Here is a 457,676-nt window from a genome sequence, read left to right as displayed (position 1 = left end):
GTCGCCGGTACCTGCGTGCGTGTCCCGGTGTTCACCGGTCACTCGCTGTCGATCCACGCGGAGTTCGAGCGGCCGATCACCCCGGACGAGGCCCGCAAGCTGCTGGCCGACGCTCCCGGCGTCCAGCTGGCCGACGTCCCGACGCCGCTCGCCGCGGCGGGCGTCGACCCGTCCCTGGTGGGCCGCATCCGCACGGACCAGTCGGTGCCGGACGGCCGCGGCCTGGTCCTGTTCGTCAGCAACGACAACCTCCGCAAGGGGGCAGCGCTGAACACGATCCAGATCGCCGAGCTGATCGCGGCCGACCTGGCGGAGCTGCAGACGCTCGACGCGGCGGAGCCCGCCGACACGTAATCAGGTCGGAAACTCCCGCCGAGGGGCGGGGCATCGTGCATTCGCACGGTGCCCCGCCCCTCTTTCGTCTCCGAGAGGGCTTGCGCACGGGACGGGTCATGTGGTTCATTAGTCAAGTAACGAACCACTGAACGTCAGGACGAGACATGTTCGACGGACCCGAGCCCATCTATGTGCAGATCGCGACATGGATCCGTGCCCAGGTGCTCGCCGGCGAGCTCGGCGAGGAGGAGCAGGTCATGTCCACCACGCAGTTCGCGACCACCTTCCGGATCAACCCCGCGACGGCGGCCAAGGCGTTCTCCGGGCTGGTCGAGGAGGGAATCCTCTACAAACGTCGAGGCCTCGGCATGTTCGTGGCGCCCGGCGCCCGGCAGAGGCTGCTCGCCGACCACCGGAAGCACTACTTCGAGGACGTCCTGGCCCCGGTCCTGCAGCAGGCGGACATCCTCGGGATCCCCACCGACGAGATCGTCGCCTATGTCCTCGACGCCAAGGACAGCCGAACCAGCGACAAGCACACCAAGGAGGAGTCATGACGTCGACCGCACCTTTCGGCGCCCGGCTGGACGACGTCGTCGTCCGGTTCGGCAAGAACCGCAGGATGCTGCCGGACGGCACCCTGGTCAAGGACGAGGCGAGTACCGCTCTCGACGGCGCGACGGTCGTGATCCGGCCAGGGACCATCACCGGGGTGCTCGGTCGTAACGGCGCGGGCAAGACGACGATGCTCTCGCTGCTGGCGGCGTTCACCCGTCCGACGAGCGGCACCGTCGTCGTCGGGCCGGAGGGCGCAGAGGAGGACCCGTGGGAGAACCCGTGGATCACCTCAGGCACCCAGCTCGTGCGCGAGAGCGGCGACCTGATGAACGACGAGAAGGTCTCGACCTCGCTCTCGTACTACGCCGACATGCGGCCCGACTGGAGCACCGAGACGGCAGGGCGCCTGCTCGACCTGTTCGAGGTAGACGTCCGCAAGAAGCCGTCGGCCCTGTCCCGCGGCAAGCGGTCGGCAGTCGGTGCCACCGTGGGCCTGGCCGCACGTGCGCCGCTGACGATCTTCGACGAGGTCTACCTCGGCATGGACGCGCCGACGCGGTACGCGTTCTACGACGAGCTCCTGGCCGACTACGCGGAGCACCCGCGCACCGTCCTGCTCTCGAGCCACCTGGTCGAGGAGGTCGAGCGGCTGTTCGAGGACGTGATCGTCATCGACAGGGGCCGCGTGCTCCTGGCGGAGCCGGCCGACGAGATGCGCGCGCGGGGGTTCAGCCTCACGGGAAGCAAGGACGCCGTCGAGCGGCTCCTGGCCGGACGCCGGGTGCTGCACCGCCAGCAGCTCGGCACGACGGTCCAGGTCACGCTGGAGGGGGCGCTCGAGGACGACGAGCTGGCCGCGGCTCGCGCGGCAGGGGTCGAGGTCGGGGCAGTGCCGGTCCAGGACCTCTTCGTCCGCCTCACCGACCCGAGGGGCGTGCCGTCATGAGCGTCACGACCACGCCGGTCGCCAGCGCCGCAAGGGACGCGCTGGTCCGCGAGGCCGAGCGGCGCGCCGCCCGGCAGGCGGCGGGCGTCACGATCCGCATCGTGCGCACGGTCGGCGGGCTGTACTGGGCGATCTTCACGGTGGTGGCCGCCGCGATCATCATCGGCATGACGCGGTTCGGCTCGGGCCTCGACGTAGGCATCCTCGACGCCCAGATGGGCGGGCCGTCCCGCTGGTTCATGATGGTGCTGGGGATGATCGTCCCCGCCGCGTACCTGCGACTGCACCTTGCGGCCGGTGGCACACGCGGGACTCTCGCGACCGGGACCGTCCGAGGTGCCCTCGTCGGTGGCGCGATGCTCGGCCCGGTGACCGCGATCTACCTGGTCGGTGAACGTGCCTTGTTCGGGGCGCTGGACCAGAGCTGGTCGCGTGCCTACGGGCTGCCGGTGGACGGCTGGGCAGGCATCGCGCTGACGATGCTGACCGAAGCGTTCGTCGTCGCCACCTACTACCTGGTGGGTGCCGCGATCGCAGCCGGCTACTACCGCCACGACATGGTGCGGGGGACGGCGTACATCATCGCCGCGCTCGTCCCGGCGGCGCTGGTCGACCTGGCGACACACACCGGCGTGGTGGCCCTCCTCGCCGGGCCGGAGAACCTGCCCGACGACGGCCCGGGCATCCTGCTGGGCCTGGCCGGCGGCCTCGCCGCGATCGCGCTCGCGGGCTGGCTGTTCCACCTGCCGCTCCGTGCGATCCCGCTGCGGCCACCGGTCTGAGGGGGACGACGATGACAACACCGACCATCGAGGAGACCACGATGAGGCGCACAGAGCTCGCCCGGGCCGGGCAGCTGCGCGGCGTTGCCGCCGTGGACGGGAGGCTCCGCAGGAACGGCACCGTCGTCGGCATCTGGTTCTGGGCTGTCTACGTGCTGTACGCCGTCGGGATCAGCGTCGGCAACGCTGCCGCGGGCAACGATCTGGAGATCAGTGCCCTCGACGCCACGTTGGGATCGGCCCGCTGGCCGATGATCTGGCTCGGCATCAGTGCGTCGACCGGGATCCTGGCGCTCCACGTGGCAGCAGGGGGCAGCCGCCGGTCCATGTTCGAGGGCGTGGTCCGCGGCGCAGCAGTCGTCGGCGCGGGCTTCGGCGTCGTGACCACCCTTGCCCTGCTGGGCGAACGACTGCTGAGCACGTCGCTCGGGATGTCCTGGCGCCGGCTGGGCGCGCTCCCGTTCGACTCGCCCGGCGCGGTGCTCGGCACAGCGGTCGCAGAGGCCCTCGTGATCACCACCTACATCCTCGTCGGGGCGTGCATCGCGGCAGGCTTCATCCACGCAGGAGCCTGGGGCGGGCTCCTGATCGTCCCGCTCGCGGTACCCGCTGTGCTCGTCGACCTCGCGACCCGGACCGGCGTCGTCGGTGCGGTCGCCAACCTCGAGCTGCAGCCAGACCTCGACCACGCGGAAGTGCCCACGTCCGAGGGCTTCATGACCATGCTGCTCGGCATCGGCGGGGGAGTGCTCGCCGTCGCCCTGGCCGCCGTCGTGCTCTACGCCGTGCTGCGCACCATCCCTGTGCGCCCCAGCTGAACCGGCCTACCCCCCGATCCGAAGCACCCATCCGGCCAACGAAGGAGCTCTCATGACATCCCCAGTCGTGGAGGTGAGCCACCTCCGCAAGACCTACCCTGGCGCTCGCGGTGGCGCCGCCACCAAGACCGCCGTCGCCGATGTGTCCTTCCAGGTCGCACGTGGTGAGATCTTTGGGATCCTCGGCCCCAACGGCGCCGGCAAGACCACCACCGTCGAGTGCGTCGCCGGGCTCCGGCACGCCGACGGCGGCACCGTACGCGTCCTGGGCACCGACCCCCAGGCCGACCCCTCGTCGGTCCGCGAGCACGTCGGGGTGCAGCTCCAGGAGGCCGCGCTGCACGACAAGATCACCGTCGCCGAGGCGCTCCACGTCTTCGGCTCGTTCTACACCCAGCGCGCGGACTCGGCCGAGCTGCTCGACCTCCTCGACCTGACCGCGCACCGCGACCAGCAGTTCGGCAAGCTGTCCGGCGGGCAGAAGCAGCGGCTGTCCATCGCGCTCGCGCTGGTCGGCAAGCCGCAGGTGGCCATCCTCGACGAGCTCACCACGGGCCTCGACCCAGCAGCGCGCCGCGCGACCTGGGACCTCGTCGAGCGGGTCCGGGACTCCGGGGTCACGGTCCTGCTGGTCACCCACTTCATGGAGGAGGCCGAACGGCTCTGCGACCGGCTCGTCGTGATCGACGGCGGCCGCGTGGTCGCAGAGGGGACGCCGTCGGCCCTGATCGAAGGGCTCGACGGCGACAGGGGCGTCCTGCTCCGCTTCGCCGACGACGGCGCCCGCCGGCGCGCCGCCGAGCTGCTCACCGCCCTCGCCGACCGGGACGACGACGTCAGCGCAGCGGTCACCGTCGGCGACGAGATCGAGGTGACGGGCACCCGCAAGGTGCTGTTCGCCATCGTGCAGGCGCTCTCCGCCGCCGACCTCGTGCCCGACGACGTGCGCACCGTGGAGCGCACCCTCGAAGACGTGTTCGTCCAGGTCACCGGCCGCGAGTACCGGCCGGACGAGAACGAGGAGGTGGCGGCATGACCGCCGTCGAGACGACAAGGCCCGCGCGGGTCGGCCGCACAGGACGACGCCCGCACGGCTTCGGCACCCTGCTCGTCACCGAGCTCAAGGTGTGGCTGCGGGACCCGACCGCCGTGTTCTTCGCGCTGATCTTCCCCAGCATGCTGCTGCTCGGCCTCGGACTCGGCATCCCCGCCTTCTCCGAGCCGATGGTCGACGCGCCGCCGCCCTGGAACGAGGCGCCCGGCGTCACCTCCTACCTGCCCACGATCATCGCCCTGGCCGTCGGGACGATCTCGCTGACCACCATGCCCGTGCAGTTCGCGACCTTCCGGGAGAAGGGCATCCTGAAGCGGCTGTCCACCACGCCCATGCCACCGCAGAACCTGATCGGCGTGCACATGGTGATCAACGTGCTGGCGCTGATCGTGTCGGCCGGTGCAGCGGTGGTCGGCAGCCTGGTGGCGCTGGGCGTCCCGTTCGCCGCTGACCCGCTGGTCGTCCTGCTCGTCCTCGTGCTCTCGACGACCGCCATGTTCTCCCTCGGGCTGCTCGTCGCCGCACGAGCGGAGAAGGCGTCGACGGCCTCGGGCCTGGGGATGCTGATCTACTTCCCGTCCCTGATGTTCTCCGGGGTGTGGGTACCGCTCGACATCATGCCCGACTGGATGCGCGAGATCGGCCTGTACCTGCCGCTCGGTGCGTCGGCCCAGGGGCTGACCGTCGGCTGGTTCGGCAACGAGGGCTTCCCGCTGGCGCAGGTGCTCGTGCTGGTCGTGTGGACCCTTGTGCTCTTCCCTCTCGGGGTCAAGCTCTTCCGTTGGAAGTGACCACCTGACGGGACCCGGCCAAGGCCTCGGCCTGGCCGGGTCTATCGTGACCCGGCCGATGTCGAGGCCGACACCCGGAAGAGGAACACATGGGGACGTTGCGGAAGATCGCAGAGCTTGCCGGACGCTGGTTCGCCGTACTGGTGCTGCTGGGCGGAGTGGCGGGCCTGCTCGCGCCGGCCCAGCTGGCACCCCTCGCCGCACACATCCCGCTCTTCCTCGGGATCATCATGTTCGGCATGGGCCTGACCCTGCGGGGGAGCGACTTCGCCCTCGTCGCCAAGCGACCGTGGGCGGTGCTGATCGGCGTTGCCGCGCAGTTCCTGATCATGCCGCTGCTCGCGTGGGGCGTCAGCGGCGTCTACGGGCTCACCGGCATGGCGCTGCTCGGCATGATCCTCGTCGGGTCGGCCCCTGGCGGCACGGCCTCCAACGTCATCGTGTACCTCGGCAAGGGCGACACCGCCCTGTCCGTGACGATGACAGCGATCTCCACGGTGCTCGCGCCGTTCCTCACGCCCCTGCTCATCCTGTGGCTCGCCGACGAGACCCTCGACGTCGGGTTCATGGACCTGTTCGGCTCGATCGTCCAGGTGGTGCTCGTCCCGGTGCTCGCAGGCGTGGTGGTGCGCGCCGTCGCGGGGAGGCTCGTCGAGAAGGTGCTGCCCTACCTGCCCCTGGTGTCCGTCAGCGGCATCGTCCTGGTGGTGCTCGGGGTGGTGGCCGCCAACTCCCAGACCGTGCTCTCGACCGGGCTGCTCCTGGCGCTCGCCGTCATCACGCACAACCTGCTCGGGCTCCTGCTCGGGTACGGCACCGCGAAGGTGGCAGGGCTGGACCGGGCGGCTCGCCGCGCGGTGAGCGTCGAGGTGGGCATGCAGAACTCCGGCCTCGCCGCGAGCCTCGCGGCCAGCCACTTCTCGCCGGCCGCCGCGCTGCCCGCCGCGCTGTTCTCGGTGTGGCACAACCTGTCAGGGGCCGGCCTGGCGACGTGGTGGGCTCGCCGTTCCGAGACGCGCTGATCTCCCCTACTCTCTTGTCATGAAGCCGTTCCTGCTGCTGGCAACGCGCGGAGAGGACATCGCCGCGGACGGCGAGTACGCGGCGTTCTGCCAGTACGGGGGCCTCGAACCGGAGCAGCTGCACCGGGTGCGCCTCGAGCGGGACCCCCTGCCGCCGGTGAACCTCGACGACTACTCGGGGGTGCTCGTCGGCGGAGGGCCGTTCAACTCCTCGGACCCCGCGAAGAAGAAGGGCCCGGTGCAGCTCCGCGTCGAGGCGGAGCTCGCGGCGCTGCTGGACGAGGTCGTCGCTCGCGACTTCCCGTTCCTCGGCGCCTGCTACGGCGTCGGGACGCTGGGCGCCCACCAGGGTGCCGTGATCGACGGGACCTACGGCGAGCCGCCGGGGCCGGTCGTCGTGGAGCTCACGCCGGACGCGGCGTCGGACCCACTGCTGGAGGGCGTGCTGCCGACCTTCCCCGCGTACGTGGGCCACAAGGAGGCCGTGCGCAAGCTGCCGGACCACGCGGTGCTGCTCGCGTCGTCGGCCGGCTGCCCGGTCCAGATGTTCCGGATCAAGCAGAACCTGTACGCCACGCAGTTCCACCCGGAGCTGGACGTCGTCGGGATGCAGCAGCGGATCGTCGTCTACCGCGACTACGGCTACTTCCCCCGGGAGGAGGCGGAGCTGGTGCGCGAACGTGTCGCCGCGGTGACCGTCGCCGAGCCGATGCGCATCCTGCGGGCCTTCGTGGAGCGTTACGCCCGGTAGGCCGAGGCCCGCGCAGGCGCCGGTCGCCGTCGGCCACGTGATCCTCTGCGTTGCACGCCATCATCCGCGGAATCTGCCTGGATCGGTGGAGCATGGCGTGCCTCGTGGACTATGGCGTGCCCGGTACATGGCTGCTTGTGGCGGTCCACCTGAATTGTCAGAGGATCAGACGGCGGCTCGGGTCGCCCGGCCGGACTGCTGCGGCCGAGCCGGTGGCGGCGTCGGGTGCTGCGCGAGACTCGGCAGCTGCCGGCCAGGTCGCCAGCCCTCCCGCTGGAGCACGGTGCCGATTTCTCCCGGGACGTACCCGGGCTGGTTGAGGTGCGCCGACCGGAAGCGGAGCATGATGTGCCGCCCGTCCCGGACGAGCGCGTTCTGGCGGGTGGCGTCCCGAACCAGCTGGTCGTCCGATGAGTGGAACTCGTTGCCGTCGATCTCGACCAGGAGCCACCGCCCGTCGCCCAGATACCAGGCCAGGTCGGCGCGTGCCCAGACCCGGCCCTGCTCGTCGACGAATTCGCGCTGCAGGTCGTCCGGGGCGATCCCCGCGTCGTGGCACTGCATACGGGCGTCCGGCTCCCGCGGTGACCCCGACCGGCCGTCGACGGGATCGAACCAGCGCTGCCGCGCCGGGAACTCGGGCTGACGGCGGCTGAGCTCGCGCACCGCGTCGAGGTCCCCGGGGAGGATCAGCTTCCGGTTGAGCATGTTGTCCGCGCACCTGACCCACGAGCCGCGGTCCAGGGTGACTAGCGCCTGAGCGAGCGCGACCACCGGCTTGGCGACATGCCGGCCCCTGAGGCGCACGGTCTTCCCGCGCATGTCCGTCTGGCGCACGACGATGCCGCCCCGTGGCCGCCGCGCGCTCCCTCTGGGCACGGCGACCTCCGGAGCGATCGTTCGTGGCAGGCCCGCGACCCCGTGCAGCATGAGCGCGCAGCTGCCGACCGCTGCCGCCGTCGGGTAGGCGCACAGGGCGAGCCAGACCGCCTTCCATCGCTCGAGGTCGAAGTCGTGCAGACCGGACTGTGGCTGGTGGGTGTCGTAGACGCCCCTGATGAGGCGGTCCCAGGCTCCCGACCTGACCAAGGTTGAGCGCCGGCGGTCGGTCATACCGTGCGCATCGCACTGCCGGGTCGACACGAGGCCGCCCTGGAGGCGTGCGGCGGCGAGCAGCTGGGCTGGGAGCAGTGACGTCCGGGGCATGTGCTCATCGCAGCACATCGCATCGGTTGGACCTGGATGTCATACACAGCCCTATAGCGATCCGATGCGGCCACGCGACCTTCTGCGGACCACGCCATCCTCTGCGGAACACCCGGTCCAGCCGCGGACGATGGCGTGGACCGCAGAGAACCGCGTGGGCCACCAAACCCCCCGCAAGCGCGCGGTAGCGCAGCCGCCCAGCGGCCCAGCGCCGTCGGACTGTGATCGATCGCATCCTGGAACCCGGTGGACAGCCCGCTGGGGTCGGGCTACGGTTTTGGCCGTGGACATCCGTTGGTATTGGCGCTTTACGTCGGCTCCTGGTGGAGCTCGGCGGGCGTACGCCTGACCAACTTTCCACCCGGAGCCAGGGCCTGGGACGCCGATCGCGTCCAGGCCCTTCGTCTTGACCGAGACGGACCGCTCCGGACCAGGAGTCGGTGGCGGCCGTCCGGTTCCTTGAACCAGACCCGCCAACCAGGAGCCCCGATCCCGATGAGCATCACCCCTGCGGAACCCAGCACCGAGGCATCCGACCTCGGTACCCGCACCTCCGACCTGCGCATCCGCGCTCTCGACCCGCTGCCCGCACCGAACAGCCTGCTCGAGTCGATGCCGCTCGGCACCGCCCGCAGCGACCTCGTCACGACGTCCCGCCGCGAGGTGCGCGACGTCCTGGCCGGGGACGACGACCGGCTGCTGACGATCGTCGGGCCGTGCTCGGTGCACGACCCGGCCGCCGCGCTCGACTACGCCGCCCGGCTCGCCACGCTCCGGCGTGAGCTGTCCGACGACCTGGTCGTCGTGATGCGGGTGTACTTCGAGAAGCCGCGCACGACCGTGGGCTGGAAGGGTCTCATCAACGACCCGCACCTGGACGGTTCGCACGACGTGCGGCACGGCCTGAACCTCGCCCGCGAGGTGCTGCTCGGCGTGCTGGACGCCGGCGTGCCCGCCGGGGCCGAGTTCCTCGAGCCGACCAGCCCTCAGTACATCGCCGACGCCGTGACGTGGGGCGCGATCGGCGCCCGCAACGTCGAGTCGCAGGTGCACCGGCAGCTCGCCTCGGGTCTCTCGATGCCCGTCGGGTTCAAGAACGCGACCGACGGCGACGTACAGATCGCGGTGGACGGCTGCGTCACCGCCGCGAGCGAGCACACCTTCTTCGGGGCCGACGGCGAAGGGCGTGCCGCAGCAGTCGAGACCACCGGTAACCCGGACTGCCACGTGATCCTGCGCGGCGGGCGTTCGGGCCCCAACTACTCGACCAAGGACGTCGCCGACGCGCTGCGCGTGGCACGTGGATCCGGCCTGGGCGGCTCCGTCGAGAACGGTGTGATCGTGGACGCGAGCCACGGCAACTCGGGTAAGGACCACGTGCGCCAGGCCGGGGTCGTGCACGAGATCGCGAACCGCATCGCGGACGGCGAGCGCGGCATCACGGGCCTCATGATGGAGAGCTTCCTCGTGGCCGGGGCGCAGAAGCCGGCCCCGCTGTCCGAGCTCACCTACGGCCAGTCGGTCACCGACAAGTGCATGGACTGGGACACCACGGAGGACCTCCTTCGCGAGCTGGCCAAGGCCGTCCGGGAGCGCCGGGGCTGACGCTTCGCCGGTCGAGCTTGTCGAGAACACCTCGCCAGGCTCGACCGCCGGCCCCCTCGTCCCAGGGTGCGCGGAGCTCAGCGCGGGACTCGAAGAAGCCTGCGCGGGCTGACCGGCCGGGTCAGCCAGTGCGGGCTCACCGCAGCGGGGCGTAGCCCTCCAGCGCCTGCACCCACGGGCTCACCTGGAGCACAACGCCGTCGAGCACGTCCAGGCCGCCGGGCGTCTCCGGGCGCCCGGAGACCGGCAGCTCGACGGCGGTGGCTCCGGGCTGCGCCACCACGCGGAGCGCCGTCGTGAGGTCGGGGTCGTTGACCGTGGACATCGCATCCCACTCGACCGCGGCGGAAGCCGCCTCGCCCGTCGGGATCACCAGCCGTCCTGGCACCACGCCGGGCCGGTACGGCTCGGTCGACACGTCGTCCTGGCCGGCGCCCGTCGCGTTCAGCGGCAGCACCTCCGGCACGGCGTCCAGCGCGCACGCGTGGTCCGAGACGTTGTGTGCCGCGAGCCGACCGTAGCGGTGGCCGGTCGCGGCGTCGGACCCGGCCCAGGCGATGCGAAGCTCGTCATCCGTGCAGGACGGCGCCGCGGCGTCGTCCGGCCAGGCCTTGGTGCCGGACGGGAGCGGAAGGGTGTGCGGTGCGTAGGCGGCAGGCATGACGCCCGAGACCCAGCCGGTCGTCTCGAGGTACTCCGCGTCCTGGACCGTGTAGGCGAGCGGACGATCGGCGGTGGTGTGGGGTTGCGCTTCGAGCCAGCGCCGCAGGTCAGCGAGGCTCTGCGCACCCTGGGCGGCGTCGGACTGGACGGTGAGCTGCTGGCCGGCGACGTAGGCGGCGTTCCGGACGTCCGGACGGCCCGCCGCGGCGACGACGAGCCGGACGGCCGACAGGTCGGGCACCTGTGTCCCGGACTCGTAGCGGACCCCTGGCGCCTCGAGGCCGGCGCCATGGCCCAGCTCGGCGGCCTTGCGGGCGAGGGCTACCAGGTCGTCCGGCGAGCTCGCCAAGACACCGGCGTGGACGTCGAGCGGGCCCGCCGGGTCGGCGCCGAGAGAGAAGTGCACGCTCGTGGCGCCCACCTCGCGCAGCTCGTAGCCGTACTCGGCGGCTTCCGCCACGACGTCCGCAGGAGCGTCAGGGCTCAGCCGGATACTGAGCCAGGCACTGCTGACATCGGAGCGCTCGGGGCCCTCGGGACCGGCGACCAGCTCTGTCGACACCGTGATGTTCTCGCTGGGGTGGATGCGCCCTGCCGCGGCGGCCAGCAGCCGTTGCGCCTCACCTGCGGCGGTCCTCGCTGCCGCGGGGCTCAGGGACTGGCCCAGCCGGACCTTTGCGTCGAGGTTGCTGGGGACGGCCTCTTCCGATTGCCCGAAGTTCCCCGGGACAGGCTCGATCGCAGTGTTCGGGGTCCTGGTGACCTCGATGTCGACCACGCCGTGCAGCCCACGCACCGAGTCGGCAGCCGACTCGATCCCTTCGGGCACGCGTTCACCGGCCGGCGTACATCCGGCGAGCGCGAGCACGAGCGCGGCGGCGAGCGCGAAAGACCGGGGGAGCTGCTGCACCGGGGAATCGTCCCACCCGGGCTCAGCCCACGAAGCCCTCCAGCTCCGCCGTCGACACCTTCCTCCGAGACCTGATCAGTTCCTCCACACGCTCCATCTGTTCCCAGACGTTCACGGCCATGCCTGCCACGACGAGCCCGTCGACGCGCCAGAACGCCACGAACTCCCGCTTGTCGGCGTCGCCGGAGACCACTACGTCGTCGTAGCCGGCCCGGACGTCGACCCAGCCGGTGTACTCCATGCCGACGTCGTACTGGTCGCTGTAGAAGTACGGGAGCTTGTCGTACGGGTCCGTGGCGCCGAGCATGGCGCGGCCGGCGTGTGCGCCGGTCTCCTGGGCGACCGCCCAGTGCTCCACCCGGAGCGGACGTCCGTAGTGCAGGGAAGGGACGCTGGCCACGTCGCCCCCGGCGAAGACGTCGGGGGCCGACGTCGCAAGGGTTCCGTCCACGACGATCCCGCCACCCTGCGCGACGGGCCGGAGGTCGAGGCCAGCTGCCTCGGCAAGGCCGACGTTCGGTGTGGCACCGACGCCGATCACCACGACGTCGGCCCCGAGGTGCGTGCCGTCCGCCAGGTCGACGCCGGTGACGCGGCCGTCGGCACCACGGATCGCGAGGACAGAAGCGTCGCGGATCAGGCGCACCTCGTGCTGGGTGTGGACGCTCGCGTAGAAGTCGCTCATCTCGCGCCCGAGCACGCGGCCGAGCGGATGCGGGCCGTCACCGACCACCGTGACGTCCAGGCCGAGCGACCGGGCTGATGCCCCCACCTCCAGCCCGATCCATCCGTCACCGATCACGACCACCCTGCCGACGCCCTCCAGCGACGCCTCGAGCAGCCTGCTGGAGATCCGGTCGGAGTCGTCGATGGTGCGCAGGTAGTGCACGCCGGCGAGGTCACTGCCGGGCAGGTCGAGGGTGCGTGGCGTGGAGCCTGGCGCGAGCAGCGCCTTCGCGAAGTTGAGCGTGTCGCCGTCGGACAGCGTGAGGACGTGGCCTGCAGGATCCAGCCCGACGACCGTCTCGCCAGTGCGGACCACGACGTCGTGCTCGCTGTACCAGCTCTCCTCGAGCGGGAAGACGACGTCGCGCTCCGACTCGCCGCGCAGGTAGTCCTTGCTCAGCGGTGGGCGCTCGTACGGATGGTGGGGTTCGGTGGTGACGACCACCAGGTCGCCGTCATAACCGCCGGTGCGTAGCGCTTCAGCGGCGCGGGCTGTGGTCAGCCCGCCACCTACCAGGACGTACGGATCCATCGGGTGCCTCCCGTGCTGGGTATGGCCCCAAGTCTTGCACCGCGGAGCGAGGCGGGCACGGGCGCAGGGCAGCGGCAACGCAAAAGGCCCTCCGAATCAGCATTTCTGCTGGTCAGAGGGCCTTTTTCCATGGTCGGGGTGACAGGATTTGAACCTGCGACCTCTTCGTCCCGAAGGCACTGAGCGCGGCAGGTATGCGCCTTGCGGCGCAGGGAAACGTCCCAGTTGGTCTGGCCGTGCGCTAGCGGGTCCCGGCCGGTAGTCCCTCAGCAAGTCCCTCGGTGCTACTCCGGAACGGTGGTGCAGGCAGCCCGTCGGTTCGCTTGGCGCCCGAGGCCCGGTGTATGGCGCCAGCGGCAGGGCGCACCAGGAAGCTCCAGCCCGGCGTAGGGCAGACGACGCGAGCCGTCCTGTGAAGCACCGCCGAGTGGAGCCCGTTCCTGAAGAAAGACAAGTTCGCCCACGTCGTCCCTGTTCAGGCCCTTTGCCCTGAGGGAGGATGTGGTTCCCAGGTTTTTGGCAGCATGCGTGGAGTTGGCGGGCTCATGCGCGTGGCGATTGGAGTTAAATGAGAAACGCTTTTCGTGGCTACTACAGGCCCACTGATGACGAATTAAACGATGTTTGGTCGGACGGGCATCTAATATTTGACACGAACGCCCTTCTGAACTTGTTCCGATACACTCCAGAGACGAGGGAGGAGTTTCTTGAAGCGATGCGCGCTCGGCGGGACGATCTCTGGATCCCGTACCAAGTGGGTAAGGAGTTCCACGAGCGCAGATTGGGCGTCGTTCAGCAAACTCACAAGGCCTTCGTCGATATTTCCGCGAGCCTAGAGAAGATCAGGAAAAGCGCGGATGCCTTGAAGGGCTCGTTCAACATGCATCCATCTCTGGACGCGGATGGAATTGCTCAATCGATCGAAGAGGCAATCCAGGGCGCATTGGCCGATGTTGATGGGGCAAGAGAGCGGCATGCGGAATATCGTGACGGCTCGATTGTCGATGACATATTTCGCGAAGTCACCGATCTGTTCGCCGATCGCGTCGGGCCGCCGTATAGCGATGCACGCATGAAGGAACTTTATTCGGAAGCGGATGCGCGCTACGAGCGCAAACAGCCGCCCGGGTACGAGGACGCGGACAAGGGGGACGCCAGGATGTACGGCGACTTCATCTTGTGGATGCAGATCCTAGATCATGCCGAGGAGACGAAGCGCCCAGCCATATTCGTGACGCAGGACGCGAAGCCGGATTGGTGGTATCGGGTCGGGGGTGAGACTTTCGGCCCGCGCCCAGAACTGATCGCTGAGTATCTCGATCGCTCGTCGCGCCTGGTGCATTTTTACGACCCGAAACGATTCCTCAGGTTCTATGCGCAGGATGCAGGAGTGCGCCTGAAGACTTCGTCGATCTCTGAGGTTGAAAAGGTGTCAGACGGTGGGTGGGCGGCCGATAGGGTGATCCGGCACCGTAACTCTCTCATGGCAGAGAGGGATTTCCTGAAGAATCAACTTCGTGGGGCGCATCGCTCGGGGGCGTATCAGAAGTCTATGGGCGAAGACGTTCTCAGGGAGTTTGAACTCGACAATCGACTTTCGCGAGTCAATGACGCGCTGGCCGATTTCAAGTCAGCACCGTACTCGGGGGAGGTCATGTCACAGATGAACCTGCTTCTCGTCGAGCAGCATCAGATCGTGGGGGAATTAAGGCGTCTGAAGGAAGACTATATCGAGCCTTGGAGGGCAAAGCAGGATGACCTCCAAGTGCGTATCGATCGCATAGAAAGCGAGATTGCTGATCTTGACAATTTGTTCTAGCGAATAGCGTGCAGTCGCTCAGTCGCGAACACGCAGAGGCCCCGGACGGTAGATTCCCTCGTCCGAGGCCTCACCGGTTTGCCGTGTATCGCGGTGGAGTCCGTCAGCTCACCGTTGCCCGCTGCGCGAGCTCTTGCAAGTCCACAGGTGTGCGCCGGCTAATCTGCATCAGGTCACGGATGGCTCGTCGAGCCAGAGGGTGAGAGCGGATCTGCTCCGGCGCTAGCTCCTCCGCTTCGAGGAGCGCGTCGACCGCCTCGCCCACCTGCCGACGTTGTGTGTAAGCCCTCGCCTTGTCGAGTAGCAACCGACTCCGACGCTCAGCCGAGAGTGCGCTTGTGTCGATCTGACCTGCCAGGTCTAGGGCCATTCCAGCATCGCCCAGATCGACCGAGGCGGTGACCGCGTGAATCTCCACGTTGGCTGGCCCAAACTCGGTTCCGAAGTCGCTTCGACCAAGGCCGACGTCCCCGGCGACAACCCGAGCCTGGGCGCCGCGCGAACTGCGGCACTCGTTCACCTCGATCATGTCGGAAGAGAAAGTGCCCCTAGAAGAGATTGCCCGTGTGCTTGGGCACTCCGGCACGGCGGTGACGGAGAAGGTCTACCGGCACGAGCTGCGGCCAGTGATCGAGACCGGCGCGACCATCATGGACCGAGTGTTCACAGTCGAGGAAGTCGGCCCGGGTTGGCACATGCAACCGCTGTTCGGAGTGCCGGAGGCTGGCTAGCCGACGTCGCGGAAGGTCGAGGGCCCGTGCCGGGGAGCGGACCCTCGACCTTCGTTAGGCGTGGTCGACCTGTTCCGACGGTGACCCTCCTCGGGTCCGTCGTGGATTCTGTGTCAGCTCGCCTGTCCCTGGATGTGGGCGGCCCCACGTACCGTGTTCGACATGACGGACGAAGCGCTCTCGAGTGCTGAAACAGAAGAGCTGTCCAGTTACCCCATTCGCCCGGGCCTGAACGGATCAGAGGAAGTCAATCGGCGCGGCGACTCCGGGGAGGAGGTCACCTCGGAGCCGGTGAGCGAAGACCCTGCGGTGAACGTCATCGGGGAGCTCTCCTTGCGCCAGAACCAAGCGATCGCGGAGGACGCGGCGCATCCCGACCATGCGGCAGTGGTCGAGTACAACCGGCTGTGGATGAATCATCTGCGCCCGACAATCGATGCGATGGTTAAGACCACCGAGACGGGTCGGCGAGCGGCTGACGTAATCGCCAAGTCGGTTTCGCAGGCTGCGGGTATCTCGGAGATCGTGCTCAAGGCGTCGACTGAGCCGATGCTCATCTCGGAGGCGATGCTGGGGCCGGTTTCGCAGGCTGCGGGTATCTCGGAGATCGTGCTCAAGGCGTCGACTGAGCCGATGCTCATCTCGGAGGCGATGCTGGGGCCGGTTTCGCAGGCTGCGGGTATCTCGGAGATCGTGCTCAAGGCGTCGACTGAGCCGATGCTCATCTCGGAGGCGATGCTGGGGCCGGTTTCGCAGGCTGCGGGTATCTCGGGCATCGTGCTCAAGGCGTCGACTGAGCCAGACGCGGGAACAGCGGCATACATCGAGCCGATCGCGCAGCGCTATAAGCAACTCGTTGCCACCGCGATGCCAGACATGCGGACGTCGGCGCTCATCGAGTTGCCCAAGACCAACCACGTCCAGCCCGGGCAGGCATTTGGCGAGGAACCGAACCTGGATCCGGTCGAGCTTCCGCGGATCGGTGATGCGCTGGTGGACCTACTCACCGAACAGAACGGGAAGCTTCAAGTGCAAATTGAGGCCCTCGCCAGTCTGCTCACGATCGCTCAGGGCGATGCGAAGGCTGCCGGAGCGAGCGAGGTCCGACTCCGTAGCGACTCGAAGCAGATGAAGGTTGGGATGTGGATCGGGCTTGCGATCGGTGTCGTGGGTGCAGCGGCAGCTTTGCTCGCACTGGTCTGAGGATGCGCCAGTCCCTCAGTTAGTCCCTCCGGCGACCGGCGGGGTAGGGCTCTAGAGAAACTAAAAGGCCCTCCGGCTCAGCATTTCTGCTGGTCAGAGGGCCTTTTTCCATGGTCGGGGTGACAGGATTTGAACCTGCGACCTCTTCGTCCCGAACGAAGCGCGCTACCAAGCTGCGCCACACCCCGATGGAGTCCACCGCACGACAGGCACGAAGCCTTTCCGCGGAAGCCTGCTCAGAATAGCCGACGCATGGCCCGGAACGGAAACCGAATCCGGAGTGGATCCGGTCACGCCCGTTCCGGGCCCCTGCGAAGCTGCTACGCGAGCTCGACGACGAGCTCTACCTCGACCGGCGAGTCCAGCGGAAGGACCGCCACGCCGACGGCGGAGCGGGCGTGCACACCGGCGTCGCCGAAGATCTCGCCGAGCACCGAGCTGGCGCCGTTGATGACCCCGGGCTGGCCGGTGAACGCCGGGTCGCTCGCGACGAATCCGACGACCTTGACGATCCGGGAGATCGCGTCGAGCGAGCCGGTGACCGACCGGACGGCGGCCAGCGCGTTCAGAGCGCAGGTGCGGGCGTAGGCCGCTGCGTCGTCGGCGGAGATCAGGTTCTCGCCCTCACCGACCTTGCCGGTGGCCGGCAGTGCGCCGTCGGTGAAGGGCAGCTGGCCGGAGGTGTAGATGTAGCGGCCCGTCTGCACCGCTGGGACGTACGCCGCGACCGGAGCCGCTACCTCGGGGAGCGTGATGCCCAGCTCGGCGAGGCGCTGCTCGTGACTCATGCGTCACCGCCCGCTGGTCGCTTCAGGTAGGCGACCAGACCGGTGCCGTCGGGTCCGGGGACCACCTGCACGAGCTCCCAGCCGTCCGAGCCCCACTGATCGAGGATCGCCTTGGTGTTGTGAATGAGGAGGGGGATCGTCGCGTATTCCCACTTCGTTGCCATGGCTCCGATGCTAGCCCGCTGTCGACGTGGGATTCCGCACGAGACCTGCACACCGGCGGGCCCGGTTTTCGGCGTGCCCTGTCAGGGACACCCCGTAACCTGGGGCCATGGCCCCTGCGAACTCTCGCGAGCCGCGCCGGATCGCTCGAACCATTCCCGCGGCGCAGCTCATCGGACTCCTTCTCGCATTCGTGCTGACCGCCGGCGCTGGTGGCGTGATCGCCGCCGGACTGGTGATCCCGCTGGCCTCGGGCGTCGACAGCGCCGTCGACACGGGCGTCGAGGTCTTCGAGGAGGTGCCCGCCGAGCTGGTGCCCGGTCCGCTCTCGGAGCAGTCGCAGATCTTCGCGAGCGACGGCAAGACGAAGCTGGCCACGTTCTACGCGCAGAACCGCATCGTGGTGCCGCTCGACGAGGTGTCGGACCACATGAAGAACGCCGTGATCTCCATCGAGGACGAGCGCTTCTACAACCACGGCGGCGTGGACCCCGAGGGCATCTCGCGCGCCGCGGTGAAGAACTTCGGTGGCGGCGCCACCGAGGGCGCGTCCACCCTCACGCAGCAGTACGTGAAGAACGTGCTCATCGAGGAGGCCGACCGGTCGGGCGACACGTTCGGCGTGCTGGAGGCCAGCGAGGGCTCGCTCACGCGAAAGCTCCGCGAGGCGAAGCTCGCCATCGCGCTCGAGAAGAAGATGTCCAAGGACGAGATCCTTCAGGGCTACCTCAACATCGCGCAGTTCGGCCGGAGCGTCTACGGCGTCGAGACCGCTTCGCGGCACTATTTCAACAAGTCGTCGAGCGACCTGTCGGTGGTCGAGGCGGCGACGATCGCTGGTATCACCAAGTCGCCGAACGCGTTCGACCCCGTGGAGAACCCCAAGGACGCCAAGAAGCGTCGTGACCTCGTGATCGGCAAGATGTGGCAGCTCGGCTACATCACGACCGAGGAGCGGGACAAGGCGTTCGACACCAGGCTGGCGGACACTCTCGATGTCCAGCCGCTCGACGTCGGGTGTGACTCCGCACAGGGCGCCGCCTTCTTCTGCGACTACGTGATCAAGGAGGTCATGGCCAGCCCGGAGTTCGGGAAGACGAAGGCCGACCGCCAGGACCTGCTCTACCGCGGTGGCCTCAAGATCGTCACCACGCTGGACATGAAGATGCAGAAGGCCGCGCAGGAGACGGTCGCCGAGGCCGTTCCCGCGGACAACGCCTACGAGCTCGAGGCCGCCGTCACGTCGGTCGAGCCAGGCACCGGGCGGATCAAGGCGATGGCGCAGAACATCCCGTACGACACGCGGGCGGAACCGGCAGAGCGCACGACCGCGCAGAACTACTCGGCCGACTACATGCACGGCAACTCCCGCGGGTTCCAGGTGGGCTCCAACTTCAAGCCGTTCGTGCTGGCCGAGTGGCTGCGCAGCGGTCGGCAGCTCCACGACCAGGTCAGCGCCAACTCGTTCGTGGCGAACGAGACCAGCTTCAAGGCTGACGGCTGCGTGCACGCCTTCACGAACCAGGACTGGCCCGTGTCGAACGTCGACGGTGCGGCCAGTGGGAATGTCAGCGTGCTCCAGGGCACGTTCCAGTCGCTGAACACCGTCTACGCCCGGATGTCGCAGCAGCTCGATCTCTGCAACGTGCAGCAGACGGCGTGGGACGTGGGCTTCCGGCCGATGACGTCCGGCCTGACGCGGGAGGGCGCAGGGACCTTCCGCACGATCGACACCCCCGAGAAGGCCGACATCGACGTGCTCGCCTCGATGACGCTCGGGACCCAGGCCTCGACGCCGATCAACCAGGCGTCGGCGTTCGCGACGTTCGCCGCGGGTGGCACCTACTGCGACCCGGTAGCGATCATCGCGGTCAAGGACACCGACGGCAAGAAGATGAAGGTGCCGGGCGCGAACTGCAAGCAGACGCTCGAGCCCGAGGTGGCCAACACGGTCGCCTACGCGATGACCCAGGTCTTCAAGACCAGCCCGTGGGGTACCGCATGGAAGCTGAGCCCCGGGCTCAGCGACGGCCGTCCGGTGGCCGGCAAGACCGGCACGACGAACGACGCGATGCAGAGCTGGTTCACGGGGTACACGCCCGAGCTCTCCACCTCGGTCTGGGTCGGTGAGGCCAGCGGCAACGTCCCGCACATGAACGTGTACCTGCCCTCGATGAGCTGGTACGACAGCGCAGCCAAGGCTGGTCCCATGTACGGCGGTACGATTGCCGCCCCGACCTGGCGCCGTTACATGGACCAGGCGGTCGCCGAACTCCCCAAGACGTCCTTCCCCGACCCTGACCCCGCGCTCGTCGGCAGGGCCCCGGTCGCGCCGAAGGCTGACACCAACGACGACGAGGATGCCTCGGACGACGGCGGTGGCTCCGGTGACGAGGGCGGCTCCGAGGGCGGCGACTCCGGCCGCGGCAACAACGGCAACGGGAACGGTAACGGCGGCAACGGGAACGGAAACGACTGATCGGCATGGGCACCCTGGGTAACGTCGGCAAGGCTCTCGGGATCGTCGGGGGCATCGCCGTCGCCGGGCTGGCCTACGCGCACGTGGAGACCAAGCTCTTCCGCGTGCGGCGGGTGACCATGCCGGTGCTGCCTCCGGGGCAGCGGCCGATCAGGGTGCTCCACGTCTCCGACCTGCACCTCACGCCCAGTCAGCGCACCAAGCAGGCCTGGGTGCGGTCACTGGCGGCGCTCGAGCCCGACCTGGTGATCAACACGGGGGACAACTTCGGGCACCCGCAGTCGCTCGCTCCGCTCCTCGACGTCCTGGGGCAGCTGATGGACGTCCCCGGGGCGTTCGTCATGGGGTCGAACGACTACTACGCGCCGACGTTCAAGAACCCGGCCCGGTACCTGTTGCCCGACGCTCGCGTGGAGCGCGAGGACAAGGTGCCGCTGCCCGCGGACGCGCTCGCCAAGGCATTCACCGACGCCGGCTGGGTGGACCTGGACAACCACCGGGGCCTCGTGGAGCTGCGCGACGGGCGCACCGTCGGCCTGGTCGGCATGGACGACCCGCACCTCGAGCGCGACGTCATGCCGGAGCCGGGTCGCGTACCCGGCGAGGAGGACGCGGTACTGCGCCTCGGCGTCGTGCACGCCCCGTACCAGCGGGTGCTGAACCAGCTGAAGGACGACGGCGTCAACGCCATCATCGCCGGCCACACGCACGGTGGGCAGCTCTGCCTGCCGTTCTACGGCGCGCTCGTGACGAACTGCGACCTGGACCGGGTCCGGGCGTCCGGGCTGCACGGCTGGCCCGGTCCACGTCCGGACCGCGAGGGCGGCGAGAAGTCGACATGGCTGCACGTCTCCGCGGGCGCGGGAACGTCGCCCTATGCGCAGGTCCGCTTCGCGTGCCGCCCCGAGGCGACGTTGATGACGCTGACGGCGCGGGTCGCCTGACGACACGCGCAGATGATCGGTAAACAGTCAGGTGGTCGGTACCCCGGGGTACCGACCACCTGACTGTTTACCGATCACGTGCACCGACTGGTCAGCGCGCCCTGCGCTCCAGCCGGTCCAGGTCGAGCAGCACCACGGCACGGCCCTCGCGGCGGACCCAGCCGCGGGTCGCGAAGTCGGCCAGCGCCTTGTTCACGGTCTCGCGCGAGGCGCCGACAAGCTGCGCCAGCTCTTCCTGCGTGAGGTCGTGCGCCACGCGGATGCCGTCGTCGTTGGGCTCGCCGAAACGGGTCGACAGGTCCAGCAGAGCCTTGGCCACGCGCCCGGGGACGTCCGAGAACACGAGGTCCGCGAGCGTCTCGTTGGTGCGGCGCAGGCGGCGCGCGAGCGCGCCGAGGAGCTGCGTGGCGACGCCCGGGTGGTCGGCGATCCAGCGCACGAGCGACTCGTGCCGCAGCTCGTAGACCACGGAGTCCGACACGGACGAGGCCGAAGCGGTGCGGGGTCCCGGGTCGAACAGGGAGAGCTCACCGAACATCTCGCCCGGCCCCAGGATCGACAGCAGGTTCTCGCGGCCGTCGCTCGACCGGCGACCCAGCTTGATCTTGCCCTGCGCGATGACATAGAGCCGGTCGCCCGGCTCGCCCTCGCGAAAGAGCACGTCACCCCGGACCAGCTCCACGGGCACCATGGACTCGAAGAGCGCGCGGGTCTCTTCGCCTTCCATGTCCGCGAAGAGGGGGGCAGAGAGTACGACTTCGTCGTCCACCAGTGGTGTCCTCACGTGTCGGGGACTTTCGTCCATCAGTCTTTTCCACCTCTCAGTCTGCCTCAATGTCACGAGATTGCCGGGTTATCGGTGTCTCTCGTGGCGTCCGCGTGGCGTGCAGCCCGACGCGATCGTCCGCCTCAGGCGGGATGTCGGCTTTGCTCGGTGCGAAGTAGGACGCCCGTCCATAAATCCTAGGGGGTGTCACCTGGGGGTTGGGGACGGGCGTCCGACGCCCGCCTCAGGGGACCTCGCGCTGCTCCGGCCCCACGTACTCGCAGACCGGCCGGATCAGTGCGTTGTCGGCGCGCTGCTCCATGATGTGCGCGGTCCAGCCCGTGATGCGGGAGGCCACGAACAGCGGGGTGAAGATGTTCGTGTCGAACCCCATCAGGTGGTAGGCCGGGCCTGCCGGGTAGTCGAGGTTCGGCTTGATGTTCTTGCGGCTTCCCATGGCGTTCTCGAGGGTGTCGTAGAGATCGAGCACCTCGGTCTGGCCGTAGTGCTCGGCCAGGTCGCCGAGCACTGCGCGCATGGTCGGCACGCGTGAGTCGCCGTTCTTGTAGACCCGGTGGCCGAACCCCATGATCTTCTTCTTGTTCGTCAGCGCGTCCTCGAGCCAGGCCTCGGCCTTGTCGGCCGAGCCGATCTCCTCGAACGTGGCCTGCACCGCCTCGTTCGCGCCGCCGTGCAGCGGGCCCTTGAGGGCGCCGATCGCGCCCGTCACGGCCGAGTGCAGGTCGGCGAGCGTCGAGGTGATGACGCGCGCGGTGAACGTGGACGCGTTGAACGAGTGCTCGGCGTACAGCACCATCGAGGCCTCGAAGGCCTGCACGACGGCGGGCTCGGCCTCCTCGCCGAACGTCATCCACAGGAAGTTCGCGGAGTAGCCGAGGTCCTCGCGCGGGTGCACGACCTCCTGGCCGTGGCGACGGCGCTGGTCCAGCGCGACGACGGCGGGCAGGACGGCCCACAGCCGCAGCGCCTTGGCGAGCTCCGCCTCGGCGGAGGAGTCCTCGGCCTGCGGGTCGTGGGCGCCCAGGATCGAGACCGCGGTGCGGCACACGTCCATGGGGTGGCAGTCGGTGGGCAGCTCGAGGATCGCGGCGCGGACGTTGTCCGGCAGCTCGCGGTGCACCCGCTCGGTCGCCGTCTGCTCGGTGAGCTGTGCGGGCGTCGGCAGCTCGCCGTGCCACAGCAGGTAGGCGACCTCCTCGAAGGTCTTCTTCGCCGCCAGCTCCTGCACCGGGTAGCCCCGGTACAGCAGCGAGTTGGTCTCGGGGTTGACCTTCGAGATCGCCGACGTGTCAGCGACGACGCCGGCCAGACCCTTGCGGATCTCCGTGGTCTCGGGCATTGGCACTCCTTCGTGTTGAGCCGTGCGGGGTCCCTGCAGGCTCGACCACCGGTGGTCGAGCCTGTCGAGACCGATCAGGGCTTGTAGGTGAAGACGTTGCTGTCGAAGTGGTTGTAGGCCGCGTAGTCGGTGAGCTCGTACAGCCGCGCACGGGTCTGCATCTCAGGTACCAGGGCGTCCTGGGTGCCCGACGCCGAGATGTGGTCCAGCGCCCGTTCGGCGGCCCCCATCGCGATGCGCAGCAGCGTGACCGGGTAGATCACGAGCTGCGCCCCGGCGTCGTGCAGCTGCTTGGCGGTGAAGAGCTCGGACTTGCCGAACTCGGTCATGTTGGCGAGCACGGGGACGTCGAGGGCCGAGGCGACGGCCTCGAACTCCGAGAGGTCCTTCATCGCCTCGGGGAAGATCGCGTCGGCCCCGGCGTCGGCCAGGGCCTTGGCGCGGTCGATCGCGAGCTTCAGGCCGCGGTCGCCCGGCTCCGTGCCGCGCACGTCGGTGCGCGCCATGATCAGGAAGTCGGGGTCGCGGCGGCCGTCGACGGCCGCCCTGATGCGGCGGACGGCGTCGCCGAGCCCGACGACCTCCTTGCCGTCCAGGTGGCCGCACCGCTTGGGGTTGACCTGGTCCTCGATGTGGATGCCGGCCACCCCGGCGTCCTCCATGGTCTGGACCGTGCGGGCCACGTTCATGGGCTCGCCGAACCCGGTGTCGGCGTCGGCCAGCACGGGAAGATCGGTGACGCGGGCGATCTGCCCGGACCGGCCGGCCACCTCGGTCAGGGTGGTCAGGCCGATGTCGGGCAGGCCGAGGTCCGCGGAGAGCACGGCGCCGGAGACGTAGACGCCGTCGAACCCCTTGTCCTGGATGAGCTTGGCGCTCAGCGGGTTGAACGCCCCGGGGAGCCGCAGGATCTCCGGCCCGGCGAGGGCCTCGCGGAACGCGCGGCGCTTGGCCGCCGGCGTGAGGTGGGAGTAGAGCATCAGGCACGCCCCAGCTCGAAGAGGCCCGTCGGGGCCTTGACGCTGTCCAGCACACCGGGCGCCGCGACGATCGTGAGCTCGCGGACCTCTGCGGGCGTGAGCTCGGGCAGCCGCTCGGCCAGGCCGAGGAAGCGCCCGATCTCGGCGTCCTCCAGGACGCCGGCCGCCAGGGTGCGGAACTTGGCCACGTAGTTCGCGCGGGCGAACGGGCGGGCACCCAGCGGGTGGGCGTCGGCGACGGCGATCTCGCGCGTCACGACCTCGCCCGAGGTGAGCGTGATCTCCACGCGGCCACCGAAGGCCTTCTCCGCCGGGTCGGTCGAGTGGTAGCGGCGCGTCCACTCCGGGTCCTCCGCGGTGGTGACCTTGCGCCACAGCTCCACCGTGTCGGGGCGCTGGGCGCGTTCCGGGGCGTACGAGCCCACGTGGTGCCAGCCGCCGTCCTGCAGCGCGACGGTGAAGATGTAGGGCACCGAGTGGTCGAGCGTCTCGCGCGACGCCGTCGGGTCGTACTTCTGCGGGTCGTTCGCGCCCGAGCCGATCACGTGGTGCGTGTGGTGGCTGGTGTGCAGCACGATGCCCTGGACGTTCGCGGGGTCGCGCAGCTCCGGCCGTTCGTTGCCGAGCGCGCGTGCCATGTCGATGATGGCCTGGGCCTGGTACTCCGCGGAGTGTTCCTTGGTGTACGTGTCGAGGATGCCGGTACGGGGCTCACCGCTCGCGGGGAGCGTGACGTCGTAGGCGGCGTCGGGGCCGTCGAGGAGCCAGGCGACCACGCCGTCCTCGCCCTCGTAGATGGGCTCGGGGGAGGTCTGGCCGCGCAAAGCGCGGTCCACGGCCTCGATCGCGAGCTTGCCCGCGAAGGCAGGGGCGTGCGCCTTCCACGTCGAGATCTGGCCCTTGCGGCTCTGCCGGGTGGCCGTGGTGGTGTGCAGCGCCTGGCCGATGGCCTGGAACACCGTCTCGGTGTCCAGGCCCAGCAGCGTCCCGATGCCGGCTGCCGCCGACGGGCCGAGGTGGGCCACGTGGTCGATCTTGTGCTTGTGCAGGCTGATCGTGCGGACCAGGTCCACCTGGATCTCGTAGCCCGTGACGATGCCCCTCAGCAGGTCGCTGCCGGTGCGGCCGGCGTGCTGCGCGACCGCGAGGATCGGCGGGATGTTGTCGCCGGGGTGGGAGTACTCGGCGGCGAGGAACGTGTCGTGGAAGTCGAGCTCGCGCACGGCGACGCCGTTGGCCCACGCGGCCCACTCGGGGCTGCTCGTCGCCTCCGGCGCGAGGCCGAACACCGTCGAGCCGGGCGTGTACGGGTGCGCCTGGGCCTGTGACCGGGCGGCGACCGCTGGACCACGCGTGAGGCTGGCGGCCGCGACCGCGGCGTTGTCGATCACGCGGTTGATCACCATGTCGGTGACCTCTGCCGTGGGCTCGACGCTGTCCGTCGCGAGCTCCGCGAGCTTCCAGGCGAGCTGGTCGGTACGCTTCAGCGGCTCGGCGGACGGGTAGACGCGCAGGTGGTGCGTGTACGGCATGGTGATTCTTCCTCGATTCACGTGGACCGTCGTGAGGTCCGGGTGCTGCCCGGACCGTGGGGTGGGGGCATCGGGTGCGACAGCACGGCTTGTGGACGGCGTGTGCGCCCTCGACCTTCTCATACTCCGCGTCCTAGGTACACGGCGCCAAACCGGGCGGCGCAGCTCGGCAGCCGAATGTCAGTAAGGATCGCTAGTGTGGCGGATGTGACCACTGTGAGGGAACGCGAACCCGAAAAGGCCGCCACGAACGCGCCGGAGAGCCAGCTGGCGCTCGTGCGCAGGGCGCGGCGAGCCAACCGCCGGCTCGCGGAGACCTATCCGGACGCCCGGGCCGAGCTGGACTTCACGACGCCGCTGGAGCTCCTGATCGCGACGGTGCTCAGCGCGCAGACCACCGACGTCCGCGTGAACCAGACCACGCCGGAGCTGTTCGTGATGTATCCGGACGCCCAGGCGTACGCCGAGGCGGACCCGGACGAGCTCGAGGAGATCCTGCGGCCGCTCGGCTTCTTCCGGGCCAAGGCGCGTGCGGTGATCGGACTGGGGCAGGCCCTCGTCGAGCGGTTCGACGGGAAGGTCCCTGGCCGGCTGAAAGACCTGGTCACCCTGCCGGGCGTCGGGCGAAAGACGGCGAACGTGGTGCTCGGCAACGCGTTCGGCGTCCCGGGAATCACCGTCGACACGCATTTCGGGCGGGTGGCACGGCGGCTGGGCCTCACCACCGAGGAGGACCCGGTGAAGGTCGAGGCAGAGGTGGGGGAGCTGTTCCCCAAGAAGGACTGGACCAAGCTCAGCCATCACCTCGTCTGGCACGGGCGGCGGGTGTGCATCTCCCGTAACCCTGCCTGCGGGGCCTGCAGCATCGCGGACCTGTGCCCGTCGTACGGGGCTGGCGAGACCGACCCGGACAAGGCAGCGAAGCTGGTACGGCCGGCGCCGGAACGTTCGCCCTCCGCGGGCCTGCCCATCGTCGCGCCGAAGTAGCCCTACCGCGGCACCGGGCTCACGCGGGCGAGCCAGTCCAACAGGAACTCGTTCACCCGGTCCGGGGCCTCCTCCGGGAGAAAGTGTCCGGCGCCCGGGATGAGCTCGTAGCGCAGGTCGGGCGCCAGGGCGACGGCATCGAGGTCGGCCCGCTCGGGTCGCACGATGCCGTCCAGGCCGCCCTGCAGCTGCAGCGCGGGGACATCGAGCGGGCGGCGCAGCGCGGCGCCGAACCGGCGCCCGTCCATCCGGGGTGTGGACCGTACGGCCCAGCGCAACGCCTCCGCGGCGGAGTGCGCGGCGAACGGGATGCGCATCACGGTCCGGTACAGCTCGACCACGTCGTCGGGCAGCGGGGTGGCCGCACCCAGCGTCAGCGTGCGTTCCACCAGGTCGCCGCGGGCCAGCGCCCGCTCAGGCAGGGTCGGGACCTGGAGGTACGCGAGCTCGCGCAGGGCAGCCGTCGTGAACGCGGCGCGGCTGCGCAGGCGCACCCGGGCAGGGTGCGGGCTGGCGAGCACGGCGACGGCCGCCGTCGTGCCGCGGTGCAGAGCCCCGAGCGCCCAGGCGAGTGTGCCGCCCGTGCCGTGCCCCACCATCACCGCGCGCTCGCGGCCGAGGGAGCGGACGATCCCCGCGACGTCTGCCGCCCGCGCAGGCACCCCGTAGCCCGACGGCGGTTTGTCCGACCCGCCCACGCCACGGACGTCCATCGCCGCGACGCGGTAGCCGGCGGCGGCCAGGGCGGGGATCTGTGCACGCCACGCCCACCAGAACTCGGGGTAGCCGTGCAGCAGGAGGACCAGCGGGGCGGAACGGCTCTCGCTGCCCGCGACCGCCACATGGAAGCGCGAACCGCCCGACGAGACGAACTCGTGCTGCCACGGACCCTCGACCAGGGCACACGTGTAGTCGCTGGTGGCTGCCGTGCGGACGGCCGGTCGGGCCGAGAGTGCGGTCACGAGTACGAACCTACGCGCTCGGTGGCGGGTCTGCGCGATGCTCGGGGGCCCGCCTCCCGCGGCGGCCGAGTGCCCCGTCCGCGCGCAGGACGTGCAGGACGCGCGGGATCAATGACCCGTCTGCGCGACCCGCTTGCCCGTGGGTCCCGTGCCGGGGTCCTCCGTCGAGCCACCGTCCGGCGCGGGGCCGCCGGCAGCCGGAGCCCGGTCCGGTAGGCCGGCCGGAGCCGGGGGAGGAGGCGGCTCCTCGACCGGGCGCTCCTTCGGCGGGTCGAACCGGTAACCGACGTTCCGCACGGTGCCGATGAGCTGCTCGTGCTCCGGGCCCAGCTTGGCCCGCAGCCTGCGCACGTGGACGTCGACGGTACGGGTGCCCCCGTAGTAGTCGTAGCCCCAGACCTCCTGCAGCAGCTGCGCGCGCGTGAACACCCGGCCCGGGTGCTGCACGAGGTACTTGAGGAGCTCGAACTCCTTGTAGGTGAGGTCGATGGGCCGACCGCGAAGCCGGGCGGTGTACCCACCGGCGTCGATGGCGAGCTCGCCAGCGGAGATCTCCTGCTGCGACTCCTCGGCAGGGCCGCGCGCCGAGCGCTCGACCACCAGGCGCAGGCGGGCCTCGACCTCGGCGGGCGAGGCCGACTCCAGGAGCAGGTCATCGGCACCCCACTCGTGGGTCACGACCGTCAGGCCGCCCTCGGTGAGGATCAGCACGAGCGGCACCGTGAGTCCGGTGGCGTGCAGCAGCCGGCAGGTGGTCCGGGCAGCGACCAGGTCGCGCCGCGCATCGAGCAGAACGACATCAGCGTCCGGGGCATCCACCAGGGCGGAGGGCTCCATCGGCAGCACTCGCACCCGATGGGACAGCAGTCCCAGTGCGGGCAAAACATCGGCGGACCCGCCGGTAGCGGGTGTGAGGATCAACAGCTCTGCCACTGACGCACCTCCTCTCGGAACCGGCGTCTTGCAACCGTCCCTGGCTCGGGTCTCGCGGTAGCGAGACGGCCCGTCGCGTCCAACTGGCTCTGCGGAAGTCTGCCCTGTTGCTTGTTGCGTGCATGTTACACGCCCTTTTCCTAGGGACCACCATGCTGGTCAGCACCCGTGACGCACACATGACACGAGTGTCGCGGGTCTCCTTCTGGCCGCTGATCGGCTGCCTGACGTGCTGCGATTGAAGGAACTCGGGAAGACTCTGGAAAACTCTGGGTGTGTCCGTCTCCACCCGCGCCGTGACGACCGCTGCGCTCGCAGCCCTCGTCGCCGCAGCGTCCTACGTCCAGCCCCGGCCGTTGCCCCTCGTGGCGGCGGTTGTGGTCCTGGTGGTTCTCGTCGCGCTGGGCTGGCCGTCGCTGCTCCGGCTGCCCGCGTCGGGAAGCACCCGCGTGGTCGTGGCGCTCTGCGGCATCGGCGGAGCGGTGGCCACCTACTTCACCCAGGGCGAGCCGGTGCTGCGGCACCTGCCGACGGTCCTTGCCGGTGCGGTGGTGCTCTCCTTCATCGCACAGATGCTGCGCCGTGACGGGCGGCCGCAGCTCACCGAGTCGGTGTCGGGCACCGTGGCGGGCGTGGTCGCCGCCATCGCCACCTCCGGCTGGATTGCCGCCGCGCGGTCCGACGCCGGTGCGGACCTCGTCGTCACCAGCGCGGTCGCGCTCGCGGTCGCCGCGGCCGTGTCGGCGCTACCGGTACGTGGCTGGGTGGCGCTGGGGATCTCCGCCGTCGCCGCCGTGGCCGTGGGCGGCGGGGTCGGCACCCTGCTGCCGAACATCGACACCGTGAGCGGCCTCTGGTGCGGGCTCGTCTCGGGCGTCGTCGTGGGTGCGCTGCACCTGCTGCTGGAACGGCTGCCGGCTCGTCGGGCCCGGCTGGCCGGGCTCTCGGCGAGCGCGCTGCCCGTCGCCGTGTGTGGCATCTTCGTGTTCGTCGTGGGCCGGATGGTCATCCTCTGAAGCGATGACGCCACCGGCGGTCACGACGCCGTCGGGCCGCTCAGGACTCGGACTGACGGATCATCTCGCCGGCGATCTCGATGCGGACCTTCTTGGCGACCAGGACTCCGCCGGCCTCGAGCGCGACGTTCCAGAGGAGTCCCCACTCCTCGCGGTCGATGTCGCAGCTGCCGTGGAAGCCGAAGATGTCCTGGCCGTAGGGGTCGTGACCCACTCCGCCGAACTCGCACTCGAGCGAGACCGGGCGCGTGACGCCGCGGACCGTGAGCAGGCCGTCCATGACGAACTTCGTGAAGGAGCCGTCGGGCTGCAGCGGGTCGTGCGGGGCCCGGCCGGCGGTGCCTGCCTTGAGCCGCGCCCACGAGAAGATCGGGTCCACCTGGGTCCGCATCCGGAAGCCGGTGCTGCGGAACTCGATGGTGGGGTGGTTCTCGGCGTCCAGGAAGTCCGGGCCGGACAGGTGGGCGTCGCGGTCGGGCACGTGCGTGTCGATCGACGCCGTCTGGATGGTGCAGGTCACCCGCGAGGCGAGCGGATCCTCCGCGACGACGACGGACGCCTCGCCCTCGGCGAACTCGCCGCGAACGGGGCTGACCATCATGTGCATGGCAAGAAAGCCGAGCCGCTTGTGGTTCTGGTCGATCTGGTACACACCGGCGGCCGGGATGGTGATTCCATTCCAGGTGCGAGTTGGCAAAACTTCCATCTTAGCAAATTCTCCCATATATGCGGATGCATGCACGTTACCATCGGAGCGGCATCGGCAGGTCGGCATTTCGGCACGAGAAATACTGCTTGCGCCGGGTGTCCAGCCAAGGAAAGCATGCGTCCGACCGTGCGAGAAGGGCAGAACCCCGCACTGTGACAGGCGTCATTGCAGGTGAGGACTTGTCTGGACGAGCAACTCACGGCATCGTGGGTTAAATGCTGGGACAGGTGATAGCGCTGGTCGTGCTCGTGCTGGGTACTGCGGCGCTCGGAGTGTGGTGGTCGGCACGTCAGGGGGCGGTGCGCGCGCCCAGAGAAACGCCCGTCGGAATCGACTGGGCGTCCTCAGGCATCGCGCTCGCAGACCGGGTGACATTCGTGCAGTTCTCGGCAGAGGTGTGTGCCGCGTGCCGGTCCACGTCCCGGGTGCTCGGCGGGCTCACCAGGTCGGCCTCCGACGTCGGTCACCGTGAGCTCCTCGTCGACGACCACCTCGACCTCGTGCGCAGCCTGGGCGTGCTTCGCACCCCCACCGTGCTCGTGGTCGACGGTGGTGGGCGCGAGGTGGCCCGCATGAGCGGAGTGGTGTCCGACACCCAGGCACGCCAGGCGCTGAACCGGGTTCAGGTCGCGGTGGCCGAAGCGGACGGGGAAGGGCAGTCATGAGTGTGAGCAAGGGGATCGACCCGCGCGGGCCGCGGGTGGGAGCGAGCATCACGGCGGTGCTGCTGGCGGCCGTCGTGCTGCTCGGCGCGAGCACCGCAGGCCTGTGGCTGCTGACGTTCATCATGCTGAGCTTCGTGCTCGGCACGGTGCGCGGTGCCGAGGGTTCATGGCAGGGCATGCTGTTCAAGAAGTTCGTGCGCCCTCGTCTCGGCCCGCCCGGTGAGCTGGAGGACCGGCGTCCGCCGCGCTTCGCGCAGGGGGTCGGCCTGTTCGTCACAGCGGTGGGCGTGCTCCTCGGGTTCCTCGGGGTGCTGCCGGCGGTGCCGATCGCGGCAGCGGTGGCGTTCGTCGCCGCGGCGCTCAACGCCGTCGTCGGGCTGTGCCTCGGGTGCGAGATGTACCTGATGATGCGTCGGGCGGGGCTGGTCCGCGCCTGAGTATTCCCGCGACGAGTAGTCGGTAGTACGTCAGGTGATCGGCAGCCCCGGGCTGCCGATCACCTGACGTACTACCGACTACTCGTCCCCGGACCTGTCTCAATAGACCAGGGCCTGAGCTCCTTCGCGCAGGATCTCCTCGGTGAACAGGGCGGAACCCGCTATCCGGATCCCTGGCAGCACGTCCGCCTCGGTGATGTCGCGGCGCGCGGCGCACTGGGTGCAGAGCGTCACGGTCCCAGCGGCCAGGACGACCTCCAGCAGGTCGGGCAGCGGCGTCGCGTGCTCGAGCGCGAGATCCGCGGCGCGGCCCGGCAGCGCGAACCAGGCCGACTCACCGGTGAGCCAGAGGCTCACCTCGGCCCCGGACGCCACAGCGGCTGCGGCGACGGTGAATGCCTGGTTGGTGGCCTCGGGCCGGTCCAGGCCTGCAGTGGTCTTGATCACGAGCTGGCGCATGCCGCTGACTGTAGGCGTTGGACCGTTAGGATCGACACCATGTCGATCCATGCCCTTGAGCTCATCTTCACCGGCCTCATCGTCGCTGTCGCCGTCGCGGTGACCTGGTTCGCCGGCTACGTCGTCTACAAGCTGTACGCCGGCCAGCGCTGATGACGTTCACCTTCCCGGACGGACTCTCGCCCGAGGTGTACCCGCTGGCCTGGCTGGTGGGGCGGTGGCGCGGCGAGGGCGTGATCGAGTACCCGGGCATCGGCAAGAAGGCGTTCGTGCAGGACCTGGTCTTCGACCACGACGGCGGTCCCTACCTGCGGTTCGAGTCCACCCTGCGGGTGCTGGAGGACGCGGTTCCTGACGCCCTGCCCGGCGACGGCGAATGGCCGGCCCCGGTGCCGGACCCGACGGAGACCGAGGCGCCGACGAGCGCCGCCCCCGTCGACGTCCCGGCAGCCGGAACCGTCTGGTCCACCGAGACCGGTTACTGGCGCGTGTCCACCGACCGTCCCGACGGGCTCGAGGACGACAAGCAGGCGCTCGAGGTGCTCGTGGCCGACGCCTCCGGGCGCATCACCGTCTACATCGGCGCGGCCGGCAACGGGCGGATCGACCTGGCGTCGGACGCGATAGCTCGCACGTCGACGGCGTCGGAGGTCCGGGCGTCGAAGCGACTGTACGGACTGGTCGAGGGCCGCCTGCTGTGGGTGGAGGAGCTCGCCGCGTTCGGCGAGCCGCTGCGCTCGTACGCGTCGGCGGAGCTGGACCGGCAATGAGCCCTGTCGGCGGCACGAGCCACTCCGGTGACCTGCTCCTCTGACACGTCTTGCGGGCGGGGAATGCCTCGCCCGCCCACAACGCTGCACCTGAGGTGAGCATGGATTACGTGAGCCCCCTGTTGAGCCGCCACGGCGCGGTCGCCGCCGCAGGCCCCGATGCCGGGATCGCCTGGCACTACGGCGACCCGACGGCCGAGCAGCGTGCGTTGTCGCGCGGCGGCGCCGTGGTCGACCAGTCGCACCTGGGGGTCGTTCGGGTCGCCGGGCCGGACCGGCTGACCTGGCTGCACTCGATCACGTCGCAGCAGCTGGAGGACCTGGCCCCCCGGACGAGCACCGAGCTGCTCGTCCTGTCGCCGCAGGGCCACATCGAGCATGTAGCTGGCGCCGTGGACGACGGCGAGGCCACGTGGCTGATCACCGAGCGCGAGTCGGCGCCCGGCCTGGCCGGCTGGCTCGACCGCATGAAGTTCACGCTCCGCGTCGAGGTGACGGACGCCACGGAGGAGTGGGCGGCGATCGGCGAGCCTGTCGCTGCCGACGGCATCGAGGGCGAGCCGGTGACCTGGCACGACGCCTGGCCCAAGGTGGTCGGCGGTGGCACGCGCTACGGTCCGCCCGAGTCCGAGCACCCCGGCGCCGAGCGTCCGTGGCGGCTCGTGCTGGTGCCCCGTGCTGACCTGGAGACCGAGGTCGCCGCCCGCGAGGCGGCCGGCTGGAAGCTCGCCGGTACCTGGGCCACGGAAGCGCTCCGCGTCGAGGCGTGGCGCCCGCGCTACGCACGCGAGGTCGACAGCCGCACCATCCCGCACGAGCTGGACTGGCTGCGTACCTCCGTCCACATCAGCAAGGGCTGCTACCGGGGCCAGGAGACGGTCGCGCGGGTGCACAACCTCGGCCGTCCGCCCCGCCGGCTGGTCATGCTGCACCTCGACGGTTCGCAGCACCTGCTGCCGGAGCCGGGCTCCGAGGTGCGCCTCCCGGCGTCGGGCGGCGAAGCCGGGAAGGTCGTCGGGACGCTCACCTCGATGGCCCGCCACCACGAGCTGGGCCCCATCGGCCTCGCGGTGCTCAAGCGCAACGTGCCGGAGGACAGCGAGCTGATGGTGTCCGGTGAGATCTCCGGTCAGACCATCGAGGTGTCCGCGGCGCAGGAGACGGTGGTCCCCGGCGACGGCGTGTCGGTCGACCGCCCCGAGGCGCACGGCCCGCTGACCCGCGGCCTGCGGGGGCCCGGCAGCCTGATCTGACCAGCCGTGCGGCGGCCGCCGCCCGGGCGTGAGTGCGAAGATGCCCTCGTGACCTCATTGCCCGGCGCGGCCGACGAGATGTGGCGCAAGGCCATGCGCACGCTGATGCTGCGCACCCGGCTGCGACAGGGCTGGACCCGCGCGCGGGCGAGCATGATCCCGATCGCGCAGGCGGCGCTCGCCGCAGGGGTTGCCTATCTCATCGCCCGCTACGTGCTGGGTCACGAGCAGCCGTTCTTCGCACCGGTCGCGGCCTGGGTGCTCCTCGGCTTCACCGCGCAGCGGGACGTCCGCAAGGTGTCTGAGATGGCGGTGGGCGTGGCCGTCGGCGTTGCCATGGGCGACCTGATCGTGCACCTGATCGGGTCGGGCTGGTGGCAGCTCAGCCTGGTGCTGTTCATCTCCGCCGTCGCCGCGCGGTTCATCGACCGGGGTGCCCTCCTCGTCACGCAGGCAGGGGTGCAGGCGATCATCGTGGTGGGCCTGCCGTCGGTATCGGGCGGGCCGCTCGGGCGATGGACGGACGCCCTGATCGGCGGCGCGGTCGCACTGCTGGTCGCCCTGCTCACGCCCGGCGACACCCGGCGTCGTCCGCGAGCGCTCGCCGAGCAGGCGGTGACCGAGCTCGCGGAGACCCTGGAGACCCTCGCCCGCGGCCTGCGCTCGCGTGACGCGGACGACGTCCGCGCAGCCCTCGTGCGTGGCCGCGCCTCCGAACCGGTGCTCGCCGAGTGGCAGGAGGCCGCGCGTGGTGCGCGCGAGCTGGCTCGGATCTCCGTGGGGCGGGTGCACCGCGGTGAGCTCGGACGGCTCGAGGACCAGGCAGTGCTCGTGGACCGGACCATGCGGTCGGTCCGGGTCCTCGCCCGCCGGGTGCTCCCGGTCGTCCAGGGGGAGCACGACGTCGAGCCGGTGGCCGGTCTGGTCGAGGGCTTCGCGACGGGCGTGCGGCAGCTCGCGTCCGACGTCGGATCCGGGGCGGACGGGGCGCGCGGGCGCGACGTGCTGACCTCCGTGGCGGCGCAGGTGGACCCCCGGACCGTGGGCGAGGGCGACTGGCAGGTGCAGTCGCTGGTGATGCTGCTGCGGTCGCCCGTCGTCGACACGCTGGAGGCCGCCGGAGCCTCTCCGGGCGAGGCCCGGGACGCGCTGCCGGAGCTGTGACTTCCAGGGACAGGGCTGCCGGGGTTGTTGGTGCTGGTGTTGTTGGTGCCGCTGGTCCGGCTTGGCTGGCCCGGCCTGGCGCCGGTCCGGCGTGACGCCGGTCTGACCTGGCCTGACGCCGACCTGACCCGACGCCGGTCCGGCTTGGCCTGACGCCGACCTGACCCGACGCCGGTCCGGCTTGGCCTGACGCCGACCTGACCCGACGCCGGTCCGGCTTGGCCTGACGCCGACCTGACCCGACGCCGGTCCGGCTTGGCCTGACGCCGACCTGACCCGACGCCGGCCCGGCCTACCTTGCTGCTGACCTGGCCAACTCGGGTGCCGAGTGCAGAGTTGGTTGCGGGCACCGTTCGCGAGTGCAGACTTCGTTGCGGCTTCAGGACCGTGAGCCGCGTCGAACTCTGCAGTCGGCACCCGAGGCCGCGTCGAACTCTGCACTCGGCATCCGGGCGGGCGCACTACCGGGTCTTCGGCCAAGGGCTGGCCACCACCGGCTGGCCACCACCGGCTGGCCACCACCGACTGCCCGGCGGCTGCCCACAAGCTGCCACAGACCGGCACCTGCCTGCCCGTCAGCCACTTGCCACCAACTGCCACCCGCACCAACCGTCACCCACCGCCTGCCCATCACAGGCTGCCCACCGAGCTCTGGGACCGGGACCCGTTGTGGTCCAGTACCGCGTCCCGGATCTGCCGGAGATGGGCCTCTGCACGGACACTGGCCGCCGCTGCGTTCCTCGTGGTCGGACCCACTGTGAGCTGGTTGTGGGCGCTGCTACCTGCCCTGCTCGGCGTGGTGGTGTTCATGCTGATGGTCGCCACGATGCTGTTCGGCGCCAGGCACACCCGTCAGGACTGAGTCCGTGCCGTAGGCTCGCGCCGTGGGATTCTTGCAGTGGTTCGTCATGGCCGCGCTCGCGCTCGTGGTCTTCGTCGTGCAGGTCGTCGCGTTCATCGACGCAACGCGTCGACCCGACAAGGGCTACCGGGCCGAAGGGCGGGTGCCCAAGGCCGGCTGGCTGGCGATCCTGGCCTTCGCGGCGGCTCTCGGCTTCCTCGGCCTGCCCCAGGGCTGGATGCAGGGCGGGTTCATGTTCGGCTCGTTCCTCAACATCATCGCGGTGGCGCCGGCGATCATCTACTGGGTGAGCGTGCGGCCCCGCCTCCAGCCCTACGGCACGGGCAACAAGCCGCGCGGCCCGCAGAGCGGCTGGTGACGGCGCCGATGCCGGCCGGGCGGGCGGCGTCGTCGATGCCCCGGCCGGGCAGCGCGGCGTCGGGCGGCGTGCTCGACGACGCAGCCCCGCTCGCCGAGGTGATCCGCGGCGACCTCGTGGAGTCGGTGCACCTGGGGCACCTCGTGGTGCTCGACCCGTCCGGCCGGCCGGTGATCCAGGTGGGCAACCCGACCACGCCGATCTGGCCACGGTCGTCGCTCAAGCCGCTGCAGCTCGTCGCGATGCTGCGCGCGGGCCTCGAGCTGCCCGACCGCCTGCTGGCCCTGGCCGCCGCGAGCCACAACGGCGAGCGGTTCCACCTCGAGGGCGTGCTGCAGATTCTCGGCTCCATGGGCCTCGGCGTCGGCGCGCTGCAGAACACGCCCGACCTGCCGCTCTACCCGCCCGCCGCGCTCGAGTGGCACATGGCGCCCCTGGCCGGCGGTCCGGGGCCCGCGCCTCTCGCGCAGAACTGCTCGGGCAAGCACGCCGCGATGCTCGCCACCTGCCTCACGCAGGGCTGGGACATCCAGACCTACCTGTCGCCGGAGCACCCGCTGCAGCGGGCGGTGCGTGCGACCATCCTCGAGCTGACGGGCGACGCAGAGGTGGTCATGCACACCACGGTGGACGGCTGCGGAGCGCCCTTGTTCTCCACGACGCTGCTCGGCCTGGCGCGCGCGTTCTCGGTCCTCGGCGCCGCACCCACCGTCGACGTCCGCTCGCAGGAAGCACGGGCCAGCCGCGCGATCTCCGCGCACCCCGACATGGTGGGCGGCACAGGCCGCGACGCCACGCTCGCCATGCAGGCGGTGCCCGGCCTGGTCGCGAAGGACGGTGCCGAGGGCATCTACGCGGCAGGCCTGCCCGACGGTTCAGCCATCGCGTTCAAGGTGCTCGACGGTTCCGCCCGGTCTCGTCCGGCCATCCTCGCCGCCGCCCTGCGCGCGGCGGGTGCGGCAGCCCTGCCGGGGGTGTACCCGGGTGGGCTCGACGGGTTGGGTCGCGTGCCGGTGCTCGGCGGGGGACGGCCGGTCGGAGAGGTCCGTGCGGTCTTCGCCGACGCGTTCACCGACGGCCGCCGATGAGGGCGGTGCTCCAGCGCGTCACCCGCGCGTCGGTGGTGGTCGACGGCGAGGTGGTGGGCGCCATCGACAAGCCAGGGATCCTTGCGCTGGTCGGCGTGACCCACGACGACGGCCCCGCCCAGGTCGAGACGATCGCCCGCAAGATCGCCGACCTGCGGATCCTGCACGACGAGAAGTCGGTGGCCGACCTCGGCGCACCGGTGCTCGTCGTCAGCCAGTTCACGCTCTACGGCGACGCCCGCAAGGGGCGCCGCCCCACGTGGAACCAGGCGGCACCGGGACCCGTCGCGGAGCCCCTCGTGGACGCCGTCGTCACCGCGCTCCGGGAGCGCGGGCTGACCGTCGAGACCGGACGGTTCGGTGCGGACATGCAGGTGGAGCTCGTGAACGACGGCCCGGTGACGATCCTCCTCGAGGCCTGAGCGGGCCCGTACCGGCTCAGCCGCTGTGTCGTTGCGCGGCCGAGCCTACGGTTCCGCTCCGGGCGGATGCCTCGTTCCTCGGCCTCCACCCTGCGCTGCACCTCCGGCTCAGCCGCGGAGCGCCAGGACCGCCAGCTCCGTCCGGGAGCGCACCCCGAGCTTGCGGAAGACCCGTCCCAGATGCACCTCGACGGTGCGGACCGACACGTAGAGGCTCGCGGCGACCTGCCGGTTGGTCCGGCCCTGCACCACGAGCCGGGCCACGTCGAGCTCGCGCTCGGTGAGCAGGCCGTTCCACTGCCCGCACGGCTCCTCCTGCCCGACGTCGGGGGCGGCACCTCCCGACGGCTCGCCCGGCGCCGGCCCGGTGGCCTCGCCGGACGGACGGGTGTCGGTGGTGGGACGAGTCTCGCCGGCCGAACGGGGCTCGCCGGGCGAACGGCCGGTCAATCGCACCGGGGTGGTCGACAGGCCCTCGGCGGGTGCGCCGGGACCGACCCTCCGGAGAACCGCGCCGCCCGAGCCTGGTGTGGCCCGTCCGGAGCCGGGTGCGCCACGACCAGTGCCCGCCGGCAGGAAGTCCGGCGTCTTGAGCGCCTGCTCGGCGACGTGCTCCCAGGCCTTCGCGCCGGACTCCTCGAACAGCTCGTGCGCCCCGAGCAGGTGCGCTGCGGCATCCACGGGCAGGCCGAGGCGAGCCAGGGCGCGCGCGGCGACCAGCTCCGTGAGGCCGCGCTCGAACGTGGAGCCCACGCGGAGCGAGGCCTCGACGGCACGCTCGCGTGCCCGGTTGACGCCGGAGGCATCGGCGAGGGCGAGCTCGGCGCGCGCCAGGTCGAGCCGACGGCGGCGCACCGGTCCGCCGGAGAACCCGCCCGCCGATTCCGGCCCCACCGACGGCAGGACGCGCAGCCGCAGGCGCTCGTAGGAGCGCCGGGCCGCCCGGTCCTGCCCGGCGAGCACCAGCAGCTCCACGGGATCGGACGTGGGTAGCCAGAGGCGGTGCAGGTCGTCGCCGCCCCGTTCGGCCGCGAGCCCGAGCAGCGTGGCGGCCTCGACCCAGCGACCGTCGAACACGGCGGTCTGGGCCCGGTCGCCGAGCGTGGCCGCGCGGACGACGGGCGCGACCTGACCCGGTACCGACGCCTCGAGCGCTGCCGTCGGCCGGCTGAGGTGCCCGTCGCGGACCAGATCGAGGCGCCGCGCGAGCGCAATCCCCAGGCCGCCGAACGCGAGGGCCACGGGGAGGCGTTCGACGGCGTCGTCGAGCACGGACGCGGCCCCGGTGATGTCGCCGAGGCGCAGCGCGAGGTAGGACTGCCCCACTCGCAGGTGCGCCTCCGCGAGCGGCGTCATCGCCTCGTCCGGACCGTCGAACCACCGCCCGGCGGGCCGGGCAGGAGCCAGCTCCGCGACCTCGGACAGGGTGGCGGAGGCTTCGCCGGGGGCGCCGTCGAGCAGGCGGATCGTCTTGCGCGCGGCGGCGATCGCCGCACGGTCGACGCCGCAGGCGTCATCGGGCAGGACGGCGTCGGGCCGGCCGTCCAGGAGTGCGAGCGCGATACCGAGTGGGCGCGCGGCGTCCGGCGCACCGACGGCGGACGGGCCGCTGTCGGCAGGGTGGGTGGCACGGCGGAGGTGCACGACGGCGTCGTGCACGTGCCCCGCCCACAGCGCCGCCCGCCCGGCGACCGCGAAGGCGCGTGCCCGCACCGGTCCGGTGCCGTGGCTCGCGGCCTCGCGGGCGACCTCGTGCGCGCGGTGTACGTCGCCGCGGGCGAGATGCTGCTCGGCGAGCTCGACCAGGCCGTCGGCGAGCAGCGGATCGCCGGCGAGCGTGCTCAGGGCCGTGTGCCACATGGCGACGAGCGGTTCGTCGGCCTTGCGGTGCACGTCCGCCAGGGCGACGTGGGCGGCGGTGCGGGTGGCCAGGTCGGCGTCGGCGTGCACCACCGAGCGGACGCGCGGATGGTGGAACCGGAACCGGCCCCCCCACGAGATGCAGGTGACGCCCGGCCGGACCGGCCATCAGCGTGTCGATGTCGGTGCCGGACGCTGCGAGCAGCACGTCGGTGCGGTCCACCACGGCGACGGCCGCGACGAGCAGCACCCGGCGCGCGTCGTCGTCGAGCCCGAGCGGGCCGACGGCTTCTCGCACCGCACGCGCGGCGGGCAGCGGGTCCGGCATGAGCGCCGTCCCGAGGAGATGCTCGTCATCGAGCATCCGGGCTGTCTGGTCTACACATCCAGGTTCGTCACCCGCCACTCGGCTGAGCTCGCACGCGACGTGGGGCGCCACGGTGCGGTCACCGAGGGAGAGCGGAAAAACGACTTGCAGCGGCAGCGCGGTCATCGTCGAGCCTCCCGGATTCGTTCACGGTGCTCGCAAGTATGGCCTCCTCGCGTTTCACCCGCATCAAACTGAGCCCACGACTTTTGCTGCGGTGCCGCGATCGACCTGCGATCCTGCCCCGCCGAACGGCCGATGTACCTGCTACCGCAGGAGGTTGTTTCGGCCACTCGACGGGCCGGCCGAAACAACCTCGTGCGGTAGCAGATGGTTCCACTACGTAGTCCCATCGTGTGGAATTCCCTTATTTCCCATTAACGCAGGTTTCCTTACTTTTAGCGGAACACCGTTTCTGGAGCAGCGCGACCGGAACAGAGAGGGAAGACGATGGACTCGACGTACGAACCGGCGTCAGGCGCCAGCAGGACGACCAGGAGAATCCTCGCGGGGGTGGCGGCGCTCGCCGTCGCCGCCTCCGCCGCCGTGGCGGGCGTAGGCCTGCGCGCGGCGAACGCGGCAGAGGCAGAGCCCGCCTCGGCGGCGAGCTCCTCCGCCATCAACGGCTTCCGCAGCGTCGGCTACTTCACGCAATGGGGCGTGTACGGGCGCGGCTACCAGGTCAAGCAGCTCGACACGTCCGGGGTGGCGGACGAGCTGACCCACATCAACTACGCCTTCGCGAACATCCACCACCAGAACCTCGAGTGCTTCGAGGCCAACAAGGCCCAGAGCCCCGGGCCCAACGGGTCCGACGGCGCCGGCGACGCCTGGGCCGACTACGGCATGGGGTACACGGCCGCCAACTCGGTCTCGGGCGCCGCCGACACGTGGGACCAGCCACTGGCGGGATCGTTCAACCAGCTCAAGCAGCTCAAGGCGAAGCACCCTGACCTCAAGGTCATGATGTCGATGGGCGGCTGGACCTGGTCCAAGAACTTCTCCCTGGCGGCCAAGACGGACGCCTCGCGCGAGAAGCTCGTGTCGAGCTGCATCGACATGTTCATCAAGGGCAACCTGCCGGTCATCGACGGGCGCGGTGGCGCAGGTGCCGCCGCGGGCGTCTTCGACGGGTTCGACATCGACTGGGAGTGGCCCGGCTCGCCGAACGGCGCGGAGGGCAACCACGTCGACCCCGTGAACGACGCGCGCAACTTCAAGCTCCTGCTCGCCGAGTTCCGGCAGCAGCTCGACGCGCTCGGCGCGACGACGGGCAAGGACTACGAGCTCTCCGCGTTCCTGCCGGCCAACCCCGCGGACATCACGGCCGGCGGCTGGAACGACCCCGAGATCTTCAACTACCTCGACTTCGGCAACGTCCAGGGCTACGACCTGCACGGTGCATGGGACCCGGCCCTCACGGGCCACCAGGGCAACCTCTACCACGACCCAGCGGACCCGCGGGAGCCCGCTCGGCAGTTCAGCGTGGACCTCGCGGTGCAGTCGTACGTGGACGCCGGGATCGACCCAGCGCAGCTCGGCCTCGGCCTCGCGATGTACGGGCGCGGCTGGACCGGCGCTTCCTCGTCCGAGGCATGGGGCACTGCAACCGGCCCGGCCTCCGGCCAGTGGGAGGCGGGGATCAACGACTACGACGTCATCAAGAACTCCGGCACCGGGTACTACGACGCCGAGCTGGGGGCCGCCTGGCGGCACGACGGCAGCACCTGGTGGTCGTACGACAACGAGCAGTCCGTGACCGCCAAGGCCAGCTACATCCGGGCCCAGGGCCTGGGCGGGGCCATGTGGTGGGACCTGTCTGGTGACCGGTCCGGCGCGCTCACCGGCGCCCTGCAGGGTGTGCTGGGCTCCGGCACGCCGGGACCTGTGGAGGACGACGGCCCGACCGACCCGCCGACGGATCCGCCGACCGACCCGCCGACCGACCCACCGACGGATCCGCCGGGCGATGTGTGTGCCTCGGCGGCATGGAGCGCCTCGGAGGTCTACGTGGGCGGTGACACGGTGTCGCACAACGGGCACGAGTGGCGTGCCAAGTGGTGGACACAGGGCGAGACGCCCGCACCGTCCGAGTGGGGTGTGTGGCAGGACCTGGGCGCCTGCTGACGTAGAGCGTGAGCGTGATCGGTAATTCGTCAGGAGATCGGGAGTCCCGAGCTGCCGATCTCCTGACGAATTGCCGATCACGCTGTTTCTTTGTCCGTGCCTGGTGCAAGGGGACCGGTGTTCGCGACAGAGTGGGGGTGTGGACGACAGCCCCGGCGCCCCGCAGGACGAGCCGCCGCACAACCGGCCTCCGCACGACGACGCCTGGTTCAGCGCGCTCTTCGACGCGCACTCGCGCGCCCTCTACTCGTACTTCGTCCGCCGGCTGCCCGACGGCGGCCGCGCCTCCGACGCGGAGGACCTCGCCGCCGAGGTGCTGGCCACCGCGTGGCGCCGTCGCGACGACGTGCCGGACGGCGCCGAGCTGCCGTGGATGTACCGGACGGCCGGCTACGTGCTGGCGAACCACCGGCGCAAGATGCGGGCGCTGCCCGTCGCAGTGGTCCCGGACGAGCCGGACGACGTGGACCCGGCGACCTTTGCGGCGACCGACGACGTCGTGCGCCAGGTCCTGTCCCGGCTGACTCCGCGCGACCGGCGCATCCTGCTGCTGGTCGCCTGGGACGGGCTGTCGGGCGACGAGCTCGCCCAGGTGCTCGGCGTCTCCCGGGGCGGGGCCGACGCAGCGTTGTCCCGTGCGAGGGCTCGGCTCCGCGACGCGTGGGACGGCCAGGAGCAAGCGGTGGACGCATGAGCACATGTAAGGGGTGTGCGCGGTGCGTGGCCGAGCACGGCACGGAGGGACGGCGATGAACGAGCACGAGCGGCCGGGGGACCCGGCGTTCGACCGCCTGGTGGCGGCGGACCCCGCGAGGCGCGCGCCCGATCCTGCCCAGAGCGTGCTCCGGGCCAAGGTCGACGCACTGATCGCCGAGCAGACCGGGGCGGAGCCCGGCGCGCCCGGATCTGGACGAGAGCCCGCCGGACGGGAGCCCGCCGGGAGCGAGCAGCCGGACGAGCTGGCGGTGCGCAGGCACCGGCGTCGGACGCCGTGGCTGGTCGCGGCCGCGGTGGCCGGGATCGTCGCGGTGGGTGGCGGCGGCTACCTGGCCGGAGAGAACGGTCTGGGGCCGGAGCCGACCGCGGACAGGGCCGTCGAGTCCAGCGGCGATGCGCCGTCGCTCCTCGGGACACCGGACGAAGCGGGTCCCGACAGCGAGGCCGAGTCCGGGGTGGAGACGCTCGACAGGACCGGCGACCTGTCGGCCGTCACGGGGTTCGTGTTCCACGCGGGGGCCGGGCTGTCGGACACGCCGACCACCGCGCAGGTGCGCGTCAGCAGGGCGGGGTCGCAGGGCGAGAGCCTCGGCGCGTACCCGGTGATCAGCGAGTCGGAGGCCGTCGAGCGGCTGGGTGACCCGCGGTTCGCCGGTGCAGCGCTGGGCGGGTCCGGACAGGCGCACCCTTCGCCAGGAGCCGGGCCGCGGACCGTGCCGGAGCCCGGCGGGCCGATCGCCTGGCCAGTCCAGGACGTGACCATCGTCACGGCGACGCTCACGGAGGTGCGCTACACCGTCTCCGACGGCACCGAGCTGTTCGTCCCGGCCTACGACCTCGCGGACGCCCACGGCAACAGCTGGACCGTCATGGCCGTCGACCAGGAGCTGCTCGACCTCGCCCCGTGACACCGCCGCTCGCCCGGTAGTGTCGAGAAGGCAGGATCCATCCGAGATCTCTTCTCGTCAGTCAAGGAGTGCATCATGCCAGCACGTACCGCCCGCACCGCCTGGAACGGCACCTTCAAGGAAGGGTCGGGACAGGTCGAGATGTCGTCGTCGGGCGTCGGCACGTACGACGTGTCGTTCCCGGCGCGCGCCGCCGACGACGCCAACGGCGTCACCAGCCCGGAGGAGCTGCTCGCGGCGTCGCACTCGTCGTGCTTCACGATGGCGTTCACCAATGAGCTGGGCGCCGCCGGTGGCACGCCGGAGCAGATCGAGGTCACCGCCGAGGTGACCCTCGGACCGGACCCGGCCGGCGGCCTCTACATCAGCAAGAGCGCGCTGACCGTGCGCGGGTTCGCCACCGGCGTCGACGAGGCCGGCTTCAAGGCGGCGGCCGAGGCGGCGAAGGTCGGCTGCCCGATCTCGAAGGCGCTCACGGGCGTGGGCGAGATCACCCTGGACGTCACGTTCGAGGGCTGACCACCCTCTCCGTCGGGTGCTGGGTATCTGTGGGTTTCACAGCCAGAAACCCGCAGGGACCCAGCACTCGACGGCAGGTCGGACAGGTGCGCGGTTCGCCGCCTTCTGGTGCGAGAATCGCGAGGTGCCATCGCAGACCCCCGACGCCCCGTCCCGGAACGGTATGAACGACGACGAAAGCGTTGCGCACGGCTCAGCGGGCCACACGGCCGACGACGCCGAGGCCGCCCGAGCCGCGCGCGAGAAGGCCGAGGCCCGCGCCGCCGAGGCGGCCGAACGCCGCCGCGCCGAGAGCGAGGAGCGGCGCAAGGCCGCGCGCCGCGAGGCGGACCACGCCGCGGAGGCCGCACGCGAGGCGGTGGCCGACGCGCTGCGCACCGCCATGGACGGCGTCGTCGACACCAGCACGCGGCGCCGCGCCGAGTACTCGACGGACGCGTCCAACTACCGGGTGGTCCCGCAGGGCGTGCTCTTCCCGACGAGCACCGACGACGTCGTCGCGGCGCTCGAGGTGCTGCGCGAGCTCAAGATCCCGATCACGGCGCGTGGCGCAGGTACCTCGGTCGCCGGCAACTCGGTAGGCCCTGGCGTCGTCCTCGACCTGGGACGGAACCTCGACAAGGTGCTGAGCATCGACCCCGAGCGGCGTACGGCCCGGGTCCAGCCGGGCACGATCATGTCGACGCTCCAGGCGGAGGCCAAGCCGCACGGCCTGCGCTTCGGCCCCGACCCCAGCACGCAGAACCGCGCGACGCTCGGCGGCATGATCGGTAACAACGCGTGCGGCCCGCACGCGGTCGCGTACGGGCGCACCGCCGACAACGTGGTGTCGCTCGACGTGGTCGACGGCGCCGGACGCCGGTTCACCGCGGGCTCGGGCGACCCGGAGTTCGCCGACGTCCCCGGCCTCAAGGAGCTGGTCCGGGACAACCTGGCGCTGATCCGCACGGAGTTCGGCCGGTTCGGCCGGCAGGTGTCGGGCTACTCGCTAGAACACCTCCTGCCCGAGAACGGCTCGAACCTCGCCCGCGCCCTCGTGGGTACCGAGGGCACGCTCGTCACGGTCCTGGAGGCGGAGCTCAACCTGGTGGAGACGCCGGGTGCGCCGACGCTCGTCGTCCTCGCCTACCCCGACATGGCCACGGCCGCGGACGACGTCCCGCGCCTCCTGGACCACAAGCCGCTCGCGGTCGAGGGGCTGGACGCCCGCCTGGTCGACGTCGTGCGGCGCGCCAAGGGCGACAGCTCGGTGCCCCCGCTGCCGGGTGCCGACGCCCGGGACGTCTCGGGCTGGCTGATGATCGAGGTCGGCGGCTCGTCGCAGGCCGAGGCGCTGGGCCGGGCGGACGCGATCGTCGCGTCGTCGACCGCGCTGGACTCCCTGGTGCTGCCGGCCGGGCCCGACGCCACCAAGATGTGGCAGATCCGGGCCGACGGCGCAGGGCTGGCGGGCCGTACGCCCGCGGGGGAGCAGGCGTGGCCCGGCTGGGAGGACTCGGCGGTCCCGCCGGAGAAGCTGGGCCCGTACCTGCGTGACCTGCAGAAGCTCATGGACCGCTACGGCGTGGACGGCCTGCCGTACGGGCACTTCGGCGACGGCTGTGTGCACCTGCGGATCGACATCCCGCTGGAGACGTCCGGGTCGGTGCTGCGCACCTTCATGATCGAGGCGGCGGAGCTCGTCGCGAGCTATGGCGGGTCGCTGTCCGGCGAGCACGGTGACGGCCGCGCCAGGTCCGAGCTGCTGCCGCTCATCTACTCGCCCGACGCGATCGCGCTGATGGAGCGGTTCAAGGACCTGTTCGACCCGAAGGACCTCCTCAACCCTGGCGTCGTCGTGCGGCCGCGGGCCGTGGACGCCGACCTGCGCCGCCCTCAGGCCGCTCCGGTGCGCACCAAGCTGCCGCTGGTGGGCAAGGGGTCCGGGCACGGTACGCGGCGCAAGTCCGGGTACGAGGGGTTCTCGTTCGCGCACGACCACAACGACCTGTCCACGGCGGTGCACCGCTGCGTGGGCGTGGGCAAGTGCCGAGCCGACACGTCGGCGTCGGGCGGCTTCATGTGCCCCAGCTACCAGGCCACGAAGGACGAGAAGGACGTGACCCGCGGGCGCGCCCGCGTGCTGCAGGAGGCGGTCAATGGCACCCTCGTCGGTGGTCTCCAGGCCCCAGAGGTGCGCGAGTCGCTGGACCTGTGCCTCTCCTGCAAGGCGTGCTCGAGCGACTGCCCGGCGGGCGTCGACATGGCGCAGTACAAGTCGGAGGTGCTCTACCGGACCTACCGCGGCAAGCTGCGCCCGGTGGACCACTACGCCCTCGGCTGGCTGCCGCGCTGGGCCCGCCTCGCCGGGCACGTTCCCGAGCTGGTCAACGGCCTGCTGGGCGTCAAGTGGATCGGCAAGGCAGTCCTGTGGGCCGGCGGGATGGACACCCGCCGGTCGATGCCGAGGTTCGCCGACATCCCGTTCCGCCAGTGGTGGGCACGCGGCGGCGCGACGCACGGCGTGCCGGGGCTGCCCGTCATGGACGAGGAAGGGCTCGGCGTGCCCGGGCGCGAGGGCCAGACTGCCGCACGGCTCGCGACCAAGCCGAAGGTCGTGCTCTGGACCGACTCGTTCAGCGACACGCTCTCCCCGACGGTTCCCCAGGCGGCCCTGAAGGTGCTGACCAAGGCCGGCTACTCCGTGATCGTCCCGGACGAGCAGGCCTGCTGCGGCCTCACCTGGATCTCGACCGGCCAGCTCGACGGCGCCCGGCGCCGCCTCCTCAAGCTGCTCGAGGTGCTCGGCCCGTACGCGGTGAACGGCATCCCGATCATGGGGCTCGAGCCGTCCTGCACCGCGGTGCTGCGCTCCGACCTGCTCGACCTGTTCCCGGACGATCCGCGCGCGCACGCCGTCGCGCGCATGACGCGCACGCCCGCCGAGCTGCTGACCTCGGCCGACACCCCCGACGAGTGGGAGCTGCCGTCGCTCGCCGACGTCACCGCCGTCGTGCAGCCGCACTGCCACCAGCACTCCGTGATGGGGTACGAGGCGGACCAGAACCTGCTCGAGAAGGGCGGCGCGAAGGTCGAGGTCCTCGCGGGCTGCTGCGGCCTCGCCGGCAACTTCGGCATGCAGAAGGGCCACTACGAGACGTCGGTCGCGGTCGCGGAGAACGCCCTGCTGCCCGCGCTGCGCGACGCTGCGCCTGGGACCACCTACCTGGCCGACGGTTTCTCCTGCCGCACGCAGGCGATGGACCTCGCGGGCGTGGAGGGCAAGTCCCTCCTGGAGGTCATCGCAGACCGGTTGTAGTACGGCGGCTCAACGGACCTCCACCGCAGGTCGGAGCGATATCCATCGGCCGGGTGATCCGTGCGGCGACGTCCGTCGACAGGATGGGAGCACAGCCGAGACGAAGGAGACTCCCATGGATCGCTCAACTCGCCGGGCGGCGCTCGCCCTGAGCGCGACGCTGGCGCTCGCGGCACCGCTGGTGGTCGCTGGGTCCGCCCACGCGACGGGGGCCGACGAACCGCCGCGGGCGTTCGCGGCAGCTGACGTACCCGACACCGTGTCCGCGCAGGTGGCCGACGCCGCCCGCGAGGCCAAGCGTGACGTCGCCCAGAACCGGGCCCTGACGCAGGGGCCGGGGTTGCCGGGCGGCGCCGAGCTCGACGCCGCCCTGGACACCGCCGTGGGAGACGGCGCGGTCGCGGTGACGGCGCGTGTCGAGACGGCGTCGGGCACCTGGAGCGGTGCTGCCGGGACCCGGGAACGCGAGGGCCGGGCGAAGGCCAGGCCGAGCGACCGGTTCCGGGTGGCGAGCAACACCAAGTCGATGGTCGCCACGCTCGTGATGCAGGAGGTCGAGAAGGGCACGTGGACCCTCGACACCCCGGTCGAGGAGGTGCTGCCCGGCGTCATGCCCGCCGGCGTGACCATCGAGCAGCTGCTGAGCCACCGCTCGGGCGCGCCGACCGCCACGGACTGGATCCTCACCTCACGCGTGACCGACCCGACGTCGGTCGACGAGGTCTTCGCGGTGATGGGCCAGGAGGTCACGACCGCCGACCACGTCGAGGCCCTGCAGAGCGCGCCCTGGATGAACGAGCCCGGCGCCGGGTTCTCGTACTCGAACGCCGGGTACGTGGTGCTCGGCCTGATGCTCGAGGAGGTCACCGGGCGGAGCGTCGAGAGCCTGCTGGCCCACAGGGTGTTCGGCCCGGCCGGGATGCGGCAGAGCGCCTACCCCGAGGACCCGGGGACGCGCGGTCCGTTCCTCCACGAGTCGGCGTACACCGGCCCGGAGGGCGCCGGTTGGTACGACCTCGACCACTTCGACCCCAGCCTGTTCGACGCAGCGGGCGCCGTCACCAGCACCACGGAGGACCTCGCCGACTTCACCGAGGCCCTGGTCACGGGTCGCCTGGTCGACCCGGCGACCGCCGGGGACATGCTGGAGCCGCGCACCGTGGGCCAGGAGGCGTTCCCCGACTACGGCCTCGGCGTCTACCGTCTCCCGGACCCGTGCGTCCCTGGCGGCTGGCTCTACGGGCACGACGGCGCGTCGTACGGCACTCTCTCGGTCAACCTCACGTCGCCCGACGGCGAGCGGCAGGTGTCCCTCGGCGTGACCGGGCGGGACATCGCCTACCCGGTCTACACCGACGAGCCGCTGTACGACCTGAACGCGGTGCTCGTGCCGATGCTGCTGGCCACCTGCTGACGGCTCACTCCAGCCACTCCGTCTCGAACCGGTCGTTCGCGTGGATGTGCACCGCCTCGTAGAGGTCGGCACCCAGGGTCCGGAACGTGTGCGGCACCATCGCCTCGACCACGAGGACCTGGCCGCCCACGGCCTGGATCTCCTCACCACCCACGGTGAAGAGCGCCCGGCCGGACCGGATCAGGAAGGTCTCGGAGTACGGGTGCCGGTGCAGCCGGGGCCCGATGCCGTCCTCGGCCACCCGCTCGAAGATGACGGACACCTCCGAACCGTGGAGGTACCCCTCGAAGTTGCCGTGCGGCAGCGTCGCCTGCTCGATCGCCTGAAGAGTCATGGACCAAGGCTGGCGGGCGCGGTGCCGTGCGGCAACGCGATTCGTGGCCGGCCGAAGTCCGGGGAGCCGAGGGTCGACAATGAGCCCCATGGAATTTCAGGACGTCGTCCGCAAGCGCCGGATGCACCGCAAGTTCACCGCCGAGCCCGTGCCGGCCGAGGCCGTCGACCGCATCACCCGTAACGCCGTCCGCGCCCCCAGTGCGGGGTTCAGCCAGGGCTGGGCGTTCGTGGTGCTGGAGACGGCCGAGGACCGGGACCGGTTCTGGGCCGCTTCGACGCCGGACACCTCGGAGCGCGACATGTCGGCGTGGCTCGCCGGGATGCGGACGGCCCCCGTGATCGTCCTCTCGCTCGCCTCCAAGGCCGCCTACCTGCGCCGGTACGCGGAGAAGGACAAGGGGTGGGAAGACCTCGACGAGTCCCGCTGGCCGGTCCCGTTCTGGCACATCGACGTCGGTATGGCGTCGCTGCTCATGCTCCAGACCGCGGTCGACGAAGGGCTGGGCGCGTGCTTCTTCGGCGTCCCGCCCGAGCATGTGGGGGCGGTCAGGGATGAGCTTGGTATCCCGGACGAGTTCGAGATCACCGGCGTCGTCGCCGTCGGGCACCCGGCGGACGGCGGGGCGAAGGGCTCGCCCACCCGCCGTCGGCGCAAGCCTCAGTCTGAGGTGGTCCACCGCGGCGGCTGGTGAGCCAAGTGGGTCACGGCTCCTGGGAGACCAGGTCGGAGATCGTGGTGTGCAGGCCCTGCACGTCGCCGCGCTCGTGGGCCAGCAGCCAGCTCGCGAGCTGGTTGGACGCCTCGACCACCGTGGTCGCGCGCGGGATCCGGCGCCCGTGGAACTCGGCCCACAGCTCGTCCGTCAGGGCGTCGTGCCTGGTCAGGACGTCGCCCAGCACGACGGCGTCCTCGACGGCCTGCGCGGCGCCCTGCGCGACGGTGGGCGGGCAGGAGTGGGCGGCGTCGCCGATGATCACCACGCGCCCGCGGTTCCACGGCTCGGCGACGACGTGGCTGGTGAACCACGTGTAGTTGATGTGCTCGACGCCCTCTTCGAGCTGAGCCCGGATGGCGTTCCAGTGCGCACCGTACGGGCGGGCCAGCTCGGCCATGATCTTCGAGCCCTCCTGCGACGTCATGCCCTGGCGGTCCTGCTTGTCCTCGACCAGGTACGCGTACATCGTGTCCTCGCCCGTCGGGCAGAAGCCCGCGATGTAGCACGGGCCGCCGAACACCAGCTCCGTGTGGTCGGCCTCCGCCGGTCGCTTGACGAAGGCCCGGAAGATGCCCATCCCGTTCGGCTCCGGCCGGGTCTCGATGCCGATCAGGTCGCGGACGGCGGAGTTAAGCCCGTCCGCCCCGACGACCAGCTCGTGGGTCACGTCCTCCGGTCCGCCGTCCGTCGCGAGGGTGAGCGTGGCGTCGTCGTCGGTCTGGGTCAGCGCCGTGACCTGGGCGCCGAAGCGGACCGTTGCGCCGAGCGCCTGCGCGCGGGCCAGCATGATCTCGGCAAGGTCGGGGCGGAACATGCCGGCGGTCGCCGGATAGTCGGGTCCGCCCATCCTGTTGTCGTGCATCTCGGCGACCACTGGTGCCTCGGGTCCGGGTGCGCGGATCCCGGTCACGTCGAACGAGAACGACCTGGCCCGCACCTGGTCCCAGATCCCGAGCCGGTCGAAGGCCCGCAGCACGTTGCCCTGCAGCGTGATGCCGGACCCGAGGGCCCCGAGGCTCGGCTTCGCCTCGTACACGACGACGTCGGCCCCGGCCTCGGCCAACAGGATGGCGGTCGCGAGCCCAGAGGCCCCTGCGCCCACGATTCCGACGTTCTGCACAGCACTCACGGTGTCTCCCTGGGTCTGGGGCGGGTTCACGAGCGGGGCTCGTAGATACCGCGCAAACTACATCAGACCGGGCACCTGCTGGCCGACGGCGGCACGGACTTCATCCGGAAGCTGCGACCAGTCGTCGGCAGTGTCGAGGTCGACGGCGGTGCCGGGCCTGTGCACGACCGTCGCGTCCAGGCCACGCGCCTCCGCCTCCGCGAGGTGCGCGGAGAGGGAGCCGACCCCGAACCGGAACCGGAACTCGTCCCGGTCCCCCTTGAGACCTAGGTTTCTTCGCTTTGCGGCCGCTGAAAGCGAATCAGCCTCGGTCTCGACGGGGAGGAGCAGGAGGTTGGTGCCGGAACGGTTGCGGTCCGTCGCGATGACCACCTGGGTGGGCTCGGCGAGGAGGGCCGCGACGTCCGCCGGGGTCAGCGCGGGCAGGTCGGCGTGCGCGACGAGGAGCGGCCCCGCGCCGCGTGCGGCGAGCACCTCCCGCGCGTGCTCGAGGGCTGAGTTCAGCCCGGGTCGGTCGGCCGGCTGCTCCAGCACCTCGACCGCCAGACCCACCAGGGTCTCCTCGGCGAAGACCGGGTCCGCCGTCACCACCACCACGTGCCCGATGCCGTCGGTGGCGAGCAGCGTCTCGACCACGTGCCGGGCCAGCACCCGGACGAGCCGGCGCCGCGAGCCCGCGTCGAGCACTGCGGCGAGCCGAGACTTGCCGGAGACACCGTCCCGGAGCGGAACCACCGCCGTCGTGCCGCGCCGTCCGACGGCGCCGGTCACGCCAGTGCCAGCAGCTCGCGGGCCAGGCGCTCCCGGCCGGGCGGTCCGCCCATGACGGTGTCGGTGACGTGCACGGCCAGGCCGAGGTCGGCCACCGGTCCCGCGAGGTTCGCGTCGCGCTCGTCGATGACCATCACGTCCACGAGGTCCGCGTAGATCCGTGCGACCCCGAGAGCCGACACCTCGTGTCCCAGCGTCTCCAGGATCTGGGCGGCAGGGCCCTTGATCGCCTGCCCGCCCACGATGGGGCTCACCGCCACGCGGCGGCCCCGAGCGGTGGCGAGCGCCTCGCGGACGCCACGCACGGCGAGCAGCGGCTCGATCGACAGAAACGGGTTCGACGGCGCGAGCACCACCAGGTCGGCGTCCAGCGCGTCGAGCACGCCGGGGGCGGGACGGGCGGCGTCGGCCCCCTCGAAGTGCAGCCCCAGGACGGCGTCCGCGTGCTGCCGCCCCACGAAGTACTCCTGGAACCCGATCCGGCCCGACGGGGTGTCGACGAGAGTGGCCAGGTGGTCGTCGGTGGCGGGCACGATGTGCGGCAGGACGCCCATCGAGCGGGCGAGCTGCGCGGTGACGGCCGACAGCGGGTCGCCACGGCGCAGGCGCGCGGTGCGCACGATGTGGGTGGCGAGGTCGCGGTCGCCGAGCGTGAACCAGGTGTCCTCGCCGAGCTCGCGGAGCGCGGCCAGGGTCGCGTAGGACTCGCCGCGCAGACCCCAGCCGCGGTCCTCGTCGTTCAGCCCGGCGAGGGTGTAGACGACCGTGTCGATGTCGGGGGAGATGGCGAGGCCGTGGAGCTCCGTGTCGTCGCCGACGTTGACGACGACGGTCAGGGCGGGGCTCGCGTCAGGGGCGGACGGCGCTGTGGTGGGTGTCTCTGCGGGGGCCGCGCGGAGCGCGAGGTCGAGGCCGTGCGCGAGCCGCGCACCGCCGACCCCGCCCGCGAGGAGGGTGACGTTCACACGTCGAGCCTACGTGCGCAGGGGTTCCGCCAGAAGCTCCCGCCCGTGTCGGCCAGATCACCCGAGCGCCGTGTCCGTCCGACACGTGCGCGAGATCTGTGACAGGTGGGGGCAGACTGGGTACATGGCCGTCTTCGCGTTCTCCGTCGCCCCCATGACCGCAGGCGAGTCCGTCGCCGAGCAGGTCGCCGAGGCTGTCCGCATCGTCAGGGAATCGGGGCTCCCGAACCGGACGACCTCGATGTTCACCGAGATCGAAGGGTCGTGGGACGAGGTGATGCCGGTGATCCAGCGCGCGACCGACGCCGTCGCACGGGGCGGGCACCGGGTGTCGCTCGTCATCAAGGCCGACATCCGGCCCGGAGCGCCCGCCGGGCAGCTCGACAGCAAGATCGCCCGGGTCGAGGAGCGGCTCGCCGCCGACGAGGCGGAGACCGGCCACTCCTGACCCCTGTTCCGCCGGTCGACCGAGTTCCGGGGCAAGCCACACGACACCTTCACCCCCGTGTTTCCGGTCTCTTGCGCACGGCCTTTAGGCTAAGGCGGACCGATGCCGCAGGACCCCGGGAGATCACGAGATGCCATTGTTCGAGGTCGATACCCAGCGGCCCCTCCTCGTGACGTCCGCGAACGGTGCGAACGGCTCGGAACCAGGACTCAAGACCACGGCCAACCAGGTGGTCGACTCCCACATCGACGGACTCCTCGGTGAAGAGGTCTTCCCGATCGCGCAGGGCTCCGGCCCGGACGAACCGCACCTGCTCGCGCTCGACGCGTCGGGCTCGCCCGTCGTCGTCGAGCTGGTCGCGGACCTCGACCGGGAGAACCTCGCCAAGGCGCTCGACCACGCCGGTGCGGCCGGCCGGCTGACGCGGGCGGACCTCGCGGCGCGCTACAGCGGCGGCGCGAGCTCGTTCCAGCACGACGTCGCCGCCTTCTACGACAGCGTGCCGATCACGCGCACGCAGTCGGGCAAGAACGGTGGCAGCGGCGCGCGGCTCATCATCATCTGCCAGAACGCGCCGGACGAGATCCTCAACGCCGTCGACTTCCTCCGCCAGCCGACGATGCCCGTCGAGGTGCTGAAGATGGGCGTCGTGAACTCGGACGACGGCCGCAAGTTCCTCGATGTCTCGCCGCTCGTCGTGCACCTCCCACCGGGCCTGCCCGCGCCCAAGTCGGCGCCGATCGGCGGCTCGATCACCGGCTCGATGGAGGGTTCGGTCAGCAGCTCGATGGACACGGGCGTGACCGGCGGGGTCGCGGGCGGCTCCGCGGCGCCGAAGGACGCGTTCGAGGAGGGCGTCAAGGTCGGCTACGCGCTCACGGGCAAGATGCCGGTCGTCGCGCAGGCGCCGCAGACCCGTGCCCCGCAGGCGCCCCTGTCCCGTGCCGAGCGGGCGCGCCAGAAGCCGGTTCGCGCCGAGGCCGCGCCGCCGCCGCTCGCCGACAACCCGTCCGCCGGGCCGACGAACGCTGCGACAGGGCTGCGGTCCAGCCTCCGCGGCGCCGCGCCCCGCGGCGGTACGCCCGAGCGCGCGGCAAGCAGTGGTTCACCCGACCGCGCGGCAAGCGGCGGCTCGCCGGAGCGAGCGGCGGGCGGCGGTTCGCCCGAGCGCGCCGAAGGTGGCGCGCGCGACCGTCCGGCCGGTGGTGGCGCACCCGAGCGCACGGCAGGCACCCGCGCCGCACGCCGCGCCCAGGCCGCCGCGGCGGCACCCGCACCCGCGCCGCCTGCCCCTCCGTCCGCCCCTGCGCCGTCCGCCCCGAGCGGTCTCGGCGGCGGCAGCATGCCGAGCGCCCCGATCTCGTCGGTGCGGCCCGGCGCGGAGTCGCGCCCGACGCCGAGCACACCGCCGCGGCTGGCGGCCAGCCGTTCCTCGCTCGGCGACGCAGCAGGCTCCGCGCGCGCAGAGCCTGCCGCCGAGCCGGCGCCGTCGGTGCGCCGTCGTTCACGCACCGACCGGTTCGCGGCGTCGGCCCAGCCGGACGAGCCGACGTCGGCCTATCCGCCGTCGGCACCGACGCCCGCGCCCGGGCAGAGCTACCCGCAGCCCGCCGTGCCGCAGCCGCCGGCGGAGGAGAACCTGTGGCAGCCGCCGTCGTACGACGCGGCGCCCGCCTACTCCGGGGCGGACTCGACCGACCCGTCCGACTTCGACATCACCCAGCCCCGCTACACGCCGGAGCCCACCTACGGCGGCGAGTCGAGCTTCGCGCCCGCGGCGCCGTCGTACGGCTTCCCGCCCGAGCCGGCCGCCGGGTACGGCGACCAGAACGGGTACGGCTACGGCGAGCAGTCCGGCTACGAGTCGACCTACCTGGACAACGTGGCCCCGGCGGTCGCGGAGCCGAACCCCTGGGAGTCCGGCGGCTACCTGGCAGGTCCCGACGACGGCTACGGGCAGCCAGCGTTCTCGGCCGACCCGTACCCGTCGAGCGCGCCGGAGGCTCCGGCCCGTCCCGTGCCGCCGAACGAGAGCATCCGGGCCAGCACCCCGATGCTGTTCGAGGAGGAGGACGACCCGGACCTGGAGGCGCTCGCCCGCAGCGTGGGTACGCCCACGCGCATCGTGTGGTCGCGTCCCCGCCGTAACCAGCACTTCGAGGCCATGCTCCTGCCGGACGGTGCCATCGAGCTGGCCAACGGCGCTCGCTACCGGCACCCGGACTCTGCCGCTACGGCAGCGTCGGGCTCCTACACCGCCGACGGGTGGAACGTCTGGCGGATCGGCGACACCGGCCCCACGCTGGTCGAGGAGTTCTCCCGCCGTTTCGCCTGAGACCCCCACAACCCGCCAACGGGAGCGGGAGGAGCTGGCGGCTCAGGGGCGGACGACGACCTTGCCGAACTGGTTGCCCTCGTGCAGCCTGGCCAGGCCGTCGGCGGCCTCGGCGAGCGGCACCTCGGCGTCGATCACCGGGCGGACGCCCGTGCGGGCGCAGAACCGGGCGAGCGCGCCGAGGTCGTCCCGCGAGCCCATCGTGACGCCCTGGACGCGGAGCTCCTGGAAGAAGACGCGGGTCAGCTCGGCCGGGGGAGCGTCACCCGACGTGGCGCCGCAGACCAGCACGGAGCCGCCGGGCCGCACCGAGCGGATCGAGTGGGCCCACGTCGCCTGGCCCACCGACTCCAGCACCGCGTCGACGCGGGCAGGCAGGCGGGCGCCCGTCTCGACCGCACCCGCCGCCCCCAGCGCGACGGCCCGGTCCCGCTTCTCGGCGGAGCGCGACGTCACCCAGACCTCCAGGCCGGCCGCCACGCCGAGGATGACCGCCGCCGTCGCGAGCCCGCCGCCCGCGCCCTGCACGAGCACCCGGTCGCCCGGGGCGAGGCCGCCGGCCGTGAACAGCATGGTGTACGCGGTGAGCCAGGCCGTAGGCAGGCAGGCGGCCTCCTCGAACGAGAGCTCGGCAGGCTTGGGCACGAGGTTCGCCGTCGGCACCGACACCCGCTCGGCAAGGGTGCCCGGGTAGCGCTCGGAGAGCAGCGAGCGCGGTTCCTTCGGCCCGACGCCGTGGCCGTCGGCCCCGATGACGCCGTGCACGATCACCTCCGTGCCGTCCGGCGTCACGCCGGCGGCGTCGGTGCCGAGGATCATCGGGAGCTGCTGCTCCTTCAGACCCACCCCGCGCAGCGACCAGAGGTCGTGGTGGTTCAGGCTCGCGGCCCGCACGTCCACCGTGGTCCAGTGCTCCACGGCGTCCGGTTCGGGGCGGTCACCCACCTCCAGGCCGTCGAGCGGGCTGTCGGGCGAGAAGCTGGTCACGTAGGCGGCAAGCATGCGGCGACCCTAACGGACCCCGGACCAGCCGGCAGGGACGGTGCCCAGCCTGACCCGCTGCGGGTGGTCGCCCACCGGCACCGACGTGATCTTCTGCCCGGTCTCGAAGTCGATGGACGTCACCTGGTCGGCGGCAGACTCCGAGACCACGCACGCCGCGCCGTCACCCGTCACCGTGGACCAGTACGGTTTCGCGACGTCGACCAGCGGGCCCTCCTCGAGCGTCGCCCGGTCCACGACCACCGCGTAGTCGTCCATCGTCCCTGCGACGCACAGGTGCTCGCCGGAGGGGCGCATGGTCAGGCCGTGGTGCCGCGAGTCGTTGACCATGTCGGTGCGCGGCCCGTGGAACACGCGCGGCAGCGTCTTGACCCGCGTGATGCGGTCGGACGACACGTCGTACTCCAGGAACCCGCCGAAGAACGACACCTGGAAGTACAGCTTCGACTCGTCGGGGTTGAACGTGGCGGGGCGGACGGCGTCGGACAGGTGCTCCAGCCCTGCCTCGTCGAGGCGCTCGCGCATGTCGATCTCGCGGACCACCTCGAACGTCTCGGCGTCGGCCACCGTGATGACGCGGTCGCCCTTGAGGAAGTCGAGCGCCGGGTCGTCCAGGCCGTTGTTGACCTCGCCGATCGACATGTTCCAGATCAGCCCGTCGGCCGTGTAGATGTTCTCGTGCGGCTTGTCGCCCGTGGGGAACGAGCCGGCCTCGGTGCCGGTCTCCATGTCGAGCACGTGCACCCGGTTGCCCGTCGACGCGGAGACGGCGACCTGCGTCCCGTCGGGCGAGACGGACATGTGGTCCGCCCGGAGGCCGGACACCGGGAAGCGCCACTCGACCTCGCCGGTCGCGAGGCTGATGGAGACGACGTCGGCGAAGCTCGGCCGGGACACGACCAGCGAGGAACCGTCCGGGGTCGTGTACATGTCGTCGGCGAACTGGTCGTGGCCCTCGCCGACGGTCTCGCGGATGACCAGGAAGGCCGCCAGCCGGATCGGGTCGCGATAGATCTCCCGCAGCCGCTGCTCGCGGTCGGGGATCACGTCGACCTCGCCGACCGGCGTGAGGTCGGCGCCGGAGGACAGCACCGACGCCGTGCCGTCCCAGTTGTTGGCGACGAACAGGACCTCCTGCGGCGGCGGTTCGGCCTGGGCCGGCGCGGCGGCCGCGACCCCGCCGGACGCCACGAGTCCGAGTGCGGCCAGGATGGAGAGAGCACGGCGAGCTGTCACTGAACGCTCCTCTTCGTCGAGCTGATCGGCGGTGATCAGCTCGACGAAGATTACTGGAGACCGGTTCAGTAACGAAAGATCACCCGGCAGTTCACCTGGAAGCGACGTCGAACATCCAGGAGATGCCGAACCTGTCGGTGAGCTGCCCGTAGTAGTCGCCCCACGGTGCGAGCTCGAACGGCTGTCCGGGCGTCCCGCCGTCGGACAGCTTCTCGTAGGCGTCCTTGATGTAGTCGTGGTCCTCGGGACCGCCGGTCAGGGCGACGGTGACGCCGGCAGACGGCGCCACGTACTCCATGAACGACGGCGTGTCCGACGCCATGATCGTGAGGCCGCCCGGGGTGTCGAGCTGCCCGTGCATGACGAGGTCCTTGTCCTCGTCGGGTGTGGGCATCCCCTCCATCGGGGTGCCACCGAAGGTGCTGACGTCGAGCTCACCGCCGAGCACGGACTGGTAGAAGTCCAGGGCAGCCTTGGCCTCGGACTTGAAGCTGAGGTACGGATTGAGCTTTGCCATACGGTCACGCTAATCCTGGGGCTGCCGGTCCGCAGGATGGTTACCCGAGGAACTCACTTACCATCGGACCGATCTGGTCGGCCTCGACCAGGAACCCGTCGTGCCCCACGTCGCTGGTGACGATCCGCAGGGACTCCGCCCCAGGGATCCACTGGGCGAGGCGTGCGGACTGCGTGGGCGGGAACAGCCGGTCGCTGTCCACCGCCACCACGAGCGCCCTGGCCGTGATCTGGGTGAGCGCCGCCTCGACGCCGCCGCGGTCGCGCCCCAGGTCGTGCGACAGCATCGACTCGGTGAGCACCAGGTAGGAGTTGGCGTCGAACCGCCGGGCGAGCTTGTCGCCGTGGTGCTCGAGGTACGACTGCACGGCGAACCGGCCGCCCGCGAACGGGTCCTCGCCGCCCTGCGGCAGCCGACCGAAGCGCTGGTCCAGCTCGTAGCCCGTCCGGTACGTCGTGTGCGCGATCTGCCGGGCGATGCCAAGGCCGGTGTGCGGGCCGTCGTCGTCGGCGGCCGAGTAGTAGTCGCCGCCGCGGAAGCGGGGGTCCACGCGGATCGCGGCCAGCTGCGGGTGCGCCCACGCGATCTGGTCGCCACCGGTCTGGGCGGTCGTGGCGATGGCGGCGACGTTCCGGACCTCGATGTCGGCCTCGGGTCCGAGCAGCGCCCACTCGAGCACGCGCAGCCCGCCCATCGACGCGCCGACCACCAGCTCCCACGACCGGATCCCGAGCTCGCGGCACAGCGCGATCTCCACGGCCACCTGGTCGCGCGTCGTGATGTACGGGAATCGCCCGCCCCACGGGTGCCCGTCGTGCGCGATGGAGGACGGGCCGGTCGTGCCCTGACACCCACCGAGCGCGTTGGGCGCCACCACGAAGTACCGGTCGGTGTCGATGGGCTTGCCTGGACCGACCGTCTCGGCCCACCAGCCGTCGGTCACGTGGCCTGGGCCCGCCTCGCCGGTCACGTGCGAGTCGCCCGTCAGGGCGTGCAGCACCAGCACGGCGTTCGAGCCGTCGGCGTTCAGGGTGCCCCAGGTCTCGTAGGCCACCCGCACGGCGGGCAGGCGGCCGCCCGCTTCCAGGTCGAACGCGCCGACGTCGGCGAACAGCCGGTGCCCTGGGTCGTCGCCCTCGCGCCAGGCGCCGCTCGCGGGCACCGGCGGTTTGCTGCGAGAACGGGAGGTCTGTATGGGATCGGCAGGGCTCGGCGGGGCGCCGCCGTCCCGGCCGTGCGCGCCGTCCGGCGCAGGGAAGGGCACGAGCACCGAGCGGACGGGTTGGTCCGGGGTGTCGTGCGCGGCCCTCGGGGTGGTGATGGCCATGGTGTCTCCTGCGGCTCGGGGTGGTGAGCTCGGGGTGGTGGGCCCCGGCGCGGACGGCGACGTCACATCGCTGCTGCTACTTCTCCCCGCCCAGGAGGCCCTTGGCTGCGGTGAAGCCCAGCTCCAGGTCGGCAAGGATGTCTTCGACGTTCTCCAGGCCGACAGCCAGGCGGACGAGGCCAGGAGTGACCCCCGACAGCGCCTGCTCCTCGGCCGTCAGCTGCGAGTGGGTGGTGGAGGCGGGGTGGATCACGAGCGACCGGACGTCGCCGATGTTCGCCACGTTGGAGTGCAGCTCCAGGGCCGACACGAACGCCTGCCCCGCATCGGCACCGCCGTCGAGCTCGAAGGCGAGCACGGCACCGGCGCCCTTCGGCGCGTACTTCTGCGCGTTCGGGTGCCAGGGCGAGCTCGGCAGGCCGGCGTAGTGGACCGTCCCGACGTCGTCCCGGGCCTCCAGCCACTCGGCGACACGCTGCGCATTGGCGACGTGGCGCTCGATCCGCAGCGACAGCGTCTCGATGCCCTGGGCGAGCAGGAAGGCGTTGAACGGCGAGATCGCCGCGCCGAGGTCCCGCAGGAGCTGGACCCGCGCCTTGAGGATGAACGCGAGGTTCGCCCCGAGCGCCGAGCCGACGCCGAGGTCCCGCGCGAAGACCAGACCGTTGTAGCTGGGGTCCGGCGTGTTGAAGCCGGGGAACCGGTCCGGGTCGGCGGCGAAGTCGAAGCTGCCACCGTCGACGATCACGCCACCGATCGTGGTGCCGTGACCGCCCAGGTACTTGGTCGCCGAGTGCACCACGAAGTCGGCGCCGTGCTCGAAGGGGCGGATCAGGTACGGCGTCGCGACGGTGTTGTCGACGATCAGGGGGACCCCGGCCTCGTGCGCCGCCGCGGCGACGCCCTCGATGTCGAGCACGTCGGAGCGCGGGTTCGGGATGGTCTCGCCGAAGAACGCCTTCGTGTTCGGCCGGACGGCGGCGCGCCACGCGTCCAGGTCGTGCGGGTCGTTCACGAACGTGGTCTCGATGCCGAACTTCGGCAGCGTGTGGTGGAGCAGGTTGTACGTGCCGCCGTAGAGGCTCGCGGAGGCGACGATGTGGTCGCCCGCCTGGGCGAGGTTGAGCAGCGCGAGGGACCCGGCCGCCTGGCCGGACGCCACCAGGAGCGCGCCGACGCCGCCCTCGAGGCTTGCGATCCGGTCCTCGACCACCTGTGTCGTGGGGTTGCCGATGCGGGTGTAGATCGGGCCGAGATCCTTCAGGGCGAACCGGTCTGCCGCGACCCCGGCGTCAGGGAACACGAACGACGTGGTCTGGTAGATCGGCAGGGCGCGGGCTCCCGTGGTGGGGTCCGCCTCCTGGCCGGCGTGGATCTGGCGGGTCTCGAACGACCACTGGGGCTGAGTCATGGCTCTCCTGCTTCCTGTAGCTGGTGGCGTGCTTCGGGCGGAACTGGCCGAGATGTGCCGCGGCGTGCCCCATGGGGCCTGCGCATCAGGAGGTGGTCCGCGGCGGGGTGGCGCGCACGCGGGAGTCGGCCGAACGGCCGAGGGCAGGCGAACGTGCGCTGGTTCAGCAACTACACATTCGACGAGTCATGGGTGTGACCGTAGACGGCCCTGGACGGCACCGAAAGTCGTGTCTTATATCGTGAGATCGAAAAATGAGACGAGCCGTGGACCCGGCCGGGAGCAGGCGCGTGGCCGGCCGGGGGTGTTCCGGTAGCGCAAACCAGCGGCCTGAGCCACATTGGACCGTGACACGGGAGTGATTCACAAGATCTGCGCAAGGCGACACGCCGAGAGATGTGCCGATCGGGAAAGGGGATCATGGGACGGATCCGAGATCTGGACGAGTCGAGGCACGGCCACGGCGGGGTGCTGGCGCTCCGCGCGCTCGGGGCCCTGGTGCTCGCGCTCGGCCTGGTGATCCCGTGGGGCCCGACGGCGAAGGCCGACCCGCCCGCCGATCCGCCCACCGCGGAGGAGGCTCAGGCGGCCGGTGAGGCGCTCGCGGCGGGAACGCTGGACGTGCAGCAGGCGGAGGCCGCGCTCACCGCCCTCCGTTCGGAGCTCGAGGCGGCCCGGATCCGTGTGCAGGTGGCCGCCGCCGACTACGCCGAGGCGCAGCAGGCCGTCGAGCGCGCCGAGCAGGAGGTGACCGCTGCCCGCCGAGCCGCCGAGCGGGCGCGCGAGGGCGAGGTGGCGTCGCGGGCGGGGCTGGCCCAGGTCTACCGGTCGTCGGCACGCGACGACGGCCTCGGGTCTCTCGGCATCGCCTTCGAGGCCGACTCGGTGCCCGACATGGTGGGGCGCAGCGCGGCGGAGCGCGCAGTGCAGCGCAAGCTCGGTGGGGCCATGGCCGAGTACCAGGAGGCGCGCGCGTCGGCGGAGTCGGCCGACGCCCGGTGGACCGCGGCGAAGAGGCAGCGCGCCGTCGCAGCAGAGCAGGCGGAGGCGGCCTTCACCGCCGCCCAGGCCGCTGCGGCCGATCTCGAGGTGCGCACCCGAGCCGCTGAGGTGGAGCGCAAGGCGCTGGTCGAGCGGCTCGCGCAGCTGCGGCAGACCAGCGTCGAGATCGAGCGGCAGCGGGAGGAAGCGCGGGCCGCCGCGGCGGAGGCGGCTCGCGAGGCCGCAGCAAAGGCGGAGCTCGAGCAGCAGCGTGCCCGGGCGGACGGTGCGGGAGAGCCGGAGGCCGGTGCGGAGGAGCCTGGTGCACAGGCGTCCGGCGAGGAGGCAGGGCCGGGTGCCGCCACGGAGGGCTCGGGCAGTGCGCGGGCGCCCGCACCGGCGCCCGTCGGTCCGTCCACGTCGGGTGTGACCGTGGGCTCGGAGGGTCGGGGTGCCGGCGCCGTCGCCTGGGCGCGGACCAAGATCGGCGCGCCGTACCTGCTCGGGGCCGCTGGGCCGACCCACTACGACTGCTCCGGCCTGACGATGACGTCGTGGGCGAGCCAGGGAGTGGACATCACCCGGACCTCCCGGTCGCAGTACCTCGCCGTCGGCAAGGTGGACTACGGCTCGCTCCGGATCGGCGACCTCATCTTCTACGGCTCGAGCCCGAGCGACCCGTCGTCGATCTACCACGTGGCCATGTACACGGGCGGCGGCATGATGATCGAGGCGACGTTGCCAGGCCAGCCGCTGTCGGAGAACCCGGTGCGGTACTCGAGCGCGATGCCCTACGCGGGTCGCCCCTGAGCCTGGCGGTCGTGGGTGTGACCGTTGCGACCGTCACGGGTGGACAGTCGCAACGGTCACGCCCACATCCACGGCCTCAGTGCTTGGCGTAGTAGCCGGTGTCCTCGGCGCGCTGGATCGAGCGGACGATCTCGGCCTCGGCGTCGGAGCGGCCGACCCAGTGGGCGCCCTCGACGGACTTGCCCGGCTCGAGGTCCTTGTAGACCTCGAAGAAGTGCTGGATCTCCAGGCGGTGGAAGTCCGAGACGTCGTCGATGTCCTGGCGCCAGGCGGCGCGCTGGTCGCCCGTCGGGACGCAGAGCACCTTGTCGTCGCCGCCGGCCTCGTCGCGCATGCGGAACATGCCGAGTGCGCGGCACTTGATCAGGCAGCCGGGGAACGTGGGCTCCTCCAGCAGGACGAGCGCGTCCAGGGGGTCGCCGTCTTCACCGAGGGTGCCCTCGATGAAGCCGTAGTCGTCCGGGTAGCGCGTCGAGGTGAAGAGCATGCGGTCGAGGCGGATACGTCCGGTCTCGTGATCCACCTCGTACTTGTTCCGCTGACCCTTGGGGATCTCGATCGTGACGTCGAACTCCACGTCGATGTGCTCCAGTTCTCGAAGATGGTCGCCGAAGTGTCTTACCGCGGCGGCGGCCTTGCGCCTGTCCAGTGTGCCATGTGTCTTGTGTCCCGACCGTTACCTGTGGTCAGCACCACTCTCCGGGTTGGGCATAATTCGCAGCGTGTGCGTCGCGCGCGCGAGCCGGTCTCGCGAGCGGGTGAAATTTCCCGGGAATCGCCGTCGCCGTACCCATCGCATGGTTTGCCGCCACTAGAGTTGCCTATGGCTTTTACGTGACGATCGAGAGGATGCCCATGGAGTGGGGGTCGCGCTCCGGCGCTGCCGTCGCCGCGGTCGTCGCACTGTTCGGTGGGTACCTTGTCGCCGACGCGTACGACGTCGTCCCCGGCATGCTCACCACGGCCGAACCGTGGCCGGAGCCCAGCCCTTTCCCGTCGGCACCCGGTGCCGTCGAAGGGCCCGCTCCCGTCGCGCTCCTCGAGCGCCTCCCTGACGACGCGCCGGTACCGGACAGCGACGAGATGCAGCGCCTGGTGACGGGGCTGGCCAAGGACAAGCGGCTCGGTTCCCGGGTCGGCGTCATGGTGGCCGACGGGAGCACTGGCGAGGTGCTCGGCTCGTCGAGCCCGGACAAGCTCATGACCCCTGCGTCCACCCAGAAGCTGTTCGCCGGCGTCGCCGCGCTCTCGTCGCCCATCGCGGGCACCACGCTGGACACCAGGGCCGTTCTCGCCGACGGCAACACCGTGGTCCTGGTCGGTGGCGGCGACATGATGCTGGCGGAGGGGGAGGGCGACCCCTCCGCCGTCAACGGGAGGGCCGGCCTGGCCGACCTGGCCCGGCAGGTCGCGGCCAAGGTGAAGGTCACAGGCACCACCGAGGTGCGGGTCGCGCTCGACGACACGCTCTTCACCGGCGACGACATCGCGCCGACCGTGGCGAGCCCTGACATCGCTGCCGGCTACGTGGCACCCGTCTCGTCCGTCGCGGTGAACGTCGGCCTGCTGTCCGACGGGTACACCGACAACGGCCCCCGTGCGTCGGATCCCGGCAAGTACGCAGCGGAGGTCTTCTCGGCGGCGCTGGAGGCCGAGGGCCTCCAGACCGCCGGGGCCGTGGTCAACGAGACGGCACCGGACGACGCCCAGGTGCTCGGCCAGGTCAGCTCGGCGCCGCTCGCGGAGGTCGTCGGGTTCGCCATGCAGTACTCCGACAACACGATCACCGAGGTGCTCGGGCGGCTGGTCGCGGTGGAGGCCGGCCTGCCCGGCTCGAACGACGGCGCCACCCAGGCGGTGATCGCCAGCGCGCGGAAGCTCGGCGTCGACATGACCGGTGCTCGGCTGCGGGACTGCTCCGGTCTTGGCGACGGCTCCTACCTCAGCCCGCAGCAGCTCGTGGACCTGCTCGAGATCATGGTCGACCCCGCACGCCCGGAGCTGCGCAGCGAGGCGGTCGGCATGCCGATCGCCGGACTGTCGGGCACGCTCGACAGCAGCGCCGGACGGTTCACCGGGACCAACCCCGCCCGTGGCCTGGCGCGGGCCAAGACCGGCAGCCTGCCCAAGGTGCGCGCGCTCGCGGGCACGGTGGTCACGGCCGACAGCCGGCTGCTCGTCTTCTCGATCCTCGCCGACTCGATCCCCGCCGACAAGACCGTCGGCGCCACGCAGATCTACGACGGCTTCGTCGGCGACCTCGCGTCGTACTCGGTCCAGGGCTGACGCCCCGTCGGCCGCGACCGTTACCGTGGTCCGGTGACCCAGGCCTCCACCGCCCCGCAGGTCGTCGACTGGTCGGCGGCAGCACAGATCGCCGGGCGCCTCGCCGCGCCCGGGCCGCAAGCGCCCCGGGACGAGCTCGACTCCCTCGTGAGCGGGCTGCGCGGTGCGGCAGGGGACGCCGTCGGGCACGTGCTGGAGACGACGCGCATGGTGCCGCACGACGGCAACATGACACTGAGCCCCGTGGTGGTCGTGGACCGGGCGACCTGGGCACGGGCGAACACGCAGTCGATGGCCGCCATGACCGACGGGATCGGTGCGGTCGTCGCAGAGGTGTCGAAGGGGGCGACCTCCCCCGGCGCCCAGATGGCGGGCGCCGCCGAGATCGGGGCGGTCCTCGCCCTGCTCAGCGGACGGGTGCTGGGCCAGTTCGACCCGTACTCCGGTCCGGGTCGGCTGCTGCTCGTCGCCCCCAACGTGCTGCAGGCGGAGCAGGCGCTGCGCGTCCCGGTCCGGGACTTCCGGCTGTGGGTGTGCCTGCACGAGCAGACGCACGCCCTGCAGTTCGCGGCGGCGCCGTGGCTCTCCGGCCACCTCAGCAGCCGCACGCAGGACCTGATCGCAGGCATGGCCAGGACGTCGGCGGAGCTGGCAAGGGCGCGGTTCGACAAGAAGGTCGTCGCGATCGGGCGGAACGTGCTCGCAACCCTGCGCGGCGAGGGCGCAACGCTCATGGACGGCATGCTCACGTACGAGCAGAAGGCCGAGCTGGCCGACATCACCGCCGTCATGGCCCTCCTCGAGGGTCATGCCGACGTGATGATGGACGCCGTGGGGCCGCGGGTGGTGCCGTCGGTGCGTCGCATCCGCGCCCGGTTCGAGCGCCGTCGCGACGGCGAGGGGCGCAACACGTTCGACGTCGTGGTGCAGAAGCTGCTCGGGATGGAGGCCAAGCTCGCCCAGTACCGCGACGGGGCGGTGTTCGTGCGGGCCGTCGAGCGGGCCGTGGGACGCGACGGGCTCAACGCGGTGTGGGCGGCCCCGGAGAACCTGCCGAGCGCACGGGAGATCGCCGACGCCCGCGCCTGGGTGCGCCGGGTGCACGGATGAGGACGCGGACGGGAGGCTCCGTGCCGCCCTCGCCCCCCGACGGCAAGGACGCCTGACCGTGGCCCGTGTCGACCCAGCCGTCGCCGCGGCCCGGAACGCGGTCCGGGAGGTGCTGACCCGACTGGGCCGGGACGAGCTGGTGCTGGTCGCCTGCTCGGGCGGCGCGGACAGCCTCGCGCTCGCTGCGTCACTGGCGTTCGAGGCCCGGCGGGTGGGTCGCTCGGTCCGGTCGAGGGGCCACGCCGTGCGGGCCGGCGCGGTGGTCGTCGACCACGGGCTGCAGGAGGGCTCCGCCGAGGTCGCCGAGCGGGCGGCCGAGCAGTGCCGTTCGCTGGGCCTCGACCCGGTGGTGGTCCGCCGCGCCGCGGCCCCCGGACCTGGTGCGACAGCCGCCCCTGATGCGGCAGCCGAACGTAGGCCTGGTCGCGGTCTGGGCACCCAGGACGCGACCAGGCCTACGTTCGACGGCGGGGGACCGGAGGCGGCTGCCCGGGATGCCCGCTACGCCGTGCTGGAGGCGGTGGCGACGGAGACCGGTGCGGCGCTGGTGCTGCTCGGGCACACCCTCGACGACCAGGCGGAACAGGTGCTGCTGGGGCTCGCCCGGGGCGCCGGTGCCCGGTCCCTCGCCGGGATGCCGCGCGAGCGGGGGATCTTTCGCCGGCCGTTCCTGGGCCTGCGGCGTGCGCAGACCGAGGCGGTCTGCGCGGCATCGGGCCTGGATTTCTGGACGGACCCGACAAACCTGCTGCCCGACGGCGACGTCGTTGTTACCCGGGCCGGTCAGGGTGCGGCAATGGACCCATCCCCAGGGGGATACACGCCGTTGCGCTCGCAGGTGCGCGGGCGGGTGCTGCCGGTGCTCGAGGGCACGCTCGGCCCCGGGGTCGTCGAGGCCCTGGGGCGCAGCGCGGACCAGCTCCGAGACGATGCGGACCTGCTCGACACCCTCGCGGCGGAGCTGCTGGACCGGGCGAGGACGGCCGACGCCGCCGAGCACACCCTCGACGCCGACGTGCTGGGGCAGGCCCACCCGGCGCTCCGGCGCCGTGCCCTCCGGCTCGCAGCGCTCGCCGTCGGCTGCCGGCCCTCCGACACCACCACGCGACACGTCGACGCCCTGGACGCCCTCGTCGTGTCATGGAGTGGTCAAGGCTCCGTCCACCTACCGGGCGGCGCACGTGCCCGCCGCGCGTGTGGCAGTCTTTTCCTGCGCGCCGCGCCGACCGGTACCTCGGACGGCGGGACCGGTGTCCAGCCCCCCAGCACAACTCAGGAGTAACTCGTGGACCAGTCCGACGTCGGACCCGACCTCGCAGAGATCCTCCTCACCGAGGAGCAGCTCACCAAGAAGCTCGACGAGCTGGCAACCCAGATCGACGCGGACTACGCGGGCAAGGACCTGCTCCTGGTCGGCGTGCTCAAGGGTGCGGTCATGGTCATGGCGGACCTGTCCCGCCGGCTCCACCACCAGGTCCAGATGGACTGGATGGCGGTGTCGTCGTACGGCTCCGGCACCAAGTCCTCCGGCGTCGTCCGCATCCTCAAGGACCTCGACGCGGACCTGACCGGCCGCAACGTCATCATCGTCGAGGACATCATCGACTCGGGCCTCACGCTCTCGTGGCTGGTGTCGAACCTGCGCTCGCGCGGCCCCGAGTCCGTCGAGATCGCGGCCATGCTGCGCAAGCCGGACGCTGCGCAGGCCGACGTCGACGTGAAGTACCTGGGGTACGACATCGCCAACGAGTTCGTGGTCGGCTACGGCCTCGACTACGCGGAGAACTATCGCAACCTGCCGTTCGTTGCCACCCTGGCACCGCACGTCTACGGAGGCTGACTCGTCAGCACCGCTCGACGCCGCGGAATGCCCATCCCGGGCGGTTCGTCACGTCTGGGCGAGGTGTGGCCCAGGCATCACATGCTCTGGGCGAACACTCGGGGCTCCTGTCAGGGAGACCATGTAGTTTCGACGGAAACATACTGCGCGAGCGGAGGGAAACGGGGCTCGGTCCCCGTCGCCGATGAACATCAAGAAGCTTCTGAGTGGGCCTGTCATCTGGATCCTGGTCGCCTTGGTCGTGGTGACGCTGGCCATCTCGGCCCTGAACCAGCCCAATGTCTCGCGAATCGAGACGTCACAGGGAATCGAGCTGCTGAACGGCAGCACAGTCGAGCACGCCCTCATGGTCGACGGCGAGCAGCGGGTCGAGCTCGAGCTCTCCGAGGCGTACTCCGTCACCGAGGGTGAGGGCGACGACGCAGAGGAGGTCGACAAGGGCACGACCGTCGAGTTCTTCTACACGCTGCCCCAGGGCGACCGGGTCGAGGACGCCATCGTGGAGTCCGACCCGGCCGACGGGTTCGACTCGGAGGTGCCGCAGCCCAGCTTCTGGTCCTCCATGCTGTCGGTGCTGATCCCGTTCCTCCTGATCGGTGTCGTGTTCTGGTTCCTGCTGTCGCGGGCCCAGGGCGGCGGCAGCCGTGGCGTCATGGGCTTCGGCAAGTCCAAGGCCAAGCTGGCCACCAAGGACACCCCCCAGGTGACCTTCGCCGACGTCGCAGGCGCCGACGAGGCGGTGGAGGAGCTTCAGGAGATCAAGGAGTTCCTCGCCGAGCCGGCCAAGTTCCAGGCGGTCGGCGCCAAGATCCCGAAGGGCGTGCTGCTGTACGGCCCGCCCGGTACGGGCAAGACGCTGATCGCGCGTGCCGTCGCCGGCGAGGCAGGGGTGCCGTTCTACTCGATCTCCGGCTCCGACTTCGTCGAGATGTTCGTCGGCGTGGGCGCCAGCCGGGTTCGCGACCTGTTCGAGCAGGCCAAGCAGAACTCGCCGGCGATCATCTTCGTGGACGAGATCGACGCCGTAGGCCGGCACCGTGGTGCGGGCATGGGCGGCGGGCACGACGAGCGCGAGCAGACCCTGAACCAGATGCTCGTCGAGATGGACGGCTTCGACGTCAAGACGAACGTCATCCTGATCGCTGCGACCAACCGGCCCGACATCCTCGACCCGGCGCTGCTGCGTCCTGGCCGCTTCGACCGTCAGGTCGCCGTGGAGGCCCCCGACCTCAAGGGCCGGGAGGCGATCCTCAACGTGCACGCGCAGGGCAAGCCGATGGTCCCGGAGGTCGACCTCGAGGCCGTCGCCCGCCGCACGCCCGGCTTCACGGGTGCCGACCTGGCGAACGTGCTCAACGAGGCCGCGCTGCTCACCGCACGCAGCGGTGCTCAGCTCATCGACGACCGCGCCCTGGACGAGGCCATCGACCGCGTGGTGGCCGGTCCGCAGAAGCGCACCCGCGTCATGAACGTCAAGGAGCAGAAGATCACGGCGTACCACGAGGGCGGGCACGCCCTGGTCGCCGCGGCGATGCGCTACACGGACCCCGTGACCAAGGTGACGATCCTGCCGCGCGGACGTGCGCTGGGCTACACCATGGTGATGCCGCTCGAGGACAAGTACTCGACCACGCGCAACGAGCTGCTGGACCAGCTCGCCTACGCGATGGGCGGGCGCGTGGCCGAGGAGATCGTGTTCCACGACCCCACGACCGGCGCATCGAACGACATCGAGAAGGCCTCGGCCATCGCCCGCAAGATGGTCACCGAGTACGGCATGAGCGAGCGGGTCGGCGCCATCAAGCTCGGCACGAGCGGCGGCGAGCCGTTCCTGGGCCGCGACTACGGGCACGAGCGCGACTACTCCGAGTCTGTCGCCGGCACGATCGACGACGAGGTCCGCAAGCTCGTCGAGGCGGCGCACGACGAGGCGTGGGAGGTGCTGACCCAGCACCGCGACGTGCTCGACGAGCTCGTGCTCGGCCTGCTCGACAAGGAGACGCTGAACCAGAAGGAGCTCGCCGAGGTCTTCCGGTCCGTCGAGAAGCGCCCCGCGCGCGACGTCTGGCTGTCCAGCGAGCAGCGCACGGTGCACACGCGCGGCCCGGTGCTCACGGCCAAGGAGCTGGCGGCCCAGAACGGGCACTCCACGGTGCCGCAGGACGAGGCGGTGCTGGACATGGCCCCGCCGTCGGACGCCGCGCCGACCGATACGCCGAACTGAGCAGTGACGAAGACCGGAGCAACACGATGACCGATGGGTCAGTCACCCGCGTGTCGACGCCCGTGCGGCGTGCGGCGGACATTCCGCCGTACGACGCCGCACGGGCCGAGGCGGCGGTGCGCGAGCTTCTCATCGCCGTCGGCGAGGACCCGGGGCGCGAGGGCCTGCGGGAGACTCCGGCCAGGGTGGCTCGGGCCTACCGCGAGATCTTCGCCGGTCTGCGGCAGGAGCCGGAGGACGTGCTGACCACCACCTTCGACCTCGGGCACGAGGAGATGGTGCTGGTCAAGGACATCGAGGTGTACTCGACCTGCGAGCACCACCTGGTGCCGTTCCACGGCGTCGCGCACGTCGGGTACATCCCCAACACGGACGGGCGCATCACGGGGCTGAGCAAGCTGGCCCGCCTGGTCGAGGTCTACGCACGCCGTCCGCAGGTGCAGGAGCGGATGACCACCCAGATCGCGGACTCCCTGGTGGAGATCCTCGAGCCGCGCGGCGTGCTCGTGGTGGTCCAGTGCGAGCACCTGTGCATGTCGATGCGAGGCGTGCGCAAGCCCGGCTCACGGACCATCACCTCCGCGGTGCGCGGCGTCATGCGGGACGGTGCCACGCGGGCCGAGGCGATGAGCCTCATCCTCGGGAAGTGACGGTGGCTCCCACCGTGCGCCATCCCGCCCGGGACGCCCGGGTGCTCGGCCTGCCGGAGCTCTCCGGTGTGGGCCGCACCCTGGTGATGGGGGTCGTGAACGTGACCCCGGACTCGTTCTCGGACGGCGGCGAGTGGTTCGAACCCTCGGCCGCCGTGGCGCACGGGCTGGAGCTGCTCGGCGAGGGCGCGGACATCCTTGACGTGGGCGGGGAGTCGACCCGGCCAGGGTCGGTCCGCGTCCCGCAGGACCAGGAGCTGGCGCGCGTGCTGCCCGTGATCGAGCAGCTCGCGGCACACGGCGCGACCGTGAGCGTCGACACCACGCGCGCGGCGGTCGCAGAGCGGGCCGTGGCCGCGGGAGCTCGCATCGTGAACGACGTCTCGGGTGGCCTCGCCGACCCGGAGATGGGCCGTGCCGTCGCAGAGACGGGCGCCGCGTACGTGGCGATGCACTGGCGGGGGCACGCCGACGTCATGGACCAGCTCCAGACGTACGGCGACGTCGTGGCGGACGTCCGGGACGAGCTCGCGGCCCGCATGGCCGCCCTGCACGACGACGGGGTGCGACCCGAGCAGGTGATCCTCGATCCAGGGCTCGGCTTCGCCAAGGCAGGGGCGCTGAACTGGCCGCTGCTGGCCCACCTCGACGCCCTGCACGAGCTGGGCCGCCCGGTGCTCGTCGGGGCGTCCCGCAAGCGGTTCCTCGGCCACCTGCTGGCGGACTCCGCCGGGCATACGGCGCCGCCGCGGGCCCGCGACGACGCGACAGCCGCGATCTCGGCGCTGTCGGCAGCGGCCGGCGCCTGGTGCGTACGGGTGCACAGCGTCCGGGCCAGCGCCGACGCCGTCAAGGTCGCCGCAGCATGGGCCGCCGCGACCGACCTGCCGCAGGTAGGGTCTTCGGGTACCTCTCCCCAAACCGCACCGGAGCCATTGACTTCCACCGTGGCCTTGACCACAGAATCGTGGACGGCCGGGGAACAGGACATGCCGACCTGGCAGGATTCCGGTGCACGCAATGACGACGGAGGGGGACCACGGTGAGCACAGCGTTCGGAACGGGTGTTTCAGGCCCGGACGGCCGGTCGCTGGACCAGGTCCAGCTGACAGGCGTGAGCGCGCGGGGGTACCACGGTGTGCTGCCGTCGGAGCGACAGGCGGGCCAGGAGTTCCGGGCCGACGTCGTGCTGTACCTGGACACGCGCCCGGCAGCCGCCGGTGACGACCTGGCGCAGACGGTGAGCTACGCGGAGGTCGCGCAGGACGTCCACGACGTGCTGGCCGGCGAGCCCGCCGACCTCGTCGAGACGGTGGCCGAGCGCATCGCCGCGGTGGTGCTCGCCCGGCCGCAGGTCGAGGCGGTGGACGTTCGCGTGCACAAGCCGCAGGCGCCCATCCCGGTGCCGTTCGCCGACGTCGAGGTGGCGATCCGTCGCGACCGTAATCACCTGCCCGTCGTGGCAGCGCCGGCGTCGCCTGCAGGCGCAGCCGACGCCGCGCTCGGGACCGGTTCCGCCGCGGAGGCCTACGACCAGGCTCCGGAGACGTCCGCCGAGGTGCGCGGGTACGAGTCCGCCCCGCAGGACGTCTACCCGGTCAACCCGCCCGTCGACTCGTGGAACGACGGGGACGAGCACACGCGGGGTGGCCTGGAGAGCGCGTCGTTCGCCGCCAAGCCCGAGGAACAGGACTTCGAGCCAGTGGTCCGGCCGGCGCAGGACGAGCCCGCGCAGTTCGAGCCCACGCAGTTCGAGCCGGAGCCGTACCAGCCGGAGCAGACCGAGCAGGCGCAGCTCCGGGCGGAGGCGTTCGAGCCGGAGCCGCTCGTGGACCGGGTGCCGACGCCGGTAGCGCCCGTCGCAGAGCCGGAGCCGGCCCCGGTGCCCGAGCTGATCGCGGCAGAACCGCTCCAGGTGGTTCCCGCCACCTGGGAGCTGCCGCCCGAGGCCTCCGCGCACTCCGAGCGGCACGCAGAGCTCGGCCAGGAGCCCGCGTTCCGGCCGGACGAGCAGTTCCTGCCCGAGCAGGCCTTCGAGCCGGTCCAGCAGTACGAGTCGGTGCAGGGCCTCGACCAGAGGCACGACCAGCCGAACGGCTTCGAGCAGCAGCAGTACGACCAGTTCGCGCAGCAGCCGGAGCAGGCTCAGCACGAGCAGCAGTACGACCAGTTCCCGCAGCCGGGCCAGGTCGAGCAGGCCCAGCGGTTCGAGCGAGCCCAGCCCGGCTACGAGCAGCCGCCGCAGCAGTTCGAGCAGCAGCTCGACCCGCAGCAGAACCAGTACGACCAGCTGTTCGAGCAGGGCGACATGCAGACCACCCAGGTGGCCGCAGCCGTCCCCGACTCCGCCGTCGGCCAGCCAGAGCCGTACGGGCAGGAGGCGTACCAGCCCGACCAGTACCAGGCCGCGCAGCATCAGCCCGACCAGTACCAGCCGGACCAGTACCAGGCCGAGCAGCGCCAGCCGGAGCAGTACCAGGCCGAGCCGCGCGACCGGTTCGACGAGGTCCCGGCGGGATACGTGGACGTGGTCATCGCGATCGGTGCCAACCTCGGCGACCCGCAGGCGACCATGCGTTCGGCGGTCGCGGAGCTGGACCGCATGTCGGGCCTGCAGATCACCGACGTGTCGCCGCTGGCCCGCACTGCCGCCGTCGGCGGTCCCGAGGAGCAGCCCGACTACCTCAATGCCGTGCTGCTCGCGCGCACAACGCTCTCGGCGCGCGGCCTGCTGCACCTCTGCCAGGAGGTCGAGAACGTGCACGGCCGGGTCCGTGAGGAGCACTGGGGCCCGCGCACGCTCGACGTCGACCTGATCACGTACGGCAACCTGACCGATTCCGCCGAGGACCTCGAGGTGCCGCACCCCCGCGCGCACGAGCGGGCGTTCGTCCTGGAGCCGTGGTCGCAGATCGCACCGGACGCGGTGCTGCCAGGCCTCGGCGGCGGCCCGGTCGCGCAGCTCGCGGCCACGGCGCCCGACCGCGCGGGCATCCGGTGGCTCGCGCTCGACTGGCTGACCGACCCGGAGCCGGAGCAGGGCGGTGGGACCACCGCCTCGAACCACCCAGCAGTGCCCGACGACGGCGCGGCCCCAGGCCAGGACGCGCACGCGAGCGAGCTGCCGCCGGCGCTGCCCCCGTCGCTCCCGCCGAGCGGTCGGCCGCAGGCCTTGCCCGGCGGTCCGGTGGTCGAGGTTCCTGGCGGGGGGCACCCGCAGGGCCAGCACAGCGGTCAGGTCGAGCTCGACCGCCAGTCGCAGGGTGGTGTGCCCCAGCAGCAGGAGGCGTACCCCGGCGGCACGCACCCGCAGGGATACTCCAGCGGGCCGGTGCCGGGTGCTGACGGTTCGGCGCAGGTCCCACAGCAGACCGCGCAGGGGTCGTCGCCCCTGCCCGCGCGTGGTGCACGGCCGGCAGGGATGCCTGGCAACGGCTCGGCCGTCCCGCCGCCGGAGGAGGCGCTCGTCCCTGCGCCGATCGCACCACGGGCGGTACGGGACACGGCGCACGAGGCGCCGGCACACGAACCGCTGCCTTCGGCGTCGTCGCAGCCCAAGCCGGTGTTCGCGCCGGTCAACCCGTCGCGCCAGCAGGGCGGCGTGTTCCCGCCCGTGAACGGCGGCGGCCCTCAGGAGCAGGGCGGTCCGGTGTTCGCGCCGGTCAGCACCCCGCCGAACGGCGTGTCGGACCAGGTCCAGAACGGGCAGCCGAACGGTCACGTCAACGGGCAGCCGAACGGCCAGCACGACGCCTACGACAACGACCACACGGTGATCCGGGTCCCGGGCTTCGTCGGGGACCAGCGGACCCCGCCGCCGTCGGACGGTCCGATCGACTCGGTTCCCTCCTGGGTTCCGGTCCGGGACGAGCGGGGGCGCGACGCCTGACATGCGCAGAACGCCGATCGGGTCGCTGATCGCAGTTCTCGTGGCCGTCGCGCTCGTCGGCTGGCTCGTGCTGCGCGCCCTGGAGGCGCGCAGCGTGTACCTGCCGCAGGTGCCCTGGCTGGTCGACCTGGCGATCCTGGCGCTGGCCGGCGCGGTGTTCTGGTCGGGGTGGGCCGTGCGCTCGTACCAGAAGGGCAAACGCCCGTCACTCGACGGGCTCCGGGCCGCTCGGACGCTCGTCCTGGCCAAGGCGGCCGCGCTGACGGGTGCCCTGCTGGGCGGCTGGTACCTGGCCCAGGTCCTGGTCGTGCTGGGCGACCTCACGATCGAGCCGCGGCGCGACCGTGCGATAGCGGCAGGCATCGCGGTGCTGTGCTCGGTGGTGCTCGCCGTCGTCGGCCTGATCGTCGAGAAGTTCTGCGAGCTCCCGCCGTCCGACAAGGACCGCACCAGCTCGGACGAGGGCGAGTCCCCCGCCCCCGCCTGAGACTGCGCTGTCCTGGGCTTGCCCTCTGCGGAACAATGGCCAACATGACCAGCCCCTTCGAACCGCACGATGTGACCTGGAACCGCGTGTCCCCGCGCCTCGTGACGGCCATGTTGGTCCCGGCCGCCATCAGCCTCGGCATCCCGGTGATCGTCGGCGTCGTGCTCGCCGTGACCATCAGCCCCTGGTTCTGGTTCCTCGCCGGTGTTCCCGCCGTCTTCCTGCTGTGGTCGGTCCTCCTGGTCCCGCGCCAGGTCAGGGCCATCGGCTACGCCGAGCGCGACGACGATCTGCTCATTCGCAAGGGGGTCCTGTTCAAGGCGATGGTCGTGGTGCCGTACGGCCGGATGCAGTACGTGGACGTCGAGGCAGGGCCGCTGGACCGCAAGCTGGGACTGGCGAAGGTCCAGCTCCACACGGCGTCCGTGGGTACGGACGCCCAGATTCCCGGCCTGCCGCCGGACGAGGCGGCGCGCCTGCGCGATCGCCTGGCGTCCCGCGGTGAGGCTCGGCTGGCGGGACTGTGAGCACTCCGGAGCACGATCTCGACCGGGGCGGTCCCGGCTCCGCGGCCCAGCGCCCGCAGCCCGATGCCGAGGAGCTCGACTGGCGGCGCGTGCACCCGATCACGCCCCTGGTCCGTGGCTGGGCCGTGGTCGGTGCCGCCATCGTGATCCTTGGCCAGCAGAGCCTCGACGGCGGGCCGCGGGGCGGCCTCGTCGAGCTGATCACCAGCGAGTACTGGTGGACCGTGCTGGCCGCGCTCGCCGCCGTCGCGCTGGTGGGCTGGGGCTACTCGGTGCTGGCCTGGCGCATGACCACCTACGCCATCGGCGAGGAGACCGTGCACCTGCGGCGCGGCATCCTGTTCCGCCAGCAGCGGCACGCCCGCCTGGACCGGCTGCAGTCGGTGGACATCCGGCAGCCGCTCGTCGCCCGGTTCTTCGGGCTGTGCGAGCTCACCCTCGAGACCGCCGGCGGCACCGACTCGGGTGTCGCCATCGGGTTCCTGAAGGGGTCGGACGCCGACGAGCTGCGCGCCGAGCTGCTCGCGCGCGCGGCCGGTCTCAAGGTCGCACGGACCGGCCCTGCCGGCGCCCGTACCCAGCCGGCCCCCGGCACGGTGGCGGCTCCCGTCGGTCCGACGCCGGAGGGCGGGCCGCAGGACGCCGGGCCGCACGACGCCGTCGGACCTCCCGGCACGCCGGGGGTGCCCGGGGTGCCCGGGGTGCCCGGGGTGCCCGGTACCCCTGGTGCCCCGGCGGGCGGGCACGTTCCGGTGGCCGTCGAGGCGCCACAGGTGCCGGTGCTCACCGTGCCGCTGGGGCGGCTGATCGCCTCGGTGGTGCGTTCGGGAGCGATGATCACGCTGGTCCTGTGGGCCCTGGCCGTGGTGGTGGTCATGATCGTCACGGGCGAGTTCGCCGTGATGACCGCGTCCCTGCCGGCGGTGCTGGGGGCGGGCGGGTACCTGTTCGGCCGGCTCACCGGCGAGTTCGACTTCCGGGTGGCGATCTCGCCCGACGGCGTCCGGCTGCGGCACGGCATGCTGGAGACGCGGTCCCAGACCATCCCGCCCGGCCGGGTGCAGGCGGTCCGCCTGGTGCAGAGCGTGCTGTGGCGCGGCCGCGACTGGTGGCGCGTGCAGGTCAACGTCGCAGGCTACGGCGGCGGCGAGAGCGACGACAAGAACAGCGTGCTCCTGCCGGTCGGCACCCGCGAGGAGGCGCTGGCGGTGCTGTCGCTCGTGCTGCCGGACCTCGGCGTCGACGAGCCGCGGCGCATCCTCGACGCGGGACTGGACGGCGACTCCCGGACCGAGAGCGCGTATGTCACGGCACCCCGGCGGACGCGCATACTTGATCCGGTGGCGTGGCGCCGCAACGGGTTCACCGTGACCGGCCGCGCGCTGCTGCTGCGCAGGGGCCGCATGGTGAAGATCCTTGACGTGGTGCCCCACGAGCGGACGCAGTCGCTGGGCCTGAGCCAGGGTCCGTGGCAGCGCCGGCTGGGTGTCGCCTCGTTCCAGGTGCACTCGACCGAGGGCCCGGTGAGTCCGGTGGCTTCGCACCTCGACGCCGCCGACGCCGCGCAGCTCATGGCCGAGCAGGCCACGCGCGCCCGCACCGCACGTGCGGCCGCCGGCCCCGAACGATGGATGGAGAACCAGGGTGACAGACCGGGTGAGTGACCGGTGAGCGCCCCGGACGAGCCAGGCCGCCGGCCCGGCCGGCTGGGCGTCGGCGTGGTCGGCGCGGGACGTGTGGGTGCAGTGCTCGGCAACGCGTTGCGCGCGGCGGGCCACGCCGTCGTCGGCGCGAGCGGTATCTCGGAGGACTCGAGGGAGCGCATCGAGATGCTGCTGCCCGGCGTCCCCAACCTCGAGGTGCCCGAGGTCGTCGAGCGGGCGGAGCTGGTCCTCCTCGCGGTGCCCGACGACGCACTGGGACCCCTGGTCGCCGGTCTCGCCGAGACCGGCGCGTGGCAGTCGGGACAGCTCGCGATCCACACGTCCGGCCGCTACGGGACAGCCGTCCTCGAGCCCGCGCGGCTCGGCGGCGCGATCCCGCTCGCCGTGCATCCCGCCATGACGTTCACCGGGACGTCGCTCGACCTGGCACGCCTGGAGGGCTGCACGTTCGCCGTGACCGCGCCGGCCCCGGTGCAGCCGATCGGCCAGGCGCTCGTGGTCGAGATCGGCGGCGAGCCCGTGATCGTCGACGAGCACCTCCGTGGCCTGTACCACGCTGCGCTCGCGCACGGCGCGAACCACCTGGTGGTGCTCGTCGCGCAGGCCGCGCAGGCGCTGGAGGCGTCGGGCATCGAGGCGCCTGGCCGGGTGCTCGCACCGCTGCTGTCCGCGGCGCTCGAGTCGGCCACCCGCTCGGCGGACGCGCGCGACGGCGTCGGGCCGGGGGCGATCTCCGCGCTCACCGGCCCGGTCTCGCGGGGCGACGTCGGGACGGTGCGCCGTCACCTGACCGAGCTCAGCGCTCTCGCAGCGGCCAGCGGTGCCACCGACGTGCCCGACAGCTACACCGAGCTCGCCCGCGGGGCCACGCGCCGTGCGCTCGCGAGCCACCGCATCGACGACTCCGCCGCACAAGCGCTGCTGGACGCGCTGGACAGCGCGACGGGGGAGTCGCGCGCAGGAAGGAAGACACAGTGACCACCGAGGCCCGCACCCCGCCCGACACCCCGACCGGGGCGGACTCCGCGCGGCGCACGCCGCTCGTCGTCCGCACCCGCTCGGAGCTGCGCGACGCGCAGATGCGCTGGGCCATCGGGGGCCCCCTCGTACAGGCAGGACTCGACGCGGACCCCGGCAAGCGCGCTGTCGTCATGACGATGGGGGCGCTGCACGACGGGCACCTGGAGCTCGTGCGCCGGGCACGTGCGGAGGCGGGACCGAACGGCCAGGTGGTCGTCACCATCTTCGTGAACCCGCTGCAGTTCGGTGCGGGCGAGGACCTCGACACCTACCCACGGGACCTGGACGGCGACGTCGCCAAGCTCGCCGGCGTCGGGGCGGACGTCGTCTTCGCGCCGACTCCCGACGTCGTCTACCCCGATGGCGACCCCGTGGTCCGGGTCGCCGCTGGGCACATCGGCGACGTGCTGGAGGGCGAGCACCGTCCCGGGCACCTGGACGGTGTGCTCACGGTGGTGCTCAAGCTGATGCACCTGGTGCGGCCCGACGTCGCGCTCTTCGGTGAGAAGGATGCCCAGCAGCTGCTGGCCGTGCGCCGCATGGTGCGCGACCTGGAGGTGTCGGTCGAGGTGGTGGGCGTACCGACGGTCCGGGAGGCCGACGGGCTCGCCCTGTCCTCCCGCAACGCCTACCTGTCGGCGGACGAGCGGACGCGTGCCCTGGCCCTGTCCCGCGCGCTGGGGGCGGGGGCCGCGGCCGCCGACAGCGGCGGAGACGGTGTGATCAACGCCGCGCGGCAAGTGCTGGACGAGGCCGACGGCGTCGTGGTCGACTACCTCGCGCTCGTCGATCCGGTGACCGTGGACGCGGTCGCCGACGACTTCTCCGGCCATGCGCTGCTGCTCGTGGCCGCACGGGTGGGTACTACCCGCCTGATCGACAACCAGGCCATCGAGGTCTCGCCCGAGGTCCAGAGGTAGCACCATGAGCTCCACGCCACACCGCCCGCCCGTGGGCCGCCCCGCATCGCTGCAGCGGCCCATGATGATCGCGAAGATCCACCGTGCCACCGTGACGCAGGCGGACCTGCACTACGTCGGTTCGATCACCGTGGACGCCGACCTGCTCGACGCTGCCGACCTCGTGCCGGGCCAGCAGGTCGACGTCGTCGACGTTACCAACGGCGCGCGGCTGACCACCTACGTGATCCCCGGCGAGCCGGGCTCCGGCCAGATCTGCATCAACGGCGCCGCCGCCCACCTGGTCACGCCCGGCGACGTCGTCATCCTGATCGGCTACGGCATGCTCTCGGACCACGACGCGCGGACGTTCCTGCCGAACGTCGTGTTCGTCGACGAGAAGAACCGGATAGTCGAGATCAACGACGAGCCCGGCCACGTGCCGGACGGGTTCGGCCTCAAGGAGAGCGGCCTCGCCATCGAGCCGTTCCAGCAGGCCGGCCTGGTCCGCACGGCGTCGGGCCGCGCGTGAGCGGCACGGCCGGACCAGGGCCGCGTCTCGCTCGTTCCCTCGCAGCCCCCGCGCCAGGCTGGACCGCCGAGGCCGACGCGATCGTCGTCGGCTCAGGGATCGCCGGGCTGACGGCGGCGCTCGAGCTGCGCACGCACGTACCGCGGGTGCTGCTCGTGACCAAGGGGCGGCTCCTGTCCGGCTCGACGGTGTGGGCGCAGGGCGGCATCGCCGCGGCGCTCGACCCGTCCGACTCGCCGGAGGCGCACCTCGCGGACACGCTCGTCGCGGGCGGCGGCCTGTCGGACCCGGAGGCCGTGCAGGTGCTGGTCACCGAGGGCCCTGAGCGGGTGCGCGAGCTCGTGGCGCGCGGGGCGGTCTTCGACAAGGCGGCCGACGGCGACATCGCGCTCACCCGCGAGGGCGGCCATCACGCCGACCGGATCGCGCACGCCGGCGGGGACGCCACGGGCGCGGAGATCTCCAGGGCGCTCGTGGCGCAGATCGAGGCGGTCCGGCACGATCCGGGCATCGAGGTCGTGGAGAACGCCCTGGTGCTGGACGTGCTGACGACGGCACCCCTGGGTGGTCGGGGTGGGTCGAAGGGGAGCGGAGCGCGCGCCTGCGGCGTGACCCTGCACGTGCGGGGTACCGGCACCCGCGACGGCGTGGGCGCCGTCCTCGCACCGGCGGTCGTGCTGGCGACCGGCGGGATCGGGCAGGTGTTCCGGTCGTCGACCAACCCCGCCGGCGCGACCGGCGACGGTATCGCAGCGGCGCTCCGGGCGGGCGCGGTGCTCGGGGACCTGGAGTTCGTGCAGTTCCACCCGACCGTCCTCTGGCTCGGCACGGGTGCCAAGGGACAGGTGCCCCTCATCTCGGAGGCCGTGCGCGGTGAGGGAGCGCTGCTGCTCGACGTCGACGGGCACCGGTTCATGCCGGCCGTGCACGAGATGGCGGAGCTGGCGCCGCGGGACGTCGTCGCGCACGCGATAGTGCGGCAGATGGCGGCCACCGGGGCCGACAACGTGCTGCTCGACGCCCGCCACCTGGGGCGGGAGTTCCTGCGCACCCGATTCCCGACGATCAACCGGCGGCTGCTCGAGGCCGGGATCGACTGGTCGGAGGAGCCGGTGCCCGTTGCGCCCGCCCAGCACTACCACTCGGGTGGCGTGGTGACCGACCTCGACGGGCGATCCTCGGTCGACGGCCTCTACGCGGTCGGTGAGGTCGCCTGCACCGGGGTGCACGGGGCCAACCGGCTCGCGTCCAACTCCCTGCTCGAGGGCATCGTCTTCGCCTCCCGTGCGGCCAGGGACATCGCCGCGCGGTTCGACTCCGGTGAGCTCAGGCCGGGCACGCCTGCCGAGCGCTCCGGAGGGTCCGCGCTGGTCGCGGCCGCCGCCCGGTCGCGGATCCAGAAGGTGACGTCCGCCGGCTCCGGCGTGATCCGGTCGGCGCGCTCGCTGGCCGACGTCGACGAGCGGCTCGGCGCCGTCCGCTCCGACGCGCACCGGACCACCGAGGTGGTGGCCGAGCCCCAGGCCGCCGAGTGGGAGACCACCAACGTGCACCAGGTGGCCCGCATCCTGACCCGCGCTGCCGCCCTGCGGGAGGAGACCCGTGGCGGCCACTACCGCACGGACTTCCCGAGGCCGGACGACGCGTGGAAGCGCCGTGTCCTGGTCTGGCTGGACGACGACGGCTCGCTGCAGGCCCGCTGAGCCTCGCGCCTGAGGGAGTGAGTTCGGTCCGATGGGATGAGATCGGTCAATCAACTGACCGATCTCATCCCATCGGACCGAACTCACCTTTCGTGCTGAGCAAGGGACCGATCTACCGGACCACGTAGCCGATCGGGTCGGCCGTCGTGAGCTGAGCACCCTCCGGCGCCCCGTGCTCCAGCACACCGGCGGCCTCCGCCGCGAGCTGCGACTCCATCTTCATCGCCTCGACGACGGCGACGGGCTGACCGTCGGTCACCGGCTCGCCGTCGGCCACCAGCCAGCGCACCAGGGTGCCGGGCATGGCGGCGAGCAGCGGAACGCGCGCGTCGTCCTCGAGACCCGACGCCGGGGGCGTGCCGTGCGCCGTTGCGGAGCCGGGTCCCGCACCCGCACCCGCACTTGCACCGGCGCCGGAACCCGCGCCCAGCCCGAGCCCCGGTCCGACCAACCCGGTCCCGCCCGGAGCGCGTACCCGGTGCCTCCGCCCGTCGATCTCGACCCACGTCTCCACGACCCCCGGCTCCGCCACGGGCGCCGCCAGCACCTGCGGGTCCAGCGAGGCGAGCAGCTCGGTCTCTATCCACTGGGTGTGGACGGCGAACGAGTCGGCGGAACCCGTGAATGCCGGGTCCGCGAGCACCGCACGGTGGAACGGGAGCACCGTCGGGACCCCCTCCACGACGGTCTCGGCAGCGGCCCGGCGGGCCCGGGCCAGCGCGGCCTCCCGGGTGGCCCCCCACACGACGATCTTGGCGAACAGGGAGTCGAACTCGCCGGGGATCACGGAGCCGGACTCCACCCCGGAGTCGACCCGGACACCGGGGCCGCCGGGCGCGACGAACCGGTCGATGCGGCCGGGGCCCGGGAGGAACCCGCGCGCCGGGTCCTCCGCGTTGAGCCGCAGCTCGACCGCGTGCCCGTGGGGCTCCGGGTCCTCGGTCACGGACAGGGGCAGGCCGCTCGCGACCCTGAGCTGCTCGACCACGAGATCGAGGCCGGTCGTCTCCTCCGTGACGGGATGCTCCACCTGGAGCCGCGTGTTCACCTCGAGGAACGAGCACGTCCCGTCCGCCCCGAGCAGGAACTCGACCGTCCCTGCGCCGCGGTAGCCTGCGGCAGCGCAGAGGTCACGCGCGGACTCGTGGATCCGCTTGCGGACCCCGGGGTCGAGGAACGGCGCGGGTGCCTCCTCGACCAGCTTCTGGTTGCGGCGCTGCAGGGAGCAGTCCCGTGTGCCTGCCACGACCACGTGTCCGTGGTCGTCCGCGATGACCTGCACCTCCACGTGCCGTGGTCGTTCGAGGAAGCGTTCGACGTAGCACTCGCCCCGCCCGAAGGCGGCCTCTGCCTCCCGCCGCGCGGCGTGGAACAGCTCTGGCACCTCCTCGAGGGTCCTGGCCACGCGCATGCCGCGCCCGCCGCCCCCGTGCGCCGCCTTGATAGCCAGCGGCAGGCCGTGCTCCTCCGCGAAGGCGAGCGCTGCGGCGGCGTCGGGCACCGGGCCGTCCGAGCCGGGCACCAGGGGCGCGCCGACCGTCCGCGCCAGGTCGCGCGCGGCGATCTTGTTGCCGAGCAGCTCGATGGTGGCCGACGTCGGCCCCACCCACACGAGCCCCGCCTCCTCGACGGCGCGCGCGGCGGCGGCGCTCTCGGACAGGAAGCCGTACCCGGGGTGGACGGCGTCGGCACCTGACCGGCGGGCGACGTCGAGCAACGTGTCGACCGACAGGTAGGTCTCGGCGGCGGTGCGCCCGTCGAGGGCCCAGGCCTCGTCGGCGAGCCGGACGTGCAGGGCGTCGGCGTCGCCGTCGGCGTACACGGCGACCGAGCGGATCCCCAGGTCGGCGCACGCGCGAGCCACGCGGACCGCTATCTCGCCTCGGTTCGCGACGAGCACGGTGCGGATCATGGGGTGCCTCCTGGGTGGTTCTGGATCGTGAGACGGACGCGCGCGCCGGCGGGCAGCTGTCCGGCGAGCGGCACGTGGTCGGCGACCACTGCCCCGATCACGGGGTAGCCGCCGGTCAGCGGATGGTCGGCGAGGAAGAGGACCGGCAGCCCGTCCGGCGGCACCTGGATGGCGCCGGTGACGCAGCCCTCGCTCGGCAGCTCTGCGCCGCGCCGGTCCGGCACCCTGGTGAGCGGATCGCCGTCCAGGCGCAGCCCGATCCGGTTGGAACGCGGGGTCACCAGCCAGTCCTGGCCGGTCAGGCGCGCGAGGGTCGCGGCGTCGAACCAGTCGTCGCGCGGCCCGAGGACGATGGACAGCTCGGTCACCTCGCCGGGCGCCGGTAGGTCGCCCGACGGCGGGGCCCCGCCCGCCGCCGGGACGCCCCGTCCGGGGACGCCGACGGGCAGCAGGTCGCCGGGCCCGAGCGGGTCGGGCCCCAGCCCGGCCAGCACGTCCGTGGCCCGGCTGCCCAGCACGGGGAGCACGTCGATCCCGCCCCGCACCGCCACGTAGGCGCGCACGCCCCGGGCGGACGGCGCGAGGCGCAGCTCGTCCCCGTCGTCCAGCGCGAACGGCTCGCCCGGCAGCGGACGGCGGTCGGGCCGCGCCGGCGTGGTGGTGCCGGGGGCCGCAGCCGGTTCGGTGCGGGCGCCCGGCCGCACCACGATGTCGCCCGCCGCCCCCGTCACCGCGAGCACCTGCGGTCCGCGGGCGCGCAGCCGCAGTCCGCCCACGGACTCGATCGCCGCGGTACCGGAGGGGTTGCCCGCCGCCCGGTTGGCCGCGCGCAGGCTCGGACGGTCCAGCGCGCCGGACGCCGAGACCCCTGCCCCTTCGGAACCAGGCCGTCCGAGGTCCTGGACCAGCGCCTGGACCCCGGCCCCGACCACCTCGACGCCGCCGCTGCCGTGTCCGACACCGGGGACAGCAGGTCCCGCCGTCTCCGCCGTCTCGCGAAGGCGGACCTTCTCCTGGACCGCCACGAAGCGCACTTGGTCGCCGGGCAGCATCAGGGCCGGCCGCTCGCGCGTCACGTCCCAGACGGGCGCGTCGGTGCGGCCGACGAGCTGCCAGCCGCCGGGGCTCTCCCGCGGATAGATCCCGCTGTAGGGCCCGGCGAGCGCCACCGAACCGGCAGGCACCCTGGTGCGCGGGCTGGCGCGCCGTGGGACCACCAGCTCGGGGTCGTCGCTGGTCAGGTAGGCGAAGCCGGGCGCGAACCCGACGAAGCCGACGGTCCAGGCCGCGCCGGTGTGCCGCCGGACCAGCTCGTCGGCGCTCCAGCCGAGCAGCTCGGCCGCCTCGGCGAGGTCGGCCCCGTCGTACCGGACCCGGATCTCGACGGTGCGCGCTGCGGAGGTGGCGCGGCGTTCCAGCGGCCGCGACCGGAGCTCGGCCGCCAGGTCACCGGCCGTGATCGCCGAGGGACGGAACGGCACGAGCAGCGTCCGTGCTCCGGGTACCGGCACGCCGACGCCGCGCACCGGATCGGTCGTGAGGGACTCGTAGAGCGCGACCGCCTGGTCCAGGTCGTCGAGCTCGACCAGGAGGGTGTCGTCGCGGGCGGTCAGTACCCGCATCACGCTGCCGGGCCGCTGCCCGCCGCCGGCGCGAAGGCCGTGAGCTCGATGCCCTCGGCGTCGAACACCTCGCGGATCCTCCTGGCCATGGCCACGGCGCCGGGGGAGTCGCCGTGCACGCACACGGAGTCGGCCCGCACGGCGACGTCGGACCCGTCCACCGCCGTCACCAGGCCTTCGGTGACGAGGCGGAGCATCCGGTGGGCGACGTCGTCGGCGTCGTGCAGCACGGATCCGGGCTCACGCCGGGAGACGAGTCGGCCCTCCGGCGTGTAGGCGCGGTCAGCGAACGCCTCCGTTGCGGTGACGAGGCCGGCCGCCGACGCTGCGGCGAGGGCAGCGCTGCCGGGCAGCCCGAGGAGCACGAGCCCCGGGTCGACCGCAGCGACGGCGGACGCCACGGCCTTGGCGACCCGCTCGTCCACCGCCGCCGTGTTGTACAGCGCACCGTGCGGCTTCACGTAGGTGACCGTCGCACCCTCGGCGTCGGCCAGGCCGCGGAGCGCGCCGATCTGGTAGGCGACGTCGGCCTCGAGCTCGTCGTCCGGCACGTCCATGTTGCGCCGGCCGAAACCGGCCAGGTCGCGGTAGCCGACGTGCGCGCCGATGGTGACGCCGTGCGCGACGGCGGACCGCACGGTGCGGCGGATGGACGCCGGGTCCCCTGCGTGGAAGCCGCAGGCGACGTTGGCGCTGGAGACGATGCCGAGCATCTGCTCGTCGTCGCCGAGGGTCCAGCGGCCGAAGCCCTCGCCGAGGTCGCTGTTCAGATCGACGGCGCTCATGGTGTGTTCCTTACGGGTGTGTCGGGTTCGGTGTGACGGGGGTTTTCCGAGCCGGGGCTCAGGCGGACAGCAGGTCGAAGATCGGGCCCACCGCATTGACCGCCATGTACCAGGTGACCACGGTGGCCAGGGTGCCGACCACCAGGAGCCACCGCGGGTACCGGGCGCCGCCGAGGAGCGAGCTGCGGAACCAGCCGATGTACATGAACAGGGTCAGCCCGATGGGCAGGATGAGCCCGTTCACGCCGCCCACGAACACGAGCAGGGTGGCAGGCGCGGTGCCGATCGCCAGGTAGACCGCCAGCGAGACCACGATGAAGCCGACGGTCCAGAGGTCGGCCGTGCGTCCGGTGATCCGCGCGGAGAAGACCGGAAGGAACGAGACCGAGGTGTAGGCGGCGCCGATGACGCTGGTGATCGCCGCGATCCAGAAGACGGCGCCGAAGATGCGCAGGCCCGTCTCGCCCGCCGCCGCGCCGAACGCGTCGCCGGCGGGGTTGCCCGTCACGTCGAGCACGACGCCGGAGGCGACGACCCCGAGGATGGCCAGGAACAAGACGTACCGCATGATGCCGGTGACGATGATCCCGCTGACCGCCGCCCGGTTGACCTCGCGGATGTTCTCAGGCCCCGCGGTGCCCGAGTCGAGGAGCTTGTGCGCGCCCGCGTAGGTGATGTACCCGCCGACGGTGCCACCAACGATGGTGGTGATCGTGGCGAAGTCGATGGTGTCAGGCAGCACGGTCTGCTTGAGCGCGTCGCCGACGGGCGGGCCCGACATGATCATGACGATCACGGTGAGCGTGATCATCACCAGCCCGGCGACGATCACCACCCGGTCGACGACGGCTCCCGCCCGCTTGGCCAGGAAGATGGCGATGGCGATGGCGGCGCTGATCGCACCACCGATCCGGGGATCAAGGCCGAAGAGGGCATTCATGCCCAGGCCGGCGCCCGCCGTGTTGCCGATGTTGAAGACCAGGCCGCCGAGGACGATCAGCACGGCCAGGACGTACCCGCTGCCCGGCAGGGCGTCGTTGGCCAGCACGCTCGCGCGCTTGCCGGTCAGGGTGATCATGCGCCACACGTTCATCTGGACCGCCAGGTCCAGGAGGATCGACACCAGGATGCCGAACGCGAAAGCTGCTCCGAGCTGCTGGGTGAACGTGGCGGTCTGCGTGATGAAGCCGGGTCCGATGGCGGAGGTCGCCATGAGGAAGAGGGCGCCCAGGAGAGACCGGCTGCGTGCGGAAGCGAACCGCTTGACCCGGGCGGCAGGGGCGCCGGGTGGTGGCGCTGCCTGTGGGGCGGTGGGCTCGTGGCTCGTGTCGGACATTGCGTCCTCCTCGTCGTCGGGGTGAGCCGGATTGTTCAACAGTCAGGATGGTCCTCGTCGGATGTTTCCGCCGCATTGCAGAACATTGTCGATCATGACACGGCTCAGGCGCTGGGGCCCAGCCCGGGACACGAGATGTTTACCTGCCCAGGTCTGTCGGATTGTTCAACGAACCCCTACGGTCGTGACGACCCACTACTGAGGGGAAACAGACCACATGTCGACACCACGTACCGCTGCCGGAGTGCGAGCAGGCGCCGTCGCCCTCGCGCTCTGTGCCACCACCGCGCTCGCCGCACCGGGGGCCGCACAGGCCACGCCCGGCCCGGGCCCGGACTGCCTCGACCCGAGCATCCCGTTGTCGGTCGAGGAGAACCGGCTGGCCGCCTACCTGCCCGACGCCGCCGATCCGACGGTCCCGGCCGACCGGACCTACGCCCGGACGATCATCGAGGACGGCGGGTTCGGCGGCTACACGTCGGCCCTGACGGCGGCGCTCTGCCGCACGCGTTCGCTCGACGGCGCGACGGCACTGGCCGAGCGCAAGGGCGAGGCCCTGTGGGACGCCGCGGTCCGCAGGGCGCAGGCCAAGGGCACGGTCCGCGGCGACCTGCCCGCCAGCGACGACCGCCCGCTGTACTGGACCAGGGTCGAGGCCATGTCGGTGCTGCGCCAGTGGGCACCGGAAGGCGGGCTCACCGATGCCGAGCGCGCCGAGCTGGTCGAGACGTTCGACAAGGCGGCACGCGGGATGTTCGACATCGACCTGCCGCGCGGCGACGACGTCGTGCGCGTGATCGTCAGCGGGTTCGACGTCTACACGCTCGACGGCGGCACCACCGGCGCCGCGCCGGGCACGGTCGGCAACAACATCCGGCACGGCAACCCGTCGGGCGCCACTGCCCTCGCCCTGGACGGCACCCGCTACCGCACCGACGACGGCAAGGTCGCCCACGTCGAGGCGTACACGCTGCCCGTGAGCTACCCGGAGTTCGAGCGCGGCTATCTCGAGGACACCGTCGGCCCGTTCATGGAGCCCGGCCCCCGCCAGGTCGACGCATCCCTCACCGTGAGCCAGGCCGGCGGGTCGCAGTTCAACCTGGAGCAGTGGAACGCGCGGTACCACGGCACCTTCCCCGGCAACGACAACGGCGCGCCGTGCCGGACCGTCGGCGGGGTGCCGCAGCTTGCCGTCGACAACCCGGCGTGCAACATCCAGGTCGTCGACCGCTGGGGCGGCGGGGACGGGCTCACGGACCCGCCGCAGTGGACCGACGCCAGCCTGCCGATCGCGGAGATGATCGCCGCGGACACGGGCGCCGACGTTCCACGCCCGCCGGGGGACACCTGGCCCGACGAGTCGGTGGCCTTCGGCGTGGTCTGGAACACCAGCTACACGCAGTTCCCGGACTGCACGTCACCGGAGCTGGAGCGGTTCAACAGCCCGCCGCCCGTCACGTACCCGCCGTCCACCCCGCCGGTCCCGCCGGCCGAGGACTCCTGCTCGTACAGCGGGGGAGGGGGCAACTACCTGTCGAACGAGAGCGCCTACCGCAACACGCTGCTGCGTGACCGGGCGGGCCTCGACATCCCCGCCGGGCACATCCACACCCCGGACATGCAGCACTTCGAGACCGACTTCGCGGTGAGCGACGCGACGTTCGACGCGTGGCGCACCTCGATCGTGGCCCAGTCCCGCAACCTGGTCCACGCCGTCCTGGACACCACCGACTGACCTTCTTGGTTGTGGGCGCGATCATTGCGCCTATAACGGACGCGTAGTCGCAACAATCGCGCCCACAACCAAGCCCCGTCCGTAGGATGGTTCAGTGACCACCGACCGGGCCGAGCGGAGCGCGGACGCCATCCGCGAGCTCATCGTCACCGGACGCCTGACCCCGGGACAGCGGCTCTCGGAGCAGTCGGTGAGCGAGTCGCTCGACGTGTCCCGCAACACGCTCCGCGAGGCCTTCCGGATCCTGGTCCACGAGGGACTCCTGGTCCGGCGCCCCAACGCGGGTGTCGCCGTGTCGAGACCGACCCTTGCCGACGTCGTCGACATCTACCGGCTGCGGCGTCTCATCGAGGTGCCGGTGCTCGCGGCCGGGAACCCGGCGCACCCGGGGGCCCGCACCATGCGGGACGCCGTCGACTCCGCCCTCGCCGCCCGGCTCGGCGGCGACTGGCGCGACATCGCCGCAGCGAACATGCGGTTCCACTCGGGGATCGTTGCGCTGGCCGGCAGCCCACGCCTCGACCGCGTGCACGCGAACCTCTCCGCCGAGCTGCGCCTGTCGTTCGGCCTGCTGGGCGAGAACGAGAGCTTCTTCGACGGCTTCGTGGACCGGAACGCCGGCCTGCTGCGCCGGTTCCTGGCCGGCGACGCCGACGGCGCCGCCGCCGACCTGAACCGGTACCTCACCGACTCGGAGCGCATGCTCCAGGCCATCGTGGACGGCCCAGAGGCACCGAGCGATGCGACTACGGTGAGTCAGTGAGCACTCTCCCCGTCTTCGCCACCCCCTCGACGGTCACCCCAGGGCTCGACGCCGCCTGGGTGGCCCGCACCGTCGAGGTCGCCCTCGACGAGGACCTTGGCCCCGCGCCGGGACGCGACGTGACCTCGCAGGCCACCATCCCGCCGTCGGACACCGGGGCTGCCGAGCTCGTGGCGCGGGAGGACGGCGTCATCGCGGGACTCGTGGTGGTGGGGGAGGTCCTGGACCAGGTGGCGACCCGCCTGGACCTTCCGCGGCCGAACGTCACCTTCCACGCGCAGGACGGCGACGCGGTCACCGCAGGCCAGGTCCTGGCAACCCTGGAGGGCCGCACCCTGGTGCTGCTCGTCGCGGAGCGGACCCTGCTCAACCTGGCGAGCCGCGCCTCGGGCGTCGCCACCGTGACGCGCGCCTTCGCCGGCGAGCTGGCAGGCACAGGGGCGCAGGTGCTCGACACCCGTAAGACGACTCCGGGCCTGCGCGCGCTGCAGAAGTACGCGGTACGCGCCGGCGGCGGCACGAACAAGCGCATGGGCCTGTACGACGTCGCCATGGTCAAGGACAACCACGTGGTCGCCGCCGGCTCGGTCGCCGCAGCGGTCCGCGCCGTGCGGGAGCGGTTCCCTGACGTGCCGGTCCAGGTCGAGGCCGACACCACCGCCCAGGCGCTGGAGGCCCTGGCGTCCGGCGCGGACTTCCTGCTCCTCGACAACATGGACCCCGACCGCCTCGCGGAGACGGTGGCCGCCGTCCGCGAGCGGGAAGGGCACGACGGCGTCCCCGCACACGTCCTGCTCGAGGCGACCGGCAACCTGACGCTCGACAAGGCGCGGAAGGTCGCGGGCACGGGCGTCGACTTCCTGTCGGTGGGCGCCCTCACCCACAGCGCCGGAATCCTGGACCTGGCCCTGGACCTCCGTCCCGGCACCCAGGCTCGCTGAGTGCTGGGTATTCGCGCCTCAGGTGTGGCCAATCGGGCGAATACCCCGCACTCAGCGGGTGGTCCGCACCGATAGAATCGCTCGGGTGACTGACGAGAACTCCGCTGCCGAGAGCGCCGCGACACCGCCGACCGACGACCTGCCCGAGCAGCTGCGGGTCCGGCGCGAGAAGCGTGAGCGCCTCCTGGCGCGCGGCACCGAGGCGTACCCGGTCACCGTGCCGGTCACGCACGCCATCACCGAGGTCCGCACCGCCTACGGCCACCTCGAGGCCGGCCAGGAGACGGACGACGTCGTCGGCGTCGCCGGCCGGGTGGTCTTCATCCGCATCGGCGGCAAGCTCTGCTTCGTCACGCTGCAGGACGGCGAGGGCAACCGCCTCCAGGGCATGCTGAGCCTTGCCGTGCTCGGCGAGGAGGCGCTCGCGGCCTTCAAGACCGACGTCGACCTGGGCGACCACCTCTTCCTGCACGGTCGCGTCGGATCGTCGCGCCGCGGCGAGCTGAGCATCTTCGCGGACGAGTGGCAGATGGCGGCGAAGGCGCTGCGCCCCCTCCCTGTGCTGCACAAGGACCTCTCCGAGGAGGCCAGGGTGCGGCAGCGCTACGTCGACCTCATCGCGCGCCCCGCGGCCCGCGACATGGTGCGCCTGCGCGCCGGTGTGGTGCGCTCTCTGCGCGAGAACTTCCACCGCCGCAGCTTTCTCGAGGTCGAGACCCCCATGCTGCAGACCATTGCATCGGGCGCGACGGCCCGGCCTTTCTCGACCCACATGAATGCGTACGATCTGGACCTCTTCCTGCGCATCGCGCCGGAGATCTTCCTCAAGAAGGCAGTCGTCGGCGGCGTCGAGAAGGTCTTCGAGATCAACCGGAACTTCCGCAACGAGGGCGCGGACTCGTCCCACTCGCCGGAGTTCGCCATGCTCGAGGCGTACGAGGCGTACGGGGATTACAACACCATCGGCGCTCTCACCAAGGACCTGGTGCAGACGGCGGCCCGCGACGTTCTCGGCACCACGCTGGTGACCCTTCCGGACGGCTCCGAGTACGAGCTCGGCGGGGAATGGGCAAACCTGCGGATGTACGCCTCCCTGTCGGAAAGCCTTGGCGAGGAGATCACCGGCGACACGTCGGTCGAGGAACTCGAGAAGATCGCCGAGCGCCTCGATGTCGAGGTCGGCAACAAGAAGATCCAGAATCACGGAAAGCTCGTCGAGACGCTCTGGGAGCACCGGGTGGGCGACCACCTGTCCGCCCCGACGTTCGTGATGGACTTTCCGGTGGAGACGTCACCGCTCACCCGGGACCACCGCACGGAAAAGGGACAGGTCGAGAAGTGGGACCTGTACGTCAGGGGCGTCGAGCTGGCCACCGGCTATTCAGAGCTGGTCGACCCGGTGATCCAGCGCGAGCGCTTCGAGGCACAGGCCAGGATGGCTGCGGCGGGCGACGACGAGGCCATGCTGCTGGACGAGGACTTTCTGACCGCGATGGAATTCGCGATGCCCCCTTCGGGCGGAATGGGCATGGGCATCGACCGCCTGCTCATGGCGCTGACGGGCCAGGGCATCCGCGAGACCATCCTTTTCCCGCTGGTGAAGCCGCACGCTTGAGATTTCAATCGGCGCAGATGAGTTTGTGAGGATCTTGTGATGGATACGACGCTTGCAGTGCTCGCCGGGCTCACGCCCTCGGTGGGTGTCGGCCTGTTGTTCTGGTTTTCGATGCGCAAGATCTTTCGCGCCGACCGTCACGAGCGAGAGGCCCTCGACCGAATGGATCGCGAAGGCATGGCGGCGACGGCAGAAAACACGCCGAATTCCACTTCGCGCTGATCCGCGCGGCCGAGGTTATCCCTGCCGACCTTCCGGATCAAATCCACGCACTTCACCACCCCCCGGGTGAAGTTTTCGTGATCGGTGTCACATGTCCATTATTGACATGTCAATATTGAGTGCGGCATGCTCACGAACTAACCCCGGAATTTGTGGCGCGGAAGGGAAGTACCCGTATGGTTCAGAAGGTTCAGCTCGTTCTCGAAGATGACATCGATGGCGGTGCCGCTGATGAGACCGTGAACTTCGGCCTCGACGGCGTCTCCTACGAGATCGACCTCAATGCCGAGCACGCGGCTCAGCTGCGTGACGCGCTTGCTTCGTGGGTCGGCCACGCACGCAAGGTGAAGTCGCCGGTTGCGCGCACTGCCACCGCTCGCCGGTCCCGTTCCGGCAGTGACACGGCGGCGGTCCGTGAATGGGCCAAGGCGAATGGCTACACCGTGAGCGACCGCGGTCGCATTGCGGCGGAGGTCCAGGAGGCATACGCGAAGGCCAACGGCTGACGCATCGCCGACACGACGGCATATTGCGCCCCGGCGCCCCCAGGACGGGGGCGGCCGGGGCGTCGTGCATTCCGGCAAGAGCACCGGCGAAACGTCATTAGGCTGGCTGCATGAGCATCTCGACCGCTGCCCTGTGGATCGGTACCTATCCGACGGCGGGGAGCGCCCCCGGCGCGGGAGAGGGCATCTGGCGCGTCGGCATCGACCCGGACGGTCAGTTCGCGGGCGGTGAGCTCGTCGCGCCCGTCGCGGCACCGTCCTTCCTGGCGCTGGACCCCTCTGGCCGGACGCTCCTCGCGGTCACCGAGGCGGACGCCGGCGTCATCAGCTCCTTCCGGGTGTCCGACGCCGGAGCGCTCGCCCCCGCCGGCAGCGTCGCCTCGGGCGGCGAGAGCCCGTGCCACGTGGTGACGACCGGCACCGCTGCCTGGATAGCGAACTACGGTGACGGGACGGCTGCCGTCGTCGGGCTGAGCCCTGACGGCACGCTCGGTGCGCCGACCACCTTCACCCACGAGGGGTCCGGCCCGGTCGTCGACCGGCAGGAGGGGACGCACGCCCACTTCGCGCACGTGTGGGGCGACCGCGTCCTCGTGTCGGACCTCGGCACCGACGAGCTGCGCACCTACCCCCTCGAGCAGCCCGGCTCCCCGGACGCCGCTGCGCCGTCGAGCGGCGAGGTCGCCGCCGTGCTGCCGCCGGGAACGGGTCCGCGTCACCTGGTCGAGCTGGCCGACGGCACCATCCTGCTCGTCGGTGAGCTGGACTGCCGGCTGCACGTCCTGGTCCCAGCAGGTCCCGGCCGCCTCGAGCACGTGGGTTCCGTTGCGATCACGGCACGCACCATGCCCGACGGCGCCGCCGGCTACCCCTCGCACATCACCGTCGCCGGCGACCTGGTGCACGTGGGCGTGCGCGGTCCGGACGTCCTGTCGGTGCTGCGGGTCCGCGAGGCCGTTCCCGGATCGGACGGCCCCGCCGACGTCGGGCACCTGACCATCGAGAACATGTCCGACATCGACCTGGGCGCGGGTGCGTGGCCGCGCCACCACGCGGTCCTGGCCGACGGCGGCATCGTGATCGTGGCGGCGCAGAACGCCGACGAGCTGATCTCGGTCCGGCTCGACCCCGCGTCGGGCAGGGGCGACGTCACGGACCGGCTGGAGCTACCAGTGCCTGCGTGCGTGCTGGAGGCATGATGCGCGACAGCCTGCCGCAGGGCCTCGACGAGCCGGACACCCCTCGTCCGCTCCGGATAGCGATGGTCTCCGTGCACACGTCGCCGCTCGAGCAGCCCGGAACGGGCGACGCCGGCGGTATGAACGTGTACGTGCTTGAGCTGTCCCGGGCGCTCGCGCGGCGTGGCGCGCAGGTGGAGATCTACACGCGGGCGACGTCGTCAGCGCAGCCCAAGGTGACCGACGCCGAGCCGGGGATCCGCGTCGTGCACGTGTCAGCGGGGCCGTACGAGGGGCTGGACAAGAACGACCTCCCCGGCCAGCTGTGCGCGTTCGCCGCGGGCGTGCTGCGTGCGGAGGCGCACCGGCCGGAGGGCTGGTACGACGTGCTGCACACCCACTACTGGCTGTCGGGCCAGGTGGGCTGGCTCGCCGCGGAGCGCTGGGACGTCCCGCTGGTGCACACCATGCACACCATGGCCAGGGTGAAGAACGCGTCCCTCGCGCCAGGGGACGCCCCAGAGCCGCAGGGCCGGATCATCGGCGAGGAGCAGGTGGTCGCGGAGGCGGACGCCCTGGTCGCGAACACCGAGCAGGAGGCAGGCGAGCTGGTGCGCGACTACCGGGCCGACCCCGACCGGGTGCGCGTGGTGCAGCCGGGCGTGGACCTCGGGGTGTTCTCCCCGTTCCCGGACACCACCGGGGCGGAGCCTGCCGATCGGGACCGGCAGCGGGCGGAGCTGCGGGAGTGCCTCGGGCTGCCGGTGGACCGGAAGATCGTGCTGTTCGCTGGGCGCGTGCAGCTGCTCAAGGGCCCCGACGTGCTGGTGCGGGCCCTGGGGGAGCGGATCTGGTCACAGGGGGACGGGCAGCCGCCGCTGCTCGTGGTGCTGGGCGGCGCGTCGGGCCGGCCGACGGCGGTCCGTGAGCTCGAGGCGCTCGCCTACCAGGAGGGGGTGGCCGACCATGTGCGGGTGCGTCCGCCGGTGCCCCAGCGGACGCTGGCCCGCTACTTCCGTGCGGTCGACCTGGTGGCGGTGCCGTCGCACAGCGAGTCGTTCGGCCTGGTCGCGGCAGAGGCGCAGGCGTCGGGCACCCCGGTGGTGGCCGCAGCGGTGGGCGGGCTGCGCACGGTGGTCGAGGACGGTGTGTCGGGTGTCCTCGTGCCCGACCACGAGCCGGAGAGCTGGGCACTGGTCCTCAAGAGCCTCCTGGACGACGAAGCGCTCCGCGCCCGCCTCGCGGTCGGTGCCCGCGAGTCCGCCGCCCGCTTCGCCTGGGACCGCGCCGCCGACGAGATGCTGGATGTCTACGAAGAGGCAAGAAAGCACCACGTCACGAGGTAGAGCTGCGGTTCGGTCTTGCCGCAGCCCTACCTCGGTGGGTGGAAAAAGGGGTGGGTCAGCGGCCCTGGTTGGCTACCGCGGCGATCGCGTCCTTCGCCGCTTCCGGGTCGAGGTAGGTACCGCCCGGCTTCACCGGCGCGAGGGTCTCCTCGTCCAGCTCGTAGACCAGCGGGATGCCCGTCGGGATGTTCAGCCCGGCGATGGCCTCGTCCGAGACGCCGTCGAGGTGCTTCACCAGGGCGCGCAGCGAGTTGCCGTGGGCGGCCACGAGCACGGTCTTGCCCGCCTTGAGGTCGGGCACGATCTCGCTCTCCCAGTACGGCAGGGCGCGGTCGAGCACGAGCTTGAGCGCCTCGGTGCGGATCAGCGGGGCGTCCGCGTAGCGCGGGTCGCTGTCCTGGCTGAACTCCGAGCCCAGCTCGATCTCGGGCGGCGGTACGTCGTAGGAGCGGCGCCAGAGCATGAACTGCTCCTCACCGAACTCCTCGAGCGTCTGCTTCTTGTCCTTGCCCTGCAGAGCGCCGTAGTGGCGCTCGTTGAGACGCCAGCTCCGCTTGACGGGAATCCAGTGCAGGTCGGCGACGTCGAGCGCAAGGTTCGCCGTCATGATCGCGCGACGCAGCAGCGACGTGTGCAGGATGTCCGGCGTCACACCGGCCTCCTTGAGGAGCGCGCCACCGCGCTTCGCCTCCTCGACGCCCTTCTCGGAGAGGGCTACATCCACCCAGCCGGTGAACAGGTTCTTCGCGTTCCACTCGCTCTCGCCGTGGCGGAGCAGCACGAGGGTGTAGGTCATGGCTCCATCCTGCCATCCACGCCCCATGCAGTTGTTGCCGCCCCCGGGGACCGGGAGCGGCAACAAGCGTGCTCGACGGCGGAGCCGTCTGTGGGTGCCCTACTCGTCGTGGAAGTCTCCGGTGACGAGGAAGGTGACGCGGCGGGCGACCGACACGCCGTGGTCGCCGAACCGCTCGTAGTAACGAGCAACGAGCGTCACGTCGACCGCCTCCTGGACGGTGCCCTGCCACTCGGGCGCAAGGAGCTTGTTGAACGACTCCTGGTGCAGCTCGTCGAGCCGGTCGTCGTCCCGCTCGAGCGCCTCGGCCACCGTCAGGTCGCGCGTGGCGAGCAGCTTGGTGGTGCGCTGGGCCACGCGCACAGCGGCGTCGTGCATGTTCACGAAGGTCTCTCGTGCCTCTGGCACGATCGCCTGCGCCGGGTAGCGTCCGCGTGCCACCTGTGCCACGTGGCGGGCGAGGTCCCCCATGCGCTCGAGCGACGAGCTCATGCGCAGGGCGCTCACCACGATGCGCAGGTCTGTGGCGACCGGGGCCTGCTGCGCCAGCAGGTGCACGCAGCGCGCGTCCAGGGAGTCCTCGAGGGAGTCGATGGTCTTGTCGGAGGCGATCACCTCCTGGGCCAGCTGGAGGTCGGCTTCCAGCAGCGCTGTGCCGGCACGGGTGATGGCGGACTCTACGAGCCTGCTCATCTCGGTCAGGTCGTCTCCGACCTGCTGGAGCTCAGCTTCGAAGATCTGTCGCATCGGTTTCCTCTCGCACTCGGGGCGCACGGACGGGTACGCGTCCGCTGTCGCGCCGCCGAGGGCGGGCAGGGCTGACGCGCGGCCGGGCCGACCGCCCGGACAAGTACCGGAACGGCGCACGGCACAGCTACCGCCCGCACCCGCCAAGGTTCGACGGCGCGATGTACCGGGAGGTTAACGATCTTCCTCCCTGACATGAACAGTAGGCGACACGATCGTCAGAGCGCCCGCCGACGTCGACCTGCGGTTGAAACGTCGACCTACCCTGGACTCGTGGACGGAATCATCTCCGGGGTACCGGTGCTGGCCGCCGGGATCCTCGGCGTGATCGTCGGCGTGGTTGCCACCGTGGCCTTCCGCGTCTCCGAGCGGCAGCAGCATGCCCTGCCCCAGGCAGAACCCGACGAGCTCGACGCGGGTCTCGTCCGCGTGCTCTCGGTGCTGCGCTCGGCCGCCGTCGTGCTCGACGGCGAGGACGAGGTGATCCGGGCGTCACCGCCGGCCTACGCGCTGGGGGTGGTGCGCAACGACGCCCTGGTGCACCCGGCGATCACCGACCTGGTCGCCCTGGTACGCCGCGACGGCGTCATCCGCGAGCAGGAGCTGGAGCTGCCCCGCGGCCCGGTGGGCCAGGGCACGGTGCTGCTGCAGGTACGCGTCGCGCCGCTGGGCCTGGAGCGGCTGCTGGTGCTCGCAGAGGACCGCACGGAGGCACGACGGGTCGAGGCGATCCGCCGGGACTTCGTGGTCAACGTCTCCCACGAGCTGAAGACACCGGTGGGTGCCCTCGCGCTCCTCGCGGAGACCGTTGCCGACGCCGCGGACGACCCCGTCGCGGTGCGCCGGTTCACCGAACGCATGCAGCGCGAGGCGGTACGCCTGTCGGCGCTGGTGCAGGAGATCATCGAGCTGTCGCGCCTGCAGGGCGCCGGCGCGGTGCCGAAGCTGACCCCTGTCCCGATCCGCGAGGTCGTGGAAGAGGCGGTCGACCGGGCCCGCACCACCGCGCAGTCCAAGAACATCGCGATCACCATGGGCGGGGACCTGGACACCGAGGTCTACGGCGACCACAACCTCCTGGTCACCGCGGTCCGGAACCTGGTGGACAACGCCGTCGCCTACTCCGGACCGGCCAGCCGCGTCGGCGTCGGGGTGAACGAGCGCAGCGGCCTCGTCGAGATCGCCGTCGTCGACCAGGGTGTCGGGATCGCGGAGGACGCGCAGGACCGCGTGTTCGAGCGTTTCTACCGGGTAGATCCAGCGCGCTCGCGCGACACTGGGGGAACCGGGCTGGGCCTCAGCATCGTCAAGCACGTCGCGGCCGACCACGGTGGCGACGTGACGATGTGGTCGGAGCCCGGCCGGGGCTCGACCTTCACCCTGCGGATCCCGTCCGCTGACCGGCCGGACGGTGGGTCCCGCGCCGGGCGGGTCACCCCGCCGCCGCTGGTGGACGTGGTCCGTGACGGTGCGGAGCAGGACGACGTGCCGGACCGGGGCGACCCGGCCGGAACCCCGCCTGAAGGAGCGGGACGGCAGGACCAGCAGGGGCAGCACAAGGCCACCGACAACGGGGCCACGAAGAACGAGGAGGTAGGTGCGTGACGCGCATCCTGGTGGTAGAGGACGAAGAGTCGTACCGGGACCCGCTGACGTACCAGCTGACCCGCGAGGGTTTCGAGGTGGTCGAGGCCGCCGACGGCAACTCGGCGCTCGCTGCGTACGACGCGGAGGGGGCGGACCTGGTGCTGCTCGACCTGATGCTGCCCGGGCTGTCGGGCACGGAGGTGTGCCGGGAGCTGCGGGCACGCGGTGACGTCCCCGTCATCATGCTGACCGCCAAGGACTCGGAGATCGACAAGGTGGTGGGCCTGGAGCTCGGCGCCGACGACTACGTGACCAAGCCGTACTCGTACCGGGAGCTGCTGGCCCGCGTGCGTGCCGTGCTGCGGCGCCGGCAGCCCAACGACTCGGGGGAGCACGACGAGGACGGGGTGCTCGAGGTGGGGCCGGTCCGGATGGACGTGGAGCGGCACACCGTCGCCGTGTCAGGGGAGAGCGTCGCCCTGCCGCTCAAGGAGTTCGACCTGCTCGAGCTGCTGATGCGGAACGCCGGCCGGGTGCTCACCCGTGGGCAGCTCATCGACCGCGTCTGGGGCGCCGACTACGTGGGCGACACCAAGACGCTCGACGTGCACGTGAAGCGCATCCGTTCGAAGATCGAGCCCGACCCTGGCACGCCGAAGTACCTGCTCACGGTGCGTGGCCTCGGCTACAAGCTGGCCGACGACGAGGGGTGAGCCCCCTCGGCGTACGGCCGTAGCGTGTCGTACGTCACGGGGGATCAAACCGAAGGTCACCTTCCGTTCACCTGGTGTTTGCTCACGGGACCCCGCTCGTGAGTAGTTTCGCGATCCGTGAGCACCTCCCTCTACACCCGTCTCGTCTCGGCCGCCACCGCGGGCGCCCTCGTGCTGCCGCTCGCCGGCTGCGGCGGGGTCGCGCTGCCGGGCCTCGGGGCGGGCGAGGAGCCAAGCGTCGACCCCGAGGCGTTCGTCGTCGGCAGCTTCCGCGGGGCCGGCGCCTCGTCCCAGGAATCGGCGATGAAGGCCTGGATCAGCGGCTTCCAGGAGCAGCACCCCGACGCCGTGATCGAGTACGACGCCGTGGGCTCCGGTGACGGGCGGGAGAACTTCCTCGCGGGCAAGTCGGCCTTCGGCGCCTCCGATGTCGCCCTCAGCGACGAGGAGATGGCGCAGTCCGGTCCGGCGTGCGACGGCGGGAACGCCATCGACCTGCCGGTCTACATCAGCCCGATCGCCGTGGCCTTCAACCTCGAGGGCGTCGACCGGCTGAACCTGTCGTCCGACCTGATCGCGCGGATCTTCACGGGCAAGATCACCCGGTGGGACGACCCGGCGATCGTCGCGGCGAACCCCGAGGCAAAGCTCCCAGGGCTCACGATCACGCCGGTGCACCGGTCCGACGACTCGGGCACCACCGAGAACTTCGGCGACTACCTGCACGCGACCGCGCCGGACTCGTGGCCGCACGAGCCGGACGGTCTGTGGCCGCTGCCCGAGGGGTTCGCTGCCGACGGCACGAGCGGCGTGACCGACACCGTCCGGTCGACGCCGGGCGGCATCACCTACGCGGACGCCTCCGCGACGGCCGACCTCGGCCGCGTCGCCATCAAGGTGGGCGAGGAGTACGTGCCCTACAGCGCCGAGGCGGCGGCGGCCGTCGTCGACGTCTCGCCACGGATCGAGAACCGCTACGAGCACGACCTCGCGTTCGTGCTCGACCGCAAGATCGACAAGCCCTTCGCCTATCCGATGGTGCTCGTCTCCTATCTCGTCGTGTGCTCGCGGTACGAGGACAGGGCGAAGGGGAAGTTCGTCAAGGAGTTCGTCGAGTACGTCGCCTCCGCCGAGGGGCAGGAGCGCGCCGCGACCGCAGCGGGCAGCGCGGTCATCTCGCCCGACCTCCAGGCGTGGATCTCCGACGCCGCTGAAGCCATCTACCTGACCCAGGAACGCCCGGACGGCCAGGTGGACGGCCAGGCGGACGACCAGGCGGTCGGTCAGGCGCAGGACGACCCCCGAGGGGCGGCCTGACGGGTGGGGAAAGCCAGGGCGTGCCATGGTGGAGGTGGTGCGGATCACCCGCTCCACGCGGGCTTGTTCACCTTCCGTTTACCTATATCTGGTGAGCAGGTCACTCCACCTGCCTAGCGTCCCAACTGACGCGCCGGCGATCGCCGCGCGTACGACTTGAACAGGATGGAACGACACGTGAAGATCAGCCGATTCCCCCGCGTTGGCTCAGCTGTCATGGTGGGCGCGCTCGCGCTGAGCCTCGCAGCCTGCGGGTCCGACCCGGGTGCAGCCGACCCGACCGGTGAAGGTTCGGAGAGCGCCATGGACCTCTCCGGCGAGCTCAATGGTGGCGGTGCGTCGTCGCAGGAGTCCGCGATGGAGGCATGGCGTGCCGGCTTCCAGAGCCAGTACCCGGACGTCACCGTGAACTACGACCCCGTCGGTTCCGGCGGTGGCCGCACGGGCTTCGCCGACGGCAGCTACCCGTTCGCCGGTTCGGACGCCGCGCTGGACGACGAGGAGCTGGCTGCCGCCGAGGCGCAGTGCGGTGAGGGTGGCGTCATCGAGTACCCCGCGTACATCTCTCCCGTCGCGGTCGCCTTCAACCTTGAGGGCGTCGACACCCTGAACATGTCCGCCGAGACCATCGCCGGCATCTTCGCCGGCGAGATCACCGCCTGGGACGACGAGGCGATCGCCGGCGACAACCCTGACGCCGACCTGCCCAGCTCGGACATCACGGTCGTGCACCGGTCGGACGACTCCGGTACCACCGAGAACTTCCAGGAGTACCTGCACACGGTCGTCCCGGACGTGTGGACCTACGAGCCCGAGGGCATCTGGCCCGTCGAGGGCCAGGAGTCCGCACAGGGCACCTCCGGCGTGGTCAGCGCGGCGCAGGCCGGCGAGGGCACCATCACCTACGCCGACGCGTCGCAGATCGATGACCTGGGCACGGTAGCCGTCGAGGTCGGCGACGAGTTCGTCGAGTACACACCGGAGGCCGCCGCCGCCGTCGTCGAGGGTTCGCCGCGCGTCGAGGGCACGAGCGAGCACGTCTTCGCCTACGACCTCCAGCGCGACATCGCGGGCACCTACCCGATCGTCCTGGTCTCGTACCACCTGGCCTGCGCCACGTACGAGGACGCTGCCACGGCCGACCTGGTCAAGGGCTTCTACACCTACATCCTGAGCGACGAGGGCCAGTCGTCGGCCGCCGAGTCGGCGGGTTCCGCCCCGCTCTCGGCCGAGCTGCGCGAGCAGTTCCTGCCGTCGGTCGAGGCGATCACGGCCGGCTGACCTCAGCTGCCGAGTACTACCTGGTAGTACACCCGGCCGGTGGCCGGGCCGCACGAGCACAGGATGCGCTCGTGGCCCGGTCACCGGCACGGCTGTGCCAGGCTTGACCTCACACAGACACGACGAGCCGAGGACCATCTGTGACCACCACTGACAGCCCGCCCGCTCCCGTGGCGCCGGTCCGGCGCCGACGGTCGAGCGGCGACACCGAACGGGGCTTCAGCCGGACCTTCCGTTGGATCGCTACAGGGGCTGGTGCCCTGATCCTCGCGACCCTCGCTGCCGTCGCCTTGTTCCTGATCGTGCGGGCGTGGCCTGCCATGACGGCGGGCCCGGACGCTCTGGCGGAAGCCGTCCCGAGATACCCCGACGACACGTCGTTCATCGCGTACGTCGGACCGCTCATCTTCGGCACGCTGCTCGCCGCCGTGCTGGCCCTGCTCATCGCCACACCGGTGGCGATGGGGGTCGCGCTGTTCATCTCGCACTACGCGCCGCGCCGGCTCGCCCAGGTCCTCGGCTACCTGGTCGACCTGCTCGCGGCAATCCCGTCGGTCGTCTACGGTCTCTGGGGATTTACCGTCCTGGCACCGGCTGTCACACCCCTGTGGGTGTGGCTCAACGACTGGTTCGGGTGGTTCCCGCTGTTCGCCGGCGACGTGTCGTCGACGGCCCGGACCATGGCGACCGTCTCCGTGGTGCTCGCCGTGATGATCCTGCCGATCATCACCGCGGTCTCGCGGGAGGTCTTCCTGCAGACCCCCAAGCTGCACGAGGAAGCGGCGCTGGCGCTCGGCGCCACCCGGTGGGAGATGGTCCGCACGGCGGTCCTGCCCTTCGGCCAGTCCGGCGTCATCTCCGCCGCGATGCTCGGCCTCGGCAGGGCGCTCGGCGAGACCATGGCCGTGCTGATGATCCTGTCGCCCGGCTTCCTCTACTCGTTCAAGATCCTCGAGGCGGCGCAGCAGCAGACCATCGCCGCCTACATCGCCCTGGACTTCCCGGAGGCGAGCGGCCTGGCCGTCAATGCGCTGATCGCCACCGGCCTCGCGCTGTTCGTCATCACGCTGGCGGTGAACATGGCCGCACGGGCCATCGTTGCCCGCCGCAAGGATTTCTCGGGGGCCAACTGATGAGCACCGACACGACGACCAAGGACTCGACGGAGTACACCCGTGCGCTCCTGACGACCGCTGAACCGCGCCGTAGGCGCACCGACCGGATCATGGCGGGCCTCATCTGGTTCGCCTTCGCGCTGGCGATGATCCCCCTGGTGTCGCTGCTCTGGACCGTGCTGTTCAGTGGTGCGGGCCGCATGTCCGTCGACTTCCTGTCGTACTCGATGCGCGGCATCTTCGGCGGCGACCCGAGCGGCGGCATCTACCACGCCATCATGGGCACGCTGATCATCACGGGCTGCGCAACGCTGATCTCGGTGCCGATCGGCATCCTCGTCGCCATCTACCTGGTCGAGTACGGGCGCGGCCCGCTGGCCCGTGCGGTGACGTTCTTCGTGGACGTCATGACGGGTATCCCGTCGATCGTCGCCGGTCTCTTCGCGGTCTCGCTGTTCACGATCTTCTTCGGGTCAGGTGCCCGGTTCGGCCTCATCGGCGCCGTGGCTCTGTCGGTGCTGATGATCCCCGTGGTGGTGCGCTCCTGCGAGGAGATGTTGAAGCTCGTGCCCAACGAGCTCCGGGAGGCGTCGTACGCGCTCGGCGTGCCCAAGTGGCTCACGATCGTCCGCATCGTGCTCCGCACGTCGGTGGCGGGCCTGACCACCAGTGTGCTGCTGGCCGTCGCGCGCGTGATCGGTGAGACGGCGCCGCTTCTCGTCGCGGTCGGTGTGACGGACTCGATCAACTTCGACCCGTCCGAGGGACGCATGATGACGCTGCCGGTGTTCATCTACCGGCAGTACAGCCAGGGTCGCGCACCCTGCCAGGAAGGCCAGGCGAACTGCGTGGCGGACATCGCGCTGCAGAACGCGTGGGGCGCCGCCCTGACGCTGATCGCGATCGTGATGCTCCTCAACATCGCCGGTCGCCTCGTGAACCGCTGGTTCGCACCGAAGACCCGCTGACCCCGCCCACTCCTCAGCTCACCGAAGCCACAGCCCGAAGGAACTTCACGATGGCCCAGCGCATCGACGTCAAGGACGTCAACATCTACTACGGCGACTTTCGTGCTGTCGAGGGCGTCTCCATGACCGTCGACCCCAAGTCCGTCACGGCCTTCATCGGCCCGTCGGGCTGCGGCAAGTCGACCTTCCTGCGCACGCTCAACCGCATGCACGAGGTGATCCCCGGAGCGTACGTCGAGGGCAAGGTCGAGCTCGAGGGCGTCGACCTCTACGGCGACGACGTCGACCCGGTGGCGGTTCGCCGCAACATCGGCATGGTGTTCCAGCGCCCGAACCCGTTCCCCACGATGTCGATCAAGGACAACGTGCTGGCGGGCGTCAAGCTGAACAACCGCAAGATCTCCAAGTCCGACGCCGAGGAACTGGTCGAGGCGTCCCTGCGTGGCGCCAACCTCTGGAACGAGGTCAAGGACCGTCTGGACCGGCCGGGCTCCGGCCTGTCGGGCGGGCAGCAGCAGCGCCTGTGCATCGCCCGCGCCATCGCGGTGAAGCCGCAGGTGGTCCTCATGGACGAGCCGTGCTCGGCCCTGGACCCGATCTCCACCCTGGCGATCGAGGACCTCATCCAGGAGCTCAAGAAGGACTACACGATCGTCATCGTCACGCACAACATGCAGCAGGCTGCGCGCGTGAGCGACCGGACGGCGTTCTTCAACATCGCGGGCACCGGCAAGCCGGGCCGCCTGATCGAGATGAACGACACCGCGACGATCTTCTCGTCACCGGTGGAGAAGGCCACCGAGGACTACGTCTCGGGCCGCTTCGGGTGACGGTCGCCGGCCTGTAGGGCACGGCGGGTCGAGAACGGGGTTGTGTTCCTCAGGGGTCTCCTGAGGAACACAACCCCGTTCTCAGTGGCCTACTCCGACGGAGACGGAGACGGAGACGGCGAGGTCGACGGCAGGCTGTCCGCGTACTCAGGGAGCGTGCCGTCGAGGATCGGCAGCTTGAACTCCTTGGTCTCGCCAGCGGCGGCCAGGGTCGCGTCGACGTAGCTGCCCGGGGGCGCGCTCAACGTGTCGATCTGGACGGTCTCACCGGTAGCCGTGCCCAGGTAGACGGTCGCGCCCGCGGGGACGTCCACGGACACGGGTGCGCCGTCCGGGGTCTCGAGCGTGAACGACGTGTCGTCCTGGGTCTCGTTGGTGAGCGCGCCGAGGAGGTTGCCGGGCTCGCCCTCTGCCGTCCCCACGACCAGCAGGTTGATGCCGCGCAGGTCCCTGCTCTCCTCGCCGAGCACGGAGACCCCTACGCCGTCGGACGGGTCGTAGTTCAGCGTCGTGGTGCTCGGGGCGCAGCCCGCCAGGAGGAGGGCCCCCGTGGCGGAGGCCGCTGCGAGGGCGATGGTGCGGGCGCCTCGGGCGGCGGTGGCGCGACGGGACACGGTGAACTCCCTGGTGTTCGTATGGTTCGGCTGGGGGGTCGGATCCCCGCCACATCCTAATGGTCCCCCGGGTGTACCCGCGCATCGCGACCGCGGGCGAAATGCCCGGTCAGGGCGTGGCAACGGTCACGGCTACGGAACGATCCGACCGAGGGGCATGAGGCGATGACCGCCTGAAACGCCCCCGCGCGCAGCGCTCTGACCTGCGGAAACACTGCTGTTACCAGTACACCGACAACCCCAAGGGCGCAACTTCTTGAGATCACGCCGTGGTAACCTGGTTTCAGGGAAAGGGGACATCTGCAGATGACGTTCACAGTAGGCGAGACGGTTGTCTACCCGCACCATGGCGCGGCGCTGATCGAAGAGATCAAGACCCGCAAGATTCGCGGCGAAGAAAAGATGTACCTCAAGCTCAAGGTTGCCCAGGGTGACCTCACCATCGAGGTTCCGGCGGAAAACGTCGACCTGGTTGGCGTACGCGATGTCGTTGGCCAAGAGGGCCTCGACCGCGTGTTCGAGGTCCTCCGCGCGCCGTACACCGAAGAGCCCACCAACTGGTCACGCCGCTACAAGGCGAACCTCGAGAAGCTTGCGTCCGGCGACGTCATCAAGGTGGCAGAGGTCGTTCGCGACCTGTCCCGCCGAGACGCCGACCGCGGTCTTTCCGCAGGCGAGAAGCGAATGCTTGCCAAGGCCCGCCAGATCCTCGTGTCTGAGCTCGCTCTGGCCGAGCACACCGAAGAGGAGAAGGCGGAAGCGATCCTCGACGAGGTTCTCGCTTCCTGACTTACCCACAGGATCCCTCGCACGTCTGACGTACCAGTCAGGACCCGGTGCTCGCGCCCCACGGGATCCTTCGCTTCAATCATGATCCTGTGGGGACCCGCGACGAGATGACGACCCTTGCAATCCTGACGGCCGCCGGCTCGGGATCCCGACTAGGGCGCGACCTGCCGAAGGCTCTGGTCGATCTCGAAGGCTTTCCACTCGTGCTGCACGCCGCGCGACGCCTCGCGGCGTCGGGCGTCGTGGACTCCCTCGTGGTGACAGCACCGGACGGCCTGGTCGGCGTGATGACCGACCTCCTGGCCGGCGATCCGCACATCCGGATCCCCGTCCAGGTGACCGACGGCGGCCCCACCAGGCAGGCGTCGGTAGCGGCGGGGCTCGCCCTCGCGCGTCCGGGGGACGACGTCGTGCTCGTGCACGACGCCGCGCGGCCCCTCGTCCCGTCGGACCTCGTCCAGCGGGTCGTCGGTGCCGTCCGCAGCGGTCACGGCGCCGTCGTGCCAGGGCTGCCCGTCACGGACACGGTGAAGCAGGTACGTCCCGACGGCGACGCCGAGCTGGTCACGGGCACTCCTGACCGCTCGATGCTGCGGGCCGTGCAGACGCCCCAGGGGTTCGCCCACGACCTGCTGGTCCGCGCGCACCGCACCGGTGCGGGCCGGGCCGTCGCCGAGCACCTGGCGGCGACCGACGACGCGGGTCTCGTCGAGGCCCTCGGCGAGCCGGTCCACATGGTCGCCGGTGACGCGGCGGCCTTCAAGATCACCACCGAGCGCGACTTGTGGCTCGCATCCCTCGTGCTGCAGGAGACCAACGCATGACCGACCCGTCCAGCACGCCGGACCCCCTGCGACCGGCTCCGGCCGCGTACCCGCTGCCCCGTACCGGGATCGGGATCGACGTGCACGCGTTCGCGCCCGACGGCTCCGACCGTGAGATGTGGCTCGGGGGCCTGCACTGGCCAGGGGAGCGCGGCCTGGCGGGGCACTCCGACGCCGACGTGGCTGCCCATGCGGCGGCGGACGCGCTGTTCTCTGCGTCGGCCCTCGGCGACCTCGGTTCGCACTTCGGGACCGGCCGGCCCGAGTGGGCGGGAGCGTCAGGGACCACCCTGCTCGCCGAGGCCGCGAGGCGCGTTCGGGCTGCCGGGTACATGATCGGTAATGTGGCAGTCCAGGTGATCGGAAACCATCCGCGGGTCGGCGCGCGGCGCGACGAGGCACAGGCGGCTCTGTCCGCCGCCATGGGCGCGCCCGTGTCCTTGACCGCCACCACCACGGACGGGCTCGGTCTGACGGGTCGCGGCGAGGGCGTCGCGGCGATCGCAACGGCGCTCGTCGTACCCGAGGTCGGGAGTCAGGTATGAACAAGCGCAAGCCGCTCGACGAACGGCGTGCCGAGATCGTCGAGGCCGGCCTGAGCGTCGCCATGCGTGAGGGAGTCGAGTCGGTGACCGTGCGCCGGGTGGCGCAGGAGGCCGGGATCTCCCTCGGCACGGTGCACTACTGCTTCGACGACAAGGACGCGATGCTGCGCGCCATGGGTCGCGCGATCGCGATGCGGGCCTCGGAGCCGGTGCTCTCGGCGCTCGACGTCGGACCCGACCGAAAGGCACTCGCTGAGGGCACCGTCGAGGCGCTGCTGATCGGCCTCAAGCAGAACCAGCACATGCGGCTGCTGACGTTCGAGTTCGCGGTCTCTGGTGCGCGGACGCCCGTGCTGCGCGAGGTCGCGCAGGCGCACCTCAAGCAGAGCATCGCCATGACCAGGGAGTACCTGCAGCGGCTTGCCGACGTCGCGGGCGTCAAGTACCGCACCGAGGTCGGCACCCTCGCGCGCATGACGGCGCTCCGCATCGACGGCATCGAGCTCGCGTGGATGGTGGACCAGGACGACGAGGCCGCTCGCGAGGGGTTCGCGGTCCTGGCCCACGACGTGTTCGACGAGATGGAGCCCTGACGGGGCGGGCTCAAGCTCTGCCCATGTCGGCTGAGCCTGCGGTTCCGCTTCGGGCTCAGCCGAAGAGACGCCGCGTGTAGGGGTTGGCGAACACGCCCTCGGGGTCCGCGGCCGCGCGGGCCCGCTGGAAGTCCGGCAGCCGGCGGTACTGGCCGGCAAGGTACTCGGTGTCGCGGGTGTGCATCTTGCCCCAGTGCGGACGACCGCCCACGGCGGTGAAGATCCGCTCGGCGGCCTCGAAGTAGCGTGCGTGCGGCAGGCGCCAGTACTGCTGTGCGGCGACGTAGGCGGTCTCGCGGCCGTACGCGGTGGAGAGCCAGACGTCGTCGGCCGGAGCGAAGCGCACCTCCACGGGGAACGGGATGTTCTCGCCGGCGGACCGCCGCCAGGCGTCGAGCTCGCTCAGCACCTCGACGACGGTGACACGCGGGATCGCGTACTCCATCTCCCGGAACCGCACGCGACGGTTGGTGCAGAACACCTCGTGGGCAGGGGCCGTGTACCGGCGGGCCGTCAGCGCGCGCGTCGCGAGCTCACCGAGCGCCGGTGTCGTCGCGGGAAACGCCGTCGCTATCCGGTTGGTGACCTCGAACAGCCCGTTCGACAGCACCTCCTCGTCGAGGAAGGTGCGGGCCGCCCCGGCGAGCCTTCGTCCGCGGCTGCCGATGCGCGAACCGGCGTTCCGCTCTGGCTCGACCCGCATGTTGCGCATGGTGAGCGCCCGCTGCGTGGCGGGGAACCAGAGGAACTCGAAGTGGTCGTTGTCCGCGACGAGGTCGTGGACGTTGTCCAGGATCCGGTCCAGCGGCCAGGGCTCCTCGACCGCGTACAGGTCGAAGGCGGGTACGGCCTCGATGGTCACGGTGCTGAGCACGCCCGTGGCGCCGAGCCCGAGCCGGGATGCCTCGAACAGGTCGTGCCGTTCGGTCGGCGTGGCGCGGGCGACCTCGCCGTCCGGTCCGACGACGGTCAGGGCCCGCACCTGGGTGGCGAGACCGCCGAACCGGGCGCCGGTGCCGTGCGTGCCGGTAGAGATCGCGCCGGCCACGGACTGCTGGTCGATGTCGCCGAGGTTCTGCATGCCCAGCCCGCGCTCGGCCAGGATCCGGTTGAGCTGCCGCAGCCGCATGCCTGCGCCGACGGTGACGAGGGCATGGCCGGTGTCGGGATCCCGCTCGACGCGGTGCAGGGCGTTCAGCCGGTCGAGGTTGAGCTGCACGCCGTCCGTCGCGGCTGCCGGCGCGAACGAGTGCCCGCCGCCGACGACGCGGACCTGGTGGCCCTCCCGCACCGCGCGGCGCACGGCGTCGGACAGCTCGTCCTCCGAGGCCGGCTGCTCCTGCCGTACAGGCGTCACGCTGACGGTGCGTGCCCAGTTCGTCCAGATCACGGATGCACTATCGCACGCCCCTGCGCGGCGAACCAGAGCCAAGATCTCGGGTGCGGATCACCCCGGTGGGCCACGTCAGGCCCGGAGCCGGAGGAGTAGCGTGCGGTCATGAGCTCCGCAGCAGACACCGTCGCGCGGCTGTCGGCCGCCACGTCCGGACTGCCCGCGCCCGTCGCCGTCGTGGACCTGGACGCGTTCGACGCCAACGCGCTCGACCTCCTCAAGCGTGCCGACGGCGTTCCCGTCCGCGTCGCGTCGAAGTCGGTGCGTGTGCGCTCGTTGGTCGAGCGTGCAGGGGGGCACGGGTTCGCCGGGGTCATGGCGTACTCGCTGCGCGAGGCGTTGTGGCTGGTCAGCGAGGGTGTGCGCGACGTGCTCGTTGGCTACCCGACGGTGGACGGCGAGGCGCTGATCGACCTGGCGTCCGACGCGACGGCCCGCGCCGAGATCACCCTGATGGTCGACGACGTCGCGCACCTCGGCCTGATCGCGGTCGCCGAGGAGCTGGCCGGCGGGGCAGACGGCCCGACGACCGCCGGCCCGATCAAGATCTGCCTGGACGTCGACTGCTCGCTGCGCGTCGGAGCCGGTCCGCTGACCGCGCACCTCGGGGTGCGGCGCTCGCCGCTGCGCGAGCCCGGCGAGGTGGCGGCCCTCGCGACCGTGGCCCAGGCGAAGGGGCTGAGCGTGCGCGGCCTCATGTTCTACGAGGCCCAGGTGGCGGGCCTGCCCGACACGAGTCCCGCCGTCCGGCTCGTCAAGCGCCTCTCGATGCGCGAGGTGAACGAGCGCAGGGTGCTGATCCTCGCGGCGGTGCGGGACGCCGTCGGGCAGGAGGTGGAGCTCGTCAACGCGGGTGGGACCGGCTCCATCGAGGTGAGCGGCGGCGCTCCCGGCGTCACCGAGGTCACCGCGGGCTCCGGCCTGTACGTGCCCGGCCTGTTCGACGGCTACCGCTCGTTCCAGGCGCGCCCGGCCGCGTTCTTCGGGCTCGACGTCGTGCGCGAGCCGGCGCCCGGCTGGGTGACGGCGTTCGCGGGCGGGTACGCGGCGTCAGGCAAGGCAGGTGCCGCACGCCTGCCCCGCCTGTTCACGCCCGGCTACGCCCTGAGCGGCCCGGAGGGCGCCGGCGAGGTGCAGACCCCGCTGCGCGTGACCCGCGGGCTCTCTCCCGACGGCCGGCTGCACACCGGCAACCGGGTCTGGCTGCGGCACGCGAAGGCGGGGGAGATGATGGAGCGGTTCGACCAGGTTCACCTCGTCCGTGGCGCCGAGGTCGTGGAGACCGTGCCGACGTACCGGGGTGAAGGACGGAACTTCGGGTAGGCCGTCGCACCGCCGATCGGGTAGAACAAGGCCCATGTCAATGCTGCACCACCGCAACCGGCAGATGGCCGGCCGTAACCCGCACGAGCCGTCGCGCACCGCCACGCCGCTGGAGCTGCTGTTCGACCTGGCGTTCGTCGTCGGGTTCGGCGTGGCGGGGGAGCAGGGCGCCCACCTGATCGCCGAGGGCCACGTGGCGGACGGAGTGATCGGTTTCGCGTTCTCGATGTTCGCGATCTGCTGGGCGTGGATCAACTTCTCCTGGTTCGCCTCCGCCTTCGACACCGACGACTGGTTCTACCGCGTCACCACGATGGTCCAGATGATCGGCGTCGTGGTGCTGGCACTCGGGCTGCCCGAGATGTTCGGGTCGCTCGTCGAGGGCGAGCGCGTGCACAACGAGGTCATGGTCGCCGGGTACATCGTGATGCGGCTGGCACTGCTCGTGCAGTGGCTGCGCGCGGCCAGGCAGGCGCCCGCGTACCGGGCTACCTGCATGGCGTACGTGCGGACCCTCGTGGTCACGCAGATCGGCTGGGTGATCCTCGCCGTGGCGCCCGTGAGCGTGCCGGTCTTCCTCGTCGGCGGCGCGCTGCTGGGGATCGCCGAGATGACGGGCCCGTGGCTCGCCGAGCGTGGGCGCGGGGCCGCCTCGCAGAGCACGCCGTGGCACGCGCACCACATCGCCGAGCGGTACGGCCTGCTGGCGATCATCACGCTCGGCGAGGGCGTGATCGGCACCGTCGCGACGCTGTCCGCTGTCGTCGAGGAGTCGGGCTGGACGGTGGACGCCGCCATGGTGGCGCTGGCTGGAACCGGCCTCACCTTCGGTCTCTGGTGGACGTACTACCTCACGCCGGCCGCCGAGATGCTGCACCGGCACCGCGAGCGGTCGTTCGTCTGGGGCTACGGCAACATCGTGATCTTCGCCGCCCTCGCCGGCGTGGGCGCCGGGCTGCACGTCGCGGCGTACTACCTGGAGGGTCACTCCCACATCGGCGCGGTCGGGACGGTGCTGGCGGTCGCCGTGCCGGTGCTCGTCTTCGTCCTGGCGGACTACACGCAGTTCGCCGTCCTGACCCGGTCGTTCGACCGGCTGCACCTGTTCATCGTCATCGGCACGGTGGTCGTCCTCGCGGCGGCCGTCGCCGCCGCTGCCGCCGGGCTGCCCATGTCGTGGGCGCTGCTCCTGGTCATGCTCGCACCGGTGGTGTCGGTGGTCGGCTACGAGCTGCGGGGGCACCGGCACGTGGCGCAGCTGCTCGCCGGCGACGTGTCCTGAACCGTCGTCGAGGCGGGGAGCTCAAGCGCCGGTACCCTTGACAGGTGACTATCCGCCTGTTTGACACCGCTGCGCGCGAGGTGCGCGACTTCACCCCCATCACCCCGGGCGAGGTCGGCATCTACCTGTGTGGCGCTACCGTCCAGGCGCCCCCGCACGTGGGCCACCTCCGTCCGGTCATCGCCTTCGACGTCCTGCGTCGCTGGCTCACCCGGCGTGGCCTGAAGGTCACCCTGATCCGGAACGTCACCGACATCGACGACAAGGTGCTGGCCAAGTCGGCAGCCGCCGGTCGCGAGTGGTGGGCGCACGCCGCGCTGTACGAGCGCGTGTTCACCGAGGCGTACGACGCGCTCGGCGTCATCCCGCCCACCTACGAGCCGCGCGCCACCGGCAGCGTGCCCGAGATGGTCGGGATCATGGACCGCCTGGTCGAGAAGGGGCACGCCTACAGCACGGGCGCCGGCAACGTCTGGTTCGACGTCCGCTCCTGGCCCGCCTACGGCGAGCTCACCCGGCAGAAGGTCGACGACCTCAGCCCGGAGGAGGGGGCGGAGGTCGTAGCCGGCTCCGCCGCCGAGGCCAAGAAGAACCCGCACGACTTCGCCCTGTGGAAGGCGCCCAAGCCGGGCGAGCCGGAGTCGGCGTCCTGGGACACCCCTTACGGGCGCGGCCGTCCCGGCTGGCACCTGGAGTGCTCTGCGATGGCTCGCCGCTACCTCGGCGAGACGTTCGACATCCACGGGGGTGGCCTCGACCTGAGGTTCCCGCACCACGAGAACGAGCAGGCGCAGTCCCGCGCGGCCGGCTACGGGTTCGCGCAGCGCTGGATGCACGTCGCCTGGGTGACGCAGTCCGGCGTGAAGATGTCGAAGTCCCTCGGCAACGGGCTGCTCGTCAGCGAGCTGCTCAGCCAGGCCCCCGCGCCGGTGGTGCGCTACGCGCTCGCCGCCGTGCAGTACCGGTCCATGCTGGAGTGGTCGCCCGACACCCTCGACGAGGCGCGCACCACGTGGGAGCGCCTGTCCGGGTTCGTGACCCGCGCGTCGGAGCGGGTCGGCGACGTCCCGGCAGAGGAGATCGCCAAGGCAGAGGTCCCAGAGGCCTTCGCGGTGGCGATGGACGACGACCTGAACGTGCCGCAGGCGCTCGCCGTCGTGCACGAGCACCTGCGGGCAGGCAACAGTGCCCTCGCGTCCGGGACCGACGCAGCGGTGCGCGACGAGCTGGTGACGCTGCGTGCGATGCTCGACGTGCTGGGCCTTGACCCGGCGGACCCGCAGTGGGCGACGTCCACCGACGACCGGTACGCCACGGCGCTCGACGGGCTCGTCGCGGCGGAGCTCAAGGCTCGCGCGGAGGCGCGTGCCGCCAAGGACTGGGCCACCTCCGACGCGATCCGAGACCGCCTCGCGGCCGCCGGGATCGAGGTCCAGGACTCCGCAGACGGAGCCCGCTGGACGCTCTCCTGAACTTTTCCCTGGTGGCCGAGCTTGTCGAGGCCACCTCTACCGAACCCGCGGTGGTCGCGACAAGCTCGACCACCGGCTGAGAGACGAGACACACCATGGCAGGAAACTCGAAGCGCGCCGGTGCGGTGCGCAAGACCGGCTCCAAGAAGGGAGCCCAGGTCGGCACCGGCGGCCACAGCCGCAAGGCGCTGCAGGGCAAGGGCCCGACGCCGAAGGCGGAGGACCGGACCTACCACCCCGCGCACCAGCGCAAGGTCGCGGCGGAGAAGCGTGTCGCCGCCGGGCGCCGGCCGGGCGGCCGTGGCGCCGGCCACAAGGGCGCAGCGGCGACCGAGGTCGTCGCCGGTCGCAACGCCGTGCTCGAGGCGCTGCGCGCTGAGATGCCCGTCGAGGGCATCTACCTGGCCACGCACCTGGAGTCGGACGACCGTACCCAGGAGATCCTGGAGATCGCGCACGCGCGCAGCCACCCGATGTTCGAGGCGTCGCGCCTCGACCTGGACAAGATCACCGACGGCGCCGTGCACCAGGGCGTGGCCATGAAGGTACCGCCGTACGACTACAAGGACACCGAGGACCTGCTCGACGCCGCGGCCGAGGCCGGGGAGGCGCCGCTGATCGTCGCGCTCGACAGCGTCACCGACCCGCGTAACCTCGGCGCCGTGCTCCGGTCCGCCGGTGCGTTCGGCGCGCACGGCGTGCTGGTGCCGGAGCGGCGGGCGGCCGGCGTGACGGCGTCGGCCTGGAAGGTCTCGGCGGGTGCGGCGGCTCGCGTCCCCGTGGCGCGCGCGACGAACCTGGCCCGCGAGCTCGCCGAGCTGAAGAAGACCGGCTGCTTCGTGGTCGGGCTCGACGCCGGCGGAGACATGCAGGTGGGGGAGCTCGCGTACGCGACGGACCCCCTGGTCCTGGTCGTGGGCTCCGAGGGCAAGGGCCTGTCCCGGCTGGTGCGCGAGACGTGCGACGCGGTGGTGTCCATCCCCATCGCCGCCACCACGGAGTCGCTGAACGCCGCGGTCGCCGCCGGCATCACCCTGTACGAGGTCGCGAAGCAGCGCGGGGAGTCGAGCTAGCCGCTCAGCCGTCCTCCGGCTCGGCCTCGCCCGGCGCGAGGCCGAGCACGGCGTGCTCGTCGGGGCGGTGCCGCAGCACGTGCTCCACATAGGACTCGGCGGCCTCGGGCAGCGGGATGTCCCGCTGCGCCTGCTGCGAGATGAACCAGCGGTGGTCGAGGATCTCGTGGAAGAGCTGCGCGGGCTCCAGCTTGCGGCGCAGCTCACGCGGCACGGCGTCGATCGTCGGGCGGAACACCTGACGAACCCAGGCGTGCGCGACGATCTGCTCCTGGTCGTTCTGCCGGTCCGTCGCAGCGCGATAGCTGTCGAGATCGTTGAGCATGCGGCGGGCCTGGTTCTCCTGCACGTCCAGCCCGGTGAGGCGGAGCAGGCGGCGGGAGTGATGCCCGGCGTCGACCACCTTGGGCTGGATCCGAACCTTGGTGCCGTCGATGTCCGTGGTGATCTCGAGCTCGCCCACGTCGAAGCCGAGGTCGTTGAGCCGTTCGATGCGTGCGGCGACGCGCCAGCGGTCGCCGGAGTCGAAGGCCTCGGAGACGGTGAGGGCGTCCCAGAGCTCCTGGTAGCGCTCGACGAGGGCGTCGCCGATCGCCACCTCGTCGACCTCCTCGTCGAGCAGCTCGCCCGCTGAGAGGTCCATGAGCTCGCCGATGATGTTGGTGCGGGCCAGGTCGACGTCGTAGTTGCGCTGGCCGTTGGTCAGCGTGCGGTGCATGTCGCCCGTCTCCGCGTCGACCAGGTAGGCGGCGAACGTCTCGGCGTCGCGCCGGAACAGGGTGTTCGACAGCGAGACGTCTCCCCAGTAGAAGCCCACGAGGTGCAGGCGCACCAGGAGCACCGCGAGGGCGTCGATGAGGCGCGTCGCCGTGTCCGGGCGCAGGTCCTGGCTGAACAGCGCGCGGTACGGCAGCGAGAACTGGAGGTGCTCGGTGAGGAGTACTGCCTCGAGCCGCTCGCCGTCGGGTGCACTGCGGCCCGTGATCACGCCGACGGGGACCACAGAGGGCACCTCGATGCGGTGCAGCTGGCGCAGGAGCTCGTACTCGCGGTAGGCGACCGTCTCGCCGATCTCCTTGATCGCGAGCACACGGCCTCCGTGGCTGACGAAGCGGACCACGTGCCGCGAGATGCCCTGGGGCAGCGCGGCCAGGACGTCGTCGGGCCACTCGGCCAGGGGCACGTCCCACGGGAGGTCCAGCAGCGCGGGGTCGGGTGCGACCGCGGTGATCTGAAGGTTCTGCTGGGGCATGGGCACCATTCTGCGCTGAGCCGGCCGACTGCCCGTGCGAGGTAGGGCAGAGGCCATGGGTCTCCGCGAGGCGGAGTGATGAAAGGCCTGCGGGGTGTGTTGCTGTGCGTGGACAATGTCCACGCACAGCAACACACCCCGAGGAGGTAACCGTTCCCTCAGCGAGCCGAGGGATCAGTCGGAGGTTCAGCCGAGGCGCTCACCCGTGGACGCGGAGAACACGTGCGAGTGACCGGGCTGGATGGCGACGGCGATGACGTCGCCCTTGTCGGGCACGTTGCGCGGGTCGATGCGCACGATGAGCTGGTTGGTCTCACCGGCCGTCAGGTTGACGTCGGTGTCGCCCTTCAGCGTGCCGTAGACGAACGCGTCCGAGCCGAGCTCCTCGACGAGGTTGACCTCGACGTCGAACGAGCCGGCGGTGCCGACCGCGACCGGGTCGAGCGCCTCGGGGCGGAAGCCCAGGGTCACCTTGCCGCCGTCGGAGTCGGAGATCTCGCTCGCGATGGAACGCTCGAGCGGCACCTCGGCCGAGCCGACCTGGACCTTGCCGTCCTTGACGTCGAACGTGCCGATGTTCATGGCGGGCGAGCCGATGAAGCCGGCGACGAACACGTTGTTCGGGCGGTCGTACATCTCGCGCGGGGTGCCGACCTGCTGGAGCACACCGTGGTTCAGGACGGCGATGCGGTCACCCATGGTGAGCGCCTCGGTCTGGTCGTGGGTGACGTAGACCGTGGTGACACCCAGGCGGCGCTGGAGCGACGCGATCTGCGTACGGGTCTGGACGCGGAGCTTGGCGTCGAGGTTCGACAGCGGCTCGTCCATGAGGAACACCTGGGGCTGACGCACGATGGCGCGGCCCATGGCGACACGCTGCCGCTGACCACCCGAGAGGGCCTTCGGCTTGCGGTCGAGGTACTCCACGAGGTCGAGGATCTTCGCTGCTTCCTCGACGCGCTGGCGGATCTCCGCCTTGGGCGTGCCCGCGATCTTCAGGGCGAAGCCCATGTTGTCCGCCACCGACATGTGGGGGTACAGGGCGTAGTTCTGGAAGACCATCGCGATGTCGCGGTCCTTGGGCTGCACATCGGTGACGTCGCGGTCGCCGATGAAGATGTGCCCACCGTTGACGTCCTCGAGGCCCGCGAGCATCCGCAGGGACGTGGACTTACCGCAGCCGGACGGGCCGACGAGGACGAGGAACTCGCCGTCCTCGATCTCCAGGTTCAGCTGGTCGACGGCCGGGCGCTCAGTGCCCGGGTAGACGCGCGTCGCGTGATCGAAAGTGACCGTAGCCATGACTAGTACATCCTTCCACCGGCAGGTACGTGCCGGACGATCCGTTGTGGTCGGGTGCCGTTGCTTCCACTCACGTGTCGGCGGTGACACTGTTGCAGCGTGATCGTACCCCGGTTGGCCAAGGCCGCGGTATCGACGGGGTCACGTTCGGGTCAGCCTTCGTTCCGCAGGGTCCGCGCGAGGCCGGCGAGCACGGCGGCCAGGGCGTCCGGATCGGGCACCCGGTGGGAGGCGAGCGTGTCGCCGGTGCCCACCTTGATCGACAGGTCGCCGGACTCGAGCGCACCGAAGGCGTGCTCGTCGGTGGTGTCGTCGCCCGCGTACAGGACGCGCACCTTCTCGACGCCCAGCTCGGCCGCCACGGTGCCCCGCAGCCTGCGCAGGGCCTCACCCTTGCTCGTCGGCACCACCGACACCTCGACCACGTCCTTGCCGTGCATGGCGGGCAGTCCGAGGTTGGCAGCCACCTCGTCGGCGGCCACGGTGATGGCGGCGGCGTCGTCCACGCTCGCCAGGCGCGTGTGGACGACGGCGGCAGCCGGCTTGACCTGCACCCAGGCCCCCTCGCGGCCGGACACCGCCGACTCGAACCCCGCCACGAGCGCGTCGAGCTCGCCGGACTGGGTGGTCGTCAGGTGGAACGGCACCTGCTCGACGCCGGTGGTGGTGGCCCGCCCCGCCTCGGCGCCGTGGCTGCCGACGAGGAACGTGCCGTCGGGGGCGACCGTCCGCTCGGCGAGGTCGGACAGGTCCCGCCCGGAGATGAACGCGAGGCGCACCGGGGCCTCCTGCCCGAGCGCATGGAGCTGGTCGATCGCGGTGCGCGCGGCGCGCGTCATGGTGGACGACTTGGGGTCGTCGACGAGCGGCGCGAGGGTCCCGTCGAAGTCGCAGGCGAGCAGCCAGCCGGTGGTCGGTTTCTTGCGCCGCCCGTTGCCGTTGCCCATGCGGGCGAGCCTGCCCCGCGCGGGCACGCCCTCCGGCACCGTGGTGAACGCCGTCAGCGCGTCGCGGAGGTTGTGGTGGCGGGGCTCTGCCGAGCGCGGGTCCACGGTGAGCGGCCGGGCCGGTACGGAGCTGAGCACGCCGAGGAAGGTCTCCGACCACTTGGCGACGTCGTCGGCGAGCACCTTGCGGCGCAGGCGCCGCATGCGGCGGCGCTGCTCCCTCGGGTCCATGGTCGCGGCGGCCACGATGATGTCCTTCATGCCGTCGATGTCGTGCGGGTTGACCAGCAGGGGGCCCGGCGAGAGCTCGTCGGCCGCGCCGGTGAACTCGCTCAGCACCAGGGCGCCGCGCTCGTCGGAGCGGGCGGCGATGTACTCCTTTGCGACCAGGTTCATGCCGTCCCGCAGCGACGTCACCAGCAGCACGTCGGCCGCGAGGTAGAGCGCCGCCATCTCCTCCGGCGGGTAGGAGTGGTGCAGGTAGTGGATGGCGGAGTGGCCCAGCTCGCCGTACTCGCCGTTGATCCGGCCGACGAGGCCCTCCACGTGCTCGCGGAGCTCCTGGTACGCGCCGACGTTCTCGCGGCTGGGGCTCGCGACCTGCACGAGCGTGGCGTGCTCGACGTCGAGGCGGCCGTCGTCGAGCAGCTCGCCGTACGCCTTGATGCGGTGTCGGATGCCCTTGGTGTAGTCGAGGCGGTCGACGCCGAGCATCAGGGTGGCCGGGTTACCGAGGTCCGCCTTGATCTCCTTGGCGCGGGCCTGCACCTCGGGGGTGCGGGCGAGGGTGTCGAACCGGTGGGAGTCGATCGAGATGGGGAACGACGACGCGCGGACGTGCCTGCCCGGGCGCCCGTCGGCGTCCGGGATGGTGATGACGGGGCCGCGGGTGGTGTAGCCGGTGAGGCGGCGTGCCGACCGCACGAAGTTCGCCGCGTCGCCGTTGCGCTGGAAGCCGACGAGGTCGGCGCCGAGCAGGCCGTCGATGATCTGCCGGCGCCACGGCAACTGAGCGAACAGCTCGACGGGCGGGAAGGGGATGTGGTCGAAGAACCCGATGCGCAGGTCCGGCCGCAGGTCGCGAAGCATGCGGGGGACGAGCTGGAGCTGGTAGTCGTGCACCCAGACGACGGCGCCCTCCGCCGCCTCCTCCGCCGCGGCGTCCGCGAAGCGCTGGTTGACCCGCCGGTACGCGTCCCACCACTGCCGGTGGTAGTCGGGCGGGGCGATGACGTCGTGGTAGAGCGGCCAGAGCGTCGCGTTGGAGAAGCCCTCGTAGTAGCGCTCGATCTCGACGGCGTTGAGCGTGACCGGGACCAGCAGCATGCCGTCGGCCTCGAACGGCTCGTGTGCCAGGTCAGGGGCGCCGGACCAGCCCACCCAGGCACCTTCGGCGCCCTGCATCACGGGCTCCAGCGCTGTGACGAGGCCGCCGGGTGACCGCTGCCAGGTGAGATCGCCGTCCGGGCCGACCGAGAAATCGACCGGCAGCCGGTTCGCGACGACGACCAGATCGTATCCTTCTTTACCTGGCAATGTACTTCTCCTTAGGTGTGTAGAAGTCTCGCTGCGCAGTGTCAAGAGTACCGAGGTCCCGTACCTGTTCAGAGTAACGAGGTCGTCCGTCGCGTGGTCTTGCTCACGCTCCAGCGCTGGTCAGGCGGCTGGGACTTCGCGGGCGTCGCCGGTCCGCGGCGGCTACCGTGTGCCACATGAAGGAGGTGGAGGCCTCGACGGCGCCCTCGAACGGTGCTGGCCCCGCCGCCGGCTCGAAGCTCGGCGGGTACACGGTCGTGCGCGAGATCGGTTCCGGAGCCATGGGTGCCGTCTACCGCGCGGAGGACGACGGCGGGCACGCCGTCGCCCTCAAGATGCTCCACCGCCACCTCGACGACCCCGCTGCCCGCGAGCGGCTGCGCCGCGAGGCCGCAGCGCTGCAGGGCCTGCGACACCCCGCGGTGGCTCGGGTGCTGGACGCCGAGCTCGAGGGGCCTGACGCGTTCATCGTCACGGAGCTCGTCGAGGGCCCGACGCTCGAGGAGGAGATCGACGAGCGCGGTCCGCTCGACGCCCGGGACCTCTTCGAGCTCGCCGACCAGCTCGCCGACGCCCTCGAGGCCGTGCACGGCACCGGCGTGGTGCACCGCGACCTCACCCCGTCGAACGTGCTCATCGCGCGGAACGGGCCGGTCCTGATCGATTTCGGGCTCGCCCAGGGCCCCGGCGACGTTCGCGCCACCCGCACCGGATTCGTCATGGGCACGCCCGGCTATCTCGCCCCGGAGCTGCTCGACGGCGCAGAGCCCGGCCCCGACACCGACTGGTGGTCCTGGGCGGCCGTCCTCGGGTTCGCCGGCACCGGCCGTGCGCCGTTCGGTGTCCGGCCAACGGAGCTGGTGCTGCGGCGCTCACGCCAGGGCCAGCCCGACCTCGACGGGCTGCCGCCGCGCACGGTGCGGGCGCTCGGTGCGGCCCTCCGCGCGGTGCCGGCCGAGCGCTGGGGGCCCAACGAGGTGGCAAAGGCGCTCAAGAGCGAGTCGGAGGCGTTCGTCGCCGCGACGGCCGGTCCGGACGGATCGGAGACGACGGTGCTCGGCTCCGCCGACACCTCTGCGGACGCGCCGACCGCCGCGATGCCCGCCGACCTCGGCTCGACGCGGGTCATGCCGCAGGGCCTCCTGCCGCAGCCGGTGTCCGCGGCAGCAGGGGGAGCGGGTGTGGGCGCAGCGGCCGGTGCCGCGGCCGTCGCCAAGGCCGCGCGCCCCGGCGTCGGCGGCGTGACCGACCTGGCCGCTGCGCCGGTCGCGGCCAGAGGGCGGTCGGTCACCGGGCGGGCCCTCGGCGCGCAGAGCCCTGGCGCGCCGTCGGGCGACCAGACCTTCGGCCTGGAGACGGCCAACCCCGCGCACGTCACCGGCTACCGAGGGCTGTTCGTCACCTTCGCCCTCGCGCTCGTGGCGCTCGCCGCCGTCCGGCCGGGGGTGGCGACCGCAGTGCTCGTGGGCCTGCTGATCGTGGCGCGGCTGGCGGGGATAGCGGTCGACGAGTTCCGGCACCGACGCGCACGGCGCGGGCCACGCCGGGTCGATGCGCTCGTGGCGACGCTCCTCTCCCCGTGGCACCTCGTGCGCGCGGTGTTCGGCGTGCTGCCCGCCGCGGCCGTCGGCATCTGCTCCGGGGTGGTCGTGGTGCTGCTGGGGATGATGCTGTTCGCGCCGGGCAACGTGATCATCGCCCCCATCCCGACGGTCGAGGCGCGATCGGTGGGCGGCATGAACGAGCCCGTCGTCGACAGCCTCGTCCTCGCCGTCGCGATGCTGGTGACGGTGATCGTGTCGTGGTTCGGTCCGGCGTCGTACGCGACGCGGGTCGGGGCGGGGCCGCTGCTGCGCCGGATCGCCCCTACCAGGACGCGCAAGATCGTCCTTGCGCTGGTCGTGCTGGTCCTCGCCGTCCTGGCGGCCTGGCCGCTGATCGACGGTTCGGTGGACGTGCTGTGGTGGCCTCTGGGCGGCCGGCCCGACGTCGTGTGGTGACATCCAGGTTTGGTGTCGAGATCGTACCGAAACGTCCAGCAGTCTCCCAGCGAGCGCTAGTAGGCTTTACTTCAGGCGCATAGCGCCTCGCCCCATTGGCCCGCATCTCGAAGGACCCCGATGTCGACGAACATGACCAAGGCGCAGCGTCGAGACGCCGCCCGTGCCGAGGCCCTTGCACTCCAGAAGAAGCAGCAGTCGCGCGAGAAGCGTAGCCGCGCGATCGTGCTCAGCGCGCTCGGGGCCGGACTCGTGATCCTGGTCGTGGCTGTCGTGATGATCTTCCTCGAGGGCCAGAAGTCGCCCATGGAGAAGGTCGACAGCATCCCGGCGGGCGTGGTCCAGGAGACGGGTATCCCGGTCGGCGCCGACGGCGCGGCGGGTACGACGAACGAGGGCGCGAAGACTCTCGACGTCTACGTCGACTACATGTGCCCCATCTGCGGCCAGTTCGAGTCGCTGAACGGCGCGAGCATCGCCGAGATGCGCGAGGGCGGGGACGTGACGCTCGTCGTGCACCCCGTCACGATCCTGGACCGTGCCTCCCAGGGCACCGAGTACTCGACGCGCGCGGCGTCGGCCGCCGCGTGGGTCGCCGACCAGGCGCCCGAGCAGTTCTCGGCGTTCCACGAGGCGATGTTCGCGAGCCAGCCGGAGGAGAACACCGCCGGCCTGTCCGACGAGCAGATCGCGCAGGTCGCCGAGCAGGCCGGCGTGCCTGCCGACGTCGCCGCAGGGATCGCCAGCGGCGAGGCGAACGACACCTACGAGGAGTGGGTCAGGGCAGCCACGGAGGAAGCGCAGAACGACGAGTCGGTGCTGAACGCCGAGGGTGGCTTCGGCACACCGACCGTGCTCGTCGAGGGTGAGCGCTTCGAGGGCTGGCAGACCCCAGGCGGGCTGACCCAGGCCGTCACGGGCGAGGCGCCCGCGTCCGAGGACCCGTCCGCGGAGCCTTCGGTGGAGCCTTCCGAGTAATCCACAGGTTGTGGACGGCGGGGTCTCGGGCTGCGGCCCGGGGCCCCGCTGGTCCGTTCCGGTCGACTCGTGGCATTCGACTCGGATTCTGGTGGGGAGAACCGTTAGGCTGTTCCCCGCCTGCCGCCTTAGCTCAGCTGGTAGAGCTCCCGCCTTGTAAGCGGAAGGTCGTCGGTTCGAACCCGACAGGCGGCTCCAGGGGCCCGGGATCTCTATGATCCCGGGCCTTCGTGCTGCGGTCGCACGGTGCCGGCCCCACGGTGCCGGCCCCACGGTGCCGGCCCCACGGTGCCGGCCCCACGGTGCCGGCCCCACGGTGCCGGCCCCACGGTGCCGGCCCCACGGTGCCGGCTCAGCGGAATGATGAGCGGCGCTCGTGCGGCTCGCCCCCGAGCTACCGAAAGTGCCGGATGCCTGGCTCGCGGTGGGCACTGTCCCCGTTCCCACCCGTCGACTGCAGACTTCGACGCGTCCTTCGTCGACGAGTGCAGGCTTGGTTGCTGCTTGAGGGGTCGTAGCCGCAACAAAGTCTGCATTGACGGTGGTGGGCCGCTACCAGGTCTGCAGTCGGCTGCGTGGACTCAGTGACCGGTAGGCGCAGCCGTTCACGGCCCCAGCAGCGCGAGCGGGACGACGGCGACGCCGTCCCGACGCCGGTAGGCGTACTCGCCTGCGTAGACGACCACGGAGTCGATCAGGTTGTCTCCGATCCGGCCGCGGAGCCAATGGAGGTGCTTGACGTCGGTGTCCTCGACCCGGTCCGCCAGCTTGACCTCGATGGCCAGGACACGACCATCCGGTTGCACCACAACCAGATCCACCTCGTGATTGCCGTTCTGCGTCCGTAGATGGTGGAGCCGCGCCTCGGCGGCCTCTGCGTAGGTGTGGATGCTGAGCGCAGCCAGGTGCTCGAACAGCGCACCCAGGATCGTGCCTTCCGTGAGCTGGGTGTTGCCCTGCTCGGCGCGTAGAAGTGCCGGCGCGTCGAGGCCCAGTAGCCGTGCGGCCAGCGCGGGATCGGCGAGCTGGTGCTTCGGCGACTGCGCCGGTCGGTCGAGATGGTTGTGGCTCGGGATCCATGGCGGAACTGCGTCGAGCAGCCAGAGTGACGAGAGGGCGTCACGGTAGGCGATGGTCGTTTCCTTCGCCGGCTTGTTCGAGAGTCCGGCCGTCGCCGCATCCAGGATCTTCGAGTACGACGTCGTTGACGACGTCGCAGCGGCGTAAGCGGCGAGCCAGGCGCGGAGGACCTCCGGCTTGCGCACCGGGTAGCCCTGCTCCGGGAACTCCCGGTGGACCACGCTCTGAAGGTACGCGTCCAGTTCTGCCCGGCGTACTCGTCCCTGGAGCGAACGGATCGCAGGAAACCCTGATGCGACGATCTCTTCGACGTAACCTCCGAGCCGGAATGCCGTGGTTCCTGCGACGTCCTGGTTGCCGCCGAGAAGGGCGGACAGACTGACGGTCGGGTTCTCGATGTCCCGTTCCGCGAGGCTGAGGGGGCGCATGCGGATCGGCACGATTCGTCCCGCGCCGGAGTGGATTACCGACCCTCGCGGGGCCGAGCTGCCGGCAAGAATGAAATGTCCGGGACCGGATCCGGCGTCGACTGCCCGCCGAACGTCATCCCAGACTTCGGGGAGTCGTTGCCACTCGTCGACGAGGACCGGGCCGGGGAGGCTTGTCAGAATCGTTGGGTCAGCGGAGATGACTTCACGTTGGCGCGGGAGGCTGAGATCAATGACGGATGCTGCCCGCTGCAAGGCGGTTGCCGTCTTGCCAACACCTTTCGGACCATGGATCGACAGGGCTCTGAGGTGCGGCTGCAGCTCGTCGAGAGCGGCGTCGATGATCCGCCGCTGGTAGTCGGCCATGTATCCAGTCTACCAATCGCACCGTTTCTAGTCTTCCAATCGCACAGTCCCTGGTCTGCCGATCGCACGATCTCGGCCGTCCCGTCGGATGCCTCCGGCCCTGCTCAGGTGTCGGGCGCTACGACCGCACGCACCAGGTGCTCCGTGACCGCGCGGCGCTGCGCCTCGGGCATGGCGCGATAGGCGAGGGCCTCGAACATCCACAGCCCGTCGGCGGCGAGCCGGGTGACGAGCCGGGCCATGGAGGCCGCGTCGTCCCCTGCGTCGGCGGGTACGGGCGCCCAGCGCTCCAGGACGGAGCTCCATGGCGCCGCCCACTCCGGGCGGTTGGCGGCCTCGAGCATGAGCTGGAGCTCCGCGCGGGTCGCGGACTGGGCGCTCACGCGGATGTAGGCGGCGAGGCGCTCGTCAGCCGTGAGTTCCTCGGCGGGCCCGCCGGCGTCGGCCAGGAGCGAGGCCTCCCACCGGTCGGCGAGATGCTGGTGGATGGCGGCCAGCAGGTCCTCGCGTGACGGGAAGTGGTACATGATCCCGCCGCGCGTCAGCTCTGCCTCGGCCGCCAGGGAGTCGAAGGTGACGGCGGTGACACCCTCACGCTGGATGACCCGCACGGCGGCGTCGAGGATGTGGTCGCGGTTGCTCGGTCGCACGGGGCCTCCGGGGCACATCGCGGTCGGGTCGGGTTCAGTGGCTGGAGCCGTAGGCGGAGGATTCCGACCCAGGACCGTAGGTACGAAGCAGGACGGTCGTGACGATAGCGCCGACGGCCAGGACCCCGGCGCAGACGACCATCACGATGGAGTAGCTGTTCCCGAACGCGCGGAACGCGGCATCGAGGACCGCAGGCCCGGTGCCCGGCGCTGTCAGCGCGTCGGTCATGGACCGGCCGGCCTCGGCGGGAGCACCCTCCGGCAGGCGGATGGTCATCGTGTATACCGTGGTCAGCAGCGAGCCGAGCAGCGCGACGGCGGCCAGGCTGCCGAACTCGTAGGAGACCTCCTCCACGGAGGAGGCCATGCCCGCCCGGCGGGCCTGCACGTTCCCGATGATCGCGGTCGAGGCCACGGACATCGCTGCGCCCAGCCCGAGGCCCGTGACGAACAGGCCGCCGAGCAGCCAGCCCATCCCGTGCTGGACCCCGACCAGGGTCCAGGCCACGCCGACGGCACCCACGCCGAGGCCGCCGCCTATCAGGACTCGCAGGCCCACGACGTGGAGGAACGCACCGCCAAGAATCGACGACGGCAGCGAACCGAGCGCGACGGCGGCCACCAGCAACCCGGACTCGAGGGGCGAGAAGCCCGCGACGAGCTGGAACCGCTGGGTGGTGGCCAGCTGCAGGCCACCCATCGCGAACATGGCGAAGGCGGCCGCGAGGACTCCCGAGGCGAACGCGGCGTTGCGGAAGATCGACAGGTCCAGCAGCGGGAACGGCAGGCGCCGCTGACGACGGACGAAGAGCCACCACCCGACGAAGGTCGCCAGCGCCGCACCGAGCACGATGGTTCCCGACCGGTCGACCTTGACCACCTCCTTGATCAGCACCACGAGCCCGACCAGCGTGACCAGGGCCTGCACCGAGGAGATGAAGTCCCACCTGGTACCCGGGTGGGGGTCGTCCGCCGGGGCGACGGCGACCCCGAGGACCAGGGCGATGACGACCACCGGCACGTTGATCAGAAAGATCGAGCCCCACGCGAAGTGCTCCAGCAGCGCACCGCCGACGATCGGCCCGAGCGCACCGCCCACGACCGACAGGCTGCCCCACACGCTGATCGCGATGTTGCGCTCGCGCTCGTTGACGAAGGCCACGCGGATCAGCGCCAGCGTGGCAGGCATCATCGCCGCGGCGCCGACTGCCAGCAGGCCGCGCGCGGCGATCAGCACCTCCGGGGTGGGTGCGGTGGCCGCAAGGAGCGAAGCCAGCCCGAACACGATCAGCCCGGCCAGGAACATGCGCCGGTGCCCGAACCGGTCGCCAAGGGTTCCGGTACCCAGCAGGAGCCCGGTCATCACCAACGGGTAGGCGTTGATGATCCAGAGGCTCTCCGACCAGCTCGCGTCGAGCTCGCGGGTGAGGGTGGGCAACGCCGTGTAGAGGATCGAGTTGTCCAGGGTGATCAACAGCAGGCCCGTGCCAACGGTCACCAGGAGCGTCCAGCGCCGTCGAGGGCTGAGCAGCGGCGTGCGCGTGCTGAGCGGAGGGCTGATCGTCATGAGGATAACTGTACTATCTAGAAGGTTAAGTTACCCGTCGAGACGAACGTTTCCGACGGGAGGGAGCGCCCGGGCGCGAGCACCGGGTTTCACCTCCGAAAGTCTAGGGCGGGACGAGGCGTTACGCCCGCGGCCACGTCTGCGGCGTCGGCCACTTCGGGGAGCGGCCGTCCCCGCTGGAGGTGCCGGTCAGCCGGCGCTTGACCCACGGGCCGACGTGCTGGCGCATCCAGACCGCGTTGGCGCGCGCCGCGTCGCGGAAGGCCGCCGGAGGAGCGGCGTCGAGCGGGCTGTCATAGGCGGCGTCGTCCGGTTCGAGGCCGAGCGCGACGAGGGCTGCGTTCGCGACCCGCTGGTGCCCCTCCGGGGTGAGGTGGATGCGGTCGTCGGACCAGAGACGCAGGTCGGACAGCGACCGCATGCCCCACAGGTCGAGGACGTGGGCACCGGTGCGCCGGGCGATGGACCAGAGGTTCGCGTTGAAGATGGCCGTGCGGCCGTTGGTCCAGCTCAGTGCCGCGCCGGCTTTGAAACCGGTGCCCATCAGGACGTCCGCGCCGGACGCCCGGAGGGCGACGACTGCCTCCTCCAGCGCGGCGGAGATCGCCTCGACGTCGGCCGAGGCGCGCAGGATGTCGTTGCCGCCGGCGACCAGCGAGACGAGGTCCGGCTGGGCGTCGATGGTGACCTCGAGCTGTTCGGCGATGACCGGTCGCAGCTTGCGGCCGCGGATCGCGAGGTTCGCGTACTCGAGCGGCGCCTCACCCGCTGCGATGCGGCGTGCCGAGAGCACGGCGGCGAGGTTGTCGGCCCAGCCGCGCTGGACGTCGGGGGCGTCGGGGTACGGGTCCCACAGGCCCTCCGTGAAGGAGTCGCCCATCGCGATGTACCGGGCCCAGGGGACAGGCACGGTCGCGGGGAGGTCGGTGGTGTGGCCTTCCGGGTCTGGGGTTGTCGTGGTCACGGCACTCATTCTCCCGCCTGCTCGGGTGGGCTCGCTGGCTCGGGACTGTGACGGGCAGCACAAACTGGCAGTGTCGGAGGCTGCCGGTAACCTCCTGCACGTGGAGACCACCGTGAACCCGACACCCCCAGTCGACACCGACGCCGCCTCCGGCCCGCCTCCGTTGGCGCAGGTCGTCGCGCCGGACTGGGCGGAAGCGCTGGCGGACGTCGAGCCGCGCATCCATGCGATGGGCGACTTCCTGCGTGCGGAGGTCGCCCAGGGGCGCACCTACGTCCCAGCGGGTGAGAACGTGCTCGCGGCGTTCAAGCGGCCGCTCGCGGACGTGCGGGTACTCATCGTGGGCCAGGACCCGTACCCGACGCCGGGTCACGCCATGGGCCTGTCCTTCTCCGTCCAGCCGGACGTGCGGCCCGTCCCGCGGTCGCTGGTCAACATCTACAAGGAGATGCAGGACGACCTCGGTGTCCCGCTCCCGTCGAACGGTGACCTGCGCCCCTGGGCCGACCAGGGGGTCATGCTGCTCAACCGGACGCTCACGTGCCGGCCGGGCTCGTCCGACTCGCACGCGGGCAAGGGGTGGGAGGAGATCACCGAGGCGGCGATCCGGGCGCTGGTGGCGCGGGGCGGCCCCCTCGTGGCGATCCTGTGGGGCGCCAAGGCGCGCAACCTGAAGGCCTGGCTCGGCGACGTGCCGGTCGTCGAGAGCGCGCACCCGTCGCCGCTGTCGGCGCGCAACGGCTTCTTCGGCTCGAAGCCTTTCTCGCGGGCCAACGCACTGCTCGAGCAGCAGGGCGCGCAGCCGGTCGACTGGCGGCTCCCGTAGGGCCGACCGCCTCGAGGGACCATTTTTCGGCGTCGCGAGCGGGATCGGCGTGTTGACACTGTGAAAGGGCAAGGGTGAAGAACAGCCACGTACTCCGGGCTGATGGTGGCCAGCTGAGCGAGACGCTGGTTTCCGTCGCCGACACCCCGGTTGCCGAGGGGCCCGAGCGCAAGCTCTCCGACCGTGACCGGGAGATTCTCGCGTTCGAGCGCCGATGGTGGAAGTACGCGGGCGCCAAAGAGGAAGCCGCGCGGGAACTCTTCGATCTGACCGCCACGCGTTATTACCAGGTGTTGAATGCGCTGATCGACACTCCGGCGGCCCTCGAGCATGACCCGATGCTGGTCAAGCGGCTGCGCAGGCTCCGATCGACGCGTCAGCAGACGCGTTCCGCGCGCCGTTTGGCGGATGAGAACCGCTGAGAACCACTGAGCGGGCACCGATCCGTCACAACGACCCGCTACTCTCTCTGCCGTGACGAAGAGTGGCTACCCCTACCCGCCCGACGAGTTCGACGTCGCTGTCCCCGGGGGCGCACCCGTGGGTGTGCACCGTGCGCCGCGTAGCGGTTGGAGCTCCGCCTGGCCGTTCCTGTTGGTCGCCGTAGTCTGCGCCGCCGTGGCGTGGGGCGGCATCACGCTGCTGTCCGGAGGTGACGACCCTGCAGAGGCGCAGGGCGGCGCGTCGTCCTCGGCGTCGGCGTCGGCTTCGGCGGGTCCGTCGGAAGAGGCCTCCGGTGAGGCGTCGAGCCCGCCGTCGGGTGAGCCCTCGGCTACTGCGAGCGAGCCGGCGACGACGGAGTACCCGGGTGACCCGGCCGCGGCAGACATGGCAGCCGTGATCGGCGTCTACAACGACTCGGGTGAGGGTGGCGTGGCTGCAGCGATCGCTACGAACCTCGCCAGCGCAGGCTTCACCGGCACGATCAACGCCGGCAACGCAGGGGACCCGAATGCTCCGGCCCCGGGCGCCTTCGCCGAGAACACCGTCCTGTACGGCCCGGAGCGGGGTGACACGGCGTCGGCGGTCGCGCAGGCGCTCGACATCCCCGCCGCGAACGTGCAGGAGTCTGCCGAGGTCGGCGCGCACCCGACCGAGGCCATCCAGGTCTTCATGGCGACTCCGCCCGCCGGCTGATCGAGCCTGACGTTTCGCGAGCCCCTCGGGGCAGCCCGGGCGTGCGTGACCGAGAGTCGATGGCAGTGCTGGCGTCGGCTTTCGGTCAACGTTCGGGCGGCACCCGTCGAGGGCAGTCTGTGGACGAAATGTCCACCGGTTCCGTACCACCATGCTGATATTTACCTGCCCGGCCCCCCGTGCAGGCCTCTGACCTGCACGTTCGCCTTCCGCTGAATGCCTCATACCGGACATAGAGGCTTCCCTGGTGTGAGCCGGACCACTAGGCTCGAACCACCACGGGTCGACCGAGTGTCCCGTGCAGAGGTACAAGGAGAACTACGCATGGCCCAGGGCACCGTCAAGTGGTTCAACGCCGAGAAGGGGTATGGCTTCATCACCCCCGACGCCGGCGGCCAGGACCTTTTTGTTCACTACAGCGCGATCCAGACCGACGGCTACCGGTCCCTCGACGAGGGGCAGCCGGTCGAATACGAGGTGGGGCAAGGACAGAAGGGTCCGCAGGCTGAGCAGGTTCGTCCAGCCTGACATCGATGGGACGACGGGCGGGAAGGGCCCGCCCGTCGCCCGCCCCCCAAGGATGCCGGGACCCAGACCCTGGCGTCCGCCCCGGACGGTCGACGAGGACCTCCGCGCACGATGTCGGGCGATGGTGCCCGACGCTGCGAGCAGCCGCCCCGTACCGCGGCTGCTCGTTCCAGCTGCCGGCCGCGGCCCCGCCGTCGGCCGTTTGTCACAGGACCGTGATTCGATGGGGGAGTGACCCTGCTCGACGCGGTGGTGGTGGGCTCAGGACCCAACGGCCTGGCGGCCGCGGTGACTCTCGCGCGCGCCGGCCTGGGCGTCCGCGTGCTGGAGGCCCAGCCGACGGTCGGAGGCGGCGCGCGCACCGTCGCGATCCCTGAGCTGGCCGACGACATGCTGTTCGACCTCTGCTCCGCCGTGCACCCGCTGGCCTGGGCATCGCCGTTCTTCCGGGCCTTCGACCTCCCCGCGCACGGTGTCGAGCTGGTCGCGCCGGACGTCGCCTACGCCCAGCCGCTCGACGGCGACCGGGCAGGCCTGGCCTATCGCGACCTCGCTCGGACGGCTGAGCGGCTGGGGCCCGACGGCGACGCCTGGCAGGACCTGCTCGGCCCGCTCGCCGCGGACTGGCACCAGGTGACGGCGCTCGCCCTGAGCGACAAGCGGACCCCGCGCGGCGTGCTGGACGGGTTGCCGCGCTCCGGTGAGCGGGGGGCGACGGCGTCGGGACTCGCCTCGATGATCCGGCCCGGCCTGCGGTTCGGCGCAGCCCTCCTCGAGCAGGGCGGCCCTCGCTGGGACCGGCGGTTCCTCACCGACGAGGCAAAGGCCCTGCTCACCGGGGTCGCGGCGCACGGCATCACGCCGCTCCCCTCGCTCGCGGGCGCGGGCACGGCCCTGCTCCTCGCGGCACTCGCGCATACCGACGGGGGCTGGGCGGTCCCCCTCGGTGGCTCCCAGGTCATCACCGATGCGATGGTCCGGGACCTGGAGGCGCACGGGGGCGCCGTCGAGACCGGCCGCCGGGTCGAGAGCTGGTCGGACCTGCCGCCGGCCCGTGCCGTCCTCTTCGACACGACGCCCCGCACCCTCCTCCGGATCGCGGGGGACCGGATCCGTCCGGCGCGCCGCGCGGCCCTGGGCAGGTTCCGGTACGGGAACGCGGCGGCCAAGGTCGACTTCGTCCTCGACGGTCCGGTCCCGTGGCGGGTCGCCGACGTCGGGCGCGCCTCGACCGTGCACGTCGGCGGGACGCGCGCCGAGATGGTGATCGCGGAGGACGCCGTCGCGCACGGGCTGCATGCCGAACGGCCGGTCGTGCTGGTCAGTGACCCGACCGTCGCCGACCTGAGCCGGCTGCGCGGGACGCGGAGACCCCTGTGGGCCTACGCGCACGTCCCGGCCGGCTCGACCGAGGACGTCACCGAGTCGGTCACCCGGCAGATCGAACGGTTTGCTCCCGGGTTCCGCGACGTCGTCGTCGGCTCGCGGTGCATCCCCGCGGCGCAGATGGAGCTCCACAACGAGAACTACCCCGGGGGCGACATCTCCGCCGGGGCGGCGACCATGTGGCAGATGATCGCGCGCCCCACCGCGGCGCCCGACCCCTACCAGATCGCTGAGGGCGTATACCTCTGCTCGGCGTCGGCCCCGCCCGGTCCGGGCGTGCACGGCATGGGCGGCTGGCACGCCGCCCGCCGCGCGCTGCTGCGGGACTTCGACGTGCGGCACGCCCACGGCCTGGCGGCAGGATAGGTCCGCGCAGGGTTTCGCCGGCAGTTCGCCGGCAGGGGACGCGCCTTGCACTCTCATGGTCCGAGTGCCAATAATGTCTTAGCACTCTCCGTTCGAGAGTGACAGCAGGGTCGAATGGTGAGGCCTCCTGTCGCGGCGAGACATGATCGTCGTCGGCGGTAGGCCGTCCGTCGCGGGCACCGGCCGGCCTGGACAAGCCACCAGCGGAGGATTCATCCCCATGGCCAAGATCATCGCTTTCGACGAGGAAGCTCGTCGGAGCATGGAGCGCGGGCTCAACCAGCTCGCCGACACGGTGAAGGTCACGCTCGGCCCGAAGGGCCGGAACGTCGTTCTTGACAAGAAGTGGGGCGCCCCCACGATCACGAACGACGGCGTCTCCATCGCCAAGGAGATCGACCTCGACGACCCGTACGAGCGGATCGGCGCGGAGCTCGTCAAGGAGGTCGCCAAGAAGACGGACGACGTCGCGGGTGACGGCACCACCACCGCCACCGTGCTCGCCCAGGCGCTCGTCAAGGAGGGCCTGCGTGTCGTTGCCGCCGGTGCCAACCCGATCGCCATCAAGCGTGGCATCGAGAAGGCCACCGAGGCCGTCACCGAGCAGCTGCTGAACGCTGCCAAGGAGATCGAGACCAAGGAAGAGATCGCCGCCACGGCCGCGATCTCCGCCGGTGACCCGGCGATCGGCGAGCTCATCGCCGAGGCCCTCGACAAGGTGGGCAAGGAAGGCGTCATCACCGTCGAGGAGTCGAACACCTTCGGCCTCGAGCTCGAGCTCACCGAGGGCATGCGCTTCGACAAGGGCTTCCTCGCCCGCTACTTCGAGACGGACCCCGAGCGCCAGGAAGCCGTGCTCGAGGACCCGTACGTCCTGATCGTCGAGTCGAAGATCTCGAACGTCAAGGACATGCTGCCGCTGCTCGACCAGGTCATGAAGTCGGGCAAGTCGCTCCTCATCATCGCCGAGGACGTCGAGGGCGAAGCCCTGGCGACCCTGGTGCTGAACAAGATCCGTGGCACGTTCAAGTCCGTCGCCGTCAAGGCACCGGGCTTCGGCGACCGCCGCAAGGCCATGCTCCAGGACATCGCGATCCTCACCGGCGGCCAGGTCATCACCGAGACGGTGGGCCTCAAGCTGGAGAACGCGACGCTCGAGGAGCTCGGCCAGGCGCGCAAGGTCGTCGTCACCAAGGACGAGACCACGATCGTCGAGGGTGCCGGCGACGCCGACCTCATCGCCGGTCGCGTGAACCAGATCCGCAGCGAGATCGACAAGTCCGACTCGGACTACGACCGCGAGAAGCTGCAGGAGCGCCTCGCCAAGCTGGCCGGTGGCGTCGCCGTCATCAAGGCCGGCGCGGCCACCGAGGTGGAGCTCAAGGAGCGCAAGCACCGCATCGAGGACGCCGTTCGCAACGCGAAGGCTGCCGTCGAGGAGGGCATCGTCGCCGGTGGTGGCGTGGCCCTCATCCAGGCCGGTGCCATCGCGTTCGCCAAGCTCGAGCTCGAGGGCGACGAGGCCATCGGCGCGCAGATCGTGCGTGCCGCCATCGACGCCCCGCTCAAGCAGATCGCCATGAACGCCGGCCTCGAGGGCGGCGTCGTGGCGGAGAAGGTGCGCAACCTCCCCTCCGGTCACGGCCTGAACGCCGCGACCGGTGTGTACGAGGACCTGCTCGCCGCGGGCGTGAACGACCCGGTCAAGGTGACGCGTTCCGCGCTGCAGAACGCCTCGTCGATCGCCGCGCTGTTCCTCACCACCGAGGCCGTCGTCGCCGACAAGCCCGAGCCCGCGGGCTCCCAGGGTGGCGGCGACCCGACCGGTGGCATGGGCGGCATGGACTTCTGATATGTAGGGCGGTCCTGTCAAGGGCAGGTTGGAACCGTCGGCCGGGCTGGGTGCCTGGTCGGCGGTTCCTTCCTTGTTCCTGGGCCGGTGCCCGCGAAGTGGGTGGCGTGTCTGTTCGACGCGGTGTCGAGTCTGATATGCGCGGGTTGGTTCCGCATGACGGTGGTGTTCGGCGGGGACGGTGGGCACGTGTCTGAGGTCGGGCGTGCCGGCCTTGGTCGGGTCGGTGCTCACAGAAGTGTCGTGGGTCGTCCCGTCACGCTGCTGGCACTCGCGGGTAGGGGTCCAGGGTTTGTCAGCCGTCGAGTGTGGCCAGTGACCAGCACCAGGCGGCGAGTTCTCGGGCGATCGCGGTGTTTGCGACGGTGGTGCGCTTGCCGCGTGTGGTGAAGTGGGTCCAGCGCTTGTGCAGGCGCAGGTTGCCGGCGTGGCCGCGGGCTCGGGCGGCGGGGGTCGCGGCGTCGAACCTGGCTTGCAGGGTGGTTCCGATGCGGTAGGAGGGGCGGTGCTTCCAGGCTGCCTCGATCAGCAGGAGACGGGCGTGGGGGTTGCCGGTCTTGGTGATCGGTCCCAGTGTGCGGGACTGTCCCGAGGAGTGCTCCATCGGAGTCAGGCCGAGGTAGGCGCCGATGGAGGTCCCGGTGAAGCGGTCCCAGTCGCCGATTTCGGCGGCCAGGCTCATGGCTGTGAGGGTGCCGATGCCGCGCAGGCAGCCCAGCGCCGTCACCGTCGCAGCGAACTGGTCGTCACTTGCGAGGGTCATGATCTTGGCGGCGAGGGCTTTCTTGCGCGACTCGGCCAGGAGCACGCCTTGGTGGGCGTCCTCGAACGCGTCCTGCGCGGCAGGTTGCGGCAGACGGACCTGGGCGAGCCACGCGTGGTGGGCTGATCCCCATGTGGTGGGTCCGGAGAAGAGCATGCCGTGGCGCAGCAACAGCTTGCTGGTCCGGTGCCGGGCCGACATCAGGTCGTGGCGGACGTCCTCGTGGGCGCGGGTCAGGTCACGGGCTGCTTCCTGGGACAGGGTCGGGATGCGTACGGCGACGAGGTCGCCGGCTGCCAGGCGACGGGCGAGCAGGGCCGCGTCACGCTTGTCGGTCTTGACCCGGTCCCCGGCGGCGCGGGCGATCTTGGAAGGCGCGGCGACTACGCACCGGATGTCGACCGTCTGAAGCGCACGGGCCAGGCCGTAGCCGGTCGGGCCGGCCTCGTAGGTCACCGCGGCGGTGCCGGCCAGGCTGGTGAGCCAGCCCTGGACGGACTCGTCGTGCGAGGTCAGGCGAGCGGTGCGTAGCTCGCCGGTGGACAGGTCCAGCGCGCACGCGCTGATCGATCGAGCGTGCACGTCCAGCCCGACGGCCCACCGCTCGGTGGGTACGGGGATAGTGTTGGTAAACACAGGGGCCTCCGGGGGTCGACATTGTGACGCCAGGGCACCCGGGCGGTGTCCCGGTAACTCACGACCATGCGCTCCGGAGGCCTCTGCCGACCAGAGGCAACCCGCCTGGCGAGGGATTCCGCCGCTCCCTGCCGATCGTGCCGGACGTGATGGGGTCGGGGCCGGCCGCAGGCCGCCCCGCAGGGGCCGAAGGGCCTTGACACCATCACGGCTGGCACCACCATGGCAGGTCCGGCGGAATCCCGAACCCGCGCACGACCGTCACCTCATACCGTCTGAGTCCTGCCTGACCCGCTCGGGCCGGCCCACGCGGGTCGTGTCCAGCACCTGTCCGACGCCGGTCGGTCACCTTCCTCACGGAGGGCGACCGGCCGGCGTCGGCCATGTGGGACGAGTGCCTCAGGAGAACATGCGGGTCGTTGCCGCCTCTGCCTCCGCGTAGGTGCGCGCCGCGGCCGTCAGGGCGGCCTGGATCGCGTCCAGCGCGCCCTCCACCTGCGCCTGCGCGCCGCGCCACTGCGCGACCGTGCCACCGAACGCGGCGGCGGCAGGCCCCTGCCAGGTCGCCTGCAGCGCGTCGAGATTGCGCATGAGCGCACCCACCTCCGTACGCACGGTCGCCACAGAGCCCGCCACCGCTGCCCCCGCCTGCTCCACCTGGTCACTGTCGACCTCGAACCGCATGGTCCTCACCTCCCGCGCGCCGGGCCGTCCGGCGTCGTCGATCGACGGTAGGTACGTGCGGCCCGACGGCGCGGCCTGCCAGGTGCGTGCTGTGCACGAGCGCGTGAAAGCCCGGGATGTGGTCGTGCTCGAACCGGTGGGGGGTCGTGCGGAGAGCCTGTCTCAGGCTGAGCCGAGCTTCGCCTGCTCCTTGCGCAGCCGGTGCAGCTCCATGTCGAGGTTCTGCCGCGCCGGCTCCTCCCACGCGGCGCCCATCGGGCTCAGGAACAGCGACTTGCGCGCGAGCAACCGCTCGATCACCCGGATGCGCGCCTGGAGGTACACGTCCGTCGGGATGTGGGCGTACTCCGCGCGCACCGCCGACTTGTACTCCTTGTACCGCTGGGGCTCGGCAGCGAGCATCGCCAGGTCGGCGTCGTTCAGCACCGCCGCGTCGAAGTCCGTGGGGTCCGGCGCGTGCCGGACTATGGCGTTGACCAGTGCCGCGACCCGGTCGGCCGTACGCGCCGGTACGCCGAGCCCGATCAGCTCGTCGTGGGCCAGGATCGCGGAGGCGGTGGACTGCTCGCCACCGTGCGAGGCCTCGGCCACCTTCTTCTCGGAGCTGAACACGGCCCCGTGGTACCAGGCCGCGAGGCGCACCACGTCAGGCTCGTGGGTCTCCTCGGCCAGCTGGTCCACGCGGTGCAGGACGGCGGCCAGGTGGCGCAGGTTGTGGAAGTGGCGGTGCTCGTCGGACCATCGGTCGAGAAGCGCCTGACCGACATCCTCGATCGCCTCGGTGTCCGCCGTGGCTCCCGCGCCCACCGCACTGCGGACGAAAGACTTGAGGAACCACTGCGGCGCGTCTGACGTCAGCACGCCCATGTGAATTCTGCCTAACGGTTGAGGTCGGTCACTCCACGGCCAGCCTATTACCGAATCGGTCAGTGGCGGCTACCACCGTCTTGGATGGTGGTCACGGGAGGCTCTGCGGGCAGCGTGATCTGGACCGTGAGGCCCCCGCCCTCGGTGGCCGACACCTCGACGTGGCCGCCGTGCGCACCGACGATCGCCGCGACGATCGCCATCCCGAGCCCGGAGCCGCCCGACTCACGGGTGCGTGACGAGTCCGCGCGGTAGAACCGCTCGAAGATCCGTTGGCCCTGCTCCTCGGTGAGGCCGGGGCCGTGGTCGCGCACCTCCAGCACCGCCGCGCCGTCCGGCCGCGTGCCGAGCGCGATCTCCACAGGCGTACCGGTGGGTGTGTGCCGTGCGACGTTGCCGATGAGATTGGTGACGACCTGGCGCAGCCGGTCGCCGTCCCCCTCCACGACCAGCGTGTCGGGTACCTGCCCGGTGGGGTCGTCGCCGCCGTCGCCCGCCGACAGCGGCACCACAGCGACCTCGCGGGTGGGGTCGAGCGCGTGCAGGTCCTGCGCCGAGTCCCTGGCGAGGGCGGCCAGATCGACGTCCTCGCGGGCGATGGGCCGGCCCTCGTCGAGCCGGGCGAGCACCAGGAGGTCGTTGACGAGCGTGCCCATCCGGCGCGCGGCGTCCTCGATGCGGACCATCGTGTCGTCGACCTTGTCGGTGGAGTCGAGCGCACCCATCCGGTACAGCTCGCCGTAGCCACGGATGGTCGCGACGGGCGTGCGCAGCTCGTGCGACGCGTCCGAGACGAACTGCCGCATCCGCGCCTCGGACGCCTCCTGCGCCGCGAAGGCGCGTTCGATCTGGGCCAGCATCGCGTTCAGCGACACGGCGAGGGAGCCCATCTCGGTGCTTGGCGGTGCCTCGGGCACTCGCCGGCTCAGGTCGCCCTGCGCGATCTGAGCGGCCGTGTGCTCAACGGACCGCAACGAGCGCAGGGAGCGCTCGACGAGCACCCATGCCGTGAGTCCGCCCAGCAGCACGATGCCGAGCCCGGACAGGATGAGCGTGTTGGTCAGGAACGAGACCGTGCGGTCCACGCCGACCAGCGGCAGCGCGACGTAGATGACCGCCCGCTCGCCGGACGGCTGGAGCGTCCCGACCAGGGTGATGACGCGCCAGCTCTCACCCCCGGAGGCACCGGTCGCCGAGGGGGCCGTGAACGGCGTGTTGCCGCCCTTCGTCGCCTCGTCGTACGTGACCTCGGGCAGGTCCGGCTTGCCGTACCGGGCGACCGCCCAGGTGCCTGCCGACCTGACCGTGCCATCTACGCCCACCGCCCGGACGTAGTAGTCACTGGGCAGATTCTGCGTGGACGTCTGGAGCACCTCGCTGGGATCGAGGGCGGTGTTGCGCAGCTCGTTGTCGACCTGTTCGACGAGGTTGTTCGACACGAAGGTGGTCGTCGCGAGCCCCGCGATGCCGAGCCCCGCCGCGAGCAGCAGAGAGATGATCGCGACGAGGCGGGCGCGCAGCGGTATGCCGGACAGGCGCTCCTTGATCCGCTCAAGCACGGGCGGGCTGAGGGGCGCGGAGCAGGTACCCCACGCCGCGCTTGGTGTGGATCAGCGGAGGCAGCGGTTCGCCGTCGATCTCCAGGGTGTCGATCTTGCGCCGCAGGTAGGAGATGTAGGACTCGACGATGTTCGCGTCCCCGCCCCAGTCGTACTGCCACACGTGGTCCAGGATCTGCGCCTTGGAGAGCACCCGCCCGGAGTTGAGCATGAGGTAGCGCAACAGCTTGAACTCCGTGGGGGACAGGTCTACCTCGATGCCGGCGCGACGCACCTCGTGCGAGTCCTCGTCCATCTCCAGGTCGCCGACGTGCAGCACCGCCTCCTCCTCGGGGGTCGGCACCCCCGTGCGGCGCAGCACCGCGCGGATCCGCGCCACCACCTCTTCGAGGCTGAACGGCTTGGTCACGTAGTCGTCGCCACCGACGGTGAGGCCCTGCACCTTGTCCTGCGTGTCGTCCTTCGCCGTGAGGAAGACGACGGGCGTGTGCCGGCCGGTCGCGCGCATCCGGCGCGTCACGGTGAAGCCGTCCATGTCGGGGAGCATCACGTCGAGCACCACGAGGTCGGGCTCGACATCGCGGACGAGCTGAAGGGCGCCGTTGCCGTCCGCGGCCGCATGTACCTCGAAGCCCGCGAAACGCAGGGAGGTGGACAGGAGCTCACGAATGTTCGGTTCGTCGTCGACCACGACGAGACGCGCCTCAGGAGTAGCCATGTTTCCAGTGTGCGACCGGTTCCTGAAGGGTGCCTGAGATTCGCCCGGGAAATCGCCCGGACTCGAGGCCGACGATCCGTCCGGCTCGCCATCTGCCTCGCCGCTAGGCTGTGAGGCATGTCAGCACCGTTCCCGCAGGTTCCAGGGCAGACGCCCCGGCGCACGTATCTCATCGTCGACGGTGAGAACATCGACGCCACGCTCGGCATGAACGTGCTGAACCGCCGTCCGGCACCCGAGGAGCGGCCCCGCTGGGATCGTATCTCCGCGTTCGCGGAGAAGGTGTGGTCGCAGAACGTCGTGCCGCTGTTCTTCCTCAACGCGACCTCTGGCCAGATGCCGATGCCGTTCGTGCAGGCGCTGCTCGCCATGGGTTACAAGCCCATCCCGCTGGCCGCGCAGGGTTCGGAGAAGGTCGTCGACGTCGGTATCCAGCGCACGCTCGACGCGCTGATGGACCGGCCCGGCGACGTGCTGCTCGCGAGCCACGACGGCGACTTCCTGCCGCAGATCGAGGCGCTGCTGGAGGACGACGACCGCCGCGTGGGCCTGCTGGGCTTCCGGGAGTTCGTCAACGCCCGGTTCACGGAGCTGGAGCAGCGCGGCCTGGTCATGTACGACCTCGAGGCCGACGCCGACGCCTTCACCACCATGCTGCCGCGCGTCCGGATCATCCCGATCGAAGAGTTCGACCCGCTGCGCTACCTGTAGCAGTCCGGCCACGGAGGGGTGGGGGTGAGACCCGCTACCTCGCCGACGCCGGCCACCAGGCGCGGACCGTGCCCAGCCTCCTGAGCGCCTCGGGCCGCCCGCCGCCGAACCCGCCCCCGCCGAACCCGCCGCCGATCCGTGCCGTGGTGGCCCGCTTCCTGGTGCGCACCACGTTCGGGTCGAGCAGGATGCCGCCGAGCAGCATGCCGCCGGTGATGGGGCCGTTCTCCTCGCCGGCACCCGAGTCGGGATGCGCCTCGACCGCTGCCGTGACGACGGCGTCGGCGTCCTCGCGGGCGAGCCGAGCGGCCTCCTGCACGAGCTTGTTCGCGCGCTGGGCCTCGCCGAGTGCCGCGGTGGGATCGGCCGGCTGGTGCGAGCGCGCGGCGTCGGCCAGCCGGGCGGCCTCCGCCAGGCGGGTCCTGGCCGCCGAGCCGATGGCGCCGCGGCGCGTGGCGACGAAGTCGGAGGTCTGGCGGAGCTGTTCGTCGACGCGGCGGAGCGTGTCCCGCAGCAGCGCGGAGGCCCGCGCCGCGACCTCGGTGTCGTCCCGCGTGCCGGCGAGGGCGGCGTCGAGCGAGGCCTCCGCCGCGGCGATGCGCTGCAGCCCGGCGAGCGGGTCACCGCCTTCGCGCGTCATCTCGACGTGCTTGAGCGAAGCCTGGGCGGCGGTGCGGGCGAGGGTGACGCGGAAGTCGCCCGTGACGGCCCGGGCCGCGACCACGTCCTGGGTCAGCGACGCTATCGACTTGTCGAGCCGGCCGGCCGCCTCCTCGAGGTGCGTCGCGATGGCGTCGACGGCGTCGAGCAGCATCACCGCCTGGCCGAGGGCGTTCTGCGCGCCACGGGCGTGCGCGACGGCGACTGCCTTCTGCCCCGCCTCCAGGGCGGAGCGCCCGGCGCCCACTGCCTCCTTCGCATTGACGAGCAGCAGCTCGGCCTGCTCGGGGTTGCCCGAGACCATCGCCAGCGTGCTCTCCGGGTACCTCTCCGCGAGCTGCTCCAGCGTGGCGCGCGCTGCGGACACGCGGCCTGCGACCTCCGGCTCACGGGCGTCGACGTCGGCCAGCAGCTCCGGCGCGCGCTGCTGCAGGCGGCGCAGGTCGTCGAACGCGCGGGTCCGCGCGTCGAGCGTGTCGGCGGCGCTGTCGCACAGCGCGATGACCTCGGCCAGGCGGGTGCGCCGCGCGGCGTCCTCCGGCTGGCTGCCGGCCGCGTCGGGCTCGCTGCCGGTCTCGTCCGGCGCCCTGCCTGCCTCGTCGGCCCCGCTCGCCTCGTCCGCGTGTGCGGCGGCGTCGTCGAGCTCCTGCCGGATCGCGAACGCCTGCCGGACGTCGCCGGCGGCGCGCGCCAGGATCAGCTCGAAGTCCCTCGTCGCGTCGGCGCCCAGCTCCGCACGGGCGAAGCCGAGCTCCTGCTCGCACGTCTTGAGCGCGTCGTCGATGCCGACCAGGGCCGCGGCGGCACGCTCGTCGAGCTCGGTGAGGGACTGGCCGGCGAGCTCGTCCGGCGTCGGGCCACCGGAGGCGGGGGAGGCGGACGTGAGCCGGGCCAGGCGCTGCAGCAGCCTCTGCCCGGCGAAGCGCCACCCGACGTACCCGAGGGCGGCAAGGAGCAGGAGGCCACCCACGACGATGCCTGCGACGAGGAGCGGGCCTGTCGTGGCCTGCGTGGACTGCCGGACCGTGTCGGCGGCATCGACCGCTGCGGGCGCCCACTGCTCGTCCTCGATCGCGGCGGCCACGGCGTCGTCGATCGCGCCGAGCTCCGCGGTGGTGAGCGGCACGTTGCTGGGCGCCGACAGGCCGAACTCGCCGTCGACGGTCGCGATGGCCAGCAGCAGGTCCTCGGTGCCGAGCCCGGACTGGTTGGAGCTCGCGTTGGCCCAGTCCACCGGCTCGGTACCGTCGAAGCTCTCGATGTACACGACGAACATGCGCAGGTCCGACTCGTCGGCGAGCCGGTCGACGGCGGCCTGCACGTCCTGGCGCGCCGCGTCGCTGAGCGCGCTGGCGCCGTCGGTCACCGGGTCGGTGATCGTGATCGGTGGCGAAGCGGGCAGCACGTCCGACATCAGCTCCGCCTGGGTCGCGGCGGAGAGCCGTGGCGACACCGACGGCCGCGGCTCCGCCGGGGCGGTAACCGTGGCGTTGGCTGCCTGGGTGGTGGCCGCCAGAACGATGCCGACGAGGCCTGCGAAGGCCACGACGGCCCATCCCTCGGAGGCGCGGGTGCTGGGCTGGTACGGATGCTCGCGTCTTGCTGGGGACTCGATCACGTCCCTGATCGTCACCCCGGGTTCAAGACCTCGCAATCGGAGAGGGCACAGTTGCGTATATGCAACGAATCCTCAGGTAAACGCCCAGCGTGAAGGGCATTTTCACAGAGCGGGGAGAGCCAGGTCAGAGAGCCGACGAGTCCGCCGGCGACTCGTCCAGGTCCTCGGCGTCCACGATGCGGTAGGCGTACCCCTGCTCCGCCAGGAACCGCTGCCGGTGGGCGGCAAAGTCCTGGTCCACGGTGTCCCGCGCGACGACGGCGTAGAAGTGCGCCGTACGGCCGTCGGCCTTGGGGCGCATGATGCGGCCGAGGCGCTGTGCCTCCTCTTGACGAGAACCGAACGAACCCGAGACCTGGATCGCCACCGACGCCTCCGGCAGGTCCACCGAGTAGTTGGCGACCTTGCTCACCACGAGGCGCGAGATCTCGCCCTCGCGGAACGCCCCGAACAGCCGCTGCCGCTCCTTGTTGGTGGTGCCACCCGTGATGATCGGCGCGCCGAGGTGCTCGGCCAGCTCTTCGAGCTGGTCGATGTACTGCCCGATCACGAGCACCTGGTCGTTCGGGTGGCGCGCCACGATCTGCTCCACCACCTTCTTCTTGCCCGACGCCGACGCGGCGAGCCGGTACTTGTCCTCCATCTCGGCCGTCGCGTACGTCATGCGCTCGCTCTCGGGGAGCGTGAGCCGCACCTCCACGCAGTCGGCGGGCGCGATGTAGCCCTGCGCCTCGATGTCCTTCCACGGCGCGTCGAACCGCTTGGGACCGATCAGGCTGAACACCTCGTCCTCCCGGCCGTCCTCCCGCACCAGCGTGGCCGTGAGGCCGAGCCGGCGCCGGGCCTGGAGGTCCGCCGTCATCCGGAAGACCGGGGCGGGCAGCAGGTGCACCTCGTCGTACAGGACCAGGCCCCAGTCGCGGGCGTCCAGCAGCTCGAGGTGCGTGTAGACGCCCTTCCGCTTGGTGGTCAGCACCTGGTACGTGGCGATGGTGACGGGCTTGATCTCCTTGCGGGCGCCCGAGTACTCGCCGATCTCGTCCTCGGTGAGGCTGGTGCGCCGCACCAGCTCGTCACGCCACTGCCGGGCGCTGACGGTGTTGGTCACCAGGATGAGCGTCGTCGTGCCCGACTTCGCCATCGCGCCGGCGCCGACGATCGTCTTGCCAGCGCCGCAGGGCAGCACCACGACACCCGACCCGCCGTGCCAGAACCCGTCCACCGCCTGCGCCTGGTACGGGCGCATCTCCCACGTGGAGGCCTTCTCGTGCGGGGTCCGCGGCTCGGTGGTGTGGTTCAGCTCGATCGGGTGCTTCTCGCCGTCCACGTAGCCCGCCAGGTCCTCGGCCGGCCAGCCGAGCTTGACGAGGACCTGCTTGAGGTGACCGCGTTCGGAGGGGTGCACCGCCACCGTCGCGTCGTCCAGGCGCTCGCCGACCAGGCCGGCGGTACGCCGTGACTTCAGCACCTCGGCGAGGACGGCCCGGTCGGTGGAGCGCAGCACGAGGCCGTGCGCCGGGTCCTGCACCAGCTGGAGGCGCCCGTAGCGGGCCATCGTCTCGGCGACGTCGACCAGCAGCGCGTGCGGCACCGGGTAGCGGCTGAACTCGATGAGCGTGCTGACAACCTGCTCCGCGTCGTGCCCTGCGGCACGCGCGTTCCACAGGCCCAGCGCGGTGAGGCGGTAGGTGTGCACGTGCTCAGGCGCGCGCTCGAGCTCGGCGAACGGCGCGATCGAACGGCGCGCCTGTTCGGCGCTCGGGTGGTCGACCTCCAGCAGGAGCGTCTTGTCGCTCTGCACGATCAACGGGCCGTCGGGCATGGAGACTCCCTCAGTCTTGCTCTGGTCTTGCTCTGCTGCGCCTTACGGCGCGGGCGACGTCGGTAGGACCGACGCGATGCGGTGGACGGCGATCGTCAGCTCGGCCTCTCGGTCCGGGTCGAGAGCACGGAGCCGCCCACCGTCGAGGTTCAAGGGCTTCAGCTCGCGGCGCTCCAGCCGGCCGGTGTGTCCGGCCACCTCGACGATCACCGTGGATCCGTCGCGGAGCGCGTCGCGTAGCAATGCCAACCCGTCAGCGGGGTGCTGTGTTCCCGCGTCCTCGTCGACCGCGTCGGCCCCGATGGCGGGGACGGGTGTCACGGCGCGGTCGAGGCGCGGTGCGTCGGCGGGAGGCAACGGCTCCAGGGCGCCGGGCCGTGGTCCTTCTCGCGTCGGCTCGGCGCTGCTGGGCACGCTGGCGATCACCCGGTAACCACGCAGCGGCATGCTGCCGCCGGACGTGGTCACCGACCGTGCCACCTCCGCGGCGTCGGCCCGGGCCCGCGCACCGGCGCGCGCCGCGTCCTCGACCGCGCGCAGCTCGGCGACCAGCGCCTCCGGGTCGGGGGCGCGGCCGACGACGTCGGACCCGGTCCCCATCCGGATGGCGGCCGCCGATCGGGGCGCCGGCATGGCCCGGCCCGTCACACCCTTGCGGGCGACGAGCACCCGCCCGTCAGTACCCTCGAGGGCCGAGACCAGGCCGCGCTTGCGCAGGGCCTCGTGCAGGACGGCGGCGGGGACGGAGGCCGCGAGCACGGTGGGCGCCAACCGCACCAGGTTCAGCCCGACGAGCGTCGGGTCGTGCTCGAGGCCTGCGAGCACCGTGGCGTCGGCGGCCCGCAGGTACGACGACGCCGCACCCACCCGCACCGCGCCGTGCCGCCGAGCGGTGTCCCGGATCAGGTACTCCAGGGGCTGCGGTACCGGAACGGGGGACCGGTGGGCGAGCTCGTCGAGCATGCCGTCGGCCGTCTCGCCCTGGTCGAGCGCCCGGGTGACGGAGGCAGGGCTGAACCGCACGGTGGTCGCGGCGCCGCGGGACTCGATGTCCGTCGACCGGTCCAGGAGCCGCGCGAGCTCGCGGGACGGGCGGCCAGGGACGATCCCCGTCAGGTCGCCCTGGAGCAGGATCTCGTCCACCTGGTGGGGGAGGACCGCCCGCAGCGCACCGGCGACGTCGCTCGGCTGTCCGCCCGGCGAGGAGTCGGCCGCACGGGCCACCGGTGGCTCTGATCCGTCGGGCCGGCTGAGCACGAGGGCGCGGCCCGGCGTCGACAGCGCTCCCGCGCCGGTCACGCCCAGCCATTCGGCCTCGGCCAGCAGGCCCTGGACGGCGCTGGCCGGCGGGACGGAGCGTGGCGTGTGCCAGGTCAGCACCTCGACCACCGCCTCTGGCGTCGGCGCGAGCACGGTGTCACCGGCCGGTTCGGTCGCCAGCACCCCCAGCACGCCGGCGCGCAGCCGCGGCACCCACGGGCGCTGCAGGTCGGGTGACAGCGGCGCACGGAGCGCCCCCTTGTCATCGCGCGAGCCCACGAGCCACGGTGCGCGGCGGGATGCGAGCCAGGTCTCGACGAGCCGAGCCCAGCGGGCGGCGTCGTCCAGCTCGTCCCAGTCGGTCACCGTCGGCACGTACGACGGCGGCGCGTCGCCGTCGTCCCGCACCAGGCCGGCGAGCGAGGCGACCTCGACGACGAACGCCGTCGCCTGCTCGTCCGCCTCCAGCTGCGTGGCGACCCGGCGCAGGTCGCGCACGCCGAGGCCGCCCGCCCGCAGGACCGACGGCGGGTTGTCGTCCCAGGCCTGACGCAGCAGGCGAACGCGCCGGACGAGCTCGAGGGCTGCGCTGGCCGCCTCGGCGTCGGCGGTGGTGGTGTGCACGGCGCGGCCCTGCGGCTCGGGCGGCCGGGTCCGTGGCTCGCGGTGGGTGTGCCCGTCGCGGAGGGCCAGCCCGACGAGCCGGGGCAGTACCACGTGCCGCGCGTCCGACCGGACCAGGAGATGTGCGGTGACCAGCCAGTTCACCGCATCCCGCTGCCGGGAGCCCGCTGGCGGCACGACGCCGACGGGCGGGCCCCAGGCGAGCGCGTCGAGGATCGCGCGAGCACCGGGGGGTGCCTGGGCCAGGAGCTTGTCGAGCGCCATCGCCGTCTCGGTCCGGCCCGGGGCGGAGCCGAGCGCGTGCCCGACAGCCTCGGGCAGACCGTCCGGGACGGGGTCGAGGTGCGGTCCGAGGCCTGCGGGGTTCGGGCCGAGCAGCTCGTCGAGGCCTGGCACCGTGCGCAGGTCGAGGGTGGCGCCGTACTGGCCACCGGCGTCCCACAGCAGGGCCTGGTCGACCGCGAGGCCGACGGCCTCGGCGACACGGGGCCGGTCCTCCGCCGAACCGCCGAGGGCCCAGGTGACCACGTCGACGCTGAGCGGTCCGGTCAGTGGCGACGCATCGGCGTCCGCAGCCCGCGAGGCCTCCTCGCTCCGCTCCGGCTGCTCCCGGGTCCCGCGAGGCTCCGGCGACCGGGGCTCCGGCGACGGACGGAAGACCGGCTCGAGGGCGAGCACTGCCTCGAGGACCTGCAGGGTCAGGGCGTCGGAGCGTGCGAGAGCGCGCTCGAGCGAGGTACGGCTGGAGGCACGCGCCGCGAGCGACCGGAGCGTGGAGGGGGAGGGTGCGGCGAGATCAGGACGGGCGCGCAGGAGCGCGGCGAGCGCGGTGTCCGAGCGCTGCCGGAGGTCGTCGGCGAAGTGCCGCGTGGCCGCCGCCGGCGCTGCGGGGAGCGAGGAGGCCATCCTGACGATGCTACGCGGGTTTCCTGGGCCGGAGTTCGGCCGGTCCACGCCCCGGCCGCCGTCAGCCCTGCGCGGTGCGGCGGCAGACCTCCTCCCAGGGGGTCGGTGCGATGCCGAAGCGGGCGCGCGCGGCGGAGTCGTCCAGGACGTACGGGCGCTCCCACTGGTAGACGATCTCGCGCATCTCCCGCATGAACGGGGAGACCAGCGCGACGGCGTGCAGCGCGGTGCCGCGCAGGGCGGAGATCTTCACGGGAGGCTTGCCGACGCTCGCGAGGACGTCCGTCAGGGCCCGCGCCTGCGCGACGGGCGGGTTGCTCGGCACGTGCCAGACCCGGCCGTGGGCGCCCGGGTCTGCTGCGGCGGCGAGCAGGGTGCGGGCGGCGTCCAGCACGTCGGTGAACGTGTGGGGCTGGTCGGTGCGGCCGATCATGGTGACGCGCTTGCCCTGCCGGGCCTCGGGCACAAGACGCGAGATGTGGCCGTTGCCGCCGACGCCGCGGCCCATGTAGTCGGAGCCGCGGATCTCGACGGTGCGGATCCGCCCGGCGTCGTGCGCCGCCTTGGCCTCCGCCCACATCCAGGCGCGGAGGCGGCCCTTGTGGTCCGTCGCGGCGTCGGGCAGGTCCTCCGAGAGAGGGCCGTCGACGGGTCCGTAGGGGTACAGGGTGCCGGTGATCGCGTAGACGGCGCCGGACCGCTCGGCAGCGGAGAGCAGGGACGCGGCGAGCGGCGGCCAGACACGCTCCCACTGGGTGTAGTCGGTGGGGTTGGCGCAGTTGTAGAGGTAGTCGGTGCCTTCGGCCGTGCGGGCGAGGGCGTCGGCGTCGGAGGCGTCGAGCGCGACGTGCGCGACGCCGTCGATCCCCGTGCTGCGGCCCGAGCGGCTCGCGACGGTGACCTGGGAGCCGCGCTCGGCGAGGAGGGCGGCGACGTGGCGGCCGATGGGACCGGCGCCGACGATGAGATGACGGTCGGACATGATCAACGCTCCATTCCGAGAGCGGCGCTCTCTATTGTCGCAAGCGTGGCGCGTCCGGCCGATCGTGTCAAGAGCACTGCTCTCGATTGTGTGCGGTGATCCGACATGGCAGCATGCAGAGCATGAGTCCGGCCCGCACCGCCCGCGCCCTCGCCCGCGAGACCATCACCCGCGAGATCCTCGACTCGGCCCGTGCGCGGCTGACCACCGACGGCCCCGCCGCGCTGTCGCTGCGGGCCGTCGCGCGCGACGTCGAGATGGTCTCCTCGGCCGTCTACCGGTACTTCCCCAGCCGCGACGCCCTGCTCACGGCCCTGCTCATCGAGGCGTACGACGAGCTCGGCGCGGCCACCGAGGCCGCGGACGCGGCCGTCACCGACCGTGCGGACACGGGTGCACGCTGGCTCGCCGCCTTCCGCGCCGTGCGGAGCTGGTGCGTCGCGCACCCGGGCGAGTTCGGGCTGCTGTACGGCACGCCGGTACCTGGCTACGCCGCGCCGCGGGACACCACCGGCCCGGCCACGCGCGTCGTGCGCGTGCTCGTGCGGATCGTGGGCGACGCGTACGCAGCGGGAGCGCGGGCGGTGGACGCGCCGGCCGCCGGACCCGCCGCCGTGCCGGGGACCACGGCGCCGGCGCTCGCGTTCATCAGAGAACACCGGCTGATGCAGGAGTCCGACCTGGCCGACGAGGCGCTGCCGGAGACCCTGCGGCGCACGCTGATGGCCTGGACGGCCCTCTTCGGCACTATCTCGTTCGAGCTGTTCGGGCACCTGGTCGGCTCCGTCGACGACAACGACGCCTGGTTCGACGACGTGGCGCTGCGGCTCGGCGCGGACCTCGGGATCCAGGCCTGAGAACCCGACGGTGGCCCGTTGACAGCCCGTTGACAGCCCGTTGACAGCAGCCCGGGCGGCGTCGTGCGGGCGAAGAGTGCCCAATGCATGCGACGTGGCAGGCTCCGGCCCGGTAACCTGGTGCTTCCGGCCGGAGGTGGCGCGCTCAGCTCGCAGCAACCAGGCCGTCCCGAGCAGTTTCCACGAGCAGTATCGACAAGCACAGAAGAAGGTCGTAGTGCCCACCGGCAAGGTCAAGTGGTTCGACACCGACAAAGGCTTCGGTTTCATCGCCAACGAGGACGGAGGCGAGGTATTTCTGCACGCCTCCGCCCTGCCCGAGGGCGTAGTGCCCAAGCCGGGCGCCCGGGTGGACTTCGGGGTGGCCGACGGCCGCCGCGGTCCCCAGGCGCTCGCGGTCAAGGTGCTGGACGCTGCCCCGTCGGTTGCGAAAGCAAAGCGGAAGCCCGCCGAGGACATGGCTGTGATCGTCGGCGATCTCACGCAGATGCTGGACCACGTAGCAAATGACCTGCGCAAGGGGCGTTATCCGAAGAACACGGAGACGCTTGCCAAGATGCTGCGCAAGGTCGCAGACGACTTCGACGCCTGAATCCCCACGAGGTCCCGAGGAACATGGTCACGACCATCGCGCCCGCCACCCGAACACCCACCCGGAGGGTCGTCGCACGCTCAAGCCGAGACGCCGTCCTGAACGGTGCCGCCGAGCTTGCTCGCGCCGCCGCACAGGAGGTAGCTGAGCGGCCGGACGACGTCGGGGAGCACCTCGGCACCCTCTTCGAGGACGAGCGGGTCGCCTCGCACCGCTTCGCCGCCACCATGCGGGGCTACCGCGGCTGGCACTGGACCGTGACGGTGACCCGCGTGCCGCGCGGTCGGACCGCCACGATCAGCGAGGTCGAGCTGCTGCCGGGCGACGATGCGATCCTCGCACCCGCCTGGCTGCCGTGGTCCGAGCGACTGCGCCCCGGCGACGTCGGCGCGGGCGACGTGCTGCCGTTCCGCGCCGACGACCCGCGGCTCGAGCCCGGGTACACCCCGACGGGCGACCCGGAGATGGACGAGGTGGCGATCGACGAGCTCGCGCTCGCCCGTGCCCGCGTGCTGTCCCCGGAGGGCCGGGCCGAGGCCGCCGACCGCTGGTACCGCGGTTCGCGCGGCCCCACCACTGCGGGCGCCGTCGCGGCGGCCGCCGAGTGCATGACCTGCGCGTTCCTCATCCCGTTGTCCGGGTCGATGGGACAGCTCTTCGGGGTGTGCGCCAACGAGTGGTCGCCTGACGACGGCAAGGTCGTCTCCCTCGACCACGGCTGCGGCGCACACTCGGAGACCGACGTCGAGGAGCACCCGACCGACTGGCCGGCGCCGGCACCGCTGATCGACGAGCACGAGGTGGAGACCACCGCGCTGGTCGAGCCTGCTCCGGCGGTCGAGCCTGCCCAGACGCCGGGCAGCGGGGACGCATCTCCCGCGTGACCAGCGACCCCTTCGGCACCGGCGCGCTGCGGCGCGCGGTGACGGAGGCGTGGCGTGCCTCCCCGACGCGCTTTCGCGAGGACGCGAACTCCGAGGAGGACCACGCCCGCGGCTACTACCGCGACCGGGTGGTGGTCGAGCTGGCGCAGAACGCGGCCGACGCCGCCGCGCGCGCCGGGGTGCCGGGCCGGCTGGTCCTGCGCCTCGAGCCGGCCGGCCCCGCTGACGGTGGTCCGGCTCGTGGTGCCGCTGGTGACGGCGGCCTGAGCGGGGCCGGCGCGGGCTGGCGGCTCGTCGCCGCCAACACGGGAGCGCCGCTCGACGCCGACGGCGTCGCGTCGCTCGCGTCCCTCCGTGCCTCGGCGAAGACCGGACGGCTCGACGGTGCGGCTCCGGTGACCGCGGACGTCGTCGGCCGCTTCGGCGTCGGGTTCGCCGCCGTGCGCTCCGTGTCCGACGACGTGCTGGTCCGCTCCCGCGACGGCGGCGTGCGGTTCTCGCTCGCCGCGACCCGCGCGGAGCTGGGCCTGGGGCCGGCCGATGCCGAATTCGGTCCGTTGGCACAGGCCGGCGCTGAGGTCGGTCCCTTGCATCGAGATCGGTCCATCGATGGACCGATCTCGATGCAAGGGACCGACCTCGATGCGGACGCTCAGCAACCGACCGATCTCGGGCGCGAAGCCACGGCGCGGGGGGGACGCGCTGCCCGTGCTGCGGCTCCCGTTCCCCGCGCCCGGTACCGCGCCGGACGAGCCGGACACCGTGGTCGAGCTCCTGCTCCGCGACGCCGACGCCGTGGCCGCCGTCAGTGCCCAGCTCGCCGCGCTCGACGACGCGCTCCTCCTTGCCCTCCCCGCCCTCGACGAGGTGTCGATCGAGGACGGCTTCGCAGGTCAGCCGGGTTCTGACCCGTCGGGTGCCACGCCGTCGCCGTCCCGCCGCGTCCTGCGTGACGTCGGGTCGCGGTGGCGCGTGCACCGCGCCTCCGGTGCCCTCGACGTCGACGAGTCGCTGCCCACGGAGGCGCGTCGCACGGACTGGTCGGTGCTCTGGGCGCTGCCCACCACCGGGGGCCGCGCGGCGGAGAGGTCCGTGCTGCACGCACCCACCCCCACGGACGTCCGGCTCACCTTCCCAGCGCTGCTCATCGCGTCGTTCCCGGTCGACCCGGGGCGGCGGGGCGTGCTCCCCGGGCCGACGTCGGACCGCGTGGCCGCCGAGGCAGGGCGGGCCTACGCCGCGTTCCTTGGCGCCCTCGGCACGGAGCGTGAGGTCCTCGGGCTGGTGCCGACGGGGCTCCCCGCGGGCGACGTCGACGCCGCGATCCGGGCGTCGGCCGACAGTGCCCTGCGCGACACCCCGCTGCTCCACCTGAGCGCACCGGACCCGGCCGGCATGGGCGCACCGGACCCGACGTCCGGGTCGGCGGACGCCGCCGGGACGCGGCGCGTCGCGCCGAGGGACACGGCCTTCATCGCCGGGCCGCTCGGCGAGGACCCCGCGCTCGCCCGGGCACTCTCCGCGGGCGCCCCGACGGCGCTCGTCACCGTTCCCGTGCGGTTCCAGGCCCTTGCGCGCTCGCTGGGCGCCGACCCCGTCGACCTCGCCGACCTCGTCGAGACGTTGCCGCCCGAACCCGTGGCAGTGCACGCGGCCCTCGTCGCTCTCGCGCCGCACGCCGGCGAGCCGACGGTGCTCGAGGCCGTCGCGGGCGCACAGCTTCCGCTCGCCGACGGCCGGGTGGCCAGGGGCGCCCGGGGGACCGTGCTGCTGGACGCGCCGCACCTTGCGGGAATCGCTCGCGCCCTCGGCGTGCGCGTGGTGCACCCGGACGCCGCGCACCCCCTGCTGGAGCGTGCCGGTGCTGCGCCCACCACGCCGCGCGGGCTGCTCGCGGACACCGCCGTCCGGTCGACCGCGCTCGCCGCGGCGGAGGACGTGCTGGACGACGCCGACCCCGAGCGCCTCGGGGCGGTCCTGTCCGCGGCGGGGCCGGCGCAGCGCGACCCTGGCGTGCTCGACGACCCGGCGCCCGCCGAGACGGTCTCCGCGGTGCTCGAGCTGGTCCAGCTCGCCACGGCCGAGCCGGGGTCCGACCTTCCGTTCTGGCTGGGCGAGCTGCCCGTCGTGGCGGACGACGACGTCGTCCCCCTGCGCGAGGCCGCGCTGCCCGGGACGTGGGCTGCCCAGCACCTCGACCTCGCCCTGGTGCGGGACGACGTCGTGGAGCGCTGGGGGCAGGCGGCCCTCGTCGCCGCCGGTGCCCGGGCCGACCTGGGCGTCTACCGGGTCGGCGACGTCGTCACGCCCGACGAAGGGGACGAGGCCGGCTACGGGCCTGACGACCCCGCCGGCTGGCTCTCCGACTGGGACGAGTACCTCGAACATCTCGCGGACGAGCTCGGTCCCGGCGCGTGGGTCGGTGACCTGACGGCCGTGCCCGACCTCGACGCGCTGCGGGACGCCACTGCCACGGACGCGGCGCCCACGGCGCAGGCTTCGCTCGCGGCCGCGCTCGGCGGCATCGCCGCCGCACCGGAGCTGCGCAGCGCCCTGCTGACCCCCGTGCGCTCGCCGGACGCCCCGGGCCGGGAGGCCGTGTCGTACACGGCGTGGTTCCTGCGTCGCCGGCTCGGTGGGCCGTTCGCGCTCGGCGACACACCGCTGCTGCCGCCCGCCCCGCCGGAGACCGCGGGCCTCGGTGCGGACCTCCTGACCGCGCTCTGCGGGGTGCGGAACCTGGCTGACCTGCCCAGACAGGAGTGGCCGACGGTCCTTGAGCGGTTGCCGGAGGCGCGGAGCCGGATGTCCGCCGACGTCGCGCGCGCCGTCTGGCAGGGGCTGGCGGCACTCGCGCGGGACGACGACCCGCGTCCGATCGCCCCGCCTCGGCTGCCCGCGCTCGGGCCGACCGGCATCACCGTGGAGAGCACGGACGACCTCGCGGTCGCCGCCACGCCGCGGTGGGCGCAGCTCGGCCCCGTGGTGCCGGCTCCTCCCGACGTCGCCGAGCAGCTGGCCGACCTGCTGGACCTTCCGTACGAGGGCCACTCCGTGCTCGCCCCGGAGGAACCGGGGGAGCCGATCGAGCTGGACCCCAGGGTCCGGGCCCTCGCACCGGGCGCGCCGACGACCTGGCTGCGCCACGACGCCCTGACGGTGGACGGCACCCGGGTCGCGTGGTGGGTGTCAGAGGACCCGACGGGCACGGCAGGGCCCGGCGTAGCCCACGCGACCTCGCCCGAGGCGCTCGCCCGCGCGTTGGCCGAGCTCACAGGGGCCGACGTGCTCCTGCTGGAGGCGGCACTGCGCGACCCGGCGCGGGCGGAGGAGCTGAACGCGGAGCGGGCCTGGGGCTGATGGCGGGGTGCGCGCCGCGCCGGCCTATCGCTGGCGGCGCGCCCAGAGCAGGCCGAGCCCGCCGAGCACGATGCCGGTGCCGCAGACAGCGATCGCCTCGATGCTGCCTCGGCCGGTGAGGTGCAGGATCAGCGTCACGATCAGCCCGATCGCGAACAGCCCGATACCCGCGCCGAAGACCCGGAAGAGATCGGCGCGCGGGGCAGGCGGGCTGGGCCGGCGCTCCTCGGGGTGCGCCAGCAGGGAGCGGATCGTTGGCACCTTGCCATTGTACGGACAAGGGCCCGTCAAGCGGGTCCGTGCCTTCTGCGCGTCCTGGGTGAACCGGGGCGGGTTCGCGGCCCGCCGATCGCCCGGGTGCGCGGCAATGGTCACGGGAATACGATCTACAGCCATTGCCGGGTGCTCAGGTCCCTGGATCTGCGTCTCGTCCGGAAGGGACATGGTGCGTCGAACGAGCGGTATGGGCAGGGCCACCGGTCCTGACGAACCGGCAGGTGCCGAGCCGCCCGCCCGCCAGCGGATCCGCGTGCTGCACGTGCTCCCCGCCCCGAACGGCACCACGCAGTACGTCGACCACATGATCGGGGCAGCGCCGCCCGGGACGGCGGTCCTCACGTTCTCGTGGCCGCGTGCGGTCTTCGGCGCGTACGACGTGCTGCACGTGCACTGGCCGGAGCTCCTCGTACGGCAGCGCACACCCGTCGGCCGGCTCATCAAGGTGGCGCTCGCCTACACGCTCCTGCTCCGGCTCGAGCTGACCGAGACGCCGGTCGTGCGCACCGTGCACGACGTCGCGCCGGACGAGCAGGGGCACCGCCTGGCGAAGTCCTTCCTGGACACGCTCGACCGGCGCACGGCACTGTGGATCCGGCTCGACCCCACGACGCAGCTCCCGCCAGGCGTACGCAGCATGACCATCCCGCACGGACACTACCGATCGGTGTTCCCGCCCGACCCCAGGATCAGGCCGGAGGCGGGCCGGCTGTTCCTGTTCGGCCTGATCCGCCGGAGCAAGGGGGTCGAACGGCTGCTCGACGTGTTCCGCGCGGTCAACGACCCGGTGATGCGCCTGACCATCGTCGGCAGATCATCCGACCTGCGACTCACCGACCGCATCGAGGCGGTCGCTGCAGCAGACGACCGGATCGAGGCGAGGCTGGGGTCCGTGCCCGACGACGTGCTCGCCACGGAGGTGCGCCGCGCGGAGCTCGTGGTCCTGCCCTACCCGGACATGCACAGCTCCGGTGCCGCGCTGCTCGCACTGTCGCTCGACCGGCCCGTGCTCGTCCCGCGCAGCGCCGCGACGGACGCCCTCGCCCGGGAGGTCGGCGACGGCTGGGTGTTCATGTTCGACAGCGTGCTCCAGCCCGCGGACCTCCTGCGGGCCGTCGCCGTGGCGCGGATGACCCGCGAGCGAGGCACGCGGCCCTACCTGGACGAGCGCGACTGGGAACGAGTCGGTCGCCGGCATGCCGAGGCCTACCGCAAGGTGGTGCCCCGCCTCGCCGGGGGAGCCGTCGGGTCCTGACCGGCCGACCGGCTACCGGCGCGCCGCCCGGCTCGGGGTGCGCCTGGTGCGGTCGGAGACCCGGAGGGTACGGAGCTCGCTCGTCGGGGCCGGCCCCGAGCCAGGAGCGGCTCTCCCGGTCCGGACCGGTGCCCAGGCGGGCGTGGGGCGCTCGGCCTCGGTCGGCGCGGCGCGGCGCACGGGAAGTCCGTGCGCGGTGCGGTTCTCGGGCGGCTCGGCGACCGCGGTCAGCCGTGGTGGCCGGGCCACCGATACGGGCTGCGTCTCTCGTGCGGTCCGTGCGGACTGCTGGGCCAGCGTCCGCTGGGTCGGTCGGGTGGGCGTGGTCGGCTCCGCCGTCCGGCCCGCGACGTTCAGGACGATGCCGAGCACCCGGGCGCTGACGGCGGACAGGTTCGCGAGCGACTGGCGCAGCTGCTCGCGGCGGAGCCGCCCGGTCCCGGCCACCACGAGCACGCCGGTGGTCATCCGCGCGATGAGGGCGGCGTCGGTGGCCTGCAGCAGTGGCGGGGTGTCGATGATGACGTAGTCGAACCGCTCGCCCATCTGCAGGATCAGCCGGGCCATCGCCTTCGAGCCGACGAGCTCTGCGGGGTTCGGGGGCACGGCGCCCGACGGGATGACGAACAAGCCGGCCGAGCCCCACGGCTGGACGACGTCCTCGATCGTCGCGCGCTGGATGAGGAGCGTCGTGAGCCCGACGGACTCCTCGATCCCGAGGTGCCAGGCGACCGAGGGCCGACGCAGGTCGGCGTCGATCAGAAGGACCTTCGCGTTCGCGTCGGCGAGCGTGATGGCGAGGTTGATGGCCGAGGTGGTCTTGCCCTCGTCGGGCACCGAGGAGGTGACGACAAGGGCCTGCGGGCCGCCGTCCAGGTCGAGGTACTGCAGGTTCGTCCCCAACCGCCGGAACGCCTCGGACGGCGCGCGGTAGGGGTCCGTCCGGCCGGCCAGCGGGTTCCTCCTCGCCTCGTCGTCCATGGTGACGGTCCCGATGACCGCAGAGTCGGTGATGCGGCGCAGGTCCTGCTCCGACCGGACCCTGGTGTCGGCGATCTCGCGCAGTGCGGCAAGGGCGACCCCGAGGGCCGTGCCCAGCAGGAGGCCCGCGAGGATCAGGACGGGGATGTTCGGGTAGCTCGCCCGGGACGGCGCGGCGGCCTCGCGGGCGAGCTGCAGCCGGACGGGGGAGGCGCCGGCCTGCTGCGGCGTCTCCAGCTCGTCGACGCGCTCCGCGAGGCTCGCGGCGACGGCGTTCGCGATCCGTGCGGCAGCCGCCGGGTCGGCGTCGGTGGCCGTGATGTCGATGAGGACCGTGTCGGTGACGGGTGCCGCCTGGACCCGGGAGCCGAGCTCCCCGGCATCCGTGTCGAGGCCGAGCTCGTCGACGACGGGCTGCAGCAGCTGAGGGCTCCGCACCAGGTCGGCGTACGAGACCAGGCGGCGCTGTACGTAGGTGGTGCCGGTGGCCGGCTCGGACGTGGGCTCGGCACCGTGGAACGACACGAAGACCTGCGAGGTGGTCGTATAGGTGGGCGTCCGGGTGAGCGCGAAGAGGCTCGCCAGCACGATCCCGGCAAGCGCGAGGGCAACGACGGGAATCCAGCGCCTACGGATGATCCTGAGGTATTCGATGACCTTCAACGCGTTTCCCCTGATGATGCACGATCGTTCGGTTTCGGTCGGCCGGGAAAGTGCTTTGATCGGCCGGGAAAGTGCGCTGATCTGCGTCGAGCAACGGTTTCTTTGCCGCGCCTACCTGCGCTTCCGTTGGTAATCTAACCGACGTTCGGTGGATGCGCGCCCGCTGGGGTTTATGCCCATTTAAGGGCGAATCTCGGCACGCGACGGAGGGGCGCAGTTGCATATTCTGCATGTCACGGACCGGTATTCCGGTGGCGTCGGCCGGGCGATCGACCGCATGACGGAACTGGTTCCCGAGGCCGAGCACCATCTCCTGTCCACCGGTGTCGAGCGCACCACGGGGCACGGCGTCTACATGAGCACGGCCAGCCTCCCGGACGGGTTCGTCGCCCGGGTGCAGGCGGTCCACCGGGCCGTCGACGAGTTGGTGCCCGACGTCGTGCACGCGCACTCGAGCTGGGCCGGGATGTACACGCGGGTCCGGAGGCTGCCGGTGCCCGTCGTCTACCAACCGCACTGCTACTACTTCGAGCGGCCGGGCCTCCCGGGCCCGGTCCGTCGCGCGGCGCGAGCCCTGGAACGGGCCCTGGGGAGGAACAGCTCGGTGCTCGCGGTCGTGAGCCCGCGCGAGGAGCGCCTCGCCCGGTCCCTGCGGGTGCGGAACATCGTGCGGATCCCCAACGTCCCCTCGGCCGCGGCGGTGCGGGAGGCCGGTGCGCGCTCCGGGGTGGTGTCGACGAACCCGCGGACCGTCACGATGATCGGCCGCGTCACGGCGCAGAAGGACCCGCGGTTCTTCGCGGAGACCGCCCGGCTCGCCCGCCGGTTCGACCTGAACCTGCACTTCCGCTGGCTGGGCGACGGTGACGAGGCGCTCGTGCGCACGCTGAGGGACACGGGCGTCGAGGTAACGGGCTGGCTCACCGCTGACGACGTCATGCGTCAGCTGGCTGCCTCCGACGTCTACCTGCACTCGGCCTCGTACGAAGGCTTCCCGATCAGCGTGCTGGATGCCGCCCGCGTCGGGCTGCCGACCGTCGTGCGTGAGATCCCGGCGTTCGAGGGGACCCGGCTCACCACCGTCGAGTCCCCGGCCGAGGCCGCCTTCGCCGCGCATGCCGCCGTCGAGGACCCGGAGCAGCGGCTGCACATGATCGAGTCGGGCGACTGGCTCGTCGGTGCGATGGACGAGTCGGCCCTGCACGACGGCGTGATCGAGGCGTACACGACGGCCACCGGAGGGGCACGGGTGGTGTGACGGCCGCCCCCCGTGCGGAGCACTTTCCTGGACGGGAGGCTGGTCGTGCGGGATCGTCCGGACCGTGTGGGGACAACGAGAGAGCGCCGGATGAGTGCGGAGCTTCCGGCGGCCGGCGATCCGGGTGCCGAGCGCCTGGCCGACGCGGCCGTTCGCTACTGGAACCTCCGCTCGCTGATCGGCGGTGTGTTCTTCCTGGCCGCCTGTGCGGGCGCCCTGCTGATCTTTCGCGCGGAGTGGATGTTCTTCTGGGGCCCCTGGGTCGTTGCTCCGGTGGTGGTCCTCGGCGTCCTGATCGACGTGCTGATGGCCAACCGGGTCCAGTTCCGGAACTACTCGTTCACCGTGACCCCCGAGTTCGTCTATGTGGCGCGAGGCCGTCTGTTCCGCAGGTCCGCGACGATTCCCACCGCGCAGATCCTCAACGTCGAGACCGTGCAGGGGCCGCTGCTGGCGTCGATGGGTCTCGTCACGGTGCGGTTCACCTGCCTCCTCGAGGTGGACGGGGTCGGTCCGCTGACGCCGGACCGGGCGGAGCACATCCGACGTGCGGTGCTCGACCGGGGTGCCGACAGCCGGGTCGCCGCTTGATGTCGCCCGTGTCCCGTGCCGGGGCGCGGGCTCCGGCAGCGCTCGTCGCAGCCGAGCTCGTCCACGCTCTGCCGGGCTTCGCTCTGCTCCTGGTCGCCCTGTCCGCGTGGGCGGGACGTGGCGACGGTCCGGCGCGGACCGCCGGTCTGGTCGTCGTGCTCGTCGGGCTCGCGCTGCGCCTGGTAGCGCCGCTCTACGGCTGGTGGTCGATCACCTACGTCGTCGACGACGTAGGTGTAGCGGTGACGAGCGGGCTGATGGCCCGTCGCACGCGGGCGATGGCCTGGGCTCGCGTGCGGAGCGTCGAGACACGGCGGCCGTGGTACCTCCGGCTCTTCAGGCTCAACCGTGTGACGCTGATCCAGGCCGGCGACGAGTCGGCGCAGGTCGTCCTCCGTGCCGTCCCCGACGGCGACCCCGTGCTGGCCCGGCTGCTGACGTTTGCGGCTTCCGAGCCGGCCTCCGGGTCGGACGCGGCGGACCTTGGGCCGGACCCGGCCGCCCTGGTCCGGGACCCGGCGGAGCCGGGCGACGGGCTCTCCGGCGACGTCGCCCCGGAGGCGAGTGAGAGCACCTCCGAGACGCTGATCCACGTGCTCGACCGGCGTGCCCTGGTCCTGGTGAGCCTTGCGCATGGGCAGGCGTTCCTGCTGGCGCCGGTGGTGCTGATGGCGGGTTGGGAGGCGATCGACACCCTCGGCCTCGCAGAGGGCCTCGGCGGGGCCACCGAGCGATTCGGCATCGTGTGGGTGGGGGTCGTGGCCGTGCTCGGCGCCATGGCGCTCGGCGTCGTGGGCACGGTCGTGCGGTTCCACGGATTCCGGGTGACCGAGCTGCGCGATGGCCGGCTGGCCATCCGATACGGGCTGATCGAGGCCCGCGAACGCGTGGTCGACCCGGGAGCGGTCGTGGGGGTGATGGTCCAGCGGAACATCCTCGAGCGGCTGATGGGCCGCGCACGGCTCTCGGTCGTCACCCGGGACGCGAGTGGTGGGCTCGGCACGAACCTGATCGTGCCATCGGTCTCGCTCGTGGTCGTGGACGCCCTGGTCCGGAGGCATCTCCACAGCTTCCTGACCGAGCGGACCTACCGCGCCGAAGGCCGAGGAGCGCTGGCGCGGAGCGGCGGGTCCACGCTGGCCCTTGTCGCCGTGCCGGCCCTGGTGTTCTGGCTGATGCAGGCGATGGTGGCGACACCGGTGGTCTGGTCGGCCGTCGTGGCGCTCGTCTCGTTCGCGCTGCTCCGCGCCCTTGGCATGCTCCTGGCCGCTGAGCTGCACTTCGATCCGGTCGCCGACGTCGTCGTGCACACCACTCTGTTCTCGTCCGAGCGCATCACGACCGTCGCGGCGTCGTCGCTGCACGGCGTGGCGGCCTGGCAGCGGCCGGGGCGGCCCGCGCACCCACCGCTGCTCGTGTCCTGTCATCTCTACACCGGCCGCGCTCGGCGGCTTGCCGCCGTGCGCTGCGGCCGGCAGGACCTCGACGCACTCAGGGCGGCCCTGATCGACGGGTACGGCAGTACGGCGACGACATCGATGGCGAGAGCGGCCGGACAGGCCGGCTGAGCGTCGGCGCGGCCCGTCGTCCGTCCGTCAGCGCGCGATGTGCGGGGGACGGCGGAGGATGCCCGCGACGCTCTGCCGGACGACCGACGGCACCACCTCCGCTGGCACCATGCGCGCGATCCGTCGGGCCGGTGACGCCGCGGTCTTGCGGTGGACGTAGGGATAGAGCGCACGGAGCCGGTCGAACTCGGCTCGGGTCCCCGCGTCGTCGTGGTCTGGCAGGACGTCGAGCGCGGCCCAGGTGTCGTCGGCCAGCGCACGCAGGGGCGCGGGGACGGGTACGTCGCGCCAGGTGACGCCGGCCCGGTGCAGCGAGGGGTCGACGAACGCGTCCACTCGTTCCACCGCCGCCATGTCGTCCGGGTCGATCATCGGCAGGCCGAGCGCCGCGGCGGCTCCGAAGACCGGCTCGTCCCAGTCGTGGATCAGGTCGCCGTAGCGCACGAACGCCCGGGGCGTCGCGCGGGTGGCGAGCTCCGTCCCCAGCATCAGGTTGATCCATCCCGCCACGTGGTCGACCAGCCCGCGGCCGCTGTCGGTGGCGGCCTTGCTGCCGACGACCTCCGCCGGCGGGCGCACCACGGTGAGGCACGACGCCGGGGTCCCTGCGCTCGTGGCCGCCTCCAGCCAGAGCTCGAGGAACCAGAGCAGCCGGGGATCCTTGATGACGAGGTCGCCGTGGGCCGACACCTGGGCACCGAGCCACGTTCGGATCTGGCCGAGCGCGTTCTCCTCGGTGCTCGCCCGGTCGACGAGGTGCCAGGCGATGGGGCGCGGGTCCGACGGCCGCACGCCGGCCGACCGCAGCATGCCGTCGTGGAAGTCCACCACCCACTGCGGCTCGCTGGAGCCGCGCGGGCTGGTGGCGTCTGCCGCGACCTCCGGTCCGGGGACGTGCAGCCCGAACTGGCGCAGCACACCGGCGAGCATGCTGGTGCCGCTGTGTCCTGAGCCGGTGACGTAGACGACGCGGGCCTGCCTCGTCATCGGGCGTCGGCCGCGAGGGTCGTCGGTGCGCCGCGGACCACCGGGGCCCACGGGGCTGCCTCGTCCAGCGTGCTCAGGTCGTAGCCGTGGGCGCGGATCCGGTCTCCGAGATGCTCGTTGACCACGTTGCGATAGCGGGGGAGCAGCGCGGCGTCGGTGACGTCGCGGAGCAGGTCGGCCCGTGGCGTGCCGCTGCGGGAACCGAGATTCCCGACGTGGTTCCGGACCCGACCCGCCAGCTGGTCACGGCCGCCGGTCCGCCACAGCTCCGCGTAGCGGTTGCTGCGCCCGGCATCGACGGCACCGACCGCCTCGGCGTCGAGCTCGATGTCAAGGAACTCCGCGACCCGGCCCAGCTCCTTCGTCGGCTCGCGCATCAGGTGCTCGTACCGCAGCACGAGCAGGTTCTCGATGTGCAGCGCGTCCTCCGCGAACACGTCGTGCGCGTGCACCCAGTGCTCGACGAGCCGCGGGAAGCCGTAGGTGAACCGCCCACGGGTCCGCGTGGCCCACTTCCGGACCGCCAGCGCCTGGACGACGGGGTGCCGCGTCACGACGATGAAGCGCGACCTCGGGAAGATCTCCTGGAAGTAGCGCATCTTCGTCAGGTTCGGTGGCGACTTCTCGACGAGCACCGTGCGGTCGAGGTCCCAGTAGGGCGACCAGCTCTGCCAGAGTCGCGCCCCGGCGTCGGGCACGCGCCGTGCGTCCTCCTCGGTGAGGTGCGCCTCCGGATGGAAAGACCATGTGGACGTATTACCCAAGCTGCCCAGGTAAATGTCCTGAATATGCTGGCCCTCGTCGAGCGTGGCGCCGGTGCCGGTCAGTACGGAAGCGTCAGCGCTCGCACCGATGGTGCGGGCGACCAGGGTGGTGCCGCTGCGATGCAGGCCGCCGACGAAGGTGATTCGACGGTCGTTCCAAGGCATGCTGCTCGTGCTCGTTCCGGACATCAGGAAACCTCAGCTGGTCGGCTGGGAAAGGGTGGCTGGTGCACCGCAAAAATATGCGATGAATGTGCGGCGTGCGACCTGAGTCCGGCATTCCAGGCCGTCTGCTCCCGACAGTGGTGCTGCCTCTCCAGCGGGTCGGTGGCCGGGGTGGCGGTGACCTCTCGTCCCCGGCCATTCCGCATTGTCGACATCGCCGGTATTGTCCGGACTTGTGTCCCCAGCGCGCTGCACGACGTCGTCCGCGGCCCGGCCGGGGCGCGCCCTGCGCAGAGCCGTCGCCAGGGTGGTCCTTGGCGTCGCGGTAGCCACGTGCGTGACGGCCTGCGCCGGGCTCCTCGACCCCGGCGCAGAGCCGATGCCCGCGCCGGGAATCGCCCCAGGTGTGGTCAGCGCGGCAGCCCCCGTGGAGGTGGCGCCCTCCCCGCAGCCCACCTCGGTGGGGTCGATCCAGGGGGAGCACACCCAGGAGTCCGCCGCGGTGGACGTGCAGCCCGCACCCACCGGTTCGGCGTCACGCGGCGCGGACCGCGACGCGGCGCCAGGGGCGGGCGACGACGCGGGCCCGGGCGGCGGCCCGGACTCCGGAGACTCCGGCGGGAGCGGCGGTTCCGAGGACGGCGGTTCCGGGGGCTCCGACGGCGGGACCGGTGGCGAGCAGGGAGGGGCCGAGCCGGACCTGAGCGACGCCGTGCAGTACGCCACGGCCCTGGAGGACGCCGTCAACGGGCACCGCACGGCGAACGGCCTGCCGGCCCTGGCCCACGACGCCTGCGCGTACGACGTAGCACTCGAGCGAGCCGCCGCGCTGGTCGGGCAGGAGCTGGCGCACGCGCCGCTCGGCCCGATCTTCGAGGTCTGTCCCACCAACGCCGTCGCGGAGAACCTGGCCAAGGGCGCGTGGACTCCACCGGAGGCGGCGCAGGGCTGGATGGACTCCGAGGGGCACCGCGCCAACATCCTGAACGGCGACCTCACCCGTGGCGCGGTCGCCTGCGTGCCGGACGGCGGAGATCCCGCCGCGCCGGTCATGATCTGCGCGCACGTGTTCCTGGGCTAGCCGTGCCGGCCCGGCCGGCTGGTGCGACGGACGCCACGGTGCCTCCGGTTGTGGAGGGCCGACGCGCGGTGTCGAATCGACGTCGTGCGCCGCACCTCGACCGGCTTCGCCGTCCAGCTCCTGACCGTGGCCGTGCTGCTCACCGCCTGCTCAGCGGCGCCGGACGCCGGTTCGAGCGCGCCCAATGCCTCCGCAGCCGTCGACCTGGCCGACCCGGAGCAGTACGGGGCAGCCCTTGAGGCCGCCGTGAACGTGGCGCGGGCACGGCTGGACGTGGCGCCCCTCGAGCACGACACGTGTCTCGAGGCCGTCGCGGTGGACCGCGCCGAGGCTCTGATCGGCGCGCCGGAGCTGGTCCACGCACCGCTCCCGCCCGTGCAGCGGAGCTGCCCCGGCGACACGGTCGCCGCGGAGAACCTCAGCCGCACCGAGCGCCCGCCGCAGGACGTGGTGCAGGCCTGGCTCGACTCGCCGTCGCACCGGGACAACCTCGTGAACGCCCAGCTGCTGCGCGGCGCGATCGGCTGCGTGCGCGACGGCGGCACGGCCGCGGCACCCGTCCTGATCTGCTCTCACGTGTTCCTCGGTTGAGCCGGAGGTGCAGCGCAGGGTGCGGGCCGAGGAACGAGGCACGCGCCTGGAGCGGAACCGCAGGCTCAGCCGATGACAGCAGAGGTTGAGCCGGAGGTGCCCGAGGGCGCGGCCCGAGGGCCGAGGCACGCGCCTGGAGCGGAACCGCAGGCTCAGCCGATGACAGCAGAGGTTGAGCCGGAGGTGCCCGAGGGCGCGGCCCGAGGGCCGAGGCACGCGCCTGGAGCGGAACCGCAGGCTCAGCCGATGACAGCAGAGGCTGACTCTCCTCACACCCTCCCCGAACCCCGGTCAAGCCGACCAGATGTGCCCGTTATGGTGTGAGCCGCGCACCCGTCCGGAACGACCGCAGGAGAAAAATGGCGCAGGCGACGACCACCGCCGTCGACCGATCGACCGGACCGTCGCCAGAGCCCCGCGGCCCCGGTGCTGACGCGGCGCCCACAGCCCCGGGCCCCGGCCATGCGTTCCGTACGGACATCAACGGCCTGCGCGCCATCGCCGTCCTCGCCGTCGTCGTCTACCACGCGGGGATCTCGATCCCCGGGGGATTCACCGGCGTCGACGTCTTCTACGTGATCTCCGGCTACCTCATCAGCTCCCTGCTGCTGCGCGAGGTGGACCGGGCAGGGTCAGTCGACCTCGTCGAGTTCTGGACCCGTCGCATGCGGCGCCTCGTGCCCGCGCTCGCGGTGGTCGTGACCGTCACGATGCTTGCGAGCGTCCTGGTCCTGTCCCCGCTGGTGTGGGGGCGGCTCGCCTGGCACGGCGCATCGGCGATGCTGTTCGTCTCCAACCTGCTGTTCCCGTACCAGGGTCAGGACTACTTCTCCGACTCCGTCACCCCGAGCCCCTACCTGCACACCTGGTCGCTTGGCATCGAGGAGCAGTTCTACATCTTCTGGCCGCTGCTGATCCTGCTCGCGGTCGCGATGGCCCGGCGCACCCGCGTACCGGCCCGCCGCATGCTGCAGGCGCTGTTCGCCGGGACGTTCGTGGTCTCGCTCGCCACCTCCGTCTGGCTGACGGCGACCGCACCCGACTGGGCGTTCTACGTGCTACCCACCCGTGCCTGGGAGTTCGCGGGCGCCGCGCTGATCGCGACACTGCCGTGGGGCCGGCTCGCCGAGCAGTCCCGGCTGCGCCCGGCGCTGCTCCGCGCGCTGCTCGGTACCGCGGGGTTCGTGCTGCTGGCGCTCTCGTTCGCGTTCGTCCGCGAGACCGACCCCTTCCCCGGCAGCGTCGCGCTCCTGCCCGTCGGGGGCGCGTTGCTCGTGCTGGCCGCCGGCAGCATCCCGACGTCGAGCACCTGGGTGGACCGCGTGCTCGACCTGCCGGTGCTGCAGCGGATCGGCGACGTCTCCTACTCCTGGTACCTGTGGCACTGGCCCTTCGTGGTGCTCACCACCGCCGCGGTCCAGAACGACGCGACCTGGATCAAGGTGCTCGCCACGCTCGCCGCACTCGGCGCCGCCGTCGCCACCTATCGCTGGGTCGAGAACCCCATCCGGTTCAGCGGGGCCATGAAGTCGTGGCGTCGCACCGCCGCCATCACCGTCGCGATCGGGCTCACCGTCGGCGCCGTGACGATCGGCACCCGGGTGGCGACCGGAGCCGTGCTGGAGCGCGAGCCGTACGCCACGGCAGTCGAGGCGGGTACCGAACCCGAGCCGTACGAGTGCGCCGGGACCACCGAGACGGCGTCGGGCACCGAGGTGTGCCTCCTCGGCGACCTCTCCGGTAGCGCCACCGTGCTGCTCCTCGGCGACTCCCACGCCATGCACTGGATCCCGGCGTTCGACGCCGCGGCGAGCGACGCCGGCCTGCGGCTCGCCGTCCGCTGGCGGCACGGCTGCCCGGCAGCCCCTGTCGACGTGGAACAGCCCGCAGAACGCGGGCCGTGCACCGACTTCCAGGTCGAGTCCCTGCGAGCCGTCGAGGAGCTGCAGCCCGACGTCGTCGTCGTCAGCCAGGCGCAGATCTACGAGGACCGCATGCAGCACGCCGACGGCACCCGCATGACCGAGGGCGAGGCGCGCGGCGCCTGGGCGAGCGCGAACGACGAGCTGTTCGGACACCTCACCTCCGTGACACCCGCCGTCGTGGCTGTCAAGGACAACCCACAGCTCGACGTCGACCCGCTCGAATGCCTCACCAGGCCACTGTCCGGACTCGGCGACTGCAGCATGTCGCGCGCGGACGCCGAGGCGTCCAACGGTGACCTCCCCCGAATCAGCGCCGAGATCTGGACCAAGTACGGTGTCCCCACCTGGGACGGAGTCTGGTCGGAGACGTGCGACGCGCAGAACTGCGGCGTCGGCGACACCGACCACCCCGTCTACCGGGACTATCACCACCTCAGCGTCGAATACGTGCTGACCCGGGTGCGGTCCGTGGAGCAGATGCTCCAGGCCGCGGCCCGCGGCACGTCGGCAAGCGACATCGGGTAACGAAGGGGAACATCGGACCATGGCTCACGACCAGGCCCAGGCGCGTGGCGCCATCGACCGGTTCTTCAAGATCAGCGAACGCGGATCCACGGTGTGGACGGAGGTGCGCGGCGGGCTCGTCACCTTCTTCACGATGAGCTACATCGTGGTGCTCAACCCGCTCATCCTCGGCAACGTGGCCGACGGGACCGGACAGTTCCTCGGGGGTGGCGACATCGAGGGCGGCGGCCTGGCCGCGATCGCCGCTGCCACCGCTCTGGTGGCGGGAATCATGTCGATCCTCATGGGGGTCGTCGCGAACTTCCCGATGGCGCTCGCGGCGGGGCTGGGCCTGAACGCCGTCGTCGCCTTCTCCGTCGCCGCGCTACCCGGCATGACCTGGGCCGACGCGATGGGCATCGTGGTGCTCGAGGGTCTCGTCATCCTCGTCCTGGTCGTGACCGGCTTCCGGGAGGCGGTGTTCCGCGCCGTGCCGCGCGAGCTCAAGGTCGCGATCAGCGTGGGCATCGGCCTGTTCATCGCGTTCATCGGCGTGTTCGACGCAGGCTTCGTGCGCATCCCGGCGTCCCTGACGACCCCGACGGAGCTCGGCATGGGCGGGTCGGTGGGCGCCTGGCCGCTGTTCGTGTTCGCGTTCGGGCTGCTGCTCGCCGCCGTGCTGATGGTGCGCAAGGTGCGGGGCGGCATCCTCATCGCGATCATCGCGTCGACGGTGCTCGCGCTGATCGTCGAGGCGGTCGGCGCCATCGGCGAGCGGACCGAGGACAACCCGGGCGGCTGGGCGCTCAACGTCCCGGCGCTGCCGGACTCGGTGGTCGCGCTGCCCGACTTCTCGCTCATCGGCGAGTTCTCGCTGCTCGGGTCGTTCGCGGCGATCGGCCCCGTCGCCGTGATCCTGCTGGTGTTCACGCTGCTCATCGCCGACTTCTTCGACACGATGGGCACGATGGTCGCCATCGGCGGCGAGGCAGGGCTGCTCGACGAGAAGGGCAACCCTCCGCGCACCACCCGGATCCTGGTCGTCGACTCGCTGGCCGCGGTGTCGGGTGGCGCCGGGTCGGTGTCCTCGAACACCGCCTACGTCGAGTCGGCGTCCGGTGTGGGCGACGGTGCGAGGACCGGGCTCGCCGCAGTGACCACTGGTGTGGCGTTCCTGCTGGCCACGTTCCTGTCGCCGCTCGTGGAGGTGGTGCCGCACGAGGCGGCCACGCCCGCGCTCGTGGTGGTCGGGTTCCTCATGGTGGTCCAGGTCACGGGCATCGACTGGACGGACCTCGAGGTCGGCATCCCCGCGTTCCTCACGATGATCCTCATGCCGTTCGCGTACTCGATCACCGTCGGTATCGGCGCCGGGGTGATCTCGTTCGTGCTGCTCAAGATCGCCGTGGGCAAGACCCGCAAGGTGCACCCGCTGCTGTGGGTGGCGGCGGCGCTGTTCGTCGTCTACTTCCTGCTGGGCCCGATCCGCACGGCGGTAGGCATCTAGCCGGGGCTGGGCCGGCGGGCATTGAAGGGTGCGGCGTTGTACCCAGTGATTCGGCCCGAACTCAGCGCGAGTTCGGGCCGAATCACTGGGTACGCGCGGGAGAACCCAGCTCGATGCGGGTGCCAGCGCCCTTGTAGCGGCCGGGCTGCCACCCGTGGGCGGCAAGTACCTTGGCGATCTCTGCGCCGACGCCGCCGGGCTTGTCGTTGTCGGCAGGCTTGAAACGCAACATGATCACCTGCCCGGACGCCAGGAGCTGGTTCTGCCGTGGAGCGTCGCGGACCAGCGCCTGCGGCGAGCTGTGCGGGCCGACGCCGTCGATCTCGACGACGAGCCATCGCCCGTCAGGCAGCCGCCAGATGAAGTCGACACGGGCCACGACCTTGCCGTCCATCACGATCAGGGCCTGGATGTCGTCCGGCGGCACCTCGTTGTCATGACACGACAACCGGGCGAACGACTCGGCAGGTGACTCCGAGCGTGTGACGACCAGACCGAACAGCTCATGGAGCATGGCGGCACCGTGTCGGCATCGGACCAGGTCGTGGAGCGCGGCGAGTTCGATCGGGCTGAACCCGTGCCACCGCGCGAGGTCATCGAGCACGGCGAGGGCGTTCTGGCGCGGGAGCTTGGTAATCGCTTGCGCTGCGGCGTGGTCGATCCGGGCGACCGTGCGGTCGCCGATCGTCACCGTGGGGAACGGTGAGTAGTCGACGACGGCGACGCCGTGGCGGCGCCTTCGCGGCGAACGGTCCTGACGTGCCACCTCGAGCGGGAAGTCGCGGGGCAGACCGGACACACCGTGCAGCACGAGCGCGCAGCCACCGGTCGCTATGGCGTCCGGACCGTGCAGCAGCAGGGCGAACCAGGTGCGCCACCGCGCGACGTGACCGAACCAGTCGGCCCTGACCCTGTGAGCGAGCGGCACGGGATCGGTGTCATAGACGCCCCGCGCCGGGCTGGTCCAGCGAAGCTGCTTGACCATGCGGCGCCGAACCTCACGTCCGATGCCGAGCTCCTCGCACTGGAGCGTGGACAGGAGCCCGGCCTGTCGCCGGAGGAGCGGCTCTGCCGCGCGGGGCATCGTGAAAGTCTTTGGCATGGAGACCACTCCAGCACCGCCGGCCCGACCGGGCGGGCCGGTCGGCGGCCACCTGTGCACAACTCCCGACCGACCTGCCCTGTGGTCGCGCTCGGCAGCCCGGAAGTGCGCCTCTACCCAGCGGTTAGGCCCGAACTCAGCGCGAGTTCGGGCCTAATCACTGGGTAGAGGCACTGGGTAGGCACCGAGCGCGGTCAGGCAGCCAGCGCCTGCTTTTCCGTGTCCGTCGTCAGGCCCGGGTAGTACACCTGGAGGTACGGGCGGGGGATGCGGTGCGAGCGCGAGAGCCGGGCGCGTACCCGCACGTGCCAGGTCTTGGCGGCCCACACTGCCGCGATCACAGCCACCAGCAGGGTCGCCACCGCACCGATCAGCACGGCGTACCGCGGTCCGAACGTCTCGCCGATCCAGCCCACCACCGGCGAACCGAGGGGCGTGGTGCCGAGCAGCACCATCACGTAGATCGACATGACGCGGCCGCGCAGCTCCGGGGCCACGGACAGCTGGATGGCGGCGTTCGCCGAGGTCAGCATGGTCAGGGACGCGAAACCGACGGGGATGCACATCAGCAGGTACCCGAGGTAGGTCGGCATGACCGCCTGGATCCCCATGGAGATCGCGAACGCGAACGCGGCGCCGAGCACGAGCCGTACCCGTGGTCGTTCGCGCCGTGCGGCCAGGAGCGCCCCGGCGAGCGAACCGATGGCCAGCACGGACCCGAGGATGCCGTACTCGCCGGCACCCCGGCCGAACTCGACGCGCGCCATCATGGCCGACGTCAGCTGGAAGTTCAGGCCGAACGCCGAGACCACACCCATCACGACCAGGATCACGACGATGTCGCTGCGGCCGCGGATGTAAGCGAGGCCCTCACGGATCTGCCCCTTGGCGCGCGAGGCGATCGGCAGGGGGTGGAGGTCACGCATCCGGGCGAGCGAGATGATGACGGCGCCGAACGCGATGCCGTTGATGATGAACACCCATCCGGTGCCGACGGCCGCGATGAGCAGGCCCGCGACACCGGGACCGATGAGCCGCGCGGCGTTGAAGTTCGTCGAGTTGAGGCCGACGGCGTTCGCGAGCCGTGCGGTCGGCACGAGCTGGGCGACGAAGGTCTGGCGCACCGGACCGTCGATGGCGCTCACCACGCCGAGGAGGGTCGCGAACACGTACACGTGCCACAGCTCGGCCGCGCCGGACAGCACCAGCACACCGAGCCCGAGGCCCAGCACGCCCATGCCGCCCTGCGTGATCATCAGGAGCTTGCGGCGGTCGACACGGTCAGCGAGGAGGCCCGCCCAGGCGGACAGGAAGATGTGCGGGATGAACTGAAGTGCGGTGACGATACCCACGGCGACGCCGGAGTTGTTCGTGAGAAGGGTCAGGACGACCCAGTCCTGGGCGACGCGCTGCATCCAGGTGCCGATGTTGGCGACGAGAGCGCTGGCGAACCAGAGGCGATAGTTGCGGTACTTCAGGCTGGCGAAAGTTGCGCTCATCGAGCGGCGATCCGGATCAGGAGCTCGCTGGCTCCTGCAAGGATCTCTCTCTCCTCTCCGGTCAGGGTGGACAGTTGCTTGGTGAGCCAGGCGTCGCGGCGACGCCGGGTCTCGGCGACCTCGCGCGATCCCGCGGCGGTGAGACGGACGACCACCTGACGGCGATCCGTCGCGTGCTCCACCTTCTCGACGAGGCCGAGCTCCGTCAGGGTGTTCACGGCGCGAGTCATCGAGGGTGGCCTGACGCGCTCGTGCTCGGCGAGGGAACCTGGGGACATCTCGCCGTGCTTGTGCAGCACCGTCAGGATCCCGAACTGGCCCTCGGGGAGGTCGGCCTCGCCGCGTTCGGCACGCAGGCGGCGGGAGACTCGGGTCAGGGCGACACGGAGGTCGCCTCCGACAGTGGCCGGGCTTCGACTGGATCTGCGGGAGCTCGACACCACGCCAGTCTAGATCATTAGCCTTGCTAACGGTACGTGGGTGTGGTCACACGGCGGAGCGCCGGAGCGCCCGCCCCCTCGAGGGGGACGGGCGCTCCGTGGTCGCTGCCTGGCGCGGGTCAGCGCGCGCGATGCGTCTGCGCGAACTGCGCGGGGCCTGGCTGCGGTTCCTGCTGGACGTTCTCGAACTGTCGACCCTGCTCGCTGTGCGCCTTGAGCCGGTTCTCGAACTCGGCCTGCGTGCGCAGCTCGTCCTCGGTGGGCCAGAGGCCGATCCCGAGGATGAGCAGGAACGTCACGACGCTCACCGCCATGACGAGCGGCACGAGCAGCTGCATCGTCGAGGCGCCGGCGGGGACGCTGTCGATCGGGTTGATCACGGAGACGCCGGCCATGCCGGTGTAGTGCATGCCGGTCACGGCGAGCCCCATCACCAGAGTGGCGACGATCGTCGCGAGCGTGCCGCGGATGTGCACGGTGCACCAGAGTGCCGCCGTGGCCGCGACGACCGCGATGACTATCGAGGCGACGACGTAGGCCGGGTTGTAGACGACCTCCGCCGACATCTGCATCGCTTCCATGCCCATGTAGTGCATGGCCGCGACGCCGGCGCCCGCGAGGGCGCCACCGACGAGCATCGCCGGCAGCTTTCGCTTGCCCAGCTCTGTGATGAACAGGCCCGCACCGACCACGACGATTGCGATCGCCGCGCTCAGGAGGGTCTGAGGGATGTCATATCTGATGGTCACGCCTGAGGCGGAGAAGCCCAGCATGGCGACGAAGTGCATCACCCAGATGCCGGTGCCGCCGAGGGCGATGGCGCCGAACACGAGCCACGCCGCACGGGTTCCGCCCGAAGCCGCTCGGGCTCGGGAAGTGCACGCGAGGCCCGTTGCTGCGCCGGTACACGAGATCGCGTACGCCAGCAACGGCGTCACGATCCCGAAGGTGAAGTGGTCGATCACTGGCATGGTGTTTGAACAGCCCCTTGAATGGTTCCCTCTGTTGCGGAAACGTTACAGAGTCCCTGTGCCTCGGACAATAGGCAGAACCCGCCGTCCAAGGGATATTGCGGACGTGATCACGCTGGTCAGACGGTTGTGACGAGGTAGTCGACGCACGCGGTGAGTGCAGCGACGTCGTCGGGGTCGATCGCCGGGTACATCCCGACGCGGAGCTGGTTGCGCCCAAGCTTCCGGTACGCGAACACGTCATGCACGCCGTTGGCCTCCAGGTCGGCGAGCACGCGCTCGACGTCGATCTCCGGGGCGAGGTCGATGGTGCCGACCACCGGCGAGCGCTCCTCGGGGCGCGCGACGAACGGGGTCGCCCAGTCCCGGGCCTCCGCCCAGGAGTAGAGGATCTCGGCCGACGTCGCGCAGCGCTTCGCCGACCACTCGAGCCCGCCCTGGTCCAGCAGCCACTCGACCTGGTCGGCCAGCAGGAGCAGCGTCGCCACGGCGGGCGTGTTGAGCGTCTGGTCCTGGCGCGAGTTAGCGACGGCCGTCGTGAGCGACAGGAACTCCGGCACCCAGCGACCGGAGCCCTCGATCCGCGCGGCGCGCTCGACGGCGGCGGGGGACAGCACGGCGAGCCACAGCCCGCCGTCGGCCGCGAACGCCTTCTGCGGGGCGAAGTAATAGGCGTCGGTCTGGCTGAGGTCCACGGGCAGGGCGCCCGCTCCGGACGTCGCGTCCGTGAGCACGATGGCGCCGTCGGGTCCCGTCGGGCGCCGGACGGGGGCGACCGCCCCGGTGGAGGTCTCGTTGTGCGGGGTGGCGTAGGTGTCGACGTCGTCGGCCGCCTCGAGGTAGGCCACCGAGCCCGGCTCCGCCGAGATCACCTGGGAGGGCTCGAGGAACGGGGCGCGCTCCGTTGCGGTGGCGAACTTGCCGCCGAACTCGCCGAAGGCGGCGTGCTGGGCCTTGCGCTCCACGAGGCACAGGGTGGCGACGTCCCAGAACGCGGTGGAGCCGCCGTTGCCGAGCGCCACCTCGTATCCGGCGGGCGCGCCCAGCAGCTCCGTGACACCCTCACGAATGCGGTGCACCAGGTCCTTCACGGGCGCCCGCCGATGTGACGTACCGAGCACGTGCGCGTTCGCCACGAGATGATCGACCTGGCCCGGGCGCACCTTGGAGGGGCCGGAGCCGAAACGGCCGTCGGTGGGCAGCAGCTGTGTCGGGATAGTCAGTGGCACAGAACTAGACTAGAACCTGGGCCGACGCCCGGGCCGCACGTGTCCAGGGCGACCGGGCGGCTGTGCGCATGACGGGAGCTGACGTGACGGATCTGATCGACACCACCGAGATGTACCTCAAGACGATCTACGAGCTCGACGAAGAGGGCATCACGCCCCTGCGCGCGCGCATCGCGGAACGCCTGGGGCATTCCGGTCCGACGGTGTCCCAGACCGTCGCACGCATGGAGCGCGACGGGCTCGTGATCGTGACGGGAGACCGGCACCTCGAGCTCACGGAGCTGGGCCAGGACAAGGCGATGCGCGTCATGCGCAAGCACCGGCTCGCCGAGCGCCTGCTGACCGACGTCATCAAGCTCGACTGGGAGCACGTGCACGTCGAGGCCTGCCGGTGGGAGCACGTCATGAGCGACCTCGTGGAGAAGCGCCTCGTCGGCCTGCTCGACCACCCGCACCACGACCCGTACGGCAACCCGATCCCCGGCCTCTCGGAGCTCGGCGAGGCGTACACGGACGTGCCGTTCCTGACCGGCGTGATCTCGCTGCCGTCCGCGTTCGAGGCTGCGGCGAAGAAGGGTGTCAAGGGCGAACCGCTCGCGGCGTCCCTCACCCGCATCGCGGAGCCGCTGCAGACGGACGTCGAGCTGCTCGCCCGCCTGTCCGACGCCGGCCTGGTGCCGGGCTCCCGCATCACCGCCGAGCACAACGACGGCACCTACACGGTGGCGGTCGACGGCGCGGGCACGGCGCTCGAGCTCGGGGAAGACCTGGCTCGCCACCTCTTCGTCGCGACGGCCTGAGCGAACGCCGGCTTGTCCGCTTTGTCGGAAACGCGGCGCCCAAGGTAGGACACGTCGTGGCATTCGTTGCCGGAACGTGACATTGAGGGTGAGGTCCGGTACGTTCAGACCGCTCCCACGGAGTTATTCGTGGGGGTCCTCGGACGGACGCCGAACTCTGTCACCGGCCGAGGCCCCAAGACGACCGCATGACAGAGGCGGGGGACCCACCAACGGGCGCCAGGGTGCGTCCTCGGGGTGAAGCCGGGTATTCCTTCGGGATGCACGGCCGGGTGATTTCTCCCACCCGAACCCGACAGCTGACCTCGAAGGCGTACAAGGAGAGGTAATACGTGACTGCACGTACGACTCGCGCTCGCCATCGGGCTGCGCGACGACCAGTAACTCCCCTCAGTGAATTCGCTCAGAACGCCGCAGTGGGTCGCCGTACCGCGGTTGCCGCCGCCGGTGGCGCGCTTCTCGTCTCGACCTTCGGTGGAGCGATGGCCGCACAGGCCGCGCCCGTCGAGGCCGGCCACGCGAAGATGAACTCGGTCGACCTCAACGCGCTGACGTCGCAGGCTCGCGAGGCGCTGAGCAACGCCCCCGTCGTGACCGTCGCACCTGACGCAGAGCTCACCGTCGAGAAGGCCGCGGTCTCCGTGGTCTCCGCCGCCGAGAACGAGGACTACCAGGCGGAGCTCGCCGCTGCTGAGGCCGCTGAGGCTGCTGAGGCCGCCGCCGCCGAAGCTGCGGAGGCCGCCGAGGCCGCTGCTGCCACCACCGTCAGCACGGCCGCCGCCTCGGTGGACGTTCCTGCTTCGGCGATCGGCAACTCCGTGATCTCCATCGCGAGCCGCTACGTGGGTGTCCCGTACGTCTCTGGCGGTGGCTCGCCGAGCGGCTTCGACTGCTCCGGCTTCACCGCGTACGTCTACGGCCAGCTCGGCATCAGCCTGCCGCACTCGTCGTCGGCGCAGCCGGGCTACGGCACCCAGGTGCCCGCGTCCGAGGCGCAGCCGGGCGACCTGATGTGGACCCCCGGACACGTCTCGATCTATGCCGGTGGCAACACCATGATCGACGCGTCCAAGCCGGGCACCGTGGTCGACTTCCGCACCATCTGGCAGTCGAACCCCACGTTCATCCGTATGGGCTGATCTCAGCCAGGTACGACCCACAGCAGAGCGCCTGCCCGATGATCGGGCAGGCGCTCTTCTTTGCCCGTCTTTCTGTACTCTTTGGCCTTCGGATACCCACAACGCCCCCGCCGCCGGTAGCGTTGGAGTGCAATGGTGCTTGGGCGAAGAAAGGGCTGGCGATGACGCGATCCGAGGTCGTACTGGTCGGTGTGGACGGATCGGCCGCCAGTCTGCACGCGCTGGACTGGGCGACCGCCTACGCGCACCGCGTGGGCTGGTCGCTGCACATCGTGTGCAGCTATTCCTTGCCGTCGTTCACCGCGGCCTCGCTCGACGGCGGGTACGCCGCGCTCGACGACACCACCATCCAGGAGGGTGCCAAGTCGGTCCTCGCCGAGGCGGAGGCCCGCGTGGCCGACGCCGGGGTGCGTGCCACCACCGAGGTCGCCACCGGTGACGCGGCGGGCGTGCTCGTGGAGCTGTCCGCCGACTACGGCCTTGCCGTCGTCGGTACGCGCGGCCGGGGCGGGTTCACCGAGCGGCTGCTGGGCACGGTGTCGTCGGCGCTCCCCGCGCACGCGCAGTGTCCGGTCGTCGTCGTGCCGCTACGGGCCGAGGCGAACCGGGGCGTCTCCTGGAGCGTGCCGGACGCCGCTCCCGGTGGTGCCGGCGGTTCCGAGACCGCGCCCACCGCGGTTGCGCCAGGGGCGGCCGAGATCCGGGAGGTGCGCCGCATCGTCGTCGGCGTGGACGGGTCACCGCAGGCAGAGCGGGCGCTGCAGCACGCGATCATGCAGGCCAACGCGTGGGGCGCGGAGCTGACCGCCGTCACCGGCGTGCCGGTGGGGAACACCGGGATGCTGGCGTGGCTGCCGTCCACCATCGACCGCGAGCAGGTGCTGGCCGACATCGGGGTAGGCATGGACGTCCTGATCGACCGGTACGAGGCGGAGAATCCCGGCCTACGGATCCGGCGGATCGTGCTGGACGGCACGGGCGCGGAGCTGCTGACGGAGTTCTCCACGGCGTCGGACCTGGTTGTGGTGGGCTCGCGAGGCCGCGGCGGGTTCCGCGGGCTGCTCCTGGGCTCCACCAGCCAGGCCGTGCTGCACCACTCGGCGTGCCCGGTGTTCGTGGTGAACAAGCACTGCACGGACTGACGGCCGGCCACCTGAAGTTTGTCGTGGGCGTGACTTCCTGCCCGTTCTCGGCGCAACGGTCACGCCCACGACAGCGACCGGCTGACTACTTCGCAGCGGCCTCGGCGGCGGCCAGCAGCACGCAGGTGGCCACGCCGTCCATCGCCGTGCGGACCTCGTCCAGCGGGGGCATCGACGGTGCCAGGCGGACGTTCTTGTTCTCGGGGTCCCGGCCGTACGGGTAGGTGGCGCCCGCCGGCGTGAGGGCGATCCCCGCCTCCTTGGCGAGCTGCACCACACGCGACGCGGTACCTGGCGCGACGTCGAGCGAGACGAAGTAGCCGCCCTTCGGCTCGGTCCACGACGCGACGTCGTGCCCGCCGAGGCGCTCGGTCAGGATCTCCACCACTGCCTCGAACTTGGGCGCGAGGATCGCCCGGTGCTTGCGCATGTGCTCGCGCACGCCGTCGGCCGAGCCGAAGAACATCGCGTGCCGCAGGTGGTTGAGCTTGTCGGGGCCGATCGACGCGACAGACAGGTGCTTCTTGTACCAGGCGACGTTGGCCGCCGAGCTTCCGAGGAACGCGACGCCCGAGCCGGCGAACGTGATCTTGGACGTGGACGCGAACAGCAGCACGCGGTCGGGGTTGCCGGCCTCCGCTGCCAGCGCGACGGCGTTCGGGCTGGTCACCTCGTCGTCGGTGAGGTGGTGCACGGCGTACGCGTTGTCCCACAGGATGCGGAAGTCCGGCGCGGCGGCGGGCATCGAGACCAGCGCGCGGGCGACGTCCTCGGTGATGACCGCGCCGTCAGGGTTCGAGTAGGTGGGGACCACCCACATGCCCTTGATCGTCGGGTCTGCCGCGACGAGCGCGGCCACGGCCTCGGCGTCCGGACCGTTCGGCGTCATCGGGACCGGGACCATCTCGATGCCGAAGGCCTCGCAGACCGTGAAGTGGCGGTCGTAGCCCGGCACGGGGCAGATCCAGCGGACCTTCTCCTCGCGCGCCCACGGCTTCGGCGACTCGGGGAACCCGAACAGCTCGGCGTACGCGACGACGTCGTGCATGAGGGTGAGCGACGCGTTGCCACCCGCGAGGAGCTGCTCCACCGGCACGTCGAGCAGCTCGGCGAAGATGCGCCGGACCGCGAGCCCTCCGTCCAGCCCGCCGTAGTTGCGTGCGTCCGTGCCCGTGTCATCGGCGTGCACGCCGATCCCGGGCAGGGCCAGCATGGGCTCGGCGAGGTCGAGCTGCTCGGCCGACGGCTTGCCGCGCGTGAGGTCGAGCTTCAGACCCTTGGCCTGAAGCTCTGCGTAGGCCTGCTGCAGCTCGTGGAGGGCCGGGAGCGTTGCGATGGTGTGGGACGACGTCGTAGTGGTCACCCCTGGAAGCCTACGCTCAGCCGGCGGTCGGTGACAGTTCGGAGCGCTCGTCCCTGCCGTCGGCGGCCCCGCCGCCGGGCGCCCCGGCAGAAGCCGCGTCGTTCGCGGCGTCGGCAGTGTCAGGCTCGCCCGCCACGTCCTCGTCCGCCGTGTCCTCGTCCGCCGTGTCCTCGTCCGCCGTGTCCTCGTCCGCCTGGTCGTGCGCGAGCTCGGCCGTGTCGTCGTGCGCGTCCTCCGGCGCCACGGTCCCAGGACCGGTGTCGCGCAGTGCCACCAGGGACTCCTCGAGGATGTCCAGCGCCATCTCCAGCTCCGGCTGGACTATCGACAGGGGCGGCGACAGGCGGATCGTCTCGGCACGCGTGTCCGTCGCGAGCACGCCGCGCTCGAGGAGCGCCTCGCACAGCTCGCGTCCCGTGCCGAGCTCCGGAGCCAGGTCGATGCCCGCCCACAGGCCCACGGTGCGGGCCTCGGCCAGCAGGCCCTGTGCCACGAGCACGTCGAGCCGTTCGGTGAGCACCTTGCCCGATTCCGCTGCCCGCGCCTGGTACTGCCCGGTCGCGAGCAGGTCGAGCGCCGCGACGGCGACCGCGCACGCCAGCGGGTTCCCGCCGAACGTCGAGCCGTGCGTGCCAGGAGTCAGGACGCCGAGGATCTCCGGCCTGCCGACCACGGCCGACACCGGGACGATCCCGCCGCCCAGCGCTTTGCCCAGGCAGACCAGGTCCGGCCGCACGTCCCAGAGCTCGCACGCGAGCGTGGTGCCGGTGCGACCGAGTCCGGACTGGACCTCGTCGGCGACCAGGGCGATGTCCTGCGTCGTGGTGAGCTCGCGCAGGCCGGGCCAGAACTCGTCCGGCGGCACCAGGACACCGGCCTCGCCCTGCACGGGCTCCATGAGGACCGCCACCGTGGTGTCGTCCACTGCGTCGGCGACCGCGTCCAGGTCGCCGAAGGGTACCTGCCGGAACCCGGGTGCGAAGGGACCGAACCCGGCCCGTGCGGTCGGGTTGTCCGAGAGACCGACGAGCGTGGTGGTGCGGCCGTGGAAGTTGCCGCCCGCGACGATCACCGTCGCCTGGTCCTCTGGCACGCCGCGCACGTCGTAACCCCACTTGCGGACCGCCTTGATCGCGGTCTCAACCGCTTCCGCTCCGGTGTTCATCGGCACCACGAGGCTGTCCTCGCCGCCCGTGGTCAGCGGTCCGACCACCTCGACGAGCCGCTGCGCGAACTCCTCCAGCCGGTCATGGTCGAACGCACGGGACGTGAGGGTGACCTGGCGCAGCTGCGTCAGCGCAGCGGCCACCAGGCCTGGGTGCAGGTGCCCGAAGTTGAGGGCCGAGTATCCCGACAGGAAGTCGAGGAACTCGTTGCCGTCCGTGTCCCACACATGCGTACCTTGTGCCCGCGCGATCGTGATCGGCAGCGGGAGGTACGTCGGGGCGAGTGCGCCGTGCGTCGTGTCCGCCATGACGTGCAGCCTAGGTCGGGACCTGGGATCCCGCCGAGCAGATGTGCGATATCGGCTGCCTGCCCTTCGACCGGCTCAGGACGGTCCCTTCCGGAAGAGGCGACGCCGACGCGCCGGACCAGAACCGCTGCTGTCCTGCTTCTGCTCGATGACGCGGGGAAACTGCTCCGGCGGGGTGCCGAACGCGATGCGCGACTGGGCGATCACGGTGTGGCCGAGGGCGCGCGCGCCGACCCAGCCCACCACCGCGCCGACGCCGAACGGCAGGATGCGGCCCAGCATCAGGCTGCCCTGCTTGGCGATCTGCTTCTGGATGAACCGGTGCGTGAGCGCCTTGTTCACGCGGTGCAGCGTGGTGCGGGGCATGCTCGTCAGCAGCACCTTGCCCCACGCGACACCCGAGCCGCCGATGGCGTTCTCGACGTCCTGGGCGCCCTTGTCGCCGAGCACGGTGGCGAGGAGCAGCGCCCGGCGGCGCGGGATGTCCTGGACGTCGATGCCGTGCACGTCGGCCACGGCGAGGGAGAACGCGGCCGACGAGGCGAAGAACGTCGCCACGTCGCTCGTGGACAGCGCGACGCTCGCCGCGGTGCCGACGGCCGGGATCGCAGCGGCCGCTCCGACGGCGCCACCCGTGGTCTGGATGACCCGCAGGTACTCCTGCTCCAGGAGCCTGATGACCTCGGCGGGGCCCGCGTCGGGGTTGCGCGCACGCACCTTGTCCACATGCCTGTGGATGGTCGCCGACGGGATCGTCACGGCCCGGCCGACGAGGTGGTCGAGCGGGCTCTGCGGCTTGTAGTGGAGCCAGTCCGCTGGCGTGACCTCGACCGAGTTGTCGGGCTTCAGGACGGCGTCGCCAGGGGACGACCGTCCGTTGGACTCGGGCGCCGTCAGCTTCTGCTTGTCGTCGGCCATGTCAGCCCTCCGTCGGCTGCTCGAACTGCGCGTCGGGAATCTGGGCGCCCGCCTTGAGCGTACGGCCCACCGTGCAGGCCTTGTCGATCGACCGCTGTGCGATCGTGAGGAGCTTGGCCCGGTCCTCGTCGTCGAGGGTCGACAGGTCGATCTCGAACTTCTCCGTCAGGACCGGGTACCGGTCCTCGGCCACGTCCTTCGGGTCCTCGACCCGGATGGTGGTCCGGTAGTCGTCGCCCAGCCGCCGCGAGAACGCCTTGTCGCTGCTCATCCCGGCGCACGCGGCGAGAGCGACCTTGAGCAGCTCGCCCGGCGTGAAGACAGCGCCGGCCTCGACCGGGCCGATCTCGACCCGGGCGCCCCGGGCCGAGAAGCCCGTGTACGTGCGGGTGCCGTTGCGCTCCACCCAGAGCGGGTCCGTCGGCGAGGGGGTCGCGGTGCCTTCGGCGCTCGTGCTGATCGAGGTGGTGGTCTGCTCCGTCATGGGGATCATCCTTCCACTGGTCACCGACACGGTCACGAAATGGGGTCCAGCGCGTCCCGGTCGGTCGGACTAGGTGTCAACGCCAACGAGGCCCACGACGTTCCCGTTCGCCGCGCACGGTGGCCCCCACGCTGCAACGATCGTGCTCATGGCGCAGAACCCGAGCGACAAGCCCGAGGCGACCGGTCCGACGTCGGGCGGATCAGGGTCGGGCGGTCCGACGCCGGCACCGTCCGGCGCACGGTGGCGGCCGGACTGGCGCGACGTCGGGAAGCGCCTGATCGGCGTGGCCGTAGTGATCGTGGCCGTGTGGCTGATCTACCTGTTCCTCGACGCCTTTCTGCCGCGCTGGTGGGCCCAGATGATCGGCAACGCGGTGGACGGGTCGTTCGCCGCGGGCGCCTGGTGGGGGCTGCTGATCGGTGCGGTGTTCACGCTGGCCCCCGTGCTGCTCCTGGCGCAGGCGATCCTGACCAGGCGGTCCTGGCAGGTACGCAGCGGGTTCCTGGCGCTGGCGGTGGTGTTCTCCGTGCCGAACCTGCTGACCCTCGGCATCGTGCTCGGCACGTCCGCTGCGGCGCACGCCGGCGAGCGGATCCTCGACGTCGACGGGCCGGCGTTCCGTGGTGGGACCGCGTGGGGCGCGGTGATCGGCGGCATCGTGGCGCTGACGATCGTGACGATGGGCGTGCTGTACCGCCGTCGCGGTGCCCGGCTCAGGGAGCTGCGGTCGAAGGAGCACTGACGGCGGGTACTGCCGAGGACGACCGGAGGGCTCGACGTAGGCTTGCCGCATGACCGAGATCGACACCCCGTACGAGGACCTGCTGCGCGACGTGCTCGAAGGCGGAACCCGCAAGGGCGACCGGACCGGCACGGGGACGCGCAGCGTGTTCGGGCGGCAGATCCGGTACGACCTGGCCAAGGGATTCCCGCTGGTCACCACCAAGAAGGTGCACCTCAAGTCGGTCGTCTACGAGCTGCTGTGGTTCCTGCGCGGCGACTCCAACGTGCGCTGGCTGCAGGAGCGCGGCGTGAAGATCTGGGACGACTGGGCCGACGAGTCGGGCGAGCTTGGTCCCGTGTACGGCGTCCAGTGGCGCTCCTGGCCGACGCCCGACGGCGGGCACGTCGACCAGATCGCCAGGGTGATCGACCAGATCCGCACCAACCCGGACTCGCGGCGGCACGTCGTGACCGCGTGGAACCCGGCCGAGGTCGACGACATGGCGCTGCCGCCGTGTCACGCCCTGTTCCAGTTCTATGTCGCGGACGGCAAGCTCAGCTGCCAGCTGTACCAGCGGTCGGCGGACCTGTTCCTCGGCGTGCCGTTCAACATCGCCTCCTACGCCCTGCTCACGCACATGGTCGCGGCGCAGACCGGGCTCGACGTCGGCGAGTTCGTGTGGACCGGCGGAGACTGCCACATCTATGACAACCACCTGGACCAGGTACGCACCCAGCTCGACCGCGACCCGTACCCCTACCCGTCGCTGCGCCTCGCCCCGCGGGAGTCGATCTTCGACTACGAGTTCGAGGACATCGAGGTGCTCGGATACGTCTCGCACCCCACCATCAAGGCACCGATCGCCGTCTGATGATCGGACTCATCTGGGCTCAGGCACGCGACGGGGCCGGCCGGCCGGTCATCGGTGCGGGCGGCGACATCCCGTGGCGCGTCCCTGAGGACTTCGCCCACTTCAAGCGGACCACGGCGGGACATCCCGTCGTGATGGGGCGGCTCACCTGGGAGTCGCTGCCCAAGCGTCCGCTGCCCGGCCGTACCAACGTCGTCGTCTCGGCTCGTGGCCCGTTCGGCGTGCCGGACACGGAGGCGGTGCCGGCCGCGTCGCTCGGCGAGGCGCTCGACACGGCCGCGAAATCGCCCGGTGGCGACGAGATCTGGGTCATCGGCGGCGCACAGGTCTACGGTGAGGCGCTCCCGGTCGCGGACGTGCTGGCGGTGACCGAGGTCAACACGGAGGTCGAGGGCGACGTGTTCGCCCCCGACATCGGCCCCGAGTGGACGGTCACCTCGTCGACCGGGTGGACGACGTCGTCGTCAGGCCTCCGGTTCCGGCACCTCACCTACCACCGGGCCTGAGCTGTCCCTGAGCGAGGGCGCGGCCGCACCCGGGCGGTACGCCGCGTGGAACGTCCAGCCCTGGTCGGCGGACTCGCCGAACACCTGGGACTGCACGGCCAGGGTGCCGTCCGGGGCCCAGGCCAGGCGGGCACGCCAGGTCGTCAGGTCGTCGCCGACCAGCGCGCAGCGCACGTCCATCGTGTCGGCGCCGGTCCACCCGGCGGTCACGACGACAACGGCCCGGTCCTCGGTGCGGGTCCGGACGGGCGCGTCGAAGCGCAGCGACACGTCGCAGCCGCCGGTCGGGGCGGGGCCGCCTGCCGCGCGGAGCGGGCCGCCGTCGTCGTCAAGGGACACGACGAGCTCCGCGGGCCCCGGTCCGTCCGTCGTCTTCACATAGCGCTCGCTCAGGGGTCTTGCGTGCGCGGGGTCGTGGCGTGGCGCGGGCCAGGAGAGCACGACGGCGGTGCCGGCCGAGCCCGTGGCGGCGGTTCCGCCGTCCGGCGTCGCACCGTCGAGCCGGCTGCCGAGCGGCTCGACCAGCCGCTCCAGCACGTCGTCGAGGAGGCGCTGGTCCCCGCTTGCGCACGCCTGGGCGTCCGCGGTGACCGCGACCGCGAGGCCCGTGGCGGGGTCGCCGTACACGATCTGGCCTCCGAGGCCGAACATCAGCCAGCCTCCCGGCCTGGGCAGCCAGAGCTGGTAGCCGTAGCCGGAGCGCAGCGACGCTCCCCAGGTCTGGGTGGCCGTGTCCGTCTGCGGGCTCGTGGCGGCGCGCAGGTACTCGGACGGCAGCAGCCGGGCGCCGTCGTGCACGCCGTCGGCGTTGAGCAGGTGGGCCAGGCGCAGCAGGTCGCGCGCGGTGCAGACCAGGCCGGAGCCGCCGTGGCTGGTGCCCTCCGGCCCGGTGAGAAACCGTAGGCCGGGGGTGACGCCCAACGGGTCGAGCAGCCGGGGACGCAGGTAGTCCGCCAGCGACGCACCCGCCAGGCGCTCGACCAGTGCGGCCAGCACGTACGAGGCGCTGGTGTCGTAGGTGAAGAGCGTGCCCGGCGGGTGCGTCGGCGGCACGCGGAAGTAGGACTCCAGCCAGCCGTCGGCCGTGAGCTCGTACGTGGTGGACCGGTGCGGGCCGCGCATGGCGAGCAGGTGCCGGACCGTCGTGGCCTCGAGCCACGGGTGCACCGGGCCCAGCTCGGGGAAGTGCCGCGGGATCGGGTCGTCGAGGCCAAGGGCTCCGTCGGCCGCGAGCAGCCCGACCGCCAGACCCGTCACCGTCTTGGACACCGAGTACATCCGCTGTGGCGTGTCCAGGCCGACAGGATCGCCGGCGGCGTGTGCGACGGTCTCGCCGTGGAGGCTCACCTGGACCGTGTGCAGTGCGATGTCGAGCGCACCCGCCCGGCGGGCGAGTGCGTCGATCAGGCCTTCGGCGAACGTGCGGTCCGGGGGTGCGGGCACGCGCTCAGGCTCTCCTCGTATCGCATGAGTCTGCGGTTCCGCTCCGGGCGTGTGCCTCGTTCCTCGGCCCGCACCCTGCGCTGCACCTCCGGCTCATGCGAGGTCGCGCACCGCTGCGTACTGCTCGCGGATCACCGGCCGCGGGTCGGCGGCAAGCGTCGTGGCGATGGTCGTGGACCACGCGGGAGCCCCGGCGTCCGGGTCGGCGGCGACGGCCAGGGCCCAGGCCGCCTGGCGCGCGGCGCCGTCGGCCACGTACTCGCCCGGCTCGGGGATGCTGATCGGCAGGCCGAAGATCTGCGGGGCGATCTGCTGCACCGCCGGCGACTGCGCCGCGCCGCCGATCAGCATCACGCGCTCCACCGCGACGCCCTGCGCGCGCAGCGCGTCGAGACCGTCCGCGAGACCGCACAGCATGCCCTCGATGTAGGCGCGGGCCAGGTGGGCGCGGGTGGAGGTCGCGAGACGGATGCCGTGCAGGGTGCCGGTGGCGTCGGGCCGGTTGGGCGTGCGCTCGCCCTCCAGGTACGGCACGAGCACGAGGCCGTCGGACCCGGGCGGGGCCTCCAGCGCGAGCTCGGCCAGCCCGTCGAAGTCGACGTCGAGCACCTCGCGGGCGGCGTCCAGGACCCGGGCCGCGTTGAGCGTCACGGCCAGCATGAGCGCGTTGCCGGTCGCGTCGGCGAAGCCGTTGATCGCGCCGGAGCCGTCCGCGGTGCGCTGCGGCGCGACGGCGGAGACGACACCGGAGGTGCCGATCGAGATGGCGATGTCGCCCGGCGCCATCCCGAGCCCGAGGGAGGCGCCCGCGTTGTCACCGGCGCCCGGCCCGATGAGGCAGCCGTTCGAGGCGATGGAGGTGGCGGTCGCCCCGCCCGCGACGCTCGGGTGCGCTACGGCCCCCGTCTCGGCCACGCCGACCACCCGCGGCAGCACGACGTCGGTACGCCCCAGGGCACGTTCCAGCAGGTCAGGTCGGTACTCGCCGACGGAGGCGTCGTAGTAGCCGGTACCGGACGCGTCCGAACGGTCGGTGAAGAGCTTGTCCAGCTGCGGCCCGAGGGGGGCCGTCGGGTCGCCCGCCGGCCCGTATCCGGCGATACGCCAGGACAGCCAGTCGTGCGGCAGGGCGACGGCGGCCACCTTGGCGGCGTTCTCCGGCTCGTTGTCGCGCAGCCAGCGCAGCTTGGTGATCGTCAGGGACGCGACGAGCACGGAGCCGACGGCGTCGGCCCAGGCCTGTGCGCCCGCCTCGCGGTTGCCGTCACCCAGCTCGACGATCAGGTCCTCCGCCGACGGCGCGGACCGGTTGTCGTTCCACAGCAGCGCGGGCCTGATGACGTTGCCGTCGGCGTCGAGCGTGACCATGCCGTGCTGCTGGCCACCCACGGCGAGCGCTGCGACGTCGGCCAGGCCGCCCGCTTCCGCTGCCGCCTCCTGGAAGGCGTCCCACCAGTGCTGCGGGTCCACCTCCGTGCCGTCGGGGTGCTTGGCGGAACCGGTCCGGACCAGCGCACCGGTCTCGGCGTCGCGCACGACGATCTTGCAGGACTGCGTGGACGTGTCCACGCCGGCGACGAGGGGCATCGATGCTCCAGGAGTAAGGCGCCGCTTGGCTGTGGGCGCGATCTTTGCGACAAGACGTCCACTTTAGGCGCAATGATCACGCCCACAGCCAAGCGGAGTGGGGGTGAGGGTCAGCCGATCAGGTGGTTCAGGGCCAGCTGGTGGAGGCGGACCAGGCCGTAGTCCCGCTCGGCCAGGGCGTCCACGTCCGGGTCCGGCTCGGCGAGGAACGAGTCGAACGTCTCGCCCTCGGCGAGGGTCGACTGGCCCAGCTCGAAGATGCCCGCGTGCTCGAAGGCCGCCTGGACCTCCGGGTCGGCCCGGTACGCAGCGGCCTTGGCCGCGAGCATGTCGTAGGTCGCCATGTTGGCCTTCGCCGACTCCCACACGCCGTCGAGGTACTCGGTGCGCGAGGGCTTGTAGTCGAAGTGGCGCGGGCCCTCGTAGCGGGGGCCGCCGTTCGGGAAGCCGTTCTCCAGCAGGTCGACCGTGAAGAACGCCGACAGCAGGTCGCCGTGGCCGAACACGAGGTCCTGGTCGTACTTGGGCCCGTGCTGGCCGTTCAGGTCGATGTGGAAGAGCTTGCCCACGTGCAGGGCGAGCGCGATGCCGTGCGTGTAGTTGAGGCCGGCCATCTGCTCGTGGCCCGTCTCCGGGTTGAGGCCCACGATGTCGGCGTTGTCGAGCGAGTCGATCAGGGCGATGGCGTGCCCGATCGTCGGCAGGAAGATGTCTCCGCGCGGCTCGTTCGGCTTGGGCTCCAGGGCGATCTTGAGCCCGTAGCCCTTCTGCTTGATGTAGGAGGCGACGGTGTCGATGCCCTCCGCGTAGCGCGCGTGCGCGGCGTTGAGGTCCTTCGAGTTGTCGTACTCGGTGCCCTCGCGGCCACCCCACATGACGAAGGTCTCTGCGCCCATGTCGGCGGCCAGGTCCACGTTGCGCAGCACCTTGCGCAGGCCGAAGCGGCGCACGTCGCGGTTGTTGGACGTGAACGCGCCGTCCTTGAAGACGGGGTGCGTGAACGTGTTGGTCGTGACCATCTCGCAGACCAGGCCCGTGTCCGAGGCAGCCTTCTTGACGGAGTCGATGTGCTTCTGGCGCTCGGCGTCGTCCGAACCGAACGGGTAGACGTCGTTGTCGTGGAACGTGAAGCCCCAGGCGCCGAGGTCCGCGAGCTTGCGGATGGACTCTGCCGGGTCGAGCTCGGGGCGCGATGCCGTGCCGAACGGGTCTACGGCGTTCCAGCCGACGGTCCACAGGCCGAACGAGTACTTGATGTCGCTCACGGGGGTCTCCTCATCGAGGCGGCCCCGGCATGCGGCGCCGCATTTGTTGTACGGATGAACTATTACCCGGGTCTCGGCTACAGTCAAGGCGTGACCACCGCCGGGACCGCACGCGACACCACCACGCGGACGGGCCCAGGCGCGGCCCGTCAGCACACCCTGCGCGAACGCAACCTCGAGCTGGTTGCGCGCGCGGTGTTCGAGGTGCCAGAACCACTGTCGCGCGCCGGTGTGGCCGCCGCGACCGGCCTGGCCCGCGCGACGGTGTCGACGCTGGTGGACCAGCTCGTGGCCGCACGGCTCGTCCGTGAGCTGCCCGCCGTGACCGCCGGACGCGCCGGCCGGCCCGCCGTCCCGCTGGTCCCCGCGCCACGCTCGGTCGTCGGCCTCGGGCTCGAGGTGAACGTGGACTACCTGGGCGTACGGGTGCTCGACCTGACCGGTGACGTCGTGGCGGAGCAGGTGGTCCCCGGCGCGCTCCACGACAGCGACCCGGTGGTCGTGCTGGGCCGGCTCGGCGAGCTCGCCCGCGAGGTGACCGACACCGTCACGGCCTCCGGCATGACGGTCGCCGGCGCGCGACTGGCGCTGCCCGGCCTGGTCGACCCGCGCACCGGCCTCCTCGAGGTGGCGCCCAACCTCGGCTGGTCGTCGCTCGACCCGGTCCCGCTGCTCGGGCTCGGCAACCTCGCGGTGCGCATCGCCAACGAGGCAAAGCTCGCCGCGCTCGCGGAGCTCGCCGGCGGCTCCGACGTCGCCGCGCCCGACTCCTTCATCTTCGTGTCGGGCGACGTCGGCATCGGCGCTGCGATCGTCGTCGACCGCGAGCTGTTCCTCGGGGAGCGGGGGTGGAACGGCGAGATCGGCCACGTGGTGGTCGACCCGGCAGGGCCACGCTGCTCGTGCGGCGCGTTCGGCTGCCTGGAGCAGTACGCGGGCAAGGAGGCGATGATGCGCGCCGCCGGCCTGCCGCCGGACTCTCCCCTGGCAGCGCTCGTCGCCCGGCTGGCGCAGCCCGACGCCGCGGCGGCCGCCCCTGCGCTGCCGGCCGGTCGAGCCCTCGGCTCGGCGCTCGCGGACTTCGTGAACCTGCTCGACGTCGCCACCATCGTGCTGGGCGGCGCGTACACCGAGCTGCTGCCGTGGCTCCGCACCGACGTCGAGGCGGTGCTGGCCGACCGCGTGCTCGCCGCGCCGTTCGTCGACCTCCAGGTCCGGGCCGCGCAGGCGGGGCCGCACGCGGCGCTGACGGGCGGGGCGCGCGAGGTGCTGCAAGCGGTGCTGGCCGCCCCCTCCGCCTGGGTCTGAGCCGCATCGCACAATAGCGGTCCGCGCGAGAAGATATTCCTCTGGGATAGACGTCCTCCCGAATTGTTGGCAGCATGCCTGCGCATTGGTTCGGTACGAGAGGGGATGCCGGGCCAATGGGAATCCGCCCAGATCTCCCTCGCGAGGAGGCGTTCTCTGTGCTGGATTCACTCGCCCGCCGGTTGGGGCTCAAGACGGACCCGGTGATCTTCTTCGTCGCGGCCGGCCTGATGGTCGTCTTCCTCCTGCTGCTGATCATCTTCCCGTCCGCCATCGGGGACATGTTCACCGCCGGCCGCACCTGGGTGGTGACCAGGCTCGGGTGGTTCTTCATCCTCGGTGTCACCGTCTGGGTGCTGTTCCTGGTGTACCTGGCCATCAGCAAGTACGGCAACGTGCGGCTCGGCGGTGACCGCGAACGCCCGAGATACTCCAACGTCTCCTGGTTCACCATGCTTTTCGCCGGTGGCATCGGCACCATCCTGATGTACTGGGGAGTCGCCGAACCGATCAACCATTTCGCGTCCGGGCCACGCGGCGCCGTGCCGTTCTCTGCGGAAGCCGCGAACGACGCGATGAGCATCTCCATCTATCACCTCGGCCTGCACACCTGGGCGATCTTCACATTGCCTGGTCTTGCCTTCGCGTACTTCATCTACCGGCACAAGCTGCCGCTGCGGGTCAGCTCCGTCTTCTACCCGTTCCTCAAGGAGCGCATCCACGGTCCGATCGGCAAGGCGATCGACGTCTTCGCGATCCTCGGCACCCTGTTCGGCGTCGCCGTATCGATCGGCCTCGGCACGCAGCAGATCAACAGCGGGCTCTCGGACCTCACCGCCATCCCGAACGCGGTGCTGCCCAAGGTGATCATCATCTGCATCCTCACCACCATCGCGGTGAGCTCGATCGTCGCCGGTCTGGACAAGGGCGTGAAGACCCTGTCGAACATCAACATCGGCCTGGCCGTCGCGCTGATGCTCTTCGTCCTGTTCGCGGGGTCAACGGTCTTCCTGCTCCGGGAGATCATCGAGACCATCGGCCTCTACGCGCAGAACATCGTGCCGCTCGCCTTCTGGAACGACGCCCTCGCCCCCTTCACGACAGAGGAGGGCTGGGGCTGGCAGGGCGGCTGGACGGTCTTCTACTGGGCGTGGACCGTCACCTGGGCGCCGTTCATGGGCATCTTCCTCGCGCGCATCTCACGGGGCCGCACGATCCGAGAGTTCGTCGGCGGCGTGCTGCTCGCGCCGTCGCTCTTCACCCTTGTCTGGTTCGCGATCTTCGGCTGGTCGGCGATGGAGCTGGACGGGATCGACTCGGCAGCGGGCGACCCGCACCCCATCACCGACGCGGTGATGGAGAACCCGGCCACCGCGATGTTCACCTTCTTCGAGGAGCTGCTCGGGGCGGGCGGCCTGGCCACGTTCATCTCCGGGATGGTCGTCGTGATCGTGGCGATCTTCTTCGCCACGTCGTCCGACTCCGCCTCGCTGGTCGTCGACATGCTCTGCACGGGCACCGAGGACTCCGGTCCGGTTCGCCAGCGGGTGTTCTGGGGGGTCTCGGAGGGCGCCGTCGCCGTCGCGCTCATCGTGCTGGCGGGGGAGACAGGGCTGGTCGCGCTGCAACAGGTGATCACGGTGGTCGGCCTGCCGATCTTCATCATGATGTTCCTGGCTATGTTCGCGCTCTGGCGCGGGCTCGCCACGGAGAAGTTCGTGACCATCCGGATGCCGCTCTCCGGATCGAAGGTGGAGACCCTGCAACCGGAGGCCGAGGGGGTGCGCACCAGGATCAGCCGATCGTCGGCCCGTCCGGTGCGTCGATCGGGCCAAGAGTGATCTCGGGGGCGTCCGCAGGCTCCTCGAACGTCTCGACGCCCTCGTCCTCGCGGCCCAGCAGCCGGTCGACGGCACCCGCGAGCATCTGGGTGATGGCCTCCACCAGCCCGTCCTCGTCCCGCGCCTCCAGCCGTTCGACGATCAGGGCGTGCGCGTCCGCAGTGTCCTTGCGCACCACGTATTCGTCGCTCACCGTGAACGTGGCCATCCGCACCTCGACGATGAGCGTCGTCATCCAGCGCGTGAGCCAGGGGTTGCCTGCCGCGGCGACCAGGGTCCAGTGCAGGTTGAGGTCCGCGCCGCCGACCCGGCGCGCGTCCCCGGTGCTGTTCGCGGCGACGAGCTCGTCGTGCGCGCGGCGCACACCGGCGAGCGCTGCGTCGTCGCCGGACCGGACGAGCAGCCGGGCCGCGGCGATCTCCACGGACTTGCGCGCCTCGTAGAGGGCAGGGAGCCGCTCTCTGCCGATCGTCGCCACGCGCATCCCACGTCCTGGCGTCGCGACGAGCAGACCCTCCTGGACCAGTCGCTGGGCGGCCTCGCGCAGCGGGCCGCGGCTCACGCCGAGCTGGGTGGCGACGTCTACCTCCCGGATCGGCGTGCCGACGGCGAGGACCCCCGCGTAGACGGCGTTGCGCAGCTCCGTCTGGATCAGGTCGACCGTCGACGGTCGCGTCACCCTGGAGAAGGACGGGGCGGTCGTCAGCGTGGCCCGCGACGGGTGGGACATCGGTGCTCCTTCCGTGAGCGCACGTCGATGACCACATCATCCCCGGTGCGCAGACAGCTGTGTGACGCCGACGGTGTCCGGGGGTGACGCCGGCCGGTTGAACTTGTAGATTGTAGACAATCATAATGTCGAACGCTGGATTGTCTGAGCGTCGGCACCGCGCTACGGTTGCGAATCGTCCGTGAACTCCAGCCCACCCAGGCTTTGCCAAGACCGCCGGGTGGCGTGAAGGGAACCATGTCTACATCAAGCGTCCGACCGCTCCGCCGAGCCGTATTCGCCGCAGGGTCAGCACTCACCCTCGTCGCGCTGGCCGCGTGCTCGTCGACGGCTCCGAACCAGGGCGGCGAAGATGGCGCCAGCACGCTCGAGCAGCTCCAGGAAGACGGCACCGTGACCGTCGCGTTCAACGGGGAGGAGCCCTACAGCTACGAGGACGGCGGCGACCTCACCGGCGCCACCATCGCCCTGGACCGCGAGATCTTCGGCGCGCTCGGCGTCGAGAACGTCGAAGGCGTCCAGACCGAGTGGAACTCGCTCATCCCCGGCCTGACCGCCGGCCGGTACGACACCGTCAGCGCCGGGATGTCCATCCTGCCCGAGCGCTGTGAGCAGGCCCTGTTCTCCGACCCGGAGATCATGTACACCACCGCGTTCATGGTCCCGGAGGGCAACCCGGACAAGCTGACGGACATGCAGTCCGCCAAGGACGCGGGCGTCAAGCTCGCGGTCCTCAGCGGTGCCATCGAGTCCGGCTACGCCGACGAGCTGGAGATCGAGAAGATCGAGGTCGGCGAGGCCCAGGACGGCCTGGACGCCGTCACGTCCGGTCGTGCCGACGCGCTGGCCCTGACGGGCATCTCGCTGCGGACGCTCGCGGAGAAGAGCGATGCCCCGGTCGAGGTCACCGACGCGTTCGTCGCGGAGATCGACGGCGTGCCGCAGATCGGCGCGGGGGCAGAGGTCTTCCCGAAGGGCGAGGAGGAGCTGCGCGACGCCTACAACGAGGAGCTCGCCAAGATCACCGCCGACAAGGAGCGCTGGCTGGAGATCGTGGAGCCGTTCGGCTTCACCGAGGCCGAGTATCCCGTCGAGGGCCTGACGACCGAGAAGCTCTGCGAGGGTGACCTCGAGTCAGTGGCCAAGGAGCTGGCTCCGGAGCTCGGCCTGGACGGCTGAGCGGGCACGTGTCGGACAACCTTCAACAATTCGTCGAGCTGCTGCCGCAGCTCGGCGAGGGAGTACTCGTCACACTCCAGCTGACCCTCGGCGGTGCGGTGCTCGCGCTGCTCGTCGCGTTCACCCTTGGCTTCGGCTCGCGCGCCCACACGCGGTGGGCGCGCGTGCCGTCCCGGGTGGTCGTGGAGTTCTTCCGTGGCACGTCTCTCGTGGTGCAGATCTTCTGGCTGTACTACGTGCTGCCACTTCCGCCGTTCTACGTCGAGCTGGACCCGCTGGCCTGCGGGATCCTCGCGCTCGGCCTCAACTACGGGGCCTATGCCGCCGAGGTCGTGCGCGGCTCGATCAACTCGGTCGCCAAGGGGCAGTGGGAGGCGGCCATCGCCCTCGACCTGAATCCCGTGCACCGCATGCGTCGCGTGATCATGCCGCAGGCCTGGCCGCTCATGATCCCGATGTTCACCAACCTGCTGATCCAGCTCGTCAAGGGCTCCGCGCTGGCGGCGTACATCTCGCTGCACGACCTCAACTTCTTCACCAACGAGCTGCGCGACCGCACGTCGGACACGGTGTTCTCCTTCACCGTGGGCCTTGTGTGCTACTTCGTCGTCGCCTACCTGCTCACGCTGGGCATGAACGCCCTCGAGGTGCGGGCGAAGAACCGGTTGGGTGTCGGCCCGTCGCTGCGTGAGGTGCTGCGTCTGGCGCCCGTGCAGACCACGGCCGACCTCGGTGCCGGAACGCCTGCGTCGACGGCACCGAAGGGAGGTGACCGAGCATGACCGAGACCGAAGCATGGAGCTGGGAGCACGCAGCGGCTGTGTTCCCCAAGCTGCTCGAAGGCCTGCAGATCACGATCCTCGCGACCGTGGTCGGCATGATCATCGCCTCGATCCTCGGGCTGGTCGTCGCCATCGTCCGCCGGTCGAAGCTGCGCGTCGTCACCTTTCCGGTCGGCTTCCTGGTCGAGTTCATCCGGTCCACGCCGCTGCTGGTGCAGCTCGTGTTCGCGAACCTGCTGTTCACGCAGTTCCCGTCGCTGGCCATCGGTTGTGTCGTGCTCGGCGTCCACTACGCCACGTACATGTCCGAGGTGTACCGCGCCGGCATCGACGCGGTGCCGAAGGGGCAGTGGGAGGCGGCCATCGCGCTCGACCTGCCGCGCTCGCGCACCTGGAGCGCCGTCGTGCTGCCGCAGGCGATCCGCAACACGCTGCCGGGTCTGGGGAACTACGCGGTCTCCATGTTCAAGGAGACGCCGTTCCTGTTCGCCATCGCCGTGGTCGAGATGTACACGGCCGCACAGCAGTACGGCGCAGGGACCTTCCGCTACATGGAGGCGATCACGATGGCCGGCCTGCTCTTCCTGCTGGTGAGCTACCCGACCTCGCTGCTCGTCCGCCGATTGGAGAACCGTCTTGCCTGAGAACGACATCACCCCTGCCATCCAGTTCCAGGGAGTCGGCAAGCGCTTCGGCGACAACGTCGTTCTCGACGGGCTGGACTTCTCGGTCGCGAAGGGCGACCGGGTCACCCTGATCGGTCCGTCGGGCTCCGGCAAGACGACGATCCTGCGCCTGCTCATGACGCTGGAGGAGGCGAACGACGGCCTCATCTACGTCGACGGCGACTGCTACACGCACGAGATGCGTGACGGCAAGCGCGTTGCCATCCCGGAGAAGCGGCGCAGCCTCGTGCGGCGCCGCGTCGGGATGGTGTTCCAGCAGTTCAACCTGTTCCCCAACATGACGGTGCTGGAGAACATCATCGAGGCCCCGATCCACGTGCTCGGGAAGCCCAAGGCAGAGGCGATCGCCAGTGCCGAGGCCCTCCTCGACAAGGTAGGCCTCGCCGACAAGCGGGACGCCCGCACCATGCAGCTGTCCGGCGGGCAGCAGCAGCGTGTGGCTATCGCGCGCGCGCTGGCCATGGAGCCGGAGATCCTGCTCCTGGACGAGGTGACGTCGGCGCTCGACCCGGAGCTCGTCGCCGACGTGCTCGGGGTGCTCCGCAACATCGCCGAGACCACGGACATCACGATGCTGATCGTCACGCACGAGATGCAGTTCGCCCGGGAGGTCTCCAACCGGGTGCTGATGTTCGACGGCGGAAAGATCATCGAGGAAGCCGACCCGGACACGATCTTCACGTCGCCGAAGCACGAGCGGACCCAGGAGTTCCTCCGCGCGATCCTCTGATGCACGCACGACGGCGCTGACCCGGCGTACCGGTACGCCGGGTCAGCGCCGTGGTCGGACCAGCGAGCTGACTCGCCGTACCCGGTACGGCGAGTCAGTCGTGTGAGGAGCCGCGTCCGGCTCGCTAGGCCGCCGCCCGCGACGCACCTACCGTGCCGAGCGCGCCGACGAGCGAGGCGAGCTCCGGCACCTGCTCCGCCTCGTGCAGGGCGTCCTGCAGCGTGCGGTCGTGCGTGGGGCGTGCCGCACGCAGCAGCTTTTCTCCTGCCTGCGTGAGCTCGGTGTAGATCCCCCTGCGGTCGTCCTGGCACAGCACCCGCGTGAGCAGTGCGCGGTCCTCCAGGCGGTTGACCAGCCGTGTCGTGGCGCTCGGCGAGAGCGCGGTGGCACGACCGAGCTGCTGCATGCGCATGTGCCATCCGTCCTGCCGGGACAGCGCGTCCAGCACCGTGTACTCCACGACGGACAGGCCGTGCTCTGCCTGCAGCGCGCGCTCGAGCGCGGTGTCGATCATGCCGTGCAGCGCGGCGAGCGTTCGCCAGCCCTGGGCACGGATCTCGACGGCGTCGTCGGCGATTCCCATGGGCCCTCCTCTGTGATTGCTGCCCCAACTATAGCGCTTGTGCAACTAGTGCGCGCGTGCAACTATTCAGGCGGCGTATGCAAATAACCGCGTCCGCCAGGTGGCCGCGTACGCACGTTCCGCACGCTCGCCTGCACCGCCTGCACTGCTCCGCCTCGTCGAGCCCTGCCCTGTCCTGCCAAGGAGAACTGTCATGCCTGTAGCCCTGTGGGCCCTCGCCATCGGAGGCTTCGGGATCGGCCTCACCGAGTTCGTCATCATGGGTCTGCTGCCCGAGGTGGCCGCGGACTTCGCGGTCTCCGAGACCGTCGCCGGCTACCTCATCTCTGGTTACGCCCTGTCGGTGGCGGTCGGCGCGGTCGCGCTGACCGCTGCCCTGACCCGAGTGGACCGCAAGCAGGCCCTGCTCGGCCTGATGATCCTGTTCATCGCGGGCAACCTCGTCTCCGCCGTCGCCCCGACCTACGAGCTGATGATGCTCGGCCGCGTCATCGCCGCCCTGTGCCACGGTGCCTTCTTCGGCATCGGTGCGGTGGTCGCCGCCGACCTGGTGGCCAAGGAGCGCCGTGCGGCCGCCATCTCGATCATGTTCGCCGGCCTGACCGTCGCCAACGTGCTCGGCGTGCCCTTCGGGACGCTCCTTGGCCAGGCCGCTGGCTGGCGCTCGACGTTCTGGGCGATCACCGGTATCGGTGTGCTCGCGTTCATCGGCATCGCGCTCCTGGTCCCCGCGCGGGTCGGCCTGCCCGACGCCGTCGCCGGCCCGAGCGGGCAGACCGGTCCGGGCCTGCGCGGCGAGCTCGCGGCGTTCCGGGCACCGCAGGTCTGGCTGTCGATAGCTGTCACCGTGCTCGGGTACGGGGGCATGTTCGGCGCGTTCACCTACATCGCCTTCACCCTCACCGAGGTGAGCGGGTTCGCGAGCTCGACGGTGCCGTGGCTGCTGATGCTGTTCGGGGCGGGTCTCTTCGTGGGGAACCTCGCCGGCGGCAAGGCAGCGGACCGGAACCTCGGCGCGACGCTGCTCACCCTGCTCGTGCTGCTCACGGTGGTCCTCGCGGTCTTCGCGCTGACCGCCACCAGCCCGGTGGCGACCGTGGTCAGCCTGGTCCTGATGGGCGTGGTCGGGTTCGCGACGGTGCCTGGCCTGCAGATGCGGGTCATGCGGCACGCGGCAGCAGCCCCGACCCTCGCCTCGGGTGCGAACATCGCGGCGTTCAACATCGGCAACGCGCTCGGCGCGTGGGTGGGTGGGCTGACCCTGGCCGCGGGGCTCGGCTACACGTCGCCCCTCTGGGCCGGTGCCGTCGTGACCCTGCTGGGAGCTGTCGTCATGGCTGTCGCGATGGTGGTTCGCGGCGGCGAGCGGGCCGGACGCGCCGGGCGGCGTGCCGCGGTGCTCACCGCGCCGTAGGTGCGCCTGGGCAGACTCGAACTGCCGACACCCGCTTTAGGAGAGCGGTGCTCTATCCACTGAGCTACAGGCGCTCACGCCCCTCCTGGCGGGGAGCGACGCGTCCGCTCCCGGGCAGGACCCGGGACCGGCGCACACAGCCTAACGTCCGCCTGGCCTCGCGCGCGAAGCGCTTGGCCAGGCGGACGTCACGTTTCGGCAACATACCCACCAAACCTTGACGCATCCGGCAATAGGGCAGAACGATGCTCAGCAACCTGGCGCGACGACGCACCGGGTCCGCACGACGGCCGTGCGGGTGGACGAGAGGATCAATGATGTTCCTTCGACAGACCAGGTCCCGGGGCACTGCCGCCCTGGCGACAGCCGCGGTGGCGGGACTGCTGCTGGCCGGCTGCTCCGGCGGCGGTGGGAGCGCACCCACTCCGGCCGCCAACCCGTATGCGTCCGCCGAAGGAATGGATGCGGCGACGGAGCTCGTCGGTGAGTATCCCCGTGAGGAGACGCTGTTCACGAGCGGTACCCAGTGGGGTCCGCCGTCGTCGTGGAACCCGATCCCCGGTGCCGGACATGCCACGGGCGCACGCGGCCTGCTCTACGAGCCGTTGTTCCAGTTCGACCCGATCACCCTCGAGCTGACGCCGTGGCTCGCCGAGGGTGGTGAATGGACCGGTGACGACACCTACGAGCTCACGCTCCGCGAGGGGCTCACCTGGCAGGACGGCGAGACGCTCGACGCAGAGGATGTGGTCTTCACCGCAGAGCTCGGCAAGGTGGACGCCGTGCCGTACAGCAACATCTGGACGTGGCTGGACAAGGTCGAGGCGACCGGCGACACCACGGTCGAGTTCACGTTCTCGGACCCGCGCTACCAGGAGTGGGACAACTGGCTCTACAGCACCATGGTGCTGCCGGAGCACCTCATGAGCGACTGGTCGGACGAGGACCTGCTGGCCAACCCGAACGAGGAACCGGTCGGCTCCGGCGCGTTCAAGTTCTCCGCCGTCGGTCAGGACCGGATGGTCTGGGAGCGCAACGACGACTGGTGGGCCAAGAGCGAGCTCGGCCTCGAGATGCCGATGAAGTACATCGTCGACGTCGTGAACACCTCCAACGAGGTGGCACTCGGCCTGATGCTGTCGGGCAGCCTCGACCTGAGCAACAACTTCCTGCCCGGCGTCAACACGCTCGTCGACTCCGGCCAGGTCAGCACCTACTACGAGGGCGAGCCGTACATGCTGGCGGCGGCGTCGGCCAACCTCATCCCGAACCAGACGCGCGCGCCGATGGACGACGTCGACTTCCGGCAGGCGCTGGCGCGGTCGATCGACGTCGACAAGATCGTCGCCAACGCTTACGGCGGCCTCGTGTCGAAGGCCCACCCCTCGGGTCTGGTGCCGGCGTTCGAGCAGTACTACGACCAGGACGTCGCGGCGGAGCACGGCTTCACGTTCGACGCCGACGAGGCCGCGTCGATCCTGGCCGACGCCGGGTACGAGGACACCGACGGCGACGGGTTCGTCGAGACGCCCGACGGCGAGCAGATCGACCTGAAGCTGATCGTCCCGGCCGGCTGGACCGACTGGATGGAGGCCGCGCGGGTCATCGCGGAGGACGCCTCCGCCGCCGGCATCAAGGTCACCGCCGACTTCCCCGACGCGGGTGCCGTGGACGATGCCCGGGCGACCGGCGACTTCGACCTGCTCATCAACGGCAACGCCGGCATCAGCAACACGCCATGGACCTACTACAACTACGCGTTCTACCAGCCCATCCAGGAGCAGATGCTGGCGGGTAACTTCGGCCGCTACGAGGACAAGGAAGCCTGGGAGCTGGTGCAGGACCTGTCCCGGACCGAGACCGGCACACCGGAGTTCGACAGCACGCTGTCGGAGGTCCAGGAGAAGTTCATGACCGACCTCCCGGCGATCCCGCTCTGGTACAACGGCGCCTGGGCCCAGTACAACGAGTCGCAGTGGACCAACTGGCCCAAGGAGGGGCGCGAGGACGCGTACTTCCCGGTGATGTGGAACAACTACGTGCAGATGGGCGGCCTGAACGCGCTGCTCGCGCTCGAGCCGGCGGGCTGAGATGCGGGGATACCTCGCGCGCAAGACGCTGGTCTACGGCCTGACGTTCGTCGTAGCGGTCACGCTGAACTGGCTGATCCCCCGGCTCATGCCGGGGGATCCGGTTCAGCGGATGGTGGCGCGCGCCGCCGTGCAGCACCCCGAGACCATCGCGTCGATGACCGACTACTACGAGCGCACCTTCGGTCTGGACCTGCCGATCTGGCAGCAGTACCTGAACTACTGGGCCGCGCTGTTCCGCGGTGACCTGGGCACCAGCGTGTGGCTGTTCCCCGCCCCGGTGAGCGAGGTGGTGCTCGACGCCGTCCCGTACACGCTCGGCATCATGATCCCGGCGATCCTGCTGAGCTTCGTGGTCGGCAACACGGTCGGCGCGATGGCGGCGCGCAGCCGCTGGCTCGACAACGTGGCCCTGCCCGTCGGCTACCTGGTCACCGCGATGCCGTACATGTGGCTGGCGATCCTGCTCGCGTGGGGCTTCGGCGTGGCGCTCGGCTGGTTCCCCGTGGCGGGCGGCTACGACTTCGGCCTGGTGCCGCAGTGGTCGTGGTCCTTCGCGGCAGACCTGCTGCAGCACTGGTTCCTGCCGTTCCTGTCGCTCTTCCTCGTCTCGCTCGGTGGCTGGGCGATCGGCATGCGGAACCTGATCATCTACGAGCTCGAGTCGGACTACGCGAACTACCTCGCCGCGCTCGGCGCACCGAAGCGGCTCATCCGGCAGTACGCGTTCCGCAACGCGCAGCTGCCGCAGATCACGGGCCTGGCGCTGCAGCTGGGCACCATCCTCGGCGGCGCCCTGGTGACGGAGATCGTGTTCGCCTACCCGGGCCTCGGCAAGCTCGTGCTGTCCGCCATCCAGAACCAGGACTTCTTCCTGCTGCAGGGCACCCTGCTGTTCGTGGTGATCGGCGTGCTCGTGGCCAACTTCGTGATCGACATCGTCTACGTGCTGGTGGACCCGCGCACGCGGACCGGACTGACAGGGGGCACCGCATGAGCCGGAGGCGCAGTGGAGGGAGGACCGCATGACGGCGACACAACCGACGGCGGGACCCGGGGTCGAGGCGAGCGAACAGCCCGGGGTGGCCGGGGCGACACCGGGCGGCCCGGTGGCAGGTCGCAAGCCCGGGGGAGACGCGCGCGAGACGCTGTACTTCGCGTTGCGCAACCCGAAGGTCATCATCGGCTTGGTGGTGGTGCTCGGGTTCCTCCTGCTCGGACTGATCGGGCCCGCGTTCCTGCGGTACGCACCCATGGACTACGCGGGGCCGCCCATGGCGCCGCCGTCGGCGGACTTCCCGTTCGGCACCACGACGTTCGGGCAGGACGTGTTCGCGCAGTTCGTCGCAGGCCTGAGGTCCACGTTCCTCGTGGGCCTGCTCGGCGGCGGGGTGGCCGCAGTGATCGGCATGACCATCGGGTTCGTCGCGGGCTACCGCGGCGGTCTCATCGACGAGCTGCTGAACATGCTCACCAACGTGGTGCTCGTGATCCCCGGCTTCGTGGTGCTCATCATCATCAACGCCTACCTGGGCGTGCGGAGCGTCCCGATGCAGGCGCTGTACATCGGCATCTTCAGCTGGCCCTGGGTGGCCAGGGCGGTCCGCGCGCAGACCCTGTCCCTGCGCACGCGCGACTTCATCGACCTGGCCAAGCTGTCCGGCGTGGGGGTGGGCACGATCCTGCGACGCGAGGTCGCCCCCAACATGTACTCCTACCTCTTCATGACGTTCGTGCTGCTGTTCGGCGGCTCCATCCTCACGGCGGCGTCACTGGACTTCATCGGGCTCGGGCCCACCAACGCGATGTCGCTCGGCCTGATGATGAACCAGGCGGTGCAGTGGAGCGCGCTCCATCTGGGGCTGTGGTGGTGGTTCGTCCCGCCGGGGCTGGGGATCACGCTCATCGTGGGCTCGCTCTACATCATGAACGTCGGCCTCGACGAGGTCTTCAACCCCAAGCTGCGGGAGATGTGACATGGCCCTGGCTGTGAACGACCTCAAGGTCTGGTACCGCACCCGCCGCGGCGACGTCAAAGCCCTCGACGGCGTCACCTTCGAGGTGGCGGACGGCGAGATCATGGGCATCGCCGGCGAGTCCGGCTGCGGCAAGACGACGCTCGGCAAGGCCCTGATCCGCCTCGACACCCGCATGAAGCACGTGGGCGGCACGGTGGTCCTCGACGACGACGAGCTGCCGATCGGCGACGACAACGCCATGCGGCGCCACCGCTACCGCGAGGTGTCCCTCATCCCGCAGTACGCGATGTCCGCCATGAACCCGACCCGCAAGATCGGCCGGATGATCCGCGACCTCCTCGGAGCGCACAACGTGCGCTACAACGACGTGCTGCCAGAGCTCGAACGGCGGCTCAAGCTCGTCGGGCTCGAGCCCGACGTGCTCGGGCGCTACCCCATCGAGCTGTCGGGCGGCATGAAGCAGCGCGTCGTGCTCGTGCTGTCCACCCTGCTCGATCCCTCGCTGCTGATCGGCGACGAGGTGACCTCCGCGCTCGACGTGTCGTCCCAGAAGGCGGTGGCCCGGGCGCTCGTCGAGTTCCGGGACCACGGGTTCGTGAAGTCGATGATCGTCATCACGCACGACATCTCCGTGCTGTTCCAGGTCGCCGACACCATCCTCGTCATGTACGCAGGGCACCTCGCGGAGAAGGCACCCGCCAAGACGATCATCAGCGACCCGCTGCACCCGTACACGAAGATGCTCATCGGTGCCCTGCCCAAGGTCGGCGACCGGTACGAGGAGCAGCAGCTCGAAGGGATCGAGGGGCGGCCGCCGTCGCTCCTCGAACCACCCGCGGGCTGCCGGTTCCGCGACCGCTGCCCCCTGGCGCACGACAGGTGCGCGGAGGCCCCGCCCTTCCGGGAAGTGGCCGAGGGACACCACGTCGCGTGCTGGGCGGTGAGCTGATGCTGACGCTGGACCAGCTCGACAAGGTCTACAAGACCGGCACCTTCGGCACCTCCGACCTGCACGCCGTGCGACAGGTCAGCCTCGACGTGCAGCGCGGCGAGGTCGTGTCGCTCATCGGGGAGTCCGGCAGCGGCAAGTCGACCATCGGCAAGCTGGTGCTCCACCTGCTCAGCTCGACGGGTGGCACCATCACGTTCGACGGGCAGGACGTCACCAAGCTGGGGTTTCGTGCCCGCCGCGACTACTACCGCAAGGTCCAGGGCGTGTTCCAGGACCCGTTCTCGTCCTTCAACCCCATCTACAAGGTGGACCGGACCTTCGAGACCCTGCGCAGGTCCTACTTTCCCCGGGTCTCGTCGGGGGAGTGGCGGGAGCGCCTGGACGACGCCCTCGCCGCGGTCACCCTCGAGCCCGACGACATCCTCGGCAAGTTCCCGCACCAGCTCTCGGGCGGTCAGCTCCAGCGCCTGCTCATCGCGCGCGCCCTGCTGCTCGACATCGAGCTGCTGGTCGCCGACGAGATCATCTCCATGCTCGACGCCTCCACCCGCATCGACGTGCTCAACCTGCTGGGCGAGCTCAAGGGGCGGGGCCTGGGCATCCTGTTCGTCACGCACGACCTCTCGCTCGGCAACTACGTCTCCGACCGGGTGGTCATCCTCTACAAGGGCCGCGTGGTGGAACGGGGCGACACCGGCGCCGTCTTCGACGACCCGCTGCACCCCTACACGCGCGACCTGCTCGCCTCGGTACCGCACCTGGACCGGACGTGGGAGGAGGTCGAGGCGCAGGAGGCGGAGCGCACCCGTCGCCTCGCGGGGCGGTGCCTGTACCACGAGGACATCGCGGCGCAGGGCCGCTCGCTGGGTGACGAGGCCCGATCCGTGGACGGTGTGCCCAACGGCCTGGGGCTGGTCGAGCATGCACCCGGCCACTTCGTGGGGTGCTTCCGCATGGCGGCGGAGGACGAGTGCCCGGCAGGACCCGCCGTCAAGCCTTGACCAGCACCGGGACGCCGGGGTCCAGGTCGGTGAGCCGCTCGAAGTCCGCGCTCGTGAGCCGGACGCAGCCGTTGCTCACCGCCTGGCCCTGGCCGACGCCCACATGGAGCGCGGTGGCGGCATAGTCGTTGCCGAAGAACCCGTCCAGGGACTCGCTCTGCATCGAGAGGAACACCGACAGCCCGGTGTTCACGGCCTCCGTCACCGTGAAGACCTGGGTGAGCCCCTGCGGCGTCGGCGTGGCGGGCGAGCCGACGCCGGCGGGGAGCCGGTCGCTGGTGCCGTCGGCATGCTTGACGGTCACGACGCGGTCCGACAGGTCGATCACCACCGACCGCTTCTCCGGCTTCAGGTCCACGTCGCTCCCGCGGAGCCAGCCCGCTGATCCGTTGACCTTCTCGGGATCGTGCGACGGCAGGGCGCCGCGTCCGTACGGGATGAGCACCTTGACCCACCCCGGCCGGCGCTCCAGCACGAGCCAGCGGGCCTCCGCGTCGTAGTAGAGGGACTCGAGGGCGAGGACCGGCGCCGTGGTCACGTCGGGTCGCGTCCAGACCGGGATCCGCGCGTCCCTCGGCTCCGCCACCGACCCGGGCAGGTCCTCCAGGGTGCTCACCCCGGCCCGCGGCAGCCCACGGGGCAAGATCCCGTCGATGTCCGGCCCCGGCAGGAACGGCAGCGAGTAGGGCGCGGGAGTCGGCGACGTCGCCGGCGGCGTCGGGCTTGTCGACGGCGACGGGCTCGCCGACACGACCACCACCGCAGCGGCGTCGGCCTTGTCGACGGGCCGCACGCCGGCCCAGAGAGCGGTCCCGAGCAGTGCGACGGCGACGATGCCCCCCACCCAGGCCCAGGTCTGCGCGGCAGGGGAGCTACGTGGCCCCGGTCCCGCCGTCGGACCGCTGTCCAGCTCCGTCATGGTGTCCCTCCGTGAGTCTGCGCCGCCCGCGCAGGTGGTCGTGCGTGTCCATGGTGCCCCGGTCGGCTCCCCGGTGCAGCCGAGCGTCGGACGATACCGGGTTGTCACACTTGTCCGATATCTTCGTGCTCGCCCGAACCTCTGGGTACCTGAACTGTTGCAGACGCAGTCACCGACAGCCCTCGACCAAGGAGTTATCCCGTGGCCCCCGCCGACCGGACGTTCCCCGTATCGACCGTCCCGACGCGCCGTTCCCGCAGACTGGTCCTCACCGGCGCGATCTCCGTCGCCCTCATCTCGACCGGGTCCGCGTACCTGGCGATGGTCCAGTTCGGCATCGACGTCCTCGCCATGAACCAGGGCACCGCCTACGCGACCGCCGGTGTCTTCGAGCTGTCCCTCGTCACGGTCGCCCTCCTGGCCCGCGAGGCCGCCCGGGACAACCGGCCCGGCGGCACCCTGCTTGCCCTGACCTGGGCGCTCTCGTCGGCGTCCGGAGTCTTCGCCGCGTGGCACGAGGCGTACATCGGCCACCCGGTCGGCGCGGTCGTGTTCCGGTTCATCGTGCCACTGCTCGCCGCCCTCATGTGGCACCTCGCACTGATCGGCGACCGGCACCTCGCCACCGGCACCTCCTGGTCCGCGATGCGGCAGTCCGCGCGCATGCACGCCCTCTTCCTCTCCACGGAGGACCTGTTCCGCGCCCAGAGCCTGAGCGACGGGTCACGGTCCGCACGCCGGCGGCTCGCCCGCGCCGAGGCCGGACGCCGTCGGGCACGCTCGGTAGCCCTCCGCACCGTCCCGCCCATGGAGATGCGCGCCCAGGTCGCCGCCTGGTGCGAGGCGCTCGCGGCCGTCGGCGACGGCACCGCCGACGTCGCTCGCCTGCACCTCGCCGACCGGCAGCGGCTGACCGGCATCCTCGTCGACGACGAACCCATGGATCCCCGGGTGTCGGGCGGGCCGGCCGGCATGCGGGCCGAGGTGGGTGCGCCCGGGTACGAGGGCAGAGCCGCCGACGCGATCGCGGCCGAGTTCGGCGAGACGGCGGGGTCGGGTGCGGGCAGGCCGCGCGGTGACGTGTACGACGGGAACCCGTACGACGGGGAGGTGTTCGACGGAACGCGGTCGGACGGGGCCTGGTCTGACGGGGTCCGGTCGGACGGAGCCTGGTCTGACCGGGAGGGGCCCGACGGGGAGAGGCGCGACGGGGAGGGGCCCGACGGGGAGGGGCCCGACGGGGACGCGGAGCGGCGCCCCGCGCGGCGCAGCGCCGCCCTCGACATGCCCCGGCAGGGAGTGAGCGAGCGCGCCCCGCAGCCCGACCCCGTTCCGGCGGAGCCCGCCGAGGCGGCCGACCGCGCCACGGCCAACGTCCGGGAGGCGATGCCGCGGCGGCGCACACCGCGACGGAACACGCAGCTCGGCACGCAGGACGCGGAGCGCATGATCGACCTGCGCACCAAGGGCCGCACGTACCGGGAGATCGCGGAAGAGGTCGGCGTCAGCCGGTCGACGGTGGGCAAGCGGATGCGTGAGTTCACGGAGACCGGTTCGATCCCGGTCGTCAAGCCCCGCTGAGGCCCGGACGAGCTCGGTCCGTTGCCATGAGCCCGGTCCGTTGTCCTGAGATCGGTCGGTTGTCGGATGAGTTCGGTCGGTTGGTGTGAGATCGGTCCATTAACGGACCGATCTCATGGCATCCGACCGAAGTCGCTGAGTTCGGTCGGACGTGTGACCGAACTCAGCGCCGAGCACCCTCTCGCGTCGTCGAGCCTTTACCTGGCCGAACCGGCGTGGGCCACGTGGCTCAGGGACCGCCAGACGAGCAGCAGGGTGACGCCAGCGCCCGCGAAGGCGAACCACCACGGGGCCACGAGGCCCCAGTACTCCGCGATGACGCCCCCGATGCCCTGTCCGAGGACCAGGCCACCGAACACGCAGATCATGTTGATCGACGCCACGCGGCCCTGGAACTCCTTGGGCACGGCACGCTGCCGGATCGTGGTGGACAGCGTGCCCCAGACGAACACGTAGACGCCGAACTCGAACATGAGGACGATCGCCACCCAGCCCGTCGTGGTCAGTGCGAACGCTGCGTGCGTGAGCACCTCCAGCGTCAGGCAGACGCGGATGAGCGTCGCGAGGTTCACGTGCCGTTCCAGCCAGCCGTACGAGAGGACGCCGACGATCCCACCCAGTCCCGTCGCCGTGGTGAGCAGGCCGTAGCCGACCTCGCTCATGTGCAGGTGGTCCAGCGAGTACTTGACCAGCACGCCCCACGGTGCGGCCCACGTGATGTTGAAGACGAGGATGACGATGCACAGGGTGCGCACCGGCGCGTGGTGCCACACCCAGCGCAGGCCCTCGGCGATGTCCTTGCGGACATGGCTCTCGGTGTCGCGGACGTTGGTGAACGAGGTGCCTGGCGGGGCCGTGATCCGCGCGACCAGGACGACCGCCAGCGCCACGCACACGACCTGGACCACGAACGGCCAGACCATTCCCGCGGCGAACAGGAACGCGCCGAGCGGCGGGCCCGCCAGCTGGTTGGCGGCGAGGAACCCGGCCTGCATGCGCTGGTTGCCTGCACCGAGGTCCGCGGGTCGGACGAGCGTCGGCAGGAGCGTCTGCTGGGTGGTGTCGGCGAAGACCTCGGCGACCCCGTAGAGGAACATCGCGGTGAGCACCATGGCGACGCTCACCGTCCCTGCCCCCACGAAGACGCACAGGACGGCGATGACCAGGGCCCGGACCGCGTTGGCGATGATGACGACGAGGCGGCGGTCCAGGCGGTCGGCGAGTGCGCCCGCCCAGAGGCCGAACATGAGCCACGGCAGTCGCTGGAGCATCGCGGCGAGCGCGACGAGGAACGCGCTGTCGGTCTGCGAGGCGACCAGCAGGGGGCCGGCGGCGAGCGCTATGCCGTCGCCGATGTTGCTCGTCCAGGACGAGGCGACGAGCCAGCGGAACGATCGGCCGAGCCTGCGGGGGAAGACTGCCTCGACGAGTTTGCTCACAAACCTTCGAGTCTAGGTACGCCGTCCAGGCTTTTTCGTCCCGGTCGTGCGGGCATCCCGACGGGGTGATCTCCGCGACGTCGTGCGCCGCCTCGACGCGCGTGGAGGGAGTCTCAGCCGAGGTCTCGGGATGATTGGCTCGTGGTGCGGAATCGGCGGAATGCTGCGGAAGCGAGTGCCGCATCGGGGGGTGAAAGGGTGGGGATCAACAACGTTTCATCCTCGCCCGAACGCGACTTGGACGATCGTCCGAGTCGGTGTTGACGTCCGCCGGTAACAGGTGCAGACTCTCACAAGACGGTGCGCATCGCCCGCCCCCTGCGCGGTGCGCATCGTCATACCCCGTCGGGCTTCGGCCCGTCTGCGAAGCCCCTTCGGACCCCCTGCCGGAGGGGCTCTTGCATTCCCGGTGACGGTTCGTCGAAGGCGCGAGCGCCCCGGCCGAGGTGCCCCTGCCACCCGGGTGGTCCGTCGTGCTGGACACGCCGGGGAGTTCGGGCACCCGGCGTGTCGCGCGGCGTGGCGTCCGGCCCTTGCGGAGGCCGCGCGGTTAGCGTGCTGGTGTGAACGCTGCACGCCGCCAGACCGCAGCCGCCCCTGAGATCTCGGCCGACCTGTCCGAGGAGATCTCGGCCGCGCTGCAGGACGAGAACGTCGACCCGGCCACCGAGCTGGCAGCGGGGGAGGCTCCGGGCGCCGCGAGGGACCCCATGACCGAGTCGGTCGCGCGGTGGCGCGCCGGGCTGGTCCAGCTCGCCGGGGGATCCTCCCTCGCGGACGTCGGGCTGCTGGGCGAGGCCGTCATCGACCTCTCGGCCGCCCATCCCTCCGGTGTCGCCCAGCTCTTCGCCGGCCGGCCCACCCGGTTGTCCAACCTGGTGCGCGAGGCCGGGGCGCTGCCGACCGCCCGCCGTCGGGCACGGGCGGTCGCCGCACGGTCCGCCGAGCACGCGCAGCGCTACGGGGTGTCGCCCACCTACCTGGCGATCGGTGTCGCCACGTGGACAGAGCGACCTGCCCCAGGTGGCGACTCGAACGACATGGAGGCCATCACCCGCGTGCTCGGCCCGGCGGGCACCGCCCCGGCCGTCGAGCAGGAGTCGGCTGACAGCCCCGCCGACGCACCGGCCCTCACCGGCTCCGTCCCCATCGTGACGCTGGCCATGCCGGCGAGCCGCGCCGGGACGCCGTCGGAGAGTGCAGGGGAGGACGAGCCACGGGTGGTGCGCGCGCCCGTGCTGCTGCGGCCCGTCATGCTCACGCCGCGCAGCGACGGTGAGGGCGACTACGACATCACGCTCGACCCCACGGCCGAGATCAACCCGGTGGTAGCACGCACGCTGCGCGCCCACGGCGCCCTGCTGGACCCGGCCGCGCTGGCCAAGGCGACGTTCACGCTCGCGGGCTTCAACCCGACCGACGTGCTGGACCGCGTGGCCAGCCTCGGGTCGGCGGTGCTGGGCGAGTTCCAGCTGGACCGCCGCGTGCTGGTCGGCACGTTCGTCCACCCGGGGCAGGTGCTGGTCGACGACCTCGACGAGCTCGGCCCGAGCCTGGGGCAGCACGAGGTGGTCTCGGCGCTCGGCGGCGTGGACAGCTCGGTGCGGCGCCTGGGGAAGGTGGAGCTTCCCGAGCCCCGCGTGGGTGACGCCGACCCGGCGCACGAGCGCGGCGTCGGCGACCTGGACCCGCACCAGCGGCACGTCGTGGACGCGCTCGCGACGGGCAGCCACCTGTTCGTCGACGGGCCGGTCGGGTCGGACGTCGCAGGCACGCTGGCCGCCGTCGTCGCCGAGGCGAACGCGAGCGGCCGGTCGGTGCTGTACGTGCCTGGCCACCGCCGGGCCGCCGACGCACTGGCCGCGCGGCTGGAGTCCCTCGGCCTGGGCGGTCTGCTGCTCGACATCGCACCGGTCCCGACCTGGCGGACGTCGACGTCGCGCCGCCTCCTCGAGGCGATGGCGCCGGCGCAGGAGCGCATCGACGCCGACGAGGTAGCCAGGGTGCGCGACGCGCTGATCGGCTCACGGGCGCAGCTCGCCGGCTACATCGGGGCGCTGCACCGCGTGCGCGACCCGTGGCGGGTCTCCGCGTACGACGCCCTGCAGGCGCTCGCCCGGCTCACGTCCGAGCGGCCGGCGCCGGCGACCCGCGTGCGCCTCGATCCGGAGTCGGTCCTCGCGCTGGGCACGGAGCGCCGCGCCGAGCTCGCTGGTGACCTCGTGCGGGCGGCCGAGCTGGGGGCGTTCACGCTGAAGTCGTCGTCGAGCCCCTGGTTCGGCGCGCACATCCTGACCGACGACGACGCGCGGTCGGCCCTCACCAGGGTGACTCGCCTGGTCGAGCAGACCCTGCCGGAGCTGCGCAAGCAGATCGAGTACGTCGCGCGGGTGACGGGCCTGGTCCAGGCGTCGACGGCGCACCAGTGGGGCGAGCAGCTCGCGATGCTGGGCGGGATGCGGGGCACGCTCGACGTGTTCCAGCCGATGGTCTTCGAGCGCACGGCCGCGGACATGGTGCAGGCCACGGCATCGCGGAAGACGCGTGCCGAGCAGGGCGTCGAGATGGGCTGGCTGGAGCGGCGCCGGCTGAAGCGGCGAGCTCGCGAGATGGTGCGCCCGGGCGTCCGCGTGCCCGACATGCATGCTGCACTCGGAGAGGTGCAGCGTCAGCGCGAGGTGTGGCAGGCGCAGTGCCCGCGCGGCGGCTGGCCCACGCTGCCGGAGGGCCTCGCCGGCGTGGAGGAGACCTACGAGGCGGTCCGCATCGACCTCGAGGCGCTAGAGCCGGTGCTGCGCTCGTCGCACGCGGGCGGTGGGCTGCTCGATCTCGACCTGTTCGCCCTGGTCCAGCGGTTCGCGTCCCTCGCGGAGACGGAGGAGGCGCTGACCCCGCTGCCCGAGCGGACGGCCGTGCTGCGGCGGCTGCGCAAGGCAGGGCTGGGCGAGCTCGTCGACGACCTCACCGAACGCCGCGTCGAGGCCGACCTCGTGGGACCGGAGCTCGAGCTGTCGTGGTGGTCCTCGGTGTTCGAGCAGATCCTGGCCACCGAGCCCGATCTCGCAGGTCAGGACGGCGCGGGGCTGGACGCCCTCGCCGGGCGCTTCCGCGAGCTCGACCGCAGGCACGTCGCCTCGCTGTCCGCTCCTGTGCGGGCGGCGGTGCGCGCGCATCTCGGTGGGGCGATGCGGGACGAGCGGGAGGACGCCGAGGCGCTCTATGCCACGCTCGTCGACGGTGGCCTGACCTCGATGCGCGACCTCGTGTCCGCGCATGGATCCACCGTGCGGCGGCTGCGGCCGACCTGGGTGTCGACGCCGACGATGGTGCCGCACCTGCTGCCCGCCGAACGCAGCGCCGACCTGGTGATCCTTGACGCCGTGCAGCATGTGCCGGTCGAGGTCGTGGTGCCCGCGCTGGCCCGTGGCCGGCAGATCGTCGTGGTCGGCGACCCGCGGTCGGCGTCGGGCACCGCGGTACGAGACCTGGCGCGGCTGCTGCCGCGCGTCACCCTCCAGCCGGAACCCGCCCGCCGCGACCCGAAGCTGACCGGCCTGCTGGCCGCGCACGGGTACGAGGGCATCATGCGGCCGGCGCCGGTGCCCCGCACCGAGGCGCTGGTGCACTTCTCGCTCGTGGATGGTGCGGGCATGCCCGACCCGGTCTCCGGCACCGTCGAGTCGACGACGGCGGAGGTGGAGCGGGTGGTCGACCTCGCGATCGAGCACGCGATGACCCGGCCGGAGGAGACCTTCGGCATCGTCACCGTGACCGCCGCGCACGCCGACCGCATCCGTGAGCGGCTGCTGGCCGAGGTGCGGGCGAACCCGGCGCTGGCACCGTTCTTCGCCGGGTCGCGGCCCGAGCCGGTCGTGGTCGCCGACGTCACGGGCGTGGCCGGGCTGGCGCGCGACACGATCGTGCTCACCCTCGGCTTCGGGCGGACGCCGCACGGCCGCGTGCTGCACCGGTTCGGCGTGCTCGGCGACGGTGGCGGCGAGGCGATGCTGCTCGGCTCGCTGGGTGCGGCGCGCAAGCGGCTGCACGTGGTGTCGTGCTTCCCTGCCACCGACCTCGACCCGGAGCGGCTGCGCGGGCCCGGACCGCAGATGCTGGCCAAGGTGCTGTCCTTCGCCGAGGAGCGGTCGGGGCTCGCCGACCAGGTGGAGATCGGTAACGGCGTCGACGTGGCACGGTCTCTCGACCGCCTGGTCGTCGACCTGGGGGAGCGGCTGTGGCGCTCGGGCCTCGTGGTCGAGACCGACTACGGGCTGCCCGGCGGCGACCGGATCCCGCTCGCGGTGGGGCACCCCGACCTGCCGGGGGAGCTGCTGGTGGCCGTGCTGACCGACGACGCCGCCTACGTGGCAGAGCCCTCCATCCGGGTGCGGGACCGTCAGCTCGCGGAGCGGCTCGAACGGCTCGGCTGGGTCGTGGCGCAGGTGTGGTCGGCGGCCGCGTTCCTGGACCCGGACGCCGAGGCGGAGCGGGTCCGGCGTGTGGTCATGTCCGTGCGGGACGCCCGGGTGGGCGTCTCTGGCGGCGTAGCGCCGGCGGCGGAGCTGGTGGTCCCGCAGGTGCTGGACGACTGAGCGCGCCGGACGGTTGGTGGACCGGCGGACCTTTCTCGGTTCGTCCGCCTCCGTCCGCAGACCGATGTTCGTGAGGTTCAGCACCGCGTGACCGAACGCGGGTCTCACGGGCGACAATGGTTAGGTGACCAAGTCCGTGAACCAGCCGGTCGATCCGGAGCGCCCCGACGTTCCGGCGCCGCCCGCTGACCCGGCGCAGAACGATGGAGCTCCCCGACGGCGGGGCCCTCGGCGTGCCGTGCGGCGGGGGACCGAACGCGAGGCGGTGCTGGGGGTGAGCGCCGACGAGCGCCCGGCCGGCTGGGGCGAGGGGGCCGACGGCGGTCCCGGCTCGAGCGGCAACGGCCATGACTCGAACGACGAGCAGCTCCGCCGGGACGTCCCACCGCACTGGAGCTGACGGCGCGCTGCGCCTGGACGGCCGGATGATCGGCAAAAGGTCAGGTGATCGGCAGCCCCGGGCTACCGATCACCTGACCTTTTACCGATCACCTGTGCTGATCACCTGCTGGCCCGTGCGCTCGGCTCAGGTGTTGTGCGGGCTCGTGCTGGTGCCCGCCTGGACGCGCAGCAGGTCGCGGATCTCGGTGAGCAGCACGACCTCCTCGGCAGCGGCCTCCTCGACGACCTCCTCGGAGGTCCGGCGCAGGGACTGCAGCTTGTTGATCGGGATGACGACGAAGAAGTAGATCGCCGCAGCGACGATGAGGAAGTTGAGCACCGCCTGCAGGAAGAGGCCAACGCTGAAATCGGCGTTGTTGATCGTGAACTCGCCCACGCCTGAGATGTCCGGCTGACCGAAGATCGCGGCGATCAGTGGGTTGATGATGCCATCGAGCAGCCCCGCGACGACGGCTGTGAAGGCGGTGCCGATCGCGATACCGACGGCAAGGTCGATCACGTTGCCGCGAGCGATGAAGTCTTTGAAGCCGGTGAGCAGGCCGCGCATAGATTCCCCTGAGTCTCGATAAGTTGGTGCAGTCCGGGCATGCGCCGGGACCTCGAAGGGGATTGTGGTGGAAGATCCGGTTCATCGCATGTCGAACACACGGTGAGGCGGAATCGGCGGTACCGCGGCATGTCGGGCACTCGGCGGAATCGATCTAAGGCACCAGCACCGCCGTCACCGAGCCCCAGCCGGAGACCGCCGACAGCTCCGGCGCGTCCTCCGGATCCACCGCCACGAGCGTCACGGGGCGGTCGGCCTCGGACACCGGGCCGAGCAACCCGCCCGTGCCCTCTGGCTCACGCCCGGCCGGCACGGGGAGCACCAGCGCACCGCGCGCGAGGTACTCGGGTGCCCCGGCCGGCACACTCCCCGCAGTCGTCCCGGACAGCAGGTCCACCCGGTCGCCGGGGCGGAGCAGGGCGGCGACGGCGCCGTCGGACAGGCGGACCGGGACCACCACGGTGCCGCGCGGGGCAGCGGCGGAGACACCGGCGTCGGACACGAGCGTGGCGTGCAGCGGCGCGCCCGCCGGCAGCTCGACCACTGCCGCGCGTCCCAGCAGGCTGCGCACGGTGTGGACGACGCCGGGCGGGGCGAGGTCGGCGTCGATCGCGCGCAGGACGACGTCGTCCCGGGTGAGCTCCGTACCGGCCGAGACGGGCCGGGCAGTCACCGCGACGTCGACGGTCGGGGGCGGCGGCGGCCGCAGGACGTGCACCGTCAGGGCGACCGCGAGGCCGAACAGCGCGGCTGCCAGCGCGAAGCGCCAACGCCGCACGACCCGGCGGACCCGGCGGAGCGCCGCCGCACGAGGCCCGCCCGGTCGGCCCTGGTCCGGGCGACGCCGGCCCGGGCGGACCAGCAGGCCGGCGAGCCCCGTGCGCGGCCTGCGCTGCGGGGTGGCTCCGGCCGCCCGGCCCCACGGCGTGTGCGGGTCGGAGCCGGGCGGTGATCCGTGGCGCGCGGCCGGCTCGGTGATCGTGTCGAGGAGTCCCATGCCGGCGACGTTATGCAGCCGAGACGGGCCGCGCCGCCGTTGTCAGGCCCCTTGTGCACGACCGGCGGAAAGAGCCGCCTGTGGTCGAGCTCGGACCGTTGGAGCGCCGTCGAACAGGTCGCCGACCCCGCCGAACTTCGACACCGGACTCAGTGTCGAGCCCCAGGGGCAAGCCCGGTCAGGCCGAGGCGGCCTTGGACGTGCTCGACCCGCTCGACGACCCGCTGGACGCCGAGCCGGACGAGCTCGACGAGCCGGACGAGCTCGACGACGACGAGGACGAGCTGGAGCTGTCCGACGACGAGCCGCCGGACGAGCCGGAGGAGGACGAGTCCGACGAGGACTCTCCCTTGCCGGACTTCACGGTGCTGTTGGTCGAGGTGCTGCGCGAGTCCGTGCGGTAGAAGCCGGAGCCCTTGAAGGTGACGCCCACGGAGCTGAACACCTTTCGCAGCTTGCCCTGGCACTCGGGGCAGATCGTCAGCGACGAGTCGCTGAACTCCTGGTGGATGTCGAACGCGTGGCCGCAGTCGGCACACCGGTACGCGTAGGTGGGCACGTGCACTCCTCTTGGACGTCAGGCCGGGCGGGGCGTCACGCGCTCACAGGAACCGGCTCTGGCACTCGGGGTTTCCGAGTGCCAATAGTAACGGTCGAGCAGCGGGGGATAGTCCCCAGATCTCCCGAGTGTGTTCACTCGGGTGCGTTCACTCAAGCACAGGGGCGGGCGGTAGTCTCCACTGCGTGTCCGCGACCACTTCCGCCGAGCCCTTAGAGCCCGCCGAAACTGCCACCTCCGACGGTGCGCGACGCACCAAGCCCCGTCGTACCCGTACCACTCGAGTCCGTCAGTTCATCGTCGGCACAGCCGTCGTCCTGGTGCTCATCCTGGTCGCACTGACGACCTTCGGCTGGCTCACCGGGCGCCGTCCGCTGCCGGAGCACTCCGGGGAGGTGCAGGTCGAGGGGCTCAGCTCGGACGTGCGCGTCAGCCGCGACGCCCAGGGCGTGCCGCAGATCTACGCGGACTCGGCCGACGACCTGTTCCGCGCGCAGGGCTTCGTGCACGCGCAGGACCGCTTCTTCGAGATGGACTACCGCCGCCACGTGACCGCCGGCCGGCTGGCCGAGCTCGTCGGCAACAACGACGAGGCGATCCAGGCCGACATGGTCATCCGCACGTTCGGCTGGCGGCACGTCGCGGAGGAGGAGTTCAACATCCTCGACGACACGACGCGGCAGTACCTCCAGGCGTACGCGGACGGCGTCAACGCCTACATCGCGGAGCGCAACCCTGCTGAGACGGCCGTGGAGTACACGGTGCTCGACGTCAGCGTCGAGGTGAACGAGCCGGAGCCGTGGGACCCCATCGACTCGCTCGCCTGGCTCAAGGCGATGGCGTGGGACCTGCGCGGGAACTACGACGACGAGCTCGACCGCGCGCTGGCGTACAGCACGCTGGGCGACGCGTCGCGCGTCGCGGAGCTCTTCCCTGCCTACTCCGGCACGGGCAACGCGACCATCCTCGACCCTGAGGAGGCGACCGTCCCGCAGGCGACGCAGCAGAGCCAGGCGACCGAGACGTCGTCGGGCCCGGGGAACGTGTACGAGAGCCCTCACCTCGCGGAGGCGCTGGAGTCGGCGCAGCGGGCGCTCGACGCGGTGCCCGTGCAGATCGCTCGCGGTGAGGGCACCGGCTCGAACTCGTGGGCGGTGTCGGGCCAGTACACGGAGTCGGGCATGCCGCTGCTGGCGAACGACCCGCACCTCGATCTCGCCGCGCCCGGCATCTGGGCACAGGTGGGCCTGCACTGCAACGAGGTGGGCCCGGACTGTCCGTTCGACGTGTCCGGGTTCTCCTTCTCCGGCTTCCCCGGCGTGATCATCGGGCACAACGCGGACATCTCCTGGGGCCTGACGAACATGGGCGCCGACGTCACCGACTTCTTCATCGAACGGGTCCGCAACGACACGTACCTCCGCGGTGCGGACGAGTGGGTCCCCATGGAGAAGGAGACCGAGGTGATCCGGGTCGACGGCGGCAGCCCGGTCGAGCTGGAGGTCCGGCGGACCGTGCACGGCCCGATCGTCTCGTCCGTCATGGACGAGGCCACCATGGAGGCGGTGCGCAACTCGCCCACGGAGACCGGCACGGAGCTGGGCCAGTACGAGATCTCACTGCAGTGGACCGCGCTCGAGCCCGGCCACACGGCCGACGCCGTGTTCGACATGAACCGGGCGAAGAACCCGGAGGACATGAAGGCCGCGGCCGCCAAGTTCGACGTCCCGGCGCAGAACATCGTCTTCGCCACCACGGACGGGCACATCGGCTACCAGGCACCGGGCAAGGTCCCGGTACGGGCGAGCGTGCCGGGTGCGGTGGAGTCCGACGGTACGTGGCCGCGCCCCGGCTGGGACGCCCGCTATGACTGGACCGGCTACGTGGCCAAGGAGCAGATGCCTGGCGTCATCGACCCGAAGGAAGGCTTCGTGGTCGCGGCGAACCAGGCGGTGCTGCCCGGCGGCAGCGGGCCGTTCCTCACCCGGGACTGGGACTACGGCTACCGGTCGGAACGCATCCGGACGCTGCTCACCGACCAGATCGCGGCGGGCAGCAAGCTCTCGGCCGCCGACATGTCGGCGATCCAGATGGATCAGTGGAGCGTGTTCGCCGACACCCTGGTGCCCGTGCTGCTCGCGGTCAACCTCCCTGCCGGGTACGACTCGGACGGCCAGGCTCTCCTCGCCGACTGGGACGACTACTCCATGGACGCGGACTCCGCTGCCGCCGCGTACTTCGCGGCCGTGTGGCGCAACCTGTTGCGGACCACCTTCAACGACGAGCTCCCTGAGTCCATGTGGCCCGACGGCGGCAGCCGCTGGCTGGCAGTGATCCAGGGCATGCTCGACAACCCCAACGACGAGTTCTGGGACGACAAGTCCACGGTGGCCGTCGTGGAGAGCCGCGACCAGGTCCTCACGGAGGCGCTGGTCAGCGCGCGTCAGGACCTGACCGTCGAGCTCGGGAAGGACACGAGCGACTGGGAGTGGGGGACGCTCCACCAGCTACGCCTGGAGCACCTGGTGCTGGGCGGGTCGGGCATCCCGGCTCCGGTCGCCGCGTACATGAACCCGTTGCCGGTCAAGGTCGGGGGAGGATCCTCGATCGTGAACGCCACCGCATGGGACGCCGCCAGCGGCAGCTTCGAGGTGACGAGCGGTCCGTCGATGCGCATGGTCGTCGACCTCGCGGATCTCGACGCCTCCACCTGGGTCGTGGTGACCGGCACGTCCGCGCACCCGGCGTCGGAGCACTACGACGACCAGCTCGCCGCGTGGGCCAACGGGGAGACCTTCCCCTGGCCGTTCAGTGCCGAGGCCGTCGACGCGGCGCAGGAGGACGAGCTGATCCTCACCCCGTGAGGTGGACCTCCGCCGGTCGAACGGGTCGAGACCCGTCTTGAGCCGCTCGACCGGCGGAGGTCAGCCGAGCCAGCGCCAGTCGGTGGTGGTCGCGACGGCGTGCACGAGGATGTCGTGCTCCTCGCGCGGGAGCGGGTGCTCCGCGGCGTCGTACACCTCTTCGGGGAAGACGACGGCGATCACGTTCGCGCCCGGCCGCAGGTGGGTGAGGGCGCGGTCGTACCAGCCGCCGCCCTGACCGAGCCGCACCCCGCGGGTGTCGACGGCGAGAGCGGGCGCCAGGACGACGTCGGCCAGCTTGGTGGCGTCGGTGCCAAGGGTGGGCCCACCGGGCTCTGGCGGACGGCCGGGCGCGCGCTCGAGGAGGTCGTCGGGTCCCGTGTAGTCCGCCCAGTCGCGGGCCAGGCCCGCACCGAGCACCGGGAGCAGCACGCGGACGCCCCGACCCGTGAGACGGTCCAGGAGCGGCAGCATGCCGGGCTCGGCGCTGCGCGCGGCGTAGGCGGCGACGCATCCCGCGTCGCGGACCTCGGGAATTGACTCGATGATGTCCGCTAGTGATTCAGCCGCTTGTGCCCGCTGCCGGGCCGACCGGTGGCCGCGCTGCGCGCGGATCGCGCGGCGGAGCTCTTCCTTGGCGTCACCAGTCTCCATCCCGGGTAGGACGGGGTACGGCTGTGGCGTCGGAACAGAGATGCCGCTCATGACCGCTATTGTGCCAAGACTCCGAGACAAGATTGTTACGAACAGCGTACGAAGAAGGCGAGAACATGACCGAGCGGCTGCTCGACGGGTCTCAGACCACCGAGCGTGGTAGACCCTCTCCAACGCCGGGATTCGTCATGGGACGTGGCAAGGGGCGAACGATGATGCCGTCGAGCAAGTCAGACGCGCCGGAAGGCGCGACGGGAAAGTTTGTTAAGGGGTGGACGGTGGCCAAGCCATGGCCGGTGACGCTGCGCGACGACACGCCGGCCGGTGCAGTCGTGCTGCGCCCGCTCCGGCGTCGGGACGCGGGGGACTGGTCGCGGCTCCGGGCCGAGAACGCAGCCTGGCTGGAACGCTGGGAGGCGACGGCGCCCGGCGCGAACCGGTACATCGCCTCGACGTTCGGGGAGTACGTGCGCTCCCTCTCGGCGCAGGCGCGCGCCGGGACGTCGCTCCCGTTCGGCGTCGAGCTCGACGGCGCGCTCGTCGGGCAGCTCACCGTCTCCTCCATCACGTGGGGCTCGATGTGCTCGGCGAGCATCGGCTACTGGGTCAGCCAGAGCGTGGCCGGGCGGGGTGTTATCCCCACGGGCGTCGCCATGGCCACCGACTATGCGTTCTTCCTCGGGCTGCATCGCATCGAGATCAACATCCGGCCCGAGAACAAGCCGAGCCTGCGCGTGGTCGAGAAGCTCGGGCTGCGGGACGAAGGGGTGCGCGAGCGCTTCCTGCACATCCAGGGTCAGTGGCGTGACCACCGCACCTTCGCGATCACCCGCGAGGAGGTCCCCGAGGGGCTGCTGACGCGTTGGCAGCGCCTGCGGGACGCGCCCTGACGGCGGGACACGCCGCGCGTGGTGCCGCTGGGCGTGGCAATGCTCGCCTAACGTCGTGTCGTGGAATCGACTGCAGGACTGATAGCCGCCGCGCTATTCGTCCTGTGGTTGGGCTACTGGCTGCCAACCCTGGTGCGCCATCGGTCAGAGCTCGCGGACTCGCGGGTGACGGACCGGTTTTCGGTGGGGCTGCGCATCGTCGCGATGAGTGGCTCCGACAGGAGAGGAGGGGCGATGGTTACTGACGGCAAGCCGCGGGGGACCGGCCAGGGCGTGCCGCGTGTCGCTCGTCCGACCCCGAAGGGACACCCGCTCCAGATCATGGTCCGCGGCCGACCGCTGACGGCGGAGCGTATCCGCAGGGTCGAGCGGCGTGCGCGGCGAGCAGCACGCGCGCGGCGTCGCCTCATCGTCTCGGCGCTCCTGCTGGTGGGCAGCATCGGCGGCTGGGCCCTCGTCGGACTCGACCGGCTGCACTGGGGCATGGCCGTCGCGCCGTCGGCCATGCTGCTGTTCGTGCTCTTCCTTGGCCGCCGTGCGGCCAGGGCCGCTCGACGCGCGGACGCCCGGTGGCAGGCCACCGTGCGGACGGCGCGGCAGCGCGCCACGCAGGCCCGCGCCCTCGCCAACGGCGGCCCGTACGCGCCGCGCAACCGCGCGCAGGTCACCGGCCTGGCCACCCGCGGCTCCAGCACCGAGACGCAGGCGATCCCACGGGTCGCCCGCAAGGACGTGCTCGACGAGATCCTCGACGGTCCGGCGAAGCCGAAGATCATCGAGGTCCCGGTCGAGGAAGGGCCCAAGGCCGAGCCGACAGCGGAGGACGAGAAGCCGGCCAAGCGGGACGCGGTACCGAGCGGGCGGGCCTGGGATCCCGTGCCGGTCCCGCTGCCCACCTACGTGACCAAGCCTGCGGCGCCGCAGCGGCAGCACGCGGCGCTGCCCACCTCGTCGACCGCTCACAAGGGCACGACGGCGCCTACCGGCTCCGCGTCGACGTCGAGCGGCACCGGCCGTCAGGTCTCCGCCGGCCCGGCCGCTGCGCCGCCGTCGGTGCCCGTTTCTGGCGCTGCACCGGCCGGGGCGGACCCGGTCGCAGAGGACGAGCTGCTGCGCGGTGAGCCGCCACGGATGAAGTCCGAGACGCTGGGCAAGCCGCTGGAGGAGATCCTGGCGCGACGTCGGGCGGCCGGATGACGAGGCTGGTGAAGGTCGCGCGGGTCACTGCCCGTGACCCGCGCGACACCCGGTCAAGTTGCGGATCACCGGCGGTGAAGTGCTAGTCTTCTGCAGTCCGAGGGGCTATGGCGCAGTTGGTAGCGCGCTTCGTTCGCAATGAAGAGGTCGGGGGTTCGAATCCCCCTAGCTCCACCCGGTGAAGGCCGCTGAACCGCACGAAAGTGCAGGTCAGCGGCCTTCGACGTTCTGGCAGGGCACCTAGAGAAGCAACGGAGCAACCAGGCAAACGCCTCGTTCATGGACAACATGCTCCGGAACGTCAGAAGCATCAAGGAGCAGGGTGTGTGGTTCGACGTCCTGCCTCCGGACCGGCCTCTGCCCGCCGTCGCCACACGTGACATCGCTGCCGTCGCTGCCCGCCTGCTGCTCGACGAGAGCTGGGCCGGGCTGGAAGACCAGCACAGGACCGGCACGGGATGTCAGACGGTATGGCCAAGGAGCTCCTGGACATGATGCTCGCCAAGGGCAACGGACTCGACGACGGCGTCACCTGCACACCGCAGGACGCGATCGACACCCCCACCACCTTCCGGCAGTGGTGCGAGGACGTTCTCGACCCGGCCGTACGAGCCGACTGAGACCTACGGGGACCTACGAGCCCGCGAACCCCGCGCCGAGGACGTCACCTTCCCCTCCAAGGACGGCACCCCGCTCGAAGGCTGGTTCGTGCCGGCCGACGGCGCACACACCGTGGTGATCGTCAACCATCCGCGCTGGTTCAGTCGCTCGGGGCGAGTACTGCTTCGAGCCGACAGGACGCCGTCACGGACGCTTGATCCCGTGTGCGAGATGGTGGATGAACCGTCGTGTCCGCGGAAGGGCGTTCTCCTCCCCGGCGGTATCGGTGATCCCCTTCAAGGCCGCGAGGATCAGGAGGATGTCGGCGACGCGGAAATCCTCGCCGACGATCCCGCCGTCGCGCAGACGCTCGGCGAGGGTGGCCAGTGCGGCCACTGCGTGCACGCGCAGTTCTTCGTACACGGGGATCGCATGGCGCTGCGAGACGATCGCGTCGGACAGGCCGGGGTTCTCCATCTCCATCTCGACGACTGTCTCGAGCGACCTCACGAATCCGCGCCACGGGTCGGGGTCCGCGACGGCATCATCGAGCACGGCGATGCGATGACGGGCCTGATCCCCGAACATCGCGGTCAGCAGATCATCGCGCGAGGGGAAGTGGCGGTAGAGCGTCGCCGTGCCCACACCCGCGATGCGCGCGATGGTCGCAACCGGCGCGGAGATGCCGTGCTCCCGAAACACGATGCGCGCGGCGTCGATGATGCGCTCGCGGTTGCGCGCGACGTCCTTCCTCACATTTCGGGCGGGCATCCGGACCCTTTCCGGGAAGGTCGGACGGGACTTCTTCCCACTTCGAGAGAAACGGGCGGCACCGCCCGTTTCTTACCTTAGCGTCGACACCGAAGCGAAGGAAAGGGAACCCGAATGAGCCAGCCCATGCACGCCGCGATGTATGCGCGATACGGACCACCGGAGGTCTTGTACACGTCGACGGTCCCGCGCCCCCACCCCGACGCAGGCCAGGTGCTGGTGCGTGTCGTCGCCTCGACCGTCAACGGCGGGGAGCTGGCCGGACGTCAGGGACGGTTGAAGATCGTCACCGGACGGAAGTTCCCCCGGCCGATCGGAATCGACTTCAGCGGCGAGATCACCGCGCTCGGCCACGGCGTGACCGACTTCGCGGTCGGCGACCGCGTGTGGGGCGCTGTCGACGAACGGGGCGATGTGGGGGCGGCGGCGGAGTACGTGGCCGCCGACGTCGGCAGGATCTCGCACGCACCGTCCGGTCTCACCCTCGTCGAGGCGGTGTCGCTTCTCTCCGGGGGAAACACAGCGCTCTCGGCGTTGCGCGACAAGGCTTCCCTCCGACCCGGAGAGCGGGTGCTGATCCGCGGTGCCGCCGGTGGTGTCGGCAGCGTTGCCGTGCAGGTCGCGAAGATGCTCGGTGCCATCGTCACCGCCTCGACGAGTCCCGCGACGGTCGACTACGTCCGGAAGCTCGGGGCTGACCACGTCGTGGACTACCACCTGCCCCCGCGAGAGCTCGGGGAGTTCGACGTGGTGTTCGATACCCGCGGCACACAGTTGCGTGAGTACCGCCGAATCCTCGCGAACGGTGGGCGGATGGTGACCATCGCCTTCGACCTCGATCACCCTGTACGCAGCCTCGGGTACGTCCTGCTCTCCGGCATCCACGGCTCACGTCGCGTCCGGTTGTTCTTCGGGCACCCCGAAAGGTCACTCTTCGAGACGCTGACCGCGGCCACCGAGGCGGGAAAGCTGCGCCCGGTGGTCGACACCGTCTTCCCTCTCGAACGGATCGCCGACGCGCACGCGCGGCTGGAAGCCGGAGGGGTGCGCGGGAAGGTGATCGTCCAGGTCGCCGCCCCACTTGATGGCCCGGAAATCGCCTGACCCGGACGGATGCGAACCACCAGGACGCGGCGCCACCCTCGCCGCGCGCTCGGTCAGTGCCTGACCGGAACCCTCATCGTCAGACAGCACCCCTGTGGAGTACTCACCCATGTCATCTCTCCTCTTCCGTCTTGGTTCCTTGGCCGCACGCCGAGCGTGGATCGTGATCCTCGGATGGGTGGCGGCATTCGGGCTCGCGCTCGGGGCCTTCGCCGGCTTCGGCGGAGAGCTGAAGAGCAGCTTCGACATCCCCGGTACCGCGTCCGGTGCGGTCGTCGATGAGCTCGCGGACAAGCTGCCGGACACCGCGGGCGGAACGGGAACCGTCGTCTACCGCACTCGAGACGGAGAAGCGTTCACTGCCGAGCAACGATCGGAGATCTCCGCTCTGGCAGCGAGCGCGGAGCATCTCGACGGCGTAGCGACAGTGGTCGACCCCTTCGAGGTGGCGAAGGAACAGGTCGATCAGATCGAGGAGCTCGAGGACGGGCAGACGCGGATCGCCGACGGACGTGCGCAGCTCGACGAAGCGCAGGAGCAGGCCGCCGAGGGCAGGGCCGAGTTGGAGAGGGCGCACCAAGAACTCACCGAGGCGCACCGGCAGGCGGTGGACTCCGGCGCTCCGGCGGAACAGGTTCGGGCGCTCGAGGAGCAGGAGCAGATGGTCGAGGGCCAGCTCGTCGAGCTCGATGAGCAGCTCAGCGCGCTCGAGGAGAACCGGAGCGATCTGGAGGAGTCCGCCGGCGAGGCCGACCTCGCCGAAACCCTGCTCGGTCTTGCGGACGGCATCGTCGTCGTGTCAGAGGACGAGTCGACGGCGATCGTCAACGTCGCCTTCACCGATTCCCGTCTCGATCTGTCCAGCGAGGTGAAGGACGCGACGCTGGGGCACTTCGAGGGTGAACCCGTGAGCGGCACCTCCGTGGACTTCAGCGCGGAGATCTCGCAGGGAGATCCGCAGCTGTTCGGCCCGGCGGAGATGATCGGACTGGGCATCGCCGGTGTGGTGCTGATCATCGTGCTCGGTTCGGCCCTCGCCGCCGCTCTCCCGCTCGTCACCGCACTTGTCGGCGTCGGCATCGGCGTCGCCGCATCCCTGTCCTTCTCCGGCATGGTCGACATGGCGGCCGTGACCCCGGTGCTGGGCGTCATGCTGGGGCTGGCAGTCGGCATCGACTACTCCCTCTTCATCGTGAACCGGCATCGCAAGCAGCTGCTCGCCGCCATGCCCGTCCACGAGTCGATCGGCGTCGCCGCAGGGACGGCGGGCACGGCGGTCCTCTTCGCAGGGTCGACGGTGATCGTCGCGCTGCTCGCGCTGAACGTCACCGGAATCCAGTTCCTCGGCCTGATGGGGACGGTCGGCGCCGTGTGTGTCGCGATCGCCGTGCTCATCGCGCTGACGCTCACCCCGGCCGTTCTCGGCCTGATCGGCGACCGCCTCCTTGGAAGGGGCACGCGAGCAACCGTCGGAGAGCGACACCACAGCGAACGCGAGGCGAAGCCGATGGGAACGCTCCGTGCCGTTCTCACCGCTTCGATCTCGGTGGCCGTGCTGCTGACCATCGCCGTGCCGGCTCTGTCGATGCGCCTTGGACTGCCCGACAGCTCGAGCGACCCGCAGGAGTCCACAAGCTTTCAGGCGTTCGACGCTGTGGACGAGGCGTTCGGTCCCGGAGCGAACAGTCCGCTCCTCGTCGCTGCCGACGTCCCCGACGGGCTCGGTGACGAGGAGGTGCTCGCCGTCCAGGTGGACATCGCCGAGACTCTCGGGGGCCTGGCCGGGGTGGAGGCGGTCGCGCCGATCGCGGCGGCGGACGACAACACGCTCCTTGCCTTCCAGGTGAAGCCGGAAGAAGGACCCGACAGCGAGTCGACCGCGGAGCTCGTCGAGGACATCCGAGCGCTGCCGGCTCTCGACGGCGACATCACCCTCGGGGTCGCCGGCCAGGCAGCGATCAACATCGACATCTCGGAGGCGATCGTCGATGTCCTGCCCCTGTATCTCGGCGTCGTCATCGGGTTGTCGCTACTGATCATGATCATCGTGTTCCGCTCACTGCTCGTGCCGATCATCGCCACCGGTGGGTTCGTGCTCTCGCTGTTCGCGACGTTCGGCCTCGTCGTCGCCCTCTTCCAGTTCGGCTGGGGGGCAGAGCTCATCGGCATCCACAGCACGGGACCGATCCTCAGCTTCCTGCCCGTGCTGTTGGTCGGCATCCTGTTCGGGCTCGCGATGGACTATCAGCTCTTCCTCGCGTCCGGGATGCGGGAGGCGTATGCCCATGGCGCGCCGGCGCGGACCGCCGTGACCAAGGGCCTTCATGCAGGGCGATCGGTGGTGATCGCCGCCGCGCTCATCATGGTGGCCGTCTTCGGTGGATTCATCTTCTCGGAGGCCACCATGGTCCGTTCCATCGGATTCGGTCTCGCCTTCGGCGTGCTCCTGGACGCCTTCGTCGTCAGGCTGCTGCTCATGCCGGCGCTCATGCACCTGCTCGGCAAGAGCGTCTGGTGGCTCCCGCGATGGCTCGATCGCATCCTCCCCGACGTCGACATCGAGGGGAGCCGGCTGCGCAGCCATCCGCGCGCGGACGGAACGCGGTCGAAGATCCGGCGCTGACGGCGCGGGCGCTGCCCCCTGACCACCGAGCGCCGCCGCAACCGGCGGCCGGTGGATCAGGGCTCAGCTCAACCAGGTGTCGGACGGGGCGGCCAACTCGTGTACCTGCGCCCAGAACTCGTCCGGGATCGGCACGGCGTTCAGCCCCACCGCCGCCGCGATCCGCTCGGGACGCGATATTCCCAGCACGGTAGATCCGATCCGGGGGTCCCGCGTGGAGAACTGGATCGCGGCGGCGGCCAGGGGCACGCCGAACGAGTTCGCGAGCTCCTCGACCGATGCGATCGCGGAGACCACGCGGGGCTCGGCCTCCCGGTAGCCGTACCGGGCCGCAGCAGAGCCCAAGCCCCGTGCCAGCACACCGCCACCGAAGACCGCTGCGTTGAGCACGCCGACGCCCGCGTCGACGGCCTCTTGGATCAGCTGATCGGCCGACCGGTCGACGAGGGTCCATCTGTTGTGTGTCAGGACCACGTCGAACACCCCCGTCTCGACGAACCGACGCAGCATCTCGACCGGGCCACCTGCCACGCCGATGTGCCGTGCCACGCCGCGCTCCTTCAATGCGAGCAGCGCTTCCACCGGCCCTCCCGGAGCCATCGCCGCCTCGAAACCGACATGCTCCGGGTCGTGCAGGTGCAGCAGTGAGAAGCTCTCTACGTCGAGTCGGTCCTGGCTCTCCCTGGCGGAGCGATACATGCGTTCGGCGCTGAAATCACCAGAACCCAGATCTCGGTCAAGCTTGGTGGCCAGCACGAAGTCGTCGGGCAGCCCACCGTGCCGGCCGATCGCCAGTCCGATCCGGCGTTCGCTCTCGCCGGCCGAGTAGCTGTTCGAGGTGTCCAGGAAGTTGAGCGGACCGTGCAGAGCGGCGAGCGCGGTCTCGACGCCGCGCTCCACCGGGGTGTCGTAGCCGAAGTTGGCCGGCATCGACCCGATCGGCCCCCCGCCCACGCACAGCGGGGTCACCAGCAGGTCGGTATTGCCAAGGCGCCGACGTTCCAGCGCGATCGGTTCAGACATTGTGTGCTTCTCCTTGAGGGGGCTCGCGTCGATCAAGGTCAGGCGAGGAAGTCGGCGTCCTCCGGCCGTAGCCGGGCACGCATCGCGTTGCGGTCGATCTCGATGCCGAGCCCCGGCCGGTCGCCCACGTCGATGAAGCCGTCCTTCACGATCGGCGTCGGCAGGCCGTCCACGACGTCGTACCACCAGGGTTCGGGGGCGACGGGATACTCGAAGGCGATGAAGTTGTCCGGCAGCGTGGCGCAGACCTGCACCAGTGCAGCCAACCCGAACACCCCATCGAGCACACCGTGCGGAGCGATCGCGACGCCGTGCAGATCGGCGTACTCGGCAACCCACTTGAGCTCGGCGAGACCGCCCACGTCGCAGGGATCCGGCCCGATGACCCGGACCGCCTGGGTCTCGATGAGCTCGGCGAAGTTGTGTCGCAGATAGATCTGCTCACCCGTGTGCGTCGGCGTGGTCGTCGCGCGAGTGACCTCTCGATATTGCGGCGCATGCACCCATGGGACGTAGTCCCCTGTGATGAGGTCCTCCACCCAGGCCAGGTCGAAGGGCTCCAGCGCCCGGCACAGCTTGATGGCATCTGCCGGGAGAAAGCCCGGTCCTGCGTCCAGTGCGAGGTCGATCTCGGGCGGGAGCGTCTCGCGCATCGCGGCCACGCACTCGACCACATGACTCAACCCGCGGGAACTGACCACGCCACGGTTGGGGTGCCGTGGCCCAGTTCGCGACTCCCCGTAGTGGAATCCCTGCACATGCTGGTTCATGAAGCCGTGGAACGCCACGCCTTCCTTGACGAGGGTGAAACCTTCGGCCGCCGCCGTCATCTCGCGCATCTGCTGCGCATAGTCCTCAGGTTCGAAACCGGTCGGCTGCGAGCGAACGCCACCGTTGTACACGCGCACACGGTCGCGCACCTTGCCGCCGAGCAAGCGGTGCACCGGGAGCCCCGCTGCCTTGCCTGCGATGTCCCACAGCGCGATCTCGATCGCGCTCACCGCTGCGCCCCATGGCTTGTGGGAGCCGAACCGCCGGATCTTGGCGACGCACCTCTCGACCTGGGTGGGGTCGGAACCGACCAGGAACTCCCGGTACATCGTCACCACCGGTGTCAGGAACGGTTTGCCCGACTCGACGGGACCGAATCCGTCGACTCCCTCGTCCGTGGTCACGCGCACCAGCGGAACGCCGGCGATCACAGCACATTTCACATCGGTGATCTTCATCGTCTAGTCGTCCTGTACGCGTCGATGTAGCCGGAAGACCCGAGCATCGCAGGGCTCCAGGTGCAGGGACAGTCCGTGGTCCGTGACGACCGGAGGCGTTCGTTCGTCGGTGACCTCGGCACCGAGCGTGTCGGCTCCGCTCAGGCTGACCTGGACGTCAAGGGCGGCCTCGGCCTGCGACACGACCCACAGGTAGTGGTCGGACCCGGAGCTCATCGTCCGTGCGTGCACGCGCGGGTCGTCGACCTGTGCCCGCTCGCCGAGACCGGACTCGGCAGCCAACGCCGTGTACAGGCGCCAGGTGTCCTCCGGATTTGCTCCGGGCACCCGCGAGGCCATGTGTTCCAGTGGGTACGTGCCCAGCACGAGTTGTCCGGCGCCCACGCGCCGGCGCAGCAGCATCGGCCGGCCATGTGCGTCCTCCCAGACGACCTCCGCCTCCGTCGCCCGTACCGGGAGGTAGGAACGGGAGTTCACCGTGCCGGCGGCTCGGAACTCGAGGGTGCTGCCCTTCTCGACAGTGCCGAAATCCGTCAGTGCGTTGGCACGGATCACGTCGTCCTCGATCACGTTCGTCAGCCCGTACCGGAGCTGGTGCTCCACGCCGAAGATCGAGTCCATGTCCATCCACCATGGTCCTCGTTGCCAGCCGCCCTCACCCGCGCAGTAGGACACGTACACCGTGGCTCCACCTTCGGCCAGCTCGTGCAGCCGACGCCACGTCGTGGTGAGCAGATGCTTGACCGATGGCACCAGGTAGAGCGCATGGCCGTCGGGCAGGGAATCGACCTCGCGTTCGATCGTCAGGGGCAGGTCCGCCTCCCACCCCGCGATCCAGGACTGGCGAAGCGCATCGAAGATCACCGGGCCGTCCTCGGCGGGTGTCATGTCGTAGTGGTGTTCGAGGTACGAGGGAACGACGAGAGCCGCACCGGAGGCGTCAGGAGCCAGCGTGGACGTGTCCACCTGGTCGAGGACGCGTGAGAACGCAGCCAGCTCGTGCAGTGTGCTCTTCGGCCGCCCCTGCGAGTCCGTGACCCCGAAGTAGAGCTCGAACGCGTGGTGTCGATAGGGATCCTGGTCCCACAGATCGCCGTAGTCGGTGTTGTTCCAGGCGAGCCAGCCACGGGTGCCCGTGATCAGGGTGGAGTGCAGTACCTGGCGGTAGTAGTGAGCTGCACGTTCCGCAGAGGCATAGGCAGAGGTGACGCCGAACTCCTCCAGGACCACCGGCTTGCCGGTAAAGGACAGCAGCTGACCGATGAACGCGGCGGTGAGGAACTCTCGGGACTGATCGTCCTCCATCCGGTACACGTGCGGACCGACGAAGTCGCCCATCGGAGCCAGGTCGCGTACCCGATACCCGTTGTCCCGGCCGGTGACCTCGATTCCCCAGGCACCGTCTCCCGTGGAGACCGGCTGATGCCCTCCTCCGGCGCGGACCGCCTGCGTCATGATCTCGGCCCAGGCGCTCACCGGCTCGCGGTCCGCGGCGCTGCCCCGGCCCTCGGGATCACCGAAGATCGGCATCTCGTTCGAGAGCAGCCAGCCGGCGACCGCAGGGTGGTCGTGCAGCCGACGGGTCGACTCGCGGATGTACCAGGCCTGCCTGCCGAGCAGCCATGGGTCACGGTAGAGGCTGCGCCCGTCGCGCCATGCCGGGCTGAAGTTCTCGCCCGACATGTGCCCGACCAGGAATGTCGGGATGGTACGCATCCCGATCTCGCTGTGCAGGTCCAGGAAGGACCGGAAGCGGGCATACAGATCTTCGGCGAGCGCGTCGGGTCGGGGCATGAAGTCCGGCCAGAACAGGAAGCTCCTGGTCGTGTCCAGCCCGTGCTCGCGCAGGGTCTGCAGCTCCTCCCGCACGATCCTCTCGTCGTAGTGGGTCCACATCCATGGACCACCCGCTCGCGACCAGTAGTTCGCGCCGAGCCACGGCCTGCTTTCCTGGGTCATTCCTTGCCAATCTCTTCAGTGGTTGCGTCCAGTTGCCTTCGCCGTACCTCTCACCCCTTCACGGCGCCTCCGGTCAACCCGTTCACCAGATAGCGCTGCAGAGCCACGAACGCGATGACGAGCGGAACGGTGAGGATCACCGAAGCCGCCATGGTCGCGCCCCAGTCCACGTCGAACTCGGTGGCGAACTCGGTCAGGGCGACCGGTGCTGTGCGCGATTCGTCAGAGCGGGTCAGCACGGAGGCCAGGACGAACTCGTGCCATGACTGCAGGAAGGCGAACATGCCTGAGGCGGCGAGCCCCGGCCCGGCGACCGGCAGCACGGCGTAGAGGAACGCGTCGAGCCTTGAGCAGCCATCGACCATGGCCGCCTCCTCCAGCTCGTAGGGGATCGCGGCGATCTGATTGCGGATCATCCACGTGACCAGCGGAAGAGTGATGACCAGATGGGCCATCGCCACACCGACGACGGTGTCGTTGAACCCCAGCGCATTGATCATCCGGAACAGCGCGAGAAGGAGAACGGTCAGCGGGACCATCTGGCCGAGCAGGATGAACAGTGAGATCGACCGTGCACCGCGGAAGGAGATCCGTGCCAAGGCGTAGCCGGCGCTGGTTCCGAGGGTCAGCGTCATGAGCGCGACGAGGAGACCGACCACCACGCTGTTTCGTAGCGCCTGCGGCATCGATGACGTCGTGAACACGGAAACGTAGTTCTCCAGCGTCCAGTCGCTGGGCAGCAGCGTCGGCGGGATCTGGAAGATCTCTCCGGACGGCTTGAACGACGTGAAGACCATGACGGCGATCGGGGCGAGGGTCCAGACCGTGATCACGGCGAGCCCGGACCAGACGCCGATCCGCGCCGCCGTAGAGCGTGCGCCGAACCGCTGTCTCGTGGAGATTGCCGCCATCATTCGGCACCCGCCTTGATCGAACGCACGTAGACGAGCGCCAACACTGCGCTGATCAAGAGCTGTACGCAGGCGATCACTGCCACCGTGACGTCGTCGCCGTTCTGGAACGCCCGGTACAGCTCGACGGGGAGGATCGTCGATGCTCCGACCGGACCACCCGCCGTCGAGACCCAGATGATCGTGAAGGCGTTCAGCGCGAACGTGACCAGCATGAGGCTCGCGATCGCCGCGGTCGGCAGGACCGCTGGCAACGTGATGTAACGGAAGAGGCCCGGCAGACCCGCGCCGTCCAGGCGCGCGGCCTCGTACCGCTCGTCTGGCACGGCGGTCAGCGCCGCACCGAGGAGCAACATGACGAACGGTGCCGTTGACCAGATCTGGACCGCCGCAAGTGCGTACAGCACAACGGATGTGTTGCTGAGCCACTGCACCGGAGCATCGATCAGGCCGATGGTCTGCAGGGCGTGATTCAGCAGGCCGTAGTCCGCGCTGTAGTTCCACTTCCAGATCGTGGCTCCCACCACGCCAGGGATGATCCACGGCACCATGAACAGGCCCCGCCACAGGCCGGGCCAGCGCACCCACCTGCTCTGCAGCAGCAGCGCCGCGCCGAACCCGATCACCAGAGCACCGGCGACCGAGACCACCGTCCACAGGCCGGTTCGGCCGAGGATCAGGTGGAACTCCGCGGAGCCGAGCAGCGTCGACGCCACCGCTCGTCCCTCGGCCCCCGCCGCACGGCCGACCACCACCGCTATCGGCACGATCGTGAGGGCCGCCATCGCCAACAAGGTGGGAAGGACGAGGCCGTAGCCACGCCGTTCCGAGACGAGGGTGGAAGCCATGTCAGTTGCCGCCCAAGACGCTCTGTGCCTGCTCATCCAACGTAGCGGCTGCCTCGGCGGCATCGGTCTGGTTCAACGCAACGGACTGCAGCGCCGCATAGGCGTCCGGGACGATCTCGCCCCACGCAGGGTCGCTCGGGGCAGGCACGCTGTTGTCGGTGAGCTGCTTGAGGTGCGCAGCGGCGTCGGGACCGGTGAAGCGCTCGTCATCGGTGGCGCTGACGCGGGCCGGGAAGCTCTCGGTCAGCGCGGCCATGTTCTCCGGTGTGGAGAGGAACGCCACGAAGTCCTTGGCAGCTTCGGCGTTCGGTGCCTCGGTCGGAATCATGTAGGCCCATCCATCGGCGATCTGGGTGCCGGGGCTGACGGCAGTGGCCACGGGCACCCCGGCGTCCTTGAGCGGTGCGACGTCGAAGAGCCCGCCGACGTACATCGCGATCTGCTCGTTCTCGAACAGCTGCCGAACTCCGGTGTTGTCGAGCTCCAGCGAGTTCTGGCTGGCCCAGCCGTCGCGGACCGTGCCGCCTATCACCTCGAGGGCATGCGTCGAGGAGTCGAGCGTCAGCTCCGGGCTGCCGTTCGCGATCTCCGAGCCGCCGTCGACGGCGAGGCCCAGATACCGCAACGTGGCATTGCCGTCATGGCCGAGCGGCCAGGCGGTGCCCGACCGGCCGTCCGCGGTCAGCTCTTGCGCCGCCGCGACGTACTCGTCCCAGGTCGTCGGCACTTCGACGTCGGCCTCCGCCAGCATCTCCGGGTTGTAGATCATCGCGATGCAGTCCCACCGGTAGGGCACCGCATAGATGGAGCCCTCGTGGCTGACCTCGTCGAGGGCGCCCGCGATGAAGTCGTCCTCGGGCAGGTCGGCACCGTACATGCCGCTGAGGTCGGTCACCGTACCTTCTGCCGCGTATCGGTTGATCCGCGATGCGAGCTCGATGACGACGTCCGGGGTCGTCCCGGAGTCCAGTGCCGTTCCCACACGGTTGGGCAGCGTCTCGTTCGTCGTCTGGACGATCTCGATCTCTACGCCCGTCTGCTCCTCGTACTGTTCGGCGAGCTGAGTGGCCACCTCCTCATCCCAGTTCGGGACCCACCATTCGATGGCATCCGCCGAGTCATTGGACCGGGAGGTCAACCAGACGGTTGCTCCTACTACAAGCAGCACCACCACGATGGCGGCGCCGAGTACCTTCGACCGAGACATGATCGCTCCCTTGCGATTTTCGACGTCCGAACAAAACCGGTTTCGCTACCGTAGCAGACACCGATCCGTGCTGGCGTGAGATCCGTCTGCGGCGTCCCAGCCGGTGGTCTTCCCCTAGATTCGAGGAATCAGCTATGTTGTGCTGGCCCTTGCGGGGGCGCCACGCAACTGGATCAAAGGGGAGCAGCGTGCTTAATGTCGGAATCATCGGTACCGGTTTCTGGGCCACCGCCACCCATGCGCCGGTTCTCGACGAGCATCCGGAGGCCCGGCTTGTCGGGCTCTGGGGCAGGCGCCCTGAAGCCGCGGAGCGGGCGGCTCGTGAGACGGGCACCCGAGCATTCACCGACCTCGCAGAGATGCTGGCCGAGGTCGATGCCGTTGTCCTGACCGTGCCTCCGACGGCGCAGGTCGACCTGGCCGTGCGCTGTGCCGCCGCCGGTAAGCACCTGCTGCTGGAGAAGCCGCTCGCGCTGGATCCCGATGGTGCTCGGCGAGTCGCGGAAGCCGTCACCAGTGCCGATGTCGCAGCCCTGGTCTTCTTCACGTCGCGCCATCGTCCGGAACAGGCGGCCTGGATCCAGGCCGCCTCTGACCGGCCGTGGTTCACCGCGCACGCCTCCTGGACGGCAAGTCTGTTCCGTCCGGACCAGGATCGAGATCCAGCCAACTGGCGGCATGTCTTCGGGGCGCTGTGGGATGTCGGGCCGCACGCGCTGTCCGTCTCGCTCGGCGTCCTCGGGGAGGCCGGCACGGTGACCGCCGCAGCTGGCCCCGGTGACACCGTGCATCTCGCGCTGCGTCATACGTCAGGGGCCTCCAGCACCGCCACCTTGAGCCTGACTGCCCCGAAGGGCGCAGAGCAGAGCCTCTTCACCGCCTATGGAGAGTCGGGCGTGCTCAGCATGCCGACGCCGCTGTCGACGCCTCGGGAGGCGGCGTACAGCGCGATCTCCGATCTGGTCGGCATGGTTCGCACCGGCGAGCGGAAGCACGTGGCGGACGTCGCGTTCGGCGAGCGCGTCACTCTCGCGCTCCACGCCGCTGCCGAGTCGTTGCGGACCGGTACTGCCGTGAGCCTCCGCTGATACGCCGACGTGGCCGACGTGCGGGGCGTTCAGCTGAGCGGTGCCGGCCCGGTGCTTCCCCGGATCACCAGGGCGGGGTCCGGCATTGCCTGCCATCCGTTGGGTGGCTCCTGCACAGGGATGCCGAGTTCCAGCAGGAGCCGCATCGCGCACATCTCACCCAGCTGAATGACGTCCTGCCGCACCGTGGTCAGCGCCGGGGTCAGCCATCGGCTCATCGACATGTCGTCGTGCCCGACGATCGACAGGTCGTCGGGGGTGCTCAGTCCACGGCTGCTCGCAGCCTGGGACCCGGCCACCGCCATGACGTCGTTGTCGTAGATGATCGCGCTGGGGCGCTCGATCTGCTCCATCAGCTCGAGGGTGGTGCGCGCGCCGCCCTCGGCCGAGAAATCGCTGCGGGGCATCCCGACCACGGAGAGCCCGTGCTTGGCCGCGGCGGTCAGGAACGCCTCGGTGCGGTAGAGCACGTGCGAGCGGTCCTGGGGTCCGGTGACGTAGGCGATCTTGCGGTGTCCGAGCTCGGCCAGGTGTTGGACCGCATCCTCGATCCCGCCCCCGGGGTTCGCGCTACCGACCCATGGAAGTGCGGCGTGCGCCCACGGCCTGGAGACCACGACTGCGGGAAGGTTGAGCTCCCGCACGGTGTCGAAGCGTGGGTCGCCGATACGGGTCTCGGTCAGGAACACCCCGTCGACGCGCTGCGATGCGGCCAGATCGGCATAGGCGGCGCGTTCCTTCTCCTCGGTCGAGTGATGACCGATCTGGAGGAGCAGCCAGTACCCGTACTGCGCCAGTGTCCGTTCGATCCCCGACAGGAGATCGACGAAGTACGGATCTCCGCTGAGGAGGTCCGGTGCTCTGTTGATCAGGAAGCCCACCGCACCACTGCCCCCGCGCGTCAGCGCGACCGCGCGAGCGCTCGGACGCCATCCCAGTCGCGCGGCCACCTCCAGGACACGCTTTCGGGTGGCCTCGGACACCCCGTCCTGCCCGTTCACGGATTTTGACACGGACGCCTTGGACACCCCGGCGAGGGCGGCGATGTCGGAGATCGTCGGACGGCGTCCTGCAAGTTCGTCCCGGACCATGATCCCCCTGCGAAACGGTTTCGACGACCACGTTAGGTGCCCGCGAACAACGGTGACTGATCGAAGTGTACCGGTTTCGCGATGGCGTCGTCTGCGCAGTTTCCTAGCGGTGATCCCTTGGGACTACTTGCTGTCGATGCGGCCGAGTGCCGTACCGGTCTCAGCCAGTGCTGCGGTGGCCTTCGCCCATCCGGCATCCGCCGGGTCCAGCGCGCTGCGCAGGTAGGCGGTGGTCAGCCGTTGCAGGACCGCGACTCGCTCGGGGTTCTCGTCGGTGGTCTCTGCGGCCTCCCAGTTCGGGATGCCGCCCAGGGAGTGCTCGGCGCCGAACAGGGTCAGCAGTTCGGTGGCGCCAGGGCTGTGCGCGTAGGCGTCGGTGAACCAGTCCGGGCCGCGGCTGGACATCTTCGACTGGTCGTGGTCGCCGGCCACCACGAGCGTGGGCGTGGTCAGCTCGGCGAACGAGGGGTTCATGAAGGGGAAGTGCTCCTGGGCGAACGGGTGCAGCTCTTCGCCCCCGATCCCGGTCGCGGCCAGCAGCACGCCGGCCCGCACACGCCGGTCCGCGTAGTCCTGGCCGGCCTTGCCCGTGCTGTCGAGGATGCGGGCGCCGAGCAGCATCTGCACGGTCTGGGCGCCCCAGGAATGTCCGGCTGCGACGACTCGGTCACGATCGACGCGCCCGGCCAGGCCTGGTACGGCACGTTCGATCGTCTCGAGCTGGTCCATGGTCCGCACGAGGTCGGCGTGCCGTTCGGCCCAGACCTCGCCGAACCCGGGGTGGTCGAACCCGATGCCGTCGCGACGCGAGTCCAGGTGCGTCGGCTGGACGACGACGAACCCACGAGACGCCCAGAAGGCCGTCAGGGGTGCGTACCCGTCGAGCGACCACCCGTTGCCGTGCGAGAACATCAGAACCGGCAGGTCCTGCCCGGTCACAGGGGCAGAGACGCGCACGTCGAGCGGGAGCGCTCGGCCTGGCGCGTCGAGGCGCACCGGGGCGACCGAGACGACTGGGTCACCGGCACCGACGACGTCGTCGAGGGTATGGACGATCGGGGTGTCGGTCGTTGCGGGAGTACTGCTCATGGGAGATCACTCGTCCTTTGCATTCGAGGCCCCCGCCGAGCACAATCGAAACGGAGCACCGCTCCGGAACAATACGGAGCGACGCTCCGCTTTGCAAGTATCGACGAAGGCTTCCCATGACGACTCCAGGTCCTGCCGGCTCGACACCTCGCGTGAAGCGCGTCGATGCCAGGCGCAACGAACAGATCCTGCTTGACGCCGCTGCCGCTGTCTTCGTGACGGAAGGTGTGGACGCACCGGTGCGGCTGATTGCCGAACGCGCCCGAGTAGGCATGGGGACGATCTACCGGCACTTCCCCACGCGCCCTGCACTGGTGGCAGCGGTATATCGGCACCAGGTGGAAGCGCTGGCCGAAGCGGGTCCCGCACTCCTGCGCGGGTCCGGCGACCCCGGAGACGCCCTCCAGCGATGGGTGGCCGACTTCGTCGACTTCCTCGTGACCAAGCACGGGCTCGCCGGCGCACTCGGATCCGACACGGAGGGCGTGAACACCCTGCACCAGTACTTCGTCGACCGGCTCGTCCCGGTGTGCGACGCCCTGCTCGACGCCGCGCTCGAACCGGAGGCCTCCCGGCGGGTGTCCGGGTACATGCTCATGCGCGGCATCGGCAACCTCTGCATCGGCGGCGGCAACGACCCCCGCTACGACCCCGCCCGCCTGGCCGCCCTGCTCGTGACAGGGGTGCTCACCGCGGAACAGCGCGACGGCGACTCGGGCGCTGTCGCTGCGGGGGGCGACCTCAGCGCGCCGCGCGACAACAGGTGACCCGAGCGCGGATAGCGGAAGGGCGTCTCAATCCCACGATGGTCGCGCTGCACCTGACGTGGCGTTCCCTTCGAGGGGTCCTCGGCAGGGGCGGCACGAGCCAGCGACCGATCTCCCTTCCTATCTTGTTATGCAAGGAACCTGCTATCGTGTGACGCATGATACCGACATCGGACATGGTCCTGACGCAGTTCCGCAAGGGGGTCGTGGAGTACTGCGTCCTGGCTTGCCTGCGCTCGGCGCCCGCCTATGGGCTCGAGCTCGCCGAACGTCTTGGCACCAACAGCTCCTTGCTGACCAGCGAGGGCACGCTCTACCCGCTGCTGTCCCGCCTGCGTCAGCAGAGCTGGGTCACCACGACCCAGGTCGCCTCCGCGGTAGGCCCCCCACGCCGCTACTACGAGATCACCGACGAGGGGCGGGTGGCGCTGGAGACCTTCACCACCACCTGGTCCCGTTTCACGACAGACGTCCGTACGACCCTGGAGTCCTGATGACCGCAACGCCCGCCTTCCCGACCCTGGTCGAGGCCTACCTCGCCGACCTGGACCGCGCCCTGGCCGCCGCAGACCCGCGCGAACGTGCCGAGACCGTGGCGGCGGTGCGCGAGCACGCCGCCGAGTCGCTCGCACGGCACGGCACGGACGACGAGTCGGCCCGCCGCGTGCTCGACGAGCTGGGCCCCGTGGAAGCCATCGCGGCCGAGGCGACCCCTGCCCCGGCGCCCGCCGCCACGGCGGGAAAGATCCAGGCCACGGACGTGCTGCTGGCCGTGATCACCGTCATGCTCTGGCCGCTGGCCCCGGTCGCCCTCGTATGGGCGATCACGCGGCTGCACTCTGGCGTGGGCAACCGTGTCCTGCAGTGGCTCACCATCGCGGTCAGCGCCATCATCACCGTCGGTGGCCTCCTCCTTCTCCTGCTGCATGCCATGAGCCTTTATGAGTAGATCGGACCAGCGTGTTGCCGACCTGACCCGACTCGCCTACAGCGACCGGCACCATGCTCGGCCACGCTCGGCCGGCGCACCTCCAGGTGCGCCGGCCGAGGTCATGAGCGTGCCCGATCAGCGCGACGCGGCGGGTTTCGCCGTGGTGCGATGACGACGTCCGGCAGCGCCGGTGCCGGGAGGCGGCGTCCGGCATAGCCTTCGACGCTGCCGAAGCGCTCGGACGCAGCCTCCCAGTCCTGGCGGGCACGCACGATCTCGTCGTGGTCGCGGGCGATGAAGTTCCACCACATGACGATCTCCTCCTCGAACGGCGGGCCGCCCAGCAGGATGGTGCGCGCTGGGCCGTCCGAGCGGTTCGTCAGTGTCAGGGTCTCGACGCCCGACGCCACGTAGCCGAGCTCCGCCGGACGGATCGTGGTGTCGTCCAGGAGGACGTCGCCTGCGTCGACGAGCAGGCCGTGCTCGAAGCCGGGGTCGACGGAGAGGGTGACCGCGGTATGCGGTTCGACGTCGACCTGTGCACCCAGCAGCGGCGTGAACGTCCGTACCGGAGATGTCTCGCCAGCCAGCGAGCCGAGGAACACCCGGAGCTCGGCCCCGTCGATCCGCACCGGCTCCGGCGCGTGGTGCTGGAAGTCGCGCGCCGCCTCCCGATCCGCCTCGGGCAGGGCGACCCATAGCTGAACACCGTGCAGAACGGTGGTGTCGTCAGTGGAGACCTCGGAGTGGGCGATACCGCGGCCACCGGTCATGAGATTCAGCTCGCCCGGCCGGATGGGCGCATGGGTGCCGAGGCTGTCTCGGTGCTCGATGTCGCCGCTGAAGAGCCAGCTCACGGTCTGGAGGCCGGTGTGCGGGTGCGGCGGAAGGTCCATGCCGCCGATCGCAGGGACGTCGACCGGTCCGTAGTGGTCGGCGAAGCACCACGCGCCGATCAACGTCCGTGCCCGCTGCGGCAGCGTGCGCCGCACCTGGAGGGCCCGTGGTCCGCCCATCGGCACCTCCCGTGCCGGGAGCACCTGAACCCCCTTCGGGCTCTCGACCGGGACCTCGCACCACACCGCTTCCGAGGCAGCCTCAACATTGCTCATCTGGATCACTCCCACTCGTGCCGGTTCGAACTCGTGTCGACTGGTCCTTCTGTCCGGGAGACCTGTGCCAGCGCTGCAGGACAAGACAGCCGCCCTGCTCAGCTCTCATGGTGAGCGGGGATCCTGCCTGTGCTCACGGCGTGCTGGAGCGCGTCGAAGTCGGCCCGTGCGACATCGGCATAGGCAGCCGCCCACTCCGCCAGCGCGTCGACGGCGTTCTCCCCGCGTCCGAGGTAGGCGGCGATGGCGTCAGCGTTGGGTGACTGGCCGTGCGCGCGGGCGAGGAGCGAGGCGCACAGGGACCCGTACGCGGTGAACTCCCGCTCGTCGAGGGTCTGGGGCTCCACCGAGCCCTTCATGTCGCGAAACTGCCGCCAGTAGTAATCGACCCGGTGCCTGTCCTCGCTCTCGCCCGCCCAGCCGGTGATCCAGCCGAGGAACGGGTCGGAGTTGGCTTGCAGGACGCGCTGCGCGGCGACGACCCGGTGTCCCTCGGTGTGTTCCGCACCTGATTCGTCGCCCGGGATGGCGGCCGGCCGGCGTCCGTGGGTGCTCAGCACCGTCTGCTGGGCCTCTTTCGCCTGAAGGAACAGCACGTCTCCGGTGGGGCCCTCGAGCGCGAGGAGGTAGCAGCGGGTGCCCACGCTGCCGACGCCGACGACCCGCAGCGCGAAGTCCACGAAGCGGTACTGGGACAGCAGATAGGCGACGTCCTCGCGCACCGTTGCCCGGTACTGGGCGAACAGGTGGTGGATCTCGTCGAGGCTCGCGTGGTCGACGTGCTGGACCAGGGGCGGCTGGTCGATGATGCGCACCGCACCGTCCTCGCTGCGTGTGGCGAGCTTGCGAAGTGTGTGTTCGGAGGTGCGTCGACGAGCCCTCGCGGAGGCCTTCTCCACAGCGGTACGGCCGGCCTTCCCGAAGTGCGCGGCGGCCTGCGAGGTGTCCACCCGGGCGAAGTAGCGCTCGGTTGCCGCAAGCCCGCAGAACTCCCGCAGGCGGTGCTGATAGCTGCGGGCCGCCGCCCTGGAGGCGGCTCGGCAGGCCTTCTCCGACAGCCCGTTCTCCCGGCCTGCGATGTGGATGCTCGTGACCAGCCGCCGCAGGTCCCACTCCCAGGGGGCCGGCCCGCCCTCGTCGAAGTCGTTGAGGTCGAAGACGAGCTCCCGCTCTGGGGACGCGTAGAAGCCGAAGTTGGCGATGTGGGCGTCCCCGCAGGCCACCACGTCAAGTCCCGTCGTCGGCCCCGCGGCGAGATCCGAGGCCATGATTGCCGCGCTGCCGCGGTAGAAGGCGAACGGGGACTCCAGCATCCGGCCGACCCGTACGGGTACGAGGTCCTGCAGACGGGACGCGTGCTGTCGCTCCAGGATCCCGATGGGGTCCCGGTCCGGGGGAAGATGCAGCGCTGCGAGTGCCCGGCGAGGCAGCCGTCGGCGAGCCGCGGCGCCGCGAGCGGCACGTGGGGTCATAGGCATCGGGCGCTCCTTCTCCTGTGTCCGCTCTGGTGTCCGGGCACGAGGGCAGGGTCAGATGACGTCCGGGTAGCTGCCGTCCCCGAGGTCGGGGTCCGGCAGCACGCCCGACGGGTCGCGTACGGCGACCTTGCGTCCGTCGAGCCGCAGCCGGCGCAGCCCTTCGAGAGACATGCGACGGCCCAGGTCCGTGAAGGAGTGCACCCTGGTGACGTCGAGAACCACGTCGGCATCGCCGTCCGAGTCGGCCATCAGGTCCAGGAGCTCCGAGGCTGCGGTGAGCTGGACGCTGCCCCGCAGCGCGAAGGTGAGCGTGCCTCGCGACTCGCTGACGTCGACGGCATCGATCCTGCCCTGGTCGGAGGCGAACAGGTGCAGGCCCATGTCCCGGGAGAGTCGCTCGAAGACGAGACGTCCCCTCCGGCTGTTGCCGTGCGAGTCCAGGCGCGGGGAGAAGGTGCCGACACCCGCCCGGTCGGGGAGCACCCCGACGATTCCCCCGGCGACACCGCTCTTGGCAGGGATGCCCACGCGGGTGAGCCAGTCGCCCGCCGCGTCGTACATCCCTGCCGCGGCCATCACCGCCATGACGTGCCGGGCGACGCCCGGGTCCATCAGCCGTTCGCCGGTGACGGGCTGAATGCCTCCGGTAGCGAGCGTCGCGGCCATCACGGAGAGGTCCCGGACGCTGACCAGGATCGAGCACTGGCGCGTGTACCCCTCGACGATGGAGGGAACGTCCTCGTCGATGATGCCGTAGGTGCGCAGCATGTAGGCGATGGCCAGGTTGCGGTGCGCGGAGCCGAGCTCCGAGGCGCACACCCGCTCGTCGACCCGCAGGTCCCGGCCCGCGAGGCGGGAGAAGAACGTCAGGGCACGGTCGACCCGGTCGCCCTGGCTCGCCCCGGCGCCGACCAGGAGCGAGTGCGTGGTGATGGCTCCCGCGTTGATCATGGGGTTCTTGGGCCGGTGGGTATCCCCTTCGAGGGAGAGCTCGTTGAAGGCCTCGCCGGACGGCTCGACCCCGACGAACTCCAGGACGTGGTCGAGTCCGCGGTCGATGATGGCGGCCGCATAGGCGAAGGGCTTGGAGATCGACTGGATCGAGAACTCCGTGTCGGCGTCGCCGGCGGCGTAGGTGCGACCTAGCGTCGTGGTCAGCGCCATGCCGAAGCGTTCCGGATCAGCCTCGGCGAGCTCGGGGATGTAGTCGGCGTTGGCGCCGCCGGTGTCGTCCCGCAGGCTGTCGAGCACCTCGTCCAGGTAGTCGGGCACGGGAGTCTTCATGAGACGTACCCCTCTGTCGCAGGCACGGTTCAGCCAAGGGACCGGAGGTGTTCCGGACCCGCAGCGTCGGTGGCGTCGTCGAAGTCGTGGTGCGTGGAGAGCCACTTCTTGACGTAGGGGCAGACGGCCACGACGCGGTGTCCGGTCTGGATGCTGGTGCTCAGCGCGGTGCGCGTCAGGATGCTGGCGAGACCCCGACCTTCGAACTCGTCGAAGACCACCGTGTGATAGAAGATGCGCTGCCTCGCCGGCACCGCTTCGAAATCCTTGTACATGGAGAATCCGGCCTGGACGCCCTCGACGAGCACGTCGAAGCGCTTCTCGTCGGGGTTGTCGCGAACGGTGACTTCTTGCTGGTTCTGATCGCTCATGGCTGTGATCCTCTGCTCGGGAACGCACGACGTCCACTTCGCGCGGTAGGGATGGCTGAGCGCACCTGACGCGAGCTCGGGCGCGGTGCTGACGACCTGTGTGCGTCCGTGGCCGAGGTGGTGAGGCTCAGAGCTGCTCGGGCGACGACATCCGGTAGACGAACTCGCCGAGCCCTGACTGCGCGATCCCGAAGAACGCGCTGGTCAGGCCTTCCTGGGTAGCGGCCATGCTCAGGTCACCCATGCGGACCGCTTCGAATCCGGCGTCGAGACTGAGCCTGCTGACGAGATCCTTGGCGTCGTCGTCACCGGCCCACAGGTTGCTGGGCCGGACGCGGGCGTCGGCGATCCGCCCGTAGAGCGAGGCGAAGTTGGTGCTGAACGCCTTCGCCGTCGGACCGCCCGTGACCGACTTGACGTACTCCGCGTTGGAGGAGAGCCCGGCCGGAGGCCGGGCACCGCCGTAGAGGTTCGTGGCGTCAAGGACGGTCTTGCCCGCGAGCCCGACGACGGAGGACAGAGCCGCTTCCACGGCGGATCCCGGGACAGCGAGAAGCACCGCTTCCGCCGCGCCGGCGTCTCCGCCGTCGCGCCCCAGCCGTGTCACCTGGTGCCCGGCGCGTTCCCAGAGATCGGCCAGCCCGCCGCCGATGTTGCCTCGTCCGATGACGGTGATGTTCATGGTTCTCCCTTTGGCAAGCTGTGTCCGACGCCGTCGGGCATGCCGACCGCGACCGGTCCGGTCGGGCTCGACCGGACTCGACAGGGCGGGCCGGAGCCTGTCCCGTGGCGTGACCCGACGCTATGGCGGCCCACCGGCGGCCGTCCAAGACTTGTCTCGACGCTGGACGATAGGCTCTGCCTATCGATATCAGCCCCCGCCTCCTGCGCTACTTCCTGGCCGTTGCCGAAGAACTCCACTTCGGCCGTGCAGCGATGCGGCTCTACATCTCCCAGCCGTCCCTGAGCCATCAGATCCGCAAGCTCGAGGAGACCTTGGAGACCCCGCTCTTCGTCCGCTCGAGCCGTCGGGTGCAGCTCACCGCTGCGGGCCGGACGCTGGTGCACGAGGCGCCGAAGGCGTTGGCCGGGCTGGAGCAAGCCGTACAGCGCACCCGGCTGGCGGGGTCGGGGATCGCTACGACGATCCGACTGGGGTACACCCCGGTCGCGAACTTCGGCACGTTTCCCGTGCTCCTGGACGCGCTCCAGGAAGAGCACCCCGACTTCACGTTCGATGCTCGAGAGATCTTCAGCGCTGAGATCTCCGATCGGCTCTGCGCCGGCGACCTCGACATCGGTCTCGCCCTCTCACCGCAGCCCCTCGACGGGGTGGGCGGTGAGATCCTGCGCCGGGAGGCCGTCTCCGCGCTCCTGAGCACGCGCCACCGTCTCGCCGTGGCGCCGAAGATCCCGCTGGCGGACCTGCGCGACGAGACGCTCCTGCTGTTTCCCCGCCGTCTGGCCCCTGCGTACTACGACGGCATCGTCGCCGCGTGCCACGAGGCGGGCTTCTCGCCCGAGATCTGCGCGTTCGATGACCCACCGGTGAACGCCATGCTCGCCCGGCTGTCCAGCGGACGCGAGGTCGGGCTGGCCCCTGCGTCGTTCGCCGAGCACGCCGCGAGGGCCAGCACCAGCGTCGCCGCTCGCGACGTCGTCGATCCGCAGATCGCCGCAGACCTCTCGTTGCTGTGGCCAACGAACGACCTGTCGCCCGCCATCGCGAGCGTCCTGGCCACCACCCGGCGATGTGCCGAACGCCATGGATGGCTACGCGGGATCACCGTGTAGCGCTCGAGGACACCACGCGGCGTCCTGTACGAGATCGAGAACCTGAGCTCCGGCGGCCCCCGATCCGGGCTCAACCCTGGGCGGGCGGGAGCCGGACCGCCGGCGGCAGCGGCATCGGCACCGGGTGGGCCCGGAACGACTGCAGCATCAGCGCGGCGAACCGGCGTGACGCGGCCAGCCGCATCTCGGGAGTGTCCGCGCGGATGCCCTCGTTGGCCAGCAGGGCGAGGTTGATGTCCTCCAGCACGAAGTCCTCGCGCAGCGAACCGGCATCCTTCGCCTGCCGTACCAGCGTGAGCAGCGACGCGAGGGTGCGATCGCGTTGAGGGGCGAACTCGGAAGGCTCGGACATCCGGTCGGTGACGGCGCGGGCGAAGCCGCGGTCCAGTGCGTGCACCGCCATCAGCTGCTCGACGACGAGGCGCAGGCCCCGCCAGGGGTCGTCGACGGCCAGCCCGCGGCGAACGATCTCGGCGCACGAGACCATCTGGTCGGCGAGGACCGCCGCCAGCAGCGCTTCCTTGGTCCCGAAGTGCCGGTAGACGGTGGCTGCCCCGACCTCGGCGCGCCGGGCGATCTCGCGGATCGGCACATCCAGTCCGCCGATGGCGAAGGCGGCACGGGCGACGGCGAGGATGCGTTCGCGGTTGTCGCGAGCGTCCGAACGCAGCCGCGCTCTCGTTTCTTTCGTCACTGCTCTCACTTCATCTCGATCGACGGATCGCTCCGTTACGGTCCCGGGCATGAACGACACCTCGATCCACCAGACAGCGGTCCTGGCGCAGCGCGCCGGCACCGAGCGGACCATCGCCGTGCTGGGCGCCACCGGGCAGCAAGGAGGTTCCGTCACCGCAGCGTTGCTCGCCGACGGTTGGACCGTCCGTGCCGTCGTGCGTGATCCGTCCGGCGAGCGTGCCCGGTCCCTGGCCGCCGCGGGCGTCGAGATCGTGCGTGGCGACCTCGCCGACCCGCAGTCGCTGCGCGCGGCGTTCGTCGGGGTCCACGGAGTGTTCAGTGTTCAGCCGAGCTCGGGTCAGGCGGGCACCGGACTGAGCGACGAGGACGAGGTCCGCTACGGGACGACGGTGGCCGAGGCTGCCCAGCACAGCGGTGTGGCCCACCTTGTGTACAGCTCGATGATCGCCGCAGGGCCGACACCGACCGGAGTCCGCCACTTCGACGTCAAGAGCCGTATCGAGGACCGGGTCCGGAGCCTGGACACCGACAGCACCATCATCCGGCCGGCCACCTTCATGGAACTCCTGCTGACGCCAGGGATGGGTCTCGACCGGGGAGCGCTGACGTTCCTGATGCGCCCCGAGCAGGAGATGCAGTTCATCGCGGTGCGCGATATCGGCCGGGTCGTCGCCGAGGTCTTCGACGCACCCGAACGGTTCGCCGACCGCACCGTCGAGATCGCCGGTGACGCCCTGACCGGCAATGCCATCGCCCATCAGCTGGCACACGTGGCCGGGCGGCCGATCACCTACAACCGCTTGCCGCAGGCGGTGCTGGAGCAGGACGACGTCCTCGCCAGGTCGGCAGCCCTCGTCGACGACGGCAGGCTCGCGGGCAGCGCGGACCTCGCCGAGCTGCGCACGGCGTTCCCGTTCCTCCTGCGCTTCGACCGATGGCTGGCCGGCCCCGCGAAGGCTCTTCTGACGGACGCCCTCGGCCTGCCGCGCGCGAGCGGCGCCACACGCTGAGCGAGGGTCCGCCGGTCGCCCGGGCGACCGGCGGGCGGCAGTCATGGGCGGGTTCGGTCGACGGTGAGGACGATCTTGCCGTACGACCGCTGCGCGCCGGCCGCGAAGGCGTGCGGCAGGTCCTGCCACGACCGCACGGCCGTGACCGCCGGGTCGAGGCGCCCCTCGTGGATCTCGGTCGCGAGCCATGTCATGTCGGGGCCGAGTCCGGTCTCGGCCCCGAGGAAGTACGTCGTCAGGGAGCGGTCGTGCCGGTTGGCGTCGCCGAACAGGTCCCCGTACCCGAAGCGTTCTTCCTCTCCGGCTGCGTGGCCAAGGGCGACGAGCGTGCCGCCCGGCGCCAGCCGGGCGAACGCCCGCACCAGGTGGGAGCCGCCCAGCAGGTCGAGCACCCCGGACACGTCGCCGCTCAGGTCGGACGGCGACGCGATCACCTCGTGCGCGCCGAGCGCGACCAGCCGCTCCCGGGCGGCAGGGTTCCTGGTGGTGGCGACGACCTCGGCGCCGCTGCGGGCGGCGAGCTGCACGGCGAACAGCCCGACCGCGCTGGTCCCGCCCAGCACCAGCACGCGGCGGCCGAGGACGGGGCCGAGGCGGCGGAGTCCGCGCAGCGCACTGGTGGCGGCGACGGGTACGACGCTCATGGCGTTCGGGTCAGCGCCGGCGGGGGTGATCCCGACGGACTCGGCGGTCACCAGGCGACGCTGCGCCCACGCGCTGCCAGGTCCCAGCGAGGTCACCGCCTGGCCGAGGCGTGGGCCGGTTCCGTCCGCCGCCTCGGCGACGACGACCCCAGCGGCATCCCAGCCGGGGATCGTGCCGTCGGGCAGGCTCGGCAGCCCTTCGAGGTCGCCGTGGTTCGGGGCGAAGGCCTGCACCTGGATGACTGCGTCGTGCGGTCCGGGTACCGGATCGGGCACCTCGCGCAGGCTGAGGTGGCTGGGTGATGAGTGGTCGACCGTCCATGCGAGCATGGCGCTACTGTATGCCAAGTGCCACTCAGTGCCAGTTGGGTACACTGCTCACATGACGACACGGCCAGCTCCCGGCACGCTCCGCAGCCGGCGCATCGCGCGCAGTCGGCAGCACCTCGTGGAGATCGCGCTGCCGGCCTTCGCCGAGCGCGGGTACGACGCAGTGACCGTCGACTGGCTGTGCGATCAGGCGGAGGTGTCCAAGCGGAGCTTCTTCCGTTACTTCGACGGCAAGGAAGACCTCGCGCTGACCCCGCTGAACGACGTCTGGCGCACCCTGATCGCAGACCTCGACTCGGTGCTCGCTCGCAGCGGGCCGCTGCTGGAGGTCCTGGGCGACGGGCTCGTCGAGGTGGTCGAACGCATGCCACCCGGATGGGAGCGCCTCGCCGTCCTGAGTGCGCGGCTGAGCGGCAGCAACCCCGCGATCGACGCCGCGGGAATGCTGATGTGCGAACGCTTCACGGAGCAGGTGGTCGACGCGATAGCGGCGCGGCTCTCCGGCGCGTCCGGTGTGGACTTCTCGGCGCGCGTCGTGTGCGCCGTCGCGGTTACCGGCCACCGGGCCGCCGTGGACACCTGGCAGTCAGCGCCCGGCGCCGAGACGACCGCTACTCGCGCCGAGCTGTGCGCGTTGCTCCGGGCATCGCTCGCGGCCGCCCCGTCGGCGCTGGAGACCAGGCTTCCATGACGGGGCGGCCGCACGCGCGGCCCCGGGACCTGCTCGCGGCCGATCACGTGAACAACGTTCGGGCAGGCTCGCCGCAGCTGCACCTGCGTGCGCAGATGGGTGGGATCTGCTGACGCGGACGGGGTCCTGCTGGCACGATGCTCCAGGTGAGCCACACAGAGGACGCCAGCCGCGCGGCGCTCGACGTCACCCTCGCCGAGTTCAACGCGCTTCGCGCGGAGATCGTCGCACGCGTCTCGGGCCAGACGGCAAGCATCGGCATCGGTGTGACCGCGCTCGGCGCTTTCTTCAGCTTCGGAGATGCTGCGGCGACGACCTTCATTCCGGTCGCTGCGATGTGCATGAGCCTGCTGAGTGTCGCCAACTGGTACTGGATCCTGTTCCTCGGCATGTACATCCGACGCGACGTCTGGCCGAGGCTTCAGGTGCTCGGCGAGCAGACCGATTCGCCCGGGTGGGAGCGTTTCGCCATCGGGCACTCGTTCAACCCGAAGTTCGTCTCGCTCGGGACGCTCTTCGAGCTCGCGGCGACAGCGACGTTCTTCATCTTCGCCATCTGGTCGATGGTCCAGTCGCCACCGACCGGGGTGTGGATGTGGGTCGTGGACATCATCTGCGTGACCGTCATTCCCGCCGCCCCGGCCTGGCTGGGGCTGACCTTTCACCTCGAGGCGCGGAAGGAGCTCCTTCGGCCTGACGAGCTCGAGGGTCCGTCGCGCGACTCGGCACCGGCGCCGTCGGCCACGTGACGCCGCGGCGGCGGGGTGTTGCCCAGCACCGTGTCCATTCCGTTACTCTTGGGCACGCTATGACCCTGACACGTGCCGCTCGCTCGCAGCTCGCCGATCCTCGGCGAGGGTCGGCGAGCATCCTGGCGATCATGTTCGTCGTGCTCACCGTCCTGGGCGTGCAGGTCCTGTGCGGCATCCACCTGGACGCCGGCCACCACGGCCTGGACGAACCCGGCCATCGCGGCGGGCACGTGGATGCTGCGGTCGGGCACCAGGTGACCGCAGCCGCGGTAGGCACTCCGGACCAGATCACGGAGGCAGACCCCGGGCATCACGGCGGCCACCACGGTGATGGCGGGAACCACTGCTCGGAAGACCGCACGGCAACCGTTCGATACGAACGGGCGCTGTCGCCCTTCCCTGACCTGGCCGGAGCCCCGGACCTCGCCCAGCAGTGGCTCGTCCCCGACCTGACGCACGACGCCCCTCGTGTGCCGTCGGGTGTGGCCGTAGCGGCCGCGCCGTCACTGCACGCCCTCGGGATCTCCCGGACGTAGACCACCACAGCCCGTCGACACCGCCCCAACAGGGTGTCGACCCGGTTCAGCGCGCCCCGAACCGAGGTGCGCGTGTGGTTCTACTCCGATCCGAAAGGTCCCAGCTTTCATGGAGCCCAGCTTCAACCTGACCCCGACCGTGCGCGGTCGCGGTCGCCATCGGGCGGCACACCGCCCCGTCCTTGCCGGCGTCGCCCGCGCCGCAACCGAGCAGGCCACTGCTTTCGCGGGTCGCACCGCGGTGGTCGCGGCGGCCGGTTCCGGCGTGCTGCTGTCGCTCGTCGCCGCACCGGCCCACGCAGCACCGGCGACGTCGTCGGTCGATGCCTCGCTGGCCGGCAGCCCTGTCAACGGCATGCTCGACGCGACCAAGCTCAACGCCCTCACCGACCAGGCCCGCCAGGCGGTCGCAGCGGCCCCCGTGGTCACCGTCGCGCCTGACGCCGAGCTGAAGGTCGAGACGGCTGCCGTCTCGGTCGTCTCGGCAGAGGAGAACGAGGAGTACCAGGCGGAGCTCGCCGCGGAGGCCGAGGCAGAGGCTGCCGCGGAGGCTGCTGCTGCCGCCGAGGCCGCAGCCGTGGAGATCCCTGCCTCGGCAGCAGGTTCGGCCGTCGTGTCGATCGGGATGCGGTACCTGGGGGTGCCGTACCTGTGGGGTGGGTCGACCCCGTCGGGGTTCGACTGCTCGGGGTTCACCTCGTACGTGTTCGCGCAGGTCGGGATCGACCTGCCCCGCACCTCTTCGGAGCAGCGGTACGCGGGAACCGAGGTGCCCTGGTCCCAGGCCCAGGCCGGTGACCTGCTCTGGTCGCCCGGCCACATCTCGATCTACGCCGGTGACGGCATGCAGATCGAGGCACCTGTCCCGGGCCAGTCCGTCCGGTACACCGAGGTCTGGCAGTCCAACCCGGTCGTCCTGCGGGTCGGCTGACCTTCAGGTGTGAGGGGCGGGCCGGTGCCCGCCCCTCACGTCCGACAGAAAGGGCTGGCCGTGGCTCGACCAAGATCCGTTGTCATGACCGTGGCGGTCGTACTCGCCATCGGACTCGTGGTGGCCGCGCTCATGATTCCGAGGCTGGCCGCCGAGACCTTGCTCCACGACGACGGCGATCGCGTCGGCGACGGGGAGACGCTCTCGCTGCGCCTCGCTGCCGTCGGCGGGTGATCGCCGCACGAAGGGGCGCGGGTCCCAGGACCCGCGCCCCTTCGTTCGGTCTTCGTCGCTCAGCCGGCGACCAGCTCGGGCTCGGGCTTCGTCGCGCCCTGAGCGCGGAGCGTCACGACTCCGACGACCCCGCCGACCGCTGCGACGACTGCCGCACCGATGAACGCGGCCGAGTAGCCGCCGGTCAGCGAGCCCGGGTCGACGGCGCCGGCCGCCACGGTCGAGCTCAGCACGGTCAGCGCGGCAAGGCCGACCGCCGAACCGATCTGGTAGCTGGTGTTGACCAGCCCGGAGGCGACCCCGGTCTCCTCGGGACGCGCGGCGCCGATGGCGGTGCCGAGCGACGGCACGAACGCCAGCGCCATACCGAAGGCCGCGACCAGCGAGGCCGGCAGCACATCGGCGGCGTAGGTGCCGTCCGGGCGGGCGAACGCCAGCCACACAAGACCGGCCGCAAGGAACCCGAACCCGGCGACGATCATCGAGCGGGCGCCGAACCGTGCGAGCAGCCGGGGTGCGACGAGCGTCATGCCGAGCACGATCAGAACGGTCATCGGTAGCAGGGCCGCTCCCGCCGCGAACGCGCCGGCGCCGAGCACCTGCTGCAGATAGAGGTTCAGGAAGAACCACATCGGCACCCAGGCCGCGCCGAGGAGGAGCTGGGCGAGGTTGGCCGCGCCGAGCTGCGGGGTGCGGAAGATCCCGAGCCGCAGCAGCGGCTGCCGCGAGCGGGCCTGGATGATGAAGAACGCGACGAGCAGGACGATGCCGCCGCCGATCGCGACGAGCGTCTCGGCCGCTCCCCAACCCGCCTCGGGAGCACGGACGACGCCGTAGACGAGGGCTGCCAGCCCGACGGTTCCCGTGACCGCTCCGCCGACGTCGACGGAGCCGCGCCGGCCCGTGATGCTCGGCAGCGCGGCCGGAGTGAGGGCGACGACGAGCGCCGCGATCGGGACGGTGACGTAGAAGACCCACGGCCAGCTGGCGTACTCGGTGAGCACTCCACCGAGGAAGACGCCGGCGGTGCCGCCGATCGGGGCTGCCGCACCGTAGACGGCGAACGCGCGTGGCAGCTCGTTCGTGCCGCCGAAGAGTGCCATCAGGAGGCTGAGGGCTGCCGGCGCGATGAGCGCTGCGCCGGCGCCCTGGACGGCACGTCCCGTGATCTCGAGGCCGACGCTGCCGGCGGCCCCTGCGAGCACGGATCCCAGGGCGATGACGATCCACCCGCCGATGAACACCCTCCGGGCGCCGAGGAGGTCGGCGAGCCGGCCCCCGAGGAGCAGGAGGCCGCCGAAGGCGACGACGTAGGCGTTGAACACCCAGGACAGCGACTCGGGCGTGAACCCGAGCGCTGCCTGCATGTCCGGGAGCGCGACGCCGATGATCGACGTGTCCATGATGACGACGAACTGGGCCGCGGCGATGAGCGCGAGCCCGAGCCACCGGCGTCCTGCCGGGGCTGTGGTTGATGCGGACATGATCCGGTTCTCCTTTGTGACTGGATACCCTGCCGGGGTATGTGTATACCCCCTAGGGGTACCTGGTCAACAGGGATGGTGGCGCGCCGTGATAATTTCGGGGTCCGCCGTGCAGCGCCGCGTACCGAGGAGGTGAGACCGATCGACACACAGACAGGTCGGAGCTCCCTCCTTCGCATGGCCTAGGGAGCGCCCGCAGAAGGCTCTCGAAAGGCTCGACCGCTATGCGCTTCAGCTCCCCGACGTCGTCCGACGGCGTCCGCGAACAGATCTTCCAGCTCGGTGAGATCCCCGGCGTGCTCTGGACGCCCCAGGATGCGACCGGCCCACGTCCACTGATCGTGCTGGGGCACGGTGGTGGCCAGCACAAGAAAGCGCCCGGTGTCGTGTCCCGGGCGCACCACTTCGTCACCGAGCTCGGCTTCGCCGCCGTCGCCGTCGACGTGCCCAACCACGGCGACCGGACCGACGAGCAGTACGACCGCGTCGTCGCAGAGAACCAGGCCCGCGTGGCGGCGGGCGAGGACCTGTCGTCAGTGATCGCAGGCTTCCAGGAGCTGGCCGCACGCCAGACCGTGCCCGAGTGGCGCGCGGTCCTCGACGTCGTCCAGGAGCTCGACCACGTCGGCACCGGCCCCGTTGGCTACTGGGGCATCTCCTTGGGCTGCGGGCTCGGGGTGCCGTTCGTCGCGGCGGAACCACGGGTCACGGCAGCCGTGCTCGGCCTCGGCGGCGCCTTCGGCGCTGCGGCCGACCTCGCGCGGGCGATCACCGTGCCGGTGGAGTTCCTCGTGCAGTGGGATGACGAGCGCGTACCGCGGGACCGGTCGCTGGCGCTGTTCGACGCGCTGGGATCCCCGGAGAAGACCCTGCACGCCAACCCCGGCAAGCACGGGGACCGGCTGCCGCTCCACGAGCTGGACAGCACCACCCGGTTCTTCGCCCGCCATCTGGGCCAGCTCGGCTGAGCGCGCCAGGATGTGCCGAGGGCGGATTCGTCGGTGACACGCTGCTCACCTGAGAGCAGGTAGGGGCCCGCGCCCGACAGGCGCCACCTTCGTCCGGCCGCGCGGGCGCAGCGGTCAGGCGATCCCGGTCAGGTCGAGCAGCTGTGCGTGCAGGTCCAGCAGGTTGGTCGCCCGCAGGTCGAACGAGTCGCCGGGGCCGGGCGGATCGCCGTCGGCGCGGGGCACGTATGCCGTGCGCATCCCCGCGGCGGCGGCCGCCCGCAGGTCCCACGCGTGTGCGGCGACCATGAACGGCACGCCCGAGTCGGCGGGGGTGCTGGCCACCGCCACCTCGTACACCTCAGGACCGGGCTTGTAGCTACGCGCGTCCTCGGCCGACAGCACCTGGTGCCACCGCAACCCGGCGTGGGCACTGAGCCCCGCAAGAACCCGGCGGCTCGCGTTCGACAGGCCGAGCACCGTCACGTCGGCTGCGAGCAGGTCCAGCCCTGCCACGGTGTCCGGCCAGGGCTGCAGCCACTCCGACGCGTCGGCGAGCTGATCGGCGGCGTCGGTGGACAGGAGGCGCTCGCGGACCAGCAGGCGCAGGGCCTCCAGGTCCAGCTCGTGGCTGGGCGCGAACGCCCGACGCCCCTCGACGATCGCGCGCTCCTGCTCGGCGACGTGCCCCAGCCATCGGCGGGCCACCTCCGCTGCCGCGCGGTCGTCGAGCCCTGTCAGCGCTGCCGCACGCCGTTCCAGGCTCCCGGTCTGGTCGACCAGGGTGCCGAGAACGTCGAAGACAACGGTCGGCCGGACTGTCCCCTCGGTCGCAGGCTCCATGTCTCCACCGTAGAGGACGACGGTGGTCGGGCGGGTGCCGGGTGAGCTCTGGCTACTGCTCGCTGCGCAGTCCGCGGAGGGTGTACTCGAGACGCCTGCGGTAGCCCTCGCGGGGCTGCTGGGCACAGGCGCGGGCGATGATGCCGCGCTCCCAGATGAGGAGGTAGACGTCCTCGGCCGTGAGGTCGTCCCTGACCACGCCGGTCGCCTGGGCGTCGCCGAGGAAACCTCCGGCGGCCTTGCTGGCGTGCTCGCACAGCGCGACCACCTGCTCGGAGCCGGGCAGGGCGCGCAGCAGGACGTCGTTGGCGGCGGGCTCGTCGTACTGGAGCAGCCAGATCTGCCGGAGGTAGCTCTCGAACCGCTCGACCGGGTCGTCGATGGCGCTCACCGCCGTGATGATGCCCGTGATGCGTTCGGCGACCAGCTCCTCGACCACGGCGTCGATCAGCCCTTGCCGGCCCCCGAAGCGGTGGTAGATGGTGCCCTTGCTGACGCCCGCCGCGCGCGCGACCTCGTCGAGCGGGCTGTTCAGGCCGTGCGCGCGGAACACGTCGAGGGCGGCCACCCGGATGCCCTCGACGTTGCGCCGCGCATCGGCGCGCAGCCGCGGAGGGTCCGCCGTCATCGGCCGGCGCCTGCCGGTGTGGTGCCGACGGCGGGGGAGCCGACGGTCTCGGCCCAGCTCGTGTCCAGAGCCTGCAGGAACGCCTCGACCGGCTGCGCGCCGGAGACGGCGTACTTGCCGGCGAACACGAAGAACGGAACCCCCTGGATCCCGTACTGCCGGGCCTGCTGGATGTCCGCCTCGACGGCGTCGGCGAACTCGCCGCTGGTCAGGGCTGCGCCGGCGGCGTCACGGTCGAGGCCGACGTCGGCGGCCAGGTCGCCGAGCACCTGGCGGTCGGCCACGTTGAGGCCTTCGGTGAAGTAGGCCTGGAACAGCCGCTGGACCATCTCGTGCTGCTTGCCCTGCGTGGCGGCGAAGTGGCTGAGCTGGTGCGCGGTGCGCGTGCCGACGGCCTGGGCGTCGTCGAGGTGATAGTCCAGCCCGATCTGCCGCGCGCGCTCGGCGACCTGATCGTTCATCGCCTGCGCCTGGTCGCGCGGCAGGCCGTGCTTGGCCGACAGCAGCTCGGTCGGGCTGACCGGGGTGTCGTCGTCGGAGAGCTCCGGCATCAGGAGGAAGCTGTGGTACCGGACGTCGACGCCGGAGGCATGCGGGAACTTCTCCAGCGCCTGCGCCAGCAGGGTGTCGCCCATGTAGCAGAACGGGCACATCACGTCGCTCCACACGTCGACCACCAGCCGGTCCGTGGCCTGGCCGAAGGCCTCGCCGGCCATCAGGAGCACACTCCGTCCACGTCGCAGACGCCGAACGACTCGCCGGTGGGCAGCAGCTCGAACGGTGACGGGATGGTCGCGCCGCCGTCGACGGCGGCCTCGGATGCCTGGTCCGCGGGGGCGTCGACCGCAGGGGCCGGCTCCGTGACCGCATTACTTGACGTCATGGTCAAGAACCTTAGCCACAACTTGACCAGCGGGTCAACATGCCCGTTCCTCGTGAGCTCCCCGTGGCCGCGGACGGGCGGTGCGGCTCAGCCGTTCCGGGCCGCGATGGACAGCAGCGCCTCCAGCTGCGGCAGCTGCGCCGCGCCCGGCGGTCGGATGGCGCGCAGCTCGCGGACGAAGCGCAGGGCCTTGACGGGGACACGAACCAGCCGGCCTGCCGTCAGGTCGTCCCGGACCGCCAGGATGCTGAGCACCGCGGGGGCCGCACCGGAGGCGACGGCCGTGCGGACGCCGGCGGTCGTCGGGAGCTCGGCCAGCGGGTCCGGGATCTCGTGCCCTGCGTCGGCAAGGATCTGCTCCGCGCTGAGCCGGGTGCCCGAGCCCTTCTCGCGCGTGACGAGCGGCGTGCGCGCGAGCTCGGCGGCGCTCACGCCGCGGCGTCGGGCCCATGGGTGTTGTGGCGCGACGACGACGACCAGCTCGTCCTTCGCGACGGTGGAGCTGACGAGGCTGGGGATCTCCGCGGGCGTCTCGACGAAGCCGAGCTGGTGGCTGCCGTCGGTGACCAGCTCGATGGCGTGCGTGCTGTTCGTTGCGGTCACGGAGACGGCGTGCTCGGTGTGGTCCCGGCCCCGGAGCGTCATGAGCCAGCGGGGGAGCAGGTACTCGGCGACGGTCAGGCTCGCGGCGATGGCCAGTGGTCTGGCGTGTCCAGCCGTGCGCAGTGCCGCGACGCCGGCGTCGAACCGGTCGGCGGCCTCGACGGTCTCGGCGGCCCACTGCGCCGCCATCGTGCCGTCGAGCGTGAGCGAGCTGCCGCGGGGCCCGCGGACCAGGAGGGCGACACCGAGCTGTCGTTCGAGCCGGCGCATCCGGATCGAGGCAGCTTGCTGGGTGATGCCCAGCGTCCTGCTGGCAGCGGTGATCGACCCGACCTCGGCGATCGCCGAGAGGAGGCGGAGCGTCGGCAGGTCCACGCCGCTCCCAGCTACAACGTGAGGTTGTGGTTCCACAATGAGATGGAGGATACCGGGCGGGTCGACCGGTGGGGAGACTGAGGCGCATGGCCCGCTTCAGCATCGCCCACGTGACCCCGAACTGGTTCGCCTCCGTGATGGGTACCGGGATCGTCGCCACCTCCGCCGTGACGCTGCCGGTCCAGCTTCCTGGCCTGCGTCCGGGTGCGCTCGGCGTCTGGCTGCTCGCGTCCGCGATGCTCGTCTTCTTCCTGACCGCCACCGTGCTGCACTGGGTGCGGCACCCCGCTGCCGCGCGCGCCCACCACTCGGACCCGGTGATGGCGCACTTCTACGGTGCCCCGCCGATGGCCCTGCTCACCGTGGGCGCTGGGACGCTCCTCGTCGGACGTGACGTGGTGGGGCTCGAGGCCGCCGTCGCGATCGACACGGTGCTCTGGTCCGCGGGGACCGTCGGCGGGCTGGTCAGCGCGGTCGCGGTGCCCTACCTCGCCTTCACGCGCCACCAGAACCCGGCCGACGCCGCGTTCGCCGGATGGCTCATGCCGGTCGTCCCGCCCATGGTCTCCGCGGCCACGGGGGCACTGCTGCTGCCGTATCTCCCGGCGGGTGAGGCGCGCCAGACGATGCTCCTGGCGTGCTTCGCGATGTTCGGTCTGAGCCTGATCGCGTCGCTCGTGATCATCCCCCAGCTCTGGAGCCGGCTGATGCACCATCAGGTGGGCGCGAGCCGGATGATCCCCACGCTGTGGATAACCCTTGGTCCGCTCGGCCAGTCGGTCACCGCGGCGAACCTGCTGGCCGCCAACGCCGCCGGGACCTTCGGGGCGAGCTTCGGCAGGGGGCTGATGTACTTCGCCGTCGTCTTCGGGGTCTCGGTCCTCGGCTTCGCCCTGCTCTGGGCCGCGATCGCCACCGCGATCACCGTGCGTGCCGCCGTCCGCGGGCTGCCGTTCTCGTTGACCTGGTGGTCGTTCACCTTCCCGGTCGGGACGTGCGTCACCGCGGTCGCGGGGCTGGCGGCCCACACCGGGCTCACGGCGCTCGTGATGCTGTCCGTGCTGCTCTTCGCGGGTCTGGTGGCGGCATGGGCGACCGTCGCCGTCCGGACCGCCTTGGACACCTTCGGCGGGGGACGGACCGTGCGACGGACCGTGCGACGGGTGGCAGACGTGCCGGTCGCGGAGCGTCCGGAGCCTGTGGCCGTGGCGCCGGCGGCTGCCGTGCTGCCGGCCGACGCGCTCGCCGAACCGCGCGCCATGACCACGGTGGGTTGAGCGGCGGCGAGCCGCCCCCCTGGCCGCGGGCGTCAGCCGCGCACGGCGACGGCACCGGCCGCGGCCGCCCAGGACAGGGCACGCAGGCAGCCCGACCGGATGTCGTCGAGGTGCGCGGCGAGCTGTGCGGGGGCGTCGCGGTTGAGGCCCTGGCGTACCGCCGTCAGACCGGGGCCCAGCCGGAGGTGCAGGCCCCAGGTGAGATGGGCGGTGGCGAAGCCGAGGGCCGCTGCGGGGCGGAGGTCGGTGCCCGCCAGGTCGCTGACCGCACCGCCGTAGGCCTCGAGGAGTGCTGGCTCGTCCAGCTCGCCGTGGCCCCCGAAGGCTCGGTAGAGCGAGACGAACGTGCCCAGGTCGAAGCCCACCGGGCCGACGCCGACGTGCTCCCAGTCGATCAGGGCGAGGGCGCCGTACGGGTCCAGGCCGGCGTTGCGCGGGGTGAGGTCACCGTGCACCAGCGTGCTGGGCAGCTCCGCCGCGCGGGTACCCAGCTCTCCGGCTGCGTCCAGGCAGGTGTGCAGGCTGCGTACCTGCTCGGGAGTGAACAGTGCCCTGAGCCGCGCGTCGTCGGCCAGCGCATCGAGGTTCGCGTGGCCTGCCGGAACGTGATGGGCGTAGGCGGCGTAGCCCGCCAGCTCCAGCCAGGGGGCGTCGAGCAGGCCGGGGCGTACCGATCCAGGGACGTACAGCAGCGCTGCGCGCCGGGCGGCGGTCGTTGCGGAGTCCGGGGTCCAGCACTGCTGCAGGACGGCGCCGATGTCGCGCATCACGAGCCAGGTGCGGTCGTGGTGCCGGAACACCGTCGCGGCGGACGGCGTCGTCAGCCCGCTGGGAAGCAGGTCGGAGATGCCGCTGCCGTAGAAATGGGCCTCGCGGCGGTCCAGCAGGCGGTCGCGCGAGTCGAGCAGGGTCTGGCGACCCCAGCCGAGGATCTTGACGATCCACGGGGACGTGCAGGCGTGCGGCGTCGCGACGCTCGCCCGGAGGACCGCCGCCTGCCCCAGACCGGTGGACAGGTCCCGTACCGAGAGCACCCGCGCGCCGGCGCCCCAAGGGCCCTCGTGGGAGGCGAGGGCGGCCTCGACCGTCTCGGCGTCGGGCAGGGTGCGCTCGGTCATCTGTTCCTCACGGCGGCGGTGCTGTGGAGACGTGGACGAAGGACATCCGACCACGACGGGAGGAACAATGAAATTCCGTTCTTGATGCGGATGTCGAGAGGCTGCTCCCGGCTCCGTCCCAGGGGCAGCAGCGGCTACGAGGAGCCGCCGTGACAACGGGAGTGATGATGATGGAGCAGAACGAGATCACCGAGATCCTGAACCGGCCGGTCAGCCAGGAGCTGTTGGCCAGGGACCTGACGCGCCTCGCCTACGTCGCCAAGGACGGCACGCCACGCAACGTCCCGATCGCGTTCGTCTGGAACGGCACGGAGATCGTCATGTGCACGACGAAGAACGCACCGAAGCTGCCGGCCCTGCGCGCGAACCCGATGGTCGCGCTGACGATCGACACCGAGGTGCACCCGCCCAAGATCCTGCTCGTCCGCGGTCCCGCCGAGCTCGACGTCGTCGACGGCATCCCGGACGAGTATCTCGAGGCGAACACCACCTACGAGATGACGCCGGAGCAGCGCGTCGAGTGGGAGGCGGAGGTGCGCTCGCTCTACGTCGACGGCATGGTGCGGGTCGTCGTGACACCGACCTGGGTCAAGCTGATCGACTTCGAGACGACGCTGCCGAGCGCGGTCGAGGAGCTGGTGCGGCAGCGGGCGGAGCGGCAGGGGGCGTGAGCGGGCGGGCTTGAGGGCGGGGTCTGGGGGCGGGGGCCTGAGGGGTGCTGGGCGTGCCCTGCCGCTCGGTTGCTGCTCCTCAGGTCGCCACCCGGTGTCGAGCCTGAACCGACCGAGGCGGCAACCCGGCATAGCCTGGAGCCGAACCCGACGGAAGGAAGCACCATGTCCCGTGTTCTGATCATCGGTGGCCACGGCAAGATCGCGCTCCGGCTCGCCCCGCTGCTGGTCGAGCGAGGCGATGTCGTCACGAGCGTGATCCGCAACCCGGACCACCAGGACGAGGTCGCGGCAACGGGCGCGATCCCGCTGATCGCCGACGTCGAGCACCTCGACGTCGATGGCCTCGTCACCGTGGTGGAGGGGCACGACGCGCTGGTCTGGTCGGCCGGCGCGGGCGGCGGGAACCCGGAGCGCACCTACGCCGTCGACCGCGATGCCGCCATCCGCACGATGGACGCGGCGAACGAGGCGGGCGTCATGCGCTACGTGATGGTGTCGTACCTCGGCGCCCAGCCCGACCACGGCGTGCCGGAGGACAACTCGTTCTTCGCCTACGCGGAGGCGAAGGCCGCGGCCGACGAGCACCTGCGCGCCTCGGCCCTCGACTACACGATCCTGCAGCCCGGACCGCTCACCATGGACGAGCCGACGGGGCTCATCGAGGTGGTCAACCCAGGCGACGGCCGGGTCTCGCGGGCCGACGTCGCGGCGGTGGCCGCAGCGGTCCTTGCCGACGACAGCACCGTGGGCCGCACCATCCCGTTCGGCAACGGTCGGACCCCGATCGCGCAGGCGGTCGCCGTGACCGAGGCCTGATCCGTCGGCAGGGCGGGAGCGATCACTCCGACTGAGCAGTTGTCGGAGGCTCGCGTCGTCGCCCCTGCGTTCCGCCTACGATCGGCAGATGCCTCAGCTGATCGTCGCCGCGCTCGTCGCTCTCACACTGACCGCCTGCCAGGGCGGCCCGAGCGCCGAGGCGGAGGCGGGGCACGGCGCAGGTCAGGGCACCGCGTCCGTCGAGGTCGCCGACGTGACCCTTCCGCCCGTCAGCGGGCAGTTCGACTATCAGCTCGGTGCCGCCTACGACCTCGACGGCGGGCTCGACGTCGTCGTACGGGACGCCACAGCGGCCACCGCCGCAGGGGCCTACAACATCTGCTACGTCAACGGGTTCCAGACCCAGCCCGGCCAGGCGGACCTCTGGCTCGACGGCAACGAGGACCTGCTGCTGCACGACGCCGCCGGCGAGCTCGTCATCGACCCCGACTGGCCCGACGAGTACGTCCTCGACCCCTCGACGCAGGGGCAGCGCGACCGCATCCTCGGCATCCTCGGTCCCGTGATCACAGGGTGCGCCGACGCGGGCTTCGAGGCGGTGGAGATCGACAACCTCGACACCTGGACCCGGTTCAGCGAGCCGAGCACCGGCCTGATCGAGCAGGCGGACGCCCTGGCGCTCGCGGGCTCCTACATCGACATCGCCCACGAGGCGGGCCTCGCCATCGGGCAGAAGAACGCCGCCGAGGCGACGACGCAGGGCCGCGAGCTCGGGTTCGACTTCGCGGTCACCGAGGAGTGCGCCGCCTACGACGAGTGCGGCTCGTACACCGGCGTCTATGGGGAGCACGTGCTCCAGATCGAGTACACCGACAACCTCCCCGAGGACTTCGCCGCCGTCTGCGCCGACCCGGCCCGTGCGCCGCTGACGATCCTGCGCGACCGGGACCTGGTGGGACCCGACCAGGCCGCCTACGCGTACGAGCAGTGCTGAGCGGCCGGCCGCGGTGACGTCCCGGGGCCGGCGGGGTAGTGCTGACGCCACCGATGCTTATCCTCGACGCATGACTTCCCCCCTCGCACCGCCGTCGGACCCCCGTGAGACGGGCACGACCGGACGCAGGGGTCTGCTCACCGAGCACATCGCGCGGCAGCTGGAGCAGCAGATCCGCACGGGCGAGTGGGCGGTGGGTACCAAGCTGCCCTCGGAGCGCGAGCTCGCGGTGCAGTTCAGCGCGAGCCGGAACGTGATCCGGGAGGTGCTGCGCCGCCTCGAGGCCACCGACCTCATCGAGGTGGCGCCCGGACGCGGATCGTTCGTCACCGAGCAGTCCTCCGCGCACGCCAGGGGATACGACGCGCTCTACCGCACCGAGCGGCCGACCGTCCGGCAGCTCATCGAGGCGCGCATCCCGCTCGAGGTCGAGATCGCGGGGCTGGCCACGGAGCGGGCCTCCGACGAGGAGGTCGAGGCGATCGTCCGTGCGCTCGACCGGGTCGAGTCGGCGGGCGACGTCGTCGACAAGGCGCGCGAGGACCTCCGCTTCCACGACACGATCGCCGCCGCCTGCGGCAACCCGGTGCTGCGGATCATGCTGTCGTCGATCGGCGGCATGATGTTCGAGATGATGCTGCGCTCGAACTCCGACCCGCGGATCGGGGAGCCGGGGGTGCCACACCACCCCGAGATCGTCGAGGCGATCCAGGCGCGCGACGTCGAGCTGGCCCGGGAGCGCATGCGCGAGCATCTCGCGCTCGGGCTACGGACGTACGGCCCGGATCTCGACGTCGGCCTCGACCTGATGGCCTCCCGGCACATCGAGACGCTGCTGGAGCGGTAGCGGCGGCACTCGACGTCGTCGACCTGCGACGGCGTCACCCTGCCGGGCGTGCTCCCGTCGACGCGCGGCGGTGCAGCACGGGCGGAGGGTCCGACAACGTGAGCCGGTCCCCGTTCGTCCCGGCCAGCAACGTCTTGACCGCTACCGTCCCGACCTCGTGCAACGGCAGGCTGACGGCCGTGAGCGACGGGGCGAGGTGCTCGTTGATCCAGGTGTCGTGCACCGCCGCGACGGACAGGTCACGCGGGACGACCATGCCGTGCCGCCCGACCGCCCCGAGCATGCCGATGCCGATCAGGGAGTTGCCGGCGATCAGGGCCGACGGCCGGTCCGTCCCGGGTCCCCAGCGCCGCACGAGCTCGTCGACGCCGGCCCGTCCGCCGTCGGCCGACCACTCGCCGTGGACCCGGTCGTCCTCGCGGAGCTCCAGACCTGCCGCGTCGAGGGCTGAGACGATGCCCTCCTCGCGCAGGCGGTTGGTCATGGACTGCCGAGGACCGGAGACCAGGCCGATGCGCCGGTGCCCGAGCTCGATCAGATGCTGGGTGAGCAGACGCGTCGCGGCGGGCTCGTCCGGGAAGACCTGGGTCGCCCCCTCGTGGTCGACCTCGGTCGGGGCGTTGACGACGACGGTGGGAAGTGCCTGCGCGATGTCGCCTATCCGCAGGTCGAGCTCGCTGTGCCCGCCCTGCATGATGATGCCGTCGACCCGTCGCCCGCTGATGAAGATCCGGAACGCATCGTCGTCATCGAGGAGCTCGTCGACGTCGCCGAGCACCAGGAAGTAGCTGTGGCGGGCCGCTTCCTCGCGGGCCCCGCGCATCAGCTCCAGGTAGATGGGGCTGGACAGGTCGTGGACGACGAGGCCGATGAGCCCGGTCCGGCTGACGCGGAGGCTCTTCGCCGCCACGTTGGGGACGTAGCCGAGGCGTGCCGCCGCCTCGACGATGCGTGCCTTGGTGGCGGGTGCGGCCCGCGCCGCCGGGTCACCGTTGAGGACCCGGGAGGCCAGCGCGGGGGACACCTGGGCCGCCGCCGCGACGTCGGCCAGCCGGACGGGGCCGCTGCGTGGTCCGGGTCGAGCCGTCGTGTGCTGCCCGGATGCGTTCATGGCCCCACTATGCCGGGCTGGGTGGAGCGGCGGCCAACGGGCGGCCGCTCCACCGCCAGGTCATGCTTCGACGGATCGTGCCGCGGTGCTCGCGCCGGCGGCCACGCGGGTCTCCGGCAGCAGGAACATGCCGAGGGCGGCCAGCCCGAACAGCACGGCGCAGTACAGCGCCACCAGCTCGAACCCGCCCCCGGCCGCCGTGGTGAGTGATGCGGCGACGAACGGCAGGGTGCCGCCGACGAGGGCCCCGGTGATCTCGCGGCTGAACGTGACCCCGGTGTAGCGGTACCGGACCTCGAACAGCTCCGACATGAAGCCCGACTGGGCCGCCAGCATCGCGTCGTTGCAGAACGTGAAGATCAGGACGAGCGCGGCCCACACGAGGACCGGGGTACCCGTGTCGAGCAGGAAGAAGAACGGGTAGATGAGCACCAGGGCGCCGAGCGCCCCCGCGAGGAACACCGGACGGCGCCCGACCCGGTCCGAGATCCAGCCGGCGAGCGGGATCGTCACGAGCTTGAGGAGGTTGCCGATCAGGATGCCGGTGAGCCCGACCCACGAGGGGGCTCCCACGGAGGCGGTCAGGTAGGTCAGCGCGTACACCGACGGGAGATAGCTCGCGACGTTGGGCCCGATGCTCGCGAGCATCGCGAACGGGATCTTCCGCCCGGCGGTCCGGAAGAGCTCCCCGATGGCCACCCGGGGGACGTCGCCACGGGTCTTCGTCGCGACGAACTCCGGGCTCTCGGCCACCCGCAGCCGGATGACGACGCCGGTGATGCTGACGGCGATGCTCAGCAGGAACGCCACACGCCAGCCCCAGGACAGGAAGGCCTCCTGCGGGAGGGTGGTGCTGAGCAGGGTCAGGACGCCGGTCGCCAGGAGCGCGCCGACGGCGTTCCCCGCGCCCGGGATCGAGGCGTTCAGGCCGCGCGCGCCGTCCCGGGAGTGCTCCGCCGCCAGCAGCGTCGCGCCGGCGTACTCGCCGCCGGCGCCGAAGCCCTGCAGCACCCGCAGGACGATCAGCAGGACCGGTGCCGCGACACCGATGCTCGCGTAGCTCGGGACGAGGCCGATCAGGGTCGACGAGAGACCCATCAGGACGAGCGTGAGGAAGAGCATCTGCCGTCGGCCGTATCGGTCGCCCAGGTGCCCGATGATGAGGCCACCGACGGGACGGGCGAAGAACCCGACCGCGAACGTGGCGAACGACGCGAGCGTCGCGGTCACCGGGTCCTGGCTCGGGAAGAACACGGCGGGGAAGACCAGGGCGCTGGCCGTCCCGTAGAGAGAGAAGTCGTACCACTCGAGTGCGGTGCCGACGGTGGCGCCGATGGTGGCCTTGTTGATCCGGAACGTCATCGTTTCCTTCCTAACCTTTCAGAGCGAGGCGCACGGAGACGGTGGCGGACGTCGTCGCACCGTCGGTCCTCCGTGCGGAACCTGTCAGTCGGAGGAACCCTCCGAAGTGGCTGACGCGGGCGAATGTGGTGGCGGCCGTCTCGAGCGTCGTTCCCTCGTCGAGCCAGCGGATGCCGTCGGCGCTGATCTGCACGCGCAGCTCGACGTGGGTGCCTGGCTCGGGGTCGTGCAGCTCGACGAAGAAGATGGCCTCGTCGGCCCACCCGCATTCGTACGGGTGGGTCTCGAACCGCTGGCCGACGTCCTGCCTGAGCTCGATCACGGAGCTGTAGAAGTTCTTCACGCCCGCTCTCCCTGCTCGGCGGAGATCAGCACGGAGTCGAGGAACAGGGACACCCGTCGATCGGTGTCGGCCTCGACGAAGAACACGGGGTTGAGCAGGCCCTCGATGTCGTTGTAGGCAGGTGCCAGGGTCGGCCGCGCGTCCTCGGGGAAGCGGAAGCTCCTGCTCCCGACGCGGAACTCCTCGTAGCGGCGCCCTACGACGTCGACCGTCAGGGAGAACGGTGTCCAGTTCAGCTTGTCGTCCGACTCGTTGTAGATCAGGTGCTGCTCGCCGTCCTCGAACCAGGTGGTCGCGACGGTCGACCCGTCGGCGCGGCGCTCGCCGAACCACTGCGGATCGATGCCGGCCTTGTGCCACCCGTCGGCGCCATAGCTCCACTCCTCGTCGGTGGCGTCCGTAGGGCTGTAGTACTGCCAACGGCGTACTGGTTCGCCTGCGACGGCGTTCACGTAGCGGACGCCGGGCATGTACCGGTGCTCGCTGTCCTGGAGGTCCACGAACATGCCGAACGCGCGCAGGTCGTTGACCCCGAGCCCTGGCCGGTCCTGCTCGGCCTTGTGCGCGATGAGCGCCTCGAACCGCAGCCGGCGGGTGTCACGGGGCACGGAGAGCCGCTTGATCGCCAGGCCCATCGACCCGGGTGCGGGGGGCTCGTCGGCCGGGCCCGCTGCTGCGCGGCTCGAGAGCTTGAGGGAGTAGGTGCCGCTCGCCGAGCCGTGTGTTCCTCCGAACGCGAAGGTCGCGGAGCTGAGCATGGTCGGGCCCCAGTGGATGAGGTCGATGTCCTCCGAGTGCTCACGGAACCCGGGGGCCACGAAGTTCGGGCGCAGGTCGAGCCACCCGCTCATGCCGTTGTCGAAGTCGTCCGCCACGAGGATCCGTGGCAGCGGGTCGAAGAACCCGGAGGGGAAGAAGGTCATGGTTCCTAGCCGTTCAGGTCGCCTCGTCGGCGACGTTTCCAGTGAACAATCGATTTATCATTTGTACGTCGGTGTGCTGCCCGTGTCAACAGAGCTCCCTGCGGGGCGTTTGGGTCACCGTCTCCACCGTGCTAGCGTGCAACTGGTCCTACCAGTTGGACCACAGCGATCCTTCCTTCGTCGAGTGCTGGGTATCTGCGCCGTCCGAGCCGTCCAGGCACACCTACCCAGCGCTCGACGAGCTGGCCACACACGGAGGTGTGACGCACGCATGACACTGCCAACGAGCCCTCGGCGCGCCGGCGAGCTGACCCGACGGTCGTTCGGCGTGCTCGCCGCTGCGTCCGTGCTGGCGGCCTGCTCGCGCGGGCCGCAGACGGCCGCTCCTGACGCTCCGTTGCGGGTGCTCGCGATCAACCACGTCTGGACACAGGCGATCGCCCGCTACCTCCCCGAGTTCGAGGAGAAGATCGGCCGCCGGGTGACCATGCGGATGCTCACCGCCGACCAGCTCACGTCGAGCTTCAACGTCAAGCTCAACGCGTCGGCCACCGACATCGACGTCATGACGATCCGGCCGCTGCAGGACCAGCTGATGTTCGCCCGCAACGGGTGGATCGCCGACCTCACCGACCGGGTCGACGGCGACACCGGCTTCCGCTGGACCGACTTCCAGGAGGCTCCGCGGGAGCGGTCGACCGTCGGTGGCGCGGCCGTCAGCGTGCCCGTGGTGACCGAGCGTCCGGCGCTGTACTACCGCAAGGACCTGCTCGAGGACTTCGGCGGAGCGCCGCGGACCCTCGACGACATGCTCGACATCGCCCTGGAGCTCGAGCGGCGCAGCGAGGGTTTCTTCGGGTATGTCGGCCGGGGGCAGCGCAACGGCGCCGTCTCGCAGTGGTCCAGCTTCCTCTACTCCTTCGGCGGCGACTTCACCCACGACGGCCGGTCGGGCATCGGCTCGCCCGAGGCGATCGCCGCCTACCAGTACTACGGGCGCCTGCTGCACGAGGCAGGACCGCCCGGGGTCACGAACATGAGCCTCGAGCAGGCCATGCCGATCTTCGCGCAGGGCAAGTCCGCCATGTACATCGACGCGGACGCGATCTACAGCAACTTCCTCGACGAGAAGATCTCCACGGTCACCGACACCGTGGGCTTCGCGCCGTTCCCGGCCGGCCCGGCCGGCTCCGTCCCGCACAACATCCCGTCCTGGAGCCTCGCCATCAACGAGTTCTCGCTCCTGCGCGACGACTCCTGGGAGTTCCTGCGCTGGGCCACCAGCCCCCAGATGGTCGCCCGGCTGCAGTCCGAGGGCATCCCGGGCGCCCGGCAGTCCGTCTGGGACGACCCGGAGACGCTGGCGTCCTTCCCGGCAGAGCTCGCGGAGACCATGCGGGTCAACGCAGCCAACGGCATCGGGCACGACCGCCCCGACGTCATGCAGGTGGGCCGCGCCCGCGACATCGTCGGCCGCCCGCTCGTGTCCGGCATCCTCGGCGAGGACGTGCCGGCCGTCGCCGCCGACGCGGACGCCGAGTTCAACGACTTCCTCGTCCGTGACAACCGACAGCGGGAGTTCTGATGACGACGACCACCACGCGCGCCGCCGTCGGCGCCGCACCCGGCAGCCGCCCGCAGGCGGCCGAGAAGCCCCTCGTGACCTTCGAGCAGGCGAACCGCCGCCTCAAGTGGGCCCTGCTGTCCCCGGCTCTCGGGTTCGTCGGGCTGATGATCGTGTTCCCCCTGGCGTTCACCATCAACCTCAGCCTCACCGACGCGTTCGGCGCCGTGAACGCGGGCAACGCCTACGTGGGCCTGCAGAACTTCGCAGACGCGCTCACGGACACCCGGCGGTTCTGGCCCGCGGTGGGACGGACCGTCACCTTCACGCTCGGCGCCGTCGTCCTGGAGACGGTGCTCGGGCTGGCGCTCGCGATGCTCCTGCGCAAGGCGTTCCGCGGCATGGAGATCGTCCGCACCATCCTCATGGTCCCGCTGCTGGCCACGCCGGTCGCCATCGGCATCCTCTGGATGCTCATCCTCGACCCCACCAACGGCATCGCGAACCATCTGCTCGGATTCGTGGGCATCCCGCCGCAGGAGTTCCTCGGGTCGGTCTCGCAGTCGCTGCCGACCCTGATGCTGATCGACGTCTGGCAGTGGACGCCGATGATGACGGTGCTGCTGCTGGCCGGACTCACCACGCTCCCCGAGGAGCCGGAGGAGGCTGCCCGGGTCGACGGCGCCAACGCGTGGCAGCGGTTCGTCCACATCATCCTGCCGATGCTGCGCACCACGATCCTCACCGCCCTGGTGCTCCGCGGCGTCGACGCGCTCAAGACGTTCGACCTGATCTACGCGACCAAGGGGCCGGGCGGCGGCTCGGACTTCGAGGCCGAGACGCTGAACGTCTACGCCTACGGCCTCACCTTCGACTACCAGGAGTACGGCCTCGCCTCGGCCGTCCTGGTCCTGTTCACGCTGTTCATCGTCGCGATAGTGGTGGTGCTGCGGCGCCGGACCGAGAGGAGCGCCTCGTGAGCGCCGTGACCACCCCCGCCCCCGACCGCACCCCGGCGCGGGTCCCGCAACGCATCGTGGCCCGACGGCGGTCCCGCCCACAGCGGGTGCTCGGCGTGCTGCGCGCCGTGCTGATCGTCGTCGTGTGCGCCGTGATCGCCCTGCCGATCGTCTGGATGATCGCCGCAGCCCTCAAGACGAACGTCCAGGTCACCGACCCCACCGTCGGGCTGGCCTTCACCCCCACCTGGGACAACTTCCGCAACGTCCTGGCCGACGGCGTGCTCGTGCAGTCGCTGACGAACTCGCTGATCATCGGCGTCGTCTCGACGGCGCTGAGCGTGGTCATCGCCGTGCCCGCCGCGTGGGCCGTCGGCCGGTTCCGGATGCGCCGCACCGGCTCCATCGTGCTCGTGGCCCGCATCGTCCCGGCCATCTCGCTGCTGGTGCCCTGGTACTACATGTTCGCGCAGCTCGGCCTGGTCGGCAGCCACCTGGTGCTGATCCTGAGCCACATGTTCGTGTCCGTGCCGCTGATCCTGTGGATCATGATCGGGTTCTTCGAAGGCCTGCCGGTCGAGCTCGAGGACGCCGCGCGGACCGACGGTCTCTCCGCCTTCGGGGCGTTCCTGCGCATCGCGCTGCCGCTGGCGGCGCCGGGCACGGCGTCCGCCGCCGTGCTGGCGTTCATCTTCAGCTGGAACAACTTCATCTTCGCCCTGATCCTCGCGGACGAGCGGACCATGACGATGCCCGTGCTGCTGTTCAACTTCATGTCCTACGCGAGCACCGACTGGGGCGGTCTGATGGCGGCCGCGACCCTCATGACCGTGCCGGTGCTCCTCGCCGCTGTCTTCGGGCAGCGCTATCTCGTGGCGGGCCTCACCGCCGGTGCCACCAAGGGCTGACGGCGTTCGTCCGCACCCACCCCATCCCGCCAACAGAGAGTCTCCGCATGAAGATCGTCGACGCGAAGGTCGTCGTCACCTCGCCCGGCCGCAACTTCGTCACGCTCCAGATCACCACGGACGACGGTGTGACAGGGCTCGGCGACGCCACCCTCAACGGTCGTGAGCTCGCCGTCGTCAGCTACCTGCGGGACCACGTGGCCCCGCTGCTGATCGGGCGCGACCCGCACCGGATCGAGGACGCCTGGCAGTACCTGTACCGAGGCGCCTACTGGCGGCGCGGCCCGGTCACCATGGCGGCCATCGCGGCGGTCGACGTCGCCCTGTGGGACATCAAGGCGAAGGTCGCCGGCCTGCCGCTGTACCAGCTGCTCGGCGGCGCCAGCCGGGACCGGATCCGTGCCTACGGGCACGCGAACGGCTCCAGCCTGGCGGAGATCTTCGACTCCGTCCGGGCGCTGCAGGAGCGCGGCTACCAGGCCATCCGCATCCAGAGCGGGGTCCCGGGGCTGCAGTCGGTCTACGGTGTCCACACGGCGCCGTCGGCCGACGGGTCCGCACCGGACGTGCTCGCCCAGCCTGCCGTGGAGGACTGGGACACCGCCGCGTACCTGCGGTACATCCCGCGGGTCTTCGAGGCGGTCCGCAACGAGTTCGGCCCGGACCTGCCGCTGCTGCACGACGCGCACCACCGGCTGTCGCCGATCGAGGCGGCCCGGCTCGGCAAGGACCTCGAGCCGTACGACCTGTTCTGGCTGGAGGACTGCACGCCCGCCGAGGACCAGGAGGCGCTGCGCCTGGTGCGGCAGCACACGACGACGCCGCTGGCGATCGGCGAGGTGTTCAACACCGTGTTCGACTACCAGACCCTCATCGACGACCGGCTCATCGACTACGTGCGCTCCGCCGTCACGCACTTCGGCGGCGTCAGCCCCATGAAGAAGCTGTTCGACTACGCGGGCCAGCGCGGCATCAAGAGCGCCATCCACGGGCCGGAGGACATCTCGCCGGTGGGGATGGCCGCTGCCCTGCACCTGGACCTGGCGGTCCACAACTTCGGCATCCAGGAGTACTCGGGGCACACGGACCTCACCAACGAGGTCTTCCGGCACGCCTACACGTTCCAGGACGGCTACCTGCACCCCGGCGAGGTCCCCGGCATCGGCGTCGAGCTGGACGAGGAGCTGGCCGCCGCGCACCCGTACGAGCCCGGCTACCTGCCGGTCAACCGCCTGAAGGACGGCTCGGTCCACGACTGGTAGACCCCGCTCCCACGCCCCACGACGACGCGGAACCCATCCAGGTCCGGGTCGGCGCCGAACCACCTGAGCAGACACGATCGGAGGTTCTCGTGGGGCAGACTGGGGCGGTGGCCTCACCACCAGCCCGAACCGCGTCGCGCGACGCTGTCGACGCACTCCTCACGGCGTGCGCCGGGGGCGACCCGACGTCGTTCACGCCTGTCTACGACGCGCTCGGACCGGTGGCATACGGCGCGTCGCTCGGTGTCCTGCGCGACCCCGACCATGCGGCAGAAGTGACCCAGGAGGTGATGGTGGAGGTGTGGCAGACAGCAGCACGATTCGACGCGGCGCGCGGTTCCGCCCGTACCTGGGTCGCGACGCTCGCGCGCCGGCGCGCGGTCGACCGCGTGCGCTCCGAGCAGTCCCGCAGGAACCGCGACCAGCGGGACACCGACCTGCGCATGGGTGAGGCTCCGCTCGACGTCGTCGTCGAGGACGTCGAGCGGAACCTCGAGGGCTCGGCCGTGCGCCGCTGCATCGAAGGACTTACCCCGACCCAGCGGGAAGCGGTGGTCGTCGCGTACTACGGCGGCCTGACCTATCGCGAGGTCGCCGAGCAGCTCGGTGCCGCGCTCCCGACCGTCAAGAGCAGGATCCGCGACGGGCTGGGTCGGCTTCGCGAATGCCTGGGGGTGCGTCGTGGCTGACTCCGCGAACAACGGTGAACGGCGCAGCGGGAACGCCGACGTGTGGGACCTGCTGCCCGGGTACGCGCTGGACGCTCTCGACGACGCGGAACGACGCGCGGTCGACGGGCTCCTCGAGTCCGACCCCGCCGCGCGCAGGGCACTCGACGAGTACCGCGACGTCGTCGCGGCGTTCGCCGTCGACACCGCGCCCCCCGCCCACCTGCGCGCGAGCGTCCTCGAGCGGGTGCAGCGCACACCCCAGGTGGGCGCCCCGCCCGCGGCCCCGCCACCGGGTCCCGGTCCGACGGCGGCCCGCGACGACGTCGTCGACCTCTCGTCCCGTCGTCGAGCGCGTCGCTGGGGCATCGCGGCCACCGCGGTGGCTGCTGTGGCGGCGATCGCCGTCCCGACGACGATCGCCGTGCAGGTCACTGCCGAACGTGACCGGCTGCGTGAGCAGAGCGAGATCGTGTCCGAGATGCTCGTCGACCCCGACGCCTCCATCCTGCGCGGCACCGTCGAGGGCGGTGGCGCCGCGTCGGTGCTGGTCGCCGACGGCGACATGCTCTTCCGGGCCGACGACCTGCCCGAGCCCGCCGAAGGCAAGGCCTACCAGCTCTGGGTCGTGGCGGCCGACGGCAGCGTCTCCTCGGCAGGCGTCCTGTCGCTCCGGGACGGCGAGACGTCCTCGCTGGTCCGGGGCGTCGACGGCGTCGGGATGGCCGTGTCGGTCGAGCCGGAGTCCGGCTCGGAGCAGCCGACGACGGACCCGATCGTCGTACTGGGCGCCTAGCCCTCGAGCCTTCCACCGGCAGTCCCGGACCGCACAGGCGAACGGCCCGTCCCGACCTCTGCGGTCGGGACGGGCCGTCGGGCGTTCAACGCCGGTCGCCGGCGGGGTGCTGCAGGGTCACATCGTGGGCAGGAGGACCGAGTCGACGAGGTAGACGGTCGCGTTCTGCGTCATGACGCCACCACAGATCACCTTGGCGTCGTTCACCATGAGCTCGTCATCGCTGCCGCTGACCTCGATGGTGCCGCCCTGGACGGTCGTCTGCTCGCCGACCACCTGGTCGGGGGTGAGCTGGCCGGGCACCACGTGGTAGGTGAGGATCTCGGTCAGCATGTCGGCGTCCGTCGACAGCGTCTCCATCGTCTCGGCATCGATCGCCTTGAAGGCGTCGTCCACCGGCGCGAAGACGGTGAACTCGTCACCGTTCAGCCTGTCGACCAGGTTGACGTCCGGGTTGACCTCGCCGCTCACGGCAGCGACCAGCGTCGTGAGCAGCGGGTTGTTGGACGCCGCGACCGCCACCGGGTCGGTGGACATACCGGTGACCGAGCCGGGGCCGTCCGGCACCTCTTCGGCGTACGCGGCACAGCCAGGTCCGACCAGGTTCGCGGCCGGGTCGGCAGCCATGTCCTCGGACATCTCGTCCGACGGCTCCTCCTCGGGCGCCGGGGCTTCCTCGGTCGCAGCGGTCTCGCTCGCACCGGTCGCCTCGTCCGCTGAGCCGGAGCTGCAGGCTGTGAGGCCGAACACGGTCAGGGCGGCGATGCCGGCGGCTGCGTAGGACTTTCGGGTTCGAACGTTCATCGGTCTCTCCTCGGTATGTCGTCGTCCCGCGTCTCACGGGCCGTCTTGACCGTGGTTCGGAGCCGACGGCCGCCCGGATGGGAGTCGGACGGCACGAGTTCTTCGACCACCCGGATCGCCCGCCGCACGCACCTGGAGTACCTGCCGTACCCATCCGGAACGGCCCGTGCGCCGAACCCGCCACATGGGAACCCTCATCGTCATCGGCCTCCTGGGAGGCCTCATCACCGGGATATCGCCGTGCATCCTGCCGATGCTGCCCGTGATCTTCTTCGCGGGTGGTGTGCAGGGCGCTCGTACGCCGGGCTCCGCCGACACAGCCGGCACGGGCGCCGGCGGTACGGCAACCGCGGTGCGCACCCGGCGCTCGCTGCGCCCCTACATCGTCATCGTGGGGCTGGTTCTCAGCTTCAGCGTCTTCACGCTGCTCGGCTCTCTGCTGCTCTCCGTGCTGGGCCTGCCCCAGGACCTGCTGCGCTGGGCGGGCATCACACTGCTCGTGCTGCTGGGCATCGGCATGATCGTGCCCCGGTTCGAGACCGTCCTCGAACGCCCCTTCCAGCGCATCGCCGTGTTCGGGGCGAAGCGCGGCGCGGCGCGGCAGGACCGGGGCGCGTTCGCCCTCGGCCTGGGCCTCGGCGTGCTCTACGTGCCGTGCGCAGGACCGGTCCTCGCCGCGATCACGGTCGCGGGCGCAACGGGCAACATCGGATCGGGGACGGTCGCCCTCACGGTGTCGTTCGCCGTCGGCGCGGCCCTCCCGCTCCTCCTGTTCGCCCTCGCCGGGCGGCGCATCGCCGAGCGGGTCCAGGCCTTCCAGCGCCACACGAAGGCCATCCGGACCGGTGGCGGCGTGATCGTGATCCTGCTGGCCATCGCCCTCGCGTTCAACCTGCCCGCGGCGATCCAGCGGCAGCTCCCCGACTACACGGGTGCGCTCCAGCAGCGCGTCGACTCCTCGGAGACGGTGCGCGAGGCGCTCGACCTCGGCGGGCTCGTCACCGACGAGAACCGTGAGCTGTCCAACTGCTCGAACGGCGCACCCGTGCTCGAGGACTGCGGCACGGCACCGGAGATCCGCGGCATCGACACCTGGCTCAACACGCCGGAGGGCAAGGCGCTGAAGCTGGAGGCCCTGCGCGGCGAGGTCGTGCTCGTCGACTTCTGGACCTACTCGTGCATCAACTGCCAGCGTGCGATCCCGCACGTCAACGCGTGGTACGACCAGTACAGGGACGTCGGCGAGGGGTTCGAGGTGATCGGCGTCCACACGCCGGAGTTCGCCTTCGAGCGCGAGACGCGCAACGTCATCGCCGGCGCCGAGAACCTCGACGTGACCTACCCGATCGCCCAGGACAACTCCTATGCCACCTGGACCGCCTACCGGAACCGGTACTGGCCGGCCCAGTACCTGATCGACGCCGAAGGCACGGTCCGGCACATCCGGCTGGGCGAGGGCGGCTACGAGCAGACCGAGAAGCTCATCCGTGAGCTCCTGACCGACGCCGATCCCGGCGTGGACCTGCCGGAGCCCACCACCGTGCAGGACACGACACCGGACGACGCGATCACGCCCGAGACGTACTTCTCCATCAAGCGCGTCATCAACTACGCGGGTGAGCCGGGCTATGCGGCAGGCCGCACGAAGTTCGTCCTCGAGGACGAGCAGAAGCAGGACACGTTCTCGCTCGGCGGGACCTGGGAGATCGACTTCCAGGGCGCGCGGGCGCTGTCCGACGACGCACGGGTACGCCTCGCGTACCGGTCGGCCGACGTCTTCGTGGTCCTCGGCGGTGAAGGGACCGTCGAGGCGACGGTGACCGCCGACGGACGGCCGGCCACCACGAACATCGACGTCTCGGGCAGCCCGCGACTCTATCCGCTCCTGGAGGGTGACGAGCCGACCGCTGGACTCGTGGACCTCGAGGTCCCCGAGGGCGTGCAGGTCTACACCATGACGTTCGGCTGATCCCCGGGGGGCGGCCGGTGGCGGCCGCCCTGTCCGGGCGCTGTCCGGGTGCTGTTCGCGGGCTGCCCGCACGCTGCCGGACGGCGACCCGGGGTTTCCACTTCGTCGCCGAGTGGGAGACAATGTCGCTCGTGGCCATCCGGAACGTCCGATTCGTCCCACACCATCGTCCTGCCTCCGCTGCAGCTCTGCTCGCGGTGGCTGCCCTCGTCCTCGCCGGGTGCACGGTGCCGACCGCCGAGGGCGTCGACGGCAAGACGGGGGAGAACTTCCAGGTCCGTGAACCGTCCGGGCCTGCGTTGGTGCTCGACTCGACCGACCCGGCCGAGCTCGCCCTCACCGCGAGCCAGGCGTTCTTCCACGCCTCACCGGTCGTCGTGCTCGCTTCGGCCGACGACGCCGACGCGCGCTCGACGGCCGCGGCCACCGGAGCCGCCGTCACCGCTCCCGTGCTGCTCACCGACGGCGGCGTCTCGGACATCAACATCGCCGCCGAGCTGACGCGGCTCGGCGCGAGCAGCGTCGTCGTCATCGGTGACGAGGAGGCTGTCGCCGAGGCAGGGGCAGCCACGGGCGAGGCGGCCGTGGTCGGCTTCGATCCGGGTGCGCTGAGCGCGGCCGCTGAGGCGGCGGCGTCGGCCGGTCGCGGCGGCGGCGGTGACAAGAAGGAGAACGAGGTCAAGGTCGAGATGCCGACCGCAGACCGTCTCGACGCCGCCGACGTCGACGGGCTGCGTGCGGAGATCCCTGACGTCGCCGACCCGCGCCTGCTGCAGGAGGTCCTGGTCGCGGTGGACCCGAAGCTGGGCCAGGAGGCAGCGATCGGCACCGCGCTCGCCGCCGGCGCGGTCCCGGTCGAGGTGCCGGGCGGCAGTGTCGCGGCCAGCGCGGAGACGGTCGAGACGATCCGCACGCTCAAGCCGCTCGGCGTGGTGGGGATCGGCGACGGGTTCGGCTCGGCGGACGCGCTGGGCTGGCAGGTGGGCGTTGCGACGTCGGGCGCGACGCTGCCGGACGGCTCGCTCCGCCTGTTCCCCGGCCGGTACGTGTCGACGTCGTACGCGGTGCCCGCCGGCGTGGCCGACCCGGCCGCCGACGCTGCCCGGGCGGTGGACGCCGCCTCCATCAACGGCGAGCTGCTGGGCGGCACGCCGCTGGTCACGGTGATGGCGAGCCTGCGGTCCACCGAGGCGGGGGAGGACGGCGACTACGTCGCCGAGCAGCCGCTGGAGAGGATCACGCCGGCGGTCGAGGCGATCCGCGAGGCCGGGCAGCTCGTGCTGCTCGACGTCGCGCCGGGCAACCAGCCCTTGGTCGAGCAGCTCGACGACCTCGAGCCACTGCTCTCGCAGCCGGGCATCGGCCTGTCGGTGCACCCGGAGTTCCGGGTGGCGGGCAACGGCGCGGACCCGGGCGCCGTACCCGTGGCGGAGCTGCAGGCGGTGGTCGACCGGCTCGCCGCGATCGCGACGAAGCAGGGCCTGCCGCAGGTCATGCTGGAGGTGCACCAGTCCACGGCGGCGTCCGTGGTCGACCGGGCGAAGCTGCAGGTTCCGCCGCAGGTGGCGGTGATCTTCACGGCCGCAGGGCCCAGCGCGGGCCAGGCCACGGCCGGCGGAGTCTGGGCCGACGTCGCCGCCGACATCCCCGCACACACGTTCCTCGGCTGGTCCGCGCCGAGCGAGGTCCCCGCCGACCCCACGAGCATCATGCCCACCGAACCGCTCCTCGGCCTGGTCTCCGCTGGCTGAACCTGCCAAACTGCGGGCAACCATCGCGAGCGAAGGGGCCCCTAACAATCGTGACCACCGTGAGCACCGGAGCGGCCGTCGTCGCCGACGCCGTCATCCCAGCACCTGTCGAGCTCGAACGGGCCGAGGGGGTGCTGGACCTCAGAACCGTCACCGTTGACGCTCCTGACGGCGTGCTCGCGCGCCTCGCCGGAGACCTCCTCGCCACCGCGGGTGTGGCCGTCGTGCCGGCGTCCCAGGACCTCGACGCCGACCCGCGGCGCCGCGAGGACGTCTCAGGGAGCGGCCGCGCCGCGCAGGTCGTCCTGACCCCGGACCCCGCAGCGGGCCCAGCGGGCTCCCAGAACCCCGAGCGCTACACACTCACGGTGACTGCGGACGGCGTGACCGTCGCGGCACCCGAGCGGGCCGGGCTGCTGCACGGGGTGCGGACGCTGCGGCAGCTGATCAATGCGGGCCGCCATGGTGCGGTCCTGCTGGGCGGGAGCGAGCCGGGCGTCGACGAGCAGGCGGGCCGCGGGGAGACGGGCGGACCGCTCGCTGTGGGCGCCGTCGTCGTGCGGGACGAGCCGCGATACCCGTGGCGCGGGCTCTCGCTGGACGTGGTGCGCCACTGGTTCGGGCCGGCGGACCTGCGTGCCGTCGTCGACCTCGTCGGCTCGTACAAGATGAACCGCCTGCACCTGCACCTGTCGGACGACCAGGGCTGGCGGCTGGAGATCCCGTCCCGGCCGGCGCTCACGGAGAAGTCGTCGCAGGGCGCGGTGGAGGGGGCAGCCGGCGGGTTCCTCAGCACCGACGAGTACCGCGAGCTGCAGGAGTACGCGGCAGAGCGGGAGATCGTGATCGTGCCGGAGATCGACGTCCCCGGACACGTCAACGCGGCGACCCACGCCTACGGCGAGCTCACCCCGTCGGGCGAGCCCACCGACACCTACGACGGCATCGAGGTCGGCTTCTCGAAGCTGCACATCGGCCTGCCCGGTACCGAGCCGTTCCTGCGGGACGTGTTCACCGACGTCGCGCGCATGACGCTGGGGCCATGGGTGCACTTCGGCGGTGACGAGGTGCTGGTGATGCAGCCCGAGGAGTTCGGCCGTTTCGTGACGCTGTGCCAGGAGATCGTCGCGGGCGCGGGCAAGACGCCCGTCGCCTGGCAGGAGGCCGCCGGCTCCGCGCACGGCGACCAGGCGGCGGTGGCGGCGCTGGCGGGCGAGGCCGCTGTGCCCGGCGCGAAGCCGGGCGACACCGGGGCCGCCGAGGACGAGGCGCCTGCGCTCGTCCGGCCTGGCACCGTCCTGCAGTACTGGGACACCCGGCCGGACCCTGCACCGTTCCTCCGTGCCGCGCAGGCGGGCGCGACGTTCGTGATGTCGCCCGCCACCCGGGCCTACCTCGACATGAAGTACACGCCGGAGCACCCGCTGGGCCAGCAGTGGGCGGCGTTCGTCGAGCTGCACGACTCCTACGACTGGGACCCGGCGACCCTCATCGAAGGACTGCCCGAGTCGGCGATCGAGGGGGTCTCGGCGGCGGTCTGGACCGAGACCCTGCCCAACCGCGACGACCTCTTCTCGATGCTGCTGCCCCGGCTCGCCGCGGTGGCGGAGACGGCCTGGTCGCGGCCGGGGGACAAGGACTGGGAGTCGTTCCGGAGCCGGGTCGCGGTCGAGGCCGCCACCTGGCGCCGCGAGGGCGCCCGATACCACCCCACCCCTCAGATCGACTGGTAGCCCTTGCTCAACGGGCGGGGCGGGCGGCCAGGGCCGCCGCGTACAGGTCGCGCTTGGGGACGCCCGCGGCCTCCGCGACCTCGGCCACCGCGGCCTTGAGCCGCTCGCCCTGGGTGACGCGGTCCAGGACCTCTCCCACCAGGTCCGCCACGCTGGCCTGCACCGCGGGCGCCCCGCTCACGACGACGCAGATCTCGCCGCGGAGCTGCGCAGCGGCCGCCCGCTCGGCGAGTTCGGCGAGCGGGCCGCGCAGCACCTCCTCGTAGGTCTTGGTGAGCTCGCGCGCGACGGCGGCCGGCCGGGTCTCCCCGAACGCCGACGCCATGGCGCTCAGGGTCTCGGCGATCCGGTGCGGTGCCTCGAAGAACACCATCGTGCGCGGCTCCATGGCGAGCGCGGAGAGCGTCCGGGCACGGTCACCGGCCTTGCGGGGCACGAAGCCCTCGAACGTGAACCGGTCGGTCGGCAGGCCGGAGAGCGCCAGCGCCGTCAGGACGGCACTCGGCCCTGGTGCTGCGGTGACCCGCAGGTCGCGTTCGATGGCGCGCTCCACGATGCGGTACCCGGGGTCGGACACGGACGGCATCCCCGCGTCGGTCACGACCACCACGGTGCCGCCCCCGGCGACGACGTCGAGCAGCTCGTCCGCCCGGGCCGTCTCGTTGTGCTCGTGATAGCTGGTGACCTTGCCGCGCACCTGGACACCCAGCCGCCCGGCCAGACCGTGCAGCCGGCGGGTGTCCTCGGCGGCCACCACGTCGGCGTCGGACAGCAGGCGGATGAGCCGGGGTGAGGCGTCCTCCGTGTTGCCGATGGGGGTGGCGGCCAGGACGAGGGAGCCGGCCTCGGGCGCGGGCCCGGGAACCGGGGACGGGTCGGTCATGAACCACAGGGTCCCACGCTCTATGCTGGCCCGGTGTCTCAGCAGCCTGACGCCACAGGAGCGCATTTCGCCGCAGCGCAGCAGGCTCTGCCCGGAACGTACGGCGCCCACGTGCGCAGAGAAGCGGTCGCCGGCAAGATGACGCGCACCGGGTCCTTTCCCGCCGTCGGGCGCGCTCCGAGGCCGGAGCTCTCCGTCCGCGACCGGCTCCTGCGCGACCTGCTGGGTGAGCGGCGTCTCGCGCTCGGGCGGAGGACCTCGGACCGGTTCTGGGCCCTGTTCGGCGCGCTCCTCGTGACGGCTGTCGCCGCGGGCGCGCGGCTGTGGGAGCTCGGCCGCCCGGGCAAGCTGGTCTTCGACGAGACGTACTACGTCAAGGAGGGCTGGTCGCTCGCCAGCCTCGGCTTCGAGGCCGCCTGGCCGGACGAGCCGAACCCGGCCTTCGAGGCCGGCGACGTCAGCTCGTACAAGACCGACGAGGCCGAGTACGTGGTCCACCCGTCTGTCGGCAAGTGGATGATCGCCATCGGGATGCGCCTCATGGGCGGAGCCGAGAACCCCATGGCGTGGCGCATCGCGAGCGCCGTCATCGGTGTTCTCGCCGTGCTGCTCCTGGTACGGATCGCGCGCCGGCTCTTCTCGTCGACCCTGCTGGGGCTCGTCGCGGGGCTGCTGCTCGCGGTCGACGGCGAGGCGATCGTGCACTCGCGCACCGGGTTGCTGGACCAGTTCCTCATGTTCTGGGTGCTCGTGGCGTTCGGCTGCCTGGTGCTGGACCGCGAGTGGGCCCGACGGCGGCTCGCGGACCGCGTGGCGCAGATCGTCGAGGCGGGCGGGGCGATCGGGAAGTACGGTCCGCGCATCGGGTTCCGTGGCTGGCGGTTCGCTGCGGCGGTGTCGCTGGGCCTCGCGTGCGGCGTCAAGTGGTCGGGTCTGTACTTCGTCGCGGCGTTCTGCGTGCTCACGGTCGTCTGGGACATGACGGCGCGCCGCACCGCAGGCGTCGAGCGCTGGTGGGAGGACGCCCTGGTGGTCGACGCCGTCCCGGCCGCGCTGATCATGCTGCCGACGGTGGCCGCCGTGTACGTCGCGTCGTGGTCGGCGTGGTTCGCGCACCCCAAGTCGTACCTGCGGGACTGGGCGGCCGTGAACGGTGTGGCGCCGCCGGGCTGGTGGCCGGACTGGGGCTGGGCGCAGGGAGCGTGGGAGGCCGGCCGGTCGCTGGGGGAGTACCACCGCATGATGTGGGACTTCCACACCGGCCTGAGCTCGGACCACAACTACGCGTCGCACCCGCTGGGCTGGATCGTGCAGTGGCGGCCGACGTCGTTCTACTGGGACAAGTACGCCCCCGGCCAGGGCCCGTGTCCCACCGACGCGGCCGGCGACTGCGCGACCGCGGTGACGTCGCTCGGCAACCCGCTGCTGTGGTGGCTGGGCGCGCTGGCGATCCCGGTGGTGCTGGTGCTCGCGATCCGGTTCCGCGACTGGCGGGGCGCCGCGGCCCTGACGGGGATCGCGGCAGGGTGGCTGCCCTGGTTCCAGTACTCCTGGCCCCTGGCGGACCGGACCATCTTCACGTTCTACACGATCGTGTTCACGCCGTTCGTGATCCTGACGCTCGTCTACCTGCTCGCGGTCGGGCTCGAACGCACGTCACGCAGGAGCGGGGACCGGCGCATCGTGTGCTGGCTGGCGGGCGTGCTCGTGGTGCTGATCGTGGGTGTGAGCGTGCTCTACTACCCGATCTGGACCGCGATGCCGGTGCCGTACGAGTACTGGCAGCGGCTGATGCTGCTCCCGAGCTGGATCTAGCCGCGCGTGCCAGGAGCAGGGTGACCCGTGCTCCTGACCGGTCAGAGGGTGGCGGAGACCCGCAGCTCCACGCCGGCCGCGGTGAGCTCCTGGTGCGCTGTGCGGCCCTGCTCCGGCGACACGGGGATCGTCAGGTCGGTCAGCACGCGGGCGGACAGGCCGGCGCGGCGGGCGTCGAGCGCCGTGTGCTTCACGCAGTGGGACTCGACGAGTCCGACGACGTCGACAGCGGTCACCCCGGCGTCGGCCAGGATGGTCGCGAGGCTGCGGCCGTGCTCGTCCGCTCCGTCGAAGCCGGAGTACCCGTGCGAGTACTGGCCCTTCTTGAGCTGGGCGTCGGGGGCGAGATCGGCCAGCGCGGGATGCAGCTCGGCGTTGGGGGAGCCGGCGATGCCGTGCGGCGGCCACGAGTCGACGAAGTCCGGGTTCTCGCTGAAGTGGTCACCTGGGTCGATGTGCCAGTCCTGCGTGGTCAGCACCGTCGCGTACCGGTCGCGGTGGGCCGCCGTGTACGCGGCCACGCGGTGCGCTATCTCGTTGGCGCCCTCGGTGGCGAGCTCACCCCCCTCGCAGAACGTCGGCTGCACGTCGACGACGACGAGGGCCCGAACGGCTGCTGGCTCGACAAGGCTCATGCCTCCACTCTGCCACTGGGGCCGGGGGAACGGCAGCAGGGTGTGGTCGGTAGTTCGTCACATGATCGGCAGCCCGGGACTGCCGATCACCTGACCAACTGCCGACCACCCACGGCCGCACGGTGCTTGGATGGGGGCGTGGATACGTTTGTGTGTGTTGCCCGGGTGCTCGGAGTGGCACTGCTGGTCTCGGGCTGTACCGGCTCGCCGGAACCGGGCGTCGTGTCGCCGAGCCCTACCGCCTCGGCGAGCGCGCCGTCGCCCGGCGCGGATCCCTGGGACGGACCGGTGACGGCCGACGTCGAGGTGGTCGCCCAGGAGCTTCCGGTCCCGTGGGGCATGGCGCCGCTGCCGGGCGAGCGGTTTCTCGTCACCATGCGCGACGACGTGACGCTCGCCGTGGTGCACCCGAGCGGCGACGTCGAGCCGGTGGCCGCGTCCGGGGGAGTGCAGGAGCTCGCCGACCAGACGGTGGCCGACGGCGAGGGCGGGCTCCTGGGGGTGGCCGTGGACCCGGAGGACACCGGGCCGCTGTTCACCGTGTTCCTGTACCGCACGGGAGAGCAGGACAACGCCGTCCTGCGTGCGGAGCTGGATCTCGACGGCATGGTGCTGCGCGACCTCACGACCGTCCTTGACGGCATCCCGAAGTCGTCCAACCACAACGGCGGCCGGATCGCGCTCGGGCCGGACGGTTACCTGTACGTCGCCACCGGCGATGCCGGCGACACGGCCAACGCGCAGGACCCGGAGTCGCTGGGCGGCAAGATCCTGCGCGTCACGCCCGACGGCGAGCCGGCACCCGGCAACCCCGACGAGGGCTCGCCGGTGTGGTCGTCGGGCCACCGCAACGTGCAGGGTCTCGGCTGGGACGCGAGCGGCCGGATGTTCGCCAGCGAGTTCGGCCAGGACCAGCTCGACGAGCTCAACGTGATCGAGCCGGGCGGCAACTACGGCTGGCCCGAGGTCGAGGGCCCCGGCGAGGGCGGTGACCAGTCCGGGTTCACGGACCCGGTCGCGTGGTGGCCGACGTCGGAGGCCTCTCCGTCGGGCATCGCTGTCACCGAGGAGGCCGTGTACCTCGCGTCGCTCCGCGGGGAGCGGCTCTGGCGTGTGCCGCTGCTCGGGGAGCCGTCGGCCGTGGCGGACGGGGAGAGCCAGGGGTTCGGGGAGCCCCACGCCCTGCTCGAGGGCGAGTTCGGCCGGCTCAGGGCGGTCCACGCGGTGCCCGACGGCGAGCTGTACGTGCTCACGAACAACACGGACGGCCGGGGCGAGCCGAGGACGGAGGACGGCCGGCCGGTCGACGACCGGCTGCTGCGCGTCCGGCTGACGCCGCCGGAATGACCCCCGGAAAGAGTACTCGCCGAACAGTTGCAGACGACTAGGGCTGTGGATAATCTGGTCGGCGAGAGCGGGCCTCGTCGTAGGCTCGAAGCATGGTCGAGTCGAGCCCGGGAGGGGTGAACAGGATGTCCGCAGAACCCGGCGCGCACCGGACGGTGCCGCGCGGCTATGTCTATGCCGACCACATTCCGTACGTCACCCCGGACTCCCTGGACGATCTGCGGGGGCCGACGTCGGGGGTGGTCACCGTGGGGCCGCACATCGATACGAGCATGAACCCGGTGTACGAGGTCTCGAACCCGAGGCGGGCACGCGAGCTGTACAGCGCGACCGTTCGTGACGGATCTGTCGTCGACCAGGTACGGATCCTGGATCGACGGCTCCTGTTGTGGCTGTGGCCCCAGCTGGGTCTGCCGACCAGGTGCCGGGCGATCTGGGAGCAGAAGTTCCCCGAGCTCGCGGCGCGTTCCAGAGCGGCACGAGTCGCCTGATGCTCCTGTTCCACGAGCGCCTCGCCCGGATCGGGCTCGAGGCGCTGGAGAGTTATGGCTTCGTGCTTGCCGGCGGTTACGCGATCTCGACCAACGGCATCGGCGATCGACCGTCGGCGGACGTCGATCTGTTCACCAATGTCTACGAGCCAAGCCTCTTCGAGGTCTCCGTCGCCAAGCTGCGAGCGGCGTTCCTGAGCGCGGGCATGTCCGTGCACGACAACCGGATCGGCCGGACCTTCGCCGACTTCAGTGTGACCGACGACGCGACCCAGGAGACGAGCTCGATCCAGATCGGGGTGAACTACCGGGAGTTCGCCCCGGCGACGTTCGAGATCGGCCCAGTGCTCGACGTCCGTGATGCGGTGGCGGGGAAGATGAGCGCGCTCTGGTCGCGTGGCGAGACACGTGACTTCATCGACATCGATGCTGTGGTGCGCTCGGGACGGTTCTCGCGGGACGACGTGCTCGCCTACGAGGTCGGCGCGCACTGGCGACACGAGATCATCGACAACTTCCTCGACTGGGCCGACGAGATCGATCCCGTCGTCGTCCGCTGAGCCCTGCGGCCCGAACGGTGGCGTGGCCACCCAACCACAGCCACCGGCGTAATCCGCTGGGCCCTGGCTCTAGGATTGGGGAGAGTTTTCCCGTCCTTACGAATTGGAGCATCCAGCGATGGCTCGCCACCTTGTCACCAGTGCGCTTCCGTACATCAACGGCATCAAGCACCTGGGGAACATGGTCGGGTCGATGCTCCCGGCCGACGTCTATTCGCGCTACCTGCGTCAACGTGGTCACGACGTGCTGTACATCTGCGCCACCGACGAGCACGGCACGCCGGCGGAGCTCGCCGCGGCCAAGGCCGGGCAGCCCGTCGCGGAGTTCTGCGCCCAGGCGTACGAGACGCAGAAGGAGATCTACGACGGATTCGGCCTGACGTTCGACTACTTCGGGCGCAGCTCGTCGCAGCAGAACGCGGAGATCACGCAGCACTTCGCGCGGCGCCTGCACGAGAACGGGTTCATCGAGGAGCGCGCCGTCCGGCAGGTGTACTCGCCCGTCGACGGGCGGTTCCTGCCCGACCGTTACGTCGAGGGCACCTGCCCCTACTGCGGCTACGACAAGGCACGCGGCGACCAGTGCGAGAACTGCACCCGCGTGCTGGACCCGACCGACCTGATCAACCCGCGCTCGGCGATCAGCGGCTCCACCGAGATCGAGGTGCGCGAGACGACGCACCTGTTCCTGCTGCAGTCGAAGCTGCAGGGCGAGGTCGAGGCGTGGATCGACGAGAACAGCAAGGAGTGGCCGCTGCTGTCGACGTCGATCGCGCGCAAGTGGCTCGCCGAGGGGCTGCACGACCGGGCCATCACCCGCGACCTGGAGTGGGGCGTGCCGGTCCCCGCCGACACGTGGCCGGAGCTCGCGGCTGCGGGCAAGGTCTTCTACGTCTGGTTCGACGCCCCGATCGAGTACATCGGTGCCACGAAGGAGTGGGCGGACGCCGCCGTCGACGGTGAGACCAGGGACTGGAAGTCCTGGTGGTACGAGGCCACCGACGTCCGCTACACGCAGTTCATGGCCAAGGACAACGTCCCGTTCCACACGGTGATGTTCCCCGCGACGCAGCTCGGCGTCCGCGAGCCGTGGACCATGGTCGACTTCGTCAAGGGCTTCAGCTGGCTCAACTACTACGGCGGCAAGTTCTCGACGTCCCAGCAGCGCGGTGTCTTCACGGACGCGGCCCTGGAGATCCTGCCGGCCGACTACTGGCGCTACTACCTGATCGCCAACGCCCCGGAGTCGGACGACTCCTCGTTCACCTGGGAGCACTTCGCCGGCACGGTGAACAAGGATCTCGCGGACACGCTCGGCAACTTCGTGAACCGGGTACTGACGTTCTCGGCCAAGCGGTTCGGCGACACGGTTCCAGCGGGTGGCGTGCCGGGCGAGGCCGAGGAGAAGCTCGGGGCCGAGGTCGCCCGTCTCCTGGTCGAGCTCGAGGAGCACATGGAGGCCCTCCAGTACCGCAAGGCGACGAACGCCCTGCGGGCGCTGTGGTCGGCGGGCAACGCGTATCTCGTCGAGAAGGAGCCGTGGAAGCAGGTCAAGACCGACGAGGACGCCGCGGCGCTGAGCCTGCGCACCGCGATGAACCTGATCCACCTGTACGCAGTGGTGTCCGAGCCGTTCATCCCGGCGAGCGCGGCAACCCTGCGCGGGGTGTTCGCGCTCGACGCCGACACCGCCACCTGGATCACGCCCGAGGCGGCGACATCGCTCGACACCGTGCCCGCAGGGGCGAGCTTCGCCGTGCCGCCGGTGCTGTTCGCCAAGATCAGCGACGAGGACCTGGAAGGCTTCCGCGAGCGTTTCGGCGCCGGGCCGGTGGACTGACCGGGCGATGGCGAAGCGCACGCGCGAGCGCGGATTTCCGGCCGACCCGGAGCCGCTGCCCGTCCCGGTCGTGGACAACCACACCCACCTCGACCACATCGCGGGGGTCCTGCCCGCCGTCGCGCCGGACGGCGAGCCGTCGGGTCAGGCCTGGCCGCCGACGGTCGCCGACCACCTCGCCCGCGCGGCGGCAGCGGGCGTGGACCGGATGGTCCAGGTGGGCTGCGACCTCCCGTCGGCCCGCTGGACCGACACCCTCCTCACTCAACAAGGGGCGCGGGTGGTGGGCGCCGTTGCCATACACCCCAACGAGGCGACCCTGCACGCCGGGGTCGACGAGGTGGGGCCGGACGGGCTCACACCCGAGTTCGAGGAGCACCATGCCGTGGGGCTCGGCGACGCGATCGCCGAGATCGCGGGCCTCGCCAAGGGCAACGACCGCATCCGCGCGATCGGCGAGACGGGTATGGACCTGTTCCGCACGGGCCCGCGTGGCGAACGAGCTCAGCGGGAGAGCTTCCGCACGCACATCGCCCTGGCCAAGGAGCTCGGGCTGGCCCTGCAGATCCACGACCGGGACGCGCACGCCCAGGTCATCGAGGTCCTGCTGGCCGACGGCGCCCCCGAGCGCACCGTCTTCCACTGCTTCAGTGGTGACGCCGAGATGGCTCGTGTCTGCGCCGAGAACGGCTGGTACCTGTCGTTCGCCGGGCCGGTGACGTTCAAGGCCAACCACGATCTGCGCGAGGCCCTGACCGCGGCGCCGCGGGAGCTGATCCTGCTGGAGACCGATGCCCCGTACCTCACGCCGCACCCGTTCCGTGGGCAGCCGAACGCCCCGTTCGCCGCGGCCCACACGGTCCGCTTCATGGCGGCTCACCTCGAAGAAGACCTCGAAACGCTGAGTGCGGACATTGCCGTGAACTCGGAGCGCGTCTACGGCAGCTGGTGAGAACGGCGCATTGATCGGAAGAATGCGGCATTTCATTTCCTGTCCGAATGGCTTTTCCTGCACCGTTTGTTCCGTTACGGTCTGGTGCTCGTGGTGAGGTACGCACGGCCGTGGCTCGCGAGCCGGGCGGCCCGATGGGTCGTCCGTGGTGCCGTCGTCGGCACGCTCGCTGCTGTCAGCGGGCTGTACGTCGCCAACGCGAATACCCTGACGATCGACTACAACGGTGACGTCCGCACGGTCGGCGTCTACGGCGACACCGTGGCCGACGCCCTGGCGTCGCAGCACATCGAGATGGGCCGGGACGACGTCGTCCAGCCTGCCGCGGGAACCGACGCAGGGTCCGCGGACACCGTGGTGGTCCGCACCAGCCGCGAGGTCACCGTCGAGCTGGACGGCCAGATCATCACGCTCCGTACCACCGCCGGCACGGTCGGCGAGCTGCTCGCAGCCCTTGGACCGCGCGGCGACGGCGCGCTCGCCACCGCATCTCGTAACGCGCGCCTGGACCGCGACCCGGTCCGGTTCTCCACGGTCAAGCAGGTCAGCATCGCTGTGGACGGCTCGGTGCTCGAGTTCCACACCACCCGGTCGTCCGTGCGTGGCGTGTTCAAGGAGGCCGGCATCTCCCTGGCGAAGGGTGACGTGACGTCCGTGCCGCTCGACGCGGCGGCCGTCGACGGGATGGTCATCATGGTCAGCCGTGACGCGTCGTCGTCGCGCACGGTGACCGAGGTGCTGCCGTTCGAGACCGAGACCGTCGAGGACCCGAGCCTTCCCGAGGGGTACGAGTCGATCCGCACGGCGGGCGTACCCGGCGAGATCGAGGTGACGTATGCGGTGAAGACGGTGGGCGGCGCCGTCGTCGAGCGCACCGAGGTGGAGCGCAAGGTCGTCCGGAAACCCGTGGACGAGGTCGTCGTGGTGGGAACCATGGATGTCGCAACGGCCCCGGCCGACCCCGGTTCCGCGCGCGCCCTCGGGCAGGCGATGGCTGCGGAGCGCGGCTGGGGCGCCGACGAGTTCTCCTGCCTCGACCAGCTCTGGGAGAAGGAGAGCGGCTGGCGCTGGAACGCCGACAACCCCTCCAGCAGCGCGTACGGCATCGCGCAGGCGAACCCCGGGTCCAAGATGGCTACCGTCGGCAGCGACTGGCTGACGAACCCGGCCACCCAGATCGAGTGGGGCCTCGGATACATCTCCGGGCGCTACGGGACGCCGTGCGGCGCGTGGGCGCACTCGGTCGAGCGCGGCTGGTACTGAACCGCCTTTTCACCCGTAGACATTTGGGATATTGCCTGCGTTCCGGGCCCTTTGCTGGCCGAATTGATGCATAGGGCTTGCATTTGATAACGGCGGGGTTACGGTCTCAGAGACCGCCGGATCGGACGGTCGGGCCCGCGCCCCGCGCGGGAGGCGTGTGCGAGTCGCGCCGTCCCGGCTCCCGTGCCCGGACCGCTCGAGGACTGGACCCGCGTGACATTTCCGCATCCGGCTCAGGGCAGCCCCAGTGATTCACTCATCAACCCTGAGGTCGACGGCGACGTCGGCATCACCGAGCTCTTCGGCCCGCCGCCACCGGCGGACGAGGTCTTCCCAGCGGCGATGTTCGCCGCTGCCGGCACAACGGCCGGCACCCTTTCCGATGTGATGGCGAGCCTTCCGCCCGGCCATCCCTCCGGACCGATGCCGATCGTGGCGGCCGGCGACGACGGCGTCCTGACGGCACCGCCGCCTCCACCACCGCCACCACCACCCGAGCCGGAGCCGCCCAGACGCAGGCGCGGGGTGGTGCTCCTCGCGAGCTTCGCGGTGGTCGCGGTGGCCGGCACCGGTGGCGTCGCGGCGTACGGCGCGGCCCACAAGACCATCACGCTCGACGTGGACGGCGAGGTCACCACCGTCGAGACCTTCCAGGGTGACGTCGCCGACCTCCTGACCGACGAGGGTGTCGAGGTCGGCGGCAGGGACTCCGTGGCACCAGGGCTCGACGGTGCGCTGAGCGAGGGCGGCACGGTGGTGGTCCGTTACGGACACAAGGTCACGCTGCGGGCCGACGGCGAGCGTCGGACCGCCTGGGTCACCGCGCTCGACGCCGACCAGGCGCTGGCCACCCTCTCCCAGGACGCCGAAGACGTGGTCCTGATCCCGGCCCGCACGGAAGGGAGCGTGACGCTCCCCATGCGGCTCGACGCCGAGGACCCGGTGAACCTGGTGGTCGGCGGGAAGACGCAGCAGGTGACCGACGGCGACGCGACGCTCGACGAGCTGCTCGCCGCCGAAGGGGTCTCGGTCGACGGGGACGACAGGGTGGTCGTGGAACATGGCCGGGCGGACGGCCCGGGCGACCCCACGGTCACCGTCGTCGTCAAGGAGGTGCAGAGCTCGATCGAGGAGACCGAGAGCGAGCTGCCGTTCGACACGGTGACGGCGACGGACCCGGACCACTACGAGGACCTCGGCCCGTACCTGGCGACCGACGGCGCCGTCGGCAAGCGCGTCACCTCGTGGGACGTGACCAAGATCGACGGCAAGGTCGTGGACCGGGAGAAGCTGAACAGCTGGGTCGCGCAGGCGCCCGTCGACAAGGTGATCATGTACGGCACCAAGGAGCGACCCGCGCCCGAGCCGAAACCCGAGCCGAAGCCCGAGCCGAAGCCCAAGTCCGACTCCAAGTCCGACTCCAAGCCGGACGCCAAACCGAAGTCCGACTCGAAGTCCGAGCCCGACTCGAAGCCCGAGCAGCGTAAGAAGCCCGCCGACGAACCGAAGCCCGAACCGGAGGCGAAGACCATGTCGGCGTCCCACGGCCTCCGCTGACCCGCCGCCGACTCCCTACCGACCGAACACTCATCCCACGCAGACTTGGACGCTTGTCCTGGACGAGTGACCGAGACCACAAAGACAGCACCCCAAGATACTTGGCCGAGCGATAACAAATCAGTTACGTTCGGTTGTCCTCGCTGGCGCGGGGGTGCCATGTGGTGTAAGCCACAGGCACCTCAACGGCGGCAGGGCGGCACTGGCCGCGGCACCTCGCGGGTAGTGCGAGACCGCCGGATCGGCCGGTCGAGACCGCGACGGCTCGCAAGAGTCGCCTGGCCCCCAGGCCGAATCGTGGTAGGGATTTCCGTGCATGCGGGCGCCCGACTCGCCGCCCGTGCCCGGGACGTCCGACGACTGGACACGAGTGAACCCCCGTTTTGAGCAGCAGAGTTCTGGCTCCATCCCCAGCATCAACTCAGAGTCCGAGGCCGTGACACCTCAGGACGCCCCCTCGAAGCGTCGCCGCTGGCCGCTCGTCGCCGGCCTCACGGCCGTCGCGATCGTCGCGTCCGGATCGGTGGCCTTCGCCGAAGCACGCAAGACCGTCACGCTCGACGTCGACGGCACCTCCAAGACCATCACCACCTATGCCGGTTCTGTCGAGGGCATGCTCGAGTCGCAGGGTGTCCGCCTGGGCGAGCGCGACGTCGTAGCCCCCGGAACCGATGCCGAGCTTTCCGACGGCGACCAGATCGTGGTCCGCTACGCGCGCCAGGTCACCATGGCCACCGGCGATGCGGAGCGCGACGTCTGGGTCACCGTCACCGATGCCGGCGAGGCACTGACGACCCTCGCCGAGCGCGGCGGTGACGTCGCCCTGGTGGCGTCCCGCTCCGGCGACCGGGTCTCGCTCCCGCTCCGTCTGAACGATGACGGCCCTGTCGCAGTCGTGGCGGACGGTTCGGCCCGCGTGGTCGAGGACCACGCCGCGAGCATCGACAGCGTGCTGCAGGACGTCAAGGTCGAGGTCGGCAAGAACGACCTCGTGAGCATCGTCCCGGTCAACACCCTGGCCAAGGACAAGGCGATCGACACCAAGTCCGCGAAGTCGGCCAAGGAAGCCGGTGCCGACGTCGCCGTCCAGGTGCAGCGCGTCGACTCCAAGAAGGTCACCCAGAAGTTCGACCTGCCTTTCGAGACCAAGACCGTCCAGGACGGCGACCGCTACGTCGACGAGGGCGACCATGTCCGGACCGAGGGCGAGGAGGGTGTGCGCACCCGTGTCGTCCTCCAGCGCACGGTCGACGGCGAGGTCGTGGACCGCAAGAAGCTCTCCAACAAGGTGACGAAGGAGCCCGTCGACCGCGTCATCGTCGAGGGCACCAAGGAGCGCCCTGTCGTGGAGGAGGCCCCCGTCGAGGCCGAGGTCGAGGCCACCACCGAGTCCGCAGAGCCCAGCGCCCCGGCGCCGTCGGGCTCCGTCAAGGAGATCGGCCAGGAGATGGCCGCAGCCCGCGGCTGGACCGGCCAGGAGTGGACCTGCCTCGAACTCCTGTGGGAGCGCGAGTCCGGCTGGAACCACCAGGCGGCCAACCCGTCGTCGAGTGCCTACGGCATCCCGCAGGCGCTGCCGGGCTCCAAGATGGGCTCGGCGGGTTCCGACTGGGCCACCAACCCCGCGACCCAGATCGAGTGGGGTCTCGGCTACATCGCGGACCGCTACGGCACGCCGTGCGGTGCGTGGGGCCACTCGGAGTCGGCTGGTTGGTACTGATCCAGCCATAGGTCGCTCTCGTGCTGCGCGTCCTCTCTGGCGGAACTTGCTTCGCTGCGTTCCACCTCCGAGTACGCTCCGCACGAACGCACTGACCGAAGGTCGCTCTCGTGCTGCGCGTCCTCTCTGGCGGAACTTGCTTCGCTGCGTTCCACCTCCGAGTACGCTCCGCACGAACGCTCCAGTTAGGCTCCCCTGCATGAACGAAACCTCGAACGCCCTGCTCGGCCCCGCGGAGATCCGCGACCTGGCAGGGCGTTTGGGCGTTCGGCCCACCAAGACCCTTGGTCAGAACTTCCTGCACGACGGCGGCACGGTCCGCAAGATCGTGCGCATCGCTGCCCTGAAGCCGGGCGAACGGGTGGTCGAGGTCGGCCCGGGGCTCGGCTCGCTGACCCTCGGCCTGGTGGAGGCCGGCGCCTCGGTGGTCGCGATCGAGATCGACCCGCTCCTCGCCGGCCAGATCACCGGCACGGTGCAGGGTCGGTTCCCGGACGCCGACTTCGAGGTGGTGCTCTCCGACGCGATGGACGTGACCACCCTGCCCGGTGCGCCGCCGACGGCGCTCGTGGCGAACCTTCCGTACAACGTGGCCGTCCCGGTGCTGCTCACCATGCTGCAGCGGTTCGACTCGCTGGAGCGCGTGCTCGTCATGGTCCAGGCCGAGGTGGCCGACCGGATCGCGGCAGTGCCCGGCTCCAAGATCTATGGCATCCCCTCGGTGAAGGCCGCCTGGTACGCGTCGGCCCGCCGGGTGGGGACCATCGGGCGCAACGTCTTCTGGCCCGCCCCGAACGTCGACTCCGCGCTCGTGTACCTGGAGCGCCGCGAGCCGCCGTCGACCACCGCACCGCGGGAGCGGGTCTTCACCGTCGTGGACACCGCGTTCGCGCAGCGCCGCAAGACGCTCCGCGCCGCCCTGGCCGGGCTCTTCGGCTCGGGCGCAGCAGCCGAGACGGCGCTGCGCGCCGCCGGCGTCGACCCGAGCGCGCGCGGCGAGACGCTGGTGGTCGAGCAGTTCGCGCGCATAGCGGAACAGCTCGGTCAGCGAGGGGAGGGGGCCGCGTGACCGCGCGCCTCAGTGCGGCTCCGCCGCCGTCGGTCCGCGTCCGCGCGCCGGGAAAGGTCAACCTCGCGCTGCGCGTCGGGCCCGTCGGGAGCGACGGTTACCACCCGTTGGCGACGATCTTCCAGGCGGTGTCCTTGTTCGAGGAGGTCACGGCCACGCAGTCCGCACCAGGATCCGGCATCTCGCTGACCGTCTCAGGCCCGCAGGCCGACGCCGTGCCGACCGACGAGACCAACCTCGCCTGGCGGGCCGCCGCGCTCCTCGCCGAACGCACGGGGCTGCCCGCCGACGTCGGGCTGCACATCACCAAGGGAGTGCCCGTCGCCGGAGGAATGGCGGGCGGGTCCGCCGACGCCGCCGCCGCGCTCCTGGCCTGCGACACGCTCTGGGACGCGGGGCTGCCGCGGCAGGAGCTGGTCGAGCTGGCCGCCGAGCTCGGGGCGGACGTACCGTTCTCGCTGCTCGGTCACACCGCCGTCGGTACGGGACGGGGCGACCTCCTGACGCCGGCCATGACGCGCGGCGAGTTCCACTGGTGCTTCGGTACGCAACGTGAGGGTCTGTCGACCCCCAGCGTGTTCCGCCGGTTCGACGAACTGGCCGGTCCCTCGACGCCCCACGTCGCCCCCGCCGCCGACGACACCGAGCTCATGCACGCCCTGCGCGCAGGGGACGCGGTGGCGCTCGGCAAGGCGCTGCACAACGACCTGACGGCACCCGCGCTCGACCTGCGACCCGAGCTCGCCGCCGTGCTGGAGGTCGCCACGGAGTCCGGGGCGCTGGGCGTGGTCGTCTCCGGGTCCGGTCCGACGGTCGCCGCGCTCGGCCGCTCGCGCCAGCATGCCCTGGCGCTGGGTGCGGCGTGGACCGCGGCCGACGTCGTCGACGCGGTCTGGTGCGCGACAGGCCCGGCCCCCGGCACCCAGCTCGTCACCTCGGTCTCCCGCTGACCCGCAGTTGGCTGTGGGCGCGACCGTTGCGACTACGCGCCCGTTTTAGGTGCAATGATCGCGCCCACAGCCAACCGCGGGTCAGTAGGCGACCTGCGGGACGAAGACGTCCGTCAGGTTCGTGTGCGCCGCGATCCAGCGGGTACGCCGCGCCGCCGTGTTGCTCTCCGTGGTCAGGACGCACTCCACCACCCGTTCGACGGAACCGGTCATGGCGGCCAGCGCGAGCGCCGCGTTGAAGCCCCACTCCTCCAGCAGCACCTGCGCGCCGGCGCCCTGGGTGAGCTGCAGCGGGGTGCTCGCCCGGCGGGCGAAGGCGACGAGGGAGTCCTTGTGCGCGGCGGGGATGTCGCCCTCGACCAGGGCGCACGCGAGGTCGGGCAGCAGCCCGGCCGCAGCGACGACGGCTGCAGCCACCGGGCCGGTGCCGAGCACGGCCGTCCGCGACGGGTCGACGTTCGCGAGGGTCCGCAGGGCCTGCACCGCCCGGACGGCGTCGGTGAAGACGCCACGGTTGTACGGGTCGTCGAGGTCGTCCTGGGGCAGCTCGACCACCAGGTGCGCGAACCCGTCCGACGCGAGCCACTCGACGTCACGGCCGGCGGCCCGCCCGGCAGGGCGCAGCTCGACCAGGCCGGGCAACGTGGCGTCGGCCCGCGACGGTGTGATGAGCCGACCCGACACGGGGCGCCCCTCGAACCCGGCGTACGTCACGGTGTCGGCCGTGAGGCCCCGGGCGCGAGCCGAGGCAGCGGTCAGCACGGGCGCCACCTCGATACCGCGGTGCGCGGCGAGGTTCTGCGCCCAGAACAGGTCGAAGTTCGCGGGCTCGTCGGTGGCGGGCGGCATTGCCGGCGTCACCGTGACGAGCGGCAGGTCGTACTCAGGCACGGGGAGACCTCCGGGGATGGGGCGTGCGCAGGGAGCCTACCGCCCGGATGCGACAGGCAATTTTCCGGTTCGGGCCGTTCTGGCGCCCGTCAGATGATCTTGCCCAGCCAGGCGAGCTTGCGCGGGAACCGGTAGTCGCCGCCGCCCTCGTGGTTGTTGTACGGGTAGACGTCGATCTCCTTCAGCACCGGTTCTGCCTGCCCCGGAGCCCAGTTGTTGAACACCGCGTACACGGTCGACGGCGGGCAGATGATGTCCATCAGCGCCACCGAGAACAGGCCGGCCGCGCGGGCCCGCCGCGCGAACGACACCCCGTCCAGGTAGGAGAAGGTGCGCCAGACCTGCGCCTCGACCGCCGGGTCGCGGTGCACGGAGAGGTACTTCGTGATCTCGCCGTACGGGAGGGCGTCGGTGATCGACACCGCCCGGCGGTAGTGGCTCAGGAACGGTACGTCGGGCATCGCGGCCACGACGTCGGGCACCAGGCCCGCCACCGCGAGGCTGATGCCCCCACCCTGGCTGCCCCCTGCCACGGCCACCCGCGCCGGATCCAGCCCAGGGACGGCGCGCACCGCGTCGACGGCACGGACGGCATCCGTGAACACGCGCCGGTAGTAGTGGTCGTGCGGGTCGAGGACGCCGCGAGTCATGTACCCGGGGGACGCGGGACCTGAACCCACCGGGTCCGGCGTCGCCCCACCGGTGCCATGGCCCGACGCCTGCCCCCTGGTGTCCATCCGGAGGTGCGCGTAGCCAGCCGCCGCCCAGTGGATCTTCTCGTGCGGCAGACCGCGCCCGCCGCCGTAGCCCTCGTACTCGACCACGACGGGCAGGTCGCCGTCGGCGTGCGCCGGACGGGTCAGCCAGGCCTTGATCGGGTGGCCGCCGAAGCCGGGGAACGTCACGTCGTCGACCACGATCTCGGTGAGCCCGATGTCGATGCGCTCCACCGTGGGCGCCCGGTCGAACGTACGCGCCTCTGCCAGGGTCACCGACCAGAACTCGTCGAAGTCGCCGGGCTCGTCGATCTCGGGGGCGTACCTCTCGAGATCGGACTGCGGCATGTCGAACTGGGCCACGTGGCTGCTCCTCGGCATAGTCGTCTACGTGCTCGACGGCGGGTCCTCCGGGCGCGGTCGCCGTCGACGATGGACAGCGTAGCCGTGGCCCCCGACATCGAGTAGAGGCCCGTCGGCCCACGCCCCGCGTACCGGACGGCCGGCCCGTGTCCGCCCCAGGCCCCGCGGCAAACTACTCTTCTTGGGTGGCACATCTCCTCGGTGCGGACGGCGTTGCGCTGACCATCGGCACTCGCACCCTCCTGTCCGACGTCTCCCTCGGCCTCGACGACGGCGACCGCGTCGGCGTCGTCGGGCCCAACGGCGCGGGCAAGTCCACCCTGCTGCGCATCCTCGCGGGCACCTCCCAGCCCGACGCAGGCCGGGTCACCCGGGTGGGCGGCTCCACCCTCGGCATGCTCGACCAGCGGGACGAGCTGGCCGAGGACGCGACGGTGCTCGACATCGTGCACGGCGACGCGGAGATGCACGTCTGGGCCTCCGACGCCCGGGTCCGCCAGGTGCAGGAAGGCCTGCTCGCCGACATCGGCTGGGACTTCCCGGTCGTGAAGCTCTCCGGCGGCCAGCGCCGCCGTGTGGCGCTGGCGGCCCTGCTGGTGCAGGACCCGGACCTGCTGCTGCTCGACGAGCCCACCAACCACCTCGACGTCGAGGGCGTCGCCTGGCTGGCGGCCCACCTGCGGGAGCGGTACGGGCGTCCCGGCGCGACCGGTGCCCTCGTGGTCGTGACGCACGACCGCTGGTTCCTCGACGAGGTCTGTTCCCGCATGTGGGAGGTCCGTGGCGACGGCACGGGCGCCATCGACGGGTACGAGGGCGGCTACGCGGCCTACATCCTGGCGCGCGCCGAGCGGGCCCGCCAGGCCGCTACGGCGGCGGAGAAGCGGGACAACCTGCTGCGCAAGGAGCTCGCGTGGCTGCGTCGCGGCGCGCCCGCCCGGACCTCCAAGCCGAAGTTCCGGCTCGACGCCGCGTCCGCGCTGATCGACGACGAGCCGCCGCCACGGGACTCGATGGAGCTGACCCGGATGGCGACGCGGCGGCTGGGCAAGGACGTGCTGGACCTGGAGTCGGTCAGCGTGACGGTCCCTGGCAAGGTCCTGTTCGACGACGTGACCTGGCGACTGGGTCCTGGCGACCGCTACGGCGTCGTGGGCGTCAACGGCGCGGGCAAGACGACGCTCCTCGCGCTGCTCGCCGGCCGCCGCTCGCCCGACTCGGGCCGGGTCAAGCGGGGCAAGACCATCCACGTCAGGGAGCTCTCCCAGGACGTCACCGAGCTGGACGAGCTCGGTGGCCTGACGGCGGTCGAGGTGGTCGAGCAGGAGAAGGGCCGGGTGGTCGTCGACGGCAAGGAGCTGACGGCGTCCCAGCTCACGGAGAAGCTCGGCTTCACGCGCGAGCGCGCCTACACGCTGGTGCGGGACCTGTCCGGCGGCGAGCGGCGCCGGCTCCAGCTGTTGCGCCTGCTGGTGGCCGAGCCGAACGTGCTGCTGCTCGACGAGCCCACCAACGACCTCGACACCGACACTCTCGCCGCGGTCGAGGACCTGCTGGACGGGTGGCTGGGCACGCTGATCGTGGTCTCGCACGACCGGTACCTGCTCGAGCGGGTGGCCGACCGGCAGGTCGCGCTGCTCGGCGACGGGACCATCCGCGACCTGCCCGGCGGGGTCGAGGAGTACCTGCGACTCCGGGCGGCGGCCAAGGCCGCAGGGGCGTCGGCCTCGGGCACCCCTGCTGGCGCCGGCCCCGTTTCGGGTTCGGCGGGCGCCGGTCCGGCCGGCGGCGCGACGACCTCGGGGGCGGCGTCGGGCAGCGGCGACGAGGCGCTCTCGCAGCGGGATATTCGCGCTGCGAAGAAGGAGGCCTCCCGGATCGAGCGCCGCCTTGCGAAGATTGCCCAGAAAGAGGCCGAGCTGCACGAGACCATCGCACAGCAGGCAACGGACTACCAGGCTGTCGCTCGGCTGGACGCGGAGCTCCGCGACCTGGCGAGCGAGCGCGACGAGCTCGAGGCGGCCTGGCTGGAAGCGGCGGAGGTGGCGGGATGACCGACAACGATCAGACACCGCTCGACGGGGTCGACCGAGCCCTCGTCGACGCACTGCGCAAGGACGGGCGCACCACGCTGGCGGTCCTGTCCGAGATCTCCGGGCTGTCCCTGTCCGCGGTGCAGGTGCGGGTGCGAAAGCTGGAGGCCCGCGGCGTCATCACGGGTTACCGGGCGGTGGTGAACGCGGAGGCGGTAGGGCTGCCGCTCTCGGCGTTCATCGAGATCACGCCGCTGGACCAGGCGCAGGAGGACGACGCGCCGGAACGTCTGCGTGGCATGCCTGGCATCGAGTCCTGCTACTCGGTGGCGGGCAACGCGAACTACCTGCTCACCGCACGGGTGGCGTCGCCGAGGGCGCTGGAGGAGCTGCTCGGGCGGATCCGGCGCACGGCGAAGGTCTCGACGCGTACGACCGTCGTGCTGCAGACGTACTTCGAGGGGCAGACGACCGAGCCGGGCTGACCAGGTCCCGCTCAGGGCCGCAGGAGGGCCGGCTGGTCCAGCGTGAGCGTGCCGGCGTCGGCGTCCAGCTCTACAGGCACGCCCAGCGGCACGGTGAGGGGGTCAGGTCCGTGGCCGAACCCGAGCTCCCCGACGATCGGGATGCCGAGCGGCCCCAGCAGGTCCAGGACCACCGGCTCCACCGGGTCGCAGTCCTGCCACGAGCCCAGCACGATCCCGAGCGCGCCGTCGAACCAGCCTGAGCGCAGCAGGTACGTGAGGAACGAGTCGACCCGGTAGGCCCGCTCGTCGACGTCCTCCAGCAGGACGATCCCGCCCGCGGCCGACGGCGGCGTCCCTGCGCGCCCGACGGACGTCGCCAGGAGCGAGAGACAGCCGCCCATGGTGACGCCCCGAGCCGTGCCGCCCACCAGGGTGTGTGCCAGTGGACCGCTGATCGTCTGCGTGGTCTCCGGCTCGAACAGGGTGCGCCGCAGGTGCTCGCGGGCCGGCTCGGACTTGAGGAACGACACGGTCCCTGACATCGGACCGTGCAGGGAGACCAGCCCGAGGTGGGCGGCGACCGCCTGGTGCAGCACCGTGCAGTCGCTGTAGCCGACGAGCACCTTGGGGTCCGTCGCGGCGAGCGCGTCCCAGTCGACGAGATCCACCATGCGGGCGGCCCCGTACCCGCCACGCGCCGTGATGACCGCGCGGACGTCGGGATCGAGCCAGGCCTCCTGGAAGTCGGCGGCGCGCGCCGCGTCGGAGCCCGCCAGGTAGCGGTGGTCCGGATGCGTGTCGAGGACGTGGGGCATCACCTGCACGTCGAGTCCCCAGTCCTGAAGGTGTCCGACGCCGATGTCGAGCCGCTCGGCGGGTACCGGGCCTGACGGGGCGACGATGGCAACGGTGTCGCCCGGCCGCAGTCGCGGCGGGCTGATCAGGGGCCGCAGCATGGGCCGAGATTACCTTTCGCGCGGGCGGATGTCCGTGGCCGCCGCGCGACGAGTGTCGGGGTGAGATCGGTCGGATGGGATGAGATCGGTCGGTTGTCCGACCGGTCTCATCCCATCCGACCGAAGTCGATGGACTCGGTCGCTTGTCACGCGACCCAGGTCGGGTGGTTCGCATGTAGTTCGTCCTGGTGCGTCGCTTCCGTCTTTTAAGGGCGGATTGTTACGCTCACGTCGCCAGCACATCGTCCGGCGCGGTGCCCCACCCCACGTGGGAGCCCTGGTGCCGGGCAGACGAAGGAGCTCCGAGGGAATGCCCACGACCCGAACCTGGCTGCAGGCGGGCGGTGGCACCGTGGCCGCTGCCCTGATCATCGCCGCAGTCGCGCAGGCGATGAACTCGAGCGCGATGTGGGTGTCCAACGACCCGGTCGGCGAATGCGGCCAGACCTCCGGCGGCGCCGTCGTCGCGGCGCAGAACGTGCTGTCGGCCGGATCGGGCCTGAAGCCGGTGGACGGGTCGTGGGACTCGGAGTCCGAGGTGGCGACCAAGGCGTTCCAGGCCTACAACGGCCTGCCGGTCAACGGCTGCGTGGACACCAGCACCTGGGTGACCATGCGCGCCCTCATGGTCTCGCTGTGCGACCCCGAGTTCGACTGCCGCGGACCCGACCATCGCGTGCGCTACGCCGCGCCGGACGGCGCGCGGGAGGCCTACTTCGCCGAGAACGACTGCGACTGGGGCTCCTACGTGCTGCCGGGCGTGGCGCGGAGCCCGGTCCCGTCGAACAAGGTCATGGCCCTCTCCCGGGACGCGGTCACCGAGATCGAGTGCGAGGGCTGACGTGGTCACGACCATCGACGAGCCGAGAATTCGGCCGGAATGGCTGCTCGGCGGGGCGGTGACGCTGCTCGGCGCGATCATCATCATCGTGGTCACGCTGGTGCTCGGAGCGCGGGAGGACGAGCCCGTCGTCACCCCGGTCGACGCAACGGAACTCACGGCCGGCACCTGTGCCGAGGACCTGCGGCAGCCGCACTGGGTGCCCGACGCCGTCGGGCGTGCGGTGGTCGAGTGCCCCGCCGACATCTCGGCGGGGATCGGCCGCACGACGGCGGAGGACCACCTCGGCACCTGGATCACCTACCCGCTGGACGGCGCCGAGAACCAGGAGACGTTCCGCGGCGTGCCGGGCCAGGCCTGGCCGGAGGACGAGGTCCGGGCCGGCGCGTTCCACCCGCTGTCGGCCATCACGTACGTGGCGTACCCGGGGTCGGAGGAGCTGTCGGACGAGCTGTCCGGCGACAACGTGACGGTCGAGACCGAGGACCTCACCGATTCGGGTCTCACCGTGCGGGTCACGCGCGTGGACAACAACGGGTTCGGCCCGGTCCGCCTCGAGTGGTCCGACGACGCAGGCTCCTATCTGCTGCTGTCCACGATCGGCCGCACGCCGACGGGAAACGCCGGACCGACGGTGGCGGAGCTGCTCCGCATCGCGGACAGCGTAGCGGCGAAAGACGAGTAACCAGCCCCTTGGTTGTGGGCGTGATCGTTGCGCCTAAAACGGGCGCGTAGCCGCAACGGTCACGCCCACAACCAAGGGGTGGGTCAGAGGGATTCCGTCAGGACCTCGTCGAGGGCCGTCACGCCCGCCTCCAGCGCCTCGGCCGAGACCGTCAGTGCCGGACGGAACCGCACCGACCGCTCGCCGCAGCCCAGCAGCAGCACGCTCCGCTCGGTGAGCGCCGACAGCACCTGGTCACGCACCGCACGGGACGGCAGCGTCAGTGCGCACATGAGGCCGCGCCCGCGGACGTCGGTCACGCCGTCGTGCCGGGCGGCCAGCTCGGTGAGCCCATCCTGGAGCCGCTTGCCCATGGTGCGGGCCCGGTCCACGAGGCCCTCGGCCTCGTACGTCTCGAGGATCCGGCGGGAGCGCACCATGTCCGTGAGGTTGCCGCCCCAGGTGGAGTTGATCCGCGACGAGACGGCGAACGCGTTGTCCGGGACCTCGTCGACCCGGCCGCCGGCCATGATGCCGCAGACCTGCGTCTTCTTGCCGAACGCGACGACGTCGGGCGTGATGCCGAGCTGCTGGTAGGCCCACGTGGTCCCGGTGATCCCTGCGCCGGTCTGCACCTCGTCGACGATGAACAGCGCGTCGAACTCGCGGCACAGCGCCTGCATGCCCTGGAGGAACGAGGTACGGAAGTGGTGGTCGCCGCCCTCGCCCTGGATGGGCTCCATGATGAACGCCGCGATGTCGTGCGGGTTCGCCTCGAACGCGGCACGGGCGGCGCCGAGGGCTGCCGCTTCGGCGGCGTCCATGTCCTTGCCCTCGGCGATGTACGGGGAAGGGATGCGCGGCCAGTCGAACTTCGGGAACCGCGCCACCTTGCCCGGCTCGGTGTTCGTGAGCGACATCGTGTACCCGGAGCGGCCGTGGAACGCGTGCTCCAGGTGCATCACCTGCGTGCCGAGCTCGGGAGAGCGGCCGGCCGCCTCGTTGTGCCGGGACTTCCAGTCGAACGCGACCTTGAGCGCGTTCTCGACGGCTAGGGCGCCGCCGTCGATGAAGAACAGATGCGGTAGCGCCGGGTCACCGAGCACACGCGCGAACGTGTCGGCGAAGCGCGCCATCTCGACCGTGTAGATGTCGGAGTTCGAGGGCTTGTTGATCGCCGCGGTGGCGAGCTCCTCGCGGAACGCCGCGTCGTCGGCAAGGGCGGGGTGGTTCATGCCGAGGGGTGAGGACGCGAAGAAGGTGAACAGGTCGAGCCATTCGCGCCCGTCGCGCGCGTCGACGAGGGTGGAGCCGTGTGACCGGGTGAGGTCGAGGACGAGGTCGAACCCGTCGACCAGGAGGTGCTCGCGAAGGGTGGGGAGCACTGCGGTGGGCTCAAGGTGTGTCGTCATGCTGGAAAGGTAGGCAATCATCCTGCCAAGTTTCAATGCCTATGGAAATCTTCCTGTCAGGACCGCTTGTGCCTGGGTCGTCGTGTCGCGATCAGCTCAGCCGTTCCCAGCGCCAGGGTGGAGCCGAGCATCACCAGGAGCGCGGCGGTCCAGCCGCCGGACACCGTGTGCACCGCACCGATCACGGCGGGCGCCGTCGCCGCGACGGCGTAGCCGAACGCCTGGACGGCCGCCACCGTCCGGCGGGTCTGGGCCACGGTGCGGCACCGCTGCGCGACGATGGTGAAGATCACCACGAAATTCCCGCCCTGCGCGATCCCGGCGAGGCTCACCCACAGCAGCCACCACTGGGGCGCCAGCAGCAGGCCGGCGGGCAGCGAGACCCACAGCAGGGCCATCGTCACCGCGGCGCCCCGCATCGGTACCCTGGCGGCCAGTGCCAGGGGGACCAGCACACTGCCCGCGATGGCCAGGCCCTGGAACGGCGCCGCCGCGTTGCCCGCGGTGGTCACGGACAGGTCCAGCAGGTCACGCAGCAGCTCCGGCAGCCAGCCGGTGACCGCGTAGTAGGAGAACGACTGCCCTGCGAACGCCACTGTCAGCGCCCAGGTGATCGGGCGGCGCAGCACGCCGCCCAAGGTCTCGTCGGGCCGCTCGGCGCGGGGTGCGGCGGACGGGGCTGCGGGTGCGCTGCCGTCGTCGTTCTCGCTCGTGCTCGGCGCAGGGCTCGCCCGGGTGGCCTGCGGGTCGGGCAGACGGCGGGTGGTGACGAGCCACACCACCAGCGAGATCATCGCGACGACCGACCAGGAGGCGATGGCGCCCTGCCAGCCGAGCAGGGCCGCGAACGGTGCGGTGAGCGACGTCGCGATGACCGACCCGAGGTTCATCGTCGACGAGTACAGGCCCGTCGCCAGCGCCGCCCTGGTCGGGAAGTCCCGCGCGATGATGACCGGCACCACCACGTTGCCCACCGTGATCGCGGAGCCCAGGATCACGGTCCCCGCGAAGGCCGCGACCACGCCGGGCGTGCCCGTGCCGACCGATCGGATCAGGGTGCCCGCGATCACCCCCACCAGGGCGACCGTCACCGCCGCGTACGGCCCTACCCGGGAGATCAGCGTCGACGCGGCGGGCGCCACCACGCTGAAGCAGAGGGCGGGGATCCCGACGAGCAGGCCGGCCAGGGTCTGGTCGAGGCCGAGGCCGGTCGCGATGTCGGTCATGACCGGCGGCAGGGATGTGATGGGGGTGCGCAGGTTCAGCGCGAAGACAAGGACCGCGACGAGCAGCGCCGAGCCGCCTGCCGCTGTGCGGATGTTGCTCATGATGCTGTCATTGTGCGTGACGGGGTCTGTTGGTTGCGCGGGGCGTCCATCGCATCATCACATGGTGTGGTGATCGCCAACTCTGCTCCCCAGGAGGGATTGCGGCTTTCCCGTTAGATTGGGCGACCGATCAACAGGTCCGGAAAAACGTCAGGTGTGGAATGAAGCAGCGGCAGGTCTTCCGAGGTGTCGGAGCGCTCGTCGGTGTACTCACGGTGTCGGGGTGCGGCTTCGACATCGGCAAGCTCGACTACACGGAGCCAGAGTTCGTTGGCTCGTACGTGGGCGACGGTGCCACGACCGTCGTCGCGCTCAGCAAGGACCGCACGTTCACGGCCGTCGGGGTCCCCGACGAGGTGATCGATGCAGCGGTGGGCGGCGCCGTCGAGGAGGCGCCCGCCGAGCTCGAGGGCACCTGGAAGTACGTCTCGGGGAGTGCGCCTGACCGCGTAGAGCTGACGGTCACCGACATCGACGGCGAGCCGGCCGAGCTCGGCGAGCTGCCGCTGTACGTCGCCGACGCCGACGACCTCTTCTTCCTTCCCGACCAGCTCGGCCGGGAGAAGATCGTGGTCAGCCGCAGCCGCTGAGCCGGGCGGGGAGCCGGCGCGCTGGTGGGACGCCGTCGGTCATGCGCCGAAGCTACTCGTCGAACTGGGCGGTCACCGTTCGCAGCAGGGCCGCGAGCTGCGGGCGCTCCGTGGGGGAGAGAGCGGTCAGCACCTTGGCCTCGATGTCGAGCAGGTCGCTCATCGCCGCGTCGACCCGCGCCAGCCCTTCTTCGGTGAGCTCGACGAGCACGCCGCGGCGGTCGTCGGGGGAGCGGTGCCGCTGCACGAACCCGCGCGACTCCAGGCGGTCGATCCGGTTCGTCATGGTGCCGCTGGTGACCAGGGTCTGCGTGACGAGCGTGCCCGGCGAGAGCCGGAACGGCTCACCGGCGCGGCGCAGCGCGGAGAGCACGTCGAACTCCCAGGTCTCCAGGCTGTGCCGGGCAAAGGCGGTGCGGCGCGCCAGATCGAGATGCCGGGCGAGGCGGGACACCCGGCTGAACACGGTGAGGGGCTCGAGCTCCAGGTCCGGGCGCACGTGGTGCCACGCGGCGACGATGCGGTCGACCTCGTCGGCGGGACCTGTGTGCTCCATGGCGAGAGGCTATCGGATGTCTCGATATCAAGAATCTCGATAGCGCGTCCGAGGGGCGTCGCCCATGGCCGCGGGGTCCCTGACGACCGTAGGCTCAGGCCCCGTGGAGACAGGAATCAGGGTGCACCAGGTGTACGCCGGTCGAGTGCTGCAGGGTTCTGGCGCACTTGCCCTCGTGCCGGACGAGGTCGAACGGCTCGGGGCGCAGCGGGTGCTGGTGATCGCGGCGCCGTCGTCGGCCGGGGTTGCGCAGGACCTGGCCGCAGGCCTCGAGGAGCGGTATGCCGCGACCTTCGGCCGTCCGGTCCAGCACAGCCCGGTCGAGGTGACCGCCGAGGCGCTCGCCCTGGCGGGAGAGGTGCGAGCCGACGCGCTGGTCGCGATCGGTGGCGGCTCCGCCATCGGGCTGTCGAAGGCGCTGGCCGGCCGGACCGGTATGCCCCAGGTCGCGGTGCCGACGACCTACGCAGGCTCGGAGGCCACCCCGGTGCTCGGGGAGACGGAGAACGGCGTCAAGACGACCCGGCGTGACCCGGCCCTTGCGCCGAGCAGCATCGTGTACGACCCCGACCTGACGCTCGCGCTGCCCCGAGGGCTGACCCTGACCTCGGCCCTCAACGCGCTGGCGCACGCCGTCGAGACGCTGTGGGACACCGGTGCGAGCGCGGCGACCCGTGCGTACGCGGTCGAGTCCGCCGACGGGATCCTCGCGGCGCTCCCCGTGGTGCTGGACCGTCCGTCCGACGTCCAGGCCCGCGCCCGGCTCCAGGAGTCCGCGTGGCTGGCCGGCGCCTGCCTGGCCCAGGCCCAGATGGGCCTGCACCACCAGCTCGCGCACACGCTCGGCGGGACCTTCGGCCTGCCGCACGCGGAGCTGCACGCCCTGCTCCTCGCGCACGTCATGCGGTTCAACCTGGCCGCGGCGCCCGACGCCGCCGCGCGGCTGACGCGTCTCGCGAACGGCGATCCGACGCTCGCCGTCGCCTCCCTGGCCTCGATGCACGACGGCCCGACGACGCTCCGCGCGCTCGGCGTGCCCCGTGACGCGCTGCGCGAGGTGGCCGAGCGGGTGGCCGCCAACCCCTACCCCAACCCGCGGCCGGTGACTGCTGACGCGGTCGAGGAGCTGCTGCTCGCGGCCTGGTGAGCCTCGGGCGGTTTCGGGGGCGCTGCAGACGAGCTGCGGCGGCCCTGGCGACCTCCCCGGGCCCGGTAGCCGGCGTCGGCCAGCGCGCTGCCGCTTGACCGGTCGGGTGAGGCTCCAACGAGGGCGCGGGTGCGGCTTGGTCTGGTGTGCGGGGTGGCTGGGAGCGGCCTGGCACGTCCTGTGGTGTCCTGGGTGTCCTGGGTGTCCTGGGGCGCCGAGCCGCAACCTGCGCGTGCTGGTGGCGACCCTGGGGCGCCGAACCGCAACCTGCGCGTGCTGGTGGCGACCCTGGGGCGCCGAACCGCAACTTGCGCGTGCTGGTGGCGACCTTGGGGGCCGAACCGCAACATGCGCGTCCTTGTGGCGGTTTTGGGGGGCCGAACCGCAACCTGCGCGTCGTTTCGACCGGCCAACCGAAGGTTGCACGTCTGCAGAGGCCTCTATGGACGTGCAACCTTCAGTTCGAGACCGCCGACGACGCGGAACTTGCGGTTCGGCCCCGCGACGCGCCGCGACGGACGTCGAACTTGCGGTTCGGCCCCGCGATGCGCCGCGACGGACGTCGAACTTGCGGTTCGGCCCCGCGACGCGCTGCGGCGGACGCGGAACTTGCGGTTCGGCCCCGCGATGCGCCGCGACGGACGTCGAACTTGCGGTTCGGCCCCGCGACGCGCTGCGGCGGACGCGGAACTTGCGGTTCGGCCTCGCCATGCGCCGCGACAGACGCCGAACTTGCGGTTCGGCACCGCTGAGCTCGCCACGCCGCTGTCGGCCTCCGTCCCGACCGGCGCACGACATCAGCACAGGGCTACCGGCACACCCCCGGACCCCGAACCAGCACCCCCGGACCCCGAACCAGCACCCCCGGACCCCGAACCAGCACCCCCGAACCCCACCCCACCCCGCGCCACCGACCCCAGCGCACAAATTATGTCCAGTTTATGGCGCTGCGTGGCTCAATTCCGGACCCACTATCACAGGGTGAAACCAGACGCGCATTAGAACTGAATATCCAATTCCCGTTGCAGAGTCCGTGTCGTGTGCTTAATGTATGGAACGCGAACACTGTTCCGCTCGCAGGTGATCAGCCTGTGATTCCCGTTTTCCGGAAGGAATAGCACCATGACCCTCATTGACATCGTCTCCGAACTTCTCCACAACCTCGGCTGGAGCCTCGAGCAGATTCTGGCGCTCCTGGGCCTCTGATCTGCACTGACGCGGTGCCGAATTGCCGGTAGCCACGTAAGAAGCATCCCCAGCAGTGCGAACACCCCTCGCGTTATTCCGCGAGGGGTGTTCGTTATATAAATCATCACGCACACATTGTTGCCCGAGGGCAAAACCGGTTGCGTTAACGCAATTGAGCGGCGCCGGGATCGGAGATTTCAGGTCCGGCCGGGCATTTCGCCGCCTTTATTGACGACGGGTCAGTCAGTGCGCACTCCTGCGTCAGCGCGACACCTTCGTCAGAGCCGGCTTCTTTTCCATGTTGTGCAGCCCGTTCCACGCCAGGTTGACCAGATGCGCCGCTACCTCGGTCTTCTTGGGGCTGCGCGCGTCCAGCCAGTACTGGCCGGTCAGCGCGATCATGCCCACCAGCATCTGCGCGTAGAGGGGCGCGGTCTTGGTCTCGAGCCCGTTCGCCCTGAACTGGGGTTCCAGGATCGCCTCGACCTGGGTCGCGACGTCGCCGATGAGGCTGGAGAAGGTGCCGGTCGCCTGAGCGACGGGGGAGTCGCGCACGAGGATGCGGAAGCCGTCCTCCGACGACTCGATGTAGTCAAGGAGGGCGAGCGCCGTGCGCTCCAGGAGGACCTTGGGGTGCCCGCCGGAGCCGAGGGCACCGGTGAGTGCGGTCGTCAGCGCCTGCACCTCGCGGTCCACCACGACGGCGTAGATGCCCTCCTTGCCGCCGAAGTGCTCGTAGACGACGGGCTTGGAGACCTCGGCGCGCGCCGCGATCTCCTCGACGCTCGTGCCTTCGAAGCCTTTTCCTGCGAACAGGCCGCGGCTGACCGTGAGCAGCTGCTCACGGCGCTGACTGGCCGTCATGCGAGGTCGGTGGGTACGTCGGTTGTCGGCGGCCATGGTGTTCATTGTGCCCGAGCGGTTGTTCCGGACGTGTCCGGAACGCGACGGCGGAGTGAACGGTGTGGCTGACGACTCCCCGGGCACGGGCAGGGGCATACCCGAGGACCTGGCAGACTGTTCACGGACGTGCGACGGTGGCACACGCCCGCTTCGGGTCACGACGGAGCCTCGCGCGCGCCCGGTCCGCCTTGGTGTAATCGGCAGCACAGAGGTTTTTGGTGCCTTTAGTCCAGGTTCGAATCCTGGGGGCGGAGCCATCCGGATCTGACTAACCCACCGATCGGAGCACTCGTGACCGAGACACCTCAGCCTGCAGCAGTCATCGTTCTCGCTGCCGGCCAGGGCACCCGCATGAAGTCCGCGTTGCCAAAGATCCTGCATCCGCTCGGCGGGAAGCCGATGGTCGGGCACGCGCTGACGGCGGCTCGGGAGCTCGATCCTGCGCAGGTCGCCGTGGTGGTCCGCCACGAGCGTGAGCTCGTCGCCGAGGCCGTCGGCCGGCTCGACGCCGGTGCGATCCTCGTGGACCAGGACGACATCCCCGGCACGGGCAGGGCTGTGCAGTGCGCCCTCGCGGCGCTCGACTCCAAGGCCCAGGCCGCAGCGGCCGCAGCGGGCCTCGCCGACGGCGAGACGTTGGGCGACGGCGTCGAGGGGCCGATCGTGGTCGTGGCGGGCGACGTCCCGCTGCTCGACGGCGCCACGCTCGGCCAGCTGCTGTCGGCGCACCAGGCCGACGGCAACGCGGTGACCGTCCTCACCACCGAGGTCGCCGACGCGACCGGCTACGGCCGGATCGTCCGCGAGCGAGACACGGGCGACGTGCTCGAGATCGTCGAGCACAAGGACGCGAGCGCTGACCAGCTCGAGATCCGCGAGATCAACTCGTCGGTCTACGTGTTCGACGCCGCCACGCTGCGGCGTGGCCTGGGTGGCCTGGACAGCAGGAACGCGCAGGGCGAGGTGTACCTGACCGACGTCATCGCGTTCGCCCGCACCGAGGGCCTGCACGTGCGGGCCCTGCTGGCCGACGACCCGATGCTGGTCGAGGGCGTCAACGACCGGGTGGCCCTCTCGGTCCTCGCCCGCGAGATGAACCGCCGCATCGTCGAGGAGTGGCAGCGGGCCGGCGTCACCGTCCAGGACCCGGCCACCACGTGGATCGACGTCGACGTCGAGCTGGCCCCCGACGTCACGCTCCTGCCGAACACGCAGCTCAAGGGCGCCACAGTGGTCGCGACGGGCGCAACGATCGGCCCCGACACCACGCTGACCGACGTCGAGGTGGGCGTCGGCGCGACGATCGTCCGCACGCACGGGTCGCTCGCCGTCATCGGCGAGGGGGCGTCCGTCGGCCCGTTCGCCTACCTGCGCCCCGGTACCAACCTGGGCCGCAAGGGCAAGATCGGCACGTTCGTCGAGACCAAGAACGCAGAGATCGGTGAGGGCAGCAAGGTGCCGCACCTCTCCTACGTGGGTGACGCCACGATCGGCGAGCACTCCAACATCGGCGCCGCTTCGGTGACCGTCAACTACGACGGTGTGCACAAGCACCGCACGGTGATCGGCTCGCACGCCCGCACGGGCGCGGACAACATGTTCGTCGCCCCCGTGACGGTGGGGGACGGCGCCTACACCGCTGCCGGCTCCGTGATCCGCCGGGACGTGCCAGCAGGCGCCCTCGGCGTCACCGCCGGGCAGCAGCGGAACATCGAGGGCTGGGTCGCCCGTCGTCGGCCGGGGACGGCCGCGGCGGAGGCCGCGACGAACGCCCACGGCGGGCCGTCCGGTCTTGGTGACCAGGCGCAGCGCCAGCTTGCCCAGCAGAATGCAGCTGGGGCCCCCACGGCCCCGCAGGCCGCGGCCGCTCAGGCCGAGCCGGCCGAACTGGCCCCCGTCCCCGGGGCCGACAAGGAAGGAAAGTCCCACTGATGTCCAGCATTGCTCCCGGCCCGAACCGTCATCCGCTCGTCCTCGCAGCGGGGCGCGCACACCCCCAGCTGGCGAACGACGTGGCGAAGGAGCTGGGCATCGACCTGCTCGGCGTGTCCGCGTACGACTTCGCGAACAGCGAGACCTACGTGCGGTTCAGCGACTCCGTGCGGGGCATGGACCTGTTCCTGCTGCAGTCCCACACGATGCCGGTCAACCAGTGGATCATGGAGCAGCTGCTCATGGTCGACGCCGCCAAGCGGGCCTCGGCGCACTCGGTCACCGTCGTCGCCCCGTTCTTCGGCTACGCGCGTCAGGACAAGAAGAGCCGTGGCCGTGAGCCGATCTCGGCCCGCCTCATCGCCGACCTGTTCAAGACGGCGGGCGCGGACCGCCTGATGAGCGTCGACCTGCACACCGCGCAGATCCAGGGCTTCTTCGACGGGCCCGTCGACCACCTGTGGGCGATGCCGATCCTCGTCGACTACGTGCGCACCCGCGTGGACGTCGACAACGTCACCGTCGTGTCGCCCGACGCCGGGCGCATCCGCGTCGCCGAGATCTGGGCCTCCAAGCTGGGCGGGGGCCCGCTGGCGTTCGTGCACAAGACGCGCGACGTCACGCGGCCCAACCAGTCCGTCGCCAACCGCGTGGTGGGCGACGTGGAGGGCCGCGACTGCGTGCTGGTCGACGACCTCATCGACACCGGCGGCACCATCGCTGAGGCCGTCAAGGTGATCATGGCGGCCGGCGCCAAGTCCGTGACCGTCGCGGCGACGCACGGCGTGCTGTCCGGCCCGGCCCAGGAGCGGCTCATGGGCTGCGGGGCACGCGAGGTGGTCGTCACCGATACCCTGCCCATCGAGGACGGCCGCCGGTTCGAGAACCTGAAGGTGCTCTCGATCGCGCCGCTCCTCGCGTCCGCGATCAACGAGGTCCACTCCGACGGATCGGTGACCTCGCTCTTCGAGGGTAACTCCTGAGCAGTCTGGGTATACGGTCGGGCACTTGACTCGGATACGGTCAACGGAGGACCGTGTCTTGACATCGATCTGGGAGGGTCAGTGACCGTCACCGTCGTGGTGCCCACGTTCAACGAGGGGCCGAACGTCCGGACGCTCACCGAGCGGCTGTGCGCCGCTTTCGGCGTGCTGCCCGACGACGGCCGCGCCTCGGGCGCCCCGCACGGCCCAGAGGGCGGTCCTGCGCCCGTCGGTGCACCCGAGCTGGCCGAGATCCTCTTCGTCGACGACTCCACCGACGACACCCCCGACCTGATCCGTGCCGTCGCGGCGACCGCGCCCGTCCCGGTCCGGCTGCTGCACCGCGAGACGCCGCAGGGCGGCCTCAGCGGGGCCGTCGTGGCCGGGCTGCGGACGGTGTCCACCGAGTGGGCGGTCGTCATGGACGGCGACCTGCAGCACCCGCCGGAGCTCGTGCCAGCGCTCGTCACGCGGGGCAGGGAGTCGGGCCTCGACATCGTCGTCGCCTCCCGGTACACCGGCGACGGCGACGCCGGCGGGCTGGACGGCTGGTGGCGACACGGTGTCTCGATCGGGTCGGCGCTGCTGGCCCGGTCGATGTTCCCGGTGCGCCTACGGAACGTGACGGACCCGCTGACCGGTTTCTTCGCCACCCGGGTGGACCGGCTGGACCTCGACGCGCTGCACCCGCGCGGCTTCAAGATCCTGCTCGAGCTGCTCGCGCGCAACACCCTGGCCGTGGGGGAGGAGCCGTTCGTCTTCGGCGAGCGGTACGCCGGGCACTCCAAGGCCACGTTCAAGACCGGCCTGCGCTACCTCGAGCAGCTCGCGGCCCTACGGTTCGGGCGGATGTCGCGGTTCGCGATCATCGGCGGTCTCGGGGCGGTGCTCAACATCCTCATCCTGTGGGCGCTGACCGGGCTGGGCATGCACTACGTGGTGGCGGCGGTGGTCTCCGCCGTCGTGACGATCCTGACCAACTTCCTGCTGCAGGAGCGGTTCGTGTTCCGCGACCTGCGGAACGAGGGTCGCGGCGTCTGGTCGCGGTTCGCGCACTCGTTCGCGTTCAACGGGACCGAGGCGGCGATCCGCCTGCCGGTCCTGTGGTGGCTGGTCGAGTACACGGGCATGTGGCCGGTGCTCGTGCAGGCAGTGACGCTCGTCGTGGCGTTCCTGCTGCGGTTCGTGTTCCACGTCCAGGTCGTCTACAAGCCGCGCCGCACCCAGCCGAAGATCGGCGTCACACCGCCTGTCGGTGCGGACCGCGCCGACGAGCGGGTACAGTAGTCAGGTTGCCTCGGCGAGGGACGCTTGACGGCTGCGGCGGGACTCGATCCCGCCAGCACTCGGTCGGCGTCCGTGATCGACTGGGCGGCCGTCGGCGGCCCTGGGTGGAGTTCTCCAGCACCTCGTCCCACGTGCCCGCTCCGCGCCCGTCACGTGTCCCGCGCCGACGCAGCCGCCGACCGAGTTGCACACACAGACTTCCAGGAGTGAATTTCCATGGCCGAGATCAAGCTCGCCGCTGAGCCCCGCACCGAGTTCGGCAAGGGTGCGGCCCGCCGCATCCGCCGCGACAACAAGATCCCCGCCGTCCTGTACGGGCACGGCGACGACCCGGTGCACGTGACCCTGCCGGGCCACGAGTCGATGCTGGCCCTCCGCCAGACCAACGTCCTGCTCAACATCGACGTGAACGGCAAGGGCCAGCTCGCCGTCGCCAAGGACGTCCAGCGCGACCCGGTCCGCAACGTCATCGAGCACATCGACCTTCAGGTCGTGAGCGCCGGCGAGAAGATCACCGTCGACATCTCCGTGAACATCGTGGGCGAGTCGGCCCCCGGCACCATCCACCTGGTCGAGGAGCAGACGCTCTCGGTCGAGGCCGAGGCCACGCACCTGCCCGAGTTCGTCGAGGTCTCCATCGAGGGCCTCGAGTCCGGCGCGCAGATCCTGGCGGGCGACGTCAAGCTTCCTGCCGGTTCCGAGCTGCTCACCGACCCGTCGTACGTCGTCGTGCTCGTCACCGAGCCGCGCGGCGAGGCCGGCGACGAGGAGTCGGCCGCGTCCGCCGAGTCGCCCGCCGAGGCTTCCTCGGAGGGCTGACCTCCCCCGCACACCAGAGCGACCCGGCGTGAGCCGGGGCGCACCGGGCCGAGGTGGAACCTTGAAGCGCGCGTACGAGAGGATCGTGCGCGGCGCGGGTTCTGCCTCGGCCCGACCTGTCTCCGCTGGATCCGCCGCTGCGGCTGGTGCCGTCGCGGCGTCAAAGTCTCCGCTCTCGTGAAGGAGTGTTGCAATGAGCGACCGGCCCTGGCTCGTCGTCGGGCTCGGCAACCCTGGCCCCAAGTACGCCGGCAACCGGCACAACGTGGGCCAGATGGTGCTTGACCTGCTCGCCGACCGCACCGGCGCGCGTTTCTCCAGGCACCCGCGCGCCCAGGCCGTCGTCGCAGAGGTGCGCCTCGGCGTGCTGCCGGGCGGCGCTCCGGGACCGCGGGTGATCCTCGCGAAGCCGACCACCTACATGAACGTCTCGGGCGGTCCGGTGAGCGCGCTGGCGAAGTACTACGACATCGACGCCGACCAGGTGGTCATGGTGCACGACGAGGTGGACATCCCCTTCGACACGATCAAGCTCAAGATCGGCGGGGGCGAGGGCGGCCACAACGGGCTGCGCGACACCACCAAGGCACTCGGGACCAAGGACTACCACCGGGTGCGGGTCGGCGTCGGGCGCCCGCCAGGCCGCATGGACACGGCGGACCACGTGCTCAAGGACTTCTCCGGCACGGAGAAGAAGGACCTGCCGATCCTGGTGGACGACGCAGCGGACGCCGTCGAGCTGCTCGTCACCGAAGGGCTGCTCGCCGCCCAGGGAAAGTTCCACCCGGCCAAGGCGTGATGCTCACGGTGGCCGGGTGGTCGAGACCCAGTTCCCGACCGCCCGGCCACCTGAGCTGCTCAGCCGGCGGGCACGCGTCAGTGCGCCTCCGCCCCAGCCCAGGTCGTCAGGTAGCTCTCCGGGCCCCGCGCCAGGTCGTCGATGACCTCCTGACCGCCCACGAGGCGCAGGTCCTCCACGTAGTCGGGTACCAGACCGTAGTGCGCGACGCCGTCGACGTTGACGTCCCAGGTGCGCTCGCCGGTGGTCTGCCGGTCGAGCACGGTCCCGCCGTCGAACGACCGGAACGGGTAGGTGACGGGGCTCGCCGCGGCGTCGGTCCGGGGCGGCGGGGTGCCGCCGAACCCGTTCATGTCGAAGCCGAAGCCGATCCCTGCGCCGTACCGGTCGCGCACGGGAGCTGTGCGCTCGTACTCCTCGACGAACTCGTGGGCGGCGTGCCCGTAGATCGTGGCGAAGCCACCGAGGCCGTAGAGCCGGTCGAGGTACCGCTCGTCCATCCAGGAGTGGGTCGACAGCACGCCGGGGTAGTCCGCCTCCTCGAGGAGGTCGAGGGTCTGGTCGGCGGCCTTCGCGCTCATGTGGTCGATCTCGATCATCATGTTGCGCTCGATCAGGCCCTGGACGGTGTAGGCGCCCAGCCCGCTGAGGCCGCGGGTGTTGCAGAGCGTCCCCGGTGGGTAGAGGGGCAGGACGGGCGGGAGGTCGTCCTCCAGCTCTGGCGGAAGCTCCCCGTTGCCCGGGTTGTTGTCGTGCGGCTGGTCGGCGGGACAGGAGTGCGCGTCCCACCAGGTGCCGGTCGAGAGGAACTGGCCGGCGTTGATGATCGTGCCCATGGTCCCTGGGTCGAAGCGCACGCCGCACAGCGCGTTGTCGAACTTGTGGCACAGGTACATCGAGCGGACGCCCAGGTCGTAGAGCTCGTCCAGGCCCGCGTCGATGTCGGCCCGGGAGCACCGCGGGAGCCGCAGCGTCTGCTTGCAGCCGAACGGCTCGGACGTCTCGACCCCGAGCACGACGGCGAGCTTGCCCTGCTCGATCACCTGCCGCGCCTGGTCGCTGCTCGTCACGATCCGGAACCAGCCCCTGCCCGGCCCGCCGTACTGCGCGTCCACAAAGGCCTGCAGGTCGTACGTGTCCTGCGCCTGGCGGCGGATCGCGGTCATCTCGTCGCAGCTCTGGTGGGTGCCGGGGTTGATGCTGCACAGGAGCCCGTTCGTGACCAGGTCGTTGACGAGCACGCGTTGGCCGCCGCGCCAGGCCCGCTCCACCCAGCGGTAGTACATCTGCTGGTGGGTGAGGGAGTCGTGGGCGGGCCAGTCGGCGAACGTGGGCCAGCCCGTGGTGTCGTGCGTGCCGATGGGCGAGCCGTCCTGGGTCAGGTTCTCGAGCAGGGCCCCGAGGCCGTGCGGCTCGTGCGACAGGCAGTCCCGCAGCGCGGTCTCGATCCCATGCTCCGAGAAGACCTTGCCGCAGACGGCGGCGCCGCCCATCCCGTCCTGCATGAACAGGTGGCTGTGCGCGTCGATGAGGCCGTACACCGTCCCGTCCGGCCGGGTCCCGGTGAACGGCGTCCCGGTGACGTCGACCTCGGACTCCGGGCTCGGGAGCGTGGGTTCGCCGACGGCGACGGGCTGTGCCGGTGCGGCCGCCGTCTGCGGCGCGGTGTTCGTGGCCGACGCCGGTGCCACCAGCGCCGTCGTGCCGAGGCAGGCCACCGCCGCCGCGGTGACGAGGACGGTCGTCCGTCTGATGCGTCGCAGGCGTTGCACGGGACCTCCCGCTGGGCCAGGGCGAGGCCGGGGCTCCGCCGGTCGCTACGGCGTCGTTGCCGTTGCTGAGTTCGACACAGTAACAGGACGGATCAGGTAGAGGGTAGATGTCGGTCAAGTCGGTGCTGGTCAGGACTCGACGAACTTGTCCGCAAGGCCCCGGTCGAGGTAGTCGGCCGGCAGATCCTGGACGAGCAGCTCCGCGTCGGTGCGCTCGGTGTGCAGCCGCCAGTAGCCGTCGGCGAGCGTCCGAGGCTGGGAGTCGCGGCCGCCCTGGCCGATGAAGGCGGCGATCGCCACGTGCGCGGCGTAGACGCCGGTGCCGGACAGCGCGGCGTGCAGGTTGAGGATCCAGTTGCGCATCCCCCCTGTGGCGATCTGCACGTTCGCGACGTGCGGGGCGATGATCGGTCCGGAGCCCGCGCCGCTGGTCACCAGGACCGTCCCGGTGCCCCGCTCCAGCATGCCGGGCAGCACGTGCTGCACGGCCGCGACGCCACCGAGCAGGTAGAGATCCAGCTGGTCGAGCACCGAGTCGACGGTGACCTTCGTCGCCTCGACGAGTGGTGCCCTGCGCAGGTCTGCCGGGGCCGGGGCGGGCGAGTACTCCAGCACGTCGATCGGTCCAAGCCGCTCCTCCGCGGCGGTCAGCGCCGCGTGCAGGGCAGTGCGGTCGGTGACGTCGGCAGGAAACACCTCGGCACGGACGCCCTCAGCGGACAGGCTGTCGGCCACGCCCTTGAGTGTCGTACGGTTGCGGGCGATCAGCGCCACGTCGAACCCCTCGGCGGCGAACCGCCTGCCGATCGCCTGACCGAGCTGTGGACCTGCGCCGACTATCGCGATCGTGCTCATCTTTCCACCTCGGTGCTCTCGTTCCGGTTCACGTCGCCACCGTAGAGAGACTGCGGCCCAGCGGGCTCGGACCAGCGCGACAACCCGGATGGAAGATGCGCGACAGACGATGGACGGCACGTTCTCGGTGAGTCTGAGCGGCGGGAACGCCTTCAGTGACTTCGCACGCGAGTGGCAGGCCCGGATGGGCGAGAAGTTCGCGCTGCCGCCGTACAGCCGGGCGACCGTCGCCGGCTTCCGGGCACGGTCCCGCGGGTTCCGGCTGCGGGACATGATCTTCAACGACTTCGAGAACGCGGCTGCCCTCCGGACGGAGGGAGCGCGGGTCGGGGCCGAGGGTCACCTGCGCCTGTGGATCGTCCACCGGGGCGGCTGGCGGTTCGGCGAGCCAGGTGGAGCCGAGCACGGGGCACCGGCCGGCCGGTTCCTGGTGCAAGCGGGGAGGCTCTCGCACTTCGCCGCGATGCCACGCACCTCCGCCCAGGTGCTCGTGCTGCCCGCCGCCGAGATCTCACGTCCGAGGGGAGCGGCGGCGTCCGGCCGGACCGACGCCGCGGAGGTGCGCCTGCTGACTGCGCACGCCACGATGGTGCGCCGGGTGCTGGACGACCTGGAGCCGGCCGGAGCGGACGCCGCGCGAGAGACCCTGGCCGAGCTGGCCAGGGCCGTCGTCCACGGCGGTCTCGACGACGTGGAGCCCCGCCTGGCGCCGGCGCTGGCACTGGCTGCTCGAGACCTCGCCGACCGGCGACTCACCGATCCCGAGCTCTCGCCTGCCGCAGTGGCGCGGCAGCTGAACGTCTCCGTGCGGACCCTGCAACGGGCGTTTGCGGCCGAGGGGAAGTCGATGACCGCCCACATCCGCGAGCGCCGCCTCGACGAGGCGCGTCGCGCGCTCATCGCCCGGCCGCGGCGGATGACCGTCACGGAGATAGCGGCCCGCTGGCAGTTCGCCGACGGCAGCCACTTCACCCGGGTCTTTCGTGACCGTTACGGCCAGACCCCGACCGACTACGTGGCGACTCACCGCTGAGCGGGGCCGACCGGCACTTACGGCCCGTTGTCGGTCGCTGAACCAGCCGTGAGGTCGACCTCGGTGCGAGAGGCCGCATTGACCCTCCAGCAGGTCGAGACCGCAGGGTTCCCGCATGACTTTCTCCTACTCCTACGCCGCCCGGCCACGGTCGCCCCACCCGGCGCCGACACGTCGGCAGCTCCCTGCGTCGTACCTGGTGTGGCTCGCGGCCGCCACCGTCTCGCAGCTCGGTGACGTGGTGCTCAGCTTCGCGATCGGCTGGGTGGCGGCAGAGCACGGTGGCGCGGCCGCTGGGCTGGTGCTCGCTGCCGGGAGCCTGCCGTCCGCGCTGCTGCTCCTGCTGGGCGGGGCCGTCGCCGACCGGTTCGGCGCGCGCCGCGTCATGATCGCCGGCGACGCCGCGATGCTGGTGATGTCGGTGGCACTGGTGCTCGCCGTCCTGCACGTGGGCACGCCGCTGTGGCTCCTGATCGGGGCGAGCGTGCTGCACGGGGTGGTCTCGGCGTTCTACCGCCCCTCGGCAGGGTCGATGCCCCGGCGCCTCGTCGCGGACGCGCAGCTCACCCGCGCCCTGGCGCTCCGGCAGGGGGCCACCCAGACGGTGGTCCTGCTGGGGGCGCCGCTCGCCGGGGTCCTCGTCGCGTCCGGTGGGCTCGGCGCGGTCGCCCTGCTCGATGCGGGAACGTTCCTCGTGGTGCTGGTCGTCCTCCTGCTCGTCCGGCCCCGGTACCCGACCCCGCCGTCGGACAGGAGCGTGCCGGTATGGCGGGCTGCCCTCGACGGCGTGCGCGTGGTCCGTCGCACCCCGGGCATGGTCGGCGCGCTGGCACTGGTCGCCGGCGCCGCCGCGTTCCTCCTGCCGACCATGTCGCTCGTGCTCCCGCTCCTGGCCCGCGAGGCAGGCTGGAGCGCGTCGGCGACAGGGCTCGTCGCCGGCGCGCAGGGTGCGGGGATCATCGTGGTCACGGTGGTCGTCGCCCGGCGGGGCGGGGCGCGGAGACCGGGCGCGGCGGCGTCGGGCGGGCTCGCCGTGGCTGCCATCGGGCAGGCGGTGCTGGTGGCGGCCGCCGTGACCTCCGTCGGCGAAGGGGTGGCCGTCGGCGCGGCAGCACTCGTGGGCACCGGGAGCGGGCTGTTCACGGCCCACCTCGCACCCGTCGTGCTCGGTTCCGCCCCGCGCACGCATCTCGCACGGGTCCAGGCGCTGGTCGGACTGGTGCAGGTCCTTGCGGTGACGCTCACCAGCGCAGGGATCGGCGCGCTCGCGAGCGCGACGTCCCCGCTGCTCGCGGGGGGCGCCTGTGCGTTGGGGCTGCTGGGCTGCGCGGTCGGCGGTGCGAGGACCCTCAAGGGATTGACCCTCGAGCCGGTCGAGAGTGCACAGTGAGCGCATGCACGAACACCTGCGAGGCATCGGCGCCGCAGCCCGCGAGAGCGGCCTGCCCGTCAGCGCCCTGCGGTTCTACGACGCGGCGGGCGTGCTCCGCCCCGCCTGGTCCGACCCGGTCACCGGTTACCGCTGGTACTCGCGCGACCAGGTGGACCAGGCCCGGCTGGTCGCCCGGCTGCGCCAGGTCGAGATGCCGCTCGCCGACATCGCCGCGGTCCTCGCGAGCCGTCATCGCCCCACCGAGGCGCTGACCGTCCTCGAACGACACCAGCAGGAGCTCGAGACGCGGTTCGCCGCCGCGCGGGCACAGCTGTCCGACGCCCGTTCGCTGCTCGCCGACCCGCCGGCCACATGCTTCGAGGCGCCGGCAGGGGAGCTTGCGCGGGCGCTCGCCGCCGTCCGCTACGCCGTCGGGTCGGATCTCGGCCGGCCCGCACTGACCGGCGTCCTGCTCGACTGCTCCGACGGAGTACTACGGCTGGTCGCCTGCGACCGCGCTCGGCTCGCCGTCGCGTCGTTGCCGGTCCGGCACGTCGACGGGCCACCGGTGCGGTTCGTCGCGCCGCTCGCCGCCCTTGCGGCGCTGCCCGACGGCGGTGTGCCGGACGGCGCGAGCGGACCGATGGTGGCCGTCGAGCTGCGGATCGACCGGGCCGTGTTCAGCACGCACGGCACGGAGCCGATCGTCACGGCACCGGTCGCCGCCGAGTACCCGGACTACGAGGCGCTGCTGCAGGCGAGCTGGGCGCGCGAGGTGCGCCTACCGGCATCGGACCTGGTCAGCCAGGTTGTGATCGACACGCCCGCTCTCGTGAACACCCCGGCCACCGTCCCCGGCAGGCTGGACGTCGTCGCGGTGCTGCTGCACGACGGCGGCGTCGACGTCGTCCCGCCGACCGTGCCCGGCGCTGTCGCGTTCGACCGCGGCTACCTGCTGGAGGCGCTCGCGGCGCTGGGCGGTGGCGACGTGACGCTGGCGCTCGACGCGGCGCGCCAGGTGCTGGCCATGGCGTGCCTGGCCCGGCCGGAGGACCGCAGCCTGCTGATGCCGGTGCGGGTACTGCCGGGTGCCCCGGCGGACGCCGCGCTCAGGTCTGGCGCAGCCGCTTCGCGCGCTGCTTCTTGACCAGCTCCCTGCGGCGGGCGAGCTGTTCGGGGGACGCCGAGGTGACGCCGGCGTCCGGGCCGGTCCTGTCGGCGCCGTCCGGCTGACCCGCGCGGCCGTGCGCGCCGGCACCGGCGGCCCGACCCGCGTCGAAGTCGCCGAGCCGGAAGGCCCGGACGCCGAGCACGAGTGACACCAGGAGCAGCACGACCGCCAGCACGCCGGCCACCAGGTGCGCACGCTCCGAGGCCACCGGGGTGACGGCGACGATAGCGAGCGGCCAGGCGAGGCCGGCAGGCACCATCGCGAGGAGCATCCGTACGCTCACGGTCCAGCCCGCCAGGTAGAAGCGCATCAGCGCGTCCGTGAACCGGCTGGGACGCACCGGCTGGAGCGACATCGCCACGTCACCCACCGTGGGCGGACCGAACGTGCTGCCCCGGACCGCGTACCCCGTGAACGAGAGCCTCTCCCGTGCGTAGGAGGGCCGCAGCGAGCGGACCGCGTAGGTGAACGACAGCACGGCGAGCGGCCACGACGCGGTCAGGACGTGCCACCCTCCTGGACCGACGACCAGGCCGACGAGGAGTCCCATGACCACGAGGACGGTGCCCTGGGCCAGCGGGCTCCTGCCGTCGACGGCGAGGAAGCTCTCCGGGTCGTCGTACGCGAGATAGAGCACCGAACCCACCAGGATGCCGACGGCGAACAACCAGATCGTCAGCCAGACCAGGCCGACCAGCAGGTAGCCGACGGGCCGCAGCGCGATGCTCGCCGGGCCGGGTGGCGTCTGGTCCTTCGTCGTCCGCTCCGGGTCTCCCGCTGTCAGCTCGGTCATTGGCTCCCCCTGCTTCGATGACGTCGTGGTCGGTGTACGACCCACCATGGCTCAGCGGCCGGGACCTGCCAGCGGGCGCGGCGGCGCGAACAACCAGCGTGCGCCGATCCGAGGTGCCAGCGCGCCCAGCCCCAGCCCGACGGCGACCGCCACCACCCAGAGCAGCACCGGCAGCCACTGCGACTGGGGTGCGGGAATCCATATGCCGTTCCGCCAGAGTACCGAGAGCAGCGCGAGGACCACCGACGTGTGGGTGACGAACACCGGCAGGGTCCGCGAGCCGATCCACTCCAACCCGAGTGACCTGGGCAGATACCGCGTTCCGGGGACCCGGGAGGCCAGCACGCTCACCGCGACCCCTGCCGGCACACCCGCGATGTTGGCCAACAGGTAGAACCCGGGGACCTCGGCGAGGCCGAGCTCCCGCACCGCGATCTCGACGCCGAACCAGACGGCGACGGCAGCGACCGCCCAGAGCCACGTGACCCGCTCGGCGAACCGCTCGAGCAGCGGCCGCAGGTGCAGCCCGCCCAGGAAGAACACCACGAACTGTGCGGTTCCCCGCCAGGCGATGGTCTCCGGCTCCCAGCCCGCCAGCGCCCAGCCGCTGACCCCTGCTGCTACCACCAGCTGCACCGGCACCGGCACCCGGCGCAGCACCCGCGCGATCACGAAGAACGCCGCGAGCGTCCAGAGGAACCACAGCTCGGAGCGGGGGATCAGCAGCGACCAGGCGAGGTCGTGCGTCAGGGTGCCCCAGTCGGCGTCGGCCACCTGGTAGTAGCCGGTGAGGAGGCGGACCATCAGCGAGATCGGCTCCCACAGCACGAAGACCCAGGCGAAGAAGAGCAGCTTGCCGCGCGCCAGGCGAGACCATGGCGCCGCCACCCACTTGGCGGCGAACATCCCGGAGATCGCGAAGAACAACGGCATGCGCAGGCTGCGCAGCGTCTCGTTGATCTCGCGCAGCACGCCCACCTCGTAGCCCGTCGACCAGGTCCAGTTGGTCGCGTGGTAGAGCACCACGAGGCCGATCGCGAGGCCGCGGGCGGCGTCGGGCCAGGCGAGGCGCACGGCTGTGTGCTGCCCGACGGCGTCGTGACCGCGAGCCGGCACTCCTGCGTGCCGCGGGGGCTCGGATGGGGTGAACATCGCCGGACATCGTACGTGCCCGGGCACGCCCGGAGCGCGACGAGATGACGGCGGAGGGCCACTGTCGGTGGCCGGGAGTAGCCTGGGACCAGCCCCTCACTCCATGACCCGCACCCGGGTCGTGCTCGTGGTGGGCCCGTCGTCGTGCGCCATCGAAGGACTTAGACCCCCATGAACCTCACCGGCCTGCTTCCCGCCCTCCTCCGTGATCCCGGCGCGTCCGCCGCCGTCGAACGCGTGCGTGCCCGCGGCTTCGTCGACGTGGTCGGCCCTGCCGGCGTGCGCCCGCCGCTGCTGGTGGCCGCCGCGGAGCAGCGCCCGCTCGTCGTCGTGACGGCCACGGGCCGGGAGGCCGACGAGCTGGCGGCCGGCCTGCGCAGCTACCTCCCGGAGGACCGGGCGGACGACGTCGCGGTGCTTCCCGCCTGGGAGACCCTGCCGCACGAGCGGCTCAGCCCGCGTGCCGACACCGTGGCCAAGCGGATCGCGGTGTTCCGCAGGCTCGCCCACCCGGCGGAGGGGCACGGGCAGGACGGCCCGGTCCGCCTGCTGGTGATGCCGGTGCGTGCGCTGCTGCAGCCCGTCGTCGAGGGCCTGGGGGAGCTCGAGCCCGTCCAGCTCGACATCGGTACCACCGCCGACCTGACCGACGTCGCCGAGCGGCTCACGGCCGCTGCCTACACCCGCGTCGACATGGTCGAGCGGCGCGGCGAGTACGCCGTCCGCGGCGGCATCCTCGACGTCTTCCCGCCCACGGAGGACCACCCGCTGCGCTGCGAGTTCTGGGGCGACGAGGTCACGGAGATCCGCTGGTTCGCCGTCGCCGACCAGCGCAGCCTCGAGATCGCCGAGCGCGGGCTCTGGGCGCCGCCCTGTCGCGAGATCCTGCTGGACGACGCGGTCCGGGCGCGCGCGGCGGAGCTCGTGGAGAGCCTGCCCGGTGCGGTCGAGATGCTCGACAAGCTCGCCGCCGGCGTCGCGGTCGAGGGCATGGAGTCGCTCGCCCCGGTGCTGGTGGACCGCATGGTGCCCGTCCTGGAGCTCATGCCGGACGATGCGCTGCTGGTGGTCAACGAGCCGGAGCGCGTGCGCCGGCGCGCCCACGACCTCGTCGCGACCACCGAGGAGTTCCTCGCAGCGGCCTGGACCGGTGCCGTGGCAGGTGGCGCCGCGCCGATCAACCTGTCGGCGGCCTCCTTCGAGACCTTCGCGGAGGTGCGCGAGATCGCGGCGCGGCGCGGCCTCGGCTGGTGGACGCTGTCCGCCTTCACGCAGGACACGGAGCTCACCGACGCGCTCACCGACGCGCCAGGCTCGGAGAGCACCGGAGCGGTCTCCGGGTCCGACACGTTCGTGGTCAGTGCGCGCGACGTCGAGTCGTACCGCGGCGACCTCGCGCGGGCGCTGGACGACGTGCGCGGCCTGCAGCTCGCGAGCTGGCGACTCGTCCTGACCACCGAGGGGCACGGCCCGGCCAAGCGCATGACGGAGCAGCTGTCGGCGGCGGGCACGGCGGCCCGGCTGGCGATCTCGCTCGAGGACGAGCCGGAGCCCGGGGTCGTGCACGTCGTGGCCGGTGGCGTCGGCAAGGGCTTCGTGGCGCCCGACCTGCAGCTCGCTGTCTTCTCCGAGCAGGACCTGACCGGGCGGGCCGGCTCCGGTACGCGCGACATGCGCAAGATGCCCAGCCGACGGCGCAACGTCGTGGACCCGTTGCAGCTCAAGGCGGGCGACTTCGTGGTGCACGAGCAGCACGGCGTCGGCCGGTTCGTCGAGATGGCACAGCGCACCATGGGTACCGGCGGCAACCGGGCCACACGCGAGTACCTGGTGATCGAGTACGCGAGCAGCAAGCGGGGCCAGCCGGGCGACCGGCTGTTCGTGCCCACCGACCAGCTGGACCAGGTCACCAAGTACACCGGTGGCGAGTCGCCGTCGCTGTCCAAGATGGGCGGTGCGGACTGGAAGAACACCAAGGCGAAGGCCCGCAAGCACGTCAAGGAGATCGCGGGCGAGCTCATCCGGCTCTACAGCGCGCGCATGGCGACGCAGGGCCACGCCTACGGCCCGGACACCCCGTGGCAGCGTGAGCTCGAGGACGCCTTCGCGTACGTCGAGACCCCTGACCAGCTCGCCACGATCGACGAGGTCAAGGCCGACATGGAGAAGTCCGTGCCGATGGACCGCCTGGTGTGCGGCGACGTCGGGTACGGCAAGACGGAGATCGCGATCCGGGCCGCGTTCAAGGCTGTGCAGGACGGCAAGCAGGTGGCCATCCTCGTGCCGACGACGCTCCTGGTGCAGCAGCACTTCGAGACCTTCTCCGAGCGGTACACCGGGTTCCCCGTCAACGTCCGGGCGCTGAGCCGCTTCCAGTCCGCCAAGGAGTCCGAGGAGACGCTCGCCGGCCTCAAGGACGGGAGCGTCGACGTCGTCATCGGCACCCACCGCCTCATCACCGGTTCGGTCGTGTTCAAGGACCTGGGGCTGGTGGTCGTCGACGAGGAGCAGCGCTTCGGCGTCGAGCACAAGGAGACGCTCAAGCAGCTGCGGACCAACGTGGACGTGCTGGCCATGTCCGCCACGCCGATCCCGCGCACGCTCGAGATGGCGGTGACGGGCATCCGCGAGATGTCCACGCTGGCCACGCCCCCGGAGGAGCGGCACCCCGTCCTCACCTACGTGGGCGCCTTCGAGGAGAAGCAGATCGCCGCCGCGCTGCGCCGCGAGCTGCTGCGCGAGGGGCAGGTCTTCTACGTGCACAACAAGGTGGAGACCATCCAGCGCACCGCCTCCCGGCTGAACGAGCTGGTGCCGGAGGCTCGCATCGGTGTGGCCCACGGCAAGATGAGCGAGCACCAGCTCGACCAGGTCATCCGTGCCTTCTGGGAGAAGGAGCTCGACGTCCTGGTGTGCACAACGATCATCGAGACCGGCCTGGACATCTCCAACGCCAACACCTTGATCCTCGAGCGCTCCGACATGCTGGGCCTGTCCCAGCTGCACCAGCTCCGCGGGCGCGTCGGCCGCGGGCGCGAGCGGGCGTACGCCTACTTCCTCTACCCGCCGGAGAAGCCGCTGACCGAGACGGCGCACGACCGGCTCGCCACCATGGCCGCCCACACCGACCTCGGCGCCGGCATGCAGATCGCCATGAAGGACCTCGAGATCCGCGGCGCGGGCAACCTGCTCGGCGGCGAGCAGTCCGGCCACATCGCCGGCGTCGGGTTCGACCTCTACGTGCGCATGGTGGGGGAGGCGGTCTCGGCCTTCCGTGGCGACGCCGAGGAGGAGGCCCCAGAGGTCACCATCGAGCTGCCCGTCGACGCGCACCTGCCCGAGGCGTACATCGCCACCGAGCGGCTGCGGCTGGAGGCCTACAAGAAGATCGCCACCGCGCACGACGCCGCGGCGCTCGACGAGGTGCGTGCAGAGCTCACCGACCGTTACGGCGCGCTGCCTGACGTGGCGGACGCGCTGTTCGACGTCGCGGGCTTCCGCAACCACGCCCGCGAGGCGGGGCTCACGGACATCACCGCGCAGGGGAAGTTCATCCGGTTCGCGCCGCTGAACCTGCCCGAGTCGGCGCAGCTGCGGCTCAAGCGGCTCTACCCCGGCACGATCCTCAAGCCCGCCATCCGGGCGATCCTCGTGCCGTTCCCGACCACCGCGCGGATCGGCGGACGGCCGCTGCGCGGCACCGAGGTGCTGGAGTGGGCGCGCGGCCTCATCGATGCGGTGATTCTGGCTGACGTGGGCGCTGCGGCGAAAGTTGGGACCGGAGCGCGGTGACCAAGTACGCGACCGACGTCTCGGTCCGAGTCAATACAGGACGTCAAAAATCACCCTGGCGGATAAGCGCCATGACCGATATGTGTCATATGTCCGCCATTCCTTAAGGTACCCGCAGGGACCGTTGCCCACTAGGTTCGGGGGACGTGCTGACAAATTGTCGGCCTGGAGATCCTGGAGCGTGTCAATGACATCCGCAAGCGGAACCTATTCAATTAAGACAGTGCTATCCGCGTTCTTTTTCGTCTTCATCGCCGCGTTCAGCACGATGGTCGTCATGGTGCCTCATGCGTCGGCGTCGGTGGCGCCAGCCGCATACGAGAAGTGCAACGCTTCTCGCGAGGTGTACGACTCCGGCCAGGACGGCTACTTCAAGATGCCTGCTCGCGGATCCAGCGTCTCATGTTGGTTGGCTTATGACCGGAGTTACTCGAATCCGGCGGTGTCGCGGCTCCAGACACACATCAAGTTGTGCTACATCGATACTGGACGGATCTCCTGGAGTGGCGGGTTCGCATCGGACGGCTACTTTGGCGACGACACGCTCAATGCTCTCAAGAAGATTCAGAACCGCCACGGAGTCGGCGCGGATGGCGAGTACGGCCCCACGACTCGTGACGTGATGTTCCTAAGGTGGGGCGCGAACCCTGGTGGAAGTGGTCGTGTCGGGTGTAGCAATAGCCACAATTTCTGATTTGCGATCGCACTACTGGGCGCTAGCAAGTGGCTAGGCTAGGCCCACGCTTGGGTGCACGGGCTCTCGCTCACTGAGGGGTCGTACCGGCTACGGAACCGATCATGGGATCGGTTCCGTAGCCGGAGTGATTTTCGGTGATCGTTATGGGTCAGCGGTTGGCGCGGAATTGGCTGGAGTATTTGTCTTTGGATAGGCGATTTCCAATCGCAATGGTCGAGGAGCACTAGGTTTTCCGCATGGGTGACGCCTGACCCAGGGGCGACCGAGCTCACGCGCCATGTTCAGTGCAAGGCTGCCCGGGGTGGTCAACTAGCGCCCGGGGTGCACGCTTCCACGGGGGTAGTGGTGGTGGGAGGATTTCAGGTGCGCACGACGAGGTGCGCGCCGTTGTTCCTCGCTGCGCGGCACCAGGTGCTGGAGGGGGCCTCGGCCTCATCGACGTGGTGATCCTGGCGGTGTGGGCGCTGCCGCTAAGGTCGGCACCGGCGCATGAGTCTCGGTGCCGCCCCCGTGGGCGTAGGTGAAACTCGGATTCACAGCAACTCGCCAGGACCGTATAGGCTCCACCCGCGTAACTCGCTCATCATGTCTTTTTTGTGTGGAGGACCCCGCATGGCTCTCGGACACCGCGCGCGTGCGGTTATCAGCTCGATCGCGGCAGCAGCCGCGCTCGGAGCGCTGCTGACCGGCTGCTCGACCAGCTCGGACGAGACGGCGGAGGCCGCGGAGCAGGCGGTCGAGGTGGATCCGGAGCTGCGCGCCATGCTGCCGGGTGAGCTGCTGGCGGAGTCCACGCGCATCACGGTCGGTACCGAGTCGGGCTACCCGCCCTTCGAGTACACGAACGAGGCCGGCCGCATCGTCGGGTTCGAGATCGACCTGTTCGACGCCGCCTCGGACCGGCTGGGGCTGAAGTACACGTTCCACGACATGCCGTGGGACTCGCTGGTCGAGGAGCTGTACGCGAGCAACGTCGACATCGTGGCCGCGGCCATGTCGGACACCGCACTGCGCCAGGAAGACTCCGACTTCGTCGACTACTACAACGACAGTGACGCGATCATGGTCCCCGCCGGGAACCCGGAGGGGATCGAGACCCTCGAGGACCTGTGCGGCCGACCGGTTGCGGTGCTCGGTGGCACAGACCCGGACGACCACACGTCGCAGCAGACGGCGCTGATGGCGCTCAATGAGAACGAGTGCAAGGCCGAGCAGGTCACGATCATGCTCTTTGGCACCGACGCCGAAGCACTCGCTCAGGTCGAGGCCGGCAAGGCGGACGCGGAGCTCACGCAGTGGTCCACGGGTGTGTACAACGCGAAGCAGGTCGGCTCCGGTGACATCTTCGAGGTCGGGAACTCCGAGATCATCAACCCGACACCCCTTGGCTTCCGGTTCCTCAAGGGCGACGTCGAGCTGGTCCGCGCCTACCAGGCGGCGGTGCAGAGCATCATCGACGACGGCACCTACGCCAAGATCCTCGAGAAGCACGACCTCTCGGTCGGCGCGATCGAGACGGCCACCATCAACAACCAGGCGCAGCAGTGAGCTAGCGCTGAGCGTCATGCCTGACGGGCCGTCCCACACCGTGGGGCGGCCCGTTCTGCTGTCCGCGGCGGGGGATTCCAGGGCGGCAAGAAAATAGTGGTCACTCTAGTGACCATTACCCGCTCCGTCGGTTAGCCTGGTAACCGAAAGGAGCAGTCATGGCCAGAACGTCCCTTCGTACCCAGCGCGACCTCGCCGCACTCGGCGACCACGTCCGCGCCTGGCGCAAGATCCACGGCCTCACGGCCCAGCTCGTCGCCGACCGCGCGGGCATCACGCGCACCACCCTGCGCGCCATCGAGACGGGCACAGGAACGGTCAGCCTCGAGAACACGTTCGCGGTGCTGCGCGTGCTCGGCGTGGCGGACGCCGTCGTCGGCGCCAGCGACCCGTTGACCACCGAGATGGGCAGGTTCCACGCGGAACGTGCCCTGCCGCAGCGCGTCAGAGTCCCCAGCTGAGAGGTGAGTCCCGGTGTCGATACATGTCGAGGTCGAGCTGCCGGGCGGTGGTCAGGCCCGCGCCGGTGACCTCGACATGCACCTCAATCGTGGCGGCGCCCTGGTGGGCTGCACGTTCCGCTACGACGCTGCCTACCTCCGTGACCCGCGTGCGTACGCCCTGTGCCCCGAGCTGCCGCTGACCCCCGGGAACATTCCGTCCGGCAGCGACCGGCCGCTGTTCGGCGTCCTCGCGGACTGTCAGCCCGATCAGTGGGGCCGCACCCTGCTGTTCCACGCGGAACGGCGGGCCGCCCGTGCGGAGGGCCGCGGGTTCATGACGCTCACCGAGGTGGACTTCCTGCTCGGGGTGCAGGACGAGACCCGCCTGGGCGCGCTGCGTTTCTCGCTGGACGAGGGCAAGACCTTCCTCGGACCACCGCGGGCGGAGGTTCCCGACCTGGTGGAGCTGCCCTCGCTGACGGACGCCGCGGACGCCGTCGCGCAGCACCGGGAGACCGACCAGGACGTGCGGCTCCTGGTCGCGGCGGGGACGTCGATGGGCGGGGCACGGCCCAAGGTGACCGTGCGGGACAGCGCGGGCGACCTGTGGATGGCCAAGCTGCCCGAGAGCGGCGACCGGTGGGACGTGCAGGCCTGGGAGTATCTGACGCTGCGGCTCGCCTCGAACGCCGGTATCGAGGTGCCGGTGGCGCGGCTGCACCGCATCGGCCCGGCGCGGTCCATCCTGCTGACGCGCCGGTTCGACCGGCGGCCGGACGGCGGGCGCATCGGCTTTCTGTCCGCCGACAGCCTCACGCAGAAGGCGTTCTTCGAGGTCATCGACTATCGGACGCTCGCGGAGACGCTCGCAGACCACTCGGGGCGCCCGGCCACGGACGGGCACGACCTGTTCCGCCGGGTCGCGTTCACGCTGCTCGTGCGCAACGTGGACGACCACATGAAGAACCACGGCTTCCTCCGTCGCGCGGACGGCTGGTCGCTCTCGCCGCTGTTCGACGTGAACCCGAACCCGTTCGCCGTCGCGGAGTCGACGCCGCTGCGCCCCGGCGGGAACCGCATCGACCGTGACGTGCGGGAGCTGCTGGCCACTGCGGACTCCTACGGCCTCCGCCAGGACGATGCCAGGCGGGTGCTCGGCGAGGTGGCCGCGGCGACGTCGGGCTGGACGCGGATCGCACGCGAGATGTCGCTCCCTCCCGAGGAGATCGCCTTGATGGCGGAGGCGTTCGAGAACCCGAACGGTGATGAGGCCCGAGCCGCCTGAGGCGGGGTTACGCTCCATAGGTGACTGGTAACACCCGGCCCCTCGAGGCCTCCATCCGCACGGACTTCCGCGACGAGATGGACTACGGCTCCTACCTCGGGCTCGACGAGCTCCTCTCGGCGCAGCACCCGATGAGCGACCCCCCGCACCACGACGAGCTGCTGTTCATCATCCAGCACCAGACCACGGAGCTGTGGCTCAAGCTCGTGGTGCACGAGCTGCGTGCCGTACGGGGCTTTCTCGACAGCGACGACCTGTCACGTGCGCTCAAGGGCCTGGCCCGGGTGAAGCACATCCAGCGCACGATCACGGAGCAGTGGTCGGTGCTGGCCACCCTGACCCCGAGCGAGTACGCGGAGTTCCGGGGCTCGCTGGGACAGTCCTCGGGCTTCCAGTCCCACCAGTACCGCGCCGTGGAGTTCCTGCTGGGCAACAAGAACGCCGGCATGCTCCAGGTCTTCCGCGGCAAGCCCGAGATCCATGCGCAGCTCGAGCAGCTGCTCGGCGAGCCCACCGTCTACGACGCGTTCCTGCGCCTGCTGGCCCGGCGCGGTCACGGGGTCCCGGCCGGCATCCTGGACCGTGACGTCACGGAGACCTGGGTCGAGCACCCGGAGCTGATCGCCGTCTTCAAGACGATCTACGAGGACCCGCACGGCCACTGGGAGCTGTACGAGGCGTGCGAGGACCTGGTCGACATCGAGGACGCGTTCCAGCTCTGGCGGTTCCGCCACCTGCGCACCGTGCAGCGCACCATCGGCTTCAAGACGGGCACCGGCGGCTCCAGCGGCGTCGGCTTCCTGAAGCGCGCCCTCGACCTGACGTTCTTCCCCGAGCTCATCTCGGTGCGCACCGAGATCGACGGCCCGCTCGGTGCGTGACGTGCCGGACGTGACGCTCCCCGGCGTCGTCGACCGGCACGTGCACCTGGGTCTCGTCGACCGGGCGCTCCTCGCCGACGGACCGGTCGTCGAGGTGCACGACCTGGGCTGGGACCCGCGGGAGGCGGCCGCCTGGGCGACCACCCCGCCGTCGGGCGTGCGGGTACGGTATGCGGGACCCTTCCATACCGCGCCCGGCGGGTACCCGAGCGGGCGCTCGTGGGCGCCCGACGCCGCGGTGCGACCCGTCCCCTCGCCGCGCGCCGCCGCGGAGGCAGTGGCGGACGTCGTCGCCGGTGGCGGCTTCGCGGTCAAGGTCGCCCTGCACGCGGGCATGGCCCTGCTGCCCGACGACGTCCTGCGCACGCTGGTCACGGAGGCGCACGCGGCGGGGCTGCCCGTCGTCGTGCACGCCGAGGGCGCGGGCCAGGCCGAGCGCGCCGTCGAGGCCGGGGCGGACACGCTGGTGCACGTGCCATGGACGGAGACGCTGTCGCTCGAGCTGGTCGCCCGGGCCGCGCACATGACCTGGATCTCCACCCTCGCGATCCACGACGGGCCTGGCGGTAGGGCCGGCCTCGACCGGGCGATCGGCAACGCACGACGGTTCGTCGCGGCGGGCGGAACGCTCGTGTACGGGACGGACATGGGCAACGGGCCGACGCCGGTCGGCGTGAACGAGCGCGAGATCGAGCTGGTGGGGCGGGTGCTGGAAGGGGAGGCGCTGCGGCGGGCGGTCCTGGGGGCGCCGGATGCCCCTGCCCTGACGGCGCCGGGCCCGGTGCCGCGAACGGCCGCCGAGCTGATCGCCTGGCTCCGGTCGGCGGCCCGACGCGTCCAGGACCAGGGCCTGCGGCCCTGACTCGCTGTACCAGGTACGCCGAGTCAGGGCCGCAGGCCCCCACCACCATTCACGGGCAGAAGCCCGGTGCGGCTAGTTGCGGTTGATCGTGAACGTCGACGTGTCGTTCACGATGTCGCGGTAGTTGTCCTGCAGTGTCAGGCCGTTGAACGTCACCGAGCCGACAGCCGGGCCCTGCCCTGCCTCCGGCATCGGGTTGGCCCAGATGCCGTACCCGGACCGGTCGTCGTACTGGTCGCCGCTGCGCTGCGCACCGGTGATCGAGACGTCGGTGAACACGGTGTCCTGGATGGGGTTCACCGGCTGGCCCCCGAGGTACTGGGTCTGGAACATGATCCCGGAGTACGTGGGGTCCACGATGTCCAGGTCGTTGATCCGGATGGCGGTGAACGGCTTGGATGCCGAGAACAGCCACACGGCCGGGAACACCTGGTTCCCCCAGAAGTGCCCACCGGAGCGCACCACGGAGATGCCCTCGAAGGTGGTCGGCGCCGGGCCGAACCCCTCCATCGGGTAGCCGAAGTCCAGCGAGCTGATGGTCACGCCGGAGTAGACGAGCGTGTCCGCGATGTAGATGTTGCGGAACGTGTTGTCCTGCCCGCCGTAGACGGCCAGGCCGGCGGCCCGCCAGGTGTTCGTGGACGTCAGGTTCTCGAACACGTTGCCGCGCTGGCCGTTACCTCCGGCGTCGGTGGCTGCGAACAGCGCGAAGGAGTCGTCCCCGGTGCCGCGCGCCTGGTTGTTGTGGACGTGGTTGTTCGCGCTGCCGTTGGTCATGTTCAGGGCGTCCGCGAACGTGTTGCGGATCCGTGATTCCTTGATCTCCGAGTCGTCCATGTTGGCCGCCCAGAACATGCAGATCATGTGCTCGACCCAGATGTTGTCGATGGTCATGTCGGAGATGTTCGCGAAGTCGAAGACCTTGCCCGGCCCGTCGATCCGCGACGTGTAGTTGCCGAAGTAGGCGAAGTCACGGAACGTCGAACCGTTCGCCGTGCCCTCGGCCCGGAACCCGATGTCGGTGTTCTCCTGCGTGGCCGGTGCGTGGAACCGGGTGAACCACGGCCCGGCGCCCACGATGTCGACCGCCTTGCCGTAGACCTGGAACTTGCTGGCGGTCTGATAGTCGCCGGCGGGGAGGTACACCCCGGCCAGGTTGCCCGTCGAGTCCATGCGGAACCGGTCGAGCGCGTTCTGGACGGCCTGGTGCGAGAACCCGTCGGGCTCGACGTACCGGGCCGGGTCAGGGTTGGCCTGCGGCGTCACCTGCTCCAGGTCGACGAAGTCGACCGTGTACCGGCTGGTGTTGCTGGCCGTCTTCTGCAGCCGGATCGTCGAACCCGCCTCGACGGTGGTGCCGAGCAGGGTGTTCGCCTCGTCGTAGACGTGCCGCGGGGCGCCCTGCCCCGGCTGGTTGCCCGGGTTCGCCTCGTTGCCGTACAGCCAGGCGTAGCGCGAGGTCAGGTCGATGTTCTTGCGGAACTCACCGTCGACGTAGACCGCGAGCGTCGCGTTGGTGCCGCCGCCACCCGCGGCGTCGGGCATGGAGAACCGCACCACCAGGGAGTTGGCCGCCGCGCGCGTGGTCCACTCGACGTAGGCGCCCGTCCGGTCCAGCGTGACGGCCTTGCGTCCGGACGCCTCGCCCGCGAGGTCACCGACCACCCGGTTGGGCCCGACGGCGACCGCCCCGCCGCCCGCGACGCCGTCCTCCGCCTCGTAGGTGTCGAACGGCAGGTTCGCGCCGCGGCCGATGAACAGCGACTGCGTGGCCGCGTTGTTCGCCCGCTTGGCCGCGACCTCCGTCGGGTCGGGGGCCGCGGTCACCGTGACGTCGTACGCGCCGTCGGCGGCCGGCCAGGTGCCCAGGTCCACGCTCTGGCTGGTGCCGCCCGCGGCGATCGTGCCGGAGACCGAGCCCGTCAGGGTGCGTACCACCGAGCCGGTGTCGTCCTTCACCGTGAGCGTGAGGCCGTGCGGGCCGGAGCCCGTGGCGAGCGTCCCCCGGTTCGCGATCCGGGCCGAGAACGTCACCGTCTCGCCCGCCGCCGGAGTGGTCGGGGTCCAGGACACGGTCGGGACCAGGTCGGAGCTCGCGACCTCGGTCACCACCAGCGGGTCCGGGTGCGTGTAGGCGTTGTCGGTCTCGGACTGCTCGGTGACGGCACCCGACGGGTCGACGTCGGCCCCGATCTCGTACGAGCCGGCCTCCTGCGAGCCGATGTCCGCCGTGACCGTGGCCTCGGCGCCCACATCGAGTGCACCCACCTCGCCGGTTGCCACCTCGTCGCCGTCGACCGTGAACGAGACGTCCGTCGCGGCCGAGGCCTCGGTCCCGATGTTCTTCACGACGGCGGACAGCGTGACGTCGTCCGACTCCGTCGGCGACGCCGGGTCGGCGGTGACACCGGTGACCGTCAGGTTCGGGTTCGCCGCGGGCGCGCCGAACACCTGCAGCTCAGCCACCTGCCCGTTCCCCGACCCCGTGTTCCCGGTGAACCGCAGCCGCACCTCCCGCGCGGTCCCGGTGAAGGGAACCGTCACCGAGTTGCCCGTCGCGGGGGAGAAGGCATGACCGGCCGACGGCGCGAGCGTCGCCCACGCGTCGCCGGCACCCGTGCGGCCCTGTACCTCGAACGTCTGCGTACGCGGCCCCCAGGCGGTGGCCGGCGGCACCTTCACGACGACGCCGCTCAGCTCGGCCGCCGACTCCAGCGTCACGGCGAGCGTGCTCGGGTACTGCCCACCCGCGCCCTCCCAGTACGTCGCGGTGTCGCCGTCGTTGGAGTTCGCGGCGACGTACGTCCACTGGGTCGAGGACGCCTCGATGGTGCGGCCCGCCGCGAGGTCGGTCCCCTCCACCGGCTCGTCCGGGTCCGGGGCAGCGCGCGTGCCGCGCACCTCGAGCTCCGACAGCTGGCCGGCCGGCCAGCTGCTGTTGGCGGTCACGGCGACCCGGAGGTAACGCGCCCTCGTGTCCGGGACATCGATGGACACCGTGTTGCCCGACGCCGGGTCGAACCGCCGCTCGGCGCTCGCGGCCAAGGTGGTGAAGCTCGAACCGTCGGCGCCGGCCTGGACCGACAGCGTCTGCGTGCGGGCCTCCCACGCGGCGGGGAGCTGGAGCACCACCTCCTCGACGGTCGCGCCGGTGCCGAGGTCGACCTGCGCCCACTGCGGCAGGCTGCCGTTGGTCGACTCCCAGTAGGTGGCTGGGTTGCCGTCGGTCAGGTTGCCGGCCAGGTAGGGCGCGTTGTTGCTGCTGGCCGTCGCGGGGGCGCCGGTGGACAGCACGCCCGCCGCTGCGGCGGCCGGCGTGGGCACGAGGACCACCGCCGTGACGGCGATGGTGGTGAGCACCGACAGGAGCGCGGGAGCTGGTCCCGGTCTGCGTCCATGGGCCGGTACGTGGCGTGGCGTGGCGTTGCGGAACATCGTCGTCCCCGATCTCCCGTCCTCTTTGACGGGGTCGTCACCAGAATGAGTCGTCGGTACTTGCCATGGTGCTGTTCATAAACAAGCAGACAGTTGTCAAGTTCTTGCACACGAGCGGCATGGACGTTACTGACGCCGGCACCCGGGCGTCAAGGGTTCGGCGGCGCGGACTGGTTCAGGCAGAGCGTTTCAGGACGTACGCTCGGGCCGAAGCCGAACGACCTGGAGCACCTGTGACCGACCCCGCACCACACGCCGACCTGCCCGCAGAGCTGCGCGAACGGGCTGCCGCGCTCGACGCCGCCGATCCGCTGGCCCGGTACCGCGACCTCTTCGCCCCGAGCGATGGCCTGGTCGCCTACCTCGACGGCAACTCGCTGGGCCGGCCGCTGGCCGCCACGCGCGAGCGGCTCGCCTCCTTCGTGGACGGACCGTGGGCCGCGCGTCTGATCCGGTCCTGGGACGAGGGCTGGATGGAAGCGCCGACCGAGCTCGGCGACACGGTCGGCCGGGTCGTCCTTGGCGCTGCGCCGGGACAGACCGTCGTCGCCGACTCCACGACGGTGCTGCTCTACAAGCTGGCCCGCGCCGCCGTCGACGCTCGGCCGGGACGCCGCGTGATCGTCGCCGACACGGAGAACTTCCCCACGGACCGCTTCGTGCTGCAGGGCATCGCGGCAGAGCGTGGCCTCGAGCTCCGGTGGATCACCCCCGACGCGGAGGCGGGCGTGACGCCGGAGGACGTGGCGGCCGCCGTCGGGCAGGACACCGCCCTTGTGCTGCTCAGCCACGTCGCGTACAAGTCCGGCTACGTCGCGGACCTCCCGGCGATCACGCGGATCGTGCACGACGCCGGTGCGCTCGTCCTGTGGGACCTCTGCCACTCGGCGGGCTCCGTCCCGCTGGACCTGGACGCCGACGGCGTGGACATCGCCGTCGGCTGCACGTACAAGTACCTGAACGGGGGACCGGGCTCGCCTGCCTTCGCCTACCTGGCGGCCGGTCTCCAGGACGAGGTGCGCCAGCCGGTCCAGGGCTGGATGGGCGCCGCCGACCCCTTCGCGATGGGACCCGAGTACGAGCCTGCCACCGGGATCAGGCAGCTCATCAGCGGCACGCCGCCGGTGATCGGGATGCTGCCGATGCGCGACATGCTCGCCCTCGTCGAGGTGGCCGGGATGCCGGCGGTGCGGGCGAAGTCGCTGGCGCTGACCGGGTTCGCGATCGAGATCGCCGACGAATACCTGGCCGGCGTGCGGGTGGCCTCCCCGCGCGACCCGGAGCGCCGTGGCAGCCACGTCATGCTCGACCACCCGGACTTCAAGCGGGTCGTCGCGCAGGCCTGGGCGCTCGGAGTGGTGCCGGACTTCCGCCCGCCGCAGGGTCTGCGGGTTGGCCTCTCCCCACTGAGCACGAGCTTCGCCGAGGTGGCGGCGGGCCTTTGGCTGATCCGCTCCCTCCTGGGCTGACCACCCCCTTGCTGTGAGCGTGATCGTTGCGACTGCACGCCCGTTTTAGGCGCAACGATCACGCCCACAACAAAGAGGGTCAGGGGGTGGGGAGGTCGCGGCGGAGAACCTTGCCCGTGGGGTTGCGGGGGAGCTCGGCCAGGAAGTGGACGTCGCGCGGCAGCGAGAAGCGCGGGAGGCGTTCCCGGAGCCGGTCGATCAGGGCCTCGGCGGTGAGCGTCGCGCCGTCGTGCAGCACCACGTACGCGGCGAACCGGTTGCCGAACGTCTCGTCGGGTATGCCGAAGACGGCGGCGTCAGCGACCTCCGGCATGGCGGTGATCGCGTCCTCCACCGGGCGGGGAAAGACGTTCTCGCCGCCCGAGACGATCATGTCGTCGGCCCGGCCCACCACGTAGAGGCGGCCGTCGGCGTCGAGCCGGCCGCGGTCGCCCGTGGCCATCAGGTCGCCGAACATCGGCTTGCCCGTGCCGTTCGTGTACCCCTCGAACAGCATGCCGTTGCCGACGCAGATCTGGCCGACGTCGCCGCGGGGCACCGGCCGGCCGTCGTCGTCCAGGATGCCGATGCGGGTGCCCAGGGGCGGGCGGCCCGCCGTCGTCGGCTCGGCGGCCAGGTCCTCCGGCGTTGAGATCGACGCCCACGAGGCCTCGGTGGAGCCGTACAGGCCATAGAGGACGGGACCGAACTCGGCGAGGAACTGGGTGATCCGCGCGGCAGGCATGGCGGAGCCGGAGTAGGCGACGACGCGGAGCGACGACGTGTCGTACCTGGCCTTCACCTCGGGCGGCAGGTCGAGGATGCGCTGCAGCATGACCGGCACCGCGACCAGGGTGGTCACCTGTCGCTCCTCGATCGCCCGGAGGACGTGTTCCGGATCGAACCGGCGCTGCAGCACCAGCTCGGCGTGCAGGGCCATGCCGAGCTGCAGGGCTGCGAGCCCCCAGGTGTGGAAGATCGGCGTGGCGATCATCATCCGGTCGCCCGTCCGCAGCGGGAGGACGGACAGCAGCGATGCCGCTTCGTTCAGCCCGTGCGGTTGGGGGCGACGAGCCCCTCGGGGGGTGCTCGTCGTGCCCGACGTCATGACGACGGTCCGGCCGGGCCGCTCCGGGACGGGCACGCCGGCCGGGCCGCCAGAGGCGATGAGCTCGGCGAGGTCGGAGGCGCCGTCGTCGGTCCAGGTGGTGGCGACCCGTAGGTCAGCGGGCAGGTCGGGCCGCGTGTCCAGGAACTCCTGGTCGGCGAGGAAGAGGGACGGCTGCTGCTCGGCGACGATGTCCGACACCTGGACCGGGGACAGGCCGGAGTTGAAGAGCAGCGTGGTGGCCCCGAGCTTGGCGAGCGCCACCATGGCCTCGATGAGGCCGCCGTGGTTGCGGCACATCAGGCCGACGGGCGTGCCGACGCCGACGCCCAGGTCCTTGAGGGCGTTGGCCAGCCGGTCGGTGCGATCGTCGAGCTCGCGGAAGGTCGAGCCGCGCTGGTCGTCGACGATCGCCGTCTGGTGCGGGGCGCGCACGGCGCTGGCGCGGTAGCCGCCCGCGATGGACGGGCCCCAGGTGAGGAGCTGCCAGATCGCACCGACATCCCGGTGCACACGGAGGCCAGGGGCGAGGACGCCGGACCGGACCAGATGGAAGCCCTGGTTGAACAGGTTCTCCTTGCGATCGACCTGCACCAGGTTGGTGGGCCGCGTCTGTGTCGCGCCGGAAATCAGCACGTCGCCTCCTGTGGCTCGCCGCTATTGCAGACGCATTCAATAGGAAACGGGAGCCCTGGGCAACCCCCAAGAGGGCGTCAGGCGAGGGCGAACGCCAGGGCGCCTATGGACCTGAGGGTCTCCTCGGCGGCCTGTTCGTCGTAGCCGCGCGTGCACACGGAGATCACCAGGGTGTCCGGCCCTGGCTCGCCCACGAACGCGACGTCGTGCCGGATACCGTCCACCCAGCCGGACTTGGAACCGAACGGGACGCCGTGCGGTACGGCCGCGGTCAGCTGGCGGTCGGTCTGGCGCCCGAGCAGCTCGCACATCCAGCCGGTCCGTTCGACGCTCGCGAGCTTGCCGGCGACCAGCGCCGACATGAGCAGGCACAGGTCGGCCGCCGTCGTGCGGTGCGAGGCGCCCGCCGCCTCGGCGGCCAGGTCGGAGTACTTGCGGCCGAAGACCGAGTCGGTCGCGCCGGCGTCGGCCAGGACCTTGTTCACGGCGGGCAGGCCCACGCGGTCCGCGACCATGTTGGTCGCCTCGTTGGAGGAGACGGTGATCATGCGTTCGATGACGTCGCCCAGCGGCATCGGGGTGCCGTCCGGCGGGAGCCCGTCGTCGACGTCGTCGGGCTCGATCGTGTACTCGCCCGCGCCGGCGACCTGCGAGGTGAAGGTGCGGGTGGCCGACCGGGTCTCGTCAAGGCTTGCCGTCCCGGCGTCGAGCTCGCGTGCCGCCGCGACGAGCACCGCGAGCTTCACGGTGGAGGCGGCGTAGAAGTCCAGACGGTCCTGGCGTGCGGCCAGTACCTTGCCCGACGCCCTGGCGATCCGGTACGCAACCACCGGGACCCCGTCGCTGTGCGTTCCTGTCGACACCATGTGTGACTCCTTACGTGGGTCCAGAGCTGCTATTTCGCGTTCTCGCGGACGACGTCGGCCCAGGCACGGACCAGCGCCAGCGACTGCGCCTCGTTCTCGGCCGCGTGGACCATCGCAGCTGCCGCCAGCGCCGTCCGGTCGACGCCCTCGTCCGAGAGCGCGGCCTCGTCCCACGTCGCGACGCGTTCCGGCCGCGCCTCGGGGTGGAACTGCAGTCCCCATGCCAGGTCTCCCACGCGGAAGGCCTGGATCGGGCAGTCCCCGCTCGAGACGAGCAAGGTCGCCGACGGCGGGAGGCCCGTGACCGAGTCCTCATGGTTCTCGATCATCCACAGCGGCTCGTCCGGGACGCCCGGCAGGTCGCCGAAGACCGGGTCCTCAGCCGCGGCGGGGAGCACCGTGAGCGGGCACATGCCGCGCTCCGTCTCACCCGAACGAGCCGTCACGCTGCCGCCCGTGACGTGCGCCAGCAGCTGTCCGCCGAGGCACAGCCCGAGCACCGGTACGCCGTCGTCCAGCGCTTCGGTGGTCAGCCGCCGCTCGCGGGCCAGGAACGGGTGGTGCACGTCGTCGTCGGGCATGAAGCCGCCGCCCAGCAGGACGACGCCGGCGAACCCGTCAAGGCTCTCGGGAAGCTCTGCGCCCGGAGTGAGGACAGGCTCGAGGCCGGCTTCGGGAAGCCACTGTTCGAGCCGGCCCATCAGACTGGTGGGCGAGTTCAGGACAACCAGGACACGCGTCATGCTTCGACCCTATGGGCCACCAGCTCCCGCGCGAAGTGACAGGCCACCACGTGGGCAGCCTCGTCAGCCGGGGCGGTGCCGGGAGCCTCGGGGACGCCGGGACGACCATCGCCGTGGCGCGGCACCAGAGCGGGAACCTCCGTCTCGCACACCGTCGGGACCAGGCGCAGGCCGGTGCCGGGCCGTCCCGCCGGGGGTCCGGAGGCGCTCGTGTCCGGCTGCGCCTCCGGCAGCGTCGGCGCGAGCCAGCAGCGCGTGTGGAACGGGCAGCCGGACGGTGGGTCCACCGGGGACGGCGGGTCACCCTCCAGGACTATCGCGCCGACGGCACGGGTCGGGTCCGTGGAGACCCCGCCCTCGACGGGCGTGGTCACGGGGGCGCCCGTCGTGACCAGCCGGACCGACGGGTCGGGCACCGGCACCGCCGACAGCAACGCCTGCGTGTACGGGTGCTGCGCCGCGTCGTACACGTCGCCCTCCGGCCCCAGCTCGACGATGCGCCCGAGGTACATCACCGCGACGTCGTGGGCGATGTGCCGCACCACGCCGAGGTCGTGCGCCACGAACAGGTACGACAGCCCGAGCTCCGCCTGGAGGTCCTCCAGCAGGTTGATCACCTGGCCCTGCACCGAGACGTCCAGCGCGGAGACGGGCTCGTCGCACACCAGGATCTTGGGCCGCAGCGCGAGCGCACGGGCGATTCCGACACGCTGCCGCTGGCCGCCCGAGAACTGGTGCGGGTACCGGTTCGCGTGGTCGGGGTCGAGGCCCACGAGCTCCAGCAGCTCGCCCACCGCGGCCCGCCGTCCGCCCGCAGGGTCGATGCCGTGGATCGCGAACGGTTCGCCCACGATCTCGGTCACCGACATCCGCGGGTTCAGCGACGTGTACGGGTCCTGGAACACCATCTGCACGTCGCGGCGGAGCTGCTTGCGGCCGGCCCTGGACAGATGGAGCACGTCCTCGCCGTCCACGAGCACCTGGCCACTGGTCGGCTTCTCGATGCCGACCAGCACGCGGGCGAGGGTCGACTTGCCCGAACCGGACTCGCCCACCAGGCCGAGGGTGCGGCCCCGGTCCAGGCGGAGCGAGACGCCGTCGACGGCCTTCACCGCGGCCACCGAACGGCGGAACAGGCCGTTGCGCACCGGGTAGTGCTTGACGAGGTCGCGTACCTCGAGCACGGGGTCAGTCATCGCGGCCTCCGGTGTCGGTCTCGGTGTCCGTACCCGTGGCGCCGTCGGCGGCCGGCTCCCGGCCCGCCAGGATGTCCGCGGCGAAATGGCACGCCGACATCCGGCCCTCGGCGGGGACGGCCGCGGGCGGCACGTCCGTGCGACACAGGTCGCGGGCCGCGTCGCAGCGCGGGTGGAACGGGCAGCCGGCCGGCATCGCGGCAGGGCTGGGCGGGCGCCCAGGGATCACGGACAGGCGTCCGGCCCCCGAGGCGGACGGGATCGACCTCAGGAGTGCGCGCGTGTACGGGTGCGCCGGCGTCGTGTAGACGGGTACGACGGGCGCCTGCTCGACGGCGCGGCCCGCGTACATGACCGTGACGTCGTCGGCGACGCCGGCCACGACGCCCAGGTCGTGGGTGATCAGCACGAGACCCATCTGCCGCTCCGCCTGGATCTCGGCGAGCAGCCGCAGGACCTGCGCCTGCACGGTGACGTCGAGAGCCGTGGTGGGCTCGTCCGCGATGAGGACGTCGGGGTCCATCGCCAGCGCCGAGGCGATCATGACGCGCTGGCGCATGCCGCCGGAGAACTGGTGGGGGTACTCCTTGACGCGGGCCTTCGCGTTCGGCACCTTGACCAGGTCGAGCAGCTCGACGGCCCGCGTGCGGGCGTCGGCGCGCGACATCCCGCGCCGCGCCCGGAGCGCTTCGGTGAGCTGGTAGCCCACGGTGTGCACGGGGTTCAACGCGGCCAGAGCGTCCTGGAACACCATCGCCACCTGGTCGCCGCAGCGTGCGCGGTGCTCCTTGCGGCTGAGGCCGAGCAGGTCGGTGCCGGCCAGACGGACGCTTCCCTGGGTGACGCGTGCGGTGTCCGGGAGCAGGCCCAGCACGGCGAGCGACGAGACGGACTTGCCCGAGCCCGACTCGCCGACGATGGCGAGGGTGCGGCCGGCCTCGACCCGGTAGGACAGCCCGTCGACGGCGCGGACCGGGCCGCCGGGGGTCCGGAACTCGACGGTGAGGTCGGTGACCTCGAGGAGCGCGTCGCCCGATGCCGTGCCGGGGGCGGAGCCCGGTGCGCCGTTCGGTACGGCCCTCGTGACGGCGCTCATGCCGTGAGCCTCGGGTCGAGGGCGTCGCGCAGGGCGTCGCCGAGCACCACCAGCGCCAGCACGGTCGCGACCAGGCAGATCAGGGGGGCGAGCAGGATGTGCGGCGCGCCGCCGAGGACCCACTGCGAGCCCTGCTCGATCTGGATGCCCCAGCTCGTCGCGGGCGGGCGCACCCCGATGCCGAGGAACGACAGCACCGCTTCCGCGCTGATCACGCCGGCCACCGACGTCGGCAGCAGTGCCGTGACGGTCCCGATCGCGTTGGGCAGCACGTGCCGGACCATGATGCGCAGGTCGGAGGCCCCCAGGGAGCGGGCGGCGGTGACGTAGTCAAGGTTCTTGGCCTCCAGGGTGCTGGCCCGGACGTACCGGGCGTACGGCATCCAGCCGAACAGGATCAGCACCACGGCAGGGAGCAGGATCACGTTGAACGTCCCGGCGCCCAGGTCGATCCCCTTGAACAGGGAGAGCACGAGCAGCGCGGCCAGCAGCAGCGGGATCACGAGGAACACCTCGACGGTCCGCGAGACCAGGTAGTCCACCCAGCCGAGGTAGTAGCCGGCGAGCAGGCCGAGCGTGACGCCGATGGCCAGCGAGACGCCGACCACGACGAGCGCCAGCAGCAGCGACGGCCGCACGCCGTGCACCATCGTGGCCAGGACGTCGCACCCGAGCGAGTCGGTGCCGAGCGGGTGCTCGCCGCCCCAGCCCTGGGGGTCGGTGCGGGCCTCCCGGATCGGGCACGACCGGGGGCTCGTGGTGGTGAACAGCTGTGGGAAGGCGGCCATCACCGCGAAGAGCAGCAGGACGACGGTCGCGATGATGGTGTCGGGCCGTCGGCGCAGCGTGCGCCAGGCCTCGCCCAGCGGGTGGGACGGCGTACCGGTCGGCCGCGCCGTCGGCGTGGGGGTGGCTGCGTCACTCATAGCGGATCCTCGGGTCGAGCAGGGCGTACGCGATGTCCACGACGATCATCACGACGACGGTCACGGCGGCCAGCAGGGTCACGATGCCGAGCACGAGCCCGACGTCGTCGTCCCGCACGGCGCCCCACAGGACGCCGCCCATCCCGTAGATGTTCATCAGGCCCTCCGTGATCACGGCCCCGCCGAGGGCCTCGGTGAAGGTCAGGCCGATGGCGGTCACCACGGGTACCGACGAGTTGCGCACCACGTGGTGCACGACGACGTGGCGTTCGCCCAGTCCCTTGGACCGGGCCGTGCGTACGTGGTCGCCCTGGTAGGACTCGAGCTGGCCGGCGCGGACCAGGCGGATGAACGCCGCCGACCCGGCCAGGCCGAGGAGGATGCCGGGCACGAGGACGGTCGCCCACGGGTGCTCCGGGTCGAACGACGGCTTGAACCAGTACGGTGGCCAGCTGTTCTCACCGAACGTCCGCTCGGCCCACCCGTTCAGCGGCACCGCGACGACGTACCGGTAGACGATCAGCAGCACGAAGACCGGGAACGCGTCGATGAGCACCGACGTGAGCCTGATGCCGTGGTCGCTCGGCGAGCCGCGCCAGCGTGCGGCGACGGACCCGAGCACCATGCCGAGGGCGAGCCAGGTGACCAGGACGACGCAGAAGAGACGGATCGTGTTCGGCGCCGCCGTTGCGACGATGTCAGAGACCTCGCGCCCCCGCAGGTTCGTGCCGAAGTCGCCCTGCGCGTACTGGCCGAGACGCTCGACGAACGGGCCGAGGCACGGGTTGCCGGGCTGGTCGAAGCACGGGTCGTCGAGGTTGAAGCGCTGCTCGACGGCCGCGATCTGCGCCGGTGTTGCGACCTTGTCCCCGAAGAACGCCTGCGCAGGGTTGCCGTTGAGCTGGATGGCGACGGTCGTGAGCAGATGCAGCAGGAGCATCACGAGCAGCAGCGTGCCGACGGCCTGCAGCACACGCCTGAGGATGTAGCGACCCATGGCCTACTTTCGAGCTGAGTCTTTGTTGTGGGCGTGACCGTTGCGCCTAAAACGGACACGTAGACGCAACGGTCACGCCCACAACGAAGGGGGAGTTACTGGGTGACCTCGATCTGGCGCAGGATCGGCGCACCCGAGAACGGGTTGAGGATGACGTTGTCGAGCCGTTCGCTGTAGTACGTCGCGCTGAAGCTCCAGCGGAACGGGATGGTCGGGAACTCCTCGGCCAGGATGCCCTCGGCCTCCTGGTAGAGGGCCACCGACTCGTCGAGCGACGGCGCCGCCGCTGCCTCGTCGAGCTTGTCCTCGAACTCCTTGCTGTACCAGCCCCAGTGACCTGCGCCGGGCTCACCCGACGCGTAGAAGCTGAGGTAGTTCTCGTTCAGCGGGTAGTCCGGGAACCAGTTGTTGCGGAACATGCCGTCGAAGCCCTGCTCCGCACGCGTGGTGAAGTAGTCGTCGCTGGAGACGATGTTGAGCTCGTACGGGATCCCCAGCACCTCCTCGACGGAGTTGCCGATCGCGGTGAAGTACTCCACCTCTGCCTCGTCGTCACCGAGGCTGATCTGCAGCTTCTCGCCGTCGGGCCAACCGCCGGCCTTCTCCAGCGCCGCCTTGGCAGCCTCCGGGTCGTACACGCACCACTCGCAGGTGCCTGCTTCGCCGCCGGGGACGCCGCCGGGGACCACCCAGGAGTCGGCAGGGGTCGCCTGGCCGCTGCCGAGCGAGGAGATGATGCCCTCGCGGTCGATGGCCATCGAGACGGCCTTGCGGAACTCGATGTCGTTCCACGGACCCTCCGTGTAGCCGGAGAAGCCCAGGTACGTCAGCGCGGAGCCGGGCTGCTCGACGTAGCGCTCGGAGAGCTCTGGATCGTTCGACGCCGACTCGACCTCTGCCGTCGGCGGGAAGGACAGGTCGAGGTCGCCGGTCTTGAAGTCGGCCCAGCCTGCGGTCTCGCCCGCCGCGTACTCGGTCCAGTGGATCGCGTCGTACGCGGGAGTCTCGTCGAGCGGGTAGTCCGCCCACTTCTCGGCGGTGAGCTCCTGGCTCTGCTGCCAGTCGGTGACCTGGAACGGGCCGTTGCCGATGGGCTCGAGCGCGCACTTCTCGACGTCGTCCAGGCACTCCTGGGCGATCGGGAAGAAGCCGGTGTAGCCGAGCATCGTCGCGAAGCCCGCGAACGGGGAGCTGAGCGTGACCTCGAGCGTCAGGTCGTCGATGACCTGCAGCCCGGACAGCTCGTCCGTCGCACCCTCCTTGACGATCTCGTCGGCGTCGTTCGTCTCGGGCTGCATCTCGTCGTAGCCCTCGATGATGCTGAAGAAGTAGTTGGAGTACAGGCCGTTGTCTCCGTCGGCCGTGTAGTTCCAGGAGCGGGCGAACGCGTCGGCGTCGACGCGCTCACCGTTCTGGAACGTGAGGTCCGGCTTGATCTTGATGGTCCAGACCGTGTTGTCGTCGTTCGGCTCGATGGACTCGGCCACGTAGTTGTACGGCTCCGTGGTCTCCGGGTCATAGCGGACGAGGCCGTCGTAGACCACGTCGAGGACGCTGATGTTGTCGTAGGCCCCGGCGTCGCCGGGGAACAGCGTCTCCATGTCCTGGCTGATCCAGGTCTCCAGCGTGACCGGCCCGTCGCTCTCGGACGCTGTGTCGTCCGGGCTGCACCCCGCGACCGTCAGAGCCACGGCGGCGCACATAGCGACCGCGGCGAGCGGGCTCCTTCGTCCTACTCGTGCTTGCCTCACTGCTTGCCTCCCCATGTCGGCTCCCCGATCCGGGGGACGGGGAGGTTTGGACCTTATCGCCAGAGCGGGCCGGTTGCGCGAAAACTCGTGTAAACCGTCTGTAACGATTCGTCAGGACCCTTTCCAAGTCGGCGTGCCCGCCGTCGTGCGGGAGGAACGCAGCGCGAGCCGTGCCCGGCCCCGGAGTTGTTTCCGTCCCTGGTGGTCTGGGGCGGAAACAACTCCGGTTCAGGTCAGTGGTGCGCCGGCACCGGATCCCCGGCGCGCCACGTGCTCGCTGCCGTCCTCAGCAGGCGCCGAGGTCCTGCCACGGGCCCCACGGCGCAGAGCCGGGCTCCTGGTTACGGCTGTACCACTTGGCGACCCAGCGATGACCGTCGTGGACCGCTGTCTCGCCCTCGGCATACCTCCAGGACTCCGTCCAGGCGGGATACGTGCCGTCCGCGCACGACGTCGGGGCGCCGATCTCGGACCACGGGCCCCAGGGAGTGGCACCGGGGCGCTGGTCCTGCGTCCACCACAGCGCGCTGAACACCGCTCCCGCATGGGACACCTGGTCGCCGGCCGTGTACACGGCGCTCGCCGACCACGCAGGGACCGGCACGCCGACGAGCTGCCCAACGCCCCAGCGGGCGGTGGACTGGTAGCCGGCCCCGGTCGGGTCGGCCCAGTTGCGGACGGCGCGCCGCGCGCCGCCGGCGGCGTCGTTGACCTGGAAGTCCAGGCCGTGGAACGTGCCGAGGCCGCCGTAGGACAGCAGGTCGACGGACGCCTCGACGCGGTACCCGCCGTCGGTCAGCGTGGTCGCGCTCGCCACCCGAGCGCGCTGTGCCGCATCGGAGCCCGTGCCGAACGACACGGCGTTCTGCGCCGAGACGCGGATCTGCGTGTCGTCCGCGCGGTACCCGCCGTTCTTCGCGTTGCCGCCGTCCACATAGATCTCCACGGAGTCCTGGACCCACGGGTCGGAGCCCGAGACGTCGACGACGGGGTCGGCGACGTCGGCCAGGACGAACAGGGTTCCCTCGTGCCACAGGGTGCTGACGGTGGCGACCGCGCCGCCCGAGCCCTCCACCTCCTTGGTCGTGGTCACCGTGCCGGCGGAGGCCCACACGTCGTCGACGTCGCCGTCGATCCGCGGTGCCTCCGCCGCCTCAGCGACCTCCAGGTACGACAGCTCCTCGATCAGCGTCAGGGTGCCCAGCGCACCCGGCGTGTTCCACGCCGTGGTCGTGTCCCCGGCCTCGTCGCCGCTGGTCACCCGGGCATCGAAGGCTGCGGTAGCGCCCTCTTCGAGGGCTCCGGGCAGGTGCACGACGACGTCATAGCCGCCCTCCCGCTCCGTCGCCACGGCGTCAGCGCCCTCCGCCCCGCCGGCCACGGAACCGTCCCGGCCGACCACGTACTCCGTCTCGGAGCCGGCACCGGTGTCCCCGAGCGCCAGCGTGACCGCGTCGCCCGGCGCCGGGTCGGCGTCGTCCACGGAGACGAACACCGTCAGGTGATCGGACGCCCAGCGCAGCTGGAACCCGGCCTCGCCGCCGCCCGGTGCGTCGAACGCGTGCCGGGGCAGCCGGTCCCACTCCGGCGACGCCGTCGCCCCGCCGTCCAGCGGCACGTCGCCCGCGAACACGTTCGCGGTACGCAGGCGGGCCGGCAGCTCCGCACCGACCGCGCCGTGATAGGCGGGCTTGGCCTGGTACCGGTCGTCGAAGATCAGCGGCGCACCGCTGTCGACCCGCCACGACCTGCCATCGGTCAGGCCCCACGCCGTCACGCAGAACAGATCCTCCGCATGCGTGCGGAACACGTCGAACGCGTCCTTGAAGTAGTAGCCCTGGTCGATCAGCCGGGCCTGGCTCACCGGTGTGCCCGTCGTGACGTCCAGCTCCGTGACGGCCTGCGTGACCGGCAGGTCCGCGAACCGCTCGATGGCCCCCTCCAACGCACTGACCGGCATGGCGAGCGACACGTGGAACTGGTGCCCGACCCCGTCCACCGGGACCCCGCGCTCCAGCAGCCGCTCCACCAGGGCGCGGTACCGGTCCTGCTTGCCGTCCTGCTCCGTGTTGTAGTCGTTGATGAACAGGGTCACCGGACGTTCCGCGACCGTGCCGGGCGAGCCGTCCGACGGCGCCGCGGCGTACGTCTCGTTGAACGCCTCGTCGGCGTACCGGAACGCCAGGTCGATGAACTCCTCGCCAAGGATCCGGAACCACTCGCTGCGGCGCAGACCGTCCGCGTTCTCACCGCCGTCCGACACGACCTCGTTGACCACGTCGAACGCGACCAGCGGGTTGGTGTCCGAGCCGAACGGCCCGTAGTCGGTGCTCAGGTCCTCCGCGATGCTGAAGACGTGGGTACGCAGGCGCTCGCGGAGGACCGCCCGGCCCTCGTCGGTCGCCGGGAGCGGCTCGCCGGCGTCGTCCTGGAAGAACCACTCGGGCGTCTGGCTGTGCCAGACCAGGACGTGGCCGTAGACCCGCAGGTCGTTCGCCTGCGCGAAGTCCATGAGCGCCGTCGCCTCGGGATGCCTGCGGAAGGCGCCGTCGTCGCCGTACCAAGCCTCGGGCTTCATGTGGTTCTCGGGCGTGATCTGACCGAAGTGGCGGTTCAGCAGCTGGGCGGCCGCGCCAGACGTCTCGCGGCTGTCGATCGCGACGCCCACGGGGAAGTCGACGGTCTCCTTGATGCCGGTCAGGTCCTCGATCAGCGGCGGCTCGGGGACGGACACCACGATGTCGTCGATGAGCCAGTCGCTCGTGATGCCGCCGTTGTAGGCGGTCTCGAAGTACAGCAGGGCGCTCTCGTGGGCGGGCATGGTGAAGGTGGTGGTCACCTGGGTCCAGCCGGTGCTGGTGATGCCGTCGAACTGGCCGAGCGTCGCGAAGGTCTGGCTGCCGTCGTCGCCGGTGCTCGCCAGGCTCAGCCAGATGTCGCCGGCCGGCTGCCCCTCGGGGTAGCGGACCCACGCCGAGACGTCGTAGGCCACACCCGCCTGGAGCGTGCCGGTGACGTCGCGGCCGATGCCGTCGCCCGTGTGCTCGCGGCCGGTCAGCGCCGCCGACCGGGTCGAGTCATGGGCGTCGGCGTCGGTGACCGCGAGGCTGAAGTCCGAGGTGTCGGCGCCGTTGCGTGGCGCCCAGCCGTCGAGCGTGCCGTCCTCGAAGTCCGTGCTGATCACGGGGCCCGACGCCGGGGGAGTGCCCTGCGGGACGGTGAACTCCCAGCCGGCGGCGAGGCGCTCCGTGACCACCGTCCGGACCGCGGCGAGCGTGCCTGACCGGTCGCCACCACCGTCGTGGGCCAGGACCAGCTCGCCCGCGACCATCGCAGCGCGCAGGTTGGCGGTGAGGGCGTCGACGTCCTGCGTCTCCCAGTCGGCGATCGTGTTCCGCACGGCGAGCGGCTGCATGCCCAGCCCGACGGCGACTCCCGGGGTCACGCCCCAGGAACCGTTCGGTGCACGCCAGAACGGGATCTTCTGGTTCGGGTTGCCGAGGGCGTCGCGGATGATGCCCATGTTCTCGACCAGGTCCGCGCGCACCTGCTCCTCGGTCCAGGAGCCCATGTCGGCGTAGCCCGTCGAGTGGTTGCACAGCACGTGGCCGTCGGCGACGATCCGGCGCAGTATGTCGGCGCCGCCGTCGGCCTGGATGTTCTGGCCGATCACGCAGAACACGGCCTGGAGGTCGTGCTCCGCGAGGAAGTCGAGCAGGGCGGGCGTGGTGCCGGGGTTCGGGCCGTCGTCGAAGGTCAGGGCCGAGACGTCGCCGCCGCCTTCCGCCAGGTAGACCGGCGTGGGTACGGGGTTGATCGCGCCGCCGGGAACGACGTCGTCCGGCGGGGCGGTGTCAGAGGTGGTCACCATGATGTCGTCCACGAGGATCGTGTAGGGCGCGTCCTGGTCGGCGCTGCCGAGGTAGGCCTGGAGCTCGGTCGGGTCGCCGTCGGCCGCCCAGGTGCCGGTGACGGTGGTCCATTCGGTGCCGATGGTCGTGTTGCCGACCCACGCGTAGGACGGCTTCATGACGAACCGGAGACCGGTGCTGGTGGGGGCGGACGGGCTCGGGTCGGTCGGCTCGGTCGGCTCGGTCGGTTCCGCGAGACGGGCGCGCATGCTGAAGGTGTAGGTGAGGCCGGGTTCGAAGATCCCGGTGGGGGACTGGATGCCCTCGTAGTCGGCGGCTCGGGTGATTGCGAGGACGTTGCCGGCGCCGTCGTCGGCGGGGTCGGGTACGACGTCGAGCTCCGCTGCGCCGCTGGGTGTCCAGGTCCCGGTGGTGCCGTCCTCGAAGTCGACGGCGGTGACGACGGTGTCGGTGTCGGTGTCGGTGTCGGTGCTGGTGCTGGTGCTGGTGCTGGTGCTGGTGGCTGTGGCTGCGGCTGCGGTGCTGGTGGTGGTGGCGACGCTCGTACTGGCCGGGGCCGCGGAGGCGGGTACCGCCGCCAGCGTCCCTGCGGCGACGAACGCCGTCACGCCGGCGGCTGTGAAACGATTTCGGAATCTCGGAAGAACTGGAGTGAAACGATTTCGACGAGGCATGCTGCGCTCCCTTGCGCGTGTCTCCGGGTGGGTTCGAACGCCGGGGCGACGGTGCCACGGCGAACGTAGGGGCAGCGTAGCCAGGGCGCGCGCCGCCGTCGAGAGGTTGCTGAGGTCGGCGCCGGCCAGGGGGCGCCAGAAGGTCCGCTTCCACCATGCGATTGGGCATGCCGTACGGCCGTGGAGCATGCCCAATCGCATGGTGGAAGCGGACCTTCGCGGAGCCGCCGAGGGAGCCGACGGGTCTTCCCGCGCAATTCAGCGGTCACCTACGCCGCCGACAACTCCTTCATCGCTCCCTTCGCGATGCGCAGCCGCCGCGGCGTCCGTCGTGCGACCACTGAGTCGTGCGTGACCAGCACGATCGTCAGCCCCTGCTCCTTCCACAGGCCCTCGATGAGGTCCACGATCTCGTCGCGGGTCTCCTCGTCGAGGTTGCCCGTCGGCTCGTCGGCCAGCAGCACCTTCGGGTTCTTCACCAGAGCCCGCGCGATGGCCACGCGCTGCTGCTGCCCGCCCGACAGCTCGCCCGGCAGGTGGTCACCCCGATCGCCGAGGCCCACCGAGTCCAGTGCGGCCAGCGCCCGCGCCGTCCGGCTCTGCCGTGGGAGCTTTGCCGGCACGAGCGCCGTCTCGACGTTCTCCAGCGCGGTGAGCGTCGGGATGAGGTTGAAGTTCTGGAACACGAAGCCGATGGTCTCGGCCCGTGCGGCGGTGAGCTGCGCGTCGGTCATCCCGGCGAGGTCCTTGCCGTCGAGCTGGACGGTGCCCGACGTCGGCCGGTCCAGTCCGCCCAGCATCTGCAGCAGGGTGGACTTCCCGCCGCCCGTCGGCCCCTGGACGGCCACGAGCTCGCCGTCGCCGATGGTCAGGGACACGTTCTTCAGCGCGCGCACCACGCGCTTGCCCTGGCGGTAGGTCTTGGTCAGGTCGTCGATCTGGTACATGGTTCGGATCAACCTCTCAGGCGATGGTCGGGGTCATGCTCGGGGGTCAGAGCCGGGACCGGCACCGGCCCCGGCGCCAGGTCAGGCGAGGGAACGGAGGGCTTCGGCGGGGCGCAGCTTGGCCGCGCGCTGCCCGCCGACGACCCCGGCGAGCAGCCCGCCCAGCACCGCCAGCCCGACGGCGGCCAGGACTATCCACAGGCTCACCGGCGCCTGGAGGACGACGTCGACGGCGTTGCCCGCCGCACCGGCCAGGGTGTCGGCGCCCTCACCGAAGGCGCCCCCGCCGTCCGGCGCGGTGACGCCGCCCTGGACCGCCCCCGCCGGCATCGGCGCGGTGGCGCCGCCCATGGTGAAGCCGCCGGAGGCGCCGCTCAGCGTGATGCCCGACAGGTTCACCGCCCACACCGCCAGTGCCCCGAGCGCGAGGCCCGCTGCACCACCGATGAGGCCCTGCACCACCGACTCGCCCGCCACCTGGCCGACCACGCGGCCCCTGCTCCAGCCGATCGCCTTGAGGGTGCCGAGCTCCCGCGTGCGGCGGTTCACGCCGGACACGGTGAACAGGATCGCGAGGCCGAAGGCTGCCGCCAGCACGATGGCGCTCAGCCAGGTGCCGAGCGTGCCGATCAGGTTGGACGCCGTCGAGAGCGACCCGGTGACGCCCTCTGCGAGATCGGACTGGGTGCTGACCGACGCGTCGGGGAGCTCGTCCTCGATGGCGGCGGCGACGGCATCGACGTTCGCGGCGGAGTCGACCTGCACGTAGACGTCGGTGACCTCGTCGGCGAGGTCCGCGAGCGTCTGGGCGGTGGCCAGGGGGAGGTATGCGTCGGACGCCGTCGCGACGCCGTCACCCGTCGAGGACGCGACGATGCCGACGACCTCGAGGTCCTCGCCGCCGACCGCGATCGTGTCCCCGACGCCGACCTCCTGCTGCTGCGCGTACGTGGCGTCCAGCACGGCGACGTTCTCGTCGCCCGCCTGCAGCGTCCGGCCCTCGGCCACCTCTGCGGTCGTCAGCGGGCCGACGGCGGCGGTGTCGGGGTCCACGCCCGTGACCGTGAACTGCTCGATCTCGAAGGACGAGCCGCCCGCAGAACCCTCGCCGGCGCCGTCCGGACCCATCCGCATGGTGGCGCTGCCGTCCTCCATGGCCTCGATATCCGGCATCTCGCCGGAGAAGGACATGTTCTGCAGGTCGAGCGTCGCGGCGACGCCGGACACGTGGTCCAGCCCGGCGACGGTCTCCAGGGCGGAGGAGTCGAACGACGTCGAACCCATGGCCGTGCTGAGGCGGTCCTCCGAGAGGTCGCGCGTGCCGTCCTCGTTGGCCTCGCCCTCGCCCTCGTCGAAGTCGAAGCGGCCAGGGCGGGCGCCGGCTGCGACCGGTCCGTCGCTGGGCTGGGAGACCGTGATGTCGGTGCCGACGCCGTAGACCGACTCGAGCACCTCGGACTGGGCGTCCTTGACGCCGGTCGATACTGAGTTCACGACGATGACCAGCGCGATGGCGACCGCGAGACCGATCGCTACCACGACGGTCTGCTTCCGTCGGTTGCGCAGCTCTCTGCGCAGATAGGTGAAGAACATGGGCTCCTGCCTGGGGTCCGGAGGGGGACGTGCGGGACGTTGGTGTCCGCGCTGACCGCCTCGCGGGTCATGGCGCTGTGCCCTGGGGAAATGGCGAGCGGGCGAGGCGGGGAACTCCGTGAGGCGGTCTGCGCCGGACGACCGGAACGCTAGGTCGGCTGACTGTGGTGGGCCTGTCGTGAGCCTGTGGTGACCCTGTGAACCGCGGGCGCACGGCATGGCCGCGGGCATTGCCGGGTATGCGACGGGCACCCGGTGGACGGTTGCCCGCCCGCTCGGCGGACGTTCTAGGCTGAGGGCCGTAACCTCCGAGCAACATCCTTAGAAGGAGATTCCGTGGCTAGCATCGAAGCCGTTGGAGCACGCGAGATCCTCGACTCTCGCGGCAACCCCACCGTGGAGGTAGAGATCGTCCTGGACGACGACACCTTCGCCCGTGCGGCGGTCCCGTCCGGCGCATCGACCGGCGCGTTCGAGGCCGTCGAGCTGCGTGACGGCGACAAGAGCCGTTACCTGGGCAAGGGCGTCGAGAAGGCGGTAGCGGCCGTCAACGACGAGATCGCCCCCGAGCTCGTCGGATACGACGCCGAGGAGCAGCGCATCGTCGACCAGGCGCTCCTCGACCTGGACGGCACCCCGAACAAGGGCAAGCTGGGCGCCAACGCGATCCTTGGCGTCTCGCTCGCCGTCGCGAAGGCTGCCGCCAAGAGCGCCGGCCTCGACCTGTTCCGTTACGTGGGCGGCCCGAACGCGCACGTGCTGCCCGTGCCGATGATGAACATCCTGAACGGGGGGTCCCACGCGGACTCCAACGTGGACGTCCAGGAGTTCATGATCGCCCCGATCGGCGCCCCGACGTTCCGCGAGGCGGTGCGCACCGGGACCGAGGTGTATCACTCCCTCAAGTCCGTGCTGAAGGAGAAGGGCCTGGCCACCGGCCTGGGCGACGAGGGCGGCTTCGCGCCGAACCTCGGCAGCAACCGCGAGGCGCTCGACCTGATCCTCGTCGCGATCGAGCGGGCCGGCCTCAAGCCGGGCACCGACGTGGCGCTCGCGCTCGACGTCGCCGCGACGGAGTTCTTCTCCGACGGCGTGTACGCGTTCGAGGGCGGCAAGAAGACGCCGGACGAGATGATCGCGTACTACGAGCAGCTCGTGGCCGACTACCCGCTGGTCTCGATCGAGGACCCGCTGTCGGAGGACGAGTGGGACTCCTGGGCCGCGCTCATGGGCACGGTCGGCGACAAGGTCCAGATCGTGGGCGACGACCTGTTCGTCACCAACCCCGAGCGCCTGGCCAAGGGCATCGAGCTCAAGTCGGCGAACTCGCTGCTCGTGAAGCTCAACCAGATCGGCACGCTCACCGAGACGCTGGACGCCGTGACGCTGGCCCAGCGCAACGGCTTCACCACGATGACCTCGCACCGCTCCGGCGAGACCGAGGACACCACCATCGCGGACCTGTCCGTCGCGACCAACGCCGGCCAGATCAAGACCGGCGCCCCCGCCCGTGGCGAGCGCATCGCCAAGTACAACCAGCTGCTGCGCATCGAAGAGGCGCTCGACGAGGCAGGCACGTACGCCGGCCGGTCGGCGTTCCCCCGCTTCCAGGGCTGATCCAGTAAGTCCGCTTCTACCCAGCGATTCTGCCCAAACACCTTGCGAGTTCGGGCGCAATCGCTGGATAGAAGCGGACTTTCTCGTTCGACACACGGCGCGCCGGAGGTAATGCCGGTACAAAGGCCCGGCGAATCGGCACAATCGACCCATGCCTTCCTCACGTCGCCCGGCGCGGCCCTCGGGTTCGGCGCGCGACTCGGGTGCGCGCCCGCCGTCGACCCCGCGCGCGGGTTCGGGCGCCGGTGGCGCGAAGAAGGCCAAGGGTGCTGCGCCGACCGCCAAGGGCAAGGCCGCGCCGAAGAAGCCGAGCGCGGGGTCGACGACCAGAGGCTCGGCGACCAAGAGCTCGACGACCAGGGCGTCGGCGGCGAAGGGCACGACGGCGAAGGGTGCCCCCGCGAAGGGCGCCGGCCGTAAGCCCGCTGCGCCGTCGTCGGCGAGCCGCAAGGCCGCTGCTCCGCGGACCGCGCCCGCGCCGTCGACGGCGCGCACCACAGCGGCACGCTCCGCGCCACGGACCGCGCCCGCACGTCCTGCGCCACGGACCGCGCCGGCACGTCCCGGTACGGCGGCTCCGCGAGGCGCGCGGCCGACGTCCGGCGGGGGAGCGAAGCGGCCCACGCAGCCGCGCCGTCGTAGCGCGGTCTCCGGCAGCGTCGCACCGCCGGCGCGCGCCGACCGCAAGCGGGGCAGCTTCGGGCTCGTGCTGCCGGAGGTGCTGACGGTCCGGGCGATGGTCCTGTCCGTGGTGGTGCTCCTCGCGGTGGTGCTGCTGCTGCCGACCGTGCGTGCCGTCGTGACGCAACAGGCCGAGCTGCGTGAGCTGCGGTCCGAGCTGAGCCAGCAGCAGGTCCAGAAGGAGGAGCTCGAGACCGAGCTGGCCCGCTGGGACGACCGGTCGTACGTGATCGAGCAGGCACGGTCCCGCTTCCGGTTCGTCATGCCGGGGGACAAGGTGTGGCGCCCGCTCGACACCGAGTCCGTGCAGGAGGACGAGCCGGCCGCCGGCGTCGTCGAGCCCTCGCCCGGCGTGGCCGAGGACGCGGGCACCCCCTGGTACACGAGCGTCTGGGACTCGGTGCGGATCGCGGGCGGCGAGGAGTAGGCCCGCTGGGTCCAGCCCGCGCACTGGGCCACAATGGGTGGGTGAACACCGCGACTGAAACCGTGTCCGACGACGATCTGCGCGTCCTGGCCGAGCAGCTCGGCCGCGAGCCACGCGGGGTCGTGGGGATCGCGGCGCGTTGCGTGTGCGGACGTCCGACCGTGGCGCGCACCGCGCCCCGTCTGCCGGACGGGACCCCGTTCCCCACGGTCTTCTACCTGACGCACCCCGGAGCGGTCGCCGCCGCCTCGACGCTCGAGGCGAACGGTGTGATGAAGGAGCTGACGGCGCGGCTCGAGTCGGACGATGAGCTCGCCGCCGCGTACCGGAAGGCGCACGAGCACTACCTGGCGCAGCGCGAGGCCATCGCGCACGTCGACGAGATCGCCGGCATCTCGGCCGGCGGCATGCCGACGCGCGTCAAGTGCCTGCACGTCCTCTTCGCGCACGCCCTCGCTGCCGGCCCGGGCGTGAACCCGCTGGGCGACGAGGCCCTGGCCCTGGCCAAGGACACCTGGCGCCCCGACCGCTGCACCTGCTGACCGCCGTGCCCGGCACCTACCCCTGGGCGGTGCCCGCAACCACGTGAGGTTTCTCGCGAACCCGCCCGTCGGGCCCCCCCGAGGTCGGGGCGCCTGGAAGAATCCTCGCGTGACTTCCTCTCGCGTAGCCGCGATCGACTGCGGCACCAACTCGATCCGCCTGCTGGTCGCGGACGTCGACGCCGCCGGAAACCTCACCGAGCTCGACCGCCGCATGGAGGTCGTACGGCTGGGCCAAGGGGTGGATCGTACCGGCGAGCTGGCGCCAGAGGCGCTGGGGCGCACCTTGGCGGTGACCCGCGAGTACGCGGCGGCGATCAAGGCCTCCGGCGCGCAGCAGGTGCGGTTCGTCGCGACGTCGGCCACCCGGGACGCACGGAACCGGGGCGAGTTCTTCGACGGTGTCCGCACGGCGCTCGGCGTCGACGTCGAGGTCATCACCGGCTCCGAGGAAGCGCAGCTGTCGTTCCGCGGAGCCACCGGCGCGGTGGCGGAGGCGCACGCCGGCCCGTTCCTCGTCGTCGACCTCGGCGGGGGATCCACCGAGCTGGTCCTCGGCACGGGCTCGGTGGACGCGAGCGTCTCGATGGACGTCGGTTCGGTGCGGATGACCGAGCGGCACCTGCACAGCGATCCGCCGTCGGCCGCCGAGATCGCGGCGGCCCGCCGGGACGTGCGGGCCCACCTGGACGACGCCGCCCGCGTGGTTCCCCTCGCGAAGACCGCGACCCTGGTCGGGCTGGCCGGCTCGATCACCACGGTGACCGCGCACGCGCTGGGGCTGACGGAGTACCGGCGCGAGCGGGTGAACCAGGCTGAGCTGCCCGTTCCGGCGGTGCTGGCCTCCTGCGAGGCGCTCCTCACCGCGTCGCGAGCCGAGCGGACGTCGATGGGGTTTCTGCACCCGGGCCGGGTCGACGTGATCGCGGCGGGTGCCCTCGTCTGGTCCGAGGTCATCACTCGCGTCGCGGCCGACGTCGCGGCGGAGGGCGGGTCGCTGACCAGCGTGGTGACGAGCGAGCACGACATCCTCGACGGGATCGCGCTCTCCATGGCGTGAGCCGGTGGGAGCTCGCCGGGCCGTAGCGCTATTACGCATTGCGCGGTACCGTGCTTCTCGTGGATACAACGCAGCTGCTCAAGGGAGTGCTCGACGCCGCGGTGCTCGCGGTCGTCGCGCAGGAGGACGGCTACGGGTACGACATCGTCCGGCGGCTGCGGGCCAGCGGCGTCGAGTCCGGTGAGGCCTCCGTCTACGGCACCCTGCGCCGCCTGTACGCGAACGGCTCGCTCACGAGCTACGTGGTGCCCTCGGAGTCCGGGCCGCACCGGAAGTACTACGGCATCACCCCGCACGGGCGGGAGGCGCTGAAGATCCAGCGCAAGGAGTGGCAGGAGTTCGCTGACACTGTGGCCGGACTTCTCGGCGAGAGGAACAAGGTAGCTCGATGAACACCATCACCAGCAGTGACGCCCTGTCTGCCCACGTGCGCGGCTATGCGCAGGCGGTGCGCCTGCACCTGGCGGACCTCGGCCCGGACGTGGCTGACGACCTCACCGACGGGCTCGAGGCCGACCTCACCGAGGCGGTGCTGGACGGGATGGTCGCCCCCGCCGACGCGGGAGCGACCCAGGTTTTCGACCTCGCGGCGCGCTTCGGACCCGCCGACGAGTACGCGACCGAGCTGCGTGCGGCGGCGGGCCTGCCCGCCGACACCTCCGCCGGCCACGTGCGGCGCGGACCGGGCCGGGTGGTCGCAGCGGCCTGGACCGTCGTGTCCGAGCGGTCGCGCGCCGTGTGGCGGCCCGTGGCGAGCACGCCGGCCTGGACTGCGTTCGCCGAGCTTGCCCGGTCCCTCGCCCCTGCCTGGTGGATCCTGCGCGGCTGGGTCGCTGCACAGGCGGTCCTGTGGCAGTACGGGATCAGCGACATCACGTTCTGGCCGTCCTCGGCGTCCGGCCGCATCCTGGTGATCGCGGCGATCGTCGTGAGCGTCCAGTGGGGGCGTGGCAAGTGGGTGCCGCGCTGGGCCTGGTTCCCCCGCGCCGTCGCGGTCGCGTCGGTCGCCGCCGGCGTCCTCGCCATCCCCATGGTGCTCGACGTCAAGGCGGACGCCGACCCGGTCGCGGCCGACGTCCTGACCTATGACGCCGGGTGGAACGACGGGTACCACAACGCGCAGGTCTCCCAGGCGAGCACGGCGAGCGGCGCGCCCATGGCGGAGGCCGACGGCGTCTGGGTCGACGGTATGCAGGTCAGCAACATCTTCGCCTACGACGCGGAGGGCAACCCGATTCGCGACGTGCAGCTCTTCGACGACCGCGGCCGGCCCGTTCGTACGATCGACGACAGCGCGACCTGGGACACCTGGTCCGTGTCCGACGTCGCCGGCTCCTGGAGCTTCCAGCCCGCCATCGCCTCTGACGGACGCGCCCGCTGGAACGTCTTCCCCCTCGGCGCCGTGCCCGCCGACGAGCTGGGCCTCGGTGCCGAGGACAGCGGCTTCTACGACCCCGAGGGGTACGACGACCCGTATCCCCAGCCGCCCACGGGGGTACGGCCGCAGGACATGCCGTGGCCGTTCCTCAAGGCGCCGACGGCCATCGATGACGATGCGGCGGTGGCCGGCTCTGGTTCGGCCCCTGAGTCGACCGACGGGTCCGACGCGCCGGCCACGGAGCCCAGCGGCGACCGCCCGATGAGCCGGTCGCGCGGGGAGACGGTGGACCCGGGCGAGGGCCCGGCGTCGGGCACCGATCTCCTGGTGCCGACGCTCGAGGCGACGCAGGCGGACTGAGCCGCGCCGGCCGATGGCGGCCGTGCCGGCTGATCGCGACGGACTTCCACCCGCCGGGAACTTCCGGCGGTGGCGGTCCGTTGTGGTCGCCAGAGGATCGAGGAAGTTCCTGCAGCGGCGACGGCGGCGTGGTGTGCATCACGCACACGCCGCTCTTCGTCGTGTCGGTAGGCATGCGAAGCGCGCGGTACCCTGGGAATCATGCCTCAGAACGACCTGACCTCGGTCAGCCATGCTTCCGGTCCGGCGAGCCCGCCGCGCCCGCGGAAGGTGCCGCGCATCGTGGTGCTCGGCGGCGGGTCCGTCGGCCTCTACGTGGCGCGCCGCCTGCGTAAGAAGCTGAAGAAGCGGGAAGCGGCCATCGTGGTCGTCGACCCCCGGCCGTACATGACGTATGCGCCCTTCCTGCCCGAGGCGGCCGCGGGGTCGATCGACGCCCGCGACGTCGTCGCACCGCACCGCAAGGCCCTCAAGGGCATCGACGTGCTGCAGGGCAAGGTCACCACGATCGAGCACGGCCGCAAGGCCGTGAAGATCCAGCCCGAGTCGGGCGACGAGTACGAGGTGACCTACGACCAGCTGGTCGTCGGCCTCGGCTCGGTGTCGCGCACGCTGCCCATCCCGGGCCTCGCGGAGGCGGCCATCGGCTTCAAGAACGTGGAAGAGGCCATCGCGGTCCGCAACCACGTCATCAACCGGCTGGACGTCGCGTCCTCCACGTGGGACGCCGACCTGCGCAAGCGCATGCTCACGTTCACGTTCGTGGGTGGCGGGTTCGCCGGTATCGAGGCCCTGGCCGAGATCGAGGACATGGCGCGCTACGCGACGCGGCAGTACAACACGATCGAGGCGTCCGACCTGCGGTTCGTCATGATCGAGGGCGCCGGCCGCATCCTGCCGGAGGTCACGGAGCCGATGGGCGAGTACGCGCTCGCCGAGCTGAAGAAGCGCGGCATCGAGTTCCACCTCAACACGTTCCTCTCGTCCTGCGTGGACGGGCACGTGGTCACGTCGACGGGCGTCGAGTTCGACACCGAGACGATCGTGTGGACCGCCGGCGTCAAGGCGAACCCGGTCATCAAGGAGGCGTCCGACCTCCCGTTCGACAAGATGGGCCGCGCCATCGTGCTGCCGACGCTGCAGATCGCGACGGAGGACGGCGAGGTCGTCGAGGGCGCCTGGGCCGCCGGCGACTGCGCCGCCGTGCCGGACGTGAACAACCCGGGCAAGTTCTGCCCGCCGAACGCGCAGCACGCGATCCGCGAGGCGGTGCGCCTTGCCGACAACATCGTGGCGCTCTACAAGGACAAGCCCGCCGTCGACTACGACCACAAGAACCTGGGTGTCGTCGCGTCGCTGGGTCTGTACAAGGGCGTCGCCGAGCTGTTCGGCTTCATCAAGCTGCGCGGATTCCCGGCCTGGGTGGCGCACCGCGGCTACCACGTGATGGCGATGCCGACCGGCAACCGCAAGGTCCGGATCCTGATCGGCTGGATCGGGCAGTTCCTCATGGGCCGCGAGCTGGTCTCGCTGGGCTCGCTGCACGACCCGCGCCAGGAGTTCCGTAACGCCTCCGTACCGCCGAAGCCGGCGGGCGAGAAGGTCGAGCAGAAGGCGGAGTCGTCCGCCGAGCGTGCGGAGTCGGGCTCCAAGGCCTGAGCTACGGGTCCGGCCCGCCAGGCGTCGGCCCAGCAGGCCCTCCCTCTACCGGCTCCGCCCGCCGGCAGCTCTGCCGAGGCCATGTGATTCTCTGCGGACCATGCCATCTTCCGCGTTTCTGATCCTGGAACGCGGAAGATGGCGTGGACCGCGGTAGATCGCATGGCCCGCGGTCGTTCGTGGGGAGGGGTCGGTAGTCTCTGCGGTGCGCCCCCATAGCCCAACTGGCAGAGGCAGCCGGCTTAAACCCGGCACAGTCCCGGTTCGAATCCGGGTGGGGGCACCGGTGTCGGCCTTGAGCTCACCACCGTCCTGGTGGGTCTGCCCACGCTAGCGGGTGGGGTGATCCCGAGGCGCAGCTCGGGGGGTGGCGCCCTGCCGGAGCGGTCACGCTGTCGGAAGACTGGAGGCAGAGCGACGCACTTCCACAGGGAGGTCGCGCTTCCAGCGATCGGGACGACATGCGAGCCCTGAGGTTCATCGGCAAGACCCTGGCGGGCCTGCTCGCCACCCTGCTCGTCCTGGTGGGCGGCTTCATCGGCTACCACCACATCATGCTCCGTCACGAGGCGAACGAGCTCGAGCCTGCCGGGCAGATGGCGACCGTCGGCGGGCACCGGATGTCCGTGAGCGCGCACGGGCCGAAGAACGACGAACCGGCAATCGTCTTCATCTCCGGAGCTGGGACGGCCTCGCCGATCTACTCCTTCAAGCCGCTCACCGATCGCCTCGACGACGCATTCCGCACGGTCGTGGTCGAGCGGTTCGGCTACGGGTACTCCGACGAGGTCGACACTGATCGGCACGTGGCCGCCATGCTCGAGGACACCCGCGAAGCACTGCTACTGGCCGGGGAGGTGCCGCCCTACGTCCTGGCGCCGCACTCGATGGGAGGACTAGAAGCCCTGTACTGGGCGCAGACCTACCCGGACGAGGTGGCCGGTGTCGTCGGGCTCGACATGGCTGTCCCGCACTCCTACGACCTGCTCGACCTCGAAGGTGAGAAGGCCACGATGGACCTGGGGCGGCAGCTCACGTTCCTCGGGCTCTCGAGGCTCATGGGTGGTGACGACCTGACCGCGGGGCTGGGCGCTGACCAGATCGCCCAGCAGGAGATGCTGACCCACCGAAACTTTCTCGGCGACTCGCAGTACGCCGAAGGTCTCGCGCTCCTCGACAACGCGGCAACCGTGCAGGCGGGCGACCTCCCGGACGGCCCGATGCTCATGTTCGTGTCCGACGGCGACGAGATCGGCGACTTCTGGGTGCCCGCCAGCACCGAGTTCGCCGGCCAGGCCGGTGCGGAGCTGGTGCAGCTCGACGTCGGCCACTACGTGTTCCAGCATGAGCCGGACCTGATCGCCCAGCAGACGGCCGCGTTCATCGAGACCCGCCTCTGATCGCTGATCGCTGATCGCTGAGCGTCGGTCGTCGGCGGGCGGACGCGGCACACGATCAGGCGACCAGCTCAGCGAGGTGGCGGCCCGTCAGTGACCGCTCCTCACGCGCAAGGTCGGCGGGGGTGCCCTCGAAGACGACACGGCCGCCGTCGTGCCCGCCACCGGGCCCCATGTCGATCACCCAGTCGGCGCGGGCGACGACCGACAGGTTGTGCTCCACGACGATGACCGACCGGCCCGAGTCGACGAGCCGGTCGAGCAGGCCGGCGAGGTTGTCGACGTCCTGCATGTGCAGACCCGCGGTGGGCTCGTCGAGCACGAACGCCGGGGTGTCGCCGCCCATCTCGATCGCGAGCTTGAGCCGCTGTCGCTCGCCGCCGGACAGGGTGTTGAGGTGCTGTCCGAGCGAGATGTAGTGCAGTCCGACGTCGAACAGCCGGGTCAGCATCGGCAGCACCGTCTTCTCCGTGAAGAAGCCCATGGCCTCCTCGACGGACATGGCAAGCACGTCGGCGATGTTCTTGCCGCGCAGCGTGTAGGTCAGCACCTCGTCGGTGAACCGCTTGCCGCCGCACGCTTCGCACGGGCTCGCGACGCCGGCCATGAAGGCGAGGTCGGTGTAGATGAGACCGACGCCCTTGCACTCCGGACAGGCGCCGGCCGAGTTGGCGCTGAACAGCGCAGGCCTGACGCCGTTCGCGCGGGCGTACTGCTTGCGGATCGGCTCGAGGATCCCCGTGTAGGTGGCGGGGTTGGAGCGCCGCGACCCGCGGATCGCCGACTGGTCGACGAACGTCACGCCGTCCCGCGGCAGGCAGCCGTGGATGAGCGAGCTCTTGCCCGACCCTGCTACTCCGGTCACCGCGACGAGCACCCCGAGCGGGATCTCGACCGAGACGTCCCGGAGGTTGTGCAGGTTCGCGTGCTCGATCCGGAGCACTCCCGTCGGGGTACGGGGCGTGCTCTTGAGCGTGACCGCCTGGTCCAGGTGCTTGCCCGTCGCGGTCCCTGAGGTGCGCAAGCCGGCGAGGTCACCCTGGTAGACCACGGTGCCACCGTGCGTGCCGGCCCCTGGACCCATGTCGACGAGGTGGTCGGCCGCGGCCATGACCTCGGGCTTGTGCTCGACGACGAGCACCGTGTTGCCCTTGTCCCGCAGCCGCCGGAGCAGTGCGTTCATCTGCCGCACGTCGTGGGGGTGCAGGCCGATGGTCGGTTCGTCGAACACGTAGGTCATGTCCGTCAGGGCCGAACCCATGTGCCGCACCATCTTGGTGCGCTGTGCCTCACCGCCCGACAGCGACGACGACTCCCGGTCCAGGGACAGATACCCCAGCCCGATCTGCTCGAACGTGGCGAGCAGGTCGTTGAGGCCGTCGAGGATGGGCTGGACGTGCGGGTCGGCGAGGTCGCGCACCAGCTCGGCCAGGTCCGTGAGCTGCATGGCGGCGGCCTCGCCGATGTGCTTGCCCTTGACCAGCGACGAGCGTGCTCGGTCGTTGAGCCGTGTCCCGCCGCAGGCAGGGCACGCCGTGAACGTGGCGAGCCGGTCGACCGCTGCCCGCATCGCCCCCTTCATCGAGTCGACGTCCTTGACCAGATAGAGGCGCGTGATCTTGGGGACCAACGACTCGTAGGTGACGTTGATGCCGCCCGAGACGATCTTTCGCTCGGCGCCGTACATCAGGTCGTGCCACTCGGTGTCGGTGTAGTCCGCCAGCGGCTTGTCGACGTCGAACAGGCCGGAGTCTGCGTAGACCTTCCAGTACCAGGAGCCGACGCCGAAGTTGGGGAACGTGATGGCGCCACCGGCCAGCGACCTGCTGCGGTCCACGAGGGCTTCCGTGTCGATGGCGGAGACGCGGCCGAGACCCTCGCAGCCGCCGCACATGCCCTGCGGGTCGTTGAAGGAGAACAGGTTGGAACCGCCGATGTGCGGCTGGCCGAGCCGCGACCAGATGACGCGCAGCATCGTGTAGGCGTCCGTGGCGGTGCCGACCGTCGAGCGGGCGTTGGCGCCCATCGGCTCCTGGTCCACGACGATGGCCGCCGACAGGTTCGAGAGGGTGTCGACGTCGGGGCGCGGGCGGGACGGCATGAAGCCCTGGAGGAATGCCGGGTACGTCTCGTCGATCAGGCGCCGCGACTCCGCCGCGACGGTGCCGAACACGAGGGAGCTCTTGCCCGACCCGGAAACTCCCGTGAACACGGTGAGCTCCCGCTTGGGGATGTCGATCGAAACTCCCTGCAGGTTGTTCTCACGAGCCCCGCGCACCTCGATAGATCCGAACACCACTGTCCCTTCCTGGTCGGTGGTCCAATGGTGCCAGGAGCCACTGACACGCACCCCGTCCGAGCTCCCGGCGTTACGCCAGGAGCAGACGGCGGAACGACCCGGAGTGTCAGTGGGGTTGGGTAGCGTGACGGGTACCAACGGCGGGAGTGGGCAGATGGCATTGATCTCAACAGGTACCGCACGTACTGCTGGGCTCGGCACCACGAACGGGGGCGGGCCCGGGGCCAGACCCGGCACGCTCGAACACACCCGCGAACCGCTGCTACGGGACCTGGTGGGCGGCATCCTGCGGACCACTCGCCGCGAGCAGCGCCGCACGCTGGCCGACGTCGCCACGGACGCGCGGGTCTCCACGGCCTACCTCTCCGAGATCGAGCGTGGGCGCAAGGAGGCATCCTCCGAGGTGCTCGCCGCAGTGTGCGAGGCGCTCGGCATGCGCCTGGTCGACCTGGTGGAGCGGGCATGGGCAGAGCTGGCTCTCGCGCTGGCGGCGCAGGAGGAGAACCGTAGGGTGCGCGTGCTGTCGTCGGCTGGTCGCCGAGCGGCAGGCTTCTCGTCGTCCCGGCACCCGCTCCAGCCGGAGCCCGCGGCACCGACCGGAAGCTCGGGAAACGGGCAACGGGGCGAGGTCGTTCTCCTGGCAGCCTGAGCCGGCTGGCAGCCTGCGTCAGCTGACGGCGAGGGCCAGATAGCAGCGTGATCAGAGCCCGGCGCGCCGCTTTCCACCGGGGCGGACGTCGTTCACCTGGTCCACGATCTTGTCGACCATGCCGTACGCCAGTGCCTGCTCGGCAGTGAACCAGCGGTCGCGTTCCGAGTCGGCGGCGACCGTGTCGACGGGCTGGCCGGTGTGCTCGGACTGCAGGCGGATCATCAGATCCTTGACGTGGCGGATGTTCTCGGCCTGGATGACCACGTCGGACGTCGTGCCGCTGACCCCACCCGACGGCTGGTGCATCATGATCCGCGCGTGCGGCAGTGCGTACCGCTTGCCCTTGGTGCCCGCAGCGAGCAGGAACTGCCCCATGCTGCCCGCGAACCCGACGGCGACGGTCGAGACCGCGTTCGGCAGGAGCTTCATCGTGTCGTAGACGGCGAGCCCGGCGCTGATGGAGCCGCCGGGGGAGTTGATGTAGAGGCTGATGTCAGCACCCGAGTCCTCGGCGGAGAGCAGGAGGAGCTGAGAGGTCACGCGGTTGGCGACGGTGTCGTCGATCTCGGTGCCGACCAGCACGATCCGCTGGTGCAGCAGACGCGTCGCGAGATGGTCGTCGAAGGGCTGGTTGTGGCTTGTCTCGGTCATGTCACCACCTTTGCCCCGCGTCGGCCGACGGGATAGTGCTCTCTGCCCGCCGCAGATCTGCTCACGGCAGACCACGCCGCTCAGACGCACCTCAGAGCGGGTTCCCCTCCGAGTCGACCGTGGGGAACACATCGAAATGGACCTCGAACGGCATGACTCCGGGCTCACCCTCCTGCCGGCTCAGCGGCTCCAGGTACTCCGCCGAGAAGCGATCCCACGCCTCGACGATCGCCGTCATCTGCTCGCGGGTGGCCCACTTGTTGACGGTGACGAACGTGGCGGCCCCCAGCCACGACTCCAGGGTCTCTTCGTCCACCTCCTGTCCCGCACGGGTGAAGGCTGCCACTCGTTCGTTGCGGAGGCGGAGGAACTCCATGTTGACGGCTTCGGCGGTCTGCCGACCCGCGGGGGAGCTCTTTCCCGCGCTGGAGATGCTGAATCCGCCGGGAGTGCGTTCCCACCAGCGCTCGCGGGCCGTGCCCTTGCCCTCCACCTCGCGGACCAGCCCGTGCTTGGCGAGCTGGCGGAGGTGGTAGCTCGTCGAACCGCTGGACTCGCCGACGATCTCGCCGAGCTTGCTGGCGGTGAGCGGCCCGCGGATCGGCAGCAGGTCGAGGATGCGGATGCGCAGCGGATGGGCGAGGGTGCGCAGCGCGGCAGGGTCGAGCTCGGCAGGTCGGCCCGCACCGGGTGACCCGGACGGGTCCGGCACGGCGCGCGGTGCCGCGGGCCCCGACGGTGCGCCGGCGGCCCGGTCCGCGGGCCTGCCCGGTGAGTCCTTGCGTGCTGTCGCCATAGGCAGGACGTTACCCACTCGGCGTCGACCAGACCGGATCGTCACCGTGAGCAGCCCGCCCGGCCAGCCCGGAAGCCCGCCCGATCAGCACGGCGCGGCACGGCGCAGCACGGCGTCAGCGCAGGGAGAGGGGGTGCCGCGCCGCCAGGTTGTCGCGCACGCGCTCTGCCTGGGCGCGCTGTCGGTCGGCACGCTCGATCTCACGGCGCTGCGCCGCACGGTCGTCGGGGCGCGGCTCGGCGGGCCGAGGGCGCCGGGTCGATGCGGCCACGAAGGGGACCCCGATGGGCTGCGGGAGGGCGGTGCGGACGGCGGGTGCGTAGGTGCTCATCGCGGTTCTCCTGGCTCTGGTGTGGTGGTTCGCGGGCCGGCTGATGCCCTCACCCTACGCATGCCAACACATCTTTGCAAGGATATGTTTGCAAACAGTTCTTGGGTTGATTCTGCCCACCTCGGTGCCGCTCGGGGGCGTGCTCGGGCAGGACTTCCCGGGCCCCGGAGGCCTCACCTGGGCTTGCAGGGGGTGCAGGATACTGCCCTACTCTGTGACTTCGGTCAGTTTCACCCCGTTGATCCCAACCCGGCTACGACGGCGGCGGCGCGCCGTATGCCCGATCCTCGTCCGCACCGTGGAGTCTTCGTGTTCCGTCTCGCCCGGCTGTCCCTCGCGAACCGAGCCGTCGTGGCGCTGGTGACGGTCGCGACAGCGGTGTTCGGGGTGCTGAGCATGACCTCCCTCAAGCAGGAGCTGATCCCGTCCCTGCAGCTTCCGACAGGCATCGTGAGCGCGCAGTACCAGGGTTCGTCGCCCGAGATCGTGGAGGAACAGGTCACCGACGTGATCGAGGAGGCGGTCGCCTCGATCGACGGGATCGCGTCGGTCCGGTCGACGGCGTCCACCGGCGTCTCGCTGACGACCGTCGAGTTCACCTACGGCACGGACATGGAAGTCGCGACCCAACGGCTCCAGACCGCCGTGGCCGGTGTCCAGCAGATCCTGCCCGAGGATGTCAGCCCGCAGGTCACGACCGGCTCCGTCGACGACGTGCCGGTGGTCCAGATGGCCGTGTCGGGCGACGAGAGCGCCAACGCCCTCGCGGACACCGTCGAGAGCGTGGTGGTACCTGCGCTGGAGGACGTCGACGGCGTCCGTGCGGTATCGGTCACCGGCGAGCGCGAGACCGAGGTCCGGATCGTGCCCGACCAGGACCAGCTCGCCGCGGCAGGCCTCACGACGGACGACCTGACCACGGTGCTGCAGGACAACGGTGTGGTCATGCCGGCCGGTGAGATCACGGAGGGCGGGCGTGCCTGGTCCGTCCAGCTCGGCAAGCCCGTCGACATGGTCGACCAGCTCGAGCAGCTGCCAGTGCTCCCGGGCGGTGCCGGTGGCCCCGGCGCCGCGGCCGGTGACGCGGAGCAGGGCGACGCAGCAGTCCCGGACGCAGGTGCGGCGGCCGGAGCCCTGCCCGCCGACCCCACCACCCGGACCACGCCGTCCACGCCCACCCCGGACGGTCCGGCGCTGGTCGGCGACGTCGCGACCGTAGGGCTCGAGCCGGTCGAGGCGACGTCATACTCCCGCCTCGACGGCTCGGCATCCCTCGGCCTGGCCATGACGAAGACGCCGGAGGCCAACACCGTCGAGGTGTCGCACGCGATCGAGGAGGCACTGGCCGAGCCAGAGGTAGCGGACACGCTGGCCGAGCGGGGAGTCAACACGGCGGTCGTGTTCGACCAGGCCCCGTTCGTCGAGGAGTCGATCCACGGCCTGGCCACGGAGGGCGGCCTCGGTCTGCTGTTCGCGGTGCTCGTGATCCTCGTCTTCCTGATGTCGATGCGCTCCACGCTGGTCTCCGCGATCTCCATCCCGCTGTCCCTCGCGGTGACCTTCATCGCCATGCAGGCGGGCGGCTACACGCTGAACATCCTGACGCTGGGTGCGCTCACCATCTCGATCGGACGCGTCGTCGACGACGCGATCGTGGTGATCGAGAACATCAAGCGGCACATGTCGTACGGGGAGGAGAAGACCGAGGCGATCCTCGCCGCCGTGCGCGAGGTGGGCGGGGCCATCGCCGCCTCCACGATCTGTACCGTCGCCGTGTTCCTGCCGATCGCGTTCGTGGGCGGCGTGGTGGGCGAGCTGTTCCGGCCGTTCGCCCTCACCGTGTCCATCGCGATGCTTGCCTCCCTCGTCGTCGCGCTGACCATCGTGCCGGTGCTGGCGTACTGGTTCATCCGCCCGCCCCGGACGATCGGCCGCGGCGCCGCGCTCGCCCGCGCGGCGGCCGAGGAGAAGGAGAGCCGCGGCGTCTGGCAGCGGATCTACGTTCCGTCGCTGAACGGTGCGCTCGCGCGGCCCGTCGTGACCATCGGGATCGCCGTCGCGATCCTTGGCGGCACGTCCGCCCTGGTCCCGAACATGGAGACCAGCTTTCTCGGGGACAGCGGCCAGGACACCGTGACCGTGACGCAGCACTACGCGCCCGGCACGTCGCTCACAGGGCAGGACGAGGCGGCGAAGCGGGTGGAGGCCGCCCTGGCGGACGTCGGCGCCGTCGACAGCGTGCAGGCCACCGTCGGTAGCGGCGGCGACATGTCGATGGCTGCGTTCGGCGGCGCGAGCGCGGGGCTCAAGGCGACGTTCGCCGTGACGCTCGACGAGGACGCCGACGGCGCGGGCGCCGCCGCGGACATCCGCGCCGCCGTCGGCGGGCTGACCGAGAAGCCCGCTACGGAGGTCTCCGTCTCCGCCGGTGACTCCGTCGGTACGTCCGCCATCGACCTCGTCGTCCGTGCGCGCGACGACGCGACGCTGACCGAGGCCACGAGCCAGCTCCAGGACGCGATGAGCGCGCTGGACGGTGTCGCAGAGGTCAGCAACGACCTGGCCGCGGCGCAGGAGATCGTCGAGGTGACCGTCGACCGCAGGACCGCAGCGGAGTACGGGCTCACCGAGACCCAGGTCACCGGGATCGCGTCCGCCGCGATGACCGGGTCCCAGGAGATGGGCGAGCTGCACACCGCCGACGGACCGGTCGGGGTGACGCTCGCTGCGGGCACGGTGCCGAGCACGATGAGGGAGATCAAGGAGATCCCTGTCCCGACGGCGGCCGGTGCCGTGCCGCTGGGCGACGTCGCGAACGTCAAGGTCGCCGGAACTCCGACGTCGATCAGCCGGATCGACGGCGACCGGTCCGCCACCGTGTCGGTGACGCCGGCAGGGGACGACCTCGGCGCGGTGACCGATGCGGTGAACGCCGAGATCGGGTCGACCGACCTGCCGGCCGGCGCGACGGTGTCGGTGGGCGGCGCGGCCGCCGACCAGGCCGAGGCCTTCCGCGACCTCGGCATGGCGCTCCTTGCCGCCGTCGCCCTCGTCTTCATCGTCATGGTGGCCGCGTTCCGCAGCCTGGCACAGCCCTTCATCCTGCTCGTGTCGGTGCCGTTCGCCGCCGTCGGCGCCCTGATCGCGCTGGTCGCGACGAACACCCCGCTCGGCGTGCCCGCGCTGATCGGCACGCTGCTGCTGGTCGGCATCGTGGTGTCCAACGCGATCGTGCTCATCGATCTGATCAACCAGTACCGCCAGGACGGCATGGACCTCGACGAGGCCGTGCGGGAGGGCGCCCGGAAACGGCTGCGGCCCATCGTCATGACCGCCCTGGCCACCGTCTTCGCCCTTGCGCCCATGGGCGTCGGCCTGACCGGTGGCGGGGCGTTCATCTCGCAGCCGCTCGCGCTGGTGGTGATCGGGGGACTGGTGTCATCGACCCTGCTCACCCTGTACGTGGTGCCCGTGATCTACACGATCTTCGAGCGCCGGGCGGAGCGGCGCCGCGCCGCCGACGACGCGGCCGGGCGTACCGCGCGCCGGCCCCTGACGGGAGCCTTCCCCAGCGTGGCGACGGGCGCCTTCCAGACCGTCGGGCGGCAGGCCGCGGCGCAGCGGAGGGCGCCGGCCCGGCACAGCCGGCCGACACCGGCCCAGACACCGCAGCACACGCCGCAGCATGCAGCGCCGCCGTACGCAGTGCCGCCGCAGACGCCGCCGCACGCAGTGCCGCCGCAGACGCCGCCGCATGCCGCGCCGCCGTACCCCGCCCCGCACCATGGCGTGCCGCCGCAGCACACGCCGCCCGAACGCGTGGTGCCACAGCAGCCCGCGCCCCCGCGATACGCAGTGCCGCCGCAGCACGAGTACGCGCAACCCCCGCAGCGCGTGCCCCAGCAGCGCGTGCCCGAGCAGGCGCCACCGCGCCGGTGGCAGCCGGAGCCCGGGCCCACCCCGCAGCCGGAGTATCAGCGGCCGCCGCCTCCTGCCTGGCCTCACCCGTCGGACCCGCTCGACTGACCGCGGCAGTCGCCGCGCAGCTCCCGGCTCAGCCGGCGAGCATCGCCAGCCGCTCCCAGGAACGGTGCATCCCGAGCGCGTCACGCAGGGGCTGCACGCAGTCCCGCACGCTGTCGCAGGCCAGCACATCCGGAGCGGAGGTGTCGACGCCGACGGAGGTGAGCAGCCCGACGCCGTCGCCGAGGGCCACGACGGGCTTCCCGTGCCGGAACGCCTCCAGGAGCAGGACGGCGGTGCGCGGCTCCGCCGCCACGGCGCTGCCGATGACGCCCGGGGCGACCACGACGGCGTCGTACTCCACGGAGCGGGTGGTGAGCAGCGTGCGCTCTACCGTCTCCGTCTCGCCCGAGGCACCCGAGACCTCCCCGCCGTGGGCCGATATGACGCGGACCACCACGTGCTCGTCGGCGTAGGCGGTCCGGAGGTCGGCGACCGGCGAGAGATCACCTCCCTCTGCCACCAGGACGCCCACCACCCTGCCGTCCACCCGACCGGGCTCGGCCGGTATCTGGGACAGGGCGGGAGACGCGACGACGCCGTCCGGCACCTCTCCGTCGGGGACCGGCAGCCCGAGGCCTGCCGCGACCCGTGCGACGAGGTCGGTGTCCACGCGCGCCAGCGACGCGAGCACACCCTCCTTGACCTCCTGGCGCAGGCACTTGCCGAGCTCGAACGTGAACGCCTCGACCTCGTGCGCCTGCTCGACCGGCGTCAGTGACAGCCAGAACAGGCGGGCCTGGCTGAAGTGGTCGGTGAACGACACCGGGTGGTGGCGTCCCTTCTCGCCCGACACCGGCGTCGGGATCGTGACGAAGGCGTCGTCGCCGTCCGGCGAGGTGCGGGGCAGGTCGTCGTCGATCTGGTTCGGCTTGTAGGCCACGACGCCCGAGTGCACCGCCTGCTGGTGCATCCCGTCCCGGAACATGTCGTTCACCGCCGCCCGAGGGCGGTTCACCGGAAGCTGCGCGAAGTTGGGACCGCCGAGCCGGGTGAGCTGGGTGTCCAGGTAGGAGAACAGCCGGCCCTGCATGAGCGGGTCGTTCGTGACCTGGATGCCCGGCACCACGTGATCGACGTGGAACGCCACCTGCTCGGTCTCGGCGAAGAAGTTCTCCGGAGCCTCGGTGAGCGTGAGGAGCCCGACCGCCTGCACGGGGCAGATCTCCTCCGGCACGATCTTGGTGGGGTCCAGCAGGTCGATGCCCTCGAACGTCTCGTCGACGGTGTCGGGCATGATCTGCAGCCCCAGCTCCCACTGCGGGAACGCGCCCGCCGCTATGGCGTCGTAGAGGTCCCGGCGGTGGAAGTCCGGGTCGGCTCCCTGCGTGATCTGGGCCTCCTCCCACACCTGGGAGTGGATCCCCAGGGCGGGCTTCCAGTGGAACTTCACGAGCGAGGTCGTCCCGTCGGCCGCCTCCATCCGGAACGTGTGGACGCCGAAGCCCTCCATGGTGCGGTAGCTGCGCGGGATGCCGCGGTCCGACATCGCCCACATCGCCATGTGCGTGGACTCGGTGTGGGAGCCGATGAAGTCCCAGAACGTGTCGTGCGCGGTCTGCGCCTGCGGGATCTCGCGGTCCGGCTCCGGCTTGCCCGCGTGGATGATGTCGGGGAACTTGACGGCGTCCTGGATGAAGAAGACCGGGAAGTTGTTGCCCACCAGGTCGAAGGTGCCCTCCCTGGTGTGGAACTTGGTGGCGAAGCCGCGCACGTCACGCACCGTGTCGGCGGAGCCGCGGGAGCCGAGCACCGTGGAGAACCGGACGAAGACCTCGGTCTCCTCGTCCGTGGTGGCGAGGAAAGCGGCCTTGGTCACGGACGCCGCGTTGCCGTACGCCCGGAAGACGCCGTGCGCACCGGTGCCGCGGGCATGGACCACGCGCTCCGGTATGCGTTCGTGGTCGAAGTGCGTGATCTTCTCGCGCAGGTGGTGGTCCTCGAGCAGCACGGGGCCGCGGGGCCCGGCGGTCAGGGAGTGGTCGGTGTCGTCCACACCGGCACCCTGAGCCGTCGTCAGTCGGTCGCCCTCCTGGGCGTGCAGCTCGGTGACATGGTTGACGGGGTTCCTGTCGCGCGCCATGGTTCGTCCCTCCGATCGGGTTCAGGATCGAGGCCCGGCTTCTTCAGGTCCGCAAACCACGATGGCGCAGCGAGACGTAGCCTGCGACCGGAACGGCCAGGGCCCCGCTGCCCGCACCGCGTCCCTGAGGACGTCGATGCGGGCAACGGGGCCCAGTCGCAGGTTGTGCTACGCGTCCTGAGTCTTGAGGCGCGTGGCCGCGCCGACCAGGACCAGCACCGTGTAGCCGGCCAGGACGCTGATACCCACCCACGGCTCCAGCACGTCGGCGAACGCGCCGGCGTTCGGGGTGATCTGCGTTCCTGCCACGCTCGGCAGGAGCTTGTTCACCGTGCCCACCCACTCCAGCTGGGCGGCGGCGAACGTGGCGATCTGAACGATCGTCGGGATCACGAGGAAGATCGCCACCACCGTGAAGATCGCACCCGCCGTGTGCCGCAGCAGGGCGCCGAGTCCCAGCGCGAACAGCGCAACGAGCGTCACGTAGAGCACGGTGCCGAACAGTGACCGCACCTGGGCGCCGTCACCGAAGTCCACCGTGGCGTTGTTGGCGTCCAGGATCGGGTAGGTGACGAGCCAGCTCAGCGCGAGCGACACGGCGATCAGGACCGCCGTCACGAGCGCGAGCACCACTGCCTTGCCGAAGAACGCCGAGAGGCGCCCGGGAACAGCCGCGAACGTCGACCGGATCATCCCCGTGGAGTACTCGCCGGTGATCATGAGGGCGCCAAGCACCGCGACCACGAGGGCCGCCATCTCGAAGCCCGCGCTCACGACCATCGTGCCGCCGAGCATCCCGCCCGCTGCGGCCTGGTCCTCGGGTGAAGCACCTTCCATCTCGTTCCCGACGAGCTGGACGATGAGCGCCATCATCAGAGCGAACCCGACCATCACCACGACGGTCGAACCGAGCGTCCACCACGTCGAGCGCAGCGACCACAGCTTGATCCACTCCGAGCGCAGCACCCGGATGAAGGTGACGTTCTGCACCGGTGTCTGCCCCACCGTCGTGCCCGACGCCGGTCCGCCCGCCGGAGCCGTGACCGTCGCGCTCATGCCTTGCTCCCCTCGAGATCGGACTGCGTGCCCGCGTGGGCCGCGATGTCCTCGGACTGGTACTCGACCGAATCGGCGGTCAGCGACATGTAGGCCTCTTCGAGCGTCGACGCGACGGGCGTGAGCTCGTGCAGCACGATCTTCGAGGAGGCTGCGAGCTCGCCGACGGCGGCCGCGTTGCTGCCGCGGACCTCCAGCAGGCCGGGCTCGACGTCGTCCACCTGGGCGTTCTGGCCCTTGAGGAGCTCGGCGAGCTCCGTGGCCTGCGGCGACCGGACCCGCACGAGCTTGCGCTCGGCGCCGTCGAGGATCTCCGAGACCGGGGCGTCGGCGAGGATGCGGCCCTTGCCGATGACGAGCACGTGGTCGGCCGTCAGGGCGACCTCGCTCATCAGGTGGCTGGACAGGAAGACCGTGCGGCCCTCGGACGCGAGGAACTTCGCGATGTTGCGGACCCAGAGCACACCCTCCGGGTCGAGCCCGTTGACGGGCTCGTCGAGGATGAGCGTGCGCGGGTCACCGAGCAGGGCCGCGGCGATGCCGAGGCGCTGCCCCATGCCGAGCGAGAAACCGCCCACGCGCTTGCTCGCGACGGGGCGCAGTCCTGTGAGCTCGATCACCTCGTCGACGCGCTTGGTCGGGATGCCGTGGGTGGCTGCCATGGCGAGCAGGTGGTTGCGTGCGGTGCGGCCGGTGTGCACGGCCTTCGCGTCGAGCAGCGCGCCCACCTCCGCGAGCGGACGGCGGTGGGCGGCGTACGGCTTGCCGTTGACGGTGACCGTCCCGGCGGTCGGCCGGTCCAGTCCGACGATCATCCGCATGGTCGTCGACTTGCCGGCGCCGTTCGGGCCAAGGAAGCCCGTCACCTGGCCCGGCTGCACGGTGAACGTGACACCGTCAACGGCCGTCTTCGCGCCGTACCTCTTCGTCAGGCCTCTGGCCTCGATCATTGCTTGCCCTTCCATCTGGCATGCGGGATGGCTTCTGCGGTCACTGGCGTTCATGACAAGACTGGTCACTACGAGACTAGGCAGCGGATGGCACCGCCGCACGCATAACCGGCCTGGATCATCCCTTGGACGGACCGAGTTCATCCCAAGGTATGACCCGGGAACTCCTGAGAGCTCCCCAGCGTTCCCTAGGATGGTCAGACAGACCAGGAGGAGCAGATGAGCAACCCCGTCTTTTCGAGAAGCGACGTCTTCGGTGAGCCCCGTCGCACCGGTGCAGCAGGCGCACGCCGCGGCGGCACCGCCACCTACCCCAACCAGACTCCCGCATACGGCACTGCGCCGCAGCCTGGCCAGTACGGTCAGTACGGCGCCGCAGGTCAGCGGCCGATGGACGCGTCGGAACTCGACGCGATGTACCAGTCGCCGTCCGCCACCACGGCGGACACCCGGCGGATGACCTATGACGACGTGATCATCAAGGCAGGCGGGCTGCTCGCCCTCCTGGTCGTGGTGGCCGCGGCGACGTGGACGCTGGTTCCGGCGCCCATGGTGCCCGTCGCGATGATCGTCGGCGCGCTCGGCGGCCTCGTCCTGGGCCTCGTGAACAGCTTCAAGAAGAACCCGAGCCCTGCGCTGATCGTGGCCTACACGATCTTCGAGGGTGCTTTTGTGGGTGGCATCTCGCTGCTCATGGAGTCCATGGCCCCCGGCGTGGTGGTGCAGGCGGTGCTCGGCACCATCGCGACCTTCGCGGCCGCGCTGTTCCTCTTCAAGAGCGGCCGGGTGCGGGTCACGCCCAAGTTCACGCGCTGGCTGCTCATCGCGGTGGCCGGCTACGCCGTGTTCTCACTGGTCAACTTCGGCCTGGTGATGTTCGGCGTGCTGGACGGCTGGGGCATGCGGTCCGGCTGGCTCGGCGTCGTCGTTGGCATCGTGGCCGTTGGTCTGGCCGCCATGATGCTGATCCTCGACTTCGACTCCATCAAGCGTGGTGTCGAGGGCGGGGCCCCCGCCAAGATGGCGTGGGCGGCGGCCTTCGGCCTGCTGGTGACGCTGATCTGGCTGTACATCGAGCTGCTGCGGCTGCTGACGATCGTGCAGACGCTCTTCAGTGGCGACTGACCCGGCCGGCGACTGACCCAGCGCCGTACGGACGACGGCCCGGCACCTTCCCGACGGAAGGTGACCGGGCCGTCGTCGTGCGCGGCGGGCGACTACGCGCGGCCCGCCCGCGCCCGCGCCGCCGCCGCGACCAGGAGGCAGCCCGCCGCGACGAGCAACCCGTGCGTGATCCGCAGCCCTGGGCCACCGAAGAACTGGGGGAGCAGGAGCACGAGGCCGACCGCGAGCGGCACCCCCGCCCACCTCGGGCGCCCGCCCGCTCGCCACAGAGCGACGGCGACCAGCACCCCGGACACGGCGAGCAGGAGCAGCCCGACGCCGAACAGGGCGACGGCGCCCGGCTGCATGCGCAGCACCTCGACGTCGGCGAGCAGGCCGAGGTCGTCCTCCCGCAGGGCGGCCTCCGCGATGGTGCGGAGGCCGAAGATCTCGGCGCCGAAGTAGAGCGCCGCGCACCCGGCGCCGACCCACGCGGTGATCAGCGCCCAGGTCGTCGCGCCGACCCCTGCCCTGCGTCCTGCAACCGCTCCCGCGCTCGCGCCGTCACCGGCGGTACCGGCCTGGGCGAGGATCGCCCGCAGGCCGAGCAGCGCAGGCGCGAGGAGGGCGAGGCCGAGGATCCCGCACAGGTGCGCCAGCACCCAGCGGTCGGACGCGAAGGCCCCGGCGAGGCCTGCCGTGGCGACGGACTCGTCGGGCCACGGCCGCAGCAGCGGGAAGAGCAGGAAGGCAAGGCCTGCGGCGACGAAGGCGGCAGGGGTCCAGCGGACGGCGGTCATCGGTGGCTCCCGGTGGTGGCCTGGGCGGTATCGGGCGAGGCGAGCGCTGCGACTCCCGCGACGAGCATGTCGACCAGCACGGTGAAGCTCTGGTCGACGTCCTCCCGCATACGGAAGCCGGCGCCGAGCTCGAGGGTCACGAAGCCGTGCACGCCGGCGCGGACCGCGCGGACGGCGTCGATCACCCGCTCGTCCGGGAGACCGAAGCCGTGGAGCACCGAGACGACCGTCCGGACGCTCTCCTCGCCGGCTGCACGGTGCAGGGCGGCGGCAGGGTCGTCCGGGTCGGCCCCGATCTGCGTGGCGGCATACCGGCCCGGGTGCGCGTGGGCGTAGCGGCGCCAGGCGTCGGCCAGCGCGTGGAGCGCGTCGGCCCCGGCTCTGCCGACGGTCGCCGAGGTGCCGGCGGCCGTGAGCTCCTGGATCGCGATCACCGTGACCTCGCGGCGGAGCTCGGCCAGCGAGCCGACGTGCTTGTAGAGGCTCGGGGCCGCGACGCCGGCCCGTGCGGCGACCTTGGCGAGCGTGAGGTCGGTGAAACCGCTCGGCCCGCCCGCGTCGACGACCTCGAGGGCCAGGCGCACCACCGCGTCCGGCGACAGGCCCGCCCTAGGCACGCCGACCACCGTCCTCGGCCTGTCCGGCGCCCGGCAGCGCGGGCAGCCCGGCGAGGAACTCGAGCACGGCGGGCACGACGACGTCGGGCGCCTGGTGCTGCGGGTAGTGGCCCACCTCGGGGACGAGCACGCCGCGGGCGCCGATCGTGTCGGCCACCCAGGCGAGCTCGGCCGCCGGATCGGAGAAGTCGGGGTCGAGCGCGCCGACGACGGCGAGCGCCGGGGCCTGGACCTCGGGCAGCCTGGCCTCGACGACCGAGTGGTCGAGAGCCACGGCGAGGTCGCGGAAGGAGCGCAGCCGGCCAGGCTCGCGCAGCGTGTCCCGCACGGCGGCGACGTGCTCGGCGTGCCGGGGCGAGCGACGCCCCTTGGTGATCGTGGAGTAGAAGAAGCCCCAGAACGCGGCGCCCCATGGCCGGGCGAGCACCACCCGGTAGACGACCCGCATGGCCCGCTGCACGGCCGGGGACCCGGGCTGGCGCAGGTAGGGGCTGAGCAGGACCAGGCCGCGTACGAGGTCGCGCCGCTCCGCGGCGGCCCAGACGGCAGCGGAGGCGCCCATCGAGCTGCCGAGCAGCACCGCCGGCCCGGCGTCGAGGTGCTCGACGAGTGCGAGGAGGTCGGCGCCGGTCACGTCGTCGCCGTGCGTGCGGAACGTGGTGTCCGAGTCCCCGTGGCCGCGCAGGTCGGTGACGACCACGCGGTAGCCGGCGTCGGCGAGGGCCGGCACGACGTCGTCGTAGGTGGACCGGAGGTCACCCATGCCGGGGACGGCGACGACGAGTGGGCCCGAACCCGTGTCGCTGTAGGCGATGTTGCCGTCGGGCCGGTGAAGGAAGGTGAGCGAACCACTCTGGCTGGCTGTCATAGCCGTAAAGCTACGCCTATTAGCCAGAGGGTGCAAGGCCCCCGGCAAACCTGGTTGTGGGCGCGACCGTTGCGACTACCCGTCCGTTATAGGCGCAACGATCGCGCCCACAACCAAGGTGAGGTGGGGGGAGTCAGACCGGGCGGGAGACTCCGAAGTAGCCCTTCTCGGCCTCGCCGGTCTCCGCCTTGATCACGTGCATCACGGCGTTGATCAGCGCGAGGTGCGTGAACGCCTGCGGGAAGTTCCCCAGGTGCCGCCCCGTGCCGGGCTCGATCTCCTCCGCGTAGAGGTTGAGCGACGACGCGTAGCCGAGCAGCCGCTCGCACAGCGACTTGGCCCGCTCCAGCTCACCGATCTCGACCAGGGCCGACACGAGCCAGAACGAGCAGATCGTGAAGGTGCCCTCCTCGCCCTGCAGGCCGTCGTCGGTCTCGTCCGTGCGGTACCGCAGCACCAGACCGTCCTCGGTCAGCTCGTCCGCGATGGCGAGCACCGTGGCCCGGACCCGCTCGTCGTCGGGCGGCAGGAACCGCAGCAGCGGGACGAGCAGCAGGGAAGCGTCCAGCGCCGGGTCGCCGTAGCGCTGCGTGAAGACGCCACGCTCGTCGACGCCGTTGGTGCAGATGTCGTCGGAGATCTCGTCGGCGATCTTCTGCCAGGAGCTCGCGTAGTCGGGCTCGTCGTACAGGCGGGCGAGCTTGGCGCCCCGGTCCATCGCCACCCAGCACATGAGCTTCGAGCTGGTGAAGTGCTGCGGCTCGCCGCGCACCTCCCAGATACCCCGGTCCGGCAGGTGCCAGTGCTTCGCGGCCTCCTCGACCTGCCGCTTGAGGATGGGCCACAGCGACTCCGGCAGCTGCTCGCGCGACTTGGCGTGCAGCCACACGGAGTCCAGCACCGCGCCCCACACGTCGTGCTGCCGCTGGTCGTACGCGGCGTTGCCGACCCGGACGGGCTGCGCGCCCTCGTAGCCCGACAGGTGCGGCAGCTCGAACTCCTCGAGGGTCTCCTCGCCGCCGACGCCGTACATGATCTGCAGCTGCCGGTTGTCGCGACAGACGTCCTGGATGAACGCGAAGAAGTCGTTCGCCTCGCGTTCGAGGCCCAGCGTGTACAGGCCCCAGAGAGCGAACGTCGAGTCGCGGATCCACGCGTACCGGTAGTCCCAGTTGCGCTCCCCGCCCGGGGTCTCGGGCAGCGACGTGGTCGCGGCCGCGATCAGCGCACCCGTGGGGGAGTAGGTCAGGCCCTTCAGGGTGAGCGCCGACCGCTGGAGGTAGGCGCGCCACGGGTGGTCGGGGAACTCGCCCTGCGTGATCCAGTCGCGCCAGAACCGCTCCGTGCGCCACATGGCGTCGAGAGCGCCCGCGTACGTCGTCGGCGCGCTCTGCGAGCCCCACGACATGGCGACGAAGTGAGTTGCCCCCTCCGTCATCCGGGTGCGCGCGGTGGCCCGCTTGCCGTCCAGCCCGAACCGCAGGCTGGAGCGCAGGTGCAGGTCGGGGTTGGAGTCACCGATGTGGGCGACGACCGACGAGTACCCCGAGTTCTCGTACTCCCAGTCCACCTCGGAGCGGGCGTAGTCGGGGCGGGGCTCGCACACGACGTCGAGGTCCACCGTGCCCGACACGCACTTGATGGTGCGCATCAGGATGTGCTCGGCGTCGTCGTCGGTGGGGGTGCGGCGGTGCGTGCCCGAGCGCGACTCGAGGTCGTGCCACGGGCCCATCAGCATGGCGTCGCGCACGACGAGCCAGCCGGTCGGCGTCTGCCACGTGGTCTCGAGGATGAGCGTGCCGGGCAGGTAGCGGCGCGCGACGGGCACGCGCACACCGTGCGGTCCCACCCGGAAGTAGCCGGCTCCCCGGTCGAGGATCTTGGCGAAGATGCTGGGCGAGTCAGGTCGGGGCACGCACATCCACTCGACGCTGCCCGACGGCGCGATCAGCGCGTTGGTCTCGCAGTCCGAGAGGAACCCGTACTCCCCGATGTGGGGGAACTTGCTGCGGCCGTCCCAGGCGCGCGGGGAGGCGCCGTCGCTCGACGTGTGCCCCTTGACCGGACCCCGGTTCGTGGACTTCGGGGTCTGGCGGCGCCGAGGGGACGTGCCGGATGCCGTGGGCGCGGCGTCGGCCCCCACTGGCTCAATCGATTCGAGCGTCATGAGACTCAAGGGTTCCGCACGTTCAGCGCACGTGGCAAGCCGTACCTGTGTGACGCGCAGAACCCGTTGCCGTGCCCTGCACAGGGCTTGCACAAGCCCTGCGCGCAGCCCTCGACAGACCCACGCGCAGATGTTCGTGGAACAAGTTCTCGAGCCGTGTCGATCCAGCGGTTTCCCGTTCGACCTGTGAGTGAGAAGGTCCCATCAGGGACCGCCGACCACAGGAGCAGGAACCATGGCCAAGTACATGCTGATCATGCGCTCGACGGACGAGACGATGGCCGTCTACGAGAACATGGACTTCGAGAAGATCATGAACGACATGGGCACGTTCAACGAGGACATGGTCCAGGCGGGCGTCCTCGTCGCCGGCGAGGGCCTCACGGACGCGACCGACTCCGTCGTCGTCGACTACTCGTCCGAGACGCCCGTCGTGACCGACGGCCCCTACGGCGAGACCAAGGAGCTGTTCAACGGCTTCTGGATCGTCGACGTCGCCTCGCGGGAGGAAGCCGTCGAGTGGGCCAAGCGGGCACCGCTGGCCGGGCCGGGGAGCAAGCTGGAGATCCGCCGCGTCCAGCAGATGGACGACTTCCCGCAGGACAACGAGCACGTCCAGAAGGAGCGCGCGTGGCGCGAGTCGACCGGCCAGCTCTGACCGAGCAGGACCGCGCCCGGCGTACCGTCGAGGCGATCTGGCGGATCGAGTCCGCGCGCATCGTGGGCGCGCTCACCCGCTACACCCGCGACTTCGAGCTCGCGGAGGACGTGGCACAGGAGGCGCTCGCCGCGGCGCTCGTCTCCTGGCCACGTGACGGCACCCCGCGGGACCCGGCGGCCTGGCTCATCGCCACCGCGCGACGCCGGGCGATCGACGCCTACCGGCGCCGGGCAGGGCGGGACGAGCGGTACGCCGCCCTCGCGCACGGCCTGGCCGAGGGGGAGGCGACGTCGGGCACCGGCGCCGTAGCCGCCACGACGAGCATCGTCGCAGGTGAGCCGGGTTCTGACCCCGGGATGTTCGACCCGGACCGGATCGAGGACGACGTGCTCGCCCTCATGTTCGTGGCCTGCCACCCCGTCCTGTCCCGGGAGGCACGCATCGCGCTGACGCTGCGCGTCGTCGGCGGCCTGACGAGCGAGGAGATCGCCCGCGCCTTCCTGGTCCCGGTCGCGACGGTGCAGGCGCGCATCAGCCGTGCGAAGAAGACGCTGGCGGCGGCCCACGTCCCCTTCGAGGTCCCCGACGGCGCGGACCGGGCCGACCGGCTCTCGTCGGTGCGCGGCGTCCTGTACGTGATCTTCACGGAAGGCTCGTCGGCGACGTCGGGCGACGACTGGATCCGGCACGACCTGGCCCGTGAGGCCGTGCGCCTGACCCGCGTGCTCGCCCGGCTCGCGCCCGAGCCGGAGACGTTCGGCCTGCTCGCCCTGCTGGAGCTGACCGCCGCCCGGTTCCCTGCCCGGGTGGGGCCGTCGGGGGAGCCGGTCCTCCTGGAGGACCAGGACCGGAGACGCTGGGACCGGGCGACGATCGTTCGCGGAAGGGCGGCGCTGCGACGCGCCGTCGGCCCGTCGGGCATGGGGCCCTACGCCCTGCAGGCGGCGATCGCGGAGTGTCACGCGGTCGCGAGCTCGGTGGCGCAGACCGACTGGGAGCGGATCGTCGTGCTCTACGAGGCGCTCGGCCGGATAGCACCGTCGCCCGTGGTGGACCTGAACCGGGCGGTGGCGGTCGCGATGGCGCACGGCCCCGATCTCGGGCTGCGCATCGTGGACGGGCTGGTGGAGCAGGGGCAGCTCGCAGGGACGCACCTGCTGCCCGGCGTGCGGGGCGAGCTGCTGGCGCGGCTCGGCCGCACCGCCGAGGCCCGTGGCGAGTTCCTGCGCGCGGCCGAGCTGTGCGGCAACGCAGCGGAACGAACGGTCCTGACCCGCAAGGCCGGCCCCCCGCCCCCCGCGTCCGGCCGTTGAGCGCTGGCCGCCTGCGCCCTCGGGACGTTCCGAGGGCGCAGACGACCCGCACTCAACGGCCGGAGCCCGCGGGCCGGGGGAGCCAGTCCAGAGTTTCCGTGGTCGGGGCCGTCGGTCGGTACTCGCAGCCGACCCAGCCCGCATACCCCGCGGCGTCGAGCGCGCGGAAGAACGCGTCGAAGTCGATGGTCCCGCTGCCCGGCTCGCCACGCCCGGGCGAGTCGGCGACCTGCACGTGACCGACGGCGTCGATGTGACGCGCGATGTCCGCGACGACGTCGGACCCGTTGTTGTGCAGGTGGTAGGCGTCGAAGAGGACGGCGACGCCGTCGCCGGCCCGGGCGGCCACCGCGAGCGCCTCGTCAAGGGTCCGCACGGGGTAGTCCCCGTTCTCGCCGCTGGTCAGCGGCTCGACCAGGACGGTGACGCCGGCCGTGGCAAGAGTGTCCGCCGCGAGCCGCAGGTTCCGTGCGGCCAGGTCGTCCTGGACATGCGCAGGGATCCCCGGCAGGCGCTGCCCGTACAGCGCGTTGACCCGGTCGCAGCCCGTTGCCTCCACGAGGGTCCGGACCACGTCGAGGTTCTCCCGGAGCTCTCCCGTCCGGTCCGGGTGCGACACGATGCCGCGCTCGCCGGCGGGCATGTCACCGGCGAAGAGGTTGAGCCCGGTGAGCCGGACCTCCGCCGCGTCCAGGGCGTCGACGAACGCGCCGACCTGGGCGAGGGAGGGCTGGTGGGTCGCGAACGGCCACCAGCACTCCACCGCCTCGAACCCGGCGGCACGGGCCAGGGCAAATCGTTCGAGCAGTGGCACCTCGCTGAACAGCAACGACACGTTGGCGGTGAACCTGGGCATGAAAATCTCCGATCGTCGGCATTGACCACCACAGGTATATCGAAATACCCTTCGTCAAGCCAGTGCTGAATCGCTAGCAGAGTTGCAGTGATCAATCGATAGATCAGCGAACGAGGGAGTTCGGTCGTATGGCAGTCGTGGGCTTTGTCGGGCTTGGCGTGATGGGGCGGCCGATGGCGGCGAACCTCGTCCGTGCGGGACATGAGGTGCGGGCGTACAGCCGCGGTGCCGCGGGTCGCGAGAGCGCAGCCGCACTCGGGGTGCCGGTCGTGGCGGGCATCGCCGAGGCGGTCCAGGGCGCCGACGTGGTGATCACCATGCTGCCCGACACCCCCGACGTCCGGGCCGTCGCGCTCGGCCCGGGCGGCGTGCTCGAGCACCTGGCGCCGGCCGCCGCCTACATCGACATGAGCACCATCGAGCCGGGCGCCGCCCGGGAGATCGCCGAGCGGTTCGCGAGGGCCGGCCACGACGCGCTCGACGCACCCGTCTCGGGCGGCGAGGCCGGAGCCCGCGAGGGCACGCTGTCGATCATGGTCGGCGGCCCGGCGGCAGCGGCCGAACGATGGCAGGACCTCCTCGGGGCGATGGGCACCACCGTGGTCCGCGTCGGCGAGGCGGGCGGGGGACAGGTCGTCAAGGCGGCCAACCAGCTCGTGGTCGCCACCCACCTGCAGGCGCTCGCCGAGGCGGTCGTGTTCCTCGAGGCCAACGACGCCGACGTCGCCACCGCCCTCGCGGTCATCGCGCGTGGGCTCGGCGGGAGCACCGTCATCGACCGCAAGGCCGACAGCGTCCTGGCCGGCGACTTCGGCCCCGGCTTCCGCCTGGAGCTGCACCACAAGGACCTCGGGATCGTCGAGGCCTCCGCACGGGCCCGTGGGGCGGTCCTCCCCGTCACGTCGCTGGTCGGCCGACTCGTCCAGTCGCTCGTGCAGCGCGGCGACGGCGCCCTCGACCACTCGGCGCTGGTGACCCTCGCACGCGAGCTCAACGGGACGGAGACACGATGAGCCTGACCGCTCAGCACGCCGACACCGAGGAGCGCATTCGTCCCGGCTGGTGGGACGAGCCGTTCCAGGTCTTCCAGACCAACCTCCGCGAGATCGACGCAGGGCTCGACGTCGAGCGCACGCTCGACGCCGTCCAGGAGCACGGCGCGAACGTCTGGCTGCTCAACGTCGGCGGGATCCTGTCGCACTACCCGACCGGCCTCGGCTTCCAGACCCGCAACCCGCACCTGGCCGAGCGTGCCGGAGGTGACCTCGTCGGCGATGCCCTCACGGCCGCGCGGCGGCGGGGTGTACGACTGCTGGCCAGGATGGACTTCTCCAAGGTCGCACCGGCGATCGCTGACGCGCACCCGGAGTGGCTCTTCGTCGCGCCGTCCGGCGAGCGCCAGGAGTTCGAGGGGCTGGTCAGCGTCTGCCCCAGCGCCGGGTACTACCAGCAGCGGATCTTCGACGTCCTCGACGAGGTGCTCGACCGCTACGAGGTGGACGGGTTCTTCTTCAACTGGTTCGGCTTCAACGAGGTGGACTACGCCGGCCGGGTGCACGGCGTCTGCCACTGTGCGGCCTGCCAGGCGGGGTTCGCTGAGCACACCGGCCTGGACCGGCTGCCCGACCGGGCAGGCGACCCCGGCTACCGGGAGTGGCGCGGATACGCCACCGCGACCATCAACGCGCTCACCGCCCGGGTGCGTACCCACATCGCCACGCGCCGGCCCGACGCAGGGCTCATCCTCGGCACGGCGGCCGACGTGCTGTTCCACGAGTCGAACAACGCGATCGGGCGCTCGCTGTGGCCGTACGCCACCGGCGAGTCGGTCAGCGCGCTCCGGTCGGCGCAGCCGGGCAAGCCGGTCATGGTCAACGCCGTCGCGTTCTGGGACATGCCGTACCGGCTCGCCGACGAGCAGCCGGAGATGCTCGGCCAGTACCTCGCGCAGGCGGTCTCCCGCGGCGCCAACCCGTCGACCTACATCATGGGCCCCACCGGCGGGATCGCCTACGAAGGGCTGTCCGCCGCCGCTGCGGTGACCCGGTTCCACCGTGACCACAAGCGCGAGTACACCGGCCTGGCGCCCGCTGCCGAGGTGGGTCTGGTCCGCCCGGACCCGCTGGACGACGACGGCCGGTTCGGCACGGGGACCGCCGAGCACCGCGGTCTCCTGACCGGCCTGGTCGAACGGCACGTGCCCTTCGACGTGGTGCCCGTCGGCGCGCTGGAGGCTCTGCCGGCCGACCGGTTCCGGGTGCTCGTGCTGCCCGACCTGCCCTCCCTGCCGCAGGGGGCGGTCGAGTCGCTCGAACGGTTCGTGCAGGCAGGTGGCTCGCTCGTGGCGACCGGCCGCAGCGGGATCCGCGCCGACGGCTCGGTCGTCGAGTGGTTCCCCGGTCTTCGGGTGACCGACGTGGACGCCGACCGGGAGACCCTGAAGTCCAGCTACGTCCAGCTGGACGACAGCGACCGCGTCGAAGGTGCGGTCCTGGTGCCACGGCACGGACGGCACCACCGGCTGACCTGGCGTCCCGACGCCACGCTGCGGCACCGTCTCGTGGAGCGCGCCCCCTACGGCCCGCCCGAGAAGGCGTACGGCCACGTGCCAGGGGGCGAGTTCGCCTGCGGGTCGCGCCGGCACGACGCCGGCACGGTCGTCCAGCTGCCCTGGACGGCAGGGACCGCCTACCGCGACACCCGGCTGACCCGCCTCCGTGACGTCGTCGTCGACCTCGTGGTCGAACGGCTCGCTGACCGGCCGGGTGGTCGCCTGCCGATCACCGTCGACGGACCCGAGCAGCTCGAGGTGGTCGTCGGACGCTCGGCGGCCGGGCTGGTGATCCACCTGGTCAACCACTCCGGGCAGCGCGGCAACGGCTTCGGCCCGGTGGTGCCGCTGCGCGACGTCGTGCTGCGCGCCACGGGCCTCGCCGGCCGCACCGCGCGCGCCCTCGCGGGCAGCGCGACGGTCCTGGACGACGGCGACGACCTGGTGGTCCGGGTCGCTACCGTGGCCGAGCTCGAGGTGGTCGTCATCGAGGACGAAGGAGGCTCTCGTGCCTGAGGTCCTGATCGTCAGGGGCGGCCAGGGCGAGCGGGTGGCCGAGCAGGTGCGCGCGGCGCACCCGGAGGTCGTCGTCGCCTCCCCGGACGACGCCGACGCCCTGAGCACCGCCACCGTGGCGGCGGGGCACCTCACCGACGACGAGGTGGCCCGGATGCCGCGGCTGGCGTGGGTGCACTCGTGGGCCGCCGGCGTGGAGTCCGACGTCGGGCCCGCGCTGCGCCGTCGGGCCTCGGTGGCGGGACCCGGAGCGGTGACCGTGACGTCGTCGGCGGGCAACGGGGCGATCCCCCTGGCCGAGCAGGCCCTGATGCTCATGATGATGCTGGGCCGCCAGGCCCCCCGCTGGGCGGACGCGCAGCGGGAGCACCGCTGGGAGCGGTTCACGCACGACGAGCTGCACGGCCGCACGGTCGGCATCTACGGGTACGGCAACGTGGGGCGGGAGCTCGCCGTCCGGGCCCGTGCGTTCGGCATGACCGTGGTGGGGCTCCGCCGTCGGCCCGCCGGACCCGACGACCCGGTGGACCGGATGCTGCCCGCGGACGCCGTGGACGAGCTCGCAGCGCTGAGCGACTTCCTGGTCGTCGCAGCGCCGCTGACCGACCGGACAACCGGGGCGATCGGGTTGCGTACGCTGCGCGAGCTGGGCCCGGAGGGCCACCTCGTGGTGGTCTCGCGCGGCGGGATCGTGCGGGAGGCCGACCTGATGACCGCCCTGCGCGACGGGATCGTCGCAGGCGCAGGCCTCGACGCCCACGCGAACGAACCACTGCCCCACGACTCACCCCTGTGGGACCTCCCTCGCACGATCATCACCCCGCACAACGGGGCGACGACGGCGTCGACCGCTGACCGCGGTACGGCCATCTTCCTCGACAACCTGGACCGATGGCTCGCGCGGCGGCCGCTGCGCAACGTCGTCGACACCGCACAGCTGCCCTGATACCGCGCTCCATGCGCAGCGTGAGTCCGTACAACGACGTACTGAAAGAAGGACACCATGTCAGATCTCACTCGACGGTCGTTCCTGACCTGGACCGGTGTGGGGGCGCTCTCGGTCGCCGCCATGTCACTTGCCGGCTGCTCGCCGTCCGGCTCCGGCGGGGACGGCTCCGTCCGCTTCGCCTGGTGGGGCGGCTCCGACCGGCAGCAGGCCTACCTGGAGGCGCTGGACGCGTTCACCGCTGAGCACCCGGAGATCAAGGTCGCTCCCGAGTTCGGCGACTACGACGCCTACCAGGAGCGCATGACCACGCAGATGGCGGCCCGGGACGTGCCCGACATCTTCTGGATCCCGTCGGCCGCCGTCCTGACCTACCGCGACGCCGGGCTCTACCGGGACCTGGACGGCGTGCCCGGCCTGGACCTGGGCGCCTTCAGCGCCGAGCAGATCGAGAGCTTCCGGCTCGGCGGGGAGCTCAACACACTCCCCAAGTCGCTCTTCAGCCCGGTGCTGCGCTACAACAACACCTTCCTCGAGGCCGAGGGCGCCACCCTGCCGGAGCAGCTCACCTGGGACAACCTGGCCGAGTTCCTGGTCGACTACTCGGCGAACAACTCCGACGGCCGCAAGGGCGTCAGCTACGGCCCGTACCACGACATGCCGTTCGAGTCGTTCCTCCGGCAGCGGGGCGAGGACCTGTGGACGGAGGACGGCACCCTTGGCGCGAGCGTCGACGGCGTCGGCGCCTGGATCGAGTGGTGGGAGAAGCTGCGCCGCGCCGGCGCGACGACGAGCGTGAGCGAGCAGGACGGTATCGAGCCCTCCTGGCCGCAGGTCGGCGACAAGGTGCTGACGACGTTCGCCAACTCCAACCACATCGTGGACGAGGCGCAGGCGTTCCCGGACTACGAGTTCGACCAGCGGGACGTGCCGGCCCTCGCGGACGCCGCCGCCGGCTACCACTTCACGTACTACAGCCGGTTCGCGATGTACGAGCGGGTGCCGGAGGACCGGATCGAGGCGGCGGCCCAGCTGATGAGCTTCAACCTCAACTCGCCCGAGCTGCTGAGCCTGGTCGGCCTGTCGGCCGGGGCGCCGCCGAACACGGAGCTGCTCGACCAGTACGAGCCCGACGCGACGCCCGACGAGCGCAAGGTCATCGCCATCACCCGCGAGATCGCCGAGACCGAGCAACGCCCGCGGTTCGAGGCTCCGGCCGGCTCCGGCGACTGGCGCACCATCATGATCCGCCAGCTCGAGGAAGTGACCCTCGGGGAGACGAGCGTGCCCGACGCCGCGGCGGCCTTCGTCGAGGCCGTCGAGGGCGAGATAGCGGGCGCATGATGACCCTGACGTCGTCGAAGGACACCGGGCGCCCGGCGCGTGGTGCGCCCGGCGCCCCCGCGGAACGGACCCGGCGCGGCCGACCGAAGCAGGCGGGCGGCACGCGGGGCCAGGGGCTGGTGGCGCACATCTTCCTGCTGCCGTGGATGATCGGGATGGTCGCGGTCACCGCCGGTCCGCTGATCGCCTCGGCCGTCCTCGCGTTCACCGACTACGACCTGCTGAGCCCGCCACAGTTCATCGGGCTGGACAACTTCGTGCGGATGGCGGGCGACGAGCGGTTCTGGGCCGCGGTCCGGGTGACGCTCGTCTACGTCCTGGTGTCGGTGCCTCTGCAGCTCGGGTTCGCCCTCTTCCTTGCGGTCGTGCTCGACAAGGGGCTGCGCGGCCTCTCGCTCTACCGCAGCGCGTTCTATCTCCCGTCCCTGCTCGGCGGCAGCGTCGCCATCGCCATCCTGTGGCGGCAGATCTTCGGGGAGAACGGCCTGGTGAACCACGTCCTCGGCTGGTTCGGCATCGAGCTCGGCTCCTGGCTGCAGGACCCGTCGCTGGCGCTGTCGACCCTGGTGGTGCTCAACGTCTGGACGTTCGGGTCGCCCATGGTGATCTTCCTGGCCGGGCTGCGGCAGATCCCGGAGGAGCTCTACGAGGCGTCGATGATCGACGGCGCCGGGCGTGTACGGCGGTTCGTGTCGATCACGATCCCGCTGCTCACCCCGATCATCTTCCTGAACCTCATCCTGCAGATGATCAGCGCCTTCCAGGCCTTCACCCAGGCGCACGTGGTCAGCGGCGGCAGCGGAGGCCCGCTCGACTCGACCCTCTTCTACACCCTCTACATCTACCAGCGCGGCTTCGTGAACTTCGACATGGGGTACGCGTCCGCGATGGCGTGGGTGCTGCTCCTGGTCATCGCCGCCGCCACCGCCGCGAACTTCATCGTGTCGCGGCGCTGGGTCTACTACGGAGACGAATGATGGTTGCCACTACATCGACCCTGAAGCGTGGCGCCGCCCGTGGTGCCCTGAGCCGCGTCGTGCGGCACGTGGTGCTCGTCGTGTTCGTGCTGCTCATGATCTATCCGCTGCTGTGGATGCTCGTGAGCTCGTTCAAGCCGAGCAACCTCATCCTCTCGCAGACGGGGCTGTTCCCCAGCGAGATCACGCTCGAGAACTACGGCGACGGGTGGAACGCCCTCGGCTCGCCGTTCACGCTGTTCCTCGGCAACTCGATGCTGATCGGCGTCGGGTCCGTGCTCGGGAACCTGTTCTCCTGCTCGCTCACGGCCTACGCCCTGGCCCGGCTCAACTTCAAGGCCGGCAAGCTGTACCTGGCCCTGACCCTGATGACGATCATGCTGCCGTTCCACGTGCTGGTGATCCCGCAGTACATCCTGTTCGCGGAGCTGGGGTGGATCAACACCTACATCCCGCTCCTGCTGCCCAAGTTCCTGGCCACGGACGCCGTGTTCATCTTCCTGATGGTGCAGTTCATCCGAGCCCTGCCGCGTGAGCTGGACCAGGCGGCGATGATCGACGGCGCCGGGCCGTTCCGCATCTTCTGGTCGGTGATCCTGCCGCTGATGCAGCCCGCGCTGATCACCACGACGATCTTCACCTTCATCTGGACCTGGAACGACTACTTCGGGCCGCTGCTCTACCTGACGCGGACAGAGCTGTACACGGTCCCGGTAGCGCTCAAGTCGCTGGTCGACACCGAGACCCAGAGCGGCATCGGAACGATGTTCGCGATGTCGCTGGTCTCGCTGGTCCCGATCCTGCTGTTCTTCATCTTCGCCCAGCGCTACATCATCAAGGGCATCGCGACGACGGGAATCAAATGAGTGCTGCGCGCAGAGCGCTGGACGGCGAGCACCGCTGGACCCAGCTGACCTTCGTGGAGAACGACCCCCTCGACTTCGACCTCGACGCGTGGGCCGACGTCATGGAACGGACGGCGTCGACGGCGGTGTGCATCAGCGCCGGCGGCTACATCGCGTACTACCCGACCAAGGTGCCGCTGCACCACCGCAGCGTCTACCTGGGTGACAGGGACCTGCTGGGCGAGGTGGTCGACCTGGCCCGCTCCCGCGGCATGGCGGTCATGGCCCGGGTCGACCCGCACGCCGTCCACCAGGACGTGGTCGACCAGCACCCGGAGTGGATAGCCCGGACGGAGGACGGCGAGCTCCTGGAGCACTGGGCGATGCCCGGCATCTACCTCACCGACGCGTTCGGCGGCTACAGCTGGGAGCTGACGACCGAGGTGCTCCGCGAGATCGCGCGGGACTACGACGTCGACGCCCTGTTCGCGAACCGCTGGCAGGGGCACGGCCCCGGATACACCGAGACGACCGCGCGGGACTTCCGGTCCGCGACCGGGCGCGCGCTGCCCAGGGCCGCGGACCCCACCGACGGCGAGGCGTGGGCGACCTACCGTGCGTGGCGCAGGCACCGGCTCAGCGATCTCGTGGCGCACTGGGACCAGGCGGTGCAGGACGTCGCACCCGCCGTGCGGTTCGTGCCCAACCTCGGTTCCTTCACGGCGGCCGACCTCGACCCACGAGTCGCCCGGTCCGTGCCGTTCCTGCTGGTGGACCACCAGGCGCGGGGCGATGGCGAGGCCCTCTGGGCGGCCGGCCGGGATGCCAAGCGGGTGCGTGCACTGCACCCCGGCAAGCCCGTGGGGCTCATCACCTCGGTCGGGCCGGAGTCGCACAACTTTCGCTGGAAGGACTCGGTCAACGCCGCGGTCGAGACCACGGGGTGGATCGTCGACGGGTTCGTCCACGGCGCGTTCCCCTGGTTCACCAAGTTCGCGGCGCGGATCCATGACCCCCGGTGGATACCCGCCGTGGAGCGCGCCTTCGGCTTGCACCGGGCGGTGGCGGACGTCCGCGCGGACGCGCGGCCCGTCGCCGAGGCGCTCGTGTGGGACGCGGACGAGCACACGGCGTCCGCCCGCGTGCGCGACGCCGCGTCGGGTGTCTACCAGGTGCTGGTCGAGCTGGGCGTCCCGTTCGAGTACGTCGGGGCGGGCTCCCACTCGGCGCTGGCGCGACCAGGGGTCCGGCTGGTCGTGCTGCCGGAGGTGTCGTCGCTCGACACTGGCGCGGCGGACGCCCTGCGCGCGTTCGTCGAGGGCGGCGGCTCCCTGCTCCTCACGGGCGGAGGGCCGGACGTCATCGGGCGCGAGGCGCTGGTGACCGAGCTGCTGGGCGTCGACGTCGTCGAGCGCCGGGACGGCATCGTGCGCAACAACTACGTCCAGCGGGAGCCGGGCGGGGCGCTGCAGAACGGGTTCGGTGACGCGCTCCGCATCGTCGGGGGTACCCGGCTCGTGCGGTTCGGCACGACGGCGGACGGGCTCGACGTGTCATGGCGCTTCGTGCCCGACCACCCCGACCTGCCGATGGAGGAGGTCTACCCGCGATCGAGCGCGACCGACCCGGCGGTGTTCGGTGCCGCGGTAGGAGAGGGCCGCGTCGACGTCATCGGCTTCAACGTCGCCGAGCTGTACTGGCAGGCGCTCCAGGCCGATCACCTGACCCTGCTCGACAACCTCGTGCGGCGTGGGCTGGGCGGACGACGGTCCGTCGAGGTGCACGGACCGGGCGTGCTCGACGTCGCGACGTGGGCAGGGGAGCGGTCGTTCACCGTGCTTGCCGCCAACCTGACCGACCCGATGATGATGCGCGGGCAGCGCCGGGTCGTCTCGCCGCTCGACGGCGTCCGGGTGGTGGTCGACCTCGACCGCGTCGGGGCCCTGGCGGGCGGGCCGGTGCCGACCGGGCTGGTGCCGGGCGAGGAGGCGAGGGTGCGGGTGCAGGTCCTCGTCGACGAGAGATGGGCGGACGTCGACGCGAGCGTGTCGGCGGGGACGGTCGACGTGGCGCTGCCCCCGGTCCACGAGCTGGCAGCGGTCCGCCTGACCTGGTGACGGCCCGCCCGCCGGCCGAGCTCGGCTCCCCGGGACCCGCTCGCAGCGCGGACCGTCAGCCGGCGGTGGCCGGGGGCGGGGCCGTCGAGCCGCGGACCATCAGGGTGGGCCGCTCCAGGGGGACCGGCTCGTCCACGGTCTCGCCGAGCAGCGTCAGCACCTTGGCCGCGGCCGCACGGCCACGCTGGAAGGCGAACCGCTGGACGGTCGTCAGCGGAGGGTCGACCCACTCGCCCAGGGCGAGGCCCTCGAAGCCGACGACGGAGATGTCGTCCGGCACGCGTAGACCGGCCGCCTGAAGGGTGCGCATCCCGGCGATCGCCATGGTGTCGGTGCCGTACAGGATGGCCGTCGGGCGCACGGCGCCCGCGAGCAGCCTGGTGGTCTCCTCGGCGGCCCGGGTCGGGGAGTACTCGACGGCGATGACGGTGTGCGGCTGCCGGCCGTGGTCCGCGAGGCGCTGCACGAACGCCTCGCGGCGCAGCACCGGCAGCACGAAGTCCTTCGGCCCGCTGATGAACGCGATGTGCTCGTGCCCCAGCGCGACGAGGTGGTCCACGGTCTCCGCGATCCCGGCGCTCGGCGGGTCGGCGTCGACGTACTCGATGGCGCCGGGCTTCCACGGGGCGCCGACGAGCACCGCCGGCAGCCCGAGCCGGGACACGAGCTCGGGCCGGGTGTCGCCCACCATGGAGTTGGTGAGGATGATGCCGTCCATCCGCTGGCGCTCCGCGAGCGTGCGGTAGAAGTGGTCCTCCTCGTGCTGCCCGGTGATGAAGACGTTCAGCAGCAGCCCGTACTCGCGCGGGCTGAGCACCGACTCGATCCCCGAGATGAAGTCCATGTTGCCCGCGCCGACGCCGGGTACCTTGGAGTCGCTGGTCAGCACCAGGCCGATGGCCTGTGCGCGGGCCGTGCGCAGGGCGATCGCGGCGGCGTTGGGGCGCCAGTTGAGCTTTCGTGCGGCCTCGCGGATGCGCTCCGACGTCGCCTCCGAGATACGGCCGGTGCCGTTGAAGACCTTCGAGACCGCGCCGGGTGAGACCCCGGCGAGCGCTGCCACGTCGCTGATGGTCGGGCGGCCGCTGCCGCGCGGCTTCTGCGGCGTTCTCGGTGCTGTCATCGGGCGCTCATCTCGAGCGCAATCCTACGTGGTTTATCGGTGCACCAACGGCCTCAGCGGAGCCGCAGCGTCGCCACGAGGACGCCCGCAAGGCACAGGGTGCCGCCGATCAGGGCGACCGGGGTGGGGACCTCGCCCAGCAGCGCCCAGGACATGAGCACCGCGAGCGGCGCCGCAGCGTAGGTCGCGGCGCCGAGCCGGCCCGCCGTCGTGCGGGTGAGGGCGAAGCCCCAGGTGGCGAACGCGATGGCGGTGGGGAACACGCCCAGGTAGATCACGCTCAGCGTGGCCGACGTCGGCGCGACGGCGAGCTCGTCCAGGAGCACCGGGGTGAACGGGAGGCACGCGACGGTGCCTGCGAGGCAGCCCAGCCAGGTCATGGTGAGGGAGTCGACCTGGGGCAGCAGCCGCTTCTGCAGGATCGTGCTGCCCGCGTAGACGACGGCTGCCGCGAGGCCCAGGACGACGCTGACCCCGCTGGAGGCGCCGCTCGACGTGGCCAGCGCGATCCCGGCGACGCCGGCGAAGGCGATGCCGATGCCGACCAGGAGCCGGGCGGGGAAGCCCTCACCGAGCGAGATTCCAGCGAACACGGCGATGAGGATGGGCGCGAGCCCGACCAGCAGGGAGGCGGTGCCCGCGTCGAGGGTGCGCTCTGCCGCGTTCAGGGCGAGGTTGTACAGCCCGAACCAGAGCACGCCCCAGACGATGACCCCCGCCAGGGTCCGGCCCCGCGGCAGCCGTAGCTTGCGGGCCAGGGCGGCCATGACGGTCAGCGTGATGGTGCCCACGAGGATCCGGCCCAGGGCGAGGGCGCCCGGCGAGTAGTCGAACCCGGCCGACCGGATGCCGATGAACGCGGAGCCCCAGAGCACGACGGTCACCGCGGCGGCCGCCGGGACGAGGAGGCGGTGCGCGACGGGCGGGGCGGGTGCGCCGGGCGGGGTCGTCGTGGTGGTGCTGGGCATGTCCGAAACCTTGCCCGACAGGTGGGGCGGCGTCTGGCGGTCGTCGGCCGTGGTGTTCGTCATGGTGCGATAGTGGCCCTCGACCACCGTGAAGCACCAGCGATTGTTTCTTCATCTGGATTCAGTCGCGCTGTACTATCGGGTCATGCTCGACGTCCACCGTCTTCGCGTCTTCCGTTCCGTCGTCGCCTCCGGGTCCATCGGTGCGGCAGCGGCGAACCTCGGCTACACGCCGTCCGCCGTCAGCCAGCACGTCTCGGCGCTCCAGCGGGAGACCGGGCTCAAGCTCCTGGCGCGACACGGTCGCGGCGTCCGCCCCACCGCCGCTGGGCACGCCCTGGCCGCCCAGGCCGACGGCGTGCTCGAACGGCTCGGTGAGGCGGAGTCCATGGTCGCCGACCTGCGCGCGGGCCGCACCGGTTCGCTCTCGATCGCCTACTTCGCGTCGGTGGGCTCGGCCTGGCTGCCCGACGTCGTACGCGCGGTCACCACGCAGTTCCCCGGCGTCCGCCTCGACCTGGAGCTGGCCGAGCACATCCCTGACAAGACCGAGGACCGGGCCGACCTGCAGATCTGCGTGGCGCAGGCGGGTTTCGAGGCCGGGAGCGGCTTCACCGCGCACCACCTGATCGACGACCCGTACGTCGCCGTCCTGCCGCGGGGTCACCGGTTCGCCGGCCGGGACGAGATCGAGCTCGCCGAGCTCGCCGACGAGTCCTGGGTCGACAACGACTTCGCGCGTGGCTGGTGCCGGCGCAACCTCCTCGAGGCGTGCACCGCGGCAGGATTCAGCCCTACGTTCCACGTCGAGGCACACGACTACGCGACGGCCGTGGCGTTCGTGGAGGCGGGGATCGGCATGACGGTGCTGCCGGAGCTCGGCGCCGTCCACCTGCCGGGCGCCACGGTCGCGGTGCCCGTGGTGCGCCCCACCCCAGTGCGCTCGATCTACGCCGTGGTGCAGGAAGCGGTGGCGCACACACCGCCGGTCGTAGCGGCCCTGGAGGCGCTGCGGCAGACGGCCGCCGCTTCGCGGGCAGCCGTGGTGGCCGCATAGGGTGGGCGGGTAACGGCGCCGGGACTGCTCGGTGCCCTCCCGATCGAGAGGCAATCCTCGTGACCACGCTTCCTACCGCCTCCGGCGCCTTCGGTGACAAGCCGGAGCTGACGTTCCCCGAGGGCGGCGCGCCCGCCGGCCTGCAGGTGCAGGTGCTCTCCGAGGGCAACGGCCCGGTCGTCGAGTCCGGGCGCACCATCGTGGTGAACTACCTGGGCCAGACCTGGGGCGGCCACGTCTTCGACAACTCGTACGACCGCGGCACCACCATCGACTTCCCGATCGGCGTCGGCGCCGTCATCGGTGGCTGGGACAAGGGCATGGTGGGCCAGAACGTCGGCTCGCGCCTGATGCTCTCGATCCCGCCGGAGCACGGCTACGGTGCGCGCGGCGTGCCGCAGGCCGGCATCGCCGGTGGGGACACGCTGGTCTTCGTTGTGGACATCGTCGGAGTCCAGTGACCCGAGTCCAGTGACCGAATAGCAGAGTGCGGGGTATGTGCCGGCCACCACATACCCCGCACTCAGCTGGTTACGGGTAGGCGATCACCTGCGGGGAGGCGAAGGAGCCGACCGCGGGAGCACCCGTGTCGTTGATGACGTGGTTGATCCCACCGGAGCCGTTGAGGAAGACGCTGGTCATGGACCGGAACGTCACACCGGCGGTGCGCGGCGCCTGGATCCCGGACTCGACGCGGATGTCCTGCCCCTGGTTGAAGAAGGAGTAGACGCCGAGGCCGGTCGCCTCGTGGCTGGTCACGTGGTCAGCGACCCGGTAGGACGCGTAGCCGAGGCGGTCCCCGTCCATGAAGGCGGCCTGCGACGGCGGGTCGTACGGGATCTCGCTCTGGTAGAAGACCGTACGGCCGCGCTCACCGTTCCAGATCGTCTGCTGCTCCTGGTAGTGCTCGACGAACAGGCCGGTGGCCGTGACGTCGTCCCCGTTCACGATCACGCCGTGCGCACCCGTGTTGCCGTCCCACGACACGCCGTGGCCGTGGTCCGCGCGCCACGCCCAGATGTGGTCGAGCAGGGTGTTGTTGCTGTTCACCTCGATCGACGTGACGGCCTTGCCCTCCCAGGGGCCACCCACCCGGACGAACACGTCCGTGAGCGTGGTGGGGTTGGCCGGGTCGGAGACGCTCGCACCCTCCGGGCCGACCTGGATCAGGGTCGCCGACTCCGGCACGTTCGCATCGGCGGTGATGCCCGCGATCTTGACGCCTGCGACGTCACCGATCTCCAGCACGCCGTTGCCCGCCGTCGGGGTGAGGGAGGCGTAGCCGAGGCCGAGCACGACGGTGTCGGCGCGGTCGACCCGCAGCGCGGCATCGAGCTCGTAGACGCCCGGCGTGAGGATGAGGTTCTTGCCGTCGGCCAGGGCGGCGTTGATCGACGCGGCGTCGTCGACGTCCTCGCGGGCCACGTAGAAGTCGCTCATGCCGATGGACGTGCCCGACCCGGCGGACGTGGACCAGTCGGTACCGCTGCTGCCGGTCTTCGCGTTCGGGACGAAGACGGCGAGCTCGCCGTTGTCGCTCCGGTACAGGAACGGGGCCTCGCGGCTCAGCGGCGTGTTGTCGACCGTCGTCTTGACACCCTTCGCGCCGTTGCCGAGATCCTGCCCGAAGTCGGTGGCCGGGGCGCCCTGGACGCCGGAGAACACCATGTTCCAGACGCCGCCGTCCCACGTGCCCACCTGGCTGTTGCGCGTGAACCACTGCTGCTGCGATCCGGTGGCGATGGTGCCGGCCACGCGGGAGTTCGCGAGGTAGCCGCCGGAGGCGAACTCGCCGTACCGGCCGAAGACCGTCAGGCTGCCCTGGATGTCCATACGGCGCATCGGCGCGGCCTGCGAGACGGCCCAGCGCATCTGGTGGGGGTCGGTCACTCCCGCCGGGAACGGCAGCGCGGCGTCGTCGCCGACGGGCCGCTGGATCGGGTTGATGGCCATGTTGGACATGGACCGCCAGAAGTTGTTCAGGGATCCGGGGGCCGCACACTCCCAGGGCCGCTCCGGGCAGCCGACGATCGGCTCCACGTGCAGGGCACCGTTGATCTGCACGTCGCCCGGCTGCGCGCCGAGGCCGGAGATCGACTCGTAGTAGCCGACGGTCTGGTTGACGATGCCGGTAGCCGTGGCCGGGTCGTCCTGGCCGGCGGCGCTGCCGTACGTGCCGGGCTCGAAGAACACCTGGTGCCGGTCCTGGCTCATCTCCTCCTCGTCGTTCACCGAGTCGAGGAGGGCGTTGATCTGGTCGGTCGACCACGTCTGGTCGATGAACGTGACGTTGGCGCCGAAGTCCGGGTCGGCCGCTGCCTTCTTCGACTTCTTCACCTTCGGCTTCTTGGTCTTCGGCTTGTCGGTCTTCGACGCCGTGTCCTGGTCTGCCTGTGTCGTGGCGGCCTTCGCCATGGTTCTGCCCTCGTTCATGGCGGTCGGGGCGGCGGAGGCCGGTAATGCGGTGACCGCGGCTCCTGCGGCGAGCGATGCCGCGACGGCCGCGACGGCGGCGCCGCGCAGGGTGGTCCGGAGTGTCCTCATCGACAGATCCTTCGAGCTCGGGGCAGGCCGGCCAAGACCGGGCGTGCTGCCGGTGCGGATGCGCCCGGGTGAGCGCCCAGCCAGGCTAACCGCCCGTTACTGACTCATCTGTAAGTACTTTCCGCAGACTCCGGGTCACGGTGAACCTCGGGTTCTGGGCCACATGCTCCGTCGGGCCGACAGCCCGCTCCAGCGCGCGGCGGTAGCGCAGGGCCGTGTTGAACACGGTCCACAGCTCGCCGCCGTCGCGCAGGACCTTGCCCGCCGCGGCGAACATGCGGTGCGCGGCGTCGGTGTTCACGGCGGCACGGTCGTGGAAGGGTGGGTTGAGCAGCACGAGGTCCGCCCAGCCGTCGGGGACGGGGAGCAGGTCGCCGGCGTCACCCCGCACGACGGCGGCCCGGACGCCGTTCGCGGCGAGCGTCGCCCTCGTCGAGGCGCAGGCGGCAGTGCTCCGGTCCGTCGCGATCACGTGGGCGCCGGGGAACCGTAGCGCCAGGACGGTGGCGAGGATGCCGGTGCCGCAGCCGAGGTCGACCGCGATGGGTCGGCCGTCCGCGTAGTCCGGGCGGTACGCAGGGGGCGTCGGGAGGGGCTCGGCGCCCGACAGGTCGGGCCAGCGGTGGGCCTGCGCCAGCAGGAAGCGCGTACCGCCGTCGAGCGTGGCGCCGGCGAAGGCGGCCCCGTGAGCGACGACGGTCAGCCCGGCGTCCGGCGCTTCTTCCGGGGCGCCGATGGCGTCCAGGATCTCGCGGTCGGTGAGCCGGGCGGTGACGGGATAGGTGAGCGGCCCGACGTCGGACCGCGGCTCGCGCGCGATCAGCAGGCGCGACTTCTGTCGGGCGAGCGACGCGCTGACCTGCCCGAACGAGGCGCCGAGCACGTCGTTCATTCCGTGGGTCATGTGCTTGACCCGGCCGCCGGCGAGGAGCGTCACCGCCGGGTCGGTGTGCCGGGCCACGTGCTCGGTGATCTCGGTCAGCTCCGCAAGCGACGTCGGCAGCTGGAGCAGTACCAGCCGCGCACCCGCGAGCAGTCCGCGTCCGAGCTGGTCGTGCCCGGTGATACCGATCTGGTCCGGTTCGTGCGGGACGGGGGCGCTCTCGACGGTCCGTCGGTGCCCGGCCCACAGGGTCCGGGACGCTCGTGCGGAGTTGGCGGAGAGTGCGGCCTCTGCAGTGATCGCGTCCTGGTAGACGTCGACGTGGCGGGCGCCCAGCGCCAGCGCCCCCAGGGTGAGGGCGCCGAACCGGTCGCCGATCACGACCACACGCTCGGGATCGCTCGCGATCAGCGGGGCGGCCTCGTCGAGGAGCAACCGGTCGGTGGCGTCGACGGCGACGGGGCCGTCGGCGCGCGAGCCGTCCTCGGGGTAGGGGAGGAGCTCGGCCAGGACGGCGTCGGCCTCGGGGCTCACCGCGCGGAGCGGGCCTTCTTCTCCGCTGCCTTGCGGGCCTCCTCGACGCGCTCCTCCTCGGCGCGCACCTGGGCGGCGACCTCGCGCTCCTGGGTCAGCCACTCCGGCGGGTCGTCACGCAGCTCGTTGATCTGCTCGGTGGTCAGCGGGTCGGTGATGCCGCCGCGAGCCAGGCCGGCGATCGAGATACCGAGGCGTCCCGCCACGACCGGCCGCGGGTGCGGGCCGTTGCGGCGCAGGTCGGCCAGCCACTCGGGCGGGTTGGTCTCCAGCTCCTCGAGCTCGGCACGCGTGATCGGCGAGTCCTGGAACTCCTGCGGCGTGGCAGGCAGGTAGACGCCGAGTCGCTTGGCGGCGTTGGACGGCTTGAACCGCTGCGAGGCGAAGGAGGAACTCATGTGCCCAGCCTACTGGGGCCATGGCACAGGCTTCCCGCTGACGGGTCGCGGGAGGCTGTGAGGTTGGGACGTGTGTTGCGGGCCGAGGTGGGGTGGCCGGGTGGGGTTGCGGGGGTGGGTGGTGGTGCAGGGGCTGGGTGGTGAGGCTTGGGGGCCGGAGTCCGGGCGGTGTGGGCTGGGTGCCGGAGTCCGGGCGGTTCGGGTGGCGCGGTTCGGGTGGTTGGTGCTGCAGGGTCCGGGTGGTGGCCGGGCCGGGTGGTGGCGGGGCAGGCCAGCGCCGAGTGCAGAGTTGGTTGCGGTGCCATCCGGTGACTGCAGACATTGTTGCGGTGGCGGCTACTCCATCAGCGACGAACTCTGCACTCGGCAGCGAGGGCCGCGACAAAGTCTGCAGTCGCGTGCCCGGCCGGTGTGGGATCGCCGCCACGGGCTCTTCCCGTCGATTCACCGCCGCGGGCCGTTCCGGTCGATCACCGTCACGGCAGTTCCCGTCGAGGGTCACGACTGCTCCGTGGGGAATGCCTTCTGACGGCGCGGCAGTGGCGAACCGGCCTCGACGGGCAGGATTTCCGAGACGTGAACAGACCCGGTCTACGGCGGTGCAAGGGTTGGAGTGCTTCCACAGGCCTTCGTCGTCCACAGGCGCGCTGTCGGGGGCTCCACGACCGGCCTCGATCGCGTTGTGATCTGTGGGTGAGGAACACCGAGACCATCCCCGCAGAGCTCTCGACTCTGGCAGCGTGCCAGGAAGAGCTGGTGAGCATCACGCAGTGCGCCGAGGCGGGGATCAGCAAGCATGCGGTGCTGCGGCTGGTTCGTGCAGGAGCCTGGGTGCGGATCACCCGCGGGGTCTACGACACCAACCCGGTCCCCGTCCGGGACCGGATCTGCGCCGACTATCACGACCACGTCCGCCGTCGGGCCGCGTGGATCGGGCTCCTTGCCTACCCGGACGGCGCGGCGACCGGCGGGTGCGCGCTGGCCCTCCTCGGAGTGGGCGGGCTGCCGTCGGAGCTGGCCCCGGAGGTCTCGCGGCCGACATGGATGGACGCGGGGGTACGGCCTGGAACCGTGCTCCGTCGGTACGGGACCTTCCCGGTCGTGCAGCGTCACGGGCGTGACGTGGCGGAGCTCGTGCACGCGCTGGCCCAGGGGCTGCTGACGCTGCCCCGCGACCATGCTGTGGCGGCGATCTGCGACGCCCTGCGCGAGGACCGCATCTGCTTGGCGGACCTCGGACGGATCCGGTCGCTGATCCGCGGGCGGCGTGGGGTTGTCGCGGTGCGGGCGTGGCTCGAGCTCGTACCTGGTCGGGACGCCTCGCCGTCGGAGACGTTCACGCGGTTGTCGCTCATCGACCACGGGGTGCCGCCCGACGGTCAGCAGATCGTCTTCAGGCTGGGCGGCACGTTCCTCGGCAGGGTCGACTTCGCGTGGATCCTGCCCGACGGGCGTTACGTCGTTCTCGAGGTCGACGGGCGGGAGTTCCACTCCGGCAACGGCATGCTCGCGGACGACGCGACACGTCAGAACGGCCTGGTGGGCACCGACCGCGTGATCGTCCTGCGGTTCCCCGCGCCCAGGGACAGCGCCGACGGCGACATCGGCGGCCAGGTCGCCGAACGGCTCCACCCGCTGGGCTGGGTGCCGGGTGGCAGCATCGGCCCGGTCGTGCACCTGGACTGACGACGCGGGTCGAGTGCAGACCTGGTTGCAGCACACGAGTGCCAGTGCAGACTTCGTCGCGGTTGCTGGCCCCGGAACAGCGACGAAGTCTGCAGTTGGCGAACGGTGGCGCGCCGAACTCTGCAGTCGGCGGTGGGGCGCCGGCAACCGGTGGCGTTGGGGGAGACCACCGGAGCCGGGACCGGGTCAGCAGGGGAGCCGGGACCAGGTCAGCCGGGACCACCGGAGCCGGGACCAGGTCAGCCGAAGGCCAGCCGCACAGCCGGCCCGAAGGCCAGCTCTCGGTGCTATGCGATCTCCGCGATAGGCCGGGACTGCCAGAGTGCCCAGTCAGCCTCCACGAGCTCGGCGGCCTCTCGCAGCCGGGGCAGGTGCTCGCGCAGCAGCACGTCGAGGCTGGTCTCGGCGGCGTGCACCGTCACGTTCATGGCGGCGATCGCCCGCCCGGAGGCGTCGCGCACCGGCACAGCGACCGACCGGACCCCGGGGGCCAGATCCTCGTCGGCCACGGCGAAGCCCTGAGCGCGCACGTCCGCGAGCTCAGCGGCGAGCCCGTCAGCGAGTCCGTTCGCCCGCTCGCCGGCGGTCCCGGCGGTCCCGGCGGTCCCGGCGGTCCCGGCGGTCCCGGCGGTCCCGGCGGTCCCGGCGGACGACGGTACCTCCGGCAGCCCCGATCGGGACGCGACCGCGAGGACCTGACGCACCTCGTCCGGGTCGAGGTCGGCGAGCAGCACCTTGCCCTGCGAGGTGCGCGTGGCGGGGAAGCGCGTGCCGACCTGCACCCGCAGCGTGATGAGCTTCGGCACGGCCACCCGTGCCACGTAGACGATGTCCGACCCGTCGAGCTGCGACATCGATGACGACTCGCCGGTCACGGACACGAGCTCCTCGAGGTGCGGGCGCGCCAGGTCCCACAGTCCGAGTGCGCCCACGTACGCCATGCCCAGCTCCAGGACGCGGGGAGTCAGGGCGTAGCGGCCGTCGTCGGCCCGGGCGTAGCCGAGCTCGGTGAGCGTGAGGAGCAGACGGCGGGCCGTGGGCCGCGCGAGGCCGGCCGCCTGCGCCACCTCGCTGAGCGTCAGGACGGGCCGTTCGGCGGAGAACACGCAGAGCACGTCGAGGCCCCTGGACAGGGACTCGATGAAGTCGGGTCCCCGTACGTCAGTCGCCATCTCCCGACAGTACCCTCAGCCCTCGTCCGAGCCGCTGTGCGTCGCCGCGCTGCGGTACTCGGTGTACATGTACGGGTTGTCGAGGATCTTGGTCGGCGGGATCTCCGGGTTCATCCCGGCCTTCCACGCCTCCTCGCCGAGGGTCTCGCGCAGATGGTCGACCGTCCGGCCGACGGCGGCGCGCGCCCTGTCCAACCCGTCCCCGACCAGTCGGTGCTCGTGCTTGACGACCCGGCCGTCCACCAGGACGGTGTGCACGTCACCACGCTGGGCCTGGAAGGCGATGTGTCCGTACGGGTTGAGGATCGGGAACATCACGGGTGACCGGTCGTTCTTGACCAGTACCACGTCGGCCTTCTTCCCCGGCTCGAGGCTGCCGACCAGGTGGTCCATGCCGAGCGCCCGGGCGCCGCCGCGCGTGGCCCAGTCGACCACCTGCTCCGCACGAAGCGCGAGGTTGGTGACCGTGTCGCCCGCCGCGTGGGCCTCCAGGTGCTCGCGTGCCCGGTCCGCGGCGAGCGTGGCCCGCATCGCGGAGAACAGGTCGCCGCTCCACCACACGCTGGTGTCCATCGACAGCGAGACGGGCAGGTCGTGGGACCGCAGGGCCCAGCTCGGCGGGTAGCCCTGGCCGCAGCTGGACTCGGACTCGCTGGAGATCGACACGGACCCGCCGGTGGCCGCGATCCGGTGGTACGAGTCGTGGTTGAGCGTGGCCGCGTGCACGTAGACGTTCTTCTCGGTCATGAAGCCGTGCTCGTGCATGAGCCGGATGCCGTCGTCGTTCGTGGCGCCCCACACGCCCGCGTGCGTGGTCACCGGGGCGTCGAGCTCGCGAGCGACCTCGAACGCCGCCTTCTCGGGGAACGCCGGGTCGCCGGTGACGTCGAACGCCATCTGGAAGCCGAGCAGGTCGCTGCCGCGCAGGCGGCGGGACACGAAGTCGGCGAACGCCGGGTCGGCCTACCATTCCCAGGGGCCTGCGAAGATGTTGCCGTACGCGAGCACGAACCGGCCGGGCACCGCCTCCAGCGCGTCGACGGCCGCCTCGGCGTGGTCGAGCGTGCGCAGCCCGTGCGACCAGTCGACCGTCGTGGTGACGCCCGCGTCGAGGGCCTCGACGCCACCCAGCAGGTTGCCCGCTGCCACGTCGTCGGGCCGGAAGGTCGTGCCGTGCTCCAGGTAGTACCAGACGAAGTACTGCGTCAGGGCCCAGTCCGCGCCGTAGCCGCGCATCGCCGTCTGCCACAGGTGACGGTGGGTGTCGATCATGCCTGGCATCACGATGCCGCCGCTCGCGTCGATCTCCGTGGTGCCCTCCGGCACCTCCAGGTGCGGCCCGACGGCCTCGATCCGCTGCCCGACGACGAGGACGTCGCCCGTCTCGTAGGTCGTGTGCGCATCGTCCATGGTCAGGACGGTGCCGCCGCGCAGCACCACGGGACGGCCGTCGTCCGGCAGGGTGCTCGGGGTCTCGGAACTCATCGGATCCTCCGTCGTCGCAGGTTCTCTCGCCGACCGGGCGGCTCGTGCGCCACGCTGCGCGTCCGCTTCCCGGACAACTGTCCGTTCTGAGTGTCCCGGCGTGGTGCAGACTGTGTCAAGGGTGAGGTCGAGCGCAGAGAAAGGCATGGTGGATGTCCGGACGGGGCGCGGGATCCGACTTCGTGGAGGCGCTGGCCCGCGGGCTCGACGTGCTGCGGTGCTTCACGCCGTCGCGCCCGGTCATGGCGCTGGCCGACGTCGCGACGGCCGCAGGCCTGGCCCGGCCCACCGCGCGTCGCATGCTGCTGACGCTCGAGGAGGTCGGCATGGTCCGGAGCGTGCGCGGTGGATACGAGCTGACGCCCCGGGTGCTCCGCCTCGGCCTCGCGTACGTGGCTGCGCAGGGTCTCTGGGACGTGGCCCGGCCGCACCTGGAGGCGCTGGTCCGTCGGACCGGCGAGTCGTCGTCGCTCACGCAGCTCGACGGCTCGGACATCGTCTACGTCGGCAGGGTGGCGGTGCCGAAGATCGTGGCGCTGCGGGTCCAGATCGGCACCCGCTTCCCGGCTGCGGCCACCTCTCAGGGCAAGGTTCTGCTCGCGGCGCTACCGCCCGCGACTCTCGACGAAGCACTGGCGCAGCCCAGCCGCTCCGGCCTGGTCCCGTACCGGGCGGCAGGGCCGGACGACCTGCGTGCCGAGCTGATCCAGGTGCGCGCTCGCGGCTGGGCGCTCGCCGACGAGGAGCTCGCGCCGGGCATCCGGTCGATCGCCGCGCCGGTGCGCGACCAGGACGGCGTGGTCCGCGCGGCGATGAACATCAACGTGCATGCCGCCGAGACGTCGACGGAGCGGCTGCTCGCGGACCACCTGCCCGTGCTGCTGCGCGTGGTGGGAGACGTCAGCGCCGACTGGGCACTGTGGCAGTCCCGGCCGCGGGCGGCGGCGGCCAGTGCGCCGGCGCAGACACCCGATCCGTCGGCGAAGGGCGTCACCGTCCCATCGTGACCGTCAGGCGGACGAATGTCCGCGAAGCTCTTGACACCCTGGCGGTGCTACGCCAGCGTGGTTCCCGACGGACATGCGTCCGGCCCGACGGCGGGTCGGCCCGACGGAGGGAAGGTGGCCGCGTGCTCACCGAAGAGACGCCCGGCCGGCCCGGCGAACCGGCCCCCGCATGACGGCCCGTCCGCTCGACGGCCTGCTCGTCGCCGACTTCTCCCGGGTGCTCGCCGGCCCGTACGCCACCATGCTGCTGGCCGACCTCGGCGCGACCGTCATCAAGGTCGAGGCCCCGTCCGGGGACGACACCCGCACCTGGGTCCCTCCGACGCGGCCCGACGGCGTCTCCACCTACTACGCGTCGATCAACCGGAACAAGCGCTCGATAGTGCTCGACCTGCGCGACGACGCCGACCGGGCCGACGCCCAGGAGCTCGCCGCCCGCGCGGACGTGCTGATCGAGAACTTCAAGCCCGGCTCGCTGCGCAAGTTCGGCCTCGACCACGCGGCGGTCGCGGCGCGCAACCCCGGGGTGGTCTACGCTTCGATCACCGGCTTCGGCGCGGGGGACGGCGCACACCTCCCGGGCTACGACCTCATCGTCCAGGCCATGTCCGGGCTGATGAGCCTGACCGGCGACCCGGACGGCCCGCCGTTCCGGGCCGGGATCAGTGTGTTCGACGTGATGGCGGGGCTGCACACCGCCATAGGTGTCCTGGCCGCCCTGCGCGACCGTGACCGCACCGGCACGGGCCAGCACGTGGAGGCCAACCTGATGGCGTCCGCGCTGAGCGGCCTGGTCAACCAGACCATGGCGTACGTGGGCGGCGGTGTCACGCCGTCGCGCATGGGCAACGCGCACCCCAGCCTGTTTCCGTACGAGGCACTCCCCACGGCGGACGACGACCTGATCGTCGCAGCGGGGAACAACACCCAGTTCCGGCGGCTGTGCGAGGTGCTCGGCATCCCGGAGGTCGGCACCGACGAGCGGTTCGCCGACGTCGGCGACCGTACCGAGCGGCGCGAGGAGCTGCGCCCGCTGCTGGTCGACCGGTTGCGCACCCGGCCCGCCACCGAATGGTTCGGCGAGCTCAACGCGGCCGGCGTGCCCTGCGGGCCCATCAACACCGTCGCGCAGGGCGTCGAGTTCGCGCAGCAGATCGGACTGTCCCCCGTGGTCCAGGTGGGGCACGGGGACCGGGCCGTGCCAGGGGTGCGGCATCCGCTCACGTTCTCCGGCACCGAGCCCGCCTACGACCTGCCGCCCCCTGAGCTGGGCGAGCACACCGACCAGGTGCGGGCCTGGCTGCGCGGCAGCGGCAGGCTGGACGCGGCGGTCGCCGAGGCCGACGCCGGGGAGGCGACCCGATGACCGACGGGTACCCCACCTCGCTGGGGGCCTCGACCCCGGACCAGATCCGGCTGCTCGGCCAGGACCTCGCCGAGGACCTGATGGGTGAGGTGTCGTTCGGCGAGCTCGCGTTCTGGCTGGTGGCGATGCGTCGACCCGCCCCGGGGGAGCTGCGCGCCTTCGAGGCTGTGCTCGTCGCCCTCGCGGACCACGGGTTCACCCCGACGGCGCTCGCCGCCCGGCTCACCTACCTCGGCGCACCCGACTCCCTGCAGGGCGCCATCGCGGCGGGCCTCCTGGGCGGCGGGTCGAGGTTCCTCGGCGTCACCGAGGACACCGGGCGGTTCCTCGCCGACACGCTCGCGGGGATCGACGGCGACAGCCTGCCCGGGACCGACAAGGAGTGGGACGCGCTGGCGCTCGAGGCGGTCCGGCGTCGTCGGGCAGGGGGCGGACACGTGCCCGGCCTCGGCCACCACGTGCACAAGGACGGCGACCCGCGCACGCCGAAGCTGTACGCGATCGCCGACGAGGGAGGCGTCACGGGCCCGCACCTGCGGCTGTTCGCGGCCGTCGGGCGGGTGTCCGAGCAAGCGATCGGGCGGCGGCTGCCGCTGAACGCCGCGGGTGCCTGCGGCGCGGTCCTCGCCGACCTGGGGCTGCCCGTCGACCTGCTGCGCGGGTTCGCGCTGCTCGCCCGCACCGCCGGGCTGCTCGGCCAGATCGCCGAGGAACGCCGGATGCCCGTGGCGAACGACATCTTCCTGTCCGTCGACCGCAACACCCGGTACGTCGAGCCCGACCCTGACCAGCAGAAGTAGCCCACCGTCCTTCGAAGGAGAAGCGATGGCCCAGCTCACCGCGGTGCTCGCCAGCACCCACCACCCCTTTTACTACAAGGCGACGACGTCGCCCCCGGAGGACCGGCCGCCGTTCGCAGCCGACTGGCAGCGCAAGGTCGAGGCCTACCGCTCGACCCTCACGGCCGCGGAGCCCGACGTGCTCGTCATGGTGGGCGCCGACCATTTCCATCAGTTCTTCCTCGACGGCTACCCGCAGTTCCTGATCGGCAAGGCGCCACGCTACGACGCGACCTTCTACAACGAGATCCGTGAGTTCGGGCTGCCGACCTATCTGCTGCAGGGCCACGAGGAGCTCTCGGGGTACATGCTGCAGGGGCTCATGGACCGGGACTTCGACATGGCGTTCAGCCACGAGCTCAAGATCGACCACTCGATCATCTGCCCGATCATCACGGTCCGGCCGGACGCCGATCTGCCGGTGGTCCCGATCTACACCAACATCTTCGCGCCGCCCATGCCGTCGCCCCGGCGTTTCTATCAGCTCGGGCGGGCGATTCGCGAGGTCATCGATGCCTTCCCCAGCGACCTGAGGGTCGCAGCGATCGGCACGGGGCATCTTTCGCTCGAGCTGGGCGGGCCGCGCCAGTTCGGTGAGCACGGGCCGGACGCGCAGTTCGACGCCGACGCCATCGAGTGGCTGTCCACCGGCAACGTCGACGCGATCCTCGAGAACGTCACGCACGAGTCGCTGGCCGGCGCAGGCAACGCCACGGCGGGTTTCATGGACCTGCTGCTCATGGCGGGGATCGCGGGGCCCGGTGTCGAGGCCGCCTACACGGACCAGCTCGACCTGTTCCACACCCGCGAGATGTACATCACCTGGAACCCGAACCAGACTCCCCAGCAGTCCGACGCCGCCCGCCGGGCCGCCGACGTGTCCGGCGGGGTGGCCGGGGCCATGACCGCCGCACAGGTGCTGGGCGAGCCCGTCGCCCCGGGGGCTGCGGTCGAGCCGGCGGTCGACGAGGCTGGAGCGATCGTATGAGCAAGTACTACGTGAACAAGTTCCTGTACACGATCGACAGGGACCCGGCCTGGGTGAAGCTGTACAAGGAGGACCCGGCGCGCGCGGTCGAGCTCTGGGAGCAGGAGGTGGGCCGCAGGCTCAACGACGCGGAGGACACCACGTGCTTCGACCTCACCGACGAGGAGCGCGAGGCGCTGATCAACCACGACTACGTCTGGCTGTTCGAGCACGGAGCCCACTTCTTCCTCAACCTGACGCTCTTCATCGCCCTGTACGACGAGGAGTACACGGAGCGGGACGGCCCGCTCTCCTTCCAGCGTGAGTTCGGCGCACGGCTGTCGCACTGGCTCGGCAAGGACTACCCCAGCGTCGCCGTCTGACGCACCGGTACGCGGGGCGGTAGGCCCCGGCTGACCGAGGAGAGAGGCACATGGACATCGGACTGCTGCTCCTACGGCTCGTCATCGCGGCGATCCTGTTTGCCCACGCGACCCAGAAGCTGTTCGGCTGGTTCGGCGGCAACGGCCTGCGGAAGCAAGCCGGCGTCTTCGAGTCGCTCGGGCTGCGGCCGGGCCGGGTCATGGTCGGGATGGCAGGCACGTGCGAGCTGGCGGCGGCCGCACTGCTGGGGCTCGGGTTCCTGACGCCGCTCGGGGCGCTCGTCGCGTTCGGCACCATGGCGACGGCGGGCCTCACGATGCGGCACGCGAGCGGCGCGTTCTGGAACGTAGCAGGCGGCGGGGAGTACCCGTTCGTGCTCGCGGCGGTGGCGGGGGTGCTCGCGTTCGCCGGGCCGGGCCGGTACGCGGTGGACGCTGCGCTCGCTTCGGCCGCCGAGGTCTTCGCGCGATCCGCCGCGCCAGGGCCGGTCGTGGGTCTGGTGGTCGTCCTGGTCGGCGTCCTGGCGACGCTGCCGTTCGTGGCCATGCTGCGCCGTGCTTCTCCCGCGGGTGCCTGAGCGGGGGGCAGGGCCTGGCGGGCCCCGTAACCTGGGGGTGTGAGCCACCCTGAGCCCCCTGAGTCGTTCCGTCTTGCCTATGTGCCCGGCGCGACGCCGAGCAAGTGGGCGAGCGTGTGGCGCGAGCGGCTGCCCGACGTGCCCCTCGAGCTGGTGCAGCTCGAGACGTCAGCCGTCGCCGGCGCGCTCGAGGCGGGGGAGGCCGACGCCGCGATCGGCCGGCTCCCCGTGGACAAGGACGTGTTCTCCGCGATCCCGCTCTACGAGGAGACGTCGGTGGTCTGCTTCTCGCGGGACCACCTGCTCGCAGCCCTCGCCGACGAGGAGACCGTGTCCACCGCCGACATCGCAGAGGACCCCGTGTGGGTCCCCGCCGACGACGTGCTCTTCGCAGCGCACCCGGTCCTCGGCGTGGTGCCGACGGACCCCGAGGGGAACCCGCTGGACCAGGTCCCGACCACCGCCGATGCGGTCGCGACCGTCGCGGCGAACGTGGGGGTGGCGGTCCTGCCGCTGTCGCTCGCGCGGCTGCACCGCCGCAAGGACGTGACCTACCGCATGCTCCAGGACGGACCGACGGCGCCCGTCGGGCTGGTCTGGCCCACCGACCGCACGACGGACCTCGTCGAGGAGCTCATCGGGATCGTCCGTGGCCGCACGGTGAACAGCTCCCGCGGTCGGGGCGGTCCGTCCACGCGGCCCGTCCAGGCAGGGGCACAGGGCAGTGGCTCCGACGGCAAGACGGCACGATCCGGGGTGAAAAAAGCGGCGAAGGGCGCGTCGACCGCCGCCGCGGGACGCGCCGGGGAGAGACGTGGCGGTGCCAAGGCGGGCGGACGCGGGGGCGTGCAGCGAGGCAAGGGTGCGCGACCGGTCCCGAAAGGGAAGAAAAAGGGCAAAGGGAAGTAGTGGGAGTTACAAGCCCATGTAAGGTATTTCGGTGAGATAACGGCATATTGGCGATCTGCGACATTATCGCTACGCTCCGGGAGGCGTGCCGAATGTGGGCACGGAAACTACCCCCGTCTCGAAGGAGCGCTCAGTGCGCAAGATGACCGTCTTGGGAGCCTCCGCGCTCCTCGTCGCCGGCCTCATGGCCACCCCGGCAGCAGCGTTCGCTACGCCCGTGTCGCCCGACAACGCGGACTACCTCGACGGGGTGCAGGTCTGCGAGGGCTACGACTCCGGCAAGATCGATGTGAACGACAACGTCGACGAGGTCAAGGTCGAGGCTCCCGCGGGCCAGCTCATCTCCGGCTACTGCGTCAAGGCGGGTTCGGAGAAGCAGGGTGAGGGTGAGGGGGGCGCGTACTTCGTCGAGCTGGACGAGCCCACCGCGTCGGTGACCATCACCTACCCTTGGGGCGGTGGCCGGGACGTCAGCCACTACGCACTCGTCTACACGGATGCACCCACAGTGCCGAGCCAGGAGCCGACCGAAGAGCCCACCGAGGGGCCGACGGACGAGCCTACGGACGAGCCGACCACGCCGGGCGAGGAGCCTACGGACGAGCCGACCACGCCGGGCGAGGAGCCCACGGACGAGCCGACCACGCCGGGCGAGGAGCCCACGGACGAGCCGACCACGCCGGGCGAAGAGACGACCGACGAGCCGACCACGGAGGTCACCGAGCCGGCCGACGGGTCCGCGGCTCCGGCCGAGGACGACGCCACGCCTTCTCCCTCGGCCGCTGCCGAGGCGCCTGGTGCGCTCGCCGCGACCGGTGCCAGCACCGTCATCGGCTTCACCCTCATTGCGCTGGCCCTCGTGGGCGGTGGCGTGACTCTGATCGTGCTGCGTCGCAAGGGCGTTCTCGGTAGCTGATCCCGGCGTACCGCGTCGCTCAGTAGGGCGGGCGTCCGGTCGGTCCCCTGTGTTGTCGGACTTCGGTTCGAAACGACAGTGGATCGGCCGGACGCCCGCCCGCTTTCGTACCGTGTCGCGGACCTAGCGTCACAAGTGGCGGCGCCGCATTCCCCTTTCCCTGGGCCAGAGCCCTGCAAATGGCACCGCTATGAAGTCGGTACTTGGGCCGGGCATCCGTCCGGGCCAAAGCTCACACCGAACCAGGGCGAGCAGGTACCGAACTCCGGCACCTGCTCGCCCTGGTCGTTGCTGGTATTCCCCCGGCCGGGTCTACTCCGGCTGGTCGGTGGCCGTCACCTGGATGATCAACGCCTGCATCGGCCACAGCGTCGGAAGCTGTAGCCCTACGCCGGTCAGCACCGAACCAGGGATGTCCGTCGGGTCCTTGCCCAACCAGCCCGGGGTGATCCCGCCCATCCACTTCGCGGACCCGACCTCGTCGCGGACCCGCACGCTGTATCGCCTGGCCGGGTCCAGCCCGTCGAGCCGCACGCGTTCGGTCAGCGCGTCCTGGGGCGACGCCACGGTCGCGACGGTCCACATCCCGGCCGTGCGGTCGGGGGCGACGAAGCCCGTGACCCGCAGTGCCGGGTCCACCGTGTCGGCGTGCACGACGGTGCCGGTGTGCACCAGCGACCGGAGCTCCTTGTAGAGCGTTGCGTACGCCGAGACGGCGACCAGTTCCTCGTCTGTGCAGGTCAGCAGGTCCCACTCGAACCCTGCATGACCCTGCAGGGCCGTGGCCACCCGGAACGTGAGATCGGTGGTGCGCCCTGACGAGTGCGCCGGCGACGGGCCGACGTGTGCCCCCACCAGCTCGGGCGGCAGCACCAGCGACGTCCATCGCTGGATGTCCTGGCGCTCCAGCGGATCGTTGGAGTCCGACGCCCACACGCGGTCGGTGACCTCCAGGATCCCCAGGTCGCTCCGGGCGCCGCCCGAGGAGCACGACTCGATCTCCAGCCCGGGATGGTCGGCCTTGAGCCGCGCGATCAGCGCGTACGCGGCCCGGGTCTGCGCATGGGTGCCTGGTCGGGCCACACCGTCGGTGCCGACGTGGACCGGTTCGCTGAGATCGCGGTTGTGGTCCCACTTGATGAAGTCGATGCCCAGCTGGGTCACCAGCGCGGAGATCTGGGCGCGCAGGTACTCCCACGCCTCGCTGTTCGCGAGATCCAGCACGTACTGCGTGCGGAACGAGAGGCCGTCCGGCGACGGGATCGCCGCAGGGTTCGACAGGATCCACTCCGGGTGGGCGCGCGCGAGGTCGGAGTCGAGGTTCACCATCTCCGGCTCGAACCACAGACCGAACTGCATCCCCAGCTCATGCACCAGCCCGGCCAGCGGGTCAAGGCCGTCCGGCCAGACGTCGTGGTCCACCACCCAGTCGCCCAGGCCGGTGGTGTCGTCACGCCGGGAGTGGAACCAGCCGTCGTCCAGCACGAAGCGCTCCACGCCGACGGCGGCGGCCCGCCGTGCGAGGCGCTCCAGCTTGGCCGGGGAGTGGTCGAAGTACACGGCTTCCCACGTGTTCAGCACCAGCGGCCGGGGGCTCGTCACGTGCTGCGGGCGGGCCCGCAGCCAGGTGTGGAACCGGTCCGAGACACCGTCCAGGCCCGCCGGCGACCACGCGAAGTACGCGACCGGCGCGCGATAGGTCTCGCCGGGGGCCAGCCGGATCTCGCCCGGCCGCACCAGCTCGCCGGCGCCGAGCAGCGTCGCGTGCTCGGTGAGATGGTCCACCCGGTGCGTGACGTCGGCGCTCCACCCCAGGTGGGTGGCCCACACCTCGCCGGTCCGGCTGCGCGGCGCGCCCGACGACGCGGCGGTCACCCAGGGCGCGTCGTGTCCCGAGCGCCCGCGCCGGGTCTGGCGGGCGGTGCTGCCGCCGGGCATGGCCGTGGTGACCGGAACCTTCTCGCGGGACCAGCGGCCGCTGAACTGGGTGAGGTGGTCCGCCGACCGCGGCACGGGCAGCGTGGCCTCGAGCCAGTGGACGTCCACCGCGGCCGGGCCGTCGTTGGTGAGCTCGTGCCGCAGGAGCACCAGGCCGCCCACACCGATCTCGAGGTGCGACCGCAGCGTGAGCCCCAGGTCCGCGTCCCGGGCGGTGACCAGCAGGTCGGCCGCGCCGCGCTCCGCCGGGGCAGCGGTCCAGCGGGGATAGAGGGGGATGCCGTCCGACACCACGAGCAGTCCCGGGCGGCCGGCCCACCCGTCCGACTCCTGCGGCAGCATCGACGGACGCCAGGCTGCATCGAGAGTGCCCGGGGCGGTCTGCCTACTGGTCGCCGCATCGAGGCCCTGCAGGTCGGCGGGCGAGAGATCGCCCAGGTCCTGGCCCCAGTGCAGCACGAGCGGCAGACCCCGCTCGGGATGCACCACGACGACCGCAACGCCGTCACGGCGCAGTACTGACCAGCCAGCTTCCTCGACGAGCCCGTTCATGTGGTTCCCTTCGCCCCCTGGACCACACCGTATGCGCGGTCGCTGACATCGGATCGGCCTGACCCTAGCCCGCCGTGCGGACCAGATCGTTCTCGGTGCGCAGCACCGGCCGGGAGACCAGCGCCTCCTGGTCGAGGCCGCTGCTGCTCACGTGGAACACCGCCGTCGTGCCCGCCGGAAGGTCGATGACCTGCTCGTCCACCTGTGCGTCCGGGTCGAGGCGGTCGGCGAGCAGCGTCACACCCAGCGCCAGCGACGTCGCGGTCACGTCCACGCGGTAGCCGCCGTCCTCCGCCGTCACCGTGGTCCGTACCGGGGCCGGATCGAGCACGAGATCCTTGCTCTCCGCCCACCGGTGGATCCCCCGCACCTCCCCGAGGGTCACCACGAGCACCTCGCGCGTCGGCTCGGAGACCGCGGCCAGGTCACCGGTCAGCGGGACGAGGGTCACCGACCGTGGCGCGACGGTCACCGCCCCGGCAGCCGCGTCCGACGTCGCGAGCACCGCACCCCGGAGGGTGGTCCGGGCTGCCTCGACCTGCCCCGTCCACGGCTCGTCCGTGTCGTTCACGAGGGCCGCGACCAGGTCGGCGCCCCTCGGCTGGACCGTCACGATCCGGTCGGCGAACGCGTGCTTCATGGCGTACCAGAGCGGCTTGCGCCGGCCGTCGCCGTCGACGGCGGCCCAGGAGGTCACCGGCCAGCAGTCGTTGAGCTGCCACACGATCGCCCCGGCAGTGCGCGGCCACCACGACCGGTAGTGCTCGAGGGCGTACTGGATCGCACGCGCCTGGTTCAGCTGCGTGGCCCAGTGCCAGTCGGTGAAGTCGTCGGGGACGTCCAGGTGCGGGGCGAGGCCGCGGTCGAGCTTGCCGTTGCCGTCGGTGGCCTTCTGGTGCAGCAGAAAGACCTCGGACTCCTTGAAATCCTGTGGTGCGGTATCGCCGTCGGGCAGGATCGCGCGCCGCATCGTCGCCCAGGCCGCCGGGCCCTGGAAGCCGAACTCCGACGGGAACCGCGGCACGTCGTCGCGGTAGTGCGTGTAGTCGACCTGGTTCCAGACGGCCCACTGGTGGTGCGTGCCGTGGTTCGGGTCGTTGGGGTGCATCTCCTCGGGCGTGAGGCCAGGGGAGTAGGGAGAGCCGTCCGCGTACGGCCGGGTCGGGTCCACCTCGGCCAGGACCTTCGGGAAGAGCTCGTAGTAGTAGCCGGCGCCCCACGTGAGATCGCCGAGCGGCTCCTTCCAGCCCCAGTCCTCGTGCCCCCAGATGTTCTCGTTGCCGCCGTTCCACAGCACGAGCGACGGGTGCGGTGCCAGGCGGGCGGCGTTCTCCCGCACCTCCGCCTCGAGCTCGGCCCAGTGCGGGTCCTCCTCCGGGTAGGCGGCGCACGCCAGCAGGACGTCCTGCCAGACCATGACGCCCCGCTCGTCGCAGACGTCGTAGAAGTCGTCCGACTCGTAGATGCCGCCGCCCCATACCCGCAGCAGGTTGAGGTTCGCGCCCAGCGCCTGGTCGACGCGCTGTTCGAGGCGCTCGCGCGTGATGCGGGTCAGCAGGTGGTCGTCGGGGATCCAGTTGGCCCCGCGCGCGAAGACCGGCTTGCCGTTGATGACGAACGTGAAGCGCGTGCCGTGCTCGTCGGGTGTGCGGTCCACCTCGACGGTGCGGAAGGCGACCCGGCCGGACCAGGAGTCCAGCGGGTTGGAGCGGTCCTCGCCGTTGCCCTCGTAGAGGGTCACCGTGATCGGGTACAGCGGCTGGTCGCCGTGCCCGGCGGGCCACCACAGGTCGGCGTCGGGTATCTCCACCTGCATGTCCAGCGCGCCGCCGGACCAGCCGGGCGAGACCATAGAGCTGCCGCCGCGGTCGCCGACGGAGACGTCGACGGTGAGGCGCCCGAGGTCGGACAGCCCGGACCTCTCGACCTCGAGGCGGACGTCGACCAGCCCTGTGCCGTCGTCGGACACGGTGGCCAGCGGCGTGACCTGCGCGAGGCGCGCCACGCGCCAGCGCTGCACCCGGACGGGCTTCCACAGGCCGGCCGTCTGCAGGTCGGGACCCCAGTCCCAGCCGAAGGAACAGGCCATCTTGCGGACCATGTTGAACGGCTGGTCGTAGGCCATGGGGCGCGTGCCGAGGCGCTCAGCCTCGGCCTCGGCGGCCTCGAGCGCTGAGTCGAGGTCGACCACGAGGTTGGCGGGCGTGCCGACGAGCTCTCGCACATCGTACCGGTAGGACCGGTGCATGTTCCTGGTGCGGCCGAGCTCGACACGGCCCTTGGCGACTCCAGCTCGTTCCACGTCCGTGTCCACCACGACGGTGGACACCGTGTCGATCCCCTCGAAGAGCAGGTCGACACGCTCGTCGGGTCCCGCGGGGGGCTCGTCGAGCACGGTCGCGTACCGCCAGGTCGTGCGCTTCATCCAGGCGAGCGCGGTCTCGTTGGTGCCGAGGTACGGATCGGGGACGAGGCCCTGTTCAAGAAGGGCGGTATGGCTCGTACCCGGGACGGTCGCGGGGACGGGGACCCCGGCAAGGTCCGCCGGTACGGGTCCGCCCGTCGGGGTCAGGGTCCAGTCGGTCAGGTCGCGGCTGATCTTCATCGATCCTCGTCCCTCTAGAACAGGTGCTCAGTACGTGTGCGAGCGGACCCGAGCATAGGGCCGGGCGCGGCGTCGGCTCGAACCGATATCACGGGTGTCCCGACCCGCTCCAGGAGCGCTAGTCCGGCCGGACCACGAGGCCGAGCGTCTCGGCCAGCAGGATCGCCTGCGCTTCGCTGACCACCGCGCCGGTGAGGTTCGCCGACAGCGGGTCGAGGGTCGACAGGTCGCTGCCGCGCAGGTCGGCGTTGGTCAGGTCGGCCTGCTCGAGGTCCGCACCCGACAGGTCGCAGCCGACCAGCACGACGCCGTTCGCCTTGATCCCGGCCAGGTCGGCCTCGCGGAACCGGACGCCGTCGAACTGCGCGCCGGCGAGGGCGGCGCGGTGCAGGTCGGTGAAGGACCAGTTGCCGCCCTCGACCTTGAGCAGGTCGAACCGGCAGTCGGCGAACTGCGAGCCGACCAGCTTGCAGCGCTCCAGCTTCGCGTCGAAGAACACGCACCCGTCGAAGACGCACGAGGTGAACGCGAACTCGGTGAGGTGGGCGCTGTTGAAGCGCACACCACGGAACACGCACGAGTCGAACGTGGCGCCCGTCCCCGTGGCCTCCGTGAGGTCGACGTCGGCGAACAGCGTGGCCATGTGGTCCTCGCCGGACAGGTCGCGGCTGTACCAGTCCTCGCCGGTGACGGTGAGCTCGGTAGCGGGCATCCGAATCATGGGGCCGACCCTACGGGTCCCCACTGACACCGCCAGGAGCGCGGTCGTGGGCGTGATCGTCGCGCCTGTAGCAGTGGTCGCAACGGCCACGCCCACAACCAGGGGGTTGGTCAGGCAGGGTCAGGGAAGGGGACGCCCGTGGTCGCGTGGCAGCGGTAGCCGTTCGGGTTCTTGGCGGCAGACAGATACTGCTGGTGGTAGTCCTCGGCGTAGTAGAACGCTCCGGCCTCGGCGGCGGGCGCGATCTCCGTGGTGATCGCGTCGTACCCCTTGGCGCTGAGCACCTCGGCGTAGCGGGCTGCGGTCTCCTTGGCGGCCTCCGCCTGCTCCGGCGTCGTCCAGTAGATCGCCGAGCGGTACTGCGTGCCCACGTCGTTGCCCTGACGGAAGCCCTGCGTGGGGTCGTGCCGCTCCCAGAAGATCTTGAGCAGCTCCGCCTCGGTGACCTTGGTCGGGTCGTAGGCGACGAGCGCGGTCTCCGTGTGGCCGGTCCGCGCGCTGCAGACCTCCTCGTACGTCGGGTTCGGCGTGGTCCCACCCATGTAGCCGACAGCGGTGCTCACCACGCCTGGAACCTGCCAGTAGATCTCCTCGGCGCCCCAGAAACAGCCCATCGCCAGGTACAGCACGCGCGTACCGGGCTCCCACGGGCCCGTGATCGACGAGCCGAGCACCGTGTGCGGGCGCGGCGCCTGCAGCAGCGGCGCGGACCGGCCCCGGAGGGCATCCTCCGGCGCGATCATCGTGGTCTTCGTGGAACCGGAGCCGGGGCCGAAGAGGGAGTTCAAGAACGTCATCGGACACTTCCTTACGTCTACTTGCGCGGGTAGCGCTTTCATCATCGCAACACACCTCGGTGCGGTGGTGTTCCGCAGCCTGTCCACCGTGCTGCTGTCAGCGGATCCGCTGGCGTCTCCGCGCCGCAGGAGCGATCGTCGTCCCATGAGCTCAGAGGTCGGGGCGGTCGCGGTCCTCTCGGACGTGCACGGGGTGCTTCCCGTCCTGGAGGCGGTGCTCGCCGAGCCCGATGTGGCCGCGGCCGACCGCGTGGTCGTCACCGGTGACCACGCCGCCGGGCCACAGCCCGTCGCGGTGCTGGACCGCCTGCGGTCCCTCGGGGAGCGGGCGCTCCTGGTCCGGGGGAACGCGGACCGCGAGCTGGTCGCTCTCGCGCGCGGCGGCAGCACGGCCATCCCGGATCCGGTCGCGCCCTGGGCAGCGGCCCAGCTACGGCCCGACGACGTCGCCCTGCTCGCCGGCCTGCCGCACCCGGCCGAGCTGACGGTGCGCGGCTTCGGCCGCGTCGTGTTCTGCCACGCCACCCCGCGGGACGACGAGGAGGTGGTGCTCGTCGACTCCTCGCTCGAGCGCTGGGCCGAGGTGCTCGGCGGGCTCGACGCCGCCGTGCGGACCGTCGTCATGGGGCATACCCACATGCCGTTCGTGCGCCTCGTCGACCGGCGCCTGTGCGTCAACCCCGGCAGCGTCGGCATGCCGTACGGCCGTGCAGGAGGGTCGTGGGCGCTCCTGCACGACGGGCAGGTCGAGCTTCGGCACACGCCGGTCGACGTCGAGGCGGCGGTGGCGGCCGTGGCCACCGGGAGCACCTACCCCGGCGCGGAGGAATGGGCACGGGAGTACGTCACGTCGGCCAACAGCGACGCCGACGCGCTGCGGGCGTTCGGGCCGCGGGACGGCCGGACCTGAGGTCGGGTCGGCCCCTTGATGCCCTACATCATGTAGGGCAGGATGTAGGGCATGATGAAGACCAGCATCTACCTCGACGAGCAGCGCAAGGCCAATCTCGTACGTATCGGAGAGCTCACGGGGCGATCCCAGGCGGATCTGATCCGCGAAGGAATCGACCAGGTGATCCACGATCATCTGCGTACCCGTCCGAAGATGAAGGGTCGCCTGCGGCAGCACGGTCTGACTCAGCGCGTCGATGAACTCATGGACGGCTTTGGCGAGTGATCGTTGTCGCCGATACCGGGGGGATCGTCGCCGCGATGGACCCGGGGGAGCCGCAGCATGATCAGTTCCGAGAGACTCTTGAGTCCGCCAGGACCGCGATCGTCACTCCGCTCGTCATCGCCGAGGTTCACTACCTTCTCAGTGCTGCGGGTGAGCATCTTGCGGCGAGCGACTTTCTCGAGAACGTCACTGACGGTTTCTTCGACGTGGCCGACCCACGCCCTGAGGACTACGGGACCGCCAGGGCGCTCATCAAGAAGTACGAGGGCAGGATGGAGCGAAAGCGTCGCAAGCCTGGATCACTGGACCTCGCGGATGCGATGAACGTGGTCGTCGCCGGTTCGCTGGGCACGAACCTCGTTGTGGCAACTGATCAGGACTACCGGGTGGTGCGGCCGCTCAGCGGCCACGACCACTTTGCGATTCTGCCAGCAGACGCGGAGTCGGACCGAGCCGTCGATGTCGGTGGCTCGGCGTAGCGTCCTCTCCATGGCCGAAACCGACCCTGAGCTCCTGCTTGCCGATACCGCCGCCTGGCGCGCCTGGCTCGACGAGAACGAGTCGACCTCGAACGGCGTCTGGTTGATTCTCGCGAAGAAAGGCAAGGACGCCCCGACGAGCCTGACGCGCGACTCCGCCCTGGAGGAGGCGCTCTGCAGCGGCTGGATCGACGCACAGGCACTGGGCCGCGATGACGCGACCGCGCTGCAGCGGTACTGCCCGCGCAGGTCACGGAGCCGCTGGTCGGCACGGAACGTCGGGATCGTCGGCCGGCTGACCGCCGAGGGGCGCATGCGGCCCCGTGGTCAGGAAGAGGTCGACAAGGCCAAGGCGGACGGTCGCTGGGATGCCGCGTACGAGGGCAGCAAGAACATCGAGGTGCCGCCCGACCTGGCCGAGGCGCTCGCGGCCAGCCCGCGTGCGACGGCGATGTTCGGGATCCTCACCGCACAGAACCGCTACGCGATCCTGTTCAGGATCACGGGGGTCAAGAAGCCGGAGACCCGGGCGCGGAACATCGCCAAGTTCGTCGGCATGCTGGAGCGCGGTGAGACGGTGCACCCGCAGAGGCGAATGCTGGAATCCTGAGAGTTGCCCACGAGTTGACCAGGAACTGCCCTTGAGATTCACGAGAACTCTCAAATAGAGTCCCCAGGCAACGTCGAGACCGGGGAGGGCCGTGGACAGCGAGGTCGTACTGCGGCTCGACGCGGGGAACGTGCTGATCACGTTCGTCCCCACCATTCCGGAAGCCCTGCCTGATGTGCGGCGTGCGACCGCCGACCCGGGCGGTGGCTTCGCAGCCGGCCCCGAGCCCCGTCCAGCACCGGCCCCGCCCTCGTCCGGTGACCCGCTCGCCGGGGTTGCCGCGCGCATCGCCGCCGACGGCGTCCCTGTACACCCCGGTCTCGAGGCGCTCCTCGACCTGCCGGAGGCTGCCCCGCTCCTGCGCACGCTGGAGACGTATCTCGAGCTCGCGGGCAGCGCACAGGCGACGGCCGAGGCGCTGCACCTGCACCGCACGTCGCTGTACTACCGGCTGCAGCGTGTCGAGCAGCTCGCCGGCACCGACCTCAAGGACGGTACGGAGCGCCTCGCGCTGCACCTGGCACTCAAGGTCGCCAGAGCCGCAGGACGCCTCGTCGGGCCCTGAGGTCCCGGGCTCGACCAGCTCGGCCCGCGACGGGCGGACCCGCCCGTCGTAGGTGGGCTCGCCCCGCGAACGGGCAGGCTCAGCGCACGGTCAGGTGGGCTCAGCGCACGGCCAGGTCGGCGACGGCCCTGCTGAGCTCCTCGCCCTCCACCCCCTCCGGCCAGCCGCGCAACAGGCTGCCGTCCTTGCCGACCAGGGCGACGAGCGGCGGCTCGGCGACGGCGTACATGAGCGTCGCGTCGCCGCCCGGGTCCACGGCCACGGGGTACTCGATGTCGTTGTCCTCGACGTACGCCGCGATCTCGGCGGGCTCGGACAGGTGCGCGACGCCGACGAACAGGACCGTGTCCTCGTACTCCTGGACCACGTCGTTGATCGACCCCTGCTGGACCTCGCAGCGGGTGCACCAGGTCTCGAAGAACACGAGCACCACCGGCCGCTCGCCCCACTGCTCGGCCAGGTCGAGGTTCGTGCCGTCGGTCAGCTCAAGGGTGAGCGGGGGCGCCGGAGGCGCGTCGTCGGGCGCTGGGTGGAACTCCACGCCCGACGGCACCGGCCCCGGCATACGGCCGCGGGTCGCCTCGGAGCACCCGGCGAGGGAGGCCACGACGAGGGCTGCCGCCACGAGGCTCGTGAGGGCGTTCCTCATCGCAGCACCGCCTCGGGCGCGTCGTCGAAGGCAGGGTTCGGCTCGATCGGCACGGGGCCGTGCTCGCCGATCATGAGCTCGGCACCCGACAGGTCGATCGAGGCGGGAACGTCGAGCGACATGACGCACACCGTGGGCTGCCGGTCGGCACCCAGGTCGATCGAGAAGGCCTTCTCGGCCCGTCCCTCCGGGAGCGCGCCGGCGGCGAGCACCGTGCCGTCCGCCAGCACCTCGTACGCCGCCTCCGGGTGCGCGTACCGGAAGGCACGCGCACCCGAGCACGGGTCGGACGGCTCGCGGATGTTCGCGTCAGGGACCACGATGCGCACGGCCTGGGTGTCCTGGGCGCTCACGGCCCCACCGGAGCACGCCGCCAGCAGCACGCTGAGGCACAGCCCGGCCGAGAGCACGGCGGCGATCGCGACGGCGGTGCGCGAACGACCACGCCCGGCGCCCGAGGCCGGCACGTGACCGACCTCGGCGCCGTCGGAGCGCAGTGTCACCCGGCGTCCCGCAGGTCGCCGGCCGCCGCGGAGAGCGCGGCGGCGGCGAGGTTGCGCTGCCCCACGTCGGCCAGGCTCTCCGCGTCCTGGGCGAACCGTGCGAGCGCCGCGTCCGCCGAGCCGCCATGTGCCCCGGAAGCGACCCGCAGGTGCGCCTCGAGACGCCGGGCTTCCTCGCCGGTGAGCACGCCGCGGTCCTCGTAGTCCGCCACGAGCGTGGACAGCGACCGCGCCGTCGGCGCCTTGGCCCGCAGCGGCACCCGCACCGTCCGCGCGACGTCCGGGTCGGACTCGCTCGTGACCGTGAGGGTCAGGATCGCCGTCCGTGCTGCGCCGTCCGACGCCGTCGCGTACGCCGACACGGGCAGCGTGCCGCCCGCCTCCACGGCCGTGACCTCGTACGGGATGCTGACCTCCCAGCCGCGCCCTCGGACGGACGCGGAGACCCGGTACACGTCCGAGTCGAAGATCCCCTCGCCGGCCTCGCCCGTGTTCCGGACCGGCACGTTGACCAGCGTGCTGCCGTCACCGACCGGGTGCTGCTCCGGCCGGCCGAGCCGGACATCGCGCCGCGCCGGGCCGGAGGCGTCGAGGTTCCGCGCGGCGACGTCGTAGGTCAGCGCGCCGTCGGTGGCGCGCGAGGCGTCCAGCACGTACAGGTGCACGTTGTTGGGCTCGTCCACGTACTCGTACGCGCTGCCCGACTCTGTCCCCGCGTGGAAGGTGCCGTCGTCGAGCTGGCGGGGGTCGCCGCGCACCACGGGCACCGGCGTGCCGTCCGGGCGGTAGTAGTCGATCCGACCGATGTTCTCCGGGTTGGCGTCGACCAGCCATTCGCGCGGGGTGCCCCGCGGCTGGTTCTGCGCCAGGAGCACGCCGTGGCCAGCGGTGAACGAGTCGTTGCCCACCCGGTCGACGACCTCCATCGTGAAGTCGGTCCAGCCGGTGCCGTCGGGGCACCAGAAGTCTGGGTCCTCCGGCGTGTCCGCTGCGCACTGGCCGGCGGCGTACCCGCCGTCGAGCGTGACCTCGAGGCCGACCTTGCCGCTGCTCCCGCCCCGTGACTCCGGCACCGAGGAACGGGCCTTGAGGGTGGCGACGGCCGGACCCTGCTCGGCGAGCTGGGACCGGGTCAGCAGGACCTGGTCGTCGGCAGTGAGCACACCGAGGTCCTGCTTGTAGTGGAGCATGTGGTGCGGCCCGAGGGCGGAGCCGCCCGCGTTCGGGATCTGCCACCGGTTGTGGGTGCCGCCCGGTCCGTTGAACGAGCCGCGGCTCATCATCTCCCAGTAGCCCGTGTAGTTACGGGTGTCGTCGGCGAACGGGTTGTTGTAGTTGTCCGGCAGGCCGCGCAGGTGGCTGAACTCGTGCGCGAACACGCCGAGGCCGGAGCTCTCCGCCTGGGTCGAGGTGCCGCCGCCCGCGTTGGGCCAGTGGTTGGCCGCCGACTGCCACGACGTCCAGTCCACGTACCGGGTCGCCGCCCAGTTCGGCATGGGGTCGCCGTTCTGGTTGAGGGGCGCCTCGCCGTTCTCCGCGCGCGGCGGCCCCAGCTCGTCCGGGACGTCCTCCGGGGACTCGAACATCATCTGTCCGAACTCCTCCCACGTGGACGTCTCGTCGTGCCCAGCGGTCACCCAGAATCCGTTGTCGAAGCCGCAGAGCCGCTCCTCGCAGCCGCCCATGTCCTCGTGCCAGGCCTCGAACCCGGCCTCGCGGATGTCCTTGCCGCACTCGTCTCCCTGCGGGCAGAACTCCTCGACCGGCTCGTTGAACCGGTCGTAGCCGTACTCGTGCAGCTTGCCCGGCAGCGTGTACGGGCCGAACACCTCGACGTCGACCCCGATCCGGCCGTGGCTGTCCTCCATCCAGTACCCGTGCAGGGTCTGCCCGCCGTTGTACTCGTTCGGTGTGGCGTAGTAGTCGTAGAACCACTGGTTCACGTCGTCGGGGCCACCGGCTGGAAGCCGCTGGCCGGGTTGCCGAACGGGTGCGTCAGCGGGTCCTGCGTGATGAGGAACGGCTGGTCGGAGAACTCGAGCAGGATCACCGCCGTCCGGTACTGCACGTCGCTGCCCTCCGAGGTGTCAGCGGTGTCCCACTCCGCCGGCCGGACGGGGGAGTAGTCGTCCCAGGTCATCTCGGCCTGGTCGGTCCAGTCCTGCGGGTCGGGCGCGGCGATCGGGCTGCCCGACGCCGAGGCGGTCACCTCGGCGGTCGACGTCGTCCCCACGAGGGGGAGCGTCAGCGGGACGGCGAGCGCTGCCGCTGCGGCGACGGCCGCCGCCCGGCGGGCGGCCCGCCCGGTGACGGGTCCTGGTGTCGGTCGTGTCGGTCGTGTGCCTGATCGGAGCCTCATGCGGGTGCCGCCCTCCGGGTCGTCCGGGACACGACCCACCACGGGCCGTGCCGTGAGGCTACGGGCACGCGCTCTCCACGTCATCGGTCAGGTGTCGGGTGCTCGTTCCGACATCTGTCGGATCCGTGCGCGCACGGTGCACTTTTGGTGCGGCGCGTGGGCAGGCCACCAGGGCGTCAGTGTGCTCCCCTAGGGTGTTATCCGTGTCGCAGACCGAGGAGACCAGCGTGACGTCAACCCAGACCACCGCGCCGCCCACCGACGAGTCCGGCGCCGTCCCGCCAGCCATCCGGGCGGCCGCATCCTGGTCGTGGCGCATGCTCCTTATCGGCGCGTTCATCGCCGCGGCGCTGTGGCTCCTGACGCTGCTGAAGACGATTGTCATCCCGGTGGCGGTGGCCCTGCTGCTCACGATCATGCTGACCCCGGTCCGCCGGCTGCTGAACGAGCGGCTGCGCCTCCCACGCGGGCTCTCCGCCGGCCTCTCGCTGGTCGGCCTGATCCTGGTGGTCGCCGGTCTGATCACCCTGGCGGGGCAGTCCATCGCCAACGGGTTCGCCGACCTGCAGACCCAGGCCGTCAGCGGTTTCAACGAGCTGTGGACGCAGCTCTCGGTGCAGTTCGGGCTCGAGGGCCAGCTGCAGAGCTACAGCCAGGACATCCTCGACCAGCTCGAGGCACAGCAGGGCGCCATCGTGAGCGGGGCCCTCGGGGCGGCAGCCACCGCGGGCAGCGTGCTCATCGGGGCGCTGATCGCGCTGTTCTGCACGTTCTTCTTCCTGCACGACCCGCGGGGCATCTGGGGCTGGATCGTCGGCCTGCTGCCGCAGTCTTCCCGTGAGCGGGTCAACCAGGCGGGCCGGCGCGGCGCCGTCACGCTCGCCGCCTACACCCGGACGCAGATCCTCGTGGCTGCCGTTGACGCGGTCGGCATCGGGATCGGCGCGGTGTTCTTCGTCCCGACGCTCGCCCTGCCGATCAGCATCCTGGTGTTCGTCGGTTCGTTCGTGCCGGTCGTCGGAGCCATCGTCACCGGCGCCATCGCGGTGGTCGTGGTGCTCGTCTCGAACGGCTGGGTAGCCGCTCTCATCATGCTCGGCGTGGTGCTGCTGGTGCAGCAGGTCGAGTCGCACGCGCTGCAGCCGTTCCTCATGGGCCAGGCGGTCTCTCTGCACCCGGTCGCCGTGATCCTCGCAGTGGCCGCCGGTTCCTACGCGGCCGGCATCGTCGGCGCGCTGTTCGCCGTGCCGCTCGCGGCCGTGCTGAACACCGTGATCCTTTACCTCAACGGGCACGACAAGTTCCCGGAGCTCGGCGACGAGGACGCGCTGCCGATCCGGTGGCGCGCGGCCGACGCACCACCGATCCCGCTCCGGCTGCGCCGTGCGCCCGGCGTGGTGGCCGAGACGGCCCTCACGGACGTCGGCGTCGACGAGGGCCGCGACGCGCCGGAGGGCGACGAGAGGCGCTGAACGTGCATCTGGGGGCGCAGTCGGGCAACATGCCCGCTGTGCCCTTGGATCCGTTCGACCTGGAGTCCTACGGCGGCCACCTCACGGTGACCGCCGACGACGCCCGCGCCGCCGCCGACCTGCTCGACGGTGTCATCACGCGGACACCGATCACCGAGAGCCGTGCGCTCTCCACGATTGCCGGTACAAAGGTGCTGCTCAAGTGCGAGAACTTGCAGCGCGCCGGCTCGTTCAAGGTGCGCGGCGCGTACGTGCGGCTCGCCCGCCTGTCGCCCGCCGAACGGGAACGAGGCATCGTGGCGGCCTCCGCGGGCAACCACGCGCAGGGCGTAGCGGTCGCCGCGGGAATGCTCGGCATCGACACGGTCGTCTACATGCCGGTCGATGCCGCGCTGCCCAAGGTCGCGGCGACCCGCGGATACGGCGCGGAGGTGCGGATGGTGGGCTCGTCCGTCGACGAGGCGCTCGCAGCGGCCCGCGTCGAGTCGGCCCGCTCCGGCCGGGTACTCATCCACCCGTTCGACCACGTGGACGTCGTGGCGGGCCAGGGCACCGTCGCCCTGGAGATCCTGGAACAGGTGCCCGACGTCGCCACCGTCGTCGTGCCGCTGGGTGGTGGCGGGCTCGTGGCAGGGATCGCCGCAGTGCTGGCCGAGGCCGCACCGCACGTGAAGGTGGTCGGCGTGCAGGCGGCGTCCGCGGCCGCCTACCCGGGTTCGCTGAAGGCGGGCAAGCCGTTGGCGGGCACGCTCGGCTCCACCATGGCCGACGGCATCGCCGTAGGGCTGCCGGGCGACGTGCCGTTCGGGATCGTGCAGAAAGAGGGCGTCGAGGTCCGGACCGTCACCGAGGACCAGCTCTCGCGCGCGCTGCTCGCCGTGCTGGAGCGCTCCAAGCTGATGGTCGAGCCCGCCGGTGCTGCTGGTGTCGCAGGCATCATGGCCGCAGGGCCCGGAGCGTTCAAAGGGCCGGTCGTCGCGGTCCTGTCCGGCGGCAACATCGACCCGCTGGTGCTGCTCCGTGTGGTGCAGCACGGTCTGGTGGCGGCCGGCCGGTACCTGAAGCTGCAGGTACGGCTGATGGACAAGCCGGGAGCCCTCGCGCGGCTGGTGGAGACGATCGCCGCGGCAGGCGCCAACATCGTGGCCGTCGACCACACGCGCACCGACGTCTCGCTCGCCGTGTCGGAGGTGCGGGTCAACCTGCAGCTCGAGACCAAGGGCACAGAGCACCGGGGCGCCGTCGTGGAACGGCTGCAGTCCGAGGGCTACGAGGTCGTCGCGAACTGAGTGTCGTGCGGGTGTCGTGCACGTGCCCTCCCGTTCGTCGTCCAGATGACGCGGCCGCTCCGGTCGCGGGACCATGACACCGGGGACCTCCCCGGAAGGGAGCACACCATGCGCTATCTCATGCTCGTCCTCGACACGCCCGACGCCCCGGCCGAGCCGGCCGACGTGCCCGACATCGAGTCCTGGGTGCGGGACACCTACGGCTCGGGTCGCGCGGTCATGGGCGACCGCCTGCGCCCACCGGCAGACGCAGTGGGCGTCCAGGTCCGCACCGGCGAGGTGGTCGTCACCGACGGCCCGTTCACCGAGACCAAAGAGGTGATCGCGGGCTTCGACGTCCTCGAGGCCCCCGACCTGGACGAGGCCATCCGGATCGCCGCAGCCCACCCGATGGCGTACACCGGCGCCATCGAGCTGCGCCCGTTCTGGCCGCTCGACCTCGACAGCGACGCCGGGGCGTGACCGACGTCGGGCAGGCCGTCACGGCGGCCTTCCGCGACGAGTGGGGCCGCGTGCTCGCGGCAGTGGCTCGCAGCACCGGCGACCTCGATCTCGCGGAGGACTGCACCCAGGAGGCGTTCGCGGTCGCGCTGCGCACCTGGGAGCGGGACGGCGTGCCCGCACGCCCCGGCGCCTGGCTCACCACCACGGCGCGCAACCGTGCGGTGGACCGGTTGCGGCGACGCACGGTCGAGGCGGAGAAGGTCGCGGTGTCGGCGCGGCTCACCGAGCGCCTCGGCACGGCCGTGAGCGACCCGGCGGCCGAGGCGGCGGACGCCGTCGACGGTGCCGTGGCCGACGGCGCCGGCTGGGCCTCCGTGGAGCCGGAGGACCCCGACGGCGACCTGCTTCGCCTCGTCTTCGCCTGCTGCCACCCCGCGCTGCCACCGGGCGGTCGCGTGGCACTCACCCTCCGGTCGCTCACCGGCATGACGACGGCGCAGGTCGCCCGGGCCTTCCTCGTGCCGGAGACGACGATGGCCCAGCGGCTGACCCGGGCCAAGCGCAAGATCCGCAGCACCGGCATCGCGTTCCGGGTGCCACCGCCGGAGCTGCTGCACGAGCGCGTATCGGCCGTGCTGGCCGTGCTGTACGTCCTCTTCACCGAGGGCTACGACGCGTGGGCGGAGCCGGCGGACGACGTCGCAGGGGCCGAGGCCCGGCGCGCCCTGGCGGACGACGCGCTCCGCGTAGCCCGGCTCGTCGCGCGGCTGCTGCCCGACGAGCCGGAGGCGCGCGGGCTGCTCGCCCTGCTGCTGCTCCAGCACGCGCGCCGGCAGGCCCGGCTGGATGCCGGGGCGGAGGAGGCGGTGCCACGCACGCTCGAGGAGCAGGACCGGTCGCTCTGGCAGCACGACGAGATCGCCGAGGGGCTGACGGTGCTCGACGACGCGCTCGCCGCGCGGCGTCCCGGGCCGTACCAGGTGCAGGCGGCGATCGCGGCCCTGCACGCGCGGGCAGTGTCGGCGGACCGGACGGACTGGGCCGAGATCGAGGCCCTCTACGCCGTCCTGGTGAGCATGACGCGCTCGCCGGTGGTGGCTCTCAACCGGGCGGTGGCGGTCGGGATGTCCAGGGGCCCCGAGGCAGGTCTGGTCGAGCTCGACGAGGTGGCGTCGGCCCCCGAGCTGGCGGCCTACCACCTGCTCCCGGCGATGCGCGCGGACCTGTTGCGGCGCGCGGGACGTCCGGTCGAGGCGGCGGCGGAGTACCGGAGGGCGCTCGGCCTCGTGGACCGGGAGGGGGACCGGCGGTTCCTGGCACGGCGGCTCGCCGACCTGGCGCCCGTGCACGAGTCAGGACACGCCGACGGGCCTGCCGGACGTTCAGCTCACCGAGGTGATCCGAGCGTCTGACAGACCCGTCGGTTCTGCGCTGCGGCGGGGCTCAGGCTCTATGGACAAGGGCCGAGCCTGCGGTTCCGCTTCGGGTGAGTGCCTCGTTCCTCGGCCCGCACCCTGCACCTCACCTACGGCTCAGCCCTGGAAGGGCTTCGCCCCCGTGATCTCCACCGGGATGTCGCGCCCGTTGGGCGCCTGGTAGCTCGTCTTCGCGCCGATCGACTTGCCGTCGATAGCGGCGCCGAGCGGCGACGTCGGCGAGTAGACGTCGAGCTCCGTGGAACCCGCCATCTCGCGCGAGCCGAACAGGAAGCTCATCTCGTCGCCGGCGACCACGGCCGTCACGACCATGCCCGGCTCGACCTTGCCGTCGTCCGCGGGAGTACCGACCTGGACGTTACGGAGCTTCTCGGTGAGCTCAAGGATCCGTGCCTCGTTCTTTCCCTGCTCCTCGCGCGCGGCGTGATACCCGCCGTTCTCCTTGAGGTCGCCCTCGTCGCGGGCAGCCGCGATGCGCTCGGTGATCTCCGCCCGATAGGGGCCGGAGAGATGCTCCAGCTCAGCCTTGAGCTTGTCGTGCGCCTCCTGGGTGAGCCAGGTGACAGAAGCGTCGGCCACGGGGGCTCTCCTTTCGTCGTTGCTCGATCGAGCCACAGTTACGGCCGCGCGCAAAACCCGACCGACGGAGCGGATCGGGCACGCGCGTCAGCCGGTCAACACAGCGTGTGAAACGACCAGAATACCAATCCCTGGGAAAGACATGCCGAAACTGTCCCGGGTTCCGCTCTGAGCGGACGGTGTACTAATTTCGACGGTGTGCTGTCAGCGCACGTCGCAGCTGTCGACGACGCCGGTGGTCGCGAGCTCCGTCGTGGCGATGGTCACCGTGTGCCGCGTGGTGCGCGCGGAGTCGGGGCCCACCTCGACGTCGACGGCGCCCACCTCCGCGTAGCTCTTGCTCAGCGCGGTCACCGTGCACACGGCCTCGGTACCCGGTGGCATGCTCACGTCGAACGTCACGTCGACGGCCTCGGCGCTCGTCACGGAGAACCCGACGTCGGTGAAGGTCACGGGGTCGCGCTGGGTGTCGACGATCGTGAACCATGCGGCGAGGGCCACACCGGCGGCCAGCGCGAGGGCGACCGCGATCCGGGCCCCCACCGACAGCTTGGGCCGTGGGCGGACGCCGTCGGACTCGTCCCACGGGTCCGTCCCGCCAGGCAGCGCCGCTGCCTGCGGCGATCCAGGCTTGGTCCGGCCGTAACGCTCGGCGAGGCTTGGAGCCTGCGCCGGCGGCGTGGCGCCGGTCGGTGCGACGGGTTCTGGGTCGGTCATCACGGCTCGCTTGGATCGAGGTGTCAGTGGTTCGTAGCAAGATTGTCCCTGGACCATCATGGTCCATGTGAGTGATTGTCCCAGTACTCATCCCACACAGGAGGACCCAGTGTCCGTACCCGAGCGTGAGCCGCTCCGTCTGATGGCGGTGCACGCGCACCCGGACGACGAGTCGAGCAAGGGAGCCGCTACCACGGCCCGCTATGCCGCAGAGGGGGTGGAGGTCCTCATCGTGACGTGCACAGGGGGCGAGCGGGGCGACGTGCTGAACCCGACGTTCGAGGTGCCCGAGGGGCACGAGTTCGAGTCGATCGAGGGCCGCCGCGCGGTGCGTCAGCTGGAGATGGCTGAGGCCGCCGCCGCGATGGGCGTCCGTCACCAGTGGCTGGGCTTCGTGGACTCCGGCCTGCCGGAGGGCGACCCCCTGCCCCCGCTGCCAGAAGGCTGCTTCGCGCTGGTCCCCCTGGAGGAGGCCGCCGCACCCCTGGTGCAGGCCGTGCGAGAGTTCCGGCCGCACGTGATCACCACGTACGACCCGTCGGGCGGCTACCCGCACCCGGACCACATCAAGTGCCACGAGGTGTCCTACGAGGCGTTCGCCGCTGCCGGCGACCCTGACCGCTACCCGGGCACGGGCGAGCCGTGGGAACCGCTCAAGCTCTACTACAACCACGGCTTCTCGATGAAGCGCATCCGCGCCGTGCACGAGGCCATGGAGGGCGCGGGGCTCGAGTCACCGTTCGGCGACTGGGTCGAGTCGCGGGACGCGCGCGAGATCCCGGAGCGCCAGGTGACCACGCTGGTCCCCGTCGCCGACTACTTCCCGAACCGGGACGCCGCGCTGCGGGCCCACGCCTCGCAGATCGACCCGACCGGCTTCTTCTTCGCGGTGCCGCGGGACCTCGAGATCGACGTGTGGCCCTGGGACGAGTACGAGCTCGCGGAGTCCCGCGTGCCTCTGCCCGAGCGCGCAGCGGGCGAGTTCGAGGAGGACCTGTTCGAGGGCGTCCGGTCGGAGGTCCCCGCATGAGCCCCCTGGTCGCCGGCGCGCTGGCCCTCGCGACGGACCCGTCACCGAACCCCACGGAGGGCACGCTCCGTCCGGGCCTGGAGGAGTGGCAGGTCTCACCAGGGCTCATCGGCTTCGTCGTCACCTTCGCGCTGGCGCTCGCGTGCGTCGCCCTGTTCCTGAACCTGAGCAAGCACCTGCGCAGGGCAGGCCACAACGCCCGCGAGCAGGGCCTCCCGGTCCCCGAGCCGGAGGTCATCACCTTCCGCCGCGCGGAGAACGACACCGCGCCCGGCTCCGAGGCCTCCGGCACGTCCGACGCGAGCACCTCACCGTCCGATACGGGCAGCTCGTCCAGCAGCAGTGGCGGGTCAGGTGACTGACCTGGCAGCGCCGGGTACTCCCGCCGGCGTCGTGCGCGTGACGGTCGCCCAGGTGGCCGTCACCACCGACCACGCGGCCAACCGCCAGACCGTCGTCGACGCCTTCGAGGTGGCAGAGCGCGCCGAGGCCCGCCTCCTGGTGCTGCCGGAGTACTCCTCCGCGTACGACCCGCGAGGCGTGGGACCGGAGCACGCCGAGCCGCTCGACGGCCCGTTCGTGTCGCTCCTGCGCGCCAGGGCGAGCGAGCACGGGGTCGCCGTGATCGCAGGCGTCACCCTGCCGGGCTCCGACGGGGTCCGCGCGGTGAACGCGCTCGTCGTGGTCGACTGTGCCGGCGAGATCGCCGGCGTCTATCGCAAGGTCCACCTGTACGACGCGTTCGGATACCAGGAGTCGGACCGGCTCGAACCAGGCCCCGCCGACGCCGAGCCGGTCACGCTCCGGCTGGGCGGTCTCACCTTCGGGGTGCTGACCTGCTACGACCTCCGGTTCCCCGAGTCGGCCCGCCGGCTGGTCGACGCCGGAGCGGACGTGCTGGTGTACCCGGCCGCCTGGGTCGCCGGCCCGCTCAAGGCCGACCACTGGCACACGCTGCTCCGGGCGCGGGCGATCGAGAACACCGCTGCGGTGCTCGGCGTCGGGATGACGGGCGAGGGGGTCACCGGGCGCTCGCTCCTCGCGGGACCGGACGGTGTCGTCGAGCTGGAGATGGGCGAGGAGCAGGCCTACCGCACCGTCGACCTGGACCCTGCCCCGCTCGCCGCGGTCCGCAAGACCAACCCGTCGCTCGCGAACCGCCGCTACACCGTGGTTCCCGCCGAGGCGTGACCGCTTCGGGCAGCGGCGAATGTCGTTCCCACACGCCTGTCCGGCACGCACGATGACTCCGACCGGCAGCGGAAGGAGAACGCCATGGTGGGCGTCCGGAAACTCTCGTCGAGCATGCGGGTACTCACGTCGGCCGTGCTCGCTCTGGGCCTGGCGGGCACCACGGTGACGGCGGCCTCCGCCGTCGGGCCGCCGGGCGGGCAACCGGACCGCGGCCCCGTCCCCGTGGTCTACGACTCCGACCTGGACTTCGACGACGCAGCGACGCTGCTGTACCTCTGCCAGGCCGACAAGCGCGGGCTGGTCGACCTGCGTGCCGTCACCGTGGTGAACAACGGGGTGGGCACGCCGGGGCGGTCGTTGACGCACGCCCGGACGATCCTGACGGAGTGCGGCCTGCCGGACGTGCCGGTCGCCGATGGATCGGCGGAGTGGGTCAACGAGCCGCCGCCCGAGGCGCGGGAGCTGTTCGAGGAGGTACTGAGCGGAGCCCTTGGCGACGCGGAGGTGCCGGACCGGCCGGGGGAGGTGTCGGCGGCCGAGCTCATCGCGACCAGCGTCCGCGCGTCGCGCACCCCGGTGACCGTGCTGACCACGGGGCCGCTGAGCAACCTTTCGGCGGCGCTGGACCGGATGAGCCGGCGGACGGTCAGCGACCACCTGGGTCGTGTGGTCGTCATGGGCGGGGCGTTCGACGTCGGCGGCAACCTGTTCGGCTCGACCACCGAGGGGTTCGACAACACCCAGGAGGTCAACATGTGGATCGACCCCGCTGCGGCCGACCACGTGTTCGCGACGGTGCCACGTGCGCGGGTGCGCATCGTCGCGCTGGATGCCACCAACCACGCGCCGATCACGCCCGCCTACGTGGAGCGGCTGGGTGCCGAGGCGGTGACGTACGAGGCGCGGACGGTGCACGCCATCGTGACGCAGCCGGGCCTGCCCGAGCTGATCGACCTGGGCATCATGTACTGGTGGGACACCCTTGCGGCCGTGTCGCTCGTGACCGGGCAGGGTGTGGACTACCGGGTGCGCCCGGTCGACGTCGTGCTGGAGGGGCCCTCGGCGGGCCGCACCCTCGAGACGTCCGGAGGGACGCCCCAGCAGGTGAGCAGCACGGGCGACGGCGCGCTGTTCGAGGACCTGTTCGTCGCGGGGCTCAACGGGGAGTGACAGCGGGCGGGCGGCGACGGCCGCGGGACGGACCGGGCGCGGCCTGGGGCGACCAGTCAGCGCCCGCAGGCCCGGTCAGACCGCGAGGTTGGCCAGGTAGATCGCGACCAGGTGGCACAGGAACCCGATCACCGTGAGCACGTGGAAGATCTCGTGGAAGCCGAACCACGCCGGGCTCGGGTCGGGCTTCTTGGTGGCGTAGACGATCGCGCCGATCGTGTAGGCGAGGCCGCCCGCCAGGATGAGCCAGACGACCGCAGGGCCGCCGGTGGCCCAGAACTGGCCCATGTAGGCGACGGCGACCCAGCCGAGCGCGAGGTAGACCGGCACGTAGACCCAGCGGGGCGCGTTCAGCCAGAAGACGCGGGCCAGCAGCCCGAGCAGCGCGCCGCTCCAGACCAGCCAGAGCAGCACCGTCCCCTGGCCGCGGGGCAGGAGCAGGACCGCGAGCGGCGTGTAGGTCCCCGCGATGATCAGAAAGATGTTCGTGTGGTCGAGACGCCGGAGCACGGCGTCGGCCCGGGGCGACCAGTTGCCGCGGTGGTACACGGCGGACACGCCGAACAGGAGACAGGCGCTCAGGCCGAACACCGACGCGGAGACCTTGCCCGGCACGGTGGGGGCGAGCACGACCAGCACGATGCTCGCCACGAGGGCCAACGGGAATGTGCCCGCGTGGATCCAGCCGCGTAGCCGGGGCTTGACCTTCCGCTCGACCTTCTCGACGGTGTCGGACACCGAGGCGGAGAGGTCCTGCACGACGTCGGTGGCCTTGTCGCGGGCCTCGCCGTGCCCGCCGGTGGACTTCTGTGCCGCCTCGTCCGAGCGGCCGGCCGAGTCGTCCGGCCCGTCCGTGTGAGCTCGCACGCTGCTCTCCTCTGCGTTCGGCATCCGGCGCCCTCCTGGTGCTGGGACGCAACCTACGGTTGCGTAACTTACTCTAGCGTAGGTTGCGCGTTCGTCCGCTGGACAAGGGCCTTGTGAAGATCCTGCGCCGGGTTGGCGGGAGTCGCCCGCCGGGCGCCCGGAGAGGGCCCTGGTGCGCGGAAACCCCCGGATTCGGGGAGTACCTTTGTCCACGTCCTGCCGGGTACTCGACCCAGCGCAAGTGCTGCCGTGCGGACCGCGCCTCGCGGCTCCCACTGGCCCGACCCACTGAGGTATCCGTGCGCCTGCCCAGCCCGTTGTACCGCCTCTACGAGCGACGCCTTGCGTCAGCCCTGCACGGCGCGACGCTGCCCCGGCACATCGGTGTGATGCTCGACGGCAACCGCCGCTGGGCGCGCTCGTTCGGCGAGACCGCGGCGACGGGTCACCGCCGGGGCGCCGACAAGATCACCGAGTTCCTGGGCTGGGCCGAGTCGCTGGGCATCGAGGTCGTCACGCTGTGGATGTTGTCGACGGACAACCTGAGCCGGTCGGCCGGCGAGCTGAGCAACCTCCTCGACATCATCGAGGACGCCGTGTCGGACCTCGCCGAGTCCGGGCGCTGGCGGCTGCGTGTCATCGGTCGGCTCGACCTGCTCCCGGCACGGCTGGCCGGCGCGCTACGCTCGGCGGCGGACCGGACGGCGGGCGTCAAAGGGCTACAGGTCAACGTCGCCATCGGGTACGGCGGCCGGACGGAGATCGCTGACGCCGTCCGCTCCTACCTGACCGAGCGCGCGAAGCACGGCGCGACGCTCGCCGACCTCGCCGAGTCGATCGACGTCGAGCACATCGCCGAGCACCTGTACACCAAGGGGCAGCCCGACCCGGAGCTCGTCATCCGGACCTCCGGCGAGCAGCGCATCGGCGGGTTCCTCATGTGGCAGAGCCAGCACACCGAGTTCTACTTCTGCGAGGCGTACTGGCCGGCGTTCCGGCGCGTCGACTTCCTGCGTGCGCTGCGCGACTTCTCGCTCCGGGAGCGCCGTCTCGGGCGGTGACGCCGTGTCGGCGGTGGGGTCAGGACGCCTTCGTAGCGGATATTCGACATGGTGAAATTCGCCACCACACGCGCAGGTAGGTGAGTGAAAGTTCAGTCGGGTAGCGTGCCGTGGATGACGAGGAGGGCGCGCCGATGACTGAGCGACGGGTGCCGTCGGCTCGCGAGGCGGCCGAAGCATGGGAGTCGCTTTTTCGCGCCCAGGTGACCGTGATGCGTCGGCTCCTGGCGGACGACATCTGGGGCGACCTGAGCATGCGGGAGTACGACGTGCTGTTCACGCTCTCCCTCGCGCCGGGGGAGACGCTGCGGCTGCGCGAACTTAACGAGAACATCCTGATGGCCCAGTCCTCGTTGTCGCGCATGGTCGAGCGGCTCGAGAAGCGCGGCCTGGTGCGCAGGCACCCTGCGCCGGACGACGGTCGAGGCGTTCTGGTGAGCCTCACCGAGGAGGGCACGGCCACCCAGAAGGAGCTCGGCCGGCGACACGTGCGGTCGATCGCGCACTACGTGACACCCGCGATGGACGCGGAGGACCTGCAGCGGCTGCGCGAGCTGGCGGAGGCGCTGCGGACGGCCCAGTCGGACATCGAGAACTTCTGACCTCGGTCGGTCCGCACCGGCCCTCACGACCCGTCTCTACCCGAGCACAACCCGGCTGACCTGCGAAGACATCGGGTTCAGGCTGAGCGTGCCTGGTGGCGCAGCGCGTCCACCACCACCCGCACGGCCGCCCGGTCCATCGTGGTGCGGCGCGCGATGAGGTGGATGTCGCGGCGGGGCGGGTCGATGAGGTCGAGCGTGCGCACGGCGTACCGGTCGTGGACGGCGAGCAACGGCAGCAGCGTGACCGACAGGCCTGCCTCGACGTGGCCCAGCAGCGTCCCGTGGCTCTCGAACCGGGCAACCGTCCGTGGCGTGAAGCCGGCGCGGCGGCAGAGCCGTTCGGCGAGGTCGGCCAGGTGGGCGCCGGGGTGCTCGAACGCCCAGGGCTCGTCCGCGAGGGTGGCCAGGTCGACGCGTCCGGTGCGCTCGGCGGCCGCCGTCTCGCGCGCCGTCACGAGCACCACGCGGTCGCCCGTCAGGGGGAGGCGCGTGAGGTCGGCGTCGGGCGGGACGGGGGCGTCCGGGAAGTCCGCGCAGACCGCGATGTCCACCTCGCCTCGCTGCAGCGCAGGGCGGCTGACCAGGGGTTCTGCCTCGGTGAGCTCCACCTGGATGCGGGGGTGCTCCTGGGCGAGGGCGGCGACCGCCGGCACGATGATGCCGTGGAACGCGCTGGTGAACCCGGCCAGCCGCACGACCCCGGTGGCCTCGGAGTGCAGGCCGGCGAGATCGGCCTCCGCGGCCGCGATCCGGTCGAGGATGTCGGACGCGTGTCCGGCGAGCGTGACACCGGAGGGGGTCAGCCGGATGCGGCGGCCCACCCGCTCGAAGAGCTGCGCCTTCGCCTCGGTCTCCAGCGTGGCGAGCTGCTGGGACACGCTCGACGGGCTCATGTGGGCCGCCTCGGCCACGGCGCGCACCGTGCCGAGCAGGTGCAGCTGGTGCAGGAGGCGGAGTCGCCAGGGGTTGAGCATGTACCCATCTTTGTGCAGAAGTGCCGAACATTCTATTCGGGAATGGCGCCTGGACCCGTACACGCCAACGTGATTACCGTCACCTTATGAACGTCGGCGTACCTGCGGAGATCAAGAACAACGAGAACCGGGTCGCGCTCACGCCTGCCGGCGCCCACGAGCTGGCCCGTCGCGGCCACGTCGTGCTGGTGCAGACCGGCGCCGGGCAGGGTTCCGGCTTCGACGACGACGCGTACCGCCTCGCCGGTGCGCGCATCGCCGACACGGGAGAGGAGGTCTGGGCCTCGGCCGAGCTGCTGATCAAGGTCAAGGAGCCGATCGAGCCCGAGTACGCACTGATGCGGCCTGACCTGACCCTCTTCACCTACCTCCACCTCGCGGCGTCGGCACCGTGCACCGAGGCGCTGCTCGCGGCGGGCACCACCGCCATCGCGTACGAGACGGTCCAGCTCGCGGACCGCTCCCTCCCGCTGCTCAGCCCCATGAGCGAGGTCGCAGGGCGACTGTCCGCGCAGGTCGGCGCCTACCACCTCATGCGGCCCCAGGGCGGTGCCGGGGTGCTGATGGGCGGGGTGCCCGGCACGCCGAAAGCCAAGGTGGTCGTGATCGGCGGCGGCGTGGCAGGTGAGCACGCGGCGGCCAACGCGCTGGGCATGGGCGCCGACGTCACCATCCTGGACGTCTCCATCCCCAGGCTGCGTCAGCTCGAGGTGCGGTTCGGCGGCGCGGTCAGCACCCGCGCGTCGACGGCGTACGAGGTGGCGGACCAGGTGGGCTCCGCCGACCTGGTCATCGGGTCGGTCCTGATCCCCGGCGCCGCAGCCCCCAAGCTCGTCACCGACTCCATGGTCAAGGCGATGAAGCCGGGCGCACTGCTCGTGGACATCGCCATCGACCAGGGCGGCTGCTTCGAGCACTCGCACCCCACCACGCACGACGACGCGACCTACGCGGTGCACGACACCCACTACTACTGCGTGGCGAACATGCCCGGTGCCGTGCCGGTGACCGCGACGAGGGCGCTGACCGCCGCGACGTTGCCGTACGTCGCCGCGATCGCGGAGCGGGGCTGGCGGGATGCGCTGCGCGCCGACGCGGCGCTCGCGCACGGCCTGAGCACGCACGCCGGGCGCATCACCAGCGTCGCCGTCGCGGAGGCGTTCGGGGCGGACGCCGTTCCAGTGGCCGAAATCCTGGCCGCCTGACGCCTCCGACCGCCTACGATCAGCGCGTGGAGCCGCTGCACGTCGTTGTCTGTCCCGACTCGTTCAAGGGCAGCCTGTCTGCTGCCGAGGTCGCGTCCGCCGTCGCCGACGGGGTGCTGGACGCCGCCCCGGACGCCGTCGTGACCCGACTGCCCATGGCGGACGGCGGCGAGGGCACCCTCGATGCGCTGCTCGCCGTCTGGGGTGGCGCCGCGCTGGTCACCGACACGGTGGACGCGATCGGCCGGCCGGCGTCGGCCCGGTGGGCCGTGTCGCCCGACGGGCGCACCGCCGTCGTCGAGCTCGCCGAGGCCAGCGGCCTGCCAGGCGTGTCCGACGCGCCGCTGCAGCCCTTGCACGCGAGCACGCGCGGCACCGGCGACGTCGCACGCGCCGCCCTCGACGCAGGGGTCGCAGAGATCCTGGTCTGTCTCGGTGGCTCCGCGTCCACGGACGGTGGCTCCGGCATCCTGACCGGGCTGGGCGCTCGCCTCCTCGACGCGGCCGGCCGGCAGGTGCCCGACGGCGGCGAGGGGCTGGCCTCCGTGGCGGCCCTCGACCTGTCCGGGCTGCACCCACGGGCTCGCGAGGTGCGCTGGCGGCTCGCCGTCGACGTCACCAACCCGCTCGTGGGCGAGCAGGGTGCGGCGCACGTGTTCGGACCGCAGAAGGGTGCGCGCGACGGCACGGCGGAGTTCCTCGACGACGCGCTGCGGCACTGGTCGGAGGTGCTCGAGCGGGAGACGGGCGCCGCGGTCGCCGAGGTGCCCGGAGCAGGCGCGGCCGGCGGCGTCCCCGCAGGGCTGATCGCCGTGCTCGGCGCCGAGACCACCCCTGGCGCCGTGCTCGTCGCCGAGGCGGTAGGCCTGCCCGCCGTGCTCGCGAGTGCCGACCTGGTCATCACGGGGGAGGGGTCCTTCGACTCCCAGTCGGTCAACGGCAAGGTGGCCGACGGCGTCGCGCAGCTCGCCGCGGCGTCGCCCACCCGTCCGCCGGTCGTGGTGGTGGCCGGCCAGGTGCTGCTCCCGGAGGCGCAGGCGCGCGCGGCGGGCATCGCCGCGGCGTTCTCGATAGCTCCCGGCCCGGTCGGGCTGGACGACCTGATCGCGCGCACCGCGCCACGCCTGCGCGACCTGGCGGCGGCAGTGACGAGCCTGGTCAGCGCGGGGCGTCGCTGACGGCTGGCCCCGCGACCTCGACGGAGGGGCGGCTCAGCCACAGCAGCGCCGCGACGGCCGCGATCACCTGCACCAGGCCGGTGACCACCAGGACCGGGCCCGCACCGAACGCGCCGATCAGCGCGCCGCCCACGAGCAGCCCTGCGGAGGCCCCACCGCTGTGCAGCACGGTCTCCGCGGTGAACGCGGTCCGGCGCTCGGCGCCCGTGGTCCGGTCCACGATGAGTGCGTTGAGCGCTGCGATCCCGAACGGCATGGTCATGCCGCCCACCGCGGACACCAGCGCAACGGCGAGCAGGTTGGGCGCGGCCAGGGGCAGCGCGAGGTACGCGACCCCGAGCATGACCCACGACACCACGATCGCCGGGATGCGAGGCAGCCGGTGCACCACGAGCGGCACCACGAACGACACGCCGACGGTCGAGGCGCCGTAGCCCGCCAGGCCCGCAGCGACCAGCTCGCCGGGCCGGTCGAGCTCGGCACCGAGCAGGGTGAGCCCGAGCGTGAACGCGAACCACGTGATGCCACCGATGCCGGCGAGCCCGATGCCCACGGCCAGCTCGGGATGGTTGCGCAGCACGGTGCGGATCGACGGCGCCGGCTCGGCCGGCGGTGCGGGCTCGACGGCCGAAGCTGCCGAAGCCGCGGATGCTTCCGACACTTCCGCGGCCGCAGATGTCGCCGAAGCTGCTGATGTCGCCGAAGCCGCCGGGACCGTCAGCATCGCCACCGCGCTCAGCGCCACCGCCGCCGCCTCGCACCACAGCAGCGGCTCGGCTCCCCACACGACCAGCAGCCACGCCCCGAGCGGCGGCGCGAAGATCATGGACGACCGGTGCGCGAGGTCCTGCCAGGCGAGGGCTCGCGCGCCGACGTCGGGCCCGTTTCCTGGCAGCTCGGCGAGGTCCGCGGTCAGGGCGCGCTGTGCCGGCGCGAGCATGGCCGACGTCGCGCCCGTGACCAGTCCCGCCGCGCACAGGACCGTCGCGCCGACGCCGACGGTCGCCACCGCCACCGGAACCAGCGCCAGCCCGATCACCTGCACGGCGAGCAGCGCCGCCAGCGCACGGCCCGACGTCAGCCGGGACCGCAGGCGCCGTCCCCACCACGCGGAGGTGAGCAGCGGCAGGCCGGCGAAGCCGCCGACGAGACCGGTGGTCCAGGCATCGCCGGTCTGGTCTAGCGCGACCAGCGGGAGCGCGACGGCGGTGATGCGCTGACCGGTCCAGGTGACGAAGGTCGTGGCGGTCAGCGTGACGAGGTGTGGGTGACGCACGCTGCCATCCTGCGGCGGCCGCTGGGTGGCCGGTAGAGGGTCGTCCCGCATGAGCCGACATAGGCTGGTGCTATGGCCTCATATCCCACGGTCGAGGACCTCCGGCTGGTCGACGCCGTCGCGCGGCACGGTTCGCTCGGCGCCGCCGCACGCGAGCTGCTGGTGAGCCAGCCGTCGGCGAGCCAGCGGCTGGCCGCGCTGGAGCGGCGCGTGGGCACCGTCCTGTTCGACCGGGACACCACCGGCGCACGGCCCACCGCGGCCGGGCGGGCGTTCTGCGACCAGGCCACGCACGTGCTCGATCACCTGGGTGCGATGGTGGAGCGCACGCTCGTGGCGGCGCAGTCGCGCACGGTGTCGGTCGGCACCATCCCGAGCCTCGCGGGCACGCTGTTCGCGGTGCTGGACGTGCTCCTCGACGACGTGGTCGTCCAGCCCGAGGTGGAGCACGGCCCGCGACTGCTGGAGTGGGTAGAGCGGGGAACGCTCGACGCGGCGTTCGTGACCATCGCGAAGCAGGTCCCGATCGCCAGAGGGCTGGTGGTCACGGAGGTCGGGCAGCACGATCTGGTGATGCTCCTGCCCGACGGGGCACCGGGGCGTGGGCAGGGGCGCCGGCCGTACGCGGGGCAGACGGTGGTCTGCTGCGCGCTCGACCTGTCCAGGGACGTCCTGCTGCGCCGGCTGACCGATCTCGGTGCGCACGCCCGGCAGGCGGCCACGGCGGAGTCGGCCGTGCGGACCGCGCGGGAGCGGCGCTGCGCCGTCGTCGTGCCCGACCTGGTGGCGCACTGGTACGCGGCCCCCGGTGACCGGATCGAGCCGGCGCCGGTCCGGTCCAGGGTCCGGCTGTCGTTGGTGACGCGCAGCCCGGCACCCGACGACCTGGTCGACGTGCTCCCTGGCCTGCGAGAACGGCTCGACCGGGGCAATGTGCACGCGCGCGGGAGGGTGTCCTGAACCCCGGCTGTCAGGAGTAGCGGACACCCGGGTGATCGGTGCTGCTGCCGTAGCTGCGTTCTGACAGGTCGTCGCATCGATGTCACGTCCCGTTCGCCCCTCTCCGGGCGGACCGGCGCTCCGGACGGTGGAAAGATGGGCGCATGCCCGCGAACCTCCCCCAGCCTGCGGCGCAGGACGCCGCACCGTACGACGCCTTGCTGCTCTACTCCTTCGGTGGCCCGAACGAACCGGAGGACGTGGTGCCGTTCCTGCGCAATGTCACCGCAGGCAAGGGCATCCCGGACGAGCGGCTCGAAGAGGTGGGCGAGCACTACTACGGGTTCGGTGGCAAGAGCCCGATCAACGAGCAGAACCTCGCGCTGAAGGCGGCGCTCGAGGCCGAGCTCGCCGCCCGGGGACTCGACCTGCCCGTCGTGTGGGGCAACCGCAACTGGGCGCCGTACACCAACGACGCGGTCGACGAGCTGGAGCAGCTCGGGGCCAAGCGCGCCGTCGCGCTCGTGACGAGCGCCTACGCGTCCTACTCGGGCTGTCGCCAGTACCGCGAGGACCTCGCGGTGACGCTGGACAAGCGCGGACAGCTCGGCACCGACGGGTCCACCGGCGTCCAGTTCGACAAGATCCGCGCGTACTTCAACCACCCCGGCTTCGTGCAGGCCAACGTCGACGCCGTCGCGGAGGCCTACGCGGACCTCGAGGCGAAGGGCGGCTCGGGCGCCGACGCGAAGCTCGTGTTCGTGACGCACTCGATCCCGGACACCATGGAGGCGGCGTCGCGGATCTCGCACGCCACCTACTCCGAGCAGCACCTGGACCTCGCGGGCGTCGTCGCCGCACAGGTCGCCGAGCGGCTCGGTCACGACGTGCCGTGGGACCTCGCGTACTGCTCGCGCTCCGGTCCGCCGAGCCAGCCGTGGCTCGAGCCGGACGTCAACGACCACCTGGAGGCCCTTGCCGCCGACGGTCTGCGCAACGTGGTCCTCTCCCCGATCGGGTTCGTCTCCGACCACATGGAGGTGGCCTACGACCTGGACACGGAGGCGCTGGCCACGGCGAACGACCTCGGCCTGGTCGCGGTACGAGCCGGCACCGTCGGCACCCGTGAGCCCTTCGTCAGCGGTCTGGTGGACCTGGTGCTGGAGCGCGCAGCGCTTGCCCGCGGCGACGACGTCACCGAGGCGACCGTAGGCTCGCTGCCGGCGCTCCGCTCCGTCTGCGCACCTGGTTGCTGCCTGCGGCGCGACGGCGAACCGACCGGCGTCCCGGCGCTGTGCAGCACCGACCTGTACTCCTGAGGCCTGTGGGAGGGCCACGATCGAGAGGCACCACATGAACGAGATACACGTCCACGGAGACACCGGCGCCGAGATCGATTCCGCCGCGATCAACGAGGGCATCAGGTACACGATGTTCTCGGTCTTCTCCGTGACGGAGACGCTCCCGGCGGACGAGGCCGAGCGCAAGGCCGTCGTGGCCGACGCGGAGGCCGCGATCGGCGGTGGCGCCGACCCGGCAGCTACCACGGGGGACCTCGTGACCCGCGGCTGGTACGACGTGGGCGGCCTGCGGTCCGACGCCGACCTCATGCTCTGGACCCACGGGCCGTCGATCGAGGCGGTGCAGGGTGCCTACCAGGCGCTGCGCGCGTCCGAGCTGGGCCGTTCCCTCGAGCCGGTGTGGTCGGTCGCCGCGCTGCACCGGCCCGCCGAGTTCAACCGCGGGCACGTCCCGGCGTTCCTCGCGGGCGAGGCGCCGCGCGACTACATCTGCGTCTACCCGTTCGTGCGGTCCTACGACTGGTACCTGCTGCCCGAGGACGAGCGCCGCACCCTGCTGCGGGACCACGGCATGGCGGCCGCCGGCTACAAGGACGTGCGGGCCAACACCGTCTCCGCGTTCGCGCTCGGTGACTACGAGTGGATCCTCGCGTTCGAGGCCGACGAGCTGCACCGCATCGTCGACCTGATGCGCGACCTGCGGGCGACCGAGGCGCGCCGCCACGTGCGCGAGGAGATCCCGTTCTTCACGGGCCCCCGCACGACCCTGGAGGCGTGGGCGTCCCGCCAGCCTCTGAGCTGATCCGGCTGATTCGGCGCTCGGGCTCCGCGAGCGCGTGTCGGCCACGGCGTGTCGGGCTCGGGAGGAGACCACGAATGCGGGGTGTGTTGCTCTGCGTAGACATTGTCCACGCAGAGCAACACACCCCGCATTCGTACAGTCCCCCCGCGACCGGTCGTCCGCCCCATCCTGCCGCGCGGCTACTCCGGCAGGGTGGCGGCCAGGGCCGTGGCGCCCAGCTCGTCGTCGGACAGGACGGTCGCCCTCAGCCCGGCGGCCGTCATGTGCCCGACGGCGGCGCTCACCTGACCGTCGCCCGTCTCGACGAGCAGGTGTCCGCCCGGGCGCAGAAGTTTCGGGGCCAGGTCGATCACGCGCCGCAGGATCGCCAGCCCGTCGTCGCCGCCGTCGAGTGCCGCATGCGGCTCGTGCTCCCGGGCCTCGGGCGGCATCAGGCTGATCGCGTCGGTCGGCACGTACGGTGCGTTCGCGACCAGGACGTCGACGCGGCCCCACACCTCGGCCGGGAGGGGGTCGGCGAGGTCGCCCGCGTAGGTGTGCGCCGTGAGCGCGCCGGCCTGGGGCGCGGCAGCGTCGTCGGCCAGTGTCTTGAGGTTGTCGTGGGCGCAGGTCACAGCCACGGGGTCGACATCGGCGGCGTGGATCTCGACGTCGCGTCCCGTCGCGAGGAGACGGGACGCGACCGCCCCGCCGAGCGCGCCGCAGCCGCAGCACAGGTCGACCAGCAGGATGGTGCCTGCCGCGGTCCCGTCACCGGCCGCGCGCTCCGCCGCCTCCCGGACCAGCAGCTCGGACCGTTGGCGCGGGACGAACACCCTCGGCGCGACGAGCCAGCGCCGGCCGTCGAGCTCGGCCCAGCCGACCAGGTGCTCCAGCGGCAGCCCGTCGACCCGTGCGGAGACGAGCCGTTCGAGCCGCGCGGCGTCACCGTCGGCGGCCTCGGTCAGGATCCGTGCCTCGTCCTCGGCGAAGACACAGCCGGCAGAGCGAAGCCGTGCCACAAGTTGGTCCACGGCCTGAGCGTAGGCGAGCCACCGCCGGGGAGGCCATTCGCCCGGCGGCAGAGGAGGCCCGGTGCGAGATCGGTCCGACGGACGCGCAGGGCACCAGGGTGGCCTGCGCGTCCGACACGACAGATCAGGGGTACAGGCCCCGGATCTGGTGCGCCTCCGCGACCCGCTTGACCCCGATCACCAGGGCGGCGTCCCGCAGGGACAGGCCCTCGCGCTGTGCCAGGGCCGAGACCTCCGCGTACGCGGTGGTCATGCGGTGCTCCAGCTTGTCGGCGATCTCGGCCTCGGTCCACCAGTACGTCTGGTTCGCCTGGACCCACTCGAAGTAGGAGACGACCACGCCGCCGGCGTTCGCCAGGACGTCCGGGACCACCGTAACGGAGTTCTTCGCGAGCAGGGCGTCGCCCGCCGCGGTCGTGGGGCCGTTGGCGCCTTCGACCACCCATCGGGCCTTGACGCTGCCTGCGGTGGTCTCGTCGAGCACGCCCTCGATCGCGGCAGGGACGAGCACATCGACGTCGAGCGCGAGCAGGTCGGTGTTCGAGACCCGGTCGGCGTCGGGGAAGTCCACCACCGAGCCGGTGCGCTGTACGTGCTCCATGAGCCGGGGCACGTCGAGACCGCCGTCGGCCCGGATGCCGCCGTACTGGTCACTCACGGCGACGACGCGGGAACCGCGTGCGGCGAAGATCGCCGCCGCGTGCGAACCCACCTTGCCGAAGCCCTGGATGGCGACGGACACGTCGCTCAGGCCGATACCCGCCTCGGCGAGCGCGGCGGACGTGACGTGCACGATGCCCGCCGACGTCGCGGTCCCGCGACCCAACGAGCCGCCCACCGCGAGGGGCTTGCCGGTCACGACCGCTGGGATGGTGTACCCGCGGTTGACCGAGTAGGTGTCCATGACCCAGGCCATGGTCTGGGCGTCGGTGCCCATGTCCGGGGCCATGATGTCGGTGTCCGGGCCGATCATCGGCATGATCTCCGACGTGTACCGCCGGGTGACCCGCTCCAGCTCGCTCTGGGAGTAGCCGCGGGGGTCGATCGCGACGCCGCCCTTGGCGCCGCCGTACGGCAGGTTGACCACCGCACACTTCCAGGTCATCCACATGGCCAGCGCCCGTACCTCGTCGACGTCGACCGAGGGGTGGTAGCGCAGGCCTCCCTTGCCGGGGCCGAGGCTGACGTTGTGCTGCACCCGGAAACCGTGGAAGAGCACGGTCTCGCCCGAGTCGCGGCGGAGCGGCACGGCGACGTGGATCTCACGGCGCGGTGTCGCGAGCATGCGATGCAGGCCCTCGTCGTAGCCGAGGATCTCCGCCGCTGTGGCGAGCTGCGCGTGCGCGGTCGCGAGGGCGGAACCCTCAGTGGGAGATCCAGCGGGTGCGAAGCTGGGTGGTGATGCGGGTGTGGACGTCGTTGTCGTCGTCACGTGGGTCCTCCGGGGAGAACGGCGCCGACCGCCGCCAGGCGGGACGCGGGTGTCGCGGCGCGGGGTTTGCGCCTCGACACAACCGTATCGCTTCGACTGGCCATGGTGCGCGACGGCGAAGGGACTGTCCGGTGATTTTCCTGTGGTTGCCGTGTCACGGGAAAAATCAGCGCTTCACGAGCTTCCGAGCGCCCTGCGCTGCACCTTCGGCTCAGGCTCTGTCCTTGGCGCCTGAGCCTGCGGTTCCGCTCCGGGCGCGTGCCTCGTTCCTCGGCCCGCACCCTGCGTGCACCTTCGGCTCAGGCGCGCCGCGAGCGGGTGCGGAACGACGACGGCGTCTCGCCGGTCAGCCGGGCGAAGGTCCGGGAGAACGACGGCTGGTCGTAGAACCCAGCGGCCGCAGCGACCTGCGCCAGCGGCACCGTGCTGGAGGTCAGCAGGTGCGCGGCCCGGTCGACCCGCAGCCGCAGCACGAGCTGGCGCGGCGAGAGCCCGAAGACCCGGCGGACCCGGCGGTCGAGGGACGCCGGGCTGCAGCCGGCGAGGACGGCGAGGTCGGCAACGGACGGCACCTCGCCACGTTCCAGCAGGTCCTCGATGTCGCCGCGCAACCGGGCCATGGCCTGGATCGTCGCGTCGTCGGCGTCGCCGGAACGGAGGTCCTGCGACACGGACACCAGGCCGACGTAGGCGCCGGACTCGTCGTGCAGAGGCAGCTTGGAGGTGAGGAACCAGCCGGGTGCTCCGCCGACGTGCCGGATCAGCTCGAGCTCGCCCCGCAACGGCTTGTCAGTGGTGCGGACCCGGATGTCCTGGCTCTCGTAACGCTCGGCGAGCTCGGGGACGAACAGGTCGGCGGCGCGCTTGCCGATCACGTCGCGCCGCGACCGTTCTCGCGTGCGCCCCACGAAGACCTGGTTGACCAGCACGTACCGTCCGTCGGCGTCCTTGGCGCAGAACATGACGCCGGACAGCTCGTCCATGAGGGAGACCATGGCGGGATTCAGTGCGGCCAGCAGGGCCTTCGTCTCAGGCCGAGCGGCGCCGTTCGACGGGTTGCTCATCGCGATCTGATGCTACGCGGCAGGTAGCGACGGCGCGGCCGCCCTCTTGGCGAAAACCGGTGCGGATAGCGAGTGATCCCGCCAATACATCCGACCGGCTCCGGGTGCACCCTGGGAGGATGAAGACCTCTGCTCGGCGCGCGAGCGCCGCTTCCGCCGCAGTCCCGACCGGGGGCGCAGGCGCACCGGACAGCGCCACGCCGTCGGCTCCGACCGAGCCGTCCGCGAAGCCCGCCGCCGACACGCTGGTCGAGGACGCCGTAGCCCTCGCCAGGACGTGGATCGGCACCGCCACCGGCGCAGCCGCCGGCGACACCCCCACCGGCAGCGGCGCGGCCGTAGGCAGGACCAGGACCGACAAGGCCGTCGCCCGCGCGTCCGCTGCGCTCGGCGCGCTCGTCTCCGACCCGGCCGGCCTGGAGCTCGCCGTCGGGTTCGTCGACGACGTCGCCCGCCCGCAGGACACCCAGGTCGCCGCGAAGGCCCTCGCCCGGCTGGGCAAGCAGGCGGGCAGCGCCACGTTCCTCAGCCCGACCGACCGTGCCCTGTTCCGGGCCGGCGCCCTGGCCGCCCCGGTGTTTCCCGGCATCGTGGTCCCCGCCGCCCGCATGCGCCTTCGCCAGCTCGTCGGGCATCTCGTCGCCGATGCAGGCGCCGGGCTCACGGCGCATCTCGCCCGCACCCGCGCCGAGGGCTACATCCTCAACGTGAACCTGCTCGGCGAGGCCGTCCTCGGCGAGGAGGAGGCGGCGGCCCGGCTGGCCCGCACCGTCGCGCTCGTGGAGCGGCCCGACGTCGACTACGTGTCGGTCAAGGTCTCCAGCGTCGCCGCACAGCTGGTCACGTGGGACCTCGAGGGTTCCCGTGACCGCGTCGTCGAGCAGCTGCTGCCGCTGTACCGCGCTGCCCGCGACCACGGGGTCTTCCTCAACCTCGACATGGAGGAGTACCGCGACCTCGCCCTGACGACGGCGGTGTTCACCGCGATCCTCGGGCGCGACGAGTTCCGCGACCTGGAGGCAGGCATCGTGCTGCAGGCCTACCTGCCGGACGGTCTCGGTGCCCTGGACGGCCTCACCGAGTTCGCCACCCAGCGCGTCGCCGACGGCGGTGCGCGCATCAAGGTCCGCATCGTCAAGGGCGCGAACCTCGCGATGGAGCACGTCGAGGCCACCCTGCACGACTGGGCCCAGGCGCCCTACCCGACCAAGGCCGACGTCGACGCCAACTACGTCCGCATGCTCGACCACGCGCTGCGCCCCGAGCGGGCGCAGGCCGTCCGCATCGGGGCGGCGTCGCACAACCTGTTCCACGTCGCGCTCGCGATCCTGCTCGGCCGTGCGCGCGGCGTCTCCGAGGCGCTCGACGTCGAGATGCTGCAGGGCATGGCGCCGACGGAGGCCGCTGCGGTCCGCGACGAGGTAGCCAAGGACCAGGGCCGGGTGGTGCTGTACACCCCCGTGGTGCGCGACGAGGACTTCGACGTCGCGATCTCCTACCTGGTGCGGCGCCTGGAGGAGAACGCGACGGAGCAGAACTTCCTGCACGCGGCGTTCGCTCCCGCCTCGACCAGCTCCGAACCACCGATGGACCGGCAGGAGGCCGCGTTCCGCGCATCGGTCGCCCTTGGCGTGCACTACTCGCCCGCCGACGTCACCCCGCGCCGTCGTCCGCGCCCCGCACCGCAGCCGCTGACGGGCCCGTTCCACAACGCCGTCGACACCGACCCGTCGGTCGAAGCGCACCGCACGTGGGCGCAGGACGTCACCGGCCTGCGCTCCGGGTACGTTCCTGCGATCGCGGAGCCGCTGGCGACGTCCGCCCAGGTGGACGAGGTCGTGGCGCTCGCCCGCCGCGCCGCCGCGGCGTGGTCCAAGGTCTCCGCGCCGGACCGGGGCCGCGTGCTCCGTGCGGCGGCCAAGCACCTCGAGGCCGCGCGCACCGACCTCGTCGCCGCGATGGTGCACGAGGCAGGCAAGACGGTCGCGGAGGCGGACCCGGAGGTCAGCGAGGCGGTGGACTTCGCCGCCTACTACGCCCAGGCGGCAGAGGCCCTCGACCCGACGTCCGAGGCCTGGCCCGGAGCGCGCTTCACGCCCGACGGCGTCACCCTCGTCACGCCGCCGTGGAACTTCCCCGTCGCGATCCCGATCGGCGGGGTGCTCGCGGGCCTCGCGGCCGGGACCGCGGTGATCGCCAAGCCCGCGCCGCCCACGCCGCGCTGCCTGGAGATCGCCGTCGAGGCCGTGCACGCCGCGCTCGACGAGGTCGCCCAGGAGATCGGGCTCGACTCGGCGCTCGCCCGCGACGTCGCGCAGTTCGTCCGGGTGCCCGACGGCGACCTCGGCCGTCGGCTCGTGACGCACGACGGCGTGTCACGGGTGATCCTGACCGGGGCCATCGAGACAGCGGAGATGTTCGCCTCCTGGCGCCCTGAGCTGCCGGTGCTCGCCGAGACGTCGGGCAAGAACGCGCTGATCGTCACCCCGTCGGCAGATCTCGACCTGGCCGTCGCGGACGTCGTGCGCTCCGCCTTCGGGCACGCGGGACAGAAGTGCTCCGCTGCCTCGCTCGTGATCCTCGTCGGCTCCGTCGGCGACCCCCGCACCGCGACCGGCGAGCGGTTCCGGCGGCAGCTGACCGACGCCGTCGCGTCGCTCGCCGTCGGGCCCGCGACGGACCTGGCGACCGTGATGGGACCGCTCACCGAGCCGGCACAGGGCAAGCTGCTGCGCGCCCTGACCACGCTGGAGCCCGGCGAGACCTGGCTCGTGCGGCCGCGCCGGCTGGACTCGGTCGCGCGCGACGCCGGCCTCGGCCGCGGCCGCCTCTGGACTCCCGGGGTGCGCGACGGTGTCCGCCCCGGCTCGTTCTTCCACCTGACCGAGTGCTTCGGCCCGGTGCTCGGCATCATGACCGCTCGCGACCTGGACGAGGCGCTCGCGCTGCAGAACGCCGTGTCGTTCGGCCTCACGGGCGGGATCCACTCCCTCGACGACGTCGAGGTGGACCGCTGGCTCGACCGGGTCGAGGTCGGCAACGCGTACGTGAACCGGCACATCACCGGCGCGATCGTGCAGCGCCAGTCGTTCGGCGGCTGGAAGGCCTCGTCGGTGGGCCCTGGCGCCAAGGCCGGCGGCCCCAACTACATCGCGCAGCTCGGGCGGTGGGAGGACGCGCCCGACGTGCCGTCGCGCACGGCGGACCCGGCCGGCTGGCTCGCCTGGGCCCGGGCCGACGACGACCGGGCCTGGGTCACCGAGTTCGCGCCTGAGCACGACCCGTCGGCGCTCGGTGTCGAGACGAACGTCTTCCGCTACCGGCCGGTCCCCGGCATCACGGTGCGGGTCGGCTCTGACGCGCCGGACGTCGAGGTGCAGCGCGTGCTCGCCGCAGCGGCCCGCGCGGACGTGCCCGCGACCGTCGTCGGGCAGCGGGAGATGACTGACGAGGCGTTCGCAGAGGCCGTCGCCGACGGCAGGGTGACCGGCCGGATCCGCGTGGTGGGCGAGGCCCCCGGCCTGCGCGACGCCGCGGCCAGTCGTCTCGGGTCGGCCACCGTGCTGGACGCCCCGGTCCTGGCGAGCGGCCGTCGCGAGCTGCTGACGATGCTGAGGGAGCAGGCGGTCAGCCGCACGATGCACCGCTACGGCCACCTCCGCACCGCATAACGGACCGCCGAACGGCTCGGGGTTACTGCCTGAATGCGGGGTGTGTTGCTCTGCGTAGGCAATGTCTACGCAGAGCAACACACCCCGCATTCGTAGGCGTTCCGCAGGGTCTCGACAGGCCCTGCCGGCAGGGGCGGCTCGATCAGCCGACCCGCAGCGTCGTCAGGCCGAGTCGCCCTCTATGAGGCGGGGGGCGAAGATGCGGCGCTCGTCGCGGACCGGCCGCCCCGCGACCAGGTCGACCAGCATGCTCGTCGCGGCGCCGACCATCTGCACCACCGGGTTGTGGACCGTGGTGAGGCGCGGGGAGGTCGTCTCGGCGATGCCGAGGTCGTCGAACCCGACCACGGAGACGTCGCCCGGCACCGACCGGCCGCGGTCGGCGAGCACGCGCAGCGTGGCCTCCGCCATCAGGTCGGACGCGGCGAAGATGCCGTCAAGGTCCAGGTGCTGGTCCAGCAGCCGGCCGGCTGCGACGACGGCCCCCGCAGACGTGAAGTCGCCCTCGACGATCGCGTCGTCGGGCAGGCCGGCGTCGCGGAGGGCGTCCCGCCACCCGATCATGCGGTCCACCCCCGCCGGCATGTCGAGCGGCCCGGTGATGGTGCCGATGCGCCGTCGCCCACGGTCGATCATCCGCTGGGTCGCGATGCGCCCGCCCGTGACGTTGTCGACGTCCACGTAGCGCAGGCCGCGGGAGAACTGTGGGTCGGGCTCGAAGAGACGCCCCACGAAGACGGCGGGCAGCATGGTGGGGCCGAGCTCCGTCTCGAGCTGGTCGCCCTGGTGGTGCGACGCCACGATGACGCCGTCCACGTGACCGCTGCGCAGGTAGCGGCCCACCCGCCCGCGCTGCTCGCCCGGCCGGGCGAGCAGCAGCACGAGCTGCAGGTCCGTCCCGGCCAGCCCTTCGCTCACCCCCGCGAGGGTGCCGCTGAGGAACGGGTCGGTGAGGATGCGCTGGTCCGGCTCCGGCACCACGAGGGCGATCGAGTCGGTCCGCCGGGTCACGAGGGACCTGGCGGCGCGGTTCGGTGCGTACCCGAGGCGGGCGACGGCGTCGTCCACCGCCGCCTGCGCCTCGGGCGAGACTCGCAGGCCACCGTTGATGGCGCGCGACGCGGTCGACCGGGAGACCCCGGCGGCCTGCGCCACGTCGTCCAGGGTAGGTGGGCCTGAGGTCGTCACGCCTTGGAAACCGCCTTGTCTCCGCCGTTGTCGTCGCGTCCGTGCGGCAAGGGCGTCGCCGATCGCTCCGGAACGGCGTTGGCCCGCGCGACCTGACCGTACCAGCGGCCGGACGCCTTCACCGTGCGCTCCTGCGTCTCGTAGTCGACGCGCACGAGCCCGAAGCGCTTGCCGTAGCCCCACGCCCACTCGTAGTTGTCGAGCAGCGACCAGCCGAAGTAGCCGCGCACGTCGGCGCCCTCGTCGATGGCGTCCTTGATGGCGCGCAGGTGCACGTCGATGAACGCGAGGCGCTCCTGGTCGTCGACGAACCCGTCGGGCCCTGCGACGTCGTCGTAGGCGCTGCCGTTCTCCGTCACGTACAGCGCGATGCCGCGCGGTCCCGTGTAGTCCTGCTGGAGCCGCAGGAGGAGCCGGGTCAGGCCCTCGGGCTGGACCTCCCAGTTCTGGTCGGTGACGGGCAGGCCACGCGGGTGCGTGTACGCGCCGTCACCACCGGGGAACGGGGACGACGACGGGCGGGTCACCGGGGCGCCGCCCTCCAGGGGCCGCTCGGCGGGCTTCGCCGAGACGGCGTTGCCGTGGTAGTAGTTCACGCCGAGCGAGTCGATGGGCGTCGAGATGATCTCGAGGTCGCCCTCCTGGATGTGCCGCTCGAGGCCGTACTCGCGCACGTCCTCCAGCACGTCCTCCGGGTAGGCGCCGCGCAGGATCGGGTCGGCGAAGATCCGCGTGAACCCGCCGTCGAGCCGGCGCGCGGCGTCGACGTCGGCGGGGTCGTCCGGGTTCAGCGGGTCCTCGACCTCGAAGTTGAGGGTGATGCCGAGATTCGCCTCGGGCGCCCGCTCACGCAGCGCCTGCACCGCGAGGCCGTGGCCGAGCGACAGGTGGTGCGCCGCCGCGAGGCCGTCCTCGCGGGACTGCCGACCCGGTGCGTGCTGGCCGCCCGTGTAGCCGAGGAACGCGGCGCACCACGGCTCGTTGAGCGTGGTCCAGACGTCGACGCGGTCACCGATGGCCTCGTGCATGGTCACGGCGTAGTCGCGGAACCGGTAGGCGGTGTCGCGGTTGACCCAGCCGTTCGACTCGGCCTCGATCGCCTGCGGGAGGTCCCAGTGGTAGAGCGTGAGCCAGGGCAGGATGCCGGCGCCCAGCAGCTCGTCCACGAGCCGGTCGTAGTACGCGAGACCCGCCGGGTTGACCTCGCGGCCGCCGGGGACCACGCGGGCCCACGACGTCGAGAACCGGTAGGCCTTGATGCCGAGGTCCTTCATGAGCGCGACGTCGGCCGGGTAGCGGTGGTACTGGTCGCAGGCGACCTCGCCGTCGTCCTGGTTGAGCACGGCGCCCGGGACCTTGGCGAAAACGTCCCAGACGGAGTCCTCGCGGCCGTCCTCGTGGGCGGCGCCCTCGACCTGGTAGGCGGCGGTGGCCGCGCCCCAGAGGAAGCCGTCGGGGAACGGGACGGCGCCGGCCGTGTTCGACGTCGGCGCCGTCCTCGGCGCGGTCGGTGTGTACGGCAGGGCGATGCCGGGCGCCGGCACCCGCAGCGTCCCTGTGGTCTTGACGTTCAACGTCATCTCCTGAGTCATCCCTTGACAGCTCCCTGCATGATGCCTGCGACGAGCTGCTTGCCGACGAAGGCGAAGATCACCAGGAGCGGGAGCGTCACGAGGAACACACCGCCCATGACCAACGAGTAGTCCACGAAGTAGTTCGACTGCAACGACTTTACGACGAGTGGCAGCGTCGGATTCTCTGAGTTGAGCACGATCGACGGCCAGAAGTAGTTGGTCCACTGCTGGACGAACGTGAACAGGCCGAGCATCGCCGCCGCCGGGCGCGCTGCGGGCAGAGCGATGGACCAGAACGTGCGGATCATCGACGCACCGTCCACGCGGGCGGCCTCGATCAGCTCGTACGGCAGCGCCTCGGCGAGGTACTGCGTCATCCAGAACACACCGAAGGCGGCGACGAGGGACGGCACGATGACGGCCTCGAGCTTGCCGATCCAGCCGAGGTCGGACATGAGGATGTACAGCGGGATGACGCCGAGCTGGGTGGGCACGGCCATGGTCGCGATGACGAACACGAGCAGGGGACCGCGGCCGCGGAAGCGCAGCTTCGCGAACGAGTACCCGGCCAGGGTGGAGAACAGCACGACCGACACCGAGACGACGATCGCGATGATCAGCGAGTTGACCAGCGCGAGCCAGAAGTTGATCTGGGTGGCCTCGATGACCGTGCGGAACTGGTTGAACAGCGACAGGTCCGGCAGCCACTGCGGCACTGCGTTCTGCGAGATCGACACGGGGTCGGACGAACCGAGCAGCAGCGTGAAGTACAGCGGGAAGACCGAGATCAGGAGCGTGATCCCGAGCAGCGCGTAGACGATCCAGCCGGCGCGGCGGGTGCCTGCCCCGTAGGACCTCCGTGCCCGACGGCGGACGGCCGCCTTGGCAGCACCCGCGCCAGCGGTCTGGGCGGTGACGGCGACGGAGCTCATGCGTTCCCCCTGCTCTTGGTGACGGTGGTGCTCTTGCGCCTGGGTTTCTTGGCGGGACCCGCCGACGAGATCCGCTGGGTGACCATGAAGTTCACCAGGCCGATCACGACGATCAGGAGGAACAGCAGCCACGCGACGGCGGAGGCCCTGCCGAGGCTGTGCTGGTTGCCCCAGGCGGTGTCGTAGAGGAACACGACGGTGGTCATCCAGTTGCGGTCCGGTCCGCCGAGGCCGATCGGGTCGAACAGGCGCACCTCGTCGAAGATCTGGAGCCCGCCGATGGTGGAGGTGATGACGACGAAGATGATGGTGGCGCGGATCTGCGGCACGGTGATGGCGAAGAACTGGCGCACGCGTCCGGCGCCGTCGATCACGGCGGCCTCGTAGAGGTCGCGCGGCACGGCCTGCATCGCGGCGAGGAAGATCAGGGCGTTGTAGCCCATCCAGCGGTAGTTGACCATCGTGGCGATGGCGACGTGGCTGGCGATCCGGTCCCCGTGCCACGCGATCGAGTCCAGCCCGATCGCATTGAGCGCGGTGTTGATGAGGCCGTACTGGTCGGCGAACAGGCGGCCGAAGATGATCGACACGGCCACGGGCGCGACGACGTAGGGGATCAGGACGCCCATGCGCCAGAAGGTCGCCGCGCGGAGGTTCTGGTCCAGCAGGGCGGCGATGGTGATCGCGATCATCACCTGCGGCACCGAGGAGAACACGAAGATCGACAGCGTGTTGACCAGGGACTTCCAGAACGTCGGGTGGTTCAGGACGTCCGCGAAGTTCTGCAGGCCGACGAACTCGCCCTGCCCGCCGAGGAGGCTCCACTCGTGCACCGACACGAAGGCGGTGTAGGCGAGGGGGAACAGGCCGGTCACCGCGAACAGGATGAAGAACGGCGAGATGTACAGGTACGGGGAGAGCTTCACGTCCCAGCGGCCCAACCGCTGGGAGAAGCCGAGTCTGCGCGACTCGCGCTGGGACGCACCGGAGCCCGGTGCCGATCGTTGAGGTGTCAGGACAGCCATTTCATCTTCCGCCGCGTCATCGTCGGTGCAGGTCACTTGTCGGGCGCACCCGGAGGTGCTCACGCATGATCCGGTGGTCGGGCTCGTCGGGACAGGGTCCCGACGAGCCCGACCACCGGATCACGTCAGCCGTCGCCCAGGCTCAGCTCATCTCGGCTGAGCCTGGGCTCCGCTTCGGCCTCAGGCCCAGCTCGTCTCGGCTGAGCCTGCGCCTCCGGCTCAGCCGAGGGCCGCGGCCTTCTCGACGGCCTCGGTCCAGGACTTCTCGGCATCCTGCGACTTCGAGATGTCGACGCGGTTGAGCGCGTTGGTGACCTCGTCACGGATGGCGAAGTAGTTGGCGCCCTTGTACGGGGCACCGTCGATGTTCTGGGCGCGGGTGGAGAAGATCTCGCCCACCGGTGCGTCGTTGAAGAACGGGTTGGTGAAGCTCTGGACGGCCTCGGAGTCCTGCGCCTCGAGCTGCGACGGGAACGTGCCCGCAGACTCGAACGCCTTGGTCTGCTGCGCGGGGTCGGTCAGCCACGCGGCGAGCTCCTTGGCAGCCTCGGCGTTCTCGCCCGAGGCGGGGACGGTCAGGAACGAACCGCCCCAGTTGCCACCGCCACCGGGGAAGACGTCAGCGACGTCCCAGCCCTCGATGCCACCGGAGCGCTCCTCGATCGGGCCGGTCATCCAGGCCGGGCAGAGCATCGTCGCGAAGGCGTCGTTCTGGAACCCAGCGTCCCAGTCTCCGCCCCACTGCTCCAGGCCGGCGGACAGGTCGTCCTCGACGGACGCGGTGATCTCGTCGTAGATGCCCTTGACCTCGGTGTTGTCACCGAGCACCTTCGGCTCACCCGTCTCCGGGTCCTCGAATGCGGCGGGCAGCTGGTTGACCATGCCCTGGAAGGTGCCGGCGGCGCTGTCGTACCAGGCTGCGTCGGACTCCTTCACGAACTCGCGGCCCGCGGCGAAGTAGTCCTCCCACGTGGCGCTCTCGCCACCGAGGAGCTCGGCGACCTCTTCGCGGTCGGTCGGCAGGCCGGCCTCCTCGAACAGGTCGGAGCGGTAGCAGATGGCCTCGGGGCCGATGTCGGTGCCGTAGCCGATGACCTTGCCCTCGGGCGTCGTGGCCTGCTGGACCTTCCAGTCCACCCAGCGACCGTCGAGCGCGGGGTCGGCCAGGTCGGTGAACAGGTCGGGGTACTGCATGAGCTCAGGCAGCCAGTCGACCTCGATGGCCTCGATGTCGGCCAGGCCCTCGCCACCCGCGGCGAGCTTGGTCGTCATGTTGCTGCGGGCATCGTCGGTCGTGGCGGCCGTGATGTGCTCGACGGTGACGTTCGGGTGCTCCTCCGTGTACTCGGCGAGCATCTCCTCCGTGTAACCGAAGTCGTTGAACGTCGCGACCTTCAGCGTGATCGGGCCGTCCTCTTCGGCTTCGCCTTCGGATCCTTCTGCGGCACCGCAGGCGGTCAGGGCGAGAGCGACGGCGGCGGCGCCGGCGGTCGCCTGGAGGGTGCGGGCGGCGGTGCGCCGCGTGGGTCGGGTACTGCTCAGCACTGGGGACTCCCTTGTCGTGCGGTCTGGGGCATGCGGTCAAGCTGTGGTGGTCGCCCGACGTGCGAGCACGTCGGCGTACCTGCGCTGGAAGCGCTCCCATCACTACAGTGTGGTAGCGCTTCCACGGACACTGATCGTTGCGTCAGCCACTGTCCCGTGTCAAGGGGAGGCCTGGGCGAAGACCGCGTCTCTCATTCCTTCACCCGGAAGTCCCCAACGGTCTGCACAGCCTGGTTCCAGGCGATCTCCGGGCCGCTGCTGCCGGTGTCGACCGCGGTGAGGGCGTTGTTCACCTCGTCGCGGATGGCGAAGTAGTACGGGCCCTTGTACGGCGCGCCGTCGATGGACTGCGACCGGTCGGTGAAGATCTTGCCCACCGGGGCGTTGTTGAAGAACGGGTTGGTGTAGCCCTGGACGGCCTCGGAGTCCTGCGCCTTGAGCTGCGACGGGAACGCACCCGCCTCGGTGAAGGCCTGCGTCTGCTGCTCGGGGGCGGTGAGCCACGCGGCGAGGTCCTTCGCCTCCTCGGTGTAGGCGCCCGCTGACGGGACCGCCAGGAACGAGCCGCCCCAGTTGCCGCCGCCACCGGGGAAGACGTTGGCGACGTCCCAGCCCTGCACGCCCTCGGAGTAGGACTCGATCGGGCCCATCATCCAGCCTGGGCAGAGCATCGTCGCGAACTTGTTCTCCTGGAATCCGGCGACCCACTCGGGGGTCCACTGCACGAGGCCGGCCGAGAGCTCGTCGCCGATCGCCGCGGTGATCTCGTTGTAGACCGAGCGGACCTCGTTGTTGGTCGAGAGGTCGGTCGGCTTCTGTGTCGCCGGGTCCTCGAACGCGGCAGGCAGCTGGTTGATCATGCCCTGGAACGTGCCGGTGGCGCCGTCGAACCACGCGACGTCGGACTGCTCGGCGAACAGGCGACCCACCTCGAAGTAGCGCTCCCAGGTGGCGTCCTTGCCGCCGAGCAGCTTCGCGACCTCCCCGCGCTCGGTCGGCAGGCCGGCGGCCTCGAACAGGTCGGCGCGGTAGCAGATGGCCTCGGGGCCGATGTCGGTGCCGTAGCCGAGGAGCGTGCCGTCGGGCGTGGTGGCCTGCGCCACCTTCCAGTCCACCCAGCGCTTGGTGACCTCCGGGTCCGTCAGGTCCTCGAACAGCTCGGAGTGCTGCATCAGCTCCGGCATCCAGTCGACCTCTGCCGCCACGACGTCCGCGAGCTCGGCGCCGTCACCCGTGGTGAACGCCTTGAGCATCTGCAGACGAGCCTCGTCCGAGGTCGGCGCCACGATGTGCTCCACCGTGACGTTCGGGTGCTCCTTCGTGTACGCCGCGAGCAGCTCGTCGGTGTACCCGAAGTCGTTGAACGTCGACACGGTGAGCGTGATCGGCGCGTCGTCGTCCTCTGCGCCCGCCGGGCTCTGCCCCAGGAGCGAGCCGCAGGCGGTGAGTGGCAGGACGGCGACCGTCAGCGCGGCAAGGGCCGCGCGTCGGGGGGCGACGGTCCGGCTTCGGACCGGTCCGTGTTTGCTGGGCACTGGGACTCCTCGTGATCGGGGCGCGTGTGTCGGGGCTGAAAGCGATATCAGAGCACAAAGTTGCCCACATCCGACACGAATGTTCGCTCAGGTTCTAGCACTCGCCAGGCAAAACGGGCTGAGGCTGAACGAACCGCAGGTTGCAATTGGGAAACTATGTCCGAAATGACGAGGTTCCGCCAGGTCCGGGGAAGGGTTTCGTCAGGGGGTGGTCCGGCAGCGGTGCTCGACGCGGCCGACAGCGGGCGCCCCGAGGGAACGTCCGGAGCGGGCCGGCTCAGGCCGTACCCGTGCGCTTGCCCGCGAGCCAGTCCCGGCCTGCCTCCGCCTCGGTCTCCAGGGTCGTGCGTACCGCGCCGACCGCCGCCTCCTCGATCACCGCGCCGAACAACGGCACGGTCGCTCGCACGTCACCCGCATAGGTGAGCCGCGTCCCGCCGTCGGGCAGAGCGGTCATCGCGGCCGTGGCGGTGACGCGCACCGGTGCTCCCATGATCTCGACGGCCACCGTTCCGGTGCGCCGGCCCTCGGCCGCCGCCTCCCAGGCCTCGGCCTGGCGGATCTCGAGGTGTGCGCCGACGAACGGGCGCGCCTGCACGGGGATGATGTCGGTCGGGAGGGTGCGCCGGACCACCACGGTGAAGCCGGTCGCAGCGCTGCCGGTGACGTCGGCCTGCTCGACCGCGCCGTTCACGGACCCGGTGGAACGCTGGGCGCGCCATCGCACGAACGACTCGTCGGCGAGCATCGCGGAGACGTCGTCGATGTTCGCGGGGAACGTCAGGTCCACTGTCAGGTGCACGGGCTTTCCTCCTCGCGCCGACGGAGCATGCCGGTGGTGGAACTCTAACCGACGCGTTGCGCGCGGCCGATACGTGCGTGCGGCGTCTCCGCCGGGGGTACGCGATGCGCCCGCAACGGGCCATGGGCGGTTCCGGCATAGGCTGGGGCGCGTGTCTGCGATGAGTGACCTGATCCTTGAGCACGCCGACCTCGAGCCGGCCGATGTGGAGTGGCTGCATCTTCTGGTCGGTGACTGGCAGGTGGTATCGGACCTGGCGTTCGCGGACCTGGTGCTGTGGTTGCCCACCGACGACGGCCGGTTCGTCGCCATCGCGCAGTGTCGTCCCTCGACGGGGGCGACGGTGCACTACGACGACATAGTCGGCTCGTTCGCACCCGAGGGGCAGCGGCCGCAGCTCGCCAAGGCGATGGCGGAGGCCAAGGCGCAGCGCGCAAGGGAGCCGCGCTGGTTCGGCGCGTACGCGGTGCGGGAGGAGGCGATCCCCGTGGTCCACAAGGACACGGCGGTCGCCGTGATCGCTCGGCAGACCAATCTCGGGTCGGGGCGCACGCCGTCGCGGCTGGAGCTGAACTACGTCGAGGCCGCCGACGACCTCGTGGCGATGATCCCGCGGGGTGAGTTCCCCCTGCCGAACGCCGCGACGGGCTCACGGCGTGGCGCCCCGCGCGTCGGCGACGGGCTCATCCGCCTCAACTCGGAGGGCGAGGTGCTGTACGCGAGCCCGAACGCCCTGTCGTGCTTCCACCGGCTCGGCGTGATCGGCCCGCTCGTGGGGCAGTCGCTCGTCGAGGTGACCGCGGAGATGGTCGAACAGCTCAAGCCGGTCGACGAGTCGCTGCCGCTCGTGGTGATGGGCCGCGCGCCCTGGCGTACCGACATCGAGGCGCACGGGGTGTCGCTGTCGCTGCGCGCGATGCCGCTGACCGACCGCGGCCAGCGCATCGGCGCCGTGCTCCTGTGCCGCGACGTGTCGGAGCTGCGCCGGCGCGAGCGCGAGCTCATCACCAAGGACGCGACGATCCGCGAGATCCACCACCGCGTGAAGAACAACCTGCAGACCGTGGCGGCGCTGCTGCGGCTGCAGGCTCGACGGATGGACGTGCCGGCCGCGAAGGAGGCGCTCGAGGAGGCCATGCGGCGGGTCTCGACCATAGCTCTCGTGCACGAGAGCCTCTCGCAGACCCTGGACGAGCAGGTCGAGCTCGACGACATGGTGGGCAGGGCGCTGCGCCTCACGGCCGACGTCGCCTCAGCGGGTACCTCGGTCCGGACGGTACGCACGGGCTCGTTCGGCATGGTGCCGGCGCAGGACGCGACGCCGCTCGCCCTCGTGCTCACCGAGCTGGTCACCAACGCGGTGGAGCACGGGTTCGTCGGGCGCGCGGTGGGCACCATCGAGATCGGCGTGGAGCGGCAGCAGTCGGACCTGCGGGTGGTGGTGGCCGACGACGGCGTGGGCCTGCCCGAGAACGGCGGCGCCGGCGGGCGGGGGCCCGGCAGCGGTCTCGGCACGCAGATCGTGCGGACGCTCGTCACCAACGAGCTCGGGGGAACCATCGAATGGTCGACCCGCGAGGGTGGAGGCACCCAGGTGGAACTGCAGCTGGTGCTGCGGGTGGCGGACTCGGCGCGGTCCTGAGCCGGCTGCCCTGAAGGCCCATTGCCGGTATTCGGGCACGTTACCGGGGTGCACCGGTGCGTGGCCGGAAAGAATGACGCGAGCCGCGCCTGGGCGAAGGGGGAGTGCTCAGGCGCGGCTCGCGGAGAAGGGTGGTGCTGAGGTCAGCCCGCGCGACGAGCGCGCGCAGTGCGGCGCTTGAGCGCACGGCGCTCGTCCTCGCTCATACCGCCCCAGACGCCGGCGTCCTGGCCGG

405 protein-coding genes, 6 tRNA genes, 1 pseudogene and 1 riboswitch (2 of these 413 cut by a window edge) are annotated in these 457,676 nt (G+C 71.2%); of the genes and pseudogenes, 240 read left to right on the top strand and 172 right to left on the bottom strand.

Annotation, left to right across the window (positions count from 1 at the left end; translation table 11 throughout):
- The 9 genes from ACFS27_RS08980 to ACFS27_RS08940 all read left to right on the top strand — a co-directional run.
- Positions 1 to 354, top strand: partial view of an aspartate-semialdehyde dehydrogenase gene (locus ACFS27_RS08980; protein ID WP_377182085.1) — the final stretch only. 753 nt of this gene lie to the left of the window's left edge; the window shows 354 of its 1,107 coding nt (coding positions 754-1,107); its start codon lies beyond the left edge, outside the window; it ends in the stop codon at positions 352 to 354.
- A gap of 146 nt (positions 355 to 500) precedes the next feature.
- Positions 501 to 893, top strand: a complete 393-nt coding sequence (locus ACFS27_RS08975; RefSeq protein WP_377182083.1) for a GntR family transcriptional regulator — start codon at positions 501 to 503, stop codon at positions 891 to 893.
- Entirely contained in the window at positions 890 to 1,840 is a 951-nt protein-coding gene (locus tag ACFS27_RS08970; protein WP_377182081.1) for an ATP-binding cassette domain-containing protein, read from the top strand. The genes ACFS27_RS08975 and ACFS27_RS08970 overlap by 4 nt, the downstream gene beginning before the upstream one ends.
- The gene (locus ACFS27_RS08965; RefSeq protein ID WP_377182079.1) at positions 1,837 to 2,622 is read left to right on the top strand and encodes a hypothetical protein; all 786 of its coding nucleotides are present in this window, start codon (positions 1,837 to 1,839) and stop codon (positions 2,620 to 2,622) included. Before ACFS27_RS08970 ends, ACFS27_RS08965 begins: the two co-directional genes overlap by 4 nt.
- A 41-nt stretch (positions 2,623 to 2,663) precedes the next feature.
- Complete coding sequence (locus ACFS27_RS08960; protein WP_377182077.1) at positions 2,664 to 3,440, top strand: hypothetical protein; 777 nt, start codon at positions 2,664 to 2,666, stop codon at positions 3,438 to 3,440.
- Between the two features lie 52 nt (positions 3,441 to 3,492).
- Positions 3,493 to 4,476 (top strand): ABC transporter ATP-binding protein, encoded by a 984-nt coding sequence (locus tag ACFS27_RS08955; RefSeq protein ID WP_377182075.1) that lies wholly within the window; start codon positions 3,493 to 3,495, stop codon positions 4,474 to 4,476.
- Positions 4,473 to 5,285, top strand: coding sequence for an ABC transporter permease (locus tag ACFS27_RS08950; RefSeq protein WP_377182073.1), 813 nt, complete (start codon positions 4,473 to 4,475; stop codon positions 5,283 to 5,285). The genes ACFS27_RS08955 and ACFS27_RS08950 overlap by 4 nt, the downstream gene beginning before the upstream one ends.
- Before the next feature lie 89 nt (positions 5,286 to 5,374).
- Positions 5,375 to 6,307: a bile acid:sodium symporter family protein gene (locus ACFS27_RS08945; protein ID WP_377182071.1), complete on the top strand. Its 933-nt coding sequence runs from the start codon at positions 5,375 to 5,377 to the stop codon at positions 6,305 to 6,307.
- 19 nt (positions 6,308 to 6,326) lie between these two features.
- Positions 6,327 to 7,058: a glutamine amidotransferase gene (locus ACFS27_RS08940; RefSeq protein ID WP_377182069.1), complete on the top strand. Its 732-nt coding sequence runs from the start codon at positions 6,327 to 6,329 to the stop codon at positions 7,056 to 7,058.
- A 165-nt stretch (positions 7,059 to 7,223) separates the two neighbouring features.
- On the opposite strand, the gene ACFS27_RS08935 is transcribed toward ACFS27_RS08940, so the two are convergent.
- Positions 7,224 to 8,264 carry a type IV toxin-antitoxin system AbiEi family antitoxin domain-containing protein gene (locus ACFS27_RS08935; RefSeq protein ID WP_377182067.1) on the bottom strand — a complete coding sequence of 347 codons (1,041 nt, stop codon included), beginning with the start codon at positions 8,262 to 8,264 and terminating at the stop codon, positions 7,224 to 7,226.
- A gap of 495 nt (positions 8,265 to 8,759) precedes the next feature.
- On the opposite strand from ACFS27_RS08935, the gene ACFS27_RS08930 reads away from it, so the two are divergent.
- On the top strand, positions 8,760 to 9,869 hold the full coding sequence (locus tag ACFS27_RS08930) for a 3-deoxy-7-phosphoheptulonate synthase (RefSeq protein ID WP_377182065.1): 1,110 nt from the start codon (positions 8,760 to 8,762) through the stop codon (positions 9,867 to 9,869).
- A gap of 136 nt (positions 9,870 to 10,005) precedes the next feature.
- Here the strand turns inward: ACFS27_RS08930 and ACFS27_RS08925 are convergent, their stop codons facing one another.
- Complete coding sequence (locus ACFS27_RS08925) at positions 10,006 to 11,442, bottom strand: DUF4232 domain-containing protein (protein WP_377182063.1); 1,437 nt, start codon at positions 11,440 to 11,442, stop codon at positions 10,006 to 10,008.
- 22 nt (positions 11,443 to 11,464) lie between these two features.
- Entirely contained in the window at positions 11,465 to 12,700 is a 1,236-nt protein-coding gene (locus tag ACFS27_RS08920) for an NAD(P)/FAD-dependent oxidoreductase (protein ID WP_377182061.1), read from the bottom strand.
- Positions 12,701 to 13,268: 568 nt separating this feature from the next.
- Between ACFS27_RS08920 and ACFS27_RS08915 the strand changes: the two genes are divergently transcribed.
- Entirely contained in the window at positions 13,269 to 14,519 is a 1,251-nt protein-coding gene (locus ACFS27_RS08915; protein ID WP_377182059.1) for a PIN domain-containing protein, read from the top strand.
- Positions 14,520 to 14,622: 103 nt separating this feature from the next.
- Here ACFS27_RS08915 and ACFS27_RS08910 read toward each other — a convergent pair whose 3' ends face one another.
- Positions 14,623 to 15,048: a hypothetical protein gene (locus ACFS27_RS08910; protein ID WP_377182057.1), complete on the bottom strand. Its 426-nt coding sequence runs from the start codon at positions 15,046 to 15,048 to the stop codon at positions 14,623 to 14,625.
- On the opposite strand from ACFS27_RS08910, the gene ACFS27_RS08905 reads away from it, so the two are divergent.
- Positions 15,047 to 15,250: a hypothetical protein gene (locus ACFS27_RS08905; RefSeq protein WP_377182055.1), complete on the top strand. Its 204-nt coding sequence runs from the start codon at positions 15,047 to 15,049 to the stop codon at positions 15,248 to 15,250. The genes ACFS27_RS08910 and ACFS27_RS08905 overlap by 2 nt on opposite strands.
- 162 nt (positions 15,251 to 15,412) lie before the next feature.
- Positions 15,413 to 16,453: a hypothetical protein gene (locus ACFS27_RS08900; RefSeq protein WP_377182053.1), complete on the top strand. Its 1,041-nt coding sequence runs from the start codon at positions 15,413 to 15,415 to the stop codon at positions 16,451 to 16,453.
- A gap of 111 nt (positions 16,454 to 16,564) precedes the next feature.
- On the opposite strand, the gene ACFS27_RS08895 is transcribed toward ACFS27_RS08900, so the two are convergent.
- The 3 genes from ACFS27_RS08895 to ACFS27_RS08885 form a co-directional block, all read right to left on the bottom strand.
- Positions 16,565 to 16,641 (bottom strand) — tRNA-Pro (locus ACFS27_RS08895).
- A 132-nt stretch (positions 16,642 to 16,773) separates the two neighbouring features.
- The gene (locus ACFS27_RS08890; protein ID WP_377182051.1) at positions 16,774 to 17,241 is read right to left on the bottom strand and encodes a RidA family protein; all 468 of its coding nucleotides are present in this window, start codon (positions 17,239 to 17,241) and stop codon (positions 16,774 to 16,776) included.
- Positions 17,238 to 17,405, bottom strand: a complete 168-nt coding sequence (locus tag ACFS27_RS08885; protein ID WP_253870720.1) for a DUF4177 domain-containing protein — start codon at positions 17,403 to 17,405, stop codon at positions 17,238 to 17,240. The genes ACFS27_RS08890 and ACFS27_RS08885 overlap by 4 nt, the downstream gene beginning before the upstream one ends.
- Positions 17,406 to 17,512: 107 nt before the next feature.
- On the opposite strand from ACFS27_RS08885, the gene ACFS27_RS08880 reads away from it, so the two are divergent.
- Together ACFS27_RS08880 and ACFS27_RS08875 are read left to right on the top strand one after the other, a co-directional pair.
- Positions 17,513 to 19,882 (top strand): transglycosylase domain-containing protein, encoded by a 2,370-nt coding sequence (locus ACFS27_RS08880; RefSeq protein WP_377182049.1) that lies wholly within the window; start codon positions 17,513 to 17,515, stop codon positions 19,880 to 19,882.
- A gap of 5 nt (positions 19,883 to 19,887) precedes the next feature.
- Positions 19,888 to 20,826, top strand: coding sequence for a metallophosphoesterase (locus ACFS27_RS08875; protein ID WP_377182047.1), 939 nt, complete (start codon positions 19,888 to 19,890; stop codon positions 20,824 to 20,826).
- Between the two features lie 91 nt (positions 20,827 to 20,917).
- Here ACFS27_RS08875 and ACFS27_RS08870 read toward each other — a convergent pair whose 3' ends face one another.
- The 4 genes from ACFS27_RS08870 to ACFS27_RS08855 all read right to left on the bottom strand — a co-directional run bounded on the left by ACFS27_RS08870 (position 20,918) and on the right by ACFS27_RS08855 (position 25,464).
- Positions 20,918 to 21,595: a Crp/Fnr family transcriptional regulator gene (locus tag ACFS27_RS08870; RefSeq protein ID WP_116677089.1), complete on the bottom strand. Its 678-nt coding sequence runs from the start codon at positions 21,593 to 21,595 to the stop codon at positions 20,918 to 20,920.
- Between the two features lie 241 nt (positions 21,596 to 21,836).
- Complete coding sequence (locus ACFS27_RS08865; RefSeq protein WP_377182045.1) at positions 21,837 to 22,952, bottom strand: bifunctional 2-methylcitrate synthase/citrate synthase; 1,116 nt, start codon at positions 22,950 to 22,952, stop codon at positions 21,837 to 21,839.
- A gap of 74 nt (positions 22,953 to 23,026) precedes the next feature.
- Positions 23,027 to 23,932 (bottom strand): methylisocitrate lyase, encoded by a 906-nt coding sequence (gene prpB / locus ACFS27_RS08860; RefSeq protein WP_377182043.1) that lies wholly within the window; start codon positions 23,930 to 23,932, stop codon positions 23,027 to 23,029.
- Positions 23,932 to 25,464, bottom strand: a complete 1,533-nt coding sequence (locus tag ACFS27_RS08855; RefSeq protein ID WP_377182041.1) for an MmgE/PrpD family protein — start codon at positions 25,462 to 25,464, stop codon at positions 23,932 to 23,934. Before ACFS27_RS08855 ends, prpB begins: the two co-directional genes overlap by 1 nt.
- A gap of 207 nt (positions 25,465 to 25,671) precedes the next feature.
- On the opposite strand from ACFS27_RS08855, the gene nth reads away from it, so the two are divergent.
- Positions 25,672 to 26,451: an endonuclease III gene (gene nth / locus ACFS27_RS08850; RefSeq protein WP_377182039.1), complete on the top strand. Its 780-nt coding sequence runs from the start codon at positions 25,672 to 25,674 to the stop codon at positions 26,449 to 26,451.
- A 2-nt stretch (positions 26,452 to 26,453) separates the two neighbouring features.
- Here the strand turns inward: nth and ACFS27_RS08845 are convergent, their stop codons facing one another.
- Both ACFS27_RS08845 and ACFS27_RS08840 read right to left on the bottom strand, forming a co-directional pair.
- A complete protein-coding gene (locus ACFS27_RS08845) occupies positions 26,454 to 27,413 on the bottom strand; it encodes an alpha/beta fold hydrolase (RefSeq protein WP_377182037.1) in 960 nt (319 codons plus the stop codon).
- A gap of 108 nt (positions 27,414 to 27,521) precedes the next feature.
- Positions 27,522 to 28,346: a winged helix-turn-helix transcriptional regulator gene (locus ACFS27_RS08840; RefSeq protein ID WP_377182035.1), complete on the bottom strand. Its 825-nt coding sequence runs from the start codon at positions 28,344 to 28,346 to the stop codon at positions 27,522 to 27,524.
- Between the two features lie 275 nt (positions 28,347 to 28,621).
- On the opposite strand from ACFS27_RS08840, the gene ACFS27_RS08835 reads away from it, so the two are divergent.
- Positions 28,622 to 29,362: a hypothetical protein gene (locus ACFS27_RS08835; RefSeq protein WP_377182033.1), complete on the top strand. Its 741-nt coding sequence runs from the start codon at positions 28,622 to 28,624 to the stop codon at positions 29,360 to 29,362.
- A gap of 40 nt (positions 29,363 to 29,402) precedes the next feature.
- Here ACFS27_RS08835 and ACFS27_RS08830 read toward each other — a convergent pair whose 3' ends face one another.
- A complete protein-coding gene (locus ACFS27_RS08830; protein WP_377182031.1) occupies positions 29,403 to 30,068 on the bottom strand; it encodes a YceI family protein in 666 nt (221 codons plus the stop codon).
- Positions 30,069 to 30,286: 218 nt separating this feature from the next.
- Between ACFS27_RS08830 and ACFS27_RS08825 the strand changes: the two genes are divergently transcribed.
- Complete coding sequence (locus ACFS27_RS08825; protein ID WP_377182029.1) at positions 30,287 to 30,736, top strand: thioredoxin family protein; 450 nt, start codon at positions 30,287 to 30,289, stop codon at positions 30,734 to 30,736.
- Positions 30,733 to 31,173 carry a DUF4395 domain-containing protein gene (locus ACFS27_RS08820; RefSeq protein WP_377182027.1) on the top strand — a complete coding sequence of 147 codons (441 nt, stop codon included), beginning with the start codon at positions 30,733 to 30,735 and terminating at the stop codon, positions 31,171 to 31,173. The genes ACFS27_RS08825 and ACFS27_RS08820 overlap by 4 nt, the downstream gene beginning before the upstream one ends.
- Before the next feature lie 99 nt (positions 31,174 to 31,272).
- Here the strand turns inward: ACFS27_RS08820 and ACFS27_RS08815 are convergent, their stop codons facing one another.
- Entirely contained in the window at positions 31,273 to 31,632 is a 360-nt protein-coding gene (locus ACFS27_RS08815) for a DsrE family protein (protein WP_377182025.1), read from the bottom strand.
- A 152-nt stretch (positions 31,633 to 31,784) separates the two neighbouring features.
- Here ACFS27_RS08815 and ACFS27_RS08810 point away from each other — a divergent pair, with 152 nt between their 5' ends.
- The 6 genes from ACFS27_RS08810 (at position 31,785) to dtd (ending at position 37,549) form a co-directional block, all read left to right on the top strand.
- Positions 31,785 to 32,402, top strand: a complete 618-nt coding sequence (locus ACFS27_RS08810) for an FABP family protein (RefSeq protein ID WP_377182023.1) — start codon at positions 31,785 to 31,787, stop codon at positions 32,400 to 32,402.
- A 101-nt stretch (positions 32,403 to 32,503) separates the two neighbouring features.
- On the top strand, positions 32,504 to 33,655 hold the full coding sequence (gene ygfZ, locus ACFS27_RS08805; RefSeq protein ID WP_377182021.1) for a CAF17-like 4Fe-4S cluster assembly/insertion protein YgfZ: 1,152 nt from the start codon (positions 32,504 to 32,506) through the stop codon (positions 33,653 to 33,655).
- Between the two features lie 48 nt (positions 33,656 to 33,703).
- Positions 33,704 to 34,819, top strand: coding sequence for an FUSC family protein (locus ACFS27_RS08800; protein ID WP_377182019.1), 1,116 nt, complete (start codon positions 33,704 to 33,706; stop codon positions 34,817 to 34,819).
- Positions 34,820 to 35,703: 884 nt separating this feature from the next.
- The gene (locus tag ACFS27_RS08795; protein WP_377182017.1) at positions 35,704 to 36,039 is read left to right on the top strand and encodes a DUF2516 family protein; all 336 of its coding nucleotides are present in this window, start codon (positions 35,704 to 35,706) and stop codon (positions 36,037 to 36,039) included.
- Complete coding sequence (locus tag ACFS27_RS08790) at positions 36,033 to 37,127, top strand: asparaginase (protein WP_377183663.1); 1,095 nt, start codon at positions 36,033 to 36,035, stop codon at positions 37,125 to 37,127. The genes ACFS27_RS08795 and ACFS27_RS08790 overlap by 7 nt, the downstream gene beginning before the upstream one ends.
- Positions 37,124 to 37,549 (top strand): D-aminoacyl-tRNA deacylase, encoded by a 426-nt coding sequence (dtd, locus tag ACFS27_RS08785; RefSeq protein WP_377182015.1) that lies wholly within the window; start codon positions 37,124 to 37,126, stop codon positions 37,547 to 37,549. Before ACFS27_RS08790 ends, dtd begins: the two co-directional genes overlap by 4 nt.
- Before the next feature lie 108 nt (positions 37,550 to 37,657).
- On the opposite strand, the gene ACFS27_RS08780 is transcribed toward dtd, so the two are convergent.
- Positions 37,658 to 39,502, bottom strand: coding sequence for a LuxR C-terminal-related transcriptional regulator (locus tag ACFS27_RS08780; protein WP_377182013.1), 1,845 nt, complete (start codon positions 39,500 to 39,502; stop codon positions 37,658 to 37,660).
- 52 nt (positions 39,503 to 39,554) lie between these two features.
- Between ACFS27_RS08780 and ACFS27_RS08775 the strand changes: the two genes are divergently transcribed.
- From ACFS27_RS08775 to ACFS27_RS08745, 7 genes are all read left to right on the top strand, one after another.
- Positions 39,555 to 39,974, top strand: coding sequence for a hypothetical protein (locus ACFS27_RS08775; RefSeq protein ID WP_377182008.1), 420 nt, complete (start codon positions 39,555 to 39,557; stop codon positions 39,972 to 39,974).
- 252 nt (positions 39,975 to 40,226) lie between these two features.
- Positions 40,227 to 41,903, top strand: coding sequence for a glycosyl hydrolase family 18 protein (locus tag ACFS27_RS08770; protein WP_377182005.1), 1,677 nt, complete (start codon positions 40,227 to 40,229; stop codon positions 41,901 to 41,903).
- A 139-nt stretch (positions 41,904 to 42,042) separates the two neighbouring features.
- The gene (locus ACFS27_RS08765) at positions 42,043 to 42,597 is read left to right on the top strand and encodes an RNA polymerase sigma factor (protein ID WP_377182003.1); all 555 of its coding nucleotides are present in this window, start codon (positions 42,043 to 42,045) and stop codon (positions 42,595 to 42,597) included.
- 55 nt (positions 42,598 to 42,652) lie between these two features.
- Positions 42,653 to 43,528, top strand: a complete 876-nt coding sequence (locus ACFS27_RS08760) for a hypothetical protein (protein ID WP_377182001.1) — start codon at positions 42,653 to 42,655, stop codon at positions 43,526 to 43,528.
- Positions 43,529 to 43,603: 75 nt separating this feature from the next.
- Positions 43,604 to 44,047, top strand: a complete 444-nt coding sequence (locus tag ACFS27_RS08755) for an OsmC family peroxiredoxin (RefSeq protein ID WP_377181999.1) — start codon at positions 43,604 to 43,606, stop codon at positions 44,045 to 44,047.
- Positions 44,048 to 44,429: 382 nt separating this feature from the next.
- The gene (locus tag ACFS27_RS08750) at positions 44,430 to 47,345 is read left to right on the top strand and encodes an FAD-binding and (Fe-S)-binding domain-containing protein (RefSeq protein WP_377183661.1); all 2,916 of its coding nucleotides are present in this window, start codon (positions 44,430 to 44,432) and stop codon (positions 47,343 to 47,345) included.
- Positions 47,346 to 47,460: 115 nt separating this feature from the next.
- The gene (locus ACFS27_RS08745) at positions 47,461 to 48,759 is read left to right on the top strand and encodes a serine hydrolase domain-containing protein (RefSeq protein ID WP_377181997.1); all 1,299 of its coding nucleotides are present in this window, start codon (positions 47,461 to 47,463) and stop codon (positions 48,757 to 48,759) included.
- Positions 48,760 to 48,763: 4 nt separating this feature from the next.
- On the opposite strand, the gene ACFS27_RS08740 is transcribed toward ACFS27_RS08745, so the two are convergent.
- A complete protein-coding gene (locus ACFS27_RS08740; protein WP_377181995.1) occupies positions 48,764 to 49,093 on the bottom strand; it encodes a cupin domain-containing protein in 330 nt (109 codons plus the stop codon).
- A gap of 88 nt (positions 49,094 to 49,181) precedes the next feature.
- Here ACFS27_RS08740 and ACFS27_RS08735 point away from each other — a divergent pair, with 88 nt between their 5' ends.
- Positions 49,182 to 49,787, top strand: a complete 606-nt coding sequence (locus ACFS27_RS08735) for a nitroreductase family protein (RefSeq protein ID WP_377181993.1) — start codon at positions 49,182 to 49,184, stop codon at positions 49,785 to 49,787.
- Positions 49,788 to 49,797: 10 nt separating this feature from the next.
- Here ACFS27_RS08735 and ACFS27_RS08730 read toward each other — a convergent pair whose 3' ends face one another.
- The 3 genes from ACFS27_RS08730 to cofD are packed head-to-tail and all read right to left on the bottom strand — an operon-like array spanning position 49,798 to position 52,676.
- Positions 49,798 to 50,940, bottom strand: coding sequence for an FAD-dependent monooxygenase (locus tag ACFS27_RS08730; RefSeq protein ID WP_377181991.1), 1,143 nt, complete (start codon positions 50,938 to 50,940; stop codon positions 49,798 to 49,800).
- Positions 50,941 to 50,997: 57 nt separating this feature from the next.
- The gene (locus ACFS27_RS08725) at positions 50,998 to 51,711 is read right to left on the bottom strand and encodes an NTP transferase domain-containing protein (RefSeq protein ID WP_377181989.1); all 714 of its coding nucleotides are present in this window, start codon (positions 51,709 to 51,711) and stop codon (positions 50,998 to 51,000) included.
- The gene (cofD, locus tag ACFS27_RS08720; RefSeq protein ID WP_377181987.1) at positions 51,708 to 52,676 is read right to left on the bottom strand and encodes a 2-phospho-L-lactate transferase; all 969 of its coding nucleotides are present in this window, start codon (positions 52,674 to 52,676) and stop codon (positions 51,708 to 51,710) included. Before cofD ends, ACFS27_RS08725 begins: the two co-directional genes overlap by 4 nt.
- 124 nt (positions 52,677 to 52,800) lie before the next feature.
- Between cofD and ACFS27_RS08715 the strand changes: the two genes are divergently transcribed.
- On the top strand, positions 52,801 to 53,124 hold the full coding sequence (locus ACFS27_RS08715) for a thiamine-binding protein (protein ID WP_377181985.1): 324 nt from the start codon (positions 52,801 to 52,803) through the stop codon (positions 53,122 to 53,124).
- Positions 53,125 to 53,254: 130 nt separating this feature from the next.
- A complete protein-coding gene (locus ACFS27_RS08710) occupies positions 53,255 to 55,459 on the top strand; it encodes a restriction system modified-DNA reader domain-containing protein (protein ID WP_377181983.1) in 2,205 nt (734 codons plus the stop codon).
- Between the two features lie 42 nt (positions 55,460 to 55,501).
- Here the strand turns inward: ACFS27_RS08710 and ACFS27_RS08705 are convergent, their stop codons facing one another.
- The 5 genes from ACFS27_RS08705 to ACFS27_RS08685 all read right to left on the bottom strand — a co-directional run bounded on the left by ACFS27_RS08705 (position 55,502) and on the right by ACFS27_RS08685 (position 60,952).
- Positions 55,502 to 56,461, bottom strand: coding sequence for a zinc-binding dehydrogenase (locus ACFS27_RS08705; RefSeq protein WP_377181981.1), 960 nt, complete (start codon positions 56,459 to 56,461; stop codon positions 55,502 to 55,504).
- 9 nt (positions 56,462 to 56,470) lie between these two features.
- Entirely contained in the window at positions 56,471 to 57,697 is a 1,227-nt protein-coding gene (locus tag ACFS27_RS08700; RefSeq protein ID WP_377181979.1) for a YncE family protein, read from the bottom strand.
- Between the two features lie 91 nt (positions 57,698 to 57,788).
- Positions 57,789 to 58,214 (bottom strand): VOC family protein, encoded by a 426-nt coding sequence (locus ACFS27_RS08695; RefSeq protein ID WP_377181977.1) that lies wholly within the window; start codon positions 58,212 to 58,214, stop codon positions 57,789 to 57,791.
- Between the two features lie 40 nt (positions 58,215 to 58,254).
- Complete coding sequence (gene metX / locus ACFS27_RS08690) at positions 58,255 to 59,541, bottom strand: homoserine O-acetyltransferase MetX (RefSeq protein ID WP_377181975.1); 1,287 nt, start codon at positions 59,539 to 59,541, stop codon at positions 58,255 to 58,257.
- A 76-nt stretch (positions 59,542 to 59,617) separates the two neighbouring features.
- Positions 59,618 to 60,952: a bifunctional o-acetylhomoserine/o-acetylserine sulfhydrylase gene (locus tag ACFS27_RS08685; protein WP_377181973.1), complete on the bottom strand. Its 1,335-nt coding sequence runs from the start codon at positions 60,950 to 60,952 to the stop codon at positions 59,618 to 59,620.
- A 420-nt stretch (positions 60,953 to 61,372) separates the two neighbouring features.
- Here ACFS27_RS08685 and ACFS27_RS08680 point away from each other — a divergent pair, with 420 nt between their 5' ends.
- Positions 61,373 to 62,743, top strand: a complete 1,371-nt coding sequence (locus ACFS27_RS08680; protein WP_377181971.1) for a C40 family peptidase — start codon at positions 61,373 to 61,375, stop codon at positions 62,741 to 62,743.
- A gap of 76 nt (positions 62,744 to 62,819) precedes the next feature.
- On the opposite strand, the gene ACFS27_RS08675 is transcribed toward ACFS27_RS08680, so the two are convergent.
- On the bottom strand, positions 62,820 to 63,320 hold the full coding sequence (locus ACFS27_RS08675) for an inorganic diphosphatase (protein ID WP_253870651.1): 501 nt from the start codon (positions 63,318 to 63,320) through the stop codon (positions 62,820 to 62,822).
- 257 nt (positions 63,321 to 63,577) lie between these two features.
- Here ACFS27_RS08675 and dacB point away from each other — a divergent pair, with 257 nt between their 5' ends.
- From dacB to ACFS27_RS08600, 15 genes are all read left to right on the top strand, one after another.
- Positions 63,578 to 65,029 (top strand): D-alanyl-D-alanine carboxypeptidase/D-alanyl-D-alanine endopeptidase, encoded by a 1,452-nt coding sequence (gene dacB, locus ACFS27_RS08670; protein WP_377181968.1) that lies wholly within the window; start codon positions 63,578 to 63,580, stop codon positions 65,027 to 65,029.
- A 33-nt stretch (positions 65,030 to 65,062) separates the two neighbouring features.
- Complete coding sequence (locus ACFS27_RS08665) at positions 65,063 to 66,139, top strand: zinc-dependent metalloprotease (RefSeq protein ID WP_377181966.1); 1,077 nt, start codon at positions 65,063 to 65,065, stop codon at positions 66,137 to 66,139.
- 58 nt (positions 66,140 to 66,197) lie between these two features.
- The gene (locus ACFS27_RS08660) at positions 66,198 to 67,421 is read left to right on the top strand and encodes a tRNA lysidine(34) synthetase (protein ID WP_377181964.1); all 1,224 of its coding nucleotides are present in this window, start codon (positions 66,198 to 66,200) and stop codon (positions 67,419 to 67,421) included.
- A gap of 3 nt (positions 67,422 to 67,424) precedes the next feature.
- Positions 67,425 to 67,979: a hypoxanthine phosphoribosyltransferase gene (gene hpt / locus ACFS27_RS08655; protein ID WP_377181962.1), complete on the top strand. Its 555-nt coding sequence runs from the start codon at positions 67,425 to 67,427 to the stop codon at positions 67,977 to 67,979.
- A gap of 184 nt (positions 67,980 to 68,163) precedes the next feature.
- On the top strand, positions 68,164 to 70,203 hold the full coding sequence (gene ftsH, locus ACFS27_RS08650) for an ATP-dependent zinc metalloprotease FtsH (protein ID WP_377181960.1): 2,040 nt from the start codon (positions 68,164 to 68,166) through the stop codon (positions 70,201 to 70,203).
- Between the two features lie 26 nt (positions 70,204 to 70,229).
- Entirely contained in the window at positions 70,230 to 70,853 is a 624-nt protein-coding gene (gene folE / locus ACFS27_RS08645; protein WP_377181958.1) for a GTP cyclohydrolase I FolE, read from the top strand.
- A gap of 86 nt (positions 70,854 to 70,939) precedes the next feature.
- A complete protein-coding gene (gene folP, locus ACFS27_RS08640) occupies positions 70,940 to 71,899 on the top strand; it encodes a dihydropteroate synthase (RefSeq protein WP_377183659.1) in 960 nt (319 codons plus the stop codon).
- A complete protein-coding gene (gene folK / locus ACFS27_RS08635; RefSeq protein WP_377181956.1) occupies positions 71,896 to 74,742 on the top strand; it encodes a 2-amino-4-hydroxy-6-hydroxymethyldihydropteridine diphosphokinase in 2,847 nt (948 codons plus the stop codon). Before folP ends, folK begins: the two co-directional genes overlap by 4 nt.
- A gap of 1 nt (position 74,743) precedes the next feature.
- Positions 74,744 to 75,229: a DUF3180 domain-containing protein gene (locus ACFS27_RS08630; protein WP_377181954.1), complete on the top strand. Its 486-nt coding sequence runs from the start codon at positions 74,744 to 74,746 to the stop codon at positions 75,227 to 75,229.
- Between the two features lie 35 nt (positions 75,230 to 75,264).
- Positions 75,265 to 75,756: a PH domain-containing protein gene (locus ACFS27_RS08625; protein ID WP_377181952.1), complete on the top strand. Its 492-nt coding sequence runs from the start codon at positions 75,265 to 75,267 to the stop codon at positions 75,754 to 75,756.
- Entirely contained in the window at positions 75,753 to 77,420 is a 1,668-nt protein-coding gene (locus ACFS27_RS08620) for a PH domain-containing protein (RefSeq protein WP_377181950.1), read from the top strand. Before ACFS27_RS08625 ends, ACFS27_RS08620 begins: the two co-directional genes overlap by 4 nt.
- Positions 77,421 to 77,423: 3 nt before the next feature.
- Positions 77,424 to 78,398 carry a Rossmann-like and DUF2520 domain-containing protein gene (locus ACFS27_RS08615; protein ID WP_377181948.1) on the top strand — a complete coding sequence of 325 codons (975 nt, stop codon included), beginning with the start codon at positions 77,424 to 77,426 and terminating at the stop codon, positions 78,396 to 78,398.
- A gap of 101 nt (positions 78,399 to 78,499) precedes the next feature.
- Positions 78,500 to 79,360, top strand: coding sequence for a pantoate--beta-alanine ligase (gene panC, locus ACFS27_RS08610; protein ID WP_377183657.1), 861 nt, complete (start codon positions 78,500 to 78,502; stop codon positions 79,358 to 79,360).
- A gap of 4 nt (positions 79,361 to 79,364) precedes the next feature.
- Positions 79,365 to 79,871 (top strand): aspartate 1-decarboxylase, encoded by a 507-nt coding sequence (panD, locus tag ACFS27_RS08605; protein WP_377181946.1) that lies wholly within the window; start codon positions 79,365 to 79,367, stop codon positions 79,869 to 79,871.
- Positions 79,868 to 81,574, top strand: coding sequence for an L-aspartate oxidase (locus tag ACFS27_RS08600; RefSeq protein ID WP_377181944.1), 1,707 nt, complete (start codon positions 79,868 to 79,870; stop codon positions 81,572 to 81,574). Before panD ends, ACFS27_RS08600 begins: the two co-directional genes overlap by 4 nt.
- Positions 81,575 to 81,686: 112 nt before the next feature.
- Here ACFS27_RS08600 and ACFS27_RS08595 read toward each other — a convergent pair whose 3' ends face one another.
- The 4 genes from ACFS27_RS08595 to ACFS27_RS08580 are packed head-to-tail and all read right to left on the bottom strand — an operon-like array spanning position 81,687 to position 87,229.
- Complete coding sequence (locus tag ACFS27_RS08595; RefSeq protein ID WP_377181942.1) at positions 81,687 to 83,486, bottom strand: acetyl/propionyl/methylcrotonyl-CoA carboxylase subunit alpha; 1,800 nt, start codon at positions 83,484 to 83,486, stop codon at positions 81,687 to 81,689.
- Positions 83,483 to 85,108, bottom strand: a complete 1,626-nt coding sequence (locus ACFS27_RS08590; RefSeq protein ID WP_377181940.1) for a 5-oxoprolinase subunit B/C family protein — start codon at positions 85,106 to 85,108, stop codon at positions 83,483 to 83,485. The genes ACFS27_RS08595 and ACFS27_RS08590 overlap by 4 nt, the downstream gene beginning before the upstream one ends.
- Positions 85,108 to 85,893: a LamB/YcsF family protein gene (locus ACFS27_RS08585; RefSeq protein WP_377181936.1), complete on the bottom strand. Its 786-nt coding sequence runs from the start codon at positions 85,891 to 85,893 to the stop codon at positions 85,108 to 85,110. Before ACFS27_RS08585 ends, ACFS27_RS08590 begins: the two co-directional genes overlap by 1 nt.
- Before the next feature lie 58 nt (positions 85,894 to 85,951).
- Entirely contained in the window at positions 85,952 to 87,229 is a 1,278-nt protein-coding gene (locus ACFS27_RS08580; RefSeq protein ID WP_377181934.1) for an NRAMP family divalent metal transporter, read from the bottom strand.
- Between the two features lie 217 nt (positions 87,230 to 87,446).
- Here ACFS27_RS08580 and ACFS27_RS08575 point away from each other — a divergent pair, with 217 nt between their 5' ends.
- The 8 genes from ACFS27_RS08575 to mshA all read left to right on the top strand — a co-directional run bounded on the left by ACFS27_RS08575 (position 87,447) and on the right by mshA (position 95,535).
- On the top strand, positions 87,447 to 88,964 hold the full coding sequence (locus tag ACFS27_RS08575) for a hypothetical protein (protein WP_377181932.1): 1,518 nt from the start codon (positions 87,447 to 87,449) through the stop codon (positions 88,962 to 88,964).
- 94 nt (positions 88,965 to 89,058) lie between these two features.
- A complete protein-coding gene (locus ACFS27_RS08570) occupies positions 89,059 to 89,727 on the top strand; it encodes a GntR family transcriptional regulator (protein WP_377181930.1) in 669 nt (222 codons plus the stop codon).
- Entirely contained in the window at positions 89,724 to 90,668 is a 945-nt protein-coding gene (gene nadC / locus ACFS27_RS08565) for a carboxylating nicotinate-nucleotide diphosphorylase (RefSeq protein ID WP_377181928.1), read from the top strand. Before ACFS27_RS08570 ends, nadC begins: the two co-directional genes overlap by 4 nt.
- 85 nt (positions 90,669 to 90,753) lie before the next feature.
- On the top strand, positions 90,754 to 92,283 hold the full coding sequence (gene lysS, locus ACFS27_RS08560; protein ID WP_377181926.1) for a lysine--tRNA ligase: 1,530 nt from the start codon (positions 90,754 to 90,756) through the stop codon (positions 92,281 to 92,283).
- Positions 92,284 to 92,322: 39 nt separating this feature from the next.
- Positions 92,323 to 92,505: a hypothetical protein gene (locus ACFS27_RS08555; protein WP_377181924.1), complete on the top strand. Its 183-nt coding sequence runs from the start codon at positions 92,323 to 92,325 to the stop codon at positions 92,503 to 92,505.
- A 176-nt stretch (positions 92,506 to 92,681) separates the two neighbouring features.
- Positions 92,682 to 93,011: a histone-like nucleoid-structuring protein Lsr2 gene (locus ACFS27_RS08550; protein WP_275005664.1), complete on the top strand. Its 330-nt coding sequence runs from the start codon at positions 92,682 to 92,684 to the stop codon at positions 93,009 to 93,011.
- A 110-nt stretch (positions 93,012 to 93,121) separates the two neighbouring features.
- Positions 93,122 to 94,210, top strand: a complete 1,089-nt coding sequence (locus ACFS27_RS08545; RefSeq protein WP_377181922.1) for a lactonase family protein — start codon at positions 93,122 to 93,124, stop codon at positions 94,208 to 94,210.
- Complete coding sequence (gene mshA, locus ACFS27_RS08540) at positions 94,210 to 95,535, top strand: D-inositol-3-phosphate glycosyltransferase (RefSeq protein WP_377181920.1); 1,326 nt, start codon at positions 94,210 to 94,212, stop codon at positions 95,533 to 95,535. Before ACFS27_RS08545 ends, mshA begins: the two co-directional genes overlap by 1 nt.
- Before the next feature lie 55 nt (positions 95,536 to 95,590).
- Here mshA and ACFS27_RS08535 read toward each other — a convergent pair whose 3' ends face one another.
- Complete coding sequence (locus tag ACFS27_RS08535; protein WP_377181918.1) at positions 95,591 to 96,331, bottom strand: phosphoglyceromutase; 741 nt, start codon at positions 96,329 to 96,331, stop codon at positions 95,591 to 95,593.
- 99 nt (positions 96,332 to 96,430) lie between these two features.
- Positions 96,431 to 97,078, bottom strand: coding sequence for a phosphate signaling complex protein PhoU (phoU, locus tag ACFS27_RS08530; protein ID WP_377181916.1), 648 nt, complete (start codon positions 97,076 to 97,078; stop codon positions 96,431 to 96,433).
- 273 nt (positions 97,079 to 97,351) lie between these two features.
- Here phoU and ACFS27_RS08525 point away from each other — a divergent pair, with 273 nt between their 5' ends.
- From ACFS27_RS08525 to pstB, 7 genes are all read left to right on the top strand, one after another.
- Positions 97,352 to 98,683 (top strand): sensor histidine kinase, encoded by a 1,332-nt coding sequence (locus ACFS27_RS08525; RefSeq protein ID WP_377181914.1) that lies wholly within the window; start codon positions 97,352 to 97,354, stop codon positions 98,681 to 98,683.
- A complete protein-coding gene (locus ACFS27_RS08520) occupies positions 98,680 to 99,378 on the top strand; it encodes a response regulator transcription factor (RefSeq protein WP_377181912.1) in 699 nt (232 codons plus the stop codon). The genes ACFS27_RS08525 and ACFS27_RS08520 overlap by 4 nt, the downstream gene beginning before the upstream one ends.
- Positions 99,379 to 99,495: 117 nt before the next feature.
- The gene (pstS, locus tag ACFS27_RS08515; RefSeq protein ID WP_377181910.1) at positions 99,496 to 100,695 is read left to right on the top strand and encodes a phosphate ABC transporter substrate-binding protein PstS; all 1,200 of its coding nucleotides are present in this window, start codon (positions 99,496 to 99,498) and stop codon (positions 100,693 to 100,695) included.
- Positions 100,696 to 100,872: 177 nt separating this feature from the next.
- Entirely contained in the window at positions 100,873 to 101,976 is a 1,104-nt protein-coding gene (locus ACFS27_RS08510) for a phosphate ABC transporter substrate-binding protein PstS (RefSeq protein WP_377181908.1), read from the top strand.
- A gap of 140 nt (positions 101,977 to 102,116) precedes the next feature.
- Positions 102,117 to 103,109: a phosphate ABC transporter permease subunit PstC gene (pstC, locus tag ACFS27_RS08505; protein ID WP_377181906.1), complete on the top strand. Its 993-nt coding sequence runs from the start codon at positions 102,117 to 102,119 to the stop codon at positions 103,107 to 103,109.
- Positions 103,109 to 104,059 (top strand): phosphate ABC transporter permease PstA, encoded by a 951-nt coding sequence (gene pstA / locus ACFS27_RS08500; protein WP_377181904.1) that lies wholly within the window; start codon positions 103,109 to 103,111, stop codon positions 104,057 to 104,059. Before pstC ends, pstA begins: the two co-directional genes overlap by 1 nt.
- Positions 104,060 to 104,109: 50 nt before the next feature.
- On the top strand, positions 104,110 to 104,889 hold the full coding sequence (pstB, locus tag ACFS27_RS08495) for a phosphate ABC transporter ATP-binding protein PstB (protein WP_377181902.1): 780 nt from the start codon (positions 104,110 to 104,112) through the stop codon (positions 104,887 to 104,889).
- Positions 104,890 to 104,978: 89 nt separating this feature from the next.
- Here pstB and ACFS27_RS08490 read toward each other — a convergent pair whose 3' ends face one another.
- Complete coding sequence (locus ACFS27_RS08490) at positions 104,979 to 105,503, bottom strand: hypothetical protein (RefSeq protein WP_377181900.1); 525 nt, start codon at positions 105,501 to 105,503, stop codon at positions 104,979 to 104,981.
- Positions 105,504 to 105,809: 306 nt separating this feature from the next.
- On the opposite strand from ACFS27_RS08490, the gene ACFS27_RS08485 reads away from it, so the two are divergent.
- The 4 genes from ACFS27_RS08485 (at position 105,810) to ACFS27_RS08470 (ending at position 108,254) form a co-directional block, all read left to right on the top strand.
- Positions 105,810 to 106,292 (top strand): CarD family transcriptional regulator, encoded by a 483-nt coding sequence (locus tag ACFS27_RS08485; protein WP_020017968.1) that lies wholly within the window; start codon positions 105,810 to 105,812, stop codon positions 106,290 to 106,292.
- Positions 106,293 to 106,399: 107 nt separating this feature from the next.
- Complete coding sequence (gene ispD, locus ACFS27_RS08480; protein WP_377181898.1) at positions 106,400 to 107,116, top strand: 2-C-methyl-D-erythritol 4-phosphate cytidylyltransferase; 717 nt, start codon at positions 106,400 to 106,402, stop codon at positions 107,114 to 107,116.
- Positions 107,113 to 107,661 carry a 2-C-methyl-D-erythritol 2,4-cyclodiphosphate synthase gene (gene ispF, locus ACFS27_RS08475; RefSeq protein ID WP_377181896.1) on the top strand — a complete coding sequence of 183 codons (549 nt, stop codon included), beginning with the start codon at positions 107,113 to 107,115 and terminating at the stop codon, positions 107,659 to 107,661. The genes ispD and ispF overlap by 4 nt, the downstream gene beginning before the upstream one ends.
- Positions 107,658 to 108,254 carry a TetR/AcrR family transcriptional regulator gene (locus ACFS27_RS08470; RefSeq protein WP_377181894.1) on the top strand — a complete coding sequence of 199 codons (597 nt, stop codon included), beginning with the start codon at positions 107,658 to 107,660 and terminating at the stop codon, positions 108,252 to 108,254. The genes ispF and ACFS27_RS08470 overlap by 4 nt, the downstream gene beginning before the upstream one ends.
- Positions 108,255 to 108,309: 55 nt before the next feature.
- Here the strand turns inward: ACFS27_RS08470 and ACFS27_RS08465 are convergent, their stop codons facing one another.
- Entirely contained in the window at positions 108,310 to 109,644 is a 1,335-nt protein-coding gene (locus tag ACFS27_RS08465; RefSeq protein WP_377181892.1) for a D-arabinono-1,4-lactone oxidase, read from the bottom strand.
- 108 nt (positions 109,645 to 109,752) lie between these two features.
- Between ACFS27_RS08465 and ACFS27_RS08460 the strand changes: the two genes are divergently transcribed.
- From ACFS27_RS08460 to rlmB, 4 genes are all read left to right on the top strand, one after another.
- Positions 109,753 to 110,970: an amino acid deaminase/aldolase gene (locus tag ACFS27_RS08460; protein ID WP_377181890.1), complete on the top strand. Its 1,218-nt coding sequence runs from the start codon at positions 109,753 to 109,755 to the stop codon at positions 110,968 to 110,970.
- Between the two features lie 34 nt (positions 110,971 to 111,004).
- The gene (locus tag ACFS27_RS08455; protein WP_377181888.1) at positions 111,005 to 112,252 is read left to right on the top strand and encodes a low temperature requirement protein A; all 1,248 of its coding nucleotides are present in this window, start codon (positions 111,005 to 111,007) and stop codon (positions 112,250 to 112,252) included.
- A gap of 44 nt (positions 112,253 to 112,296) precedes the next feature.
- Positions 112,297 to 113,724 carry a cysteine--tRNA ligase gene (gene cysS / locus ACFS27_RS08450; RefSeq protein WP_377181886.1) on the top strand — a complete coding sequence of 476 codons (1,428 nt, stop codon included), beginning with the start codon at positions 112,297 to 112,299 and terminating at the stop codon, positions 113,722 to 113,724.
- A 95-nt stretch (positions 113,725 to 113,819) separates the two neighbouring features.
- A complete protein-coding gene (gene rlmB / locus ACFS27_RS08445) occupies positions 113,820 to 114,797 on the top strand; it encodes a 23S rRNA (guanosine(2251)-2'-O)-methyltransferase RlmB (RefSeq protein ID WP_377181884.1) in 978 nt (325 codons plus the stop codon).
- Positions 114,798 to 114,801: 4 nt separating this feature from the next.
- Here the strand turns inward: rlmB and ACFS27_RS08440 are convergent, their stop codons facing one another.
- The 3 genes from ACFS27_RS08440 to otsB form a co-directional block, all read right to left on the bottom strand.
- Positions 114,802 to 116,049, bottom strand: a complete 1,248-nt coding sequence (locus ACFS27_RS08440; protein ID WP_377181882.1) for a DUF4032 domain-containing protein — start codon at positions 116,047 to 116,049, stop codon at positions 114,802 to 114,804.
- 186 nt (positions 116,050 to 116,235) lie between these two features.
- Entirely contained in the window at positions 116,236 to 117,351 is a 1,116-nt protein-coding gene (locus tag ACFS27_RS08435) for an ABC transporter ATP-binding protein (RefSeq protein WP_377181880.1), read from the bottom strand.
- Positions 117,352 to 117,503: 152 nt separating this feature from the next.
- Positions 117,504 to 119,834 carry a trehalose-phosphatase gene (gene otsB / locus ACFS27_RS08430; RefSeq protein WP_377181878.1) on the bottom strand — a complete coding sequence of 777 codons (2,331 nt, stop codon included), beginning with the start codon at positions 119,832 to 119,834 and terminating at the stop codon, positions 117,504 to 117,506.
- A gap of 176 nt (positions 119,835 to 120,010) precedes the next feature.
- Between otsB and ACFS27_RS08425 the strand changes: the two genes are divergently transcribed.
- The 3 genes from ACFS27_RS08425 (at position 120,011) to ACFS27_RS08415 (ending at position 123,010) form a co-directional block, all read left to right on the top strand.
- Positions 120,011 to 121,834 (top strand): serine/threonine-protein kinase, encoded by a 1,824-nt coding sequence (locus ACFS27_RS08425; protein WP_377181876.1) that lies wholly within the window; start codon positions 120,011 to 120,013, stop codon positions 121,832 to 121,834.
- Positions 121,835 to 121,954: 120 nt separating this feature from the next.
- Positions 121,955 to 122,812, top strand: coding sequence for a DsbA family protein (locus ACFS27_RS08420; RefSeq protein WP_377181874.1), 858 nt, complete (start codon positions 121,955 to 121,957; stop codon positions 122,810 to 122,812).
- 122 nt (positions 122,813 to 122,934) lie between these two features.
- Positions 122,935 to 123,010 (top strand) — tRNA-Thr (locus ACFS27_RS08415).
- A gap of 407 nt (positions 123,011 to 123,417) precedes the next feature.
- On the opposite strand, the gene ACFS27_RS08410 is transcribed toward ACFS27_RS08415, so the two are convergent.
- From ACFS27_RS08410 to ACFS27_RS08395, 4 genes are all read right to left on the bottom strand, one after another.
- On the bottom strand, positions 123,418 to 124,686 hold the full coding sequence (locus tag ACFS27_RS08410) for an ATP-binding protein (protein ID WP_377181872.1): 1,269 nt from the start codon (positions 124,684 to 124,686) through the stop codon (positions 123,418 to 123,420).
- A 104-nt stretch (positions 124,687 to 124,790) separates the two neighbouring features.
- The gene (locus ACFS27_RS08405; RefSeq protein ID WP_377181870.1) at positions 124,791 to 125,336 is read right to left on the bottom strand and encodes a TetR/AcrR family transcriptional regulator; all 546 of its coding nucleotides are present in this window, start codon (positions 125,334 to 125,336) and stop codon (positions 124,791 to 124,793) included.
- 34 nt (positions 125,337 to 125,370) lie between these two features.
- Positions 125,371 to 126,903 (bottom strand): MFS transporter, encoded by a 1,533-nt coding sequence (locus ACFS27_RS08400; RefSeq protein WP_377181868.1) that lies wholly within the window; start codon positions 126,901 to 126,903, stop codon positions 125,371 to 125,373.
- A 121-nt stretch (positions 126,904 to 127,024) separates the two neighbouring features.
- Positions 127,025 to 127,783: an SGNH/GDSL hydrolase family protein gene (locus ACFS27_RS08395; RefSeq protein WP_377183655.1), complete on the bottom strand. Its 759-nt coding sequence runs from the start codon at positions 127,781 to 127,783 to the stop codon at positions 127,025 to 127,027.
- 247 nt (positions 127,784 to 128,030) lie between these two features.
- Here ACFS27_RS08395 and ACFS27_RS08390 point away from each other — a divergent pair, with 247 nt between their 5' ends.
- The 6 genes from ACFS27_RS08390 (at position 128,031) to groL (ending at position 133,962) form a co-directional block, all read left to right on the top strand.
- Positions 128,031 to 128,693, top strand: coding sequence for a uracil-DNA glycosylase (locus ACFS27_RS08390; RefSeq protein ID WP_377183652.1), 663 nt, complete (start codon positions 128,031 to 128,033; stop codon positions 128,691 to 128,693).
- Between the two features lie 113 nt (positions 128,694 to 128,806).
- On the top strand, positions 128,807 to 129,115 hold the full coding sequence (locus ACFS27_RS08385) for a DUF3263 domain-containing protein (protein WP_377183650.1): 309 nt from the start codon (positions 128,807 to 128,809) through the stop codon (positions 129,113 to 129,115).
- A gap of 52 nt (positions 129,116 to 129,167) precedes the next feature.
- Positions 129,168 to 129,830, top strand: a complete 663-nt coding sequence (locus ACFS27_RS08380) for a LytR C-terminal domain-containing protein (RefSeq protein WP_377181866.1) — start codon at positions 129,168 to 129,170, stop codon at positions 129,828 to 129,830.
- A gap of 324 nt (positions 129,831 to 130,154) precedes the next feature.
- Positions 130,155 to 130,358, top strand: coding sequence for a cold-shock protein (locus ACFS27_RS08375; RefSeq protein ID WP_253870543.1), 204 nt, complete (start codon positions 130,155 to 130,157; stop codon positions 130,356 to 130,358).
- A gap of 231 nt (positions 130,359 to 130,589) precedes the next feature.
- Entirely contained in the window at positions 130,590 to 132,110 is a 1,521-nt protein-coding gene (locus ACFS27_RS08370) for a phytoene desaturase family protein (RefSeq protein ID WP_377181864.1), read from the top strand.
- A 220-nt stretch (positions 132,111 to 132,330) separates the two neighbouring features.
- The gene (groL, locus tag ACFS27_RS08365) at positions 132,331 to 133,962 is read left to right on the top strand and encodes a chaperonin GroEL (protein ID WP_377181862.1); all 1,632 of its coding nucleotides are present in this window, start codon (positions 132,331 to 132,333) and stop codon (positions 133,960 to 133,962) included.
- Positions 133,963 to 134,257: 295 nt separating this feature from the next.
- Here the strand turns inward: groL and ACFS27_RS08360 are convergent, their stop codons facing one another.
- The 5 genes from ACFS27_RS08360 to ACFS27_RS08340 all read right to left on the bottom strand — a co-directional run bounded on the left by ACFS27_RS08360 (position 134,258) and on the right by ACFS27_RS08340 (position 139,189).
- The gene (locus tag ACFS27_RS08360) at positions 134,258 to 135,361 is read right to left on the bottom strand and encodes an IS110 family transposase (RefSeq protein ID WP_377180810.1); all 1,104 of its coding nucleotides are present in this window, start codon (positions 135,359 to 135,361) and stop codon (positions 134,258 to 134,260) included.
- Positions 135,362 to 135,760: 399 nt separating this feature from the next.
- On the bottom strand, positions 135,761 to 136,045 hold the full coding sequence (locus tag ACFS27_RS08355) for a WXG100 family type VII secretion target (RefSeq protein WP_377181860.1): 285 nt from the start codon (positions 136,043 to 136,045) through the stop codon (positions 135,761 to 135,763).
- Positions 136,046 to 136,207: 162 nt separating this feature from the next.
- Positions 136,208 to 136,912, bottom strand: a complete 705-nt coding sequence (locus ACFS27_RS08350) for an HD domain-containing protein (RefSeq protein WP_377181858.1) — start codon at positions 136,910 to 136,912, stop codon at positions 136,208 to 136,210.
- Positions 136,913 to 136,971: 59 nt separating this feature from the next.
- A complete protein-coding gene (locus tag ACFS27_RS08345) occupies positions 136,972 to 138,471 on the bottom strand; it encodes a sensor histidine kinase (RefSeq protein WP_377181856.1) in 1,500 nt (499 codons plus the stop codon).
- Positions 138,464 to 139,189, bottom strand: a complete 726-nt coding sequence (locus tag ACFS27_RS08340; RefSeq protein WP_253870534.1) for a response regulator transcription factor — start codon at positions 139,187 to 139,189, stop codon at positions 138,464 to 138,466. The genes ACFS27_RS08345 and ACFS27_RS08340 overlap by 8 nt, the downstream gene beginning before the upstream one ends.
- A 117-nt stretch (positions 139,190 to 139,306) precedes the next feature.
- On the opposite strand from ACFS27_RS08340, the gene ACFS27_RS08335 reads away from it, so the two are divergent.
- On the top strand, positions 139,307 to 139,900 hold the full coding sequence (locus ACFS27_RS08335; protein WP_377181853.1) for an NYN domain-containing protein: 594 nt from the start codon (positions 139,307 to 139,309) through the stop codon (positions 139,898 to 139,900).
- Positions 139,901 to 139,934: 34 nt separating this feature from the next.
- Here the strand turns inward: ACFS27_RS08335 and ACFS27_RS08330 are convergent, their stop codons facing one another.
- From ACFS27_RS08330 to ACFS27_RS08315, 4 genes are all read right to left on the bottom strand, one after another.
- Positions 139,935 to 142,178, bottom strand: a complete 2,244-nt coding sequence (locus ACFS27_RS08330; RefSeq protein ID WP_377181851.1) for a TPM domain-containing protein — start codon at positions 142,176 to 142,178, stop codon at positions 139,935 to 139,937.
- 124 nt (positions 142,179 to 142,302) lie between these two features.
- On the bottom strand, positions 142,303 to 144,000 hold the full coding sequence (locus tag ACFS27_RS08325; RefSeq protein WP_377181849.1) for a DNA repair helicase XPB: 1,698 nt from the start codon (positions 143,998 to 144,000) through the stop codon (positions 142,303 to 142,305).
- Between the two features lie 42 nt (positions 144,001 to 144,042).
- On the bottom strand, positions 144,043 to 146,790 hold the full coding sequence (locus tag ACFS27_RS08320) for a helicase-associated domain-containing protein (RefSeq protein WP_377181847.1): 2,748 nt from the start codon (positions 146,788 to 146,790) through the stop codon (positions 144,043 to 144,045).
- Between the two features lie 61 nt (positions 146,791 to 146,851).
- The gene (locus tag ACFS27_RS08315; protein ID WP_377181845.1) at positions 146,852 to 147,772 is read right to left on the bottom strand and encodes an NAD-dependent epimerase/dehydratase family protein; all 921 of its coding nucleotides are present in this window, start codon (positions 147,770 to 147,772) and stop codon (positions 146,852 to 146,854) included.
- A 122-nt stretch (positions 147,773 to 147,894) separates the two neighbouring features.
- Here ACFS27_RS08315 and ACFS27_RS08310 point away from each other — a divergent pair, with 122 nt between their 5' ends.
- From ACFS27_RS08310 to ACFS27_RS08295, 4 genes are all read left to right on the top strand, one after another.
- Complete coding sequence (locus ACFS27_RS08310; RefSeq protein WP_377181843.1) at positions 147,895 to 148,629, top strand: TetR/AcrR family transcriptional regulator; 735 nt, start codon at positions 147,895 to 147,897, stop codon at positions 148,627 to 148,629.
- A gap of 217 nt (positions 148,630 to 148,846) precedes the next feature.
- Entirely contained in the window at positions 148,847 to 149,221 is a 375-nt protein-coding gene (locus tag ACFS27_RS08305; RefSeq protein WP_308292350.1) for a cold-shock protein, read from the top strand.
- A gap of 23 nt (positions 149,222 to 149,244) precedes the next feature.
- On the top strand, positions 149,245 to 150,105 hold the full coding sequence (locus ACFS27_RS08300) for a DUF3027 domain-containing protein (protein ID WP_377181841.1): 861 nt from the start codon (positions 149,245 to 149,247) through the stop codon (positions 150,103 to 150,105).
- Positions 150,102 to 151,013, top strand: a complete 912-nt coding sequence (locus ACFS27_RS08295) for a sacsin N-terminal ATP-binding-like domain-containing protein (protein ID WP_377181839.1) — start codon at positions 150,102 to 150,104, stop codon at positions 151,011 to 151,013. Before ACFS27_RS08300 ends, ACFS27_RS08295 begins: the two co-directional genes overlap by 4 nt.
- A 2,476-nt stretch (positions 151,014 to 153,489) precedes the next feature.
- Here the strand turns inward: ACFS27_RS08295 and ACFS27_RS08290 are convergent.
- Positions 153,490 to 153,726, bottom strand: a complete 237-nt coding sequence (locus tag ACFS27_RS08290) for a DUF2530 domain-containing protein (protein WP_377181837.1) — start codon at positions 153,724 to 153,726, stop codon at positions 153,490 to 153,492.
- 202 nt (positions 153,727 to 153,928) lie between these two features.
- Between ACFS27_RS08290 and ACFS27_RS08285 the strand changes: the two genes are divergently transcribed.
- Positions 153,929 to 154,996: a glycosyltransferase gene (locus tag ACFS27_RS08285; protein ID WP_377181835.1), complete on the top strand. Its 1,068-nt coding sequence runs from the start codon at positions 153,929 to 153,931 to the stop codon at positions 154,994 to 154,996.
- 12 nt (positions 154,997 to 155,008) lie between these two features.
- Here ACFS27_RS08285 and ACFS27_RS08280 read toward each other — a convergent pair whose 3' ends face one another.
- Positions 155,009 to 156,640 (bottom strand): polysaccharide biosynthesis tyrosine autokinase, encoded by a 1,632-nt coding sequence (locus tag ACFS27_RS08280; RefSeq protein WP_377181833.1) that lies wholly within the window; start codon positions 156,638 to 156,640, stop codon positions 155,009 to 155,011.
- Between ACFS27_RS08280 and ACFS27_RS08275 the strand changes: the two genes are divergently transcribed.
- The 4 genes from ACFS27_RS08275 (at position 156,630) to ACFS27_RS08260 (ending at position 160,057) form a co-directional block, all read left to right on the top strand.
- A complete protein-coding gene (locus ACFS27_RS08275) occupies positions 156,630 to 156,773 on the top strand; it encodes a hypothetical protein (RefSeq protein WP_377181831.1) in 144 nt (47 codons plus the stop codon). The two genes, ACFS27_RS08280 and ACFS27_RS08275, sit on opposite strands and share 11 nt — an antisense overlap.
- A gap of 84 nt (positions 156,774 to 156,857) precedes the next feature.
- The gene (locus ACFS27_RS08270) at positions 156,858 to 157,898 is read left to right on the top strand and encodes a glycosyltransferase family 4 protein (RefSeq protein WP_377181829.1); all 1,041 of its coding nucleotides are present in this window, start codon (positions 156,858 to 156,860) and stop codon (positions 157,896 to 157,898) included.
- 90 nt (positions 157,899 to 157,988) lie between these two features.
- Entirely contained in the window at positions 157,989 to 158,489 is a 501-nt protein-coding gene (locus ACFS27_RS08265) for a PH domain-containing protein (protein WP_377181827.1), read from the top strand.
- A gap of 8 nt (positions 158,490 to 158,497) precedes the next feature.
- On the top strand, positions 158,498 to 160,057 hold the full coding sequence (locus ACFS27_RS08260) for a PH domain-containing protein (protein ID WP_377181825.1): 1,560 nt from the start codon (positions 158,498 to 158,500) through the stop codon (positions 160,055 to 160,057).
- A 27-nt stretch (positions 160,058 to 160,084) separates the two neighbouring features.
- On the opposite strand, the gene ACFS27_RS08255 is transcribed toward ACFS27_RS08260, so the two are convergent.
- Together ACFS27_RS08255 and ACFS27_RS08250 are read right to left on the bottom strand one after the other, a co-directional pair.
- Entirely contained in the window at positions 160,085 to 161,044 is a 960-nt protein-coding gene (locus ACFS27_RS08255) for a sulfotransferase family protein (RefSeq protein WP_377181823.1), read from the bottom strand.
- Positions 161,041 to 161,973, bottom strand: coding sequence for a sulfotransferase family protein (locus tag ACFS27_RS08250; RefSeq protein ID WP_377181821.1), 933 nt, complete (start codon positions 161,971 to 161,973; stop codon positions 161,041 to 161,043). The genes ACFS27_RS08255 and ACFS27_RS08250 overlap by 4 nt, the downstream gene beginning before the upstream one ends.
- Before the next feature lie 235 nt (positions 161,974 to 162,208).
- Here ACFS27_RS08250 and ACFS27_RS08245 point away from each other — a divergent pair, with 235 nt between their 5' ends.
- From ACFS27_RS08245 to ACFS27_RS08230, 4 genes are all read left to right on the top strand, one after another.
- Positions 162,209 to 163,054 carry a CAP domain-containing protein gene (locus tag ACFS27_RS08245; protein ID WP_377181819.1) on the top strand — a complete coding sequence of 282 codons (846 nt, stop codon included), beginning with the start codon at positions 162,209 to 162,211 and terminating at the stop codon, positions 163,052 to 163,054.
- Positions 163,055 to 163,138: 84 nt separating this feature from the next.
- Positions 163,139 to 163,645, top strand: a complete 507-nt coding sequence (locus tag ACFS27_RS08240; protein WP_377181817.1) for a CAP domain-containing protein — start codon at positions 163,139 to 163,141, stop codon at positions 163,643 to 163,645.
- A gap of 359 nt (positions 163,646 to 164,004) precedes the next feature.
- On the top strand, positions 164,005 to 166,095 hold the full coding sequence (locus ACFS27_RS08235) for an acyltransferase family protein (protein WP_377181815.1): 2,091 nt from the start codon (positions 164,005 to 164,007) through the stop codon (positions 166,093 to 166,095).
- Positions 166,096 to 166,114: 19 nt separating this feature from the next.
- Positions 166,115 to 167,581, top strand: coding sequence for an NCS2 family permease (locus tag ACFS27_RS08230; protein ID WP_377181813.1), 1,467 nt, complete (start codon positions 166,115 to 166,117; stop codon positions 167,579 to 167,581).
- Between the two features lie 82 nt (positions 167,582 to 167,663).
- On the opposite strand, the gene ACFS27_RS08225 is transcribed toward ACFS27_RS08230, so the two are convergent.
- The 5 genes from ACFS27_RS08225 to serC form a co-directional block, all read right to left on the bottom strand.
- The gene (locus ACFS27_RS08225; RefSeq protein WP_377181811.1) at positions 167,664 to 168,683 is read right to left on the bottom strand and encodes a hypothetical protein; all 1,020 of its coding nucleotides are present in this window, start codon (positions 168,681 to 168,683) and stop codon (positions 167,664 to 167,666) included.
- Between the two features lie 194 nt (positions 168,684 to 168,877).
- Entirely contained in the window at positions 168,878 to 170,182 is a 1,305-nt protein-coding gene (locus ACFS27_RS08220) for an MFS transporter (RefSeq protein ID WP_377181808.1), read from the bottom strand.
- Positions 170,179 to 170,625 (bottom strand): MarR family winged helix-turn-helix transcriptional regulator, encoded by a 447-nt coding sequence (locus ACFS27_RS08215; RefSeq protein WP_377181806.1) that lies wholly within the window; start codon positions 170,623 to 170,625, stop codon positions 170,179 to 170,181. The genes ACFS27_RS08220 and ACFS27_RS08215 overlap by 4 nt, the downstream gene beginning before the upstream one ends.
- Positions 170,626 to 170,741: 116 nt before the next feature.
- Positions 170,742 to 171,593, bottom strand: a complete 852-nt coding sequence (locus ACFS27_RS08210) for an MHYT domain-containing protein (protein WP_377181804.1) — start codon at positions 171,591 to 171,593, stop codon at positions 170,742 to 170,744.
- 119 nt (positions 171,594 to 171,712) lie between these two features.
- Entirely contained in the window at positions 171,713 to 172,822 is a 1,110-nt protein-coding gene (gene serC / locus ACFS27_RS08205; RefSeq protein WP_377181802.1) for a phosphoserine transaminase, read from the bottom strand.
- 83 nt (positions 172,823 to 172,905) lie between these two features.
- Between serC and ACFS27_RS08200 the strand changes: the two genes are divergently transcribed.
- The 3 genes from ACFS27_RS08200 to ACFS27_RS08190 all read left to right on the top strand — a co-directional run bounded on the left by ACFS27_RS08200 (position 172,906) and on the right by ACFS27_RS08190 (position 175,903).
- Entirely contained in the window at positions 172,906 to 173,622 is a 717-nt protein-coding gene (locus ACFS27_RS08200) for a metal-dependent transcriptional regulator (RefSeq protein ID WP_377181800.1), read from the top strand.
- A gap of 155 nt (positions 173,623 to 173,777) precedes the next feature.
- Positions 173,778 to 173,952, top strand: a riboswitch (cyclic di-AMP (ydaO/yuaA leader).
- Between the two features lie 152 nt (positions 173,953 to 174,104).
- On the top strand, positions 174,105 to 174,761 hold the full coding sequence (locus tag ACFS27_RS08195; protein WP_377181798.1) for a C40 family peptidase: 657 nt from the start codon (positions 174,105 to 174,107) through the stop codon (positions 174,759 to 174,761).
- Between the two features lie 161 nt (positions 174,762 to 174,922).
- Entirely contained in the window at positions 174,923 to 175,903 is a 981-nt protein-coding gene (locus tag ACFS27_RS08190) for a universal stress protein (RefSeq protein WP_377181795.1), read from the top strand.
- Positions 175,904 to 175,988: 85 nt separating this feature from the next.
- Here the strand turns inward: ACFS27_RS08190 and ACFS27_RS08185 are convergent, their stop codons facing one another.
- The 4 genes from ACFS27_RS08185 to ACFS27_RS08170 all read right to left on the bottom strand — a co-directional run bounded on the left by ACFS27_RS08185 (position 175,989) and on the right by ACFS27_RS08170 (position 180,142).
- The gene (locus ACFS27_RS08185) at positions 175,989 to 177,266 is read right to left on the bottom strand and encodes an aminotransferase class I/II-fold pyridoxal phosphate-dependent enzyme (protein ID WP_377181793.1); all 1,278 of its coding nucleotides are present in this window, start codon (positions 177,264 to 177,266) and stop codon (positions 175,989 to 175,991) included.
- Positions 177,267 to 177,282: 16 nt separating this feature from the next.
- Positions 177,283 to 178,740 (bottom strand): ornithine--oxo-acid transaminase, encoded by a 1,458-nt coding sequence (gene rocD / locus ACFS27_RS08180; RefSeq protein WP_377181791.1) that lies wholly within the window; start codon positions 178,738 to 178,740, stop codon positions 177,283 to 177,285.
- Positions 178,741 to 178,815: 75 nt separating this feature from the next.
- Positions 178,816 to 179,658, bottom strand: coding sequence for a hypothetical protein (locus ACFS27_RS08175; RefSeq protein WP_377181788.1), 843 nt, complete (start codon positions 179,656 to 179,658; stop codon positions 178,816 to 178,818).
- A gap of 1 nt (position 179,659) precedes the next feature.
- A complete protein-coding gene (locus ACFS27_RS08170; protein ID WP_377181786.1) occupies positions 179,660 to 180,142 on the bottom strand; it encodes an OsmC family protein in 483 nt (160 codons plus the stop codon).
- Positions 180,143 to 180,290: 148 nt separating this feature from the next.
- Between ACFS27_RS08170 and ACFS27_RS08165 the strand changes: the two genes are divergently transcribed.
- The 3 genes from ACFS27_RS08165 to ACFS27_RS08155 are packed head-to-tail and all read left to right on the top strand — an operon-like array spanning position 180,291 to position 182,246.
- Positions 180,291 to 180,887 carry a hypothetical protein gene (locus ACFS27_RS08165; RefSeq protein WP_377181784.1) on the top strand — a complete coding sequence of 199 codons (597 nt, stop codon included), beginning with the start codon at positions 180,291 to 180,293 and terminating at the stop codon, positions 180,885 to 180,887.
- Positions 180,888 to 180,936: 49 nt separating this feature from the next.
- Positions 180,937 to 181,740: a thymidylate synthase gene (locus ACFS27_RS08160; RefSeq protein WP_377181781.1), complete on the top strand. Its 804-nt coding sequence runs from the start codon at positions 180,937 to 180,939 to the stop codon at positions 181,738 to 181,740.
- Positions 181,740 to 182,246 carry a dihydrofolate reductase gene (locus tag ACFS27_RS08155; protein ID WP_377181779.1) on the top strand — a complete coding sequence of 169 codons (507 nt, stop codon included), beginning with the start codon at positions 181,740 to 181,742 and terminating at the stop codon, positions 182,244 to 182,246. The genes ACFS27_RS08160 and ACFS27_RS08155 overlap by 1 nt, the downstream gene beginning before the upstream one ends.
- Here the strand turns inward: ACFS27_RS08155 and ACFS27_RS08150 are convergent.
- The 3 genes from ACFS27_RS08150 to xylA form a co-directional block, all read right to left on the bottom strand.
- On the bottom strand, positions 182,205 to 183,689 hold the full coding sequence (locus ACFS27_RS08150; protein WP_377181777.1) for a serine hydrolase domain-containing protein: 1,485 nt from the start codon (positions 183,687 to 183,689) through the stop codon (positions 182,205 to 182,207). The genes ACFS27_RS08155 and ACFS27_RS08150 overlap by 42 nt on opposite strands.
- A gap of 93 nt (positions 183,690 to 183,782) precedes the next feature.
- Positions 183,783 to 185,276: a xylulokinase gene (xylB, locus tag ACFS27_RS08145; RefSeq protein WP_377181775.1), complete on the bottom strand. Its 1,494-nt coding sequence runs from the start codon at positions 185,274 to 185,276 to the stop codon at positions 183,783 to 183,785.
- A 110-nt stretch (positions 185,277 to 185,386) separates the two neighbouring features.
- Entirely contained in the window at positions 185,387 to 186,541 is a 1,155-nt protein-coding gene (gene xylA / locus ACFS27_RS08140; RefSeq protein WP_377181773.1) for a xylose isomerase, read from the bottom strand.
- 90 nt (positions 186,542 to 186,631) lie between these two features.
- Here xylA and ACFS27_RS08135 point away from each other — a divergent pair, with 90 nt between their 5' ends.
- Positions 186,632 to 187,849 (top strand): ROK family transcriptional regulator, encoded by a 1,218-nt coding sequence (locus tag ACFS27_RS08135; RefSeq protein WP_377181771.1) that lies wholly within the window; start codon positions 186,632 to 186,634, stop codon positions 187,847 to 187,849.
- Between the two features lie 158 nt (positions 187,850 to 188,007).
- A complete protein-coding gene (locus tag ACFS27_RS08130; protein ID WP_377181769.1) occupies positions 188,008 to 189,690 on the top strand; it encodes a BCCT family transporter in 1,683 nt (560 codons plus the stop codon).
- Here ACFS27_RS08130 and ACFS27_RS08125 read toward each other — a convergent pair.
- The gene (locus ACFS27_RS08125; protein WP_377181767.1) at positions 189,644 to 190,420 is read right to left on the bottom strand and encodes a GntR family transcriptional regulator; all 777 of its coding nucleotides are present in this window, start codon (positions 190,418 to 190,420) and stop codon (positions 189,644 to 189,646) included. The two genes, ACFS27_RS08130 and ACFS27_RS08125, sit on opposite strands and share 47 nt — an antisense overlap.
- 237 nt (positions 190,421 to 190,657) lie before the next feature.
- On the opposite strand from ACFS27_RS08125, the gene ehuB reads away from it, so the two are divergent.
- From ehuB to ehuA, 4 genes are read left to right on the top strand one after another with little or no spacing between them, the layout of a single operon-like run.
- Positions 190,658 to 191,599, top strand: a complete 942-nt coding sequence (gene ehuB, locus ACFS27_RS08120; protein WP_377181765.1) for an ectoine/hydroxyectoine ABC transporter substrate-binding protein EhuB — start codon at positions 190,658 to 190,660, stop codon at positions 191,597 to 191,599.
- 8 nt (positions 191,600 to 191,607) lie between these two features.
- On the top strand, positions 191,608 to 192,381 hold the full coding sequence (ehuC, locus tag ACFS27_RS08115) for an ectoine/hydroxyectoine ABC transporter permease subunit EhuC (protein WP_377181763.1): 774 nt from the start codon (positions 191,608 to 191,610) through the stop codon (positions 192,379 to 192,381).
- Positions 192,378 to 193,025: an ectoine/hydroxyectoine ABC transporter permease subunit EhuD gene (gene ehuD / locus ACFS27_RS08110; RefSeq protein ID WP_377181761.1), complete on the top strand. Its 648-nt coding sequence runs from the start codon at positions 192,378 to 192,380 to the stop codon at positions 193,023 to 193,025. The genes ehuC and ehuD overlap by 4 nt, the downstream gene beginning before the upstream one ends.
- On the top strand, positions 193,018 to 193,797 hold the full coding sequence (ehuA, locus tag ACFS27_RS08105) for an ectoine/hydroxyectoine ABC transporter ATP-binding protein EhuA (protein ID WP_377181759.1): 780 nt from the start codon (positions 193,018 to 193,020) through the stop codon (positions 193,795 to 193,797). Before ehuD ends, ehuA begins: the two co-directional genes overlap by 8 nt.
- A 124-nt stretch (positions 193,798 to 193,921) precedes the next feature.
- On the opposite strand, the gene ACFS27_RS08100 is transcribed toward ehuA, so the two are convergent.
- Entirely contained in the window at positions 193,922 to 194,380 is a 459-nt protein-coding gene (locus ACFS27_RS08100) for a MarR family winged helix-turn-helix transcriptional regulator (RefSeq protein WP_377181757.1), read from the bottom strand.
- 193 nt (positions 194,381 to 194,573) lie between these two features.
- Between ACFS27_RS08100 and ACFS27_RS08095 the strand changes: the two genes are divergently transcribed.
- Positions 194,574 to 195,794 (top strand): MFS transporter, encoded by a 1,221-nt coding sequence (locus tag ACFS27_RS08095; protein ID WP_377181755.1) that lies wholly within the window; start codon positions 194,574 to 194,576, stop codon positions 195,792 to 195,794.
- A gap of 1 nt (position 195,795) precedes the next feature.
- Here the strand turns inward: ACFS27_RS08095 and ACFS27_RS08090 are convergent.
- Positions 195,796 to 195,868 (bottom strand) — tRNA-Arg (locus tag ACFS27_RS08090).
- Between the two features lie 243 nt (positions 195,869 to 196,111).
- On the opposite strand from ACFS27_RS08090, the gene ACFS27_RS08085 reads away from it, so the two are divergent.
- The 5 genes from ACFS27_RS08085 to ACFS27_RS08065 are packed head-to-tail and all read left to right on the top strand — an operon-like array spanning position 196,112 to position 201,816.
- Positions 196,112 to 197,884 carry an ABC transporter substrate-binding protein gene (locus tag ACFS27_RS08085; protein ID WP_377181753.1) on the top strand — a complete coding sequence of 591 codons (1,773 nt, stop codon included), beginning with the start codon at positions 196,112 to 196,114 and terminating at the stop codon, positions 197,882 to 197,884.
- A 1-nt stretch (position 197,885) separates the two neighbouring features.
- Positions 197,886 to 198,881 carry an ABC transporter permease gene (locus ACFS27_RS08080; RefSeq protein ID WP_377181751.1) on the top strand — a complete coding sequence of 332 codons (996 nt, stop codon included), beginning with the start codon at positions 197,886 to 197,888 and terminating at the stop codon, positions 198,879 to 198,881.
- A gap of 28 nt (positions 198,882 to 198,909) precedes the next feature.
- Complete coding sequence (locus ACFS27_RS08075) at positions 198,910 to 199,860, top strand: ABC transporter permease (RefSeq protein WP_377181749.1); 951 nt, start codon at positions 198,910 to 198,912, stop codon at positions 199,858 to 199,860.
- A 1-nt stretch (position 199,861) separates the two neighbouring features.
- Positions 199,862 to 200,812, top strand: a complete 951-nt coding sequence (locus ACFS27_RS08070; RefSeq protein WP_377181747.1) for an ABC transporter ATP-binding protein — start codon at positions 199,862 to 199,864, stop codon at positions 200,810 to 200,812.
- A complete protein-coding gene (locus ACFS27_RS08065) occupies positions 200,812 to 201,816 on the top strand; it encodes an ABC transporter ATP-binding protein (RefSeq protein WP_377181745.1) in 1,005 nt (334 codons plus the stop codon). Before ACFS27_RS08070 ends, ACFS27_RS08065 begins: the two co-directional genes overlap by 1 nt.
- Here ACFS27_RS08065 and ACFS27_RS08060 read toward each other — a convergent pair.
- On the bottom strand, positions 201,806 to 202,735 hold the full coding sequence (locus tag ACFS27_RS08060) for a L,D-transpeptidase (RefSeq protein ID WP_377181743.1): 930 nt from the start codon (positions 202,733 to 202,735) through the stop codon (positions 201,806 to 201,808). The genes ACFS27_RS08065 and ACFS27_RS08060 overlap by 11 nt on opposite strands.
- A 201-nt stretch (positions 202,736 to 202,936) precedes the next feature.
- Here ACFS27_RS08060 and ACFS27_RS08055 point away from each other — a divergent pair, with 201 nt between their 5' ends.
- Positions 202,937 to 204,316 carry a helix-turn-helix domain-containing protein gene (locus ACFS27_RS08055; RefSeq protein WP_377181741.1) on the top strand — a complete coding sequence of 460 codons (1,380 nt, stop codon included), beginning with the start codon at positions 202,937 to 202,939 and terminating at the stop codon, positions 204,314 to 204,316.
- A 197-nt stretch (positions 204,317 to 204,513) separates the two neighbouring features.
- On the opposite strand, the gene ACFS27_RS08050 is transcribed toward ACFS27_RS08055, so the two are convergent.
- Positions 204,514 to 205,755: an MFS transporter gene (locus ACFS27_RS08050; RefSeq protein WP_377181739.1), complete on the bottom strand. Its 1,242-nt coding sequence runs from the start codon at positions 205,753 to 205,755 to the stop codon at positions 204,514 to 204,516.
- 563 nt (positions 205,756 to 206,318) lie between these two features.
- On the opposite strand from ACFS27_RS08050, the gene ACFS27_RS08045 reads away from it, so the two are divergent.
- Both ACFS27_RS08045 and ACFS27_RS08040 read left to right on the top strand, forming a co-directional pair.
- On the top strand, positions 206,319 to 210,347 hold the full coding sequence (locus ACFS27_RS08045; protein ID WP_377181737.1) for a hypothetical protein: 4,029 nt from the start codon (positions 206,319 to 206,321) through the stop codon (positions 210,345 to 210,347).
- Between the two features lie 124 nt (positions 210,348 to 210,471).
- Positions 210,472 to 210,747, top strand: coding sequence for a hypothetical protein (locus ACFS27_RS08040; protein ID WP_377181735.1), 276 nt, complete (start codon positions 210,472 to 210,474; stop codon positions 210,745 to 210,747).
- Positions 210,748 to 210,873: 126 nt separating this feature from the next.
- Here ACFS27_RS08040 and mscL read toward each other — a convergent pair whose 3' ends face one another.
- Positions 210,874 to 211,296: a large conductance mechanosensitive channel protein MscL gene (gene mscL / locus ACFS27_RS08035; protein ID WP_377181733.1), complete on the bottom strand. Its 423-nt coding sequence runs from the start codon at positions 211,294 to 211,296 to the stop codon at positions 210,874 to 210,876.
- Between the two features lie 154 nt (positions 211,297 to 211,450).
- Positions 211,451 to 212,293, bottom strand: coding sequence for an SAF domain-containing protein (locus ACFS27_RS08030; protein WP_377181731.1), 843 nt, complete (start codon positions 212,291 to 212,293; stop codon positions 211,451 to 211,453).
- A gap of 152 nt (positions 212,294 to 212,445) precedes the next feature.
- Here ACFS27_RS08030 and ACFS27_RS08025 point away from each other — a divergent pair, with 152 nt between their 5' ends.
- A complete protein-coding gene (locus tag ACFS27_RS08025) occupies positions 212,446 to 212,697 on the top strand; it encodes a hypothetical protein (RefSeq protein WP_377183716.1) in 252 nt (83 codons plus the stop codon).
- 62 nt (positions 212,698 to 212,759) lie between these two features.
- Here ACFS27_RS08025 and ACFS27_RS08020 read toward each other — a convergent pair.
- A pseudogene (locus ACFS27_RS08020) lies at positions 212,760 to 212,852 on the bottom strand (FmdB family zinc ribbon protein); the annotation flags it as partial.
- A 320-nt stretch (positions 212,853 to 213,172) separates the two neighbouring features.
- Here ACFS27_RS08020 and ACFS27_RS08015 point away from each other — a divergent pair.
- The gene (locus ACFS27_RS08015; RefSeq protein WP_377183648.1) at positions 213,173 to 215,716 is read left to right on the top strand and encodes a penicillin acylase family protein; all 2,544 of its coding nucleotides are present in this window, start codon (positions 213,173 to 213,175) and stop codon (positions 215,714 to 215,716) included.
- 60 nt (positions 215,717 to 215,776) lie between these two features.
- Here ACFS27_RS08015 and ACFS27_RS08010 read toward each other — a convergent pair whose 3' ends face one another.
- Positions 215,777 to 216,421: a 5-formyltetrahydrofolate cyclo-ligase gene (locus ACFS27_RS08010; protein WP_377181729.1), complete on the bottom strand. Its 645-nt coding sequence runs from the start codon at positions 216,419 to 216,421 to the stop codon at positions 215,777 to 215,779.
- 227 nt (positions 216,422 to 216,648) lie between these two features.
- Between ACFS27_RS08010 and ACFS27_RS08005 the strand changes: the two genes are divergently transcribed.
- The 4 genes from ACFS27_RS08005 (at position 216,649) to ACFS27_RS07990 (ending at position 219,077) form a co-directional block, all read left to right on the top strand.
- Positions 216,649 to 217,260, top strand: a complete 612-nt coding sequence (locus ACFS27_RS08005) for a GNAT family N-acetyltransferase (protein ID WP_377181727.1) — start codon at positions 216,649 to 216,651, stop codon at positions 217,258 to 217,260.
- Positions 217,261 to 217,494: 234 nt separating this feature from the next.
- Positions 217,495 to 218,457 (top strand): hypothetical protein, encoded by a 963-nt coding sequence (locus tag ACFS27_RS08000; RefSeq protein ID WP_377181726.1) that lies wholly within the window; start codon positions 217,495 to 217,497, stop codon positions 218,455 to 218,457.
- A gap of 101 nt (positions 218,458 to 218,558) precedes the next feature.
- Positions 218,559 to 218,631, top strand: a tRNA-Ala gene (locus tag ACFS27_RS07995).
- Positions 218,632 to 218,915: 284 nt separating this feature from the next.
- Entirely contained in the window at positions 218,916 to 219,077 is a 162-nt protein-coding gene (locus tag ACFS27_RS07990; protein ID WP_377181724.1) for a hypothetical protein, read from the top strand.
- 184 nt (positions 219,078 to 219,261) lie between these two features.
- Here ACFS27_RS07990 and ACFS27_RS07985 read toward each other — a convergent pair whose 3' ends face one another.
- Positions 219,262 to 219,813: a TetR/AcrR family transcriptional regulator gene (locus ACFS27_RS07985; RefSeq protein WP_377181722.1), complete on the bottom strand. Its 552-nt coding sequence runs from the start codon at positions 219,811 to 219,813 to the stop codon at positions 219,262 to 219,264.
- 129 nt (positions 219,814 to 219,942) lie between these two features.
- On the opposite strand from ACFS27_RS07985, the gene ACFS27_RS07980 reads away from it, so the two are divergent.
- Both ACFS27_RS07980 and ACFS27_RS07975 read left to right on the top strand, forming a co-directional pair.
- Entirely contained in the window at positions 219,943 to 220,932 is a 990-nt protein-coding gene (locus ACFS27_RS07980) for an NAD(P)-dependent alcohol dehydrogenase (protein ID WP_377181720.1), read from the top strand.
- 109 nt (positions 220,933 to 221,041) lie between these two features.
- The gene (locus tag ACFS27_RS07975) at positions 221,042 to 223,555 is read left to right on the top strand and encodes an MMPL family transporter (protein WP_377181718.1); all 2,514 of its coding nucleotides are present in this window, start codon (positions 221,042 to 221,044) and stop codon (positions 223,553 to 223,555) included.
- A 63-nt stretch (positions 223,556 to 223,618) separates the two neighbouring features.
- On the opposite strand, the gene ACFS27_RS07970 is transcribed toward ACFS27_RS07975, so the two are convergent.
- Genes ACFS27_RS07970 through ACFS27_RS07945 form a run of 6 tightly spaced genes read right to left on the bottom strand, consistent with a single transcriptional unit; the run spans position 223,619 to position 230,732 of the window.
- Positions 223,619 to 224,578 (bottom strand): aldo/keto reductase, encoded by a 960-nt coding sequence (locus ACFS27_RS07970; protein WP_377181716.1) that lies wholly within the window; start codon positions 224,576 to 224,578, stop codon positions 223,619 to 223,621.
- Positions 224,579 to 224,616: 38 nt separating this feature from the next.
- Positions 224,617 to 225,807 carry a mandelate racemase/muconate lactonizing enzyme family protein gene (locus ACFS27_RS07965; RefSeq protein ID WP_377181714.1) on the bottom strand — a complete coding sequence of 397 codons (1,191 nt, stop codon included), beginning with the start codon at positions 225,805 to 225,807 and terminating at the stop codon, positions 224,617 to 224,619.
- 3 nt (positions 225,808 to 225,810) lie between these two features.
- Entirely contained in the window at positions 225,811 to 227,766 is a 1,956-nt protein-coding gene (locus ACFS27_RS07960) for a beta-mannosidase (protein ID WP_377181712.1), read from the bottom strand.
- Positions 227,767 to 227,816: 50 nt separating this feature from the next.
- On the bottom strand, positions 227,817 to 228,677 hold the full coding sequence (locus ACFS27_RS07955) for a carbohydrate ABC transporter permease (RefSeq protein ID WP_377181710.1): 861 nt from the start codon (positions 228,675 to 228,677) through the stop codon (positions 227,817 to 227,819).
- Positions 228,677 to 229,525 carry a carbohydrate ABC transporter permease gene (locus tag ACFS27_RS07950; RefSeq protein WP_377181708.1) on the bottom strand — a complete coding sequence of 283 codons (849 nt, stop codon included), beginning with the start codon at positions 229,523 to 229,525 and terminating at the stop codon, positions 228,677 to 228,679. Before ACFS27_RS07950 ends, ACFS27_RS07955 begins: the two co-directional genes overlap by 1 nt.
- A gap of 1 nt (position 229,526) precedes the next feature.
- Entirely contained in the window at positions 229,527 to 230,732 is a 1,206-nt protein-coding gene (locus tag ACFS27_RS07945) for an ABC transporter substrate-binding protein (protein WP_377181706.1), read from the bottom strand.
- A 134-nt stretch (positions 230,733 to 230,866) separates the two neighbouring features.
- On the opposite strand from ACFS27_RS07945, the gene ACFS27_RS07940 reads away from it, so the two are divergent.
- Positions 230,867 to 231,820, top strand: a complete 954-nt coding sequence (locus ACFS27_RS07940; protein WP_377181704.1) for a Gfo/Idh/MocA family protein — start codon at positions 230,867 to 230,869, stop codon at positions 231,818 to 231,820.
- Between the two features lie 29 nt (positions 231,821 to 231,849).
- Here ACFS27_RS07940 and ACFS27_RS07935 read toward each other — a convergent pair whose 3' ends face one another.
- A complete protein-coding gene (locus ACFS27_RS07935) occupies positions 231,850 to 232,911 on the bottom strand; it encodes a LacI family DNA-binding transcriptional regulator (RefSeq protein WP_377181702.1) in 1,062 nt (353 codons plus the stop codon).
- A gap of 123 nt (positions 232,912 to 233,034) precedes the next feature.
- On the bottom strand, positions 233,035 to 234,000 hold the full coding sequence (locus ACFS27_RS07930) for an alpha/beta hydrolase family protein (RefSeq protein WP_377181700.1): 966 nt from the start codon (positions 233,998 to 234,000) through the stop codon (positions 233,035 to 233,037).
- Between the two features lie 116 nt (positions 234,001 to 234,116).
- Here ACFS27_RS07930 and ACFS27_RS07925 point away from each other — a divergent pair, with 116 nt between their 5' ends.
- From ACFS27_RS07925 to ACFS27_RS07915, 3 genes are all read left to right on the top strand, one after another.
- The gene (locus ACFS27_RS07925) at positions 234,117 to 234,767 is read left to right on the top strand and encodes a TetR/AcrR family transcriptional regulator (RefSeq protein WP_377181698.1); all 651 of its coding nucleotides are present in this window, start codon (positions 234,117 to 234,119) and stop codon (positions 234,765 to 234,767) included.
- Between the two features lie 158 nt (positions 234,768 to 234,925).
- Positions 234,926 to 235,261, top strand: a complete 336-nt coding sequence (locus tag ACFS27_RS07920; protein ID WP_377181696.1) for a PadR family transcriptional regulator — start codon at positions 234,926 to 234,928, stop codon at positions 235,259 to 235,261.
- On the top strand, positions 235,261 to 235,716 hold the full coding sequence (locus ACFS27_RS07915; RefSeq protein WP_377181694.1) for an HAAS signaling domain-containing protein: 456 nt from the start codon (positions 235,261 to 235,263) through the stop codon (positions 235,714 to 235,716). The genes ACFS27_RS07920 and ACFS27_RS07915 overlap by 1 nt, the downstream gene beginning before the upstream one ends.
- Positions 235,717 to 235,817: 101 nt before the next feature.
- On the opposite strand, the gene ACFS27_RS07910 is transcribed toward ACFS27_RS07915, so the two are convergent.
- The 5 genes from ACFS27_RS07910 to ACFS27_RS07890 form a co-directional block, all read right to left on the bottom strand.
- The gene (locus tag ACFS27_RS07910; RefSeq protein WP_377181692.1) at positions 235,818 to 236,810 is read right to left on the bottom strand and encodes a pirin family protein; all 993 of its coding nucleotides are present in this window, start codon (positions 236,808 to 236,810) and stop codon (positions 235,818 to 235,820) included.
- Between the two features lie 98 nt (positions 236,811 to 236,908).
- Positions 236,909 to 238,288 carry a DUF2252 domain-containing protein gene (locus tag ACFS27_RS07905; RefSeq protein ID WP_377181690.1) on the bottom strand — a complete coding sequence of 460 codons (1,380 nt, stop codon included), beginning with the start codon at positions 238,286 to 238,288 and terminating at the stop codon, positions 236,909 to 236,911.
- A gap of 51 nt (positions 238,289 to 238,339) precedes the next feature.
- The gene (locus ACFS27_RS07900; RefSeq protein WP_377181688.1) at positions 238,340 to 239,572 is read right to left on the bottom strand and encodes a glutaminase; all 1,233 of its coding nucleotides are present in this window, start codon (positions 239,570 to 239,572) and stop codon (positions 238,340 to 238,342) included.
- Between the two features lie 29 nt (positions 239,573 to 239,601).
- The gene (locus ACFS27_RS07895; protein ID WP_377181686.1) at positions 239,602 to 239,943 is read right to left on the bottom strand and encodes a GNAT family N-acetyltransferase; all 342 of its coding nucleotides are present in this window, start codon (positions 239,941 to 239,943) and stop codon (positions 239,602 to 239,604) included.
- Positions 239,944 to 240,070: 127 nt separating this feature from the next.
- Positions 240,071 to 240,625, bottom strand: coding sequence for an NADPH-dependent F420 reductase (locus tag ACFS27_RS07890; protein WP_377181684.1), 555 nt, complete (start codon positions 240,623 to 240,625; stop codon positions 240,071 to 240,073).
- Positions 240,626 to 240,801: 176 nt separating this feature from the next.
- On the opposite strand from ACFS27_RS07890, the gene ACFS27_RS07885 reads away from it, so the two are divergent.
- The gene (locus tag ACFS27_RS07885) at positions 240,802 to 241,737 is read left to right on the top strand and encodes a LysR substrate-binding domain-containing protein (RefSeq protein WP_377183646.1); all 936 of its coding nucleotides are present in this window, start codon (positions 240,802 to 240,804) and stop codon (positions 241,735 to 241,737) included.
- Between the two features lie 70 nt (positions 241,738 to 241,807).
- Here the strand turns inward: ACFS27_RS07885 and ACFS27_RS07880 are convergent, their stop codons facing one another.
- The gene (locus tag ACFS27_RS07880; RefSeq protein ID WP_377181682.1) at positions 241,808 to 242,431 is read right to left on the bottom strand and encodes a TetR/AcrR family transcriptional regulator; all 624 of its coding nucleotides are present in this window, start codon (positions 242,429 to 242,431) and stop codon (positions 241,808 to 241,810) included.
- A gap of 49 nt (positions 242,432 to 242,480) precedes the next feature.
- On the opposite strand from ACFS27_RS07880, the gene ACFS27_RS07875 reads away from it, so the two are divergent.
- Positions 242,481 to 243,443 carry an NmrA/HSCARG family protein gene (locus ACFS27_RS07875; RefSeq protein ID WP_377181680.1) on the top strand — a complete coding sequence of 321 codons (963 nt, stop codon included), beginning with the start codon at positions 242,481 to 242,483 and terminating at the stop codon, positions 243,441 to 243,443.
- Between the two features lie 41 nt (positions 243,444 to 243,484).
- Here the strand turns inward: ACFS27_RS07875 and ACFS27_RS07870 are convergent, their stop codons facing one another.
- Positions 243,485 to 244,417: a zinc-binding dehydrogenase gene (locus ACFS27_RS07870; RefSeq protein WP_377181678.1), complete on the bottom strand. Its 933-nt coding sequence runs from the start codon at positions 244,415 to 244,417 to the stop codon at positions 243,485 to 243,487.
- Positions 244,418 to 244,469: 52 nt separating this feature from the next.
- On the opposite strand from ACFS27_RS07870, the gene ACFS27_RS07865 reads away from it, so the two are divergent.
- The 5 genes from ACFS27_RS07865 to ACFS27_RS07845 all read left to right on the top strand — a co-directional run bounded on the left by ACFS27_RS07865 (position 244,470) and on the right by ACFS27_RS07845 (position 247,561).
- Positions 244,470 to 245,108: a TetR/AcrR family transcriptional regulator gene (locus tag ACFS27_RS07865; RefSeq protein WP_377181676.1), complete on the top strand. Its 639-nt coding sequence runs from the start codon at positions 244,470 to 244,472 to the stop codon at positions 245,106 to 245,108.
- A 146-nt stretch (positions 245,109 to 245,254) separates the two neighbouring features.
- Positions 245,255 to 245,857, top strand: coding sequence for a hypothetical protein (locus ACFS27_RS07860; RefSeq protein ID WP_377181674.1), 603 nt, complete (start codon positions 245,255 to 245,257; stop codon positions 245,855 to 245,857).
- Positions 245,858 to 245,916: 59 nt separating this feature from the next.
- A complete protein-coding gene (locus tag ACFS27_RS07855; protein WP_377181672.1) occupies positions 245,917 to 246,396 on the top strand; it encodes a hypothetical protein in 480 nt (159 codons plus the stop codon).
- Between the two features lie 109 nt (positions 246,397 to 246,505).
- Positions 246,506 to 247,327 (top strand): C40 family peptidase, encoded by an 822-nt coding sequence (locus tag ACFS27_RS07850; protein WP_377181670.1) that lies wholly within the window; start codon positions 246,506 to 246,508, stop codon positions 247,325 to 247,327.
- Positions 247,328 to 247,411: 84 nt separating this feature from the next.
- Positions 247,412 to 247,561 (top strand): hypothetical protein, encoded by a 150-nt coding sequence (locus ACFS27_RS07845; protein ID WP_377181668.1) that lies wholly within the window; start codon positions 247,412 to 247,414, stop codon positions 247,559 to 247,561.
- A 59-nt stretch (positions 247,562 to 247,620) separates the two neighbouring features.
- Here ACFS27_RS07845 and ACFS27_RS07840 read toward each other — a convergent pair whose 3' ends face one another.
- Entirely contained in the window at positions 247,621 to 249,045 is a 1,425-nt protein-coding gene (locus ACFS27_RS07840; protein ID WP_377181666.1) for an MFS transporter, read from the bottom strand.
- A gap of 224 nt (positions 249,046 to 249,269) precedes the next feature.
- Here ACFS27_RS07840 and ACFS27_RS07835 point away from each other — a divergent pair, with 224 nt between their 5' ends.
- Positions 249,270 to 250,013, top strand: coding sequence for a dienelactone hydrolase family protein (locus ACFS27_RS07835; protein WP_377181664.1), 744 nt, complete (start codon positions 249,270 to 249,272; stop codon positions 250,011 to 250,013).
- Between the two features lie 114 nt (positions 250,014 to 250,127).
- On the opposite strand, the gene ACFS27_RS07830 is transcribed toward ACFS27_RS07835, so the two are convergent.
- From ACFS27_RS07830 to ACFS27_RS07810, 5 genes are all read right to left on the bottom strand, one after another.
- Positions 250,128 to 250,835 (bottom strand): haloacid dehalogenase type II, encoded by a 708-nt coding sequence (locus ACFS27_RS07830; RefSeq protein ID WP_377181662.1) that lies wholly within the window; start codon positions 250,833 to 250,835, stop codon positions 250,128 to 250,130.
- A 52-nt stretch (positions 250,836 to 250,887) separates the two neighbouring features.
- On the bottom strand, positions 250,888 to 251,463 hold the full coding sequence (locus ACFS27_RS07825) for a TetR/AcrR family transcriptional regulator (RefSeq protein WP_377181660.1): 576 nt from the start codon (positions 251,461 to 251,463) through the stop codon (positions 250,888 to 250,890).
- A complete protein-coding gene (locus ACFS27_RS07820) occupies positions 251,460 to 252,179 on the bottom strand; it encodes a DsbA family oxidoreductase (protein ID WP_377181658.1) in 720 nt (239 codons plus the stop codon). The genes ACFS27_RS07825 and ACFS27_RS07820 overlap by 4 nt, the downstream gene beginning before the upstream one ends.
- Positions 252,179 to 252,346, bottom strand: a complete 168-nt coding sequence (locus ACFS27_RS07815; protein ID WP_377181656.1) for a hypothetical protein — start codon at positions 252,344 to 252,346, stop codon at positions 252,179 to 252,181. The genes ACFS27_RS07820 and ACFS27_RS07815 overlap by 1 nt, the downstream gene beginning before the upstream one ends.
- A gap of 87 nt (positions 252,347 to 252,433) precedes the next feature.
- On the bottom strand, positions 252,434 to 253,324 hold the full coding sequence (locus ACFS27_RS07810) for a LysR family transcriptional regulator (RefSeq protein ID WP_377181654.1): 891 nt from the start codon (positions 253,322 to 253,324) through the stop codon (positions 252,434 to 252,436).
- 86 nt (positions 253,325 to 253,410) lie between these two features.
- Here ACFS27_RS07810 and ACFS27_RS07805 point away from each other — a divergent pair, with 86 nt between their 5' ends.
- A complete protein-coding gene (locus tag ACFS27_RS07805; protein WP_377181652.1) occupies positions 253,411 to 254,601 on the top strand; it encodes a TDT family transporter in 1,191 nt (396 codons plus the stop codon).
- A gap of 32 nt (positions 254,602 to 254,633) precedes the next feature.
- On the opposite strand, the gene ACFS27_RS07800 is transcribed toward ACFS27_RS07805, so the two are convergent.
- Positions 254,634 to 255,719 carry a phosphotransferase family protein gene (locus ACFS27_RS07800; protein ID WP_377181650.1) on the bottom strand — a complete coding sequence of 362 codons (1,086 nt, stop codon included), beginning with the start codon at positions 255,717 to 255,719 and terminating at the stop codon, positions 254,634 to 254,636.
- Between the two features lie 149 nt (positions 255,720 to 255,868).
- On the opposite strand from ACFS27_RS07800, the gene ACFS27_RS07795 reads away from it, so the two are divergent.
- The 4 genes from ACFS27_RS07795 to ACFS27_RS07780 all read left to right on the top strand — a co-directional run bounded on the left by ACFS27_RS07795 (position 255,869) and on the right by ACFS27_RS07780 (position 259,011).
- Complete coding sequence (locus ACFS27_RS07795; RefSeq protein ID WP_377181648.1) at positions 255,869 to 256,390, top strand: pyridoxamine 5'-phosphate oxidase family protein; 522 nt, start codon at positions 255,869 to 255,871, stop codon at positions 256,388 to 256,390.
- Between the two features lie 165 nt (positions 256,391 to 256,555).
- On the top strand, positions 256,556 to 257,209 hold the full coding sequence (locus ACFS27_RS07790) for an NAD(P)H-binding protein (RefSeq protein ID WP_377181645.1): 654 nt from the start codon (positions 256,556 to 256,558) through the stop codon (positions 257,207 to 257,209).
- Between the two features lie 88 nt (positions 257,210 to 257,297).
- Entirely contained in the window at positions 257,298 to 258,164 is an 867-nt protein-coding gene (locus tag ACFS27_RS07785; protein ID WP_377181643.1) for an endo alpha-1,4 polygalactosaminidase, read from the top strand.
- A 70-nt stretch (positions 258,165 to 258,234) separates the two neighbouring features.
- Positions 258,235 to 259,011: a FadR/GntR family transcriptional regulator gene (locus ACFS27_RS07780; protein ID WP_377181641.1), complete on the top strand. Its 777-nt coding sequence runs from the start codon at positions 258,235 to 258,237 to the stop codon at positions 259,009 to 259,011.
- A gap of 34 nt (positions 259,012 to 259,045) precedes the next feature.
- Here ACFS27_RS07780 and ACFS27_RS07775 read toward each other — a convergent pair whose 3' ends face one another.
- From ACFS27_RS07775 to ACFS27_RS07760, 4 genes are read right to left on the bottom strand one after another with little or no spacing between them, the layout of a single operon-like run.
- Positions 259,046 to 260,122: a LacI family DNA-binding transcriptional regulator gene (locus tag ACFS27_RS07775; protein ID WP_377181639.1), complete on the bottom strand. Its 1,077-nt coding sequence runs from the start codon at positions 260,120 to 260,122 to the stop codon at positions 259,046 to 259,048.
- A 60-nt stretch (positions 260,123 to 260,182) separates the two neighbouring features.
- Complete coding sequence (locus ACFS27_RS07770) at positions 260,183 to 261,484, bottom strand: MFS transporter (RefSeq protein ID WP_377181637.1); 1,302 nt, start codon at positions 261,482 to 261,484, stop codon at positions 260,183 to 260,185.
- Positions 261,485 to 261,494: 10 nt separating this feature from the next.
- Complete coding sequence (locus ACFS27_RS07765) at positions 261,495 to 261,827, bottom strand: hypothetical protein (RefSeq protein ID WP_377181635.1); 333 nt, start codon at positions 261,825 to 261,827, stop codon at positions 261,495 to 261,497.
- The gene (locus ACFS27_RS07760; protein ID WP_377181633.1) at positions 261,824 to 262,750 is read right to left on the bottom strand and encodes a DUF6772 family protein; all 927 of its coding nucleotides are present in this window, start codon (positions 262,748 to 262,750) and stop codon (positions 261,824 to 261,826) included. The genes ACFS27_RS07765 and ACFS27_RS07760 overlap by 4 nt, the downstream gene beginning before the upstream one ends.
- A 271-nt stretch (positions 262,751 to 263,021) precedes the next feature.
- Here ACFS27_RS07760 and ACFS27_RS07755 point away from each other — a divergent pair, with 271 nt between their 5' ends.
- The 6 genes from ACFS27_RS07755 (at position 263,022) to ACFS27_RS07730 (ending at position 268,907) form a co-directional block, all read left to right on the top strand.
- The gene (locus ACFS27_RS07755; protein WP_377181631.1) at positions 263,022 to 264,335 is read left to right on the top strand and encodes an ABC transporter substrate-binding protein; all 1,314 of its coding nucleotides are present in this window, start codon (positions 263,022 to 263,024) and stop codon (positions 264,333 to 264,335) included.
- Entirely contained in the window at positions 264,335 to 265,294 is a 960-nt protein-coding gene (locus ACFS27_RS07750) for a carbohydrate ABC transporter permease (RefSeq protein ID WP_377181629.1), read from the top strand. The genes ACFS27_RS07755 and ACFS27_RS07750 overlap by 1 nt, the downstream gene beginning before the upstream one ends.
- Positions 265,291 to 266,181, top strand: coding sequence for a carbohydrate ABC transporter permease (locus tag ACFS27_RS07745; protein ID WP_377181627.1), 891 nt, complete (start codon positions 265,291 to 265,293; stop codon positions 266,179 to 266,181). Before ACFS27_RS07750 ends, ACFS27_RS07745 begins: the two co-directional genes overlap by 4 nt.
- Before the next feature lie 47 nt (positions 266,182 to 266,228).
- Positions 266,229 to 267,443: a D-mannonate dehydratase ManD gene (gene manD / locus ACFS27_RS07740; RefSeq protein ID WP_377181625.1), complete on the top strand. Its 1,215-nt coding sequence runs from the start codon at positions 266,229 to 266,231 to the stop codon at positions 267,441 to 267,443.
- Between the two features lie 107 nt (positions 267,444 to 267,550).
- Positions 267,551 to 268,132: an ECF RNA polymerase sigma factor SigK gene (sigK, locus tag ACFS27_RS07735; RefSeq protein WP_377181623.1), complete on the top strand. Its 582-nt coding sequence runs from the start codon at positions 267,551 to 267,553 to the stop codon at positions 268,130 to 268,132.
- Positions 268,125 to 268,907, top strand: coding sequence for an anti-sigma factor (locus ACFS27_RS07730; RefSeq protein WP_377181621.1), 783 nt, complete (start codon positions 268,125 to 268,127; stop codon positions 268,905 to 268,907). Before sigK ends, ACFS27_RS07730 begins: the two co-directional genes overlap by 8 nt.
- A gap of 117 nt (positions 268,908 to 269,024) precedes the next feature.
- Here ACFS27_RS07730 and ACFS27_RS07725 read toward each other — a convergent pair whose 3' ends face one another.
- Entirely contained in the window at positions 269,025 to 269,711 is a 687-nt protein-coding gene (locus tag ACFS27_RS07725) for a fasciclin domain-containing protein (protein ID WP_377181619.1), read from the bottom strand.
- Between the two features lie 184 nt (positions 269,712 to 269,895).
- Here ACFS27_RS07725 and ACFS27_RS07720 point away from each other — a divergent pair, with 184 nt between their 5' ends.
- The 3 genes from ACFS27_RS07720 to ACFS27_RS07710 all read left to right on the top strand — a co-directional run bounded on the left by ACFS27_RS07720 (position 269,896) and on the right by ACFS27_RS07710 (position 275,164).
- Positions 269,896 to 271,680, top strand: a complete 1,785-nt coding sequence (locus ACFS27_RS07720; RefSeq protein ID WP_377181617.1) for a cytochrome c biogenesis protein CcdA — start codon at positions 269,896 to 269,898, stop codon at positions 271,678 to 271,680.
- A 131-nt stretch (positions 271,681 to 271,811) separates the two neighbouring features.
- Positions 271,812 to 273,431, top strand: coding sequence for a hypothetical protein (locus ACFS27_RS07715; protein ID WP_377181615.1), 1,620 nt, complete (start codon positions 271,812 to 271,814; stop codon positions 273,429 to 273,431).
- Positions 273,432 to 273,490: 59 nt separating this feature from the next.
- Positions 273,491 to 275,164: a family 20 glycosylhydrolase gene (locus tag ACFS27_RS07710; protein ID WP_377181613.1), complete on the top strand. Its 1,674-nt coding sequence runs from the start codon at positions 273,491 to 273,493 to the stop codon at positions 275,162 to 275,164.
- A gap of 7 nt (positions 275,165 to 275,171) precedes the next feature.
- On the opposite strand, the gene rsmI is transcribed toward ACFS27_RS07710, so the two are convergent.
- Complete coding sequence (gene rsmI, locus ACFS27_RS07705) at positions 275,172 to 276,047, bottom strand: 16S rRNA (cytidine(1402)-2'-O)-methyltransferase (RefSeq protein ID WP_377181611.1); 876 nt, start codon at positions 276,045 to 276,047, stop codon at positions 275,172 to 275,174.
- 33 nt (positions 276,048 to 276,080) lie between these two features.
- On the opposite strand from rsmI, the gene ACFS27_RS07700 reads away from it, so the two are divergent.
- Positions 276,081 to 277,862, top strand: coding sequence for a dolichyl-phosphate-mannose--protein mannosyltransferase (locus ACFS27_RS07700; RefSeq protein WP_377181609.1), 1,782 nt, complete (start codon positions 276,081 to 276,083; stop codon positions 277,860 to 277,862).
- A gap of 41 nt (positions 277,863 to 277,903) precedes the next feature.
- On the opposite strand, the gene ACFS27_RS07695 is transcribed toward ACFS27_RS07700, so the two are convergent.
- Positions 277,904 to 278,497, bottom strand: a complete 594-nt coding sequence (locus ACFS27_RS07695; protein WP_377181607.1) for an isochorismatase family protein — start codon at positions 278,495 to 278,497, stop codon at positions 277,904 to 277,906.
- A 138-nt stretch (positions 278,498 to 278,635) separates the two neighbouring features.
- On the opposite strand from ACFS27_RS07695, the gene ACFS27_RS07690 reads away from it, so the two are divergent.
- The 10 genes from ACFS27_RS07690 to ACFS27_RS07645 all read left to right on the top strand — a co-directional run bounded on the left by ACFS27_RS07690 (position 278,636) and on the right by ACFS27_RS07645 (position 290,246).
- Positions 278,636 to 279,844: a PQQ-dependent sugar dehydrogenase gene (locus ACFS27_RS07690; protein WP_377181604.1), complete on the top strand. Its 1,209-nt coding sequence runs from the start codon at positions 278,636 to 278,638 to the stop codon at positions 279,842 to 279,844.
- Between the two features lie 125 nt (positions 279,845 to 279,969).
- Complete coding sequence (locus ACFS27_RS07685) at positions 279,970 to 280,335, top strand: hypothetical protein (protein WP_377181601.1); 366 nt, start codon at positions 279,970 to 279,972, stop codon at positions 280,333 to 280,335.
- Positions 280,335 to 280,895, top strand: a complete 561-nt coding sequence (locus tag ACFS27_RS07680; protein ID WP_377181599.1) for a nucleotidyl transferase AbiEii/AbiGii toxin family protein — start codon at positions 280,335 to 280,337, stop codon at positions 280,893 to 280,895. The genes ACFS27_RS07685 and ACFS27_RS07680 overlap by 1 nt, the downstream gene beginning before the upstream one ends.
- A 118-nt stretch (positions 280,896 to 281,013) precedes the next feature.
- Positions 281,014 to 282,735, top strand: a complete 1,722-nt coding sequence (metG, locus tag ACFS27_RS07675) for a methionine--tRNA ligase (protein ID WP_377181597.1) — start codon at positions 281,014 to 281,016, stop codon at positions 282,733 to 282,735.
- A 7-nt stretch (positions 282,736 to 282,742) separates the two neighbouring features.
- On the top strand, positions 282,743 to 283,687 hold the full coding sequence (locus tag ACFS27_RS07670) for a TatD family hydrolase (RefSeq protein WP_377181594.1): 945 nt from the start codon (positions 282,743 to 282,745) through the stop codon (positions 283,685 to 283,687).
- Positions 283,688 to 283,780: 93 nt separating this feature from the next.
- Positions 283,781 to 284,950, top strand: a complete 1,170-nt coding sequence (locus tag ACFS27_RS07665) for an aggregation-promoting factor C-terminal-like domain-containing protein (RefSeq protein WP_377181592.1) — start codon at positions 283,781 to 283,783, stop codon at positions 284,948 to 284,950.
- A 213-nt stretch (positions 284,951 to 285,163) separates the two neighbouring features.
- Positions 285,164 to 286,507 (top strand): ubiquitin-like domain-containing protein, encoded by a 1,344-nt coding sequence (locus ACFS27_RS07660; protein WP_377181590.1) that lies wholly within the window; start codon positions 285,164 to 285,166, stop codon positions 286,505 to 286,507.
- Positions 286,508 to 286,943: 436 nt separating this feature from the next.
- Positions 286,944 to 288,227 carry an aggregation-promoting factor C-terminal-like domain-containing protein gene (locus tag ACFS27_RS07655; protein ID WP_377181588.1) on the top strand — a complete coding sequence of 428 codons (1,284 nt, stop codon included), beginning with the start codon at positions 286,944 to 286,946 and terminating at the stop codon, positions 288,225 to 288,227.
- A 199-nt stretch (positions 288,228 to 288,426) separates the two neighbouring features.
- On the top strand, positions 288,427 to 289,296 hold the full coding sequence (gene rsmA, locus ACFS27_RS07650; RefSeq protein ID WP_377181586.1) for a 16S rRNA (adenine(1518)-N(6)/adenine(1519)-N(6))-dimethyltransferase RsmA: 870 nt from the start codon (positions 288,427 to 288,429) through the stop codon (positions 289,294 to 289,296).
- Positions 289,293 to 290,246, top strand: coding sequence for a 4-(cytidine 5'-diphospho)-2-C-methyl-D-erythritol kinase (locus tag ACFS27_RS07645; protein WP_377181584.1), 954 nt, complete (start codon positions 289,293 to 289,295; stop codon positions 290,244 to 290,246). The genes rsmA and ACFS27_RS07645 overlap by 4 nt, the downstream gene beginning before the upstream one ends.
- A gap of 81 nt (positions 290,247 to 290,327) precedes the next feature.
- On the opposite strand, the gene ACFS27_RS07640 is transcribed toward ACFS27_RS07645, so the two are convergent.
- Both ACFS27_RS07640 and ACFS27_RS07635 read right to left on the bottom strand, forming a co-directional pair.
- Positions 290,328 to 291,137 carry an acetylxylan esterase gene (locus tag ACFS27_RS07640; RefSeq protein ID WP_377181582.1) on the bottom strand — a complete coding sequence of 270 codons (810 nt, stop codon included), beginning with the start codon at positions 291,135 to 291,137 and terminating at the stop codon, positions 290,328 to 290,330.
- Positions 291,138 to 291,226: 89 nt separating this feature from the next.
- Positions 291,227 to 292,216, bottom strand: coding sequence for an acetylxylan esterase (locus ACFS27_RS07635; protein WP_377181580.1), 990 nt, complete (start codon positions 292,214 to 292,216; stop codon positions 291,227 to 291,229).
- A 185-nt stretch (positions 292,217 to 292,401) separates the two neighbouring features.
- On the opposite strand from ACFS27_RS07635, the gene ACFS27_RS07630 reads away from it, so the two are divergent.
- Together ACFS27_RS07630 and ACFS27_RS07625 are read left to right on the top strand one after the other, a co-directional pair.
- On the top strand, positions 292,402 to 294,270 hold the full coding sequence (locus tag ACFS27_RS07630) for an ABC-F family ATP-binding cassette domain-containing protein (protein ID WP_377181578.1): 1,869 nt from the start codon (positions 292,402 to 292,404) through the stop codon (positions 294,268 to 294,270).
- Positions 294,267 to 294,734 carry an Lrp/AsnC family transcriptional regulator gene (locus ACFS27_RS07625; RefSeq protein WP_377181576.1) on the top strand — a complete coding sequence of 156 codons (468 nt, stop codon included), beginning with the start codon at positions 294,267 to 294,269 and terminating at the stop codon, positions 294,732 to 294,734. Before ACFS27_RS07630 ends, ACFS27_RS07625 begins: the two co-directional genes overlap by 4 nt.
- A gap of 11 nt (positions 294,735 to 294,745) precedes the next feature.
- Here ACFS27_RS07625 and ACFS27_RS07620 read toward each other — a convergent pair whose 3' ends face one another.
- Complete coding sequence (locus tag ACFS27_RS07620; protein WP_377181574.1) at positions 294,746 to 295,672, bottom strand: S66 peptidase family protein; 927 nt, start codon at positions 295,670 to 295,672, stop codon at positions 294,746 to 294,748.
- A gap of 310 nt (positions 295,673 to 295,982) precedes the next feature.
- Here ACFS27_RS07620 and ACFS27_RS07615 point away from each other — a divergent pair, with 310 nt between their 5' ends.
- Together ACFS27_RS07615 and ACFS27_RS07610 are read left to right on the top strand one after the other, a co-directional pair.
- Complete coding sequence (locus ACFS27_RS07615) at positions 295,983 to 296,513, top strand: peptidoglycan-binding domain-containing protein (RefSeq protein ID WP_377181572.1); 531 nt, start codon at positions 295,983 to 295,985, stop codon at positions 296,511 to 296,513.
- 1 nt (position 296,514) lies between these two features.
- On the top strand, positions 296,515 to 297,198 hold the full coding sequence (locus ACFS27_RS07610; RefSeq protein ID WP_377181570.1) for a hypothetical protein: 684 nt from the start codon (positions 296,515 to 296,517) through the stop codon (positions 297,196 to 297,198).
- 83 nt (positions 297,199 to 297,281) lie between these two features.
- On the opposite strand, the gene lat is transcribed toward ACFS27_RS07610, so the two are convergent.
- Together lat and ACFS27_RS07600 are read right to left on the bottom strand one after the other, a co-directional pair.
- Positions 297,282 to 298,589 (bottom strand): L-lysine 6-transaminase, encoded by a 1,308-nt coding sequence (gene lat / locus ACFS27_RS07605; RefSeq protein ID WP_377181568.1) that lies wholly within the window; start codon positions 298,587 to 298,589, stop codon positions 297,282 to 297,284.
- Between the two features lie 56 nt (positions 298,590 to 298,645).
- Positions 298,646 to 299,917, bottom strand: coding sequence for an MFS transporter (locus tag ACFS27_RS07600; protein WP_377181566.1), 1,272 nt, complete (start codon positions 299,915 to 299,917; stop codon positions 298,646 to 298,648).
- Positions 299,918 to 300,078: 161 nt separating this feature from the next.
- Here ACFS27_RS07600 and ACFS27_RS07595 point away from each other — a divergent pair, with 161 nt between their 5' ends.
- Positions 300,079 to 300,507, top strand: coding sequence for a hypothetical protein (locus ACFS27_RS07595; protein WP_377181564.1), 429 nt, complete (start codon positions 300,079 to 300,081; stop codon positions 300,505 to 300,507).
- A 52-nt stretch (positions 300,508 to 300,559) separates the two neighbouring features.
- Here the strand turns inward: ACFS27_RS07595 and ACFS27_RS07590 are convergent, their stop codons facing one another.
- Positions 300,560 to 301,063: a MarR family winged helix-turn-helix transcriptional regulator gene (locus ACFS27_RS07590; protein ID WP_377181562.1), complete on the bottom strand. Its 504-nt coding sequence runs from the start codon at positions 301,061 to 301,063 to the stop codon at positions 300,560 to 300,562.
- Between the two features lie 103 nt (positions 301,064 to 301,166).
- Between ACFS27_RS07590 and ACFS27_RS07585 the strand changes: the two genes are divergently transcribed.
- Complete coding sequence (locus ACFS27_RS07585) at positions 301,167 to 302,210, top strand: maleylacetate reductase (RefSeq protein WP_377181560.1); 1,044 nt, start codon at positions 301,167 to 301,169, stop codon at positions 302,208 to 302,210.
- 1,449 nt (positions 302,211 to 303,659) lie between these two features.
- Here ACFS27_RS07585 and ACFS27_RS07580 read toward each other — a convergent pair.
- Positions 303,660 to 304,262, bottom strand: coding sequence for a TetR/AcrR family transcriptional regulator (locus ACFS27_RS07580; RefSeq protein WP_377181558.1), 603 nt, complete (start codon positions 304,260 to 304,262; stop codon positions 303,660 to 303,662).
- Between the two features lie 221 nt (positions 304,263 to 304,483).
- On the opposite strand from ACFS27_RS07580, the gene ACFS27_RS07575 reads away from it, so the two are divergent.
- The 6 genes from ACFS27_RS07575 (at position 304,484) to pth (ending at position 310,121) form a co-directional block, all read left to right on the top strand.
- Positions 304,484 to 304,558 (top strand) — tRNA-Gln (locus ACFS27_RS07575).
- 94 nt (positions 304,559 to 304,652) lie between these two features.
- On the top strand, positions 304,653 to 306,233 hold the full coding sequence (gene glmU / locus ACFS27_RS07570) for a bifunctional UDP-N-acetylglucosamine diphosphorylase/glucosamine-1-phosphate N-acetyltransferase GlmU (RefSeq protein ID WP_377183643.1): 1,581 nt from the start codon (positions 304,653 to 304,655) through the stop codon (positions 306,231 to 306,233).
- Positions 306,233 to 307,216 carry a ribose-phosphate diphosphokinase gene (locus tag ACFS27_RS07565; RefSeq protein ID WP_377181556.1) on the top strand — a complete coding sequence of 328 codons (984 nt, stop codon included), beginning with the start codon at positions 306,233 to 306,235 and terminating at the stop codon, positions 307,214 to 307,216. The genes glmU and ACFS27_RS07565 overlap by 1 nt, the downstream gene beginning before the upstream one ends.
- Positions 307,217 to 307,297: 81 nt before the next feature.
- On the top strand, positions 307,298 to 308,503 hold the full coding sequence (locus tag ACFS27_RS07560; RefSeq protein WP_377181554.1) for a glycosyltransferase: 1,206 nt from the start codon (positions 307,298 to 307,300) through the stop codon (positions 308,501 to 308,503).
- 216 nt (positions 308,504 to 308,719) lie between these two features.
- Positions 308,720 to 309,322 carry a 50S ribosomal protein L25/general stress protein Ctc gene (locus ACFS27_RS07555; RefSeq protein ID WP_377181552.1) on the top strand — a complete coding sequence of 201 codons (603 nt, stop codon included), beginning with the start codon at positions 308,720 to 308,722 and terminating at the stop codon, positions 309,320 to 309,322.
- Positions 309,323 to 309,515: 193 nt separating this feature from the next.
- Entirely contained in the window at positions 309,516 to 310,121 is a 606-nt protein-coding gene (gene pth / locus ACFS27_RS07550) for an aminoacyl-tRNA hydrolase (RefSeq protein ID WP_377181550.1), read from the top strand.
- Positions 310,122 to 310,198: 77 nt separating this feature from the next.
- Here the strand turns inward: pth and ACFS27_RS07545 are convergent, their stop codons facing one another.
- Positions 310,199 to 311,893: a Coagulation factor 5/8 type domain-containing protein gene (locus tag ACFS27_RS07545; RefSeq protein ID WP_377181548.1), complete on the bottom strand. Its 1,695-nt coding sequence runs from the start codon at positions 311,891 to 311,893 to the stop codon at positions 310,199 to 310,201.
- A 129-nt stretch (positions 311,894 to 312,022) separates the two neighbouring features.
- Positions 312,023 to 312,748 carry an SDR family NAD(P)-dependent oxidoreductase gene (locus tag ACFS27_RS07540; protein WP_377181546.1) on the bottom strand — a complete coding sequence of 242 codons (726 nt, stop codon included), beginning with the start codon at positions 312,746 to 312,748 and terminating at the stop codon, positions 312,023 to 312,025.
- A 109-nt stretch (positions 312,749 to 312,857) separates the two neighbouring features.
- On the opposite strand from ACFS27_RS07540, the gene ACFS27_RS07535 reads away from it, so the two are divergent.
- The 3 genes from ACFS27_RS07535 (at position 312,858) to ACFS27_RS07525 (ending at position 316,300) form a co-directional block, all read left to right on the top strand.
- A complete protein-coding gene (locus ACFS27_RS07535; RefSeq protein WP_377181544.1) occupies positions 312,858 to 313,781 on the top strand; it encodes an AraC family transcriptional regulator in 924 nt (307 codons plus the stop codon).
- A gap of 115 nt (positions 313,782 to 313,896) precedes the next feature.
- Entirely contained in the window at positions 313,897 to 315,171 is a 1,275-nt protein-coding gene (locus ACFS27_RS07530; RefSeq protein ID WP_377181542.1) for an MFS transporter, read from the top strand.
- A gap of 4 nt (positions 315,172 to 315,175) precedes the next feature.
- Positions 315,176 to 316,300 carry a DNA polymerase III subunit beta family protein gene (locus ACFS27_RS07525; RefSeq protein ID WP_377181540.1) on the top strand — a complete coding sequence of 375 codons (1,125 nt, stop codon included), beginning with the start codon at positions 315,176 to 315,178 and terminating at the stop codon, positions 316,298 to 316,300.
- On the opposite strand, the gene ACFS27_RS07520 is transcribed toward ACFS27_RS07525, so the two are convergent.
- Both ACFS27_RS07520 and ACFS27_RS07515 read right to left on the bottom strand, forming a co-directional pair.
- Positions 316,263 to 317,117 carry a hypothetical protein gene (locus tag ACFS27_RS07520; protein ID WP_377181538.1) on the bottom strand — a complete coding sequence of 285 codons (855 nt, stop codon included), beginning with the start codon at positions 317,115 to 317,117 and terminating at the stop codon, positions 316,263 to 316,265. The two genes, ACFS27_RS07525 and ACFS27_RS07520, sit on opposite strands and share 38 nt — an antisense overlap.
- Before the next feature lie 51 nt (positions 317,118 to 317,168).
- Positions 317,169 to 318,269 (bottom strand): acyltransferase family protein, encoded by a 1,101-nt coding sequence (locus ACFS27_RS07515; RefSeq protein ID WP_377181536.1) that lies wholly within the window; start codon positions 318,267 to 318,269, stop codon positions 317,169 to 317,171.
- A 171-nt stretch (positions 318,270 to 318,440) separates the two neighbouring features.
- Between ACFS27_RS07515 and mfd the strand changes: the two genes are divergently transcribed.
- The 7 genes from mfd (at position 318,441) to ACFS27_RS07480 (ending at position 327,777) form a co-directional block, all read left to right on the top strand.
- Positions 318,441 to 322,061, top strand: a complete 3,621-nt coding sequence (gene mfd, locus ACFS27_RS07510; RefSeq protein ID WP_377181534.1) for a transcription-repair coupling factor — start codon at positions 318,441 to 318,443, stop codon at positions 322,059 to 322,061.
- 187 nt (positions 322,062 to 322,248) lie between these two features.
- Positions 322,249 to 322,755: a peptidoglycan-binding domain-containing protein gene (locus ACFS27_RS07505; RefSeq protein WP_377181532.1), complete on the top strand. Its 507-nt coding sequence runs from the start codon at positions 322,249 to 322,251 to the stop codon at positions 322,753 to 322,755.
- A gap of 615 nt (positions 322,756 to 323,370) precedes the next feature.
- Positions 323,371 to 324,306, top strand: coding sequence for an ABC transporter substrate-binding protein (locus ACFS27_RS07500; RefSeq protein WP_377181530.1), 936 nt, complete (start codon positions 323,371 to 323,373; stop codon positions 324,304 to 324,306).
- 158 nt (positions 324,307 to 324,464) lie between these two features.
- Positions 324,465 to 324,767, top strand: a complete 303-nt coding sequence (locus ACFS27_RS07495; protein WP_357474878.1) for a helix-turn-helix transcriptional regulator — start codon at positions 324,465 to 324,467, stop codon at positions 324,765 to 324,767.
- Positions 324,768 to 324,780: 13 nt separating this feature from the next.
- On the top strand, positions 324,781 to 326,034 hold the full coding sequence (locus tag ACFS27_RS07490) for a type II toxin-antitoxin system HipA family toxin (RefSeq protein WP_377181528.1): 1,254 nt from the start codon (positions 324,781 to 324,783) through the stop codon (positions 326,032 to 326,034).
- A 77-nt stretch (positions 326,035 to 326,111) separates the two neighbouring features.
- Positions 326,112 to 326,915 (top strand): tryptophan 2,3-dioxygenase, encoded by an 804-nt coding sequence (locus ACFS27_RS07485; RefSeq protein WP_377183641.1) that lies wholly within the window; start codon positions 326,112 to 326,114, stop codon positions 326,913 to 326,915.
- Between the two features lies 1 nt (position 326,916).
- Positions 326,917 to 327,777: a hydrolase gene (locus tag ACFS27_RS07480; protein WP_377181526.1), complete on the top strand. Its 861-nt coding sequence runs from the start codon at positions 326,917 to 326,919 to the stop codon at positions 327,775 to 327,777.
- 72 nt (positions 327,778 to 327,849) lie between these two features.
- Here the strand turns inward: ACFS27_RS07480 and ACFS27_RS07475 are convergent, their stop codons facing one another.
- Positions 327,850 to 331,137, bottom strand: coding sequence for a discoidin domain-containing protein (locus tag ACFS27_RS07475; protein ID WP_377181524.1), 3,288 nt, complete (start codon positions 331,135 to 331,137; stop codon positions 327,850 to 327,852).
- Between the two features lie 308 nt (positions 331,138 to 331,445).
- Between ACFS27_RS07475 and ACFS27_RS07470 the strand changes: the two genes are divergently transcribed.
- Complete coding sequence (locus ACFS27_RS07470) at positions 331,446 to 332,681, top strand: kynureninase (RefSeq protein ID WP_377181522.1); 1,236 nt, start codon at positions 331,446 to 331,448, stop codon at positions 332,679 to 332,681.
- A gap of 79 nt (positions 332,682 to 332,760) precedes the next feature.
- On the opposite strand, the gene ACFS27_RS07465 is transcribed toward ACFS27_RS07470, so the two are convergent.
- From ACFS27_RS07465 to ACFS27_RS07415, 11 genes are all read right to left on the bottom strand, one after another.
- Positions 332,761 to 334,404, bottom strand: a complete 1,644-nt coding sequence (locus ACFS27_RS07465) for an AMP-binding protein (RefSeq protein WP_377181520.1) — start codon at positions 334,402 to 334,404, stop codon at positions 332,761 to 332,763.
- 77 nt (positions 334,405 to 334,481) lie between these two features.
- The gene (locus tag ACFS27_RS07460; RefSeq protein ID WP_377181518.1) at positions 334,482 to 335,270 is read right to left on the bottom strand and encodes a serine hydrolase; all 789 of its coding nucleotides are present in this window, start codon (positions 335,268 to 335,270) and stop codon (positions 334,482 to 334,484) included.
- Positions 335,271 to 335,299: 29 nt separating this feature from the next.
- Positions 335,300 to 336,013: a type 1 glutamine amidotransferase gene (locus tag ACFS27_RS07455; RefSeq protein WP_377181516.1), complete on the bottom strand. Its 714-nt coding sequence runs from the start codon at positions 336,011 to 336,013 to the stop codon at positions 335,300 to 335,302.
- Positions 336,010 to 337,209 (bottom strand): ABC transporter ATP-binding protein, encoded by a 1,200-nt coding sequence (locus tag ACFS27_RS07450; RefSeq protein WP_377181514.1) that lies wholly within the window; start codon positions 337,207 to 337,209, stop codon positions 336,010 to 336,012. Before ACFS27_RS07450 ends, ACFS27_RS07455 begins: the two co-directional genes overlap by 4 nt.
- The gene (locus ACFS27_RS07445; protein ID WP_377181511.1) at positions 337,202 to 338,305 is read right to left on the bottom strand and encodes an ABC transporter ATP-binding protein; all 1,104 of its coding nucleotides are present in this window, start codon (positions 338,303 to 338,305) and stop codon (positions 337,202 to 337,204) included. Before ACFS27_RS07445 ends, ACFS27_RS07450 begins: the two co-directional genes overlap by 8 nt.
- Positions 338,302 to 339,231, bottom strand: a complete 930-nt coding sequence (locus ACFS27_RS07440; RefSeq protein ID WP_377181509.1) for an ABC transporter permease — start codon at positions 339,229 to 339,231, stop codon at positions 338,302 to 338,304. The genes ACFS27_RS07445 and ACFS27_RS07440 overlap by 4 nt, the downstream gene beginning before the upstream one ends.
- The gene (locus tag ACFS27_RS07435; RefSeq protein WP_377181507.1) at positions 339,224 to 340,228 is read right to left on the bottom strand and encodes an ABC transporter permease; all 1,005 of its coding nucleotides are present in this window, start codon (positions 340,226 to 340,228) and stop codon (positions 339,224 to 339,226) included. The genes ACFS27_RS07440 and ACFS27_RS07435 overlap by 8 nt, the downstream gene beginning before the upstream one ends.
- Positions 340,229 to 340,323: 95 nt before the next feature.
- Entirely contained in the window at positions 340,324 to 341,919 is a 1,596-nt protein-coding gene (locus ACFS27_RS07430; RefSeq protein WP_377181504.1) for a peptide ABC transporter substrate-binding protein, read from the bottom strand.
- Between the two features lie 346 nt (positions 341,920 to 342,265).
- The gene (locus tag ACFS27_RS07425; RefSeq protein ID WP_377181502.1) at positions 342,266 to 346,459 is read right to left on the bottom strand and encodes an endo-1,4-beta-xylanase; all 4,194 of its coding nucleotides are present in this window, start codon (positions 346,457 to 346,459) and stop codon (positions 342,266 to 342,268) included.
- 335 nt (positions 346,460 to 346,794) lie between these two features.
- Entirely contained in the window at positions 346,795 to 347,472 is a 678-nt protein-coding gene (locus ACFS27_RS07420; RefSeq protein ID WP_377181500.1) for an ABC transporter ATP-binding protein, read from the bottom strand.
- Positions 347,473 to 347,553: 81 nt separating this feature from the next.
- Positions 347,554 to 349,065 carry an ABC transporter permease gene (locus ACFS27_RS07415; protein ID WP_377181498.1) on the bottom strand — a complete coding sequence of 504 codons (1,512 nt, stop codon included), beginning with the start codon at positions 349,063 to 349,065 and terminating at the stop codon, positions 347,554 to 347,556.
- Between the two features lie 336 nt (positions 349,066 to 349,401).
- On the opposite strand from ACFS27_RS07415, the gene eno reads away from it, so the two are divergent.
- The 9 genes from eno to ACFS27_RS07370 all read left to right on the top strand — a co-directional run bounded on the left by eno (position 349,402) and on the right by ACFS27_RS07370 (position 358,189).
- Positions 349,402 to 350,682, top strand: a complete 1,281-nt coding sequence (eno, locus tag ACFS27_RS07410; protein WP_377181496.1) for a phosphopyruvate hydratase — start codon at positions 349,402 to 349,404, stop codon at positions 350,680 to 350,682.
- Between the two features lie 151 nt (positions 350,683 to 350,833).
- Complete coding sequence (locus tag ACFS27_RS07405) at positions 350,834 to 351,790, top strand: septum formation initiator family protein (RefSeq protein ID WP_377181494.1); 957 nt, start codon at positions 350,834 to 350,836, stop codon at positions 351,788 to 351,790.
- Between the two features lie 41 nt (positions 351,791 to 351,831).
- Positions 351,832 to 352,332, top strand: a complete 501-nt coding sequence (locus ACFS27_RS07400) for a DUF501 domain-containing protein (RefSeq protein ID WP_377181492.1) — start codon at positions 351,832 to 351,834, stop codon at positions 352,330 to 352,332.
- A gap of 109 nt (positions 352,333 to 352,441) precedes the next feature.
- A complete protein-coding gene (locus ACFS27_RS07395) occupies positions 352,442 to 353,392 on the top strand; it encodes a Ppx/GppA phosphatase family protein (RefSeq protein WP_377181489.1) in 951 nt (316 codons plus the stop codon).
- A gap of 59 nt (positions 353,393 to 353,451) precedes the next feature.
- On the top strand, positions 353,452 to 353,784 hold the full coding sequence (locus ACFS27_RS07390; RefSeq protein ID WP_377181487.1) for a PadR family transcriptional regulator: 333 nt from the start codon (positions 353,452 to 353,454) through the stop codon (positions 353,782 to 353,784).
- On the top strand, positions 353,781 to 355,130 hold the full coding sequence (locus ACFS27_RS07385; RefSeq protein ID WP_377181485.1) for a hypothetical protein: 1,350 nt from the start codon (positions 353,781 to 353,783) through the stop codon (positions 355,128 to 355,130). Before ACFS27_RS07390 ends, ACFS27_RS07385 begins: the two co-directional genes overlap by 4 nt.
- A gap of 201 nt (positions 355,131 to 355,331) precedes the next feature.
- Complete coding sequence (locus ACFS27_RS07380) at positions 355,332 to 356,789, top strand: NAD(P)/FAD-dependent oxidoreductase (protein WP_377181483.1); 1,458 nt, start codon at positions 355,332 to 355,334, stop codon at positions 356,787 to 356,789.
- Positions 356,790 to 356,998: 209 nt separating this feature from the next.
- Positions 356,999 to 357,072 (top strand) — tRNA-Leu (locus tag ACFS27_RS07375).
- Between the two features lie 178 nt (positions 357,073 to 357,250).
- On the top strand, positions 357,251 to 358,189 hold the full coding sequence (locus tag ACFS27_RS07370; RefSeq protein WP_377181481.1) for an alpha/beta fold hydrolase: 939 nt from the start codon (positions 357,251 to 357,253) through the stop codon (positions 358,187 to 358,189).
- Positions 358,190 to 358,244: 55 nt separating this feature from the next.
- Here the strand turns inward: ACFS27_RS07370 and ACFS27_RS07365 are convergent, their stop codons facing one another.
- Positions 358,245 to 360,485, bottom strand: coding sequence for an excinuclease ABC subunit UvrA (locus ACFS27_RS07365; RefSeq protein ID WP_377181479.1), 2,241 nt, complete (start codon positions 360,483 to 360,485; stop codon positions 358,245 to 358,247).
- A 154-nt stretch (positions 360,486 to 360,639) separates the two neighbouring features.
- On the opposite strand from ACFS27_RS07365, the gene ACFS27_RS07360 reads away from it, so the two are divergent.
- On the top strand, positions 360,640 to 361,134 hold the full coding sequence (locus ACFS27_RS07360) for a helix-turn-helix domain-containing protein (RefSeq protein ID WP_377181477.1): 495 nt from the start codon (positions 360,640 to 360,642) through the stop codon (positions 361,132 to 361,134).
- Between the two features lie 51 nt (positions 361,135 to 361,185).
- On the opposite strand, the gene ACFS27_RS07355 is transcribed toward ACFS27_RS07360, so the two are convergent.
- The 3 genes from ACFS27_RS07355 to ACFS27_RS07345 form a co-directional block, all read right to left on the bottom strand.
- Positions 361,186 to 361,788, bottom strand: a complete 603-nt coding sequence (locus ACFS27_RS07355; RefSeq protein WP_377181475.1) for a ClpP family protease — start codon at positions 361,786 to 361,788, stop codon at positions 361,186 to 361,188.
- A 91-nt stretch (positions 361,789 to 361,879) separates the two neighbouring features.
- A complete protein-coding gene (locus tag ACFS27_RS07350) occupies positions 361,880 to 362,584 on the bottom strand; it encodes an ArsR/SmtB family transcription factor (protein ID WP_377181473.1) in 705 nt (234 codons plus the stop codon).
- A gap of 115 nt (positions 362,585 to 362,699) precedes the next feature.
- Positions 362,700 to 362,915, bottom strand: a complete 216-nt coding sequence (locus ACFS27_RS07345; RefSeq protein ID WP_377181471.1) for a hypothetical protein — start codon at positions 362,913 to 362,915, stop codon at positions 362,700 to 362,702.
- Between the two features lie 309 nt (positions 362,916 to 363,224).
- On the opposite strand from ACFS27_RS07345, the gene ACFS27_RS07340 reads away from it, so the two are divergent.
- Positions 363,225 to 366,941: an efflux RND transporter permease subunit gene (locus ACFS27_RS07340; RefSeq protein WP_377181469.1), complete on the top strand. Its 3,717-nt coding sequence runs from the start codon at positions 363,225 to 363,227 to the stop codon at positions 366,939 to 366,941.
- A 28-nt stretch (positions 366,942 to 366,969) separates the two neighbouring features.
- On the opposite strand, the gene ACFS27_RS07335 is transcribed toward ACFS27_RS07340, so the two are convergent.
- The 3 genes from ACFS27_RS07335 to ACFS27_RS07325 all read right to left on the bottom strand — a co-directional run bounded on the left by ACFS27_RS07335 (position 366,970) and on the right by ACFS27_RS07325 (position 371,027).
- On the bottom strand, positions 366,970 to 369,021 hold the full coding sequence (locus tag ACFS27_RS07335; RefSeq protein WP_377181467.1) for a catalase: 2,052 nt from the start codon (positions 369,019 to 369,021) through the stop codon (positions 366,970 to 366,972).
- Between the two features lie 168 nt (positions 369,022 to 369,189).
- Positions 369,190 to 370,077: an ABC transporter permease gene (locus ACFS27_RS07330; protein WP_377181465.1), complete on the bottom strand. Its 888-nt coding sequence runs from the start codon at positions 370,075 to 370,077 to the stop codon at positions 369,190 to 369,192.
- The gene (locus ACFS27_RS07325; RefSeq protein ID WP_377181463.1) at positions 370,074 to 371,027 is read right to left on the bottom strand and encodes an ABC transporter ATP-binding protein; all 954 of its coding nucleotides are present in this window, start codon (positions 371,025 to 371,027) and stop codon (positions 370,074 to 370,076) included. Before ACFS27_RS07325 ends, ACFS27_RS07330 begins: the two co-directional genes overlap by 4 nt.
- A 219-nt stretch (positions 371,028 to 371,246) precedes the next feature.
- Here ACFS27_RS07325 and ACFS27_RS07320 point away from each other — a divergent pair, with 219 nt between their 5' ends.
- Positions 371,247 to 372,152 (top strand): Bax inhibitor-1/YccA family protein, encoded by a 906-nt coding sequence (locus tag ACFS27_RS07320; RefSeq protein ID WP_377181461.1) that lies wholly within the window; start codon positions 371,247 to 371,249, stop codon positions 372,150 to 372,152.
- Between the two features lie 92 nt (positions 372,153 to 372,244).
- Here ACFS27_RS07320 and ACFS27_RS07315 read toward each other — a convergent pair whose 3' ends face one another.
- The 4 genes from ACFS27_RS07315 to ACFS27_RS07300 form a co-directional block, all read right to left on the bottom strand.
- Positions 372,245 to 372,931 carry a hypothetical protein gene (locus ACFS27_RS07315; RefSeq protein ID WP_377181459.1) on the bottom strand — a complete coding sequence of 229 codons (687 nt, stop codon included), beginning with the start codon at positions 372,929 to 372,931 and terminating at the stop codon, positions 372,245 to 372,247.
- Positions 372,928 to 373,548 carry a TetR/AcrR family transcriptional regulator gene (locus tag ACFS27_RS07310; protein ID WP_377181457.1) on the bottom strand — a complete coding sequence of 207 codons (621 nt, stop codon included), beginning with the start codon at positions 373,546 to 373,548 and terminating at the stop codon, positions 372,928 to 372,930. The genes ACFS27_RS07315 and ACFS27_RS07310 overlap by 4 nt, the downstream gene beginning before the upstream one ends.
- Positions 373,541 to 374,416 carry an alpha/beta fold hydrolase gene (locus ACFS27_RS07305; protein ID WP_377181455.1) on the bottom strand — a complete coding sequence of 292 codons (876 nt, stop codon included), beginning with the start codon at positions 374,414 to 374,416 and terminating at the stop codon, positions 373,541 to 373,543. The genes ACFS27_RS07310 and ACFS27_RS07305 overlap by 8 nt, the downstream gene beginning before the upstream one ends.
- 133 nt (positions 374,417 to 374,549) lie before the next feature.
- Positions 374,550 to 376,583, bottom strand: coding sequence for a glycoside hydrolase family 15 protein (locus ACFS27_RS07300; protein ID WP_377181453.1), 2,034 nt, complete (start codon positions 376,581 to 376,583; stop codon positions 374,550 to 374,552).
- A gap of 235 nt (positions 376,584 to 376,818) precedes the next feature.
- Between ACFS27_RS07300 and ACFS27_RS07295 the strand changes: the two genes are divergently transcribed.
- Both ACFS27_RS07295 and ACFS27_RS07290 read left to right on the top strand, forming a co-directional pair.
- Positions 376,819 to 377,241, top strand: a complete 423-nt coding sequence (locus ACFS27_RS07295) for a YciI family protein (protein WP_377181451.1) — start codon at positions 376,819 to 376,821, stop codon at positions 377,239 to 377,241.
- Complete coding sequence (locus ACFS27_RS07290; protein ID WP_377181449.1) at positions 377,214 to 378,557, top strand: RNA polymerase sigma factor; 1,344 nt, start codon at positions 377,214 to 377,216, stop codon at positions 378,555 to 378,557. Before ACFS27_RS07295 ends, ACFS27_RS07290 begins: the two co-directional genes overlap by 28 nt.
- Positions 378,558 to 378,609: 52 nt before the next feature.
- Here ACFS27_RS07290 and ACFS27_RS07285 read toward each other — a convergent pair whose 3' ends face one another.
- Complete coding sequence (locus ACFS27_RS07285; RefSeq protein ID WP_377181447.1) at positions 378,610 to 379,413, bottom strand: hydroxypyruvate isomerase family protein; 804 nt, start codon at positions 379,411 to 379,413, stop codon at positions 378,610 to 378,612.
- A 128-nt stretch (positions 379,414 to 379,541) separates the two neighbouring features.
- On the opposite strand from ACFS27_RS07285, the gene ACFS27_RS07280 reads away from it, so the two are divergent.
- The 7 genes from ACFS27_RS07280 to ACFS27_RS07250 are packed head-to-tail and all read left to right on the top strand — an operon-like array spanning position 379,542 to position 388,709.
- Positions 379,542 to 380,426 (top strand): NAD(P)-dependent oxidoreductase, encoded by an 885-nt coding sequence (locus tag ACFS27_RS07280; RefSeq protein ID WP_377181445.1) that lies wholly within the window; start codon positions 379,542 to 379,544, stop codon positions 380,424 to 380,426.
- Complete coding sequence (locus ACFS27_RS07275; protein WP_377181443.1) at positions 380,423 to 382,480, top strand: beta-galactosidase trimerization domain-containing protein; 2,058 nt, start codon at positions 380,423 to 380,425, stop codon at positions 382,478 to 382,480. Before ACFS27_RS07280 ends, ACFS27_RS07275 begins: the two co-directional genes overlap by 4 nt.
- Positions 382,473 to 383,426, top strand: coding sequence for a D-2-hydroxyacid dehydrogenase (locus ACFS27_RS07270; RefSeq protein ID WP_377181441.1), 954 nt, complete (start codon positions 382,473 to 382,475; stop codon positions 383,424 to 383,426). The genes ACFS27_RS07275 and ACFS27_RS07270 overlap by 8 nt, the downstream gene beginning before the upstream one ends.
- A gap of 57 nt (positions 383,427 to 383,483) precedes the next feature.
- The gene (locus ACFS27_RS07265) at positions 383,484 to 384,770 is read left to right on the top strand and encodes an ABC transporter substrate-binding protein (RefSeq protein ID WP_377181439.1); all 1,287 of its coding nucleotides are present in this window, start codon (positions 383,484 to 383,486) and stop codon (positions 384,768 to 384,770) included.
- Positions 384,770 to 385,747 carry a carbohydrate ABC transporter permease gene (locus ACFS27_RS07260; protein ID WP_377183639.1) on the top strand — a complete coding sequence of 326 codons (978 nt, stop codon included), beginning with the start codon at positions 384,770 to 384,772 and terminating at the stop codon, positions 385,745 to 385,747. The genes ACFS27_RS07265 and ACFS27_RS07260 overlap by 1 nt, the downstream gene beginning before the upstream one ends.
- Entirely contained in the window at positions 385,747 to 386,613 is an 867-nt protein-coding gene (locus tag ACFS27_RS07255) for a carbohydrate ABC transporter permease (protein ID WP_377181437.1), read from the top strand. Before ACFS27_RS07260 ends, ACFS27_RS07255 begins: the two co-directional genes overlap by 1 nt.
- Entirely contained in the window at positions 386,610 to 388,709 is a 2,100-nt protein-coding gene (locus ACFS27_RS07250; RefSeq protein WP_377181435.1) for a family 10 glycosylhydrolase, read from the top strand. Before ACFS27_RS07255 ends, ACFS27_RS07250 begins: the two co-directional genes overlap by 4 nt.
- Positions 388,710 to 388,764: 55 nt before the next feature.
- Here ACFS27_RS07250 and ACFS27_RS07245 read toward each other — a convergent pair whose 3' ends face one another.
- Both ACFS27_RS07245 and ACFS27_RS07240 read right to left on the bottom strand, forming a co-directional pair.
- Complete coding sequence (locus ACFS27_RS07245; RefSeq protein WP_377181433.1) at positions 388,765 to 389,832, bottom strand: LacI family DNA-binding transcriptional regulator; 1,068 nt, start codon at positions 389,830 to 389,832, stop codon at positions 388,765 to 388,767.
- 53 nt (positions 389,833 to 389,885) lie between these two features.
- The gene (locus ACFS27_RS07240; protein ID WP_377181431.1) at positions 389,886 to 390,863 is read right to left on the bottom strand and encodes a DMT family transporter; all 978 of its coding nucleotides are present in this window, start codon (positions 390,861 to 390,863) and stop codon (positions 389,886 to 389,888) included.
- Between the two features lie 82 nt (positions 390,864 to 390,945).
- On the opposite strand from ACFS27_RS07240, the gene ACFS27_RS07235 reads away from it, so the two are divergent.
- Positions 390,946 to 391,857, top strand: a complete 912-nt coding sequence (locus tag ACFS27_RS07235; RefSeq protein ID WP_377181429.1) for a LysR family transcriptional regulator — start codon at positions 390,946 to 390,948, stop codon at positions 391,855 to 391,857.
- Between the two features lie 59 nt (positions 391,858 to 391,916).
- Positions 391,917 to 392,318 carry an FKBP-type peptidyl-prolyl cis-trans isomerase gene (locus ACFS27_RS07230; protein WP_377181427.1) on the top strand — a complete coding sequence of 134 codons (402 nt, stop codon included), beginning with the start codon at positions 391,917 to 391,919 and terminating at the stop codon, positions 392,316 to 392,318.
- A 70-nt stretch (positions 392,319 to 392,388) separates the two neighbouring features.
- Here the strand turns inward: ACFS27_RS07230 and ACFS27_RS07225 are convergent, their stop codons facing one another.
- The 3 genes from ACFS27_RS07225 to ACFS27_RS07215 all read right to left on the bottom strand — a co-directional run bounded on the left by ACFS27_RS07225 (position 392,389) and on the right by ACFS27_RS07215 (position 396,216).
- Positions 392,389 to 394,401, bottom strand: coding sequence for an adenylyl cyclase (locus ACFS27_RS07225; protein ID WP_377181425.1), 2,013 nt, complete (start codon positions 394,399 to 394,401; stop codon positions 392,389 to 392,391).
- A gap of 85 nt (positions 394,402 to 394,486) precedes the next feature.
- Positions 394,487 to 395,818, bottom strand: a complete 1,332-nt coding sequence (locus ACFS27_RS07220) for a class I SAM-dependent methyltransferase (RefSeq protein WP_377181423.1) — start codon at positions 395,816 to 395,818, stop codon at positions 394,487 to 394,489.
- On the bottom strand, positions 395,815 to 396,216 hold the full coding sequence (locus ACFS27_RS07215) for a DUF5997 family protein (protein WP_377181420.1): 402 nt from the start codon (positions 396,214 to 396,216) through the stop codon (positions 395,815 to 395,817). Before ACFS27_RS07215 ends, ACFS27_RS07220 begins: the two co-directional genes overlap by 4 nt.
- Positions 396,217 to 396,909: 693 nt before the next feature.
- On the opposite strand from ACFS27_RS07215, the gene ACFS27_RS07210 reads away from it, so the two are divergent.
- Positions 396,910 to 397,902: a type IV toxin-antitoxin system AbiEi family antitoxin domain-containing protein gene (locus ACFS27_RS07210; RefSeq protein WP_377181418.1), complete on the top strand. Its 993-nt coding sequence runs from the start codon at positions 396,910 to 396,912 to the stop codon at positions 397,900 to 397,902.
- Positions 397,903 to 398,189: 287 nt separating this feature from the next.
- On the opposite strand, the gene ACFS27_RS07205 is transcribed toward ACFS27_RS07210, so the two are convergent.
- The 3 genes from ACFS27_RS07205 to ACFS27_RS07195 are packed head-to-tail and all read right to left on the bottom strand — an operon-like array spanning position 398,190 to position 400,559.
- The gene (locus ACFS27_RS07205; protein ID WP_377181416.1) at positions 398,190 to 399,074 is read right to left on the bottom strand and encodes an IclR family transcriptional regulator domain-containing protein; all 885 of its coding nucleotides are present in this window, start codon (positions 399,072 to 399,074) and stop codon (positions 398,190 to 398,192) included.
- Positions 399,075 to 399,089: 15 nt separating this feature from the next.
- Positions 399,090 to 400,013 carry an amidohydrolase family protein gene (locus tag ACFS27_RS07200; RefSeq protein ID WP_377181414.1) on the bottom strand — a complete coding sequence of 308 codons (924 nt, stop codon included), beginning with the start codon at positions 400,011 to 400,013 and terminating at the stop codon, positions 399,090 to 399,092.
- A gap of 24 nt (positions 400,014 to 400,037) precedes the next feature.
- On the bottom strand, positions 400,038 to 400,559 hold the full coding sequence (locus ACFS27_RS07195; protein WP_377181412.1) for an amidohydrolase family protein: 522 nt from the start codon (positions 400,557 to 400,559) through the stop codon (positions 400,038 to 400,040).
- A gap of 152 nt (positions 400,560 to 400,711) precedes the next feature.
- Here ACFS27_RS07195 and ACFS27_RS07190 point away from each other — a divergent pair, with 152 nt between their 5' ends.
- From ACFS27_RS07190 to ACFS27_RS07155, 8 genes are all read left to right on the top strand, one after another.
- Positions 400,712 to 401,566, top strand: coding sequence for an IclR family transcriptional regulator domain-containing protein (locus ACFS27_RS07190; protein WP_377181410.1), 855 nt, complete (start codon positions 400,712 to 400,714; stop codon positions 401,564 to 401,566).
- Between the two features lie 169 nt (positions 401,567 to 401,735).
- Positions 401,736 to 402,932 (top strand): CaiB/BaiF CoA transferase family protein, encoded by a 1,197-nt coding sequence (locus ACFS27_RS07185; RefSeq protein ID WP_377181408.1) that lies wholly within the window; start codon positions 401,736 to 401,738, stop codon positions 402,930 to 402,932.
- Positions 402,929 to 403,732, top strand: a complete 804-nt coding sequence (locus ACFS27_RS07180) for a citryl-CoA lyase (protein WP_377181406.1) — start codon at positions 402,929 to 402,931, stop codon at positions 403,730 to 403,732. Before ACFS27_RS07185 ends, ACFS27_RS07180 begins: the two co-directional genes overlap by 4 nt.
- A gap of 25 nt (positions 403,733 to 403,757) precedes the next feature.
- Complete coding sequence (locus ACFS27_RS07175) at positions 403,758 to 404,759, top strand: DODA-type extradiol aromatic ring-opening family dioxygenase (RefSeq protein WP_377181404.1); 1,002 nt, start codon at positions 403,758 to 403,760, stop codon at positions 404,757 to 404,759.
- On the top strand, positions 404,756 to 405,121 hold the full coding sequence (locus ACFS27_RS07170) for a hypothetical protein (protein ID WP_377181402.1): 366 nt from the start codon (positions 404,756 to 404,758) through the stop codon (positions 405,119 to 405,121). The genes ACFS27_RS07175 and ACFS27_RS07170 overlap by 4 nt, the downstream gene beginning before the upstream one ends.
- Before the next feature lie 50 nt (positions 405,122 to 405,171).
- The gene (locus tag ACFS27_RS07165) at positions 405,172 to 405,699 is read left to right on the top strand and encodes a DoxX family protein (protein ID WP_377181400.1); all 528 of its coding nucleotides are present in this window, start codon (positions 405,172 to 405,174) and stop codon (positions 405,697 to 405,699) included.
- Between the two features lie 39 nt (positions 405,700 to 405,738).
- Complete coding sequence (locus ACFS27_RS07160) at positions 405,739 to 406,608, top strand: LysR substrate-binding domain-containing protein (protein ID WP_377181398.1); 870 nt, start codon at positions 405,739 to 405,741, stop codon at positions 406,606 to 406,608.
- 133 nt (positions 406,609 to 406,741) lie between these two features.
- Positions 406,742 to 407,524 carry a hypothetical protein gene (locus ACFS27_RS07155; RefSeq protein WP_377181396.1) on the top strand — a complete coding sequence of 261 codons (783 nt, stop codon included), beginning with the start codon at positions 406,742 to 406,744 and terminating at the stop codon, positions 407,522 to 407,524.
- Positions 407,525 to 407,836: 312 nt separating this feature from the next.
- Here ACFS27_RS07155 and ACFS27_RS07150 read toward each other — a convergent pair whose 3' ends face one another.
- The 4 genes from ACFS27_RS07150 to msrA form a co-directional block, all read right to left on the bottom strand.
- Positions 407,837 to 410,014 (bottom strand): alpha-galactosidase, encoded by a 2,178-nt coding sequence (locus ACFS27_RS07150; protein ID WP_377181394.1) that lies wholly within the window; start codon positions 410,012 to 410,014, stop codon positions 407,837 to 407,839.
- Between the two features lie 64 nt (positions 410,015 to 410,078).
- Positions 410,079 to 412,619 carry a glycoside hydrolase family 2 protein gene (locus ACFS27_RS07145; RefSeq protein WP_377181392.1) on the bottom strand — a complete coding sequence of 847 codons (2,541 nt, stop codon included), beginning with the start codon at positions 412,617 to 412,619 and terminating at the stop codon, positions 410,079 to 410,081.
- A 118-nt stretch (positions 412,620 to 412,737) separates the two neighbouring features.
- Positions 412,738 to 413,340, bottom strand: coding sequence for a pentapeptide repeat-containing protein (locus ACFS27_RS07140; protein WP_377181390.1), 603 nt, complete (start codon positions 413,338 to 413,340; stop codon positions 412,738 to 412,740).
- 110 nt (positions 413,341 to 413,450) lie between these two features.
- Positions 413,451 to 414,137 carry a peptide-methionine (S)-S-oxide reductase MsrA gene (msrA, locus tag ACFS27_RS07135; RefSeq protein ID WP_377181388.1) on the bottom strand — a complete coding sequence of 229 codons (687 nt, stop codon included), beginning with the start codon at positions 414,135 to 414,137 and terminating at the stop codon, positions 413,451 to 413,453.
- Positions 414,138 to 414,282: 145 nt separating this feature from the next.
- On the opposite strand from msrA, the gene ACFS27_RS07130 reads away from it, so the two are divergent.
- From ACFS27_RS07130 to ACFS27_RS07110, 5 genes are all read left to right on the top strand, one after another.
- Positions 414,283 to 415,047, top strand: coding sequence for a metallophosphoesterase family protein (locus ACFS27_RS07130; RefSeq protein WP_377181386.1), 765 nt, complete (start codon positions 414,283 to 414,285; stop codon positions 415,045 to 415,047).
- A 51-nt stretch (positions 415,048 to 415,098) separates the two neighbouring features.
- A complete protein-coding gene (locus tag ACFS27_RS07125; RefSeq protein ID WP_377181384.1) occupies positions 415,099 to 415,314 on the top strand; it encodes a hypothetical protein in 216 nt (71 codons plus the stop codon).
- Positions 415,311 to 415,793 carry a type II toxin-antitoxin system VapC family toxin gene (locus ACFS27_RS07120; protein WP_377181382.1) on the top strand — a complete coding sequence of 161 codons (483 nt, stop codon included), beginning with the start codon at positions 415,311 to 415,313 and terminating at the stop codon, positions 415,791 to 415,793. The genes ACFS27_RS07125 and ACFS27_RS07120 overlap by 4 nt, the downstream gene beginning before the upstream one ends.
- A gap of 10 nt (positions 415,794 to 415,803) precedes the next feature.
- Positions 415,804 to 416,403: a YdeI/OmpD-associated family protein gene (locus tag ACFS27_RS07115; RefSeq protein ID WP_377181380.1), complete on the top strand. Its 600-nt coding sequence runs from the start codon at positions 415,804 to 415,806 to the stop codon at positions 416,401 to 416,403.
- A gap of 91 nt (positions 416,404 to 416,494) precedes the next feature.
- Positions 416,495 to 416,968: a PucR family transcriptional regulator gene (locus ACFS27_RS07110; RefSeq protein WP_377181378.1), complete on the top strand. Its 474-nt coding sequence runs from the start codon at positions 416,495 to 416,497 to the stop codon at positions 416,966 to 416,968.
- A gap of 100 nt (positions 416,969 to 417,068) precedes the next feature.
- Here ACFS27_RS07110 and ACFS27_RS07105 read toward each other — a convergent pair whose 3' ends face one another.
- The 4 genes from ACFS27_RS07105 to ACFS27_RS07090 are packed head-to-tail and all read right to left on the bottom strand — an operon-like array spanning position 417,069 to position 420,479.
- Positions 417,069 to 417,617, bottom strand: coding sequence for a TlpA family protein disulfide reductase (locus ACFS27_RS07105; RefSeq protein WP_377181376.1), 549 nt, complete (start codon positions 417,615 to 417,617; stop codon positions 417,069 to 417,071).
- Positions 417,614 to 418,120: a hypothetical protein gene (locus ACFS27_RS07100; RefSeq protein ID WP_377181374.1), complete on the bottom strand. Its 507-nt coding sequence runs from the start codon at positions 418,118 to 418,120 to the stop codon at positions 417,614 to 417,616. The genes ACFS27_RS07105 and ACFS27_RS07100 overlap by 4 nt, the downstream gene beginning before the upstream one ends.
- Positions 418,117 to 420,063: a M6 family metalloprotease domain-containing protein gene (locus ACFS27_RS07095; RefSeq protein ID WP_377181372.1), complete on the bottom strand. Its 1,947-nt coding sequence runs from the start codon at positions 420,061 to 420,063 to the stop codon at positions 418,117 to 418,119. The genes ACFS27_RS07100 and ACFS27_RS07095 overlap by 4 nt, the downstream gene beginning before the upstream one ends.
- The gene (locus tag ACFS27_RS07090) at positions 420,060 to 420,479 is read right to left on the bottom strand and encodes a hypothetical protein (RefSeq protein ID WP_377181370.1); all 420 of its coding nucleotides are present in this window, start codon (positions 420,477 to 420,479) and stop codon (positions 420,060 to 420,062) included. Before ACFS27_RS07090 ends, ACFS27_RS07095 begins: the two co-directional genes overlap by 4 nt.
- 227 nt (positions 420,480 to 420,706) lie before the next feature.
- Between ACFS27_RS07090 and ACFS27_RS07085 the strand changes: the two genes are divergently transcribed.
- The 4 genes from ACFS27_RS07085 (at position 420,707) to ACFS27_RS07070 (ending at position 425,096) form a co-directional block, all read left to right on the top strand.
- A complete protein-coding gene (locus ACFS27_RS07085) occupies positions 420,707 to 421,951 on the top strand; it encodes an AI-2E family transporter (protein ID WP_377181368.1) in 1,245 nt (414 codons plus the stop codon).
- 29 nt (positions 421,952 to 421,980) lie between these two features.
- Complete coding sequence (gene ilvA / locus ACFS27_RS07080; protein ID WP_377183637.1) at positions 421,981 to 423,240, top strand: threonine ammonia-lyase; 1,260 nt, start codon at positions 421,981 to 421,983, stop codon at positions 423,238 to 423,240.
- A 108-nt stretch (positions 423,241 to 423,348) separates the two neighbouring features.
- Positions 423,349 to 423,702 (top strand): YciI family protein, encoded by a 354-nt coding sequence (locus tag ACFS27_RS07075; protein ID WP_377181366.1) that lies wholly within the window; start codon positions 423,349 to 423,351, stop codon positions 423,700 to 423,702.
- Entirely contained in the window at positions 423,699 to 425,096 is a 1,398-nt protein-coding gene (locus tag ACFS27_RS07070; RefSeq protein ID WP_377181364.1) for an RNA polymerase sigma factor, read from the top strand. The genes ACFS27_RS07075 and ACFS27_RS07070 overlap by 4 nt, the downstream gene beginning before the upstream one ends.
- A gap of 120 nt (positions 425,097 to 425,216) precedes the next feature.
- Here the strand turns inward: ACFS27_RS07070 and greA are convergent, their stop codons facing one another.
- Both greA and ACFS27_RS07060 read right to left on the bottom strand, forming a co-directional pair.
- Complete coding sequence (gene greA / locus ACFS27_RS07065; protein ID WP_377181362.1) at positions 425,217 to 425,699, bottom strand: transcription elongation factor GreA; 483 nt, start codon at positions 425,697 to 425,699, stop codon at positions 425,217 to 425,219.
- Between the two features lie 204 nt (positions 425,700 to 425,903).
- Positions 425,904 to 426,416 carry a DUF4307 domain-containing protein gene (locus ACFS27_RS07060; RefSeq protein ID WP_377181360.1) on the bottom strand — a complete coding sequence of 171 codons (513 nt, stop codon included), beginning with the start codon at positions 426,414 to 426,416 and terminating at the stop codon, positions 425,904 to 425,906.
- Positions 426,417 to 426,558: 142 nt separating this feature from the next.
- On the opposite strand from ACFS27_RS07060, the gene mca reads away from it, so the two are divergent.
- The 4 genes from mca to ACFS27_RS07040 all read left to right on the top strand — a co-directional run bounded on the left by mca (position 426,559) and on the right by ACFS27_RS07040 (position 429,810).
- Entirely contained in the window at positions 426,559 to 427,446 is an 888-nt protein-coding gene (gene mca, locus ACFS27_RS07055; protein WP_377183635.1) for a mycothiol conjugate amidase Mca, read from the top strand.
- Complete coding sequence (locus ACFS27_RS07050; protein WP_377181358.1) at positions 427,443 to 427,808, top strand: hypothetical protein; 366 nt, start codon at positions 427,443 to 427,445, stop codon at positions 427,806 to 427,808. The genes mca and ACFS27_RS07050 overlap by 4 nt, the downstream gene beginning before the upstream one ends.
- Positions 427,801 to 428,637: a carbon-nitrogen hydrolase family protein gene (locus tag ACFS27_RS07045; protein ID WP_377181356.1), complete on the top strand. Its 837-nt coding sequence runs from the start codon at positions 427,801 to 427,803 to the stop codon at positions 428,635 to 428,637. The genes ACFS27_RS07050 and ACFS27_RS07045 overlap by 8 nt, the downstream gene beginning before the upstream one ends.
- A gap of 84 nt (positions 428,638 to 428,721) precedes the next feature.
- Complete coding sequence (locus ACFS27_RS07040; RefSeq protein ID WP_377181354.1) at positions 428,722 to 429,810, top strand: nucleoside hydrolase; 1,089 nt, start codon at positions 428,722 to 428,724, stop codon at positions 429,808 to 429,810.
- Between the two features lie 75 nt (positions 429,811 to 429,885).
- On the opposite strand, the gene trhA is transcribed toward ACFS27_RS07040, so the two are convergent.
- Entirely contained in the window at positions 429,886 to 430,677 is a 792-nt protein-coding gene (trhA, locus tag ACFS27_RS07035; protein ID WP_377181352.1) for a PAQR family membrane homeostasis protein TrhA, read from the bottom strand.
- Between the two features lie 299 nt (positions 430,678 to 430,976).
- On the opposite strand from trhA, the gene ACFS27_RS07030 reads away from it, so the two are divergent.
- Together ACFS27_RS07030 and ACFS27_RS07025 are read left to right on the top strand one after the other, a co-directional pair.
- Positions 430,977 to 431,738 (top strand): isoprenyl transferase, encoded by a 762-nt coding sequence (locus ACFS27_RS07030; RefSeq protein ID WP_377181350.1) that lies wholly within the window; start codon positions 430,977 to 430,979, stop codon positions 431,736 to 431,738.
- A 134-nt stretch (positions 431,739 to 431,872) separates the two neighbouring features.
- Entirely contained in the window at positions 431,873 to 432,340 is a 468-nt protein-coding gene (locus ACFS27_RS07025; protein WP_377181348.1) for a MarR family winged helix-turn-helix transcriptional regulator, read from the top strand.
- A gap of 77 nt (positions 432,341 to 432,417) precedes the next feature.
- Here ACFS27_RS07025 and ACFS27_RS07020 read toward each other — a convergent pair whose 3' ends face one another.
- Positions 432,418 to 433,317 (bottom strand): LysR family transcriptional regulator, encoded by a 900-nt coding sequence (locus ACFS27_RS07020; protein ID WP_377181345.1) that lies wholly within the window; start codon positions 433,315 to 433,317, stop codon positions 432,418 to 432,420.
- An 86-nt stretch (positions 433,318 to 433,403) separates the two neighbouring features.
- Between ACFS27_RS07020 and ald the strand changes: the two genes are divergently transcribed.
- Positions 433,404 to 434,522: an alanine dehydrogenase gene (gene ald, locus ACFS27_RS07015; protein WP_377181343.1), complete on the top strand. Its 1,119-nt coding sequence runs from the start codon at positions 433,404 to 433,406 to the stop codon at positions 434,520 to 434,522.
- A 26-nt stretch (positions 434,523 to 434,548) separates the two neighbouring features.
- Positions 434,549 to 435,700: a glycerate kinase gene (locus tag ACFS27_RS07010; RefSeq protein WP_377181341.1), complete on the top strand. Its 1,152-nt coding sequence runs from the start codon at positions 434,549 to 434,551 to the stop codon at positions 435,698 to 435,700.
- On the opposite strand, the gene ACFS27_RS07005 is transcribed toward ACFS27_RS07010, so the two are convergent.
- Positions 435,681 to 436,976, bottom strand: a complete 1,296-nt coding sequence (locus ACFS27_RS07005; protein ID WP_377181339.1) for an MFS transporter — start codon at positions 436,974 to 436,976, stop codon at positions 435,681 to 435,683. The genes ACFS27_RS07010 and ACFS27_RS07005 overlap by 20 nt on opposite strands.
- A gap of 72 nt (positions 436,977 to 437,048) precedes the next feature.
- Here ACFS27_RS07005 and ACFS27_RS07000 point away from each other — a divergent pair, with 72 nt between their 5' ends.
- From ACFS27_RS07000 to hemQ, 3 genes are all read left to right on the top strand, one after another.
- Positions 437,049 to 437,936: a LysR family transcriptional regulator gene (locus ACFS27_RS07000; protein ID WP_377181337.1), complete on the top strand. Its 888-nt coding sequence runs from the start codon at positions 437,049 to 437,051 to the stop codon at positions 437,934 to 437,936.
- A gap of 143 nt (positions 437,937 to 438,079) precedes the next feature.
- Positions 438,080 to 439,234, top strand: coding sequence for a ferrochelatase (locus ACFS27_RS06995; protein ID WP_377181335.1), 1,155 nt, complete (start codon positions 438,080 to 438,082; stop codon positions 439,232 to 439,234).
- Between the two features lie 34 nt (positions 439,235 to 439,268).
- Entirely contained in the window at positions 439,269 to 440,018 is a 750-nt protein-coding gene (hemQ, locus tag ACFS27_RS06990; protein ID WP_377181333.1) for a hydrogen peroxide-dependent heme synthase, read from the top strand.
- A 179-nt stretch (positions 440,019 to 440,197) separates the two neighbouring features.
- Here hemQ and ACFS27_RS06985 read toward each other — a convergent pair whose 3' ends face one another.
- From ACFS27_RS06985 to ACFS27_RS06975, 3 genes are all read right to left on the bottom strand, one after another.
- A complete protein-coding gene (locus ACFS27_RS06985; protein ID WP_377181331.1) occupies positions 440,198 to 441,031 on the bottom strand; it encodes a putative protein N(5)-glutamine methyltransferase in 834 nt (277 codons plus the stop codon).
- A gap of 124 nt (positions 441,032 to 441,155) precedes the next feature.
- Entirely contained in the window at positions 441,156 to 442,463 is a 1,308-nt protein-coding gene (locus ACFS27_RS06980; RefSeq protein ID WP_377181329.1) for a Glu/Leu/Phe/Val family dehydrogenase, read from the bottom strand.
- A 299-nt stretch (positions 442,464 to 442,762) separates the two neighbouring features.
- Complete coding sequence (locus ACFS27_RS06975; protein WP_377181327.1) at positions 442,763 to 443,527, bottom strand: AraC family transcriptional regulator; 765 nt, start codon at positions 443,525 to 443,527, stop codon at positions 442,763 to 442,765.
- A gap of 119 nt (positions 443,528 to 443,646) precedes the next feature.
- Here ACFS27_RS06975 and ACFS27_RS06970 point away from each other — a divergent pair, with 119 nt between their 5' ends.
- Positions 443,647 to 447,198: a bifunctional proline dehydrogenase/L-glutamate gamma-semialdehyde dehydrogenase gene (locus tag ACFS27_RS06970; RefSeq protein ID WP_377181325.1), complete on the top strand. Its 3,552-nt coding sequence runs from the start codon at positions 443,647 to 443,649 to the stop codon at positions 447,196 to 447,198.
- A gap of 162 nt (positions 447,199 to 447,360) precedes the next feature.
- Here the strand turns inward: ACFS27_RS06970 and ACFS27_RS06965 are convergent, their stop codons facing one another.
- The 7 genes from ACFS27_RS06965 to ACFS27_RS06935 form a co-directional block, all read right to left on the bottom strand.
- The gene (locus ACFS27_RS06965) at positions 447,361 to 448,353 is read right to left on the bottom strand and encodes a LacI family DNA-binding transcriptional regulator (protein WP_377181323.1); all 993 of its coding nucleotides are present in this window, start codon (positions 448,351 to 448,353) and stop codon (positions 447,361 to 447,363) included.
- 29 nt (positions 448,354 to 448,382) lie between these two features.
- Positions 448,383 to 449,966, bottom strand: a complete 1,584-nt coding sequence (locus tag ACFS27_RS06960; RefSeq protein WP_377181321.1) for a GH1 family beta-glucosidase — start codon at positions 449,964 to 449,966, stop codon at positions 448,383 to 448,385.
- Between the two features lie 8 nt (positions 449,967 to 449,974).
- Positions 449,975 to 450,892, bottom strand: a complete 918-nt coding sequence (locus tag ACFS27_RS06955) for a carbohydrate ABC transporter permease (RefSeq protein ID WP_377181319.1) — start codon at positions 450,890 to 450,892, stop codon at positions 449,975 to 449,977.
- Positions 450,889 to 451,917: a carbohydrate ABC transporter permease gene (locus ACFS27_RS06950; protein ID WP_377181317.1), complete on the bottom strand. Its 1,029-nt coding sequence runs from the start codon at positions 451,915 to 451,917 to the stop codon at positions 450,889 to 450,891. Before ACFS27_RS06950 ends, ACFS27_RS06955 begins: the two co-directional genes overlap by 4 nt.
- Before the next feature lie 219 nt (positions 451,918 to 452,136).
- Positions 452,137 to 453,462, bottom strand: coding sequence for an ABC transporter substrate-binding protein (locus ACFS27_RS06945; RefSeq protein ID WP_377181315.1), 1,326 nt, complete (start codon positions 453,460 to 453,462; stop codon positions 452,137 to 452,139).
- A gap of 191 nt (positions 453,463 to 453,653) precedes the next feature.
- Positions 453,654 to 454,997, bottom strand: coding sequence for an ABC transporter substrate-binding protein (locus ACFS27_RS06940; protein WP_377181313.1), 1,344 nt, complete (start codon positions 454,995 to 454,997; stop codon positions 453,654 to 453,656).
- A gap of 277 nt (positions 454,998 to 455,274) precedes the next feature.
- Positions 455,275 to 455,799, bottom strand: coding sequence for a DUF2505 domain-containing protein (locus ACFS27_RS06935; RefSeq protein ID WP_377181311.1), 525 nt, complete (start codon positions 455,797 to 455,799; stop codon positions 455,275 to 455,277).
- A 160-nt stretch (positions 455,800 to 455,959) separates the two neighbouring features.
- Between ACFS27_RS06935 and ACFS27_RS06930 the strand changes: the two genes are divergently transcribed.
- Positions 455,960 to 457,441 (top strand): sensor histidine kinase, encoded by a 1,482-nt coding sequence (locus ACFS27_RS06930; protein WP_377183633.1) that lies wholly within the window; start codon positions 455,960 to 455,962, stop codon positions 457,439 to 457,441.
- A 143-nt stretch (positions 457,442 to 457,584) separates the two neighbouring features.
- Here the strand turns inward: ACFS27_RS06930 and ACFS27_RS06925 are convergent, their stop codons facing one another.
- Positions 457,585 to 457,676, bottom strand: partial view of a WhiB family transcriptional regulator gene (locus ACFS27_RS06925; RefSeq protein WP_026365970.1) — the end only. The gene runs 157 nt beyond the window's last position; the window shows 92 of its 249 coding nt (coding positions 158-249); its start codon lies beyond the right edge, outside the window — the gene reads right to left on this strand; it ends in the stop codon at positions 457,585 to 457,587.

The organism is Promicromonospora vindobonensis (genome assembly GCF_042685865.1).
GTDB lineage: Bacteria > Actinomycetota > Actinomycetes > Actinomycetales > Cellulomonadaceae > Promicromonospora > Promicromonospora vindobonensis.
This window is presented reverse-complemented; position numbering and strand designations above follow the sequence as displayed.

Coding starts and splice junctions, on each gene's coding strand:
- ACFS27_RS08975 (WP_377182083.1), top strand. CDS start 501: ATGTTCGACGGACCCGAGCCCATCTATGTGCAGATCGCGACATGGATC.
- ACFS27_RS08970 (WP_377182081.1), top strand. CDS start 890: ATGACGTCGACCGCACCTTTCGGCGCCCGGCTGGACGACGTCGTCGTC.
- ACFS27_RS08965 (WP_377182079.1), top strand. CDS start 1,837: ATGAGCGTCACGACCACGCCGGTCGCCAGCGCCGCAAGGGACGCGCTG.
- ACFS27_RS08960 (WP_377182077.1), top strand. CDS start 2,664: ATGAGGCGCACAGAGCTCGCCCGGGCCGGGCAGCTGCGCGGCGTTGCC.
- ACFS27_RS08955 (WP_377182075.1), top strand. CDS start 3,493: ATGACATCCCCAGTCGTGGAGGTGAGCCACCTCCGCAAGACCTACCCT.
- ACFS27_RS08950 (WP_377182073.1), top strand. CDS start 4,473: ATGACCGCCGTCGAGACGACAAGGCCCGCGCGGGTCGGCCGCACAGGA.
- ACFS27_RS08945 (WP_377182071.1), top strand. CDS start 5,375: ATGGGGACGTTGCGGAAGATCGCAGAGCTTGCCGGACGCTGGTTCGCC.
- ACFS27_RS08940 (WP_377182069.1), top strand. CDS start 6,327: ATGAAGCCGTTCCTGCTGCTGGCAACGCGCGGAGAGGACATCGCCGCG.
- ACFS27_RS08935 (WP_377182067.1), bottom strand. CDS start 8,264: ATGCCCCGGACGTCACTGCTCCCAGCCCAGCTGCTCGCCGCCGCACGC.
- ACFS27_RS08930 (WP_377182065.1), top strand. CDS start 8,760: ATGAGCATCACCCCTGCGGAACCCAGCACCGAGGCATCCGACCTCGGT.
- ACFS27_RS08920 (WP_377182061.1), bottom strand. CDS start 12,700: ATGGATCCGTACGTCCTGGTAGGTGGCGGGCTGACCACAGCCCGCGCC.
- ACFS27_RS08915 (WP_377182059.1), top strand. CDS start 13,269: ATGAGAAACGCTTTTCGTGGCTACTACAGGCCCACTGATGACGAATTA.
- ACFS27_RS08905 (WP_377182055.1), top strand. CDS start 15,047: ATGTCGGAAGAGAAAGTGCCCCTAGAAGAGATTGCCCGTGTGCTTGGG.
- ACFS27_RS08910 (WP_377182057.1), bottom strand. CDS start 15,048: ATGATCGAGGTGAACGAGTGCCGCAGTTCGCGCGGCGCCCAGGCTCGG.
- ACFS27_RS08900 (WP_377182053.1), top strand. CDS start 15,413: ATGACGGACGAAGCGCTCTCGAGTGCTGAAACAGAAGAGCTGTCCAGT.
- ACFS27_RS08890 (WP_377182051.1), bottom strand. CDS start 17,241: ATGAGTCACGAGCAGCGCCTCGCCGAGCTGGGCATCACGCTCCCCGAG.
- ACFS27_RS08885 (WP_253870720.1), bottom strand. CDS start 17,405: ATGGCAACGAAGTGGGAATACGCGACGATCCCCCTCCTCATTCACAAC.
- ACFS27_RS08880 (WP_377182049.1), top strand. CDS start 17,513: ATGGCCCCTGCGAACTCTCGCGAGCCGCGCCGGATCGCTCGAACCATT.
- ACFS27_RS08875 (WP_377182047.1), top strand. CDS start 19,888: ATGGGCACCCTGGGTAACGTCGGCAAGGCTCTCGGGATCGTCGGGGGC.
- ACFS27_RS08865 (WP_377182045.1), bottom strand. CDS start 22,952: ATGCCCGAGACCACGGAGATCCGCAAGGGTCTGGCCGGCGTCGTCGCT.
- prpB (WP_377182043.1), bottom strand. CDS start 23,932: ATGCTCTACTCCCACCTCACGCCGGCGGCCAAGCGCCGCGCGTTCCGC.
- ACFS27_RS08855 (WP_377182041.1), bottom strand. CDS start 25,464: ATGCCGTACACGCACCACCTGCGCGTCTACCCGTCCGCCGAGCCGCTG.
- ACFS27_RS08830 (WP_377182031.1), bottom strand. CDS start 30,068: ATGGAAGTTTTGCCAACTCGCACCTGGAATGGAATCACCATCCCGGCC.
- ACFS27_RS08825 (WP_377182029.1), top strand. CDS start 30,287: ATGCTGGGACAGGTGATAGCGCTGGTCGTGCTCGTGCTGGGTACTGCG.
- ACFS27_RS08820 (WP_377182027.1), top strand. CDS start 30,733: ATGAGTGTGAGCAAGGGGATCGACCCGCGCGGGCCGCGGGTGGGAGCG.
- ACFS27_RS08815 (WP_377182025.1), bottom strand. CDS start 31,632: ATGCGCCAGCTCGTGATCAAGACCACTGCAGGCCTGGACCGGCCCGAG.
- ACFS27_RS08810 (WP_377182023.1), top strand. CDS start 31,785: ATGACGTTCACCTTCCCGGACGGACTCTCGCCCGAGGTGTACCCGCTG.
- ygfZ (WP_377182021.1), top strand. CDS start 32,504: ATGGATTACGTGAGCCCCCTGTTGAGCCGCCACGGCGCGGTCGCCGCC.
- dtd (WP_377182015.1), top strand. CDS start 37,124: ATGAGGGCGGTGCTCCAGCGCGTCACCCGCGCGTCGGTGGTGGTCGAC.
- ACFS27_RS08770 (WP_377182005.1), top strand. CDS start 40,227: ATGGACTCGACGTACGAACCGGCGTCAGGCGCCAGCAGGACGACCAGG.
- ACFS27_RS08760 (WP_377182001.1), top strand. CDS start 42,653: ATGAACGAGCACGAGCGGCCGGGGGACCCGGCGTTCGACCGCCTGGTG.
- ACFS27_RS08755 (WP_377181999.1), top strand. CDS start 43,604: ATGCCAGCACGTACCGCCCGCACCGCCTGGAACGGCACCTTCAAGGAA.
- ACFS27_RS08750 (WP_377183661.1), top strand. CDS start 44,430: ATGGACGGCGTCGTCGACACCAGCACGCGGCGCCGCGCCGAGTACTCG.
- ACFS27_RS08745 (WP_377181997.1), top strand. CDS start 47,461: ATGGATCGCTCAACTCGCCGGGCGGCGCTCGCCCTGAGCGCGACGCTG.
- ACFS27_RS08740 (WP_377181995.1), bottom strand. CDS start 49,093: ATGACTCTTCAGGCGATCGAGCAGGCGACGCTGCCGCACGGCAACTTC.
- ACFS27_RS08735 (WP_377181993.1), top strand. CDS start 49,182: ATGGAATTTCAGGACGTCGTCCGCAAGCGCCGGATGCACCGCAAGTTC.
- ACFS27_RS08715 (WP_377181985.1), top strand. CDS start 52,801: ATGGCCGTCTTCGCGTTCTCCGTCGCCCCCATGACCGCAGGCGAGTCC.
- ACFS27_RS08710 (WP_377181983.1), top strand. CDS start 53,255: ATGCCATTGTTCGAGGTCGATACCCAGCGGCCCCTCCTCGTGACGTCC.
- ACFS27_RS08705 (WP_377181981.1), bottom strand. CDS start 56,461: ATGCTTGCCGCCTACGTGACCAGCTTCTCGCCCGACAGCCCGCTCGAC.
- ACFS27_RS08695 (WP_377181977.1), bottom strand. CDS start 58,214: ATGGCAAAGCTCAATCCGTACCTCAGCTTCAAGTCCGAGGCCAAGGCT.
- metX (WP_377181975.1), bottom strand. CDS start 59,541: ATGGCCATCACCACCCCGAGGGCCGCGCACGACACCCCGGACCAACCC.
- ACFS27_RS08685 (WP_377181973.1), bottom strand. CDS start 60,952: ATGACTCAGCCCCAGTGGTCGTTCGAGACCCGCCAGATCCACGCCGGC.
- ACFS27_RS08680 (WP_377181971.1), top strand. CDS start 61,373: ATGGGACGGATCCGAGATCTGGACGAGTCGAGGCACGGCCACGGCGGG.
- ftsH (WP_377181960.1), top strand. CDS start 68,164: ATGAACATCAAGAAGCTTCTGAGTGGGCCTGTCATCTGGATCCTGGTC.
- folE (WP_377181958.1), top strand. CDS start 70,230: ATGACCGATGGGTCAGTCACCCGCGTGTCGACGCCCGTGCGGCGTGCG.
- folP (WP_377183659.1), top strand. CDS start 70,940: ATGGGGGTCGTGAACGTGACCCCGGACTCGTTCTCGGACGGCGGCGAG.
- ACFS27_RS08630 (WP_377181954.1), top strand. CDS start 74,744: ATGCGCAGAACGCCGATCGGGTCGCTGATCGCAGTTCTCGTGGCCGTC.
- ACFS27_RS08625 (WP_377181952.1), top strand. CDS start 75,265: ATGGCCAACATGACCAGCCCCTTCGAACCGCACGATGTGACCTGGAAC.
- panC (WP_377183657.1), top strand. CDS start 78,500: ATGCGCTGGGCCATCGGGGGCCCCCTCGTACAGGCAGGACTCGACGCG.
- panD (WP_377181946.1), top strand. CDS start 79,365: ATGAGCTCCACGCCACACCGCCCGCCCGTGGGCCGCCCCGCATCGCTG.
- ACFS27_RS08595 (WP_377181942.1), bottom strand. CDS start 83,486: ATGATCCGCACCGTGCTCGTCGCGAACCGAGGCGAGATAGCGGTCCGC.
- ACFS27_RS08590 (WP_377181940.1), bottom strand. CDS start 85,108: ATGCGGGTACTGACCGCCCGCGACGACACCCTCCTGGTCGAGCTCGAC.
- ACFS27_RS08585 (WP_377181936.1), bottom strand. CDS start 85,893: ATGAGCGCCGTCGATCTGAACAGCGACCTCGGCGAGGGCTTCGGCCGC.
- ACFS27_RS08580 (WP_377181934.1), bottom strand. CDS start 87,229: ATGTCCGACACGAGCCACGAGCCCACCGCCCCACAGGCAGCGCCACCA.
- ACFS27_RS08575 (WP_377181932.1), top strand. CDS start 87,447: ATGTCGACACCACGTACCGCTGCCGGAGTGCGAGCAGGCGCCGTCGCC.
- ACFS27_RS08555 (WP_377181924.1), top strand. CDS start 92,323: ATGGATACGACGCTTGCAGTGCTCGCCGGGCTCACGCCCTCGGTGGGT.
- ACFS27_RS08550 (WP_275005664.1), top strand. CDS start 92,682: ATGGTTCAGAAGGTTCAGCTCGTTCTCGAAGATGACATCGATGGCGGT.
- ACFS27_RS08545 (WP_377181922.1), top strand. CDS start 93,122: ATGAGCATCTCGACCGCTGCCCTGTGGATCGGTACCTATCCGACGGCG.
- mshA (WP_377181920.1), top strand. CDS start 94,210: ATGCGCGACAGCCTGCCGCAGGGCCTCGACGAGCCGGACACCCCTCGT.
- ACFS27_RS08535 (WP_377181918.1), bottom strand. CDS start 96,331: ATGACCTACACCCTCGTGCTGCTCCGCCACGGCGAGAGCGAGTGGAAC.
- phoU (WP_377181916.1), bottom strand. CDS start 97,078: ATGCGACAGATCTTCGAAGCTGAGCTCCAGCAGGTCGGAGACGACCTG.
- pstA (WP_377181904.1), top strand. CDS start 103,109: ATGAGCACCGACACGACGACCAAGGACTCGACGGAGTACACCCGTGCG.
- pstB (WP_377181902.1), top strand. CDS start 104,110: ATGGCCCAGCGCATCGACGTCAAGGACGTCAACATCTACTACGGCGAC.
- ACFS27_RS08485 (WP_020017968.1), top strand. CDS start 105,810: ATGACGTTCACAGTAGGCGAGACGGTTGTCTACCCGCACCATGGCGCG.
- ispD (WP_377181898.1), top strand. CDS start 106,400: ATGACGACCCTTGCAATCCTGACGGCCGCCGGCTCGGGATCCCGACTA.
- ispF (WP_377181896.1), top strand. CDS start 107,113: ATGACCGACCCGTCCAGCACGCCGGACCCCCTGCGACCGGCTCCGGCC.
- ACFS27_RS08470 (WP_377181894.1), top strand. CDS start 107,658: ATGAACAAGCGCAAGCCGCTCGACGAACGGCGTGCCGAGATCGTCGAG.
- ACFS27_RS08460 (WP_377181890.1), top strand. CDS start 109,753: ATGAGCTCCGCAGCAGACACCGTCGCGCGGCTGTCGGCCGCCACGTCC.
- ACFS27_RS08455 (WP_377181888.1), top strand. CDS start 111,005: ATGTCAATGCTGCACCACCGCAACCGGCAGATGGCCGGCCGTAACCCG.
- rlmB (WP_377181884.1), top strand. CDS start 113,820: ATGGCAGGAAACTCGAAGCGCGCCGGTGCGGTGCGCAAGACCGGCTCC.
- ACFS27_RS08440 (WP_377181882.1), bottom strand. CDS start 116,049: ATGCCCCAGCAGAACCTTCAGATCACCGCGGTCGCACCCGACCCCGCG.
- ACFS27_RS08435 (WP_377181880.1), bottom strand. CDS start 117,351: ATGGCTACGGTCACTTTCGATCACGCGACGCGCGTCTACCCGGGCACT.
- ACFS27_RS08425 (WP_377181876.1), top strand. CDS start 120,011: ATGAAGGAGGTGGAGGCCTCGACGGCGCCCTCGAACGGTGCTGGCCCC.
- ACFS27_RS08420 (WP_377181874.1), top strand. CDS start 121,955: ATGTCGACGAACATGACCAAGGCGCAGCGTCGAGACGCCGCCCGTGCC.
- ACFS27_RS08410 (WP_377181872.1), bottom strand. CDS start 124,686: ATGGCCGACTACCAGCGGCGGATCATCGACGCCGCTCTCGACGAGCTG.
- ACFS27_RS08400 (WP_377181868.1), bottom strand. CDS start 126,903: ATGACGATCAGCCCTCCGCTCAGCACGCGCACGCCGCTGCTCAGCCCT.
- ACFS27_RS08395 (WP_377183655.1), bottom strand. CDS start 127,783: ATGGGCGACTCCTTCACGGAGGGCCTGTGGGACCCGTACCCCGACGCC.
- ACFS27_RS08375 (WP_253870543.1), top strand. CDS start 130,155: ATGGCCCAGGGCACCGTCAAGTGGTTCAACGCCGAGAAGGGGTATGGC.
- groL (WP_377181862.1), top strand. CDS start 132,331: ATGGCCAAGATCATCGCTTTCGACGAGGAAGCTCGTCGGAGCATGGAG.
- ACFS27_RS08355 (WP_377181860.1), bottom strand. CDS start 136,045: ATGCGGTTCGAGGTCGACAGTGACCAGGTGGAGCAGGCGGGGGCAGCG.
- ACFS27_RS08350 (WP_377181858.1), bottom strand. CDS start 136,912: ATGGGCGTGCTGACGTCAGACGCGCCGCAGTGGTTCCTCAAGTCTTTC.
- ACFS27_RS08340 (WP_253870534.1), bottom strand. CDS start 139,189: ATGGCTACTCCTGAGGCGCGTCTCGTCGTGGTCGACGACGAACCGAAC.
- ACFS27_RS08335 (WP_377181853.1), top strand. CDS start 139,307: ATGTCAGCACCGTTCCCGCAGGTTCCAGGGCAGACGCCCCGGCGCACG.
- ACFS27_RS08325 (WP_377181849.1), bottom strand. CDS start 144,000: ATGCCCGACGGCCCGTTGATCGTGCAGAGCGACAAGACGCTCCTGCTG.
- ACFS27_RS08320 (WP_377181847.1), bottom strand. CDS start 146,790: ATGGCCTCCTCGCTCCCCGCAGCGCCGGCGGCGGCCACGCGGCACTTC.
- ACFS27_RS08315 (WP_377181845.1), bottom strand. CDS start 147,772: ATGTCCGACCGTCATCTCATCGTCGGCGCCGGTCCCATCGGCCGCCAC.
- ACFS27_RS08310 (WP_377181843.1), top strand. CDS start 147,895: ATGAGTCCGGCCCGCACCGCCCGCGCCCTCGCCCGCGAGACCATCACC.
- ACFS27_RS08300 (WP_377181841.1), top strand. CDS start 149,245: ATGGTCACGACCATCGCGCCCGCCACCCGAACACCCACCCGGAGGGTC.
- ACFS27_RS08285 (WP_377181835.1), top strand. CDS start 153,929: ATGGGCAGGGCCACCGGTCCTGACGAACCGGCAGGTGCCGAGCCGCCC.
- ACFS27_RS08275 (WP_377181831.1), top strand. CDS start 156,630: ATGACCTTCAACGCGTTTCCCCTGATGATGCACGATCGTTCGGTTTCG.
- ACFS27_RS08265 (WP_377181827.1), top strand. CDS start 157,989: ATGAGTGCGGAGCTTCCGGCGGCCGGCGATCCGGGTGCCGAGCGCCTG.
- ACFS27_RS08255 (WP_377181823.1), bottom strand. CDS start 161,044: ATGACGAGGCAGGCCCGCGTCGTCTACGTCACCGGCTCAGGACACAGC.
- ACFS27_RS08250 (WP_377181821.1), bottom strand. CDS start 161,973: ATGCCTTGGAACGACCGTCGAATCACCTTCGTCGGCGGCCTGCATCGC.
- ACFS27_RS08235 (WP_377181815.1), top strand. CDS start 164,005: ATGGCGCAGGCGACGACCACCGCCGTCGACCGATCGACCGGACCGTCG.
- ACFS27_RS08230 (WP_377181813.1), top strand. CDS start 166,115: ATGGCTCACGACCAGGCCCAGGCGCGTGGCGCCATCGACCGGTTCTTC.
- ACFS27_RS08225 (WP_377181811.1), bottom strand. CDS start 168,683: ATGCCAAAGACTTTCACGATGCCCCGCGCGGCAGAGCCGCTCCTCCGG.
- ACFS27_RS08220 (WP_377181808.1), bottom strand. CDS start 170,182: ATGAGCGCAACTTTCGCCAGCCTGAAGTACCGCAACTATCGCCTCTGG.
- ACFS27_RS08210 (WP_377181804.1), bottom strand. CDS start 171,593: ATGCCAGTGATCGACCACTTCACCTTCGGGATCGTGACGCCGTTGCTG.
- ACFS27_RS08195 (WP_377181798.1), top strand. CDS start 174,105: ATGGCCGCACAGGCCGCGCCCGTCGAGGCCGGCCACGCGAAGATGAAC.
- ACFS27_RS08190 (WP_377181795.1), top strand. CDS start 174,923: ATGACGCGATCCGAGGTCGTACTGGTCGGTGTGGACGGATCGGCCGCC.
- rocD (WP_377181791.1), bottom strand. CDS start 178,740: ATGGCGGACACGACGCACGGCGCACTCGCCCCGACGTACCTCCCGCTG.
- ACFS27_RS08175 (WP_377181788.1), bottom strand. CDS start 179,658: ATGGCCGACGACAAGCAGAAGCTGACGGCGCCCGAGTCCAACGGACGG.
- ACFS27_RS08170 (WP_377181786.1), bottom strand. CDS start 180,142: ATGACGGAGCAGACCACCACCTCGATCAGCACGAGCGCCGAAGGCACC.
- ACFS27_RS08165 (WP_377181784.1), top strand. CDS start 180,291: ATGGCGCAGAACCCGAGCGACAAGCCCGAGGCGACCGGTCCGACGTCG.
- ACFS27_RS08160 (WP_377181781.1), top strand. CDS start 180,937: ATGACCGAGATCGACACCCCGTACGAGGACCTGCTGCGCGACGTGCTC.
- ACFS27_RS08155 (WP_377181779.1), top strand. CDS start 181,740: ATGATCGGACTCATCTGGGCTCAGGCACGCGACGGGGCCGGCCGGCCG.
- xylB (WP_377181775.1), bottom strand. CDS start 185,276: ATGCCCCTCGTCGCCGGCGTGGACACGTCCACGCAGTCCTGCAAGATC.
- ACFS27_RS08125 (WP_377181767.1), bottom strand. CDS start 190,420: ATGTCCCACCCGTCGCGGGCCACGCTGACGACCGCCCCGTCCTTCTCC.
- ehuB (WP_377181765.1), top strand. CDS start 190,658: ATGTCTACATCAAGCGTCCGACCGCTCCGCCGAGCCGTATTCGCCGCA.
- ehuD (WP_377181761.1), top strand. CDS start 192,378: ATGACCGAGACCGAAGCATGGAGCTGGGAGCACGCAGCGGCTGTGTTC.
- ACFS27_RS08100 (WP_377181757.1), bottom strand. CDS start 194,380: ATGGGAATCGCCGACGACGCCGTCGAGATCCGTGCCCAGGGCTGGCGA.
- ACFS27_RS08095 (WP_377181755.1), top strand. CDS start 194,574: ATGCCTGTAGCCCTGTGGGCCCTCGCCATCGGAGGCTTCGGGATCGGC.
- ACFS27_RS08085 (WP_377181753.1), top strand. CDS start 196,112: ATGTTCCTTCGACAGACCAGGTCCCGGGGCACTGCCGCCCTGGCGACA.
- ACFS27_RS08080 (WP_377181751.1), top strand. CDS start 197,886: ATGCGGGGATACCTCGCGCGCAAGACGCTGGTCTACGGCCTGACGTTC.
- ACFS27_RS08075 (WP_377181749.1), top strand. CDS start 198,910: ATGACGGCGACACAACCGACGGCGGGACCCGGGGTCGAGGCGAGCGAA.
- ACFS27_RS08070 (WP_377181747.1), top strand. CDS start 199,862: ATGGCCCTGGCTGTGAACGACCTCAAGGTCTGGTACCGCACCCGCCGC.
- ACFS27_RS08065 (WP_377181745.1), top strand. CDS start 200,812: ATGCTGACGCTGGACCAGCTCGACAAGGTCTACAAGACCGGCACCTTC.
- ACFS27_RS08060 (WP_377181743.1), bottom strand. CDS start 202,735: ATGACGGAGCTGGACAGCGGTCCGACGGCGGGACCGGGGCCACGTAGC.
- mscL (WP_377181733.1), bottom strand. CDS start 211,296: ATGCGCGGCCTGCTCACCGGCTTCAAAGACTTCATCGCTCGCGGCAAC.
- ACFS27_RS08030 (WP_377181731.1), bottom strand. CDS start 212,293: ATGGGACTCCTCGACACGATCACCGAGCCGGCCGCGCGCCACGGATCA.
- ACFS27_RS08010 (WP_377181729.1), bottom strand. CDS start 216,421: ATGAGCGGCATCTCTGTTCCGACGCCACAGCCGTACCCCGTCCTACCC.
- ACFS27_RS08000 (WP_377181726.1), top strand. CDS start 217,495: ATGGTTACTGACGGCAAGCCGCGGGGGACCGGCCAGGGCGTGCCGCGT.
- ACFS27_RS07990 (WP_377181724.1), top strand. CDS start 218,916: ATGTCAGACGGTATGGCCAAGGAGCTCCTGGACATGATGCTCGCCAAG.
- ACFS27_RS07980 (WP_377181720.1), top strand. CDS start 219,943: ATGAGCCAGCCCATGCACGCCGCGATGTATGCGCGATACGGACCACCG.
- ACFS27_RS07975 (WP_377181718.1), top strand. CDS start 221,042: ATGTCATCTCTCCTCTTCCGTCTTGGTTCCTTGGCCGCACGCCGAGCG.
- ACFS27_RS07970 (WP_377181716.1), bottom strand. CDS start 224,578: ATGTCTGAACCGATCGCGCTGGAACGTCGGCGCCTTGGCAATACCGAC.
- ACFS27_RS07965 (WP_377181714.1), bottom strand. CDS start 225,807: ATGAAGATCACCGATGTGAAATGTGCTGTGATCGCCGGCGTTCCGCTG.
- ACFS27_RS07960 (WP_377181712.1), bottom strand. CDS start 227,766: ATGACCCAGGAAAGCAGGCCGTGGCTCGGCGCGAACTACTGGTCGCGA.
- ACFS27_RS07955 (WP_377181710.1), bottom strand. CDS start 228,677: ATGGCGGCAATCTCCACGAGACAGCGGTTCGGCGCACGCTCTACGGCG.
- ACFS27_RS07950 (WP_377181708.1), bottom strand. CDS start 229,525: ATGGCTTCCACCCTCGTCTCGGAACGGCGTGGCTACGGCCTCGTCCTT.
- ACFS27_RS07945 (WP_377181706.1), bottom strand. CDS start 230,732: ATGTCTCGGTCGAAGGTACTCGGCGCCGCCATCGTGGTGGTGCTGCTT.
- ACFS27_RS07940 (WP_377181704.1), top strand. CDS start 230,867: ATGTTGTGCTGGCCCTTGCGGGGGCGCCACGCAACTGGATCAAAGGGG.
- ACFS27_RS07935 (WP_377181702.1), bottom strand. CDS start 232,911: ATGGTCCGGGACGAACTTGCAGGACGCCGTCCGACGATCTCCGACATC.
- ACFS27_RS07930 (WP_377181700.1), bottom strand. CDS start 234,000: ATGAGCAGTACTCCCGCAACGACCGACACCCCGATCGTCCATACCCTC.
- ACFS27_RS07925 (WP_377181698.1), top strand. CDS start 234,117: ATGACGACTCCAGGTCCTGCCGGCTCGACACCTCGCGTGAAGCGCGTC.
- ACFS27_RS07920 (WP_377181696.1), top strand. CDS start 234,926: ATGATACCGACATCGGACATGGTCCTGACGCAGTTCCGCAAGGGGGTC.
- ACFS27_RS07915 (WP_377181694.1), top strand. CDS start 235,261: ATGACCGCAACGCCCGCCTTCCCGACCCTGGTCGAGGCCTACCTCGCC.
- ACFS27_RS07910 (WP_377181692.1), bottom strand. CDS start 236,810: ATGAGCAATGTTGAGGCTGCCTCGGAAGCGGTGTGGTGCGAGGTCCCG.
- ACFS27_RS07905 (WP_377181690.1), bottom strand. CDS start 238,288: ATGCCTATGACCCCACGTGCCGCTCGCGGCGCCGCGGCTCGCCGACGG.
- ACFS27_RS07900 (WP_377181688.1), bottom strand. CDS start 239,572: ATGAAGACTCCCGTGCCCGACTACCTGGACGAGGTGCTCGACAGCCTG.
- ACFS27_RS07895 (WP_377181686.1), bottom strand. CDS start 239,943: ATGAGCGATCAGAACCAGCAAGAAGTCACCGTTCGCGACAACCCCGAC.
- ACFS27_RS07890 (WP_377181684.1), bottom strand. CDS start 240,625: ATGAACATCACCGTCATCGGACGAGGCAACATCGGCGGCGGGCTGGCC.
- ACFS27_RS07875 (WP_377181680.1), top strand. CDS start 242,481: ATGAACGACACCTCGATCCACCAGACAGCGGTCCTGGCGCAGCGCGCC.
- ACFS27_RS07870 (WP_377181678.1), bottom strand. CDS start 244,417: ATGCTCGCATGGACGGTCGACCACTCATCACCCAGCCACCTCAGCCTG.
- ACFS27_RS07865 (WP_377181676.1), top strand. CDS start 244,470: ATGACGACACGGCCAGCTCCCGGCACGCTCCGCAGCCGGCGCATCGCG.
- ACFS27_RS07855 (WP_377181672.1), top strand. CDS start 245,917: ATGACCCTGACACGTGCCGCTCGCTCGCAGCTCGCCGATCCTCGGCGA.
- ACFS27_RS07850 (WP_377181670.1), top strand. CDS start 246,506: ATGGAGCCCAGCTTCAACCTGACCCCGACCGTGCGCGGTCGCGGTCGC.
- ACFS27_RS07845 (WP_377181668.1), top strand. CDS start 247,412: ATGACCGTGGCGGTCGTACTCGCCATCGGACTCGTGGTGGCCGCGCTC.
- ACFS27_RS07840 (WP_377181666.1), bottom strand. CDS start 249,045: ATGTCCGCATCAACCACAGCCCCGGCAGGACGCCGGTGGCTCGGGCTC.
- ACFS27_RS07835 (WP_377181664.1), top strand. CDS start 249,270: ATGCGCTTCAGCTCCCCGACGTCGTCCGACGGCGTCCGCGAACAGATC.
- ACFS27_RS07830 (WP_377181662.1), bottom strand. CDS start 250,835: ATGGAGCCTGCGACCGAGGGGACAGTCCGGCCGACCGTTGTCTTCGAC.
- ACFS27_RS07825 (WP_377181660.1), bottom strand. CDS start 251,463: ATGACGGCGGACCCTCCGCGGCTGCGCGCCGATGCGCGGCGCAACGTC.
- ACFS27_RS07820 (WP_377181658.1), bottom strand. CDS start 252,179: ATGGCCGGCGAGGCCTTCGGCCAGGCCACGGACCGGCTGGTGGTCGAC.
- ACFS27_RS07815 (WP_377181656.1), bottom strand. CDS start 252,346: ATGACGTCAAGTAATGCGGTCACGGAGCCGGCCCCTGCGGTCGACGCC.
- ACFS27_RS07805 (WP_377181652.1), top strand. CDS start 253,411: ATGGCCCGCTTCAGCATCGCCCACGTGACCCCGAACTGGTTCGCCTCC.
- ACFS27_RS07800 (WP_377181650.1), bottom strand. CDS start 255,719: ATGACCGAGCGCACCCTGCCCGACGCCGAGACGGTCGAGGCCGCCCTC.
- ACFS27_RS07790 (WP_377181645.1), top strand. CDS start 256,556: ATGTCCCGTGTTCTGATCATCGGTGGCCACGGCAAGATCGCGCTCCGG.
- ACFS27_RS07785 (WP_377181643.1), top strand. CDS start 257,298: ATGCCTCAGCTGATCGTCGCCGCGCTCGTCGCTCTCACACTGACCGCC.
- ACFS27_RS07780 (WP_377181641.1), top strand. CDS start 258,235: ATGACTTCCCCCCTCGCACCGCCGTCGGACCCCCGTGAGACGGGCACG.
- ACFS27_RS07775 (WP_377181639.1), bottom strand. CDS start 260,122: ATGAACGCATCCGGGCAGCACACGACGGCTCGACCCGGACCACGCAGC.
- ACFS27_RS07770 (WP_377181637.1), bottom strand. CDS start 261,484: ATGACGTTCCGGATCAACAAGGCCACCATCGGCGCCACCGTCGGCACC.
- ACFS27_RS07760 (WP_377181633.1), bottom strand. CDS start 262,750: ATGACCTTCTTCCCCTCCGGGTTCTTCGACCCGCTGCCACGGATCCTC.
- ACFS27_RS07755 (WP_377181631.1), top strand. CDS start 263,022: ATGACACTGCCAACGAGCCCTCGGCGCGCCGGCGAGCTGACCCGACGG.
- ACFS27_RS07750 (WP_377181629.1), top strand. CDS start 264,335: ATGACGACGACCACCACGCGCGCCGCCGTCGGCGCCGCACCCGGCAGC.
- manD (WP_377181625.1), top strand. CDS start 266,229: ATGAAGATCGTCGACGCGAAGGTCGTCGTCACCTCGCCCGGCCGCAAC.
- ACFS27_RS07725 (WP_377181619.1), bottom strand. CDS start 269,711: ATGAACGTTCGAACCCGAAAGTCCTACGCAGCCGCCGGCATCGCCGCC.
- ACFS27_RS07720 (WP_377181617.1), top strand. CDS start 269,896: ATGGGAACCCTCATCGTCATCGGCCTCCTGGGAGGCCTCATCACCGGG.
- rsmI (WP_377181611.1), bottom strand. CDS start 276,047: ATGACCGACCCGTCCCCGGTTCCCGGGCCCGCGCCCGAGGCCGGCTCC.
- ACFS27_RS07695 (WP_377181607.1), bottom strand. CDS start 278,497: ATGAGCCTTGTCGAGCCAGCAGCCGTTCGGGCCCTCGTCGTCGTCGAC.
- ACFS27_RS07685 (WP_377181601.1), top strand. CDS start 279,970: ATGTCCGCAGAACCCGGCGCGCACCGGACGGTGCCGCGCGGCTATGTC.
- ACFS27_RS07680 (WP_377181599.1), top strand. CDS start 280,335: ATGCTCCTGTTCCACGAGCGCCTCGCCCGGATCGGGCTCGAGGCGCTG.
- metG (WP_377181597.1), top strand. CDS start 281,014: ATGGCTCGCCACCTTGTCACCAGTGCGCTTCCGTACATCAACGGCATC.
- ACFS27_RS07670 (WP_377181594.1), top strand. CDS start 282,743: ATGGCGAAGCGCACGCGCGAGCGCGGATTTCCGGCCGACCCGGAGCCG.
- rsmA (WP_377181586.1), top strand. CDS start 288,427: ATGAACGAAACCTCGAACGCCCTGCTCGGCCCCGCGGAGATCCGCGAC.
- ACFS27_RS07625 (WP_377181576.1), top strand. CDS start 294,267: ATGACCGACAACGATCAGACACCGCTCGACGGGGTCGACCGAGCCCTC.
- ACFS27_RS07620 (WP_377181574.1), bottom strand. CDS start 295,672: ATGCTGCGGCCCCTGATCAGCCCGCCGCGACTGCGGCCGGGCGACACC.
- ACFS27_RS07615 (WP_377181572.1), top strand. CDS start 295,983: ATGCCCACGACCCGAACCTGGCTGCAGGCGGGCGGTGGCACCGTGGCC.
- lat (WP_377181568.1), bottom strand. CDS start 298,589: ATGACGACACACCTTGAGCCCACCGCAGTGCTCCCCACCCTTCGCGAG.
- ACFS27_RS07600 (WP_377181566.1), bottom strand. CDS start 299,917: ATGAGCAACATCCGCACAGCGGCAGGCGGCTCGGCGCTGCTCGTCGCG.
- ACFS27_RS07595 (WP_377181564.1), top strand. CDS start 300,079: ATGAAGCAGCGGCAGGTCTTCCGAGGTGTCGGAGCGCTCGTCGGTGTA.
- ACFS27_RS07590 (WP_377181562.1), bottom strand. CDS start 301,063: ATGGAGCACACAGGTCCCGCCGACGAGGTCGACCGCATCGTCGCCGCG.
- ACFS27_RS07580 (WP_377181558.1), bottom strand. CDS start 304,262: ATGACGGCCAGTCAGCGCCGTGAGCAGCTGCTCACGGTCAGCCGCGGC.
- glmU (WP_377183643.1), top strand. CDS start 304,653: ATGAAGTCCGCGTTGCCAAAGATCCTGCATCCGCTCGGCGGGAAGCCG.
- ACFS27_RS07565 (WP_377181556.1), top strand. CDS start 306,233: ATGTCCAGCATTGCTCCCGGCCCGAACCGTCATCCGCTCGTCCTCGCA.
- ACFS27_RS07555 (WP_377181552.1), top strand. CDS start 308,720: ATGGCCGAGATCAAGCTCGCCGCTGAGCCCCGCACCGAGTTCGGCAAG.
- pth (WP_377181550.1), top strand. CDS start 309,516: ATGAGCGACCGGCCCTGGCTCGTCGTCGGGCTCGGCAACCCTGGCCCC.
- ACFS27_RS07540 (WP_377181546.1), bottom strand. CDS start 312,748: ATGAGCACGATCGCGATAGTCGGCGCAGGTCCACAGCTCGGTCAGGCG.
- ACFS27_RS07535 (WP_377181544.1), top strand. CDS start 312,858: ATGGACGGCACGTTCTCGGTGAGTCTGAGCGGCGGGAACGCCTTCAGT.
- ACFS27_RS07530 (WP_377181542.1), top strand. CDS start 313,897: ATGACTTTCTCCTACTCCTACGCCGCCCGGCCACGGTCGCCCCACCCG.
- ACFS27_RS07525 (WP_377181540.1), top strand. CDS start 315,176: ATGCACGAACACCTGCGAGGCATCGGCGCCGCAGCCCGCGAGAGCGGC.
- ACFS27_RS07520 (WP_377181538.1), bottom strand. CDS start 317,117: ATGACCGAGCTGACAGCGGGAGACCCGGAGCGGACGACGAAGGACCAG.
- ACFS27_RS07515 (WP_377181536.1), bottom strand. CDS start 318,269: ATGTTCACCCCATCCGAGCCCCCGCGGCACGCAGGAGTGCCGGCTCGC.
- mfd (WP_377181534.1), top strand. CDS start 318,441: ATGAACCTCACCGGCCTGCTTCCCGCCCTCCTCCGTGATCCCGGCGCG.
- ACFS27_RS07505 (WP_377181532.1), top strand. CDS start 322,249: ATGACATCCGCAAGCGGAACCTATTCAATTAAGACAGTGCTATCCGCG.
- ACFS27_RS07500 (WP_377181530.1), top strand. CDS start 323,371: ATGGCTCTCGGACACCGCGCGCGTGCGGTTATCAGCTCGATCGCGGCA.
- ACFS27_RS07495 (WP_357474878.1), top strand. CDS start 324,465: ATGGCCAGAACGTCCCTTCGTACCCAGCGCGACCTCGCCGCACTCGGC.
- ACFS27_RS07485 (WP_377183641.1), top strand. CDS start 326,112: ATGGACTACGGCTCCTACCTCGGGCTCGACGAGCTCCTCTCGGCGCAG.
- ACFS27_RS07460 (WP_377181518.1), bottom strand. CDS start 335,270: ATGGTGTCGACAGGAACGCACAGCGACGGGGTCCCGGTGGTTGCGTAC.
- ACFS27_RS07455 (WP_377181516.1), bottom strand. CDS start 336,013: ATGACGCGTGTCCTGGTTGTCCTGAACTCGCCCACCAGTCTGATGGGC.
- ACFS27_RS07450 (WP_377181514.1), bottom strand. CDS start 337,209: ATGACTGACCCCGTGCTCGAGGTACGCGACCTCGTCAAGCACTACCCG.
- ACFS27_RS07445 (WP_377181511.1), bottom strand. CDS start 338,305: ATGAGCGCCGTCACGAGGGCCGTACCGAACGGCGCACCGGGCTCCGCC.
- ACFS27_RS07440 (WP_377181509.1), bottom strand. CDS start 339,231: ATGAGTGACGCAGCCACCCCCACGCCGACGGCGCGGCCGACCGGTACG.
- ACFS27_RS07435 (WP_377181507.1), bottom strand. CDS start 340,228: ATGGGTCGCTACATCCTCAGGCGTGTGCTGCAGGCCGTCGGCACGCTG.
- ACFS27_RS07420 (WP_377181500.1), bottom strand. CDS start 347,472: ATGTACCAGATCGACGACCTGACCAAGACCTACCGCCAGGGCAAGCGC.
- ACFS27_RS07415 (WP_377181498.1), bottom strand. CDS start 349,065: ATGTTCTTCACCTATCTGCGCAGAGAGCTGCGCAACCGACGGAAGCAG.
- ACFS27_RS07405 (WP_377181494.1), top strand. CDS start 350,834: ATGCCTTCCTCACGTCGCCCGGCGCGGCCCTCGGGTTCGGCGCGCGAC.
- ACFS27_RS07385 (WP_377181485.1), top strand. CDS start 353,781: ATGAACACCATCACCAGCAGTGACGCCCTGTCTGCCCACGTGCGCGGC.
- ACFS27_RS07380 (WP_377181483.1), top strand. CDS start 355,332: ATGCCTCAGAACGACCTGACCTCGGTCAGCCATGCTTCCGGTCCGGCG.
- ACFS27_RS07370 (WP_377181481.1), top strand. CDS start 357,251: ATGCGAGCCCTGAGGTTCATCGGCAAGACCCTGGCGGGCCTGCTCGCC.
- ACFS27_RS07360 (WP_377181477.1), top strand. CDS start 360,640: ATGGCATTGATCTCAACAGGTACCGCACGTACTGCTGGGCTCGGCACC.
- ACFS27_RS07355 (WP_377181475.1), bottom strand. CDS start 361,788: ATGACCGAGACAAGCCACAACCAGCCCTTCGACGACCATCTCGCGACG.
- ACFS27_RS07350 (WP_377181473.1), bottom strand. CDS start 362,584: ATGGCGACAGCACGCAAGGACTCACCGGGCAGGCCCGCGGACCGGGCC.
- ACFS27_RS07345 (WP_377181471.1), bottom strand. CDS start 362,915: ATGAGCACCTACGCACCCGCCGTCCGCACCGCCCTCCCGCAGCCCATC.
- ACFS27_RS07335 (WP_377181467.1), bottom strand. CDS start 369,021: ATGGCGCGCGACAGGAACCCCGTCAACCATGTCACCGAGCTGCACGCC.
- ACFS27_RS07330 (WP_377181465.1), bottom strand. CDS start 370,077: ATGAGCGCGACGGTCACGGCTCCGGCGGGCGGACCGGCGTCGGGCACG.
- ACFS27_RS07325 (WP_377181463.1), bottom strand. CDS start 371,027: ATGATCGAGGCCAGAGGCCTGACGAAGAGGTACGGCGCGAAGACGGCC.
- ACFS27_RS07320 (WP_377181461.1), top strand. CDS start 371,247: ATGAGCAACCCCGTCTTTTCGAGAAGCGACGTCTTCGGTGAGCCCCGT.
- ACFS27_RS07315 (WP_377181459.1), bottom strand. CDS start 372,931: ATGACCGCCGTCCGCTGGACCCCTGCCGCCTTCGTCGCCGCAGGCCTT.
- ACFS27_RS07305 (WP_377181455.1), bottom strand. CDS start 374,416: ATGACAGCCAGCCAGAGTGGTTCGCTCACCTTCCTTCACCGGCCCGAC.
- ACFS27_RS07300 (WP_377181453.1), bottom strand. CDS start 376,583: ATGACGCTCGAATCGATTGAGCCAGTGGGGGCCGACGCCGCGCCCACG.
- ACFS27_RS07295 (WP_377181451.1), top strand. CDS start 376,819: ATGGCCAAGTACATGCTGATCATGCGCTCGACGGACGAGACGATGGCC.
- ACFS27_RS07285 (WP_377181447.1), bottom strand. CDS start 379,413: ATGCCCAGGTTCACCGCCAACGTGTCGTTGCTGTTCAGCGAGGTGCCA.
- ACFS27_RS07280 (WP_377181445.1), top strand. CDS start 379,542: ATGGCAGTCGTGGGCTTTGTCGGGCTTGGCGTGATGGGGCGGCCGATG.
- ACFS27_RS07275 (WP_377181443.1), top strand. CDS start 380,423: ATGAGCCTGACCGCTCAGCACGCCGACACCGAGGAGCGCATTCGTCCC.
- ACFS27_RS07265 (WP_377181439.1), top strand. CDS start 383,484: ATGTCAGATCTCACTCGACGGTCGTTCCTGACCTGGACCGGTGTGGGG.
- ACFS27_RS07260 (WP_377183639.1), top strand. CDS start 384,770: ATGACCCTGACGTCGTCGAAGGACACCGGGCGCCCGGCGCGTGGTGCG.
- ACFS27_RS07255 (WP_377181437.1), top strand. CDS start 385,747: ATGGTTGCCACTACATCGACCCTGAAGCGTGGCGCCGCCCGTGGTGCC.
- ACFS27_RS07250 (WP_377181435.1), top strand. CDS start 386,610: ATGAGTGCTGCGCGCAGAGCGCTGGACGGCGAGCACCGCTGGACCCAG.
- ACFS27_RS07245 (WP_377181433.1), bottom strand. CDS start 389,832: ATGACAGCACCGAGAACGCCGCAGAAGCCGCGCGGCAGCGGCCGCCCG.
- ACFS27_RS07240 (WP_377181431.1), bottom strand. CDS start 390,863: ATGACGAACACCACGGCCGACGACCGCCAGACGCCGCCCCACCTGTCG.
- ACFS27_RS07235 (WP_377181429.1), top strand. CDS start 390,946: ATGCTCGACGTCCACCGTCTTCGCGTCTTCCGTTCCGTCGTCGCCTCC.
- ACFS27_RS07225 (WP_377181425.1), bottom strand. CDS start 394,401: ATGAGGACACTCCGGACCACCCTGCGCGGCGCCGCCGTCGCGGCCGTC.
- ACFS27_RS07215 (WP_377181420.1), bottom strand. CDS start 396,216: ATGAGTTCCTCCTTCGCCTCGCAGCGGTTCAAGCCGTCCAACGCCGCC.
- ACFS27_RS07205 (WP_377181416.1), bottom strand. CDS start 399,074: ATGGCGACTGACGTACGGGGACCCGACTTCATCGAGTCCCTGTCCAGG.
- ACFS27_RS07195 (WP_377181412.1), bottom strand. CDS start 400,559: ATGAGTTCCGAGACCCCGAGCACCCTGCCGGACGACGGCCGTCCCGTG.
- ACFS27_RS07190 (WP_377181410.1), top strand. CDS start 400,712: ATGTCCGGACGGGGCGCGGGATCCGACTTCGTGGAGGCGCTGGCCCGC.
- ACFS27_RS07185 (WP_377181408.1), top strand. CDS start 401,736: ATGACGGCCCGTCCGCTCGACGGCCTGCTCGTCGCCGACTTCTCCCGG.
- ACFS27_RS07180 (WP_377181406.1), top strand. CDS start 402,929: ATGACCGACGGGTACCCCACCTCGCTGGGGGCCTCGACCCCGGACCAG.
- ACFS27_RS07175 (WP_377181404.1), top strand. CDS start 403,758: ATGGCCCAGCTCACCGCGGTGCTCGCCAGCACCCACCACCCCTTTTAC.
- ACFS27_RS07170 (WP_377181402.1), top strand. CDS start 404,756: ATGAGCAAGTACTACGTGAACAAGTTCCTGTACACGATCGACAGGGAC.
- ACFS27_RS07165 (WP_377181400.1), top strand. CDS start 405,172: ATGGACATCGGACTGCTGCTCCTACGGCTCGTCATCGCGGCGATCCTG.
- ACFS27_RS07150 (WP_377181394.1), bottom strand. CDS start 410,014: ATGAACGGGCTCGTCGAGGAAGCTGGCTGGTCAGTACTGCGCCGTGAC.
- ACFS27_RS07145 (WP_377181392.1), bottom strand. CDS start 412,619: ATGAAGATCAGCCGCGACCTGACCGACTGGACCCTGACCCCGACGGGC.
- ACFS27_RS07140 (WP_377181390.1), bottom strand. CDS start 413,340: ATGATTCGGATGCCCGCTACCGAGCTCACCGTCACCGGCGAGGACTGG.
- msrA (WP_377181388.1), bottom strand. CDS start 414,137: ATGACGTTCTTGAACTCCCTCTTCGGCCCCGGCTCCGGTTCCACGAAG.
- ACFS27_RS07130 (WP_377181386.1), top strand. CDS start 414,283: ATGAGCTCAGAGGTCGGGGCGGTCGCGGTCCTCTCGGACGTGCACGGG.
- ACFS27_RS07125 (WP_377181384.1), top strand. CDS start 415,099: ATGATGAAGACCAGCATCTACCTCGACGAGCAGCGCAAGGCCAATCTC.
- ACFS27_RS07115 (WP_377181380.1), top strand. CDS start 415,804: ATGGCCGAAACCGACCCTGAGCTCCTGCTTGCCGATACCGCCGCCTGG.
- ACFS27_RS07105 (WP_377181376.1), bottom strand. CDS start 417,617: ATGAGGAACGCCCTCACGAGCCTCGTGGCGGCAGCCCTCGTCGTGGCC.
- ACFS27_RS07090 (WP_377181370.1), bottom strand. CDS start 420,479: ATGAGGCTCCGATCAGGCACACGACCGACACGACCGACACCAGGACCC.
- ilvA (WP_377183637.1), top strand. CDS start 421,981: ATGCCCGCTGTGCCCTTGGATCCGTTCGACCTGGAGTCCTACGGCGGC.
- ACFS27_RS07075 (WP_377181366.1), top strand. CDS start 423,349: ATGCGCTATCTCATGCTCGTCCTCGACACGCCCGACGCCCCGGCCGAG.
- ACFS27_RS07060 (WP_377181360.1), bottom strand. CDS start 426,416: ATGACCGACCCAGAACCCGTCGCACCGACCGGCGCCACGCCGCCGGCG.
- mca (WP_377183635.1), top strand. CDS start 426,559: ATGGCGGTGCACGCGCACCCGGACGACGAGTCGAGCAAGGGAGCCGCT.
- ACFS27_RS07050 (WP_377181358.1), top strand. CDS start 427,443: ATGAGCCCCCTGGTCGCCGGCGCGCTGGCCCTCGCGACGGACCCGTCA.
- ACFS27_RS07040 (WP_377181354.1), top strand. CDS start 428,722: ATGGTGGGCGTCCGGAAACTCTCGTCGAGCATGCGGGTACTCACGTCG.
- ACFS27_RS07025 (WP_377181348.1), top strand. CDS start 431,873: ATGACTGAGCGACGGGTGCCGTCGGCTCGCGAGGCGGCCGAAGCATGG.
- ACFS27_RS07020 (WP_377181345.1), bottom strand. CDS start 433,317: ATGCTCAACCCCTGGCGACTCCGCCTCCTGCACCAGCTGCACCTGCTC.
- ald (WP_377181343.1), top strand. CDS start 433,404: ATGAACGTCGGCGTACCTGCGGAGATCAAGAACAACGAGAACCGGGTC.
- ACFS27_RS07000 (WP_377181337.1), top strand. CDS start 437,049: ATGGCCTCATATCCCACGGTCGAGGACCTCCGGCTGGTCGACGCCGTC.
- ACFS27_RS06995 (WP_377181335.1), top strand. CDS start 438,080: ATGCCCGCGAACCTCCCCCAGCCTGCGGCGCAGGACGCCGCACCGTAC.
- hemQ (WP_377181333.1), top strand. CDS start 439,269: ATGAACGAGATACACGTCCACGGAGACACCGGCGCCGAGATCGATTCC.
- ACFS27_RS06975 (WP_377181327.1), bottom strand. CDS start 443,527: ATGAGCAACCCGTCGAACGGCGCCGCTCGGCCTGAGACGAAGGCCCTG.
- ACFS27_RS06970 (WP_377181325.1), top strand. CDS start 443,647: ATGAAGACCTCTGCTCGGCGCGCGAGCGCCGCTTCCGCCGCAGTCCCG.
- ACFS27_RS06960 (WP_377181321.1), bottom strand. CDS start 449,966: ATGACGTTGAACGTCAAGACCACAGGGACGCTGCGGGTGCCGGCGCCC.
- ACFS27_RS06955 (WP_377181319.1), bottom strand. CDS start 450,892: ATGAGCTCCGTCGCCGTCACCGCCCAGACCGCTGGCGCGGGTGCTGCC.
- ACFS27_RS06950 (WP_377181317.1), bottom strand. CDS start 451,917: ATGGCTGTCCTGACACCTCAACGATCGGCACCGGGCTCCGGTGCGTCC.
- ACFS27_RS06930 (WP_377183633.1), top strand. CDS start 455,960: ATGAGTGACCTGATCCTTGAGCACGCCGACCTCGAGCCGGCCGATGTG.